Below are 453,691 nucleotides of genomic sequence, written 5' to 3' on the forward strand. Positions count from 1 at the left end.
AGGGTGAGGGCCGCGTAGAGAGCGGCAGCGAGGAGAAGGATGCCCGCCATGACGTTGAGACCGGCGAAGCCCGCGAGGGCCATCGCGGTGCCTGCGCCGAGGGAGCCCAGGGCTCCGGCGCCGCTCATGAGGGCGTCGGAGAGTCCCTGGGCCGGGACGCGCGCGACAGGCGCCACGGCGTCGACCAGGAGGGAGGACGCCGCGACCGTGGCGGCCGACCAGCCGAGGCCCAGGAGCACGAGACCCACCGTGATGACGGGGATCGTCGCGTGCCCGATGCCCGCGGTCGCGACTGCGGCGAGCAGGATCGCCAGGCCTCCGAGCGCGGCGCGACCGCCGCCGTACCGGTCGGCGAGCCAGCCCATCAGCGGTGACAGCGCGTACATGCCGGCGACGTGGAGCGAGATGGTGAACCCGACGATCGTGAGGAAGGCCCCGCCGTGCACGTCGGTGCTGGTGTGCTGGAGGTGCAGGGGAGTCATCGACATGACGGCCACCATCACCGTGTGCGCGGCCAGCAGCATGACCAGAGCTCCCCGCGCCTGCCGCGACTCCCGGACGGCGGCCCACCCCTGGCGCACCGACGGGCGCGCCACGCGGGTGGACGCGGCCGGTGTCGTGGCGGAGGCGCTGGGGGAGTCGAGCTCCTGCCGGACCAGGAGCGGGTCCGGCCGCAGCCCGGCGAAGAGCAGGAGTGCCCCGATCACCATGCCCGCGCCGGAGATGAGGAAGGGGCCGGCCTCGGTGGGCAGGCGGAGCGCCGAGGACAGCGCCGCTCCGGGCGCGATCAGGTTGGGACCGGTGACCGCGCCGATCGTCACCGCCCAGACGACGAGCGACAGGTCCCGCCCTCGGCGCTCCGGCCGGGCCAGGTCGGTGGCGGCGAATCTCGCCTGCAGGTTGACCGCGGAGCCGAGGCCCACGAGGAAAGCGCCGACCACCAGCAGGGGGAAGACGCGCCCTACGATGGCGGCGACGATCAGCAGAGTGCCGACGGTCGCCCCGGCCAGACCGGTGGTCAGCGCGACGCGGCGTCCCCGGCGGACCGCGAGTCCGGACAGCGGAACGGCGAGAAGTGCCGGGGCCAGGGTCAGCGCCGTCGTGGTGGCGCCGGCGAATGCCTCGTCGCCCGACAGGTCCACGGCGAGGATCGAGCCGAGTGCGAGGGTGGATCCGTTGCCGAGGGCGCTGAAGACCTGCGCCAGGGTCATCGTGGCCACGGTGCGGCGCTGGAGGGCGTCCACCTCCGACCGGGTGAGCGGGGCTGCGCGGACGGCCATGGGTGAATCCTCGGGGTCTGGGGAGCTGGCGGAAGGACGGCGGAGGTCGGGAGAACCGCGAGCGGCCGGGTGAGCCGTCAGGAGCGCACGAGCCGGGCGATCGCCTCCGACGCCTCCTTGATCTTGGCGTCGGCCTCCTCGCCGCCCGCGGCGACGGCCTCGTGCACGCAGTGGGAGAGGTGGTCCCCCAGCAGGCCGAGCGCGACGCTCTCGAGCGCGCTCGTCATGGCGGTGATCTGGGTCAGGATGTCGATGCAGTACTTCTCGTCGTCGACCATCTTCTGCAGGCCGCGCGCCTGGCCCTCGATCCGCTTCAGCCGCGCCAGGTAGGCGCTCTTGGCGGAGATGTACCCGTGGTGCGCGGGCTGGACGGTCTCCGGGTGGTCGGTCATGATGCGTCCGTTCGTGCTGTCGGAGATGAGGCGTGCCCGGAAGTCGTGCCGGGAGCGTGGCGAGCAGGGTGCCGGGAGGAGGCACCGCCCACAAGATACGTCAGCCTCGGTCGCCCCGGCGCGGATGCGCTTCGGAACCCGCGGAGGCGCAGGCTGTTGCCGACGACGAACACGCTCGACAGTCCCATGGCGGCGCCGGCGAGCATCGGGTTCAGCAGTCCCAGTGCGGCGACGGGGATGGCGGCCACGTTGTAGGCGAAGGCCCAGAACAGATTCGACCGGATCGTGCGGAGGGTTCGGCGTGAGAGACGGATCGCGTCGGCCGCGCTGCGCAGGTCGCCGCGGACCAGCGTGATGTCGGCTGCCGCGATCGCGACATCCGTGCCCGTGCCCATCGCCAGGCCGAGGTCGGCCTGGGCGAGGGCGGGGGCGTCGTTGACTCCGTCGCCCACCATCGCGACCACCCTGCCCTCGCGTTGAAGACGGGCGACGACCTCGACCTTGCCGTCGGGCAGGACCCCGGCGTGGACCTCGTCGATCCCGACCTCGGCCGCGATCCGGCGAGCTGCGGCCTCGCTGTCACCGGTGAGCAGGATCGGGACGAGCCCTCGCCTCCTGAATTGCGCGACCGCTTCCGCGCTGGTCGGGCTGACCGCGTCGGCGACGGTGAGTATCCCGCGGGCGGCGCCGTCCCAGCCCACGGCGACCACGCTCCTGCCCTCGCGCTCGGCCTCCACCTTGGCCGCGGCCACCGCCGGGCTCAGTTCGAGACCCCACTCGGCCAGCAGCGACTCCCGGCCCACGATGACGGCGCGCCCGTCCACCAGCCCCTCGACTCCCATGCCTGCGAGGTTGGCGAAGTGCTCGGGAGTCGGCAGGGACCCGCTCTCCTCCGTGGCGGCCTTCGCGACCGCCCGAGCGATGGGATGCTCGGAGGCGTCCTCGAGAGCCCCGGCCAAGCGCAGCAGCTCCCGCCGATCCGTTCCCGGCTCGACGACGACGCCGACGAGCGTCATCCTCCCGGTGGTGATCGTGCCGGTCTTGTCGAGCACGACGGTGTCGACCCGGCGCGTCGACTCGAGCACCTCAGGACCCTTGATCAGGATGCCCAGCTGGGCGCCACGGCCCGTGCCGACGAGGAGCGCGGTCGGCGTAGCGAGGCCGAGAGCGCAGGGGCAGGCGATCACGAGGACCGCGACCGCGGCGGTGAACGCGGCGGCGGCCGGGAACCCGGCGCCGAGCCAGGCCCCCAGCGTCGCGACAGCGACCGCGATCACGACGGGGACGAACACGCCTGAGACCCTGTCGGCCAGGCGCTGCACCTCGGCCTTCCCGGCCTGTGCGTCCTCCACGAGCTTCGTCATCTGCGCGAGCTGGGTCTCCGACCCGACGCGCGTCGCGCGCACGACGATGCGGCCGCCGGCGTTCACGGTCGCCCCGGTGACCCGGTCGCCCTCGGCCACCTCCACCGGGACGGACTCGCCCGTCAGCATGGACTCGTCCACCGCGGAGGTGCCTGAGACCACGACACCGTCGGTGGCGATCTTCTCACCGGGCCGGACCACGAACTCGTCACCGGTCTGGAGCTCCTCGACCCGGATCTTGATCTCGGAGCCGCCGCGCAGCACCGAGACCTCCTTCGCCCCGAGCTCCAGCAGCGCCCGCAGCGCCGCTCCGGCCTGCCGCTTGGAGCGCTTCTCGAAGTACCGGCCGGCGAGGATGAACATCGTCACCCCGGCCGCGACCTCGAGGTAGAGGTTGGCCGAGCCGTCGGACGGCGCGAGGGTCAGCTCGAGCGCGTGCGTCATCCCGGGAAGACCTGCGGTGCCGAGGAAGAGGGCGTACACCGACCACAGGAACGCCGCGCCGGTCCCCAGGGAGATGAGGGTGTCCATGGTCGCGGTGCCGTGCCTCAGGTTCGTCCAGGCTGCCCGATGGAACGGCCACGCTCCCCAGACGATCACGGGCGCGGCGAGAACCAGCGACGCCCACTGCCAATAGGTGAACTGCAGCGCGGGGATCATCGCCATCGCGATGACGGGGACCGTCAGCGCGGAGGAGACCAGCAGACGCATGCGCAGCGCGGCCAGCTCCGGATCGGCGCCGTCCCCGTTGCCCGGGGCCGCCCCCGTCGGTGACTCCTCCCGGGCGGGGAGCGCGGCGGCGTACCCGGTCTTCTCGACCTCGGCGATCAGCAGCGCCGGGTCGTACCCCTCCGGAACGGAGACGCGCGCCCTCTCGGTGGCGTAGTTCACGCTCGCGGCGACGCCGTCGAGCCTGTTCAGCTTCCTCTCGATCCGCGTCGCGCAGGAGGCGCAGGTCATCCCGCCGATCTCCAACTCGACGGTGGACGCGGGCGGCGGCGCGCTCGTGCTCGTGCTCATGCTTCTCTCGGTTCCTCTCGTCGCGGTGGCCGACGTCAGTGGTCGCCCGAGCCGTGCCGGCCGTGGGGGTCGCTCCCGCCGTGGCCGGGAGCGGCGTCGAGCACGAAGCGGGCGGTGTGCACCTGTCCGTCGACCTGGAAGTCGAGGTAGAGGAGGTACCGGCCCGCGGTCGGGGCCTCGGCGGAGAATGTGATCTCCGGCCCGGACGTCTCGCCCTCCCGGGGCTCGTCACCGTGGGCATGCACGTGCAGATAGGCGAGGTCGCCGTCGCGCAGGGCGACGAGGTGGCCGAACGCGCCCAGGTACGGCTGCAGCTCGGTGACCGGCTCACCGTTCCGACGGACGGTCACGGTGAGCTCGCCGGCGGCGCCCGCGATCAGCCGCCCGTCCACCGAGACCTGGAAGCCGTCGACCTCGTCGGTCGTGGCGACTGCGTCCACGTGAACCGGCTCGAGCTCGCCGGCCACATGGACGGTGCGCGACAGGGTCGCGGCTCCCCGGTCACCCGGGGCGGAGGGCGCGAAGTCGGCGTACACGCGGTAGGTTCCGGCCTCGTTCCACTCCCAGGGGATGGACCACCTCCCCGTCGTCGCGTCCAGGACCGGGTGCACGTGGCGGTACTCCGCCCCGTCGGACCGCACGACGATCAGGTGCAGGGCCTTCTCGTGGGAGGTCTCGAAGGCGACGAGGGCGTTCCCGTCCTCGTCGATGATCGAGAAGCTCAGCTCGCCGGGCTCGCCCACCTGAACGGGCGCGGTCACGGGCGACAGCGCGTACCCGTGCGCCGAGAGCGACAGTCCGGAGAGCGCCCCCGTCGGCAGTTCCGGCCTGCTCCCGTGGTCCTCCATCGTGGTTCCTTCCGTCCGATTCGTCACCATGTCGCCGGGGACGACGGCGGCGGCGATCCCGTATGCGCCGAGGAACGCCATCGCCAGCCCTGCGGCGTACAGCGCCAGTCGTCCCGCAGTCGTCATCCGACCGGCACCGCCGTATAGCCGGCCTCGTCGACGGCGGCCAGCACGGCACCGTCATCCACGCGCTGAGGCGCCGTCACCGTGAGCCGCCCGGTGCGTGCACTCACCTCGATGTGCTCCACTCCGTCGATGCGCCCGACCTCCTCGCGGACCGACATCTCGCAGTGTCCGCACGTCATGCCGGTCACCCGGTACTCGCTCGTCGTCATCACTCCTCGCTTCCCTTCATGCATACCCTCCAGGGGTATCGCTCCGAAGCAACCCTATACCCCAGAGGGGTATTCCTCGTCGCCGCAGCGGAACGAGAGGGAGGCCGCGTCCGCGCCAGGGAGATGGAACGATGAACGGATGCCACGTTCCACCGTCAGCGCGGTCGCATCGTGAGTGTCGTGCGGTACGTCGCGATCGGCGACTCGTTCACCGAGGGAGTCGGCGATGAGCTGCCGGGCGGCATCGTCCGCGGATGGGCCGACCTCGTCGCGCAGGGCTGGGCGGATGCCCTCGGACAGCCGATCGAGTACGCGAACCTCGCGATCCGGGGCAAGCTCGCGTGGCCCATCGTCCGGGAGCAGCTCGAGCCGGCGCTCGAGCTGCGACCGACGCACCTCTCGTTCAACGGCGGCGGCAACGACATGCTGCGGCCGAGGACCCCGATGAGCTCCATCGTCGACGCCTTCAGCGTCGTGGCGCGGCGCTGCGACGAGGAGGGTGTCCAGCTGGTCCTGCTGAGCGGCGCGAACCCCTCGCCCCACTTGCCGCTGGGCCGCCTGATCCAGTCCCGCGGCGATCGGCTCTCGGAGGAGGTCGCGGCTCGGTTCGCGGACAGGCCGGACATCATTCGTGCTCTGAACTGGCCGGACGAGGAGCTGAGTCGGCGCGGCTACTGGAGCGAGGACCGGCTGCACATGAACACGCGCGGTCATCACCGGGTGGCGGCGCGCGTGCTGACCGCGCTCGGGTTCGACCCGCCGCCGGAGTGGTGGTCGCTGCCGGAGCAGTCCTCGGTGCAGCGAGCCCGCGAAGCCGACTACTACCGGGAGCACGTCGTGCCCTGGGTGCGGCGCCGGCTCACCCGCACGTCGTCGGGCGACGGGCGTCAGCCCAAGTTCCCGGTCTTCGCCGAGATCCTGCCCTCGGATCGCTGATGGAGCGATCCGGGGACATCCAGGCGGGCGGCCGGTCGAGCGCTCGGGAGGCTGAGGCGATGCTGACCGACGCGGCCCTCGAGTTCCTCGCCGAGTATCACCTCGGCACCCTCTCCACTCTGGGGCGGCACCACCGCATCCACGCCGTCCCCGTGGGCTTCACGTACGAAGCCGGCGTGGTGCGGATCATCGGCTCCCGCGGGTCGCAGAAGTTCGTGAACGCGCAGCGCAGCGGTCGAGCCGCCGTCTGCTCGGTCGATCGCGCCCGGTGGATCAGCTTCGAGGGGACGGCGCGGGTGCTCGATGATCCCGATGCTGTAGCCCACGCCGTCTCGCTGTACACCGCTCGCTACCGTGCGCCGCGACCCAACCCGCAGCGGGTCGTGCTCGAGCTGCGCGTCGAGCGCGTGCTCGGATCCCCGGGCTTCCGCGCGGTCGCCGTCTGACGGGATCGTTCGCAGCCGAGCTGCTGCTGCCGCCGCACGGCGCGGTGAATCAGTCCGCGGCCGGGGGATGCAGGAGCGTCGCGAGCGTGCCGAGGGTCTCCTGCAGTCGGATCGAGGGCTCGAGCAGCCACTGGATCTGCAGGCCGTCGGAGGCGGCCACGATGAGGGCGGCCACGTGCTCGGGGTCGACGTCGCCTCGCATCCGGCCCGTCGCCTGTTCCGCACGGATCCGGTCCGCGAGGTCCCGCCGCAGACGATCGAACCGCTCCGTGAAGTGGGCCTTGCCCGCCGCGTTCCCCTCCTGCAGCGAGGCGGCGACCAGCGTCGAGTAGAGCTCGACGAGTCCCGGCACCTTAACGTTGGCCGTCGCCGCCTGCACCATGACGTCGACGGCGTCGTTCGCCTCCGGCCGATCCGGATCGGCGTCGCGCTTCAGCTCTGCGTGCTCGTAGACCGCGAGAAGCAGCTGCTCCCGTGAGTCGAAGTAGTGCAGGAGCGCGGCGTGCGAGACCCCGATCGACTGCGCGATGCTGCGCAGCGAGGTGCCGTAGGCCCCGCGCTCCGCGAAGACCTCGATGGCCCGGTCGAGGATCTCCTGCCGCCGCGCCACCCCCTTCGCGTAAGAGCCGCGGCGCCCGATGAGGGAGCCATCGTCGTCGTCCATGGGCTCAACCTACCTGCAAATACCTCCACGTGGATGTTTTGTGTTAGCGTCCCAGCGTCGCGCTCGGATCGACGCGACCAGACGACGATGTAGGAAGAAGGTCCCCGTGGCACTGCCCGAGGCATCCGTCCAGCTCTATACGCTGGCCGCCCAGTTCTCCGCCGACATGCACGGCTCGCTCGACAAGCTCGCCGCCGCGGGGCTCTCGAACGTCGAGGCCTTCGCGTTCGTCGACCGGGCACCCGAGCTGCGCGCGGCGCTGGACGCGAGCGGCCTCGCGGCCCCGACCGGGCACGCGCCCCTGCTCTCCGACGAGCTGTGGACGCCGGACGGAGCGATCCCCACGCCCGCGCCGGAGGTCGTCTTCGAGGCGGCCGCGACGGTCGGCATGCGCATCGTCATCGACCCCTTCGTCGACCCCAAGCGATGGCTGACCGAGGACGGCGTCGCCGACATCGCGGACCGCCTCAATGCCGCCGCCGACGTCGCGGCCGGCTTCGGTCTCTCCGTGGGATACCACAACCACTCGCAGGAGTTCGTCGCCGACTTCGACGGAGTCAGTGCGTACGAGCGGTTCGTCAGCCTCACCGACGACCGGATCGCGCTCGAGCTCGACCTGTTCTGGGCACTCGCCGGCGGCCAGGACGTGCCCGCACTGGTCGAGCGGCTCGGCACCCGCCTCGTCGCCGTGCACGTCAAGGACGGCGTGGTGCCGCCGAGCAACCCGTTCGCGCCCGACGCTCCGGCCTTCAGCTCCGACAGCCTGGATCAGCGGCACGCCGGAACCGGCGACGTCCCGCTCGACGCCGCGCTGCGCGCCGCGACCTCACTCGAGTACGCCGTGATCGAGTACGACCACGCGCCGGGCGACGTGTTCGAGGACATCGCCGCGAGCCTGGCCTTCCTGCGCGACGGCGGGTACGTCAGGTGAGCGCGGTCGGCATCGGCATCATCGGCGCCGGAGTCATCAGCGACACCTACCTCGAGAACCTGACGTCCTTCCCGGACGTCGAGGTGCTCGTGGTCGGCGATTTGGACACCGACCGCGCCCGCACGCAGGCCGAGAAGCACGGTGTGCCGGCCTCCGGCACCGCCGACGACGTGCTCGCCCACCCGGGCGTCGAGCTCGTCGTGAACCTCACGATCCCCGCGGTGCACGTCGAGGTCTCGGCCGCGGCGATCGCCGCGGGCAAGCACGTGTGGACGGAGAAGCCGCTCGGCCTCGACCGCGAGAGCACCGAGGCGCTGCTGGAGGACGCGACGGCGGCGGGGCTGCGCATCGGCTCGGCTCCCGACACGGTGCTCGGTCCCGGCTTCCAGACGGCCAAGCGCGCCATCGCCGAGGGGGTCATCGGGCAGCCGCTGTTCGCGCAGACGGTGTTCCAGACACAGGGGCCGGACCTCTGGCACCCGAATCCCGGGTTCCTGTTCGCGCGCGGCGCGGGTCCGCTGCTCGACATGGGCCCGTACTACTTCTCGGCCCTCGTGAGCCTCTTCGGCCCCGTCCACCGCGTCGGAGCCCTCGGGATGAAGGCCCGTGAGGAGCGAACCATCCGCACGGGACCGAACGCCGACACGGGCTTCCCCGTCGAGGTGCCGTCGACGATCCAGGTGCTCGCCGCCTTCGAGGCGGGGCAGCAGGCGCAGAGCCTCCTGAGCTTCGACTCTGCTCTCGAGCGCCACGGGGTCGTCGAGATCCACGGCACCGAAGGCAGCATGGTGATCCCCGACCCGAACCGGTTCGAGGGGCGGACCGCCTACGTGAAGCCGCTCGGCGTCCTGCGCGACGGCATGTCCTTCGAGCAGCCCTGGCACGAGGTCGAGCAGCAGGGCGTCGTGGTCGGCCGCGGCCTGGGTGTGCTCGACATGGTGCGCGCCATCGCGGAGGACCGCCCGCACGTCGCGACCGGGGAGCTCGGCTTCCACGTGCTCGACATCATGCTCTCCGCGGAGGAGTCCGCCGAGCGCGGCGAGTTCGTCGCGGTCGAGAGCACCGTCGCTCCCGTGCCCGCCGTGCCCGCGGACTTCGATCCGCACGCCCGCACGCTGTAGCGCTCCCGATCGCAGGGGCTGGCGCCGCGCCGCCAGCCCCTCGCGACCGCGCGAGGTGCGCGCTCCTGGTCCCGCTTCCAAGGGCTGCGGCCTCGGCTTCGTGCAGGGGCGGTGTCAGAGAACACGGCCGATGCCCTCGCCGATCAGACCCACCTCGAAGTCGGCGCGGTTCTCCTGAGTGCCGGCAGGTACCTGTCGCCTGTTCCCACCAGTACAGGCGCCCGGAGGCGGGAGGCCTCCCTGCGCGCCAGCGGCGCGCCGTCACCAGCCGAGGGTGCCCGAGGCTCCCTTGAAGGGTCCGACGACACGCGAGGTGATCCAGCCGCCGTAGAAGCCGCCCTCCTGCGGCACGACGCGCTCCCCATCGACCTCGCAGGCGTCCATCGCGGCCGGATAGAGCGATACGTGATCGACCAGCGCCTCGTAGCCGGAAAGCGGGGCCGGGTAGGTCCAGGCGGCGCGAGAGGCCGTCACCCCTCCCGCCCTCACATCGAGGTAGCTCGCCCGGCCCTTGTACTCGCACACGGACGAGCCGGCGGCGGCCCGGAGCGCTCCGGGTGGGAACGCGGACCGCGGCAGGTAGTAGGCCGGCGGGTGACTGGTCTCGAGTACCCGCAGAGCCTCGCGGGTGTCGGCGATGACCATCCCGCCGAGGCGCACGACCACGCGCTCGCCGCTCGCCTCTACTCGGGGAGGCCGCGGATAGTCCCACACCGACTCCTGGCCGGGGCCCGGCCGAACACGCGGGATCACCCCGCCACGCTAGAGCTCGGGGCTGAGTGGAGCCCGCTCAGTCGCTGACGAACAGCAGCTCGTGCGCGAAGGAGCGAGTCGTCATGGGCTCTCCGCCTCGCGCGAGAGGTCTGCGCGTGCTCGCCGGTCACGGAGGACGGCCAGGACTCCGGAGACGACGGACGCGGTGATCGCAGCGGCCGCCACCGCGTACGCGGCCGGACGCGCCCACTCGAGGCTGACCGTGAGGTAGCCGCTCATGGTGATGAGCACGCCCCAGAGGAGGGCGCCGACGAGATTGGCCGTGACGAAGCGCCGGTACGGCATCCCGCTCACTCCCGCGATCGGAGGGATGAGCACTCGGATCCAGGGCATGTACCTCGCGATGACCACGGACCACCAGCCGAACAGCTCGTAGAACCGTTCCGCCCGCGCCACCATCCGGCCGATCCAGGGACTGTCGCGGCGGTTCAGGTACGGACGCCCGTAGCGACGCCCGAGCAGGTAGCCGACCTGATCGCCGAGGAAGGCGGCGACGCCGACGCCGACCGCGAGCACCCAGATGTTGAGCCCCGGGACGGACCTCGCCAGGGCGCCCGCGAGGAACAGCAGCGAGTCGCCGGTGATGAAGGGGATGAAGATGCCGAGGAACAGCGCGGTGCCCGCGAAGACCAGACCCCAGACCACCAGGTGGAAGAGGAGTGGACCGACCTCCCTCAACCAGTCGGAGAACTCCGCGGGCATCTCACCGCTCCCGACCGGATCGAAGTGACCTCTAGGGGCGACCCTACGGCGTTCCGGGCTACGGGCCCAAAGCGACGAGGGAGGAGCCGCGCCCCGACGTCCGCTTCCTGGGACGGCGGGCACCGCCTCCCGAGATTGCAGGAAGGTTCACGTGCCACAGCAGCGTCCCGCACGATGCCTTGCCGTCTATACGATCGCCGCTGACCCTCGCCGCGCCGCCCCCAGGAGAGCCCGTGTCCCGCCCCGATGCCGCCGCCCGCCGCCCGTTCCCCTGGGTGCGCACCGTCGTCCTGTACTCGATCGTCGGCTCGCTCGTCGCCGCGGCGGTCGTGGGGGTCGTCAGCGCGCTCGTCGGGGAGTTCGGGACCCTGTCCTGGCAGGCGATGGGGACCATCGCCCTCTTCGTCTTCTTCGCGCTGCTCTCCTGGTACGACGCCGACGTCTCCGCCAGGCGCTCCCGATGGTTCGGGGTGGCGTCCGTCCTGACCTCGATCTACCTGCTGATCGTGGGGCTGGCCAAGATCTGGCTCCCGCACGACGACGACCTCGTCGCGGACGGCGACGGGGTGGCGCTCTACCCGACGTACTCCGACGGCTTCTCCGACTTCCTGTCGTGGCTCTGGCTGGTGCTGGTGGCGCGCATCGCGCTGCTGCACATCCACCTCCTGCTGACGATCTACGCCCGCTTCCAGACGGCCGCGATGCGCGTCGTCTCCCGGGTCACCTTCGTCCTCGTCGCGGTGCTCGCGGTGATGCTGTCGCTGCCCGCGCTCACCCCCGGCCAGGCGTACCCGGAGCTCTACTGGCGCGTCGTCGCCGCCGTGGCGATCGCCGACGCGCTCGGCACCATTCTCGTCCCGCTCGTCCACGTGCTGTTCCACCGCCAGCCTCGCCCTGCCGCGCCCGCTTCGCCGCAGCACGCTCCTGGTCAGCCGGTGGCGATGGCGGGGACTCCCGCCCAGGTGCCGGACCAGAGCCCTGCTCCGGCACCTGGCGGGCCGCTGCCGCTCACCCTGACCTCGGAGCGTCCCAACCCGCTCGCCCCGCCGCTCTCCGCGTACGCGCCGCTGGAGCCGAAGCCCGCTCCGCAGCTGCTCATGTGGCCGCGCTACTCGGATGGGCGGCCCCTGCCCGCTCGCGCCGACGGCAAGCCCGACTTCACCGGTGTCCTCGGCTACGAGTGATGCGCCACCCTGCTGATGACCGTCGTGACCGGCGCCCCGTCATCGCCGTCCAGCCCTCCGGCGCTCGTGTCGACGGACACCCCTCGCCCGCCGTCGGACACGCGGTCGCGACGGTCGTTCGCCGCCGCAGGATCTCCTGAGCGGCGGACGGGATGAGCGACTCGGCGGCACTGCGGGCGGCGGTCGGTGCCGCGCTGTCCCGGGAGGTGCGGGACCTCGCGGAAGTGCGGCGCGAACCGCTGGAGTACGACGCGTTCCTGGCGCACCGGGAGGTGAGGCGCATCTCCGGCGTCGCCATCGCCGACGGCGAGCGCATCCCCTGGTCGATGATCGAGAAGACGACCGAGGGTCCGCACCTGGCGGTTCCGTATCTCACGGACAACGGCGGGCGCGAGTACGCGGCGTACGCGTCGGGGCTGCTCAAGGACCTGGCGCCATCGGTGCGGGCGCCGCGGGCGCACCGGGCGTTCGTCGAGAAGGACGGACGGATCGTGCTCTGGCTGGAGGAGATCCACCACGAGGGCGCCCGCCCGCTGGACCGCGAGTCGATCCTCGCCGCCGCCCGGGACCTGGGCGGGCTCGCGGGCCGATGGATCGGGCGCGACCTGGTCCAGCCGTGGCTGTTCTCCGGATGGATCGACCGGCACGGCCAGCCCGAGGCCGTCGCCCGTTCCCGCGCTCTCCTCGCGCGACGACACCCGGCAGTCCTCGATCGCCTGGGCGAGGACCGCGTGGACGGGGCTGAGCGACTGATCCGGGCGCAGCCGCAGGTGCGCGACATCCTCGAGGCGCTCCCGCGGACGCTGTGCCACCATGACGCGGTCGGAGCGAACGTGTTCCGCTCGCGCGGCGGCACCGTGCTCATCGACTGGGAGTCGGTCGGCCCGGGCCCGGTCGGTGCGGACCTCGCCTCGCTCCTGTTCGCTTCCGTCCGCCGGGGCGACGCCTCGATCGCCGTGGTCGCCCCGCTCCTCGACGAGGCCTTCGAGGCCTATGCCGAGGGCCTCCGTGTCGAGGCTCCGAGTGTCGAGATCGGCGACGTGCGCCGCGGACTGGATGCGGCGATCGCGCTGCGGTGGAAGCTGGCCGCGGACGTCGCGGAGGGACTCGAGCGGGGCGGCGCACCGCGGCGGGGCAGCCTCGCCGACGAGCCGCCGGAGGAGGCGCTCGACGAGCTGATCGCGCTCGTCGACGTGCTTCTGGAGGGGGCCGACCGCGTCCTGCGCGGGTGACGCCGGCGGCCGGCCGGCCGACCGGCGCCCTCGGACAGGGGGCCGAAGGCCTGTTGCCCTGGCGGCCCCTCCCGCGGAACCATTGGGCCTTGCGCCTCTTCCTCACCTCTGCGGTGTCGTCAGGCGAAGCGGAAGGCCGCGACGGACCGCGGAGGAGCACGCCGCGGCACGAGACGACTGCTCGAGGCGGTGAGGAACGCATGAGGCCGACTCCTGGCATCACCCTCGGCGCTCGCTATCGGCTCTCGAGGCGCGTGGCGACCGGCGGCATGGGCGAGGTGTGGGAGGCCACGGACGCCGTGATCGGCCGCACGGTCGCGGTCAAGGTCCTGCGGGACGAGTACGCCGGCAGCAAGGGCTTCCTCGAGCGCCTCCGCACCGAGGCGAGGCACGCCGCTCTCGTCACCCACGACGGCATCGCGCGCATCTACGACTACGGCGAGGAGGCGGGAGGCGCCTACCTCGTGATGGAGCTGGTGCCCGGGGAGCCGCTCTCCGCCGTCCTCAGCCGGGAGTTCTCCCTCCCCGTCGACCGGGTGCTCGACCTCCTCGAGCAGACCGCGACGGCCCTGCACGCCGCGCACTCGGCCGGTCTCGTGCACCGCGACATCAAGCCCGAGAACCTCCTCCTCACCCCGGAGGGACGGGTGAAGATCACCGACTTCGGGATCGCCCGGCTGGCGGAGGGGGTACCGCTGACGGTCACGGGTCAGGTGATGGGCACCGCGCAGTATCTCTCTCCCGAGCAGGCGAGCGGCCGGCCGGTCACGCCGGCGTCGGACCTCTACTCCCTCGGGATCGTCGCCTACGAGGCCCTCGCGGGTCGCCGTCCATTCACGGGCGAATCGCCCGTCGCGATCGCGCTGGCGCACCTCCAGGAGACACCGCCCGACCTGCCGCCGCGGGTGCCGGAGCCGGTGCGGCGGCTCGTGCTGTCCTGCATCGCGAAGAGCCCCGCGGACCGTCCTGCCTCGGCGGCGGACCTCGCGCGGGCAGCGCAGGCCCTTCGAGGGGCGGACCGGGAGCCGCCGGTTCGCCCCGAGTCCCTAGGGGACGACCGCGCTGACGCGACTCCACCCCCGGAGCGGTCGGCGCCGGGGCGGGAGTCGACGCCGTCCCGGCCGCTGCTGGAGACGAAGCTGTACCTGCCCAAGCCGCACCGGCGGACGGTGCCCCGCCCGCGGCTGCTCGAGCGTCTCGACCGCGGGACCGCATCGACGCTGACCCTGGTGTCGGCGCCCGCGGGATTCGGCAAGTCCACGCTGCTCTCCGCGTGGCTCGCCGCCGGGCCGGCCCGGCCGTCCGATGAGCGATCCGTCGCCTGGCTGTCGCTCGACGAGGGGGACAACGACCCGGGCCGGTTCTGGACCTACGTGGTCGCGGCTCTGCGGCGCGCCGTGCCCGGGCTGGGCCCGATCGGCGCGCAGCTGCTCGAGGCGTCCGCGTCCTCTCCCGGCCCGGAGGCCCTCACGGGCCTGCTCAACGACCTCGCCGCGCTGGAGGACGACCTGGTCCTGGTGCTCGACGACTACCACGTGATCGAGTCGCGGAGCGTGCAGGACGGCATGGCCTTCCTGCTCGACCACATGCCGCCGCGCCTGCACCTGGTGATCTCGAGCCGCGCCGATCCGCCGCTGCCGCTGGCGCGCCTGCGGGCCCGGGGCGAGCTGATCGAGGTCCGGGCCGCCGACCTGCGCTTCACCGATGACGAGGCGGCGGCCTACCTGACCGAGGTGATGGGCCTGGCGCTGACGGCTGCGAACGTCTCGGCGCTCGCCGGCCGGACGGAGGGATGGGTCGCGGCCCTCCAGCTCGCGGCCCTCTCCCTGCAGGGCCGGGACGACCTCACCGGCTTCATCCAGGAGTTCGCGGGCGACGACCGCTACATCGTCGACTACCTGGTCGAGGAGGTGCTGCAGGGTCAGCCCGACCACGTCCACGCGTTCCTGCTCCAGACCTCCATCCTCAGCCGCATGAGCGGTGCACTGTGCGACGCCGTGACCGGCCGGGGCGACGGCCGGGGGATGCTGGAAGCGCTCGATCGGGCGAACCTGTTCCTGATCCCGCTCGACGACCGGCGCCGGTGGTACCGCTACCACCACCTCTTCGCCGAGGTCCTGCAGGCCCGTCTGCTCGACGAGCGGGCGGACGAGGTGCCGGAGCTGCACCGCCGGGCGAGCGTCTGGCACGCGGAGCACGGTGAGAGGGACGAGGCGATCCGGCACGCGTTCGCCGCCGGCGACCACCGGCTCGCCGCCGACCTCCTCGAGCTCGCGCTGCCCGAGCTCGGGAGGCAGCGACGCGAGTCCGCGCTGCGGGGCTGGCTCGAGGCGCTCCCGGTGGAGCTCCTCCGCGACCGGCCCGTGCTCAGCCTCGGCTACGTCGGAGCCCTGCTCTCCACCGGCCAGGTGGAGGGTGTCGAGGCTCGCCTGCGGGATGCCGAGCGCTGGCTCGAGCCCGCGGTTCCCGCGGAGGAGGGAACCGCCCCGGCGGAGCCGGTGGTGGTGGATCAGCACGAGTTCCGCCGTCTCCCAGCGACCGTCGCGGTGTACCGAGCGGGGCTCGCGCTGGCTCTCGGCGACGTCCCCCGGACCGTGCACAACGCCCGGCGAGCTCTCGAGCTCATCGGCGAGGACGACCCTTTCCGGCGGGGAGCCGCCGCGGGCGTGCTGGGGCTCGGGCTCTGGGGGAGCGGCGACCTGGAGGGGGCGTACGAGGCGTACGTCTCCTGCTCCGCGGACCTGGAACGAGCGGGATACATCTCGGACGTGCTCGGCTGCGCGATCACCCTGGCCGACATCCGGATCACGCAGGGGCGTCTGAGCGACGCCCTGTCCACGTACGAGCGGGCCCTTCAGCTCGGACTCGAGCGGGGCGGGCCCGGCCTGCGCGGGATCCCGGACATGCACGTCGGGATCGCCTCCATCCTGTGCGAGCGGGGCGAGGCCCAGGCGGCCGCAGAGCATCTCCGGCGCAGTCAGGAGCTCGGCGACCACGCCGGCATGCCGAAGAACAGGTACCGCTGGCGGTTGGCGATGGCCCAGCTCCGGCGGTCGGAGGGCGATCTGGCCGACGCGGAGCGGCTGCTCGACGAGGCGGAGCACTTCTTCGTGGCTGACATGGCTCCCGACGTGCGCCCGATCCCCGCGGTGCGGGCCCGGCTGTGGCTCGCGCAGGGGAGGGTCGCCGAGGCCGCCGGCTGGGCGCGTACCAGGGGCCTCTCCGCCGAGGACGATCTCGGTTACCTGCGTGAGTTCGAGCACGTCACCCTGGCACGGATCCTCCTCGCGACCTACGAGGGCCAGCGCAGCAGGAGCGCCCTCGACGACGCGGTCGGACTGCTCGGGCGTCTGCTTCCGGCCGCAGAGCAGGGCGGCAGAACGGGGACCGTCGTCGAGATCCTGATGCTGCAGGCCATCGCCTCCTCGCTCCGCGGCGACGTGGGCTCGGCGCTGGTGCCGCTCCGGCGCGCCCTGATGCTCGCGGAGCCCCAGGGCTACCTGCGGCTGTTCCTCGACGAGGGGACCCGGGTACGCGGCCTCCTTGCGGAGGCAGCGGACCGCGGGCACGGTGGCGCCTACGTCCGCCGGCTTCTCGGCGGCGCCCCCACGGGGGACGGCCCTGCTGAGCGGACCGACGGCGGCGCAGCTCTGCTCGAGCCCCTCAGCGAGCGGGAGCGCGAGGTCCTCCGGCTGCTCGAGACGGACCTGAGTGGCCCGGAGATCGCGCGCAGGCTCGTCGTGTCGCTCAACACCGTGCGCACCCACACGAAGAACATCTACGCGAAGCTCGGCGTGAACAGCCGTCGAGCCGCAGTGCGCCGGGCGGAGGAGCTCGGCCAGCTCTCGCGGGGGCCCGGACGGCCGTCCTGAGAGATCACCACCGGTCTCACCCGATGTGGTGAGGCGCGATCACCCACGTCGCTCGTACCGTTCGAGTCAGGAACGGGGGCGCGGACTGGTCCGATGCCACCGCGACTCGGGAAGGAGCCTCGAATGAGCGGGTCAGGGACGTCGACCGGTGCGCCGGAGGGCGGCGGCGGGTACGCCATCCGCGTCCGAGGCCACCTCGACACCCGGTGGGCGGACTGGTTCGACGGGCTGACGCTCACGCAGGAGGCCGACGGCAGCACGCTCCTGCAGGGCTCGATCCCGGACCAGGCCGCTCTCCACGGCGTGCTCCACCGCGTCCGGGATCTCGGCCTTCCCCTCGTCTCGGTCACTCCGCTCGACGGCCCGTGAGCGGGACCCCGATTGCGACACGACACAAGGAGACAGACATGGGAAGCACGAACAGCAGGAGCAGCGGCGGCCGGTCCGGCAGCGAGGGAACGACGATGAGGGCAGCCGTCTACCGCCGCTTCGGCGATGCCGACGTCGTCGAGGTGGACGAGGTCCCCGTTCCCGTCCTCCGGGACGACGAGGTGCTGATCCGCGTCCACGCCGGCACGGTGAGCGCCGGCGACTACCGTGCCCGCACCCGGGACGTCCCCCGCGGCGTGCTGCTGCCGGCCGCCCTGACCGTCGGCTTCTTCCGGCCCCGGCGCCCGATCCTCGGCATGGACGTGGCCGGTGTCGTGGCGGCGGTGGGACCGGACGTGACCCGCTTCCGGGTGGGCGACGAGGTGATCGCGATGCTCGGCGCCGCCTACGGCGGTCACGCGGAGTTCGCGGCGATCCGCGAGGGTGGAGCGATCGCTGCGAAGCCGCGCAACCTGTCCTTCGAGGAGGCGGTGACGCTGGTGTTCGGCGGGATCACGGCGCGCGCCTTCCTCGCCCAGTCCCCGCTCGCGCCGGGCGCGCGCGTCCTCGTCAACGGCGCATCCGGCGCCGTCGGCACCGCGGCGGTCCAGCTGGCGAAGGAGGCCGGCGCCCATGTCACGGCCGTCTGCAGCGCCGGCAGCAGCGGACTCGTCGCCTCGCTCGGCGCGGACCGGGTCATCGACTACCGCGTCACCGACTTCACGCAGGAGGACCAGACCTACGACGTCATCGTCGAGTGCGTCGGCAACGCCCCCTTCGAGCGCGTCGAGGGACTGATCAGCCCCGGCGGAGCGCTCCTGCTCGTGATCACCGATCTGCTCGGCGTCCTTCGAGCACCGGGCCGGACGCGCCGCAGCGGGAAGAAGATCGTGACCGGCCCCGGCCGATATCGGGGGGAGGACCTGGGGTTCCTCGTCGGCCTCGCCGAGCAGCGACGCTTCCGGCCGGTGATCGACCGCATCTACCCCCTCGACGACATCGTCGAGGCGCACCGCCACGTCGCCGGCGGTCACAAGAAGGGCAACGTCGTCGTCCGGCTCACCCCTGCCGAGGACGCCGCGGGAGCGGGCGAGGATCACCACACGGATCACCAGACGTGGTGACGACGACTCACCAGAGCGGTTCCTACCGTCGGAACAGCTCTCGGGATCCCGAGGGACCGACTTCTCGAAGGAGAGTGGACATGACCATCACGACCTCGGGGCTCACCCGCGCAGCCGCCGTCGCCGCCGCGCTGTCCGGCGCCCTCTACATCCTCATCCAGCTGATCCATCCCGCCGAGGCGGTGTCGTCAGTGCTGGAGGACTCCTGGGCGATCGTGCACTACCTGACCCTGGCGATGGCCGTCCTCGGCCTCGTGGGCGTCACGGGCATCTACACGGTCCAGGTGACGACGGCCGGCGTGCCGGGCCTCGTCGGGTTCCTCCTGCTGAGCGGCTTCTTCCTCGCCGTCGCGGCGTACAACTTCCTGGAGGCGTTCGTCCTCCCGCCGCTCGCCGAGCGGGCCCCCGAGGTCGTCGAGGACATTCTCGGCATCTTCGGCGGCGCTCCCGCGGACGGCAGTCTCGGCCCTCTCGAGCAGGTGAGCGTTGTCGCGTTCGCGCTGTACCTGCTCGGCGGCGTCACCTTCGGCATCGCGGTCTTCCGGGCGCGGGTGCTTCAGCGGTGGGCCGGCATCCTCCTCGCGGCGGGCGCGGCGTCGACCCTCGTGCTGCCGCTGCTTCCCCACGCGGTGGGGCGCCTGGCCGCGGTGCCCGTGGGCCTCGCCCTGATCTGGCTCGGCTGGTCGCTCTGGTCGCACGAGCGGAACAGCCGTCCCGCTGCCCAGGGCGCGAGCGAGCGTCGGCTGCCGGCGGGCGTCCGGTGAGAACCGCCGGTTCAGTTGGCCGGTCGAGCTCCGCGAGCTCGCCGGCTCCGGTTCGGCCCGCTGCGGCGGGCCGGTCCCGGCCCTTCTGGCCGGTGGCGACGGGGCTGATCGCGCTCGGTCTCCTGCCGATCCTCGCCCGCCGGCTCGCCGCGCTCGCAACGGAGGGCGCCGGGGCACCCGGCGACACCTCGCTCGCCGTCCTGCTGCCGGCGCTCGTGCACGTCGTCTTCGCCACGGTCTTCGTGGTGCTCGGCGCCTTCCAGTTCTCGCCCGCTCTTCGCAGGCGCAGACCGGCGTGGCACCGGGTGTCCGGACGGATCGTCGTCGTCGCCGGGCTCGTCGTCGCGCTCTCCGGACTCTGGATCAACCAGTTCGCTCCCCGGACTGAGGGCCCCAACGAGCTGCTCTACGCCTTCAGGGTGCTGTTCGGGCTCGGCATGGTTTTCAGTCTCGCCTGGGGCCTCCGCGCGATCCTCCGCCGCGAGCTCCGCAGCCATCGCGCCTGGATGATCCGCGCCTACGCGATAGGACTGGGCGCGGGAACCCAGCCCTTCACGATCGGATTCGGGCAGGCGGTCTTTGGCACGGGCGAGGTCAGCGAGGCCCTGCTCAACGCCGCCGGCTGGGTCGTCAACCTCGCGGTCGCCGAGCTGGTGATCCGGCGCGGGGGCACCCGCCCGCGACGCCGACCGGGCGCGAGCGGCGCGCGGCCGAGGGATCACCGGGTCGCGGCCTCGTAGTCGAGGCAGCGGCCCCCGTTCCCTTCCGCCTCCCGAGGTCACCCGGCCGGCGGATCGTCAAGCCCATCGGCGATCGCGCGGGGGCGGGGGGATCATGGGCCATGCGCATCCCTCGGCGTCCCCGAGCGGCACTGGCGTCGCTCATCGCCGTGCCCTGTCTCATCGCCGGTCTCTCCGGCTGCACCTTCGGCCCCGGTGAGGAGGCTTCGCGGAGCGCGAGCGCGGACGCGAGCGACAGCTCCGACGCGCGCCCGCCCCAGGCCGGAGACATCCCCGCGATCGTCGACGCCGTCCAGGCCTCCGTCGTCACGATCTTCACCCGGAGCGGCGTCGGCAGCGGTGTCGTCTACAGCGAGGACGGCCTCATCATCACGAACGAGCATGTGATCCGAGGTTCCGAGAGCGTGGAGGTCGCGTTCGCGGACGGCGACCGGGTCGCGGGGATCGTGGTGGCGGCCGACCCGGTGTCCGACCTGGCCCTCGTCCGAGCCGACCGCACCGATCTGCCGGCCGCGGAGTTCCAGACCGAGCTTCCCGAGGTCGGGGAGCTCGCGGTCGTGATCGGGTCCCCGCTCGGCTTCGAGAACACGGTGACGGCCGGCATCATCTCGGCCCTGCACCGCCAGATCCCGGGCTCCGCCTCGAGCAGCCAGGCCCTCGTCGACCTCATCCAGACCGACGCGGCCATCAGCCCCGGCAACTCCGGCGGCGCCGTCGTCAACGCCCGGGGGCAGGTGATCGGCATCAGCGAGGCCTACATCTCGCCGCAGGCCGGCGCAGTCGCCCTGGGCTTCGCCATCCCCGCCGCCACCGCGACGGAGGTGGCGGAGGAGCTCCTCGAGGACGGCACCGCCGACCACGCCTTCATGGGACTGGCCCCCGGACCGATCACGCCGCAGCTGGCGCAGCGCCTCGGCCTCGAGGACCCCGAGGGCGTGGCCGTGCTCTCCGTGGTCGAGGGCGGCCCTGCCGACCAGGCCGGCATCCGGCCGGGGGACCTGCTGAAGGCCATCGACGGGGAGGCGCTCCGGTCGCCCGAGGAGCTGCTCGGCGCGCTCCGCCGGCAGGACCCGGGGGACCGCGTCGAGGTCGAGCTCCGGCGCGGCGACGACCTCGAGACGGTCACCGTGACGCTGGCCGACAGGGTCGATTAGCGCCTGCCGAGACGGTCCTCCATGCTGGGAGGGCGGCGGGAGCTGCACGACCAGGAAGGCGCATGGACCTCTTCGAGCAGCTCCCGGACGGCCTCTTTCCGGAGGACCTGACTCCCGGGCTGCTCGTCCTCCTCCTTCTTGCCGCGGCTGCCGCTGGCTGGATCGACGCCGTGGTCGGTGGGGGAGGGCTGCTGCAGCTGCCCGCCCTGCTGCTCGTCCCCGGGCTGAGCCCGGTGCAGGCGCTCGCGACGAACAAGCTCGGCTCCATCTTCGGCACCGCTGCGAGCAGCCTCACCTACTACCGCCGCGCGAAGCCCGACCTCTGGACGGCGGCGCCCATGGCCGGGATCGCGCTGCTGAGCAGCTTCGGCGGTGCCTCGGTCGCGGCTCTGCTGCCCGTGGCGGTGTTCAAGCCGATCATCGTGATCGCCCTGGTCGTCGTCGCCGCGGTGACGCTCCTTCGACCGTCCCTCGGCGCGGCCACCGTCCTCCGGCACTCGGGCCACCGGCACTACGGGATCGCCGCGCTGCTGGGAGGGGCGATCGGGTTCTACGACGGCATCCTCGGCCCGGGCACGGGAACCTTCCTGGTCATCGCGCTCGTGACCGCTCTCGGGTACGACTTCCTGCAGGCGAGCGCGAAGGCGAAGATCGTGAACTTCGCCACCAACCTGGGAGCGCTCCTCTTCTTCATCCCGCACGGCTCGGTGCTCTGGGGGCTCGGGCTGCTCCTCGGCGTGGCGAACATCGCGGGCAGCCGCCTGGGATCCCGCATGGCGATCGCTCGCGGGAGCCGCTTCATCAGGATCGCGTTCCTCGTCGTCGTCGCCGCCCTGATCATCCGGGTCGGCTTCGACGTCTGGAACGAGAACGTCGCGCCGCTGCTTGACTGAGCCGCGTCAGGCGGCGCCGACGTACTCCGCGAGGTGCTGCCCGGTGAGGGTCGACCGCTCGGCGACGAGCTGGGCCGGAGGCCCCTCGAACACGAGCCGACCGCCGTCGTGTCCGGCGCCCGGGCCCATGTCGATGATCCAGTCGGCGTGCGCCATCACGGCCTGGTGGTGCTCGATGACGATGACGGACTTGCCCGCGTCGACGAGCCGATCGAGAAGCCCCAGCAGCTGCTCGACGTCCGCCAGGTGCAGGCCGCTCGTCGGCTCGTCGAGCACGTAGATGCCGCCCTTCTCGGCCATGTGGATCGCGAGCTTCAGCCGCTGCCGCTCACCGCCGGAGAGGGTCGTGAGCGGCTGACCGAGGGTGAGGTAGCCGAGGCCGACGTCCGCCATCCGGGAGACGATCGCGTGCGCCTGGGGGATGCGGCCCGTGCCCGCGAAGAACTCCACCGCCTCGGCGACGGGCATCGCGAGCACCTCGCTGATGTCCTTGCCGCCGAGCTTGTACTCGAGCACGGACGCCTGGAACCGCTTCCCCTCGCAGAGCTCGCACACGGTCGCCACCCCCGCCATCATCGCGAGGTCGGTGTAGATCACGCCGGCGCCGTTGCACTCGGGGCACGCGCCCTCCGAGTTCGCGCTGAAGAGCGCCGGCTTGACGCCGTTGGCCTTGCCGAACGCCGTTCGGATCGGGTCGAGCAGGCCGGTGTACGTGGCCGGGTTGCTGCGTCGGGATCCCCGGATCGCCGACTGGTCGACGGACACCACATCGGCGCCCTTGGGGATCGACCCGTGGATGAGCGAGCTCTTGCCGGATCCCGCGACTCCGGTGATGACGACGAGGACGCCGAGCGGGACATCCACGTCGACGTTCTGCAGGTTGTTCCGGGTCGCGTTCCGGATCTCGAGGGTGCCGCTCGGCGTGCGGACCGCCGGCTTGAGGGCGGCGCGATAGCTGAGATGGCGCCCGGTCAAGGTCCCGCTCGCCCGGAGGCCGTCCACCGTGCCCGAGAAGCAGACCTCCCCGCCCTGCGATCCCGCCCGCGGACCCAGGTCCACCACGTGGTCGGCGATGGCGATGGTCTCCGGCTTGTGCTCGACGACGAGCACGGTGTTCCCCTTGTCCCGCAGTCGCAGCAGCAGGCCGTTCATCCGCTCGATGTCGTGAGGATGGAGGCCGATGGTCGGCTCGTCGAAGACGTAGGTGACATCGGTGAGGGAGGAGCCGAGGTGGCGCACCATCTTGGTGCGCTGCGCCTCGCCGCCCGAGAGCGTGCCCGAGGGCCGGTCCAGCGAGAGGTAGCCGAGGCCGATCTCGACGAACGAGTCGAGGGTCTGCCGGAGGGTGGCGAGCAGCGGGGCGACCGAGGGCTCGTCCAGGTCCCGGACCCACTGGGCGAGGTCGCTGATCTGCATCGCGCAGGCGTCCGCGATGTTGATCCCGCGGATCCGCGAGGAGCGCGCCGCCTCGCTCAGGCGGGTGCCGCCGCAGTCGGGACACGGGATGAACGTGACGGCCCGCTCGACGAAGGCGCGGATGTGCGGCTGCATCGCCTCCTTGTCCTTCGACAGGAACGACTTCTGGATCTTCGGGATCAGACCCTCGTAGGTCAGGTTGAAGCTGTCGAACTTGACCTTGACCGGCTCCTTGTAGAGGAAGTCCTGCAGCTCGCTCTCGCTGTACTCGGCGATCGGCTTGTGGGGATCGAGGAAGCCGGACTCGGTGAAGATCCGGACCTGCCAGCCGTCGGCGTTGTAGCCGGGAACGGTCAGCGCTCCCGCGGCCAGCGACTTCGACCGGTCGAACAGCTGGTCGAGGTCGATGTCGGTGATGTGGCCCATGCCCTCGCAGCGCGGGCACATGCCGCCGGTGACGGTGTAGGTGCGCTCGATGGTCTCGCCGTCGCCCTCGCCGCGGGCGACCGTGATCGCGCCGCTACCGCGCACCGAGGGAACATTGAAGGAGAACGCGTTGGAGGGGCCGATGTGCGGCGTCCCGAGCCGGCTGAAGAGGACCCGCAGCATCGCGTTCGCGTCCGTGGCGGTGCCCACAGTGGACCGAACATTGGCGCCCATCCGCTCCTGATCGACGATGATCGCGGTCGTCAGGCCCTCGAGGACGTCGACCTCGGGCCGTGCGAGCGTCGGCATGAAGCCCTGCACGAAGGCGCTGTACGTCTCGTTGATCAGCCGCTGCGACTCCGCGGCGATGGTGCCGAACACCAGGGAGCTCTTGCCCGACCCCGAGACCCCGGTGAACACGCTGAGGCGCCGCTTCGGGAGCTCGACGCTGACGTCCTTGAGGTTGTTCTCCCGCGCCCCGGAGACACGGATCAGATCGTGGCTGTCGGCCGTGTGCATGCCGAAACCGTAGCGCCCGCCGCCGACGTGCTCCGCGAGGGGAGGCCGGGCCGGCGGAGGCGGGGCCATCCGACTCTAGGGATCCGTCAGTCGAACCAGAACCATGACTCACGCCACCGGAAGGAGCTGGATGATGACCGAGGACGCATCGCGTGATCGGGCACTGAGTGCGTACCTGGCGGAGTACGACAAGCTCCGGGCCGAGCAGTTCACCCGTATGGAGACCCAGAACCATACGTTCAACTTCGCGCTGCTGGTGCTGGCCGCCGGCATCGGAGCCGTTGTCTCCCTCGCCACCGGCCAGAAGGCCGAGGCCGTCACGCCCGGAATCCTCGCAGTGTGCCTGCTCCTGCCACTTCTCGGCTGCCCTCTCGCGTTCAAGTTCTTCGACAACGAGATATTGATCCACGCCGTCGGCTCCTACCTCTTCCGGGATCGGCGCCTTCGCATCCGCGAGGCGGTCGGGGACGACTCCTTCAACATCCGCCGCATCTCCGAGTTCATAGACCTGCCGGATCACACCCGATCGGTCTGGTGGCTGGCGTCAGTAGGGAAATGGTTCCTCTTCGCTGTTCCCACGTTCTTGCCCACCGCGATCGCCCTCCTCTACGGCGGCGCTGAGCTCGGCCAGCTGCACGCCACCATTCCGCCCGCCGTGATCGTCGTGAGCTTCGGCATCCTGGCGCTCGACATAGCCCTGTGCGCCGCGCTCATCCCAGTCATGCGCTGGGTTTGGATCAACCGCCGTTTCCAACGCGGCCTCGGCCCGGCGCTCGAGGAGGACCGAGCCGGTCTGGCGCGCATCGCGAAGCTCAGCGAGTACGAGGCCAGGTGGGGCCTGGCGAGGCGGCTCTACAAGCCGCCGCTCACTCCGAGTCGAGCACCAGTCTCGGGCGGCGTGGCGAGCGGAACCGGGCGGAAGAGGTCCCGGTGAAGGGCGGTCCGAGGGGCCGGATCGTGAGCGCCGAAGGGATCAGCGGCGAGGAGAGCGCCTTCGAGCTCAGCGCTCCGGCGTCACGTCGCCGGAGAGGCCGGGGGCGGGGGCCGGCGCGTCCTCCGGCGCGGGCGTCGTGGCGGTGGCGGAGACGTCCGCGGCGGCGTTCTGCCGGCGGCTGAGGTAGAGGAACGGGAGCGCGGCGGCGTTCGCGATGCCGCTGACCACGAGCGAGAACGGGTATCCCGACACGTCCGCGGTGCGGCCGAGCGCGGGCTGGATGACGACCCCGCCGACGTTGCCCATGAGCGAGTCGAAGGAGAGGACGGTCGCACGCTGCCTCGAGGGGATCAGGTCGTTCACGTACGCCTGCCGGATCGGGTCCTCGATCGAGGACGCGACGCCCCAGACGATCATCATGACGAGCGCCAGCCAGAAGTTCCTGGTCACGCCGAGGACGACGAGCAGCGTGGCACCGGCGCCGACCGACAGGAGGATCGTGGTCGTGCGCTTCCGGAACATGCGGCGCACCGCCGGGGCGAGGACGCCGCCGGTGATCTGCGATCCCGCCACGATCGCCGCCGCGAGACCGGCGATCGAGTACGCCTCCTCGTCGCCCCACAGCTCGAGCAGATAGGGCTGCAGGGCGTAGAAGACGTAGATGCCGACGCCGGCGTTGAACGGCGCGGCGAGCATCATGTACCGCACCGGCGGGTTGCCGAGGCCGTGCCTGAGGGAGGCGCGGAACATCGTGCGGACCGCCCGGAGCGGGCCCTCGGAACGGTCCGGGGTGAAGCCCAGGTCGCGCATGACGAGGAACGCCACGGCGAACATGGCCACCAGCACCGCGGCGCGGACGAGGAACGGCACCCCGAGGTCCGTCCACTGCGCGACGACGCCGCCCGCGACCGAGCCCAGGAGCATCGCCGCCCCGGACACGACCATCCCCTTGGAGAAGACGGGCTCGAGGGCCCCCTCGTACCCCGACGCACGGAGAGCGTCCACCAGCCACGCCTCGACCGCGCCCGAGAAGAACGTGAAGCCGAGACCGAGGAGCACGGAGACGACGGCCCAGGCCCAGAACGGTGCGGACCACAGCCACATGAGCCAGTACAGGACGGTGCTCACCGCGAGGGTGAGCGTGCCCAGCAGATAGGAGGCGCGGCGGCCCAGGGTGTCGGCGACGACGCCCGTGGGCACCTCGAAGATCACCATCCCGGCGGTGAAGAAGGCGTTCGCGGCGAACGCCTCGAGGTTGGTCAGGCCTGCATCCAGGAGGAAGAGGGTGTTGATGCCCCAGATGAACGAGGCGGCGAGCGTGTTGCCGAGCAGGAGCACGAGGTAGATCCGCTGAATGCGGCGAGCCGCGGGGATCCCTGCGATCGTGCTCATGGCGTCGCCGCCATCCCGCCTCCATCCTCCGGCCTGGGCCGATGCTAGACCCGTCGGGCAGGTGGAGCCAGGACGGGCCGGGCGGTGCCGCCACGATGGGAGGGTGCAATCGCCGATGGAGCCGTACGACTCGGGCCTGCTCGACGTGGGCGGGGGCGACCGCGTCTACTGGGAGCAGTGCGGGAACCCCGCGGGCGTTCCTGCTCTCGTCGTCCACGGCGGACCCGGCAGCGGAGCGTCGGCCGGCTGGCGGCGCTGGTTCGACCTCAGGCGGTACCGCGTGGTGCTCGTCGATCAGCGCGGGTGCGGACGCAGCATGCCGAACGCCGCGGACCCCGACGTGGACCTGTCGGGCAACACGACGGACGCCCTCATCGCGGATTTCGAGCTCCTGCGCCGCACCCTCGGGATCGAACGGTGGCTGCTCCTCGGCGGCAGCTGGGGCACGACGCTCGCGCTCGCCTACGCGCAGGCGCATCCGGAGGCGGTCACGGGACTCGTCCTGTTCAGCGTCACAACCACCACCGAGAGCGAGGTCGAGTGGATCACGCGGGACATGGGGAGGATCTTCCCTGCCGAGTGGGAGGCCTTCGTCGGGCGGCTCCCGGTGTCGGACCGGGACGGCAACCTCGTGGCCGCCTATTCCCGGCTTCTCGCGCGCCCCGATCCGGCCGTCCGCGATGATGCCGCCAGGGCCTGGTGCGCGTGGGAGGACACCCACGTGTCGCTCGCACCGGGATGGCGGCCGGACCCGCGGTACGAGGATCCTCGCTTCCGGCTCTGCTTCGCCCGGCTCGTCACCCACTACTGGTCGCACGCGGCGTGGCGGGGACCGGGCGAGCTCCTGGACGGGGTCGAGCGGATCCGGCACCTGCCCGCGATCCTGATCCACGGCCGGCACGACATCAGCAGCCCCCTCGTGATCCCGTGGCGCCTGCATCGGCGCTGGTCCGGCTCCGAGCTCCGGATCGCGGACGCGGGCCACGGCGCGGGGCTCGAGGACGCGATCCGGGACGCGCTCCAGTCGCTCCTGGACGCGCATCCGAGGTGAGGGGTCGGGAGAGGCGCGGGCGTCTTGCCTTTCCCGGAGGCCGGGCTAGGGTGAGGCTTCCGGACGAAGGAGTTCCCGTGGCAACCCCCGTGCGGCCCGGCCTCGGCGGTCCCGGCGTTCCTCCCTCGGGCGAGGTCGGCGCCATCGACCTCGGCAGCGCCTGGACCGTCGTCTACAACCCTGCGCGAGGACTGCTGCTCGATGAGCCCACCGTCGTCGCGCACGCGCGCAGCGGGCGAGTGCTGGCGACGGGCCGGCGTGCCCTGCGGCCGGCCGTGACGCGGCAGGGGGAGACGTGCCGTCCCGTCCGTCACGGGATCGTGGCGGATCCCGCCGACTGCGTCCACCTGCTCACCGACCTGCTGGCCCGGGCCGAGGTGGCGCCGGGCACGCCCGTGCGGCTCGCCGTGCCGATCGGCGCGACCCGGTACGACCTCGCGCTGCTCGCCGGTGTGGTGTTCTCGGTGACCGGAGCGGCTCCGGCCACCGTGCCGTCGCCGCTCGCCGCGGCCAGGGGTGCGGGCATCGACACGCGGAAGCCGGTGCTCGTGTGCGACGTCGGCGCCGGGCTGGTGGAGCTCGCCGTCATCCAGGACGACCGGCTGGAGAGCGCCGCGGCCGTGCCGCTCGGGATGCGCGACTACGAGCTCACCCCGGAGTCGACTCTGCAGCAGTGGGTCGACGCCCCGGAGCTGGTCCTCGGCACGCTGCCGGGCACCGTGCGCGCGGCCCTCGCCGGTGCACCCGTGCACCTGGTCGGCGGGGGCTCCCTCGCCCCCGGCCTGGCCGAGCAGCTGTCGGAGATGTGGGGACGCCCGGTCGAGCGAGCTCGCGGTGTCCGGCACCCGGTGGCGAAGGGGCTGCTCGTCGGTCCCCGGTCGCGGGCGGCGTGATCGCTCGGCGGCCGGGGCGGGTGTTCTCGGCTGATCTCGACCGGCGCTGGCCGGTCTGCTGGCGCTATGGGCGCTCAGGGGGCTCCTCCCAGCGGTGCGCCCGGTCAGGAACTCGGGGACCCGGGCTCCGACGAGGTGAGGCGCTCGACCTCCTCGCCCCCGTCGCACCGGCAGAGCGCGACCGATGCCTGGGTTGGGGTCAGGTGCGCGACCCGCCAGGTGCCGCCCGCGTCCTCCACCGCAGGAGACGCGCGACATCGGAGGTCCGCTGCTTTGGTCCGTCCTCGTCCACGGTGCCTCTCCTGGCGATGATCAGCCCCGAAGGCGCAGGAGAGGATCGGGTACCGGGCCCCGAGTCGTCCGGTGAGCCGGTTGGTCCGTCAGGAGCATGGTGCCGATCTAGTGCCGAGCGCGGGCCCCAGGCGCGGACGCGGTGAATGTCCCGTGCGGGACCGTCCGTGCCGTCCGCTGCCGCTGGCGCCCCGTGCGTGGCGTGCGGCATGCGGAGCGACGCGCTGCGGCTAGCGCCGGCTGTTCTCCTGCAGGATGAGCCCGTTGCCGTCGGGATCCGTGAAGGTGACGAATCGCCCCCCACGGCACCGTCTCGACGTCGCCGGGAATGTCCACGCCGCGCGCCCGCAGCGCCGCCACGTCCTCCTCGAGGTCCTCCGTCTCGAACACGACTCCCTGCAGCGACCCGGGCGGCATCGACGGAAACCAGGTCACGAGCGTGATCGCGGTCTCCGCCCCACCCGGTCCCACCATCACCCAGCGCTGCTCCGGCCCCATCGGGTTGTCCTGAAGAAGCTCGAAGCCGAGCTTCTCCACGTAGAAGTCGCGGGCCCGGTCCTGGTCGGACACGGGGATCGAGAACAGCTGCACCCTGCCGATCGTCATGGCGGCACCCTACGCCGCTCGCTCCCGCCGCCGTCGGGCGGGAATGTCCCCTGCCCGCCTCCGATGAGTCGGCGGGGCAGCCTCCCTGGTGCTCGGCGGAGCGGCCGTTGAGCCTCAGCGGTAGATGGGCGTCGGCACGATCCCGTCGGTGTAGGCGTTGCCGGAGAGGTTCAGCTTCGTGCCCGGCGAGAACACGACCATGGCGCAGTTCCGGAACTGCGTGGTCCGCCCGAAGAGGTTGTCCAGGATGGACACGCCCGAGAGCGGTCCGTACTTCCCCTCCGAGATGTTGATGCTGCATCCGCCGTTGTCGAACTTGTTGCCCTGGATGCGGACGTCGCCGACGTCACCCTGCCCCTGCGTGATGATGATGCTCGCGGTGTGGGATCCCGCGAGAACGTTGTTCGTGACCACGATGTTCATCCCCTTCTGGATCTGGATGTTGTCGTCGTGGGTCCCGTCCGGGTGCCCCGGATCGTCCTCGAAGTGCAGGTTGCCGTGCAGCCAGGAGCGGTCGACGACGACGTTCCCGCCGGTCAGGTGGACCTGGTCGACGACGCCGTGGATGTTCACCCGGCGCAGCTCGAAGTTGAAGCCCATGATCCCGTTGACGTAGTAGTTCGGGACGGTGGCGACGATCTCCGTGTCCTGGACGACGAGGCCGGGGTGGCCCGCGAGGGCGTCGATGAGTCCCCACTTGCTGCCCGTGTCGAGGCCTCGGATGATCGAGTTCTTGATCGTCACGTTCGGCGCCTTGACGACGACGCGTCCGTGGATGTCAAGTCCGTCCAGCACGGTGCCCGGGGTGGTGATGATCTGGTCGCCGTAGACGGTGCGTAGCGAGAGACCCGTAGGCACTCCTGCGCCGTGCGGACGGGTGTCCACGGGGGCGGGGGTCGGTGCGGGCGTCGTGCCGGTGCCGGGGGTGGAGCTCGGCTGTGTCGGTTCGGGTGCCGCGACGACGGTGGGATCGGCGAGGTCGGCAGGGCCGCACGTCCACCCGTCGCCGCTCGCGATCGCCTCCTCGCCGGCGGTGCAGGCGAGTCCGTCAGGCGCAGGGGCGGCGGTCACAGAGGGGGAGGCGGAGGAGGCAGGAGCGGTGGCCGTGGTCGTGAGGGTCGCGGTCGAGGAGGTCGCGGGCGCCGGGGCGGCCGTGACGGTGTACGAGTCGCGAACGATCGGCGCGGCGACCGCCGTCGAGGACGTGACCGTCTGCGGCGTGGTGAATGTCGTGACGTCCGCAGCCGCGCCGGGCGTCGGCGTGGACGGCCACAGCAGGTTGGCGGCCAGGATGCCGGCGGCGACGGCCGTCGCGACACCCCCTGTGAGCGCTGAAGCGTGCACTCCGCGGTTCATCGCGTCCCCCACGATGCGCGTCCGGCCGGCACCGATCCGCCGCGTGCGACGGCGCCGCTCCCCAGCGGCACGCCGGCCGTTCCCGTCCTCGCGATCCCCATCGAGGGACAGGATGCATCCCCCGTACTATCCCGCCGGGCAAAAGCCCTGCACAGGCCCCAGTTCGGGGTGCGTTGCCCGCCGAGCAGGCTCCGCGACCCCCGCCGAGATGCCACTTGGTGCTCCCATTCGGCCGAAATGACGGCACCAAGTGGCACTTCGAGAGGTGGGTCTCGCACGCCTTGACCTGGATCGCGCAGTGCGAGTGCAGGGGCGTCCGCGCACGCCTCACCGCCGCGCACGGTGGATGCGGCCTTCGCGTCCGCGCTCGGGCCCCCCATGGTGCACCTCGGACGAGACGCGGTCGACCCGGTCCCGGCGCTCCATCGGTCCCGGAGCTCCGCCGAGATGCCGCCTGGTGCTCTCGAATCGGCGGAATGACAGCACCAGGTGGCATCTCGAGGGGCCGGACGGCTGGCGGAAGGGCCGAAATCTGACCCCTGCCATGCCGGACGGCGCCCGAAGGGGCGAGCGGTGCCCGCAGGGCGCGCCGGGGGCGCCGGCCACCAGGAGTATCCGGCGCACCGGTGGCGCCTCGTGCCGCGCGCGTCGGGGCTGCGGTCAGCCGGTGGGGCCGAAGCGCTCCGTCTTGATGCGGAGCGGGTTGTGGCCGAGGCGCACCAGGTGCGTGGCCGCCGCCTCCACGAAGCCGGTCGGTCCGCACACGTACACGAGCGGGTCGTGCTCGGGCAGCATTGCGAAGTCCGCCAGCAGCTCCCGGGTGATCCGGCCGGCCTGGTGGGGCCAGCCCGCCGGCACCGTGCGGGTGAAGACGTAGCGGACGTCGATGCGGCCGCGGGCCGCCAGCTCGTCGAGCTCGTCGCGGTAGAACAGGCCCTCGGGTGTGCGCACCGAGTACAGGAGCTGCATCGGCGCAGTTCCGCCGGCGGCTTCGCGGGTCCGGATCATCGCCATGAGGGGGACGACTCCCGAGCCTCCGGCCACGAGCAGCACCGGATCGGGGAGGTCCGGGGTCCAGGTGAAGAAGCGCCCGCCCGGGCCACGCACCTCGATCATGTGGCCGACCCCGAGTTGATCCACGAGGTACGGCGACACCTCGCCGTCGGCGATCTTGTCCACGGTGATCTCGATGGGACGGGTGCCGGCGGGGGAGGCGAGCGAGTAGGAGCGCTGGGCCGTGTAGCCGTCCTCCGCGGTGAGGCGGACATCGATGCTCTGGCCGGCGAGCGACGGCCGCGCCTCGGGCGCGTCGAGGACGAGGGTCCGGGACCAGGGCGTCTCCATGCGGGCGTCGACGAGGGTCGCGGGAACCCAAGGGGCCGTCACCAGTAGCGCTCCTCGCGCCAGGGGTCACCGTGCATGCTGTACCCGTTCTGCTCCCAGAAGCCGGGGGAGTCCTCGCGCATGAGCCGGAGGCTGTTGACCCACTTCGCGCTCTTCCAGAAGTAGAGGTGCGGGACGAGCAGCCGGGCCGGCCCCCCGTGCTCCGGCTCGAGGTCGCGGCCGTCGTACTCGAAGGCGACCCAGGCGCGCCCGAGGCTCTCCTGCAGCGGAATGTTCGTCGTGTACCCGCCGTAGCATCCGGCCATCACGTACTGAGCATGGGTCTCGACTCCGTCGAGGAAGCGATCGAGCGGGACCCCGCGCCAGGTGGTCCCGAGCTTCGACCAGGCGGTGACGCAGTGGATGTCGGTGCTGATCTCCTCCGGTCCGAGGTCGAGCATCTGCTGCCAGTTCCAGCTGCGCCGCTCGCCGGTCTCGGTCGTGAGCGTCAGCTGCCAGTCCCGCCTGTCGATGTGCGGGGTCGGACCGGTAGTGAGCACGGGGAAGCCGCGCTCGAGGTACTGGCCAGGAGGCAGGTCCGGCACGTGCTCGCGGCGCCGCCCGGTGAAGCCGGGGGAGAAGATGCCCATGTCGCCTCTCTCGTCGCTGACCCGTCCACGGTAGCGCGGTACGGGGGCCCGGACGGGCGCCCTCTGCAACGTCGCGTAGCCGTCGCGGACGACGTACGGCTTCCACCCGCCGCCGGTGGCTTGCGCTCAACAGGCAGCTCTGCCCTCCAACAGGAAGACACGCCGCGGAAGTTGCTGTTGAAGCCCCGTCCTGCCTGTTGAGCGCGAGGACGCGCCGGCCCCCCTGGGCGGACGCCCCTGGGCGGACACCGGACGGGCCCTCCCGGGAGCGGGGCTTAAGGTGTTCGGGTGACCGCTGTCGCCCTCGGGGTTCCTCGCCTGCGCAGCGTCCTGCCGTCCGGGGAGGGCCGCCCGGACGTGCCCGAGCTCGTCGACCGCTACGGGCGCGTCGCCCGCGACCTGCGGATCTCGCTCACCGAGAAGTGCTCCCTCCGCTGCACCTACTGCATGCCGGCGGAGGGCTTGCCGGCCATCCCGCGCGACCAGGTCCTCTCGACCAGGGAGGTCGCGCGGCTCGTCGGCATCGCCGGGACGCTCCTCGGGGTCCAGGAGGTCCGCTTCACCGGCGGCGAGCCCCTGGTCCGCGCCGACATCGTCGAGATCGTGCGACTCAGCGCGCTGGCCGCGCCCGGCATCCGGCTGTCCCTGACCAGCAACGGCATCGGGCTCGACCGCAAGGCCGCTCCGCTCGCGGCCGCCGGCCTCGACCGCGTCAACGTCTCCCTGGACACGCTCGACCGGGAGCACTTCCGTTCGCTCACCCGCCGCGACCGCCTCCCCGCGGTGCTCGCCGGCATCGCCGCGGCGCACGCCGCCGGCCTCGCGCCGCTGAAGATCAACGCCGTGCTCATGCGCGAGACCCTCGAGGACGCCCCGGACCTCCTCGCCTGGGCGATCCGGACGGGCGCTCGGCTCCGCTTCATCGAGCAGATGCCGCTCGACGCCGACGAGGCATGGCAGCGCGCTTCGATGGTGGACGCTGCCGAGCTGCTGTCCGTCCTCGGCCGCCGCTTCCTGCTGGAGCCGATCGGACGTGAGGACCCGTCCGCTCCTGCTGAGGAGTGGCTGGTGGACGGCGGTCCCGCCACGGTCGGCATCATCGCCTCGGTGACCCGGTCCTTCTGCGGCGACTGCGACCGCACCCGGATCACCGCAGAGGGCGGCGTCCGCTCCTGCCTGTTCGGCGACGACGAGACGGACCTGCGCGGCCTGCTGCGGGACGGATCGAGCGACGAGGAGATCGCGGATCGCTGGCGCCTGGCGATGTGGGGGAAGAAGGCCGGACACGGGATCGATGACGAGTCCTTCGTCCGTCCGGTGCGGAGCATGGGGGCGATCGGTGGCTGAGGTCCTGGTGCGGTACTTCGCGGCGGCCGCGGAGGTGGCCGGGCGCGAGGAGGAGACGTTCGCCGTCGATTCGGCGACGGTCGGCGCACTGCAGGACGACCTCGTCGCCCGCTACGGCTCCGGCATGACGCGGGTGCTGCGCAACGGGTCGTTCCTCGTCGACGGCGTCGTCGTCCGCGACCGGGCGCGTCCCCTCGGGCGTCAGGTCGACGTCCTCCCGCCCTTCGCCGGCGGCTGAGCGGCGAAGGTTCCCGCGCACGCGGGACTGCTCCGCCGGGGCGCATTCGGCCTCGTCGAGCGCGGCCCGAAGCACCGAGTGCGCACTGTCCACGGGGCGCCCTCGGTGTCCTGGGGCGCAGTCGGCGGTGCGGGACGCGCTCGGCGGTACCGGCCGCGGTCGGCACGGGACCGGCGACCTGCATCACCCGCGCCGACCGGCGCCGCTACGCCGCCGCTACAGGCCCACCCAGTCGGAGACGCCCTCCGTGTAGTGCTGGCGCTTCCAGATCGGCACCGTCGCCTTGATGTCGTCGACGAGGCGGGCGCACGCCGCGAACGCCTCCGCGCGGTGCGGTGCCGCGACCGCCGCCACCAGGGCGACGTCGCCGATCCGCAGCGCGCCGACCCGGTGCAGGGCCGCGACCGTGAGCCCCGTCTCCTCCGCGATGCGCGCGCAGCTCTCCCGGAGGAAGCGCTCCGCGTCCGGATGCGCCGAGTAGTCGAGAGCCGTCACCCCGCGTCCCTCGTCCGCGTTCCGCACCACGCCGCGAAACGTCACGAGGGCGCCGTCGGCCGCGGTGAGCACGGCGTGCTCCACCTCGTCCGCCTCGATGGGCTCCGCCGAGATCCGGGCGAGGGCGACGGTCACGAGTGGCCCTCGAAGCCGGTCTCCGCCGTCTCGTCCGCGGCGCGGCGCTCGGCGACCTCCGGCGGCACGAACTCCCCGCCGGTCGACGGCGGATGGTCGCCGCCCGAGATCTGGTCCAGGAGGTGCGGCAGGAGGTCGCGGAGCACCTCGATGCCGTCCCGGACTCCGCCGGGGGAGCCGGGCAGGTTCACGATCACCGTGCGACCCGACGTCCCCGCGAGCCCACGGCTCAGCGCGGCGGTGGGCGTGGCCGCGAGGCCCCTCGCCCGGATGGCGTCCGCGACTCCCGGGAGCTCGCGGTCGAGCAGGGCGCGGGTCGCCTCGGGGGTGCCGTCGGTGGGGCTCGACCCGGTGCCGCCGGTCGTCAGGACGACCGCGGGGGCCGTCGATACGATCCGGGAGAGCGCATCGGGAACGTCGCGATCCGCGACCACCTCGACGGGGTCGGGAGTCAGTCCCAGCTCCTCGAGGAACGCGACCAGCATGGGTCCGGTGCTGTCCTCGCGCACGCCCGCGGCTGCCCGAGTGGACGCGACGAGCGCCGCTCCCGCGGTCCGCCGGAAGGGACGCGGCTCCGCGGCTGCGGTCGGCGCCTCATCGTCGCTCGGCCGCACGGCGACCGCCTCGGCAGCACCGGCCGGCGCCCGATCCTCGCCCCTTCGCCAGTCGCCCCGCTTGCCGCCCGACTTGGCCAGCAAGCGGATGCCCGTGGTCGTCGCCTCCGGGTCGACCGCCTTCACCATGTCGTGCAGGGTCAGGCACGCTCCCGCCACGCCGGTGAGAGCCTCCATCTCGACCCCCGTGCGTCCCGTCGTGCCGGCCGTGACCGTCACCCGGATCGCGGACTCCTCCAGCTCGAAGTCGACCGTCACGGAGGTGAGGGGGAGCGGATGGCACAGCGGGATCAGCTCGGACGTTCGCTTCGCGGCCTGGATCGCCGCGATCCGGGCCGTCGGGAGGACATCCGCCTTCGGCAGCCCCTCGGCGCGAACGAGCCCGATCACCTCCGGCGTCGTCTCCAGGCGGCCCTCGGCGGTCGCCGTCCTCCGGGTCTCCGCCTTCCCGCCGACGTCGACCATGCGGGCGCGCCCGTCCGCGTCCAGATGCGTCAGGTCGCTCACAGGGGGATCACCGCCACCTCCGCGCCGGCCGGGAGATCGCCCGTCACCTCGACGAGGACGTCCGCGGCCGCCATCGACGCGACGAGATGCGAGCCGGGACCGGCGACGAGCTCCACCCGGCCATTCTCGCCCACCCGGCCGCGCCGGAACTGCCGCTTTCCAAGCACCCCGCGCACGTCCTCGGCGAGTCGCGCCGTCCTCGCGGGCATCGGGGGCAGTCCGGCGGCCGCCCGGAGCAGCGGTCGCAGGAACACGGTGAAGGAGATTTGGGTGCTGACGGGGTTGCCGGGGAAGCACAGGACGGGGACGCCGTCGACGACGCCGGTCGCCTGCGGCCCGCCCGGCTGCATCGCGACCGCGCCCACCCACGCACCGCGGGGCTCGAGCGCCTGCCGCACGACCTCGTAGTCGCCCTGCGAGATCCCGCCCGACGTGAGGACGAGGTCCGCGCGCTCGGTCGCCTCCGCGAGCAGGGTCGCGAACTGTGCGGGATCGTCGGACGCGTGCCCGCGCAGCACCGGGATCGCGCCCGCTTCGCGGGCCGCGGCGTCGAGAGCGATGCCGTTGGCGTCGAACAGCTGACCGGGCGCGGGCTGGGATCCTGGAGGAACGACCTCGTCCCCGGTGGTCAGGATCGCGACGCGCGGCGATCGGCGAACCGGCACCTCGGCGAGGCCGGACGCCGCGAGCGCGGCCAGGTGCCGCGCGGCGAGACGCGTGCCGGACGGGACCAGCACGTCTCCTCTTCGGACATCGCTGCCCGGCTCCCGCACGTACTCGCCGGCCCGCCGCCCCGCCAGGATCCGGACGCCGTGGCCGTCGGGGGCCGTGTCCTCGACCGGGACGATCGCGTCCGCGCCGGGCGGCACCGGAGCTCCCGTCATGATCCGCAGCGCCGTCCCGGCCGGCAGCTCCGCGGGCACCGGCGCGCCCGCGGGAACCACCCCGGCCACCGGGAGCGTCCGGGGCAGGTCGACCAGGTCGGCGGCGCGCACCGCGTACCCGTCCATCTGCGAGTTGCGGAAGAGCGGCAGGTCCACCGGGGAGCGGACGGGCTCCGCCGTGAGCCGGCCCAGAGCGCCGGCGAGGGACACCGTCTCCGCCCGCGGAGCGAGGACGGGCGCGAGCAGGGCCGCGACGGCCGCGGCATGCTCCTCGACGGTGCGGCGGGTCACCTCAGTAGCGCGGCAGCGAGGGGTCGACCGTCCGGCTCCACGCGTCGATCCCGCCCTGGAGGTGGGAGACGGGGAGCCCGGCCGACCGGAGCAGATTCCGCGCACGGTCGGACCGGGCCCCGTGGTGGCAGTACACGACGACGGTCGTCGCGGGGTCGAGCTCGTCCACACGGTCGGCGAGCGTGCCGAGGGGGAGCAGCTTCGACCCGGGCAGGGACGCGATCTCCGCCTCCCAGGGCTCGCGGACGTCGACGAGCTGCACAGGGGCGCCGTCGGTGAGGAGGTCGTCGAGCTCGCGAGCGGTGATCTCGTCGGGCTGTCCGGCGTCGGGCTGGGCGGTCACGGGTTCCTCCTCGGAAGCGGAAGCGGAAGCGGAAGTGGAAGCGGAAGCGGATGGGGGAGCGGGAGCGGATGCGGGGACTGCGGCGGGAGCAGAGGTGGCGACGGACGCGGGAGCGGCGTCGCCGGCGACCGCCTCGACGGCATCCCGCTCGGCCGCGTCCGTGTCGGCGCGGAACTCGACCTCGCGGAAGCGACCGCTGAGCCCGTCGTAGCTGGTCACCCGGCCGGACAGCGGCCGCCCGAGTCCCGTCAGGATCTTCAGCACCTCGGTCGCCATGAGGCTGCCGATGACGCCGCAGACCGAGGGCAGCACGCCGCCCTCGGCGCACGAGAGGACGGACGACGGATCCGGCTGGACGGGGAAGAGGTCGCGGTAGTCGGGGCCCGCGCCCGGGATCACCGCGCCGACGTGACCGCCGAACTGCGACACCGCGCCCCAGACCAGCGGGATCCCTGCGGCGACGGCCGTGTCGTTCGCGAGGTAGCGCGTCTCGAAGTTGTCGCTGCCGTCGACGACGAGGTCGTAGTCCGCGGCGATGTCGCGGGCGTTCTCCTTCGTGAACCGGACGGCGTGGAGCCGGAGCGTCCCGGTCGCGAGCGGGGTCAGCCGCTCGGCGGTCGAGTCGACCTTCCGGCGGCCGACGTCCGCGGCCGTGTGCAGGGTCTGACGATGGAGGTTGCTGAGCTCGACGACGTCGTCGTCGACGATCCCCAGGGTTCCCACGCCCCCGCTCGCGAGGACGGGCAGCACCGCGCTGCCGAGGCCGCCGGCGCCCAGCACGAGCACGCGGGCCGCGGCGATGCGTCCCTGCCCGTCGAGCCCGAGGCCCGGCAGCACCAGCTGGCGCGCGAAGCGGGCAGGGTCGGGCGCAGCGGGCATGCCGGAATTCTGTCACCGGAATCCGGACCGCATCTGCGGCTCTACGCTGGAGCGCACAGCGCGCCTGCGGCGGAAGGAGACCGGTGAGCGTTCCACGCGTTCGTGTCAGTGAGGCGGCCGCTCTCCTCGGGGTGAGCGACGACACCCTCCGCCGCTGGGCCGATGCGGGGCGCATCGAGCTCCGTGCCGAGGGCCGCCGCCTGACGGTGGACGGAGCGGAGCTCGCCGCCCTCGCCCGGGAGATCGCGGAGGAGTCGCCCCTCGCCGCGGCCCGGCCGCGCACGGGGAGCTCGGCACGGAACCGCATCCCGGGGATCGTCACGCGAGTGGAGAAGGACGGCGTGATGGCGCAGGTCGAGCTGCAGGCCGGTCCCTTCCGGATCGTCTCCCTGATGACGCGCGAGGCCGCCGAGGAGCTCGGGCTCGAGCCGGGGAGGATCGCGGCGGCGAGCATGAAGGCGACCATGGTGGTCCTCGAGGCGGAGCCGGGCCGAGCCGACCGACGATGAGACGCGGGCTCCTCCCCGCCGTCCTCGGAGCGGCGGTCCTCCTCGGCGGGTGCGCGGCGGCCCCCGCCTCGGAGCCGGAGACGACCACATCCGTCCGGGTGTTCGCGGCGGCCTCCCTCACCGACGTGTTCGGCCGGATCGCGGGCGAGTTCGAGGATGCGCACCCGGGCGTCGAGGTGGAGCTGAACTTCGGCGGCAGCTCCGGCCTGTCCGCCCAGCTGGTGGAGGGGGCGCCCGCGGACGTGTTCGCCGCGGCAAGCGAGGACACGATGGCGATCGTCGCCGACGCGGGCCTGCTCGCCGCGCCGCCGGTGGTCTTCGCCCGGAACCGCCTCGAGATCGCCGTGCCGCCCGGCAACCCCGCCGGCGTCACCGGCCTCGCGGATCTGGCGCGACCGGAGCTGACCGTCGCGCTGTGCGACGCGGGGGTGCCCTGCGGCGCGGCGGCCGCGGAGGTGTTCGACGCGCTCGGGGTGGCCGCCGCTGCCGACACGCTCGAGCAGGACGTCAAGGCGGTGCTCACGAAGGTGCGGCTCGGCGAGGTCGACGCCGGCCTCGTGTACCGGACGGACGTGCTCGCCGCCGGCGACGAGGTGGAGGGGATCCCCTTCCCGGAGGCGGAGGCCGCGGTGACGGCCTATCCGATCGCGGTCGTGGCGGATGCAGCGACGCCGGAATCCGCCGAGGCCTTCGTGCGCTGGGTCATCGACGACAGCGGCGCCCTCCTCGAGGAGGCGGGCTTTGCCGCGCCGTGAGGCGGCCCGCCTTCCCGCGGCGCTGTGGCCCCTCGCCGGGATCGCGGTGCTCCTCCTCGTGCTGCCCCTTGTCGCCCTGCTGATCCGCGTTCCCTGGCGGGACGCGGCCGCGCTCCTCACCGCGGGGGAGTCCCTGGAGGCCCTGACTCTCTCCCTCGGCACCGCACTGGCGGCGACGGGCGCCTCCCTCCTGCTGGGCGTCCCCCTCGCGGCGGTCCTCGCGGGGAGCGACGGATGGGCGGCCCCGGTGCGCCGGCTCCTCCGGGCCGCCGTCACCGTCCCGCTCGTCCTGCCGCCCGTCGTGGCGGGCATCGCGCTCCTCCTGCTGCTCGGCCGGCAGGGCGTCATCGGCGCACCGCTCGCGGCGCTCACGGGAGTCACCGTCCCCTTCACGACGCCCGCTGTCGTGATCGCCCAGACGTTCGTGTCGATGCCGTTCCTCGTCCTCGCGGTGGAGGGCGCCCTTCGCGGCGCGGACCCGCGGTACGCGGTGGTGGCCGCGAGTCTCGGGGCGTCGCGCTGGCACGCGTTCCGCCGGGTGACCCTGCCCCTCGTCGCGCCCGGGCTGCTGTCGGGGGCGGTCCTGTGCTTCACCCGGGCGCTCGGCGAGTTCGGCGCGACGATCACGTTCGCGGGAAGCTTTCCCGGTGTGACCCGGACGCTCCCGATCGCGGCCTACCTCGGGCTGCAGGCGTCCCCGGAGTCGGCGATCGTGCTCGCCCTCCTGCTGCTGGTCGTCTCGGTCGTCGTGCTGGTGAGCCTGCGCGACAAGTGGCTCCGGGTCGGCTCATGACCGGCCTCGACGCGCGGCTCGTCGTCGAGCGGGACTCCTTCCGCCTCGATCTGCACCTGCGCGTGCCCGCCGGAGGCGTGCTCGCGCTGCTGGGACCGAACGGGGCCGGCAAGACCACGGCCCTGGCGGCGCTCGCGGGGGCGGTGCCGCTCGGCTCCGAGGGCCGCGTCGTCCTCGACGGCCGGGTGCTCGACGACGCCGGAACGGGCGTGCACGTCGACCTCGCTCGGCGCTCCGTCGGCTGGGTGTTCCAGGATCCGCTCCTCTTCCCGCACCTCACGGTCGCGCAGAACGCGGCCTTCGGGCTGCGGGCCGGCGGCGTGCCCCGCCGGGAGGCGGCGCGGCAGGCCGGCGAGTGGCTCGACCGTTTCGGCATCGCCGCGCTCGCCGACGCCCGACCCCGCGCGATCTCCGGCGGGCAGGCTCAGCGTGCCGCCCTCGCGCGGGCCCTCGCCCCGCAGCCGCACCTGCTGCTGCTGGACGAGCCGCTCGCAGCCCTCGACGTCGAGGTGCGCGAGGAGATCCGCCGTGACCTGCGCGACCGGCTCCGCCAGCATCCCGGCTGCACCGTGCTCGTGACGCACGACGCCGCCGACGCCGTCCGGCTCGCGGACGAGATCGTGATCCTGGAGAGCGGCCGGGCCGTGCAGCGGGGAAGCGCCGAGTCCCTGCGCGGCGCTCCCGCGACGCCCTACGTGGCCGCGATGTTCCCTCCGGCGTAGCGTCAGATGTCGAGCGACTGGCTGGGCTCGAGGACCGTGTACTGGCCGCCCACGGCGACGGTCGCGGCCTCCAGGCGCGCGTTGTGCAGTCCCTTGCCCGCGACCGACAGCACCATGTCGTGGACGGGGAACACGTGCCTGGGCGCCACGGCGGTGATGTAGTCCATGGCCTCGGCCACCTTCATCCAGGGCGCCGCGCACGGCACCGCGAGGGTCTGCACCTGCACGGGCGGCACCGTGAAGGCGTCACCGGGATAGAAGAAGGACCCGTTCACGAGCACGCCGACGTTGTCCGGAGCGGGCACCGTCGGGTGGACGGTCGCGTGCGTGGTCCCGAAGAACTGCAGGCTGAAGGGACCGACCTCCGCGGTGCTTCCGTCGGTCACGACGGTGACCTCGAATCCCTGCGCGGCGTCGGCAACCCCCTGCGGGGCGAAGATCGGGATGCCGGGGTTCTTGCTGAAGATCCGGTTGAGCTGCTCGGGCGTCCAGTGGTCCGGGTGCTCGTGCGTGATCACGATGCCGACGGCGCTGCCCGGCTCCGTGATCGGGGTGGTGAGCGAGCCGGGGTCGATGATCAGCGTCCTGCCCGCGGTCTCGAGGATGAGGGCGGCGTGCTCGAGCTTCGTGACCTTCATGGCATGAGCCAACACCCGGCGCGCCGGGGCGTGCAAATGCCGCGATCCGGGTTGTGGAACGGTGCTCCGCCATGATGAGCCCGTGCCGGAACGCCGCCTCCTGATCGCCGGGAACCCGGCAGCTTCCTTCGGCCGCGAACTCGGCACCGCGGACCGGGTGGGGGAGCTGCTGCGCCGGGAGGGGCACGAGGCGACCGTCCTCGAGCGCCGGTCGATGCAGGAGCTGGCGGCCGCGGCATCCGCCGAGCTGCACCGGTCCCGCCCGGATGCCGTGGTCGTGGTCGGCGGCGACGGGATGGTGCACGCCGGCGCCCAGCTCGTCGCACAGACGGACGTGCCGCTCGGCATCGTCCCCGCGGGGACCGGAAACGATGTGGCGCGCGGCCTGGGCATCCCGCTGCGCGACCCGGGCGCCGCGGTGCGCATCCTCCTCGACGCCCTCGACCGGCCGCCGCGCCGGATCGACGCCCTGCGGGCGGCGGCGGGCGGCTCCCCGCCGGTGTGGGTGGTCGGGGCGGTGTCCGCGGGGTTCGACGCCCTCGTGACCGAACGCGCCAACGCCATGCGCCGCCCGCGGGGCGCGAGCCGGTACACGGTCGCGCTGGTGCGCGAGCTCGCCGCGCTGCGCCCCGTCCGCTACCGCCTCGTGGTGGACGGCGCGCCCCGGAGCGCGGATTTCGCGCTCGTCAGCGTCGCCAACAACGGCTGGATCGGCGGAGGGATGCAGATCGTGCCCGGCGCCCGGCTGGATGACGGGGAGCTCGACCTCCTGCTCGTCACCCCGGTCGGCCGGCTGCGGTTCCTCGCCCTGTTCCCGAAGGTGTTCCGCGGACGGCATACGGAGCTGCCCATGGTGCGGCTCGAGCGCGCCCGCTCCGTCCGCATCGACGCGGACGTGCCGCTCCCCGCATACGGCGACGGGGAGCGCCTGGGGGTGCTGCCGCTCGACGTCGAGGTGGTGCCCCGCGCGCTGCGGATACTTGCGCCCTGACCGGCCGTTTTGGCGTCGCCGGATGCTTCGCCTATACTCGATGAGGCGCTCAGCGCCGCACGGCCCCATCGTTTAGCGGCCTAGGACGTCGCCCTCTCACGGCGGTAACGCGGGTTCAAATCCCGCTGGGGTCACATCGAAGCCCGGCTCTCCACTCGGAGAGCCGGGCTTCAGTGCTTTCCACGACCTGGCTCTCCGCGATCCGGCGTTCCCCAATCCTGCCGAGATGCCACCTGGTGCGCGCAAATCGCCCGGATGGGAGCACCAGGTGGCATCTCGACGGGGAGACCGGCGCCGCGCCCCCGTCTCTCCCGCCGGCGCTCCGCGTGGGCCGCAGACGGAAGGGCCTCGGTTAGAGTGGACGGCGCGAGAGGGAGTATCCCCATGCGCGGCCGTTCGTCAGGACGGGTTCCGAGGACGTGACCCCGGCGGCCGCGGCGCATCGGCGCGGGAGAGACTTTCGGTTCTCCGTCGTCCCCGAAAACCGAAGGACCCTCTTGGACCTCCAGCTCCCCGTCTGGTTCGAGTTCGGCTCGTACGCCGTCCTCCTGCTCATCCTCACCGCCGACCTGATCCTGGCCTACAAGCGGCCGCACGTGCCGTCGGTGCGCGAGTCGAGCCTGTGGGTCGGGTTCTACGTGCTGCTCGCGCTGATCTTCGCGGGGCTCATGTTCGTGCTGGGGGATGCCGAGCACGGCGGGCAGTTCATCGCCGGCTGGCTGACGGAGTACAGCCTGTCGATCGACAACCTGTTCGTGTTCGTCGTGATCATGGCCCAGTTCAAGGTGCCGAGGAAGTACCAGCAGGAAGTCCTGATGGTCGGCATCATCCTCGCCCTGATCTTCCGCGGCATCTTCATCATCCTGGGCGCCGCGCTCATCGAGAACTTCAGCTGGATCTTCTACATCTTCGGCGCGTTCCTCGTCTACACGGCCTGGACGCAGGCGTTCGGCAAGGACCACACCGAGGAGAACGAGAGCAAGCTCATCGGCTTCCTCCGGCGGCACATCGACATCACCGACAAGTTCGACGGCAACAAGATCCGCACGGTGGTGGACGGCAAGAAGCACTTCACGCCGATCCTCATCGTGTTCATCGCTCTCGGCACGACGGACATCCTGTTCGCGCTCGACTCGATCCCCGCGATCTTCGGCATCACGCAGAGCCCGTTCATCGTCTTCACCGCGAACGTGTTCGCGCTCATGGGCCTGCGGCAGCTGTACTTCCTGCTCGGCGACCTGGTCGAGCGCCTCGTCTACCTCAAGTACGGCATCGCGTTCATCCTCGCCTTCATCGGCGTGAAGCTGTTCCTGCACGCCCTCCACGAGAACGAGCTGCCCTTCATCAACGGCGGCGAGCACGTCGAGTGGGCGCCGGAGATCGGCACCTGGACCTCTCTCGGCGTGATCGTCGCGGCGATGCTCGTGGCGACCATCGCGAGCCTCGTGGCGATGAAGCGCAACCCGGTCGAGCCGGAGCCGGCCGAGGTCGTCGGGGCGCCCGACACGAGCGACGCCGAGGCGCACCTCGACCGCTACGAGGAGCGCCGGGACCGCTGACGGGCCGTGACACCGGCCCGGGACAGGCCGCCGGGCCGGTGCTATCCTTTCGTGGTGCTCACGTCCCGGCTCCTTCTTAGCCGCCGCGACGAGGTCTGACGTCTCCAGCCTCCCTCGTCGCGGAGTCCGTCCTGGGCTGACACCACAGACGTAGGAAGAAGCAGCACGACCATGACCGAGAACGACTCAGCTCTCCGCGGCCGGACCCTCGCCGAGAAGGTGTGGGACGCGCACCTGGTGAAGAAGGGCGAGGACGGCGCTCCCGACCTCCTCTACATCGACCTCCACCTGGTCCACGAGGTCACGAGCCCGCAGGCCTTCGACGGGCTGCGGATGGCGGGCCGCCCGGTGCGCCGTCCCGACCTGACGATCGCGACCGAGGACCACAACACGCCGACGCTGAACATCGGCAGGCCGATCGCGGACCTCACGAGCCGCACCCAGATCGAGACCCTGAGGCGCAATGCCGAGGAGTTCGGCATCCGGCTGCACTCGCTGGGCGACCTCGAGCAGGGCATCGTCCACGTCGTCGGTCCCCAGCTGGGTCTCACGATGCCCGGGATCACGGTCGTCTGCGGCGACTCGCACACCTCCACCCACGGCGCCTTCGGCGCGATGGCGTTCGGTATCGGCACGAGCGAGGTCGAGCACGTGCTCGCCACTCAGACGCTGCCGCTGAAGCCGTTCAAGACGATGGCGATCACCGTCGAGGGTGAGCTGCGGCCGGGCGTCACCGCGAAGGACATCATCCTGGCGGTCATCGCGAAGATCGGCACCGGCGGCGGTCAGGGCTACGTGCTCGAGTACCGCGGCAGCGCCATCCGCTCGCTCTCGATGGAGGGCCGGATGACGATCTGCAACATGTCGATCGAGGCGGGCGCCCGCGCCGGAATGGTGGCGCCCGACGAGACGACGTTCGCCTACCTCAAGGGCCGCCCGCACGCGCCGCAGGGTGCGGACTGGGACGCCGCCGTCGAGTACTGGCGGACGCTCGCGACCGACGACGACGCCGTGTTCGACGCCGAGGTGTTCCTCGACGCGAACGAGCTCGAGCCGTTCGTCACCTGGGGCACGAACCCCGGCCAGGGCGTCTCCCTGTCCGAGTCCGTGCCCGACCCCAGCACGATCGCCGACCCCAACGAGCGGGCCGCCGCCGAGCGGGCGCTCGAGTACATGGACCTCCGGGCCGGGACCTCGATGAAGGACATCCCCGTCGACGCGGTCTTCATGGGCTCCTGCACCAACAGCCGCATCGAGGACCTGCGCGCGTTCGCGTCCGTCATCCGCGGCCGCCAGAAGGCCCCGAACGTCCGGGTCATGGTCGTTCCCGGCTCCGCGCGCGTCCGGATCGAGGCCGAGGCGGAGGGCCTGCACAAGGTCTTCGAGGAGTTCGGCGCCGAGTGGCGCTTCGCCGGCTGCTCCATGTGCCTCGGGATGAACCCCGACCAGCTGGCGCCGGGGGAGCGGTGCGCCTCCACGAGCAACCGCAACTTCGAGGGACGGCAGGGCAAGGGCGGTCGCACGCACCTCGTGTCGCCGCTCGTCGCGGCCGCCACGGCCATCCGCGGCACGCTGTCCAGTCCGTCGGACCTCCAGCAGGGCGACCTCCTGCGGTCCCGCGCCGGCGAGGAGGTGACGGCCTGATGGAGAAGTTCACCGTCCACAGCGGCGTCGCGGCCCCGCTCAAGCGCAGCAACGTCGACACCGACCAGATCATCCCCGCGCAGTTCCTCAAGCGCGTCACCAAGACCGGCTTCGAGGACGCCCTCTTCCACGGGTGGCGGCAGGACCCGGAGTTCGTGCTCAACCAGCCGCACTACCAGGGCGCGTCCGTCCTCGTCGCGGGTCCGGACTTCGGCACCGGCTCAAGTCGGGAGCACGCGGTCTGGGCGCTGCGCGACTTCGGCTTCCGCGTCGTCCTCAGCCCCCGCTTCGCGGATATCTTCCGCGGCAACTCCGGCAAGCAGGGGCTCGTGACCGGGGTCGTCGCCGAGGACGATCTGGAGAAACTGTGGGGCGCCATCGAGGCGGCGCCGGGAATAGCGGCTACCGTCGATCTGGTTGCCAAGAGCGTCTCCATCGGGGACCTCACGGTCCCGTTCGACATCGACGAATACACCAGGTGGAGGCTCCTCGAGGGTCTGGACGACATCGCACTGACCCTGCGCGACGAAGCGCTCATCGCAGAATACGAGGGACGCCGCGAGAGCTGGCGCCCCACGACCCTGCCCGTCCGCTCCTGAGCAGCCGGCTGGGCCTGGAGAAGTAAGGATCCCGTGAACAGTCTCGTCACCGACGCCCAGAAGGCCGGAGAGCGTGTCGGCCTCACCTTCGACCGGATCGCCATCGACGGCGGCATCCCCCTCCGGGGGCGGATCGAGGTCCGCGGCGCCAAGAATCTCGTGACGAAGGCGATGGTGGCCTCCCTCCTGGGCGAGTCGTCGAGCCTGCTGCGCGGTGTTCCGGACATCAGCGACGTCCGCGTCGTCCGCGGCCTGCTCGAGGTCCACGGCGTGAAGGTGACGGAGGGGACCGAGCCGGGCGACCTGCTCCTGGACCCCTCTGCCGTCGTGACCGCCCACATGGCGGACATCGACGCGCACGCAGGGTCCAGCCGCATCCCGATCCTGTTCTGCGGCCCGCTGCTGCACCAGCTCGGCGAGGCGTTCATCCCCGACCTCGGCGGCTGCCGCATCGGCGACCGGCCGATCGACTTCCACCTCGACGCCCTCCGCCAGTTCGGCGCCGTCGTGGACAAGCTGCCGAGCGGCATCCGCATCACGGCCCCCCAGGGTCTCAAGGGCGCCCGCATCGAGCTGCCGTACCCGAGCGTCGGCGCCACCGAGCAGGTGCTCCTCACCGCCACGCGCGCCGAGGGCATCACCGAGCTGCGGAACGCGGCCATCGAGCCCGAGATCATGGACCTCATCGCGATCCTGCAGAAGATGGGCGCGATCATCTCCGTCGAGCCGAACCGCGTCATCCTCATCGAGGGCGTCGACCGCCTCGAGGGCTACACGCACCGCGCGATCTTCGACCGGAACGAGGCCGCGAGCTGGGCCTCGGCCGCGCTCGCCACCGGCGGCGACGTCTTCGTCGGCGGGGCGAAGCAGGAGCACATGATGACCTTCCTCAACGTGTTCCGGAAGGTCGGCGGCAAGTTCGACATCTACGAGGACGGCATCCGGTTCTACCACCCGGGCACGCCCCTCAAGCCGGTCGTCATCGAGACGGACGTGCACCCCGGCTTCATGACCGACTGGCAGCAGCCGCTCGTCATCGCGCTGACGCAGGCCGAGGGCGAGTCGGTCGTGCACGAGACGGTGTACGAGAACCGGTTCGGCTTCACCGACGCGCTCATCGAGATGGGCGCGAACATCACGGTGCACAAGAAGGGGCTCGAGACCGAGGGCCGTCGCGTGCCGCGGCGCGACCTCGAGCAGGCGGCCGTCGTCGTCGGGCCGACGCCGCTCCACGGCGCCGATATCGTCGTCCCCGACCTGCGCGGCGGGTTCTCCCACCTCATCGCGGCGCTGACCGCCGAGGGACGCTCGACCGTGAGCAACGTCGGCATCATCAGCCGCGGCTACGAGAACTTCATCGCGAAGCTGGAGGCACTGGGCGCCCGGTTCGTCATCGAGGGATGACGTCGGCGAGCCGGTCCGCGGCGGAACGACCGCGCGGGCCGCTCCCCGAGGCGGCGGCGCCGGGGCTGTTCCTCGTGGCGCTCCTGCTGGCCGCCGTCAACCTCCGCGGGCCGTTCGTCGCGGTCGCCCCGGTCGCCGGCGAGATCCGGGCCGAGTTCGGAATCAGCGCGGCTGAGGTCGGCCTGCTCACGAGCATCCCGGTGCTCTGCTTCGGTCTCGCGGCGCCGCTCGCGCTGCTCGTGATCCGCCGGGTCGGAGCGGAGCTCGCGGTGCTCGTGTGCCTCGTCGGGATCATCGCGGGCGCCGCGATCCGGTCGGCGGGTCCGTTCTGGCTCGCGATCGCCGGGACGGTGGTGATCGGCCTCGCGATCACGGTGGGCAACGTCGTGGTCCCGGTGCTGATCCGGCGGGACGTCCGGCCCGGACGCGTCGGCCTCGCCACCGGTGGCTACAACTCGATGCTCAACATAGGGGCGATGGTCGTGTCGCTCGGCACGGCGCCGCTCGCCGCCGTGCTCGGGTGGCGGGGCGCCCTGCTCGCCTGGCTGACGCTCACGGTGCTCGGGACCGCCGCCTGGCTGGTCTTCCTCCGCCGCCGGCCGCCGACCGTCCGGGAGGACTCGGCGCCCGCCGAGCACGCCGTGGTGTGGCGGCGACCGCTCGCCTGGCTGCTCGCTCTGGCGTTCGCGGGACAGGCGACGTCCTATTACGGCATCACGGCCTGGCTGCCCTCGCTGCTCGCGGACGAGCGCGGCTTCACCGCCTCCGAGGCGGGGGTGTCGTCCTCGTTCTTCCAGATGTTCGCCGTGCTGGGGGCGATCGGGATGCCGCTGCTCGTGATGCGGATCCCGGCATGGGCCGCGATCTCGCTCGTCGGTGCCCTGTGGTGCTCGCTGCCGATCGGGCTCCTGCTCGCCCCGGAGCTCTTCCTCCTCTTCTGCGCGCTCGGCGGCGTCGCTCAGGGCGCGGGCTTCACCGCGGTGTTCACGGTGATCGCGGCCACCGCCGGCAACGCCCGGCAGACGGCTGCGCTGTCGGCATTCGTGCAGGGCGTCGGCTACGTGGCGGCCGCTCTGTCCCCGCCGGCGCTCGGCCTCGCCCACGACCTCACCGGGGGCTGGACGGCCCCGCTGCTCATCGTGGTCGGCACGACGCTGTGCTTCGGCGTCTTCGGCGTCGCCGCGGCGCTGCGCGGCGCCCACCTCCGCACCCCGTAGCCGTGGTGGCGCGCACGCCCGCCCGCGGCCGGGCTGGATAATGGACCGGTGCGACGCAAGCCGGAGACGACGACCCCGTCCGTGTTCTGGCCCCTCGCGGCGATCCTGATCCCGTTCCTCAAGGCCACGACGCGGATGCGCGTCCTCGACCAGGACAAGGTCCCGGCGACCGGCGCATTCGTGCTCGCGCCGAACCACTACAGCGAGATCGACCCCGTGATCATGGCGTACGCGCTGTGGCGCAGCGGCCGCGCTCCGCGGTTCCTGGCGAAGGCCTCCCTGTTCAAGGTCCCCGTGCTCGGGGCGGCGCTCCGGGCGACCGGGCAGATCCCGGTCGAGCGGGGCGGCGCGTCGCGCGGCAGGGTCCCCCTGGAGTCGGCGGACAAGCTGGTCCGGGAGGGACGGGGCGTCATCGTCTACCCCGAGGGCTCCCTGACCCGGGATCCGGACCTGTGGCCGATGCGCGGGAAGAGCGGCGCGGTGCGGCTCGCGCTCGAGCACGGCATCCCGGTCATCCCCGCCGCCCACTGGGGCGCCCAGGACCTCCTTCCCCGCTACAGCAAGAAGCTCCGCCTCGTTCCTCCCGCCCGCATCACGGTCAAGTTCGGGGATCCCGTCGACCTGTCCCGCTTCCGGGACAAGCCCTTCGAGGCGTCCGTCCTCAACGAGGCCACCGACGCCGTCATGGACGCCGTGACGGCGCTCCTCGAGGACCTGCGGGGCGAGCGCGCGCCCGCCGAGCGCTGGGACCCGAAGAAGCAGGGCCAGACGGAGACGGGCCGCTTTGACTGACGCGACGACCCACCCGTCCGGTCCACGGGTCGCGGTGCTCGGCGCGGGCAGCTGGGGGACGACCTTCGCCAAGGTGCTCGCAGACGGCGGCTCGCACGTCACGATCTGGGCCCGGCGACCGGAGCTCGCGAACGAGATCGCGGTCGGCAAGCGCAACAGCGACTACCTGCCCGGCATCAACCTGCCCCGGACGCTGAACGCGGACTGGCGCCTCCCGGCGGTGCTCGAGGGCGCGGAGCAGGTCTACATCTCCGTGCCGAGCCAGAGCCTCCGCGCGAACCTCGCCGATGTGAGTCCGCACCTCGACTCCCACGCCATCGTCGTGAGCCTCATGAAGGGCGTCGAGCTCGGCACGGGGTCGCGGATGAGCCAGGTCATCGCCGATGTGCTCGAGCTGCCGGCTAACCGGATCGCCGTCGCGTCCGGGCCGAACCTCGCGCTGGAAATCGCGAAGGAGATGCCGACGGCCGCCGTGGTCGCGTCCGACGATCTGCTCACCGCGCAAACGGTCGCCGCCACCGCCACCAACCCGTACTTCCGCTCCTTCGTCAACACGGACGTGATCGGCACGGAGTTCGGCGGGGTGCTCAAGAACCTCATCGCCCTCGCCATCGGCATCGTCGACGGCGTCGGCTACGGCGAGAACACGAAGGCGTCCATCCTCACCCGGGGCCTCGCCGAGATGTCCGCGTTCGCGGCCGCCTACGGCGCGCAGCCGGAGACGATGTCGGGCCTCGCCGGGCTCGGCGACCTCATCGCGACGAGCGAGTCGCCGCTGTCCCGCAACAACCGCGCGGGCCGCCTGCTCGGGCAGGGCTACAGCTACTCGGAGGTGATCGCTTCGATGCAGCAGACCGCCGAGGGACTCGCGTCCGTGAAGCCGGTCCTCGAGCTCGCACGGGCGCGCGGAGTCCTCATGCCCATCGTGGAACAGGTCGGCCAGGTGCTCGACGGCACCCTCGCGCCGAAGGACCTCGCCCCGCACCTCACGACCGACGACGTCCCCCAGGGAGAGTGAGACCGATCGCCGAATCGACCACGAAGCTCCGGATCGCTCTGCTCTTCGGCGGACGCTCGAGCGAGCACGCCATCAGCTGCGCGACCGCCGGCGGCGTCCTCGGCGCGATCGACCGCGACCGCTACGACGTGATCCCGGTCGGCATCACGCGGGAGGGCGGGTTCGTACTGGAGAGCGACGACCCCGCCCGCTTCCGCCTCGACGCCGGCGCCTTGCCCGCCGTTGAGGACAACGGGACGCGGGTGCGGTGGCCGGAGAGCGCGACGGGCCGCGAGCTGCGGGTCGCGGAGGGCGGCGAGGAGAGGTCGCTCGGCACGGTCGATCTCGTATTCCCCATACTGCATGGACCGTTCGGCGAGGACGGCACCGTGCAGGGGATGCTCGAGCTCCTGGGCCTGCCGTACGTGGGCAACGGCGTGCTGGCCTCCGCGCTCGGGATGGACAAGCACTTCACGAAGACGGTCCTGGAGGCGGCCGGCATCCCCGTCGCGCCCTGGGTCACCATCACGCAGCGGGACTGGGCCACGGATCCCGACCTCTGGCGCGGCCGCGTGGCGGCGCTCGGGTATCCGCAGTTCGTCAAGCCCGCCCGGGCCGGCTCCTCGGTCGGGGTGAGCCGCGTGACCTCGGAGGCGGACCTGGACGCGGCGCTCGCGGTCGCGTTCGCGGAGGACGGCAAGGTCCTCGTCGAGCGCGGCATGTCGGGGCGCGAGGTCGAGTGCGCCGTGCTGGGCGGGCGCGACGGCGGTCCCGCCAGGGCGTCCGTGGCGGGGGAGATCGTCGTCACAGGGCGTGACTTCTACGACTTCGAGGCGAAGTACCTGGACGCGCCCGGCGTGGACCTCGTGTGCCCCGCCGACCTGAGCGAGCACGACCTCGCCGAGATGCAACGGCTGGCCGTGCGCGCGTTCGACGCGATCGGGGGCGCGGGACTCGCCCGCGTCGACTTCTTCCTCACGGGCTCCGGCTTCGTCGTCAACGAGGTCAACACGATGCCGGGCTTCACCCCGATCTCGATGTTCCCGAAGTGCTGGCTCGCGTCCGGCCTCAGCTATCCGCAGCTGATCGACGAGCTCATCGAGCTGGCCCTGCAGACGACGAGATGACCGAGACGCCCGCGCACCACCCGGGGGAGCCGCACCTCGGCATCAGCGGGCGGCTGAACTGGCTGCGGGCCGGGGTCCTGGGCGCCAACGACGGCATCGTGTCGACCGCGGCCCTCGTGGTCGGCGTCGCGGGCGCGACGACGGCGGTCGCGCCCATCCTCACCGCGGGCGTCGCGGGTCTCCTCGCCGGCGCCGTCTCGATGGCCCTCGGCGAGTACGTGTCGGTCAGCAGTCAGCGGGACGCCGAGCGGTCGCTGCTCGAGAAGGAGCGGCGGGAGCTCGAGGAGGACCCGGAGGCCGAGCTGGAGGAGCTCACGCGGCTCTACCAGGACAAGGGCCTGTCCCGCGGCACAGCAGAGCGCGTCGCCGTCGAGCTCACCGAGCACGACGCCTTCGCCGCGCACGCCGAGGCCGAGCTCGGGATCAGCCCGCACGACCTCGTCTCGCCGTGGCAGGCGGCGATCGCGTCGTTCGTCTCGTTCGCGATCGGCGCCCTGCTGCCGCTGCTCGCCATCCTGCTGCCGCCCGCCCCGATCCGGGTGCCGGTCACGTTCGTCGTCGTGCTGATCGCGCTGGCCCTCACCGGCACGGTCGGCGCCCGCCTGGGCGGTGCAGGGAAGCGGAGGGCCGCGCTGCGGGTCGTGGTCGGCGGTGCGCTCGCCATGGCGGTCACCTTCGGGATCGGCGCCCTGCTCGGGGTGGCCGTCTAGCCGACGTCCTCGGCTCCCACGCAGCCGCCCTCGGCCGGGACGGAGCCGACCGCGGGCGTCAGCTCCGTGAGCACGGTCGAGGCCGAGATCAGGGTGGAGTCGATGGTCACCTCGGTCGCGGGATCCCGCCCGTAGGTCGTGTAGGTGTAGATCGGCTCGTCGGTGGCGTCCTCGACCCAGTCGACGTCGTCGATGCTGATGCACCGCTGCGTCGTGGGACCCGGAACCGGCACGCCGCAGTGCAGGAGGACGCTCGCGGGCGACCCCCACGCGGCCGTGGACTGAGCATCGGTGTCCCGCCGGTCGGCCCCGGCGACGGTGCCGGGAAGCCGGACCATGATCGCCGCGCACTCCGGATCGGCCGCGGCGGGCGCGGGATCCAGCGACACGGTCGGCGCGCACCCGGTGAGCGCGGCCGCCCCCGCGACGACCGCAACGGCGAGGGCCGCACGCACCCCTCGCCGGGCGCGACGTCCGCGCTGGGCTGCGGTCGGGATCGGCACCCTCCGAGGCTACCGACCGCCCGACCGTCCGCCCGGCTCCGGTGTGCGACGGAATCCCGCCCGCCCCTTGCGCTCAACAGGCAGAATCGCCGCCAACAGGAGAATCGACGGCGTGTCTTCCTGCTGAAGGCCCTTCCTGCCTGTTGAGCGCCAGATCCGGGTGCGGGTCCGGGTCCGGGTCCGGTCCGGAGCCCGCCCGCCCCTTGCGCTCAACAGGCAGAATCGCCGCCAACAGGAGGATCGGCGGCGTGTCTTCCTGCTGAAGGCCCTTCCTGCCTGTTGAGCGCCAGATCGAAGCGGCGGTCGGCGGGGCCGGGATACCGTGGGGGAGTGCGGGACGGAGCCGACGGAGCGACGCTCGGCTCGGCCGGGGAGGCCGCGGCCCTGCGCCGCATCCTGCCGCGCCTGCCCGCGGCCGCCGCTCAGCTGCTCGGGCCCGGGGACGACTCGGCGGTGGTGGCCGCGCCCGACGGCCGGACCGTGCTGTCCACCGACCTGCTCGTGCACGGGCCCGACTTCCGGCTCGCGTGGTCCAGCCCCTTCGACCTCGGCTGGAAGGCCGCCGCCACCAACCTCGCCGACATCGCCGCCATGGGCGCCGTGCCCACCGCGCTCGTCGTGGCCCTCGCCGCGCCGCCGTCCACTCCGCTTGAGGACCTCGAGGCGCTCGCCGACGGACTCCGGGAGGGGTGCGCCGCGCTCGCGGACGGAGCGGGCGTGGTCGGCGGCGACCTGTCCGCGTCTGCGACCCTGACGGTCGCCGTGACGGTGCTGGGGGACCTCGAGGGTCGCGCCCCGGTCCTCCGCTCGGGCGGCCGGCCGGGCGACGTCCTCGCGCTCGCGGGGACCCTGGGACGGGCGGCCGCGGGCCTGTCGCTGCTGTTCCGATCCGCCGTCGACGCGAACGGCGAACCCGACGCGTCGCTCCTGCCGGGGCTCGTCGCGGTCTCCCCGCACCTCGTGCGGGCGCAGCTCGCCCCGCGCCCGCCCATCGCGTCGGGACGGGTGGCCGCGCTCGGAGGGGCGACCGCCATGATGGACGTCTCGGACGGGCTGCTGCTGGACGGCGGACGCCTCGCGACCGCGAGCGGCGTCGGCATCGAGCTCTTCGGGGAGGCGCTGCACAGAGAGGCCGCACGGCTCGCGGAGGAGGCGCCGGCGCTCGCCGAGGAAGCCCTGGAGCTCGTGCTGACCGGCGGCGAGGATCACGGCCTGCTGGCGGCGTTCCCGCCCGGCGAGCTTCCGCCCGGGTTCCGGCCGCTCGGTCGCCTCACGGAGCAGCCGGGCATCACCGTGGACGGCAGGGATCCCGGCGCCGCCCGCGGAGGCTGGGATCCGTTCGGCGGCTGGGACGGGAGGGCCGGCTGAGTCAGGTCGCGCGCGCGAGGTGCACGGCCGTCTCGCCGTACCGCCGGGTGCGCACCGGCTCGATCCCCTCGGGCCATCGCGGCTCACCGGAGCGGAGACTCCGCTCGACCACGACGACCGCGTCCGGCGCGAGGAGCGGCGCGAGCGCGGCCAGCGTCGCCGCCAGCTCGGCGTCGCCGAGGTCGTACGGCGGATCGAGGAAGGCGAGGTCGAACGGCCCCGCGGCGGACGCGAGGAACGTGCTCGCACTCTGCCGGACGACCTCGATCGCCCCGGCGGCCGTCCCGAGCGACCGGGCTACGAGCTGCGCGTTAGCGCGGCACACCGCCACGGCGTCCGGCGAGCGGTCGACGAGCACCGCGGAGCTCGCGCCCCGGCTCATCGCCTCGAGCCCGAGAGCGCCCGAGCCCGCGTATAGGTCGAGCACGCGCGCCTCCTCGATGGCTCCCTCCGCGGTCAGCGACGAGAAGATGCCCTCGCGCACGCGGTCGCTGGTGGGACGGGTGCCCGAACGCGGCACCCGGAGGCGGAGCGAGCCGGCAGCGCCAGAGATGATCCGAGCCATCCCGTCGAGGCTAGCGGGGCCGGGGAGCCGCTGCTTCACACCGGTTCCGACGGGGGCGGTGCGCCCCGCGGACAGTCGTCCCACCCCTCCGGGTGGGCACGTTCAAGCTCTGCTCGAGACTCGCCGGACGGCGTGGCGAGTCAGTTACGGATGCCATCAGGGGCAGAGCCGGAGGCTGTGCCCCGAGGGGCACGAACCGCCGACAGACCGGTCTCCTACCGTGCTCGGAGCGCCCCGCCTAGCCTGGCGGGCATGGTGGCATTGGGGCCGGTAGTACCGATTCTTCGAGTCTTCGACGGCGCCCTGGCGGACGAGTTCTATCTCGGCTTCCTGGGCTTCCGGGAGGACTGGGAGCATCGCATAGCGGGACATCTCCCGCTGTTCCGGCAGGTGTCGCGGGACGGGGCCGCCCTCCACCTGAGCGAGCACTTCGGGGACGGGACGCCGGGCACGGCGGTGCAGATCCACGTGCACGGGATCGAGGAGTTCGCCCACGAGCTCGAGGGCAAGGGCTACTCGCACGCCCCGGTCGAGCTGGAGCACCGGCCCTGGGGCAAGTCCCTCGAGATGAGCGACCCGTTCGGCAACCAGCTCCGCTTCGTACAGGTGCCCGCGCGCGTTCCCCACCCTCTGCTCGGGCTCGCCGGTGCCGGCGGCGAGCGGAGGTAGCCTCGAGGGGTGACCAGTGGGCTCGACCGCAAGCTCGGGGACGTGCTGGGCGGGCGGACCGCGGCCGCGTACGCGAAGGCGTTCGGGATGGCCACGGTCGGCGACCTGCTGAGCCACTACCCCCGCCGCTACGCCAAGCGCGGTGAGCTCACCTCGCTGGCGGAGCTGCCCCTCGACGAGAACGTCACCATCGTCGCGGAGGTTCGCAAGGTCAGCGAGCGGCGGATGCAGGCGCGCAAGGGCTCGATCCTCGAGGTCCTGATCTCCGACGGTCAGGGCCTGCTCACGCTCACCTTCTTCAACCAGAGCTGGCGCGCGCAGCAGCTGAAGCCCGGGGTGCGCGGGATCTTCGCCGGCAAGGTGGGCCGCTACCGCAGCACCCTCCAGCTCGCCCACCCCGACTACGAGCTGTTCCCGCCGGAGGACGAGACCGAGCTCGCGGGTCCCTCGGCCAAGGCGTGGGCGGACGAGCCGGTGCCCATCTATCCCGCCACCTCCTCCATCGCGAGCTGGCAGATCGGCAAGTCCGTCGCCCTCGCGCTCGAATCGCTCGACCCGATCGAGGATCCGGTGCCGGACCGCATCCGGGAGCGCTTCGGCGTCATCCACTTCGGAGCCGCGCTCGAGCTCATCCACCGCCCCCGGCGGGACGCCGACTGGCGCAGCGCGCGCGACGCGCTGCGCCTGCAGGAGGCGTTCGTGCTCCAGGCCGCCCTGCTCGAGCAGCGGATGGCGGCCCGCGCCGTCGCCGCGACGGCGCGGACCCCGGTGGCGGGCGGATTCCTCGAGCGCTTCGACGCCGGTCTCACGTTCGAGCTCACCGGCGATCAGCGCCGAGTCGGTGCGGAGATCGCCGCCGACCTGGCGGAGCCGGTGCCGATGAACCGCCTCGTCCAGGGCGAGGTGGGGTCGGGGAAGACCCTGGTCGCCCTGCGCGGGATGCTGCAGGTCGCCGACAGCGGCGGTCAATCCGCCCTCCTCGCGCCGACGGAGGTGCTCGCCGCCCAGCACCTGCGCTCGATCGTGCGCTCCCTCGGACCGGACCTCGCGGCGGAGCTCATGCCGACCCTGCTGACGGGACAGCTGTCCGCCTCCCAGCGTCGGCGGGCCCTGCTCCGCGTCGTGAGCGGCCAGGCACGCATCGTGGTCGGCACGCACGCCCTGCTCGGCGACGACGTCGGCTTCTTCGACCTCGGCCTCGTCGTCGTCGACGAGCAGCACCGCTTCGGGGTGGAGCAGCGGGAGGCGCTGCGCGCGAAGGGCGGAACCCCGCCGCACGTGCTCGTGCTCACGGCGACGCCGATCCCGCGCACGGTCGCGATGACGGTGTTCGGCGACCTCGACGTGTCGACGATCGCCGAGCTCCCGGCCGGACGCGCGGGGATCGAGAGTCATGTCGTGCCGCTCGCCGACCATCCCGGGTGGACGAACCGGGTCTGGCAGCGCGCGGCCGAGGAGATCGAGAAGGGCCGGCAGGTGTTCGTCGTCTGCCCGGCGATCGACGCGAAGCACCCGGCCGAGGACGACGGGGAGGACGCGGAGGCGGAGGGGGACGCGCCTGCCGGCCCCCGCGCGTCCGTCGAATCGACGATGCAGCTCCTCGCAGGGGTCGAAGCGCTCGCCGGGCGGCGCATCGCCGCGCTCCACGGCCGCATGAGCGCCGAGGAGAAGGACGCGGTCATGCAGGACTTCGCGGCCGGCCGCGTGTCCGTCCTCGTGTCGACCACCGTGATCGAGGTCGGCGTCGACGTGCCCAACGCCTCGATGATGATCGTCCTGGACGCGGATCGCTTCGGCGTCTCGCAGCTGCATCAGCTGCGAGGCCGCGTGGGCCGCGGCGGGCTGCCGGGGCTCTGCTTGTTCGTGACGAATGCGGAGCAGGGCAGCGTCGCCCGCGAGCGCGTGGATGCCGTCGCCGCGACCCTCGACGGGTTCGAGCTCGCCCAGATCGACCTCGAGCTGCGCCGGGAGGGCGACGTGCTGGGCGCCACCCAGTCGGGCGGCCGCTCGTCGCTGCGGCTGCTCCGCGTCGTCGCCGACGCCGAGCTGATCGCCGAGGCCCGTGCCGCCGCCGAGGAGCTCCTCGACGAGGACCCCGTGCTCGCGGGCCATCCGGCGCTTCGGGAGGCGATCGCGCGCCGGCTCGACGAGTCCGCGCGGGAGTTCCTCGCCAAGAACTGAGCCGGACGGGCGGGTCCTGCGGACACGACACGCGGGCGCACCGGCGAGGGCGGAAGTCCGCACGACCCGCGTCGCGCGTGTGTCGTACCGCTACGCCGCGTAACAGGCCCGCAACGAGGCGCCGATAAAGTTGAGCCCATGCACAGGATCGCCGTTGTTCCTGGGTCGTTCGACCCGGTCACGCTGGGACACCTCGATGTGATCGAGCGGGCCGCGAACATCTTCGACGAGCTCCACGTCCTCGTCGTCCACAACCCGGACAAGAGCGCCCTGCTGCCGATCGGCGAGCGCGTCAACCTGCTCGAGCGGAGCATCGCCGAGGCGGGCATCGGCGGCAACGTCAAGGTCGCCTCGTGGAGCGTCGGGCTCCTCGTCGACTACTGCACCGACGTCGGAGCGACGGTCCTCGTGAAGGGCATCCGCTCGCAGGTCGACGTGGCGTACGAGACGCCGATGGCGATCGTGAACCGCAACCTCGCGCGCGTGGAGACGGTGTTCCTGCTGCCCGATCCGGCGCACGCGCATGTCTCCAGCTCGCTCGTGCGCCAGGTGGCGGCACTCGGCGGGGACGTCTCGCCCTACGTCCCCACGGCGGTGGCCGACTTCCTGCAGCCGAACACGTCCGCCGACCTGCTGAGCGTCCCGCGGGCGTCCGTCCGGGGAGCCGCCGAGGCCTGACGAGCCGGCCCACCACCGGGTGGAAGGATGAGGCCATGGCATCGCTTCCGGTCGGATACGCGGCGATGCTCGAGCAGTTCCCGCCCGCGGAGGCCGTGGAGCTCGCCGCGTACGCGGAGAGCCGGGGGTTCTCCGGAGTCATGGCGTCCGACCACTTCCAGCCCTGGGTGCCGGCGCAGGGGCAGAGCTCGTTCGTGTGGGCGGTGCTCGCCGCCGTCGCGGAGCGGACGGGTGGCGACTTCGGCCCCGGAGTGACGGCGCCCACCTTCCGCTGGCATCCGGCGATGGTCGCGCAGGCCTCCGCCACCCTCGCCGCGATGCATCCTGGGCGGCACTGGCTGGGCATCGGCTCCGGCGAGGCCCTGAACGAGCACATCGCGGGCCAGTACTGGCCGGAGGCGCCCGAGCGGATCAACCGGATGTTCGAGGCCGTCGAGCTCATCTCGAAGCTCTTCCAGGGCTCCCGCGCCGGCCGCGACGTCAAGCACGCGGGGCCGCATTTCCGGATGGAGTCGACCCGGCTCTGGACGATGCCCGACGTCCCGCCCCCGGTGCTGGTCGCGACCGCCGGCCCGGTCACGGCGCGGCGGGCAGGGCGGTCGGCGGACGGGCTCATCACGGTCGGCGCGCCCGTCGAGAAGGTGGCCGGACTCTTCGCCCGGGTCGACGAGGGCGCGCGAGAGGCCGGACGGGCCGCTCCGACGAAGGTCCTCCGGCTGCACCTGTCGTGGGCGCCCACCGACGAGGAGGCGCTCGCGGCGGCGCTGCGCGAGTGGCCGAACGGCGCGATGCGGTTCCCGCGCAGCGACATCCGCTCGCCGTTCGAGTTCGAGCAGCTGGCGAAGCTCGTGCGTCCCGAGGACTTCGAGGGACGCGTCATCGTCTCCGCCGATCCCGACGTGCACCGCGCCGCGATCCAGCGCTACGCCGACCTCGGCGCCGACCGCATCTACCTGCACAACGTCGGACGCAACCAGCGCGAGTGGATCGAGGTCTTCTCGCGCGACGTCCTCCCGAGGCTGGTGCGCTGATGCCCGCCTACTCGGTCTGGTCGGTGCCCGGCATCCCCGAGATCACCGCCGGCGACGACCTCGTCGCGGTCCTCACGGAGGCCCTGCCCGACGCCGCGGACGGCGACATCCTCGTGATCAGCAGCAAGATCGTGTCCAAGGCCGAGGGGCGGCTCATCCCGGCCCGCGACCGCGAGCAGGCGATCACGGACGAGACCGTGCGCGTCGTCGCCACCCGGCGGTCGGCGACGGGCCTCACCCGGATCGTCGAGAACCGGCTCGGCATCGTGCAGGCGGCGGCGGGCGTCGACGCGAGCAACGTCCCGCCCGGGCACGTGCTCCTCCTGCCCGTCGACCCCGACGCCTCCGCCCGCCGGATCGCCGCGGCGTTCCGCGAGCGCGGCGCACGCGTCGGCGTCGTCATCACGGACACCCTCGGCCGGCCGTGGCGCATCGGCCAGACGGACGTCGCGATCGGCGCGGCCGGGGTGCGGGTCATCGACGACCTCCGCGGGACGCGGGACGCGGCCGGGCGGCCGCTCGACGTCACCGTGCCCGCCGTCGCCGACGAGCTCGCGGCCGCCGCGGACCTCGTGAAGGGCAAGGCGGCGTCGCTTCCCGTCGCCGTGGTGCGCGGCCTCGGGCACCTCGTGACCGAGCTCGACGCGCCGGGCGCGCGCGCCCTCGTCCGCCCCGCAGAGCAGGACATGTTCCGGCTCGGCAGCGACGAGGCGTACGACGAGGGATACCGCGACGGCTACGACGCCGGCTACCGCGAATCCGCCGAGGACGACGACGCGTCGTGACCGTCCGCCCCCACGACCCGCGCCCCGCTCCTGACTACGAAAGGACCTCCCGATGCTGCCTCTGAAACTCGGCTACAAGGCCTCCGCCGAGCAGTTCGGACCGCGCGACCTCGTCGAGTTCGCCGTCGCCGCCGAGGCCCACGGGTTCGAGAGCGCGACCGTCAGCGACCACTTCCAGCCCTGGCGGCACACCGGCGGCCACGCGCCGTTCGCGCTCGCGTGGATGACGGCGGTGGGGGAGAGGACGTCGACCCTCCAGCTCGGCACCTCGGTGCTCACGCCGACGTTCCGGTACAACCCGGCCGTGCTCGCGCAGGCGTTCGCGACGCTCGGACTGCTCTACCCGGGCCGCGTCTTCCTGGGCGTCGGCACCGGGGAGGCGCTCAACGAGATCGCGACGGGCTGGCGGGGGGCGGGACAGCAGGACTGGCCCGACTTCAAGGAGCGCTTCGCCCGGCTGCGGGAGGCCGTGCGGCTGATCCGCGAGCTGTGGGCGGGCGAGCGGGTCACCTTCTCGGGCGAGTACTACAGCACCCACGACGCGAGCATCTACGACCGGCCCGAGGGCGGCGTCCCGATCTACATCGCGGCCGGAGGCCCGGTGGTGGCCAAGTACGCCGGACGCGCAGGCGACGGCTTCATCTGCACCTCGGGCAAGGGCGCGGAGCTCTACACCGAGAAGCTGCTGCCCGCCGTCGCGGAGGGGGCGGCCGCCGCGGGACGGAACCCGGAGTCGCTGGACCGCATGATCGAGATCAAGCTCAGCTACGACACCAGCCCCGAGGCCGCCATCGACAACTGCCGGTTCTGGTCGCCGCTGTCCCTGACCGCCGAGGAGAAGGCGTCGATCCACGACCCGGTGGAGATGGAGCGCGCCGCCGACGCGCTGCCGATCGAGCAGATCGCGGCGCGCTGGATCGTCGGCGCGGATCCGGACGAGGTGGTCGAGAAGATCGCGCAGTACGTCCGGTGGGGCTTCAACCACCTGGTCTTCCACGCGCCCGGCGACGATCAGCGCCGATTCCTCGAGCTGTTCGAGCGCGACCTGGCGCCGCGCCTCCGCGCTCTCGCCTGACGCGGCTCCCGGGCTCGGGGTGCTTCCTCTGCTCCGAGGCCGCCCGGCAAGCCCCTGCCTCCGCCGGAGGTGCCTCCCTACGCTGAGGAACCGGAGGTGCCCATGATCCCCACCCTGCCGCTGCCCGACAGCTCCCTCGCCCTCCTCGCGGACCCCTACCGCTTCGTCTCCCGCACCTGCGACCGGCTGGGCGTGGACGGCTTCCGGACCGTCTTGATGGGCCGGCGCGTGACCTTCCTCCGCGGAGCGGAGGCGGCGCGCATGTTCTACGAGGGCGGGCGCTTCCACCGGCGGCGGGCGATCCCGCGCGCCACGTTCCGGCTGCTGCAGGACGAGGGCAGCGCCCAGGTGCTCGAGGGCGAGTCGCACCGGCATCGGAAGGCGATGTTCCTCGCGCTGCTGACGCGCGGCGGGGAGGACCGGATGGGCCAGCTGTTCGAGGAGGAGTTCTCCCGGGCGGTCGCGGGCTGGCGGGGCGGACCGCCCGTCGTCCTGCACGAGGTGCTCGGCCCGATCCTCGCCCACACGGTGTTCCGCTGGGCGGGCATCCCGGACCAGGGCGAGGACCGATTCCGCTCCCTGACCCTCGACCTCATCGCCATGTTCGAGCGCGCGGCCACCGTCGGGCCCCTGAACTGGCTCGCACGGATCCGTCGCCGCCGCACCGAGCGGTGGGCCGCCGACCTCGTCGCCGCGGTGCGGGAGGGGCGCGTCACCCCGCCCGTCGGCTCCCCGCTCGCCACCGTGGCCACGTGGACCGGCGACGACGGCCGGCCTCTCCCGGAGGAGGTGGCCGCCGTCGAGCTGCTCAACCTGCTGCGTCCCACCGTCGCGATCGAGCGCTTCCTCGAGTTCGCCGTGCGCGCCCTGGCCGCGCGCCCCTCCTACCGAGCCTCGCTCGCCGCCGGCGGCGCCGAGGCCGAGCACTTCGCCCACGAGGTCCGGCGCCACGCCCCCTTCTTCGCGGCCGTCGGCGGTCGCGTGCGCCAGCCGTTCCGCTGGCGCGACCACGACTTCCAGGTGAACGACTGGGTGATGCTCGACATCCACGGCACGAACCACGACGCGCGGCTGTGGCCGGACCCCCAGACCTTCCGTCCGGAGCGGTTCCGCACCGCGGACCCGCGGCACATCGTCGCGCAGGGCGGCGGCGACTACCTCGAGGACCACCGGTGCCCGGGAGAGCCGGCCACGAACCGGGTAATCGAGGCCGCGCTGCGCGTCATGGCCCGCTCGTCGTGGCGGCTGGAGCCGGGACAGAACCTGCGGGTCGCCTACCGGCAGCCTCCGGCGAGGATCCGCAGCGGGCTCCGCATCCGCTTCGCCTAGGTCCCGGGAAGCTCCATCGCCAGCACGGGACGGCCCGATGCGGGATGCTCGAGCAGCACCGCGTCCACCCCGTAGACCTCGCGGATGAGCGGCGGGACGAGCGTCTCGTGCGTCGGCCCCGCCGCCACTACCCGCCCGCCGGCGAGGACGACGACCGCGTCCGCATGGGCGGCGGCGACCCCCAGGTCGTGGAGTGCCGCGAGGATCGCGGTGCCGCCCGCGGCGAGCCGGCGCAGCAGGGCCAGGGTCGTCAGCTGAGCGGCGATGTCGAGGTGGTTGGTGGGCTCGTCGAGGAGCAGCAGCGGCGTGCGCTGGGCGAGGGCCTTCGCGAGCAGCACCCGCTGGCGTTCGCCGCCGGACAGCGTCGTGATGCGCCGGTCCGCGAACCCCGCCATGCCGACGGCCTCGAGGCTGGCGGATACGATGCCGTTCCGCTCGTCCTGGTTCCCGCCCCAGAGCCCCTCGTGCGGGAGCCTGCCGAGCGCGACGGCATCGGCCACGGTCAGGTCCAGCTCGGTCGTCGCGTCCTGCTCGACCAGTGCGGCGAGGCGGGCACGATCGCGGCGGCGGAGGGCGAACGCGTCCGCGTCGCCGAAACGGACGGTGCCGGCATCGGGCCGGTTCACCCCGGCGAGGACGCGGAGGAGGGTCGACTTGCCCGCGCCGTTCGGCCCCAGCACCGCGGTGACCGTGCCCGGCGCGACCGTGCAGTCCACCCCGTCCACGAGGAGGCGGCCGTCGGCGCGGACCTCGACGCGCTCGCCGGAGAGGGCGGTCACGACCGCTCCCGGCGCCGGATCAGCAGCAGCGCGAACACGGGAGCCCCGAGGATCGCGGTGACGACCCCGACCGGGAGCTCGCGGGGATCGAAGAGGCTGCGTGCCGCGGTGTCCGCCCAGACGAGGAAGACCGCGCCGCTCAGCGCCGCGAGGGGGAGCAGGGCCCGGTGACCGGGTCCGGTGACGAGACGGACGGCGTGCGGGAGGACGAGCCCCACGAACCCGATCGACCCGCTCACCGAGACCAGCGCGCCCGTCAGCAGCGCGGTCGCTCCCAGCAGGGTCCAGCGGACGGCCGACACCGGAACGCCCAGGGCCGCCGCCGAGGTGTCCCCGAACGCGAACGCGTCGAGGATGCGGGCGACGAGCAGGAGCGGGATCCCGACGGCGAGCAGAGCCCCTCCCGCCACCGCGACCGCCGGCCAGCGGGCACCGGCGAGGGAGCCGAGCAGCCAGCCGAGGATCTCCCGGTAGGAGTCCCCGGTGGCCGTCCAGAAGATGACGAGACTCGTGACCGCTCCGGCCAGGGAGGACACCGCGACGCCGGCCAGCACGGTCCGGGCGGGGGTGAGCGCGCCGCCGGCACGCGCGAGCGCCAGTGTGGCGACGAGGGCGGCCATCGCGCCCGCGAAGGCGGCGACGGGCAGGAGGACGCCGACCCCGAGCAGGACGACGGCGACGGCGCCGAGCGACGCACCCGACGAGAGCCCCAGCAGATAGGGATCCGCGAGCGAGTTGCGGGTCAGGGCCTGCATGACGACGCCGGCCAGGGCGAGACCCGCGCCGACGGCAGCCGCGGTGAGGATGCGGGGGAGCCGGAGCTCCCAGACGATCCCGTCCCGGAGGGGGCTGAGCGGCGAGACGCCGAGGCCGAGGTGCGCCGCGATCGAGCGCCACACCTCGGAGACCCGGATGTCGGCCGGGCCGATCGTGACGGCCGCGGCGACGCTCGCCGCCAGCAGCACGAGCAGCAGGGCGCCGACGCCGGTGAGCGTGAGCCGCGAGCCCCGGATCCCGTCGAGGAGCGCCGGCCGTCCGAGCACTCGGAGGGTGCGATCGGGGGCGGTCACGGCGCGGATTCCTCTCCGGTCGGCGGCGCGGCGCGGCTCAGCGGTCGCCGAGGTCCAGGTCGGCGAGCTGGCGGGACAGGTCGGCCGCGGCCTCGGCGCTGCGGACGCCCGCCTCGCTCGCGGCGAACGGCACCACGAGGTATCGCCCGGCGCGGACAGCGGTGAGGTTGGCCGTCACGGGGTCGGACGCCAGGAGGTCCTTCTTCTGCTGTGCCGAGTTCCAGGACGAGTCGACGAGCACGATCACGTCCGGGTCGGCGGCGGCGACGGCCTCCCAGCTGTAGGAGGTCCACGTGTCGGCCACATCGCCCGCGATGTTGGTGAGCCCGACCGTCTCGAGGATGAGCTGCGGGTTGCCGATGCCGGCGCCCACGTACGGGGTCGCGGTGCCGGATGAGTACCAGAGCGCCGTGAGGCCGCGCTCGTCGGGCTCGATCGCCGCGATCTCGTCCGCCTGCTCCTCGACGAGCTCGGCGGCCGCATCCGGGACCTCGAAGATGTCGCCGACCTCGGTGATCTCCGCGAACACGTGGTCCCACGTGAGCTCGTCCGGCTGGTGTTCCGGCGCCTTGCAGGCGGCGGGGGAGACGTAGGTCGCGATCCCGAGGGACTGCAGCTCCTCCCGGGCGCCCGCGGCCTCCGGCGTGAAGGTGGACTCCCACCCCGAGTAGACGAGGTCGGGCTCGAGCCCGAGCACCGCCTCCGCTGAGGGCAGCTTGTCGGAGACGGAGGCCAGGTCGGCGCCGGCCTCCGCGAGGTGGTCGGGCAGGGGACCGTCCTGGAAGGCGGTGCCGACGATCCGGTCGCCCAGCCCGAGAGCGAGCAGCATCTCGGTCGACGTCGACTTCACCGTGAGGACGCGCTCGGGAGCGGACTCGAAGACGACCTCGGTGCCGCAGTTGTCGACGGTCACCGCGGCCGCTGCATCCGGTGCTGTCGGCGAGTCCTGGGCGGCGGTCGGCGCTGCGCAGCCGGCCAGCAGGACCACGGGGAGAAGGGCGGCGAGCGGGAGGGAACGATTGCGGAACACGGCACTCCAGAGACGGCGGTCGGGCGGCGGATATGCCGCGGCGAGGACCTGCCGGCTCACAGTCCGAACCGACGCACCGGACCAGAGCGAGCCCGGGGGTCCTCTCCAGCCTACCCGCCGTGCAGAGTGCGGCGGCGCGGGCGGCGTTCACATTCCTTGGCGGCAATGCTGGCGGCTGGAGGGTCGCAGGTTTTACGCTCCCGTCACGCGACGAAACGAGCGGGAAACCTCGACGCCGCAGTATGACAACGATCCCGGCGGCGACCCCTCCGGGCGGCCCCGAGAGGAACGCATGACCGTCGTCCGAGCCGCGATCACCCAGACCACCTGGACCGGTGACAAGGAGTCGATGATCGCGAAGCACGAGGGCTTCGCGCGCCAGGCGGCCGAGCAGGGCGCCCAGGTCATCTGCTTCCAGGAGCTCTTCTACGGGCCCTACTTCGGCATCACCGAGGACGCCAAGTACTACGCGTACGCCGAGCCGGCGGACGGCCCGACCGTCCAGCGCTTCGCCGCCCTCGCCAAGGAGCTCGGCCTCGTGATGATCCTGCCGATCTACGAGGAGGACCAGCCCGGCATCTACTACAACACTGCCGTCGTGGTGGACTCGGACGGCAGCATCCTCGGCAAGTACCGGAAGCACCACATCCCGCACCTCGAGAAGTTCTGGGAGAAGTTCTACTTCCGCCCCGGGAACCTCGGGTACCCGGTGTTCAAGACGGCTGTCGGCCCCATCGGCGTCTACATCTGCTACGACCGGCACTTCCCGGAGGGGTGGCGCGAGCTGGGGCTGAACGGCGCCCAGATCGTGTTCAACCCGAACGCGACCAAGCCGGGCCTCTCCAATCGGCTGTGGGAGATCGAGCAGCCCGCGGCCGCCGCGGCGAACCAGTACTTCATCGCCGCGCCCAACCGCGTCGGGCGTGAGGACAACGAGTACGGCGACGAGGCGGTCACCTTCTACGGCACGAGCCAGTTCGTCGACCCGCGCGGCAACCACATCGGCGAGCTCGGCAGCGGCGAGCACGAGGAGGTCGTGATCCGCGACCTGGACATGGATCTCATCCGGGAGGTCCGCAACCAGTGGCAGTTCTACCGGGACCGCCGGCCGGACTCCTACTCCGCCGTGGTGAAGCCCTGAGCGGGCGAGGAGGAGCGGAACGATGGCAACGACACTGATCACGGGCGGCACGGTCGTCACCTCGACCGGACGCAGCGCCGCCGACGTCCTCGTCGACGGCGAGCAGATCGTCGCGGTGCTCGCGCCGGGCAGCGTCCTGCTCGGCACCGACCTGGCGGCGAGCGCCGACACGGTGATCGACGCGAGCGGGAAGTACGTGATCCCGGGCGGCATCGACGCGCACACGCACATGGAGCTGCCCTTCGGCGGCACCGCCGCGTCGGACACGTTCGAGACCGGCACGCGCGCGGCCGCCTGGGGCGGCACGACGACGATCATCGACTTCGCGGTGCAGCGCTACGGCGAGAAGGTGCAGGACGGCCTCGCCGCGTGGCACGAGAAGGCGGCGGGCAACTGCGCGATCGACTACGGCTTCCACCAGATCATCGGGGGCGTCGACGCGGATGCCCTGTCGGCGATGGACGGCCTCATCGACGAGGGCGTGACGAGCTTCAAGCTCTTCATGGCCTACCCCGGCGTCTTCTACAGCGACGACGCGCAGGTCCTGCGGGCCATGCAGAAGTCGGCCGAGACGGGCCTGCTCACGATGATGCACGCCGAGAACGGGCCCGCGATCGACGTCCTCGCCGAGCAGCTCGTCGCGCAGGGCAAGACGGATCCCTACTTCCACGGCATCGCGCGCGCCTGGCAGATGGAGGAGGAGGCGACCCACCGGGCGATCATGCTCGCCCACCTCACAGGCGCTCCTCTCTATGTCGTGCATGTGTCCGCGAAGCAGGCGGTCGAGCAGCTCGCCGCCGCGCGCGACCGCGGCCAGAACGTGTACGGCGAGACGTGTCCCCAGTACCTCTATCTCTCACTCGAGGAGCAGCTCGGCGCCTCCAGCGAGGAGTGGGGCGCGTTCGAGGGATCGAAGTGGGTGTGCTCGACCCCGCTGCGCAGCCGCGAGGAGCGTCACCAGGACCACATGTGGCAGGCGCTGCGCACCAACGACCTGCAGATGGTGTCGACCGACCATTGCCCGTTCTGCATGAAGGGCCAGAAGGAGCTCGGCAGGGGCGACTTCCGCAAGATCCCGAACGGGATCGGCGGCGTCGAGCACCGGATGGACCTCCTCTACCAGGGCGTCGTCGACGGGCACTTGACGCTCGAGCGCTGGGTGGAGGTCACCTCCACGACGCCGGCGCGGATGTTCGGCCTGTACGGGAGGAAGGGCGTCATCGCCCCGGGTGCGGACGCCGACATCGTGATCTACGACCCCAACGGCCACACCTCGATCGGCGTGGACAAGACCCACCACATGAACATGGACTACTCGGCGTGGGAGGGCTACGAGATCGACGGCCACGTCGACACGGTCCTGTCCCGCGGCAAGGTCGTCGTCGACGGCAACCAGTACCTCGGCGCCAAGGGCGACGGCCGCTACCTCAAGCGCGGCCTGTCGCAGTACCTCATCTGATGCCCGCCACGATCCGTGCAACTCGGGCCGTTCCGGTCGATCCGGGCCGGAACGCCGGCCCGGAGACGCCGGACCGGCCCGGAATGGAGGCGTGAGCATGGAGTTCGGAGCGGTCCTGCAGACGAACCCTCCGGCGTCCCGGACCGTGGCGCTCGCGAAACTCGCCGAGCAGTACGGGTTCAGCCACCTCTGGACGTTCGACTCGCACCTGCTGTGGCAGGAGCCGTACGTCATCTACAGCCAGATCCTCGCCGAGACCCGGCGCATCAAGGTCGGCCCGTTCGTCACCAATCCGGCGACGCGGGACTGGACGGTGACCGCGTCCGTGTTCGCGACGCTCAACGAGATGTACGGCAACCGGACGATCTGCGGCATCGGCCGGGGCGACTCCGCGGTCCGGGTCACGGGCGGCAAGCCCACGACGCTGAAGGAGCTGCGGGAGTCGATCCACGTCATCCGCGAGCTCGGCAACTCGCGGTCGGTGGAGTACAACGGGGCGACCCTGCGGTTCCCCTGGAGCGTCGGCAGCGAGCTCGAGGTGTGGGTGGCCGCCTACGGGCCGCTCGCGCTCAAGCTCGCGGGCGAGGTCGGCGACGGCTACATCCTCCAGCTCGCGGACCTCGACATCGCGGAGTGGATGATCGGCACGGTGCGCGACGCGGCCGAGAAGGCCGGACGGGACCCCCGGTCGATCAAGTTCTGCGTCGCCGCTCCGTTCTACATCGGGGACGACCGGCAGCACATGCGCGACCAGTGCCGCTGGTTCGGCGGCATGGTCGGCAACCACGTCGCCGACATCGTCGCGAAGTACGGCGAGCACGGCGCGGTGCCGGACGCCCTCACCGAGTACATCAAGGGCCGGCAGGAGTACGACTACAACGAGCACGGCCGGGCCGGGAACACGCACACGACCTTCGTGCCGGACGAGATCGTCGACCGCTTCTGCGTGCTCGGCACGGCCGAGGAGCACATCGAGAAGCTGCGCAGGCTCCAGGCGATCGGCGTCGACCAGTTCGCGGGCTACCTCCAGCACGACAACAAGGAGGAGACCCTCCGCGTGTACGGCGAGACGGTGATCCCGGCGATGCGCGACCAGATCGTGGCGAAGGCCTGACATGAGCGGGTGGTCGCACGCTGCTGCCCGCTTCGCCGGCCGCCCGCCGTGCCGTCACTGGACGGCCTCGTGAGCGCCGCGGGGCTCGTCGGCTCCCGCCTCCGCACTCGCACGCCGTCCGCGTTCCGCTGGCGCCGGGCGACCCTCGGCGCGCTCGGCCTCCTGCTGCTCGCGGTCGTCTGGGAGCTGTACAAGGCGCTCGGGCCCGAGGACGGCGTCGTGGTGGGCGGGCTCACGGTCCTGCCCAGGACGACGGACCTCGCCATGCCGCACGTATGGGACGTGCTCGCCCGCCTCGGCCAGCCGGTGAACTCGACCCAGGACACGCTGGTCTGGCAGGCGGTGCTGGGCGCGGCGGTGTTCTCGCTCGGCGTCGCCGGTGTCGGCTGGCTCGTCGGCGTCGTCGTCGGCCTGGCGCTGGCCCTGCTGATGCAGCGCTTCCGGACCGCCGAGTCGGCCGTGCTGCCCTGGGTGATCCTCAGCCAGACGGTCCCGCTCATCGCGATCGCGCCGCTCGTGCGCAGGTGGGGGTCGCAGATCGAGATCGGCGCCTTCCAGTGGGAGAACTGGATGTCCGTCGCGGTCATCGCCTCCTACCTCGCGTTCTTCCCGGTCGCGGTCGGCGCCCTGCGCGGCCTCGGCTCGCCGGACGCCATCCACACCGACCTCTTCCGCTCCTACGCCGTCGGGTGGTGGACGACGCTGTGGCGTCTCCGGCTCCCTGCGAGCGTCCCCTACCTGCTCCCGGCCCTCCGGCTGGCCGCCGCGAACGCCGTCATCGGAGCCGTCGTCGCCGAGGTCTCGATCGGCCTGCGCGGCGGCATCGGACGCATGATCATCGAGTACGCGCAGTCCGGCAGCGGCGACCCCGCGAAGACGTGGGCCCCGATCCTGGGGGCGGTGCTGCTCGGCCTCCTCGCAGCGGGGGTCGTCGCGCTGCTCGGGCTCCTGCTCGGACGGTTCCGCCGGGGAGAGGTGAGCGCATGACCGAGGTGCCGACCACAGGACCGGTTCCCATCGGCGTGCCGGCGGTCGAGGTGAGGGGCGTCGACAAGACGTTCTCCTCGAAGAACGGCACGGTGACCGCGCTCGAGGGCATCGACCTCGCCGTCGCGCCCGGGGAGTTCGTCTCCCTCATCGGTCCGTCCGGCTGCGGCAAGAGCACGCTGCTCCGCCTCATCGCCGACCTCGAGGCCCCGAGCACGGGCTCCGTCACGGTCTTCGGCAAGACCGCGCGGCAGGCCCGGATCGACCAGGAGTACGGCATCGCGTTCCAGCAGGCGGGGCTCCTGCCCTGGCGCACGGTGCGGGCCAACATCGAGCTGCCGCTCGAGCTGCACGGCGCGTCCCGAGCCGAGCGGACCGCCCGCGCGACGGAGCTGCTCGAGCTCGTGGGGCTCTCCGACTTCGGCGGCTCCTATCCCGACCAGCTCTCCGGCGGCATGCAGCAGCGCGTCGCGATCGCCCGCGCTCTCGCGGAGAGGCCCCGGCTGCTGCTCATGGACGAGCCCTTCGGAGCCCTCGACGAGATGACCCGCGAGCGGATGCAGACGGAGCTCGTCCGGATCTGCGGGGAGACGGGAGCGGCCGTCGTGTTCGTGACCCACTCGATCCCCGAGGCGGTGTTCCTGTCCAACCGGGTCGTCGTCATGTCGCCGCGCCCAGGACGGATCCGCGAGGTGCTCGCCGTCGACCTCGGTCGCGCCGCGGACCGCCGCGACGACCTGCGCGAGGACGAGCACTTCTTCGCGAACGTCAGTGCGGTGCGCGAGCTGCTGCACGGCGACCAGGGTGCGCGTCCTGCCGTCCGCGGAGTGGAGAACCGCTGATGCGCGGTGCCGCGGTCCGGACGGTGGGGGCGCCGATCCTCCTCGGGATCGTCGCGCTCGCTCTCTGGCAGCTCGCCGTCGTCGCGCTCGACGTGAAGCCCTTCGTCGTTCCGAGTCCGCTCGCGATCGGCACGGCCTTCGGCTCGACGCCCGACACCATCCTCCGGGCCGCCCTCCTGACGGGCGCCAACGCCCTCGTCGGACTTCTCGTCGGCACCGTCGTCGGCATCCTCTTCGCGGTGCTCGCGGCCCTGTCGCGCGTGATCGACGAGATCACCGCGCCGATCGTGGCGGGCCTCGCGGTGGTCCCGATCGTCGCGCTCGCGCCCGTCTTCTACACGATGTTCGGCGCCAACGCCCAGACGGCACGGCAGCTGATCGCGGCGCTCGCGGTCTTCATCCCCGTGTTCGTCAACACGCTGCGCGGGCTCCGGCAGGTGCGCCCCGTGCACCGCGACCTGATGCGGGCGTACGCGGCCTCGCCGTGGCAGGCCACCCGCACCGTCACGCTGCCGGGCGCGCTCCCGTACCTGTTCACCGGGTTCCGGATCGCGTCCTCGCTCGCGGTCATCTCCGCCCTCGTCGCCGAGTACTTCGGCGGCCCGATCGACGGCATCGGCCGCGCGATCACCACCGCGGTGGCGAGCAGCAACTACGCGCTGGCCTGGGCGTACGTGCTCGGGTCGATCCTGCTCGGGCTCGTGTTCTACTGCGCGACCCTCGCCCTCGAGATCCTGGCGACCCGGCACCGCCGCCGCGCCTGAGAGGTCCGCCCCGAGCGGATGCACCACCCCAGCACGACCAGGAGGTATGCAATGAGACACAGCATCCGAGTGCTGCCCGGCATCGCCGCGGCCGGCACCATCACCGCTCTCGTCCTCGCGGGATGCGCGAGCGGCGGAGGCGGCGGGACCGGCTCCGGCGGCGGGGCGGGCGACTCCGGCGGACTGACGCCCGTCACCCTGCAGCTCCAGTGGGTCGCCCAGGCGCAGTTCGCGGGCTACTACGCCGCGCTCGACCAGGGCTACTACGAGGAGGAGGGGCTCGACGTCACGATCAACGAGTCCGGCACCGACACGGTCCCGATCGACGAGATCGCGGCGGGAGCCGCCGACTACGCGATCTCGTGGGTCCCGAAAGTCCTCGGCTCCATCGAGCAGGGCACGAACGTCACCAACGTCGCGCAGATCTTCGAGCGCAGCGCCACCACGCAGATCTCGTTCAAGGACGCCGGCATCGAGGGCCCCGAGGACCTCGCCGGCCACACCGTCGGCAGCTGGGGCTTCGGCAACGAGTGGGAGCTGTTCGCGGGGATGCAGCAGGCGGGGGTGGGACTCGACGACATCACCCTCGTTCAGCAGCAGTTCGACATGAACGCGTTCCTCGCGGGGGACATCGACGCCGCGCAGGCGATGACCTACAACGAGTACGCGCAGGTGCTCGAGACTGTGAACCCGGCGACGGGGGAGCTGTACCAGCCGGAGGACCTCAACGTCATCGACTGGAACGAAGTCGGGACCGCGATGCTCCAGGACGCGATCTGGGCCGACGCCGAGCGCCTCGCCGACGACGAGGAGTACGCCGAGACGACGGTCGCCTTCATCAAGGCGTCCATCAAAGGCTGGATCTACGCCCGCGACAACCCCGAGGAGGCGGCGGAGATCGTCACCGCGGCCGGGTCCACACTCGGCACGAGCCACCAGCTGTGGATGACCAACGAGGTCAACAAGCTCATCTGGCCGTCCGCCTCCGGCGGCATCGGCATGATCGACGAGGAGGCCTGGAACCGCACCGTCGAGATCGCCAAGGGCACCGAGAACGAGACCGGCGCCACCATCATCACCGCCGACCCGCCGGAGACCGCGTACACGAACGAGTACGTGGAGCAGGCGCTCGCCGACCTGGAGGATGAGGGAGCCGACATCGTCGGCCAGAGCTTCACCCCGATCGAGGTCGTCCTCAACGAGGGCGGCAACTAGCACCACCGGGTGCGGCCGGGCGGACGTCCGGCCGCACCTCGTCGAGAAGGAGGACATCCCATGACTCTCGCCCCGACCGGAACGGACACCGACGAGGGACGCCGGGCGCTCGAGCTCGATCGCGCCCACGTGTTCCACTCCTGGTCCGCCCAGGCCGCGCTGAAGCCCCTGGTGATCGCCGGGGGCGAGGGGAGCACCGTCTGGGACGCCGACGGCACCCGCTACCTCGACTTCTCCAGCCAGCTCGTCAACGTCAACATCGGGCACCAGCATCCGAAGGTGATCGCCGCGATCAAGGCGCAGGCGGATCTCCTCACCACCGTCGCGCCCTCCCACGCGAACCTCGCGCGCGGCGAGGCGGCCCGCCGGATCCTGGCGCGCGCCGGCGACCGGTACGCGAAGGTGTTCTTCACCAACGGCGGCGCCGACGCGAACGAGAACGCCATCCGCCTCGCGCGGCTGGTCACCGGCCGCGACAAGGTCCTCTCGACCTACCGCTCGTACCACGGCAACACCGGGGCCGCGATCACCGCGACCGGGGACTGGCGCCGGGTGCCGAACGAGTACGCGCGCGGGCACGTGCACTTCTTCGGCCCGTTCCCCTACCGCAGCGAGTTCTGGTCCGACTCGCCCGAGCAGGAGACCGAGCGCGCCCTGCACCACCTGCGCCGGGTCATCCAGGCCGAGGGCGCCGCGTCGATCGCCGCGATCCTGCTCGAGACGATCCCCGGCACCGCCGGCGTGATCGTCCCTCCGCCCGGCTACCTCGCCGGTGTGCGCGCGCTCGCGGACGAGCACGGCATCCTGCTCATCCTCGACGAGGTGATGGCGGGCTTCGGCCGCACCGGCGACTGGTTCGCCTTCCAGAACCGCTCGATCAACCCCGAGGGCATCGCGCCGGACCTGATCACCTTCGCGAAGGGCGTCAACTCCGGCTACGTGCCCGCGGGCGGCGTCATCATCCCGCCGCGCATCGCCGAGGAGTTCGACGAGCGCGTCTTTCCCGGCGGCCTCACCTACTCCGGCCACCCGCTCGCGATGGCGTCGATCGTCGGAGCGCTGGATGCCATGGAGGAGGAGGGCATCGTCGAGAATGCGGCGACCATCGGTCGTGAGGTGCTCGGGCCCGGGCTGGCCCGGCTCGCCGAGCGGCACGCGGTGATCGGCGAGGTGCGGGGAGTCGGCGTCTTCTGGGCCCTCGACCTCGTCGCGGACCGGGACACCCGGGCCCCGCTGGAGCCGGCCTCGCTCGCGACCCTGAAGTCGTCCCTGCTCGGGCGCGGACTGCTGCCGTTCGTCGTCGACAACCGCATCCACGTCGTGCCGCCCTGCGTCGTGACGCGGGAGGAGGCGGAGCGGGGGCTCGCGATCCTCGACGAGGTCCTCGGGGCGTCCTGACACCTCCGGCTCCCGGCTTCCGCGTCAAGGCGCTCGGGGGCGGCGCCGGGGCGGGGCCTCGGCCCGGACGCGTAGACTCCGACGGCGTGAAGGCGAACTACCTGGTGAACGTCCGCGACCTCATCAACCGCCCCGGCGAGCAGCGTGAGCGGGAGCTGACCCTCAACATCCCCGAGAAGCTCGGCGAGGGGCTCGCGTGGGTGCCCGAGGGGCGCGAACTGCACATCGACCTGCGCCTCGAGTCGGTGCACGAGGGGATCCTCGCGACGGGCGACGTCGACACGGTCGCCGACGCCCAGGACGCGCGCACCCTCGACGAGTTCGAGCTCCCGGTCGAGGTCGAATTCCAGGAGCTTTTCGCGTATCCTTCTGAGGTTCCTTCCGACTACGAGGTTCAAGGCGACCACGTGGATCTTGAACAGGTCGTGAGGGATGCGGTGGTGCTGGCACTGCCGTTCCAGCCGGTGAAGCCGGGGGAGCCCGGCCGGGTCGAGCTTCCCGAAGGCATCGCGCTGGTGCTCGCGGACGACGAGCGAGAGGCCCCACTCGACGAGCGGTGGGCCGCGCTCGCGAAGCTGCGCGACAGCGCAGACCGCGAGAAGACAGACGTTCCGAGAGAAGAGAGATAACCATGGCTGTTCCCAAGCGGAAGAAGTCGCGCGCGAACACGCACGCCCGCCGGTCCCAGTGGAAGGCGTCCGTGCCGACCCTGGTGAAGACCATCGAGAACGGCAAGGTCACCTACAGCCTCCCGCACCGCGCGAAGGTCGTCGAGGACTCCCAGGGCACCGAGCTCTACCTCGAGTACAAGGGCCGCAAGGTCGCCGACGTCTGATTTGGGCGAGGGCTCAGCACCGGACGCTGACCGGAGCGTGCTGATCGACCGGCTCGGAGTGCCGGTCGATCCCGACCTGCTCGAGCTGGCGCTCACCCACCGCTCGTACGCGTACGAGCACGGGGGAGCGCCGCACAACGAGCGCCTCGAGTTCCTCGGCGACGCGATCCTCGGCAAGGCCGTGACGGTCAAGCTGTTCACGGATCACCCGGACCTCGACGAGGGCGACCTCGCCAAGCGGCGCGCGAGCCTCGTCTCGAGCGTCGCGCTCGCCGAGATCGGCCGCAGCCTGGACATCGGCTCCTTCCTCCGGCTCGGCCGAGGCGAGGAGCGCACCGGCGGACGCGACAAGTCGTCGATCCTCGCCGACGCCGTCGAGGCCGTCATCGGCGCCGTCTTCCTCTCCTGCGGCGACGAGATCGCGACCGAGCTGGTGCTGCGCCTCGTCCAGCCCCTCGCCGACGACCCCGAGCGCTTCGGGGCCCTGGATCCGAAGACGAGCCTGCAGGAGGTCGCGGCGCGCCGCGGCGCGGGTGTGCCCGTCTACTCGGTGACGGCCACCGGCCCCGACCACTCGCGGCTCTTCTCCGCGACGGTCACGGTGTCCGACCTCGTCACCGCGACGGGCGAGGGCTCCAGCAAGAAGCAGGCCGAGATGGCCGCCGCGCTCGAGGCCTGGAACCGGCTGGTCCGCCACAAGCGGAAGGCCGGCGTCCCCGACCCCGGACGCTGACATGCCAGAGCTCCCCGAGGTCGAGACCGTGCGGTCCGGCCTCCAGCCCGCCGTCGCGGGCTCGACGATCACCGGCGTCCGCGTCCTCGACGTGCGCTCGCTGCGCCGTCACCACGGGACCTCCGACACCTTCGCCGACGAGCTGGTCGGCGCCCGCTTCGAGGGGGCGGTCCGGCGCGGCAAGTTCCTCTGGCTTCCGCTCGCCGGAACCGATCGGGCGCTCGTCGCGCACCTCGGGATGAGCGGCCAGGTCCTCCTCCGCGCGCCCGACGCCACGGACGACCGCCTCCTCCGCATCCGCATCGACGTCGACTCCCCGGAGCACGGGCCGCTGTCCCTCGCGTTCGTGGATCAGCGCATCTTCGGGTCGATGGCCGTCGACGACCTGCTGCCGACCCCCGACGGAGCCGCGGGCGGCCTCGGCTCGCCCGCGCCGGTCGTCCCGTCGCAGGTGGCGCACATCGCCCGGGACCCGCTCGACCCGGCATTCGACGACCGGCGCTTCCTCGCGGCGCTCGCGCGGAAGAACACCGGGATCAAGAGGGCGCTGCTCGATCAGACGCTCGTGAGCGGCATCGGCAACATCTACGCCGACGAGGCGCTCTGGGCCGCGCGCATCCACTACGACACCCCGACCGCCGACCTGTCCCGTCCTCGCGCGAAGATCCTGCTCGCGGAGCTGCGTCACGTGCTGGAGCGCGCCCTGGAGGACGGCGGAACGAGCTTCGACGCGCAGTACGTCAACGTGAACGGCGCCTCCGGCTACTTCTCGCAGCGGCTCAACGCGTACGGCCGGCAGGGCAAGCCGTGCGCCCGCTGCGGCGGCCCGATCGCGCGCACGAGCTTCATGAACCGCGGCAGCCACTACTGCCCGCGCTGCCAGCGGCTCCCGCGCTCCCGGACCGCCTGACGGGTTGCTCGGGTGCCGGCGCTCAACGGGCGGGCGGCCTCCTGGCGCTCAACGAGTACCCGCCCTTCCTGGCGCTCAACAGGCGGTTCTGCCGCGGGCCGCGCCGCATGCCGGGGTTTCGTCTTCCCTTCCTGACGCTCAACAGGCCGTATCGCCTCCAACAGCAGGGACAGCGGCGTGTCGTGCTGTTGGGGGAGAGCGTGACTGTTGAGGGCGAGGAGAGCGCTGTTGGGAGCGGCAGGGCGGCCGGTCGGCGCCGCCGGCCGCGGCCCCCGGGTTCAGGCCTGCAGCTGCTTCTGCCAGACGCCCTGGTAGCCGATCGGGACGAACCCGAGTGCCTCGTTGACGTCCAGCATGTAGCGGTTCTCCTCGGCGTTGAACGTGCAGATGGCCGTCGTCTCGGGTGAGTGCTCCGCGACGGCGCGGTGCAGCGCCGCCTTGACCAGCAGTCCGAGTCGGTGCCCGCGGTGCTCCTTGAGGACGAGGGTGTCGCCCTGGTCGCCTGGTCGCGTGCGGTCGGCGGGCAGGTAGAGATTCGTGAACGCGACCAGACGTCCGGTCGCGCGATGCCGAGCCGCCGCGGTCAGCAGCAGGTACCCGCCCTGCTCCGCGCGCGCGTCGGTGTCCCGCACACGCTCGGCCGTCCACTCCTCGGGATCGACCGTCAGGGCCGCCATCGGGGCGTCCGTGAGCATCCGCGAGTACAGCAGCGCCAGGTCGTCCTGCCACTCCTCAGGGGTCGCCCCGGGCCAAGTGACGACGTCGTACGCGTCCCCGGCTCCTTCGCGCCCGCGTCGCAGGCCGTCCTCGGTCCGCGCGGCCGACTCGCGGAGGTCGACCCTGCTGATCCGGTAGATCTGCTCCAGGCTCCAGCCCCGGCGGAGCTGGAACGCGACCCCGGCGTCGTCCGCGGGCAGCGTCCCGAAGCCGGTCGGTGGAGTGAGGCGCCGCCCCCCGGAAGCGCCGGGGGAGTGCACGGGCCACGCCTGCAGGGTGAACCGCCCGGCGTCCGCGGCGGCAGCCTCGCCGATCTCGGCCAGAGCCGTTCCGATCCCGCGGCGGCGCCAGTCGGGATGCACCTCCACCTCGACGACAGCGATCCGCGCGCCCTCCTCCAGCGGCAGCTCGACGAAGAGCCTCCCGACGATGCGGCCGTCCACGCGCGCGACCCAGATCCGGCGGTCGAACCACCGGTCGTGGTACTCGATGAGCAGGCCCGCCGGATCCGGTGCCAGGTCGTAGCTGCCGAGCGCCGCGGCTTCGGTCTCGTTGCGGACGGCGACCATCTCGGCGAACGAGCCGTCGTCCTCGGCCATCGTGGCGGGGATCCGAAGGGGCCGGATGTCGAGGCCGGGGACGCTCACGGCGCCAGTATTTCAGGGGCACGGCCGCCCGGTTCCGGAGACGGCGCCGCCGGCGCTGCCCACCTCGCACCGGCGGGAGCCGACGCGGAGCGGGGCCCCTGCCGAGGAGCGGAGACCCCGCTCAGGAGACGGTTCACGATGGCGAGCCGTCGGCGCGGCGCGACGACACGGCGGGCGGCGCGCCGGACCATGTGGAGCGTGATGGGCTTCACGCACGCGACGAGCGGCACCGCGGCATGGCTCGCGACGACCGCCGCGCTGCCCGCACTCGGCACCGGGATCCTGCCCCTGACCCCGGCGGGCGTGCTGGCCGGCGCGATGGTCGCGGCGGGCGCCGCGCTGCTGCCGGACGCCGACCACAGCAGCGCGACGATCGCGCACTCGGTCCCGGTCCTGGGCAGGGTCGTCACGGATGCGATCGGAGACGTGAGCGGCGGCCATCGCCACGGCGCGCACAGCCTCCTCGCGACCGGCCTCGTCACCGCGGGCGCCGTGGCCCTCGGCGGCTGGCGGGCCGAGCTCCCCGTCGTCGGCGACGCTCCCGTCGGGCCCGCCATCGCCACCGTCGCTCTGATCACGTTCGCCGTCAAGGCGCGGGACCTCGTCCGGCACTGGCGGACCGCGTGGGCGCTCGGGCTGCTCGCCGCCGTCCTCGTGCTCGTGTACGCGTCCGACACCTCTGTGTGGTTCCCGCTCGCGGTCGGCGTCGGCTATGCGGCGCACCTGGTCGGCGACGCGCTGACGGTGGGCGGCATCCCCGGCCTGCTGTGGCCGCTCCGCCTCCGCCCGCCCGCGTGGTGGCGGGGTACCAACGTGCTCAACGACGTGTGGAAGCCGAACGGCTACATCGCCCTTCCGCTGCTCGGCAACGCCGGCTCCGTGCGGGAGTACGTCCTCGCCATCGCCCTCGGTCTGTACTGCGCGTACGGGCTCGGCGAGGTGGCGCTGCGGGCCGCCGGCAGCGTCCTCGCCTCCGGCCTCCCCTAGAAGTCAGTGCCCGGATCCGAGCCGTCCGGCGAGTCGGGAGTGGAAGCGGAGGCTCTCCTCGTTGAGTCCCACGATCTCGACGTGCTTCCCGTGTTTCGCGTACTTCGTCTCGATGGCGTCCAGCGCCGCCACGGTCGACGCGTCCCAGACGTGGGAGCGGGACATGTCGATGATCACCCGGTCAGGATCGTCCGCGTACTCGAACTGAGTCGTGAGGTCGTTGCTCGAGGCGAAGAACAGCTCGCCGTCCACGGAGTAGCGGGCCGTCGAGCCGTCCTCGCTCACGCTGCGCGACACGGTCGCGAAGTGGGCGACTCGGCGCGCGAACACCGTCATCGCCACGAGGACCCCGACGATCACGCCGATCGCGAGGTTGTGCGTCACGACGACGACGGCGACGGTCGCGGCCATGACGAGGGTCTCGCCGATGGGCATGCGGCGCAGCGTTGCCGGGGCGACGCTGTGCCAGTCGAACGTCGCGACCGAGACCATGATCATCACCGCGACGAGGGCGGCCATCGGGATGACGGCCACCAGATCGCCGAGGACCACGACGAGCACCAGCAGGAACGCCCCGGCGAGGAAGGTGGAGATGCGGGTGCGGGCCCCCGACACCTTCACATTGATCATCGTCTGGCCGATCATGGCGCAGCCGCCCATGCCGCCGAAGAGGCCCGACAGGACGTTCGCCGCGCCCTGACCCCACGCCTCGCGGGTCTTCCGCGAGTGCGTGTCCGTGATGTCGTCGACGAGCTTGGCCGTCATGAGCGACTCGAGGAGGCCGACGAGGGCGACCGCGAGCGCGTACGGGGCGATGATCGCGAACGTCTCCCAGGTGAGGGGGACGGCCGGGATCAGCAGTTCGGGAAGGCTTCGGGGGAGCTCGCCCTCGTCGCCCACGGTCGGCACAGCGATGCCGGCCCAGACGGTGGCGGCGGTGAGGAGGGCGATCGCGACGAGCGGGGCCGGCACGGCCTTCGTGACTCGCGGCAGGGCGACCATGATGACGAGCCCGGCGGCCACCAGCAGGTAGACCGGCCACGGTGCACCGATCAGATGCGGCAGCTGGGCGACGAAGATGAGGATCGCGAGCGCGTTGACGAACCCGACCATCACGCTGCGCGGGATGAAGCGCATGAGCCGCGCGAAGCCGAGCACGCCGAGGATGATCTGGAACGCTCCTCCGAGGATGACGGTGGCCAGGAGGTAGTCGACGCCGTGATCCCGCACCACCGGCGCGACGACGAGTGCGATCGCGCCCGTCGCGGCGGTGATCATGGCGGGACGCCCGCCGAGGAACGCGATCGAGACCGCCATCACGAACGAGGAGAACAGGCCGAGCCGTGGATCGACCCCGGCGATGATCGAGAAGGAGATCGCCTCGGGGATCAGCGCGAGCGCGACGACGAGGCCCGCGAGGACCTCCCGCGTCAGCACACGGGGCGAGCGCAGCGCCGCGACGACCGAGTCGGACCGGTCCGGGACGCGGGTGGGCGCGGGGGTGTGGGTCATGGTTCTCCGCAGGGTCGTGGGCGGCGGCCGCGGCCCCGTCACCACATCGGCCTCGGACAGGCCGCGAAAACACTACCTGGGCTTCCGCAGCTCGCGATGGCGGACGAGTTCCTCGCGCTGCTGCGATCCGCCTAGCGCTTCAAGTCGGCGCTCGCCGCCGCGCCCGCCCGGTCCGTATACATCGCCGCGGTACCGTGGGGCGTCCTGACCAGACCCGGGAGCGCCCGTGCACCTGAAGAGCCTGACCCTCAAGGGGTTCAAGTCCTTCGCGCACCCCACGACGTTCGTCTTCGAGCCCGGCGTCACGTGCGTGGTGGGGCCGAACGGGTCGGGCAAGAGCAACGTCGTCGACGCCCTCGCCTGGGTGATGGGGGAGCAGGGCGCGAAGAGCCTCCGCGGCGGCAAGATGGAGGACGTCATCTTCGCCGGCACGGCGACGAAGGGGCCGCTCGGCCGGGCCGAGGTCACCCTGACGATCGACAACTCGGACGGCGCGCTGCCGATCGACTACACCGAGGTCACGATCAGCCGGACGCTCTTCCGGAACGGCGGCAGCGAGTACGCGATCAACGGCCAGTCCTGCCGGCTGCTCGACGTCCAAGAGCTGCTGAGCGACTCGGGTCTCGGCCGTGAGATGCACGTCATCGTTGGCCAGGGGCAGCTCGACACCGTGCTGCACGCGACGCCGGTGGACCGCCGGGGATTCATCGAAGAGGCCGCCGGGATCCTCAAGCACCGCCGCCGCAAGGAGAAGACGGAGCGGAAGCTCGAGTCGATGCAGGCGAACCTCACGCGCCTCTCCGACCTCGCGGGCGAGATCCGCCGCCAGCTGAAGCCGCTCGGCAACCAGGCGCAGGTGGCCCGCGAGGCGCAGACCATCCAGGCGGTGGTGCGCGACGCCCGCGCCCGCCTGCTCGCCGACGAGGTGGTCGCGCTGCGAGACGCGCTCGCCGCGCACGGCCGCAGCGAGCACGAGCGCGGAGCCGAGCGGATGGTGCTGCAGGCCGAGCTCGACGAGAAGGCCCGGCGAGCCGCCGAGCTCGAGGAGAGCGCCGCGTCGGACGAGGTGGACGCCGCACGCCGGACCGCCTTCGGCCTCGAATCCGCGCAGGAGCGGCTCCGCAGCCTCTACTCGCTCGCGAATCAGCGCCTCGCGCTCCTGGGAGCGGCCGAAGATGCTCCCGCCGCGGATCCAACGGTGACGCCCGCCATGATCGCGGCCGCCCGCGACGAGGTCGCCCGGCTGGAGGAGGGCGTCCGCGCCGCCGAGGCCGACGTGACCGAAGCCGGAGCCGCCCTCGCCGCCGAGCGGCAGCGGCTCGACGAGGTCGACGTGCAGATCGCGGCTCAGAGCGCCGCCGTCGCCCGCTACGACCTCGAGATCTCCCAGCTCACGGGCCGCGTCGAGGTCGCGGCGTCCCGGCTCGCGTCGGTGCGCGGAGAGGTCCTGCGGCAGCAGAACGCCCTGGACGCCGCCCGCGACCGGCGGAACGCGGCAGCGGCACGGGTGGCGGAGGTCGAGGCCGAGACCGCGGGCGAGGCCGAGGGCTTAGCCGAGCGAGCCGCGGCCGCGCAGTCGGCGGCCGAGCGCGCGGCCGCCGCGGTCGACGAGCTGCGGGACGCCGTGCACGCCGCCGAGCGCGAGCGGGACGCCCTCGCCGCGCGGACGACCGCGCTCTCCCTCGCCCTCGACGTCCGCGACGGCTCGGCCGCGCTCGCCGGGAGCGGCATCGACGGCGTCCGCGGGCTCGTGGCGGACCACCTGACCGTTGAGCCGGGCTGGGAGGGAGCCGTGGCGGCGGCTCTCGGGTCCCTCGCGGACGCCGTCCTCGCCGACGACGAGGATGCCGCGCTCGCCGCGCTGCTGCGCGCCGAGGGCGACGACCTCGGCCGCGTCGAGATCGTGCTCGCCTCGGCCGAGCCGGATCGCGGAGCCCAGCCCCCCGGCCGAACGGCGGCGTCCGTCGTGAACGCGCCACCCGGGATCGCGGCCCTGCTCGGCAGGGTCGTCCTGGCGGAGGACCGGGACGAGGCCCGCGCGCTGTGGCCGTCGGCGCGGCGAGGTGGCCACACGATCGCGACCCGCGAAGGCGAGGTTCTCGCCCCGCACCTCCTCCGCGGGGGGACGGGTCGCACGCAGAGCAGGATCGAGCTCGTCGCCCAGCGCGACGATGCGGCGGCCCGGCTGGCGCAGGTCACGGCTGCGGCGGAATCCGCAGGACAGGAGCTGGCGGAGGCGCGCGCCGTCGCGCAGCACGCCAGGCAGGAGGCGAAGGAGGAGGCGGCGGCGGTCCGCGAGGCGGAGTCGCGGATCGCGGCGCACGCGGCGGCGCTGAACCGGGCCCGCGCCCAGGCGGACGCGGCCGCGGCGGAGCACGACCGCCTCGCCGCCGCCCTTCAGCGCTCGGAAGCGCAGATCGCGGAGGCCGAGTCGGTGCTCGCGGCCGCGAAGGAGGACCTCGACGCCGCCCGTGGAGTGCCCCGGCCGGCGTTCGACGGCGGCGTCCGTGCCCCGCTCGCCGAGCGCGTCGACCTCGCCCGAGAGCGCGAAGTGGCGTCCCGACTCGCGCTCGAGACGGCACGGGAGCGGGTCCGCGCCGAGACCGCGCGCATCGGGGCCGTCGAACGGCGGCTGGAGGCCGAGCGGGCGGCCGCGGAGGAGGCGGCGCGTCGGGCGGTCCTCCGGCGTCGTCAGATCGCGGCGGCGTCCGCGGTGGCGGAGGCGCTGCCCGCGGTCCTCGCGTCCGTCGACCGATCCGTGGCCGAGGCACGGGTGGAGCTCGCCGCGGCCGAAGCCGAGCGCAGCGGACGCAACCGCGAGCTCGCCGAGCTGCGGCGGGCCGAGTCCGGCCTCCGATCGCGCCTGCACACGATCACGGAGCAGGTGCACGGCCTCGAGCTGCAGATCTACGAGAAGCGGCTGCACCTGTCCGGGCTGCTCGAGCGGGCCGCCGCGCTCGGCCTCGACGAGGACGTCCTCACCGCGGAGTACGGACCCGACGTGCCGGTTCCGGATCTCGCGGCTCAGGACGAGAACGGCGAGGCATCCGCCGGGCGGCGCTTCGACAGGACGGAGCAGCAGGACCGCCTCGCGGTCGCGGAGCGGAAGCTCGCCCAGCTCGGCCGGGTGAATCCGCTCGCCCTCGAGGAGTTCGCGGCGCTCGAGCAGCGCTACACGTTCCTCACCGAGCAGCTGACCGACCTGCAGAACACCCGCAAGGACCTGCAGACGATCATCGGCGAGATCGACGAGAAGATGCAGGCGATCTTCCTGTCCGCGTTCGAGGACACGAAGGCCGCCTTCGCGGAGGTGTTCCCGGTGCTGTTCCCGGGCGGCACGGGCAGCATCGAGCTGACCGATCCGGGCGACCTGCTGACGACCGGCATCGAGGTGAGCGTCCGGCCCGCGGGCAAGAAGATCGAGCGGCTGAGCCTGCTCTCCGGTGGCGAGCGCTCGCTCGCGGCCGTCGCGCTGCTCGTCGCGATCTTCAAGGCCCGGCCGAGCCCGTTCTACATCATGGACGAGGTCGAGGCGGCCCTGGACGACGCCAACCTCGGCCGGCTCCTGACCATCTTCGAGGACCTGCGCCGCTCATCCCAGCTCATCGTGATCACGCACCAGAAGCGGACGATGGAGATCGCGGACGCGCTCTACGGCGTCTCGATGCGCCAGGACGGCGTCTCCGCGGTCGTCGGCCAGCGGGTCGGCCAGGACCGCGAGGAGCTCCGCGCCAGCTGACGTCGCGGGGTGCCCCCTCTGCGCGGATCCGGAGGAATCGGCGACACGCCGATCCGGACGCGTGCCGCAGCGGCGTGTCGTCGACGTCGCCGGATCCGTGCACGCCCCGCCGGATCCGTGCACGCCCCGCCCGATCCGTGCACTAAACCGGCTGGGTCAGGGGAGCACGCGGAGCCAGCGGAACCCGTACCCCTCGAGCGGCAGCTCGGCCGGCCCGGACTCGGGCAGGGACTGGCGCCTCCCGCTCAAGAGGTCCAGCAGCTCCTTCCCGTCGAGCTCGAGACGCAGCGGGACCGGCTCCGACGAGAAGTTGTGCACGAGCACGACGCACCCCTCGTCCCAGCGCATCTCGTGCGCCAGCACGCTCGGATGGTCGTGCTCGAGGACCCGGAAGTCCCCGTAGCCGATCTCGAACGTCGTCCGGTACCGCTCGACGAGCATCCGGACGAAGCTCAGCAGCGAGTCCGGGTCATGCAGCTGCGACTCGACGTTGACGAACTCGGGGCCGTAGCCGCCGTCGGTGACGGGCGCCGTCAGGTCCTCCGGGTCGGCGGACGAGAAGCCACCGTTCCTCCCGGGCGTCCACTGCATCGGTGAGCGCACCGACATGCGGCCCTCGATCGCGAGGTTCTCGCCCATCCCGATCTCCTCCCCGTAGAAGAGGGTCGGCGTCCCCGGCAGCGCGAAGAGCAGGCTGTAGACCAGGCGGATGCGGCGCGGGTCCCCGCCGAGCATCGGCGGCAGGCGGCGGCGCAGGCCGCGCCCGAAGAGCTGCATGTCCGGGTCCGGCCCGAACGCGGCGAAGACCTCGTTGCGCTCGTCCTCGCTCAGCTTGTCGAGGGTGAGCTCGTCGTGGTTGCGGACGAAGATCGCCCACTGGGCGCCATCCGGAAGGGCGGGTCGCGCCTGCAGCGCCTCGATCAGCGGGCGCGCGTCCTCCCGCGCGAGCGAGAGGTACATCCGCTGCATCGCGTTGAAGTCGAACTGCATCACCAGCTCGCCGCCCTGGGGTCCGCCGAAGAACTCGAGCTGCCCCTCGTACGGCAGGTTCACCTCGCCGAGGAGGATCGCCTGCCCCTCCCGGCGGCTGATGAACGAGCGCAGATCCCGGAGGTACTCGTGGGGGTCGCCCAGGAGCTCCTCCGCCTGCTCGACGCCCTTCGTGTCGAGCAGGAACGGGACCGCGTCGACCCGGAACCCCGAGACGCCGAGCTGCAGCCAGAACCCGATGATCTTCGCGATCTCGTCGCGCACCGCGGGGTTCGTCACGTTCAGGTCCGGCTGCTGCCGGTAGAAGCTGTGCTGGTAGTACTGGCCGGTCTTCTCGTCGAACTGCCAGACGCCGTCCTCCTTGTCGGGGAAGACGTTCTGCTCGTTGCCGGGCGGCGGCTCGTCCACCCACACGTACCAGTCGCGGTACGGAGACTCCCGGCTGGACCGGGCGGACTGGAACCAGGGGTGCTGGTCGGAGGTGTGGTTGACGACGAGATCGAGGATCACCCGGATGCCGCGGTCGGACGCGAGGCGCAGGACCTCGACGAGATCCCCGTGCGTGCCGAGGCGGGAGTCCACGCCGTAGAAGTCGGTGATGTCGTACCCGTCGTCCCGCTCGGGCGTCGGGAAGAACGGCATGAGCCAGAGACACGTCACCTTGAGCGACGCGAGATGGTCGATGCGGTGCGCGAGCCCGACGAGGTCACCCCGGCCGTCGCCGTTCCAGTCCATGAACGTCTCGACGTCGAGGCAGTAGATGACCGCGGACTTCCACCACAGGTCGCTGGTGTCGGTGATCTTCATCGCAGCGCCCGCGCCGTGACCGGCAGCTGGGGGAGCACCCGCTCCCCGAAGAAGTCGAGGAACGGATCCTGGTCCTTGCCGACGTGGTGGAGGTACAGCTCGTCGATGCCGAGGTCGAGGACCGCCTGGATCCGCTCCAGGAAGAAGCCCGGCTCCGATCCCACCACCACGCTCTTGTGCACCGCCTCGGGCGGGACGTGCTCCGAGGCCTGGTCGAACGCCGCCGGGCTGTCCAGATCCCAGATGAGCGGCGGGGAGATGACACCGAACCGCCACTGGTCGTGCGCGATCCTCAGCGCCTCGTCGTCGGTGTCCGCGTAGCTGAGGTGCATCTGGACCGAGACGGTGCCCTTCCCGCCCGCGTCCCGATACGCGTCGAGCACGCCCTGCAGGGCCTCGATCGGCTGGTTGATCGTGACGAGCCCGTCGGCCCACTCCGCGGCCCACGCGGCGGTCTCCTCGGACACGGCCGGGGCGACCAGCGGCGGGGGAGTCTCCGGCAGCGTCCAGAGGCGGGCGCGCTCGACCGTGACGAGGCCCTCGTGCGTGACCTCCTCGCCGGCGATCAGGGCGCGGATGATGTCGACGCACTCGCGCAGCCGCTGGTTCCGCAGCTCCTTGCGGGGCCACTTCCCGCCGGTGATGCTCTCGTTGACGTTCTCGCCGGACCCGAGCGCGATCCAGAAGCGACCGGGGAACATGGCCTGCAGGGTCGCGGCGGCCTGGGCGATGATCGCGGGGTGGTAGCGCTGGCCGGGAGCGTTGACGACTCCGAAGGGCAGGTCCGTCGCCTGGAGGGCCGCGCCCAGCCAGGACATCGCGAAGCCGGACTGCCCCTGCCGCACGCTCCAGGGTGCGATGTGGTCGGAGCACATCCCGCCGGTGAAGCCCACCTCCTCCGCCCGGCGCGCATACCGCAGCAGGTCGCGCGGATGCAGCTGTTCATGCGAGGCGTGGAAGCCGATCACCGTCATGGGTCTCCTCGGGGCGGTCGTGTCGGGGCCAACCTAACGGGGGCCCGGTCACGGGTGACAGGGGTGGCGGAGGCGGCGGCAATAGGCTGAGGGCGTGGCAGAACGCACGCCCTGGTCGCTCGCTGGCCGCCTCCGCAACCTGTTCGGAGGTGGCGGCAGCACGGCCGATGCGCCCGCCGAGGCCCCGGCGGACACGTCTCCCGATGCCCCCGCTCCGACCACGACGCTCGCGCCTCCGCCCGCTCCCGTCCCGGTCCCGCTCAAGCGCGTCATCGACGAGGACACCTGGGACGAGCTCGAGGCCGCCCTCATCTCCGCCGACTTCGGTCCCCGGATCACCGAGGAGACGATCGAGGATCTGAAGGCGAAGGTGGACCGCTTCCGCACCACCGATCCCCGCGACCTGCAGCGGATGCTGCGGGAGAGCATCGAGGAGCGCCTGGCGAAGTTCGACCCGACTCTCCGCCTCACCGAGCGGCCCGCGGTCGTGCTCGTCGTCGGGGTGAACGGCGTGGGGAAGACGACGACGATCGGCAAGTTCGCGAACTTCGTCCGGAACTACGGCCGCTCGGTCGTGATCGGCGCCGCGGACACGTTCCGAGCGGCCGCCGTCGAGCAGCTCGCGACCTGGGCGGAGCGCGCCGGTGCCGAGATCGTCCGGCCGCAGCACCAGGGACAGGACCCGGCCTCCGTCGCGTTCCAGACCGTCGAGCACGCGAAGCGCAACGGGATCGAGATCGTCATCATCGACACCGCGGGACGCCTGCACACCAAGAGCGGCCTGATGGACGAGATGAGCAAGATCAAGCGCGTCATCGAGAAGCAGGCGCCCATCGCCGAGGTCCTGCTCGTCCTCGACGCGACGACGGGGCAGAACGGGCTCCTGCAGGCCGAGGCCTTCCTGGAGACCGCGGGCGTGACCGGCCTCGTGCTCACGAAGCTCGACGGCTCGGCGAAGGGCGGCTTCGTCCTCGCCGTCCAGGAGCGCACCGGCCTCCCGGTCAAGCTCATCGGCCAGGGCGAGCGCATCGGCGACCTCACGGGCTTCACCCCGCACGTCTTCGCTCAGAACCTCGTCGGCGTCTGACGGCTTCCCCTCGTCCGGTCCGCCGAGATGCCACTCGGTGCTCCCAAACGCGCGGAATGAGCGCACCACGTGGCATTTCGACGGTCTGCCACCTGGTGCCGTCCACGGTGCCGGATGACCGCACCAAGCGGCATCTCCGACGAGGTGCCACCTGGTGCTGTCAAACCGGCCGGATGAGCGCACCAAGTGGCATCTCGGGGGTCAGCAGACGCCGGTCGCGAGGTAGGTGCGACTGATCGTCACGTAGGTGTCCGCGTTGCGGCGGATCGCCGCGCGCTCCTCCTCCGTGAGCTCCCGGCGGACCTTGGCGGGGACGCCGGCCACGAGGGATCCGGGCGGGATCACGGTGTCCTCGAGCACGACGGCGCCCGCGGCCACGAGGGACCCGCTGCCGATCACCGCGCGATTGAGGACGGTCGCGCCCATGCCGATGAGGCAGTCGTCCTCGATGGTGCACCCGTGGACCACCGCCCCGTGCCCGATGCTGACCCCGCTGCCGATCCGGGCAGGCGCGCCGGGATCGCCGTGGACCACCACGTTGTCCTGGATATTGCTGCGCTCGCCCAGCACGATCTCATCCCGGTCGGCACGCAGCACCGCTCCGAAGAACACGCTCGACGTCGCGGCGAGCGTCACCCGGCCGATGAGCGTCGCGTTCGGCGCGACGAACGCGTCCTCCGCGACGTCGGGCAGGGATCCGTCGAAGGGGAGCAGCAGCGCCATGCGGCAACGCTATCCGCCGCACCAGCAGGAGCGTCCGTCGGCGTCCCGTGCAACGGACCGGCTGTCGTGCATCCGCGTGCGGCCTGCAGCACGCGCGGTTCGTAGCGACACGCCGCGGCCGGGCCCGGCCGCCGCCGCGTCAGTCGAACAGCTCCGCGATCGCCGCCGCCTCCCCGTCGGTCAGGTCGAGGGCGAGGGCCTCGTGCACCGCGTCCCACTGGTGCGACCAGCGCGGCGACACGATCGGCGCCGTCACGAGCGGATGCGCGCGCAGCCACGCGAGCGCGAGACCAGCGGTCGACACGTCGAAGTCCCGCGCGCGGGCCGCGAGACGCTCCACGCGCTCGAGCCCGCCGGGGGTGAACACCTGCGCGTAGATGGCGCCCGCCTCCGCGATCCGGCTCCCCGGCCGCGGCTCCGCGCCGCCGAGGTACCGGTCCGACAGGAGGCCGCCCGCAAGCGGAGAATACGGGGTGTAGCCGAGCCCCTCGGCCGCGGCCAGTGGCAGGAGGTCGCGCTCGTCCGTCCGCACGAGAAGGCTGAACGAGTTCTGCACCCACTCGGGCCGGGGCAGCCTCTCGCGGTCGGCGACCGACAGCACCTCCTCCAGCTGTGCGGGGGTCACGTTGCTGACGCCGAAGCTCCGGATCCGGCCCGCCTCGATCGCGCCGGCGAAGGCCGAGAGCGTCTCGGGCAGGGGAGTCGACGGATCCGGCGCATTCGACAGGTACAGGTCGACCCGGCCGAGCCGGCGGATGCTCGCCGCGAGCTGCCGCTCGATGTGCGCGGCCGACAGGTCGACCCGGTCCTGCCCCGGCTCGACGCGGCCGCCGACCTTCGTGGCGACGAGCACGTCCTCGGGCAGCCGCTCGTCCAGCCAGCGTCCGACGGCCTCCTCGCTGCGGCCGCCGCCGTACGTGTTGGCGGTATCGATGACGCGGATGCCGAGGTCGTACGCCTCGTTCAGCCGCTCGATGCCCTGCGCGAGCGAGAGGCCCTTGCCGCGCGCCGCGACGGACGAGCCCATCCCGCCGATGCCGCCCGCGCCGAAGAAGAACTCGGAGACGGCGATGCCCGAGCGGCCCAGCTGCACCTCGCGCATCGGATCAGGCTAGCGGGGCCCGCCGGTTCGCCCGGACGCGCGAACTAAACTGTCGGCACCATGGCTACCTTCGCGTCCCTGTCGGATCGGCTCACCGCCGCCCTCGCCAACCTCCGCAACAAGGGCCGCCTGAGCCCCGCGGACGTCGACGCCACCGTCCGCGAGATCCGGCGGGCGCTGCTCGAGGCCGACGTCAACCTCGACGTCGTCAAGCAGTTCACCGCCGCCGTCCGCGAGCGCGCCCTGGAGGCCGCGGCGAGCCAGGCGCTGAACCCCGCCCAGCAGGTCGTGCAGATCGTCAACGACGAGCTGATCTCGATCCTCGGCGGCCAGCAGCGCCGCCTCGCCTTCGCGAAGAACCCGCCGACCGTCATCATGCTCGCGGGCCTGCAGGGCGCCGGAAAGACGACCCTGGCCGGCAAGCTCGCGCGGTGGCTCACCGGCGAGGGCCACCGTCCGCTGCTCGTGGCCGCGGACCTCCAGCGCCCGAACGCCGTCACGCAGCTGCAGATCGTCGGCGAGCAGGCGGGCGCCACCGTCTACGCGCCCGAGCCGGGCAACGGCGTCGGCGACCCCGTCCGCGTCGCGGAGGACGGCGTCCGCTACGCGATCGACCGGCAGCACGACGTCGTCCTCATCGACACCGCGGGCCGCCTCGGCGTCGACGCCGACATGATGAAGCAGGCCGCGGACATCCGGAAGGCCACCGAGCCAGACGAGGTCCTCTTCGTCATCGACGCGATGATCGGCCAGGACGCCGTGGCCACGGCCCGCGCCTTCCAGGAGGGCGTGGACTTCACGGGCGTCGTCCTCACCAAGCTCGACGGCGACGCGCGCGGCGGCGCCGCGCTGTCGGTCGCGTCAGTCACGGGTCGGCCGATCATCTTCGCCTCCACGGGCGAGCGTCTCGAGGACTTCGAGCCGTTCCACCCGGACCGCATGGCGAGCCGCATCCTCGACCTCGGCGACATCCTCACCCTCATCGAGCAGGCCCAGCGCGCGTTCGACGAGGAGGAGGCGCGCAAGGTCGCGGAGAAGTTCGCGACCGATTCGTTCACGCTCGAGGACTTCCTGCAGCAGATGCAGCAGCTGAAGAACATGGGCTCGATCAAGAAGATGATCGGGATGCTGCCCGGCGCTCGCGGGATGCGTGAGCAGCTGGACAACTTCGACGAGAAGGAGATCGTCCGCACCGAGGCGATCATCCAGTCGATGACGCCCGCCGAGCGGCGCAACCCGAAGCTCCTCAACGGCTCCCGGCGCCTGCGCATCGCGCGCGGCTCGGGCATGACCGTGACCGACGTGAACCAGCTCGTCCAGCGCTTCGAGCAGGCCGCGAAGATGATGAAGACGGTCGCGAAGGGCGGCGTCCCGCAGGTCCCCGGGATGGGACCGGTGCCGGGCGCGAGCTACCGCGGCAAGCCGCAGAAGAAGAAGGCGACGGGCGGATCCCGGTCGGGCAACCCGGCCAAGCGGGCCGCCGAGAACGCCGCGCTCGCGGCCGGGAAGAAGGAGCCGGCGAGCGCCGGCGGGTCGGGCTTCGGACTCGGCGGGGGAGCCGGTAAGGGCGCTCCGAGCGAGGAGGACCTCGCCGCCCTCCAGCGGCTCCTCGGCCGCTAGGGCGTCAGGACCCCGCTCGCTCGCAGCCGGGCCCGGCGGGTCCAGCGCGAACGCCGGCCACTCCCGCTATGCGTCCGAACGCCGGCCGCATGCGCTCCGCGGCTGATCGCCGCCGCTCGTCGCTCAGTCGGCCAGGGCTGGAGCGCCGCCCACGCCTCCTCAGAGCGCCTGGAGCGCGCCGAGGAAGGACGCCATGAAGGCGTCGACGTCGACGTCCGTCGCGATGCGGCAGTTCGGCGCCGGCGGTTCGGCGGACGTGAGCAGGTCCGTCACCATGACGCCGCGGGCCTTGCCCTCGCCGGTCACCACGGAGACATGCGCGTCCCGCCAGGTGACGAGCTCGGGATGGGCGACGACGGCCACCGCGAGCGGATCATGCATCGCGCAGGAGTCGCTGAGCGAGGGATCCCCGGGGTGCTCCTTCCGCATCCGCTCGATCCAGCGGACGGTCGCCTCCGCGGCGAAGGGCCCGAAGCCTCCGGTGCCCTGGGCGAGGCGGTCGGCGTGCTCGCGGGTGAGACGGACGCGGTTCGTCACGTCGAGCCCCACCCAGCGCAGCGGGGCGCCGGAGTGGAGCACCGTGTCCGCGGCCTCGGGGTCGACCCACACGTTGAACTCGCCGGGCATCGACGCCTGCAGCGTCTGCCCCAGGAAGATGCCGCCCATGACGACGATCTCCTGCACGTTCTCGGCCAGCGCCGGCTCGAGCACGATCGCCGCCGCCACGTTCGTCAGAGGGCCGATGGCGACGATCGTGATCTCGCCCGGGCTGCGCATCACGAGGTCCGCGATCGCCGCCGCCGCGTAGCCGGGCGTGGGAACGTGCCGGCCGTAGCGCTCCCGGATCTCCTCGGGCGCGCCTCGGGCCCGGTCGGGACGTGTCAGGGGAGCCGCGGCCCCGCGGACGACGGGCACGTCGGAGAGGCCGAGCCGCTCGGCGAGCTCGAGGGACAGCAGGGTGGCCGTCTCCACGTCGGTGTTGCCGTTGACGGACGTGATCAGCTCGAGCCGCAGCTCCGGGTCCGCCGCGGCGAGCGCCAGGGCGAAGCCGTCGTCGATCTCCGACCCCGGCTCTCCCATGGACAGGTCGGTGTCGAGGATGATCCGTCGCACGTTCGCTCCCTCCGCGAGCTCGAAGCCTATCCACGAGGCAGGGGCCGAGGTCGGCGGGGGCGTGCGACCGAGGAGCGCAGGCGTCGCCGCCGATACTGGGGGGGGATGAGCCTCGACCCGTTCGCCTCCACCACCCGTCCCGTCCGCATCGGCGTGCAGATCGCCCCGCAGCACTCGCTCTATCCGAAGATGCGGGACACCGTGGCGGCGGTGGAGGACCTCGGCGCGGACGTCCTCTTCAACTGGGATCACTTCTACCCGCTGTACGGCGACCGGGACGGCCTGCACTTCGAGGCGTGGTCGCTGCTCGCCGCCTGGGCCGAGCAGACGAGCCGCATCGAGCTGGGACCGCTCGTCAACTGCAACAGCTATCGGAACCCGAACCTGCAGGCGGACATCGCTCGCACCATCGACCACATCAGCGACGGACGGCTCATCTTCGGGACGGGATCGGGATGGGCGCAGCGCGACTACGACGAGTACGGCTACGAGTTCGGCACGGCCGGCAGCCGGCTGGACGCCCTCGCGCGGGACCTCCCCGTCATCCGGGGCCGCTGGGAGCGGCTCAACCCGCGGCCGCTGCGGCGCATCCCGATCCTCATCGGCGGGGGCGGCGAGAAGAAGACCCTGCGGATCGTCGCGGAGCACGCGGACATCTGGCACAGCTTCTCCAACACCGAGGTGCTGGAGCGCAAGCTCGGGATCCTGGCCGAGCACGCGGACGCGGTCGGTCGCGACGTGCGTGAGATCGAGCTGTCCACGGGCGTGCCGAGCGACGGCCGCCACGGCCTGGACACCGCAGCGCTCGATGCGCAGCTCGCGCTCGGCGTCCGGCTGTTCACGATCGGCATCTCCGGTCCCGACTACGATCTCGCGCCCGTGCGGTCCCTGCTCGCCTGGCGGGAGGACGTCAGCTCCTGACCTCGCCGCCGGCAGGGGCTGGCGCCGGCAGTCGCGCGGCGCGGTCCGTCAGGACGGCGGAAGCCCGTCCCGGAGCTCGGCGACGAGGGCGGCCACGACGGCCTTGAGGCTGCCTCCGCTGCGCGCCGCGGTCGTCAGCTGGCGCTCGTAGCTCGCGCCGCGCTCGAGGATGACGTCGAGCTCGTGGAGCTCGTCGAGGCAGCCGAGCCGCTCGGCGACCGGCTCCAGCCGGGTGATCAGGTCCCGGGTGTCGTCGACGACGAGCCGCTCGTCACCGGCGGCGTTCTGCACGAGGATCGTCTCCATCCCGTACCGCGCCGCGCGCCACTTGTTCTCCTTGACGAACCACGGCTGCATCCGGGGCGGCTCGATGCCCTGGTCGAGCAGCCCGGACAGCTCCTCGACCAGGCACTGCACGAGCGCCGCCATCGCCCGGACCTCGGACACCGTCGACAGACCGTCGCACGCGCGGACCTCGATGGTCCCCCAGCGCGGCGAGGGGCGGATGTCCCAGCGGACCTCGTCGACATGGTCGATCACCCCGACATGGAGGAGGTCGTCGACGATCCCCTCGTAGTCGCTCCACTCGCTCATCTGGGGCGGCAGCCCGGCCGTCGGCAGCTGCTGGAACATCATCGCCCGGTTGGACGCGTACCCGGTCGCCTCACCCGACCAGAACGGACTCGAGGCGGAGAGCGCCTGCAGGTGCGGGTAGTACGTCAGCATGCCGTTGAGGATCGGGATGACCTTTCGCCGGTCCTCGATGCCGACATGCATGTGCACGCCCCAGATCAGCATCTGCCGCCCCCACCACTGCGTGCGGTCGATGAGCGTGGCGTACCGCTCCTTGTCGGTGACGCGCTGCTGGCTCCACTGCCCGAACGGATGCGTCCCCGCGCACATCAGGTCGACGCCGAGCGGCTCCGCCGCCTCCCGCACGATGTCGATCGTGCGCTCCAGGTCGTCGGTGGTCTGGCGGACCGTGTCGTGCACCCCCGACACGACCTCGACCGTGTTCGTGAGCAGCTCCGCCGTGATGCGCGAGAAGCCCGAGTCGTCCTTGAGGTTGTCAAGGGAGCGGAGGATCTCCGGGGCCGCCGGGGCTAGATCGCCGCTCGCGTGGTCGACGAGCGCGAGCTCCCACTCGATCCCGAGGTCGGAGCGGGCCGATCGGGCGAATTCGATAGCCACGGCGCCATCCTGGCACGCCACCCCGCCCCGCTCCCGGGGTTGCGACCGCGATCCCCAGCCCTCAACAGGCATTCCGTTCCCGAACAGGTGGGATACCGCTTCCTCCTGCTGTCGGAGGCCCGAAGTGCCGGTTGAGCGCGGGTGATCACCCGAGTCAGCGCGCGCGGGCACGGTCGCGAGTCCGGCCGCGCCTCGCGCCGTCGCCTTCCTGCCGATCCTCGTCGACCTGATGCCGTGTCCGATCCCCGCCGGAACGGCGTCGGATGCGGCAGCTAGCGTGAACGGGTGAGCACAGCATCGAGGTCCGCAGCCCCGGCACTCGGCGCGGACGGCGCCGCGGGGAACGGGCCGGCCTTCGCTCTCCCGCTCGCGATCGGCGTCACGGTGCTGGCCTGGGCGAGCGCCTTCGTCGTGATCCGGGCGGTGGGGGAGACGCTGTCGCCGGGACCGCTCGCGCTCGTCCGGCTGCTCGTCGGGGCCGCGGCGCTCGGCCTGTTCCAGCTCCGCCGCTCCTGGGTGCGTCCGACCGGCCGGGAGTGGGCGTTCCTCGCCGCGTTCGGCGTGCTCTGGTTCGGCGGCTACAACATCCTGCTCAACTTCGCGGAGCTCACTCTCGACGCCGGCACCGCCTCGATGGTCGTCAACATCGGGCCCATCCTGCTCGGGCTCGGCGCCGCGCTCGTGCTGGGGGAGCGGCTCTCCCGTCCGCTCGTCGTGGGCGCCGCCGTGTCGTTCGTGGGCGTTCTCGTCATCGGACTCTCGACCGGAGCGGGAGGCGTCGACGACACCGTCGGAGTCCTCGCCGCACTCGCGGCAGCCGTCGTCTACGCGGGCGGCGTCCTGTTCCAGAAGCCCGTGCTGGCGCGGCTGCCGGCGGTGCAGGTGACGTTCCTGGGTGCCGTCGTCGGCGCGGTGGTGTGCCTGCCGTTCGCGCCGGGGCTCGTGACCGAGCTCGCGGTCGCCTCCCCGGGAGCCGTCGCGGGGGCCGTCTACCTGGGGCTCGTGCCCACGGCTCTCGCCTTCAGCACGTGGGCCTACGCGCTGCAGCGGATGCCGGCCGCCCGGCTCGGGGTGACCACCTACCTCGTCCCGCCCATCGCGATCCTGCTGGCGCTCGTGGCGTTCGGCGAGGTGCCGGGACCTCTGGCGATCCTCGGCGGGATCCTATGCCTGGGCGGTGTCGCGCTGTCGCGACGGAGGTGAGCCGCGGCCTCGCGCCGCCCCTACTCGCCCGCCGAGGTCCCGGTGCACGCGCTGTTCCGGGGGCGGTCAGGGGATTCGCCGGATCGGCGTCCATCTGTCAGAATGATCAGTCGAGTCCGCGACGCCCGACCCTCTATCTGGCCTGCGGACTCCACCTTCGAGCTTCCGCCGTGTGTGCCCCCACGCTCCCGGCGCAGTTTCTCTCGTCCACCACGCACACAGGAGAATTGTGGCTGTCAAGATCCGTCTGAAGCGCCTGGGCAAGATCCGCGCGCCCTACTACCGCATCGTCGTCGCCGACTCGCGCACCAAGCGCGACGGCCGCGTCATCGAGGAGATCGGGAAGTACCACCCGACCGAGCACCCCTCGCTCATCGAGGTCGACTCGGAGCGTGCCCAGTACTGGCTCGGCGTCGGCGCGCAGCCGACTGAGCAGGTCGCGGCGCTCCTCAAGCTGACCGGCGACTGGGGCAAGTTCAAGGGCGACAAGGACGCTATGAGCACCGTCCAGGTGAAGGAGCCCAAGGCTCCGTTCGTCGCCGGCGACAAGAAGTCGGTCCTCCGCCCCAAGTCGGAGCAGCCCGCTCCGGCCGCCGAGGCGCCGGCCGCCGACGAGGCCGCCGAGACCCCGGCTGCCGAGTAGTCCGATGCTCGCGGACGCACTCGAGCATCTCGTCAAGGGGATCGTCGACAACCCGGACCAGGTGACGGTCTCGGAGCGGTCGACCCCTCGTGGCGACCTGCTCGAGGTCCGCGTGCACCCGGACGACCTGGGTCGCGTGATCGGCCGCTCCGGCCGCACCGCGAAGGCGCTGCGGACCCTCGTGACGGCGCTCGCCGACGGCCGGCGCGTCCGCGTCGACGTCGTCGACACCGACGAGTAGCACCGGAGCAGTGGCGAGGAAGCAGGCGGGCGGCCGGTCCGCTCAGACGCAGCTTCGGGTCGGGCGCCTCACGAAGGCGCACGGCCTGAAGGGCGCGCTCAAGCTCGAGCTGTTCACCGACGACCCGGAGCGCCGCTTCGTGCCCGGGGCCGAGTTCGCGCTCCAGGTGCCGACCTCGTCACCGTGGCACGGCAAGCGCATCACGCTCACCGAGCTGCGCTGGTACAACGGACAGCCCGTCGGCTTCTTCGAGGGCGTCACCGACCGCACCGGTGCGGAGAGCCTCGTGAAGGCGATCCTCTGGGTCGACCAGTCCGCGGACGAGCCCCAGGAGGAGGACGCCTGGTACGACCACCAGCTCATCGGGCTGGGGGTCGTGCGGGAGGGCGAGCGCATCGGATCGATCGCGCGCGTCGAGCACCTGCCCGCCCAGGACCTCCTCGTCGTGAAGACGGGCGACCGCGAGGTGATGGTCCCCTTCGTGAAGGCGATCGTCCCGACGGTCGACACCGAGCGCGGCATCGTGACCGTCACCCCGCCCACGGGTCTCTTCGAGGACCTGCCGGACGAGGACGAGTCCGACCGCCCGGCTCGCGTGGCTGCTGAGCCGGAGGCGCCGTCGGCGTCGGACGCTGCGTCCGACGGGCCCGGGGACGTTGCGACCGATGCTTTCTCCGCTTGCGACGAGCACGCCGAGCGCGATGCGGCCTCGGAGGCCGACGCCGCCTACACGTCGACCGTGCCGGCGCCCGGCTCCCAGCCGGAGGCGGCGACCGCCGACGGCGGCGCGGAGGCCGCTGCAGAGGGCGAAGACGCGAAGCCGACGACCGGCGCCGAATCCGCGTCCCGCGGCTGACCGGAGCGCACGGTGCGCATCGACATCGTCACGATCTTCCCGTCGTTCTTCGACGTCCTCGACGTCTCGCTGCTCGGGAAGGCGCGGACCCAGGGGCTGCTCGACGTCCGGTCGCACGACCTGCGCGACTTCACGCACGACCGGCACCGGACGGTCGACGACACCCCGTACGGCGGGGGAGCCGGCATGGTCATGCGTCCCGAGCCGTGGGGTGAGGCGCTCGACACGATCCTCGCCGAGGACGGCGATCCCCTGGTCGTCTTCCCGACGCCCGCCGGTGAGCGGTTCTCCCAGGCGATCGCGGGGGAGCTGGCGCAGGAGCAGCACCTCGTCTTCGCCTGCGGACGCTACGAGGGCATCGACCAGCGCGTCGTCGAGCACGCGGCCCGGCGGGCGCGCGTGCGGGAGCTGAGCCTCGGCGACTACGTCCTGAACGGAGGCGAGGTCGCGGCGCTCGCCATGATCGAGGCGGTTGCGCGGCTCGTGCCCGGCGTCATCGGCAACCCCGCGAGCCTCGACGAGGAGAGCCACGCCGAGGGCCTGCTCGAGTACCCGAGCTACACGAAGCCGGCGTCCTGGCGCGGCCTCGAGGTCCCGCCGGTCCTGCTGAGCGGCAACCACGGCGAGATCGCGAAGTGGCGCCGCGCCCAGCAGGAGGAGCGCACCCGCCGCGTCCGCCCCGACCTGCTCCCCGGCCCCTGAGCCCCCGCCGCCATGTGCGCGGATCAGGAGATCCGGCGCCGATCAGGATGCCTGGCTGGATCTGATCGCGGTTCAGGATTGGGCGCGGCGTGTCGCGCCGGATCTCCTGATCCGCGCACACGCCCGGACGGGAGCCGGGGAGCCGCGATCCTAGCGGGAGCGCTGAGTGAGGACGAGCGGCCCGTTCTCGGTGATCGCCACCGTGTGCTCGCTGTGGGCGCCGCGGGAGCCGTCCGCGCTGCGGAGAGTCCAGCCGTCCTCGTCCGTGTAGAGCTGGTCCGTGGTGGCGAGCAGCCACGGCTCGATCGCGATGACGAGGCCCGGCTTGAGCTTGAGGCCCCGGCCCGCGCGCCCGTTGTTGGGCACGTGCGGGTCGCCGTGCATCGTCCGTCCCACGCCGTGCCCGCCGAAGTCGAGGTTCACCGAGTACCCGGCTGCCTCGCAGACGTCGCCGATCGCGGCCGAGATGTCGCCGAGCTTGTTCCCGGCCACTGCCTGCGAGATGCCGGCCTCGAGCGCGCGCTCGGTGGTCGCGATCAGCTTGAGGTCGGCGTCGAGCGGCGTGCCGGCGACCACGGTGAGCGCGGAGTCGGCGACCCAGCCGTCGACGGACGCGGCGAAGTCGATGCTGACGACGTCGCCGTCCTGGATGACGTAGTCGTGGGGGAGTCCGTGCAGGACCGCGTCGTTCACGGAGGTGCAGAGCACCTTGCCGAAGGGCATCGCGCCGAACGACGGGTGGTAGTCGATGTAGCAGCTCTCCGCCCCGCGCTCCTTGATCATGCGGTGCGCGAGCGAATCGAGCTCGAGGAGGTTCACGCCGACCTTGATCTCGTCCCGGAGCCGCTCGAGCACGCTCGCCACGAACGCCCCCGCCGGGCGCATGGCCTCGATCTCGGCCGGTGTCCTGAGCTCGATCATCGGTCTCCTCGCTTCTGCTCCAGTCGACCCTAACGCCCCTGACCCACCGCCACTTCCGGCCGGGAACGCTCGCCGCGAACACCCTGCCGCCGGCCCGGTCCTCGGGCTTAGGCTCGGCTCATGGTCGTGCGCAGGGCCTTCTTCTACTGGCAGTTCGCCGCAGTGGTCGCGCTGCCCGCGTGGCTGCTCCTCGGCTGGGCGATCTGGGGGAGCGCGGGCGACTTCGCCGGCATCGCCATCGCGACGCCCTTCCTCGTCCTCGCGCTGCTCGGCGTCGCGGGCGTCACCTTCGCCCGGAAGTCCGTGCGGAGCACCCGGGCGGTGTCCTGGATCGACGTGGCCGCGGCCGGCCTCTGGCACGTCTTCGTGATCGCGACAGGGTTCTTCGGGCCCGGAACCGCCGCGTTCGCGGCCCTCTCGGTCGCGACCGGCATCCTCGCGTTCTGGGCGGCGGCCTGGCAGCTCGTGGACGAGACCCGCAGACGCGTGAAGAAGGTGTTCGAGACGATCGAGCGGGCCGCGGTGCCCTATCAGCCGCGCCGAACTCCGATCGACGCGGGCGAGTACATCGTCGTCAAGCCCTCGGACCCCGCCGTCCGCCCCTCGGATCCGCCGCGCTGACGGCCTCCACGTCGAGATGCCACGGTCTGGGATCGACAGCGCGAGGCTTAGGCGATCGCTCGCTCTGAAAGCCGCTCTCGACCGCGAAAAATAGTTCATTCGTGAAGTCGGGTCGCTGCGCCTTGGGCCGGCTTTCCTTTCCTTGCGGTGCATGTGACCAACGATCCGCGACCTAGGCGTGCTCTCACCCTGCTACATCTCCCGGCTCTGCGCCGCCAGTAGTAGGTGGTCTCGCACCCAGATCCACTTGGACGCTACCTTGCTGTGCCGTGTTCAAGTAGACGTTGGAACCCTTCGCGGTCACCTCCACATTGGCGGCGGCTTCCATCCTTCGCTCGGACAGCGATCGGATTATCTGCGCGAGAATGCGAGCCATTGGAAGGACGTGAGGCAGTAAAAGAACGAGCAGTATAATGCGGGCTCCGAGGGCAGCGAGCTCCATCAGTCCACCGAAGAAATACGAGTTGCTGAGCGCCGCTGGAACTATCAGCGCGAGTGAGCCGAATAGGAGGAAGGGATAGATGTGCTCCGCGTCCTGCTGAGCGCGTGCGGCGCCCCTGCGTTGGAACCGGACATCCTCGTCCTGGAACTGTCCGTAAGGGGTCCATCCCGAAGGGAACTTGCCGTCGAGTACGAAGCGGAAGGTGGCAGCCTGCTGCGGCTCCAACTGATCCAGTAGGAAGATCACCTCATTCGGTTCCTCAGCCGCATCTTCTGCCTCGCGCACGCCGAGTTCCCGCTGCGGCTTCGGATCGAGGTAGTGCTCGAGCAATTGAACGTCCGGGCCGAACGAGAACCGCAGACGCTGCGCTTTGACCGTTCTTCTTCCGGTGTTCTCGATATGGCAGGTGACAAGCGACAGAGATTCTACGCGACGAGCGTTGTAAAGGATCTCAACCTTGTGCGCGATGTCGGGCAGGACTGAAGCCAACCCGGTTTCTAGGGAGGCGTCCCAGGAGATGGACTTCCGCTCCCGCTGCGCCTTCACGCGATCCAATAGCAGCGCGAAGGCAAACCCTAAGCCAGCGCCTAGTACCGCGAGTAAAACGTTGGTAGCGAGATCCTCGTTCAGAAGTTTCTCCATGGCAGCTCCTTGCCTCCGAATCTGAAGGAACGCGGTGGTTGGGCCTCCGGGCGGCGCCGTGCCCGCTGCTAGGGGCTCCTTCCTATGCCTGTCCTACCTCCGCGCCTGGAGCTTCCGCCAGAGACTGATGGGCGCGGCCAACGAAAAACGTCCTGTCTGGAGCGCCTCAGCTCCCAAGCGACGCTTCGCATCCGGACCGGCAGATCGCCGCGGGGTACGGCGGGTTGATGCGGCACCACCGCGGCACGGCACCACGCGCGCGCCGGCGCCGGCGTCCTCGATTGCAGGAGCCGTCCGCGCTGTGACACAATTGACGATCGTGCCGCGGCCGGTTCTGCCGCAGGGGAGCCAGCTTCTTCCGCGGCCTTCTCTCCGATGATCTCCCGGTTCCGCGCTGTCGTGCGGGATCGACGACGAGTAGCCGACCTGCGGCGGGTACAGGAAGCAGCACTCCCATGAGCAATCTCCTCGACCAGGTCGACGCGGCCTCCCTCAAGTCGGACGTCCCCGACTTCCGCCCCGGCGACACCGTCAAGGTGCACGTCAACATCGTCGAAGGCAACCGGACCCGCGTCCAGGTCTTCCAGGGCGTCGTCATCGGCCGCCAGGGCCACGGCGTCCGCGAGACGTTCACCGTCCGCAAAATCAGCTTCCAGGTGGGCGTCGAGCGCACCTTCCCGGTGCACTCGCCGGTCATCGACCGCATCGAGATCGTGACCCGCGGTGATGTCCGTCGGGCGAAGCTGTACTACCTGCGCAGCCTGCGCGGCAAGAAGGCCAAGATCCGCGAGAAGCGCGAAGCCTGAGACCCTCTGCGAACCCCCGCGACATACACTGTCGCGGGGGTTCGTTCTTCGGCCGGTGCCCACGGCCAGCACGCAGACGGGTAGACCGATTTGACCGACAGTGCCGCATCGGTGGTGGGGGGTTCGGACCGCGATCCGGACACTGGCGGGTCTGCGGATGGAGGCCGCCGCTCCCTGCGCCAGGCGGAGCGCCGTCGTAAGAGCGCCGCGCTGTTCCTGCGCGACGTCCTCGTCATCCTCGTCGTCGCGGTCCTCGTCTCGTTCCTCATCAAGACGTTCCTGATCCGGTCGTTTTACATCCCGTCCGCGTCCATGGAGGACACGCTCGAGATCAACGACCGGATCATCGTCAACCAGCTCGAGCCCTCGATCTTCCCGCTCGCGCACGGCGACGTCGTCGTCTTCCGCGATCCTGGGGGATGGCTGCCCCCGCAGACCGAGGTGCAGCAGCCGCCGCTGATCGCCGCCCTCGAGTGGCTCCTCTCGATCGTCGGACTGGCCGCGCCCGACAGCAACGACCACCTGATCAAGCGCGCGATCGGCCTTCCCGGCGACCAGGTCGTCTGCTGCAACGCGCTCGGTCAGATGTCCGTCAACGGCGTGCCGCTCGACGAGCCGTACGTGAAGCTGCCGAGCGGCGTCTCGAAGGTCAGCGAGCTCGACTTCGACGTCACCGTTCCGGACGGGTACCTCTGGGTGATGGGCGACAACCGCTACAACTCGCGGGACTCGCGCTACAACACCGACAAGCCGGGCGACGGCTTCGTGCCGCTCGCCAACGTCGTCGGCCGCGCGTTCGTCATCAGCTGGCCCCTCGATCGCTGGGTCTGGCTGGACAACTATCCCGACACCTTCCGGGGGGTGGAGGAAGCGGATGGCTGAGCGGGCCAGATCGACGGCTGAGCGGGCCAAGCCGAAGGCCGCCACGCCGCCCACCCTGCGGCGGGAGAAGGACCTCGCCCGACAGGGAGCCCGCTGGGTGATCGGCTGCGACGAGGTCGGCCGGGGAGCCATCGCCGGTCCCGTCGCGGTCGGGCTCTGCGTCGTCGACCTGTCGAAGCGGACGCCGCGCGGGCTGCGCGACTCGAAGCTGCTGCCGGAGCCGCGGCGCGTGGCGCTCGAGCCCGTGGTGCGGCGCTGGGCGGTTTCCTCCTCGGTGGGGATGGCGAGCAACGCCGAGATCGACGAGTTCGGACTCAGCGCGGCGCTCGGGCTCGCCGGCGCGCGGGCTCTCGCCGCCCTGCTCGAGGACGGCTTCCCCTGCTCCGAGGACGCGGTCGTCCTCCTCGACGGCAACTGGGACTACCTGACCCCGGGCATGAGGGCGGCGGGCATCTCCGAGCGGCCCCGGGTCACCACCCGGATCAAGGCCGACCTCACCTGCGCGTCCGTGTCCGGCGCCTCCGTGCTCGCCAAGGTCGCCCGCGACAGCCTCATGATCGGCCTCCACGACGATCACCCGCCCTACGGGTGGGTCAGCAACAAGGGGTACGGCTCGCGCACCCACTGGGCGGCGATCGACGAGCACGGGGCCACCGACTTCCACCGGCACACCTGGCTGCGGACTCCTTCGCTGTTCGACCTCGAGGACGAGGCCGAGGCCGTCGGCGCCATGGAGGACGCCGAGTTCGGCGACCTCGACGGCGGCGAGGGCGTCGAGGATCTCGACGACGGCGAGGGCTTCGACGGCGGCGAGGACGAGGCCGATCTCGGCGACCCGGACGAGCTCCCGGACTTCGTCGAGCAGCTCGACCCGTCGGATCCGCGGCTCGCCGCGACGCCGTCCGCTCCCGCCTCCTGAGCCACGCCGCACCAGCCGTCCGCCGGTCCCGCGGACGTAGGATGGTGCAAATGGACGAGGACGAGTTCGAGGACTACGACCGCGAGGTCGAGCTGGCGCTGTACCGCGAGTACCGGGACATCGTCGGCCAGTTCAAGTACGTCGTGGAGACCGAGCGCCGGTTCTACCTGGCGAACGAGGTGGAGCTCGTCCGCCGCGACACGGAGCACGACTTCTACTTCGAGCTCACAATGCACGACGTTTGGGTCTGGGACGTGTACCGCGCGGACCGCTTCGTGAAGTCCGTTCGCGTCCTCACGTTCAAGGACGTCAACGTCGAGGAGCTGTCCTCGAAGGAGCTGGAGCTCCCGCAGGAGCTCGCCCTCGACGAGTAGCGCGACGGGAGGCTCGCGATGGCCGGCGAGCGGCGGCTGGTGTTCTGGCTGCAGCTGTCCTTCGCCGGGGACTTCGTGCTCGCCGCCCTCGCCATCGCGCTGCTCTGGAGCGACGAGATCGCCGGCTCGTATCTCCTCCTGTTCGTCGCCCTCCGCGCCGTGATCGGCGCGATCGCGCTGTTCTGGCTTGCGCCCCGCGCCGCTCGCGAGGTCGGCAGCGGGGATCGCCGGGTCGAGGACGAGCTCGGCCCGCGCTGGCGGATCGACGGCGGGGAGCTTCCTCCACAGGACGGGCCCGAGGCCGACACCGCACCGTCGCGCTGACCGCCGCCGTTTCCAGCCCTACGTGCGGCCACCCTCCCCGTGGGAGGTCGGAGTGGCGCAGAAGGACGAGCTCGGACGATGGGGTGAGGATGTCGCCGCCGCGCGGCTGACACGCCTGGGCTACGACGTGATCGACCGCAACTGGCGGTGCCTGCAGGGCGAGATCGACATCGTCGCCCGCGTGCGCGGCGGCACCGCCTTCGTCGAGGTGAAGACGCGATCCTCCCTCGCCTTCGGCCACCCCTTCGAGGCGATCACCAGCGCGAAGCTCGCGCGCCTGCACGGTCTGGCGCTCGCCTGGTGCCGGGCCCATCCCGGCCGCCACGGTCGCCTCCGGGTCGATGTCGTCGCGGTCATCGGCACGGTCGGCACGGAGCCGGCGGTCGAGCTGCTCGAGGACGTGTTCTGATGCCGGTCGGTCGCGCCCGCTGCGTCGCGCTCGTGGGACTCTCCGGGGCCCTCGTGGACGTCGAGGCCGAGCTGTCGAACCAGAAGCCGGGATTCAAGCTCATCGGGCTCCCGGACTCGGCGCTCCGTGAGGCGGAGCAGCGCGTCCGGGCGGCGATCGCGAACTCGGGGCTGGAGTGGCCGAAGCGGAAGCTGACGGTCAACCTGTCGCCCGCGGACCTGCCCAAGCAGGGCTCGGGGTTCGACCTCGCGATCGCGGTGGCGACACTGGCGACGAGCGGGCAGCTTCCGGCCGATTCCGCGGCGCCCGTCGCCCATCTCGGCGAGCTGGCGTTGGACGGGCGGCTGAGGCCCATGCGCGGCGTCCTTCCCGCAGTCCTGGCCGCCGCTCGCGCGGGGGCCGGCACCGTCCTGGTTCCGGCGGCGAACCGCGCGGAGGCGGAGCTGGTCGGAGACATCCGGGTCGTCGGCGTGGCCAGCCTCCGGGAGGCGGCGATCTGGCACGGGGCCCAGCTCGAGCCTCAGCCGGTCGACGAGCTCCTGCCGCCGCCGCCTCCGCCCGCGGCAGCTCCGGCCGGCGACCTCGCCGACATCGTCGGCAACGACGACGCGGTGGAGGCGCTCGTCGTCGCCGCGGCCGGCGGGCACCACATGCTGCTCGTCGGTCCCCCCGGCGCGGGGAAGACCATGCTCGCGGCCCGGCTCCCTACCGTCCTGCCGCCGCTCGAGCCCGAGGCGTCCCTCGACGTCACCTCCGTGCGGTCCCTCTGCGGCCTCCCGGTGGGTTCCGCGCTCGTCACCGAGCCGCCGTTCGAGAGCCCCCATCACACCGCGACGCCCGCCGCGATGGTCGGTGGGGGGAGCTCCGTCATCCGCCCCGGAGCCGCCGCCCGCGCATCCTCGGGGGTCCTGTTCCTCGACGAGGCGCCCGAGTTCAGCGCCGCAGCCCTCGAGACCCTCCGGCAGCCGCTCGAGTCCGGCGAGATCACGATCGCGAGGGCGAGCGCCGTCGCCCGGTTCCCTGGCCGTTTCCAGCTCGTGCTCGCGGCGAACCCCTGTCCCTGCGGAGAGTGGGGAGCGCCGGAGAACCGGTGCACCTGCCCCGTCGCCGTCCGCATGCGCTACCTCAAGCGCCTGTCCGGTCCGCTCCTGGACCGCATCGACATCCGCCTGCGCGTGGCCCGCGTCACGGCCGTCCAGCTCCGGCTGCAGAGCGAGGCTCCCCGCACCGATTCGGCGACCGCCCGTGCGCGCGTCGCCCAGGCCCGATCCCGTGCCGCCCAGCGGCTGGCGGGCACGGCATGGAGCACGAACGCTCAGGTGCCCGGTCCCTGGTTGCGGTCGAGGCCGGTCGCTCTCGACCGCGCGGTGCTCGCCCCCGTCGACCGCGCGCTCGAGCGAGGGGTCATCACGATGCGCGGCTACGACCGCGTCCTCCGGCTGTCGTGGACGCTTGCCGACCTCGACGGCGTCGAGCGACCGGGGCCCGACCAGGTCGGACGCGCACTGCTGCTGAGGAGGTCCGTGACGTGATCCCGGGGATCGACGAGAGGACGGCACGGACGGCGGTCGCCGGTGTCCGTCCGGACACCGAAGCCCGGGGTTCCGAGGCCGTGTGGGACCTGTTCGCGCGAGCGGCGTGGAGCGGCATCGCGGAACCCGGGGACGCCGTCGCCGGGACGCTCATCGAGGCTTTGGGCGCAGAGGGCGGCCTCGTGGCGGTCATCGAGGGGCACGACCCGGGCCGGCTGGCAAGGGAGCTCGAGGAGGCATCGGGGGAGCCCGTGGGGGAGAGTGCCCTCCGTGCGGCTCAGGGGCGGTGGGCTCCCCGCCTGGTCGCCTCGGACGCGCTGCGCTTCCTGACGTCGGCGGCGGCTCGCGGTGTCGGCCTGCTGGTACCCGACGATCCCGCCTGGCCCGCGGGCTTCGCGGACCTCGGCCTCCACCGTCCCGCTGCCCTCTGGTTCCTCGGAAACCCGGACCTGCTGCGGCAGCCGCTCCCCCTCGCCGTGGTGGGTGCGCGAACCGCGACCGGGTACGGCGAGCACGTGTGCGCCGAGGCGGCGTCCGGGCTCGCCGAGCGGGGGTTCTCCATTGTGTCCGGCGCCGCCTACGGGATCGACGGGATGGCGCACCGGGCTGCGCTCGCGGCGGGCGGGCCGACGGTCGCGTTCCTCGCCGGCGGGGTCGACCGCTTCTACCCGAGCGGACACGCGGCGCTGCTCCAGCGCATCGCCGAGGCGGGGGCGGTCGTCGCGGAGCTCCCGTGCGGATCCTCTCCCACGCGCTGGAGGTTCCTCCAGCGAAACAGGCTCATCGCGGCGGCATCGCTCGCGACGATCGTCGTCGAGGCCGGGCTGCGGTCCGGATCCCTCAACACCGCCGGTCACGCCGCCGCCCTGGGACGGCCGCTGGGGGCGGTGCCGGGTCCCGTCACGTCCGCGACATCGGCCGGATGCCACCGGCTCCTGCGAGAGTTCGACGCGGTGTGCGTGACGAACGCGGACGAGATGGCGGAGCTCGTCCTCGGACCGTCTTCTCCCGGCCCACCTGCGCCGGCCTCCCGGGACCCAGAGCAGGAGCGCGTGCTCGACGCGCTGTCGACCCGGCCCCGAACGCTCGAGGAGCTCGCGCGGCACTCCGGCCTCAGCCTCGCCTCGGTCCGGGCGGCGCTCGGCGTCCTCGAGCTGGAGGGCCTGGCGAAGGAGGGCAGGTCGGGTTGGACGCGCGGCTGAACGACGTAGACCTCTCTGGCCTTTCGTCCCTGGGCGACCTCGAGCGGACGGAGTTGAGTGGACGCCGTCCGCAGTCCACGCTCTCAGCAGAGAGAACGCACCATGGCTCGTCACTCGTTCCCGGCGATCCGACACGCAGCACTCGCGGTCGTCCTCGCGACGATCCTCGCTCCGGCCGTGGTCGCCCCCGCTGCGGCCGCCCCGCCGCCGACGGTATCGAGCACCACCGCGGAGTGCGCCGAAGAGGCGATGTCCACGGCGGGCGTCTCGGCCGACGGCCAGGGCGAGGATCCGAACGATGTCAGCCGTGAGCGCGTCGAGTCCGTCGAGGCGCTGCTCGCCGGCGCCGCACAACAGGCGATCCTCCGCCTCCTTTCCCGGCTGGGCGATCTGGATCACCTCCGAGTGACGGTCCCGGTGCATGTGCACGTGATCACCCGCGACGACGGCTCCGGCGCTCCCTCCCAGGACCGCCTCGACGCTCAACTCGAGGTGCTCAACTCGGCCTTCGCGGGCCAGGCGTCCGCGGCGTCGTCCGCCACGGTCTTCCGATTTGCGGTGCACTCCATCGACTACACCGCGAACAGCGACTGGTACGACTGGTTCCTGTTCGGCGACACGGACGATGCGGAAGCCAAGACCGCCCTGCATCGCGGGGGGCCGGGCGAGCTGGACCTCTACATCACCGGACTCCAGGACGCCCTCGGCTACGCGACGTTCCCGTTCGACAATGCCGGACCGCTCGACGGCGTCGTGATCTCCGCGGAGACACTCCCCGGAGGAGGTCAGGACCTCTACAACCTGGGAGACCGGCTCGTCCACGAGGTGGGCCACTGGCTCGGCCTCTTCCACACCTTCGAGAACGGATGCGAGAGCCCGGGCGACGGCGTCCCCGACACCCCGTACCAGCACGACGGCGACAACATCGTCTCCTGCAGCGAGTTCGAGGACACGTGCCCCGCGCCCGGACTCGACCCCGTGCACAACTTCATGAGCTACGGCGATGACCACTGCATCGACCGGTTCACGCCCGGTCAGTCGGTGCGGATGCTGCTGGCCTGGTTCGCATTCCGAGGCGCCTCGTCGCACCTTGGGCCGCTCCTCCCGATGGGCACGCTCGGCTGGTGACGAGGCGGGGGCGCCGGTAGAACCAGCGACGCGACCCGGTCAGTGAGGTGACCGAGGCGGATGCACGAACGCCCCTTCCCGAACACGTCGGGAAGGGGCGTCGGACGAGGCTGGCGAGCCTCGGGGCCGAGGTGTCAGGCGGCCAGCGGCAGGGACTTCGGCGTGATGTCGGTGACGACGGCGGTGTGAACCGGGACCTTCCGCCAGACGCGGGCCGGGGTCTCCATCCGAGCGAGGATCTCGTCGATCTGGGCGGGGGAGCCGACCGTCCTGTAGAGGTGGCGCAGCGTCCTCTCCGCCTCGCGGCGGGAACGCTGGAGCTCGAGCTGGCGGCGAACGCGGGCACTGAAGCTGGTTGCGGAGGACATGGAACAAGTCTGATTTCCGGACACTCATGCGTCCAATGCCAGAAGCGATAAGAATCTATGCACTAGCGTCATGAGTGTGGATACCGAAGTGTTGCGCTGGTTCCAGCAGGTCGCCGACGGAGCCACCGTCACCGAGGTCGCGGAGCTGCAGATAATCAGCCAGCCGGCCGTATCCCGGGCCCTGGCCCGGCTCGAGGACGAGCTGGGCACCCCGCTGCTCTCCAAGAGCGGCCGCGTGCTGCGGTTGACGCACGCGGGCGCGGTCTTCAAGCGTCACGCGGACGCGGTGCTCCACCAGCTCGACGACGGTCTCGCGGCCGTGAGCGAGCTGCTCGACCCCGAGACCGGAACGGTTGCGCTGGCGTTCCAGCCGTCGCTCGGGACCTGGCTCGTGCCCGCTCTCATCAGCGACTTCAGCGCCCGCCATCCTTCCGTCCGGTTCCGGCTCGAGCAGTCCCAGGACTCGCTGCTGTCGAGCCCCGTCACCGGTGGAGGCATCGACCTGGAGTTCACGGCGCGGAGACTCCGTGGGCAGGAGATCGACTGGAAGCGACTGGTTACCGAGCCGCTGTGGCTCGCGGTGCCCTCCGATCATCGGCTCGCAGGTCGCCGACAGGCCGCCCTCGCCGAGGTCGCCGCCGAGGACTTCGTGATGCTCCACCGGGGCTGGGAGCTCCGAGCGCGCTCCGAGGAGCTCTGCGCGGCAGCCGGGTTCACCCCGTCCGTGACCTTCGAGGGCGACGACCTCGCGATGGTTCGAGGTTTCGTGGCTGCGGGGCTCGGAGTCTCCATCGTTCCCGCCCCACCGGGAGCCGCCACCCGCTGGGCCGGGCGGGAGCGCCTGGTGGAGATCGCCGACGCGGGGGCCTCGCGGGATGTCGGGCTGGCCTGGTCCCGCGAGCGCCACCTGCTGCCGGCGGCGCAGCTCTTCCGGCAGCACGTCCTGGAGGCCGACCTGCAGACGCTGTTCAGCGCGCGTGGCGGCGAGGAGCAGGCCGCATCGGCTGAGCGCTCCTGAGGGACGCGGTCCGGCGGAGGTTCACGAGCGACGCTCGCCGGACCCGGCCTGATGCGCGCCTCCCGCGCGATCGCTCGAGCCGCCGCGCCTCCGCTCAGCTCCGGGCCAGCACTTCCGGACGGAGCCGCACCCGCCGCAGCAGCTGCGCGTTGAGGGCGACGACGATCGTCGACACCGACATCAGGACCGCGCCTGCGGCGGGGGACAGCACGAAGCCGACGCCGGCCAGGACGCCCGCGGCGAGCGGCACCGAGAGCACGTTGTAGCCCGTCGCCCACACCAGGTTCTGCACCATCTTGCGGTAGCCGGACCGGGAGAGCTCGATCACCGATAGGACCGCCCGCGGGTCGCTCCCCGCCAGGACGACACCCGCCGACTCGATCGCGACGTCCGTTCCGGCGCCGATCGCGATGCCGACGTCGGCGCGGGCGAGCGCCGGAGCGTCGTTGACGCCATCGCCCACCATCGCCACCTTCGCCCCGCGCTGCTGCAGCTCGGCCACCTTGGCGTCCTTGTCCTCGGGCCGCACCTCGGCGAACACCTCGTCGATGCCGAGCTCCGCGCCGACCGCCTCGGCCACTGCCCGGGAGTCGCCGGTGATCATCGCGACCCGGATGCCCCGGCGGTGCAGGGCGTCCACTACCTCACGGGACTCCTCCCGCACCTCGTCGGCGATCGCGAACGCAGCGCGCACCCGGCCGCCCTGCATCAGGTAGAGCACGGCCGATCCGGCCGCGGACCAGGATCGGATCGGGTCGTCGAGCTCGGCGGGCAGGACCGCGTCCTCCTCGGCCAGGAGGCGGGGACCGCCGACGCGCACGAGCTCGCCGCCGATCCGGCCCTCCACGCCCCGGGCCGTGAGGGAGCGGAAGTCCTCGACCGGCGGCAGGGTGCCGTCGACCGACTCCTCGCCAGCGCGAACGATGGCTCGCGCGACCGGGTGCTCGCTGGAGCGCTCGAGGGAGGCCGCCGTGGCGAGCGCCTTGTCGCGGTCGACGCCGGGCGCCACGGCGATGTCGGTGACGACCGGCTCGCCGCGGGTCAGCGTGCCCGTCTTGTCGAACAGGACGGTGTCGACCGTGCGCATCCGCTCGAGTGCGAGCCGGCTCTTCACTAGGACGCCCGCGCGGGCGGCCCGCTCGGTCGAGATGGCGATGACGAGCGGGATCGCGAGGCCGAGCGCGTGCGGGCACGCGATCACGAGGACCGTGACGGTGCGCTCGATCGCGTCGTCCGGGCTGCCGAGGAGCAGCCAGGCCGCGAACGTCAGGACGCCGGCGCCGGCCGCGAAGTAGAACAGGAGCGCCGCAGCGCGGTCCGCGAGCGCCTGTGCGCGCGACGACGACCGCTGCGCGTCGGCGACGAGTCGCTGGATGCCGGCGAGAGCGGTGTCCTCGCCGACTGCGGTCACCCGGACGCGCAGCGCGCTGTCGGTCGCGACGGTGCCGGCAGTGACCCTGTCGCCGAGCCCCCGAGTCACCGGCTGGGACTCGCCGGTGATCATCGACTCGTCGATCTCGGCCTCGCCGTCGACGATCTCCCCGTCGGCCGGGACACGGGATCCGGAGCGCACGAGGACGACGTCCCCGACTCCCAGCTGATGGAGCGGGACCTCGACGAGCTGGTCGCCCTCGACCCGAACGGCTCGATCGGGGAGCAGCGCCGCGAGCGCGTCGAGCGCGCTGGAGGCGGCGCCGAGGGCGCGCATCTCGATCCAGTGACCGAGCAGCATGATCACGATCAGGAGCGCGAGCTCCCACCAGAAGTCGAGGTCGAGGCCGAACAGGCCCAGGGATGTGACCCAGCTCGCCACGAACGCGACGGTGATCGCCATCCCGATGAGGGTCATCATGCCGGGCTGCCGCATGCGGACCTCGGCGACGAGCCCGGTCAGGAAGGGCCAGCCGCCGTAGAGGAACACGACCGTCCCGAGCGCGGGGGAGACCCACTCGGCGCCGGCGAACGACGGGATGCCGTAGCCGAGGATCTCCGCGAACATCGGGCTGAAGAGGACGACCGGAACCGCGAGTACCAGGCTGACCCAGAACCTGTTGCGGAAGAGGGTCGCGTGGTCGCCGTGCCCGGCGTGCTGGCCATGCCCGGCGTGCTGGCCGTGGCCGGCATGCCCGGCGTGCCCGCCGTGCTCGCCGTGGCCGGCATGCCCGGCGTGCTCGCCGTGCTCGCCGTGACCGGCGCGATCGCCGTGTCCGGCGTGGGCGTCGTGCCCGGCGTGCTCGCCGTGCTCGCCGTGACCGGCGCGATCGCCGTGTCCGGCGTGGGCGTCGTGCCCGGCGTGGGCGTCGTGCTGGCCATGACCGGTGTGGGTCTCGTGCCCGACGTGCTGACCGTGGTCGCCGTGCTCACCGTGGGCAGCGTGCCGGGGGTGCGGCCTGTGGCCCGCGTGCTCGGCGAGCGCCTGGTGCTCGCCGTGCCCAGTGTGGGCGGGGTGCTCGTGGTGCTCGGCGTGCCCGGTCTGAGCGGTGTCCGCGTGGTGCTCGCCGTGTCCGGTGTGGGCGGCGTGCTCGTGGTGCTCACCCTGTCCGGGATGCGCCGAGTGGTCCGCGTGCTCGCCCTGTCCGCTGTGGGAGTTCTGCTCGTGGTGCTCGCCGTGTCCGGTGTGAACGTCGTGCTCGTGGTGGTCGTGCCCGCTCACGCCCATGTGCTCGGTGCCGGACTGCTCCGCTGCCCGCACGTCGCCGTGGGTCTGCTCTGTGCTGTTCCTGTCCATGGCGTCCTCCACTGTCAGTTGTATACCCCCAGGGGGTATAACGCAAGCCCGCGGAGAAGCTCCGGAGAGGTCACGGGGGCGAGCAGGAAAAGGGCCCTCGTCTCGTTTGCCCCAGCGTGGCAGGCGACGTCGCCGGCGGAACGGCGAAGCTCTCGCGTGGCGCCACGAGAGGCACTGACGCGTGGCGCCACGAGAGGCGCCGACGCGCGCTCCTGCCTCAGCCCTTCCGCTGGAACACCTCGAGCATGGTGGGCGCCCCTGGCGCGGCGGGCACCACCTCGATCGGGTCTCCGGCCGTCACGTCGCCGGTGTGCACCACGCGGAAGTAGGCGCCGAGGCGGCCCGCCGCGGCGAAGCGGCGGACCCAGCCGGACGCGTGAGGCGGCCCCACCCAGCGCGCGAAGGTCATGCAGGGCGTTCTCGGCATCGTCGCCTCGAGGACGACGCGGTCGCCGATCCGCCACCGTTCGCCGACCTGGGCCGCCGTCGCATCCAGGCCCTGCACGCGCAGGTTCTCGCCGAACCACCCCGGCGGGAGGGAGCGGCCGAGCTCGCCCTCCCAGAACTCCGCGTCCTCCTGCGAGTACGCGTAGACCGCCTTCTCGGGGCCGCCGTGATGCTTCCGGTTCGCCTGCACGTCCGCCCGCAGCCCGAGCCGGCCGACGTGCACCGAACCCGCGACCGCGCCCTTGTCGATCGCGGTCACCCCGTTGCTGCCGGAGTCCGGGCGGAGACCGCGCACGACGCACGCCGCGAGGAGGGAGGGCACGCCGGGAGTCTAGGGCGTCGGTGCCTCTCGCTAGCGTGGAGGCGTGCCGAACCCTCCCGCCCCCACCCACGTCCTCGCACACCTGAGCGACACGCACCTGCTCGCCGGCGGAGCGCCGATGCACGGCACGGTCGACACGGTGCAGCACCTTCGCCGGGCCCTCGAACGCCTCGAGGAGTCGCAGATGCCGATCGACGCGATCATCCACACGGGCGACATCGCGGACCTCGGCGAGCTGGACGCCTACCGCCGGGTGCGCGAGCTCGTCGAGCCGGTCGCCGAGCGCCTCGACTGCCCGGTCGTCTGGGTCGCGGGCAACCACGACTCGAGGGGTCCGCTGCGGGAGGGGCTGCTCGGGGCGGAGCCGACGACCGAGCCCCTCGACTCCGTCCTCGAGATCCGGGGCCTCCGGATCGTGGCGCTCGACACGTCCGTGCCGGGTGCCGGGCACGGCGACCTGGACCCGGAGCAGCTCGACTGGCTCCGGGACGTGCTCGCCGAGCCCGCCGAGCACGGCACCGTGCTGGCGCTGCACCACCCGCCGCTGCCGACCAGCGTCCGGGTCCTCGAGCCCTTCCAGCTGCGGGCCGGCGACGCACTGGCCGAGGTGCTCGCCGGCACCGACGTCCGGTCGATCCTCAGCGGTCACTTCCACTACTCGCTGCAGGGGTCGCTCGCCGGCATCCCGGTGACCGTGGCTCCGGCGACGAGCTACACCGTGCGCGTCGACGCTCCGCACCTGGGATTGACGGGAGTGGACGGGGACCAGGCGATCGCCCTCGCCCTCGTCTACCCACAGCAGATCGCGAGCGCGCTGCTGCCGCTCGACGCTCCGCCGACCGTCGTCACCTTCCCCGACGGGTACTTCGACGACCGCGACGTCTGAGCGGAACCCCAGCGTCCGAGAGTGTCGGTCCCGCCGAGCCGCGCTCCCACCCGTCACGCTGAGCGGATGGACATCGCGGAGGCGGTCGCCGAGTTCCGGGGGCACCTCGCCGGCGAGCGCGGCTTCTCCCAGCACACGGTCCGCGGCTACATCGCGGACCTCGAGGACCTCGAGGGCTTCGCGCGCCGCCGGGGAGGGGCAGGGGTCGAGGCGCTGACCCTCGACCTCCTCCGGGACTGGCTGTGGCACTCCTCCGAGCGCGGTCTCGCCCGGGCCACCCTCGCCCGCCGGACCGCCGCAGCGCGCACCTTCTCCGGCTGGCTGCTTCGGCAGGGGCACCTCGAGGTCGACCCGGCGCTGCGGCTCCGGACCCCGAAGGCACAGGGGACGCTGCCCCGTGTGCTGCCGAGGCCCGCGATGGAGGGCCTCCTCGACGGGCTCGCCGCGAGGGCCGGCGAGGGTGATCCGCGGGCCGTGCGCGACCTCGCGGTCGTCGAGCTCCTGTACGCGTCCGCCCTGCGGGTCTCGGAGCTGTGCGGCCTCGACGTCGACGACGTGGACCGCGAGCGACTCGCGGTCACCGTGACCGGCAAGGGGAGCAAGCAGCGGGTCGTGCCGTTCGGGGTGCCGGCGGCTCGGGCCCTCGACCGGTACCTGGGGCAGAGCCGGTCGGCCCTCGTCACCGACGCCACGCCCGCGCTGTTCCTCGGTGACCGGGGCGGACGTCTGGGCGTCCGCGCGGTGCATCGGCTGGTGGCGAGGCTCCTCGAGGAGCTCCCCGGTTCCGGCCCCGCCGGGCCGCACACCCTCCGGCACACCGCCGCCACCCATCTTCTCGATGGGGGAGCGGACCTTCGTGCTGTCCAGGAGCTGCTCGGGCACTCCAGCCTCGGCACGACCCAGATCTACACGCACGTCTCCGCCGAGCGGCTGAAGCGCGCGTACGAGCAGGCTCACCCGCGCGCCTGAGACTCGAGCGGCAGCAGGACGGCCCTCGGGACGCCGCCGAGCAGCACGAGCGGCGACAGGTACCGGCCATCCAGTCGAGCGCCCAGGTGCAGGCAGTCCTCGGGGCAGTGCCCGGCGGAGTCGGCGAGCGTCCCGACCACCTGTCCGCGCCCCACCCGAGTCCCCCCGGTGACGACCGCGTGTACGGGCTCGAAGCTGGACAGCAGTCCGCCCGGATGCCGGATGGACAGCACCGGCCGGCTCCCGACGGTTCCGGCGAAGTGGACCACCCCGTCGTCCGGGCTGCGGACCGGGCTCCCGCGGGCGAGGGGCAGATCGATGCCGCGGTGCCCGGATCCGTATGGCGTGGCCGGAGCGCGATACGGATGCACGACGGTGTGCGGCGGGTCCACAGGCCAGTCCCAGAGCGGCGTCGAGGCTTCGCGGGCCGCCGCCGGAACAGGGGACGGCGGGAGCCCGCTCAGGACCAGCAGGACCAGGAGCAGAACCCCGAGCAGCCGAGCACGACGAGACACCCTTCGAGGGTGACCGGCCCGCAGGGAGCGGAGGCGGATCCGAGCGGAACCGGTGCAGAGGCGCGGGCCTTTCGAGCTTGGGGAGGAGCTCCGCGACTGTCCCACCCAGGTCAGGACACCGCACCCAGGTCGCTGGGACACGTCCCGCCCCATCGTTCAGTTGTGCGAGCCGCCGGGGCTCGCGACGACCGGAAGGAGCACACCATGAACACCCGCCCCGAGAGCCCGACCACCACCACGGCGACCAGCACCACGGCGACCGACACCGCCGCACGACGCGCCACCTGGCAGGGAACCCCCGTCACGAAGCCGGGCGGGGTCGGCCGTCGGCTCGCCGCCGTCGCGCTGATCGGCGGCGCCGCCCTCAACACGACGGAGGCGGTGCTCGCCCAGCTCCTGCCCGAGCGTCCGGCGACCACCGCGGAGGCCCTGCGGCTCGTCGCCGAGAACAGCGCGCTCTACGGCACGCGCGCCGTCCTCGGAACGCTCGCGATCCCGCTGATGGCGATCGCCTTCCTCGCCCTCGCCCAGTTGCTCGCCACCCGCGCTCGCCGCCTCGCCGGGATCGCGGGAGGGGCCCTGCTGGCCGGCATGTGGGGCTTCGTCGGGATCCACATCCTCGGGCTCGTCCAGCTGCCCGCGTCCCAGCTCGACCCGGCTCAGGCGGCGCCGGTCCTGGACGCCATCGAGGGTCACCCGGTCCTGGGCCTGCTGTTTCTGCTCCCGTTCCTCGCCGGATGCGCCCTCGGCATGGTGCTGCTCGCCGTCGGGGTCCTCTGGACGCGGGTCCTGCCGAGGTGGGTCGGGATCGCCTGGCTCGTGTTCATCCTCGTCGACTTCACGGTCGGGGCGGTGGGCCCGGTCGACCCGCACTGGCTGTTCCTCGCCGGGAGCATCGGCGCCGCCGTGGCGATCCTCCGTTCCCCGCGGACCGCTGCGGCGACCGTCGCGGCGTGACCGGGCCGATACTCTCGCTAGCCATGAGCGGAGCAGCGACGGCGGAGGACCGTCCCGTCCCGCGCCCGGAGCGCACCAGCCGAGCCGCCGTCGTGGCGGCCCGGCTGGTCGCCGTTCTCGCCGCCGTCGCTGCGGCAGCGGCCGTCGCTCTCCCGCTCGCGACAGGCGGCGGATGGGCGGCGGACCTGTTCCGAACGCCGGAACCGGTCGTCGCGCCGTCCTTCGCGGCGGCCGCCGCCGTGCTCGTGGGAATGCCCGCCGCGCGGCGCCTCGCGTGGCTGCTCCTCGTCGTGGCGGCGTCGGCCGGAGCGTATGTGCTCGCGTCCTCGATCGCCGCCGCCGGTCCCTCGTCCCTCGCCGATTGGGCGCGCTCCTGGACCTGGATCCCCGGCCTGCTCGTCACGACCGCCGTCCTCCCTCACGTCGTGCCGTACGGCCGGCCGCTGCCCGGGGTCTGGCGCGCCGTGGCCGCAGCGGCGGCGGCCTTCACCGTGCTCTCGACCGCCGTGACCGCCGTGGCGGCCGCTGCCGGCATCCGCTTCCAGCCCTTCTCGACGCCCCTCTTCACGGTGCCGCTGCTCGTCCTGGTGCTGGCCGGTGTCGTGTCCGTGGTGGTCCGGGTCCGCCGCGGGGGCCCTGGGGAGCGGCGCCAGCTCGCGTGGGTCGGCTACGGCCTCGTGATCGCCGTCGTCGCGACCTTCACCGCACCACCGTGGGCGGTGGCCATCGCGGTGCTCGCCGTACCGCTCGGGCTCGCGGTCGCCGCGACGCGCTACCGGCTGTACGACATCGACCTCGTCGTCGATCGCACGCTCGTCGGGCTGGCCCTGCTCGCCGGCAGCGCCCTCGTCTACGCCGCGGTGACCGGATGGGCGGGCGCGCTGTTCGGGGCCTCGTCTCCGGTGGCCGGGTTCGTCGCGGCCTTCAGCGTCGCCCTCGTCTTCCACCCGCTCCATCTCGCCGTGCGCCGCGCGGTGGCCCGCCTGTTCCGCGGCCGGCGGCCGGATCCCGCCGAGCTCCGCCAGCGGGTCTCCCGCGCCGTGGCCGATGCCGGCAGCCCGAGTGAGGCTCTCTCCGCGGGCGCCGCCGAGGTGGCCCGGGCACTGGCGCTCCCGGCCGTCGCCGTGGAGGTCCCGCTTCCGGACGGCGGAACCGCCACGGTTTCCGCGGGCAGGACGCCGGATGCCGCTGACGGGGCGATCGAGCTCCCGCTCCGGCTTCACGGCGAGGCCGTCGCCCGGCTCCGCGTCCTCCCACCGCGAGGGCGCGACGTCCTGCCGCCGCCCGACCGGCGCGCCCTGGAGGAGATGGCCGAGGCGCTCACGGCCCCCGCGTACGCCGTGCGCCTCGCCTCGGCGCTCGACGCCTCCAGGACCGAGCTGCTCACCGCGCGGGAGGACGAGCGCCGCCGCCTCCGCCGCGACCTGCACGACGGACTCGGCCCGCAGCTCGCCGCGGCCGTCATGACCCTCGACACCGCCGCCTCGGCGCTGGGGCGCGGGGACATTGAGCGCGCCGACCGCCTCGTGACGGCCGGCCGGAACGACGTGGGGGAGGCGGTCCGCGACGTGCGGCAGCTCGTCGAGGGCCTGCGACCGCCGTCCCTCGACGACCTCGGCCTCGTCGAGACCCTCCGCGCGGGCGCCGCCGCCCTCGGGGGCCGCGAGCGCGATCCCGACGAGCGGCGCCCGCAGATCACGGTCGAGGCGGGGGCCCTGCCGCCCCTGCCCGCCGCCACCGAGGTCGCCGCGCTCCGGATCGCGCAGGAGGCGATCCTCAACGCCGTGCGGCACGCGGAGGCGAGCCGCATCCGCGTCGTCCTGCACGCAGCGCCGGACGGGCTCGAGCTCGACGTCCTCGACGACGGCCGCGGGATCCCGTCGGACGCCGGCCGCGAGGTCCGCTCGGGCGGCGGCGGCGTCGGGCTGGGCTCGATGCGCGAGCGCGCCGCGGAGCTCGGCGGTTCCCTCTCCGTCACCGCACTCGACCCGGCGGGCACCCGTGTGCACGCCCTGCTTCCCCTCGAGGAGTCCCGATGAAGGCCGTGCTCGCCGACGACCATCCCGTGTTCCGGCGAGGACTCCGCGTCCTCCTCGAGGACCTCGACGTCGACGTCGTGGGGGAGGCATCCGACGGCGCGGAGGCGGTGGAGCTCGTCCGCCGCCTCAAGCCCGACGTCGTGCTGATGGACGTCCAGATGCCCGTGCTGTCGGGGCTCGAGGCGACCCGGCAGCTGATCGCCGACGACCCGGAGACCCGCGTGCTCGTCCTCACGATGATCGCGGACGACGATGCCGTCGTCGCCGCCCTTCAGGCCGGGGCGCTGGGGTACCTCCTCAAGGGCGCGGGACAGGAGGAGATCGGGCAGGCGCTCGCCGCTGTGTCATCGGGGCAGGCGGTGTACGGGCCGGAGATCGCGCGGCGGATGCGCACGCTGCTCACCTCCGGCGGCCGGACGGCGCAGCCGTTTCCCGAGCTCGCCGAGCGGGAGCGCGAGGTGCTCGACCTCCTCGCGGGCGGGCGCGCGAACGCGGACATCGCGCGGAAGCTCTTCCTGTCCGAGAAGACGGTGCGCAACTACGTGAGCTCGATCTTCACGAAGCTCGGCGTCCGCGACCGCGCCGAGGCCATCGTCCGCGCGCGGGAGGCCGGCCTCGGCAGGAGCTGAGCCGCCGCCGCGCACGTCCTGTAACATGGACGCCGCACCTCGCTCAGCGGGGTGACTTCGCGTGCCCACCAGGCCTCCGCAGCCACCGGTCCTCTCCTCATCGAGAGGCGGCTGCGCGCCGGGCACCAGGATCCGCGGCCGACCGGTCGCGGAAGGCAACCGAATCGGTGTCGCTCCCGCGCGTGCGGGCGTGCGCCGGGAACAGGAGAAACGGCCGTGGCCGTCGTCACCATCCGCCAGCTGCTCGACAGCGGCGTCCACTTCGGGCATCAGACCCGCCGGTGGAACCCGAAGGTCAAGCGCTTCATCCTCACGGAGCGCAGCGGGATCCACATCATCGACCTCCAGCAGTCGCTCGCCTACATCGACAAGGCGTACGACTTCGTGAAGGAGACCGTCGCGCACGGCGGCACCATCCTCTTCGTCGGCACCAAGAAGCAGGCGCAGGAGGCCATCGCCGAGCAGGCTCAGCGGGTCGGCCAGCCGTACGTGAACCAGCGCTGGCTCGGCGGTCTGCTGACCAACTTCTCGACCGTGCACAAGCGCCTCAACCGGCTCAAGGAGCTCGACCTCGTCGACTTCGACGACACGACCAAGGGCTACACGAAGAAGGAGCTGCTCATCCAGCGCCGCGAGCGGGACAAGCTCGAGAAGACGCTGGGCGGCATCCGGAACCTCGCGAAGACCCCGTCGGCGATCTGGGTCGTCGACAGCAAGCGCGAGCACCTCGCCGTCGACGAGGCCAAGAAGCTCGGCATCCCCGTGATCGGCATCCTCGACACGAACGCCGACCCGGACGAGCTCGCCTACCCGATCCCGGGCAACGACGACGCGATCCGCTCCGTCGCCCTGCTCACGCGCATCATCGCGGACGCCGCCGCTGAGGGCCTGATCCAGCGCCACCAGAAGCCGTCCGAGGGTGAGGCAGAGGCCGAGCCGCTCGCCGAGTGGGAGCGCGAGCTCCTCGAGGCCGGCCAGGCCGAGTCCGTCCCGGCCGACGTGCCCGCCACCCCGGCGGACGTCGAGGCCGCGGTGGACGCCGCTCCGGTCCGCGAGAACGACGCGGACGCGCAGGCCGACCTCACCGCGCAGGCGGACGAGACGGTCGTCCCGGAGCACGCGCCCGAGAGCCAGGACCAGGTCGAGGCGAAGATCGAGGCCACCTCCACCGAGGACGAGAAGACGCCGCGCGGCGCCAAGCAGTCCGCATCGAAGTAATCACCACAGGGAGTCAGGAATGGCAAGCTTCACCGCAGCCGACGTCAAGACGCTGCGTGACCGGCTCGGCGCCGGCATGCTCGACAGCAAGAACGCGCTGGTCGAGGCGGACGGGGACATCGAGAAGGCCATCGAGATCCTTCGCGTGAAGGGCCTCAAGGGCGTCGCGAAGCGCGAGGGCCGCACCACCACCGCGGGCCTCGTGGCCGCGAAGGAAGGCGCCGGCTCCGCGACCCTCATCGAGCTCGCGAGCGAGACCGACTTCGTCGCGAAGAACGAGCGGTTCATCGACCTGGCCGACCGGGTCCTCGAGGCCGTCGCCGCGGCCGGCGCGTCCAACGCCGAGGAGGGCAACGCCGCGGCCGCCGGGTCGCAGACCGTCGGTGAGCTCATCAACGACGAGGCTGCGCTGCTCGGCGAGAAGGTCGAGCTCCGTCGCGTCGCCAAGGTGCCGGGCGAGAAGTTCGCGATCTACCTCCACAAGACCAGCAAGGACCTGCCCCCGCAGGTCGGCGTGGTGGTCGGCTACACCGGCGACGACGCGGAGACGGCGCGGAGCATCGCTCAGCACATCGCCTTCGCGGACCCGCGCTACCTGACCCGCGACGAGGTCCCGGCCGACGTCGTGGAGCGCGAGCGCGAGATCGTCACCGAGACCGCGAAGAACGAGGGCAAGCCGGAGGCGGCGCTGCCCAAGATCATCGAGGGCCGGCTGACCGGGTTCTTCAAGGAGATCGTGCTGCTCGACCAGCCGTACGCGAAGGACAACAAGCTCACGGTCACCAAGGTGGTTCAGGACGCGGGCCTCACCATCCAGGGCTTCGCCCGGATCAAGGTCGGCGTCTGACGCCTTCCGTCGCAACAGGAACGGGAGTCGCCCCTCGGGGCGGCTCCCGTTCCTCGTCTCCGGGGTCCCGGGGCAGTGGGAGGATCGCGGGCCTCGCCGCCCGCAGGCCGGCATTGGTGCTCGGCGGCCGACGTCCGCGTCGGCGTCACGAGGGTGCGACGCGCCGTCGGGGAGCCGCGTCCGGCGAGCTGGGGCTTGCCCGGCGGAACACGAGCGCGAAACACTGCACTGTCGGGTACGACAGGCGACAGCAGACCGCTGACGAGAGATCGCCGACGACGGAGTTGCTGTGGATCTCGACGACCTCCTGAGCCCGTTCCCCGCCTCGCGTCCCCTCGACCCGGCCGAGATCGCCGACCGCGTCCGTCGCTCCGAGCGCGTGCTCATCGTCCTCGACGACGATCCGACCGGCACGCAGTCGATCGCGGACCTGCCGGTGCTCACGCAGTGGGAGATCACCGACTTCGAGTGGGCGCTCGACGTCGAGGCCCCGGCGATCTACGTGCTCACCAACTCGCGCAGCTTCGATCCGTCGACCGCCGAGCGGATCAACCGGGAGGTCGTGACGTCGGCGGTGAAGGCGGCGCGTGCCCGGGGCATCCGGCCGGTGTTCGCGAGCCGCAGCGACTCCACCCTGCGCGGGCACTTCCCGCTGGAGCCGGAGGTCATCGCGGCGACGCTCCAAGAGCTCGGCGAGCCGCCGATCGACGGAGTCGTCCTCGTGCCGGCGTTCCCGGACGCGGGCCGCGTCACGATCGGCGGCCTGCACGGGATGGTGGCGGACGGGGAGTTCACCCCCGTGGGCGAGACCGAGTTCGCCCGCGACTCGACCTTCGGCTACTCCTCCTCCCGGCTGGCGGACTGGGTCGAGGAGAAGAGCGAGGGCCGGATCCCGGCCGCCCACGTGGTAGAGCTCGACCTGAATGTGATCCGCGCGGGGGCGGAGCGCGTCTCCGAGGTGCTCGCCTCCGCGGCACCCGGCAGCGTCTTCGCCGCGGACGTCGTGAACGAGGACGACCTGCGGCAGCTCGGGCTCGGGCTCGAGCTCGCCGAGGAGGAGGGACGCAGCTACATCTACCGCGTCGGACCCCCCTTCGTCCGGGCTCGCATCGGGCAGGCCCCGCGCCCGCCGCTCGAGGTCGATCGAGCGGGTGCGTCCTCCGCCGGCACGTCGGGCGGACTCGTCGTCGTCGGCTCGCACGTCGGGCTCACCAGCCGCCAGCTCGCCGATCTGACCGCGCGACGGCCCGACGCCGTCGTCGTGGAACTCGACGTGCCGTCCCTCCTCGATGCGGCGACGGCGAAGGCGACCGTCGAGGACGCGGTGCAGCGCGTCGTCTCCGCACTCGACGAGAACGACGTCATCGTCCACTCGAGCAGGACCCTGATCCGCACCGACGACCCCGACGAGAGCCTCGCGATCTCCCGCAAGGTCTCCGATGCGCTCGTCGCGGTCGTCCGCCGCACGCTCGCGGAGCGACCGCCGAGGTTCGTCATCGCGAAGGGCGGCATCACCTCGAGCGATGTCGCGAGCCGCGGTCTCGAGATCCGCCGGGCGATGGTGCGCGGGTCCCTGTTCCCCGGGATCGTGTCGGTGTGGGAGCCCGCCGAGGGTCCTGCCGCCGGCATCCCGTACATCGTCTTCGCCGGCAACGTCGGCTCGGACACGACGCTCACCGAAGCCGTCGAGAAGCTGTCGTCGCGCACCCAGCACTCGGCCGCTCGTCGCTGAGCTCCACGAAAGGCATACGTATGAGCACGCCCACCATCGCCGTCCTCGGTCTCGGAGCCATGGGGCTCCCGATGGCCACCCGCCTCGCCGGCGAGTTCCCCGTCCGCGGCTTCGACATCAATCCGGCGCGGCTCGACCTCGCCGCCGACGCGGGCATCGTCCGGTGCGACTCGGCGGCCGAGGCCACGGACGGGTCGGACGCCGTGCTGCTCGCCGTCCGCGATTCCGCCCAGCTCGAGGACGTCCTCTTCGGCGACTCCGGGATCGCGCCGAGCCTCGGAGCAGGAGCGATCGTGATCCTCACCAGCACCGTCGGCACGGATGGGCTCGCCGGGGTGGTCTCGAGACTCGGCGAGCTCGGGGTGGACCTCGTCGACGCCCCGCTCAGCGGCGGCCCGGCCCGGGCGGGGGCGGGCGACCTGCTGATCGTCGTGGGAGCGACGCCCGAGGCGCTGGCGAAGGCGCAGCCGATCCTCGACCGGCTGGCCTCGACCCTCACCGTCGTGGGCGATCGTCCCGGCGACGGTCAAGCGCTGAAGACGGTCAACCAGCTGCTGTGCGGCGTGCACATCGCCGCCGCGGCCGAGGCGCTCGCTCTCGCGGATGCGCTGGGCCTCGACACCGACCGGACCCTCGAGGCTCTCGGGGCCGGTGCCGCCGCGTCCTTCATGCTGATGAACCGGGGACCCCGCGCCCTCCAGGCCTACGACCCCGAGGGCGCGGAGGTGCTGAGCCGCCTGGACATCTTCGTGAAGGACATGGGCATCGTGAACAAGGCTGCGCGGGCCCACCATCTCGCCACCCCGGTCGCCGCCGCGGCGGAGGGGCTCTTCCTCATCGGCGAGGCGCAGGGTCTCGGCGAACGAGACGACTCCGCGGTGATCCGCGTGATCGCGCCGCAGCGCCGCAACAGCTGACCCAGCCAACCCCCGCGTCGAAGGAGACAGTCATGCCGGTGCCCGTCCTGCTCGCGATCGGGATCGCGGGAATCCTCCTGCTGCTCCTGCTCATCGTGCGCTTCAAGGTCAACGCGTTCCTCGCGCTGCTGATCACCAGCGTCCTCGTGGGCCTGGCGGCGGGCATCCCGCTCGCCACCATCCCTGCGACCGAGGACACCCCGGAGAGGCTGGGCATCATCCCCGCCATCATCGCCGGCATGGGCGGGACGCTCGGATCCGTGGCGATCCTCGTGGCCCTCGGATCGATGCTCGGCCGCATCATCGAGCTCTCCGGAGGCGCCTCGAGCCTCGCCGGCCGCTTCACGAAGCTGCTCGGTCCCCGCCGCGTCTCCGGCGCCCTGACGGCCGCCGCTCTCGTGCTCGCGATCCCGGTCTTCTTCGACGTCGGGTTCATCATCCTCGTCCCGATCGTCTACGGCTTCAGTCGTGCCGCCGGCCTCGACCCCGTCAAGTTCGGGCTTCCGATCGCGGGCATCATGCTGGCCGTGCACGTCGCGGTCCCGCCGCACCCGGGGATCGTCGGCGGTGCGGCGCTGCTGGGCGCCGACATCGGGATGCTCACGCTCCTCGGCATCGCGATCGCCATCCCCCTCGGGGTCCTGTCGCACTTCGTGTCCAAGTGGATGAACCGCAAGGACTACCCGATGCTCGCCGCCACGCGGGCGATGTTCGAGTCGTCCGGCCGAGCCGGCGCCGCTTCGGCCGCCGCCGGCTCCGCTTCGGGCGCGGCCGGCTCCGCACCGCGCGACAGCGGCACCGCTCCCATCGCCTCCGGTGCTGGCACCGCCGACATCGTGGGCGGCAGCATCGCCGACGTCTCCTCCGGCAGCAGCGATGTCGACATCTCCGCCGGGACGACCCGGACGGACACGGACGCCGAAACACCCGCGCCGCCGTCGGCCGCGATGATCCTGACGCTGATCATCACTCCGCTCGTCATGATCGGGCTGGGCACCACCGGGGCGACGGTGCTGCCCGCGGGGAACCCGGCGCGCGACATCCTCGGCTTCGTCGGCGCGCCGGTCTTCGCGCTGCTGGTGACCGTGCTGCTCGCCGGCTTCTTCCTCGGGATCCGGCGCGGCTGGAGCAGCGAGCACATGTCGGACGTGTTCGACTCCGCGCTGCCGCCCGCCGCCGTGGTCATCCTCGTGACCGGCGCCGGTGGGGCGTTCGCCCGAATCCTCACCGAGTCCGGAATCGGTCGCGCCCTCGCCGACACTCTGCTGGGGACCGGTCTGCCGATCATCCTGCTCGCCTTCCTCGTGTCGCTCGCCCTGCGGGCGGCACAGGGATCGGCGACCGTCGCGATCCTCACCACGGCGGGCCTCCTCACGGAAGCGGTCACCTCGGGTGGCTTCAGCCCGATGCAGATCGTGGTGATCGCCCTCGCGATCGCGTTCGGCGCGCTGGGCCTCTCGCACGTCAACGACTCCGGGTTCTGGGTCGTGACGCGCTATCTCGGTCTGAGCGTCGCCGATGGCCTGCGCACCTGGACGGTGCTCACCACCATCCTCGGAGTCGCCGGCTTCCTCCTGACGGCCGTGGTGTGGCTGCTGGTCGGGGGAGCGGCCGCATGAGGACGGGCTGCACTGGGCCGGGGCCGGGGGAGGGAGGCGACCGCTAGGTCGCGTCCCAGACGGCTCGGTAGTACGCGATGCGCTCCTCGTCCCGTGCGGCGCCGTACGCCTCCAGCAGCAGGTCCGTCCAGTCCGCGCCGTAGTTCCACTCGGTGCTCCAGGTCGCGACGGCGAGGTCCGCCCACCGGTCGGCGACTCCGAGGCGCCCGAGGTCGACGTGCGCCGTCCACTCGCCGCTGTCGTCCAGGAGCGTGTTGGGAGCGCACGCGTCGCCGTGGCACACCACGAGGCGGTCGATCGGAGGCGCCTCCTCCAGCGCCGGATCGGGCGACAGTCCCGCGGACCGTGCCCGCTCCAGTCGCTCAGGCACCGAGAAGTCGAACGGGCAGCTCTCGACCGGCAGCGCGTCGTGGAGCGCCCGCAGGCCCCGGCCGATCGCGCGGACGGCGGTCTCCGGATCCGCCAGCCAGCGGTCGTCCACGGCGCTCCTGCCGCGGACCGCCTCGGTCACGAGGCAGGACCCGTCCTCGTCGGCCTCCAGCGCGAGCGGGCGGGGCACGGGCGTGTGCGGCGCCGCCCAGAGCAGCCGGTCCCGCTCCGCAGTGAGGTCGATCGGCGCACCCGCGGGCGTCCACTTGAGGTAGCGGTCGTCGCCGACGCGGAACGTGATGCCGCCGACCTCGTTCTCCCACACCGCGTCGAGGGCCGCTCCGGTCGCCAGCCGGCGCGCCAGGGGAGGCACGCGAACGGGTCCGGCGGGCGGCCCGGTGATCTCCATGGGAAGCCCCCTCTCCGCCGGTACATGCGGCGGGCACTAATCTAGATGCGGCACGCCTGGGAGGGGATTCGCGAAGCATGACGACGAACGACCGACGACGGGTACTTCTCAAGCTCTCCGGTGAGGCCTTCGGCAACGGGGCGCTCGGCGTCGATCCCGTCGTCGTCAGCTCGCTGGCTCGGGAGATCGCCGAGGCCTCGAAGACCGTCGAGATCGCGATCGTGGTGGGCGGCGGCAACTTCTTCCGCGGAGCCCAGCTCCAGCAGGAGGGCATGGAGCGCAGCCGCGCCGACTACATGGGCATGCTGGGCACGATGATGAACGCGCTCGCCCTTCAGGACTTCCTCGAGCAGGCCGGCGCCGAGACGCGGGTCCAGTCCGCGATCTCGATGACCCAGGTCGCCGAGCCGTACATCCCCCGCCGCGCCATCCGGCACATGGAGAAGGGCCGCGTCGTCATCTTCGGGGCCGGCGCCGGGCTGCCCTACTTCTCGACCGACACCGTGGCAGCCCAGCGCGCCCTCGAGGTGCGGGCCCAGGTCGTGCTGCTCGCGAAGAACGGCGTGGACGGGGTCTACTCCGCCGACCCGCGCCTGCACGACCACGCGGTCAAGCTCGACACCGTCACGTACCAGGACGCCCTCATCAACGGGCTCAAGGTGGTCGACTCCACCGCCTTCAGCCTCTGCATGGACAACGGCATCGACATGGTGGTGTTCGGCATCGACGGGCCCGGCAACGTGGTGAGCGCGATCCGCGGCGAGGTGCCGATCGGCACGCTCGTCCACGCCTGACGCCGCGCCCCCGGCACGACCCCCCTCCCCGCCTAGAATGGGCGGGCCGACAACGAAGGAGTGCGCCGTGATCGCGGATGTCCTGGCCGATGCCACCGAGCGGATGAAGAAGGCCGTCGAGGTCGCCAAGGACGATCTGTCCACGGTCCGGACCGGGCGGGTGAACCCCGCGCTGTTCCAGCGGATCCTCGTCGACTACTACGGATCGCCGACGCCGCTGGCCCAGCTCGCGTCGCTCCAGACGCCCGAGGCGCGCGTCCTGATCGTGACGCCCTACGACAAGAGCGCCCTGAAGGAGATCGAGAAGGCCATCGCCTCGATGCCGAACCTCGGCGCGAACCCCTCGAACGACGGCAACATCATCCGCGTCGTGCTCCCGGAGCTCACCGAGGACCGCCGCAAGGAGTTCGTGAAGATCGCGCGCGGCAAGGGCGAGGACGCGAAGGTGTCCATCCGGAACATCCGCCGGCGGGCGAAGGACGACCTGGACTCGCTCAAGGGCGAGGTCGGCGACGACGACCTGAGCCGCGGTGAGAAGGAGCTCGAGCAGCTCACGAAGACCCACGTCGACCAGATCGACGAGGCGCTGAAGCGGAAGGAAGCCGAGCTCCTCGAGGTGTAGGGGCCGGCGAGGGACACGCCGTGACGGCGGGGAACGGTTCCGGCCCGGGGCGCCGCCCGCGGTCCCGGCCCGGGATCAGGGCGCAGGTCGACCAGCGCCGGAACGAGCTCCAGGGCCAGGTGCGCGCCGCGGTCGAGCACTTCGAGGAGACCCAGGAGCGCATCAACGCGCGGACCGGCCGCAACCTGCTCTTCGCGGTCGGGATCGGGCTGCTCCTCGGCGCGGTCCTCATCCTGAGCCTGGTGCTCGTCAAAGAGCTCTTCATGCTGCTCGCGGGCACGATGATCGCCTTCGCGGTCGTCGAGCTGGCCGGCGCCCTTCGGCTGTCCGGACGGGACGTGCCGCGGGTCGCGTCCGTCCTGGCCGCCGCGGCGATGCTGCCCGCCTCCTACTTCTTCCCGGGCCTCGGGCAGTGGGTCGGGATCATCGGCGCCGTGCTGTTCGTGTCGGCTTGGCGGCTCGTCGAGGCCGTCGCCGGACGCGGATCCCGGAGCGCCGACGACCTCCGCCGTGACCTCGGCGCCGGCGCGTTCATCCAGCTCTACGTCACCCTGCTCGGCAGCTACGCGGTCGTGCTGACCGCCGAGGACGGGGGCCAGTGGTGGACCCTCGGGTTCATCATCGTGGTGGTGGCGACGGACGTCGGCGCCTACGCCTCCGGCGTCGCGTTCGGCAAGCACCCGATGGCCCCGCGAATCAGCCCGAAGAAGACCTGGGAGGGCTTCGCCGGCAGCGTCCTCGCCGCGCTCATCGCCGGTGTGCTCGTCGCCGTCCTCATGCTCGATCAGCACTGGACGTTCGGGCTGCTGTTCGGCGCCGTCCTGGCGGTGACGGCGACCGCGGGCGACCTCGCCGAGTCGATGATCAAGCGCGACCTCGAGATCAAGGACATCAGCTCGTGGCTCCCGGGTCATGGCGGGTTCCTGGACCGGCTCGACTCGATCCTGCCCTCCGCGGCCGCGGCCTACGCGCTCTTCCTCCTCGTCGGCTGAGCCTCCCCGCCTCGCGCTTCCGCTTTCGCCACAATGAGGACCATGGCGAACACCTTCCCCCGGAGCCGGCGCTCGAAGCTCGGCTACCGGGCGGAGGACGTCGACGAGTTCCTCGCGCTGGCGCGCCGGGCGTACGACGCTCCTCCCGGCACGTATGCCGGCCTCGATGCCCGCACCATCCGCCGCACGGCCTTCGCGATGGAGCGGGGCGGCTACTCGACGGTCCACGTCGACGCGGCGCTCGAGCGGCTCGAGGACGCGTTCGCCCTCCGTGAGCGCGACCACGCGGTGCGGACGGTGGGGGAGAAGGAGTGGTTCGGGCACGCCCGGGCCGCCGCGGCCGAGATCCAGGGGCGGCTGACGCGCCCGGAGGGGCAGCGCTTCGACCGTGCCGGGCGGTTCTCGCTGGGCTACGACGTCGCCGAGGTCGACCGCTTCTGCGCCCGCCTCCAGCGGTACTTCAAGGAGGGCGTGCCGATGGGGGTGGACGAGGTGCGCACCGTCGCCTTCCGCTCCGTCCGCCGCGGATACGCCGAGTGGCAGGTCGACCTGCTGCTCGATGCGGTGATCGACGTCATGCTGGCTGTCCGGTGAGCGGCTCGCGGACGCGCACATTCCGCGGCCCGGCGCGCCCCGTTTGCTACCCTTGCTGAATCGTGGGTAAGCATACGAGTACGGCGCTCGCTCTCCGGGCGCCCGGCCCGGTCGTCCGGCGACCCTCGGAGACGCCCATCCGCAAGGCTCCCATGCACGGCCGGATCGCGCTCTCGCTCTTCGGCTTCATGACCGTCTTCGGTCTGCTGCTGGTCCAGATCATGGATCCCTCGGGCGGCGCGGTCGCCTCGCCCTACTACCAGGGAGCGGCCCCCCGCCTCTCCGAGCGGGCGGCCCAGCTGCTCGCTGCGGAGACGGACGTGTCGTACGAGCCGGCCACGATCACCCGCGACAACTACACGGTCACGGAGAAGCCGAAGCCTCCGCCGCCCCCGCCCCCAGAGCCGGAGCCCGAGGCTCCCGCCCGCTCGTCGGGCGGCTCGGACTACTCGGTCCCGGTCGCGGTCGCGGATCCCGGCAGCGCCAAGGCGATCGCCGCCGACATGGTGGCGGCACGCGGGTGGGGCTCTGAGCAGTTCGACTGCCTCGTGGCTCTCTGGAACAAGGAGTCCGGCTGGCGCGTCAACGCCATGAACCCCTCGAGCGGCGCGTACGGCATCCCGCAGGCCCTGCCCGGGAACAAGATGGCGACCGCCGGGGCGGACTGGCAGACGAACGCCGCGACGCAGATCACCTGGGGCCTCGGCTACATCTCGGGCCGCTACGGCACGCCCTGCGGCGCCTGGCAGAGCTCGGTCGACCGCGGCTGGTACTGAGCCGGAGCGCCGGCCCGGTTCTCTAGAATCGTTCCGTGCCGCGCAGCAACCGACCCCGGGGCGCGCGGCGGGATGAGGAGCCCGACGAGGACCTCTCGCGGCTGCTCAGCGGATGGCGGCGGACGGAGACGCGCCGGGGCGCGAGCTACACGGTGCAGCCGATCAGCGAGGCGCGCGCCGTGAAGGACTACCGGTGTCCCGGATGCGGGAACGCGATCGACGCCGGGGTCGCGCACGTCGTGGTCTGGCGCGCGGACGGCGTCCTCGGCGAGCTGAACGACCTCGCCGACCGCCGGCACTGGCACACGCACTGCTGGAGGGTGGCATGAGCGTCGAGATCCGCGGGGGCGTCGAGCTGCCCGCCCGCCGTGAGGACGTCACCCTCACCACCGAGGACGGGCTCACGCTCGTCGGCGAGCTCGCCCTGCCCGAACGGGCCGACCCCGTCGCGACGCTGGTGACGCTCCATCCCCTGCCGACCGCGGGCGGCTTCATGGACTCCCACATCCTCCGCAAGGCCGCGGCCCGGCTTCCCGCCCTTGCCGACCTCGCGGTGCTCCGCTTCAACACCCGCGGCACGACCTCGCCACGCGGGACGAGCGACGGCGAGTTCGGCGACGGCGTGCACGAGCGGGCCGATCTCGCGGCGGCGATGGCCTTCGTCACCGAGCGGGGGCTGCCGTCGCCGTGGCTGCTCGGCTGGTCCTTCGGCACCGAGGTGGCGCTGAAGTGGGGCCGCGAGCATCCCTGCTCGGGCGTGATCCTGCTGTCGCCGCCGCTGCACCGCACGAGCATCGACGAGGTGCGCGCCTGGTCCGGCGACTCCCGGCCGGTCGCCGCGCTGGTGCCCGAGTTCGACGACTTCCTCCGCCCGGAGGAGGCCCGGCAGAAGTTCGCGGTCGCGCCGAACGTCGAGGTGGTCGCGGTCGACGGCGCGAAGCACCTGTGGGTGGGCGAGAACTACACGCGCATCGTGCTGGACGAGATCGTCCGCCGGGTCAATCCCGCCGCCCACCCGCTGCCGACGCGGTGGGACGGCCCGCTCGCCTCCGCCTGAGGAGACCTACAGCTCGTTCTGTCGCGGAATGAAGACCTGCTTGATGATGAGCAGGATCGATGCGGCGACCGGGATGGCGATGAGCGCTCCGAGGATCCCGAGCAGGGTTCCGCCGACGAGGGCCGCGATGACCACGATCACGCCCGGCACCTTCACGGCCCGGCGCATGATGTTCGGGCTGAGGACGTAGGCCTCGACCTGCATGTAGACGAGGTAGTACACCGCGACGGTGATCCAGGCCGGCAGAGCGTCCGGCATCAGCAGCACCTGGCCCAGCAGGATCAGGATCGATGCCGAGATGGTGCCGACGAAGGGGACGAGCGAGCCGAGGAACGCGATGAACGCGAAGACGACCGGCAGCTCCGCACCGATGATCGACAGGAAGACGAACGTCAGAACGCCGTTGCAGAGCGCCAGCGCCACCTGGCCGATCACGTATCGGCCGACCGCGGTGGTCACCTGGTCCGCGAGGTCCGCGAAGCGGGCCCGCTTCGTGGCCGGGACGAGCTGGTAGATCGCGGCCTTGAACGTGTCGAGCGACGCCGTGAAGTAGAGGGTCAGGATGAGGATGATGAGCGCGCCGAACAGTCCGCTCGCGATGCCGAGCCCCGCGGCGAGGACCTCGGTCGTGATCGTGTCGAAGTTCTCCTGCAGGTACGCGGTGATGCCGTCGGCGATCTCCTCGACGTTGATGCCGTCGCCGACGTACCCCTGCACCGTCGCGATGAAGTCCTCGAAGGTGACGCCGCTGGTGTAGTCGATGATCGACTGCACCAGGGAGCTCGCCTGCCGGACGATCGCGGGCACGATCGCGAACATGATGCCGGTGACGCTGCCGAGGACGACGATGAGGGTCACGAGCAGGGACGCCCAGCGCGGGAGACCCCGCCGCTCGAGGAACGACACGAGCGGGTCGAGCCCGAGGGCCAGGAAGATCGCCGCGCCGACGTAGGTGAGGACGGTGGACAGCTGAGCCACCATCGACCCGATGGTCACGGCCAGGATGACGCCGAGTCCGGCCAGCAGGCCGACCCGGAAGGGATTCTGGATCCTCACGCGCGTCCGCTCAGCTGTCCGTGCTCACCTGCTCGGCGTGCTGGAGCACGCCGCGCAGACCCTCGAAGTAGGCGGCGACCTCGTCGCGCTCGTGGCGGATCGCCTCGAGGCGCTCCTCGGCGTCGTCGATCAGCGCCCGCGCCCGCTGCTCCGCCTCCGCGAGGATCGCGGCGGCGCGGTCCTCGGCGTCCTGGATGAGCTCGGCCGCGGCGGCGGCCGCCTCCTCGCGCCGGGCCCGGCCGTCCCGCTCCATGGCGATCTCGAGGGTGTCGGCCTCGAGCCGCTTGTCGCCGGCGCGCCGGACCGCGTCCGCGAGCTGGAGGTTGGCCTCGTCCAGGTACTTCTGCGTCTGCGAGACCGCCTCCTGGTGGCGGAGCAGGTACTCCTGCTCGGCCTCGTCGCGCCGTGCCGTCAGCTCGATGTCGAGGTCGAGGCGGGCCTGCTCCGTCTCACGGGCCACCTCGGCGCGCGCCTCGGCGACGTCATGCGCCAGCTGGTCGCGCTGCGCGGCCTGCTCGGCCGCGAACTCGGCGCGGCCCTGCTCGATCTCGGCGGCGAGCGCCGCGCGCTCCCGCTCGGCCCGCCGGGTCGACTCGGCTCGGGCTGCGGCCACCTCCGCCTCGACGGCGGCGCGGGCGTCCGCGATCTCGGTGGCGAGCTCGGCCCGGGCCAGCTCGACCTCGCGGGCGAGCGAGGCCCTGGCCGTGGCGGCCTCGCGCTCGAGGTCCTCGCGCTCCGCGGCGAGCTCGCGGTCGTGCTCGCCGCGCTCGCGCTGCAGGTCGCGGTCGGCGTCCGAGCGCGCCTCCTCGAGCTCTCGGAGCAGGGCGCTCCGTGCCAGCTCGGAGTCGCGGGCGAGCCGGGCGGCCTCCTCCCGGGCGGCCGCGGTCTCGCGATCGGCGACGACCCGCACCTCCGCCGCCTCGCGCTCCGCCGTCGCGCGGATGGCCGCAGCCTCCCGCTTGACGGTGCCGCGGGTCTCGGCTGCCTCGGTCGCGACGCTGCCGCGGATCGCCGCCGCCTCGCGGGAGGCGTCGAGCAGGGCCTGCTCGGCGGCGTCGTGCGCGTTCATCGTCATGTCGTCGGCCTCGGCCCGGGCCGACTCGAGGATCTCGGCGGCGCGCGTGCGAGCGTCGGCGAGAGTGCGCTCCGCGAACTCGGCGGCCTCGAGCTTCAGGCGGTCGATGTCCGCCTGCACGCCCGTGCGGAGTCGCTCCGCATCGATGTCCGCCTGCGCGATGAGGCGGGTGGCCTGCTCCTCCGCCACGCGGAGGGTGTTCTCCAGGCGGTGCCCGAGGCCCGAATAGGTGGGGCTGCCGACCTCGTCGAGCTCGGATGCGAGCTCCTCGACCTGCGCCGTCAGGCGCTTGATCTCCTTCTGTGCCTCCGTGTTGGCCGCGTTCGCCGCCATCAGCTCCCGGCGCAGGTCCTTGAGCGCCTTGTCGACCTCGTCACGGTTGTAGCCGCGCATCGCCTGGCTGAACTGTGCGTCGTCGGTGGCCACGGTCACTCCTAGTCTTCGGGGTCGTTGGCGCGGGGGCGCCGTCGACCGTGGCCAGCATAGACCGCGGTTCCCGGGCCGGTCGGGCACCCGGCCGGGTCCGCCGGCGGGGAGCCTGAGGCGAACGTTCAGGGTTGCTGGCTACGCTTGCCCGGATTTTTCTGCCGTCCAGGCGAAACGCCGCGAGCGCCGGGTGCGTCTCCGGCGCGCTCGCCCCTCCGCAGACCTACGATGAACGGGGTCCCGTTCGGTCCGGAGCACTGACGCGTACGGCAGTCCCGGAAGGAGTGATGCTCGTGCGGTTCGTGTCCGCCATCGTCGCCTTCGTCGTGGCCGCAGCAATGATCGTCTTCGGGATCGCGCAGCGGACGTGGCTGGCGCCGCCCGATCGCCTTACGGCGTCCGTGTCCACGGCCGAGGAGGAGGCGGCCTTCACCGTCATCCCCGGCAGCGTGCTGGCGAGCAACCCAGGTCAGCAGCGCGTCGAGATCTCGGGCGGGGAGACCGTCTGGGCGGCCTACGCCCGCACCTCGGACATCACCGCCTGGCTGGGCGATGAGCCGTACACGTCCCTGAGGTACGACGCCGAGACGGACGAGCTGTCCGCCCGGCTCGTCGAGCCCGAGCCCGCCGAGGAGCCCGCGGAGGGCGAGGCGCCCGCCGAGGGGGAGACGCCCGCCGAGGGCGGAACTCAGGCCGAGACGCCGGCTGCCGAGGCGGCGGCCCCGAATCCCGCTGGATCCGACCTCTGGCTCGAGGAGCGGACCGGCGAGGGGACGCTCTCCTGGACGATGAACGTCCCCGATGACGTCTCGATCCTCGTCGCGTCGGACGGCACCGCGCCCGCTCCGGCGAGCATCAGCCTGAGCTGGCCGCTCTCGCACTCGACGCCGTGGGCGGGACCCCTGATCATCGGCGGGGGCGTCCTCCTGCTGGTCGGCCTGGGCCTCTACATCTGGGGTCTGGTGCACATGCGCCGCACCCGCGGCCCGCGCCGGAAGTCGCCGCCGCGGGCGCCCAAGCTGCCGGCCGCTCCGCGTCCGCGCGCTCTCCGCGCTCCCGTCCTCGAGCCCGAGACCACGGCGAAGGGCCGGCGAGCAGCCCGCCGCACCGCGCTCGCCTCGGGCGGGATCGTCGCCGCCCTCCTGCTGTCCGGCTGCTCCGCGGTCGAGGACCTGTTCGAGAGCGCGCCGGCCCCCGTCCCCTCGACCACGGCCAGCGCCGCACCTGCCGAAGAGGTGCAGCCCGTCGCGGTGACCGAGGGACAGCTGCGGCGCATCATCCAGAACGTGTCCGAGACGGTGACCCAGGCGGACACCGACCGCAACGCCGACCTCGCGGCGACCCGCCTGGCCGGGCCCGCGCTCGAGGAGCGGCGGGCGAACTACATCATGCGGGGAGCGGACGCGGCGATCGCCGCCCCGGTCCCGATCCCGGCGTCGCCGGTCACGCTCGACCTGCCGCAGGCCACCGACACCTGGCCGCGCACGGTGCTCGCCGTCGTCGGCGGCGACGACCCCGCCGTCGCTCCCATCGCGCTCGTCCTCGTGCAGGAGGGGCCGCGGGACAACTACCTCGTCAACTACCAGGTGACGCTGCAGGCGAACGTGCCGTTCCCGGCGGTCGCGCCGCCGAGCGTGGGCGCCCCCCTCCTCCCGAACGACATCAAGCTGCTCACCGTGCAGCCGGACCAGCTCGCCGCGCAGTACGCCGACATCCTCGCCCTCGGTGACGCGAGCCAGTACGCCGCGAACTTCGAGGCCGAGCCGGACGGGCTCCGGACGCAGGTCGGCGTCGACTACAAGAACAACAAGAAGGCGAACTTCCCGACGACCGCCTCGCTCGAGTTCAGCAGCGCGCTCGGCTCCGGGCCGGTGCTCACGCTCGCCAGCAACGACTCCGGCGGGATCACCGCCACGAGCATCGTCGAGCGCGAGACGGCGAAGCCCGTCGAGGACGGCGCGACCGTGAACCTCGAGGGCCAGGTCAAGGCGCTGTCGGGCCTGACCTCGACCGTGAAGGGCGTCGAGTCGACGTACGGCTATCAGCTGCTGTTCTACATCCCGCCGAGCAGCGAGGACGGCAAGGTCGTGCTGCTCGGCTACGCTCAGGCACTCATCGGCGTGAAGGAGCTGTGACCGTGAGCATCCCGCAGGCAGGACTCAGGGGAGCGATCGACCTCTCTCCGCTCGTGAACCGCGGGCGGCAGGCCCCGGCCCCGGGCGCGGGAGGCGGATCGGCGCCGGGCGCGGCGCCGCAGGAGGCGCCCGCCGGGTCGGTGCCGGTGCCCAGCCTCGTGCTGGAGGGCACCGACGCGAATTTCGGCCAGGTGCTCGAGCTGTCGCGCCGGGTGCCGGTCGTCATCGACCTGTGGGCCGAGTGGTGCCAGCCCTGCAAGCAGCTGTCGCCGGTCCTCGAGAAGCTGGTCGCCGAGTACGGCGGGCGTCTCCTCCTGGTGACGGTCGACGTGGACGCGAACCCGCAGCTGGCCCAGGCCTTCCAGGCGCAGTCGATCCCGACCGTCGCCGCGATCGTCGGCGGGCGGCCGATCTCGCTCTTCGTCGGGGCCCTGCCGGAGGCGCAGGTCAGGGATGTCTTCGATCAGCTCCTCGCCCTGGCCGCCCAGAACGGCGTCGACGGGGTGGCGACCGCGGACGGCGGTCCTGCTCCGCAGGCCGAGGTCGAGGAGGAGCCGCTCCCTCCGCACCACGCCGAGGCGTACGCCGCCATCGAGCGCGGCGACCTCGACGCGGCCATCGCGGCGTACAGGACCGCGATCGCGCAGGATCCCCGCGACGCGTTGGCGGTCGCCGGCCTGGCCCAGGTCAGCCTCCTCGCCCGCCTGCGGGGGAAGACGCTGGACCAGGTGCGCGCCGCCGCGGCCTCCCGGCCGACCGACGTGCAGGCGCAGCTCGACGTGGCGGACGTCGACGTGTCCGGCGGGCACCTCGAGGACGCGTTCGATCGGCTGCTGTCTCTCTTCCCGAAGCTCGGCAGCGCGGGCAAGGACGCCGTCCGCTCCCGGCTGCTGGAGTACTTCGAGATCGCGGGCGCTGAGGATCCGCGGGTCATCGCGGCGCGGCGCCGGCTCACCAATCTGCTGTACTGAGGCCCGGCCGTCCCGGCCACCGCCGGATGCGCCGGAAACGCCGAGAGCACCCCGTCCCCGGGGTGCTCTCGGTGTTCCAGCCCGCGCTCGGCGCAGGAGGCGCCGGCGCAAGGCGTCAGTAGGCGCCGTCCGGCCTCAGCACGGCCTTCGCGGTGCGCCAGAGGATGACGAGGTCGCCGGTCATCGACCAGTTGTCCGCGTAGTAGAGGTCGAGGCGGATGCCGTCGTCCCAGCCGAGGTTGGACCGTCCGCTCACCTGCCAGAGGCCGCTCATGCCGGGCGTGACGACGAGCCGACGGCGCTCCTTCGAGTTGTAGTCGGACACCTCCTCCGGCAGCGCGGGCCGGGGGCCGACGAGGCTCATGTCGCCGCGGAGCACGTTGATGAGCTGGGGGAGCTCGTCGAGCGAGTAGCGGCGGAGGACGCGCCCGATCGGGGTCACCCGCGGGTCGTCCGCCATCTTGAACAGCCTGCGCTCACCGGCCATCTTCTCGAGCAGCTCCGCACGGCGCGCGTCGGCGTCCATGTACATCGAGCGGAACTTGAGGATGCGGAAGGTCGTCCCGTCCCGGCCCACACGCTCCTGCGAGTAGAAGACGGGCCCCCGGTCCTCGCGCTTCACGAGCACCGCGATCGCCACGAGCAGCGGCAGCAGCGCGAGGAGCAGCAGCGCCGCGACGACGACGTCGAAGATCCGCTTGGCGACGCGCTGCGGGCCCTCGTACTGCGGGGTCTCGACGTGCAGCAGCGGCAGGCCGTTGACGGGGCGCAGGTGCACGCGGCTTCCGGCCACGTCGGTGATGCTCGGCGCCAGGACCAGCTTGTGACGCTGCGGGTCCAGACCCCAGCTGATCTCGCGCACGCGCTCCGCCGGGAGGCGGTCGGAGTTCGTCGCGATGAGGGTGTCCGCTCCGTACGTGTCCAGCAGGGACGGGATGTCGTCGATGCGGCCGATGATCGGGAGGCCCGTGCCGCTGAGGACGCCCTCGTCGGGTCCGTCGGTGAGGCCGACGCCGACCACCTGGTAGCCGTGCTGCGGGCGGTCCATGAGGTCCCGCGCGGTGTCGAGGACCGAGCCGCGGGAGCCGATGAGGACCACGCGGGAGCTGTACTCGCCCTTCGCGCGACGCCGCAGCAGCCAGCGCCGCCACAGCCACCGGTTGAGCATGAGGGCGACGGTCCCGAGCGGGAACACGATCAGCGCGTAGGCCCGGGAGATGTCGAGGTCGAGGAAGAAGGCGCCCAGCAGGAACAGGCCGAACGTGAAGATCGACGCGTGGGTCAGCCGCTTGTACTCCGTCGCGCCGCTGCCGATGATCCGCTCGGCGCGCGTGTCGACGAGGCGCAGGGCGAGGCTCCACACGACCACGAGGACGAGTCCCAGGTGGAGGGGGGTCACCGCCCCGTCGAGGACGCCGCGGGAGTGGAAGGCCGTGTTGGCCGTGTGGAACACGAGGAGGTGAGCGGCCGCGGCGGTCGCGAGGACCGTCAGCGTGTCGCCGACGGCGACGCGGAGTGCGTAGCGCTTCGACCAGTCGAGCGCGAGCTGCGGGGCGAGGGTCGCCGATGCTGTGTCGAGCGGGACGCGTACAGAGGTGGTCACGGGGCCTGATCCATTCGGGTCTAGAGCAGGAGCCGGAGGGGGTCCTCCGGGAGAGTGTGTGGCGTGCGGCCGGGGGAGCGGCGCGCACGGTGCGTCTCAGGGGCGGGGCTGCCTGCCTGGGACGCCGCGTGGGTCACGCGGTTCCGGCCGCCGGGTGGAGGCGCGGACACTCTCCGAAGGGAGGGGGGTAGGGGGAGGTGAGCATCGGGTGGGCTCTTTCGGGGTGAGCCGTCGAGGCCGGGCCGGAGACCGGGCTCGGCGGCAAGGGGTGGGTAGGTGCGTCTCGGGTAAAGGCGCATCGACTGGGAGGCCGGCCGACCGGGGTTTCGGGTGGCGGCCGGCTCCTCGCCGGTGCGTTCAGGCTAGTGCTGGCCCGGAAGGGGCGGCAAGGGAAACGCCGCCGCTACGGCGCTTCCGCCCCCGGATTGGGGGCCGGTTCCTCCCGCGCCTCGGCGGCGCGCTGCTCGGCCTCGGCTTGCGCCGCGCGCTGCTCCTCGGTGATCTCGTCCTCGCGCTCCGCGGGGCCCTCGGGGGCTGCCGCCTCGGCGGGCAGCTCGGCGGGCGGCTCCTGGACCGCGGACCTGGGCTTGAGGTACAGGGCGCCGAGCGGGGGGATCGTGATCTCGGCGGAGGCGGGCTGGCCCTGGTGCGGCACCGGCTCGGCCGTGACGGAGCCGAAGTTCCCGACACCGGAGCCGCCGAACTCGGTCGCGTCGCTGTTGAGCAGCTCGTCCCACACGCCCTCCTGGGGGAGGCCGATGCGGTACGGGCCGACCGGGTTGCCGCCGAAGTTGAAGATCGCGGCGACCGGGTTCCCCCAGTTGTCCCAGCGGAGGAACGAGATGAGGTTGTTGGCCGCGTCGCCGCCGTCGATCCAGGAGAAGCCCTGCTCGGTGTTGTCGCGCTCCCAGAGGGACGGGTTGTCCCGGTAGATGCGGTTGAGCTGGCCCACGTACCGCTGCAGGCCGCGGTGGACGGGCTGGTCGAGGATCCACCAGTCGAGTCCGCGCTCCTCGCTCCACTCGGAGGGCTGGCCGAACTCGGAGCCCATGAAGAGCAGCTGCTTGCCGGGATGCGCCCACTGGAACGCGAGGAAGACCCGGACGTTGGCGAGCTTCTGCCAGTGGTCGCCGGGCATCTTGGAGAAGAGGGATCCCTTGCCGTGCACGACCTCGTCGTGGCTGATCGGCAGCAGGAAGCTCTCGGTGAAGGCGTACACGAACGTGAACGTCATCATGTTGTGGTGGTAGGTCCGGTACATCGGGTCCTCGTGCATGAACCGGAGCGAGTCGTTCATCCAGCCCATGTTCCACTTGAGCCCGAACCCGAGGCCGCCCTGCGAGGTGGGGTGGGTCACGCCGCCCCAGGCGGTGGACTCCTCCGCGATCATGACGATGCCGGGGTACGACTTGTAGGCGGTCGCGTTGACCTCCTGCAGGAAGCTGATGGCCTCGAGGTTCTCCCGGCCGCCGTACTGGTTCGGCTCCCACTCGCCGGGGTTGCGGGAGTAGTCGAGGTAGAGCATCGACGCCACCGCGTCGACCCGGAGCCCGTCGATGTGGAACTCGTCGAGCCAGTAGAGCGCGTTGGCGACGAGGAAGTTGCGGACGTGGGACTCGCCGAAGTCGAAGACGAGCGTGCCCCAGTCCTGGTGCTCGCCCTTGCGGGGGTCGCTGTGCTCGTAGAGGGGCTGGCCGTCGAAGCGGGCGAGTGCGAACTCGTCCTTCGGGAAGTGGGCCGGGACCCAGTCCATGATGACGCCGATGCCCGCCTGGTGCAGGCGGTCGATGAGGTACCGCAGGTCGTCCGGGTGGCCGAACCGTGAGGTGGGGGCGTAGTACCCCGTGACCTGGTAGCCCCAGGAGCCGCCGAACGGATGCTCGGCGAGGGGCAGGAACTCGACGTGGGTGTACGCGGTCTCCTGCAGGTACTCGATGAGCTGGTCGGCGAGCTCCCGGTAGCCGAGGCCGGGCCGCCACGAGGCGACGTGCATCTCGTAGATGCTCATCGGCTGGTTGTGCGGGTCCACGCTCGCGCGCTTCGCCATCCACTCCGCGTCGCCCCACTCGTACGAGCTGGTGCCCACCACCGACGCGGTGGCGGGAGGGTGCTCGGTGTACTGCGCCATCGGGTCGGCCTTCTCGATCCAGTGACCGGCCGCCGTGAGGATCTCGAACTTGTAGGGGGTGTGCGGCTCGAGGCCGGGGACGAACAGCTCCCATACACCGTTGGCGTCGAGCCGGCGCATGGCGTGCAGCGTGCCGTCCCACCGGTTGAACTCGCCGATCACCCGCACGGCCTGGGCGTGCGGAGCCCACACGGTGAAGGAGACGCCCTTCGACGGCGCGTCCACGCCCCAGTGCTCGCGGTAGTGCGCGCCGAGGACGTCCCACAGGCGCTCGTGCCGTCCCTCGCCGAAGAGGTAGAGGTCCAGGTCGCCGATCGAGGGGAGGTACCGGTAGGGGTCGTCGACCACCCACTCGTTGCCGTCCGAGTACCGGGCCTCGATGACGTAGTCGGTGAAGCCCAGGATGCTGACGCCCTGCCAGACTCCGTGCCCGATGTGCGCGAGGTCGACCCGGGCGCCGGTGGAGAGCACCGCGGTCACCTTCTCGGCGAGCGGGCGCAGGGCGCGGATCGCGACCACGGGATCCGTGACGCCCTCCGCGTGGATGGGGTGCTGCCCCAGCACGGAGTGCGGCCCGGAGTGGACCCCGCCCGCGATGCGGGCCAGCTCGTGGTCGGGGATCTCCGGCAGGTGGAAGACCGGCTCGGGAGTGCTCTCAGCGGTGGCGTTGGCCATGCGTGCCTTCCTTGAGGAGTGCCCTCAGTAGTACTGGGGGGCGGCGGGCCCGGTGACGTGCAGGATGTGCGCGGGCTCCCGGAAGGGGTCCAGGCGCACGTAGTTGTGCTCGCCCCAGGTCCAGGTCTGGTCGGTGATCAGGTCGTGCACCTGGTACGCGGTGCCGGGCTCGACCCCGAAGAGGGAGGTGTCGAGGTGCACCGTCGTCTCGCGGACGGAGTGCGGGTCCACGTTCGCGATGACGATGAGGGCGTCGGAGGCGCCCGTCGGCGTGAACCGGCCCTCGATGTACTTGCTGTACACCAGGATCTCGGTGTCGTCGCTCCAGTGGAAGTCGATGTTGCGGAGCTGGCCGAGCGCCGGGTGCTCGCGCCGGATCCGGTTGAGCCGGCCGAGGTAGGGCGCGATCGACCGGCCGCTCCGCTCCGCGGCGGCCCAGTCCCGCGGCTTGAACTCGTACTTCTCGTTGTCGATGTTCTCCTCGGACCCGGGTCGCGCCACGTTCTCGATGAGCTCGTAGCCGGAGTAGACGCCCCAGATGGGGACGGCGGTCGCGGCGATGGCGGCGCGCACCTTGTAGGCGGCGGGGCCGCCGAACTGGAGGTACGGCGTGAGGATGTCGTGCGTGTTGACGAAGAAGTTCGGCCGCAGGTAGTCCGCGGTCTCGCGCGACAGCTCCGTGAGGTACTCCGTCAGCTCCTGCTTGCTGTTGCGCCAGGTGAAGTACGTGTAGCTCTGCTGGTACCCCACCTTCGCGAGCCCTCGCATCATCGGCGGCCGGGTGAAGGCCTCCGAGAGGAAGATGACCTCCGGATGCGCCGAGTTCACCTCGTGGAGGAGGCGCTCCCAGAAGGCCAGCGGCTTGGTGTGCGGGTTGTCGACGCGGAAGATCTTCACCCCGAGCCCGATCCAGTGCAGGAAGATGCGCAGCATCTCCTGGTAGATGCCCTCGGGGTCGTTGTCGAAGTTCAGGGGATAGATGTCCTGGTACTTCTTCGGCGGGTTCTCCGCGTACGCGATGCTGCCGTCGGGCAGCGTCGTGAAGAACTCCGGGTGCTCCGCGACCCACGGGTGGTCGGGGGAGGCCTGGAGCGCGATGTCGAGCGCCAGCTCCATCCCGTGGCTCTCGACCTGCTCGCGGAAGAAGCGGAAGTCGTCCTCGTTCCCGAGCTCCGGATGGAGGGCGTCGTGCCCGCCCTCGGCCGCCCCGATGCCGTACGGCGAGCCCGGGTCGTGCGGCCCGGCCGTCAGGGTGTTGTTGGGACCCTTGCGGTTGGTGCGCCCGATCGGGTGGACCGGCGGGATGTAGACGACGTCGAAGCCCAGCTCCTTGATGGCGGGAAGGCGCTCGGCCGCGGTCCGGAACGTGCCGGACCGCCAGGAGCCGTCCTCGTTCTGCACCGCGCCCTCCGAGCGCGGGAAGAACTCGTACCAGGCGCCACGGCCCGCCCGCTCGCGCTCGACGCGGAGCCGGCGCTCGGGGGAGTAGGTGACCAGGCTGGCCAGGGGGACGCGCTCCAGGGCGGCGGTCACGCCGGGCTCGGTGGCCGCGTGCAGGCGCTCCTCGACGGGGAGGGACGCGTCGGCGAGCCGCTGTGCAGCGGCCGCGAAGAGCTGCCGGTCCTCCTCGGAGCGGCTCTCCTCACCGGCGGCGCGCTCGAACAGCTGGCGGCCGATGGTGAACATGAGCTCGACGTCGATGCCCGCCGGGATCTTGACCTCGGCGTTGTGGAGCCACGTGTGGTAGTCGTCGCCCCAGGCCTTCACGCGGAAGACCCAGAAGCCCGCCTCCTCGACCAGCACCTCGGACTGCCACCGGTCGAGACCCTTGGACACGAGCCGCATCCGGTGCTCGGTGGTGCGCCCGCTCGGGTCGGTCAGCACGACGTCGGCGCCGAGCAGGTCGTGGCCCTCCCGGAACACCGTGGCCGCGAAGGGGACCACCTCGCCGACGAAGGCCTTCGCCGGCCAAAGGTCGTCCGGCTGCTGCGGGGAGAGGTCGAGGATCGGGATGCGCCCCAGGACCGGCGTCCACTCGGGCTCGCCGGCGCGCCCGCCGCCGTCCGCCTTGGCCGCCCGGCTCGCCGGCCTGCGTCTCGCCCGGGTCGGCGCGCCCTCGGCTGCGGGGGCCGTGTCGGTCGTCGCGACGGCGTCCTCGGGGGAGGTCTCCCGTCCCCCTGGCGCCGGCCCATCCGGGGCCGCCCGTCGTGTGCTCGTTCTCCGTGCGGCCGGGCGTGACGCCCTGGCCTCCTCGTCGTGAGTCGCCACGCTGTCACTCTAGCCCTGGGCTCTGTCCCGCCAGCGTCCCGGGGGCGAGGCTTGCGAGACACCCCGAATGGGGGCTAACGACCCTGGCGCGGAGTGGAACGAAACCGCTTCCACTCTGTCTTAGGGTGGGACCGAATCGCGCCACAGTCGAATGGGAGCCCAATGAAGGCAATTCGCCGGTTCACGGTCCGCACGGTCCTGCCGGAGGCTCTCTCCGCGCTGGACGAACTCGCAGGCAACCTGCGCTGGTCGTGGCATGAGCCCACCCGGGAGCTCTTCTCGTACATCGACCCGGAGCTGTGGAAGGAGAGCCGCCACGATCCGGTGGCGCTGCTCGGCATGGTCCCGCCGGAGCGGGTGCAGGAGCTCGCGGGCGACGGCGAGTTCATCGCTCGGGCCAACGCGCTCCGCGACGACCTGCACACCTACATCTCGCAGCCGCGCTGGTATCAGTCGCAGACGGACGCCCCGTCGTCGATCGCGTACTTCTCGCCGGAGTTCGGCATCGCCGCCGCCCTCCCGCAGTACTCGGGCGGTCTCGGCATCCTCGCGGGCGACCACCTCAAGAGCGCGTCCGACCTCGGCGTCCCGCTGCTCGCGGTCGGCCTGTTCTACCGCTCCGGCTACTTCAAGCAGGCGATCTCCCCGGACGGCTGGCAGCAGGAGACGTACCCGGTCCTCGACCCGGACGGCCTCCCGCTGTCCCTCCTCCGCGGTGCGGACGGAGCGCCGGCGCAGGTCGCGCTCGCCCTGCCCGGGTCGCGCACCCTGTTCGCGCGCGTCTGGCAGGCGTACGTCGGCCGTGTGAAGCTGCTGATGCTCGACACGGACATCCCGGAGAACGAGGACTCCCTGCGCAGCGTCACCGACCGCCTCTACGGCGGCGGCGGGGAGCACCGCCTCCTGCAGGAGCTGCTGCTCGGCATCGGCGGCGTCCGCGCCATCAAGCTGTACTCGGAGCTCACCGGGACCGAGTTCCCGCAGGTCTTCCACACCAACGAGGGCCACGCGGGCTTCCTCGGCCTCGAGCGGATCAGCGACCTGGTCGCCGCGGGGCTGACCTTCGGCGAGGCGCTCGAGGTGGTGCGGGCCGGGACGGTGTTCACCACCCACACGCCGGTCCCCGCGGGCATCGACCGGTTCGACCGGTCCCTCGTCGAGGCCTACTTCTCGACGGACCTCCTCCCGAGCGTCGGCGTCCACGACGTCCTCTCCCTCGGCACCGAGGACTACCCGGGCGGCAACGGCGCGGTGTTCAACATGGCGGTCATGGGCCTCCGCCTCGCCCAGCACGCGAACGGCGTGTCGAAGCTGCACGGGCACGTGAGCCGCAGCATGTTCTCCGGGCTCTGGCCGGGCTTCGACGAGGCGGACGTGCCGATCACGTCCGTCACCAACGGCGTGCACGCGCCGACCTGGACGGACCCGCGCCTCATGCACCTCGCCGAGGAGCGGCTCGGCACCTCGGACACCACCGTCGCCGACTGGCGGTCCACCGCGGTGTCGGACGAGGAGCTCTGGCGCGTGAAGACGGAGATGCGCGAGCAGCTCGTCGTCGACGCCCGCGAGCGCATCCGGGCGGCGTGGCAGCTGCAGAACCCCGGCTCGGTCATCCCGACCTGGATCGAGGACGCCCTCGACCCCAACGTCCTCACGATCGGCTTCGCGCGTCGCGTGCCGACCTACAAGCGCCTCACGCTGATGCTGCACGACGAGGAGCGGCTGCGCAGCATCCTCACCTCGCGCAAGCGCCCCGTGCAGCTCATCATCGCCGGCAAGTCGCATCCCGCCGACGACGAGGGGAAGCGCCTGATCCAGCGGCTCGTCACGTTCGCGCAGGACCCGGAGATCCGGCGGCGGCTCGTCTTCCTGCCGAACTACGACATCGCGATGGCCCAGCTGCTCTATCCGGGCTGCGACGTCTGGCTCAACAACCCGCTGCGTCCGCTCGAGGCGTGCGGGACCTCCGGCATGAAGGCGTCCCTCAACGGCGCCCTCAACCTCTCGATTCTCGACGGCTGGTGGAACGAGTACTACGACGGCGAGAACGGGTGGGCGATCCCGTCCTCGGACGCCGCCGGAGACGCCGCAGAGCGCGACGCGCTCGAGGCGGGGGCGCTGTACGACCTGATCGAGCACCAGATCGCGCCCCGCTACTACGACCGCGGCAAGGACGGCGTGCCCACGCGCTGGGTGAAGTCGATGCGGCACACGCTCGCGACGCTCTCCCCGGAGCTCAGCGCGGACCGGATGGTCAAGGAGTACGTGGCGAAGCTCTACACGCCGGCCGGCAAGGCCGCCGCGGTCATCGCCGAGGACGACTACGCGGCGGGCCGCGAGCTCGCGAAGTGGAAGCAGGAGGTCCGCAAGGACTGGGGCGGCGTGCAGGTCCTGCACGTCGAGTCCGGCGGCCTCACGAGCGTGCCCCGGGTCGGGGACGAGCTGCACGTGCGAGCCCGCGTCCAGCTCGGCGGCCTCGCCCCGGAGGACGTCTCGGTACAGGTCATCTACGGCAAGAGCATCGAGGGCGACGCGCTCGAGGACACCACGACCGTCGAGCTCGTGCCGCTCGTCGAGGACACCGACCGGCCCACCACGGGCGCGATCACCCTCGACGGCTCCACGACCTTCGCGGGCACCGTCACGCTCACGCGCCCCGGCTCCTTCGGCTACAACGTCCGCGTCGTGCCGAAGAGCCCCTACCTGGCGAGCCCGGCGGAGCTCGGTCTGGTGACCATGGCGCACTGACGCCTGCACGAATCCGGAACGGCTGCGCCGATCCGGAGAGACACGACGACACGCCGTCCGAGGAGCGCCTCGGGCGGCGTGTCTCGCGTTCGTCCGGATCCGCGCAGGTCCTCCGGATCCGTGCAGGTCCTCCGGATCCGTGAAGCGTCAGCCGGTGGTGTGGGCGCGGAACAGCGCGAGGGCGGGACCGGGCACCGCGTAGGTCGACCGCGTCTCGTGCACGGTGCCGAACGCGCTGTCGTCCGCGCTCGTCCAGAGCAGCTCGTAGCCGGACACCCCCGCGTGGTCGGGAAGCCGGACGCTGCACTCGTGCTCGGCGCCGCAGACGACGAGCAGCACCATGTTGAACTCCTCGCTCTCCGGCGTCGTCGCGGCGAGGTACTGGATGCAGCGGGCGTCGGGCGCGTGCCAGTCGCGGGAGGCCATGGGGGTGCCGCGCGGGGAGTACCAGCTCATCTCCGACGCGTTGGGCGTCGGTGCGCCGGCGCGGGCGAACCGGGACGGACGCAGCGCCGGGTTCTCGCGGCGCAGGCGGAGGAGGCGCTTGGTGACCTCCCGGAGGTCGCGCTGCCACGGGCGGTGCTGCCACGCCATCCAGGTCAGCTCGCTGTCCTGGTTGTACGCGTTGTTGTTGCCCCGCTGGCTGCGGCCGAACTCGTCGCCGGCGGTGATCATCGGCACGCCGGCGGACAGGAGCAGGGTGCCGAGCAGGTTCCGCATCGCGCGCCGCCGGTCGGCCAGGATGCGCGGGCTGCGGGTGTCGCCCTCGACCCCGAAGTTGAACGACCGGTTGTCGTTCGCGCCGTCGCGGTTGTGCTCGCCGTTGCCGAGGTTGTGCTTCTCGTTGTACGAGGTGAGGTCCGCCAGGGTGAAGCCGTCGTGGGCGGTGACGAAGTTGACCGAGGCCAGCGGACCGCGGTCCCCGGAGAACAGGTCGGCCGATCCGGCGAGGACGTTGGCCAGCCGGCCCGCCTCGCCGGGAGTCGTCTCGCCGCGGCGGGCCGCGGCCAGGTCGGTGAGCCAGAAGTCGCGGGCGGCGTCCCGGAACCGGTCGTTCCACTCGCTCCAGCCCGGCGGGAAGTTCCCCGTCTGCCAGCCGCCGAGCCCCACGTCCCACGGCTCCGCGATGAGCTTGACCCCCTCCAGTGCCGGATCGTCGCGGAGCGCGAGCAGCAGGGGGTGCTCGGGGTCGAAGTAGCCGCGCGCGTCCCTGCCGAGGGCCACCGCGAGGTCGAAGCGGAAGCCGTCGATCTGCATCTCGTTCGCCCAGTACCGGACGGAGTCGAGCACGAGGCGGATCGGGGTCTCCTGGCTGAAGTCGAGCGTGTTCCCGCATCCGGTCGTGTCGACGTACTCGCCGCCGGCCGCCTGGCGGTAGTAGCCCGCGTTGTCGATGCCCCGGAAGCTGGTGCGGGGCCCGCCGAGGCCCTCCTCGGCGGTGTGGTTGTAGACGACGTCGAGGATGACCTCGATGCCCGCCTGGTGCAGGAGCTTCACCATCCCCTTGAACTCCGAGAGCGCCGCCTGCGGGCCGGCCTTCACGTTGTCGGCCGAGGCGTAGTCGGGGTGGGGAGCGAAGAAGGAGAGGGTGTTGTAGCCCCAGTAGTTCCGCAGGCCCTGCCGGATCAGCCGGCGCTCGCTCGTGAACGCGTGCACGGGCAGCAGCTCGACCGCCGTCACGCCGAGGTCGAGGAGGTACTCGATGGTCCGCTCGTTCGCGAGCCCGGCGTAGGTCCCGCGCAGGTGCTCGGGGATGCGCGAGTTGAGCTTGGTGAGGCCGCGCACGTGGGCCTCGTAGATCACGCTCCGGCCGAGCGGCGTCCTCGGCTTCTGCACGCCGCCCCAGTCGAAGGCGTTGTCCATGACGACGCTCTGCCACGAGTTCGGCCCGACCCGGGAGACCCCGCGCGCGTAGGGGTCGAGCAGCACGGTGGACGGGTTGAAGGTGTTCCCGTGCCCGTGCGGTCCGGCGACCCGGATGCCGTACCGGCGCCCCGGCGTCAGCAGGGACGACGAGCCGCTCCACACCCCGTGCTCGTTCCGGACCAGCGGGATGCGGGAGGTGATCCAGTTCGGGTCGCGCTGGTCGAAGAGGCACAGCTCGACGGCGTCCGCCGCGCCGCTCCACACGCGGAGGGTGCCGCGACCGTTCGCGACCGTGACGCCCAGGTCGCGGAGGGGATCCTGCGGGGTCAGCGCGACCGCGCTCGGTGCGGCGGTCCCGCCGGGATTCCTCGAAGGATCGTCCGGCGTCATGGGGATAGCGTATTCAGATGGCGATCTACCTGGATCACGCCGCGACAACCCCCTTGCTTCCCGAGGTGCTCGAGGCGTATGTCGCCGCGCTTTCGATCGTGGGCAACGCGTCGTCGATCCACAGCCACGGGCAGGCCGCCAAGCGGATGCTCGAGGAGGCGCGGGAGCGGGTGGCGGCCGCCCTCGGCGGCGATCCGATCGAGGTCGTCTTCACGTCCGGCGGCACCGAGTCGGTCAACGCCGCCGTCAAGGGGATCTACTGGGCCCGCCGGTCGGCGGGGGCCGGACCCCGGATCGTCCTTCCGGGCGGCGAGCACCACGCGACGGCGGACGCGGCCGCCTGGCTGGAGGCGCACCAGGGGGCCTCGATCGAGCAGCTTCCTCTGGACGACGAGGGCCGGCTCGAGCCGGCGGCGCTGGAGCGGGCTCTCGCAGCAGGAGACGCGGCCCTGGTCTCCGTGCTCTGGGCCAACAACGAGGTCGGCACGCTCCAGCCCGTGACCGCGCTCGCCGAGGCGGCGGCGGCGGCCGGCGCGCCGATCCACGCCGATGCCGTGGCGGCGTTCGGGTCGGTGCCGGTCGACTTCCGGGCCTCGGGGCTCTCCGCGCTCAGCGTCTCCGCCCACAAGATCGGGGCACCCGCCGGCATCGGCGCCCTCGTCCTGGCCCGGGGAACGGCGGCAGAGCCCCTGGTGCACGGCGGCGGCCAGCAGCGCGGGCTGCGCTCGGGCACCCAGGACGTGGCGGGCGCCGTGGCGTTCGGGGTCGCCGCTTCGCTCGCCGCCGAGCGGCTCGCCGAGCACGCCGCGGCTCTCGCAATGCTCCGCGACCGGCTCGTCGAGGGCGTGCTGGCGGCAGTCCCCGGCGCCCGGCTCCGCGGCCCGGCACCCGGGCCCGAGCGGCTGCCCGGCAACGCCCACTTCACGTTCGAGGGATGCGACGGCGACTCGCTGCTGCTCCTGCTCGACCTGGCGGGGATCTCGGTGAGCACCGGGGCGGCGTGCCAGGCGGGCGTTCCCGAGCTGTCCGCGGTGCTCCTCGCCATGGGCGTTCCCGAGCACGAGGCCCGGGGTGCGCTGCGCTTCAGCCTGGGCGCCGGTACCACCGAGGCGGACGTCGACGCCCTGCTCCGCGTGCTGCCCGCCGTGGTCGAGCGCGCCCAGCGGGCGGGGCACTCGGACCGGCTGCCCGCCCTGCGGTAGCCCGGCCGGCCCGACTTAGACTCGGGGGATGCGGGTTCTGGCGGCCATGAGCGGCGGGGTGGACTCCGCCGTCGCCGCGGCCCGTGCGGTCGAGGCCGGTCACGACGTGGTCGGCGTGCACCTCGCGCTCAGCCGGATGCCCGGCACGCTGCGCACGGGGAGCCGCGGCTGCTGCACCATCGAGGACTCGATGGACGCCCGCCGCGCCGCCGACGTCCTCGGCATCCCGTTCTACGTCTGGGACTTCTCCGAGCGGTTCAAGCTCGACGTCGTCGACGACTTCGTGGCCGAGTACTCCGCGGGCCGGACGCCGAACCCCTGCATGCGGTGCAACGAGCGGATCAAGTTCGCGGCCCTGCTCGAGAAGGCGCTCGACCTCGGCTTCGACGCCGTGTGCACCGGGCACTACGCGAGCATCGTCACGGATGCCGACGGCAACCGTGAGCTCCACCGCGCCTCCGACGAGGCGAAGGACCAGTCCTACGTGCTCGGGGTGCTGACCACCGACCAGCTCGCGCACGCCATGTTCCCGCTCGGCTCCACGCCGTCGAAGGCGCAGGTCCGGGCGGAGGCTGCGGCACGGGGTCTCGCCGTGGCGGCGAAGCCCGACAGCCACGACATCTGCTTCATCTCGGACGGCGACACCCGCGGCTGGCTCGCGGAGCGCGTCGAGCTCGCCCCGGGCGACATCGTCGACCGGGAGGGGGAGAGCGTCGGCCGGCACGAGGGGGCCCTGGCCTATACCGTGGGGCAGCGCCGCGGCCTGCGCATCGGAACGCCCGCGCCCGACGGGCGCCCCCGCTTCGTGCTCGAGATCCGGCCGAAGAGCAACGAGGTCGTCGTAGGTCCACGTGAGGCGCTCGCCGTGGCGGAGCTCGCAGGCTCCCGGTACACGTGGGCAGGGCGCCTCCCGCTCGACCCCGCGGTCCCCTTCCCGTGCTCGGTGCAGATCCGCGCCCACTCGGACCCGGAGCCCGCGACCGCCGTGGTGCGCGACGCGGAGCTCATCGTCACCCCGGCCGATCCGCTGCACGGCGTGGCGCCCGGCCAGACCGCGGTAGTCTACCTCGGCACCCGTGTCCTCGGGCAGTGCACGATCGACCGCACCGTGTCGGCGGCTCCTGCCAGGGTGTGATGCGATGAGCGACGAGACCGTCGAGGCGCTGCCCGACAGCCGTCCCGATCTGAAGGGACCGGAGGAGGAGGTCCGCCGCCTCACGACGCGCATCCTCGAGCTGCGCGACGAGTACTACGGCCGCAACACGTCGACCGTCTCCGATGCCGAGTACGACGCGATGGTGCGCCGGCTCGAGCAGCTCGAGGAGGAGCATCCGGAGCTGCGGCAGCAGGACAGCCCCACCCAGACCGTGGGCGGCAGGGCCGAGACGACCCTGTTCGCCCCCGTGCAGCACGCCGAGCGCATGCTGAGCCTGGACAACGTGTTCAGCCGGGAGGAGCTGGAGGCCTGGGCCGCTCGCGTGGAGCGCGACGCCGCCCCGCGGCGGGTGCGGTACCTCACCGAGCTCAAGATCGACGGCCTCGCGATCAGCCTGCGCTACGAGCGCGGGCGGCTCGTGTCGGCCGCCACCCGCGGCGACGGCGTCGTGGGCGAGGACGTCACGCAGAACGTCCTCACGATGGGCAGCATCCCCCGGCAGCTCTCGGGCAGAGGTCACCCCGCGCTGGTCGAGATCCGCGGCGAGATCTTCTTCCCGGTCGCGGCCTTCGACGAGCTCAACGCCCGTCAGGCCGCCGCCGGGGAGCGGGTCTTCGCCAACCCGCGGAACGCGGCGAGCGGATCCCTGCGGCAGAAGGAGGAGGGCAAGAGCCCCGAGAAGCTCGCCCTCGTCCACGACCGGCTGCGCCGGCTCCGGATGCTCGTGCACGGCATCGGCGCCTGGCCCCTCGGGGAGATCGAGGCGACCACTCCGATCACCGCGCAGTCCGAGGTGTACGCGCTGCTCGCCGAGTGGGGGCTGCCCACCTCCTCGCACTACCGGGTGTTCGACTCCCTCGACGGCGTCCTCGACTACATCCGGCAGTACGGCGAGCACCGGGGCGGCGTCGAGCACCAGATCGACGGCGTCGTCGTGAAGGTCGACGACCTCGACCTGCACGTCGAGCTCGGCGCGACGAGCCGGGCGCCCCGCTGGGCGATCGCCTACAAGTACCCGCCCGAGGAGGTGCGCACCAAGCTCGAGAACATCGTCGTCTCCATCGGACGCACCGGCCGGGCCACCCCGTTCGCGGTCATGACCCCGGCCCAGGTCGCGGGCTCCACCGTCAGCCAGGCGACCCTGCACAACCAGGACGTCGTCAAGGCCAAGGGCGTCCTCATCGGCGACACCGTCGTGCTCCGCAAGGCCGGCGACGTCATCCCCGAGGTCCTCGGGCCGGTCGTGGAGCTCCGGGACGGCAGCGAGCGCGAGTTCGTGATGCCGGAGAACTGCCCCGAGTGCGGGACGCGCCTCGCGCCCGCGAAGGAGGGGGACGCGGACCTCCGCTGCCCCAACACGCGGTCCTGCCCGGCCCAGCTCCGCGGACGCGTCGAGCACATCGCCTCTCGCGGCGCCCTCGACATCGAGGCGCTCGGGGAGGTCGGCGCCGTCGCGCTGACCCAGCCCTACACGCCCGTCCCGCCGCCCCTCGAGACCGAGGCCGGGCTGTTCGACCTCACGCTCGAGGAGCTGCTCCCGATCCGGGTCACGGTGTCGGACCCCGCCACCGGCGCGCCCCGCCGGGAGAACGGGGAGCTGAAGCTGCTCGCTCCCTTCCAGAAGAAGAACGGACAGCCGAGCAAGACCGCGACCGAGCTGCTCGCCAACCTCGAGAAGGCGAAGACCCAGCCGCTCTGGCGCATCCTGGTGGCGCTCTCCATCCGGCACGTCGGGCCGGTGGCCGCCCGCGCGCTCGCCACCCACTTCGGCTCGATCGGCGCCATGCGGGCCGCGACGCGGGAAGAGCTCGCCGCGGTCGAGGGGGTCGGGCCGATCATCGCGGACGCCCTGCTCGACTGGTTCGCGGTGGACTGGCACCAGGAGATCCTCGAGCGCTGGGCCGCCGCCGGCGTCCAGCTCGCCACTCCCGGGCATCCGGGGCCCGGCTCGGCTGCAGGGGAGGGCGGCGGCATCCTCGCCGGCATCACCGTGGTGCCGACCGGGGCCCTCGAGGGGTTCACGCGAGAAGGGGCGGTCGAGGCGATCCTGGCCGCCGGAGGCAAGGCGGCCTCGAGCGTGTCCAAGAAGACGGACTTCGTCGCCGCCGGACCGGGTGCCGGCTCCAAGCTGACGAAGGCCGAGCAGCTCGGCATCCCGGTCCTCGACGCGGACGGGTTCCGGCGGCTGCTCGCGGAGGGCCCGGACGCCGTCCGCTGAGCAGGAGGAGCCATGATCAAGGACGATCGGCAGCGCAGCGGCCCGGGTCGCGGGTCGAGCCGCAGGAACTTCCTCCGGGCCGCGGGCGTGGGAGCCGCCGGCGTCGCGGGAGCCGCTGCGGCCGCGTTCGCCGCCGGGAGAACGCCTCCGCCCGCGCCCGACCCGGGTCCGACGGCCTCCGTGGCCCCCCGCGCGGACGGGCCGGGGTTCGATCACCTCGTGGTCCTCATGTACGAGAACCGCTCCTACGACAACATCTTCGGCTACCTCTACTCGGATGCCGCCCCTCCCGCCGGCGGCACCGCCGATGGCCTAACGGACGAGCACGCGAACGCCCTCGCGGACGGGACGGTGGTCCACGCCCACCGGTACGAGGGACCTACGGACGAGGTGATGTCCAGTCCCCGCCCCGACCCCGGCGAGGAGTTCCCGCACGTCAACACGCAGCTGTTCGGCACCGTCGATCCGGCCCACAACCGGCACCGCAAGGTCGCTGAGATGACCGCGCCGTTCAACGCGCCCGCGGACGACAGCACACCCACCATGGAGGGCTTCCTCCAGGACTACATCAACACCTTCGTCGCGAACCACGGCAAGCATCCGACCGCGGACGAGTACCGGGTGGCGATGGGCGCCTTCGACCCGGCGATGCTGCCGGTCTTCTCGACCCTCGCGCGGAACTTCGCGATCTACGACGCATGGCACTGCGCCGTGCCGTCCCAGACGTTCGGCAACCGGTCGTTCTTCCACGCGTCCACGTCGCACGGCTTCGTCACGAACAGCGGCCACGGCGGCTACAAGAAGTGGCTGGATGCCTCGAACTCGGCTCCCACCATCTTCAACCGGCTCTCGGACGCGGGGATCGACTGGGTCGTGTACTACGACGAGCGGCAGCTCGTCTCGATGACGGGCCTCATCCACGCGCCGGCGCTCGAGCCGTACTTCCTCACCAACTTCCGCACGATGTCCCGCTTCTACGAGGACGTCCGGACCGGCAAGCTCCCGGCCTACAGCTTTCTCGAGCCGAGGATGCTCTACGACCACAACGACATGCATCCTCCGGTCGGGCCGCTCACCGAGACCGACGTCGACGGCCGGATCGTCCTCGGCGGCGCGGTCTCCGACGTGCGCGCAGGGGAGGCCCTGCTCTCGGCCGTCTACTCGGCCATCCGGGACAGTGCGAGCCCGACGGGATCGAACGCCGGCAACACGATGCTGCTCGTGACGTTCGACGAGCACGGCGGCACCTTCGACCACGTGCCGCCCCCGCGGGCGACGCCGCCCGATCTGCCGGCTCGCACGGAGATGGGGTTCCGCTTCGACCGCCTCGGGGTCCGCGTGCCCGCCCTCGCCATCTCCGCGTACACGCCCAAGGGCGCGGTGCTGCACGACGCGATGCATCACGGCTCCGTGATCAGCACCCTGACGGAGAAGTACGGTCTCCCCCCGCTCACGGCGAGGGACGCGGGCGCCCCCACGCTCGCCTCCGCGATCGCCCTGACCTCACCGCGCGACCCCGCTTCGTGGCCGAGCACGACCCCTGCCTACGTCCCCACGAACCCGGAGAGGAACGCGCCGTTCGTGCAGGGCTCGGGGGACCGGCCGCTCAGCCCGCCGGGTGTGGGTCTCGTGGGCATGCTGGTCGCCCGCTACGGACGATCGGGGGAGAAGATCCCGGCCACCTATCGCGAGGCCTACGACACCCTTCAGCGCCACGGGCGGGGAATCTTCGGTAGGGACTGAAGTCCCCGATGGGCGCCCCAGGTGAGCGAGGGTCGAGCCCCACTACTGGGGCGCGCCAGGGGACGTATCCCGTGCGATTCCTCGGGATTCCGGGGCTCAGCCGACACGCCGCCGGCATTCAACGGCGACACAGCATTCGGGGGACTGTCCACCAGATTGGGGCGTCCCTACTATGGGGGCCACGCCCGTACCCGGTCCGGCATCGAGCCGTCCCGCCATATCGCGGGCGCCGTGCGGGGACGCGGTCATACTGGGGGTGGGGTACATGCTGAGCTTCAGCGCGCTCGCTCTCGCTCTCGGCGCCACACTGGCGCCGGTGCAGCCCGCCCCGTCCCTTGCCGTCTGCATGCCCTCCGTGATCTCCTACGAGGGGTCGTCCGAGGCGCCGGTCCTCGACGCGGCCCTCGCGCGCTCGCTTGGACCCGAGGCGCTGCTGCGCGGGATCGGTGAGCTCCCGATCCGCGACCTGCGCGGGTTCGTCGACGACAACGCGCAGGCCGTCCGTGAGCTCATCGCCGCTCCGCCGTCGGCGCGGGCGGTCGAGACCTGGTGGGCCGCTCTGGACCGGTCGGAGCAGGCCGGGCTCGCGCTCCTCGCGCCGGAGCTGATCGGGAACCTGGACGGCGTCCCCTACGAGGTGCGCGACCGTGCGAACCGCGCCGAGCTCGCCTCGGCCCAGGACGAGCTGCGCTCGCGGCTCAGCTCGGGCATCGGGAAGGGGGCGGCCTCCGGGGTGATCGACCGGCTGAAGATGCTGAACCAGATCGAGGAGTCGCTCGAGCGCACGGACGGCGGACCTGCTCGCCGCCTCATCATGCTCGACACGGTGATGCCGGGTCGCGCCGCCGTCGCCCTCGGGGAGCTCGAGGAGGCCGACTACGTGAGCCTCCTCGTTCCGGGCGCGCTGCTCTCGGTCCGCGAGCACATGGCGGAGTGGACGAAGGTCACCGCCGACATCTACGACGAGCAGCTGCGCTGGGGCGAGCGCCTCGATGAGGACTTCACGGTGGCGACCGTCTCCTGGATCGGCTACCAGACACCCGACGTCACCAATGTCGCCGGCCTGGACCTGGCCGAGCAGGGCGCCGCGTTCCTGTCCTCGACGGTGAACGGGCTCAGGTCCCTCCGGGACGGCGACGAGCCCTACGTCTCCGTCTTCGCGCACTCCTACGGCGCCACCGCGGTGATGCTCGCGCTCGACAGCGGCGATATGTCCGTCGACGCCCTCGCGATGATGGGGTCGCCGGGCGGGGTCGCCGAGACCGTCGCGGACCTCGGGGTGCCCGAGGGCAGGGTCTGGGTGGGAGAGGCGGCATGGGATCCCGTGGTGCACACCGCCTTCTTCGGAGTCGACCCGGGCTCTCCCGAGTTCGGCGCGCGGAGGATGAGCGTCGCGGGCTCGGTGGACCCTGTCACCGGTGAGGTGCTGACCGCGTCTGTGGGGCACGACTGGTACCTCGAGCCGGGGACCGAGTCGCTGCGCAACCTCTCGCTGATCGGCATCGACGAGGGGCAGTACGTGACCGACGGCAGCGCCGATCCCGGCACCACGCTGGCCTCCGAGCGCTGAGAGCCCGGGCCGCCCGAGCACGTCGCGAGCCCGCTCCGGCCGGGAGCGGTCCAGCCCCCCGCCTAGGATGAAGACCATGCCTGACGAGCCCAGGGTCATCACTGCCGAGCAGGTGGAGCACCTCGCGAACCTCGCCCGCATCGCCCTCACCCCGGCCGAGATCGAGCACCTCGCGGCGGAGCTCGGCTCCATCGTGGAGAACGTGCGCAAAGTCTCCGAGGTGGCGACGCCCGACGTGCCGGCGACGAGCCACCCCATCCCGCTCTCGAACGTGTTCCGGCCGGACGAGGTCGGCGACGTGCTCACGAACGAGCAGGCCCTCTCGGGAGCCCCGGAGGCCTACGACGGCCGGTTCCGGGTGTCGGCGATCCTGGGGGAGGAGCAGTAGTGGACCTCACGCGCCTTCCCGCGTCCGAGCTCGCCGAGCTCCTCACCTCGAAGGAGGTCTCCTCGGTCGAGGCGACCCGCGCCTCCCTCGACCGCATCGGCGAGGCCGACGGCGACCTGCACGCCTTCCTGCACGTTGCAGGCGACGCCGCGCTCCGGCGGGCGAGCGAGATCGACCAGCTCCGGGCGGACGGGCAGGAGCTCGGCCCGCTCGCCGGCGTCCCCATCGCCATCAAGGACGTGCTCTGCACCGTCGACATGCCGTCCACCGCGGGATCACGGATCCTCGAGGGCTGGGTGCCCCCGTACGACGCGACGGTCGTCGCTCGGCTGCGCACCGCCGGCATGGTCCCGCTCGGCAAGACCAACATGGACGAGTTCGCGATGGGCTCCTCCACCGAGCACTCGGCGTACGGGCCGACCCGCAACCCCTGGGATCTGGAGCGCATCCCGGGCGGCTCCGGCGGCGGTTCCGCCGCCGCCGTCGCGGCCTTCGAGGCCCCGGTCGCGCTCGGCAGCGACACCGGCGGCTCCATCCGCCAGCCCGCCGCGGTCACCGGCACGGTCGGCATGAAGCCCACGTACGGCGGCGTCTCCCGCTACGGGGCGATCGCGCTCGCGTCCTCGCTCGACCAGGTCGGTCCCGTGAGCCGGACCGTCCTCGACTCCGCCCTGGTGCACGACGTGATCGGCGGGCACGACCCGCATGACTCCACCTCCCTCGACGAGGCCTGGCCCTCGTTCGCCGACGCCGCCCGCGCCGGAGCGCAGGGCCGGGACCTCTCCGGGACACGGATCGGCGTCATCCGCGAGCTCAACGGGGCGGGATTCCAGGCGGGCGTGCAGACGCGCTTCGAGGAGGCGATCGCGCTCCTCGAGACCGCCGGCGCCGAGATCGTCGAGGTCAGCGCGCCCCACTTCGAGTACGCGATCGCCGCCTACTACCTGATCCTCCCGGCGGAGGCGTCCAGCAACCTGGCGAAGTACGACTCCGTCCGCTTCGGCCTCCGAGTCGTCCCGGACGGCGGCGCCACCGTCGAGCAGGTCATGTCCGCCACCCGGGGCGCCGGGTTCGGGCCGGAGGTGAAGCGACGCATCATCCTCGGGACCTACGCCCTCTCGGCGGGCTACTACGACGCCTACTACGGGAGCGCGCAGAAGGTGCGCACGCTCATCCAGCGCGACTTCGCGGCGGCCTTCGAGCAGGCCGACGTCCTCGTCACGCCGTCCGCCCCGACCACCGCCTTCAAGCTCGGGGACAAGCTCGACGACCCGCTCGCGATGTACCTGAACGACATCACGACCATCCCGGCGAACCTGGCGGGAGTCCCCGGACTCGGCCTGCCCGTCGGACTGGCTCCCGAGGACGGCCTGCCCGTCGGCATCCAGCTCATGGCGCCCGCCCGCGAGGACGCCCGGCTGTACCGGGTCGGCGCGGGCCTCGAGGCGCTGCTCCACGAGAGCTGGGGCGCGCCGCTGCTCGACCGGCTGCCCGCGGACTTCGGCCGGCACCGCGGAGCCGCGCCCCACCTCGCGCCGGTCCCCGGACCCGGCACCGAACCGGACGGAGGAACCGCCTGATGGCCGCCGACGCGCTGCTGCCCTTCGACGAGGCCCTCGCCAAGTACGAGCCGGTGCTCGGCTTCGAGGTCCACGTCGAGCTGTCGACGAAGACCAAGATGTTCTCCTCCGCCCCGAACGCCTTCGGCGGCGCCCCGAACACCCACGTCGCGCCCGTCGACCTCGGCCTCCCGGGATCGCTTCCGGTCGTCAACGAGCAGGCGGTCCGGTACTCGATCTCGCTCGGGCTCGCGCTCGGCTGCTCGATCGCCGAGTCGAGCCGCTTCGCGCGGAAGAACTACTTCTACCCGGACCTCGCGAAGAACTACCAGATCTCGCAGTACGACGAGCCGATCGCGCACGACGGCGAGGTGGAGGTCGAGCTGGACGACGGCACGGTGTTCCGCGTGCCGATCGAGCGGGCGCACATGGAGGAGGACGCCGGCAAGCTCACGCACGTCGGCGGAGCGACCGGTCGCATCCACGGCGCCGAGTACTCGCTCGTGGACTACAACCGGGCCGGCGTGCCGCTCGTGGAGATCGTCACCCGCCCGATCTTCGGTGCGGAGGACCGTGCGCCCGAGCTCGCGCGCGCCTACGTGGCCACGATCCGCGACATCGTGCGCTCCCTCGGCGTCTCGGACGCACGGATGGAGCGCGGCAACCTGCGCTGCGACGCCAACGTGTCGCTCCGGCCCCGGGGCGCCGAGAAGCTCGGCATCCGCACCGAGACCAAGAACGTGAACAGCCTGCGCAGCGTCGAGCGCGCCGTCCGCTACGAGATCCAGCGGCAGGCCGCGATCCTCGACGCGGGCGGGACGATCATCCAGGAGACGCGGCACTGGCACGAGGACAGCGGCACGACCAGCCCGGGCCGGCCCAAGTCCGACGCGGACGACTACCGCTACTTCCCGGAGCCGGACCTGCTCCCGATCGTGCCGTCGAAGCAGCTGATCGCCGAGCTGCGTGCCGCGCTGCCCGAATCGCCCGCGGCCTTCCGCCGACGGCTGCAGGCGGAGTACGGCTTCACCGAGTCGGAGTTCCGGGACATCATCAACGCGAACCTCCTCGTCGAGCTCGAGCAGACGGTCGCCGCGGGCGCCGCGCCCGCTCAGGCCCGCAAGTGGTGGCTGGGCGAGATCCTGCGCATCGCGAACGCCCGCGGCGTCGAGGCCGGGACGCTGGTCTCGCCCTTCCACGTCAGCGAGCTCATCGCGCTCGTCGAGTCGGGACGCCTGACCGACCGGCTCGCCCGCGAGGTGCTCGAGGGCGTGATCGCGGGGGAGGGATCGCCCGACGACGTCGTGAAGGCCCGCGGCCTCGCCGTCGTGTCCGACGACTCGGCGCTCCTGGCGGCCATCGACGACGCGCTCGCGGCGCAGCCGGACGTGCTCGACAAGATCCGGGACGGCAAGGTGCAGGCCGCCGGCGCGGTGATCGGCGCCGTCATGAAGTCCATGAAGGGCCGCGCGGACGCCGCCCGGGTCCGGGAGCTCGTGCTGGAGCGCGCCCAGGGCTGACCGGCTCCCGCCGGGCGCGCCCCGAGCCGCCGAGGGCATCGCAGAACGCCGAGCGCACCCCGTGCCCAGGGCGCTTTCGGTGGTTCAGAGCGCGCTCGCGCAGCGCGGGAAGCGGGAACAGCGACCGAGCTGGACCGGTTCGCCGCCTCCGTCCCTCCTGCCGGCGCCGCACGAGCCTCCTCGGCAGTGGTGTCGCCGGCTCCGTCGATGATGGGATGGACACCGCTCCCGGGGAGGGATCGTGACGGAGACGGAGAAGAAGGCCGGGCGTTCCGCTCGCCCGATGCCCCGCGCGCTCACCCCGTTCCGCTCGGGTCAGTACCGGATGCTCGCCGCGGCCCTCACGCTGTCGCTGTTCGGCGCGGGCATCTGGGTCGTGGCGCTGGTCTGGCAGGTCATCGAGCTGGGCGGCGGCCCGAGCGACCTGTCCGTCGTCGCCACCGCGATGGCGGTCGGCATGCTCGCCACCGTCCTCCTGGCCGGCGCGCTCGCCGACCGCGTCCCGCAGAAGCGCCTCATGCTCGCCGTCGAGATCACGAAGGCGGTCGCGATCGGCGGTGCCGGCGCCCTCGCGGTGACCGGCAACCTCGAGATCTGGCACCTCGCGGTCGTGTCCCTCTTCTACGGCGTCGCCGAGGGCATCGTCTACCCGGCCTACTCCGCCTGGCTTCCCGCGCTCCTCCCCGCCGAGGACCTGCTCCCCGCCAACGGTGTGGAGGGGGTGCTGCGTCCCGTCGTGATGCAGGCCGCTGGTCCTGCCGCGGCGGGCGGGATCATCGCCGTGGCGGCTCCCGGTCCCGCCCTGATCGTGATCGCCGCGGCTCAGGCGCTGGCGGCGGTCGTCCTCGCGCTGATGCGGGAGACGCCGGTGCGCCGCGAGGACATGGGCGCGGGCAACCCTGTGGTCGCGGTGGCCCGCGACATCGCCGAGGGCTTCCGGTACATGGTGCGCACGCGCTGGCTGCTGGTGACGCTGCTGTTCGCGAGCCTCCTCGTCCTCGCGGTGATGGGTCCCATCGAGGTGCTCCTGCCCTTCGCCGTGCGCGACCAGACCGGCGGGGGAGCGGGGGCGTTCGCGCTGGTGCTGGCCGCCTTCGGCATCGGCGGCGCTGTGGGGTCCGTCGTAGTGGCCTCGCTGCCGCTCGCCCGGCGATACCTGACGGTCATGAACCTGTGCTGGGGCGCGGGCTGCCTCCCCCTCGCGGCCATCGGATTCCTCGACGAGGTCTGGGTCATGGCCGCCGTCACGTTCGCCGTCGGGTTCACCTTCCAGGCGGGAACCGTCATCTGGGGAACCCTCCTGCAGCGCAGGGTGCCGCCCGCCCTGCTCGGCCGGGTGTCGAGCCTCGACTTCTTCGTCTCCCTGGCCCTGATGCCCATCTCGATGGCGCTCGCCGGTCCCGTCGGAGAGGAGGTGGGGATCCCTGTCGCGTTCCTCGTGGCGGGAGTCGTGCCCGCCGTGCTCGCGATCGCCGCCGTCGTCGGGTTCGGGCTGCTCCGCGACGAGATCGAGCATCCTCTGGCGCCGCGGCCCGAGCCGGCGGACGGGGCGTCACCGGCGGCCCACCCGGCCTGAGGGTCAGAGCCCGCGCTCGACCAGATCCAGGAGGCGCTCCCGGGAGCTCTCGATCAGCTCGGCCGGAAGCCCGCGCAGCCGGCCGTCGATGACGAGGCTCGCGAGACCGTGCACGGCCGACCAGGCGAGGAACTCCCCGCCCTCCCTGCGTCCCGGTGCGAGCGCGCCCGCGTCGACCAGCTCGTCGAGCACGCCGGCGAGGATCTGGAACGGAGTGCGTCCGGTCAGCCCGGCCTTCGCCGGCGACAGCGCCTCCCGCAGGTCGCCGGGGACCGTGAACGCCGCGCGGAACAGGCCGGGCTCCTCCTGGGCGAAGCCCATGTACGCCGTCCCGACCGCGCGCAGCCGCCGCCGCGCCTGCTCCTCGCCGGACGAGGAGGCGCCGGCGTCGCGGAGGACCGCCTCCATCCGGTCCGCGACGAGCCCCTGCGCGGCGTCGGACACGGCCGACAGGAGCGCGGCCCGGTCCGCGAAATGCCGATAGGCGGCGTTGGGCGAGACCCCGGAGCGACGGGTGGCCTCGCGCAGGACGACGGCGTCCGGACCTCCGGCCCGCGCGAGGTCCAGCCCCGCCGAGAGGAGGGCGGCGCGGAGATCGCCGTGCCGATAGGTGCGGCGCCGCTCGCCGGTGGAGGTCGGCTGCTCAGGGTCCACCTCTCGACGATACCGTCCGGCGATGGCATTGTTGACGATGTTCACATGTGCGAGGAGGCACCATGATCCGGACCACTGCCGCATTCAGCAGCTTCTCCTCCAACGACATCGAGGGCTCCAAGCGCTTCTACGGTGAGGTCCTCGGGCTGGACTACGAGGAGACGATGAGCGGTCTCCAGCTCTCGCTGCCGGGCGGGGGCCGCGTGTTCATCTACCCGAAGGACGACCACGAGCCGGCCACGTTCACGGTGCTCAACTTCGCCGTGGAGGACATCGACGCCGCCGTCGACTCCCTCAACGCGCAGGGCGTCGCCACGAAGATCTACGGCGACGACGAGTTCCCCTCGGATGCGAGGGGCATCGTCCGGGGCGGACCGGAGCTCGGCCCGGACATCGCCTGGTTCCGCGATCCGGCCGGCAACGTCCTCGCGGTCCTGTCGGACGTCTAGCGCACGGGGAGCGGCCGGACCACCCGGGGTCGGCCCCGGGAGCTCGCTGGCAGACTGGTGCCGATGCCTGCCGCTGACGCCGTGATCGTCGGGGCGGGGCCGAACGGCCTCGCCGCGGCCGTCACGCTGGCGCGCGCCGGTCTCGCGGTCGAGGTGTACGAGCGGGCGGACGAGATCGGCGGAGGCACCCGCACCAAGGCGCTGACCCTCCCGGGCTACCTGCACGACACGTGCTCGGCCGTGCATCCCATGGCGTTCGCGTCCGGGTTCTTCCAGGAGTTCGGGCTCACGAGGCGCGTCGAGTTCGTCACGCCCGAGGTCTCCTTCGCCCATCCGCTCGACGGCGGCCGTGCCGGGATCGCGTACCGCGACCTGGCGAGGACCGTGGACGCCCTCGGCCGTGACGGGCCCCGGTGGTCGCAGCTGTTCCGGCGGCTCGTCGAGCACCCGGGAGCCGTCTCCCGCTTCACCGGATCGACGCTCGTCGCCCTTCCCCGGCATCCGTTCACCATGGCGCGATTCGGGCTCGCGACGTTCGAGCAGGGATCGCCGGCCTGGAACCTGCGCTGGCGCGAGGACGTCGCACCGGCGATGCTCACGGGCGTGATGGCCCACGCCGTGCAGCCGCTGCCGTCGCTCGGCGCCGCTGCGGCGGGGCTCGCGCTCGCCATCCACGCCCATGTCGAGGGCTGGCCGATCCCCATCGGGGGATCCCAGCGCATCGCCCAGGCGCTCGCGGACGACCTCGTCGCCCACGGCGGCCGCATCGAGACAGGACGCGAGGTGCGCTCCGTCGGAGAGCTCCCCGCCGCGAGGGCGGTGCTCTTCGACACGAGCGCCCGCGACATGGCGCGCATCGCGGGGGATCGGCTGCCGGCCTCCTACCGGGGCCGGCTGCGGCGCTTCCGCTACGGGAACGCGGTGGCGAAGGTCGATTTCGCGCTGTCCGGTCCGGTGCCCTGGGCGCACCCGGAGGTGCGGCGAGCGGGCACCATCCACCTCGGGGGATCCCGCGAGGAGCTGGCCTACGCCGAGCGCCAGGTGGCGGCCGGGCGTCACCCCTCGCGCCCCTATGTGCTCGTGTCGCAGCCGAGCGTCTTCGACCCGACGCGTGCTCCCGCCGGTCACGGCACGCTCTGGACCTACACCCACGTCCCCAAGTACTCCTCCGTCGACATGACGGCCGCCATCACGGAGCAGATCGAGCGCTTCGCCCCCGGCTTCCGGGACGTCGTGGTCGCGTCCTCGTGCAGCACGGCCGTCCAGGTCGAGGCGCACGACCCCAACTACGTGGGCGGCGACATCGCGTCCGGCAGCGGAGACTTCCTCCAGCTCCTCGCCCGCCCGACCCTCTCCCCGGATCCCTGGCGGACACCGGGGAAGGGGATCTACCTCGCCTCGGCGTCGGCGGCACCCGGGCCCGGCGTCCACGGCCAGGCGGGGTGGAACGCCGCGCTGTCCGCGCTCCGCAACGAGTTCGGCATCCGCCGGGCTCCCGATCTCGCTCCGACGGAAGGGTAGGGAATGGCCGAGAACGTGCGCAGGATCGACGCGAGCCCCGAGCAGGTGTTCGCCGTGCTGGCGGACGGGTGGCTCTACCCGAGCTGGGTCGTCGGGGCCTCCCGCATCCGCGGCGTCACGCCGAGCTGGCCCGCCCCCGGCGCGGAGCTGTACCACTCGGTGGGCGTCTGGCCGGTCGTGATCGACGACAAGTCGATCCTGCTCGAATGGGACCCGCCCCGCCGTGCCGTGTTCCGCGCGCGGGGCTGGCCGATCGGCGAGGCGCAGGTCACCGTCGAGGCGAAGCCGCGGGGGAACGGGAGCCTCGTGCGGATCGTCGAGGACGCCGTCGAGGGGCCCGGACGCTGGGTGCCGTCGTTCCTGCGGCAGCCCATGCTCCGCATCCGGAACACCGAGACGCTGCGCCGGCTCGCCTACCTCGCGGAGGGGCGCGCCCGCTGATCAGCGGGCGAGGACCGTGTCCGTGAAGGCCCCGAGCCGGGTCTGCAGCGTCGCGATGCGGCGCTCGATGACCTCGGCCGGGTCCGGCTGCATGTCGTAGGCCGGGGGAGCGATGCGGATCGTGAGCGAGCACGCGAGGTCGGCGCAGATGTAGGTGCCGACGGTGTTGCCGTCCCGGCCCGCCTCGCCCGCGCGCGGCGCGGAGAACAGCGAGACCTGACCCGCGGGCCTCGGCGTCTGGCAGAGCGAGCACATCGCGTTGATGCCCGGCGACATGCGATTGTCGGCGGCGCGGAGCATCATGCCCACCGGCTCCCCGTCGCGCCACTGGACGATGTACGCCCGCTGCGGCGTCCGCGGGTCCCGCCACCCCAGGTACTCCCGCTGGTCCCACAGCACCTCGTGCAGCCCCGGCAGGGTCATCCGGGCGCTGTCCCCGGCGCTCGCGTTGACGAGCGAGTTGCGGATGTCGGTCTCGGTGAGCGGCTGCATGCCGGTCCAGCCTAACCGCGACGCAGACTCCTGCCCACGACGGCTTCGATCGGGCCGGTGAGGACCAGGACGAGCAGCGCCCAGTAGCCCACGGAGGGCAGCGCGGTCCCGATCACGAGGGCCACGAGGAACGCCGCGGCGTTCGACACGCTGCCGAGCACCGCCCGCGGCGGCACGGGGTTCGAGGCGTCCTCGATCCGGCGGTCGCGGCGGATCAGCAGGGTCATCGCGGTGAGGATCACACTGCTCGCGGCCATGGTGCCGATGTAGAAGGCCACGGTCCCGACGCTCGGGGCGAGCTCCGCCATGACGGAGGTCGGCAGCGGGAGCACCACGATCGTGAGCGCCCACAGCAGGGAGAGCCAGACGAGCGCGTGCGTGTAGCCGGCCACGTGCTCGAACAGCTGGTGATGGGCGAACCAGAGCCGGCCGATGACCGCGAAGCTCACGAGGAAGGCCACGAGCGGCTCGCGATGCCGGACGAACAGGTCCGCCATCGTCGACCCCTCCGCGGCGAGCTCCGGGACGAGGTCGACGAGCGGGAGGACGAGCAGGGTGATGGCGATCGCCACGATGGCATCGGTGAAGTTCACGAGCCGGTCCAGCCCGCGGGTCGTCGCCATCGGCCCAGCCAACCACAGCATCCCTCCCCGGAGGGCGGGTGGGGAAAGCTAGCGTGGAGCCATGTCCGGGCCCCCACGAAGCGCGCCGACCTCCGACCCGGCGCTGCTCGCCGCCCTCCGGGACGACCTCGCGGCGGCCGGCTACACCGCCCCGGCCGTCTCCGGCGTGCTCGGTCCCGCGGCCGAGGGCTCCCTCGCACGGGGCTCGCGGCTCGCCGCGCTCCGCGCTCTCGCGGACCCCGCTGCGGCCGCGTCGGGCCCCGTCGCCGACCTCACCGCCCTCTTCGCGGTCGGCGCTCCCGTCGACACCGACCGTGTCGACGCCGCCCTGCCCTCGCTGAGGGCGCGCGGCGCCCAGACGCTCGGACTCGTCCGCCTCCGGGGCACGCAGGCGCACCCGCTGGTCGAGCTCCGGCCGCACCAGCTCTTCGACTCCGACGGCGTGGGGGAGTGGTGGATCGCCTCGGACCTCGGGGAGGCGGCGGCCGCCGGGCCCCTCCCGGCGGATCACGTCCTCGGCGTCGGCGGCGCCTCCCGCACGCTCGCCGGACTGCAGCTTCCCCGTCCGGCCGGCTCCGTCCTCGACCTCGGAACCGGCAGCGGCATCCAGGCGCTGCGTGCCGCGAGGTACGGGACCCGCGTGGTCGCGACGGACGTGTCGGAGCGGGCGCTCGCCTTCGCCGGCTTCAACGCGGCGCTCAACGGCGTCGAGATCGAGCTGCGGCAGGGGAGCCTGTTCGAGCCGGTCGAGGGGGAGCGCTTCGACCGGATCGTCTGCAATCCGCCCTTCGTGATCACGCCCCGGGGCGCCGACGTCCCCGAGTACGAGTACCGCGACGCGGGCCTCGTCGGCGACCGGCTCGTCGAGGAGGTCGTGCGAGGCGTCGCCGCTCACCTCCGGCCGGGCGGCGTCGCGCAGCTGCTCGCCAACTGGGAGGACCACGAGTCCGCCCCCGGGCGCGACCGCGTCGCCCGCTGGGCGGAGGAGGCGGGTCTCGACGTGTGGGTGGTCGAGCGCGAGGTGCAGGACCCAGTGCTCTACGCGGAGACGTGGATCCGCGACGGCGGCGTCCGACCGGGCACGACCGCGTTCGACCGGATGCTCCGCGCCTGGCTCGACGACTTCGCGTCGCGCGACGTGCGGTCGATCGGGTTCGGGTTCGTGACCCTGCGGCTCGCCGAGACGCGCCGGTTCCGCCGGGTCGAGCGCGCCCAGGGCGGTTCGAGCGGTCTCGGCGGTCACCTGGCGGTGTGCCTGGACGCGCAGACCTGGCTCGCACGCACCGACGACGACGCCCTCCTCGGGGCGCGCCTCGTGGTGGCCGGAGATGTGACGGAGGAGCGCCACTACTGGCCGGGCGACGAGCACCCCGCGGCGATCGAGCTGCGGCAGGGCGGCGGCTTCGCCCGGGTCGTGCCCGTCGATGCGGCGGTCGCGGGCTTCGTCGGCGCGTGCGATGGGGACCTGCCGGTCGCCGCCATCCTCTCCGCGCTCGCCGAGCTGCTCGACATCGACGGGACGGCGATCAGCGCGGAGCTGCTGGGGACGGTCCGCGAGCTCGTCGCGACCGGGTTCCTGATCCCGGCGGACTAGCCGGTGTGGCCCGGGAAGGGTCGCCCGTTCAGGTTGAACTCGTCGTCGGACACGTCGATGTCGCCCTGGTCGTCCGGACCGCCCGTGCCGGGGAGGAGGTGGACCGCGTCCTCGTCGACGTCCGGGTCGCGCTGCGGCATCCCCATCTGCCCGCCCGGGGAGTTCCGGATCTCCTGCTCGCGGTCGCTCCTCGGGCTGTAGGACGTGTCCTTGAGCCTGCTCTCCTCGTCACTGCTCGCCATGCCCTCACGCTAGGCCGAGCGCCGCCGGCGGGTAACGGGGTTGCGGCTCAGAGCGAGCGGGCGTAGCAGACCGAGATCTCCGAGCCGGCGTACGGCCCGAAGTTGGGGATCCGCTCGTAGCCCTCGCGCTCGTAGAAGCGCATGGCGTCCGGCTGCTCGGTCCCCGTCTCGAGGAGCAGCGAGTGCACGCCCCGGTCGCGCGCCTGCGCCTCCAGCGCGCGCAGGATCGCGACCGCGACGCCCGTGCCGCGGCGCTCGGGCACGACGTACATCCGCTTGATCTCCGCGGCGCCGTTCCCGAGGTCCCGGAGCCCGCCGCAGCCGACCGCCGTGCCGGTGTCCGCGTCGCGCGCGACGAGGAACACCGTGATGTCGCCGGCGGACGGCGGGGTGCCGGGCTCGTGGTCGTCGCTGCCGTAGCGGGCGTCGAGCTCCGCGCGCTGAGCGGTCCGGAGCGCGGCCGCGTCCGTGTCGTCCCAGGAGGCGGGGGCGATGGCGGGGGGAGTCACCGCACGAGGAGTCGCGGCGGGAGGGATCGCGGCGGGAGGAGTCACACTTCATTCTGGCGGGCGGCGTGGCCGGTGCAGGCGCGGAGGCGCCCGTGGTTAGCCTCGATCGGTGGACTCCGACCGCTACGGCCCCGACGTGCTGAAGACCGACTGGCGCAAGCCCAAGGCCGCCCCGCCCGCGATCGTCGAGGCCCAGCCGGGGCTCGTCGTCGAGCTCGTGGACGGCGGCTTCGTCGGAGCGGTGGTGGGCGTCGAGGGGCGCCTGGTGAAGCTCGAGGACCGGCGCGGCAAGGTCCGCGTCTTCCCGCTCGGGCCCGGCTTCCTGCTCGAGGGCAAGCCCGCCGTCCTCAAGGCGCCGGCCAAGCTGGCGAAGGCGGGCGGAAGGCTGATCAGCGCGTCCGGCTCGATCGCGGTGACCGACGCCAAGGCTCGGGTCGCGCGTGCCAGCCGCATCTTCGTCGAGGGACGGCACGACGCCGAGCTGGTGGAGAAGGTGTGGGGACACGACCTCCGCGTCGAGGGCGTCGTCGTCGAGTACCTCGAAGGGGTCGACCGCCTCGAGGAGCTGCTGCGGGAGTTCCGGCCGGCAGCGGGAAAGAGGGTGGGGGTGCTCGTCGACCACCTCGTGTCGGGGTCGAAGGAGAGCCGCATCGCCGACGCCGTCGCGCGAGGACCGCACGGCGAGCACGTCCTCGTGGTCGGGCACCCGTTCGTCGACATCTGGCAGTCGGTCAAGCCGGGACGGCTCGGGCTGAAGGCGTGGCCGGTGATCCCGCGGAGCGTCGAATGGAAGCACGGCATCTGCCAGGCGCTCGGCTGGCCGCACGAGGACCAGGCGGACATCGCGAGGGCCTGGCAGCGCATCCTCTCGCGGGTCGACACGTACCAGGACCTCGAGCCGGCCCTGCTCGGCCGGGTGGAGCAGCTGATCGACTTCGTGACCGCCTGAGCGCAACCCCCTCGCGGCCCCCGGACGAGCCGCCGAGGATCGGGGCATGGACTTCGCACCTCGATACGCGATCGTGACCGGCTCGGACTCTGGCATCGGCAAGGCCACCGCGGTGACCCTCGCCGCGGCCGGGATGGACGTCGGCGTCACCTGGCTCGACGACGAGGAGGGTGCGCAGGGGACGGCGGAGGAGGTCCGCAGTCACGGGCGCCAGGCGGTCGTCGCGCGGCTGGACGTGACGCGCCTCGAGGAGTGCGGGCAGATCGTCGACCGGATGGCCGACGAGCTCGGCGGGCTCGACGTGTTCGTCAACAATGCGGGCACGGGCGACAGCGCGCCGATCCTCGAGCTGTCGCTCGAGCAGTGGCGGCACACCATGGCGACGAACCTCGACGGCGCCTTCGTCTGCATGCAGCACGCCGCGCGGCGGATGGTCGCCGCCGGCCGCGGCGGCAGGCTGATCGCCGTCACGAGCGTCCACGAGCACGCGCCCCGCGTCGGCTCCGGGGCCTACACCTCCTCCAAGCACGGACTGGGCGGGCTCGTGAAGCAGTTCGCGCTCGAGCTCGGGCAGTACGGCATCACGGCGAACGCCGTGGCTCCTGGGGAGATCGCGACGCCGATGACCGGTCAGGAGGACCAGGACCCGCGCACCCAGGAGCGGCCGGGAGTGCCGCTGCGCCGTCCCGGCGACGCCCATGAGATGGCCGCGGTCATCGCGTTCCTGGCCTCGCCGTCATCCGCCTACGTGACCGGCGCGTCGTGGGTCGCGGACGGCGGCATGCTGCTCATGGGTCCGCACGGCGGCTCGCACCTGGAGAGCGACGCCTGGCGCGAGGGGTAGGGTCCGCGACGGGGGTCAGTCGTCGCCGGGCACGCGGATGCTGATCCGGCCCTCGAAGATGCCCTTGTCGTCGTCGCCGGCGACCGGGGCGGGCGCGGGGAGGGCCGTCTGGCGCTCCTGCTCGAGCATGGCCTCGTAGCGGCCCGGGGCGAAGACCTCGTCCACTGCGCCGATCATCCCGGCGCCCACCGAACCCGACCCGCGACCGGTCCGCTTCGCGGATCCGCGCGCCGCGATCGACAGTGCGACGATCGCCGCGACTGCCACGCCCAACAGGATCAGCCCATCCACGGGATGCATCCTAAGGCGAGCCGTCGACATCCCGGCGTGGCAGCCGGTGCAGCGTGGCGTCGGTCACGAGTCCGCGGTCGAGCGTCACGGTGAGGTACGTGCAGAAGGGCTGCCGCCGCCGGTCGGTGGGGGAGCCGGGGTTGAGGAGCCGGAGCCCGCGCGGCGTCGTGGTGTCCCACGGGATGTGCGAGTGACCGAAGACCAGGATGTCGAGGTCGGGGAACGCGTCGTCCATGCGGCGCTCCCGGCCCGCGGCCGGCCCGGTCTCGTGGACCACGCCCAGACGCAGGCCCTCCACCTCCGCTCGGGCCACCTCCGGCAGCCGCTTCCGGAGCTCGGGCCCGTCGTTGTTGCCCCAGCAGGCGAGGAGGGACCGGGACGCGTCCTCGAGCCGCTCGAGAGCGGCCAGGTCGACCCAGTCGCCGGCGTGCACGACCAGGTCGGCCGCCGCCACCTGCTCCCACACCAGGGGTGGGAGGTCCCGCGCGCGCCTCGGGAAGTGCGTGTCGGCGAGGAGCAGGAGCCGGGTGGTCACGGGGTCCATTCTCGAACCCACCGTCAAGCCCGTGCCCGGCGTTCCCCCCGCTGGTTGACTGACCGGGTGACCCCCCTGCGCGCGGTGCTGTTCGACATCGACGGCACCCTCGTCGACTCCAACTACGTGCACGTCGATGCCTGGGACCGAGGTCTCGCGGAGGCCGGCGTCCCGGCCCCCGCCTGGCGGATCCATCGCGCGATCGGCATGGACTCGTCGCGGCTGCTGGAGACGCTCGCGGAGGGCGCCGGAGAGGAGGTCCAGAGCCGGGCGAAGCAGCTGCACAGCGAGTACTACAAGCAGGAAGCGGACCGCCTCCGGCCCTTCGCCGGGGCGGCCGACCTGCTGCGCGCGATCCACGACCTCGGTCTGCGGGTCGTCCTGGCCACGTCGGCGCCCGAGGACGAGCTCGAGATCCTCCGGGGCGTGCTCGACGTCGAGGACGCCGTCGCGGTCGTGACCTCCGCCGGCGACGTCGAGACGGCCAAGCCAGACCCCGACATCTTCCAGGTCGCCCTCGGCAAGGCGGAGGCGGCGCCGGACGAGGCGCTCCTGATCGGCGACACGGTGTGGGACGTCCTCGCCGCGAACGCCGCGGGGATGCGCACGATCGGCGTCCTCTCGGGCGGGGTCTCCGAGGCGGAGCTGCGCGAGGCGGGCGCCGTCGAGGTCTACGACGACGTCGCCGACCTGCTCGCCCGGCTGGGCGACAGCGTCATCGGGCAGCAGGTGCGCAAGCCCTGACCGCCTGTAGGGGGCCCGGCGTAGAGTCCGAACCATGAGCGACAACCGATCCGACAGCGGCGAGACCCTGGGCGCCCGCGGCTCCGACGACTCGACGAGCGCATCCAAGGACCCCTCGGACTGGGTCACCGGCGACGAGCCGATGACCGGAGCGCAGCGCAGCTACCTCGACACCCTGGCGCGCGAGGCGGGCGAGGAGCTGCCCGCCGACCTCACGAAGGCGCAGGCGTCCGAGCACATCGACCGGCTGCAGGAGAAGACCGGCCGCGGTCGCTGAGCGGCGCGGCCGAGCCCCGTCAGCCCCTCGGCGCCGCGTCGCGCAGCAGCTGGAGGAGCGGGCCCGCGGCCTCGTCGAGGAACCGCTGCTGCAGAGCGTCCCCCACCTGGACGAGCGCGATGTCCGTGTAGCCGGCCTCCCAGTACGTCCGCACGGCCTCGACGACCGCCTCGAGGTCCGGGCCGCACGGGATCTGCTCTGAGACGTCCTCCTTGCGGACGAACCGGCTCGCGCCCTCGAAGCCGGCCGGCGTGGGAAGGTCGGCGTTGACGGCCCAGCCGCCCGCGAACCAGCGGAACTGGTCGTGGGCGCGCTCGAGCGCCTCGTCCCGATCCGGTCCCCAGCTGACCGGCACCTGACCGATCTTCCGGCTCGTGCCGCCCTTCGCGGCGTCCCACGCCTCCACGATGGCCTTGTCGGGCTCCGTCGAGATGAGGTGATCGGCCAGCTCGGCGAAGCGGTTGATGGACTTCTCTCCCGAGACCGCGATCCCGATCGGGACGCCGCCCTCGGGCGCGTCCCAGATCCGGGCCGAGTCCACCCGGAAGTAGTCGCCGTCCCAGGTGACGAGGTCGCCGGTCAGGAGCTCGCGGATGATCTGAGCCGCCTCCCGGAGCATGTCCTGCCGCTGGTCGATCGGCGGCCAGCCCTCGCCGGTCACGTGCTCGTTGAGGTTCTCGCCCGAGCCGAGGCCGAGGAGGAAGCGTCCGTCGGACAGGAGCTGCAGCGTGGCGGCCTTCTGCGCGACGACGGCCGGGTGGTAGCGCTGAATCGGGGCCGTGACGTACGTCGCGAGATCCACGCGCTCCGTCGCATGAGCAACCGCGCCCAGCACGGACCATGCGTAGGGGGCATGACCCTGGGAGGTGAGCCACGGCGAGTAGTGGTCGCTGCAGACCTCGAAGTCGAATCCGATCTGCTCGGCGCCGACCGCGTACCGGACGAGGTCCTTCGGTCCGCTCTGCTCGGTCATGAGGGTGTAGCCGAATCGTGTCACGCGTCCTCCTTCTCGCCGTTCCACCCTCGCCGGGCGCCTCCTGCGGGAGCAACCCCTTCCGGGCGGGGGCGATCCCCGTCCTAGGGTTGATCCACGTGACGGTCACGGCATGGCTCACCTCCGCGGCGTCGGAGGTGGGCGAGCTGCGCGGGATCATCGGCTTCGCGGCCCGCGTCATCGACGCCCTCGGCGAGGTGGGCGTCGGGATCCTCGCGCTCATCGAGACGGTGTTCCCGCCGATCCCCAGCGAGGTGATCCTGCCCCTGGCCGGCTTCCTCGCCCAGCGCGGCGAGATGGACGTCCTCCTGGTCCTCCTCGCGGCGACGGCGGGCGCCTATGGCGGCGCGGTCGTGCTGTACCTCCTCGGACGCTGGTGGGGCGAGGAGCGCACGATCCGGGCGCTGTCCAAGCTGCCGCTCGTCGACGAGCGCGACTTCCGGCGCGCGGCGGGCTGGCTGCGCCGCCACGGCCGGTCCGCCGTCTTCTTCGGGCGCCTCCTGCCGGGCGTGCGCAGCCTCATCTCGCTGCCGGCGGGCTCCACGTCGATGCCCTTCGGGACGTTCTCGGTGTTCACGATCGCCGGCAGCGCGGTGTGGAACGGCCTGCTGATCGGGCTCGGCGCGCTGCTCGGCACCCAATTCGAGCTGATCGACCGCTACTCCACCATCCTCGACATCGTCATCTGGGCGGCGCTCGGCGGCGTGGTGCTCTGGCTCGTCCTTCGGAGGATCCGGCGCGGCCGCGGGTGAGGCCCACCGCGATGTCCGGTTCCCGCTACTGGTCCCACCCGCCTGCTGGAACACTCGAAGGGTGGACTTCGACGAGCAGTACCGGGTGATCTCGGCGCGCGACCGGCGCTTCGACGGCCGGTTCGTGACCGCCGTGCGGTCCACCGGCATCTACTGCCGGCCGTCCTGTCCCGCCCGCACCCCGCGACGGGAGAACGTGACGTTCTTCCCGACCTCGGCCGCCGCGCACGCCGCCGGGTACCGGGCATGCAAGCGGTGCCTCCCCGAGGCGGTCCCGGGCAGCCCCGACTGGAACGTCCGGAGCGGCCTCGCCGCGCGCGCGATGCGCCTCATCGCCGACGGTGTCGTCGAGCGGGCGGGCGTGCCGGGGCTCGCCGCCCAGCTCGGCTACACGTCGCGCCATGTGACCCGGGTGCTCACCGACGAGCTCGGCGCCGGTCCGCTGGCCCTCGCCCGCGCCGTCCGCGCCCAGAACGCGCGCACGCTCCTCGTGTCGACGTCGCTGCCGGTCACGGATGTGGCGTACGCGGCCGGCTTCGCGAGCGTCCGCCAGTTCAACGACACGATCCGCGAGGTGTTCGACCTCACGCCGAGCCGGCTCCGTGCCCGCTCAGCCTCTTCGGACGGCGCGCCGCCTGGACGGGTGGACCTCCGCCTCCCGTTCCGGGAGCCGTTCGACGCTCCCGGCGTCTTCGCGTTCCTCGCGGCGCGCGCCGTCACCGGGGTCGAGGCGGCGACCGCGACGACGTACGCCCGGGCGGTCGCTCTGCCCGGCGGCGCCGCGTCCTTCGAGGTCCGCTGGACCGAGCAGCGCGAGCTCCGGCTCACCGCCTCCGTCCAGGAGCTGCGGGACCTGCCGGTGCTCCTCGCGCGCGTGCGCCGCCTCTTCGACCTCGACGCGGATCCGGTCGGCATCGATGCCGTCCTGGAGCAGGGAGCGCTGCGCCCGTCGATCCGCGGGATGCGGCTCCCGGGCGCTGTCGACGGCGGCGAGATCCTGCTGCGTGCCATCGCCGGACAGCAGGTGACGGTCCGCTCCGCGATCGCGATGCTGTCGGAGCTGGCGGGCCGTGCCGGCACCCCGGTCGACACCGGGATCGAGGGCGTCGAGCGCCTCTTCCCGCGCTACGACCGTGTCGCCGAGGAGGTCGGCTCCGTGTATCGAGGTCCGGAGGCGCGGCGTCGCGCTCTCCGGACCGCGGCGCAGCGGCTCGCGGACGGGTCCCTGGCCCTGCATCCGGGGCTCGACGAGGCCGAGCTCACGGCTGCCGTGACGGCCCTGCCCGGGGTGGGACCCTGGACCGCCGGCTACACGGCCATGCGGGTGCTCGGCAGTCCCGATGTCGTCCTCGCAGGCGACGCCGCGCTGCGCACGGGCGCGCGCGTCCGCGGCCTCCAGGAGCCCCTGGTCTCCGCGCTGCGCCCGTACGCCCCCTGGCGCTCCTACGCCTGCATGCACCTCTGGAGGGCGACCGAGGACGTGCGGACACGGAAGGAGACAGCCGCATGACGGCCCTGATCCAGTTCCTCCCCACGCCCGACGGCCCGTTCGGCGTCCTCGTCGACGAGGACGGGCGGGTCCTCGCCTCCGGCTGGACCGACAGTCCCGCGGCGCTGCTCGCCCGGCTCCGGCCCGATCGCCGGCCGGCCGGTGCCCGCAGCGGGACGGCGCCCGCCGTCGCGGACGCGGTCGAGGCGTACTACTCCGGCGAGCACGCGGCGATCGACGCGGTCCCGGTGAGGCAGGACGGCGGCCCGTTCCGCACGGAGGCCTGGGTCGCCCTGCGCAGGATCGCTCCCGGACGCCCCCTGACCTACACGCAGTTCGCGACGGCGGCGGGTCGTCCCTCCGCCGTCCGCGCGGCGGCGTCGGCGTGCGCCACGAACGCGGTCGCGCTGTTCGTGCCGTGCCATCGGGTTCTGCGCACGGACGGGAGCCTCGGCGGCTTCGCCTGGGGCACCGCGGTGAAGGCCTCCCTCCTGGCCCGGGAGGCCGTGGCGGCCTAGGCGCTCAGGGGCTGTCCAGCCCGCACACGTAGATTTCGAGGCATCCTCGGAAGCGAGGGACCTCCCCTGACGGAAGGACAAGCTCGTGGGATTCCTGGACCGCCTCTTCGGACGCGACGACAGCTCGCAGCAGTACGGCCGCCAGCCGCAGTACGGGGGGCAGCCGCAGTACGGGCAGGAGCCGCCCTACGCGCGCCAGGGCACTGGCCGGCAGGAGCGGTCCGAGGACGAGATCGCCCTCGAGCGCTACCGCTACCTCCTCCGCACGGCTCCGCCGGAGACGATCGAGCAGGTGCACGCCGAGGCGTTCGCGAAGCTGACGCCCGAGCAGCGGCGCATGGTGTACGAGGAGCTCAAGAACGGACCGGACCAGCCGGCCGGTGAAGACGCCGCCTCACTCGCGCGCTCGGCGACGCGGAGCGAGATCCGCCAGCCGGGCTTCCTCGAGCAGCGGCTCGGCGGGAGCGGCGGCTACGGCCGAGGCGGCTTCGGCGGAGGCGGCTTCGGCGGAGGCGGCTTCGGCAGCATGCTCGGCGCCTCCCTCCTCGGGACGGTCGCGGGCTATGTCGTGGGCTCCGCGCTCGTGAGCGCGTTCATGCCGCCCATGGACTACGGCGATGCCGCCGGTGCGGACGCGGCGGGCGCGGACGGCGGCGACGCCGGTGGCGACGCGGGCGCCGACGGCGGAGGCGACGCGGGCGGGGACGCCGGCGGAGGCGGCGACGGCTGGGGGAGCGGCGACGGCGGGTTCTTCGGTGGCGGCGACTTCGGCGGTGGCGGCGACTTCGGCGGCGGCGACTTCGGCGGCGGGTTCGACGGCGGCTTCTGACCCCGCCGCACCCCCTCGCTCCGCGCCTGTCGCTCAGCAGGAAGGATGACGGTCCAGCAGGCGGTTCCGGCGGGAATCCGCCTGCTCAAGACCGTCTATTCCTGCTGAGCGACAGGGGCTCATCCGTCTGGCTGCGCCGCTTGCGGTTGACGTAGCGTCAACGCGTACCGTCGTGCCGACCGATGCGACGGGAGGAGGCGGCATGGAGTGGCCGATCAGCGAGCTGGCGCGTGCCGCCGGCACGACGACCCGGGCGCTCCGCCACTACGGCGAGCTGGGACTGCTCGAGCCGTCCCGGGTGGCTGCGAGCGGCTACCGCTTCTACGACGAGGACGGCCTGCTCCGGCTGCAGCGCATCCTGCTGCTACGGGAGCTCGGGCTGCCCCTCGGCACGATCGGCGACGTGCTCGCCGGGGAGCAGGACCCCGAGGCGGCGCTCGCGGTGCACCTCGACCTGCTCCGCCGCGAGCGCGAGCGGATCGACCGGCAGATCGCATCGGTGCAGCGGACGCTGGAGCGACGGAGAGGAGGTGAGCACATGACAGCGGAAGAGAGCCTCGACGGCTTCGACCACACCTCGTACAGGGAGGAGGTCGAGCAGCGCTGGGGCAAGGCCGCCTACGCGGACAGCGATCGCTGGTGGCGGTCGAAGAGCGCGGACGAGAAGCGCGCCTTCCAGGAGGCGCAGCAGAGCATCGCGCGGGACTTCGGGGCCGCGGCACAGGCAGGCCTTCCGCCGGAGGACGACGAGGTGCAGGCGATCGCGCAGCGCCACTACGAGTGGCTGAGCGGCATCCCGGGCACCCCTCAGGGCCCGGATGGTCGGCCGACCCGGGAGTACTTCACAGGTCTCGCCGACATGTACGTCGACGACCCGCGCTTCGCGGCGAACTACGACGCGCACGGCCAGGGCACGGCGCGGCTGATCCGTGACGCGGTGCACGTGTACGCGGAGCGGAACCTCGGTTGAGGTGCGCGGGGCTGCAGACCCGCCCCCGAACGTTGGAGGGCAACTCGTCTCCCAGGTCCCGCGCCGCGCGTTGTCGGCGAGCGGCCAGGATCGCGTTGACAGACTGAGCAGGTGTCGAGGGTTCTGGAGCCGCTGCGGGCGAAGATCCAGACCACCCTGTCCGGTCATCCGGCCGGCGACCCGCCCTGGGTGACCGCTCTCGAGTTCGGAACGGACCCCGGCTACTTCGGCCCGGGCTCCGCGGCGTGGGCCGTGCACGGCGACGTGCCGACCCTCGTGGCGGGCATCCGCGCCCTCCTCACGCAGGCGCTGCACCCCGGCGCGATGGCGGGAGTGCACGACCACTCGCGGTATCGCGAGGACCCCTTCGGCCGCCTCGCCGGGACGATCCGCTGGATCTTCACGGTGACCTACGGATCCCGTGAGGACGCAGCCCGCGCGTCGGCGTGGGTCCTGCGCCTTCACGAGAAGGTGCGCGGCGTCTACCCCGGCGGGAACGGGACCGCTGTCCCGTACTCGGCGAACGATCCCGAGCTCCTCCGCTGGGTCCACCTCGCGTTCACCGACGCGTTCCTCGGCGCCCACCGCGTATGGGGGAAGCCGATCCCGGGGGGCGAGGACGCGTACGTCCGCGACTGGGCGATCGCGGGCGAGCTCATGGGTGTCGACGGCCCGCCCGTCACGGCGGCGGAGCTGCACGACCAGCTGCGCTCCTACCTGGGAGTGCTGCGGCACGACGACCGCGTCGAGGACGTGGTCCGCTTCCTCCGCCGTCCCCCGCTCGCGCCGGCGCTCCGGTCCAGCTACCCGCTGCTGTTCAACGCGGCGGTGGCGTCGCTGCCCGACGACCTGCGCGAGCTGCTGGGGCTGGCGAAGCCGAACCGGGCGGTCATCCCCGCGACCGGCGTCGTCCTGCGCGCGACGGGTCGGCTCCTCGGGCTCCCGCCGGGTGCCGAGAAGGCGGCGATCCGCCGCATCGAGCGCCTCGGCGGCGCTACAGCCAGCCCCGCCGCTTGAAGACCAGGTAGAGCCCGCCGCTCAGGCAGACCATGGCGAGCACGGCGAGCGGGTAGGCGATGGGCGAGTCGAGCTCGGGCATGTGCTCGAAGTTCATGCCGTAGATCCCGGAGATCAGGCTCGGCGCGAAGATGATCGCGGCCCACGAGGAGATCTTCTTGACCTGCTCGCCCTGGGCGAGGCTCGTCTCGCTGAGGCGGCGCATCTCGTTGTTCTGCGCCTCGGTGACGAGGGTCGCGCTCGTGAGCAGGGCGTTCTCGAGCAGCGACCGGAACGCCTCGACGCGCTCCGCGGTGCGGATGCAGTGGTCGAGCACGTCGCGGAAGCGGCGGCGCAGCTCGAGGTGCACGTCGTATTTCTCGAAGCCCCGCTGCAGCGCCTCCAGCATGTCCACGAGAGGGGCCGTCGCCCGCTGGAAGCTCATGACCTCCCGGGCGAGGCCGTAGATGCGCTTCGAGACGTCGCCCGATCCGGAGAACAGCTCGTCCTCCACCTCGTCGATGTCGTTGCGCAGGCCCGCGAGGACCGGCTCGTACTCGTCCACGACCTGGTCGAGGACGGCGTAGAGCACCGCCTCCGGTCCGAGGGCGAGAAGCTCCGGGACGCTCTCCATGCGCCGCCGGACACGCCCGAGGTCGGGCGCCTCGGCGTGCCGCACCGTGATGGCGAAGTCGGGCCCGATGAACAGGTGCACCTCGCCGAACTCGACCCGCTCGGTCTCGTCGAGGTAGCGGGCGGGCCGGAGGACGATGAAGAGGATGTCGCCGTAGCGCTCGAGCTTGGCGCGCTGATGTCCTTTGAGAGCGTCCTCCACCGCGAGCGCGTGCAGCCCGAACTCGTCGGCGACCGCCTGGAGCTCGCTCCTGTTCGGACGGTACAGGCCGATCCAGGCCATGCCGGACAGGTCGCGCATCGTCTCGAAGGTCTGCTCGAGGCTCGGCGGATCGGAGGTGCGCGCTCCGTTGACGTACACGGCGTTGTCGACGATCGGCATCCGCACCTCCGCCGTCACCCTAGCCGCCCTCGCCGTTCCCGGCATCGGCCCCGGAATGCAGTGATACCGTGCGCTTCGTGAGCCGTATCGCCGCCGTCGCCGCAGCGCTTCCGGAGCACTCCTACGCCCAGTCCGACATCACCGAGATGCTGGCCCCGATGCTCACGGACGACCCCGCGAAGCAGATCCTGATCCGGCGGCTGCACCAGGGCACCCGGGTCGCGACGCGGCACCTCGTCATGCCGATCGACGACTATCGCGAGCCGCAGACCTTCACGCAGACGAACGGGCGCTTCATCGAGGCGGCGACCGACCTCGCCGAGCGGGCCACACGGGCGGCCCTGGACGCGGCCGGAGTGGAGCCGCGGGAGGTCGACCTCGTGATGTTCACGTCGGTGACCGGGATCTCGGCGCCCTCCGTCGACGCCCTGCTCGTGCCCCGGCTCGGCCTCCGGCCGGACGTGAAGCGGGTCCCCATGTTCGGCCTCGGCTGCGTCGGCGGTGCCGCCGGCATCGCGCGCATGCACGACTACCTCCGGGGTCACCCGGACGGAGTTGCCGTCCTCGTGTCGGTCGAGCTCTGCTCGCTCACCGTGCAGCGCGACGACGATTCGATGGCGAACATCGTCGCGAGCGGCCTGTTCGGCGACGGTGCCGCGACGGTGGTCGGGATCGGGGCCCGACGCGCCGCGCGCACCGGGACCTCGGGGCTTGAGGTCGTCGACACCCGCAGCGCGCTGTACCCGGACAGCGAGCACGTGCTCGGCTTCAACCCGGGATCGACGGGCTTCCGGATCGTGCTGAGTCCCGGAGTCACCGACGTGGTCAACGAGCACTTCGGTCGTGACGCGCGCGAGTTCCTCGGGGTCCACGGCCTGACGCCCGCCGACATCGCGACGTGGGTGGCCCACCCCGGCGGCCCGCGCGTCCTCGAGGCGTTCGCGCACGCCCTGGACCTGCCGGAGGGAGCGCTCGACCGAAGCTGGAGGTCGATGGCGTCGGTCGGCAACCTGTCCTCGTCCGCCGTCCTGCACGTGCTCGCCGACACTCTCGATCAGGTCTCGCACCGGCAGGGCGACGCCGCGCTGCTCTGGGCTCTCGGGCCTGGCGTGAGCGCCGAGCTCGTGCTGCTGCGGTGGCAGGAGGAGGCCGAGGCGGCATGAGCGAGTACTGGGTCGGCGTGCTCTGGTTCGGGATCCTGCTGCTCGCCACGGGCGGGGAGCGCCTGTTCGAGCTGGTCGTGTCCACCCGCAACGCCAAGTGGGCGTTCGAGCGCGGCGGGATCGAGTACGGGCGGGAGCACTTCCCGTGGATGGTCGCCCTGCACACGGGCCTCCTCGTCGCGAGCTTCACCGAGGTCGTGCTCGCCCACCGGCCGTTCCTGCCCTGGCTCGGCTGGCCGGCGCTCGCGATCGCGCTGCTCTGCCAGGTCCTGCGCTACGTGATCATCGCGACCCTGGGCCGGCAGTGGAACACCCGGGTCATCGTCGTTCCCGGCCTGCCGCTCGTCGAAAGCGGCATCTACCGCTTCCTGCGGCATCCGAACTACGTGGTCGTCGTGGTCGAGGGGATCGCGCTCCCGCTCGTGCACAGCGCGTGGATCACGGCCCTCGGCTTCACCGTCCTCAACGCCGTGCTCCTGCTGCGGTTCCGCATCCCGGTCGAGGAGCGCGCTCTGCGCACCGCCTCGGTGCCGTGACCCCCGACACGGACGTCCTCGTCGCGGGCGGCGGGCCCGTCGGGCTCTACACGGCCATCCGCGCACGTCTCGCCGGCCTCCGCGTCGTCGTGGTCGAACCCCGCTCAGACGCGGTGGACAAGGCCTGCGGGGAGGGACTCATGCCGGGCGCACTCGCCGCGCTCGCGGCCGTGGGCGTCGACCCCGCTGGGATGCCCATCCGCGGCTTCCGCTACGCGGACGGCAGGCGGAGCGTCGAGCACCGCCTGCGCGGGCGACCCGGGCGAGGAGTGCGCCGCACCGCGCTGTCGGCGGCTCTGCAGCAGCGCGCCGCCGAGCTCGGGGTCGAGACCGTGCGGGCCCGCGTGGATGCGCTGACGGTCGAGGCGCGTGGCGTGGCGGCGGCCGGCGTCTCGGCGTCCTGGCTCGTCGGGTGCGACGGGCTGCACTCCACTGTCCGGCGGCTCGCCGGTCTCGAGCGACCGCCGGGGCCGGGGGAGCGGTTCGGGCTCCGCCGCCACTTCGCGGTGGAGCCGTGGACGGACCTCGTCGAGGTGCACTGGGGGAGGAGCGTCGAGGCCTACGTCACCCCGGTGGGGCCGGACCTGGTGGGCGTGGCGGTGCTGGGGCCCCGCGGCTCGGGCTTCGACGAGGCCCTGTCGCAGGTGCCGGAGCTCGCGGCCCGGCTCGCCGGCGCGGAGCCGGCCACGCCGGTCCGCGGAGCCGGACCGCTCCGGCAGCGGACGCGAGCGCGCACCGCCGGGCGCGTGCTCCTGGCCGGCGACGCGTCCGGCTACGTCGACGCGCTCACCGGCGAGGGGATGCGCGTGGGGTTCGCGCAGGCGGTGGCGGCGGTGGAGACGATCCTCGACGGGAACCCGAGCCGCTACGAGAGGGAATGGGCGTCCCGCACCCGCGACTTCCGCCTCATCACGGGGGCGCTCGTCGCGGCCGCGACGTCCCCGGTGCGGCGTGCGATCGTGCCCGCGGCGGCGGCGCTGCCGTCGCTCTACGGCGGGGTCGTCGAGCGTCTGGCGCGCTGACCACCGCGATGTCGGAGGCTCCCGTCATCCTGTCGGCGTGGCATCCGGGACGACCGGAGGACCCGGGTGACGATGGATCCGAAGGAAGGGAGACGACGATGGCCGACCCGCACATCGCGCAGGAGTGCAGCATTCCGCTCGACCAGGTGGCGGCGCAGGACGTCGCCGACGCGACCCTCGACTTCGGGGACGGCGCAGTCGTCGTGACCTGCGTCTGCGGCGCCTGGGTCATCGAGGACGCGTCCGGCGGCGCGCTCGCCTGGTCGGAGACCGTCACCCTCGCCGCGCTGGAGCTCGCCGGAGCCGCCTGATCCGGTAGCGCGTCGGAGGTACCGGCGACAATGGTCGCGTGAGCGTCAAGGGCGGCCAGGGCGAACGACAGGTGTCGGGCGACGAGGTCGACAGCTCGTCCGCGACCATCCTGCACATCGACATGGACGCGTTCTTCGCGAGCGTCGAGCTGCTGGACCGTCCTGAGCTGAAGGGGAAGCCGGTCATCGTCGGCGGCACGGCCGGCCGCGGGGTCGTCACCAGCGCGACGTACGAGGCGCGCGCGTACGGCGTCCGGTCCGCCATGCCGATGTCGCAGGCGCAGCGGCTGTGCCCGTCCGCGATCGTGATCCCGTCGTCGTACGGCAAGTACACCCACTACTCGCGCATCGTCATGGACATGTTCCGCGACGTCACGCCCCTGGTCGAGCCGCTGAGCATCGACGAGGCGTTCCTCGACGTCGCGGGCGCCCGGCGCCTGCTCGGTCCGCCGGGCGGGATCGCGCGGCAGCTGCGGGCACGGGTCCGCGAGGAGACCGGCCTCACCTGCTCCATCGGCGGTGCGTCGACGAAGTTCGTCGCGAAGCTCGCCTCCACGCGGTCCAAGCCGGACGGCCTCCTCATCGTGCCGGCCGACCGCACCCTCGCCTTCCTGCACCCCCTGCCGGTCGCCGCGCTGTGGGGGGTCGGCAAGGCGACGGCGGCATCGCTCGAGCGTCACGGCCTGCGCACTGTCGGGGACCTCGCCCAGACGCCGCGCGAGGTGCTGCAGAAGTGGGTGGGCCCGGCCGCGGGGGGCCACCTCCACGACCTCGCCTGGGGACGGGACCCTCGCCGTGTGAACACCCACCGTGTCGAGAAGAGCGTCGGCCACGAGAACACGTTCGCGGTCGACGTCGACGACCTCGTCGTGCTGCGGCGGGAGCTGCTCGACCAGTCGGAACGGGTCGCCGCACGACTGCGGAAGGCCGGTCACTCCGCGAGGACCGTCGCGCTCAAGCTCCGCTTCGCCGACTTCACGACGATCAGCCGCTCGCGCACCCTTCCGGAGCCCACTTCGGTGGCCAAGCGCATCTACGAGCAGGCGGTCGAGCTCCTCGAGGAGCAGAGCCTCGCCGGGCGCAAGATCCGCCTCATCGGCGTGCGCGCGGAGCAGCTCGTGGACGGCGACGGCGACAGCCTCTCGCTGTGGAGCGAGGACGACGCCTGGCGCGATGCGGAGCACGTGATGGACGCGGCCACGGAGCGCTTCGGGCGCGGGGCGATCCGCCCGGCGACGCTGCTGCGGAAGGAGCGGCCGGAGCGCCCCGAGGGCTGAGGTCCGCGTCCGGGCCGGCCGACGGCGGTCCGGTCCGGCACACCGAGCGCTCGCATGGCCGCGCCGGCGCGCCGGCGCGGGGCGGGCGGGGCCAAAGCCTCTGGGCATCTCCGGAGGCGAGGAGTAGTCATCAGGCCATCAGCACGAGGCGGGGGCCCGGCTACCAGGGAGTTGCCGCCGGTCGTGCACGACGCCAGCGGTTCGGGGAGGCAGGCATGGAAGTCGCAACGGGGTTCGCCAGGGATGAGAAGCAGATCGTCCCGGGCAACGTGAACGTGCCGACGCAGGTGGCGAATCCGAAACGCACGACCCTGCGCAGCTTCGTCCAGGCCGCAGTCGGGATGCTCGTGGTGCTGGTCCCGCTCGTGAACGGGGTCCTGACCGCAGTGCAGGGTGTCCTCAAGGATCAGACCGACGTGACCCTGCCGGCCTGGGTCTACCTCTGGATCAACACGGGGATCGTCGTGACGAGCTTCATCATCGCCCTCGTCGCGCGGATCATGGCGGTTCCGGGCGTCGCGGACTTCATCGCGCGCCACCTGCCCTGGCTCGCCCCGATCAAGCCCGCACCGTAAGAACGGGGATGGGCCCGCCGGTCGGGCAGATGCTGCCCGGACCGGCGGGCCCCACGGCTCAGGTCGTCTCGGCCAGGATGACGGCCGAGCGCCCGGGGAGGCGGATCGCTCCGTCGGGCGAGGTCGACACGGCGGGATCGGTCGCCAGGAGCGGCTCGCCCTCGAGGCCGAGCTCGACGTCGTCCTCCGCGAGGTTGACCGCCACGGTGACGCTGCCGCGCGCGAGCACGAGCCAGCGCTCGTCCTCGTCGTAGTCGACGATCGTCTCGCGGAAGCGCGGGTCGGTGAGCTCCGGGACCTGCTTCCGCAGCGCGAGAAGGCGTCGGTAGAGGTCCAGGATCCGGGTGTGGCGATCGTCCTGCCCGTCCTCCGGGTACGGCTCCGACCACTTCAGCTTCGAGCGGGTGAACGTCTCCGGGTCCTGCGGGTCGGGCACGATCGACGGGTCCCAGCCCATCTTCGCGAACTCCTCGATGCGGCCCTTCGCGGTCGCCTCGCCCAGCTCCTTCTCCGGGTGCGAGGTGAAGAACTGCCACGGGGTCGAGGCGGCCCACTCCTCGCCCATGAACAGCATGGGGGTGAAGGGGTTCGTGAGCGTGAGGACCGCGGCGAGGGCGAGGCCGCGCTCGTCGAGCATCTCGGTCAGGCGGTCGCCGGTCGCCCGGTTGCCGATCTGGTCGTGGTCCTGCGCGAACACCACGAGCCGCCAGGCCGGCGTCCGCTCGAGGTCGATCGGCCGACCGTGCACCCGTCCCCGGAAGCTGGAGAGCGTGCGGGCGTGGTAGAACCCCTCCTCGAGCACGGTGGCGAGCGCGCCGACCGAGTTGAAGTCCTCGTAGTAGCCGGTCGTCTCGCCCGTGAGGTTGACGTGCAGGGCGTGGTGGAAGTCGTCGCTCCACTGCCCGGTGATGCCGTAGCCGTGCGCCTCACGGGACCTGATGACCTTCGGGTCGTTCATGTCCGACTCGGCGATGAGGGTCAGGGGACGCCCGACGTGCGCCGACAGCGCGTCGACCTCCTCCGCGAGCTCCTCGAGGATGTGCACCGCGCGGTGGTCCACGAGCGCGTGGACCGCGTCCAGCCGCAGACCGTCCACGTGGTAGTCGTCCAGCCACATAAGCGCGTTGGAGAGGATGTAGTCGCGGACCTCGTCCGAGTCCTCGCCGTCCAGGTTCACGGACAGGCCCCAGGTGTTGGCCGAGGCCTCGTGCAGGTACGGGCCGAACTCGGGCAGGTAGTTCCCGCTCGGGCCGAGGTGGTTGTAGACCACGTCCTGGATCACGCCGAGACCGCGCTGGTGGCAGGCGTCGACGAACCGCTGGTAGGCGGCGGGCCCGCCGTAGTCCTCCTGAACCGTGTACCAGAGGACGCCGTCGTAGCCCCAGTTGTGCCTTCCGTTGAAGCCGTTGACCGGCAGCACCTCGACGAAGTCCACCCCGAGGTCCACGAGGTGATCGAGGCGCCCGATCGCCGAGTCCAGCGTCCCTTCGGGCGTGAACGTGCCGATGTGCAGCTCGTAGATGACGCCGCCCGCGAGCTGGCGTCCGGTCCACGACGAGTCGCCCCAGGTGTGGGCGGACGGGTCGAAGGTCCGGCTCAGCTCGTGCACGCCCTTCGGCTGCCGCCGGGAGCGGGGATCGGGACGCGGGATCTCGCCGTCGCCCAGCAGGTAGCCGTAGTCGTGCTCGGCACCGTCCGCCTCGATGTGCACGGTGTACCAGCCGTCGCCGGCCTGGGTCATGGGGTGGCGCTCCCCGTCGAGGAGCAGGGTCACCTTCTCGGCACGCGGGGCCCAGACGTCGTAGGGGCTCATGCGGTGCCTCCTTCCTGCGCGAGCAGCGCGACCGGGTAATCGGAGAGGATCTCGGCGACCGGGAGGCGTCCGCCCTGAAAGCGGCGACCCGTGATCACGTCGAGCACCGGGGCGGTGCCGACGTCGAGGGTGGTGTCGTTCCAGCCGCGCTTGTTCTCGAGGCCGATCGGGAGCCGCGTCGCCACCGTGATGGCTCCTCCGCGGTCGAAGGCGATGAGGTGGTCGGAGGCCACGTCGGCGCCGTGCAGCGGCGTGTACGACGTGAACAGCTCGGGCCGGTCGCGGCGGAGCCGGAGCGCCCGGGCGGTCACCAGGAGCTTCGCCGCACCCGTCTCGTCGATCGGCGGCTGCGCTCCCGCGTCGATCTCGGCGAGCAGCCGGCGCCGCTCCGCGAAGTCGACCGGCCGGCGGTTGTCGGGGTCGACGAGCGACGTCTCCCAGAGCTCGCTGCCCTGGTACACGTCCGGGACTCCCGGCACGGTCAGCTGCAGCAGCTTGGCGGACAGTGAGTTCGACCACCCGGGACGGGCGATGCGGTCCACCAGGCGCTGGACGATGGCGGCGGCGCGCGGCTCGTCGAACGCCGCGTCGATGAGGGCGTGCATCCGCTCCTCCAGCGCCTCGTTCGGATCCGTCCACGTCGTCGAGTTGCCGGCCTCGCGCGACGCCTTCTCCGCGTACGCGTGCAGCCGCTCGCGGCTCGCGGGCCACGCACCGATGATCGCCTGCCACAGCAGGTTCTCCAGGGGTCCATCCCCGATCGGGGCGATGTCGCGCAGCTCGAGCAGCGCATCCGACCACTCGCCGGGGATCTCCGCGAGGACGCTGATGCGGGCCCGCACGTCCTCCCCGCGCTTCGTGTCGTGGGTGGAGAGCGCGACCATCGAGGCCGGGAAGGACTCGAGCCGGCGCTGCTGCCGGGCATGGAACGCGTCGTGCCCGATGCCGAACTCGGCCGGGTCCGCGCCCACCTCCGTCAGGCTGGTGAGCCGCGTGTAGCGATAGAACGCGCAGTCCTCGACGCCCTTGGCCATGACCATGCCGGAGGTCTGCTGGAAGCGCCGGGCGGCCGGCTGGGCGGGGTCGGCGAGGATCGGCAGCAGCGCGTCGATCGTCTCCGCGAGGTCCGGACGGTGGCGCCGCGCGAGTGCGGCGGCCTCCTCGAGGTGCTCGCGCCCCTCGGGGAGGTAGGACCGGTACACCGGGAAGCAGGCGAGCAGCTCGGCGATCGCGTCCGAGACTGCGTCCGACGGCTCCTCGCCCCGCGCGATCGCGTCGGCCACCTCGCGGTCGAGGCGGAGCACCTCCGAGTGGAGGATGCCGTCGGCGACGTCGCGCTTGGTGTCGTGGATGAGCTGGTGCCAGTCGACCTGCTCGCCGCCGCGGAGCTCCGCGTCGAGTGCGGTGAGCGGGGCCTCCCCCTCCGGGTCGACGAGGATCCGGTCGATGTCCGCCAGAGCGTCGTATCCGGTGGTGCCCGCCGTCTTCCATGACCGGGGGAGCTGCTCGTCGCCCTCGAGGATCTTCTCGACGAGGACGTACGCGCCGCCCGTCGCCTCCGCGAGGTCGTCGAGGTAGGTGCCGGGGTCGAACAGGCCGTCCGGGTGGTCCACGCGCAGTCCGTCGGCGAGCCCCTCGCGGACCCAGCGCACGATCTCCTCGTGCGACTCGGCGAAGACCCGCGGCACCTCGACGCGGACCGCGGCGAGCGTGTTCACTGCGAAGAACCGTCGGTAGTTGAGGTCGTAGTCGGCGCGGCGCCAGTCCACGAGCTCGTAGTGCTGCCGCTCGTGCACGGCGACCGGGTCGTCACCCTGGGACCCGGTGCCGGGCGCGACCGGGAAGCGGTGGTCGTAGTAGCGGAGCTCGAGGCCGTCGTCCCCCTCGGCGAGCGTCAGCTGGGGGAGATCGTCCCCCGAGCCCAGCACGGGGAGCCGCACCTTGCCGCCGCCGAAGTCCCAGTCGATGTCGAACGCCTCCGCGTACCGGGAGTCCCGGCCGTGCGTGAGCACGTCCCACCACCAGCGGGTGTGGACCGGAGTGGCGACGCCCACGTGGTTCGGCACGATGTCGACGAGGACGCCGAGCCCGTTCCTCCGCGCTGCGGCGACCGCCGCGTCGAGTCCCTCCGCGCCGCCGCGCGCCGGATCGACACGCGCGTGGTTCACCACGTCGTAGCCGTGGTCGGAGCCGGGCTCCGCCTCGAGCAGGGGCGAGAGGTAGATCCAGTCCGCACCGAGCTCGTGCACGTAGTCCGCGATCTCCGCGGTCGCGTGCAGGTCGAACGAGGAGCGGACCTGGACCCGGTAGGTCGAGAGGGGCTGCTTCGCCATGTCCGCGCCCCTCAACGCGTCTTGGGCGCGACGGCCGCGGCGGGGTCGACCTGCGTGCCGGTCAGGGCGGCGATCGACGCGGCCACCGAGTGGTCCGGCTCGACCTCCGGCTCGGAATGCTGGCGGAGCACGACGAGCGACTTGGCCTCGAGAGTCATGTGGGACCCGGCGAAGCGCGCCGGCGTGTCCGCGAGCTCGCCCGCGGTGTCCACCACGACGTCCCAGCTCGGCTCGACGTCCTTGCTCGGGAGCGTGACGTCCACCGCCTCGTCCGACGCGTTGTAGTAGATCAGGAAGTCCACGTCGACGATCTCGAGGCCACGGGGGTCGCGCTGGCGGATGCCCGTCCCGTTCAGGAACACGCCGAAGGCGCGCAGCATGGCCTCGTCCCAGTCCTGCTGCGACATCTCGTTGCCGTCGGTGTTCAGCCACATGATGTCGGGAGCCGGGGCGCCCTCCTCGCGCTCCACCGGGCGGCCGTTGAAGAAGCGGCTGCGCCGGAAGATCGGATGCTCCTTCCGCAGCCGGGCGACGGCCGAGGTGAACTCGACCAGGGGCTGGTCCGCGCGGTCCCAGTGCACCCAGCTGATCTCGCTGTCCTGGGCGTACGTGTTGTTGTTGCCGTTCTGGGTCCGACCCAGCTCGTCGCCGTGCAGGATCATCGGCACGCCCTGGGAGAGCAGGAGGGTCGCGAGGAAGTTCCGCTGCTGCTTGGCTCGCAGCCGCAGCACGTGCGGATCGTCGGTCGGTCCCTCCACCCCGCAGTTCCAGGAGCGGTTGTGGGACTCCCCGTCGTTGTTGTTCTCGCCGTTCGCCTCGTTGTGCTTCTCGTTGTACGAGACGAGGTCCGCGATCGTGAACCCGTCGTGCGCTGTCACGAAGTTGATCGAGGCGACAGGACGCCGGCCGCTGTTCTCGTAGAGGTCCGCCGAGCCGGTGATGCGGGCGGCGAACTCACCGACCGTCGAGGGCTCGCCGCGCCAGAAGTCGCGCACGGTGTCGCGGAACTTGCCGTTCCACTCGGTCCACTGGGGCGGGAAGTTGCCGACCTGGTATCCGCCGGGACCGACGTCCCAGGGCTCGGCGATGAGCTTGACCTGCGACACCACCGGGTCCTGCTGCACGAGCTCGAAGAAGGTCGACAGGCGGTCGACGTCGTAGAACTCCCGCGCGAGGGCCGAGGCGAGGTCGAAGCGGAAACCGTCGACGCGCATCTCGGTCACCCAGTAGCGCAGGCTGTCCATGATCAGCTGCAGCGAGTGCGGATGACGGACGTTCAGCGAGTTCCCGGTGCCGGTGTAGTCCATGTAGAACTGCTGGTCGTCCTCGACGAGCCGGTAGTACGCCGCGTTGTCGATGCCCTTGAAGCTCAGCGTCGGGCCGAGGTGGTTGCCCTCCGCGGTGTGGTTGTACACCACGTCGAGGATGACCTCGATGCCGGCGGCATGCAGGGCACGGACCATCGACTTGAACTCCTGCACCTGCTGCCCGAGGTCACCCGTCGCCGAGTACTCGTTGTGGGGCGCGAAGAACCCGATGGTGTTGTAGCCCCAGTAGTTTCGGAGGCCCTTCTCGAGCAGGGTCGAGTCCTGCACGAACTGGTGCACGGGCATGAGCTCGATCGCCGTGATGCCGAGCTTCTGCAGGTGCTCGATGACGGCAGGGTGGGCGATGCCGGCGTAGGTGCCGCGCTGCTCCTCCGGGATGTCCGGGTGCAGCTGCGTGAGCCCCTTCACGTGGGCCTCGTAGATGATCGTCTCGGAGTACGGGGTCTTCGGGTGCCGGTCGCCGGCCCAGTCGAAGAACGGGTTGATGACGACGCTCAGCATCACGTGACCCGCGGAGTCGTCGTCGTTCCGGGAGTCCGGGTCCCCGAAGTTGTACGAGAACAGGGACTGGTCCCAGTCGAAGGAGCCCGCGGTCGCCTTCGCGTACGGGTCCAGCAGGACCTTGTTCGGGTTGAAGCGCTTGCCGTTCTTCGGGTCGTACTCGCCGTAGACGCGGTAGCCGTACTTCTGTCCGGGCTGGCAGTGCGGCAGATAGGTGTGCCAGACGTACGCGTCGACGTCGAGGAGCTCGACGCGCGTCTCGGTGCCCTCATCGTCGAAGAGACACAGCTCGATGCGCTCCGCGCCCTCGCTGAAGATGGCGAAGTTCGTGCCGCTGCCGTCGAACGTCGCGCCGAGGGGGTACGGGGTGCCGGGCCATGCTTCCATAAAGGTCCTCCTGGTCGAATTGCGCCCTCCAACCTACAGAGGGCGTTCAAAACCTCCGCGCCCTCTTGACGGAGCGGGTAGGGGGTGCCATAGGGGCGACTCCGCCGATAGTGTCGGCGCATGCCTCAGCTCGTGGTCCGCCTCGCGGAGATGCTCACCACCGTCGGCGCCAAGGCCGCCTACGGCGACCCGATCGAAGTCGACGGAAAGCGGATCGTCCCGGTCGCGTTCCTCTGGTACGGCTTCGGAGGGGGCAGCGACGAGGGCGAGGACGCCGCGGCCGGCGGTGGCGGTGGGGGAGCGACGATCCCCGTCGGCGCCTACGTGACGACCGGGAACACGGTCCGGTTCGAGCCGAACATCGTGGCCCTGCTCGCCGTCTCGGTCCCGCTCACGATCTTCGCGGGCCGCGCGCTCGCTCGGGTCATCAAGGCGCTGAAGAAGTAGCGCCGCAGCGCCCGGCGGACGCCGACACCGCCTCGCGCCCCTCCCGTCCCTGCGCGGATCAGGAGATCTTGCGCCAATCAGGATGAAACGCCGCGTACGCACGCGGTTCAGGACGACACGCCCTGAATGTGCGGAGCTTTCCTGATCCGCGCGCAGACCCCCGGATGGGCGGGGCCAGATGTCGGCTGCAGCGGCTCGGGATGGATGAGTGTTCGCGTGCGTGCCCTCTCCCGAGCTTCGTTCGACTTGTCGACAGCAACGGGGATGCCTTCTGTCGCTGGTCACACCTCGTCCGATGCCCTGGCGTCGGCCGGCAGCGCCGGGAGCACTCGGGGTTGCCGAGCGCGCCTCCTGACACCGAACGCGCCCCGTGCACAGGGTGCGCTCGGCGCTGCAGGGCGCGCTCGGTGGTGGAGAGCGCGCTCGGTGATGAAGGGCGCGGTCGTGGTGCAGGGCGCGGTCGGCGCGAGTCCTGGCGGCCGCGGCCCAATCCCGGACCCGGGATCAGCGGAAGGGCGCCACGACCTCGTCCGCGAGGAGCTGCACGTGGTCCTCGTCCTTCAGGTCGATCACCTGCAGGTGGATGCGCTCGGCGCCCAGGTCGCGGAGACGGCCGATGCGGTCCACCACCTCCGCCGCCGTGCCGCCGAGGTTCGCCGTGCGCAGGCTCTCCGGGTCCGCGCCGATGCTCTCCGCTCGGCGACGGAACTCGGCCTCCGTCCGGCCCACGACGGTCGTGTGCGCCGTCGAGTACTTCAGGTCGCCGGGATCGCGGCCGATCTCCTCCGCGGCGGAGCGGACGCGGTCGAACGCCTCGCGCACGCGCTCGTCGCGGGTGAACGCGATGTTGTACTCGGTCGCGTACCGGGCCGCGACCCGGGGAGTGCGGGTCGGGCCGGAGCCGCCGACGATCACGGGGACCCGGTCCTGCACGGGCTTCGGCAGCGCCGGCGAGTCCTCGAGGGTGTAGTGCCGGCCCGCGAAGCTGTAGCGCTCGCCGAGGGGCGTCGACCACAGGCCCGTGACGATCTCCAGCTGCTCCTCGAGCAGGCCGAATCGCCGCTCGGGGAAGGGGATGCCGTAGGCCGCGTGCTCTTCGCGGTACCAGCCCGCGCCGAGACCCAGCTCCATCCGGCCTCCCGACATCCGGTCGGCCTGCGCCACCTGGATCGCGAGCAGTCCCGGGTGCCGGAAGGTGACCGACGACACCAGGGTGCCGAGCCGAATGCGAGGCACCTCCCGAGCGAGCGCCGCGAGCGTGAGCCAGGCGTCCGTGGGACCAGGGAGCCCGTCGACGAAGGTGCCCGTGCGCAGGAAGTGGTCGCTGCGGAACCAGCCGTCGAAGCCGAGGCGCTCCGCCGCCTGGGCGCTCGCCAGGAGCGTCTCGTAGTCGTATCCCTGCTGAGGCTCCGTGAAAAGGCAGAACTCCACGCAACCACCCTACGGACCGGGGGGTTATCCCCCCTCCGATCCGGGTGCCCTCCGCATGCCCCCGTCGGCCCCGGATCACGAGGCTGGAGGAGCCCCGGCGCGGGGACAATGACTGCGAGAGAAAGCACTCCCATGAGCATCACCACATCCACTCCATCCGCTCCGGCGGCGGCAGTGCCCGCCGCGGAGCGCCGGCGCACGACCTACGGGCGCCTCTGGCGCGGCGTGCCGCGCGACCTCGGGTTCCTGCTGCCGACCCTGCCGATCGTCGTCATCGGTGTCGCGGTGGTGTCCGGCCTGTTCTCCGCCGGCTTCAGCACGATCGTCCTCATCGTCGGACTGCCGATCCTGCTCGCCTCCCTGTGGGTCTCCCGGGGCTTCGGGATCGTCGAGATCGCCCGACTCGAGGCGGCGGGCCGGCCCCGCATCCCGCGTCCGGCGTGGCGGAAGCCGTCCGGGTCCGGTCAGGTCGCCGCGGTCCTCTCGCCGCTCGCGGACCTGCACTACTGGCTCTACCTGCTGCACACCGCGGTCGTGAACCCGATCGTCGGGATCGTCTCGTGGACCGTCTCGTTCGTGTGGGTGACGACCGGCCTCGGCGGCGTGACGTACTGGTTCTGGTCGCGCTGGACCGAGGATCCGGAACGCGACTGGAACCTCCTCGACGTCATCGTGGGGTTCTTCAGCCCCGGCACGGTGACCGGCCTGACGCAGCGCCAGGGCGACGCCATCGTCTACTTCGTCGTGGGCGTGCTGCTGCTCGTCACGCTTCCGTTCATCACCCGCGGCCTCGTCTCGGTGCACCACGCGATCGCCCGCGGGATGCTCGGCGCATTCCCGAGCGAGGGACTGCGTGAGCAGGTCACCGGGCTCGCCTCGTCGCGGTCCGCCGCGGTCGCCGCGGAGGGCACGGCCCTGCGCCGGCTCGAGCGGGACATCCACGACGGCCCTCAGCAGCGCCTCGTCCGCATGCAGATGGACCTCGCCTCCGCCGAGCGGCAGCTGGCCGACGACCCGGAGGCCGCCCGTACCCTCCTCGCGGGCGCCATGCAGCAGTCGCGGGAGGCGCTCGAGGAGCTCCGTGCCATCTCCCGCGGCTTCGCCCCGCCCATCCTGCTCGACCGAGGCCTCGTGCCCGCGCTGGAGTCGCTCGCGGCCCGCAGCCCCATCCCGGCCCGCGTGGTGGACGAGCTGCGGGAGGGCACCGTGCTGCCGGTCGAGCTCGAGCGCAACGCGTACTTCCTGGCCGCCGAGTCGCTCACGAACGCGGCGAAGCACAGCGACGCGACCTCGGCCGAGGTGCGGGTCGCCCTGCGCCGGGTGCCGGAGGGCGACGCCGGCTGGCTCGAGCTGACGGTCACGGACGACGGCCGCGGCGGCGCGGTGCCGGTCGCCGAGCACGGAATCGCCGGGCTCGAGGAGAGGGTCCACGGCCTCGGCGGGACGCTCACCCTGTCGAGCCCCGCCGGCGGCCCGACCGTCGTCACCGCCACCCTGCCGCTGCCCGCGGACACCGCCCAGCCTGCACGCTGACCCGCCGCTCACCCGCCCCTAGGCTGGGGCGGGTGAGCGGTCTGCGCGTCCTGGTCGCGGACGACTCGGTGCTGCTGCGGGAGGGCCTCGTCCGGGTGCTCGGCGAGGCGGGGCACTCGGTCGTCGGGGCCTACGGGGACGCCGAGTCGCTCCTCGCGGCGGCCCCCGGCCTCGACCCTCAGCTCGTCGTGCTCGACGTCCGCATGCCGCCGACCTTCCGGGACGAGGGTGTCCGCGCCGCCGTACAGCTCCGGTCCCTCCTGCCGCGGACCGGGATCCTCCTGCTCTCCCAGTACGTCGAGGTCACCTACGCGCAGGAGCTGCTGGGCTCGGGGCGCGGGGGAGTGGGGTACCTGCTCAAGGACCGGGTGGCGTCGCTCGCCGAGCTGAAGGACGCGATCGGCAGGATCGCGGCCGGGGGGACCGTGCTCGATCCGGAGGTGGTCGCCCAGCTCCTCGGGCGCCGCAACGATCCGCTCGCCACCCTCACTCCGCGGGAGCGGGAGGTGCTGCAGCTCATGGCGGAGGGCCGCACGAACGCGGCGATCGCGGAGTCGCTCTTCATCGGCGTCGGCGCCGTGGAGAAGAACGTGACGTCGATCTTCGCGAAGCTCGGGCTCGAGGACAGCGGCGGCGACCACAGGCGGGTGCTGGCCGTCCTCGCCTGGCTCCAGCGCTGACGGGAGGCGCCGGGCGCCGGGGCGGTTAGACTCGGATCGACACGGGAGTCCGGTGAGCCGGGCTGAGAGGAAGCTTCTCCAAGCTTCGACCGTCGAACCTGATCTGGATCATGCCAGCGCAGGGAGGCATCTCCATCCCGTGCCCTTCTTTCCGCTTGACGAAAGGGCACGCACAGTGACCGCAGCAGTCTCCACCCGCCGACCGTCCCGCCTGCGCTGGCGGGTCGTCGACATCGTCGTGGCCGCCGTCCTCGGGGTCGCGGCCGGCCTCGTGTTCCTCGCCTGGAACCTCGGCTACCAGGTGCCCGGCTCGATCCTCGAAGCAGCGCTCCCCGGCCTGCAGGGACTCGTGAACGGCGTCTGGCTCTTCGCCGGGGTCCTCGGGGCCCTGATCATCCGCAAGCCCGGCGCCGCGATCTTCACCGAGCTCGTCGCCGCCGTCGTCTCGGCGCTGGTCGGCAACCAGTGGGGCAGCTTCCTGACGTTCGAAGCCGGCATCGTGCAGGGCCTCGGCGCGGAGCTCGTGTTCCTCGCCTTCCTCTACCGGCGCTGGACGCTTCCCGTCGCGGTGCTCGCCGGGGCGGGCGCCGGCCTGTTCGGTGCCGTCAACGACCTGTTCCTCTGGTATCCGGGGTCGGGTCCCGCCTTCGCGTCCATCTATCTGGTGTCGTCCGTCGTCTCGGGCGCCGTGATCGCGGGCGGCCTCTCGTGGGTCCTCGCGCGAGCCCTGGCCCGGACCGGGGCCCTCTCCCGCTTCGCGGCGGGACGCGAGTCTGCGCGGGTCTGACGTGGCGTCGGGCATCCGCGCCGCCCGCCTCGAGGCCCGGAGCTGGGGATGGCGCCACGCCTCCCGCCGGGACTGGGCCGTCCGCGGCCTGGACCTCGACGTCCCGGCCGGGCAGCGCGTGCTGCTGCTCGGAGCCTCCGGAGCCGGGAAGTCGACGCTCCTCCTCGGCGCGGCCGGACTGCTCGGCGGAGTGGACGAGGGAGAGGAGGCGGGAGCCGTCCTCCTCGACGGCGTCCCCTCCGCCTCGGCCCGGGGGCGCGCGGGACTCGTGCAGCAGGACCCGGAAGCGGGAGTGATCCTCGCGCGGGTCGGCGACGACGTGGCCTTCGGCTGCGAGAACCTCGGCGTGCCTCGGGGCGAGATCTGGGCCCGGGTTGCGGAGGCACTCGACGCGGTGGGGCTCGACGTGCCGCTCGACACCCCCACCTCCCGGCTCTCGGGCGGCCAGAAGCAGCGCCTCGCGATGGCCGGCGTCCTCGCCATGCGACCCGGACTCGTCCTGCTCGACGAGCCCACGGCGAACCTGGACCCCGAGGGAGTGGCCGAGGTCCGCGCGGCCGTGGCCCGCCTCGTCGAGGAGACGGGGGCCACGCTCGTCGTCGTGGAGCACCGCACCGACGTGTGGGCCGACCTGGTGGACCGGGTCGTCGTCCTCGGGCCCGACGGTGTCGTCGCCGACGGCGCTCCCGCCGGCGTGTTCGGGCAGGAGGGGGACCGGCTGGCCGCCGGGGGCGTCTGGGTGCCGGGACACCTGCCGCAGGTCGCGCCCGCCGAGGCCCGGGAGGGTGAGCCCCTGCTGCGCATCGAGCGGCTGACGGCCGGTCGCGGACGCCGCCCCGTCCTCACCCTCGACGAGGAGCTGGAGGTCGCCGGGGGGACCGCGACGGCCTTCACCGGCCCGAACGGCGCCGGCAAGTCGACGGTCGCGCTCACCCTCGCCGGCCTGCTCCCGCCGCTCGCGGGACGCGTGGACGCACTCCCTGCGCTCGCGGCCGGGGCCGCGCCCGAGCCGGCGCGGTGGCGATCCCGCGAGCTGCTCTCCCGCATCGGCACGGTCTTCCAGAATCCGGAGCACCAGTTCCTCACCGGCCGGGTGGCGGACGAGCTGGCGGTCGGCCCCCGGGCACTCGGGCTCCCCGAGGACGCCGTAGCGGCTCGGGTCGAGGAGCTCCTGGAGCGGCTGGGGCTGAGCCGACTCGCGGCCGCCAATCCGTTCACGCTGTCCGGCGGGGAGAAGCGCCGCCTCTCGGTCGCCACGGCGCTGGCGACCCGGCCGCGGATGCTGGTGCTCGACGAGCCCACCTTCGGCCAGGACGTGCGGACGTGGACCAGCCTCGTCCTGCTGTTCCGCGAGCTCCTGGACGAGGGCGCGGCTCTCGTCACGGTGACCCACGACGACCGGTTCCTCTCCGCGCTCGCCACCCGCACGGTGGCCCTCGGCGCCGTCGGGGCGGGGAGCCGGGCGTGACCGCGGCGATCGAGGGTGCCGGGCCGATCGCGGGGGCGAACCCGGTGACCAAGCTCGCGGCGTCCGCCGTCCTCGCCGTGGCGCTGGTGCTCTCCCTCGACCTGGTGTCCGCATCCGTGGCCCTCGCCCTCGAGCTGCTGGCGCTGCCCTTCGCCGGGGTGCCGTGGAAGGTGCTGTGGCGGCGCACCGCCGTCGTGTGGCTCGCCGCCCCGCTCACCGGGCTGACGATCCTGCTGTACGGCCGGACCAGCGGGACCGTCTACGTCGACTGGCTCCTCGTCCGGATCTCGGACGGCTCGGTCGAGCTGGCGATCGCCACCGTGCTCCGCGTGCTCGCCGTCGGCCTCCCCGCGGTGGTGCTCTTCCTCACGGTCGACCCGACGGACCTCGCCGACGGTCTCGCGCAGCTCGTCCGGCTCCCCGCCCGGTTCGTGCTCGGCGCGCTCGCCGGACTGCGGCTGCTGGCCGTCTTCTGGGAGGACTGGCGGACGCTCGAGCTGGCTCGCCGCGCCCGCGGAGTGGCGGACACGGGCCGGCTCCGCCGCTTCGCGGGGCAGGCGTTCGCGCTCCTCGTGCTCGCCATCCGGCGCGGCAGCGCCCTGGCGACCGCCATGGAGGCCCGGGGCTTCGGGGCGCCCGGGGAGCGCACCTGGGCCCGTCCCTCCCGCCTCGGGGGACGGGACGCTGCGCTGTTCGCCGGGTCCGTCCTCATCGCCGCCGCCGCGGTCACCGCCGCCGTGGCGACCGGGAGCTGGAACTTCATTGCCGGCCGCTGAGCCCACCCTCGACGAGCTCGTCCGCCGCATCCGCGGCTCGGGCTCGCGGCCGGTCGTGCTCCTCGACGGAGGCTCCGGGGCCGGGAAGACGACGCTCGCGACCGCACTGGCCGAGGTGCTGCCCGCCCAGCTCGTGTCGCTCGACGACGTCTACCCGGGATGGGACGGCCTGGAGCAGGCGAGCTCGGCGGTGACCGACGACCTTCTGGGCCGCCACCGCTGGCAGCGCTGGGACTGGTCGAGCGAGCGCCCCGCCGAGGTCCACACGCTCGACCCGGCCGCCCCGCTCGTCGTCGAGGGCGCAGGCGCCCTCAGCAGGCGGAGCCGTGCCCTCGCGACCTTCGCCATCTGGCTCGAGCTCGACGAGGAGGAGCGCCGGCACCGTGCCCTCGCACGCGACGGGGACACGTACGCGCCACACTGGGAGCGGTGGGCCCGGCAGGAGCGCGCCTTCTTCGAGCGCGAGCGGCCGGATCTCCTCGCGGACGTCGTGCTGGACGGGGCCCTCAGCCTCGTTGCGTGACCCACTCGACGAACTCCGGCACGACGACGCCCGGGCTGGCGAGGCGCCACAGTGGACCAGGATCCCCGATGGCACGATCGAGCACGACGGGCACCGACATCGGTCCGTCCATCGTCTCCACGCTCACCGAGCCGACCCGGCCGCCCTCGCGGGAGAGCGTCACCGGCTCCACCGAAGGGGTCACCTCCATGGAGCGGCCGCCCCAGTCGAGCGTGGAGACGGACTCCTCGGTGACGGCGTCGGCGGTGGCACCCCACGCGGTCGTGTAGCGGGCGACGGGAGTGCCGGCGGGCAGCACCTCCCGCTGACCCAGCGCGGAGGACGCCGAGGCCAGGAAGGCGTCCATGTCGCCCGCGAGCTGCTCGTAGGAGGGCTCGCCGAGGAACGCGCCGTACACGGTCACCTCCTCGCCGCCGACCGCGACCGGGACCGCGAACAGGAGGCAGACGCCGGCCTCGTCGGTGTAGCTGCGGGAGACGCCGATGATGCCGTCCTCGGGTCGGTAGCGGATGTCGTTGCCGAAGGTCGTCCCGCGCGTCGTCGTCGCGGTCTCGAGCGTCACCGCCTCCGCGAGGAAGGGGTCGGCGAGGGCGAGCGCCGCGATCCGGGCGAGGTCCGCGCCGGACCCGACGCTCCTCGCGGACAGGCCGGTCGTGTCCGCGACCTCGATCGAGTCCAGCCCGCGCTCCGCAAGCCATGCGTCGGCCGCCGTCAGGTAGCCGTCGAGGGACCCGAACGCCCAGCGGGCGACCATCTCGGCGTGGTTGTTGCTCGAGGCGAGCAGCATCGCGTGCAGCGCCTCCCGCTCGGTCCAGGTGTCCCCGGGCACGACCCGCACCGCCCGGACGCCCTCGGCGGTGTACCGCTGATACGCCGCGAAGTCCTCGCCGGTGACGGGCACCGACGGGCCGCTGCGCCCCGCCTCCAGGGGATGCCGATCGAGCACCAGAAGAGCGGTGATGACCTTGGCCGCGGCGGCCATCGGAACGATCGCGTCGGAGCCGAGCGGCTCCTGATCCGGTCCGAGGGTCACCGCGGCGGAGCCGGTGACCGGGAGCACCGGGTCCGGCGCCTCGCCGGTCGTCGCCGTCACCGGCAGAGGCTCGACCGAGGCCTGGGGCAGGGGAGCGAGCAGCGCGACGGGACCGTAGACGGCCGCGGCGACGAGCAGCAGGGCGCCGGCCGCCGCCAGCACACGGTTCCGCTCCCCCCGCGCCATGGGGGAGAGGCTAGCGGCGCGCAAGGCCCCCGGGCGCAGGAACCGCCGGGGGTAACGTGGAGGCATGAGTGACGCCCACCCCGCTGTCCCGCAGAGCAAGGAGTACGTCGCGGAGTTCATCGACGGTCCTTTCGAGGGCCGGGTCGAGCACCGCATCCTGATCGACGGCAAGTACGACGAGGAGATCAGCGAGATGGCCTCCGTCGTCGGCAGCGAGCGGCTCTTCTGGTACGTCGCCGAGGACAGCCGCGTGATCCAGGGCGTCCCGCACGTCCGCTACCGCTGGGACGAGCGGGACAGCGACGCGGTGCAGGACGACACGGACATCGACTCGCTGCGCTTCTAGGGCCTCAGGCCCAGCCCAGCTCGTGCAGCCGCTCGTCGTCGATGCCGTAGTAGTGCGCGATCTCGTGCACGAGCGTGACGTGGATCTCATCCCGGAGCTCGTCCTCGTCGTCGCAGATGGCGAGCAGCGGCTCACGGAAGAGGATGATCCGGTCGGGCATCTCGCCGAAGCCGTAGCGGTCCCGCTCCGTGACGGCGACCCCGTCGTAGGTGCCGAGCACGTCGAGCGACCCGTCCTCCGGCCGGTCCTCGACGACGAACACGACGTTCTCGAGTCCGTCGACCATCTCGTCCGGGAGCTCGTCGAGCTCCTCGACGACGAGCCGCTCGAACTCCTCCGGCGGGATGTCGAGGCTCATGCATCCTTCCGGGGTCTGGGGCGGGCGGCGACCCGATCCACCCTACGAGGCCGGGCGGTCGTGCACGCGTGAGCGTTCCCGCCGCGCCCGCGCGCGATCGCCTCGTCCTCTGGGGGAGCGGTGTCTTCGCCGTCTTCGTCGTCAGCGGGATCGGGCTCGCGTCCTGGCTCGCCCGCATCCCCGCGATCCGCGACGGTCTGGACGTCAGCACGGCGCAGATGGGGTTCCTGCTCGTCGGCGGTGCGGGAGGAGCGATGGCCGGACTCCTCGTGGCCGGTCAGCTCGTCCACATGCTCGGCAGCAGACGGACGATCCTCTGGGGACTCACGGTCGCGGCGATCGGCATCGCGCTCGTGGGGATCGGAACCGACGTGCTGCACAGCTATGCCGTCGCCTTCGCGGGCTTCTTCCTCTTCGGGTCAACCTCCGCGGCGGCGGACGTCGCACAGAACGTCGAGGGCGGATCGGCGGAGCGGGCCATCGGCCGCAGCATGCTCCCGCTGTTCCATGCGGGCTTCAGCCTCGGCTCCGTCGCCGGGGCCGGCGTGAGCGCGCTGGTCGTCTACGCCGGAGTGCCGGTCTGGTCCCATCTGGCGGTGGTCGCGGCGGTGGTCGTCGTCGCGGTGGCCATCGCGACGCGTCCCCTCCTCGGGGATCGCCTCGCTCCCGGCGGCGACTCGGGGGAGTCCCGGCGCCCCGCCCTCTCCGAGCGGATGAAGGTGTGGCGGGACCCGGCCACGCTGCTGCTCGGACTCGTCGCTCTCGGCATGGCCTTCGCGGAGGGCAGCGCGAACGACTGGCTCGCCCTCGCCATGGTCGACGAGCGAGGACAGTCGGCCGCGACGGGGGCGCTCCTGCTCGGGCTGTTCACCGCGGCGATGACGGCCGGCCGCGTCGCCGGAGGCCCGGTCGTGGACCGGCTGGGTCGCGTCCTCGTTCTTCGGGCGTCCGCGGCCACGGCACTCGCCGGTCTCCTGCTCGTGATCTTCGTGGAGCAGCCGGTCGTGCTGGTCCTCGGGATCGTGCTCTGGGGCCTGGGCTCCGCGCTCGGCTTCCCGGTGGCGGTCTCCGCCGCCTCCGACAACGCCGAGACCGCGGCCTCCCGCGTGAGCGCGGTGTCCGTCATCGCCTACTCGGCGTTCCTCATCGGTCCGCCGCTGCTCGGAGTGCTCGGCGAGAACGTCGGGCTGCTGCGAGCGCTGCTCGTCGTCGCGGCCCTCATCGTGGTCGCCGGCATCGTCGCCCCTGCGGCTCGCGAGCCCGGGCGCCGCTGACCGCCTCGGACAGCGTCACGACGACGCGTGAAGTATTGGGGTGGACGACGGGACTTGAACCCGCGACATCCGGCACCACAAGCCAGCGCTCTACCAACTGAGCTACGCCCACCATGCCCGTCCTGCGACGGGGCGAACCCGCCCGGACTGCTCCGAGCGGACGATCGATTCTATTACAGCCGAGAGGCGAACTCCTCCACGACCGCCGTCGACACCGCCTGGACCTCCTCGGTCGTGGGACCGGGCGGCGCCACGAACGCGGCCTTGCGGTAGTACTCGAGCTCCCGGATCGACTCGAGGATGTCCGCGAGAGCACGGTGGCCTCCCGCCTTCTGCGGGGCGTTGAAGTAGATGCGGGGGAACCAGCGGCGAGCCAGTTCCTTGATCGAGGACACGTCCACGCTGCGGTAGTGGAGCCAGCCGTCCACCCGCGGCATGTACTTGCTGAGGAAGGCGCGGTCGGTGCCGATGGTGTTGCCGGCCAGGGGAGCCGTGCCGGCGGCGGGAACGAACCGCTGGATGTACTCGAGGACCTTGTACTCGGCGTCGGCGAGGCTGATCCCGTGGGGGATCTCCTCGAGGAGCCCCGAGTCGGTGTGCATCGTCCGGACGACGTCGTTCATGTTGTCGAGTGCGGACTGGTCCGGCCGGATCACGAGCGAGAGCCCGGGATCCACGGGCTGGAGATCGTAGTCGGTGATGACCACGGCCACCTCGACCAGCTCGTCCACCGCGAGGTCCAGACCCGTCATCTCGCAGTCGATCCAGACCAGTCGCTCGGAGCCGTTCGCCACCAGGCGAGTCTAGCCAGCCGCGGTGGCCGGGCGGCCGAGCCCGGAAGGCCCCGCAGTGCGGTCACCCGAGCCGCGGACGCCAGAGAGGCGGTGCAGCCCAGCTGGCGGACGGCGGAGCCGGGAGGGGCCCCACCTAGACTGTCGCGGTGACGACGACCCTGGCCGTGCTCCTGCTGCTCAACGGGATCTGGAACTTGGTCGTGTGGCCCGCGTTCTTCCGCCGCATCCTCCGCGACCCGCGCTCGCGCGACGCCTCCGGGCGCCCGACTCGCTTCCTGGTCGTGCACGCGACCCTCATCGGCGTCTCGCTGCTGCTCGCGGTGGCCTCGCTCGTGCTCGGCGTCGCCGGACTGCTCGCCTGAGCGGCGCCCGCGCTCAGGCGGTCTGGAGCGCCGCTCCCGACGTCGGCGCGGCAGCCGTCGTCGGGGCCGCCAGTGCCGCACGCAGCTCGCGGGGCCGATTCGTGGTGATCTCGGCGATTCCGAGCCCGAGGCAGAAGCGGAGGTCGTCCGGCTCGTCGATCGTCCAGGCCCGCACGGTGGTGCCCTGGGCGAGCCAGTCCAGGATGCGCTCGGGGCGGCGCCGCATCCACTCGATTGAGGGGCCGACGTGGGCGCTGCCCGCATCCACGAGCGCGTGAGCGGCGGGCTCGTCGTCGCCCCGCGGGTGCGTGAGCAGCATGACCAGGTGCGCCGGGACGCACTGGAGCAGGAGCCTCGCCGTCGCCTCGTCGAAGCACTGGAGCGAGATCTGCACCGCGTCCAGCAGGCCGAGTGCCGGATCCCATCCGGCCGCCTCCAGCTCGGACAGGACCGCATCGATCAGAGGGACGTCGGGACTGGCGCTCGCCTTGAGCTCCACGGCGAGGATGAGCGGACGTCCCGCTCCGCGGGCGAGCTCGAGCAGCGCGGCCAGGGTCATGAGCTGGCGGGCCGGGTCGCCGTGGGTGGCGGGGATGTCCTTGCCGCGGAGGAGGTCGAGGCGCGCGAGCTCGTCGAGGGTGTAGCCGGCGAGCTCGCCGTGACCCTCCGTGGTGCGGTCGACCGTGGGGTCGTGCCAGCAGACCGCGACGCCGTCCGCCGTAAGTCGCACGTCGGTCTCGATGCCGTCGGCGCCGTCGTCGAGTGCCTGCTGGTAGGCGGCGCGGGTGTGCTCGGGGTAGGCGGCGCTGGAGCCGCGGTGCGCGATGAGGCGCACGGCGTCGGTGCGGAGAGTCCAGGTCTCGTTCGTCACACGTCCATTCGGCCGGAGCCGGACGAACCGGGGGTGGAGCGATCATGAACGCCAGGTGGCGCGAGGAGGAAGACCCTGTCGGCTAGGAGCTGACCCAGTCGGTCACGACTGCGAGAACGGGCGTGATGACCGCGACGGTGAGGACGGCGAGCGACGTCGCCGTGATGAGCGGATGCCGCTCGAAGCGCTCCAGGTTGCGCCGATAGGGGGATCGGCGCAGCTGCGCCCAGGTCAGGGCGGGCTCGAGGACCCGGACGGGGACGTCGAAGTGATGGGCGGCGGCGTAGAGGTCGCGGCGGTGCCAGAGCTGTCCGCGCATGCGGAGCAGCGTCCGTCCGGCCGCGTCGACCATGAACAGCTGGTGGGTCACCTCGTCGAGGAGGGTGCGGTGCACGGGGATCACCAGGACCTCGGCGACGAGCTGGCGCGGCGTGAAGACCGTCGAGCGGAGATACGCGCGCTCGTAGATGCCGTCGGCGTCGAGCACGACCCCCGCTCCTCGCAGCCGCCCCGCGACCGCCGCGAATACGCCGGTCGCGGCGATTTGGGCGATCAGCACCGCCGGCCACCACCCGGTCGACGCCGTGACGATGTACAGCGCGGCGAACGCCGGAAGCGACATCGCGGCGAAGGACAGCCAGCCCTCGAGCCAGAGGTCCCGCATCGGGTGGATCCGCAGGGTCGACGCCTCGTCTTGCTGTCTCGCCCCCGCGTCCACAGTCCGACAGTCTGCCGGAGGACGGCCTCGTCGGGGCCGGGCGCGCCGGTCCGCCCCCGCGTACTGGGGGCAGAGCCGGGAGGGAGCGCGGTCGTGCCGGGGGCTACTCGACGCGCTGGCGGCGGTCGGTGAGCTCCTGCAGCAGGGTTTCCTTATCCTCGCCCTCGGAGGTGGCGAGCGCCTCGAGCGAGGTCGCGGCGATGTCGGCCACATCGACGGCGAGTTCGGTCGGGGAGTGGGTCTCGATGGCTGACTCCGCTATCTCGCGGGCCAGCTCCGACTCCGGTCCCCGTGCCGCCACGGCTGCCACCAGGCGCACGGAGTCATCGCGAATGGGTTCAGGTGAGTTCGGCATGCCGGCGACCTTTCGCTGTCACGCCCATACTGGTGCGCCGCGACCGGACCTTCAACGCCCTGCCCCCGCCGAGTGCGGGGGCCGGAAGGTAACGAAGAGGTACCGGCACTGTTGCCCCCCGAACGAGGGGCGCTATGTTGACCGCACGGGTGGCGAGAGAGCCGACTGGAACGGGTAGCCCGGCGGTGTAGTGGATCCTCTCGCCTGGAGCTCAGGCTCGGGAGGAACGAGCCTGAGCTCCGCACCCGGACCTCGTGCTCGGTCGTCGATCTGTGGCGCCCCGAGCAGGACTCGAACCTGCAACCTACGGATTAGAAGGCCGTTGCTCTATCCATTGAGCTATCGGGGCGGGCCGGGCAAGTCTACGGCCGGATCAGGGGAACTGGCGGCGCGCGATCAGGCGGCGAGTTCCGCCGCGGGCGTGAGTCGCTGCTCGATGATGTCGGCGGCGGCGGCGAGAGTTTCCGCCTCTTCGGTCGTGAGGCCGGCGAAGTACGGCGCCGCGGCCTGGGTGAGCCGGTCGCGCCACTCGAGCAGAGCGCGCTCTCCCTTGGGGGTCGTCGCGATGAGCCAGGCGCGGGAGTCCTCGACGTCCGCGATGCGGCGGATGTAGTCGTCGCCGGCGAGGTTCTGGACGAGCTTGCTCATGGTGGGCTGCGCCACCCGGCTAGCAGCCGCCAGATCGCCGAGTCGCAGCGGTCCCTCGGACCGGAGGACCGAGAGGGTCCGCCACACGGCGGGGGAGGTCTGGTCGCCCGTTGCCCGGGCGGCGATGCGAGTGAGGTGATGCGCCGACGTGATCAGCGACGCGAGGGTGTTCCGCGGATCGTTCACGTCGGTCGAGGATAACCGGCGCCATAGGCCGGCTATCCGATTACGCCTCCGGCGAAGCGCCACCGGCCCGTGCGACGGGACGGGCGAACTCCTCATCCGTCGGCGGCTCGACCTGGCCGGGCTCTCCCCGCTCGACGGAAGTCTCCGTCCGCGGAGCGTGCGGGACCGCAGGCTGCATGTCCGGGATCGCCGGCTCGATGCGAGCGGACGGCGCCTGCTGGGCCGCCCGGCCGGAAGGGACGGCGACCGCGGGCACGAGTGGCTCCCCGTCCGATGCGTTCCGCGCGTCGGACGCCTCGGCCCGCCAGCGGATGAGGTCAGCCTCGAAGAGCTTGCGCGCCCGCCGAGGGCGGCGGTGCCAGGAGATGAGGCGGTCGCGGAAGTCGGCGAGAGGCTGGTCGAACTCCAGGGAGAACACCGCGGAGGCTCGTCGAAGCCCGGCGATCTCGTGCGCGGCCCACTCGGCGGCCAACCGTGCGCCGCGCGCCGGGAGGAGGCGGAGTGCGAGGTCCGCCTCCGCCACCGCGCGCTCGATGAGGGTGCGCTCGCTCGGGGAGGACGAGCTCCACACCGAGGCTTGCCGCGCCGAGTCCACCAGCAGCCCGATCACGGCGGCTCGGCTCTCGCGGTCGCGACGGGCCAGCATGCGCCGCACGCTCGCTCGGGCGATCCACGCGGCCAGGAGCCCGGCGACGAGGATGGCGATGAAGGGCACCACACCGCCGAGCAGCACCAGCCGTCCGGAGTCCGTGTCGAGCCAGGCGATCAGGTTGTCCCACCACTGCATGGGTGGACTATAGGCCCGGCCTCGTCAGCCGAAGCGGAGGCAGTCCACCGCGTCGCCGAACGAGCGGAACTCACCGACCGGGAGGAAGGCGCGGCCGCTCGACGCGAGCCGCTTGGCGGCGAAGCGGCCGGAGCTCAGCTGCTCGACGTAGCCGAGGACGGCCCCCGAGGCGCGGGTGATGCGCCACAGGCCGTTGTTCAGCTGGACGAAGTCGACGCCGCTGCGCCGGGCGGCGACCGGAAGGGTCAAGGTCATGGTTCTGCTCCTCGTCTGTCCGGCAGCCGGCCCTGCCTCCGTGAACTTCTGCGAGGACGCTAAGACCTGCCTCCGACATCGGCGGAGGGCACGAGCGCGAGGTCCGCCTCGATGGGAGTTGCCACTCGTGGCCGGGACGTCTGGGCGAGCAGGATCCCGGCGAGGACGAGGCCGGCGCCCGCGGCCTGAGCGGGGGTGAGCGACTCGCCGAGCCACAGCCAGGCGATCGCGAACGCGAACACCACTTCGGCCGCCGCCAGGATGCCCGAGCGGGTCGCGCCCAGGCGCTTGATGGCGAGGTAGCTGAGGAGGTAGGGAGCGAAGGACCCCAGCACGATCACCCACGCGAGTCCGAGCCACACCGGAGCGGCCGGACCTGCTCCCGTCTCCACCGATGTGGTGAGGACCGACGGCGGGACCTCCCACCAGCGGCTGGGCACCGCCCAGAACAGGGCGGCGAAGAGCATCGACCAGAACGCCACCACCATGGGCGGCGCGTCCGCCACGCCCCGCTCGCCGAGCAGGAAGTAGGCGGCCAGGGCCGCCGCGGCCCCCAGTGCCGCGACGATGCCGAGGGCGTCGAGCTGGGCGGCCCCGACCTGGGCGACGACCGCGAGGCCACCGATCACCAGGGCGATCGCGCCCCAGAGGCGAGCTCGCACCGGCTCCGACAGGAACAGCCACGCCACGACCGCGACGAGCGGGACGCCGAGGTACTCGAGCAGCAGCGCGATCCCGACCGGCAGCCGGTCGATGGCCACGGCGTAGAGCCACTGCATCGCCGCCACGCCGATGACCCCGAGCAGGGCGCAGCCCAGCAGCGTCCGTCGCGACACTCGCAGGGATCGCCGGTCCATCGCGAGCACGAACGCGCCGGACAGGAGCGCGGCGCCCAGGCAGCGGAAGAAGGTCAGGGCGGCGGGGTCGACGCCGCCCTGCATCACGAGCTTCGCGACGGAGCCGTTGGCGCCGAAGAGGAGGGCGGAGAGCAGCCCGAAGACGTAGCCCACTCAGCGCAGCGCCGTGCCGTGCACGGCGTACGGGTCGATCTCCGCGATCTCCTCCTCGGTGAGCGGCGGCGCGTCCAGGGCGGCGAGGTTCTGGTCGAGCTGCTCGACGCTCGAGGCGCCGATGAGCGCCGAGGTGACCGTGGGCTGGCGGAGCACCCAGGCGAGCGCGAGCTGCGCGAGCGTCTGGCCCCGCCGCTCGGCGATCGCGTTGAGGGCCCGTGCGCGCTCCAGGTAGGTCTCGTCGATCCGGTCCGGGGAGAGGAACTGGCTGGTCGCGGCGCGGGAGTCCGGCGGGATGTCGCCCGCGAGGTAGCGGTCGGTGAGCAGGCCCTGCGCGAGCGGGGAGAAGGCGATCGAGCCGATCCCGTACTGCTCGAGGACGGGGAAGAGCCCCTCCTCGATGTGCCGGTCGAACATCGAGTAGCGCGGCTGGTGGATCACGAGCGGCACCTTGAGGTCGGCGAGGACCTCCGCGGCGCGCGCGGTCTGCTCCGGGCTGTAGTTGGAGACGCCGACGTAGAGCGCCTTCCCGCTCGTCACCGCGGTGGCGAGCGCGCCGGCCGTCTCCTCGATGGGCGTGTCCGGGTCCGGGCGGTGAGAGTAGAAGATGTCGACGTACTCGAGGCCCATCCGGCGCAGGCTCGCGTCCAGGGACGAGAGCAGGTACTTCCGCGATCCCCACTCGCCGTAGGGTCCGGGGTGCATGTAGTACCCCGCCTTCGTCGAGACGATGAGCTCGTCCCGGTAGGGCCGGAGGTCCTCGGCGAGGATGCGGCCGAAGTTGCGCTCCGCGGAGCCGGGCGGGGGCCCGTAGTTGTTGGCGAGGTCGAAGTGGGTGATGCCGCGGTCGAAGGCCCGGCGCAGGATGGCCCGCTGGCTGTCGAGAGAGCGCTCGTCGCCGAAGTTGTGCCACAGGCCGAGCGAGATCGGCGGCAGCAGCAGGCCGCTCCGACCTGTGCGACGGTAGTCGAGGATGCTGTATCGGTCGGGTGCCGCGACGTAGCGGGTCGAGTCTGCGCTCACCGCACCAGCCTAGGGAATGGCGTCCCGCCCACCCCTGTTGGACTTACCTGGGCCCGCAGCGGCCGGAGGAGGAGATGCAATGGAGACGTTCGTACTGGCAGGAGGCTGCTTCTGGTGCCTCGACGCGGTGTACCGCGACCTCAAGGGGGTCCAGGACGTGGTGTCCGGCTACACCGGCGGCACCGTGACGAACCCGAGCTACGAGCTCGTGTGCACGGGGACGACCGGCCATGCGGAGGCCGTCGCGGTCACCTTCGACCCCGACGTGATCCCGCGCGAGGTCATCCTCGACGTGTTCTTCACCCTGCACGACCCGCGGCAGCTGAACCGCCAGGGCAACGACATCGGCACGCAGTACCGGTCGGCGATGTACTACGCGAACGACGAGCAGAAGGAGCTGTTCGAGCGGGCGCGCGACCGCGCCGGCGAGTGGTGGGACGGCGGCATCGTCACGCAGATCGAGCCGCTGGGGGAGTTCTTCCGGGCGGAGGAGTACCACCAGGACTTCTTTGCGAAGAACCCCAACCAGGGCTACTGCCTGGCGGTCGCCGTGCCCAAGGTGAACAAGGTCCGCAAGGGCTACGCGGAGTACATCAAGGCCGCCTGAGCCCTGCACATGCGAAGGCCCGGCCCCGTTCCTCACGGGCCCGGGCCTTCGGCCGTCCGAGCAAGGCTCGCGCCCGCATCCTCCTGGACGGGGAGCCGGGCACTCCCACCGGCACCGCCCGGCTCCCTCCCACGCATCGACAGGAGGAGAACCTTGGCCCAGATGACGCTCACCGCGGTCGGCACGGTCGGCACGGATCCCAAGTACGTCCGCACGGCGGAAGGCGCCCACATCACCACCTTCCGCGTGGTCGTGCAGGAGCGCAGGTTCGACGAGAAGGAGCGGACCTGGAAGGACGGGGCCGCCAGCTGGCTCACGGTGACGACCTTCGGCAAGCTGGCGCTCAATGCGAAGGAGTCGATCCACCGGACCGACCGGATCCTCGTGACCGGTCGGGCGACGCTCCGCGACTGGCAGGACGAGAAGGGCCGGTCGGGCAGCACGCTCGACGTCGTCGCGGACGCGGTCGGTCCCGACCTGCTCTGGGGAACGGCGACGTACACGAGGCGGCCCGCAGGGGAGCCCGCCGCGGAACCGGTCCCGAGTGCCGGCGCTCCGGCACAGGGCGGGGACTGGGGTGCTCCGGCCCCTGCCGAGGCGGACCCTCCGTTCTGACCGGTTTCGGCGCGTTCCGGCCCGCTTGGGCACGCCTCTCCGAGGCTCGCTGCGCCCGGGACGCCGGCGCCGGAGTCGGGCAGGCGCGGATGTGCGGTCGCCGCCGAACGAGGGGATCGCCGTCGCCGGACACCGGTGCGAGGATTGCCCGATCGTGATGCCGGCCGACAGCCATGTCCACAGCGAATGGTCCTGGGACGCCCTCATGGGGTCCATGACGGCGACGTGTGCGAAGGCGGCCGCCCTCGGGCTGCCGGCGATCGCGTTCACCGAGCACGTCGACTTCACGCCGTTCCGGGCGGGCGAGCTGAAGGACACCTACCCGCAGTTCGTCGGGGACGACGGGATCCTCCGCGCCCCCGAGTTCGACGCCGAGGGGTACCTCGATGCCGTCGCGGAGCCGTATGCGCTGTACTCCGAGCAGGCGCCGGAGCAGGTGCTGGGCGACTACCTCGCCGAGATCCCGCGGATGATGGCCGGCTCGTCGCGGTTCGACGTGTGCACGCACATCGACTATCCGCTCCGGACCTGGCCCCGCCATGCGAGGCCCTTCGACCCTGGCGGCCATGAGGACGAGTTCCGGCTCGCCCTCCGGGCGGTCGCGGACGGCGGCCGCGCGGTCGAGGTCAGTGCCAGGATCCCGCTCGATCCGCTGATCCTCCGGTGGTGGATCGCCGAGGGGGGGGCGAGAGGGTGACCTTCGCGAGCGACTCCCATGAGCCCTGGAACCTCGCCAAAGGTCTCGCTGAGGTCGCCCGGATGGCGCAGCGGCACGGATTCGTGGAGGACCGACGCCCGGAGCTGCCCTGGCGTCTCGCCTCCTGATTCCGCTTGCGCGGGAAGAAGCGTCCTCGGAGGCGGCGCGTAGACTGGACGGCTGACTCAACCGCGCACGGCAGCTTAGGGATACAACGTGGCCGAATACATTTACTCGATGGTGCGCGCCCGCAAGGCGCACGGCGACAAGGTCATCCTGGACGACGTCACCATGGCCTTCCTGCCCGGCGCGAAGATCGGGGTGGTCGGCCCCAACGGTGCCGGGAAGTCCACGATCCTCCGGATCATGGCCGGTCTCGACCAGCCCAGCAACGGCGAGGCCAAGCTGAGCCCCGGATACACCGTCGGCATCCTCGAGCAGGAGCCGAACCTGGACGAGAGCGCGACCGTGCTCGAGAACGTCCAGCTGGGCGTCGCGGACACGAAGGCGAAGCTGGACCGCTTCAACGAGATCAGCGCCGAGCTCGCCGATCCGGACGCCGACTACGACAAGCTCCTCGGGGAGATGGGCACGCTGCAGGAGCAGATCGATGCCCTCGACGCCTGGGACCTCGACTCCCAGCTCGAGCAGGCGATGGACGCGCTCCGGACGCCGCCCGCCGACGCCCCGGTCGCGAACCTCTCCGGCGGTGAGAAGCGCCGCGTCGCGCTCTGCCGCCTCCTGCTCCAGAAGCCGGACCTCCTGCTGCTCGACGAGCCGACCAACCACCTCGACGCCGAGAGCGTGCTCTGGCTCGAGCAGCACCTCGCGAAGTATCCGGGCGCGGTCCTCGCGGTCACCCACGACCGTTACTTCCTCGACAACGTCGCGCAGTGGATCGCCGAGGTCGACCGCGGCCGCCTCTACCCCTACGAGGGCAACTACTCGACGTACCTGGAGAAGAAGCAGGAGCGCCTCCAGGTCCAGGGCAAGAAGGACGCGAAGCTCGCCAAGCGCCTCGCCGACGAGCTCGACTGGGTCCGCTCGAACGCGAAGGGCCGTCAGGCGAAGTCAAAGGCCCGCCTCGCCCGGTACGAGGAGATGGTCGCGGAGGCCGAGCGCACGAGGAAGCTCGACTTCGAGGAGATCCAGATCCCCGTCGGGCCGCGCCTCGGCAACCAGGTGATCGAGGCGAAGAAGCTCGAGAAGGGCTTCGGCGACCGGCTCCTCATCGACGGCCTCTCCTTCACGCTGCCCCGCAACGGCATCGTCGGTGTCATCGGCCCCAACGGCGTCGGCAAGACGACGCTCTTCAAGACGATCGTGGGCTTGGAGCCGCTGGACGGCGGCGAGCTGAAGGTCGGCGAGACGGTGCAGATCTCGTACGTCGACCAGAGCCGCGCCGGCATCGACCCGAAGAAGACGGTCTGGCAGGTCGTGTCCGACGGCCTCGACTACATCAGCGTCGGCAAGACCGAGATCCCGTCGCGCGCCTACGTCTCCACCTTCGGCTTCAAGGGCCCCGACCAGCAGAAGCCGGCCGGCGTCCTGTCGGGCGGCGAGCGCAACCGGCTCAATCTCGCGCTCACCCTCAAGCAGGGCGGCAACCTCCTCCTGCTCGACGAGCCGACGAACGACCTGGACGTCGAGACGCTCAGCAGCCTGGAGAACGCGCTGCTCGAGTTCCCCGGATGCGCCGTGGTGATCACGCACGACCGGTGGTTCCTCGACCGCGTCGCGACCCACCTGCTCGCGTACGAGGGCACCGAGGAGAACCCGGCGAACTGGTACTGGTTCGAGGGCAACTTCGAGGCGTACGAGCAGAACAAGGTCGAGCGGCTCGGGCCCGAGGCCGCGCGTCCGCACCGGACCACGTACCGCAAGCTCACCCGCAGCTGACGGGACCCGCGTGAGACTGCACGTGCCGATCCGGCTCCGCTGGTCGGACCTGGACGCGTACGCGCACGTCAACAATGCGGAGATGCTGCGCATCCTGGAGGAGGCGCGGATCCAGGCGTTCTGGGCCACCGACCCCGGTGACCCGGACTCGCCGTTCCCGACGACAGCGATCCTCGACGCCCGCCCCGGCTCCGCCACCCTCACGCTCATCGCGCACCAGGAGATGGAGTACCTCCTCCCGATCCCGTATCTCCGCGCGCCGCTCGACATCGAGCTGTGGGTGGGGCGGCTCGGCGGAGCGAGCCTGCAGGTCTGCTACGAGATCTACTCGCCCGAGCACGCCGAGCCCCGGCAGCTGTACTGCCGGGCGTCGACGACGATCGTGATGGTGGATGCCGCCACCGGCCGCCCGAAGCGGATCAGCGACCGCGAGCGCGCGGCCTGGGAGCCGTACGTCGAGGCGCCGGTCGTGTTCAGCCGCCGCTAGCGCGTCTTAGTGGGGCGGTCGGCGACCCCGCTCTCGTCGGGGGCTTCGACCAGCTCCGCCAGCCGGTCGAGCGACTCCCGCCAGCCGAGCTCGTTGTCCGCAGGGCTCACGCCCGGCGGCAGACCGTCGTGCACCGCGACGAGGTGGGTCCCGCCGTCCGAGTCGGACAGGGAGATCGTGATCCTCATCTCCCCGAGCAGAGCTGGGTCGTCGGACTCGAACTCGTCGACCTCGACGACGAGCCAGCCGGGCATGAGGCGCTCGAAGCGCCCGTGGTACGTGTCGGTGTGGCCGGTGGTCTTGCCCGCCGCGCCTGGGTCGTCGTAGGTGAGGGAGATCCGGAACCTCCCGCCCTGGCGCGCCTCGAACTCGTGAACGACGCACGTCATCGACGCGGGAGCCTTCCAGCGGGTGATCGCGTCGGGATCGATCAGGGCGCGGTAGACCGCGGCCGGTGGCGCCGCGATCTCACGGGTGACGCGGGTCGAGGTCACGGGGCGATGATCCCGCACAGCGCGGCGTCAGCGCCAGAGGAGCGGCGTCAGCGGGGGACGCGGATCATCCCCTCCTGGGCGACGCTCGCGACGAGGCGGCCCTGCCGATCCCAGATCCGGCCCTGCGCGAGGCCGCGCCCTCCGCCCGAGCTCGGCGACTCCTGCGTGTACAGCAGCCAGTCGTCGACCCGCGCGAACCGGTGCCACCACATCGCGTGGTCGAGGCTCGCCACCTTCAGGCCCGGCGTCGTCCAGGCGATGCCGTGCCTCCGCTGGATGGACTCGAGGATCGTGTAGTCGCTCGCGTACGCGAGCGCCGCGCGGTGCAGGTTCGCGTCGTCCGGAAGCGGACCCAGCGTGCGGAACCAGACCGCCTGCGAGGCCACCCGGTCGCCCTCGACGCGGAGGTAGATGGGGGAGGGCACGTGACGGATGTCGAAGGGGCGCGTCTCGGCCCAGAAGCGGGCGATCGGATGCTCGACGCCCGCGAGCGCCTCGGCCGCGGTCGGCAGGCTCTCGGGGTCCGGAAGGCCGTCCGGCGGCTCCTCCTGGTGCTCGAGCCCCTCGTCCTCGATCTGGAAGGAGGCGATCATCGAGAGGATCGGCACGCCCTGCTGGTACGCCTGCGTCCTGCGCGTCGAGAAGGACCGGCCGTCGTGGATGCGGTCGACGGCGAACGTGATCGGGTGCTGGACGTCCCCGGGACGGAGGAAGTACGCGTGCATGGAGTGCACGACGCGGTCCTCCGCGAGGGTCCGGATCGCGGCGAGCAGCGACTGCGCGAGCACCTGCCCGCCGAACACGCGGCCGTGCGGGTTCCACTCGGACGGGCCGGTGAAGATGTCCTCGCTCGTGCGCGCCCCGGTGTCCGTCAGGTCGAGCGCGTGAAGCAGGGACGCGAGCGGATCGGACAACAGGCCCCCTCATCGGCGCTCGCGCCGGATGCGAGGCTCGGTCAGTTAGTTTAGGAGGCCGTGGACCGCTCGATTCGCGTTGCCGACCCGCTCTCGATCGGCGATCTCATCACCTATCTCGGGCGCGCGGGGCGCGTGGAGGACGGGTCGGTGCGGCTCGTCGCCGGCTCCGGCGTCCTGGCCGTCTACACGGCGGTCCTCTACCCCGCGGGGATACTCGACGAGGGGCACACCGTCCTCGGTCTGCGGACCCTCGCCCTCGCCGACCAGGCGGAGTTCGACGCGGTCGTGCCGGTCCGCTCCCTGCTCGACCGGCTGCAGCGGGCCCAGCAGGCGTCCGACGATGGGCAGGCGCCGTCCATCGCGGTGCCGACCGAGGTGAGCACGGTGACCTGGGCGGGGATCTCGCCGCCCAGAGGCGGCTGGAAGCGGATCGGCTCGACGACCGGGGCCGCCCTCGAGACCGCGGCCCGCGCGGGCGTGGACGCCGTGGCGAACGCGCTGCCCGAGGGCACCGGCGAGCACATCGTGCGGAGGGTGCGCTCGGAGATCTGGGGCCGGCCAATCGAGGGCGTCGACCTGCCGGCGGGTGCCGGCTTCGCGGCGTGGTCCCTCGGCTTCCTCGGCGACCCTGCCGAGGAGATCCCGGTCTTCGAGGCGGGGGCCTGGACGCGGATCACGTCGCGGCGCGGCCACGTGCTCGTGCGGCGGCGCCCCTGGTCCCTGTTGGGATAGTCGGAGCGGCTGCTCAGCCCTCGAAGCGGTTGACCATGGCGTGGGCGGCGCGCTCGAGGTAGGCCCAGAGAGTGGCCTCCTGCAGGGGCGGGAGCTCGATCGAGTCGACCGCCGCCCGCATGTGCCGGAGCCACCGGTCCCGCTGATCCGGCGTCACGACGAAGGGCGCGTGCCGCATGCGCAGGCGGGGATGGCCGCGCTGCTCGCTGTAGGTGGTCGGGCCGCCCCAGTACTGCTCGAGGAAGCCGGTCAGCCGCTGGATCGCGGGCTCCAGGTCCTCCTCCGGATAGAGGGCGAGGAGGGGAGGATCGCTCGCGACGCCGCGGTAGAACTCGCGGACCAGGCGCTCGAAGGTGGGCCGGCCGCCGACCTGCTCGTAGAAGTTGCCCTGCATGGCCGGTCCGCCCTGTGACATGCGCAGGGTCACCGGGGAGGCCTCGCGCGGGCCCTCGTCGCTCATCAGCTGCTTCCGTCCGGCTTGGGGGCCTTCGCGGCCTTCGGACGCGCCGGCGTGGCCGCCTCGGTCGTCTTCGTGCGGGGAGGGTGGGTCTTCTTCTGCGGGAGGGCGGCGATGGACTCGGTCCTCGTCGGGGTCTTGGCGCCCTTGACGCTCGCCGCACCGTCGAAGCCGGAGAGCACGACGGTGTTGAGGGAGGGCAGCTTGACCTCCATCTCGTCGAGGGCGCGCTTCAGTCGCATCCGGAGCTCCCGGGCGACGTCGTCCCGGGCCGAGGTCCGCGTCTTGACGACGAGCCGGATGACGAGCGCCTCCGAGGAGATCGACTCGAGGCCCCAGATCTCCGGGCGCTCGAGGATCGCCGGGCGCCACTTCGCCTCCTCGACCAGCGCCTGCGCGGTCTCCAGCATGCGGTCCTGCACGGCGTCGATGTCGGCGTCGTAGGGCACGGCGAGGTCCACGATGACCCTCGCCCAGCCCTGCGACATGTTGCCGACCCGCAGGATCTCGCCGTTGCGCACGTACCAGAGGGTGCCGTTGACGTCGCGGATCTGGGTGGTGCGGATGGCGACGTTCTCGACGACGCCCGTCGCCTGTCCGGTGTCCACGACGTCGCCCACGCCGAGCTGGTCCTCGATCACGAGGAAGAGGCCGTTGAGCACGTCCCGGACGATGTTCTGGGCGCCGAAGCCGAGTCCCGCGCCGAGCGCGGCCGTGATGAGCGAGAACGCGCCGGTGATGTTCGGGTTCAGCGCCGTCACGATGAGGAGCAGCGCGATGATGACGATCGTCACGGTGACGATGTTGTTGAGCACCGAGCCGAGGGTGCGGGCGCGCTGCACGACCCGGACCGCCTGCAGCGGCGTGGCGTGCAGCGCCTGCGTGTCCGTCACGCGCTGGCGCTTCTTGACACCGTGGACGATGCGCTCGACGACGCTGCGCACCACGTAGTGCAGGGCGATGCGGGCGACGATCGCGACGATGATCACCCCGAGGATGTAGATCGGGGTGCCCCAGATCTTCCAGAACAGATCCCAGTCGGTGATCGCCGCCACTACATCCGCCATTCCAGCCCGCACGTCCGCCACTCAAGCCCCCCTGTCTCGCAGCCGGACAATTGTAGGGAACGCTCCTGGGCGTGCGATCCGTGCCCTCTACGCTGTGCCCATGACGGACAAACCGACGGGTGGAGTGCGGCAGCTGCGGCTGGTCGTGGAGGCGGAGGACTGGGAGGAGGCGGTCCGGTTCTACCGGGACGTCCTCGGCATGCCGGAGGAGGAGGCGTACGCGGGGGAGGGCGGCGCGCAGGTGATCATCCTCGACGCCGGCCGGGCGACCCTGGAGCTGTCGAATCCGGCGCAGGTGCGGATGATCGATCAGGTGGAGGCCGAGGGACAGCGCAGCGACCGGCTGCGCGTCGCGCTCGAGGTCGACGACTCGGCGGGCGTCACCGACCGCGCGGTCGAGGGCGGGGCGGAGCTCATCGCGACGCCCCGGGAGACGCCGTGGCGGTCGCTGAACTCACGGCTGCGCGCGCCGGCGGGCCTCCAGGTCACGCTCTTCCAGGAGCTCGTCCAGCCCAGCGAGTGACCCTCAGTCGGGAAGCGGCGGCACCGACCGCGGCCGCACGACGAAGAGGATCGCGGCGAGACCCAGCGCCGCGGTGATGGCGATGACACCGGCCATCGGGCCGGCTGTCTCCGTGCCGACGACACCCATGACGGGCGATATGGCGCCGGCGAGGCCGAAGTTGATCGCGCCGAGAACCGACGCGGCGGTCCCGGCCTCCGGTCCGTGCGGTGCGAGCGCGAGCACCTGGATCATCGGCAGGCCGAACCCGCACGCGGTCACGAAGACGAAGAGCGACACGACCGTGACACCTATGCCGAGGCCCTGACCGGCGATGACCGCCATGGCGGCGCCCAGCTGGAACAGGGTGGAACCGAGCAGGATCCATTGCGGGCCGATCACGCGGGTGAGCCGGGCACTGAGCTGGACCCCGGCGAAGAGTCCCAGTGAGTTGATGGCGAACAGGAGACCGTACTCCTGGGGGCTGAAGCCGTAGAGGCCTTGGAAGAGGAACGGGGAGGAGGCCAGGTACGCGAACAGCCCGGCGAAACGGAGACCGCCGACGATCGCGACGCCGACGAACACTCGGTCCGTGAAGAGAGCCCGGTAGCGGTCGCGGGTCCGTCGCCGCTGCTCGCTGCCGACCACGATGCCGGGACGGGTCTCGCTCACGAGGAAGGCGGCGACGACGGCGGCGAGCAGACCGTAAACGGCGAGGAACGTGAAGATCCCGCGCCAGTCGGTCACGCGCAGGATCTGTGAGCCGATGACGGGCGCGACGATCGGCGCGAGTGACGCCACGAGCGACATCCGGGCGAGCATGACGACGAGCCGGCGACCGCCGAAGAGATCCCGGACGAGGGCCATGGCCACCACCATCGCGCCGGCCGCTCCCGCGCCCTGCAGGACTCGGAACACCACCAGCCAGGTGGCATCCGGAGCGAGCGCCGCACCCGCGCATGCCCCCATGTGCAGGAGTGTCGTGACGCCGAGAGGGACACGACGGCCGACTCTGTCGCTCCACGGCCCGACGAGGAGCTGTCCCACCCCGAAACCCACGATCGTGGCGGTCAGGGTGAGCTGGACCGCCGCGTCCCCCACTTCGAGCTCGTCCCGGAGGGACGGGAAGGCGGGGAGATAGAGGTCGATCGTGAAGGGACCGAGCGCCACCAGGGCGCCGAGGACGGTGATGAGGACCCCCCGGCGTCGCGGGGACAGCGCGTCTCCGGGATGCGGTCCGGCGATCACGGGCGGAGGGGGCGGAGCCCGGTCACAGGAGCGGTCTCAGTTCTGGGGGAAACCCAGGTTGATGCCGCCGTGCGACGGGTCCAGCCATCGGGAGGTGACGGCTTTCTCGCGGGTGAAGAAGCCGAAGCCGCTGGCCCCGTATGCCTTGACGTCCCCGAACAGAGACTCCTTCCATCCGCCGAAGGAGAAGTAGGCGACGGGAACGGGAATGGGCACATTGATGCCGATCATCCCCACCTCCACTTCGCGCTGGAACCGCCGGGCGGCGCCGCCGTCGTTGGTGAACACCGCGGTTCCGTTGCCGTAACGGCCGCTGTTGATGAGCTGGACGCCCTCCTCGAAGGAGGACACTCGCACGACGCCGAGCACGGGACCGAAGATCTCGTCCGTGTACACAGGGGACGAGGTGGGGAGATGGTCGATCAGCGTCGGGCCGAGCCAGAACCCGTCCGGGTCGCCGTCGACCTCCACGCCGCGGCCGTCGACGACGACAGCCGCACCGTCCGAGGCCGCGACGTCGAGGTAGCCCGCCACCTTGTCGCGGTGCTCACGGGTGATCAGCGGCCCCATGTCGCAGCCGCGGGTTCCCTCTCCCACCCTCAGGCGGCTCATCCGCTCACGGATCTTCTGGACCAGTGCGTCCGCGATGGGCTCGACCGCGACGAGGACGCTGATCGCCATGCAGCGCTCGCCGGCGGAGCCGAAGCCGGCGTTGATCGCGGAATCGGCGGCGAGGTCGAGGTCCGCGTCGGGCAGCACCAGCATGTGGTTCTTCGCGCCGCCGAGGGCCTGCACTCTCTTGCCGGCCGCCGTGCCGCGCTCGTAGACGTACTTCGCGATGGGCGTGGAGCCGACGAAGGAGACAGACGCGATATCGGGGTGCTCGAGGAGCGAGTCGACCGCTTCCTTGTCGCCCTGCAGGACGTTGAACACCCCGGACGGCAGGCCGGCTTCGGCGAGGAGCTCGGCCAGCCAGAGCGCGGCCGACGGGTCCTTCTCGCTGGGCTTCAGCACGACAGTGTTGCCGGCTGCGAGCGCGATGGGGAAGAACCACAGGGGCACCATCGCCGGGAAGTTGAAGGGACTGATGATGCCGACCACCCCGAGGGGCTGACGGAGCGAGTAGACGTCCACGCCGGTCGACACGTTCTCGCTGTACTCACCCTTGAGCAGGTGCGGGAATCCCGTCGCGAGCTCGACGACTTCGAGACCGCGGGCGACTTCGCCCAGGGCGTCGTCGAGCACCTTGCCGTGCTCCGCCGTGATGATCGCGGCGAGCTCCCGCTTGCGTGCGTTGAGGAGCTCGCGGAAGGAGAAGAGGACCTGCTGGCGCTTCGCGAGCGAGAGGTCCCGCCAGGCCGGGAAGGCCGCCTTGGCGGTCGCGATCGCCTCTTCGGCCTCGGAGCGGGAGGCGAGGGCGACCCGGGCGGTCTGACGCCCGGTGGCGGGGTTGTAGACGGGACCGAACCGGCCGCCGGCGCCGTCGCGGGGGGCGCCGTCGATCCAGTGGGGAATGGTGACGATGTCGTGCACTGGGAGTCCTTACGTGGTGGTGGAGCCTGAGGCGGCGAGGAGGTCGTCCACCTCTGCGGTGGTGGGCATGGCGGTGGAGCATTCGAGGCGGCTGGCGACGAGGGCGCCGGCCGCGCTTGCGAAGCGGATGGCGCGCTCGAGCGGCCAGGCGGAGAGCAGCGCGAAGCAGAGTGCGCCGCCGAAGCCGTCGCCGGCGCCCAGGCCGTTCACGACCTCGACGGGCGTCGGCGGTACCTCGACCGTGTCGTCGGCGGTCTTGGCGAGCACACCCTTCGGGCCCTGCTTGATCACGGCGAGCTGGACGCCACGGTCGAGCAGCGCGTCCGCCGCGGCCTCGGGCCTCCGCTGTCCCACAGCGATCTCGCACTCCTCGAGGTTGCCGACCGCGACGGCGACCTTGTCGAGCGCGTGGCCGATCTCTTCACGCGCCTCCGCTGCGTCCTGCCAGAACCCGGGACGGTAGTCGAGATCCAGGATGGTGAGCGGGGCCCGCCCGCGCGCGTCCCAGGCGGCGTGCTGCGCGGCTCGGCTCGGCTCCCGAGAGAGCCCCGTCGCCGTCGACCAGAAGGCCCTCGCTTCCACGATCGCATCCATGTCGAGCTGCTCTGGGCCGATGCCGAGCTCCGGAGGCACCTCGTCCCGGTAGAAGTAGAGCGGGAAGTGGTCCGGGGGCTGGATCTCGCAGAACGCGATCGTGGTCCGCGCTCCCGCCACCGGGGTGATCCACCTGCTCTCGACGCCCAGCCGCGCGGCCTCCTCCTTGGCGAATCGACCGAAGGGATCATCTCCCGTCCGCGTGATCACGCCTGCGGCGAGTCCGTGACGAGCCGCGGCCACGGCCACGTTCGTGGGGCTCCCGCCGAGGAACTTGCCGAAGCTGGTCACATCCTCCAGGCGTGCCCCGCTCTGCAGGGGATACAGGTCGACTCCGATGCGGCCGAGCGTCAAGAGGTCCAGCCGGCCCCGAAGGCCGTGTACTGACGACGTCGATGTCGTACTTTGTTCGGACATAGACACATATTGTCATAACCACTATGGTCGGGCACGGACGGTGTGCGACGCCGCCCTTGCAGCAAGAACTCAATGAAGAGGAGAGATGCCGTGCGCAGAGGCACGATCGGGACCGCGGTCGCCGTGGTCAGCATCGCCGGTCTGACATTGACCGGTTGTTCGGGCAGCGGAGGGGACGCCGGAGGAGGATCCGGCGGAGGAACGACCCTCACGCTGTGGCACAACACCCAGGACCCGGCCGCGGTGCTCGGGATCTACGAGGCCTACGAGAAGGCCACCGGGAACACGATCGAGCTCGTTCCGATCACGTCGGACGGCTTCGAGGACGCCACGCTCACCAAGTGGGCCACCGGCGACCGGCCGGACATCCTCGAGTTCCACGCCACGACGTCCTACATCACCATGCTCAACCCGGTCGAGAACCTGCAGGACCTGAGCGATGAGGAGTTCGTCGAGAAGTCCGGGCCCCTCTACGACATGGGCGGGCGGGGTGCCGACGGCAAGGTCTACGCGGCGATCACGAACTTCCCCGAGGTCTGGGGCCTCTACTACAACAAGGCCGTCCTGGCCGAGCACGGGCTCGAGCCGGCACGGACCGCCGACGACCTCGTCGCGCAGTGCGAGACGCTGAAGGCGGCCGGAAAGGTCACCCTGTCGGAGGCCGGCGGCTCCGTCTGGCCGCCCGTCGGCATCCCCTGGCTGTACGGGAGCTCGGTCGCCGAGGACGGCTGGTCGGAGTCGGTCGTCGCCCGTGAGGCCAAGGTCAACGACCCTGACTCCCCAGTGCTGGCGGGGATCGAGTACTACAAGTCGCTGCTCGATGCCGGCTGCATGAACCCGGACATCGCCACGGCGACGTTCGAGGACTCGGTCGCTCAGGTGCTGAACGGCGAAGCCGCCTACCAGCTGATCCACTCCAACATCGCTCCGGTCTACGTGGACGCGGCGAACGGAGATGCCGCCCTGGTGGACGAGTCGGTGGGCTTCACCGGCTGGGGCGCCGAGGCGGTCACGATCGTCAACCCCGGCCCGATCGGCAGCTACCTGCTCCCGAAGACCGGCGACGCGGCCAAGGAGGAGGCCGCCCGGGAGTTCATCCGCTTCGCCACCGGCGAGCACTACCCGGACTACATCGAGGAGTCCGGCACCTTCCCCGTGATCGAGGGCGTCGACGACCCGGAGGCCTCCGAGCTGATGAAGTCGATCAAGAAGGCCTACGACGACGGGCCCCAGGTCGCCATGTTCCACGCCGATCTGCCGGGCGGCATGGCGGGCTACGTCCCGCTCGCCTCCGAGCTGATCGCCGGTCAGAGCTCTCCGAAGGAGATCGTGGACGCGCTGGACACGCAGATGGTCCAGGCCGCGAAGTCGATGGGCCTCGAGGGCTGGTAGGCCGACCGTGAAGACCGTCCTTCCCGACGCGCCCGCGGCTTCCGACCGCGCGGACGTCGGAGGCAGCCGGTCGACGGGAGAGGCGGGCGCCGCCCGCCTCTCCCGGGGCCGCCGGATCGTGCGGAGCGGGGTGTGGTTCGCGCTTCCCGCCATCGTGTTCGTCGGCGTCTTCTTCGTGCTGCCCCAGCTCTACAACCTCCGGTTCGCCTTCAGCAACTGGACCACCTACAGCTCGAACATCACCTGGAACGGGTGGTCGAACTTCGAGACCCTGATCGGTCAGGGGCTCCTGTTCACTCCGATCGGTGTGACCATCGGCTATGCCGTCATCGCGATGGTGACGCAGAACGTGGTCAGCCTGGCGCTGGCTTACGCGATGCGGGACAGCACCCGGCTCAACGGCTTCTTCCGGTCGCTCTACTTCTTGCCGGTGCTGCTCTCGCCGCTCGCGGCGGGCTACATCTGGCGCGGTCTCCTCGCGTCGGACGGACCGCTCAACGACTTCATCGGGATCTTCGTGCCGGGGTTCGACTGGTCGTGGCTGGGTGAGACGTCCACCGCGCTCGCGGCCGTCGCCTTCGTCGACGCGTGGAAGTGGATCGGGCTGACGACCCTGGTCTACATCGCGGGCATCAACGCGGTGCCGAGGGACGCGCTCGAGGCTGCCGTGATCGACGGCGCCACCGCATGGCAGTCCTTCTGGCGCATCACCTTCCCGATGCTTGCGCCGGCCTTCACCTTCAACGTCGTCGTCACGCTCGTCGGAGCGTTCAGCGCCTACGACGTCATCGCGGCCACCACCGGCGGCGGTCCAGGGGATTCGACTCGCGCACTCAACATCGTCCTCCGCATGCAGTGGGGACTCGGCAACTTCGGCGCAGGGAGCGCGCTCGGCCTCACGGTCACCGCTCTGGTGATCGTCGTCGCGATCCCGCTCGTGTGGTGGCTCCGGCGCAGGGAGGCGAAGGCATGACGCGCCGCACGAGGCTGTTCAGTACCCTTCGCTACCTGGCGCTCGCCCTGTTCGCCATCCCGTGGGTCGGTGTGCCGGTGTGGATGGTGATCGTCAATTCGATGAAGCTGCCGGGCGAGGCCGCCGCGCTCGACCTGACGCTGCCCCAGCAGTGGAACGCCACCGAGAACTACACCGCGGTGTTCGTGCAGGGGAATTACCTCCAGGCGCTCGGCAACAGCCTCCTCGTGAGCCTCCCGACCATCCTCGCGGTCGCGCTCATCGGAGCCGCCGCCTCGTGGGCGTTCGGGCGGAGCCGATCCAAGGGGATGCAGATCGCGTTCTACGTGATCTCGCTGTCGATGCTGATGCCGCCCACCCTGATCCCGACCATCTACCTGCTGAGGGAGCTTCAGCTCGACGGGACCACGCTCGGCTACATCCTCGTGCTGATCGGCACGCGGATGGGGATCGTGGTCTTCCTCACGACGGGATTCGTGCGGAGCATGCCGGAGGACCTCGAGGCCGCGGCCGCGATCGACGGGGCCAGCAGGCTGCAGGTGTTCTTCCAGATCATCCTGCCGCTCCTGTCGCCGGTGCTCTTCGTGGGGAGCGTCATCCTCATCATCACGGTGTGGGGGGACTTCTTCTTCGCCCAGTTCCTCATCCCCGGCTCCGGCCGGGCGACGCTGCCGCTCTCCCTGTACTCGTTCGCGAACAGCTCGGCGCAGAGCCTCCGCTGGAATCTCGTGTTCGCGCACGTGCTGATGACAGGTCTACCGCTCGTCCTCGCGTTCGTGTTCGCCCAGAAGCGGGTCATCGGCGGCCTCACGGAGGGCGCGTTGAAGGGGTAGACGACGCGTTCGGATGGACTGCAGTGCGCGAACGACCGGAGTTTCGGGAAGGAATCAGTTGATGGGTCGAGTAGAGGGCAAGGTCGCCGTCGTGACCGGAGTGGGACCGGGGATCGGGAGCGCCATCCCCCGCACCCTGGCTCGAGAGGGCGCCTCGGTGGTGCTGGTGAGCAGGGGTGGTCCCGCGCTCAAGGAGACGGCGGGGGAGCTCGAGGAGAGCGGGGCCGCCGTGGCGGTGGTCGAGGGCGACGTCTCGAGGAGAAGCACCTGGGATGACATCGCGAGCGCTGCCGAGAAGAGCTTCGGCGGTGTCGACATCGTGGTGAACAGCGCGGCGACGGCGCACTGGGCGAACATCCTCGAGGTCAGCGAGGACCAGTGGGACCACACCATGGGGGTGAACCTCAAGTCGGTCTACCTCAGCTGTCAGACCTTCATCCCGCAGATGATCGAGCGCGGAGGCGGGGTGTTCGTCAACATCTCCTCGGTGAACGGCCTCATCGCCAACCCTCGCCTCGTGGACTACGCCGCCAGCAAGTCCGGGATCCACGGCCTCACCCGCAACGTCGCGCTCGACTTCGGCCGGCAGGGCATCCGCGCGAACGTCATCGCGCCCGGTGCGATCTTCACCGACGAGGCCGAGGCGGAGATGGACGAGGAGGAGGTGCGCTCCACCCGCGACAACTACGTGGTGGGCCGGTGGGGTAAGCCGCAGGACATCGCCGACGCGGCGCTGTTCCTCGCCTCCGACGAGGCGTCGTTCATCACGGGCGCGATACTCCCCGTCGACGGAGGCCTCATCATCCAGACGCCGGAGGCGGCCGTGCGGAAGTCGTTCCGGGCCCGCTGGCGGAATGATCGCGTGAGGCTCGAGGATGAGTGACGCAGCGAAGGACCCCATCGCGATCCTCGCCTTCGACCACCGCGGCGAGTTCAGTCGCTCGGTGCTCGGCGTCGACGTCGACGAGCTCGACCACGAGCGGCGCGCCGCGCTGCGCGACGCGAAGGCCCTCATCTTCGAGGGGTACGAGGTCGCTGCCCGACATGGACTCCGCGGACTGCGCTCCGGAGTCCTCGTCGACGAGGAGTTCGGAGGAGCGGTGGCGGACCGCTGCTGCGAGCGCCGTGACTTCGTGTTCGCAATGCCGGTCGAGAAGGCGGACCGGGACATCTTCGAGTTCGAGTTCGGCGACGCGTTCGCGGCTCATCTCGAACGGTTCCAGCCCGACTTCGCGAAGGCGCTCGTCCGGTACAACCCCGACGACGATGCCGAGGGGCGGGCGATCCAGCTCGCCAGGCTGCGCTCGCTATCGGACTGGCTGCAGGGCTCGCGGACTCGCTTCATGTTCGAGCTGATCGTGCGGCCGACCCGGTGGCAGCTCGACCACGCCGCCAGCGACCGCGTCCTTTACGAGGACCAGGTCCGCCCCGCACTGGTCCGCCGGGCGATGCGGGACATCCACGAGGCGGGGATCCGGGTCGACGTCTGGAAGCTCGAGGGCATCAGCCTCGCCGCGGAGGCGCAGGCGATCGCCGAGGAGGCGCGAAGCGTCGATCGCGAGGTCGAGTGCGTCGTGCTCGGGGCAGCGGCGCCGGAGGAGCGCGTCGACCAGTGGCTCCGCGTCGCCGCCGAGACGGAGGGCTTCAACGGCTTCGCTATCGGCCGGAACATCTGGCGCGAGGTGATCCGGGGATACCTCTCGGGCGTGCTCGATCGTGAGGATGCCGTCGTGTCCATCGCCCGCGCTTACGCCCGATTCGCCGAGCGCTACGTGAGCTATGCACGCTGACGGGCAGGACCTCCGCCGCGACCGGCTGGACCCGCGCTCAGCGCTCGCGTCCGTCGTCGGCCTCCGCCGACAGATGATGTCGGCCGACCTCGTGACTCGGACCGACGGCTGGGAACGGGGGGTGCGCAGCGTCCTCCTGCAGAACGACGTGATCTCCCTGGAGGTCGTGGTCGACCGCGCCATGGATATCGCGGCCGCCCGGATCCGCCAGGTTCCTGTCGGCTGGAGGTCCCCGACGGGGATCGTCGCTCCGTGGTTCGTGGAGAACACCGGGTTCGGACCGCACCGCGGCTTCTTCGGCGGACTGCTCACGACGTGCGGCCTGGACCACATCGGCCCGCCGACGGTCCGATCGGCGGCCCGCTTCAACTACGAGGCCCGCGCGGAGGACGCGTTTCCGATGCACGGGCGGATCAGCGGGACTCCCGCCGTTCTCCGGGGATACGGAGTAGGGGAGACGGCGGACACGCTCGAGGCGTACGTCGAGGGCGAGCTCGCCCAGGTCACCGTCTTCGGGGAGCACCTCGTCCTCGCGCGACGGATCAGCATCTCGTACGGCAGTGCTGTCGTCACCGTTCGGGACACGGTTCGGAACGAGGGCTACGCCTCGAGCCCGCTCGCACTGATGTACCACGTCAACGCCGGCTGGCCCGTGGTGGCGCCCGGGGCTCGCATCGAGATCCCGGGGCGACAGGTGCGCGGCGATCTCGACTACGGCCGGGTGCGCGTGCCCGAAGCCGGGACCCCGGAGCGGACCTCGCTCCACGTTGCCGATCAACGGCCGGAGGGCCGTGCGTGGGCCGCTGTGCTGAACGACCGCATCGACCGGTCGACCGCCGCCGGGCTGCGTGTGTGGTGGGACCCCTCCGCCCTCCCGACGCTCGTGCAGTGGGAGATCGCGAACGCCGGGGGTCACTGCGCGGTCGGCCTCGAGCCGTCGACGATGCGCCTGACGGACGACTTCGACGAGCCCGACTTCCCGGTGCTGGAGCCGGGGGAGATGGCCCGCCTCGGGGTGGAGATCGAGCTTCTCCACGCTCCCTCAGGCTCCGACCTGCTGAACAGAGAGGACCGTGCGGCATGAAGGCCGTCGTCAAGACCAGTCCGGACGATCAGAACGTAGAGCTCCGCGACGTCGAGCCCGCGCCGCTTCCGCCGACCGGGCACGCGAGGGTCGAGGTCGCCGCTGCCGGCATCTGCGGCACCGACCTGCACATCATCGACGGAAGCTACGGCTCCCGCCCACCGGTGGTCCTGGGTCACGAGGTCTCCGGCCGAGTGGTGGAGGTCAGCGCCGACGTGGATCCGGCCTGGATCGGGACAGCCGTCGCCCTCGAGACGTTCTACTCGACCTGCGGGGCCTGCGAGTACTGCCGCTCGGGCTACCCGAACATGTGCGGGAACCGGCTCTCGATCGGATCAGGTGTGGACGGCGGTTTCGCCGAGAGTCTTGTCGTCCCGCTGCGCAACCTGCATCGCCTGCCCGACTGGCTCGACCTGCACGCGGGCGCGCTCTGCGAGCCGCTCGCCTGCGTCTGCCAGTCGCTCTTCGATCCGTTCCCCGCGGTGAAGCCGGGCGACCGCGTCCTCGTGACCGGCCCGGGAGCGGTCGGGCTGCTCGCAGCGCAGGTCGCGCGCGCGGCCGGTGCGGAGGTGCTCGTGGTGGGCGCTGAGCGGGATCTCGGCCGCCTCGCGCTCGCCCGCGAGCTCGGACTCGGGACCCGGGTGGTTCCCGTGGATCGCGATTCGCTGCCACCGGAGTGGACGCAGGGGCCCGATGTGGTCATCGAATGCTCGGGGACCGGGGCCGCCATGCGCTCCGGCCTCGAGCTGCTCCGCAAGCGCGGCCGGTACGTCCAGATGGGCCAGACCGGCGACCTCGTGTCGGTGCCGCTCGCGCTCGTGTCGTTCAAGGAGCTCGTCATCACGGGCGGCTTCGCGAGCACCCCCGCCTCGTGGGCGAGAGCCATCCGGCTTCTCGAAGGGCGGCAGGTGGAGCTCTCGCCCCTGCTCAGCGGAACCTTCCCCCTCGAGCGGTGGGAGGACGCCTTCGCCGCGACGCAGAGCGGGGACGGCGTCAAATTCGTTCTCTCGGCCGATCCGAGCAACAGATAGGGGCACAACGATGAAACTGGGCTACAACACATGGTCGATGCCGACCCTGGCCGTGGAGGAGGCGATCCGCCACCTGGCGGATGTCGGCTACGACTCAGTCGAGATCACGGTCTCCGAGGGATGGCCGAGCGACGTGCTGCTCCTCGGCGAGGCAGACGCCGAACGCTGGAGGACGCTGGCCTCGGACGAGGGCATCGCCATCACGAGCCTCACGGCGAACACGCCGGTGATCGTCGACGACGACGTGTGGCCCTCGGCTCGCGACCGGCTCGTCCGCAGCCTGGAACTGGCGGCCGCGCTGCAGGGTCCGGGGGAGCGCATGCCGATCAGCCTCGGCGCGTCCGTTCCATTCGACCCGTCTGCGTCGGCAGGGCTCCCGCAGACGGCCTCCCTGTGGGAGGAGAAGAGGTCCCTCATCGTCGATCGCTTCGGCGAGCTCGCCCGACTCGCGGAGGGGATCGGATCCCGCGTCGCCCTCGAGCCGCACGTCGCTGCCGTGGTCTCGCGCCCCGAGCGTGCCCTCTGGGTGCTGGACCAGGTCGGCAGCGACGCGCTCGGTCTCAACCTCGACATCAGTCACTTCGCGGTCCAGGGGATGCCGACCGCGGACGTGGTCCGCCGGCTGGCGCCGCGCGCGTTCGTCAGCGAGGTGAAGGATCAGCGCGGGGTCGAGCCCGACTTCGACTTCCTCATCCCCGGCGAGGGGGAATTCGATTACGTGGAATTCCTGCGGGAGATGGCGTGGGCGGGATATGACGGAAGCGTTTCGGTCGAAGTGAGCGTATTCCGGCAGCGCAAACCCGATTACGACCCGTATGTCGCGGCCTCCGATTCCTATCGGATCCTGTCCGCCGCGTTCGATGAAGCAGAGATCAATCGGCCGGTGAGGGCCGGAAAGGAAAAGGCAGGCAAGTGAGCGCTCGTATTCGCTACGGGATCATCGGCTGCGGATCGATCGGAACGACGCACGCCGACGCGTTGGCCCTCCTCGAGGAGGCCGACCTCGTCGCCGTCTGCGACCTGGACCGGACGAAGGCGCAGGCGGTGGCCGACAAGCACGGCATCGAGCACGTGTTCACGTCGTTCGAGGAGATGCTCGACAGTGTGCAGCTCGACGCGGTCTCGGTCGCGACCGACCACAAGAGCCATTTCGCGCCGGCGATGGCTGCGATCCGCCGCCGCGTGCACGTCATCGTCGAGAAGCCCATCACGCATTCGCTCGAGCAGGCGCACGAGCTCGTGACCGCGGCGGAGGAGCACGGCGTCAAGCTGGGCGGGGTGTTCCAGCGCCGGTTCTTCCCCTCGGCTCAGCGCATGAGGGCTGCGATCGAGGAGGGCAGGCTCGGCCGCATCGTGATCGCCGAGTGCATCGCGCACCTCGGCCGCGACCGGGCCTATTTCGACTCCGCCGACTGGCGCGGCACCTGGCGGGGTGAGGGCGGCGGCGTCCTCATGAACCAGGCGGTCCACATGGTCGACATGCTCCTGTGGATGGTCGGAACGCCGACCGAGGTCTACGGACGTTGGGACCTCCTGAAGCACGGCGACTACATCGACGTCGAAGACGTCGCCGCAGGAGTCGTCGCCTTCGAGGGCGGCGCCCTCGCCACCATCCAGGCCACCACCGCGTTCGAGAACGGCATCACCGTGGACCCCTCGTCCCCGACATCCCGGCGGGCGCCCGGCTTCCGGCTCGCTGTTCACGGCACCTCGGGCCACTCCGTCGGGATGGCGGAGTCCCCCGAGCTCATGCAGGCGACGACCGACCAGTGGACGTTCGACGGCGAGGACGGCTTCCTCCCCGAATGGTTCGCAGCGGAGGGCGGCCGATACGGCTTCCCGGCGTTCCACTCCGATCAGCTGCGGGACTTCGCGCTGGCGGTGCTGGAGGACCGCCAGCCCACCGTGACCGGTCTGGACGCCTACCGCGCCCTCGAGGTCGTCAAGGGGGTCTACCTCGCCCACGACCGCCGACGTCCCGTGGCGCTGCCGATGACCGCGGAGGACCGGGAGGCAGCGGATCGGCTGACGAGCGGCGAGAGGGAATGACGGCGGTCGACCCGGCGGGCCGCGTCGCCCTCGTGACGGGCGGCGGGACCGGCATCGGTCGCGCCGTTTGCGAGCGGCTCGCCGGCGGCGTCGCTGGCGGCATCGTGATCGCTTTCTCCCGATCCGGCGGCGAGGCGACGCAGCTCGCCGCGAGACTCAGCTCCCAGGGGGTGCGCGCGGTCGCGCGGCAGGCCGACGTCTCCGATCGGAAGCAGGTGGAAGACCTGATCTCGGCGGTGGAGGCGGAGTTCGGCCGGCTCGACTACCTCGTCAACAACGCCGGAAGGACGCGACTGATCCCCTTCGCCGACCTCGATGCCGCCACCGAGGAGATCTGGACCGAGATCCTCGGAACCAATCTGATGGGGACGTTCTGGTGCAGCCGCGCGGCCGCGGCACTGCTCCGACGCAGCAGAGGTGCGATCGTCAACATCGCAAGCATCTCGGGAACGAGGGCGGTCGGCTCATCACTTCCGTACGGCGTGAGCAAGGCCGCGGTTCTGCAGCTGACCCGGTCGCTCGCGGCAGCACTGGCGCCGGACGTCCGAGTCAACTCCGTCTCCGCAGGAACGGTCCGGAGCGGCTGGCATGAGAAGCTCATCGGGGACGAGGCGTTCGCCGAGAAGTCCGAGCGCGAGGCGGCGGTCGTCCCGCTTCAGCGGCTCGCCGCGCCGGCTGACATCGCGGAGGCGGTGGTGGCGATGCTCACCACTTCCTTCGTCACCGGCCAGGACCTCCTGGTCGACGGCGGGAAGGGGCTGCTCTACTGACCGGGGAACCGGAGTCCCGGGACGGAGCGGCAGGCGCACGCCGCACCTCGTTCCTCCTCGGCTCCTACAGCATCCCGTCCCCCTGGACGGGCACGCCGGACGCGCACGGCAGCGGGATCTCGAGCGGAAGCGTGGATATCGAGACCGGCGAGATGGAGGCGGAGCCCATCGCCGCCGCCGTCAATCCGTCCTTCGTGGTGCCTCGTGCCGAGGGGCGAGGGTTCTGGGTGATCACCGAGCCGGAGCAGGGAGGCGAGGTCGTCTCGTTCGAACTGGTGGACCGACGGGTGCAGGAGGTCGGCCGGCTCCGAACCGGCGCCGACGCGCCCTGTCACCTCGCCGTCGACGCCGAGCGCGGGCTCGCCTACGTGAGCCACTATCACGGCGGCGCCGTGGCTGTGCTGGCCCTCGCTCGGGACGGAGCTCCCTCTGCAGGAGTCGCCATGATGAGGGCGCCGCAGGCCTGGGACGGGGTCGACCGAGCCGCTCTCCGTTCGCGGCCCCACGCCGCTGCCCTGGTTCCGGGGACGGAGGAAGTGCTGGTCGCGGACTGCGGCCGCGACGTGCTCCTGCTCTATCGGGTGCGGGCCACGGTCGAGGGCGCCACCGCGGAGCTGCTCGATGCCCTTCTCCTGCCTCCGGGTACCGGACCTCGTCATGTCGCCTTCCATGCGGAGCTGCAGGTGGCGTTCGTCAGCAACCAGAACGACGCAGGCGTCAGTGTCGTTCGCCGCGTCATCGACGGCGATCGTCCGCGCCTCGAGCTGACGGGGATCCTGCCGGTCCGGGGCCTGGGCCGGCAGACGGCGATCCCGTCCGAGATCGCACTCCATCCGACGGAGCCCGTGCTCTACATGGCGAACCGCGCCGACGACTCGCTCTCGGTGCTCGAGATCGTGTCCGAGACGGGCGCGCTGGTGGAGCGCTCGACAGTCGACGTCCTCGGGCGGAACCCGCGCCACTTCGCCGTCCATCCCGACGGCGGGCTGGTCCTCGTCGCCAACCAGGACTCGGACGATGTCGTCAGCTTCCGGCTGGAGGATCGGGGCAGGACGGTGTCCTGGACAGGACATCGCCTCGCGGTCGACACTCCGACCTGTGTCGCATATCGGCGGTGAACCATTTCCTTCACGTCAATCAAAATCATTCCGGGAGCTACGACTATCCCTCCGCCATGCCCCCCTGAATCACGGTGGAACTCCGCTGTACGATCTGAAAAGCCAGGTCCGCATTCAGGACATGAGAGGCGGTGATCGTGACTTCCGTCGATATTCCGTCCGAGCTGTTCATGGATCTGGATCGCTCGGGACCGGTGCCCCTCTATTTCCAGCTCGCGAGCAGACTGGAAACCGCGATCCTCGAGGGAGAGCTGCCTCCGGGATCGAGGATCGAGAACGAGCTCGCGCTGAGCGGCAGGCTTGGCCTGTCCCGGCCCACTGTTCGACGTGCCATCCAGGAGCTGGTCGACAAGGGCCTCATCGTCCGGCGCCGAGGAATCGGCACGCAGGTCGTTCAGGGGCGATCCACCCGGAAGATGGGCCTCACAGGCTTGTACGACGATCTGTCTCAGGACGACAAGCACCCGAGCACCAAGCCGCTCCTGCACGAAGTGGTGCCCGCCGGCGAGAAGACGTCGGCCCAGCTCGGCATCCCGGTGGGAGAGCCGGTCCTCCATCTGCGTCGGCTGCGTTTCAGTGATGGGGCCCCGGTCGCGCTCATGGAGAACTTCCTTCCGCCCGAGTTCGCGACGATCACTGCGGAGCAGCTCGTCCAGCATGGGCTGTATCAGCTCATGCGGTCCCAAGGAGCCACGATGAAGGTCGCCCGGCAGACGATCGGGGCTCGCCACCCGTCGCCGGAGGAGCGGCGGCTTCTGCAGATCTCGCGGCCGGACCCTGTCCTCACGATGGACCGCGTCGCCTACGACCACTCCGGTCGCGCCATCGACCTCGGGCATCACGCGTATCGCCCCGACCTGTACAACATCGAGGTCACCGTCGTCGACCGTTGAGCTCCTCGGTCCGGCCGTGACCCGCGAAGTGCCACTTGTTGCTGTCATTCCGGCGGTTTGACAGCACCAAGTGGCACCTCGACGGGGTGCGGGAGCGCTACTGGGAGTCGCGCTCCTGCGCGCGGAGGGCGCGCTCGACGCCCGCCAGGTTCTCGATGACGAGGCGGCGCAGGGCGGGCGTGTCCGGGTGCGTCTCGAGCCACTGCCGGGTCGCGTCGACGAGCGCCTGGTTCGCCAGCGGCGCCGGGTAGAACCCGTTGATGATGCCGGCGGCGATCGCGTAGCTCCGGCTCTCCCAGATCTTCGTCAGGGCCTCGAAGTACCGCGGGACGAACGGCTCGAGGGCCGACGGATCCGCGGAGCGCAGGAAGCCCAGGCCCGTGGCACGGACGATGAGGTTGGATGCGCCCGTCTCCTCGACGATCGAGGTCCAGGCGGCCTCCTTGCCGGCCGGCATCGCTGCGCGCGCGGTCGCCGCGGACTGGCGGCCGGTCGCCGTGTTGTCCTTCTCGAGCGTCGCGTCGATCTCAGCCGTGCCGATCCGGGCGCCGGCCGCGAGGGCGACCGTCAGGTCCCAGCGCAGGTCGGTGTCGATCTCGAGTCCCTCGAGGATCGCCGAGCCGTCGAGCACGGCGCCGACGCTGTCGAGCTGCTCGGGCGTGTGCGCCACCGCGGCGAACGCCTTGAGGAACTGGAACTGCGCATCCGACCCCGGCTCCGCCTCGTTCGTGAGGCGCCAGAGGGAGTCGCCGAGCTCGCGGAGCGTCTCTTCGCGGCGCTCCGGCGCGACGTACATGGACGCCGCGGTCTGCGCCTGCGCGAGCACGGTGCGGAGCGTGGTCGACTCGGTCTCGGCGCCGATGTTGCGGAGCACCAGCTGCACGAAGTCCCGCGCGGCCGTCTCGGCGTCGCGGGTCGAGTCCCAGGCGGAGCCCCAGACGAGCGACCGCGCGAGCGGGGACTCGATCGCCGAGAGGGAGTCGATCGCGACGAGCAGCGACTGGTCGTCGAGCCGGATCTTCGCGTAGGCGAGGTCGTCGTCGTTGAGCAGCAGCAGGTCGGGCTTGTGCTCGCGCACCAGCTCGGTCACCTCGGTGCGCTCGCCGTCGACGTCGAGCTCCACGCGTCCGTCGCGGACGAGCTTGCCGTCCCGCAGGTTGTAGAGGCCGATCGCCAGACGGTGCGGGCGGATGGTCGGCCACTCGGGCGGCGCGGTCTGGGTGACCGCGAGCGAGGTGAAGCGGCCGTCCTCGTCCAGCTCGAACTCGGGGCGGAGCGTGTTGACGCCCGCGGTCTCGAGCCACTTCTCGCTCCAGGCGGCGAGGTCGCGGCCGCTGGCGGCCTCGAGCTCGACGAGCAGGTCGCGCAGCTCGGTGTTCGCGAACTGGTGCTTGGTGAAGTAGGCGGCGACGCCCGTCAGGAAGGCGTCACGGCCGACCCAGGCGACGAGCTGCTTGAGGACGGACGCGCCCTTCGCGTAGGTGATGCCGTCGAAGTTGACCTGCACGTCCTCGAGGTCGTTGATGGTCGCGACGATCGGGTGCGTCGAGGGGAGCTGGTCCTGCCGGTACGCCCAGCTCTTCTCCATCGCGGCGAACGTCGTCCAGGCCTCGGTCCACTCGGTCGCCTCGGCTGTCGCGAGGGTCGAGATGTACTCCGCGAACGACTCGTTGAGCCACAGGTCGTTCCACCACTTCATCGTCACGAGGTCGCCGAACCACATGTGCGCGAGCTCGTGCAGGATCGTGACCACGCGGCGCTCGCGGACGGCGTCGGCGACCTTCGACCGGAAGACGTACGTCTCGGTGAACGTCACGGCACCGGCGTTCTCCATCGCGCCCGCGTTGAACTCCGGCACGAACAGCTGGTCGTACTTCTCGAAGGGGTACGGGAAGTCGAAGATCGCCTCGTAGAAGGCGAAGCCCTGCCGCGTCTTCTCGACGATGTAGTCGGTGTCCACGTACTGCGCGAGCGACTTCCGGGAGAAGACCCCGAGGGGGATCACGCGGCCGTCGGACGAGGTGAGCTCTCGGCGCTCGACCTCGTACGGGCCGGCGATCAGCGCCGTGATGTAGCTCGAGATGACGGGGGTGGGCGGGAACTCCCAGCGCGAGACGCCCTCGCGCACCTCCGTCGGCTGCGGCGTGGTCGCGTTGGAGACGACCTGCCAGTAGCTGGGGGCGGTCACGGTGAACTGGAACGTCGCCTTGAGGTCCGGCTGCTCGAACACGGCGTACATGCGGCGCGAGTCCGGCACCTCGAACTGCGTGTAGAGGTAGACCTCGTCGTCGACCGGGTCGACGAACCGGTGCAGGCCCTCGCCCGTGTTCGTGTAGATCGCGTCCGCGTCGACGCGGAGCGTGTTCTCGGCGGCGAGCCCGTCGAGCTGGATGCGGACGCCGTCGCTGACCTGCGCCGGGTCGAGCTCGCGTCCGTTGAGGGTGACCGAATGCACCGTGCGCGTGATCGCGTCGATGAACGTCGACGCGCCCTCCCGGGCCGAGAAGCGCACGGTGGTGACACTGCGGAAGACCTCGGGACCCGTGGTGAGGTCGAGCTCGACGGCGTAGTCGTGCACCGTGACGAGCGCGGCGCGCTCCTGCGCTTCGACGCGGGTGAGGTTCTCTCCTGGCATAGGTCGTCTCTCCTTCTCGCGGAACCCGTCCAGCCTAGGGAGTCGGCGGGCCGTGCCCGTGTCGCAGTGGGCGCTGGTGCGGTCGCGCGGGTCCGCCTCGGTCAGGCCGGAGGGCGCTTGGCGATCGGGACCACCTGCGCGTTCGGCAGGGACGCGAGGAAGGAGGCCGGCACGAGGAGCTTGGAGGCGCGGATCCCGCTGCCGATCACGAGCCGGTCGCCGGCGGCGACGGCCTCGTCGACGTACACGGGCCAGTCGACCGGCAGCCCGATGGGCGTGATCCCGCCGTACTCCATGCCGGTGAGGGACGTGGCGGTGTCCATGCCGGCGAACGACGCCTTCTTCGCGTCGAGCAGCCGTCGCACGGCTCCGTTCACGTCGATCCGCTCCGTCGCGAGAATCATGCAGGCGGCGTAGCGAACGGAGTCCCCGCGCCGCGCCTCGATGACGACGCAGTTGGCGCCGTGCTCCATCGCGATGTCGTAGCGCTCGCAGAACGCCGCCGTGTCGGCGACCGAGGCGTCGATGGGCGCGACGAGCACGGGCGGGGCGTCGAGGGCGGCGAGGGCGTCCCGCACGGCAGGAGCGAGGGGGGCGGGATCGCCGGTGACGGGGGAGAAGGCGAGGCGTCCGAACTGCACCCTCCGACGCTACCGACCCCCGCGGAGGGACTCCGGGCTCATGACGAGGACGGATCCCGCTGGAAGCAACCCGGATACCGGAGGAGCGAGCGGAAATAGACTGGCGCCATGCGGATCCACCTGGCCACGGACCACGCCGGACTCGACTTCAGCAGGCAGCTCGTGGGCCATCTGGAGGGGGCGGGCCACGAGGTGGTCGACCACGGCCCGACTGTCCTCGACCCGCTCGACGACTACCCCGCCTTCATCATTCGCGCCGCTCAGGCCGTGGTGCGCGACCAGAAGGTCGGCGTGGAGACCCTCGGCGTCGTGTTCGGCGGCTCCGGCAACGGGGAGGCGATCGCCGCCAACAAGGTCGACGGCGTGCGTGCCGCCCTGGTCTGGAACGACTCGACCGCCAAGCTCGCCCGTCAGCACAACGACGCCAACGTCATCTCGATCGGCGCCCGCCAGCACTCGTTCGAGGAGGTCACCGCCCTCATCGACGCGTTCATCGCGGAGCCGTTCTCCGGCGATCCTCGGCACGCCCGGCGCATCGCTCAGCTCGCAGAGTTCGAGGAGACCGGCGGCATCGAGCCGGGCGAGCACACCCCGGGGATCGCCCGCGTCGATGCCTGAGGGTCACTCGATCCACCGGATCGCGATCCAGTTCCGGCACAACTTCGTCGGGCACCGCATCGCCGCGTCCAGCCCGCAGGGCCGGTTCGCGGAGGGCGCCGCCCAGCTGGACGGGCGGACGATGCTGGCGGCGAGCGCCGTCGGCAAGCACCTCTTCCTCGAGTTCGAGGACGATCGCATCCTGCACGTCCACCTGGGCCTTTACGGGGCGTGGGACTTCGCCGGCGAGATCAGCACGGACGCCACGGTGGCGTCCTCCGGCGGACGGATGGGGCAGACGAACCAGAAGGGGACGTTCCTCGACCAGTACGAGGAGGCGACCCCGCTCGACTTCGGCGGGAGCATCGGCGCCCCTCGGCGCCTGCGGATGGCGGAGCAGGAGAAGGAGGAGGTCCTCGACTCCTTCCCGCCCGACCCGGTCGGCGCCGTCCGCGTCCGGCTGCTCACCGAGACGGCCGTCGCCGACCTCCGCGGCCCCACCGCGTGCGAGCTCCTCGACCCGCAGCAGGTGCGGGTCATCATCGGCAAGCTCGGCCCCGACCCCCTGGTGCACGCGGGTCCGGAGGCCGAGGAGCGGTTCGTCCGGGCGGTGAGGAAGACCGCCAAGCCGATCGGCCTGCTGCTCATGGACCAGAGCGTCGTGAGCGGCATCGGCAACGTCTACCGCGCGGAGCTGCTGTTCCGGGCCCGGCTCGACCCGTACACGCCGGGCAAGGAGATTCCCGAGGACGTCCTGCGCGAGCTGTGGCGGGACTGGGCGCGCCTGCTCGAGCTCGGCGTCCGGACGGGGCAGATGATGACGAAGGACGGGCTGTCCGACGACGAGTGGGCGCGGGCGATGGCGGACCAGCAGGAGCGCCACTACGTCTACAAGCGGCACGGCCTGCCGAGCCCTCGCGGCGACGGCAACGTCGTGATCGAGGAGATGGGCGGCCGCAACCTCTACTGGGCCCCGGGATGGCAGATCCGGCCCGAAGCGGGGCGGTGACATGAGGCAGAACCCCAGCTTCACGCTCGAGGACCCGGAGGAGCTGAAGCGGCTCATCCGCGAGAACCCCTGGGCCACCCTGGTCAGCGCCACCTACCAGGGCCTCGTCGCCTCCCACTACCCCGTGATGCTCGACGACGAGCGCGAGCAGCTCTCGATCGTGAGTCACGTGGGGCGGCCGGACGACCTGCTGCACGAGCTCGGCACGACCGAGGTGCTCGTCGTCATTCAGGGGCCGCACGGGTACGTGTCGCCCGGGTGGTACGACGCGAACCCCGCGGTGCCGACCTGGAACTTCGTCGTCGCCCACCTCTACGGCGTGCCGGAGGTCCTCGAGCCCGAGGAGAACTACCGCGTCCTCGGCCGCCTCGTCGACTTCTTCGAGGACGCCCTCCCGGAGCCGCGCAGGATGGAGGGGACCCCCGCCGACGCCGCCTACGCCCAGCGCATCAGCTCCGGCACCGTCGGCTTCCGCCTGACCCCGACCCGCGTGGTGGCCAAGTCCAAGCTGAGCCAGAACCGGCCCGCGGCCATCGTCGACAGGATCATCGAGAACCTCGAGGGGGACGGGCCGTACGCCCAGCCGGCGCTCGCCGCCGAAATGCGACGGACGCACGAGAGGCTGCGCCAGGCGCGGAATGGCTGAGCCGGCCCTCACCCTGGCCGGCGGGCGACGTCCCGGGCGCGAGGGACTCTGGGACATCACGCTGCTCGGGGGCCGGATCGGCGCGGTGACGCCTGCCGGGACGGATCCGGGCGGGGAACGCGTCGAGCTGGACGGACGCTTCGTCGTGCCCGGGCTCTGGGACGAGCACGTGCACTTCACCCAGTGGACGCTGTACCGGCGGCGCCTCGACCTCTCTCGCGCCGAGTCCGCGGCCGAGGCCGCGCACCTCGTCCGGCTCCACCTCGAGCAGGAGGGGATGCCGCCTGCGGGTCCGCTCGTCGGCGTCGGCTTCCGGGACGCCAACTGGCCGGATCGGCCCTCCGCCTCGCTCCTCGACGGAGCGGCCGGCGATCGGCCGGTCGTGCTCGTCAACGCCGACCTGCACTCCGTGTGGCTCAGCACGGCCGCGGCCCGGAGGCTGGGGGCGCGTACCGGCGACGACGGCCTGGTGCGCGAGGAGGAGGCGTTCCGGGTCGAGGGTGAGCTCAACGAGCTCCCGGACGATCTCGTCGACGACTGGGCCGCGGCCGCCGCGGCCGAGGCGGCGTCCCGAGGGGTAGTCGGTGTCGTCGACTTCGAGATGACCTGGAACCGCGATGTGTGGCTCCGCCGGCTCGCGGCGGGCGCCGACCTGCTGCGCGTCCAGTTCGCGATCTACCCGCCCGACCTCGACCGGGCGATCGGCGAGGGACTCCGGACCGGGGATCCGGTGGGAGGGAGCGGCCTCCTCACAGCCGGCTTCCTCAAGGTCCTCATCGACGGCTCCCTCGGCACCCGGACAGCCTTCTGCCTCGACCCGTACCCGGAGCCGGAGGGACTGCCCGACCCCCACGGGCTGCTCACCGTGCCGGAGCGGGAGCTCGAGGGCCTGCTGCGCCGCTCGACCGGGGCCGGGATCCTCCCCGCCGTGCACGCCATCGGGGACGCCGCCAACCGCGTCGCGCTCGACGTGTTCGAGCTGATCGGGACACCCGGGCGCATCGAGCACGCGCAGCTGATCGCGGACGGCGACCTTCCCCGCTTCGCGCGCCTGGGCGCGGTGGCGAGCGCCCAGCCTGCGCACGCCCCCGACGACCGCGACGCCGCTGACCACCACTGGGCGGGGCGGACGGCCCGCGCCTTCCCCCTCCGATCGCTGCTGGACGCGGGCGCGGTCCTCGCTCTCGGCTCGGACGCCCCCGTCGCGGCCCTCGACCCCTGGCAGGGCATCGCCGCGGCGGTCCACCGCACGGCCGACGAGCGGCCGCCGTGGCACCCCGAGCAGGGCATCCGGGTCGAGGAGGCGCTCGCCGCCTCCACCCGCGGTCGTCGGGACGTGCTGCCGGGCGACGTGGCCGACCTCGCGGTGCTCGACCGCGATCCCCTCGCCGCGCCGGCCGCGGAGCTGCGCACGATGCCGGTCGCCGCGACCCTGCTCGGGGGCCGGATCACCCACTCCGTGCTGTAGCCCGTCCGCGGCGCCGGGGGAATGCGCCGAGCGGCGCCCGGGTTCGCAGGGAGGATGTCCCTTCCTCTCTCCGTCCTCGATCTCGCCTCCGTCGTCGAGGGGTCCTCGCACGCCGAGGCGCTCGCCGACACCATCGCCCTCGCCCGGACCGCCGACCACCTCGGGTACCGCCGGTTCTGGGTCGCGGAGCACCACGGGATGCCGGGCGTGGCGAGCTCCGCTCCCGCGGTCCTGATCGGCGCGATCGCCGCGGCGACGGAGCGCATCCGAGTCGGCTCGGGCGGGGTCATGCTGCCGAACCACTCGTCCCTCGTGATCGCCGAGCAGTTCGGGACTCTCGTCGCGCTGCACGGCGACCGCATCGACCTCGGCCTCGGTCGCGCGCCGGGCACCGACCCGCTGACGACGTCCGCCGTGCGCCGCGGCCACACGTCCGAGACGGCCGACGACTTCCCCGACCAGGTCCTCGAGCTGCTGGCCTACTTCGGCACCATCCCGCCCCTCCGGGGCGGGCAGGGCGGCCGGATCGTCGCCGTTCCCGGCGCCGGCGATGCCCCGCAGCTGTGGCTGCTCGGGTCCAGCGACTTCAGCGCCCGCCTCGCCGGGATGATGGGCCTGCCGTTCGCATTCGCACACCACTTCGCGGGCGGCCGGAACACCCCGCGCGTGTTCGACCTGTACCGGCGCGCCTTCACCCCGTCCGTCGTGCTGGCGGAGCCGCAGGCGATGGTGGCGGTCGCCGCACTCGTCGCCGACACCGACGACGAGGCGCGCCGGCTGATGCGCCCCGGCACCCTGTCCATGGCGCGGCTGCGGTCGGGCAGGCCCGGCCGGATGCCGACCCTCGCGGAGGCGGAGGCGCACTCCTGGACGGACGCGGAGATCGACTACCTCGACGACCGCATCGCGACCCAGGCGATCGGGTCCCTCCCGGTCGTGCGGGGCAGGATCGACGAGCTCGTGGAGGCGACCCGGGCAAACGAGGTGATCGTCGTGCCCCAGGGTCCGGACCTGGCGACCCGGCAGCACACCCTCCGCGCCCTGGCCTAGGCCGACGCCAGCGTCGCGGCGGCGTCGCGGAGGTCCCCCCTGCAGCGGAGGCGATGATCCGCTCGCCGATGTCGGGTTCTCGAGACCTTCAAGCCGCACGGATACCGGCCGGCGTTCGCCAACCGCCACGGGACCGTCGCGGTGATGCGGAACGACCAGGCGACCGAGCCGAGCTGTCGGGATGCGGGGCCCGGGTGTCCGCGTTGCGCCGCAATCGTCCCCGAGCAGATGCTCGTGGGCCCTGTCGCCCTTGTCGATGCGGAGGTTGTGCTCGACAATGGCCAATTCAGCCGATCCCGAGGAGAGGTTCAGGATGCCCGTCACGGTCGCCGAGGACAGCGTCAGAGCCCGGCACAGCGTCGCGGTCTCCGGCGTGCCCGGAGCCCGGCCGATCGTCTTCGCACACGGGTTCGGATGCAGCCAGGAGATGTGGCGCTTCGTCGCACCGCACTTCGAGACCGATCACCAGGTCGTGCTCTTCGACCACGTGGGCGCCGGCAGCTCGGACCTCACCGCCTACGACCGGCGCAAGTACGACTCCCTCCACGGCTACGCCGACGATGTCCTCGAGATCCTGGCGGCCCTCGACCTCGAGGACGCCGTCTTCGTCGGCCACTCCGTGAGCGCGATGATCGGGGTGCTCGCCGCGTCCCGCGAGCCCTCCCGCTTCGGCGCCCTCGTGCTCGTCGGTCCCTCTCCCCGCTACGTGAACGACGACGGCTACGCCGGGGGATTCGGCCAGGAGGACATCGACGCCCTGCTCGACACGCTCGACGCGAACTACCTGGGCTGGTCGTCGACCATGGCGCCGCTCATCATCGGCAACCCGCAGCGACCCGAGCTCGGGGCCGAGATGGTTGCGAGCTTCTGCCGCACGGATCCCGCGATCGCTCAGCACTTCGCGCGCGTGACGTTCCTGTCCGACAACCGGCGCGATCTGCGGGACGTCTCGGTCCCGACCCTCGTGGTGCAGTGCCGCGACGACCTGATCGCACCGCAGAGCGTCGGCGAGTACGTGCATCGGGAGATCCGCGGGAGCCGGTTCACGGTGCTCGACGCCACGGGGCACTGCCCCAACCTCTCGGCGCCCGACGAGCTCGTCCAGGCCATCCGCTCCTTCCTGGCGTGAGCCCGCTCCGACATGACCACTCGCGCGACATGACGGGCGCCTCGGGATCGGGCATGCCCCGGATCCCCCCGGAGGACCTGTACGAGCACGCCCCGTGCGGACTCCTCGTCACGAGCCCCGACGGCACCGTGCTGCACGTGAACCGCACCCTTCTCGACTGGACCGGCCATCCCGAGGAGGAGGTCAGGGGGCGACCCTTCGACGCTCTGCTCACGACCGGCAGCCGACTGTTCGCCGAGACCCGCTACCGCCCGGTGCTGGCCCTGCAGGGCGAGGTCCGCGAGCTCGCCCTGCGGCTTCGCCGCGCCGACGGCGAGGATTTCCCGGTCCTCGTGAACGCGATCACGTCGACGACTCCGGAGGGGGACGCGGTCGTCCGGCTCGCGGTGTTCGAGACCACCCAGCGCCACGACTACGAGCGCGAGCTGCTCGCGGCTCGGCGGGAGGCGGAGCGCTCGGAGGCGCACGTGCGGGTGCTGCAGGATGCCGCCACGCTCTTCGGCGAGACGGGTACGCGAGCGGCCGTCGCGGAGGCCCTGGCCGACGTCGCCGGGCGCGCCCTCGACGCCGCGCCGAGCGCGGTCCTCCTGTTGCAGGGCGGCGACCTGCAGGTCGCCGGCGGCAGCCACCCGGCCGGTCACTCGGTATCGCTGGGGAAGGACGGACCGGAGCTGCGAGCCCTCCGGGAGGGCGTCGCCGCTCTGCGGAGCCTGGAGGAGGTCGAGTCGCAGTTCCCCCGGCTCGCGCCCGTCTTCCGCGCCGCGCGGGTCGAGGCCGAGAGCGTCACGGTCCTGCTCGAGGACGGCGCCGCCGCCGGGGTGCTCGCGTGCTTCTTCGGGCGGCGCCGGGAGTTCGACGATCACACGCTCGACCTTCAGGCCGCGCTGTGCAGGCTCGCGGGACAGGCCCTCACGCGCATCGCGCTGCAGCGGACGCTGCGCGAGCTCGCCCTGCAGGACCCGCTGACCGGGCTGCCGAACCGCGCCCTGCTGCAGGATCGCGTGGCCGACGCGGTCGTGGAGGCGGGGCGCAGCGGCCGGTCGATGGCGCTCGTCTTCGTCGATCTGGACGGCTTCAAGAGCGTCAACGACCGGTTCGGCCATCATGTCGGCGATCTCGTCCTCGAAGAGGTGGGGAAGCGCCTCGGGGGAGTGATCCGCCGCAGCGACACGATCGGGCGGCTCGGCGGCGACGAGTTCATGGTCGTCTGCGCCGACACGGACGCTCGAGCCGCCACGCGCGTCGCGCAGCGCATCTCCGAGGCGCTGCGGGCGCCCATCCCCGGGGTCCCGGAGGAGATGAGCATCACGGCGAGCGTCGGCGTCGCAGTGCATGTGCCGCTCGGGGACATGCCCGTCCCGGTGGAGGAGCTGATCCGCAGCGCCGATCAGGCGATGTACGAGGCCAAGCGCAGCGGCAAGGACCGGACGAAGATTGTGACGGTGCCGGCCGGATCGCGGCGCGCGGACTAGTCGCCGAGCCGGTCCTCGAACGAGGCGTCGTCGTACCAGTCGAGGAAGCTCGTGGCGGCGACGGGGCGCGGGCCCTCGCTCTCGTAGAGGTCGAAGGAGGGGTCGCCGAACCACGTCGCGCCCGGGGTCGCGACGGGCTCCCGGGGCACCTGCCGGTGCCGGACGATCAGCTCGCGCCCGAGCTCCCGGGCGCGCACGCCGCCGAGCGTGTCGCCCTCGAGAGCGCTGAGGATGCACGCCTTGAGCAGCACGTGGAAGGACAGCGCGAAGGCCTCGGGCTCGCGGAGGCTTGCCTCCCGGCCGAGGCGTGCGAGGGCCGCGCGGACGTGCGCCAGGTGCGCCACGTCGGGCCGGCCCTGGCGGTTGTCCCGTCCGAGGTCGATGAGGACCTCGAGGAACGGGATGGCCTCCTCCTCCTCGCTCTGGAACCACTCCTCCAGCACGTCGAAGACGGCGAGCAGGCGCGACTCGGGGTCAGTGCCCCGGGAGCGGGCGGCGGCCTCCGTCACGGCGATCGTCCACTCGCGCTCCCGGTACACGACGCAGGCGGCGGCGAGCGCCTCCGTGCTGGGGAAGGCCGAGGTCAGCTCCTGCTGGGTGACGCCGGCGGCCTCCCGGATGCTCTCCTCGCTGACGCCGCGGAGGCCGCGTTCGGCGAAGAGCGGGTAGGCGGCGGACAGGATTCGCTCACGGGGGTTCAGCACGTTCTTCTCTCTTCGGCGGCCCGGCGAACCTCGAGAGGAGGTCCCGTAGCTTTGCGTCGCCGGCTTACGCCGGGTTTGCCCTTGTCGGTGAGGTGGCGGGGATCTCCCCGGGGCGGAGGCGGTGCCGCCGCGTCCGGGGAGGATCGTCACGCTACGCCGGGGGTTCGACCGGGACAAGGGTGGGCGCCGACACGCGGCTCCCACGCATCCGGGGGTTGACCGCCTCGCACGGCTCGCGTAGAAGCACGGCGGCCGGGCCGAGCCGCGCTAGGGTCGGCCGATGGAGCTCGTCTTCCTGCAAGGCCCGGCGGCGTCGGGGAAGCTGACCACCGCCCGTGCCCTGGCCGAGAGCACCGGCTTCGCGCTGTTCCACAACCACCTGGTGGTGGACACGCTGCTCGCTGTGTTCCCGTTCGGCAGCGCCCCCTTCGTGCGGCTACGCGACCGGTTCTGGATCAGCACCTTGACGGAGGCGGCGCTCGCCGGCCGCTCGCTCGTGTTCACGTTCACACCGGAGCCGACGGTGCCCGCCGACTTCCCGTCGCGCGCTCGGCGCGCGGTGGAGGACAACGGGGGACGGGTCGTGTTCGTGGAGCTGACGGTGTCCGAGGCCGAGCAGGAAGCACGCATCGAGAACCCGGATCGAGCGGCCTACCGGAAGCTCGCCTCGGTCGAGACGCTCCGCCGGATCCGTGCGACGGGAGACGGGTGGACCAGGCGAGAACCGATCCCGACGGACCTCTCCATCGCGACGGACAGCAGCGCGCCCGCGGATTCGGCACGGGCGATCGTCGCCGCCTTCGGACTGCGGCCGGTGGAGGGGCACGAGCCGTACCCGGGCTGAGGGGAGTCGGAGGGGACGACGGGAATCGAACCCGCACCATCAGTTTGGAAGACTTATCCGAGGGCTACGACATGTCGCCCAGGCACTGATCTCACCGGCATACTTCTTGATTTATCTCGCGGCGGCCGCGCAGTAGAGCCTATGTGATTAGGGGCACGAACGGGGCACGTAACGGTTCAGATCCCCACGGGTGCTGCTTCCGGAGGCGGCTGGCGCTGGTTTGCCTGGCCTGCGAGGTTGGCCTCGACGGCTCGCGGGGTGTGAATGCGCGCGGGCTGTGACCTGCTCGGGCATCGTGACGGCCACCGCGACTCCACACGGCTTTGGGCCGTGAACCGGCCGGCTGGAACTACGACACGAGGTTTGAAGACCCCCCTGTGCGGACCCGGCCTGCGTCAGTCTGAAAGTCGTTGGGTAGTGGAAGCGGGACGTTTCCCCCTGTGAGATCTTGCGGCGGAGCAGAGGGCGGCAGAGTACCGAAGGCTCAAAGCAAGACAGCAGGCTCGAGAGCGCTACGAGTGGCGGCGCTGAGTAACTGATCCAGGAGTGGACCGCCAAGCAGAGGCGCCTGACGGATCTCTTCCACACGGCCTCGTCAACACCCGGCGGGAACAGGAGACGACCCGGCTGACGCCACCGCGCGCAAGCGCCGACGGTCGGCACATCAATGTCGGGGTCACCCTACTCTTCCTTTCGCCAGGTCGTTCGGTGCAGGTGAGTAGGTGCGGGCGCAGACCCCGATACTCCGCCGGGCAATCGGCTGGCGATTTGGCAATCACGCCCGTATCACTGATCAGGGGCATGCGAGCAGAAAACCCAGACGAGAGCCGGTCAAGAGAGAGACCAGCGACCTCGAACTGCCCTCGTGTCATCTCTACGAAAGCGCGGCTACACGAGCGACCGCGAAGAGCAGGACCAAGAAGAGGAGTCCGAAGTGGCCTTTGACGACCCGAACGACGACATGATGCGCAAGCCCGTGGACCGCACCGGCCGCAAGTACGGCAGACTCACCGTCCTGGGCCGAGTCGAGGACTACGTGAGTCCTGCTGGCCACCGCCAGCGTCGGTGGCTCGTGCAGTGCGAGTGCGGGTCCCCTGCAAAGGCTGTGATGGGCAGCAACCTTCAGTCAGGGGTGACGAGATCCTGCGGCTGCTACGCGACCGAGGTGAAGCGCTCCAAGCGCAGGTAGCCATCGGGCGGCCGCGCTGCACAGTGCGACCCAAGGCTGTCGGTGCGAGAACTGCCGATAGTTGCCCCTGGGAGGAAGAAGGGGGAAGCATGGCTGGTCGCTACTGCTCGATCTGTTACAACGGCCGCCGTGCGGAAATCGAGGGTGCGCTGATGAGCGGTCTCAGCGTTCAACTGATTTCGCGTCGTTTCGCGGTATCTGACGACAGTCTCTACAGACACACAAGCCGGCACCTCGGCCCCGAAGTCCGAGAAGCCCTGCGTGAAGGTAACGCCATCAGGGTAGGGGATCTGCTACGGCGGGTCATGGACGTTGCAGATGGAGCTCGTGCCGCCCGGCTCGATGCAGCCGCCGCTGGGAATCATCCCGCTGCGGTGCGTGCCGGCGACGGCGAGATGCGAGCCCTCAGCGTCATCTTCGACAAATTCGGAGTGGACGACGAGGGCGTGGCCGATCTGCTGGATCAAGGGGAGGCGCTCGCGATCGCGGTTCAGAGGCTCATAAAGAGGACACCATCCGCGGGGCTTTGCTCGCAGAGGAGTTGCGTCGGCTCGAGCAGCCGGAGTTCGCTGACGTGGTGGAGCGAGTGGCGATCTCGACAGCCGCCTGATTCTGCGACCGATGGCCCGGTGTGCACTCCTCCTCGCTGGAGCGAGTTGGGCCGCCCGCCTTCGCTCATCTTGTGCTGGACGGCGAGAGCGGGCTTCCGGAACCTCGCTCACCGCCTCCGAAGGGAAGTACGCCGGAGACGACCGTCGAACTCGCCTGCGACTTCCATGAGGAAGCGCACCCGATCTGATCGGACGCAGGAGCAGGCGAGCCCTCCCTCTCACAGGGCCATAGCTAGCTACGCACGGGCGCTCAGCCCGCTCAGCGCGGACTCCGGTCGGCTGGCAGAAGAGATTGGTCGAGAGGTCCACGCAAACGAGCACGTGGCGCAACGCACGTATCGATGGGCGAGCGCCGCCGGCGTATCCGTAAGCAATTGCGCTCGCGGCAACTCGGCGCCACCGCGGAGAAGGGGTGACCCGGGAGGGCCGGCCGCGCCCTGCTGCCGCAACCGCTTCACGCAGCGATGCGGCCCTGACGGAGTACGCCGAGCTCCTTGGCGACATGGGCGACTGGGCGGCGATGCAGTGAGTACCCGGTGCACCAGCAAGACCCGGCGACCGACGTTTAGACGTGCATGAGCGTGAGACACGAAACCCCCCGGCAGTGAAGAACTTGGCAGCTCCATCAAGCCAGGAGTTGCTCGCTTCACAGAAACTTCGCCGTCCCTGCCGAGTACATGCAACGCCTTGGTAGGACGATTGGCCCTGTCCGCGCTCACGAACGGCCTCGAGGGTGGGCTTACCCGTTCCGGAAGTTCTTGTCATCGAGGGCGGGTACAGAACACGGGGTTCGGCACCGCCCTCAACGCGAGGGAATCACCGCCATGAAGGGGAGGACCGATGGCAGTTATGATCGTGCCATTCTCGCGAGTAATGCGCGTCGCGCCTCCGCGAGAACTCGTATGGGCGCAGAGCTCGCTGGACGCTGGATACGACCTCGACGACATCATAGAGTCAAAGGAGCAGGGCGGAGACACCCGCGCGTTTCGCGTCCCTCGTGCAATCCTCGTGTATCAGTCGCTCCTACGGCAACAAGGCGCGTCATCCGCTCAGCTATTCGCAGTTGCGAAGGCAATCGATGCATTGGCCGCGGAGGCTGCAACTAATTCCGGTATATGGACGAATGGACTACAAGCCGCCGCCGAACTGCGGAATTGGTCCTCCGGCCTGAGGCCGCGGATGGTGTGGGGTCCCGCACGGGGACGAGGTGGCGGCGGGGCAGGCGCGGACCCGCGACTTGCGTGGACACCCCATCCGGATGAACCGGCCTTCCCGCCCGGCCCACGATCGGGACTGGCAGATCTCCCGTTCCAACCCCCGGAGCTTCCCGAGGCCGATTCGGTGGCAGGCCTTGCTGAGTACCTGACGGGTCTCAGCCAAGGGGTCGCCATGTTGCCCCACATTCGATGGAGCGGCGAACTAGATCTTGTACCCATCGAAGCGACCTGGCTGTCGCCGAAATTGGTTCAGGAGCGGGTGAGCACAGATCCTCGGCCCTCGCTGTTCGTCATCGAGGACCTAGAACTCGTCCTCACGCCGCATCCGCCCGAGGCGGATGAGCTAGTCACCGATGTGGCCATGCTCCCCGCCGAGAGCCGAGCGATACGACTCAACTCCTGGCGGGACTTGGAACCGATTCGGGGTAGTCATGTGGCGGACTCTCTGTCGAGTTACGCAGCGGACACCCTGGAGCGCGCCCTCTTGAACTCCTCGAGCACGTTCGCTACTAGCCGACCAGAGCAGGATTGCTTCGACGTCTATGCTGGCGAAGGTCACGGCCGACGCATACTACAAGTCGAGGGTGCCGGCGAGGGAGTCGACGTAGGCCTGCAGCAGTACCTCGGACGGGACGTCCTGGGGCAGGCGTTGCTGGACGGGCTGCGGACTGTTACCAATCGGGCGAACCTCTATCGGCATGGCCACGGAATGGGGGCCGGAGGTCAATCAGGTGAGGCGCGCACCGTTGGCAACGTCAATATGCGACGCGATCTCACCTACCGATTCACGAGTCAGGCACGACTCTACGATGTTGAGGTTGCACTCCGGGGCGTCCGGCTCGGATTTAGCAACGGACGACTAGGGAGTTGGCGACAGGGGCCGCTGACTGCGATGCAGTCCTTCCTTGATTCCGTACTCACGCAAGGACAGCGAGAAGCAGCGCATCGGTTGGTTGGCCTTGCCTCAGGAGCCGCTTCCTCTGCGGGTGCGGTCCAGCACACGATCGAGGGTCTCGAGGGTGACCGAGGCGGGTTCGGCGTGACGGCGTTGCAGCCTCAGGAGAACCCGGCTCTCTACGACGTCCAGAGCGGGAAGCAGCGGGCATACCGCTGGCGCCCGGGTTATCGTCAGGTTCTCTCCACGGATTCCTTCAGGCTGATCGCCGACTACACGAACGTTCGACCCCTGCTGGGTCAGGTGGACGCGCTGGATCAGTACGCTCGCGGCCTCCAAGATGTGGATCTGGACGACCGAACCAGCCTCGTGGATCAACGAAAGCTCCTGACAGATGCCCTAGGCGACATCTCCGACCCCGAGCAGCGTTCGGCGGCGTACGCAGGTGCGTTGCGACCTGACAACGTTATGCGGCTTTCGGTGGATCGATCGTGACTTCGGAGACCGAACGACCTTCACTGCCGCAGACGGAGGAACCAGAACTAGATTCGGAAGCGCGTCGACCGAGCGGTGAGAAATTCGAGGACTTGCAGCCCAACCAGAAGGATACGAAGCAAACCGTCGGAGGCGCCGTATTCCTCGAGAGGGCCGAGAGCGCAAACGCCACCATCGGTGTGTCCAAGCAGGTCACCCCTGATACATCGAAGTCCCAAGGGGCGCTGGACATACTCAGGAACATCTTCAGCGGATCGCCACCCCCAACACAGCTCGGTCCTGACCCTCCGCCGGCTGCGCCCACGGCGAATCGATCAGACGGCGCGGCGCCGACCGCGCCGCCACCCCCCGGGACCGTTCCCCAGACCCTCCACTCAACGATTCCCACCGGTGAGTCGGCCGCACGTGATCGCGCTGAAGGAACTCCGATCCGACCTGACCCGCGCGACGCCGGACCCAGCGCCGTTGCAAGTCAGGCCGGAGGGGTGGCCGCAAGCGTTTCTTCCTCCAGTCGCCAGCCATCGAGTCCGGCGTCTCCAGTTGTCGGGTCCTTGCAGTTCAACAGGAGCGGAGTACAAGGCACCTATGCTGGCCCCTCGGGAGGACATCGCTTCCCGTCCCCAATCGACGGACGTGGCATCTATCGCAACGGGCCATTGGGCAAGCAAATGTGGGAAAACGGAAGCCGCCTACGTGTACCGACGGTCGTTGAGGTAACCTCTAGGGCGCGGATGGACATGCTATTACGGCAAGCGGCGCGTCTTGGTGTTGCGGCGTTAAGAAGAATTCCCATCCTTACTCTTCTATCCATGTCATCCGACAATAACTCCTCCGCTTCGAATTTCGGCGGTCAGGGGGTTGGTATAGATGCGCCCGGACCGGACAAGCCAGGATCTCCAATGGTTGAACCGTGGGACGTAACTCGGCGGATCCGAGATCCGAACAGTTTTCGACCCGGTTTCCTGGACCCTCGGTCGGTCCCGAGATATCCGATGGAAGAGCCGGGCGGCGAGGATATTGTCGACTACCTTGCTCGCACGCGGACGAGCCAAGAGCAGAAGGACTGGGCGCGATCCGGCGAGTGGTATCTCGACCCGTTCGAGAACAGATGGAAGTTCTATGAAGGAGGATCCCTACATGCGGATCACTTCATTCCGGTCGCGATGTTTCCCCAACTGTTGCGAGGATGGAATTCGCTGACCTACGAGAATCAGCAAGCGATCGCTCGTGACCCGGTGAACATACAAGCGCTACCGGGATGGCTGAATAAGTCAAAGCAGGACACGCTTGGTAGCCAGTGGGAGAGGGCGCCCGCGCACGAGGGAAGCACGGAGTACCGGGATATCAATCACGAGTGGAGGCTGGAGTCCGAGAAGCATGAGCTCTGGATGATCGACTACCTGCAGCGGCAGGTCGACAAGCTGCTTTATCTCCAGCAACCCTGAAATGCCAAACCGGTCGCCGAGCGCCACCAGAGAGGTAGAGACCGCGCGAAGCGGAACAGACGGCAGATCCCAACTCCACAGCGGCCTTGACTACCTCAGTCGTCACGCCGCCAGCCGATCCGGTTCAGTTGGGTTGCCTGACTCGGGTCGCGTCCGCTTCGCCTCCAACGCGGCTTGGATATTGGTATTGATGAACTGCTCACGCGTGCGCGGGCTGTTCCGTTTCCCTGGTCTGCGTGTGTAGGAGCGGGCGTCCTGCATCCGACCCGCAGCGCGGTCCCGTCCTGTTTCCGCGACGTCCGTCGGGCGGGCGGGGCTGTAATGGCTTCGGCCCTCTTTCGCCGTTATGAGTGCCCGTTATCAGTACACCTGCCAAGTGTCGGCCGCTGTACAGCAGAGACGTGCGCGTGCTGGCGGGTGTGACCGCGCAGCGCTCCTGGGTTGGTCGAATTACGGTCGTATTTGGACCGCTCTGACTGGAACGCACCCGTCCATATCGAAGGTGCTCGCCGCGATCCAATACTCGTTCCAACCGGTGTGATACAAACTGCGATACAATTGACGAGTATCGGAACGAGAGGAGCTGTTGATGGCTCTAGTGGGATACGCGCGGTGCAGCACCGTTGACCAAAACCTCCAACTGCAACTCGATGCCCTGACGGTGGCTGGTGCCGACAAGGTCTTTTGCGACCAGGGCGTATCCGGAGGTTCTCGTCAGAGACCGCAACTAGAGGCATGCCTCGAGTATCTGCGCACGGGGGACGTGCTCGCTGTGTGGCGGTTCGATCGACTCGCGCGCAATACGCGGCATCTACTGGAACTGCTTGATGATCTCGGCGAACAGGGTGTCGGGTTCCGCTCATTGACGGAGGCGGTGGACACCACCAGCGCCATGGGAAAGGCCATGACCGTGATAATCGCAGCCTTCGCTGAGTTGGAGCGGAACGTGATCGTGGAAAGGACGCGAGCCGGCCTCGAAGCGGCGCGAGCGCAAGGCCGAGTGGGCGGGCGACCTCGTGCTCTCGACGAAAAGAAGATTGCCATCGCTCGCGCCCTACATCAGTCGGGCGGCCACAGCATCGCCGAAATCGCTCGAACGCTTGGGGTGGGAGAGGCAACGGTCCACCGGGCGCTGACGCTCGAGAAGCAAGGCGCCGGGCACGTAGCTGCTCAAGAGATAGGGGCATGACTCCCGCTCAGACAGATCGCGCCGTCGGCGCAATACTCGGGATGGCGTGCGGTGATGCGTTAGGAGCGCCTTAGGAATTCGGTCCGCCGCTTTCCGATGAAGCGCCCGTTGAGATGAGGGCAGGCGGCGGATTCGGATGGGCACGCGGGGAATGGACCGACGACACAGCGATGGCTGTTCCATTGCTCAAGCTCGGGGCCATCGGCGGAGGATTTGGTCCTGGCGCCTCGCTCGACGGGGTCGTGAGCCAATGGGCGGGTTGGTCGCGAACCGCGAAGGATGTAGGGATTCAGACGCGGCGGTCCTCAGTTCAATGAACGAGATGACGGAGAATGCCGCCCGCGCTGCAGCTCTGTCCCTACACGAGAATCGCGGCAGGTCGGCGGGAAACGGTTCGTTGATGCGCACGGCTCCAGTCGCGCTCGCTCACTTGGCAGACGAAGCAGTCCTTGCTTCCGCCGCGCGCAGAGTGAGCGAGATGACGCACTATGAAGCTGATGCGGGTGACGCCTGTGTCATTTGATGTTCTGCGATCCGCCGCGCCGTACTGACTGGGGAGCTCGAGTTGTTGGCAGGAGTCGAGCTCCTGCCGCGAAGTCGGCGGGATCGTTGGATCCGGTTCATTCGGGAAGCTGAGGCGAAGCGTCCCCAAGACTTCCCGGGCAACGGGTGGGTGGTCCAGGCGCTGCAGGGCGCTTGGTCTGCCATCGTCCACGAGTCGTCTCTGGTAGGCACGCTCAAAAGCGCCGTCCGAGGCGGTCGCGACACCGATACCGTGGCGGCAATCGCTGGCTCCCTGGCCGGCGCTGTCTACGGCGGATCCGCCCTTCCCGGCGACTGGCGGCGTGTCCTGCATGGCTGGCCGGGACTGAGGGCAAGGGATTTGAGCAGGTTCGCGATCCTGACTGCGAATGGTGGGCGTTCGGACGAGCTTGGTTGGCCCGCCGCCGATCGTCTTGACAGCGCCGGGGCGGACGTCCTCGTTCAACACCCGCACGACGCCGGTGTCTGGCTCGGCTCCCTTGCTGCCTTGGATCGCCTCCCGGGTGAAATCGACGCTGTCGTCTCGCTGTGCCGTGTGAGTCGAAACCAGACCGACCGTGAGGTGATCGAGTACTGGTTGATCGATCGGGACGATCCAGAGATGAACCCGAACCTGTCGTTCGTGCTAGGCGACGCGGCTGACACTGTGGCTGCGCTTCGAGCGGAGGGTCGGATGGTCCTTGTCCACTGTGTTGAAGGGCGCAGTAGGTAGGACGCCTGTTGTGGCAGTCGCGTACGCAGCGCGCCATCTTGGACTGCCCCTGAGGGAGGCCCTCCAAGCGATCTATTCCGTCCTTCCTCTGGCCAGGCCAGCGCCGTTCCTCCTGGCCGCATTGCGAGAGGCGGCTAGGTAACTCTATTTTTCACCGCTGGTTCCCCTTCACGCAGTGACTGTCGAGTTGACGGAGTGCTCGCCGACGGGTCGGGGCAATGGCTGCCGTCTCCGTTTCAAGCGACGGTGGCGAATTGGAGGCCGTCGGCACGTCCCGAGAAGAATTCCTGCGAACAACAAGTAGTACAAAGAAGAATCTCGGCTGGGCGGCCCCCAAGGCCCCCAAGCCGTTGGGGTTAGCGGGGAGCGCTTGCTCCTCGTTGTCGGTGCTGATCTCGCTAGTGCAGTCGGTTCCCGAGCCGGCCAAGTTCCCTGGCCCACGGCGCGCCGCAGGCCCCGGGCCCGTTGAGGACCGCTTGCTAGGCGTGCTCGCGCCAGCCGAGAGCGGTCACCATGTTCTGAGCCAGCTGGAAATCCCATGTCCGCACCTTGCCTGCGTACGCCAGGCACGAGGCGACGGTGGCCTCCTCGAACGGTGTGAACGAGCCGTCCCGTTCTTCGACAAAGGCGGGCACCTCGATCGCGTGAGAGGTTGTGACGAAGAACCGCTGTGCCATCTCCCCGGTATACAGACGATCGCACCACTGGTCAATACAATGGCTGGTACAATCGAGGATCCATCGGTGCTGACAACTTGGCAAATCGAGCTATGTTCGACTGGTGGAGGCGAACAGCGGTACGGCACCGACCTGAGCCGGCAAGCGATAAGTGAGAGCATGATTCGCGAGCAGGACTAGCCCGAATATCGCAAGCCCCGTCAAGTGGTCTCCCTTCCTCTTGCCGCTAATCACAGTCGTTTCAGCAGTTCCGACTTCTTCGCGCTGAACTCTGCGTCAGTCAGAACGCCCGCGGCATGCAGCTCGCCGAGCTTCTTGATCTGATTGAGCACATTCGCATTCGCGGGCGGTGCAGAGATGGACGACTTGGTGGGAACCGTTCGTTGCTCCATCGGACCGCTCAGAACGGCCTGGGCGGCAGCCTCCACAGCCATCGCGGCCTTGTCTCCGAGGCGAGTCCAATCCCCGGTGTCCTGAAGTGTGTGCACCTTCTTATCGGTTGCGATCGTCAGGAACACCACGCGTTTCTCGTTAGACGCGAGCCAACTCAAGCCCATCGTCATGACGCCGGCCGCTGCACGCCCGCCGAAGCTCTTGTCCTGCACCTGGAAGGAATGCTTGACGGAACGGAGCTTTTCGTATGGGGTGGTCTGAGTCATCAGGAGCGCAACGCGTACATAGCCTCCTTCGTAGATCTCGATCGTGTAACCACCAAAAAAGTTCCTATGAACGAGATCGCCGGCGCTGGCGGCCTCCCGACTTTCTTTGGCTCGCTTTTCCCTGTCTGCCTGCGCCTTTCTTATGGCATCGCCTGCCTGTCCGAGAAAACCCGGCTTCGGCGTCGGGTAGAATTCCTTGCCAAACTTGGTCATGCTCTGAATCCTTCTCTGCCAGCCGGGCGATCAAGGGAGTATATCGCGCTGTTCGCCGCTTCTCGATTGTGTCGGCGGCTTGTTGCGAGGGCGGCGTGTCCGCGAGGTATGACGAGAGGCGATGGACCCCAGCGGGCGAGCCGCAGGGGCGCGCCCTGCTGGCCGAAATCTTTGGTCACCCGAAGTGCATCGAAAAGGGGTCAGCCGCTGTTCTCAAGATCTTCGAGTCTTTTCATGATCCGCACTGGCAACTCTGCCGCTGAGAGCCGGTACTGAGCCCACTTGTCCTGCGTCCCCGCCTTGAGCGAGGCTGAGAATCGGAAGCGATCGTTCGTCGTGGGCCGGCCGCAGGAGGCCTCGAAGTTCGGGCTCGGCACAAGCCACGCCTGTTCGATCGCTCCCTTCGCGTTGTCGATGAGAACGAACAGCAGATCCAAGTCAGTGCGCGGCCGGAAGGTCGTTGAGCGAATGAAGGCTTGGAAGCGCCCTCGCCCCACCACTGCGCCGTCAGCCATCCTCGCCTTAACCTGAACGGCGAGGGTCGCCGTGGAGCCGCGAAGGTGGAATACGAGGTCCACGCCTTCGTCGTCGACCAGCGAGGTGGACACGTTCAGGCGTCCCCTGGTTGTGAGAATGCAAACCGACGCTACGAGGTACTCGGCCGCCTTTCCCATGCGCCCCGCGTCAGGCGACTTGTCCAGGTAGTCGTCCCCGATTTCGTCCACTTCCGCATCCTCTCAGTCTCGTCACTGTCATTCCCGCCGTCGCAGTCCAGTGTTGCCTCGGCTGGAGTCCCGTTGCTTCTTGTCTCCGAAGCCGAGCGGACGGGGCGGGGGACCCGTCCGACGATCGGCGCGGCCCGTGTTGGGCCCCTCTGGAATCCCGTTGCTTCTCACGAAGCTCGGGGGAGCAGCGGCACGCGTGGGCTCAAGGGGCATCAGATGTGCTTCGTGGGGCGCCTCTCATCCGGCATGAGACTCGACGGCCCTCACCGACGGCATCAGCGCGGATGCCCGCGCGGCGACGCTGTGGTCACGCTCCTCGAGCGCGTGCTGGTATCGCATCGCCGCAGCGATGGTGCGATGACCGGCTCGCTGCATGTTCTCGCGGGGCGTGGCGCCCGCCTGAGCCATCAAGGTGAGGCTTGTGTGCCGGATATCGTGGAAATGGAACTCCGGCACGCCTCGAGCGACGCAGGCCTTCCTCCACTGCTCGTACAGGTACCGGCGGCGGATGGGGCCCTTTGCGCGTGGACTTGTGAAGAGCGGGGCTTTTGGAAGCATCGGCTTTGAGCGGAGGTAGTCGGCCAGGAGGGCCAGAACCTGCTCGGGAATCGCCACCGTGCGCCGATTGCCTGTCTTGGTCTTCGTGACGACGGTACCTCCCGGGACCTCCTGAACGTGACGCTCCACCAACAGCGTCCCGGCCTCGAGGTTCAAGTCCGATCGTCGCAGCGCGCAAACCTCCCCTAGACGCAGGTGAGCGCCGAAGGTTAGCCATAGCAGAGGCCGAAGCTCGGCCGGGTGTGCCTCGATGATCGCTTGCTGCGTTCCTATTGGAAGCTCGGGACGGCGTCGCGACATGTCCTTCCCTGCCTTTTCGCGCTGGCAAGAGTTCTCGCGCACCAGCCGGTAGCGGACGGCCTGCCGCATCAGGCCGGAGAGGAGGAAGTAGGTGTTCTTGAGGGTCACGGGCGGCATGCTCCTCGCCGCACTTGCATACCAGGCGTCGACCACGAGCACGGTGATGGCGTTGAGCTTCATGTGTCCGAAGGTCGGCATGAGGTGCTTCCTCAAGAGGGAGCGGTAGCCCTGCACCGTGCGAACCGCGAGCTCGGCTGAACGGATCTCGAGGATCCTCTCCGCGAAGACCCCGAAGCGCTTCTCGCCGCCGGACGCGTCACGCCAAGTTCCCCTCTCAATGTCCGACTTGGCCCTCGCGGCCGCCCTCCCCGCCTCGCGCATTGAGGTGAACGTGCCTGCGGATCGCCGGCGACCATCCGGTCCTCGATACCGGGCCTGCCAGTTTCCGGAGGGTAGCTGCCGCACATCTTCGAATCGTCGGGGCGTCTGCTTCGCCACGGGAGTCTCCTCGTCGTCTCGCCGGATCCTCAAGCGAGGTCCTACACAGTGATACGGACGAGCGAGGCGAATCGACAGCGCCCCGGGAAATAGGGGCACGCTAGGGGCACCCGAGGCGCCTCGTCCGTCGGGCGACGCGAGACGGGTCATGCCTGGTGAGGCCTGGTATTGATTGGAGGGGACGACGGGAATCGAACCCGCACCATCAGTTTGGAAGACTGAGGCTCTGCCATTGAGCTACGTCCCCGACGCCGCGGCACGCCGCGACAGCGCCCGAGTCTAACGCATCCGCTCGGCCGGGATCCGCGGCAGGGCCCGGTAGCGCGCCCTCTCGGCCGGGTCGAGGTGCTCGGTCGCGTAGGAGAGAGCGGTGCGGCCCATGGCGCTGGCATTCTCGTCGAGGAATGCCACGAGACGGTCGCGGGAGACGCGCTTGCCCAGCTCCCGCAGCATCCAGCCCACCGCCTTCTGGATCAGGTCCTCACGGTCTCGGAGCAGCAGGGACGCGATCGACAGGACAGGGCCCGGATCGCCCGCCTTGGTGGAGGCGAAGGTGGCGATCATCGCGGCCCGGCGCTCCCAGATCGTCGGAGCGCCGGCGAGTCGCTGGAGCAGGTCGGACGGGTGGTCGAGAAGGTACTCGCCGATCAGAGCCTCCGCGGAGGTGTCCACGAGGTCCCAGTTGTTGACGAGCCCGCGGCCGAGCGCATGGAGGTAGTACTCGTGCAGCCGCGTGCGGGCAGCGTCGTCGCGGGTGCGCCTGGCGGAGGCCGTGCGGAACCGGGCGACGAGGATCAGCAGCCCCGCGAGCCGGTCCTCGTGGAACCCGCTCTCGAGCAGGATGCCGACCTCGGACAGGGGCATGCCCGCCGCCCGCGCGACGACGCGCCGCGTCGCCGGGACGCGGACGCCGAGGAACCGGTCGCCCTCGCCATACTGGCCGGGGCCGGCCTTGAAGAAGCCCGCGAGGACGGCCGCGTCGGCCGGGTTCGAGACCTCGCGGAGCTCCTTTCGGACCTGCTCGGCCGTGACCGCGGTCAGCGGCGCTCCGCCACCGGCTCTCGCGGCACCGCCGTCGGTGCGCTCGGCCGGAGGCGCTCGATGGTGCGCTCCGTCTCGTCGACGGCCTCCTGGAGCAGATTCCGCAGAGCGGTGTCGACGTCCGGGATGCAGGCTTCCGCGACGCCGAGCACAGCCACCGTGGCCATCGCCTCGCCCGTGCGGACGGGGGAGCGGCTGCTCGAGTGGCCGACGGAGTCGCAGAAGCGGCGGCTCCACTCCTCGGCGTCCGGCACCATCGCGAAGGCATCCGCCACGCGCTGGCGGACCTCCGGGTCGTCGTCGCCGAGGCGCCGCAGCTCCTCGAGGGCGTGCCGGGCGCCGACGCCGAGGGCCCGCTGCCGCTCCATGCTCGCGACCGGCAGAGCGCCGACGACGGCCCTCAGAGCCACCCGGAAGGCGATCCGCGGATCGCTTCCCGACAGCCCCACGACGCGCGGCACGAGCGGAAGGAGGCCGTCGCGCGCACCATCGGAGATGAAGTCGTTGACGCCCCGGGCGATCGTGCCGAGGACCGGATGGGTGCAGCCCGGATGGTCGCTCCAGCGCTCGCCGGCGAGGAACGAGGCGTACTCCATGAAGCAGGCGCCGCGCTTGGGATTGCGGTGCCGTCCCGCTGACAGCGTCGGCAGGAAGGACGGCGGGGAGACGATCGATGCGGTCATGAGGACCTCCGCGGGGTGATCTTGCCCGCATTGTCTCTCCCCTTCCTGCGCTCCGCCAGGGGGATGGACGTATTCGTCCAGGTCCGCTTCCGGCGGACCCGCTAGACTCGACCAGGCCAATTTTCGGGGCGCGGTCCCGATCGCCCGGCCGCAGCGGTCGTGCCACGACCGGGGCGTAGCTCAGCTTGGCAGAGCGCCCGCTTTGGGAGCGGGAGGCCGCAGGTTCAAATCCTGTCGCCCCGACGAAGAGCTCCCCAGACCTCACCACACAGAGCAGGAAACGAACAGACATGGTCAAGTCCGTCGTCGAGAAGCTGAGCCCCACGCGCGTCAAGCTGGCGATCTCCGTCCCGCCGGAGGATCTCAAGCCCAGCATCGACCACGCCTACAAGCACATCGCCGAGCAGGTCAACATTCCCGGCTTCCGCAAGGGCAAGGTCCCGCCGCCCATCATCGACCAGCGGGTCGGCAAGGGCGCGGTCATCGAGCACGCGATCAACGAGGGCATGGACGGCTTCTACCGCCAGGCGCTCGCCGACAACGACCTGCGCCCGCTGGGCCGGCCCGAGGCGGACGTCACGAAGCTCCCCGAGCTGAAGGACTACTCCGGCGACCTCGAGCTCACCATCGAGGTCGACGTCCGTCCGGACTTCGAGCTGCCCGACTACGAGGACGTCACCGTGACCGTGGAGGCCGCCGAGGTGGGCGACGAGGAGGTCGACGCCGAGCTGCAGCGCCTCCGCGAGCGCTTCGGCACCCTCACCACGGTCGACCGACCCGCGAAGACGGGCGACTTCGCCCAGATCGACCTCGTCGCCACGATCGGCGGCAACCAGGTCGACTCCGCGAACGCGATCTCCTACGAGCTCGGCTCCGGTGAGCTGATCGAGGGCATCGACGAGGCGCTCGACTCCCTCACCGCCGGCGAGGAGACCACCTTCGAGTCGACGCTGCTCGGCGGCGACCACGAGGGCGAGAAGGCCGAGATCACGGTCAAGGTCCTCGCGGTCAAGGAGCGCGAGCTCCCCGAGGCCGACGACGACTTCGCCCAGATGGCGAGCGAGTTCGACACCCTCGACGAGCTGAAGGAGCAGCTGCGGGAGCAGGCCGCGCGCTCGAAGACGTTCACCCAGGCGAACGAGGCCCGCACCAAGCTGGTGGACGCGCTGCTCGAGAAGGTCGAGATCCCGGTCCCCGAGAAGCTCATCGAGGACGAGGTGCACCGCCACCTGGAGCAGGAGAACCGCCTCGAGGACGACGAGCACCGCGCCGAGGTCTCCGAGGCCAGCGAGAAGACGTTCCGCTCCCAGCTGCTGCTCGACGCGATCGCCGAGAAGGAGAAGGTCCGCGTCGGCCAGGCCGAACTGACCAACTACGTCATCCAGGCCGCTCAGCAGTACGGGATGCAGCCGCAGGAGTTCGCCGAGGTCCTGCAGCAGAACGGCCAGCTCCCCGGCGTCATCGCCGAGGTCACGCGGTCGAAGGCCCTCGCCCTCGTCCTCGGCAAGGCGAAGGTCGTGGACACGAACGGCAACCCGGTCGACCTCTCCGACTTCGCGGCGAAGGCCGACGACGAGGACGGCTTCGACGTGTCGGCGGCGACCGAGGCGCTGAGCGACGCGAACGAGCACGAGGGTCACTCGCACTGACCCCTCCCTGAACGCCAGAACGGGCCGATCCGGATCTTCCGGGTCGGCCCGTCCTGTTCGTGCAGCCCGTGGTGGAGCGGGCCGCGGCCGTGCGGGCCGCCGGAGTGGGCGCTCAGGCGCGGGCGAGGAGCTCGTCGAGGCGGAGGTGCGAGTCGCGGAGGCCTCGCTCCATGCCGCTCGCGATCAGGCCGTTGCGCGCCTCCAGCGTGCGGTAGTGGCTCGTGAAGTGACCCCGGGTTCGGGTGTCGCCGAGGCTCTCGAGGTGCATGTACTCGAGCGAGACCTCGCCGGGGTAGCCCTCGAACTCCCAGGTCTGGATCACGGTCGTCGGTGCCTCCACGGTGTGGAAGCAGCCGTGGAACGCGTACTCGTTGCCGTCCGGGTCCCTCTGCACGTAGCGGTACGAGCCGCCGCTGCGGGCGTCGAATCGGTCGACGACGGTCGTCAGCTCGCGCGGTCCGAGCCACTCGGGGATGAGGTCCGGATCCGTGAAGGCCTGGAAGACCCGGGCGAGAGGCGCCTCGAAGTCGCGGGTGATCTCGATCACCGGGAGGGCCTCGGGGGCCTTGATGATGGTGCTGTCGGTGGTGGGCATCGTCGCTTCCTTTCTTCTGTCGCGGTTGGGTGCGGCGTCTAGGGGGTGGGGGAGGAGCCGTCGGTCCGCGCGAGGAGGTCGTCGATCCGCTGGAACCTCTCCTCGGTCCGGCGCCGGTAGGCGTCGAGCCAGTCGACGAGCGGGCCGATCGCCTCGCGGTTGAGGCTGCAGGGGCGGCGCTGTGCGTCACGCCGGCGCGTGATGAGCTTCGCCTGCTCGAGCACGGTCAGGTGCTTGGAGACGGCCTGGAGGGACATCGCGAACGGGGCGGCCAGCTCTCCGACGGTCGCGTCGCCGAGGGCGAGGCGCGCGAGGAGGGAGCGCCGGGTGGGGTCCGCAAGGGCGAGGAACGCCTGATCGAGCTCCTCGTCGGTCATGGCGCTCATTCAACCTCTCCTTTGATCAACCGATCAGTTGAATAGAACCAGGCTAGACCTGCCGGGGGACCGGGTCAAGAGGCCGCCGCGCCCTTCTCTGCCGACGGCGAACAGGGCAGGTCGGCCGATCCCGCTTCGATAGATTCGGAACCGGATTCAACGAGAAGGAGCTCTCCCCGATGCCTGATCCAGTAATGCAGCCCAACGTCTTCGACCGCCTGCTGCGCGACCGCATCATCTGGCTCGGCTCGGAGGTGCGGGACGAGAACGCGAACGAGATCGCGGCGAAGCTGCTCCTCCTCGCGGCCGAGGACCCCGAGAAGGACATCTACCTCTACATCAACTCGCCCGGCGGCTCGATCACCGCCGGCATGGCGATCTACGACACCATGCAGTTCGTCCCGAACGACATCGTGACGGTCGGCATCGGCATGGCGGCCTCCATGGGTCAGCTCCTGCTGACCGCCGGCACCAAGGGCAAGCGGTACATCACGCCCAACGCCCGGGTCCTGCTCCACCAGCCGCACGGCGGCTTCGGCGGCACCGCGAGCGACATCCAGACGCAGGCGCAGCTCATCCTCGACATGAAGCGCCGGCTCGCCGAGATCACCGCCGCGCAGACCGGCAAGACGGTCGAGCAGATCAACGCCGACGGCGACCGGGACCGCTGGTTCAACGCCGAGGAGGCGCTGGAGTACGGCTTCGTGGACCACATCCGCGAGTCGGCGAGCGACGTCACCGGCGGCGGCGGAACCCTCGAGCCCGCCTCCAAGGGCGAGCTGTAAGCCACCGAGAGAACGGAACGAGAACCAGACATGACGAACCACGACTTCGGTGGCACCGCGTTCGGGCAGGGCGGCGCTCCCAGCGCCCGGTACATCCTCCCGAGCTTCGAGGAGCGCACCGCCTACGGCTACAAGCGCCAGGACCCCTACGCGAAGCTCTTCGAGGACCGCATCGTCTTCCTCGGCGTCCAGGTCGACGACGCCTCGGCGGACGACATCATGGCCCAGCTGCTCGTGCTCGAGAGCCAGGACCCCGACCGCGACATCGTGATGTACATCAACTCGCCCGGTGGCTCGTTCACCGCCATGACCGCGATCTACGACACGATGCAGTACATCCGCCCCCAGATCCAGACGGTCGTGCTCGGGCAGGCGGCCTCCGCGGCGGCGGTACTGACCGCGGCCGGCACCCCGGGCAAGCGCCTCGCGCTGCCGAACGCGCGGATCCTCATCCACCAGCCGGCGACCGGCGATGCCGGCCGCGGCCAGGCGTCGGACATCGAGATCCAGGCGCGCGAGATCATGCGCATGCGCGAGTGGCTCGAGGAGACCCTCTCCAAGCACTCGAACCGCACCCAGGAGCAGGTGAACCGGGACATCGACCGCGACAAGATCCTGTCCGCGGAGGAGGCCCTCGACTACGGGCTCATCGACCAGGTCCTCACGAGCCGGAAGGCCGTGCCCGCGCTCGTCCGCTGAGTGCCTGCTCCCTTCGCGGAGCCTGCCGAGATGCCACTTTCCGTCCTCATTCCTGACGAATGAGGACGAGAAGTGGCATCTCGCCGTTAACCCGGGCGGTGCCTAGCCTGGTGCCGTGCTGACCGCGATCGCCGTCGAAGGACATCGTCCTCGCGGCCGCGCGGCGAAGGAGGCGGACGCATGAAGGCGTGGGTGCACGACCGGTACGGCGGTGCGGACGAGCTGAGACTGGCCGAGCTCGAGCGCCCCGTTCCGCGAGATGACGAGGTGCTCGTGCGGGTCTACGCGGTGTCCTTGAACGGCTCGGACTCGGAGGGGCTCCGGGGGTCCCCGGCGTACGCGCGCATCAACGGGCTCCGGCGTCCGCGCGTCACCGTGCTCGGCTCGGACGTCGCGGGACGGGTCGAGGCGGTGGGGGCGAAGGTGACCCGCTTCGCCCCGGGAGATGCCGTCTTCGGCGACAACCTGCGGCGGCTCGGCGGCCTCGCCGAGTTCGCTCGCGCCGTGGAGTCGGACCTCGCGCTCATCCCCGAAGGGCTCGGCTTCGAGGAGGCCGCCGCGCTGCCGCAGGGCGGCGTCATCGCGCTTCAGGGCCTCCGGGACGCCGCGAAGGTGCGGGCGGGACAGGCGGTCCTCGTGAACGGCGCTGGCGGCAGTGCCGGAGCGTTCGTCGTGCAGCTCGCGAAGCTCCACGGAGCAGAGGTCACCGCGGTGGACACCGCCGAGAAGGGGGAGCTCCTCCGCCGCCTGGGGGCCGACCACGTGCTCGACTACCGGCGCGAGGACTTCACGCGGTCGGGACGGCGGTACGACGTCGTCTTCGAGGTCTTCGCGCGGCGATCGGCGCTCGCGTACCTCCGCGCGCTCCGGCCCGGGGGCTCCTGCCTCTTCGTCGGAGGCCCGGTGCGCAGGATGCTCGGTCTGCTGCTCGCCGGCCTCGTGCTCCGGCCGTTCACGAGGAAGCGGATCCGGCTGCTCGTCGTCCGGCAGAGCCTCCCCGACCTCCTCGAGGTCGCCCGGATCTGCACGGAGGGGAGCATCACCCCGTCGATCGATCGCGTCTTCGCGTTCGACGAGGTGCCCGAGGCCTTCCGTCTCCTGCTCGAGGGGAGGGTCCGCGGCAAGGCCGTCGTCCGTGTCGCTGAACCCGACGGGCGCTGACGTGCGGGCGGGCGCCCCGCTCGAAGCGCTCGCGCCGACTGGTGCCGCGGAAGACTTTTCCCCTCGGTGAATCCCGCTGAACGACGCCCCGTTCCGGCCTCCGGGGGACGGAACCGGGGGACGAATGAAGCGGCGCGCCGACCGCGGGCGCCGGATGCAACCCTGTGTCACCCGGTCGGGTTAGGCTCATTGCCAATCGACGCGCGCCGGCGGGCGAGCGATGAACGGGAGGACGGGAAGTATGGCGCGAATCGGGGAGAGCGCAGACCTTCTCAAGTGCTCGTTCTGCGGGAAGAGCCAGAAGCAGGTCCAGCAGCTGATCGCCGGTCCCGGTGTCTACATCTGCGACGAGTGCGTCGAGCTCTGCAACGAGATCATCGAGGAGCGCCTCGCGGAGGCCGGCGAGGAGACCACCGGCGACTTCGACCTCCCGAAGCCGCGCGAGATCTACGCATTCCTCGAGGAGTACGTGATCGGCCAGGAGGACGCCAAGCGCGCCCTGTCCGTCGCGGTCTACAACCACTACAAGCGCATCCGGGCCCGCCAGACCCTCACGCCGGCCGAGGCGCTGCAGGACGACGTCGAGATCGCGAAGTCGAACATCCTGCTCATCGGCCCGACCGGCTGCGGCAAGACGTATCTCGCCCAGACCCTCGCCAAGCGGCTCAACGTGCCGTTCGCGGTCGCGGACGCCACCGCGCTGACCGAGGCCGGCTACGTCGGCGAGGACGTCGAGAACATCCTCCTCAAGCTCATCCAGGCCGCGGACTACGACGTCAAGCGCGCCGAGACCGGCATCATCTACATCGACGAGGTCGACAAGATCGCCCGCAAGGCGGAGAACCCGTCGATCACGCGCGACGTGTCGGGCGAGGGCGTCCAGCAGGCGCTCCTCAAGATCCTCGAGGGCACCGTCGCGTCGGTTCCGCCCCAGGGCGGTCGCAAGCACCCGCACCAGGAGTTCATCCAGATCGACACGACGAACGTCCTGTTCATCGTCGCCGGCGCGTTCGCGGGCCTGGAGGAGATTATCTCCAGCCGGGCCGGCAAGAAGGGCATCGGGTTCGGCGCTCCGCTGCACAGCAAGGGCGACGAGGTGAACCTCTTCAGCGAGGTGCTGCCCGAGGACCTGCACAAGTTCGGGCTGATCCCGGAGTTCATCGGCCGCCTCCCGGTCGTCACCACCGTCACGCCGCTCGACCAGCACGCGCTGATGGAGATCCTCACGGTGCCCAAGAACGCCCTGGTGCGCCAGTACCAGCGCATGTTCGAGCTGGACGGCGTCGCCCTGGAGTTCGACAAGGGCGCCCTCGAGGCGATCGCCGACCTCGCGGTGCTCCGCCAGACCGGTGCGCGCGGCCTGCGGGCCATCCTCGAGGAGGTCCTCGGCCCCGTCATGTTCGAGGTGCCCTCGAACAGCGAGGTGGGTCGCGTCGTGATCACGCGCGAGGCGGTCCTGGAGAACGCGGCACCGACCATCGTGCCGCGCAAGCCGGTGCGCGCCGAGAAGTCCGCCTGATCACGGCATGACCGGCGGTACTCCCGCACGCCCGCGACCGCGTCAGGTCGAGATCGCCTTCTGGCTCACGATCGCCGCGGCCCTGATCGGCGTGGGCGGCATCCTGATCTCCTTCGCCTCGTATCCGATCAACCGGGCGGCGACGCTCGAGGCGCTCGAGACGTCGAACCCCAACAACCTCACCGCGGCGGATGTCGACGAGTTCCTGCGGATGCTCCTCAGCGTCTCCGTCACCGTGGGCGTCGCGCTGATCGCCGCGGCGGTGGTGTGCGGGATCTTCGTCCGCCGGGGGGCGCCGTGGGCGCGGATCGCGCTCACGATCCTTGCGGGACTGTCCTTCTTCGGCGTCTTCAGCCCCTGGGGCACGGGGTTCCTGCAGTTCCTCTGCCTCGGGATCGCGGCGCTGCTCACGTGGCAGAGTGACGCCGGCGAGTGGTTCCGCCGGACGATCAGGGCGCGACCCGTCTGAGGTCGGGCGCCGGGCCGGTCGGGCGCGGGGCCGGTCGGGCGCGGGGCCGGTCGGGCGCGGGCCTCAGCGCTTGGTGACCGTTCCGGGCGCCGGGGTCCCGCCGAGGATCTGCTCCACCGTGACGAGCATGAATCCGCGGTTCAGCAGACCGTCGACGATCTGCGGCACGACGCGGGTCGTGGTCTCGTGGATGTCGTGCATGAGGATGATGTCCCCGGGCTGGGCATTGGACATCGCACGCTGGACGAGGGCACCGTCACCCGGCTTCTGCCAGTCCAGGGTGTCGCGCGACCACATGATCGCGGGCATGCCCGTCGCGCCCAGCACGGTGTCGTTGTAGGAGCCGTAGGGCGGCCGGAAGATCGTCGGCGCCGACCCGGTGATGTCCTCGATGACCGCGTTGGTGCGCGCGATCTGCTCCCTCACCGCCCCGGCGGACAGGCGGGTGAGGTCGGGGTGGTTCCAGGTGTGGTTGCCGATCTGATGCCCCTCGTCGTGCATCCGGCGGACCACGTCCCGGAACGCGCCGACATAGGAGCCCTGCACGAAGAAGGTCGTGGCCGAATCACGCGAGTTGAACAGGTCGATGAGCCCCGCGGTTAAGGGGCTGGGGCCGTCGTCGAAGGTGAGGGCGACGCAGGCGAAGAGCGAGCAGTCCACGTCCCTCCGCCCGGGAGGCGGCGCGCTCGGCAGGGTGAGCGGCTCGCCCGAGGCGAGAGCCGCCTGCACCTGGGCGCCCTCCGGGCTCAGCAGGGGAGTCGCCTGGTCCGCGGCGACCGTGACGATCAGAGGGGACGGCTTCGGCACCTCCGCGAGCCGGTCGAGCTCGGGAGTCGTGAAGTCGGCCGGCAGACGGACGACGAGGGAGCCGTCGGGCCCGAACGTGTAGTTGGAGAACCAGGCCCGCAGCTGCTCGAGGGGGAAATCCGCGGGGTCCTCCTGCATCCGCGGCTCGAAGGCGCCCGCGGCGACCTTGAGCGACTGCACCACCCGTGCCAGCAGGGTCCGCGCGCCGTCGTCGCTGATGAAGCCGTCGCTCCGTGCGGTGAAGCCGCCCGCGGTGTCGGTGTAGTGGACGGTGGTGCTGTCGGACTGCACCTGTCCGCCGGACGCCGTGACGATCCGCAGCGCCTCGGCGAGGACGGGGCCGGACGCGACGACGATCTCGCAGACGACGGTCACGGTCGGGCCGCCCGTCTGGGGAGTGACGGCGGGATCGGCGAGGAGCTCGGCGACGGGGCGCGTCGTCGCCCCCGGCGCGCACTGACTGGAGCGCGAATCGTCCGCCGGGCCGTCGGCCGCCGGGACGAAGGGCACGCCGGTCGCGGCGGCCTGGGCGTCGATGGCCGCCTTCACCAGGGCGCGCAGCTCGGTGTTGAAGGCTGGGTTCCCGGGGATCTCCGCCCACCGGGCGCCGACGCCGGCTGCCGGATCCGCGCGGTAGATCAGGCGGGTCTCGAGTCCGGGCGCCTCCCCGGGAGGGACCGGAGCGGTGTCGGTGTCGGAGAGGGCGACCTCGGCGACTGCGGCCGGGCGGGGGAGCCACCCCTCGGTCGTCTGGATCCCTCCGCATCCCGCGAGCGGAGCGGAGGCGAGCAGAACCGCCGAGGCGGCGACGATGCGGCGGAAGCGGGTCATAGCTGTACGTCCTCCGTCGGCGTCCCACTCGGGTGCGAAAGGCTGAAGACGGCCGACGAGATCAGGTCCGCGGTGACTGTCCGGTAGCCGTCCGCGTCGGCGGACGGCGCGGCGGCCACCACGACGAGGTGCGCCCGCTGCGGGGATGACGCTCCCGACCCGGTCAGCACTCCGTCGGGAGGATCGAGGATCGCCACGGTCACCGTGTCCTCGCCGTCGGCGAGCGTCGTGTAGCGCACCTCGCTGCCCGAGGCGAGGGCCTCGGTGCTCCAGGTGGCGGAGGCCAGCCGGGATTCGAGCTCGCCCGCGGCATCTCCGGGCACTGCGTCGCCGGCGTCGTCGGCGCGAGCGACACGAACGAGCTCCAGCAGGGCGCGGTAGGCGCCGTCGGGAGAGACGAGCGATGCGCGATCGTCCCGCAGGAACGGGCCCATCCCGATCCGGGTCCATCCTCGGGAGAGCGTGACGGATGCGTACAGGGGCTCTCCGTCGACGTTGACGGGCCCCAGGGTCACGGCCGAGTCCGACGCGAGCGGCGAGCTCGGGACCTGCGCCAGGGTTGCGGGCACCGCGAACGCCGCCGCGCCGACCGCGACGCAGAGGATCACCGTGACGATGGCAGCACCGCGCCTGTGCATCCGGTCACTCCTTTCGGGTCGGAGTCGCCTTGGTTCCACTCGTCCTCGGGCGATGCCGAGGACGTGCGGATCCCGACGAGTACCCTCGCGCCCCGCTCGCCCCCGTGGTCGGAGCCACTCCGAGGAGCGGCTATAATTCGGCTGTTTCCCAGGTAGACCAGCCGAGCCTACGAGTTCCGGCTTTCGACCGCCAGCGCGCTAGTTTTCTGTAGTGCAACACGAGCGCTACGTCCACGGGCACCACGAGAGCGTCCTCCGCTCCCACACCTGGCGCACCGTGGAGAACTCCGCGGCCTATCTCCTTCCGCACCTCCGTCCGGGGCTCCACGTCCTGGATCTCGGCAGCGGGCCCGGCACGATCACCGTCGACCTCGCCGAGCGCGTCGCTCCGGGCGAGGTGGTCGGGGTGGACGCCGCAGCCGAGATCGTGGAGGCGGCGAGGAGACTCGGCGAGGAGCGCGGGCTCCGGAACGTGTCCTTCCGCACGGGCAACGCGTACGCTCTCGACCTCCCTGACGACAGCGTCGACATCGCTCACGCGCATCAGGTCCTCCAGCACGTCGCCGACCCGGTGGCGGTGCTCCGGGAGATGGCGCGTGTGGTGAAGCCCGGAGGGCTCGTCGCCGCGCGCGACGTCGACTACGGCGGGACCATCTGGTACCCGGAGCTGCCCGGCATGGCGGACTGGATCCGGATCTACGACGCCGTGCACCGGGGAGGCGGCGGCGAGCCGAACGCGGGCCGGCGCCTCGGCGCCTGGGCGCTGGCGGCGGGACTCGCGGACGTGACCACGAGCGCCTCCATCTGGGGCTTCAGCTCTCCCGAGGAGCGGAGCTGGTGGGGCGGGCTCTGGGCCGATCGCGCTCTGAAGTCCGACTTCGCGCGCCAGGCCCTCGAGGGCGGGTTCGCCCAGCAGGAGGATCTCGATCGCATCTCGGCAGCCTGGCGCGAGTGGGCGGAGCACCCCGATGCGTGGTTCGCCTTCCCGCACGGCGAGGTCCTCGCCCGGGTCTGATCCCACTGGCGTGTTCTCCGCCGACTTCGTAGCCTGAGGGAGTCAGGCGCCGCCGTTTCCTCCGGCCGCTCCTTCGGCCCACGGCGACGCGGAACGGAGCGGTCCCATGAGTGCGGCCACAGAGATGATGAAGAACATGCCGATGTCGGACACGTCGATCATGTCGCAGATGGACATGACGGCGATGGCGAACTGTATCGACGCGTGTTCCGCGTGCATGCAGGCCTGCACGATGTGCGCGGACACGATGGCGGGCATGGACGGCATGGGCACGTGCGCGGCCATGTGCGCCAACACCGCCGACATGACCGGGATGATGATGCGGATGATGCTGCGCCCCATGGGCATGGAGCGGGACAGCATGATGATGGCGCTCGAGGCCTGCATCGCGATGTGCCGCGCCTGCCGGGACGAGTGCTCGACCCACATGCAGATGAGCGAGACGTGCGCAATGTGCGCCACCGCGTGCGATGCCTGCATGACGGCATGCCAGGACATGCTCACCTCGATGAGGAACGCCTAGCAGCCGCGCGGTGCGGCTCCGCCCGGCCTAGAGCTGGGCGACGTTGAGGCGATCGGACCCGATCGCCAGCACCGAGTACGCCTCGTGCAGCGCCACCGGGTCGCCGGCCTCGAGCGACCCGGTGAGCGCGGCGTGGTGCCACACCCAGCGCTCCTCCCCGGTGTCCCAGAGGCGGAGCTGCACCCAGCCGCCCTCGCCCGCCTCGACGGCGACGGCGTCCACCCAGCCCCGAGGGGTCGAGCTCGCGAGGCGCAGGCGCAGCAGGGTCATCGCGTGACCCGGCCGGTCGTCGACGCAGAGCATGCCGTGATCGCAGGTGCCGATGACGTTCTGCTGCTGCTCTGCGCGCCTCATGGGAAGCTCCTTCCGTCGCCGGGTGTCCAGGTTAAGCGGGGGCCGTTCCAGGGCCGAGAGGTCCTGTCACGAACTGAAACACTCGAGTGCGGCAGGCCTCTTGTGCCCGGGCGAGGAGAGCCGCTACCGTGGCGCAGGCCGCTCGCAGAAAGGAGGCCACGATGACCGCGATCCCATCCGTCCGTGCCTCCGTCGCCGGCTTCCGCGCCTAGCGCCCTCCCGCCGTCCGGCCCTGGCGACGTCGCTCGCCATTCGATCCGTGCGCCCTTCTGGGCAGCCGGTTCCGCACGCTCTCCGTGCCCTTCCGCCCTCTCTGCCTGTCCGAAGAAGGAAATCCCGTGAACACGCTGCTCGAGGTACGCGACCTCGAAACCGACACCCGAATATCCGTCTCGCCCGCGGCGCCCGATCTGCGTCTCATCGATCGCGTCGCCCTCCGCGTCGGACTCGCCCTGCTCCTCTGGGGTCAGCGGCGCATCCGCACCGATCCCGCCGAGGCGCGCCGGCTCCAGCTCGTGCGTCGGCACGCCGAGCTCGAGCGCGACCGCCTCGTCGCGAGGAGCGCGCTCTACCGCTGATGCGGCGAACGAGCGAACGGCTCGTCGCCAGGCCCGCAGCAGGGCCGGCGGCGAGCCGTTCGTGGTCGTGCCGACGAGGGAGGGACTCAGCGCTCGTAGGAGAGGCGGCCTTCGCCCGACACCGGGTCGAGGGTGACCGTGGGGAACCCCCGGTCCGTCTCGTGGTCGAGCTCGGCGACCGGACGGCCCTCGAGCCAGGTCAGCGTCCAGGATGCCGCGACGACGTCCGGAGCAGCGTCGCGCAGCTCGTCCTCGGCGCGGGCCACGGCAACGGCCGCCGCCTCGGGCAGCCGGGCCGGCGGTGTGCTGCCGAAGCGCCAGCGCGTGCCGAGCCCGATCACGGGCTAGCCGAGCCGGAGGTCGTAGGTGACGAGGTCGGTCCGCTCCCCGAGGCTCTCGGAGAACTGGCGTGCGTTCTCGTTGGCGTCCGTGGTCACCCAGCGGATGAGGCCGAGCCCTCGCTCGCGCGCATCCTGCTTCAGGTGGTTCACGATCGCGGTCGCGACGCCGCGGTTGCGGTGGTCGGGGGACACGAAGAGGTCCTCCAGGTAGAGGCCGCGGTCGTTCTCGAGCGGCCGCTCGAACTCCTGGACGTGGGCCAGCGCGATGATCTGGTTCTCCTCGCCGAGCGCGACGAGGCCACGGACGGACGCCTTGTCGCCGTGCAGCCAGGCCCAGGCGCGCATGGTCCGCTCGTCGGTCAGGGCTGTGCCGGTGAACTCCGCGTAGCCCGCGAACAGCTCGTACCAGGCGAAGAAGTCGCCCTGCTCGAGCGGCCGGATCCGGACCTCCGTGGTCCGGCTGCCGGCGCTTCCCGCGCTGGTGTCGTGATCGATGCTCATGCTCTCCCTCTGTCCCCTCGGATGGCCTCGAGCTCCTCGCTCGGCGCCAGTGCGATGCTCGTCACCTGTACCTCCGGACCGTGCTCGAAGGTGAGGTCCTCGATGCGCCCCACCGCGCGGAGGTCGCCCTCCGCGAGCTGCAGCAGCTCGACGCGCCCTTCGGGCCCGGCGATCACCGCCGATGCTACTGGCGTCTTCTGGGACGCCTTCGCGTCCGTCTTGGCGCGTCGGATGCCGACGAGCGCGAGGCTCGTGAGCTCCAGCAGCTCGGGCGTGGCGGCGTCGTCCACACGTCCCGGGCCGGGCCAGGGCGCCAGGTGGATCGAGCCGTCCCGGAACCAGGACCAGGCCTCCTCCGTGGCGAACGGGACGAACGGCGCGAACAGCCGGAGCAGGGTCGCGAGCGCCTCGCGCAGCGCGGCGATGGCGCTGGCCTGTCCGTCGTCCTCGGTCTCGCCGGCGCCGTAGGCGCGCTCCTTCACGAGCTCCAGGTAGTCGTCGCAGAAGGTCCAGAAGAACGACTCGACGGTCTCGAGAGCCCGCGCGTGGTCGTACTCGTCCAGCGCCTCGGTCGCGGTGGCGACCACGCGGTCGAGCGTGGCCAGCATGCTCCAGTCCAGCGGATGCGTCACCGCGTCGCGGCCCTCGGCTCCGCCCGCGGGGAAGGACAGGATGAACTTGGCCGCGTTGAGGATCTTGATCGCGAGCCGCCGCCCGATGCGGATCTGGGTCGGATTCTGCGGGTCGAACGCGGCGTCGGTGCCGAGTCGGCTCGAGGCCGCCCAGTAGCGGACGGCATCCGAGCCGTGCTGCTCGAGCATCCCAGCCGGCGTGACGACGTTGCCCTTCGACTTGGACATCTTCTTGCGGTCCGGGTCGACGATGAATCCTGAGATGGCGGCGTGGGCCCAGGGCGCCGTGCCCTCCTCGAGCAGCGACCGGAGGGCCGTCGAGAAGAGCCAGGTCCGGATGATGTCCTGCCCCTGGGGACGCAGGTCGTACGGGTAGACGAGCTGCCAGAGCTCCTCGTCGCGCTCCCAGCCGCCCGCGAGCTGCGGCGTCAGGGAGGACGTGGCCCAGGTGTCCATGATGTCGTGCTCGCCGACGAACCCGTTCGGCTCCCCGCGCTGGGAGGCGTCGTAGCCGGGCGGGAGGTCGCTCGACGGGTCCACCGGGAGCGCGTCCTCGGAGGGGACGATCACTTCGTCGAAGCGCGGATTGCCGTCGGCGTCCAGCGGGTACCAGACCGGGATGGGGACGCCGAAGAAGCGCTGGCGCGAGATGAGCCAGTCGCCGGCCAGTCCGCGCACCCAGTTCTCGTACCGCACGCGCATGAACTCGGGCACGAAGTCGATCTCGCGGCCGAGCTCGATCAGGCGCTCACGCAGCTCCTCGCTGCGGCCGCCGTTCGTGATGTACCACTGGCGGGTGGACACGATCTCGAGCGGGCGGTCGCCCTTCTCGTAGAACTTGACGGGGTGCGTGATCTGCTGCGGCTCCGCGAGCAGCTCGCCGGTCTCGCGCAGCCGCTCGACCACGGCCTGACGGGCGGAGAACACCGTCTTGCCCGCCACCTGCGCGTAGGCGTCGCGGCCCGCGTCGGATCCGATCCACTCCGGCGTCTCGGAGCCGAAGCGGCCGTCGAACCCGATGACCGCCCGGTTCGGCAGGTCGAGCTCCCGCCACCAGGTGACATCGGTGACGTCGCCGAAGGTGCAGTTCATGGCGATGCCGGTGCCTTTGTCCGCCTGGGCGAGGTGATGGGGGAGGACCGGGACCTCGACGCCGAACACGGGCGTTCGCACGGTGGTGCCGAAGAGGGGCTGGTAGCGCTCGTCGTCGGGGTGGGCGATCAAGGCGACGCAGGAGGGGAGCAGCTCGGGGCGGCTCGTCTCGACCTCGATGACGCCGCCGTCCGGCTTCGTGAACGCGATGCGGTGGTACGCGCCCGGCTGCACGCGGTCCTCGAGCTCCGCCTGGGCGACCGCGGTGCGGAACGTCACGTCCCACAGGGTGGGCGCATCCGCCTGATACGCCTCGCCGCGCGCGAGGTTGCGCAGGAACGCCTTCTGCGACGCGGCCCGGGCCTCGTCGCCGATGGTCCGGTAGGTCTGCGTCCAGTCCACGCTCAGACCGAGCATGCGCCAGAGCGCCTCGAACAGCTTCTCGTCCTCGACGGTCAGCCGCTCGCAGAGCTCGATGAAGTTCTGCCTCGAGATCGGCACCTGGTCGCCGGCCTTGCTGCTCTTGTTGTCGCCGCCCTCGAACGGCGGCGTGAAGCCCGGCTGGTAGGGCAGGCTCGGGTCGCACCGGACGCCGTAGTAGTTCTGAACCCTGCGCTCGGTGGGGAGGCCGTTGTCGTCCCAGCCCATCGGGTAGAAGACCCGCTTGCCGCGCATCCGCTGGTAGCGGGCGACGATGTCGGTGTGCGTGAAGCTGAACACGTGCCCGATGTGCAGTGAGCCGGACGCCGTCGGCGGGGGAGTGTCGATCGAGTAGATGTCGTCCCGGGTCACGCCCTCACGGGAGAAGCGGTAGGTGCCGTCCTGCTCCCAGCGCTCCCCCCACGTCGCCTCGAGGCCCTCCAGGGCCGGCTTGTCGGGGATGCGGCGGGCGTCGGTCATGCGGGGCTCCGGTTCACTGTGTGCGGCACCGCGTGAGGGTGCCTGAAATGTCGCCGCGTCGCGCGGCGCGTCCAGGGTACCGGAGCGCGGCATCCGCCCGCCGGGCGGGGGCGCGCGCCTCGGCTCGGATCCTCCATCCGCCATCGCCGCCGCAACCAGGGCCGATCCGGTCGATCCGGGCCGGCGTTTCGGCCCGGATCCGCCGATCCGGCCCCGGTTGCAGGCGGCGTCGCCGCGGGGCGGCTAGCGGCCGGCCGGGACCGCGTCCTCCTCGCCGACCTCGGCGAGCACCGCCTCCGTTCCGGCGGGGATGCGCGGGGACATGCGCGCCGCCGCGAGGGCGCCGACCAGGGTGACCGCCGAGAGGATCGCGAGCACGACGCCCGGGTGCCACCAGGCGTTGCCGGTCGACTCGCCGAGAGCGAGCGTGACGCTCGGGACGAAGCCCGACAGGACCGCCGCGATGCTGTACGCCACCGAGAGCGCCGAGTAGCGGAAGTCGTCGTCGAACAGGTCGGACATCAGGCCGCCGAGGGCCGCCCAGCTGAGCGTCGGCAGGATCCCGCCGATGATCATCGTCCCGACCAGGATCGGGAACGTCGCGAACTGCAGCAGGAAGTACATCGGGAAGGCGACGAGGAGGGTGCCGATCGCGCCGATCGCAACGACCCGAGCGGAGCCGATCCGGTTCGCCCAGGCGCCGAACAGCGGGATCGTGACGAGCTGGAGCAGCCCGCCGATCGTGGTCGCCACGAGCAGATCCTGGAAGCTGAATCCGAGCGCCGTCACACCGTAGTTGACGGTGTAGGTGTTCATCAGCGAGTACGACCCGATGCCGAGCAGCGCGGCCGCGATCGCGACGACCAGCGCAACCGGCTGGCGGGCGAGGAGCGCGCCGAGCGGGATGCGGTCCCGGCGGCCCTCACGGACGAGGGCGCGGAACACGGGCGTCTCGTCGATGGACCACCGGAGGTAGAGCGAGACGAGCAGCAGGGGCAGCGCGGTGAGGAACGGGATGCGCCAGCCCCAGTCGGCGAGCTGCTCGGCCGGCAGGGTCGCGGTGAGCAGCAGGAACAGGGCCGCGGACAGGATGGAGCCGACGGGGGAGCCGAGCTGCGGCATCGCGGCGTAGAGGCCGCGCCGCCTCGGCACGGCGTGCTCGGTCGCGAGCAGGATCGCGCCGCCCCACTCGCCGCCGAGGGAGAGGCCCTGCACGAGCCGCAGCAGGACGAGGAGGATCGCGCCGAGCCAGCCGGCCACCGCGTAGGTGGGGAGGAGTCCGATGAGACCCGTCGCGACGCCCATGATCGCGATCGTGATCAGGAGCGTGCGGCGGCGTCCGATCCGGTCGCCGAGGTGACCGAAGATGATCGCGCCGAGCGGACGGACGACGAAGCCGACCGCGATCGTGAGGAACGCGCTGAGGGTTCCGCCGAAGACGCCGAGCGGCTCGAAGAAGAGCGGGCCGACGAAGAACGCGGCGAAGTAGGCGAAGACGTAGAAGTCGTACGACTCGAGGGCGGTCCCGACGAACGACGCCCAGACGACGCGACGTGGGACGACGGGATGCGGCTTCGCCGCCTGATCGGGGGCGAGAGTGCTCACGCCGTGCTCCTGCAGAATGAGAGCGGCACTTGTTGTACCGAGTCCAGAAAGGGTCGGAGTGAAGGCTACCAGGATCGGCGGCGGCTCCGAGGCCACGGGAACGGGCCCGGGTATGGGCGCGGGCACAGGGACGGGGACGACGGGCCGCCCCCGCCGCTCCTCGCGCGAGACCCTGCAGGACGCCGCGACCGAGCTGTTCCTCGAGCAGGGCTACGAGCGGACCACGATCGACGAGATCGCGAGGCGGTCCGGCGTCGCCCGGGGCACCTTCTTCAACTACTTCTCCGCCAAGGGCGACCTGCTCTGGGCGGAGGCGGATCCGGTGCTCGACCGGCTGCCGGCGGTGCTCGCCGCGGTTCCGCCCGAGCTGGGTGCCGCCGAGGGGGTCCGATGGGCGCTCCTCGAGCTCGCGGGCGGGATGCCGGCCGCGCCGGTCGCGCTCGTCGAGCGGGACATAATCGGTGCGTCGGCCGACGCCGCGGCGTCGGGCCTGCCGCGGCTCCTCGCGGTCCACACCGCCCTCCGCCGCTTCGTGACCAGCCGCGCATCCCGCCGGGACGGCATCCCCGCCGCGTTCGCCGCAGCGGCGACGGGGGCCGCCATCGCCGCGGCCGCCGGCTGGCTGGATGCCGGCTCCGGCCGGGGCGCCCTCCGCGATGCCGTGGACATCGCCGTCACGCCCGTCGCGGCGGCGTTCGCCCCGCTTCTCCCGCGCGCCTGAGGGCAGGCGAAGCTCGCGCTCAACAGGCGTTCCTTCCGTCGACAGGCCGACACACCGTCCGCCAGCCTGTCTGCGACCGGAATGCCTGTTGAGCGACAGCGGCGGGCCCCCGGACCCGGCGGCAGAACCGGTAGAATCGCGAGACAGACTGTGAACCGGCCATCACCGGGGAGTTTCCGGAAGAACAGCCGCTCGGCTCGCGCAGGGCGGCTCAGTAGAACCGGACGGGTCGGCCCGTCATCGCCGGGAATGAGCGGATCCGGTGCCCCTGAGGCGCCGGGTCAAGCGAGGTGGTACCGCGTCGCAAGGCGTCCTCGTGCAAGAGCACAGCTTCGAAGCACAGGAGATCGCCAGATGTACCCCAAGGACCGGCCGGCCGAGCACACGGGTGCCGCGTTCGGCATCGCCCCGTCGCCCCGCTTCCCTGACATCGAGGAGGAGATCCTCGCCTACTGGGCGCAGGACGGCACCTTCCAGGCCTCCATCGACCGCCGCCAGGGCGCGCCCGAGTGGGTGTTCTACGACGGGCCTCCGTTCGCGAACGGCCTGCCGCACTACGGCCACCTGCTGACCGGGTACGCCAAGGACGTGTTCCCTCGCTACCAGACGATGCGCGGCAAGCAGGTGCACCGCCGGTTCGGATGGGACACCCACGGGCTGCCCGCGGAGCTCGAGGCGATGCGCCAGCTCGGCATCACTCGCAAGGACGAGATCGAGGCGATGGGCGTCGAGGCGTTCAACGCCGAGGCCCGGGCATCGGTGCTGCGCTACACGCAGGAGTGGGAGGAGTACGTCACCCGCTCCGCCCGCTGGGTCGACTTCGAGAACGACTACAAGACGCTCGACATCACGTTCATGGAGAGCGTGCTGTGGGCGTTCAGACAGCTCTACGACAAGGGCCTCGCCTACGAGGGCTTCCGGGTGCTCCCGTACTGCTGGAACGACGAGACGCCCCTGTCGAACCACGAGCTGCGGATGGACGACGACGTCTACCAGCAGCGGCAGGACCAGACGGTGACCGTCACGTTCCCGCTCGTCGGCACCAAGGCCGAGAGCATGGGCCTCACCGGCACGCGCGCCCTCGCCTGGACGACGACGCCCTGGACGCTGCCGACGAACGCCGCACTCGCGGTCGGACCGGACATCGAGTACGCGGTCCTGCGCGCCGGTCCCAACGGGACTCCGGACTCGCAGGCGCCCGACGGGCTCCCCAACGACATCGGCGAGTACCCGCCGCTCGACCGTGAGGTCCTCGGCGCGGACTACCTCCTCGCGAGGGCGCTCGTGCGCAACTACGCGAAGGACCTCGGCTACGACACCCCGGAGGAGGCGGAGGCCGCGATCGAGCGGACCTTCCTCGGCCGCGAGCTCGAGGGCATCGACTACGACCCCATCTGGGACTGGTACGCCGACGTCGAGAAGTGGGGGATGCAGAACGCCTGGCGCATCCTCGTCGCCGACTACGTGACGACGAGCGAGGGCACGGGCATCGTCCACCAGGCACCCGCGTACGGCGAGGACGACCAGGTCGTCTGCACGGCCGCGGGCATCCCGACGATCATGTCCGTCGACGACGGCGCCCGGTTCCTTCCGATGTTCGGCGAGATCGCCGGCATGCAGGTGTTCGAGGCGAACAAGCCGATCACCCGTGACCTCAAGGCCCGCGGCCGGCTGCTGCGCCAGGCGAGCTACGAGCACCCGTACCCGCACTGCTGGCGCTGCCGGAAGCCGCTCATCTACAAGGCCGTGTCGAGCTGGTTCGTCCGCGTGACGGAGTTCCGCGAGCGGATGGAGCAGCTCAACCAGCAGATCACCTGGGTGCCGGAGAACGTCAAGGACGGCCAGTTCGGCAAGTGGCTGTCGGGCGCCCGCGACTGGTCGATCTCCCGCAACCGGTACTGGGGCAGCCCGATCCCGGTGTGGAAGAGCGACGACCCCGAGTACCCGCGCGTCGACGTCTACGGCTCCCTCGACGAGATCGAGCGCGACTTCGGCGTCCGGCCCACCGACCTGCACCGCCCGTTCATCGACGAGCTGACCCGGCCGAACCCCGACGACCCGACGGGCCGGAGCACCATGCGCCGCATCCCGGACGTCCTCGACGTCTGGTTCGACTCCGGGTCCATGCCGTTCGCGCAGGTGCACTACCCGTTCGAGAACGCGGACTGGTTCGACACCCACAGCCCCGCGGACTTCATCGTCGAGTACATCGGTCAGACGCGCGGCTGGTTCTACACGCTGCACACCCTCTCGACCGCGCTGTTCGATCGGCCGGCCTTCAAGAACGTCGTGAGCCACGGCATCGTGCTCGGCAACGACGGCCAGAAGATGTCCAAGAGCCTGCGCAACTACCCCGACGTGTCCGAGGTCTTCGCGCGCGACGGCTCGGACGCCATGCGCTGGTTCCTCATGTCGAGCCCGGTCCTGCGGGGCGGCAACCTGATCGTCACCGAGGAGGGCATCCGCGAGGGCGTGCGCCAGCTGCTGCTGCCGCTCTGGAGCACGTACTACTTCTTCACCCTCTACGCGAACGCGGCGGGCGGACCGGATGGCGAGGGGTACGAGGCGCGCATCCGCACCGACTCGGCCGACGTCCTCGACCGCTACGTGCTCGCGAAGCTGCGGGACCTCGTCGAGACGGTCACGGCCGAGCTCGACGCCCTCGACGCGAGCAACGCCGCGCAGAACCTCCGCGAGTTCGCCGACGTCCTGACCAACTGGTACGTGCGGCGCAGCCGGGACCGGTTCTGGGAGGGCGACCGGGACGCCTTCGACACCCTCTACACGGTGCTCGAGACGCTCGCCCGGCTCACCGCGCCGCTGCTCCCGCTCACCGCCGAGAAGGTGTGGCGGGGCCTGACAGGGGAGCGGAGCGTCCACCTGACGGACTGGCCGGACGCCGTCACGTTCCCGGCCGACGAGGTCCTCGTCCGCGACATGGACCGGATCCGGTCGATCACCTCGGCGGCTCTCGCGCTGCGCAAGCAGGCGGGGCTCCGGGTGCGTCTCCCGCTCGCGGGACTGACCGTCGTCACCGCGGACGCGGATCGGCTGCGCCCGTTCGAGGCCATCCTCCGCGACGAGCTCAACCTCAAGTCGATCACGCTGACCGACCTCGCTGCCACGAGCGCCGAGGCGTTCGGGATCACCACGCGCCTGACGGTCAACGCGCGCGCCCTCGGGCCGCGCATCGGCAAGGACGTCCAGCGGGTAATCAAGGCGGCCAAGAGCGGGGACTGGAGCCGCGAGGGCGACACCGTGACGGCCGGGGACGTCGAGCTGCTGCCCGGCGAGTACGACCTCGCGCTCGAGATCGCGGGCGACTCCGAGTCCGCCATCGCCCTGCTGCCGGGCGGCGGATTCCTGCTCCTCGACACGGCCCTGACGCCGGAGCTCGAGGCGGAGGGCCACGCCCGTGACCTCATCCGCGACATCCAGCAGGCGCGCCGGGCGGCGGGTCTCGACGTGTCGGACCGGATCGAGCTGCGCTTCGAGGGCGACGGGGACCTGGGCGAGGTGCTCGAGTCCTTCAGCGACCTGGTCCGCTCCGAGACCCTGGCGCTGAGCATCGAGTTCGCGCCGGCCGGATCCGGGTCCAACGATCGCGTCATGACCTGGGCCGACGGGCACCTGACGCACCTCAAGGCCGGCAGCTGGGGCGCCGCGGACGGCGGCCGGTTCGAGCTGCGCAAGGCGGGACGGATGGTGAGCAATGTCTGAGCGGGACGAGTCGATGCCGGAGCGCGACCCGATGTCGGACCCCGACGAGCAGGCGTTCGGCGAGGACGAGCCCTCGTTCGGACCGGAGGGCCTGGAGCTCGGCCCCGACACCCCGGAGTTCGGACCCGAGGCGACGGAGGAGGACCGCGAGGAGGCCGATCGGGTCTACGAGGAGCTGCTCGAGCGGCTCGGTGAGGGCAGCCCCCAGCCGCGTCTCGAGCCGGTCCGCCGGGCCGTCGAGCTGCTCGGCGATCCGCATCGCGCGCATGCGGTCATCCACGTCACGGGCACGAACGGCAAGACCAGCACGAGCCGGATGATCGAGAGCCTGCTGCGAGCGCACGGCCTCCGCACGGGGCTCCTCACGAGTCCGCACCTCGTCCGCTTCAACGAGCGCATCCTCATCGACGGGGAGCCGATCTCCGACGAGCGGCTCGTCGCGAACTGGAACGACATCCAGCCCTACCTGCGCATGGTGGACGACGCGCTCGAGAAGGAGGGCGAGCCGCGGCTCACCTTCTTCGAGGCGATCGTGATCCTCGCCTTCGCCGCGTTCGCCGACGCTCCCGTCGACGTCGCCGTCGTCGAGGTCGGCATGGGCGGCGAGTGGGACGCGACCAACGTGGTCGAGAGCCAGGTGGCGGTCTTCACACCGATCGCGCTCGACCACCAGAGCCGGCTCGGAAACACCGTCGAGGAGATCGCCCGGACCAAGTCCGGCATCATCAAGCCGCTGTCCCAGGTCGTGAGCGCGGCCCAGGTGCCCGAGGTCGTCGGCGAGCTCGGTCGTGCCGCCGAGCTCACCGAGTCGAGCCTGACCGTCGAGGGGCCCGGATTCTCGGTGAGCACCGCGCCGGGCGTCGGCGGGCAGCTCGTCACGATCCGCGGCCGGGCGGGGGAGTACCGCGAGGTGTTCCTGCCCCTCTACGGGGAGCACCAGGCGCACAACGCGGCGCTCGCGGTGGCTGCGGTCGAGTCCTTCCTGGGTGGCGGCACGAGCAGGCTGGAACCCGATCTCGTCGCGGAGGGACTCGGCTCCGCCACGTCCCCCGGGCGGCTGCAGCTCGTCGGCGTGGAGCCGTCGGTGCTCGTGGACGCCGCGCACAACCCGCACGGCGCACAGTCGCTCGCCGCCGCGCTCAGCACGTACTTCTCGTTCTCGCCTGTGGTCGCCGTCGTCGGGACGCTGGAGGACAAGGACGCCGAGGGGATGCTGCGCGCACTGGAGCCGGTCGTCGACGAGTTCGTGGTCACCACAGCACCCTCCGAGCGCGCCCTCGACGCGGACGACCTCGCCGCGATCGCGGTGAAGGTGGCCGGCGCCGACCGCGTGCGCGTCGAGCCCTCGGTCGGAGCCGCGATCGACGCGGCGCGCGACCAGGCGTCCGAGCAGGAGAACGGCGCGGTCGTCGTCTTCGGCTCCATCACCCTGGTCGGCCGGGTCCTCGAGATCGCCGCCGACGAGAACTGGAAGCCGTAGTGGCCCGGGAGCGGGCGCGTCGCCCTCGCGGGCCGCGCGGCGTCCGCGAGAGCCTCGGCACCATCGTGCTCGGCCTCGAGATCGTCGTCGTGTTCCTCGGAGCGCTCGTCGCCTGGGGCCTGAACGCGCTGCCGGCGGGCGTCGCGATCGGCGCGGGACTGGGGCTCGTCGCGCTCTCGGTGGCGGCGATCCGCACACTGGACAGCACGATCGGCGTCGTCCTCGGGTCCCTCGTGCAGGCGGTCCTGCTGCTCAGCGGGCTCCTGCTGCCCGAGCTCTACATCGTGGGAGCGCTGTTCGTCGCCCTGTGGGCGTACTGCATGATTGTGGGCGGACGGATCGACCGGCGGAACGCCGCCGCGGAGTAGGAGGAAGCGTGGACGTGGAAGAGACCCTGGTGCTCGTCAAGCCGGACGGGGTGGCCCGCAACCTGACGGGGGAGATCCTCCGCCGGATCGAGGCCAAGGGGTACTCGCTCGTCGACATCAAGCTCGTCGACGCCGACCGCGAACTCCTCGCGCAGCACTACGCCGAGCACGAGGGCAAGCCGTTCTACGAGCCCCTCGTCGAGTTCATGGAGTCGGGCCCGATCGTCGCGATCCGCATCGCGGGCAACCGGGTCATCGAGGGCTTCCGCTCGCTCGCCGGCGCCACCGACCCGACGACCGCCGCGCCCGGCACGATCCGCGGCGACCTCGGCCGCGACTGGGGCCTCAAGGTACAGCAGAACCTCGTGCACGGCAGCGACTCCCGCGAGTCCGCGGAGCGCGAGCTCGCCCTCTGGTTCGGCTGACCTTCATCCGTCGAGATGCCACGTGGTGCTCCCATCCGCGAGGAATGGGGACATCAGGTGGCATCTCGGCTGTGAGGGAGACCCTCCCGACCGCGGGACGCCCGGCTCGAGACGGTCAGCCGAAGAGGACCGTCGGCAGCAGCGGGAAGTTGACCAGGATGATCGCGACGATCACGAGGTAGTTCAGCAGGACGAGCAGCCAGGTCCACTTCAGCGCCTGCCGGAACAGCGAGGCGGCGCCCTCGGGCAGGCCCAGGTTGTGCCCCAGGTTGTACACCGTCCCGTACCAGAACAGCGGGATGGTGGCCAGCCAGACGAGCATGCAGTACGGGCAGAGCGTCCCGATCACGAACACCGTCTGCGTCATCAGCCAGTGGATGAACACGACCGCGGCCAGCAGTCCGAGGTTGAACAGGATCCAGAACCACCGGGCGAACCGGGCGCCCGCCAGCATGGCGACCCCGACCGCGACCGGCGCGACGAAGGCCATCATCCCGATCATCGGATTCGGGAAGCCGAACAGGGAGCCCTGCCAACTCTGGATGACCGGTCCGCAGGACACGAACGGGTTGATGTCGCAGCTGAGCGGGACGTCGGGATTCGTGATCAGCGCGAAGCGCTCGATGGTCAGCTGGAACGAGCCGTAGAGGCCGACCAGGCCGGTCACGATGAACAGGATGGCGATGGCGACCGGCCCGCGCACCGGGACAAGTCGGGCCTCGGCGCCTCGTGCCTCCGCCTCACCGGGCTCCGCCGGGCGCTCCCGCGCCGGTGTCTGCGCCGTCATGCGAGGCATTCTCGCACGGGAATCCTCCGCCGAAGACCGCGCAGCGCCCTGCTTCCGCCTGCCTCGGGGCGCCGCATGCGATAATCGATCTCAGACCTGCGCCGCGCGCAGGGCGAACGACTTTCCCCGGTGCGCCGAGGCGCTGCCCGGGGCGCGGATCACGGATCCGCTGGGCGTCCCGCGACGCCCGCGAGCGAACAGCTCGGGAGAAGATTTGTGAGGTGGGCAGGGCCCACCGCGAAGCACGGGATGTGGCGGCGCGGACGTCGCACCCGCGAGGAGTGCACCAGCGATGGTGGAAGAGAAGAACGACAACCAGTCCGATCCGACGAAAGAGACGCCTACACGCCGTCGGCGGACGTTCATGCCGCGTCGGGCATCCACCGGTCTCGGCTCCGTCCCCGTGGTGGAGCCGGAGCAGATCCCCGATCTGCTCGGCGGAGCCGGGGTAGACCCCGCTGCGGGCGCGCCCGGTGACGTGAGCGCGCCGGAATCGGGCGCAACCGTCGAGAGCGCCGGGGGCGCGGTCGGCGACATCGAGGCGGCAGGCGAGGACGCGGCGGTCGATGCCTCCGCCGGCGACCAGCCGGGAAGCGGTGCCGACGCCGCCTCGAGCGAGGACGACCAGGCGCCGGCCGCTGACGGGCAGAGCGTCACCGACCGGTCCGCCCCTCAGGAGTCCGCGGATGCGGGCGACGAGCAGGCGACCACCGCCGACGCGACCCGCGACGAGCAGGCGACGAGCGGTGCCGAGGCCGCGACGCAGGACGACGAGCAGCCGCAGGTCGAGCTGCCGCTCCGGCCGACCGGTCCGACGACGCTCCTCTTCTTCCAGGCGCCGCCCGTGATCGCGCCGGCCCGCGACGAGGACCCGGTCGAGGCCGAGCCCGAGGCGGAGACGGCGCAGCCGTCGACGCGCCGTCGCAACCGCCGGCGCTCCGGAGCGAACGGAGCGGTCGCCAACGGCGCCGCCGAGGAGCGCGCCGAGCAGCGCGAGGAGGAGGCGCCCCGCCCCCGCCGCCGGGTGGTCGAGGAGATCACCGAGCCGCAGAAGGTGAAGGGCTCGACCCGCCTGGAGGCGAAGAAGCAGCGCCGTCGTGACGGCCGCGATGCCGGCCGTCGTCGCGCCGTCGTGACGGAGGCCGAGTTCCTCGCCCGCCGCGAGTCCGTCGAGCGCGTCATGGTGGTCCGCAGCGCATCGGGCCGGATCGAGATCGGCGTCCTCGAGGACGGCGTCCTCGCCGAGCACTACGTCGCGAAGGCGCAGAACCAGTCGCTCATCGGCAACGTCTACCTCGGCCGCGTGCAGAACGTGCTGCCGAGCATGGAGGCCGCGTTCGTCGACATCGGACGGGGACGGAACGCCGTCCTCTACTCGGGCGAGGTCGACTGGGACGCCGCGGCGGAGAACGGCGAGAAGAACCAGCCGCGCCGCATCGAGCTCGCGCTCAAGGCCGGTGACAAGGTGCTCGTCCAGGTGACGAAGGATCCGGTCGGCCACAAGGGCGCGCGGCTCACGAGCCAGATCTCGCTGCCCGGCCGGTACCTCGTGTACGTGCCGAACGGCTCGATGAACGGCATCTCGCGGAAGCTCCCCGACACCGAGCGTGCCCGGCTGAAGCGCATCCTCAAGGAGGTCCTCCCCGAGGGCGTGGGCGTCATCGTGCGCACCGCCGCCGAGGGCGCGACCGAGGAGCAGCTGACCGTCGACGTCAACCGGCTCACCGCGCAGTGGCAGCACATCAGCTCGCAGGTCGAGAAGGTGCAGGCTCCCGCCCTGCTGCACAGCGAGCCGGACCTGCTCGTCAAGATCATCCGCGACGTCTTCAACGAGGACTTCTCGCGGCTCGTCATCGCCGGCGAGGACGCCCAGACCACGATCGAGAACTACCTCGCATCGGTCGCGCCCGACCTGCTCGACCGCGTCGAGCGCTACAGCGGCGGCGGGGACGTGTTCACCGACTTCCGCATCCAGGAGCAGATCGACAAGGCGCTCGAGCGGAAGGTCTGGCTGCCCTCCGGCGGGTCCCTCGTCATCGACCGGACCGAGGCCATGACGGTCATCGACGTCAACACGGGCAAGTTCGTCGGCTCCGGCGGCAACCTCGAGGAGACGGTCACCAAGAACAACCTCGAGGCGGCGGAGGAGATCGTCCGCCAGCTGCGGCTGCGGGACGTCGGCGGCATCATCGTCATCGACTTCATCGACATGGTGCTCGAGACCAACCGCGACCTCGTCCTGCGGCGCCTCGTCGAGTGCCTGAGCCGGGACCGCACCAAGCACCAGGTCGCCGAGGTCACCTCCCTCGGCCTCGTCCAGATGACCCGCAAGAAGCTGGGGCTCGGCCTCGCCGAGTCGATGGTGGATGCTCCGCCGCGTCCCGTCGAGTCCAAGCAGGAGCCGCGGCGCCGGGGCAAGACGCCTCCCGCGCCGACCGTCCGGCCCGCGGCCGGGAGCACCCACGGCATCACGGACGACGCGCGCAACGCGCTCGCCCTGATCGCGGCGAGCACATTGCACAAGGACCACCACCACGAGCACCCGGCTGCCCCGGCGGTGGAGCCGGCAGCGGCCGCGGCCCCGGTGGCCGCCGCCGAGCCGATCATCGAGCTGCCGCTGCCGGAGGTCGTGCCGGCGCCGAAGTCGCGGGAGATTGCTCCGGACGCCGAGTCGCTCCTCGGCGCGGTGCTCGACGCGCTCCCCGAGCCGAAGAAGCCGGGCCAGGGCCGCTCTCGCAGCCGGCGCGTGTCGACACCGGCGCTCACGCCGGGCGCGCGCCACGGCGCCGACGACCACTAGCGGGACACGCGTCCCGAAGGACTCTCGAAATGCCACTTGGTGTCCTCATCCGCGAGGAATGGGGACACCAACTGGCATCTCGGCGGGTTTCGAGCGGCGTGCGTTCGACAGGCGGAATCGCCTCCGCCAGGCCGCGCGTCGCCGTGTCCGGCTGTTGACGGCGTTCCTGCCTGTTGAGCGCGAGACGAGGGTCCTCGAAGTGCCAGTTGGTGTCCCCATCCGTGAGTATTGGGGACACCAAGTGGCATCTCGGCGGGACCCGGATACGCAGAACCGGGTGCCCGGACGAGGCGGGGGAGCGGAGCGCTCAGCGGTCCTTCGCGCGCACCCGGAGGCCGCTCGCCGTCAGGCGGCGCACCAGCTCGCCGCCGGAGACCGGCTCGGCGCCCGCCGCGATGAGGTCCGCGACCCGGTGCTCGGGGACGTCGTAGTGGTCGCGGTCGAAGCTGCGGCGGGGGACCTCGTTGAGCCTCGCGAACTCGTGCAGCTCCTCCAGGGACGTGTCGCTGACGAGGTGCGCCCAGACAGTCCCGTGAGCGGGCCACATCGCCCGGTCGATGAGCACCGCCATGGCAGAATTGTAGGAGCGGGCGTTCCGCGGCATCGGCCGGCGGGAAGTGCCGGCGGGCGACGTGATTGCCGGGGCCCTCGGGATCGGGTAGTCTAGATCGTCGGTGTGCGCGGCCGTGCCCGCACCGAGTCTTCGCCGCGGCGGCCCCGCGGGACATCATCACAGATTGGCTGGAACGTGGTTTACGCAGTTGTGCGCGCCGGCGGGCGTCAGGAGAAGGTCGAGGTCGGCTCGATCGTCACGCTCGACCGCATCAAGGCGGACGAGCAGGGCAACGTGACCCTCGCACCGGTGCTTCTCGTCGACGGGAACACCGTCACGTCCGACGCTTCGGCGCTCGCGAAGGTCACCGTCACCGCCGAGGTGCTGGGCGACCTGCGCGGCAAGAAGATCATCATTCAGAAGTTCAAGAACAAGACCGGCTACAAGAAGCGCCAGGGCCACCGCCAGGAGCTCACGCGGGTCAAGATCACCGGCATCAAGTAGGGCTGAGAGGCATCCGACATGGCACACAAGAAGGGCGCGAGCTCCACTCGCAACGGTCGTGACTCGAACGCGCAGCGCCTCGGCGTCAAGCGCTTCGGCGGCCAGGTCGTGAGCGCCGGCGAGATCCTCGTCCGGCAGCGCGGCACCCACTTCCACCCCGGCGCGAACGTCGGCCGTGGCGGCGACGACACCCTGTTCGCCCTCGCCGCCGGCGCTGTCGAGTTCGGCCAGAAGGGCGGCCGCAAGGTCGTCAACATCGTGGCGGCCGCCGAGTAGGCAGCTGCACGATCAGAGTTTGGGCGGGCCCTGGGCCCGCCCATTTCTCTTTCTGCCCGCCATCGTCCCTGCCCACCCGCTGAGAGCACCAGGAGGACCACGTGGTCGCGACCTTCGTCGATGAGGTGACGCTGCACCTGCACGCCGGTCACGGCGGCAACGGCTGCGTCTCGGTGCGCCGGGAGAAGTTCAAGCCGCTCGCCGGCCCGGACGGCGGCAACGGCGGCAACGGCGGGGACATCGTGCTCGTCGCGGACCCTCAGGTCACCACGCTCCTCGCCTACCACCGCGGTCCGCACCGCTCCTCCGAGAACGGGCAGCCCGGGATGGGCGACCACCGGCACGGCGCCAGCGCGGCGCCGCTGGAGCTGCCCGTGCCGGTCGGCACCGTCGTCAAGGACGCCGAGGGCAACCAGCTCGTGGACCTCGACCAGCCCGGGATGCGCTTCGTCGTCGCGCCCGGCGGCCAGGGCGGACTCGGCAACGCCGCGCTCGCGACCCCCAAGCGGAAGGCGCCCGGCTTCGCGCTGCTCGGCACGCCGGGCTGGGAGGGCGACATTCGCCTCGAGCTCAAGACGGTCGCCGACGTCGCGCTCGTGGGCTTCCCGTCGGCCGGCAAGTCGAGCCTCGTCGCCGCGCTGTCCGCGGCTCGGCCGAAGATCGCGGACTACCCCTTCACGACCCTGCAGCCGAACCTCGGCGTCGTGGAGGCGGGCTCCACCCGCTACACGATCGCCGACGTGCCCGGGCTCATCGAGGGCGCGAGCGAGGGACGCGGGCTCGGCCTGGAGTTCCTGCGGCACGTCGAGCGGTGCAGCGCCCTGCTGCACGTGCTCGACTGCGCGACGCTCGAGCCCGGCCGCGACCCGATCAGCGACCTCGACGTGATCCTCCGCGAGCTCGCCGCGTATCCCGTGCCCGAGGGCCAGATCCCGCTCCTGGAGCGACCGCAGCTCGTCGCGCTCAACAAGGTCGACGTCCCGGAGGCGAAGGAGCTGGCCGACCTCGTCCGGCCCGACCTCGAGGCCCGCGGCTACCGCGTGTTCGAGATCTCGACGGTCAGCCACGCGGGACTGCGCGAGCTGTCCTTCGCCCTGGCCGGGCTCGTGGAGCAGGCCCGGTCGCAGGAGGAGCCCGCGAAGCCGCGCATCGTGCTGCGGCCGAAGGCGGTGGACGAGGCCGAGTACACCGTCACCGCCGAGGGGCGCTCCGAGGGGACGCTGTACCGCATCCGCGGAGCGAAGCCCGAGCGCTGGGTGGCGCAGACGGACTTCACGAACGACGAGGCCATCGGCTTCCTCGCCGACCGGCTCGCGAAGCTCGGCGTCGAGGACGAGCTGTTCGCCAAGGGCGCCGTTCCCGGCTCGACGGTCGTCATCGGCGGCGACAACGGCGTGGTCTTCGACTGGGAGCCCGCCCTCTCGTCGGCCGCCGAGCTGATCACGAGCCCGCGCGGCACCGACGCCCGCATCGACCGGAGCTCCCGGCCGACGCGCGGCGAGCGCCGCGAGCAGTACTTCGAGCGGATGGACGCCAAGGCGGAGGCCCGTGCCGAGCTCCAGCGGGAGCGCGAGGCCGGACTGTGGACGGAGGACGAGACAGAGTGACGACGGCCAGCCGGAGCGAGATCCTCGACGCGCGGCGGATCGTGGTGAAGGTGGGGTCGGCGTCGATCAGCGGCCGCAACGCCCACCAGATCGAGCCGCTCGTCGACGCCCTCGCCGAGGCCCACGCACGCGGGGCCGATGTCCTCCTCGTCTCCTCGGGTGCCATCGCCACCGGGATGCCCTACCTCGGGCTCGACTCCCGGCCCGTCGACCTCGCCACGCAGCAGGCGGCCGCCGCCGTCGGCCAGAACATGCTCATCAACCGCTATCAGGAGCTGCTGCACCGGTACGACATCATCGGCGGCCAGGTGCTTCTCACGGCCGGGGACCTGGAGAACCCGACGCCGCGGAAGAACGCCGAGCGCGCGTTCGAGAAGATGCTCGAGCTGCGCATCCTGCCGATCGTCAATGAGAACGACACCGTGGCGACCCACGAGATCCGCTTCGGCGACAACGACCGGCTGGCCTCGCTCGTGGCGGCGCTCGTGCGCGCCGACCTGCTCGTGCTGCTGAGCGACGTCGACGCCCTCTACACCCGTCCTCCCCAGGAGCCGGGCGCCGTGCGGATCGAGCACGTGCCCTACGGCGATCCGCTCGAGGGGGTCGTCGTGGGCTCGGTGGGCACCGGCATCGGCACGGGCGGGGCGACCACCAAGGTCGCGGCGGCCCGCCATGCCGCGGACGCCGGGGCCGGCGTCCTGCTGACCGCCACCCGGAGCGTCTCGGCGGCGCTCCGCGGCGAGGAGGTCGGCACCTGGTTCGACCCGCTCGTCCGGACGCCCGCGCTCTAGAATGCCCGTCATGTCCGCACCCTCCACCTCCCTCGGCCTGATCGACCGGTTCGCCGCCGCGAAGCGCGCCTCGCGTGAGCTCGCGACCCAGCGGACCGAGATCAAGAACCGCGGCCTGGAGGCGATCGCGTCCGCCCTGGTCGCCGGGACCGACCGCATCCTCGCGGCCAACCGGCTCGACCTCGAGGCGGGGGAGCGGAACGGCCTCTCCGCGGCGCTGACCGACCGGCTCCGCCTCGACGAGAAGCGGATCGGCGCTCTCGCCGACGCCGTGCTCGAGGTCGCGGCCCTCACCGATCCCGTCGGCCAGGCCGTCCGCGGAAGCGTCCTGCCGAACGGTCTGCAGGTCACCCAGGTCCGGGTGCCCTTCGGCGTCGTCGGCGCGATCTACGAGGCCCGGCCCAACGTGACGGTCGACATCGCGGCGCTCGCCCTCAAGAGCGGCAACGCCGCGGTGCTCCGGGGCGGAACGGCCGCCGAGAACTCCAACCGGGTGCTGGTCGAGATCCTCCAGGAGGCCCTCGCCTCGGTCGGGTTGCCCGCGGACGCCGTCCAGACCATCGACGAGTTCGGCCGGGAGGGCGCGCGCGAGCTGATGCGCGCCCGCGACTACGTCGACGTCCTCATTCCCCGCGGCAGCGCCCAGCTGATCCAGGCGGTCGTGACCGAGTCGACCGTTCCCGTGATCGAGACGGGGGCCGGGGTCGTGCACATCTTCGTCGACGAGAGCGCCGACGAGCAGCTCGCGGTCGACGTGGTGCTCAACTCGAAGACCCAGCGGGTCAGCGTCTGCAACACCCTCGAGACGCTGCTCGTGCACCGGGCGGCCGCGCCGCGCCTGCTGAACCCGGTGCTGGACCGCCTGCGCGCCGCCGGCGTGACGCTGCACGCGGACGAGGCCACGCGGGAGCTGTACCCGGAGGCGGTGCCGGCGACCGAGGAGGACTGGGACGCCGAGTACCTCTCCAAGGACCTGTCCGTCGCGATCGTCGACGACCTCGATGCGGCGATCGAGCACATCGAGAAGCACTCGACGCACCACACCGAGTCGATCCTCACGAGCGACCTGAGGAACGCCGAGCGATTCCTCGCCGAGGTCGACTCCGCGGTCGTCATGGTGAACGCCTCCACGAGGTTCACCGACGGCGGGGAGTTCGGGTTCGGAGCCGAGGTCGGCATCTCGACGCAGAAGCTGCACGCCCGCGGCCCGATGGGTCTCCAGGAGCTCACGAGCACGAAGTGGATCGTGCGGGGAGCCGGTCAGACGCGGTCCTGATCCGCGGCGCTCCTCATCCGCCGGGAGCCACCCGGCCGGCCCCGGGAGGTTCCGGCGGCGTCGACGCCGGCGTTCCGGCCGTACGCCGCCGGTGCTCCGGCAACTGTCAACCACTGGCTCAACCTTCGAGCCCGACCTACCGTTGCCCGCAAGAGACGGCGCCGCAGCGGCGCCCGGATCGGAGGGCAGCAGCAATGAGCACACCCGAGAACACCGAGCGAAGCGACGACACCGCCGCCGTGCCCGCCGGACGCGGTCCGTCCCTCCGGCAGGACGTCATGGAACGCGAGAAGGAGCGCTTCGGCGGCATGAAGTTCGGCTCCGCCTTCTTCGGCTGGCTGACAGCCACCGGGATGGCGGTGATCCTCACCGCGCTCGTCGCCGCGGGGGGCGCCGCCGTGGGTCTGGCGGCGAACGTGGACGAGGCGTCGGACATCCCTCCGGACCAGGCGCAGACCGCGAGCATCGTGGGGGCGATCGCCCTCGTCGTCGTCCTCTTCGTGTCGTACTACTGCGGCGGCTACGTCGCCGGCCGCATGGCTCGGTTCAACGGCGCGAAGCAGGGTCTCGCCGTCTGGCTCTGGGCGCTGATCATCGCGGTCCTCGCCGCGATCCTCGGAGCGGTCGCCGGAGCGCAGTTCAACATCCTCGCGAACCTCAACAGCTTCCCGCGCATCCCGGTCAACGAGGGCACTCTCACCGTCGGCGGCATCATCACCGCCGTCGTGGTGGCGCTCGTCGCCCTCGCGGGCGCGGTGCTCGGCGGGCTCGCCGGCATGCGCTACCACCGCAAGGTGGATGCCGTGGGGCTCGGCGCGTGAGGCCGCTCGTGCCGGCCCGGACGGCGGCGCACCTAGCGCCCCAGCCGGTCCGGCACGGCGGCCCGCCCTCGCCGGAGCGCCGGCCGGGCCGTCGCTAGACTGGGACGGCCGACCGTACAGGAGAGTCCATGTCGCTGATCCACGCCGCCGTCGTGATGGCCGCCGAGGCCGAGAGGCAGCACTACGAGCTGCCCATGCCGCCGATCATGTTCGGTCTCATCGCGCTCCTGGTCTTCCTGGTCCTCGGGGTCGTCGTGTGGAGCTACCGCGACGTGGCGAACCGCCACTCGCAGGTGTCCGGTCGGCCCGGCGGCGACGGCTCCGGACACGGCGCCGCGCACGGCGGGAGCTGACACCGCTCGTGCACTTCGAGCCGGCATCCGGGCGTCCACGCGTCGGGGTGATGGGCGGCACCTTCGATCCGATCCACCACGGCCACCTGGTGGCCGCGAGCGAGGTGGCCCAGTCGTTCGAGCTGGACGAGGTCGTGTTCGTCCCCACGTTCCAGCCGTGGCAGAAGCGCGGCGTGAGCAACGCCGAGCACCGCTACCTGATGACCGTCATCGCAACGGCCTCCAATCCGCGCTTCACGGTGTCGCGGGTGGACATCGAGCGAGGCGGGACCACCTACACGGTCGACACCCTTCGCGATCTGAGAAGGGAGCGCCCGGACAGCGACCTGTTCTTCATCACGGGCGCCGATGCGATCAAGCAGATCTTCGACTGGAAGGACGTCGAGGGACTTTGGGACCTGGCGCACTTCGTCGCGGTCAGTCGGCCAGGACACGCCGTGTCGCTTTCCGACCTTCCGGAGCACGACGTAAGCTGGCTCGAAGTTCCGGCGCTGGCGATCTCATCGACAGACTGCCGGAGCCGGGTGAGTAGGGGTCACCCTGTCTGGTACCTGGTACCGGACGGCGTCGTGCAATACATCTCCAAACATGATCTGTATCGGGGGGCTACATGACTATGTGGCAGGAGCAGCAGCGGGAGCGGCCGGGAACCGCTTCGGCGTCGGCCGGGCAGCACCGGAGCCGCCGGGAGGCGCGCGACGCCGAGCGTCGGGCCAACGAGACGGGGGACCTCTCCAACGTCCACCCGTCGGGCGTCGTCGACTTCAACTCGTCGGGCAACATCTGGGACACCCTGTCCCGCCGTGCGGCCTCGCAGCTGACGGAGGCGGCCACCGAGGCTGAGCGCCGGACCGGCCGCCGCGTGTCGGACATGGGGTCGCCCGTCGAGCCCTTCAGCCACTCGACGCCGGGGCGCCCGCAGGTGCCGACGTACGACGCCCGCCGTCCGGCGGTGCCGACCTACGGTTCCGGTCTGGGCACGCAGCGGCGCAGCTTCGCTCCCGAGCCCGTGGTCCCGGAGGCCGAGGACACGCGCACGCGTCCGACCTCCCGCATCGACTCGATCCTCGGCTACTCGGGCGCCACCGGCGCCCCGCGCCTCCTCGCCGACGAGGCACCGGCCACGGACCTCTCCGCGTCGCTCGACCACACCATGACGCGGCGCGAGCTCCGCGCTCTCCGCGAGACGGGACAGGCGCCGTCGTTCGCGCCGGTCAGCAGCCGCCAGACGGGCGCCTGGATGCCGGCCTGGGAGCCGCAGGCCGCTCCGGTCGCGCCCGCCGCGCCGGCGCCCGTCGTGCCGGCCCCGGCAGCCGCCGAGCTCGCCGGCACCGCCTTCTCGGCGTACACCGACACCGCCACCGTCGAGATGTCGGCCGTGGACCGCGCCTCCCTCGAGGCCGAGGTGCCGGTCACGCTGACCTCGGACGAGCCGGGCCAGGACACCGTCCTCATGGACACGCCGGCCGCGACGTTCTCGCTGCCGACGCCCGCGAAGTCCCCGGCCGCGCGGCGGCACGAGCCGATGGCCGCCCCCGGTGCGTTCACGCCGCCCTCGTCGGCTCCGGCCGCTCCGGTCGACGGGCTCCAGGGCTTCGAGGCGCTCATCGCTCAGGCGAGCATCGGCTTCGACGCCCCCACTCCCGCGACCGGTCCGCAGCCGCAGCGCCAGGAGGCGCCGTCCGCGCCCGCCGGCCACTGGAGCGCGCAGACCCGGTACAAGGACGACGACGAGCTGCCCTTCGGGAGCATGCTGAGCCGCAACGTCGGCTCCTCGTCGGGCTCGACCAACGCGCTGATCATGCCGAAGGACCCGCAGCCGGATCTCCTGAGTGCGGTCAACAGCACCGGCGAGATCTTCATCACCGGCTCGCTCGACCTGCCCCGCATCCTGTCCTCGACCGGCGCGCCCTCCGACCACTACGACTCGTCGGAGATCGACCGCCTCTTCGAGGCCAGCCAGGAGGAGCACCAGACCAACGAGGTCTCGCCGGTGCGGGCGGCTCGTGCCGTGGCGACGCACACGTCGACCCGCAGCGTGGTCGCGCCGCGGAAGCGCCACGGCGCTATGCTTCCCACGGTGCTTGCGATCACCGCCGCGCTGATGGCGGTGGGGGTCGTGGGTCTGCTCTTCGCCGGTTACGTCCTGAGGATTTTCTGATTCCTGCTGCATCCGAACGAGCGGTCGAGCTGGTCCAGCTCGCGGCAGAGGCTGCCGACGACAAGGCCGCGCTCGATCCGGTCGCTCTGGACGTCGCGGGGCGGCTTCCGCTCACGGACGCCTTCCTGCTCGTCTCCGGACGGACAGAGCGCAACGTGCTGGCGATCGCTGAGGCGGTCGAGGACAAGCTCCTCGACGCCGGTGCGAAGCCGCTGCGCCGCGAGGGACGCTCCGAGGGCCGGTGGGTGCTGCTGGACTTCGGCGATGTGGTGGTGCACGTCTTCCACGAGGAGGACCGGCTCTACTACTCGCTGGAGCGGCTCTGGAAGGACTGCCCGGTGATCCCGCTCAACCTTCCGGTGGCACGGCCCAGCGAGTAGGCCGTGCCCCGGCGGGTCCTGTGCCGGCGATGCCAGGCGCGGGTGATGCGGACTTCCGCCTACCCGTACCCGACCGCGTCCTGTCCGTGCGACCGGCGCAGTGCGTGCTCATCGGGTGCTCTGGGCCCGTGCTCAGGGCAGTCCCGGTAGCGTCGGATCACACGACCACAGGAGGACCTGATGAAGTGCCCGAATGACGGCGCCACGCTCATCATGAGCGAGCGCAGCGGTGTCGAGATCGACTACTGCCCGGAGTGCCGCGGCGTGTGGCTCGACCGGGGCGAGCTCGACAAGATCATCGACCGCGCCGGCTCGTCCCCTGCCCCCGCCGCCACGGGGAGCTCCGGCGGTGCCTACCCGCCGCCCGGCCAGGGTGGCGCCTATCCCGACATGCCCTACGGCACCGGCTACGCCGACCCGCGCCAGCAGCACGGCTACGGCCGCCCCAAGAAGCGCGAGAACTGGCTGAGCGAGCTGTTCGACTGACGACTCCGTCCGGAGAGGGCCTCGACGTGTAGTAAACTCGTCGAGGCCTCTTCGGAGGCCGATGGGCCTGTGGCGCAGCTGGTAGCGCACCTGCATGGCATGCAGGGGGTCAGGGGTTCGAGTCCCCTCAGGTCCACCAAAACTCCCGGTCAAGTCCCAGATCCCCACTCTCTCATGAGGGAGTTGAGATGTTGGGTCGTCACTTACTGGACACTTCGCGCGATCGTCGCCGAGCGAGTTCAGGGCTTCTCGAGGTATCTGAACGGGTCGCGGAAGCGGCTGCGCACCTTCGCTGTATGGACGGCGTTGGCGGTTCGGATACGGGACACGGGAACTATGTCTCGTTGGCCGACCTTGCCGCCCAGCTGAAGCCGGCGCGTTCCTCCTCGCTCGCTGCGAAATCGGTGTCCCAGTACGTCGCGACCCTGTCGTAGGCGGTCCAGTTCGAGCCGCCCGGACGCGGGTGTCTGGCTGTCTTCATAGCGCGCCCCCGACTAGGGGTCGGAGGCTAGCCGCGCCACTTCCGCAGTAACCGGCGCAAGCGTAGGCCCAACCCCTGTATCGCTCCCTGAGGCTTCAACTTCTCTTGGATGTCGTTGGACTGCTGGCGTGGGCCCGGTCCCTGCTTCCCAGCGGCAGAACGCAAACGCTCAACGGGGTCGGACCGATGGCGACGCCACCGGTAACCACTGGCGTCGCGAAACGTGACTGTCGACTCAACTGAAGGGATTGCTGAGGAGGACTCGCTGGGCAGTACGAGATTGACGACGTAATCGCCCTTCGGATCGATAGTCTCCACTTCGATCGAGACGTCGTCCCATATGCGGTTTTCCCCGGCGTCGACCAGTTGAATTGTTGCAGGACCGATGAGTTCCTCACTGCCGTTGTGGATTACGGCGGTGACGTGGATGACGGGCTTGAGCGCGCGGCACATGTCCCGCTCTCCTGGCTTTCCCGCTGCAACATGCTCGACGGTCCCGGGCGCCGCATCGCCCTTCCGGGCATCGTTCTGAAGAAGGTAAAACTTGTCGCCCTTCTTATGCACCGTTACATCCTCGACTCTCGAGTACACGAGCCGCGACTGAGCCTCACGACGGACTCCCACACTGAACGCGTACGAAATGGCTGCGACTACAAACGCAAATGATGTGAAGATTGCCGAAATCCATTCCGGCCACGTGCCGAGGCCGATTCCCTGGTCGGGCCCTTGAGTGGAGACGAGCAGCAACAGCATGTGAAAAGGGTGGCGGCCTGGCACATGGCCGGTAGAGGCACACGCCCCTTGCGTCGCTGAGCATCTTCGGTGTCGGCCGTTTACGTGCGCTGAAGAATCGAAGCCTGCCGACGCGCATCGGCTCCTCCGTATGGCCCTGCCCCAGCTCGAGGTTCCCGCGCGCCTAATCAACGTCTTAGCGCGTGGGCTAGCTCGCACCTCGTCGACGTGGTCGGCGTGCCACTCGAGCGGCGCGCTAAGAGGGCTGCGAGGGCGCGGACCCGGCCGGCCGGTTCCTCCGCAGCATCGCATCGTCCCAGTCGCGCTGCGACACCGGGGCCGCCTTCCAGGCATAGAACGCCTGCTTCGAGAACCTCAACACCCGGCAAGTCACCGCGACGGGGATGCCATCCGCGGCGAGTTCGAGGACCAGCGGGTAGATCATTTTGGGATCGACGACTGGGAGAAATAGGCCGCCGCTCGGCGCAGGATCCCGTTCTCCTGTTTTAGCAGCCGAATCCGCTTCCTGGCCTCCCGCAGCTCGACGCTCTCGCCGCCACCGCCGGCCGGTTTGCCGGACACGACACCGTCGTCTCGGTCGGCCAATCGCAACCACCGCTTCAGACACGTCTCGGAGATCCCGAAGTCTCTCGCGACCTGCCGCACCGGCGCGTCACTCTTCCGCGCCACCGCGATCACGTCGCGCCGGAACTCCTCCGGGTACGCCTTCACCACAAGGTCCATCCTCCCCGGCAGATGCACAGATGCACCTACCCGTCAGGAGTCAACCGAACCTTCAGCAGTCCCCCCCGTGTCGCGGCGCAATTTGAGTTGTCGTCATTTACTCGACGGTTCAGGTGCCTCGAGACTCCTCGAAGACTCGCCAGGACCTTCGAACGCCAGTCACGTATGCTGGCTGAATCACCGCCCGAGTGAAGCCGAGGGGCTAGATCCCGGGGTTTTTGGCGATCCGTGCGACCATCCGGGCCTGTGGCGCAGCTGGTAGCGCACCTGCATGGCATGCAGGGGGTCAGGGGTTCGAGTCCCCTCAGGTCCACCAATGAGAGAAGCGCCGTCCGGGAGGACGGCGCTTTTCTCATCCGCCGGGCCGCCGCGGTCCCGCGCGAAGAAGTGACCGGCATACCGACTGCCGCCGGCTCGAACCCGGTCACATGCCGCCGTCGCCGCCGAAACCGCCGCCGTCGATCGGGCCGTGCCCGATCCCGCCGCGGCCGAGAGAGTCGCTCGGCGTGTACGGAACCGGCAGTCCGTAGCTGTGCAGCTTCTGCTCGTACCGGTGCACGTTCACCCGCTCCGGCAGCTCCTTCAGAGCACGTTCCGCATCGTCGTCGCGCCCCATGTCCCGAAGCCGCGCGACGATCTCATCCCGGTCGATCTTCACGTTGCACCTCCTGACGTGAACCACCCTCCGGACGTAAGCGGCGCTCCGGCAGGGTCTATCGCCCCGGAGCGCGTGCAGGAGTGGCCGCACATGCACCGGGTGCCTCGCACGTCGGCAGGAACTCCGCGCATTCGGTGGATGCCGGCTCCCAGGCTTCGACCAGAGAGAAGGTCGGATCCCTGCAGTCGTCGGAGAGTCACCCGCCTCGCAGGGGAGTCCGGGGTTCGAGTGCCTGGAACCCTGCAACGAGAGAAGCGCCGTCCGTCAGCGCCGCGCTTCCGTCATCCTTCCCGGCGCAGCAGTCAGGAGGCAGCTGCGGGCGGCGTCGCGCCGTCGGCGGGGATGTCCTCGAACACCACCCAGTCCTCCTGGAGCTTGCCGTCGGCGACGCGATGCAGCGTGATCCCGCGGCGGATCCCCACGGGGGTTCGGATCCACCATCGCTCGGCGACGAGGTCACCGTTGCCGATCAGCTCGTCGATGCCGCTCTCGACGTCCTCGCCTTGGAACTGCTCGCCCGCGGTGAGAAGGAACTGTCGCCAGCTCTCCCGCCCGCGTACTTCCAGCCCGTTTCCGCCGTGCACGACGAAATCCGGGGCGACGAGCTCGTCCAGCACGCTCAGGTCCTTTCCGGGGACCTGGTTGAAGCGTCGGACCAGCTCGAAGTTCTCCTCATCGGACACGGGCGACTCCTTCGTCGAGCATGGTGGCAGTGAGGCACCAGTGTGAGGTCCCCGCTCCCAGCGCGCCCGGGTCGAACGTCCCGCTCCCGGCTGCAGTGCCGTGCGCGGCGGCCGCCCGGCGCCGGACCCCGACGCCCTCGTAGCCCCGGCTGCGGAGGGATCTTGACACCCGTCTCCGGGTGGGCGATCGTTCCCGAATCACTCCGGGCCGGAAGGGGCGCAGATGGCGAGCGTCGGTGACGAAGGCGAGACCTTCGACGTGGACGTCACGAGGACCTTCGATGCTCCGGTGGATCGCGTGTGGCGAGCGTGGTCCGAGGCGGATGAGGTCAAGAAGTGGTGGGGGCCGGACGGATTCACCTGCCCCGTCGCGGAGGTCGACCTGCGGGTCGGGGGCCGCGCCCTCGTCGCCATGCGGGCACCCGCCGAGTACGGCGGCCGGGACTACTACAACACCTGGAACTACACGTTGGTGGAGCCCCACTCGCGGATCGAGTACGTCTCCAACTTCGCCGACGAGGAGGGCAACCGTCGGACGCCGGCGGATCTCGGCCTGCCTCCCGGCATCCCGGACGACGGCCGTCACGAGGTCGAGTTCCGCGACCTGGGCGGCGGACGCACGGAGATGCGGATGGTCGAGCACGGCTATGCGACCGCCGAGGTGCGTGACCAGTCCCGCACCGGTCTCGACCAGTGCCTGGACAAGATGGCACGGAGCTTCAGCGACGGCTGATCGCGAAGAACAGGTCGGTCACCTCCTCCTCGAGGGTGCCTGGTCGAGGCCGGGGGAGACTCGCCGGAGCGCGGCCGCGATAATGCTCTCGTGAACCGGATCGAGGCGTGGGAGCGGCTCTGCGCGCTGCTCGAGGACGACCCGCTCCTGTGGGAGCGCGTGCGCTACGCGCTCGCCGACCGCGACGACGATCCCTGGGAGGAGCTCCTCGACGGGCTCGACGACGCGGGCGCCCTGGCCTACCTCCGCACCGACGACACCGGGACCGAGCTCGCGGACGCGCTCGTGCAGCTTCCGCGGGTGTTCCGCCTGCAGCTCGACCTCGACGAGGTGAACGACACCGACGACCTCGCGGACGCCATGACGATCGCGGACGAAGCCCTCGCGCGGGCGGGGTTCCGGCTGGTCCTCCTTCCGAGCGACGACGACGACGCCCACTCCCTCGTCGTCGTTCCGGCTCAAGTCACCGCGGAGCTCGCCCGCGTCGCGGCGGCACTCCGGCGCACCGTCGAGATCGGCGGGCCGGGAGGGGCGTGACGCAGGCGCCGGGCCGGCGCGTGCACGGATCCCTCACGGCTGGTACGTGATCGTGGTGTCGACCGTCATCTCGGGCACGGAGCCGCTGAGCATCGCCTGCAGCCGGATGGTGTCGTCGCGGCGCGGCTGATAGGTCGTGCGCTCGTCGGCCTCCCGCGCATCGGCGACGATCGTGACCCGGAAGAGCACCCCGAAGGCGTACCGCTTGCCCTTCTGCACGAGGAGGTTGACGCCGAGGGTGCCGCTCGGCAGTGAGACGGAGGTCTGGAACGGCACGCCGGCCCGCTGCCCGATGTGCGTGTCCTCGAAGACCTGGTGACTCGCGAACTGGGGCAGTGTCTCCCAGGTGCCGTTGACGGGGTTGATCTCCCAGCCCCGCAGGAGCACGGCGCCGGAGTAGTCGAATCTGCTGTACCGGGCGCCGGAGAGGAAGTCGAATCGCCGGAAGCCCGCCGCCGTGACCTCCGCGGAGAACCGGATCTGCGACAGCGTGGCGGCCGGCGTGTACTCGATCGCGAGCCCCGTGTAGGCCCGGTGCGTCCCGGTCAGGGCCGTCGGGCTGATGGAGGCCGTCATCAGGCCCGTCCCGTTGTCGGCGTAGCAGCCGTTCGGCTCCGGCGTCGTGGAGCGCGTCCAGTCGTGCTGGTACACGTTCTCGTGCGGTGGCGGCAGGATCCAGTACCGGCGGTAGTCCACCTGCTCCGGCACGTAGAGCCGCTGCGGCCAGGCGATGGAGATGATCCCCGTTCGCACCGCGTCGGCCCACCGGTAGGTGTGGCGCGAGAGGAGACGCTGGCTCTCCTCGTCGGGCTGGAGCGTCTCGGGGTCGAAGCGCTGGTGCTCGAACAGGCGGCTCAGCTCCGCCGAGTCGAACGGCTCGTCGATGTCGATGCGGTCGAAAGGCGGGTCGTTCGCGTCCATCCGGGACCTCCTCGTCGGCTCGCGCGGACGCTACTCCTGCACCGGGGGCGTCGGGTAGGGGCGGACGGCAGGCCTCACCGCTCGACCGGCTCCAGCGCAGGGCCGGCGACCTCTCCGGGCGAGCGGGACGCGGCTTCGCTCGCGGGACCTCGCGACGCCTTCCGGCGCTCGAGCAGCAGGTGCAGCGCCCACGATCCCACCGCGACGGCGCCGAACGCGCCGAAGACGAGCACCCAGCGGAGGAAGTCGCCGTCGACCCCGGCCCAGGAGTCGGGCACGGTCACCATGACGAGGAGGAAGGCGGCGAGGCCGACGGCATAGCCGAGCGCCCACACCCACTTCTTCCAGGCGAACAGCGCCGCCCCGTCGAGCGCCGCCAGGGGGAGGAGCGCGAGCGGCATCGTCGACACGCCCTCGATGGTGAGCGCGCTGAACAGCTCCGCGGCGAACCGCAGCGGGACCAGCTCCGGCGCGGCCTGAGCGAGCGGGGCGATAAGGCTGTAGACCGCCCAGGACGCGAGGCCGAGCCCGAGGGCGAGCGCGGACGCCAGGATCACGACGAGCGCCTCGCGCGTGGCTGACAGGGTCACAGCGAAGGTCAGGCCGGCCACGAGGCCGAGGATGACGCCCGGGGTGAACTCCAGCAGCCGGGCGAGCAGCACGGCGACCGCGACGAAAGCGAGCGAGCCCCACCGGAAGGTCAGGACCGGCGCGAGCGCCGCGTCGATCCGCGACAGGAGGGCGCGCACCGCCGCGAGAGCCGCGAGGTTGAACAGCAGGAGGCTCGCGAAGGCGGTGAGGAACATCCGCAGCGACAGGGGGTTGAGCCCGTACGCCGGATCGACGAACCCGACCACGAGCGCGGTGACCGCGAGTCCGGACACGAACAGCACGGGGCGGCTCCTCGGCGTCCCGCCGGCCTCCCCGCGCTTGCGCCGCGCCGCCAGACGGGACCGCAGACGTTCCAGCCGCGGCGACAGGACCGAGTCGAGCAGGGCGCTCGGGTAGCCCACGACGAGCATGAGCACGACCGCCGAGGTTCCGAGCACGGCGGCTCCCGTTCCGGACAGGCGGACGTCGCCGATGCTCCGGAGCCCGCTGAGCACACTGGCGTCGGCGAGGCCGGTGCCGTCGAAGCCCTCGGGCCGGACGGCCAGCTCGAGCAGGAGGGTCGGCGAGGTGACGCTCTCGTGGAGGACGACGTCCTCGCCGTCCCAGTAGGAGAGGGCGACGATGTGCTCTCCCGTGCGGGCGTCGCTGAAGCGCGCGTTGACGAAGTCCGGGCGCGGCTCGATGCCCTCGAGCTCTGTGGAGGTGAGGGAGAGGCCGTCGGTGTCGTCGACGGCGCCGACCGCGCCGTCGCCCTGGATCCAGCCCTGGCTCTCGAACGAGCGGAGGACCGCGACGACCGTGTCGAAGGACACGGCGGTGTCCACGAGGTCGTACTGCGCCCAGCTCTCGCCGTCACCCCAGGTCCTGTCGGCGATCTTCGAGGCGCAGTCCCACGCGAAGCCGCGCACGGGCGGAGGGACGAACCGCGGCTCCACCTCGAAGAGCCGGCGGCCGCCCTCCGCGAAGTAGGTGCCCGCGCACCCCGCGTCGGCGGGAGCGGCCGCGGCCGGCGCGGCGGTCCCGAGGGCGAGCAGTGCGAGCAGCGCGGCCAGCGCCACGCGGAATCCCCAGCGAGTCACGCCGTCACGGTAGTGACCGCCCTGCCGGCGCCGGCCGGTGCTCTCTCGGCTGCAATGTCCCGGCAATCAGGGGATGCGCTCGAGCTCCTGGCGCCCGGGAAGAACTGGCCGCCGCGTCCGTCCCGCCTCGCTCGCGATCACCCGCTCGGTGGGACGTTCGGCCGCCCTCGCGTCAGATGCGGCCCTCCGGCACGGCGGGATGCTCTCCCGGCACCGGCCGGGGCTTCGGGATGAGCGCGGCCAGGATCGCGCAGAGCGCCGCGGCGACGAGGCCGAACAGGAAGGCCGCGCGGTAGCCCTCGTCGCTCGGCGCCAGCGCGTCGCCCACCTGCACGGCCGAGGACGAGAGCGTCGCGGCGACGGCGGCGGCGGCCGTCGTGGTGCCGAGCGATCGCATGAGGGCGTTGAGGCCGTTGGCGGCACCCGTCTCGCTCGCCGGCACGGCGCGCATGATGAGCGCGGGCATGGCGGCGTAGCCCAGCCCGATGCCGATCCCGATGACGATGTTGATCACCAGGACATGCCACACCTCGAGCTCCAGGAACACGGACACGAGGTAGGTGAGCGCGATGATGACGGAGCCGGCCACCAGCAGCGGCTTGGGGCCCGCGGTCCGCTCGATGCGGCCGGCGAGGGGCGACATCGCGAGCATCGCGAGTCCCGCGGGCATCAGGACGAGGCTGGCCGGGAGCAGGGGCAGGCCGAGGCCGCCGGCCGCCGGGGGCAGCTCGAGCAGCTGCGGGTAGACGATGTTCGACGCGAAGAGCGCGAACCCCATCCCGACCGACGCGAGATTCGTCAGCAGCACCGGAGCCCGCGCGCTCACCCGGAGGTCGACGAGCGCGTTCGGGGTGCGGAGCTGCATCCATCCCCAGCCGAGCAGGACGACGACGCCGCCGAGCAGCAGGGTGAGCGTTCCGGGGGAGGACCAGCCCCACTCGTTGCCGCGGGAGATCGCGAGGAGGACCCCGACGAGCCCGACCGCCAGCCCGGCCGCGCCGGGCCAGTCGAACCGGCCTCCCGAGCGGAGGGTGCTCACCGGGACGATCCACAGGACGAGCGCGAAGCAGGTTGCGCCGAGCGCGCCGGCGATCCAGAAGAGCAGGTGCCAGTCGTACCGCTCGGTGATGAGCGCGCTGACCGGCAGGCCGAGGGCGCCCCCGACGCCGAGGGTCGCGCTCACCAGGGCGATCGCGGAGCCGAGGCGGTCCCGGTGCAGGACGTCCCGCAGGATCGAGATCCCGAGCGGGATCACGCCCGCGCCCATGCCCTGCAGCGCCCGCCCGACGATGAGCGGGACGACCGACGGGGAGAGGGCCGCGACGACTGACCCGGCGACGAGCAGCGCCAGCATGCACAGCGCGATGCGGCGCTTGCCGTACATGTCGCCGAGCTTCCCGGAGATGGGCGTGGCGATCGCCGCGCTGAGCAGCGTCACCGTGATCACCCAGGCGGTGTCCTCGGCGGGCGCGTCGAGGAGCGCCGGCAGCTCGCCCTGGATGGGGATCACGATGGTCTGCATGAAGGACGCCGTCAGCCCCGCGAAGGCGAGGACGGCGACGACGGCCCCGTCCCGCCGCGGACGCGAGAGCCGGCGACGCGGATCGCTCATGCGCGACCGGCGGCGGGCAGGACGGGGTGCGCCGATCCGGGGCCGGCCGCACGAGGGGGGACCGGCAGCACGAGCATGACTCAGCCAGGCTATCGGTGGCAGTCGGCGCTCCAGACGGCGAGACGCTGCGCTCTCAGCGACCTCGCCCAGCAGGGAGGTCATCTGCGGGAAGGGTGAGGAGATGCGCGAGCAGCGTGCCGGCACCGGCGAAGGGAGCACGCACGGCTGCTCGGCCCCGCCCGTCTGAACGACGAAGAGGCCGTCCCCTGACGGGGACGGCCTCTTCGTGGTCCGTGCGGTGGGTGGATCAGGCGCTCGCGAGCACGCCGCTGCCCACCCGCAGCTGCCCGTCCGAGACGGAGAGCCGCACCACGTCCCCGGCCTCGCCAAGGACGAGCAGGTCGGCGACCCGGTCCTCGACCTCGCGCTGGATCAGCCGCCGCAGCGGCCGGGCGCCGTACTCGGGCTCGTATCCGTGCTCCGCGAGCCAGTCGATCGCCTCCTCGTCCGCCTCGAGCCGGATGCCCTGCGCCTCGAGCCGGTCGGCGGTCGCGCTGAGCAGCAGGCCGACGATCCGGCGCAGCTCGACCCGGTCGAGCTTGCGGAACAGGACGATGTCGTCGATCCGGTTGAGGAACTCGGGTCGCATGCTCTCGCGCAGCTTCCCCATGACGCGGTCGCGCAGCTCCCTCTCGGAGCCGAACCCCGTGCGGTCTGCGGGCACGAAGCCCAGGGCGCCGCCCCGGCTGGCGAGGAACTCGGAGCCGAGGTTCGACGTCATGATGACGATGGTGTTGCGGAAGTCCACGGTGCGGCCCTGGCCGTCGGTGAGGCGGCCGTCGTCGAGCACCTGCAGCAGCAGGTTGAACACGTCCGGATGCGCCTTCTCGATCTCGTCCAGCAGCACGACCGAGTACGGCTGGCGCCGGACTCGCTCGGTGAGCTGGCCCGCCTCGTCGTAGCCGACGTATCCCGGAGGGGCGCCGACGAGGCGGCTGACGGTGTGCCGCTCGCCGTACTCGCTCATGTCGAACCGCAGCATCGCCTTTTCGTCGCCGAACAGCGACGCGGCGAGGGCCTTCGCGAGTTCGGTCTTCCCGACGCCGGTGGGGCCGAGGAACAGGAAGCTCGCGATCGGCCGCCGTGGGTCGCCCATGCCGGTGCGGCTCCGTCGGACCGCTCGCGCGATCGCCGCCACCGCGTCGTCCTGGCCGACGACCCGCTCGTGGAGCTCGCTCTCGAGCTTCGCGAGGCGGCCGCGGTCCCCCTCCGACAGGCGGGAGGCCGGGATGCCGGTCCAGCGGGAGACGATGTCCGCGACATCGGCGGCGGTGATGACGGCGTCCTCGGAGCGAGGGGCGGAGTCGGCGGGCGCCGCGGCGATCCGGGCGCGCACCGCCTCGACCTCGTCGCGCAGGCGCGACGCCTCCTCGTAGCGCTCCTCGGCGACCGCGTGGCTCTTCGCCTCCTCGAGCTCCGCCTCGCGAGCACGCAGCGCGGCCACGTCGACGGGAGCCCCGAGGCTGAGGCGGCGGCGGGCGCCGGCCTGGTCGAGCAGGTCGATCGCCTTGTCGGGCAGGAAGCGGTCCTGGATGTACCGGGCCGACAGCTCCACGGCTGCGCGGATCGCGTCCTCGCTGTAGGTCACGCGGTGGTGCTCCTCGTATCGCCCTTGGAGCCCGCTCAGGATCCTGACCGCGTCCTCGGCGCTCGGCTCCGGCACGGTGACCGGCTGGAAGCGGCGCTCGAGCGCGGCGTCCTTCTCGATGCGGCGGTACTCGGTGAGCGTGGTCGCGCCGATGAGGTGCAGCTCGCCGCGGGCCAGGCGCGGCTTCAGCATGTTGCCGGCGTCCATCGCGCCCTCGGCGCCGCCCGCCCCGACGACCGTGTGCAGCTCGTCGAGGAAGACGATGAGCTCGTCCTTGTGCTCGGCGATCTCGCCCATGACCTTGGTGAGGCGCTCCTCGAACTCGCCGCGGAAGCGCGTGCCGGCCAGCATGCCGGGCAGGTCGAGGGCGACCACACGCTTGCCGCGCAGCAGCTCGGGGACGTCGCCGTCGGCGATCCGCTGGGCGAGGCCCTCGACGATGGCGGTCTTGCCCACGCCGGGCTCGCCGATCAGGACCGGGTTGTTCTTGGTGCGGCGCAGCAGGATCTCGACCGTCTGGGCGATCTCGTCGGCCCGGCCGATGACCGGGTCCAGCTCGCCTGCCCGCGCCCGTGCCGTGAGGTCGCTGCCGTACTCGTCGAGCCTCGGCGTGGAGGAGTCGGGGCCCGATGCGGCCTGCGGAGCCGCCTGCGACGCGGCCGCCTGGAGCGACTGCGGGGTCACGCCGGCCGAGGCGAGCAGCTGCCCGGGGACGGCCTCCTGGTTGAGCGCGAGCGCGAACAGCACGTGCTCCGGGTCGATGAACGTCGAGCCGGATGCGCGAGCGACCTGGGCCGCGTCGAGCAGGGCGCGCTGCGCCGTGGGCGTGAGCCCCGGCGCCTGCGCCGGACGCTCGTCGGACGACTCCGGAAGGCGCTCGTCGATGGCCGCGGCGAGCGCGGCGGGGTCGGCGCCGGTGCGCCGGACGAGCTCGGCGAGGGGCGACTGGGTGAGCAGGACGTGCAGCAGATGCAGCGCGTCCACGCCCGGGTGGCCGTGCTCGAGAGCCACGCGCACGGCGCGCTGGACGAGCTCCTGACCGCGCCGGCTGAGCAGGCGCGAGATGTCGACGGGGCGCCCGTACCAGCCGGGACGCTGACCGGAGAGAAGGCGGGCGAGGAACTCGTCGAACGAGCCGTCGGATGCCGCCGCGGGGCCGAGGAATCCCGGCATTCAGACCTCCTGGAAACTTGAGTGCATCGGACTCAACTAGGGAGACCACCCGCGCATTCCCATGTCGCCGATTTCCGACCCGAGAACCGGAGCGGACACAAGGGGGAGCCGGTGAGCGCCTGCGACGCCCTACGGTCGCCTGAGGAGGAGATCCATGACACCCACCGCCGTCGCCCCGTGGACCGTGCCGCTCCATGAGACGCAGTACTCGCTCATCTACTACTTCCTGGTCGTCGCCGGTCTCGCCCTGCTCGCGCACCTCCTCCGGACGCTGACCTCGAGGGAGGAGATCGGGCCGCGGTTCCGTCCGGCCGTCATCGCGAGCCTCGTGCTCACGGCGGTGGCATTCCTCTCGTACGTGTCCCTCGTGCTGGCCTTCGAGCTCGGATACGACAGGACCGCCGACGGCTACACGCCGAACGAGGGGGCCTTCTCCTCGTTCGCGCCGCGCTACATGGACTGGACCGTCACGGTGCCCCTGCTGTGCGTCGAGCTGCTCGCCGTCACGGCGCTCGCCGGCGCCGCGGTCCGACGGGCCCGGGCGATCGCGATGGCGTCGGCCGTCCTCATGATCAGCCTCGGCTACCTCGGCGGCGTCGTGGTCGGCGGCGGCGAGAGCGTGCCCGCGCTGCTCGTCTCCGGCGGGATCAGCACCGTCTTCTTCGTCGTGATCTGCGTCGTGCTCGTGCGCGCCGTGCGCGCCTCCCTGCCCGTGCTGTCCCGCGAGGCCGGGCGTGCCCTCGTGCTCGCGATCGGTCTGCTCCTCGGGTCCTGGCTGGTGTACCCGCTCGCCTACCTGGTCCAGGTCATCGGCTCCGGCGGCGCCGTGCCGACGACGATGCACATCGCGTTCTGCGTCGCGGACGTGGTCGCCAAGGTCGCGTTCGGCGAGGCGATCCACAAGGTCGCGAAGGTGCGGACCGCGGACGACGTGAACCACGGCGAGGACGTGCACCCGGAGTCGACCTGGATCTCGTCCGTCAAGCGGGCGCCGGCCTCCCTGCCGCCGGTCGCCGGAGCGGAGACGACCGCGGAGGAGCACCTCCCGGCGTCCTGAGGACTCCTCTTGCTACCGTGAGGTCCGCCGCCCCGAGACGCGGCGGAAATCGAGAGCATGTCGGACAGCCCCGTATCGCAGTCGCCCTACGAGGTGCTCGGCGTGCCGCCGTCCGCCTCCGACGACGAGCTCCGGCGCGCGTACCGGCGGCTGCTCCGCGAGACGCACCCGGACACGGGAGGGGAGTCCGCCCGGTTCATCGCTGTCCAGCACGCCTGGGCCCTGATCGGCACAGTGGAGGCGCGGGCGGCGTACGACCGCGGCAGCGCGCCGGCCGCCGACCGCGAGCGCCCGTCCTGGGCGCCGCCGAAGGCGCCGCCGCAGGCTTCGAGCCGTCCGATGGCGCGGTCCTACGGGCACCCCGGCGGCTGGCGGCGGGAGCGCTACCTCCGCCTCCTGCAGGAGTGGGTGGGACGCGGCCAGAAGATCGACGACCCGTACGATCCGGCGCTCGTCCGCCGGGCACCGCGCGAGATCCGGCGGATCCTGGCGGACGCGCTCGCCGAGGAGGCGACCGCGCGCCTCGTCGGCGACCTCGGAATGGGCTACACCGTCTGGCACGACGTCGACACGGGCGTTCCCGAGGACAAGATCGACCACGTCGTGCTGGGGCCCACCGGCCTGTTCGCGCTCCTGTCCGAGGACTTCGGGGCGCCGGTGCGCATCCGCCGCGGCGAGCTGGACGGCGCATCGGTACAGGGCGATCGCCCGCTGCACGCTCTCGCGGCTCGGGCGAAGGTGCTCGCCCGCGCGGCGCGGGTCAAGTTCGGAGGTCTGCTCATCGTCGTCCCCGACGACGAGCTCGACGAGCCCTACCTCGTCGCCGGCTCCGCCCGTGGCGCCCAGACCGCCGTAGTGCGCCGGTCCGTCCTGCCCCACCTGCTGCAGACCGGCCTTCCCGGCACGCGGCCCGTCGGCGGCACCGAGCTGTTCGAGCTGCGCACCCGGCTGCAGCACGTGATCCGCTTCGTCTGACGCGCAAGCCCTGTCCGGGCGCATCCGGTATGTGCTGGGCTGTGCCCATGACGAAGCGACCCATCACTCCTCAGGTGCACGGGCTTCTGGACTACGGCCTGACCGCCGCCAACGCCGTCGTGCCCGGCATGCTGAACATGAGCACGAAGGCGCGAGCACTGTTCCGGACCTTCGCGGTGATCCAGGGCGGGCTCAACGCCGTCACCGATCAGCCCCTCGCCGTGCAGAAGATCGTCCCCTTCCCGATGCACGGCCTCATCGACAAGGCGAGCGCGCCGCTCTACCTGCTCGCCCCGTTCCTGACGGGCGTCATCCGCGAGCGGAGGGCCCGCAACTACTGGCTGCTCGTCGGCGTGACGCTCGTGACGGTCTACAACCTCACCGACTGGAGCGCGCCGAAGCCCGGCAAGAAGAGGAAGCGGCGCTGACCCCCGCTCCGTCTCGCGTTCCCGCGGTCGCACGCCGCAGCCCCCTCGGCGAGTTCCTCGGCGGTGCCGGCACGTTCTTCCGCGGCTTCCGGCTGTGGGCCACCTCGCCCGGGATGATGGCGCTCGGCGCGCTGCCCGGGCTGATCGTGGGCGCGGTCGTGCTGACGCTGCTCATCCTGCTCGCCGTGCACCTGGACGCCATCGCGGCCTGGATGACTCCGTTCGCGAACGGCTGGGACGAGCTCTGGCGGAACGCCGTCCGGGTCGCCGTCGGCCTCGCACTGTTCGTGTTCGCGATCCTGCTGGCGGTGTCGACGTTCACGGCCCTGACCCTCGCCGTCGGCGACCCCTTCTACGAGCGGATCTGGCTCGCGGTCGAGAAGCGCCTGGGCGGCTTCCAGCCGGCCGAGCTCGGCTTCTGGCCGTCGGTGCGGCGGGGGATCGCGAGCGGCCTCAAGCTCGTGTCGCTGTCGCTCCTGATCGCGATCGCGGTGTTCGCCGTCGGCCTGATCCCGCTCGTGGGCGGCGTGCTCGCCTTCACGCTCGGGGCGCTCGGCGGAGGGTGGCTCGTCGCGACGGAGCTCCTCGGCCGGCCGCTCGACGGACGGAACCTGCCTCCCGGTGAGCAGGCGGCGCTGCGCCGCCGGAACCGGGCGCGCGTGCTCGGCTTCGGGGTCTCCGTCTACCTGGTCTTCCTCCTGCCGCTCGCGGCCGTGATCGCCACGCCGTCCGCCGTGGCGGGAGCCACGGTCCTCGCCCGCCGCCTCCTCGAGGGGGCGTCAGGTGAGGGGCAGGGGAGTGACGGTCTTCGTCGCCGACTCCCATAGCCGCCCGGCGACGGCCGTCGCGTCGATCGCGCGCTTCGGCTCGACGACGGTGAGCGCGGTCGCGAGCTCTGCCGGGGACAGCTTCCGCGCGAGCGTGACGTGCGCCGTCCAGGCGCCGGGGCGCGTGAGCCGGTCGATGCCGGGGAGCTCCCCGACGTCCTCGTGCAGGCGCCGGTGCAGCTCGAGCAGCGGCAGGCTCGGCCGCACGAGCCGGGCGAGCAGGAAGCCGGAGCGCGCCGACCCGAAGATCACCGGACTGGCGACGGTGACCTCGAGCGGAAGGCCCGCGAGAGGGTAGGGCTGCAGCCGCTCGTTCGAGTAGAGCAGGGTGATGTGCGGCCTGTTCGACTCGCCGGTGTGGCGCGCCTGACTGGGCAGCCCGGCGTCCGCGAGGCTGACCCACTCGGCCCGGAGCGCTCGCTCGGAGTCGTCGTCGAGGAGGAGTTCGAGGCTGGGCATGGCTCCTCAGGGGATCGGGCCGAGCAGGGCGGTGGCGATCGTGCCGTGCGCCGACTCGTCGTCGGACGGGTGGAACATGCCCGCGAGGACGTCGCGGTAGAGGCGGGACAGCTCGTTCGCGGTGGCGTACGAGGATCCGCCGGAGGACCGGATCGCCTGGTCGACGACGACCCGGGCGGTCTCCGTGGCCCGCACCTTGACCCCCACGAGCTTGCGGAACCACTGCGAGCCGTGGTCGGCGAGCTCGTCGACGTCCCGGGCGATGGCGTCGATCTGCGGGGCGAGCGCGTCCTGGTCGAGCGCGGCATCCGCGATCCGCCGTCGCAGGTCGGGGTCGTGAGCGAGCGGCGCCCCGTCGTTCTTCGCGGAGGTGCGGCGCTGCACCGCCTCGACCGCGAGCTGCAGGGCCCGCTCCCCGATGCCCGTGTAGACGGAGGCCAGGAGGATCTCGAAGTTCGCGAAGATCGCGAAGATCAGCGGATCCGGGTTCGGGCCGGGTTCCAGGCGGCGGAACACGCGATCGGGCGCAGCGTACGCGCCCTCGAGCACGGTGCTCGCGCTCTGGGTCGCTCGCATGCCGAGGGTGTCCCAGTCGTCGAGGGTGCGGAACCCGCCGCCGTCCCGGCGGATCATCGCGTGGACGAGCTTCGGCGCGTCGGGCGAGGTGCTGTCGAGCCCGAAGAGGCCCAGGCGGGTCCACACGGGGGAGAGGGAGGTGAAGATCTTCGTCCCGGTGAAGCGGTAGCCGCCGTCGGGCTGGGGAGCCGCCTCCGTGCGCGAGCCGAACAGGACGAGGTCGTTGCCCGCCTCGCTGATCCCGAACGCGAACACCTCCCCGGCCGCCGCCTCCTCGAGCACGAAGTCGAGGAACGGGAGGCCCCGCTCGTGCAGCGTCTTCGCCACGCCTGTCCAGACGAGGTGCATGTTGACGCCGAGAGCCGTCGCGGGGGCGGCGGCCGCGAGCCGCTGCTGCTCGCGCGCGACCTCGCGGAGCGTGAGGCCGGCGCCGCCGAAGGACGCGGGGACCAGGGCACGCAGATAGCCGGCCTCCGCGAGCTCGGCGAAGTCCTCGGTGAAGAACGCGTTGTCGCGGTCGTATCCCGGCGCGCGACCGTGGATGCGCTCGAGCAGGGACTCGGTGAGCAGGGTCCGGTCGGTCATCGCCCTCCCTCCCGGCCGCGGCGCGGCACGCGCTTCACGTTACGCCTCCGGCGCTCGTCTCCCGCTGGACGTGCCCGCCTCGACTGCCGGCCGGCCTGCGGTGGTGGCGGGTCAGGAGGAGAGGGAGCCTCCGCTGGCGGCCAGCATCGCCACCAGGATTACCGCGGCGACGAGGACGAGGGTGAAGAGCAGGCGCGAGATCCGCCGCCGGACGACGAGCAGGATCCCGGCGGCGCAGAGGAGCAGGACTGCGGCGAGGCCCGCGAGCGCGGCGACCCCCGGCGCCGAGCCCGCCACGACGAGCGCCCCCACGGCCAGCGCGGCGAACGCGACCACGCCGGCGGGTCGCAGGCCGAGGCGGTGAGGCAGCCCGCGGACACCTGTCGCTCGGTCGTCGTCGAGGTCCGGAAGCACGTTCGTGAAGTGGGCTGCGACGCCCAGCAGGGCGCCCGCGAGCACGGCCCACCAGGCGGCGAACCGCGGAGGCTCGGCGGCCAGCGTGCCCACCGCGGGGAGGAGCCCGAAGCTCACGACGTACGGCACCACGGAGAGCGGGGTCGACTTGAGGCCGGCGTTGTACGCCCAGGCCGAGAGCACGAACACGAGGTGGACGGCGCCCGCGGCGGGACCCAGCCCGAAGGCGAGGAGGCAGGACACCGCGAGGGCGAGGAGCGCGGCCGCGCGGACCGCGGCGACGGGGATGTCGCCCCGAGCGACGGGCTTGTCGCGGCGCCCGGCGGCGCGGTCCCGGTCGGCGTCGATCCAGTCGTTCGACCAGCCGATCGAGAGCTGATTCACCGCGAACACGACCGTGACCAGCGCGATCCCGAGCGGCGGGAGACCGACCGCGATCGCCAGCGTGAAGGCCACCAGCGTGACCGCGACGGCGGGCGCGGGGTGCGAGGACAGGAGCAGCGCGACGGGGAGGGGCCGGCGGCTCACCGGGCCAGACTAGCGGCGGCGTCCACGTAGGCTGGATCGGTGCGTCGGCGAGCAGGAACCAGAGCGCTCGCCGCGGCGGCGCTCGCCGCGGTGCTCGCCGGATGCGGATCGGCGCCTGCGCCGACCCCCGGTTCCTCGCCGGAGAGCGCGCGTCCCAGTGCGAGCCCCACGCCGACGCCCACCCCCGAGGACGAGGCTTCCGCCCGCCTGGCGGCCATGACGGTGCGCCAGAAGCTCGCGGCGATGCTCATGCTCCACTACCCGGGCACGGACCCGGCGACCCTCACCGAGTTCATGCGGACGACGGAGGCGGGCGGCTTCATCGTCATGGGCGACAACGTCGCCGGCTCCGTGGCGGACCAGGCTCCCATCACCGCCGCTCTGAGCGTCGATCCGTCCCTGCCGCCGCTCGTCGCAGTGGACCAGGAGGGCGGCATCGTCTCCCGGCTGCGCGAGGACGTGCACCCCGCCGGGCGGGAGCTCGCGATCCTGCCCCCGGAGGCCACCCGGGACGCGTTCGCGGCGCGGGCGGGCCTCATCCAGCAGGCGGGCATCACCATGAACTTCGGGATCATCGCCGACACGACCGAGGATCCGTCGTCCTTCATCGCCGACCGCATCCTCGGCCCCACGCCCGAGGAGGCCGCGGCTCGGGTCGAGCAGGCGGTCGCCGGAGAGCGGGGCCTGGTCATGAGCACGCTCAAGCACTTCCCCGGCCACGGCGTCACCGGCGCCGACTCCCACACCTCCGTGCCCGAGAGCGACATCCCCTGGGACGCGTGGAGGGCGGGGCCCGCGATCCCCTTCGAGCGCGGGATCGCGGCCGGGGCGGAGGCCGTGATGTTCGGGCATCTCCGGCTGACCGCCGTCGACGCCGCGCCTGCCAGCCTGTCGGCTCGCTGGCACGAGATCCTTCGCTCCGACCTCGCCTTCGACGGGCTCGCGGTCACCGACGACATGCTCATGCTCCAGCAGTCCGGCGATCCGCAGTACGCCGATCCGCTCTCGAACGCGATCGCGGCGGTCGTGGCCGGCAACGACCTCCTCGTGTACGTGCTCGCGGCGGATCCGGCGGTGTCGGGCGTCGATCCGGCCGAGCTGCTCGACGGTCTGGAGGCCGCGGTCGCCGACGGCACGATCCCGGAGGCGAGCGTCGACGAGGCGGTGACCCGCCTGCTCGATGTGCGGATCGCGCTGCGGGACGCCGGCTAGCGGCCGAGGATCTCCTCGCGGACCCTGCGCAGGTCCTCCAGCAGCGCCCCGATCATCACCCAGTCCCGGCTGGGCGGCGCGGCGACGACGAGGGGACGGGTCAGGGCCGGCACGTCTCGTCCGGCAGCGGTGAGGTCACCGCCCGGCTCCACGAGCAGGCGCAGGTCGTGAGCGGCCCTGCGCAGCTCCTCGGCGATCCCCGCGACGGTCGGGTCGTCGGCCAGCTCCGGATGCCAGTGATCGCGTACGGCGCGCGTCATCCCGATCACCTGGGTCACGAGCGGCTCCAGCCGCGCGAGGAGGGCCACGTCGCGCTCGAGCTGCTTGCGGTAGCGCGACCGCCGGGGGTTCAGGGTGAGGCTGTCGCGCCCGCTGCGGATCGCGTCCGCGGCCGCCTGCCGCACCTCGCGCAGCTCGCGGGCGGCCTCGAGCGCAGCGTCCAGGTCCGCGCGGTCACCGGGCCGGCTGAGGGCGGCGGCGAGCCGGTCCAGCTCGTCGGCGACCCGGCGGCCGAGCTGGAGGACCGCGGCCCGGGCGGGCTCGAGGGCGAGCGGCGGCACGATGAGCGCGTTGACGAGGACGCCCGCCGCCGCTCCCATGATCGTCTCGACGACCCGGGCGAGCGCGTAGGACGGGGTGGCCGCCCCGATCGACAGGACGAGCATCGCGCTGATCGGGATCTGCACCGACGACCCCGGGCTGAGTCGCAGTCCCCAAGCGACGAACAGCGACACGACGATCGCGAGGAGGACGAGCCAGCTCTGCTCGCCGAACACGACGGCGGCGCCGAGCGCGACGAGCACGCCGACGATGACGCCGAGGCTGCGCTCCATCGCCCTGCCGAAGGACTGGTTGACGCTCGGCTGGACGACGAGCAGCGCCGCGACCGACGCGAAGACGGGGATCTCGTCCGGGAACACGGCGAGGGCGAGGAACCAGGCGGCGACGGCGGCGACGGCGGTCTTGACCACCTGGAGGAGCGGAACCCGCGCGCTCGCCCTCACCACGTCCGCGATCCGCACGGGCCCAGCGTAGGACGGCGGCGGCGCGACGCGCGGTCGCGCCCCCGTGCGGGGCGGGAGGGGGGCGGCGACCGCTCAGCGAGATGCGGCGAAGCGCAGGTGCGCCGCTGCCGCCTCCTCGAGCGCGGGGAGCGCGTCCGGCGGGAAGGATACGAACGGGTCGAACTCGACGGACGGGGTCGAGCGGCGCTCGACCCGCCACAGGCCGAGGATGCGGCCGCCCGCCGCGACCACCGGACGGAACAGCCCGTTCGCGCCGGGCGCCACGTGGTGCGCGTACGCGGGCTCGAGAGATGCGGATCGGTCCGTGTAGCCGAGGAGCAGCTCGTCGAACGGAGGCAGGAGGCGGACGGCGTCGGCGGCCGCGGCCACGGACTGCGGATCCCCCGCGGGGGAGTCCGGTGCCAGCCACAGCGGTCCGGCTTCGGACTCGATGCGCTCGAGCTCGTCACCCGCCTCGGTCAGCGCTCGCGTCGCCTCCGTCTTCGTGATGCCGAGCCACCACGACAGATCGGCGGCGCCGACCGGGCCGTGGCTGCGCACGTACCGGAGCGTCGCCTCGCGTAGCGCCGTGTCGCGCTCGGGCGCCTCTCCCGGCGACCACTCGTCGAGGAGGACCACCGCCTGCTGCCTGCCGACCATGGGCCCGAGGCAGGTCACGCCTGTCTGCGAGAGCCAGCCGAGCAGGTGCGCTGCCCGCTGCCCGCTCGTGTCGAGGCCGCGCTCGGCGATCGCGGCCATGAGCTCGGCACGGGGAAGCGCTCGCCCGCCCGCCAGCAGCTCGACCGTCAGCTTCCGTCCGCGGTCGAGCTGCTCGGGGCTCAACCCGAGCTGTGCCCGGCGGCCGGCCGCCGCCGCGACGGCGCGGATTGCCGTGATCGCGAGCAGCAGCCGCAGGTCCCGCGGCGTGACGAGGTGCAGGGTGCCGCGCATCGGCCAGGACCGGACGATGGTGCCGGCACCGAGGGCCGCCTCGATGTCGGCTCTCGTCTCATCCGCTCGATCCCGGAGCGCCACTGCCCAGAGCCCGCCGGCGAAGTCCTGCGCCTGCAGCGCGAGCATCCACCGGACCGTCTCCTCGGGACCGGCTCTGGGGCCGTCGAGGAGCAGCTGCGCGGCGGCGCGCATCGCCGCCACCTCCGCAGGCGGCAGGGCGGGCGTCATGGCCGCAGTCTAGGAAGCGCCGCCGACAGGAGCAGAAAGGGAACCGCCGGTCTGCTTCGGGGGTGCAGACCGGCGGTTCCAGGGGTGCGATCGGCTGGGTGGGCCGATCAGCCGAGCCGGGTCACTCGGCGGGGTGGGTCTCCTCGCGAGCCGGGGTCGGCAGGGGGATGCCGACTCGGGACAGCGGGGAAACGGGGTGCTTCCGTCCGACCGGAAGTGCCGGGCCGGAAGCGGGGGTGATGCCGGCCGCGGCGTGTGCTGCGGCCGGGAGCGCGGTGCGGGGGATGCGCATCGTGCTCGACATCGTGGGTGTCCTTACTCATGGGGGCGAGTCTGTTGACTGCCGCTTGTCCTCACTATGGAGGACCGGCGACGGGTTTCACCGTACGCCCGGGATCGCGGCGCGCACCCTCCCCACTCCGGGGGACGCGTGCCGGCCGGCTAGCGGCTCGCCGGCGCGAACTCGTGGAAGAAGCGCAGGACGTGATCGACGACCGGCGCCGGGTTCTCCTGAGCCACGTAGTGGGCGGCGTGGTCCACGATCGCGAGCTCGATCCCCGACATGAAGGGGCGTGCGGTGTCGATCATGTCCTCCAGCATCGACGGTGGGAAGGAGCGGTCCTCGGTCGAGCCGATGATCAGGGTCGGCGTGGTGCTGCGGCGGCGCCGGTAGTGGCCCGAGGCGATCTTGGCGACCGCGGGCAGCACGAGGTGGCGGAACATCTCCGAGGTCGCGCGCGCTCGCTCGGGCTGTCGGAGCAGCGCCAGGTAGAGCTCCTGCTCATCGGCCTGCATCGGCTGGGCGGCGGCGGAGAAGCCGGTGAGCATGTGACGCGCCAGCGGTTGCCGGCCCCGGCCGAAGAGCGCAGGCGCGATCCCGGGCAGGGCGCCCACCTCCTGGTGCCACAGCGGGGCGAACGCCTTGAGGTGTCCCGGCTTCAGCTTCACCGCGAGAGGTGGAACGGTGATCGCCACGTGCGCCCTCACGCGGTCCGGATGCTCGTAGCAGAGCGCGTAGCCCGGGATCGCTCCCATGTCGGTGCTCACGAGGAGCACCGAGTCCAGGTCGAGCGCGTCGAGGAGGGCGACCAGGTCGCCGACCATCTGCTCACCGGTGTAGCCGGACCGGGGCACGTCCGTCCAGCCCTGGCCCCGCAGGTCGGGCGCGAGAACGCGGTAGTGCCGGGCGAGACCGGGGATCACCTTGCGCCATGCCCACCAGTTCTGAAGGGCTCCGTGAAGGAGGAGGAGCGGTTCTCCCGCGCCCGCTTCTGCGACGTGCATGCGCAGGCCGGGCAGTTCGACGAAGCGGTGCGAGACGCCCTCGACCGCCGGGATGGGGATCGAGTCGGTCGCGGAATCCGTCGCCGCGACCTTGTTGGTGTGCTTCATGACCGGAGTGTACTGCGTCTATAGTGCCCTGTCACTATGGGTATAGTTGTCTCGTGGTATCGAACCGAACCCGGGCCCTGGATGCGGCCGTCGACCTCCTCGGCACCGAGGGGGTCCGCTCGCTCACCCACTCGCGCGTCGACGACCGGGCGGGACTGCCCAAAGGCTCGACCTCGAACTACTTCCGCACGCGGCACGCCCTGCTCGAGGGCGTCGCGGAGCGAATCGCCGAGCTCGAGCTGCCCGAGGCCGGGGCGACGTTCGAGCCACCCGCGACGGTCGACGCCTTCGTCGAAGGTCTCAGCGCGCTCCTCGAACACCTCTCGACGACGAACGGCACCAGGACGGCCGCGCGGTTCGCCCTCTTCGTCGAGGCGAGCCACGACGCCGGCATGCGCGTCCTCCTCTCGAGGGTGCGCGCTCAGATGGAGGCGTCCGCCGTCGTCGCGCTCGCAGCGCTCGGTGCGCGCGATCCGCGAACCGCGGCGGCCGCCGTGGCCGCCTGTTTCGAGGGGCTGCTGCTGCACCGCATCGCGCGCCGCGACATGGCGGATCCACGACCGGTCCTGGGACTCGTCATCCGCGCCGCCGTCAAGGCCTGAGCGAAAGCTGGGACGGTTCCTCCGGCCCTCCTAACCTCGGAGCGTGAACCAGCAGCGCACCCTGGTCCTTTTCGGCGCCTCCGGAGACCTCACGCGGCGCCTCCTTCTGCCGGGACTCGGCAGCCTGCTCGCATCACCGCAGGAAGGCGATCCCGCTCTGGCGGAGGGCCTCCGGCTGCTCGGGTCCGCCCGCTCCGAGCGCGAGCTCGACGAATGGCGGTCCGACATCCGCGAGGGCCTGAGCGAGGGAGGCGCCTTGAGGGAGCAGGCCGAGGCCGTGGCGGCGGATGCGGCGTGGGTGAGCGGTGATCCGACGGAGCCGGAGGACCTCCGCCGCATCCTGGCGGAGGTGCACGGCACGCCGATCCTCTACTTCGCGCTTCCGCCTGGCGTGACCGAGGCCGCCATCGACGCGCTGCGCGGCCTCGAGCTTCCGGACGATGCGATGCTCGCGCTGGAGAAGCCCTTCGGCGCCGACGGGGACGGAGCGGCAGCACTCAACCGCAAGCTCGCGCGCCTCGTTCCCGAGCGGCAGATTCATCGCGTCGACCACTTCCTCGGCCAGCAGAGTGTGCAGGGACTGCTCGGGCTGCGGTTCGGGAACCGCCTGCTCGAGCCGGTGTGGAACCGCGAGAACATCGAGCGCGTCGAGATCGTCTTCGACGAGGAGCTCGGACTCGAAGGCCGCGCCGCGTACTACGACGGTGCAGGCGCACTCGTGGACATGCTGCAGTCGCACCTCCTCCAGGTGCTCGCGGTGGTCGCCATGGAGCCGCCGGCGGCCATCGACGAGGAGTCCTTCCGGGGCGCGATCGCTCAGGTCCTCGGCGCGACCTCGCTCTGGTCCGGCGCTCCGGTCCTTGCCGGAACCGAGGGTCCGAGTCGCCGAGCCCGCTACACCGAAGGGCGGGTGGGGGGCCGCGACCTGCCCGCGTACGCAGACGAGGAAGGGGTGGATCCGGAGCGCGGGACAGAGACGCTCGCCGAGATCGCGGTCGGCATCGAGAACCGGCGCTGGGCCGGTGTGCCGTTCGTCCTCCGCTCCGGCAAGGCGATCGGCGACCCTCGCACGGGCATCGAGGTCACCTTCCGTCCGGTGGACGTGGTGCCGAAGGGCCTGGCGGGCGAGCCCCGCCCGGGACGGCTGACCATCGGCATCGCGCCCGAGACGATCTCGCTCGACCTCGTCCGCGGCGGGCAGGAGGAGCCGTTCCGGCTGGAGCAGGAGCAGCTCGAGGCCGAGGTGCCGGAGCGCACGCTCACGGAGTACGGCGAGGTGCTGCGCGGCATCCTCAGCGGCGACGCGACTCTGTCCGTGCGGGGCGACGTCGTCGAGCGCTGCTGGCGCATCGTCGAGCCCGTGCTCGCGTCGTGGCGCTCGGGCGAGGTGCCGCTCGACGAGTATCCGGCGGGCTCGAGCGGTCCGCAGTCCTGGCGGTGACGCGGCCGCGTTCCTGACCGGCGCGGCGCATTCGGTGCCGCTGAGTGCGCCCCTGCGCACCGGATGCGCCCTGGGCACGAGGGGCGATCGGCGCCAACGGGTGCGCTCGGCGGCTGCGGGTGCGCACGGCGGCAGCGGGCGCGCTCGGCGCCCACGGGTGCCGCTCTAGAGAAGGCCGATCTTCTTCAGCTCGGCCGCGAGTCCGGCGCCGTCGGGGGCGTACACCCACGGGACGGCCGTCATCTCGGCGTAGCTCTCCTCGTGCGACCGGCCGCCGGCGAGCACCGCCTCGCCGGGCGACAGCTGCCGGATGGCGACGGCCGCGACGCGGTCGGGGTGCGCGAGCGCGAACTCCCCGTAGATCTCCTCGTCGTGCTGGCCGTCGTCGCCGATCAGGAGCCACTTCACGTCCGGGAACTCCTGCGCGAGCCGGGCCAGCGAGTCCTTCTTGTGCTGACGGCCGCTGCGGAAGATCCGGTCGTGGGTCGGACCCCAGTCCGTGAGAAGGAGGGGACCCGGCGGGTACATGTTGCGGTTGAGGAACCGCGTGAGGGTGGGGGCGACGTTCCACGCGCCCGTGGACAGGTAGATCACCGGCGATCCGGGGTGGAAGCGCGCGAGGCGGTCGTAGAGCACCGACATGCCGGGCGTCGCGTTCCGGGCGTGCTCGTCGAGCACGAACGTGTTCCACCCGGCGAGGAACGGGCGGGGAAGGAACGTCACCATGACGGTGTCGTCGATGTCGGAGATGATGCCGAACCCGGACGCCGGGTCGTGCACGTAGATCGGGGCCTCGACCGCGACCGAGGTGTCCCGGCCGTCCTCCTGAGGCCGCAGGGTGATCGTGTGCCAGCCCGGCGCGAGCGAGGACTCGACGCGCGCGTCGACGACCCCGCCTCGGTCCGCACGCACGCGGTGCTCCTGGCCGTCGACGGAGACCACCACCTCGATGTCGTTGACCGGCACGCTCGTGAAGCTCCGCCAGCCGCGCACGCTCGGGCGCTTCGCCTTCGTCTCCCGCGTCAGCAGGACTCTGCCGAGCACCCGGATCCAGCCGGGGGAGCCGTAGCCCGTGTAGGGGATGACCGTGGGGCGCTTTCCGCGACGGCGGGCGCGCTGCTCACGGAACTCCTGGATGGAGTCCTCGATGCGCGCCCAGGGGCCGAGCACCACCGTTGCGACCGTCGCCTCGCTGCGCTGCTTCCGCGTTGAGGGCACGGAGCCAGCCTAGCCCGCGCGTCCGGCACCCACGGGCGAGCGCGAGCGGAGGCGTCCGGGGGCGCGAGCGCAACCGGTATGAGGGCGCGGATCGTGCGGACTACAGTTCGATTCCAGCGCGGCGAACGGAGGAGACGTGGGCACGAGCGGCCTTCTGGGATCGGACCTGCTGCTCCGCAACGAGCCCGTCCAGGCCCGCAGCGCGGCGAGGCTGTCCTCGCTCCTCGACGCGGCCGCCGAGGTCGTCGAGGAGGTCGGCTACGAGCGCCTGACCACTGCGATGGTGGCGGAGCGAGCGGGCGCCTCGATCGGCACGGTCTACCGGTACTTCCCGGACCGCATCGCGGTGCTCGAGGGCCTCAGCGCGCGCGCGTTCCGCCGCTTCCTGGATCGGGTGACCGAGCAGTACCGGGACAGCCGGATGGACACCGTCGAGGAGCGGGTCTCCGCCGCAGTCGACGTCTACGTGCACCTGTACCGGACCGAGCGCGGCTTCCGGGTCGTCCGCTTCGGCGACGTCGTGGACGTCCGTCTCCTCGACGGGCGGCGGTCGAACACGGCGGTGCTCGCCGAGCGCCTCGCGGACATCGCGGGGGAGCGCGGCTCGCGGCACGACCAGGCGGAGCTCGTCTTCCGGCTCCAGGTCGTCATCGCGCTCACCGAGTCGCTCATCCACCGCGCCTTCGTCGTCGATCCCCGCGGCGACGAGGCCTTCGTGGCCGAGGCGAAGGCGGTCGCGGTGGACTACGTGCGCCGCCATCTTGGTCCGGGCGGTGCGATGGGAACCGGCGGCGGGAATACGGAGGCGTGACCGGGCGATTGCCCTTGCCAATCCGCCTTTGCGACGTGCCTCGAAGAGTGCTTGGGTCGTCGCGGAGGTTGTAGCCGCGCTCGAAGGGACGAGGACTGCCGATGTCGATCGAGTTCCGCGGCGTGCGGAAGGCCTTCCCCGACGGAACCGTCGCGGTCGAGGACTTCAGCCTCGTCATCCCGTCGCGCACGACGACGGTCCTGCTGGGCTCCTCCGGATGCGGCAAGACGACGCTGCTGCGGATGGTGAACCGCATGGTCGATCCGTCCGCAGGCACGGTGCTGATCGACGACGAGGACGTCGCCGCCGTGGATCCCGTCGCCCTGCGCCGCCGGATCGGCTACGTCATGCAGAACTCGGGGCTGCTCCCGCATCGTCGCGTCGCGGACAACATCGCGACCGTCCCCCGCCTCAACGGTGTGGCGAAGGACGCCGCCCGCGAGCGAGCCCTGCAGCTCATGGACACCGTCGGACTCGACCGGTCGCTCGCCGACCGCTACCCGGCGCAGCTCTCCGGCGGGCAGCAGCAGCGCGTGGGCGTCGCGCGCGCTCTCGCCGCCGAGCCGAACATCCTCCTCATGGACGAGCCGTTCGGCGCCGTCGACCCCATCGTGCGTGCGGAGCTCCAGCAGGAGCTCATCCGGCTGCGCCGAGAGCTCGAGAAGACCGTCGTCTTCGTCACCCACGATGTCGACGAGGCCTTCCTGCTCGGCGACCAGGTCGTGCTCCTGCAGCGCGGCGGGCGCATCGCCCAGGCGGGGACCCCTGCCGAGATCCTCGCCAACCCCGCGAGCGACTTCGTCGCGGACTTCGTCGGCGCGGGGCGGGGCCGCCGGAGCCTGCGGGTCGAGGAGATCGACGGCGTGCTCGTGGTGGTCGACGCCGACGGCCGGCCCGCGGGGGTCCTCGCGGACGAGGCCCGCACGGCCCCCGGCTCCGCGACGCGAGGGAACCGCGCGCAGTGAACTGGGTGGCGGAGAACGCGGGCCTGATCCTGGCCCTCGCGGTGCAGCACCTCCGCCTGAGCCTGCTGCCGATCGTGCTCGGCTTCGCCATCGCCCTGCCGCTCGGCTACCTCGCGCACCGCTACCGCCCCACGCGGGGCGTGCTGCTCACCGCGCTGGGCCTGCTCTACACGATCCCGTCGCTCGCGCTCTTCGTGGCGCTGCCCGTCGTCACCGGCATCTCGGTCCTCAGCGAGGCGAACGTCGTGACGGCCCTCACCATCTACGCGGTGGCGATCCAGGCCCGCTCGGTCGCCGACGCCCTCGACTCGGTGGACCCCGACGTCCGGCAGGCCGCCACCGCCCTCGGCTACTCCGGCTGGCGGCGCTTCTGGGCGGTCGAGTTCCCGCTCGCCGGGCCGGTCATGCTCGCGGGGCTCCGCGTGGTCGCGGTGAGCACGATCGCCCTCGTGACGGTCGGGATCCTCGTCGGCGTGAAGAGCCTCGGCTACCTCTTCACCAACGGGTTCCAGCGCCGGATCCTCGAGGAGGTCCTCTCCGGCGTCGTCATGACGATGCTCCTCGCCCTGCTCGTCGACCTCGTGCTCGCGCTGCTCGGCCGCGCCGTCATGCCCTGGACGAGGATCGGGACCCCGGCTCCCCGGAGGGCCGCTCCGTGAGCGTGTTCCTCGAGGCGCTCGCCTGGCTGTTCAGCCCCGAGCGGCTCGGCGCCGGCGGCATCCCGCAGCGGATCGGTGAGCACCTCTGGTTCACCCTGATCGCGTTCGCGCTCGCCTCCGCGATCGCCGTCCCGCTCGGCTACCTGGTCGGCCACACCGGCCGGGGCCGCGAGGTCGCGGTCGCGGTCGCGGGAGCGGCGCGCGCCCTGCCCTCGTTCGGCCTGATCCTGCTGCTGGTGATGCTCGTCGGCGTCCTGCAGATCGGCGCGGCGGTCACGGCGGCGCTCGTCATCCTCGCGATCCCGTCGATCCTCGCCGGCGCCTACGCCGGCATCGAGGCGATCGACCGGCGCACGATCGACGCCGCGAGGGCCGTGGGCATGACCGAGTGGCAGGTGCTCACCCGGGTCGAGATCCCGCTCGGCCTGCCGCTGCTGCTGTCCGGGATGCGCAACGGCGTCCTGCAGATCGTCGCGACGGCCACCCTCGCCGGCTACGTCGGCCTGGGCGGGCTCGGCGACGACATCCTCCAGGGCATCGCGCTCCGAAACTACCCGCAGACGCTCGGGGGCGCACTGCTCGTCGTCGCGCTCGCGCTCGTGCTGGACGGGGTCTTCGCCGTGCTCGAGCGTGTCGCCGTGCCTCACGGGGTGCGCAAGCGCGGCGGCGCGCTCCCGCGATCGAGCTCCGCGAGCCGGACGCCGGCGGCGTCCGCCGCGAACTGACTTCCCGGGATCCTCCGGGGACATCGAGAGAAGGAACGGACATGCACACAGCACGGAAGAGAGGCCGGCTCGCCCTCACGGCGGTCGCGGTCGGGGCGGCATTGGCCCTGGCAGGGTGCGGATCGGGTGACCCGCTCGAGGGAGGATCGGCGGGCGGCCCCCAGGGGGAGGCGACGCCCTCGGACGAGACCATCGTCGTCGGCTCGCAGGCCTACTACTCGAACGAGATCATCGCGGAGATCTTCGCGCAGGCGCTCGAGGACGCCGGGTTCACCGTCGAGCGGCAGTTCCAGATCGGGCAGCGCGACGCGTACCTCCCCGCGCTCGAATCCGGCGAGGTCGACGTGATCCCGGAGTACACCGGCAACCTGCTGCAGTACTACGACCCGGAGACGCAGGCGACCAAGTCGGACGAGGTGTACGCGGAGCTCGAGGACGCCCTGCCGGAGGAGCTGGCCGTGCTGAACCAGTCGCCCGCGACGGATCAGGACTCCTACAACGTCACCCAGGCCTTCGCGGACCAGTACGGACTCGAGAGCATCGCCGACCTGGCGAACGTCGATGTCCCGCTCACGCTGGGCGGGCCGCCGGAACTCGAGGAGCGCCCGTACGGGCCGGCGGGGCTGAAGAACGTCTACGGCATCGACGTCGCCTTCACGGCGACCGGCGAGACGACCGTGGACGCCCTCGTGGCCGGCACGGTGAACGTCGCCAACGTCTTCAGCGCCGATCCGCGCATCGAGTCCGCGAACCTGCGGACGCTGGAGGACCCGGAGGGCCTGTTCCTCGCCTCGCACGTGGTCCCGCTCATCAACGCCGACCTCGTCGAGGAGCTCCAGAACGTCCTCAACCCGATCAGTGAGGCGCTCACGCCGGAGGGGCTGATCCAGCTCAACGTGCAGAGCGTCGACGAGAAGCAGTCGTCGGAGGACATCGCCGCCGCATGGCTGGAGGAGAACGGCCTGGTCGGCTAGCCCGCCCGTCCGTCGCTCGTGAGGTGCCCGGTCCCCGGAAGGGGGTCGGGCACCTCCTCCGACTCCGGGCGCATCATGTGCTTGCGCTCGCTGCGGTGCAGCAGGGCCTTGCCGCCGAGCGCGAGCAGCAGGAACAGCGCGATCGTGCCGACGAAGAGGTACCCGGCGTAGTGCGCCTGGTCGCTGACGCTGCGGTAGCTGCCGGCGACGACGCTCCCCACGGTGACGTAGAGCAGCGCCCAGATGGTGCACGCGGGTGCGGTCCAGGCCATGAAGCGCCGGTAGGTCATCCGGCTCATGCCGACCGTGACCGGGATGAGGGCGTGCAGGACCGGGAGGAAGCGGCTGATGAACACGGCGAGCCCGCCGCGGTGTTCGAGGTAGAGCTCGGCGGAGCGCCAGTGACGGGACCCGATCCGGTTCCCGAGGCGGCTCGCCCGCAGCTTCGGCCCGAACAGCCGGCCGAGCGCGAAGCCGACGCTCTCCCCGGAGAGGGAGCCCACGATCACGGTCAGCAGGAGGGCGACGTACTGGACCGGGGACTCCACCGCGGTGCTCGAGACGATGACGATGGTGTCGCCGGGAACGACGAGGCCGACGAGGATCGACGTCTCGAGGAACATCGCCAGCCCGGCGAGGGCGATCCGGAGGACGGGATCCACGCTGGTGACGGTCTGCAGGATGAAGTCCAGCATCTCGTTCACGCAACGAACATTAGGGGACGCCCGGCGTGCGTGGGCCGGGCGTTCACTGTCAGTCCCCGGCGGATCCCGCGTCGACCGGGCGGCGCAGGAACTCCAGGCGGCTCCGCCACGGCTCCAGACGGCCCGCGTCGGGGGGCAGCCCGGGGCCGCCGATCCACTGCTCGACGCGCCGGATCCCGTGCAGCGCGCTGAGCATCCACACCTCGCGGCCCGCGAGCTCCTCCGGGCGCCGCGACCGATGCCGCACGGGGACAGCGGCCTCGTGCGCCAGCGCCGCGAGACACCGGGCGGTGACGCTGTCGACCCTGGGCAGCTCGGCGGGCGGGAAGCAGAGGACATTGTCCTCCCACCACGCGATCGCGCTCGTCGCGCCGTCGCAGACGGCGCCGTCCGGGGCGACCAGGACCGCGTCCCCCGCGCCCTGCTGCACGACGGCCGCGCGGACGGCGAGCAGCGCCTCGAGGTCCGGTCCCTTCACGTGCGGGACCCGGCGGGGATCGGCGCCCGTCCACGTGGCGACGGTGACCGTCGTCGCGAGCCGCGGCGCAGGGCGCAGCCGCAGCCGGAGCTCCGGACCGCCTCCGGCATCGGCCAGCTCCAGTCGGGGGAACCACGCGGCGGCTCGGGGAAGCGCGCCGACGGCCGCGGTCCAGAAGGCCTCTTCGTCGCCGGCAGGCGGGCCTCCCGCGAGAGCGGCGACCGCCGGGTCGCGCACCGAGGACAGGAAGCGATCCCGATGCCGATCCAGCGCGACGACCGCACCGTCCGCGAGGAGGAACGAGTCGGCGACCAGCAGGCGGGAGGAGCCCGGCGGAGCGGGCGTCAGGCGGCCGTCGCGCCAGCGGAGGATCCGCTCCGGATCGGCGGCCATAGGCTCAGCCTATGCGGACCAGCGAGGGGCTCCTCGCCGGCTGGGCGGACCCGGCCGACGTGTTCGAGCGCCTGGCCGGCGGCGAAGGCGATGCCGTCCTGCTCGAGGCGACGGACGGCACGGGCGAGAGCATGCTCGGCCTCGGCGGTCGCGTGATCCCCGCCCTCCCGGACGTGCCGCTTGCCCCGGACGAGGCCGGGTCCGGGCCGGAGCCGGGCTGGATCGGGTGGATCACCTACGAGGGGGAGGCGCGCTTCCTCGAGCTCGAGCGGGGCCTCGTCTTCGATCCGACCCGTCGCCGCGTCCGGGCGTTCGGTGGCGGTCCGGCGTGGCGACGGGAGGCGGCGGCGGCCGTCGCCGGCGCCGCGCAGCGAGTCCCGGCGCATGGGCCGAGCCGAACCTCGGCGCCCGTGTGGCGGCACGGCGACGCCCGCTACCTGGAGATGGTCCGCGCCTGCCAGGAGGCGATCGTGCGCGGCGACGCCTATGTGCTCTGCCTCACCAACACCGCGACCGTCGAGGGCGGCGTCGACGGCTGGGCCGCGTACCGACGGCTGCGCAGCGCCAGCCCCACCCACCACGCCGGGTACCTCCGCATCGGCGGCACCGAGCTCGTCAGCGCCTCCCCGGAGCGCTTCGCCGAGGTCACCGCGACGGGCGTCGTCCGCAGCCGCCCGATCAAGGGGACCCGCCCGCGCAGCACGGATCCTGATCGGGACGACGCGCTCGCCGAGGAGCTGCGCCGCAGTGACAAGGAGCGGGCGGAGAACCTCATGATCGTGGACCTCGTCCGCAACGACCTGAGCCGCGTGGCCGAGGTCGGCTCGGTGCGCGTTCCCCGACTGTTCGAGGTGGAGAGCTACCGGTCCGTGCACCAGCTGGTGAGCGTCGTGGAGGCCCGGATCGCACCCGGCCGCACCGCCGCCGACGCCATCCGGTCGCTCTTCCCGGCGGGCTCGATGACCGGCGCACCCAAGGAAAGCGCCATCGCGATCCTCGCCGCGCTGGAGGCGGGGCCGCGCGGGCTCTACTCCGGCGCCTTCGGGCGGATCTCCCGCGACGGCAGCGCCGACCTCGCCATGACCATCCGCAGCATCGTGGTCGAGGGCGGCAGGGCCACCGTCGGATCGGGCGGCGGCGTCACCGCACTGTCCGACCCCGTTCAGGAGCTCGAGGAGGTCCGGCTGAAGGCCGCACCCCTGCTCTCCGCGCTCGCCGAAGATGGCTACCCTTGACCGTTGGCCCCCCTCGGCCGGAGAACAGACGAAGAGAGCGCCGTGGCAACGACCCCCCCAAGCACCGACCTGCCCACCTTCGAGCGTCTGCAGGAGAAGTGGCTCCCGATCTGGGACGAGCTGAAGCCCTTCTCGACCTCGAACCCCGAGGACAAGCGGCCGCGCAAGTACGTGCTGGACATGTTCCCGTACCCCTCCGGCGACCTGCACATGGGGCACGCGGAGGCGTACGCGCTCGGGGACGTCATCGCCCGCTACTGGCGCCAGCAGGGGTTCAACGTCCTCCACCCGATCGGGTGGGACTCCTTCGGCCTGCCCGCCGAGAACGCCGCCATCAAGCGCGGCGCGAATCCGGTGACCTGGACGTACGACAACATCGCGCAGCAGCGCGACTCGATGCGGCGCTACGCGGCGTCCTTCGACTGGGACCGCGTCCTGCACACGAGCGACCCGAACTACTACAAGTGGAACCAGTGGCTGTTCCTCAAGATGTACGAGCGGGGCCTCGCGTACCGGAAGGACAGCTGGGTCAACTGGGACCCGGTGGACCAGACGGTCCTCGCGAACGAGCAGGTGCTGCCGGACGGCACGTCCGAGCGCTCCGGCGCGGTCGTCGTCAAGAAGAAGCTCACCCAGTGGTATCTGCGCATCACCGCGTACGCGGACCGGCTGCTCGACGACCTCAACCAGCTCGAGGGCTCCTGGCCGGCGCGGGTGCTGACGATGCAGCGGAACTGGATCGGCCGCTCGACCGGCGCCGACGTCGACTTCGCGGTCGAGGGGCGTGACGAGAAGATCACGGTCTACACGACGCGGCCGGACACGCTCTACGGTGCGACGTTCATGGTGGTCGCGCCCGACTCCGACCTCGCGGCCGAGCTCGTCGAGGGCGCCGAGCCCGGCATCCGGACCGCGTTCGACGAGTACCTCCAGCAGACCCAGCGCACCACCGAGATCGAGCGTCTGTCCGCCGACCGGCCGAAGACCGGCGTCTTCACGGGGCGGTATGCGATCAACCCGCTGAACGGCGAGCGGCTGCCGATCTGGGTCGCGGACTACGTCCTCAGCGACTACGGCCAGGGCGCCATCATGGCGGTCCCCGCTCACGACCAGCGCGACCTCGACTTCGCCCGCGCGTACGGCCTCCCCGTGCGCGTCGTCGTCGACACCACGCAGCCGGTGACCGGCGCGATCCCCGTCATCGGCGAGGACGAGCCGCCGCTCGACGAGCTCGATCCCGCCGTCACGGGCGTCGCTCTGCCCGGCGACGGGCGGCTCATCAACTCCGGGCCGTTCGACCGCCTCAGCAAGAGCGCCGCCATCGCGAAGGTCATCGCCCACCTGGAGCACCAGGGCCTCGGCCGGCCGGCCAAGAACTACCGGCTGCGCGACTGGCTCATCTCGCGCCAGCGGTACTGGGGCACTCCGATCCCGATCCTCTACGACGAGGACGGCACCGAGATCCCGGTGCCCGAGGATCAGCTGCCCGTGACGCTGCCGCCGACCGAGGGGCTCGACCTCAAGCCGAAGGGGGTCTCGCCGCTCGCGGCGGCCACCGACTGGGTCACGACGACGACGCCGGACGGACGCCCCGCGCGTCGCGACTCCGACACCATGGACACCTTCGTCGACAGCTCCTGGTACTTCCTCCGCTTCCTCTCGCCGAACGACGACACGCAGGCGTTCGACCCCAAGGAGGCCGAGAAGTGGGCGCCCGTCGACCAGTACGTCGGCGGCGTGACCCACGCGATCCTGCACCTGCTCTACGCGCGGTTCATCACCAAGGTGCTCTTCGACATGGGCTACGTCACCTTCACGGAGCCGTTCAGCGCCCTGCTCAACCAGGGCATGGTCCTGATGGACGGGGCCGCGATGTCCAAGTCGAAGGGCAACATCGTCCGGCTGTCCGAGCAGCTCGACCAGTACGGGGTCGACGCCGTCCGCCTCACCATGGCGTTCGCCGGGCCGCCGGAGGACGACATCGACTGGAAGGACGTGTCGCCCTCCGGGTCGCTGAAGTTCCTGACGCGCGCCCTGCGGCTCGCCCACGACGTCACGAGCCCTCCCGACGTGATCTGGAAGCAGGGGAGCGAGCCGCTGCGGCGGGTCACGCACCGCTTCCTCGCCGACGCCCCGGGCCTCGTGGAGGCGTTCAAGTTCAACGTGGTCGTGGCGCGGATCATGGAGCTCGTCAACACCATCCGCAAGGCGATCGACTCCGGCCCCGGCCCCGCGGATCCCGCGGTGCGGGAGGCGACGGAGACGGTCGCGCTCGCGCTCAGCCTGTTCGCCCCCTACACGGCCGAGGAGATGTGGGAGCGGCTCGGCTACCCGCCGTCGGTCGCCCTGCACGGCTGGCGGAAGGCGGACCGCGCGCTGCTCGTGGAGGAGTCGGTCACCGCGATCCTGCAGGTCGACGGCAAGGTCCGCGGCCGCATCGAGGTGCCGCCGGCGATCGGCGCCGAGGAGCTCGAGCAGCTCGCCCGGGCGGACGCCGGCGTGGCCCGCGCGGTCGGCGACCGGGAGATCGCGAACGTGATCGTCCGTCCGCCGCGGCTCGTCAACATCGCGACCAAGCGCTGAATCGGGGCTCGCCGATCCCCTCGAGATGCCGCCTGGTGCTGTCGAACCGGCGGGATGACAGCACCGAGTGGCACTTCGACGAGCGGCTCAGCGGGCGGGGGCGGGGGAGCGGAAGCGCGACAGTGGCCTTAGGGCGCGGTCGGCGGCGGCCGCGGTGAGGAGCGCGAGCGCCGGCGCGAGCAGCACGGTGTACCGAACCACCTCGTCCCCATCTGGCCAGACGGACAGGGTGATCAGGGTCAGCGCGTAGCCGGCGAGTGGCCGCAGCTGCGCGGAGGCGGCACCGAGCAGGAGCGCCGCAGCGCTGACCGCGAGGGCGATCGGCGCTGCCTGGACCCACGTGTCGAGGAGCGCGGTGCCCCAGACCGGAGCGGCACCGGGGTCGACGCCCACCACCAGCCAGCCGACGGCGACGGTCGCGAAGTACACGGCGCCCGCGGAGGCCAGGGTCGGCACCCGGGTGCGCCGGTGAAGGGTCCGCGCCGCCTGCGCCGCGAGGAACGGCGCGGCCGCGACGGCGAGCGGGGCGACGGAGGCGGCGACGCCGGCGAGCAGACCCGCTGCGGGGACCAGGATGCGGCGGCGGGTCCGCCCGAGGAGCAGCAGCACCGCCGTCAGCAGCGCGACGACCGCGAGATGCTCGGTCACCCCGACGCCGGCCGGCAGCACGATCTCCGGGTAGGCCCCGGTGAGAGCGGCGGCCAGCAGCGCGGCGGGCGCGCCGAGACCGGCTCGTATGGCCACAGCGAAGACGAGCGCGACCGAGAGGAGCACGGCCGCGAGGGTGAGGCCGGGCGGCAGGGGGCCCTCGTGCTCCGGGTCCGTCGACCACGCCAGCGCGACCAGGACGCCGATGAGGAGCAGCACGGCGAGGGTGAGGGCCGAGCGCAGGGCCGCCCGAGGCGGCGGGAGGTGCCGGACCCGCCGGTGCCGGGAGGCAGCACGGCGTCGGCCTCGGGGAGGCGACGCGGCCGGTGGCGGTTCGAGGATCCCCGCCATCGCCGCCTCCCGTGCCGGCCGGTCGGAGCCCGGCATACGCCGAGGCTAACGCCGGCACCGGGCCTCCTCTAGACCCTGCTGTCTACTCACGCCCCCTCCACAGCGTCCGCGGCTGCACGCCCCTCCCCGAACGCGTCCGGACGCCGGAAGAAGCGTCGCGGAAGGGGCTTGGCTTGCGGCATGGACGACCGTCTCTCGCAGCTGCTCGGCACCGACCGGCGCAGGCTGCGGACGGGAGCGGCGGTCGTCCTGGTGCTGCTCGCGGTCGCCGGCTCGGTCCTCGTCTCGGCGCTGTCCTCCGCAGGCCGGACCACGGCCGTCCCTGCCGCCCCCGCGCCGGCTCGGCATGCGTCCGCGGCGGTGCTGCTCGTCCATGTCCTCGGCGCGGTGCGTGTGCCGGGGCTGTACCCGCTTCCTGAGGGTTCGAGAGTGGTGGACGCGGTCGCGGCGGCGGGCGGTCTCGCGGACGACGCCGATCCGGCGGGCGTGAACCTCGCGCGCCGGGTCGCCGACGGCGAGCAGCTGACCGTCCCCCGGCTGGGTGAGGCGCCTCCGGCGGCGGCCGAGCCGGGGAAGGTGGACCTCAACACCGCCACGGCGGAGGAGCTCGTCACGCTTCCCGGGATCGGGCCGGCCCTCGCCGAGCGCATCCTGGCGTGGCGCGAGGAGAACGGCGGGTTCTCGTCCGCCGACGACCTCGTCGACGTCCCGGGGCTCGGCGAGAAGACGGTGGACGGGCTCCGCGACCTCGTGCTCCCGCCATGAGCCCCGATCCCCGGCTGGTTCCGGCGGCGGTCGGCGCCTGGCTCGCGTCCGCGGTGCTCGTCGGAGTGCCGGCCGCGGCCGGCCTGTGGGCGGCGCTGCTCGGTGTCATCGCTCTCGGGGGCGCGCTCTCGGCGCGCCGGGCGCGGGGACGATGGGCGCTCCTGGCGGCCGCACTCACTCTGCTGGCCGGGACGGCCGCGGGAGTGTCACTCGCGGTCGCCTTGCGCGCGCCGGAGCGGCAGCCCGCCGCCCTCACCGAGGTCGCCGGCACGCCGGGCACGGCGGAGGTCGTGCTCACCGCCCCTCCCCGGGCCGCACCTGGCGCCGGCGAGCGGAGCCTCGTCGAGGGCGACCTCGTCTCCTTCCGCTCGGCGCGGGCGCATCTTCCGGTGCGCACGCCGGTCCTCGTGTTCGTGCCCGGTGGTCCCGGACAGCAGGCGCTGCAGGGCGGGATCGGCTCGCGCGTCGAGATCCGCGGCACGGTCGAGCCGGCCGATCCCGGCGATGACGTGGCGTACCTCGTGTCGGGACGCTCGGCGGTCCTCGTCGAGGAAGCGCCGGCCTGGCTCTCCTGGGCGGGCGGGCTCCGGGACGCGTTCGCTGCTGCGGCGGCCGGGCTCCCGGGCGACGGGGCGGCCCTCCTTCCCGGGCTGGCGCTCGGCGACGACGGCGGCGTGCCGGGCGGACTTCGCGACGACATGCGCGAGAGCTCGCTCAGCCACCTCACCGCCGTGTCGGGGGCGAACTGCGCCGTAGTGGTCGCCGCGGCCCTCGTGCTCGCCCGCCTCGCCGGTCTCCGCCGCGTCCCGAGGACGGTGGTCGCCGGAACCGCGCTCGCCGCGTTCGTCGTCCTCGTCACCCCGCAGCCGAGCGTCCTCCGCGCGGCCCTGATGGGCGTGCTGGTCCTGGTCGCCGATGCATCCGGGCGACGGGGCGGCGGCCTCCCGATCCTGTGCGGAGCCGTCGTCGTCCTCCTGTGCGCCGATCCCTGGCTGGGCAGGGACCCCGGATTCGCCCTTTCGGTCCTCGCGACCGCGGGTCTCGTCGTCCTCGCCCGCCCCGTGACCGCGCTGCTCGGGCGGCTCGTGCCGGAACCCCTCGCCGCCGCCATCGCAGTGCCGCTCTGCGCCCAGGTCGCGTGTCAGCCGGTCCTGGTGCTCCTCGACCCCGCGGTGTCCCTGTGGTCCGTCCCGGCCAACCTCCTCGCCGCGCCCGCTGCGCCGCTCGTCACTCTCGCGGGGCTCGCCGCCTGCGTCGTCCTGCCCGTGCTGCCGGCCCTGGGGCACCTGCTGCTCTGGCTGGCCTGGGCTCCCGCGGCCTGGATCGCGGCGGTCGCCCGGTGGGTCGCAGCTCACGGTGCAGGGCGCCTGCCCTGGCTCGACGGGCCGCTCGGCGCCCTCCTGCTCGCCGCGATCGTGACGGCCGTCGCCGCAGCCGTGCTCGCGCCCCGCGCTCGGATGCTCGGCCTCCTCGGGGTCGGGGCCCTCGCAGCCGTTCTCGGGGCGGGCCTGGGCGGAGCGGTCGGGCGATCCGCGTCCGTGCCGGACGAGTGGCGCATCGCCTCGTGCGACGTCGGACAGGGGGACGCCACGGTGCTGCGCGTCGCGGACGGACGGTTCGCGCTCATCGACACCGGGCCCGAGCCCGAGGCCCTCACCGCGTGCCTCGACCGCCTCGGCGTGGGCAGGATCTCGCTGCTGGTGCTCACGCACTTCGACCAGGACCACGTCGGGGCGGGCGAGGCGCTCGCCGGACGCGTGGACGACCTCCTCGTCGGCCCGTCCGACGGGCCCGCCGCCGATCGCCTGGTCGCGATGCTTGTGGCCGCGGGCGCTCGGGTGTCCGAGGCGGCGGCCGGCGACACGGGCGCCGTCGGCGATCTGCGCTGGCGCGTGCTGTGGCCGCTCCCGGGGAACCGGATCGAGCCCGGCAACGACGCGAGCATCGTCCTCGAGACCGAGGGCGGAGGTCTCCGCGCAGTGTTCCTCGGCGACCTGGGGGAGGAGGCGCAGTCGCGTCTGCTCCGCACCGCCGCCGTGTCGACGGCGGACGTCGTCAAGGTCTCGCACCACGGCTCCGCCGATCAGAGCGAGGCGCTCTACGAACGGCTCGACGCCCCGGTGGCCCTCATCTCGTGCGGGATCGACAACGACTACGGGCATCCGGCCCCGCGCGTGCTCGAGATCCTCGCCGCGGTGGGCTCGGAGGTGTTCCGCACGGATCTCGACGGCATGCTGCTCGTCGGGGAAGGAGGATCCGGCGTCTCGATCTGGACCGAGCGGCCGCGAGCCGAGGCTGAAACGACCGCCGAGGACGAGCCAAGCTAGAGCTGCGTCATGGTGATCGGCTCGTTGGTGACGTAGCTGTTGCTGAAGGTCCCCGACAGGACGCCTTCACGGTAAGTCAGCTGCACGCTTCCTGTCGTGCCATCGATGCCCTGGAACTCGAGGTAGAGGTAATCCCCTTCGATCGTCCCCTCCCCGACACCCGTCGTTCCGTAGGCGGCGGACTGCTCTTGGAAAACGACATATGAACCGTACTGCTGGAAGAAGTAGGTGAAGCCGTTGTTGCCGAGCCAGGAACCGGTGACGTCAAGAGGAGCCGGTGTCTGAGCCGCCGGCTGTTCCACGGCCCGCTCCTCGAGGGAATTGAACTCCTGCTCGAGCTCGGGTTGCGCTTCCGCAACCTGTTCCTGCGTCGTCTCCTTCCCGCTACTGAAGCTGTTGTCGAATTCGACGCGAACGCCCTCAGGGCCGAACTGGAATGCCCCGAAGCGACCGCCCATCAGCAAGGCGACAGCGGTTACGCAGACCGCCGCCAGCCCGACGAAGGTGGGCCAGAGCCAGCGCCTTCTGCGAGGCTTGCTCTCCTGCTGCTCCGGCTGCTCCCATGGTGCGTCAATCCAGAACTTCCAGCCTTCCGGTTCTGGTCCCCATGCTGGATCAGGTCTCCACCCAGAAGGCGGGCTCCAACCCGGAGGCGGCGGAGGCCAGTTAGGCGGTGGATTGAAGACCTTCGTCATTGATTCGCTCACATGTCGGCGGCTACTCCAGCCACATTGGTCGCCGCACAGATCTTGGACCTGGCCTCGTCACCGAGCCGTCACCGTCGCGTCACGTCTCGATCTGGACCGAGCGGCCGCGAGCCGAGCCGCGTCCGACGCCGACGTTAGGCTGATGCGGTGGCAACCCGGGCACCTCGCGCCGCCGCCCGGCCGGCTCTGTCCTGGAACGAGATCCGGCCCGCGCCGGTCATCCTCGTCTCCGGCCCGGAGGCGTTCCTCGCCGACCGGGCGACCCGGCGCCTGCGCGACATCCTGACGACCGAGGACCCGAGCCTCGAGGTCAGCGATCTCGACGCCGCCGACTACGCGAAGGGCGAGCTCGTCACCCTCGCGTCGCCCTCGCTGTTCGGCGAGCCGCGCATGATACGTGTGGCGAACGTCGAGAAGTGCACGGACGACTTCCTCACCGAGGCGCTCGCGTACCTCGACGCTCCTGCCGACGACGCGTACATCGTCCTCCGCCACGGCGGGGGAGTGCGGGGCAAGAAGCTGCTCGACGCCCTCCGCGCCGGAACCGGAGGCGCCATCGAAGTGGCCTGTTCCGAGCTCAAGAAGGACTCGGACAAGTACGACTTCGCGGCCGGGGAGTTCAAGGCGGCCGGGCGGCGCATCACCCCCGGTGCCCTGCGCGCGGTGCTCGCCGCGTTCACCGACGACCTCGCCGAGCTCGCCGCAGCCTGCGCTCAGCTCATCGCCGATGCCAGCGACGAGATCACCGAGGGCGTCGTCGACAAGTACTACGGCGGGCGCATCGAGACGAACGCGTTCAAGGTGGCCGATGCCGCGATCGCCGGCCGCCAGGGGGACGCGCTCGCGCTGCTGCGTCACGCTGTCGCCGGCGGCGCGGACCCCGTGCCGATCGTCGCGGCGTTCGCGGCGAAGCTCCGCACCATGGCACGGGTGCTCGGCACCCGGGGCTCCTCGGCGTCCGTCGCCTCGTCCCTGGGGCTCGCCCCCTGGCAGGTGGATCGGGCGCGGCGGGACCTGGAGGGCTGGAACGAGGACGGCCTGGGCGCCTGCTTCGAGCTGCTCGCGGACACCGACGAGCGCATCAAGGGCGCGGGCCGCGACCCGCACTACGCGCTCGAGCGGATGGTGCGAGGCATCGCCGCGCGCGGCCGGGTCTGACGCTCAGCAGTCGCAGACCGGCACGGCGCTCGGCGCCGTGAGTGGGTCGGGGACGCGGCGGGCGACGCCGCGGTCCGTCTCGACCGGAAGACCCTCCCGCGCCCAGTACTCGAACCCGCCGATCATCTCCCGGACCGGGTAGCCCAGCTCGGCGAGCTCGAGTGAGGCCTTCGTCGCCCCGTTGCAGCCGGGGCCCCAGCAGTAGACGACGACGGCGCCCCTGGCGGGCAGGAGCCGGGCCGCTTCCTCCCGGATCTCCGCCCGGGGCAGGTGCACCGCCCCCGGGATCCGGCCCTGCTCCCACGCAGCCTCGCCCCGGCTGTCGACGAGGGTGAAGCCCGGGTCGCCCGTCTCGAGCGCGGCCGAGACGTCGGACGCGTCCGTCTCGAACGCGAGGCGGGCCCGGAAGAAATCGGCGGCGGAGAGCATGCACGCAGTCTTCCGGCCGCCGCTCGCCGCCGCCGCGCGGATCCTGCCGTCGTCCGGGCACATCCCGCCCCCCCCGTGCGTATCGACCCCGCCGCCGTGCGGGCCGCGCCGCCGGTGTAGCGGACAGCAGGGGCCGGGTGCTCGGTGGCGGGTGTCCGCAGCACCCGCAGCGCGTCCGGAAACTCGCGGCGGCGCCCGGAAACGCCGAAGGCCCCGCCGGAGCGGGGCCTTCAGGACGTGCTGCGGGAGCCGCGGCTCAGAGCGAGGCGACCTGCTTCGCGATCGCGGACTTGCGGTTCGCGGCCTGGTTCTTGTGGATGACGCCCTTGGCGGCGGCCTTGTCGAGCTTCTTAGCGGCGACGGCGAGGGCGGCGGCCGCCTTCTCCTTGTCGCCGGCGGCGACGGCCTGCTTGGTGCTGCGGATGACGGTCTTGAGCTCGCTCTTCACGGCCTTGTTGCGGTCGTGGGCCTTCTTGTTGGTGAGGATCCGCTTGAGCTGCGACTTGATGTTTGCCATGGGAATGCCTTCTGATTGCTGCTGGTCGGGGGGTCGGCGTCCGCCGAAAAGGTGCGGAACCTGCCGACATGGCACGCCGCCGGGGGCGCGCAAAGCCAACAGAGAACATTACCAGGCGGGGGAGACCTCCGCCAGCGGAGCGGACACCCGCTCCTCGGCCGTTCGTGCCGCAGTGACCAGGATACGGCTGAACTCGTCGGGGCGGACGAGGCTCACGAGGTGCGAGGCCCCGGGGACGACGACGAGCTGCGACCAGGACGGCGGGAGATCGGGCCGGGAGCGCGCCGCCCGCAGGTAGAGGCGCTCCTCCATCCGGAAGTGGTCGAATCGGCCGTTGACGAAGAGGATCGGCACGCGGATGCGGCTGATCGCCTCGATGGGCCGGACGGCGGCCATCGCGCGGAGGCCGTCCCCCATGACGTCGAGGGCGACTCCGCCCCGGGTGACGTCCTCGCGCCCCGCGACCGGGATGAACCGGTCGATCATGAACTGGTTGAGCCAGGCGCCCTGATCCGGGAACCGGTGGATGACGTCGGCGATGGCCCGGTAGCCCGCGAGCGCCGCGCCTCGCGGCGTCGTGCCGCAGCCGGCGGCGATCATGCCGTTGATCCGGCCGTGTCCGCGCTCCGCGGCCCAGTGGAGGCCGAGGTAGCCGCCGAGCGAGAGCCCACACAGGATCACCGGACCGGGCAAGCCGTCGACTGCCGCGTCGACGGCGTCGAGTGCGGCGTCCATGCTGAACCGCTCGCCGAGCCGGGTCCCGTGGCCCGGCAGGTCCACGGCGCGGGCGCGGATGCCCGCCTCCTCGAGCGCCTCGACCTGCGCCCGCCACATCGTGGCGGAGGTGCGGATGCCATGGAGGAGCACGACCGAGACAGCCATGGCCCGAGACTACGCTGGCGAGCCGTGCCCCTCCTCGCGTCCCATGTGTCGTCCGTGCCCGCCTCCGGCATCCGTCGCATCCACGAGCTGGCTCTGCAGCTCGACGGGGTCCTGTCGCTCGCGATCGGCGAGCCGGACGTCCCGGTCGCGCCGCACGTCCTGGAGGCCGGCAGCGCGGCGTGGCTCGCGGACGAGACGGGCTACACCGCGAACGGTGGGATCCCGGAGCTGCGGGCGGCGATTCGCGAGAAGCTGCGCGACCGCAACGGCATCGAGGTCGACCTCGAGCGGATTTGGGCGACCAACGGGGCGACCCAGGCGCTGCACCTGGCGATGAGCCTCACGCTGTCCCCGGGCGACGAGGTGCTGCTTCCGGACCCCGGCTACACGACCTTCCCGATGAACGCGCGCATGCTGCACGCGGAGCCCGTGCCCTACCCGCTCCGGCCGCACGCGGGGTTCCTGCCGGACCTCGACGAGTTGGAGCGGCTCGTGGGGGAGCGGACACGGGCCATCGTCGTGAACTCGCCCTCGAACCCGCTCGGGGCCGTCTTCCCGCGGGAGGTGCTCGAGCAGCTCCTCGCGTTCGCCGCGCGTCACGACCTCTGGGTCATCAGCGACGAGGTCTACGAGGCGTTCACGTACGGCATCCCGCACACCAGCCTCGCCGCGCTCGACACCGAGGACCGCGTCTTCAGCGTCTTCTCCGTCTCGAAGACGTACGCGCTCACGGGCGCCCGGGTCGGCTACCTCGTCACCCCGCCCGGATTCGCGCCGGTGCTCCGGGTGTACCAGGAGGCCACCATCTCCTGCCTCAACACCCCGGCCCAGCGGGCGGCCGTCGCCGCGCTGCGCGGCGACCAGTCCCACGTCACCGAGGCCGCGGCGCACTACCGGGGGAACCTGGACGCCGCGGTCGCGCTCCTCGGCGAGCGCAGCATCCCCTGCCTCGACCCGAGCGGCGCGTTCTACCTCTGGATCGACATGTCGCACGCCGCGGAGGGTGACGTCGCCGGGTGGGCGGAGCGGTTCCTGCTCAGCGAGCGGGTCTCGGTCGCGCCCGGCTCGGCGTTCGGCAGGGCGGGCGAGGGATGGATCCGCGTCTGCGCGGCGACCTCCCGCGACGTGCTTCTGGAGGGGCTCTCGCGCCTCCCTGCGCCGCGCTGATCCCCTTCCCGGTGTGCGGGGGAGTCAGGCGGGATCGAGGTCCAGGGCCGTCACCGGGTCGTCCTCCAGCGCCCGCAGAACGCGACGCCGGGACGCCTCGTCCATCGCCGGGAGGTCGTGCACGGGGAACCACGCGACCTCGAGCGACTCGTCGTCGGCGACCCGCGCCTCGCCCGACACGTAGCGGCACCGGAACGTGAGGTCCGTGTACTGCGTGCGGTCCCCGTTCGGATAGACGATGGGCTTCGTCACCGAGACGGCGGCGAGCCGCTCGACCGCGGCGACCACCCCGGTCTCCTCCTCGGCCTCGCGCACGGCCGCGACCGCCGGATGCTCGCCCGGCTCGACGATGCCCGACACCGTCGACCACCGGCCGGTGTCCCGGCGCCGCGCGAGCAGCACGCGGTCCCCGTCGAGCACGATCGCCGTGACGCCCATCAGCCAGAGCGGATCCGTGCCGATCTTCTCCCGGAGTACTCGGACGAAGTCGGGCACCGGCATGCGGGCGAGCCTACCGGCGCCCGGGAACGCGGCCCTTGCAGGGCCGGTCGCAGAGAACGCCGGGGGCTTCGTGGGAGACTGGAGCGCCATGCCTCGCGCCCTCCGACCGCTCGAACCCGCGGCCACCGACCCCGCAGCGATCCGCAACTTCTGCATCATCGCCCACATCGATCACGGCAAGTCGACCCTCGCGGATCGGATGCTGCAGATCACGGGAGTCGTCGCCGACCGCGACATGCGCGCCCAGTACCTCGACCGGATGGACATCGAGCGCGAGCGCGGCATCACGATCAAGAGCCAGGCCGTCCGGATGCCCTGGGAGGTCTCCGGCGAGGCGTACGCGCTCAACATGATCGACACTCCTGGCCACGTCGACTTCACCTACGAGGTGTCCCGCTCGCTCGCCGCGTGCGAGGGCGCGATCCTCCTCGTCGACGCGGCGCAGGGCATCGAGGCGCAGACCCTCGCGAACCTCTACCTGGCGCTCGAGAACGACCTCGAGATCATCCCGGTCCTCAACAAGATCGACCTGCCCGCGGCGGACCCGGACAAGTACGCTCGCGAGCTCGCCCAGCTCATCGGCGGGGACCCGGACGACGTCCTCCGCGTGTCGGGCAAGACCGGCATGGGCGTCGAGGGCCTCCTCGACCGTGTCGTCGAGCGCATCCCCGCCCCGAAGGGCGACGCCGGCGCCGCCGCCCGCGCCATGATCTTCGACTCCGTCTACGACGCCTACCGCGGCGTCGTGACGTACGTCCGCATGGTCGACGGCAAGCTCAACCCGCGCGAGCGCATTCAGATGATGTCGACGCGCGCCACGCACGAGATCCTCGAGATCGGCGTGAGCTCGCCGGAGCCGACGCCCTCGAAGGGCCTCGGGGTCGGCGAGGTCGGCTACCTCATCACCGGCGTGAAGGACGTGCGCCAGTCGAAGGTCGGCGACACGATCACGAGTGCCGCGAAGCCGGCCACCGAGCCCCTCGAGGGCTACACGGATCCGCTGCCCATGGTCTTCTCCGGCATCTATCCGATCGACGCGAGCGACTACCCGGACCTGCGCGAGGCGCTCGACAAGCTCAAGCTGTCCGATGCCGCGCTGCAGTACGAGCCGGAGACGTCGGTCGCGCTCGGCTTCGGCTTCCGATGCGGCTTCCTCGGCCTGCTCCACCTCGAGATCGTGACGGAGCGGCTGCAGCGCGAGTTCGACCTCGACCTCATCACGACGGCGCCGAGCGTGCCCTACGAGGTCACGACCGAGGACAAGAAGACCGTCACGGTGACGAACCCGAGCGAGTACCCCTCGGGCAAGATCGACAAGGTCGTCGAGCCGGTCGTGAACGCCTCGATCCTCGCGCCGAAGGACTACGTCGGCGCGATCATGGACCTCTGCCAGACCCGCCGCGGCACCATGCGGAGCATGGACTACCTCGGCGAGGACCGCGTCGAGCTCAAGTACACCCTTCCCCTCGGCGAGATCGTGTTCGACTTCTTCGACCAGCTGAAGAGCCGCACCCAGGGCTACGCGAGCCTCGACTACGAGCCCGCCGGTCAGCAGGAGGCCGACCTGGTGAAGGTCGACATCCTGCTCCAGGGCGAGACGGTCGACGCGTTCAGCGCCATCGTGCACCGCGACAAGGCGTACGCGTACGGCACGATGATGGCCGGCCGCCTGCGCGAGCTGATCCCGCGCCAGCAGTTCGAGGTCCCCATCCAGGCCGCGATCGGCGCCAGGATCATCGCCCGCGAGAACATCCGGGCGATGCGCAAGGACGTGCTCGCCAAGTGCTACGGCGGCGACATCACCCGCAAGCGGAAGCTCCTCGAGAAGCAGAAGGAGGGCAAGAAGCGGATGAAGATGGTCGGCCGCGTCGAGGTCCCTCAGGAGGCGTTCATCGCCGCGCTCTCGGGCGACACCGAGGGCAAGGACGCGAAGAAGAAGTGACCGAGCCCGAGCGTGGCGCCGCCCCGGTCGTTCGGCGTGCCGAGGCGAGCGATTTCGACGAGTGGGCGGACCTGTTCCGCGCCTACCGCGAGTTCTACCGCCTCGCCCCGGACGAGTCGGTCGTCGATCGCGTCTGGGAGTGGATCCTGGACGACGACCACGAGGTGGGCGCGCTCGTCGCGGAGAGGGACGGGCGCCTGGTGGGCATCGCGCACCACCGGCGCTTCGCCCGGCCGACGTCCGCGACGACGGGCCTCTACCTCGACGACCTCTTCGCGGCGCCCGACGCTCGGGGGACCGGGGTCGGTCGCGCTCTGATCGATGCCCTGTCGGAGCTCGCGCAGTCCCGCGGGTGGTCCGTCGTCCGGTGGATCACGGCTTCGGACAACGTCCAGGCGCGGCGGCTGTACGACTCGGTCGCGGGGGCGACCCCGTGGGTGACCTACGACCTGGTGCCCGGCTCCGTGCGGAAGCCGGGGGAGAACGGAGAACAGTGACGGATTCGAGACGGCGGTCGACGTCGACCGGTGGGGACAGCTCCCTCAACTACGCGGCGGTCGGTGCCACGGAGAGCCCCGACGTGGTCATGTACCCGCCGCCCGGCTTCCGGACCTTCCAGGCGAGCCACCGCATCGGCAGCGGCGACGACCGGTTCGAGAGCGCCTCGCGGGCGCTGATGACGTGGGGCGTGCAGCGCAACAGCGGCGTCCAGGTGAGCGAGATCGCGCGGGACCAGAACGCGACCTACCACGGCATCGAGTTCGACGAGACGGGCCGGCCGCTCGGGCCTGCGGAGCCGGCGGAGGAGCTGTTCTCCCCGGACGGCACGCCCTTCGTGTCCGCGGGCACGACCGCGACGATGCGGTTCTCGTTCGGCCCCTTCTCGGTGAAGGCGCCGGTCAAGGTCGTGTACGTGCTCGACGAGCCGAGCCGCATCGGCTTCGCCTACGGCAGCAGGCACGGCCACCCGGCCCGGACGGAGCAGCTCCAGTACGTGGAGAAGCAGGAGGACGGCACCGTGTGGCTCACCGTGCGGTCGATCTCGGCGCCGGTCCGGTTCAGCCGCGGTCCGGCGGTCTCGGTGCTCCGCGCCGCCGAGCGGCACTATGCGAAGCGGTTCCTCACCGCCCTGCACCCGACCCGTACCCCCGGAAGCTGATCCGAACCGCGGGCTGACGCTCGCGACCCGGGCCGGATCGGTCACTCCGGGCCGGAACGCCGGACCGGAGACGCCGATACGGCCCAGGATGCCGTACGGGCACGCACGAGATGCGTTGCCGCGGGGGTGCCGTACGCGCCTCCTGGCGGTGGGGCCTCAGGTCACCGGGCGAGGACCGCCATGTTGCGCAACTCGCCGAGCAGGTCCTCGAGTCCGTGCACGAGGTCGGGCAGCACCAGCACCGCGCCCGTCTGGCGCAGGCGCTCGACGGAGAACACGCCGGTCGCGACCGCGACGAACGGGATGCCCGCGGCCTTCGCTGCCAGATCGTCCGTGGGGGTGTCGCCCACGATGACGTGCGGGTCGTCGCCGAGGGCGGCGGCCGCGGCGGCGGTGACGTCGGTGCGCTGGCGGGCCTGGCCGCCGAAGAAGGAGTGCTCCCAGTCGAAGAGGTCCGGGTCGAGCCCGGCGCCGAGGAACTTGGCCCGTGCCCGGGTAGTCGAGTTGCCCGTCAGGATCGCGTTCGTCCATCCCGCGGCTGCGACCGCTGCGAGCGCCTCCCGTGCTCCCGGCACGAGCTCGCGCCGGTCCCCGCCGTCGATGTGCCGCTCCAGTGCGAGCTCGTCAAGCCGCGCCGCGACCGCGTCCTGGAACGCCGGGTCCAGGCCGTACTCCGCGAGGCGCTCGGCGATGATCTGCCCGTCGACCTTGCCGTGCTCGGCCGGACGTGGACCGAGGGGAGTGAAGCCGGTCACCTGCTTGACCGCCTCGTCGTAGAGGCCGCCGCCGAAGCGGGCGTTCTTGAGCAGGGTTCCGTCGATGTCCCAGAGCACGTACTTCGGCATGCGCTCCACGGTACCCGTGGCGCAGGTCCGGTCCGCCGCCCATTGGGGCGACCGCCGCTCGTGCGAGTGAGGAGCAAGCGGCCCGGCGACGGCTCGGACCTCAGGGTCATAAGCAACCGGGTCGCTCCTTCTTCTGTCGGCTCTGCAACCGTCCTGCGTGCCCGCGCGAAGCCTGCCGGAAACATGAGGTCGATAGCGTTCCGGCGGCCCTACGCCCGTGGTGCGGCGGCAGGCGCGGAGGAAGGATCTGCACATGGACACGTCCCGGCTCGCGAAGAGCTTCACCCTGACCCTGCCGTCCTGGATCGACGACGAGCTCGCGGACGTGCCCGAGACGCTGCCGACCCGTGAGGACCGGATGCGGCTCGTGCATAGGCTCGCGGCCCGCAACTTCCGTGAGGGCAACGGCGGTCCCTTCGCGGCGATCGTCGTCGAGTCCGAGAGCGGCCGCGTGCTGTCGGTGGGTGTGAACGTCGTGCTCTCGACGAACATCAGCTCGGGTCACGCCGAGATGGTGGCCCTCGGCACGGCCCAGGCCCGGATCGGGAGCTGGGACCTCGGCGGCGAGGGCCAGCCGGCGCACGAGCTGGTCGTCAACTGGCGGCCGTGCGCCCAGTGCTACGGCGGGACGCTGTGGTCGGGCGTCACCACGCTGGTGGTGGCCGGGGACGGGCCCGAGCTCGAGGAGCTCACAGGCTTCGACGAGGGACCCGTGCGCGAGGACTGGGCTGAGCAGTTCGAGCGCCGCGGCATCACGGTCGTGACCGATGTGCTCCGGGAGGAGGCGCTCGCCGTGTTCGCCGACTACGGGCGCTTCACAGCCGAGACCGGCGCGACCGTCTACAACGCCCGCGCCACCGGGTCGCACGCGCACTGACCGCTGAACCCGCTCCCGCTCCGGGCCCTCGCGGATCAGGACTGCCGCCCGTTCTCGCACGCGGTTCAGGAGAACACGCCATCCTGCGCCGAGCGAGTCCTGATCCGCGCAGATCTCCTGATCCGCGAGACCGCCCGACCACGAGGACCGCGGGACGGCGAGACCGCGGGAACGAGCGACGCCGAGCGGGATGCCAGCGGCGGATCCCGGCGCTCGGCCCGACAGTCCAGCCGGCCGAGGGACAATGGATGCCGTGCCGAGCGCGCTTCCCCTCGCGGACCCGGCCCCTGCGGACGGCCTGCTGCCCGAGTCCGCGGCGGGTGGGGCGACCGAGCGCGCCTTCGGGGTGTACCTCCACGTGCCCTTCTGCCGGGTCCGCTGCGGCTACTGCGACTTCAACACGTACACCGCGGACGAGCTGCGGGGCGTGCGCCGGGACGACTACGCCGGGCATGCGGTCGCCGAGGTCGCCTTCGCGGCCGGCGCGCTCGAGGCCTCCGGCGTCCCGGCCCGGCCGGCGAGCACGGTTTTCTTCGGCGGCGGCACGCCGACCCTCCTGTCGGTCGCGGACCTCGCTCTGATGCTGGACGCCGTCCGCAACCAGTTCGGCCTCGTGCCGGGCGCCGAGGTGACCGTCGAGGCGAACCCGGACTCCGTCGATGCGACCTCGCTCGCGGCCCTCGCCGCCGCGGGCGTCACCCGCGTGTCGTTCGGGATGCAGTCCGCGGTCCCGCACGTGCTCGCGACTCTCGAGCGCACCCACGACCCCGACCGCATCCCGCTCGTCGTCGGGTGGGCGCGCGCCGCGGGACTCGAGGTCAGCCTCGACCTCATCTACGGTACCCCCGGCGAGAGCCTGGCCGACTGGCGCCGGTCGCTGGAGGTGGCGGTCGCACAGCACCCGGACCACCTGTCGGCGTACGCGCTCATCGTCGAGGACGGCACGAAGCTCGCTCGGCAGATCCGGTCCGGCCAGGTGCCCGCTCCCGACGACGACCTGCAGGCGGACATGTACGAGCTGGCGGACGGCCTGCTCGAGGAGCACGGGTACTCCTGGTACGAGGTGAGCAACTGGGCTCGTGCCGATGCCTCGGGACGCCCCGATCCCCGGCACAGGTCGCGCCACAACCTCGCCTACTGGACGGGCGAGGACTGGTGGGGGATCGGTCCGGGCGCGCACAGCCACGTCGGCGGCGTCCGCTGGTGGAACGCCCGGCACCCCGCCGCCTATGCAGATCGCATCCTGCAGGGGCAGTCGCCGGCCGTCGGCCGGGAGGTGCTCACGCCGGAGACGCAGGCACTGGAGCGTGTGCTGCTCGAGTCCCGGCTCCGCGACGGCATGCCGACCGAGGCGCTCACGGCTGATGCGCGACGCGAGGTCGCCGGCCTCATCGCCGACGGGCTCGTCGAGCCGGCGCAGGCCCTGCGCGGCCGTGTCGTGCTCACGCTCCGGGGCAGGCTGCTGGCCGACGACGTCGTCCGCCGCCTCACCTGATCCACTCGGCTCACAACGGGCGCCCGCCATCCGCGGGTCGGCAACCCGGCCCGGATCAGGAGCCGCAAGGCCGAGGATCGGCACGGTCCACCTGCGCGGATCAGGACCCGCCCGCCGCTGCCCGGCGTGTCTTCCTGAACGGCGCGCGGAAGCGCCCGCGGATCCTGATCCGCGAGCGATCTCCTGATCCGCGCACAATCTCCTGATCCGCGAAACCCCCGCCGTCACCCGAGCCGCGGCGGGGGAGGAGCGTCAGCGGATGAACTTGATGGTGAGCGGGTACTGGTACAGCTCGCCGGAGTTCGCCTTCATGGCCGCGATGATGCTGAACACGATGATGACGACCCAGACGGCGAGGAGGATGAGGAACCCGATCAGCAGCAGCGTCAGCACGCCGCCGATGATCGTGGCGATCAGCATCGTCAGCTGGAAGTTGAGGGCGGTCTTCGTATGCTCGGCCACGAACGCCCCGCGGTCCTTGAGGACCAGGTAGGTGATCAGGGGAACGATGAAGCCGAACAGGATCCCGCCGATGTGGGTGAGCGTTGCCCAGAGCCGCTGGTCCTGCGGCGACAGCGGCTGCGCCGGCTGATAGCCGGCGCCCTGGGGAGGCGGAGGAGGGGGCGGAGTGGTCATGAGCATCCTTCGACTGGGAGTTGAAGCCCAGTAAAGCGCACGGGCCGGGATCCTTGAAGGTTCCCGGCCCGTGCGAGTCGCAGGGCGGATGCGATCAGCTCACTTGATGAGCCGCAGCGCGAACGGGTACCGGTACGTGCCGCCGCCGTTCACCTTGACGCCGCCGATGATCGGGAACACGATCTGCGCGGCGAGGATCGCCAGGAACAGGACGAATCCGAGCAGCCAGCCCACGAACGGGATGAACAGGAAGATGAAGTTGAGGACCCAGTAGGCGACCCAGGCGATCACGACCGTGATCTGGAAGTTGAGGGACTCCTTGCCCTCCTGGTTCGTGAGGCGGCCGCGGTCCTTGAAGACCAGCCAGATGATGAGCGGCGGGATGAAGCCCAGGACGCCGCCGAAGTGGGCGAACGACGCCCACTGCTTGTCCTCGGCCGGGCTGAGCGGCGCGGCGGGGGCTGCGCCGGACGGGGTGTAGGGCTGCTGGGGGTGGCCGGCGGCCGGCCCCTGCGGCGGGAGATTGGTGTCGGACATTGGAGGTGCCTTTCTCTGTGATGCGCATCGCGCCTAGCGGCTCGATTCTGGCGAGCATCAGCCGCGGCAATTCGGGAACATCCTCGTGGTGCAATGTCCCTGCAATGACGCAGAAACGCCGCATTCCCCGGTAGAATTGGCACTCAATACACGCGAGTGCCAGAGGTGAGGAGGAGCCGGGATGGTATCCGAGCGGGGACTCGAGGTGCTGCGCGTGATCGTGCAGGACTACGTGGCCTCGCGGGAGCCCGTCGGCTCCAAGACGATCGTCGACCGGTACGGCTTCGGGGTCTCCGCGGCGACGATCCGCAACGACATGGCGCAGCTCGAGGAGGAGGAGCTGATCGCGGCTCCGCACACCTCGTCCGGCCGCGTCCCGACGGACAAGGGGTACCGCGTCTTCGTGGACCGGCTGTCCGAGCTCCGGCCCCTGAGCCCCGCCCAGCGGCATGCGATCGAGACCTTCCTCGGGTCGTCCGTCGACCTCGACGATGTCCTGTCGCGCACCGTGCGGCTCCTGTCGCAGCTGACACACCAGGTCGCGCTGCTCCAGTACCCCACGCTCTCCCGCTCGACCATCCGGCACATCGAGGTCGTGCTGCTGGCGCCGACGCGGCTCCTCACGGTGCTGATCACGGACGGCGGCCGCGTCGAGCAGCGGGTCGTCGACCTGCCGGGCGAGATGGACGCGACGGTGCTCGACGAGCTGCGCGTCCGCCTCAACACGGTGCTCGGCGGCTGCCCGCTCGCGGAGGCGCCCGACCGGCTCGGCGGCCTGTCCGGCTCGTTCCGCCCGGAGGTCGCCCCGCTGGTCGACCCCGTCGCCCGCTCGCTCGTGGAGCAGGTGCTGGCCGGGAGGCAGGATCGCTTCCTGCTCGCGGGCACGGGCAACCTGGCGCGCACCGAGAAGGACTTCCCGGGCAGCATCCACCCGGTCCTCGACGCCATCGAGGAGCAGGTCGTGCTCCTCAAGCTCTTCAGCGAGATGGCGCACGACTCGGGCGACGTGGCGGTGAGCATCGGCCGCGAGAACGCGGCGTTCGGCCTCGCGGAGGCCTCTGTGCTGTCGAGCGGCTACAGTTCCCCCTCGGGCGAACTCGCGCGCCTCGGCGTGCTCGGCCCGACGAGAATGGACTACTCCAACAACATGGCGGCCGTGCGGGCCGTCGCCCGATACCTCTCCCGCCTGCTCGGCGAAGGATGACGCCGCTCCTGCCCAGGCTCGCGCGCGTCCGAAAGGCTCCCCTGAATCGTGGCTGACCACTACGAGGTGCTCGGCGTCTCCCGAGACGCGAGCACCGAAGAGATCAAGAAGGCGTATCGCCGGCTCGCGCGCGAGCTCCACCCCGATGTGAACCCCGGCGCCGAGGCGTCGGAGCGGTTCAAGCAGGTGACGCACGCGTACGACGTGCTGAGCGACCCGCGGCAGCGTCAGCAGTACGACCTCGGCGGCCGGCTGGGCGGCGGCGACGCCGGCGGCTTCGCGGGCTTCGGCGACATCTTCGAAACGTTCTTCGGCGGAGCGACCCGCGCGGGCGGACCCCGCTCGCGCCGGGAGCGCGGGGCGGACGCGCTGCTGCGGGTCGAGGTGGACCTCGACGACGTGATCTTCGGCACGCACCGGGAGGTCGAGGTGGACACGGCGGTGCTGTGCGACACCTGCAACGGCACGTGCTGCCAGCCGGGGACGAGCCCGGTCACCTGCGACATCTGCGGCGGCTCCGGGCAGATCCAGCGGACCGTCCGGTCGCTGCTCGGCAACGTGATGACCTCGAGCCCGTGCGGCGTGTGCCGCGGCTACGGCACCGTCATCCCGAACCCGTGCGCGACGTGCGCGGGCCAGGGCCGGGTCCGGGCGCGACGGACGGTCCCCGTGGACATCCCCGCCGGCGTCGAGACGGGTCTCCGCCTCCAGCTGCCCGGTCAAGGCGAGGTGGGCCCCGCGGGCGGGCCGAACGGCGACCTCTACCTGGAGGTCAAGGTCCGCCATCACGAGACCTTCAGCCGGAGCGGCGACGACCTGCTCGCGACCCTCGAGATCCCGATGTCGGATGCGATCCTTGGCACCATGACGACCATCCACGGCCTCGACGGCGACGTCGAGCTCGAGATCCGGCCGGGAACGCAGAGCGCCGAGATCCTCACGGTGAAGGGGCGCGGCGTCACGCGTCTGCGCGGGCAGGGCCGCGGCGACCTCAAGATCGGCATCCAGGTCGTCACTCCCACGAAGCTGGACCGGCACGAGCGGGACCTCATCGAGAAGTTCGCGGCCCGCTACAAGAAGCAGAAGCCGCAGCTCGCCCAGTTCCAGCAGGGACTGTTCGGCAAGCTCCGGGACCGCTTCCTCGGCATCTGACCGGTGGCGCACCTCTACCTCGCCACCCACCTCGACGGCGTCGACCCGGGCGCCATCGTCCGGGTGGAGGGCACCGAGGCGCGGCACGCCGCCACCGTGAGCCGGATCCGGGCCGGCGAGGGCGTCCTGGTCGGGGACGGACGCGGGATCCTCGTGGCCGGCACAGTAGCGGCCGCCACGCCGTCGGCGCTCGAGGTGCGCGCCGAGCGCGTGGACCGCATCCCGGCCCCGGACCGGGAGGTCGTGCTCGTCCAGGCGCTTGCGAAGGGCGACCGGGACGAGCTCGCCGTGCAGGCCGCGACCGAGCTCGGGGTCGACCGGATCATCCCGTGGCAGGCGGACCGGAGTGTCTCGCGGTGGGCCGGGCCGAAGGCCGAGAAGGGCCGGGAGCGATGGGCCGCCATCGTCCGGGAGGCGGTCAAGCAGTCGCTGCGGGCGTGGATCCCGGAGGTCGCGCCGCTGGCCGGCCGGAGGGAGCTGGAGCAGCTCGCCGCGACGCACGCCGTGATCCTGCTCGAGCCGACGGGATCCGTGCCCTTCGCCGACGCGGTCCGTGCCGCGGCCGATCGCCCGCTCGCGATCGTCGTGGGACCCGAGGGCGGCATCTCGGACGGCGAGCTGACGGCGCTGACGGCCGCGGGCGCGGTCGCCGCCCGCCTCGGTCCGACCGTGCTGCGCACCTCCACAGCGGGTCCGGCGGCACTCGCGGCACTCGGCGTCCTCACCGGCCGCTGGTCGTAGCGCCGCCGCCTCCGCCCGCCCCTTTCGTGACGGCCCGACCCGTCGAGATGCCACTTGGTGCTGCCATTCCACGCGTATGACAGCACCAACTGGCACTTCGACGGGGGATAGGGTGCCGGGCCACCGCACGCGGTGGCGCCGGCGGGCGACGCGCTAGCACATGTACGCCCGCCGCGTACTCCCCGGTGCCCAGGGAGCGGCCGACCGTAGAATCGGGACCGTGGTCTCGATCTTCTCGCGCATCCTCTCGGGGGACATCCCGGGCGAGATCGTGCACGAGACCGACCGGCTCTTCGTGATCCGCGACATCGCGCCGAAGGCGCCCGTGCACCTGCTCGTGATCCCCAAGACGGAGCAGTACGCGAACGTCGTGGAGCTCGCAGCGGAGGACCCGGCCCTCCTCGCGGAGATGGTCGCGGTCGCCGGTGATCTGGCGGGCGGGGACTTCCGCCTGATCTTCAACACGGGCGAGGGCGCCGGCCAGACGGTGTTCCACGTCCACGCCCACGTACTCGCGGGCGGTCTATCGGAAGGATCCCTTGGCGACTGACGCGACCCCGCACGACGGACGGCAGGAGTCGGACGCGGAAGTCCGCGTCGCGGTGGACGGAGTCGCCATGGTGCGGCTGCTCGGACCTCAGGACCGGTTTCTGAAGCAGATTGAGTCCCGGTTCCCGCGCGTGTCCCTCCTCGCCCGCGGCAACGAGCTCACGCTGCGCGGGGAGCGCGGCGAGGTCGAGGCGGCCCGCCGCCTCATCGAGGAGCTCCTGCAGATGGTCCGCAACGGGCAGGAGCTCAACCCCGTCGACGTGGGCAGCTCCGCCCGCATCCTCGAGAGCGACCCGTCGTCCAGCCCCTCGGAGCTGCTCGGGCAAGCGATCCTCACCGCGCGCGGCAAGGCGATCCGCCCCAAGACGCTGGGGCAGCGCGAGTACGTCGACGCGATCGACAAGAACACCATCGTGTTCGGGATCGGCCCCGCCGGCACCGGCAAGACCTACCTCGCGATGGCGAAGGCCGTGCAGGCCCTCCAGCGCAAGGAAGTCAGCCGCATCATCCTGACCCGTCCCGCGGTGGAGGCGGGGGAGCGCCTCGGCTACCTCCCGGGCAGCCTCACGGACAAGATCGACCCGTACCTGCGGCCGCTCTACGACGCGCTCAACGAGATGCTCGACCCGGAGATCGTGCCGAAGCTCATGGCGACGTCGACGATCGAGGTCGCCCCGCTCGCGTACATGCGCGGCCGCACCCTCAACGACTCCTTCGTCGTGCTCGACGAGGCGCAGAACACGACGCCCGAGCAGATGAAGATGTTCCTCACCCGGCTCGGCTTCGGCTCGAAGATGGTCGTCACGGGCGACATCACCCAGATCGACCTGCCGACGGGCGCCAGCGGACTCCAGCTCGTCACGAAGGTGCTGAAGGACATCCCGGACATCCACTTCTCGCGGCTCACGAGCGACGACGTGGTGCGGCACGCTCTGGTCGGGAAGATCGTCGACGCGTACACGACGTACGACCAGACGCAGCTCGCCCGCCAGTTCGAGCGTCGGCCGGAGCGGGCCGAGCGCGCGCACGAGCCGGAAGGCGCGCGGGTCCCCGGCGACTACCGTCCGCCGCAGAACCGGGCGGAGCGCCGATCGCAGGACGGCTTCGGTTCCGGTCGGAGGAACGGATGAGCGTCGAGGTCAACAACGAGTCCGGCGTCCCGGTCGACGAGGCCGCGATCCAGCGGCTGATCACGTTCGCGCTGGACTCCCTGCACGTCCACCCGGACGCCGAGGTCGCCGTCGTGTTCGTCGACGAGGCGGCCATGGAGCAGCTGCACGTCCAGTGGATGGACGAGCCCGGACCCACGGATGTCCTCAGCTTCCCCATGGACGAGCTCCGGCCCGGCACCGAGGAGCACGAGACGCCGCCCGGGCTGCTCGGCGACATCGTCGTCTGCCCCCAGGTGGCGCAGGTGCAGGCCGAGCAGGCGGGGCACTCCCTCCTCGACGAGATCGAGCTGCTCACCGCTCACGGGCTCCTGCACCTCCTCGGCTTCGACCACGCCGAGCCGGAGGAGGAGCGGGAGATGTTCGGCCTCCAGCGCGACATCCTCGCCGGCTTCGCGGCTGACGAGAAGAAGCGCGGCTCCCGGCGACGATGACCCTCTGGCTGATCCTCACCGCCTTCCTCCTGGTCGCGTTCGCCGGGCTGATGGCCGCCGCGGACTCCGCGATCGGGTCGCTGTCGCGGGCCGACATCCTCGACCTCGCCCTCACCGCGCGCGCCAGGCGCTCCCTGGTCGCGATCGCGGAGGACAGCGGCGCGCACGTCAACGCGATCAGCTTCATGCGTGTCACGTCCGAGACGACCGCGGCGGTCCTCGTCACCTTCGCGCTCGCCAACGCCATCGACGAGCTGTGGCTCGCGCTCCTGCTCTCGGCGCTCACCATGACCGCCGCGTCGTTCGTGCTCGTCGGCTCCAGCCCGCGCAGCGTCGGGCGCGCGCACGCGACGACCGTGCTGCGGTTCGCGGCACCCATCGTGCGCGGGGTCCGGGTCCTCCTCGGCCCGATCGCGAACGCGCTCGTCGTCCTCGGCAACTGGGTCACCCCCGGGCGGCCTCGCGCCGCGACGTTCACCTCGGAGGACCAGCTGCTCAGCATGGTCGACGAGGCGACCGAGCTCGACGTCCTCGAGGAGGGCGACCGCGAGCTCATCCACTCGATCTTCGAGTTCAACGACACGCTCGTGCGCGAGGTGATGATCCCGCGCACCGACATGGGCACCATCGACCGGACCGCGACCGTCGGCGAGGCGATGGACCTGTTCCTCTCCCGCGGCTACTCGCGCCTCCCGGTCACCCGCGACAACGACGTGGACGACATCGTCGGCATCCTCTACCTGCGCGACCTCGCCCGGCTGCTCCACCAGCGCAGCCAGGACGCGGAGACCCTCGGGATCGAGGACTTCGTGCGGCCCGCCCTGTTCATCCCGGAGTCCAAGAAGGCGGATGCGACCCTCCGGCAGATGCAGGTCGAGTCGAATCACATCGCGATGGTGGTCGACGAGTACGGCGGCATCGCGGGCCTCGTCACGATGGAGGACCTCATCGAGGAGCTCGTCGGCGAGATCTCCGACGAGTACGACCGCGCCGGGGACGAGATCGAGCGCCTCGCGGACGGCGTCTACCGCGTGAGCCCGCGTCTCCCGATCGACGAGCTCGGCGACCTCTTCGACCTCGAGCTGGAGGACGAGGACGTCGACTCGGTCGGGGGGCTTCTCACGAAGGCGCTGGGCCGCCTGCCCGAACGCGGCTCCGTGGCGCGTGTCGCGGGGCTCCTCCTCACCGCCGAGCGGACGGACGGGCGCCGGCGCCGGCTCAGCGCCGTGCGCGTCGAGCGCGACCCGGAGGCGCCGTTCACGGATGAGGAGGCCCTCCGCGCGACCCTGCCGGACGGGACCCACGTCCGGACCAGCGGACCGGATCCGATCGCGCTGCGCGGAGGCGTCGACGAGGACTCGTCCGAGGACGTCGAGCCGAGCACGGTGGAGGCGGCGAGATGACGCACCGCGCGGGCTTCGTCTCCTTCGTCGGACGTCCGAACGTCGGCAAGTCGACCCTCATGAACGCCCTCGTCGGCGAGAAGGTGGCGATCACCTCGCCGAAGCCGCAGACCACCCGCCGCGCGATCCGCGGCGTCGTGCACGCGCCCGAGGGGCAGCTGATCGTCGTCGACACCCCGGGTGTGCACCGCCCGCGGACGCTGCTCGGCGAGCGGCTCAACGACCTCGTGGCCGCCACTCTCGGCGACGTCGACGTGATCGCGATGTGCTTTCCGGCGGACGAGCCGATCGGCCCCGGTGACCGGTTCATCAACACCTCGCTGGACGACTACCCGCGGGCGAAGAAGGTCGCCGTCGTCACGAAGGTGGATGCGGCCTCCCGTGACCGCGTCGCCGAGCAGCTGCTCGCCGTCTCCCAGCTGCGCGAGTGGGAGAGCCTCATCCCCGTCTCGGCGACCGACGGCATTCAGCTCGACGTCCTCGTGACGGAGCTGCTCGCCCTCATGCCCGAGTCCCCGCCGCTCTACGGCGAGGGCACCGTCACCGAGGAGAGCAGCACCGACCGGATCGCGGAGCTCGTGCGCGAGGCCGCGCTCGAGGGCGTCAGCGAGGAGCTGCCGCACTCCATCGCCGTCACCGTCGAGGACCTCGTCGAGCGCGAGGACAAGGACCTGCTCGAGATCTACGCGAACCTCTACGTCGAGCGCGACAGCCAGAAGGGCATCATCATCGGCAAGGGCGGCAGCCGCCTCGCCGGGATCGGGACCCGCGCACGAGCGTCGATCGAGCCGCTGGTCGGCAAGCCGGTGTACCTGTCGCTGCGGGTGAAGGTGGCCAAGGAGTGGCAGCGCGACCCGAAGCAGCTCGGCCGCCTCGGCTTCTGACGCCGCACTCTCACGACGAGCTGACCCTCCCCTCGAAGTGCCACCTGGTGCTCCCAAACGGGCGGAATGGGAGCACCAGGTGGCATCTCGACGGGGAGGAACACCCCTAGCCTGGGAGCGGATGGGGGGCGGATGCCGAGCTGGATGGAGACGGTCAGCATCGTCGACGGGCCCCTCTTCTCCGGGGTCTTCGCCGTCGCGGGCACCCTGCTGCTCGTCCTCCTGAGCCCGGCGCCGTGGCAGCTGCGGCCGCTGCGGCGCCACGTCCTCGTCGCCGCGATCGCGGCGCTGACCGGCGGTGCCGTCGGCGCCCTCGCGACCTGGCTCCTCGGGGACGTGCTGAACATCTTCGGCATCTCGCTCACCTGGGTGGTCCGCTGGGCGAACGCGCTGGCGGGCGCGGCGGCGGGAATCGCGATCGCGGCGCTCGTCCGGACCCGCTGGCCCCGCAAGGTCCTCGCCGTCCTCACGCTCGTCGTCACCGCGCTGGGCCTCGGGATGGTCATCAACGTCGACTTCGGCCAGTACCCGAGGCTGGGGGACGCGCTCGGCACGACGTACACGGCGGCGGCCGACCTGCCGCCGCGAGTCGAGGCCGCGCCGCCGGTCGAGCAGTGGACGCCGCCGCAGGACCTTCCCGACCGCGGCCACGTCGGACGGGTCACCATCCCGGCCACCGTCTCCGGGTTCCCGGCGCGGCCGGCGTACGTGTACCTGCCGCCCGCCGCCCTCGCCGAGGAGCCTCCGGCGCTGCCGGTCGTCGTGGCGCTCGCCGGGCAGCCGGGGGAGCCGGCCGACATGTTCCGCGCGGCGGGCATCGACACGATCCTCGACGACCTCGCGGAGGAGCACGAGGGACTCGCCCCCATCGTCGTCGTGCCCGACCAGCTCGGCAACCCGACCGAGAACCCCATGTGCGTCGACGGCGAGCTCGGGAACTCGGCGACCTACCTCACCGTCGATGTCCCTGCCTGGATCCGCGCCCGCCTCAACGTGTCCGCCGACCGGACCGACTGGACCATCGCCGGGTTCTCCCAGGGCGGCACCTGCTCGCTCCAGCTCGGCGCCGGGCACCCCGAGCTGTTCGGCGCCCTCCTCGACATCGCAGGCGAGGAGGCCCCCACCCTCGGCTCGCCCGAGGCCACCGTGGATCGCGGCTTCGGCGGCGACGCGGAGGCGTACCGCGCCGCGACCCCGGCCGCGCTCCTCGAGGCCGGCGCCCCGTACCGCGACACCGTCGCCGTCTTCGTCGCCGGGGAGAACGACAGGAAGTACTCTGCCTCCATGCGGACGGTGTCCGCACAGGCGGCCGAAGCCGGCATGGCGGTGACCGTCCTGGTCTCGCCGCGCACGGCTCACGACTGGAACACCGCGCGCTTCGGGCTGCGCGAGGGGTTCGAGCGGCTGCTGCCACGGTGGGGGATCGGATGAGGCGCATTCGGCGCGAGGCGCTGCGGCATCCCGCCACGCTGATGCTGGCGGGACTGATGGCGCTGCTCGGCGTCCTCACGGCGCCCGTGCGCATGCTCGCCGAGGAGCCGTTCCGCCGCCTCGTCGGAACCGGTCTCGGCACCGTCGAGGACGCCTCCTGGTCGCCGTTCACGTACGGGCTCTTCGCCGACCACCCCCTCGAGCTCGGCGTCGCCCTCGTCGCGCTCGCCCTGCTCGTCGCGCCGGCGGAGCGGCTCATGGGCGCCTGGCGCACGCTGCTCGTCGCGCTCCTCGCCCCGGCCCTCGGCGCCTCCGCGGGGATGCTGCTGCAGGGCGCCGACATCCTCGGTCTGGGCGCCTGGAACGACGGCCGCGCCGTGATCGACCCGCTCGCCCCCGCCGTCGGGGCGCTCATGGCGGCGAGCGTCTCCGCCGTCCGGCTGTGGCGGCGGCGGATCCGGATCCTCGGCGTGTCGGCGCTGCTGCTGATGGTCCTGTACTCGGGCACGAGCGTCGACCTCTTCCGGTTCCTGACGGCGCTCGCGGGACTCGTCCTCGGCCTGGTCCTGCTCGCGGAGCGCCGGCCCACCGTCACCTGGGCGCGGAGCTCGCAGCACGAGGCGCGGACGCTGCTCGCCGGCCTCGTCCTCGCCGCGGCCGTCGCTCCGTTCGCCGCCATCGCGAGCGGGATGCCGTGGGGTCCGCTGCATCCGCTCGGACTGCTGCTGCAGCCGGGCGCGAGCGGGGCGGCCGGCTGCGCCGACCAGGTCGCCACCCCCGCCTGCGTCGCGGAGCTGGCGCTCGCACGGCTCTCGGGTCCCGGCCCGGTCCTGCTGTCGGTCCTGCCGCTGCTGGTCCTCGCCCTCGCGGCGTACGGGATGCTGCGCGGGCGCCGCGTCGCGGCGTGGCTCGCCGCGACGGTCAACCTGCTCCTCGCCGGGCTGGCGGCGTTCTACTTCGTGATCCTGCCGGCGGTCCCCGACGGCGACCAGCTCGAGCTGGTCGCCCCGGATCGGGCGCTCGTGCCGATCGCGCTCTCGGTGCTGCTCCCGCTCGGCCTCGCCGTCCGGATCGCGTTCGCGCTCCCGCACTTCACGGTCCGTCCCGGCTGGCCCGCGCTGCGCCGCTACCTCGGCACCATCGCGGCTGCGGCAGCGGGAAGCGCCGTCCTCTACGTCGGCGCCGGTTTCCTCCTCCGCACGCAGTTCGAGCCGCCGGTGACCCTGTTCGCCCTCCTCGTCGACCTGCCCGAGCGCTTCGTCCCGGTCGGCTACCTGACGCTGCGCGAGCTCCAGTTCGTCCCGGCCGGCCTCGCCGCCGACCTCGTCCACGCCTGGGTCGGTCCCGCGTTCTGGGCCGTCGTCCTCGTCGCCACGGCGGTCGTCATATACGAGGCGGCCGGACGCGAGAAGGCCGGCGACCTCGGGCGCATCCGGGCCATGCTGAGGCAGGAGGGATGCGGCTCCCTCTCCTACATGGCCACCTGGCAGGGCAACGACTACTGGTTCACCGACGACGGCCGCCTCGCGGTGGCCTACCGCGTGGTCTCCGACGTCGCCCTGACGACCGGGCCGCCCATCGGGCCGCGCGCCGGCCGCGCTGAGGCCGCGCTCGCGTTCGCCGCCCACTGCGGGGACAACGGCTGGATCCCGGCGTTCTACGGCATCGACGAGGGTCTGCGGAGCGCGCTGCAGGAGCGGGGCTGGCACGCCACAGAGGTGGGGGACGACGCCGTGCTGGACCCGCAGACCCTGGTGATGGCGGGCAAGCGCTGGCAGGACGTCCGCACGTCGCTGAACCGGGCGCGGAAGCTCGGCTTCACCGACGAGTGGACGACGTGGGAGCAGCTGGGACTCGCGGCGCGCAGCCAGATCGAGGCGATCAGCGAGGACTGGGTCGCCGCCCGGAACCTCCCGGAGATGGACTTCACCCTCGGCGGCCTCGACGAGATGCAGGACCCCGAGGTCCGTCTGCTCCTCGCCGTCGATCCCGCCGGGCGGATCGATGCGGTGACCAGCTGGCTCCCCACCTACAGCGAGGGGGAGGTGATCGGCTGGACGCTCGACGTCATGCGCAGGCGGGCGGACAGCATGAACGGCGTCGTCGAGTTCCTGATCGCCCGGATGCTGCATCGGGCGAAGGAGCGCGGCCTGAGCTTCGTCAGCCTGTCGGCGGCGCCGCTCTCCCGGGCGGTGCAGCCGACCGGCGACCTCGCCGGATCCGTGCTCGGCTTCCTCGGCCGGCGCCTGGAGGCGCTCTACGGCTTCCGCTCGCTCCTCGCCTTCAAGCTCAAGTTCCAGCCCGTGTTCCGGCCGCTGCACCTGGCGTTCCCCGACGCCGTCATGCTTCCGCCGGTCGCGATGGCGATCGCGCGCGCCTACCTGCCCGAGCTCACGATGCAGCAGGCGGTGACCCTGACCCGGTCGCTCGTGTTCGCGAGCGACGCGGGCCGGGCCGCCGGACCGAAGGTGCCGACCCGCTGACGGTCAGTCGCCGTCCCGGTCGATCGTGACGCTCTGGTCGCCGTGGTCGATCCGGAAGGTCAGCGCGCCACGGCGGACGCGCTCCTGCCCCTTGGGCACCTCCTCGGTCTCGACACCGGCCTCCTCGAGAACCGTGCGGAGCAGCGCGGCGCGCGCCGCCGGTTCCGGCAGCGTGGCGACGTACCACGCTGCACCCGATCCCGTCTCGTTGCGGGTCACCGCGGGGGAGCCCTCGAGCCCGGGCTCGGCGAAGCGGGCGAGCACCGCGGCCTCCCTCGGCCGGACGACCTCCGCCCAGTGCAGGCCCTCGGCTCGCCCGCCCACGATGTCGCCCTCGAACGGGACGTTGGGCACGGTGGCGGCCTCGGGGGTCACGTCCGCTCCCGCGTAGGGACCGATCGCGCCGGCGCTGGGGGAGAACTCCTCGATCCAGAGTCCCAGAGTCTCCTGGAGCCGGCCGAGGTAGCCGCCGAGCCGGACGTGCAGGTCCTCGTCGAGGATCGCCGTCTGGTGCGTCACGAGCAGGCGGCCGCCGGATGACGCGTACTCGTGCAGGCTCTCGAGCTGCGCGTCCGTCGCGACGAAGAGGCTCGGGACGAGGACGAGCCCGTACGCGCTGAGGTCGCTCTGCGGCTGGACGAAGTCGACGACGACGCCGAGCGCCTGGAGGGAGCGGTGCCAGGCGAAGACGCCGGACAGGTAGGGGACCGCGGTGGGGGACGCGGGCTGCTCGATCGCCCACCAGCTGTCCCAGTCGAACACCATGGCGACGCGGGCCGGCACGCGGGTTCCGACGACCTCGTCGGAGAGCTCCTTCAGCTCCCCGCCGAGCGCCTCGATCTCACGCCACACCCGGGTGTCCGTGCCGCCGTGCGGCACCATCCCCGAATGGAACTTCTCCGCCCCGGCGGCGGACTGCCGCCACTGGAAGTAGAGGATGCCGTCCGCACCGCGCGCGACCGCCTGGTAGGACCAGGCACGCATCTGGCCCGCCGCCTTCGGCTTGTTCCGCTGCCGCCAGTTGACGGCGCTCGGCGCCTGCTCCATGAGGATCCAGGGCTGACCGCCGCGCAGCGACCGCATGAGATCGCGGGACATCGCGGCGAACTCGATCGCGTCGGGATCCGCGGGGTCCGGATACGAGTCGTCGGCGATGACGTCGACCTCAGGCGCCCAGGCCCAGTAGTCGACGGGCTTGAAGAAGCCCATGAAGTTGGTCGTGATCGGGACGCCCGGCGAGACCCGGCGCAGGATGGCCACCTCGCTCCGGTAGCACTCGAGGAGCTCGCCGCTGCTGAACCGGTCGAAGTCGATCACCTGGGTCGGGTTCTGGAACGTGGGGGCGGACCGCGGCGGCAGGATCTCGTCGAACGAGTCGTAGCGCTGCGACCAGAACGCCGTGCCCCAGGCGCGGTTGAGCTCCTCGACCGTGCCGTACTTCTCCTCGAGCCACCGGCGGAACGCCTCCGCCGACACGTCGCAGTAGCAGCGCGGGACGTGGCAGCCGTACTCGTTGTTGACGTGCCACAGCTCGAGCGCGGGATGCTGCGCGTAGCGCTCCGCGAGAGCGGTCACGAGCCGGGCGGCGTGCTCCCGGTAGACGGGCGAGCTCGGGCAGTAGTGCTGCCGGCCTCCCGGCCACAGCGTCGTGCCGTCCTGGGTGACGGGCAGCATCTCGGGGTGGAGCTTGCTGAGCCACGGGGGAGGGGAGGCGGTCGCGGTGGCGAGGTCCACCCGCACGCCGCCGGCGTGGAGCCCGTCGAGCACCCGGTCGAGCCACTCGAAGTCGTACTCGCCGGGGCGCGGCTCGAGCTTCGCCCAGGAGAAGACGCCGACCGTCGCGAGGTTCACGCCGGCCCGCTGCATGAGCTGGACGTCCTCCTGCCACACCTCCTCCGGCCACTGCTCAGGGTTGTAGTCGCCGCCGTACCAGATGGGCATCCTCGTCCTCTCGTTTCGCCTTCTCGACGCTATGTGCCCCGCCGTCGCGGCGGGACGCGCTTCCCGTCCGTCTCGGGACGTGCTAGCCCTTCACGCTTCCGCTGGCCAGCCCCGTCTGCCAGTACCGCTGCAGGAACAGGAACGCGACGATCAGCGGGACGATCGAGACGAGGGACCCGGTGATCACCGTCGAGAAGAGCGCCTGCGCCCCGCCGCCCGCGGAGGCGGCGGCCTGGAGCTGCGCGAGCCCCACCGTCAGCGGGTAGAGCTCCGAGCTGTTCAACATGATCAGGGGCAGGAAGTAGTTGTTCCACGTGCCCACGAGGGCGAAGAGGAACACGGTCACGAGCCCCGGCCCGAGCAGCCGCATCCCGACCTGCCAGAAGATGCGCGCCTCGCCTGCCCCGTCGACCCGCGCCGCCTCGATGAGGGTGTCCGGGATCGCGTCCGCCGCGTAGACCCGCATCAGGTAGACCCCGAACGGGCTGACGAGCGACGGGATGATGATCGCCCACGGCGTGTCCGTGAGCCCGGCGCGTGCGAACAGCAGGTAGGTCGGCAGCGCGAGCGCCGTGAGCGGGATCATGATGGCCCCGAGCGTCAGGCTGAAGAGCGCCTTGCGGCCCGGGAAGTCGTACTTCGCGAACGCGTACCCCGCCATGGCCGCCAGCAGCGTCGCGCCCAGCGCGGAGACCACCGAGTAGAGCACCGTGTTGAGGATCCAGCGGCCGAAGATCCCGCCGCGGACCCCGAACAGCGTCTGCAGGTTCTCCATCAGGTTGAAGTCGCCGCCGAACCACAGGCCGAAGGTGGAGAAGAGGGCCGAGTTGCTCTTCGTGGACGAGACGAGCAGCCACCACAGGGGGAGGACGAAGTACAGCACGCAGATCCACAGCAGCACCGTGAGCAGCAGGCTCCGCCGCCGCTGCGGGTCGAATCGGCGCGTGCGGCGGGTGTCCGCGACTTCCTGAACCGGCACGGTGGCCCGGGCATCGATCGAGGTCATGATGCGGCCCTTTCCCGGCGCTCGCGGCGCTCTGTGCCGAGCTGGACGATGTACGAGGTCACGGCGATGACGATCCCCAGCAGGAAGGCGAGCGCCGCCGCGTAGTTCAGCTCGCGGTTGAGGAACGCGACGTTGTACGCGTAGTAGTTCGGGAGGATCGAGTTCGTGATCGCCTCACCCGCGATCGCATTGAGGAGGCTCGGCTCGGCGAAGAGCTGGAAGGTGCCGATGATCGAGAAGATCACGGTCAACAGGATCGCCGGGCGGATGGCCGGGATCTTGACGCTCCACGCCACCCGGAACTGTCCTGCTCCGTCGATCTCCGCCGCCTCGTAGAGCTCCGACGGGATCGACCGCAGGGCGGCGTACATGATGATCATGTTGTAGCCGACGAACTCCCACGTGACGATGTTCATCATCGCGTAGAGGATCGAGTCCCGGGTCAGGAACTCGGGAGTGCCGAGACCCACTCCCCGTGCCAGCTGGGCGATGGGACCGAAGTCCGGCCCGTAGAGATAGCCCCACATGAGGGTCGCGACGACCGCGGGCACGGCGTACGGCATGAAGATGAGCAGACGGATCGCCTTCGACCCGCGAGCCCTCGCGGAATCGAGCGCGAGGGCGAAGAGCAGAGCCAGGACGAGCATGATCGGCACCTGGATGACGAAGAAGAGTGCAGCCCGGCCGATGCTGCCCAGGAAGAGCGGGTCCGTGAGGGCGCGCACGTAGTTGGCGAGCCCGGCGAACGTCTCCCCGCCGACCAGCCGGCTCTCGAACAGGCTGAGGTAGCCCGAGTAGGCGAGCGGAACGATCAGCATCGCGACGAACACGACGAAGAAGGGCAGGACGAACAGGTACGCCGCGACGTTCTGCCGGCGCTTGGCGGTGCTCGCCTGCCGTTTGGGCGGTGAGGTGGCGGGGCGCTCGGCGGTGAGCGCCGTCGAAGAGGTCACAGCTGCTCCTGTGGGGTGCGGAGGGTGGAAGAGGCCGGAGCGGGGCGCCCGCCGGACACGGGCGCCCCGCGGAGCGTCACTCGACGGTGAAGCCCTGGTCCTCGGCGTAGCTCACGAGCTGGTCCTGCCACTCGTCGAGCGCGGCCGCGATGTCGCCCTTGCCGGCGATCACCGGTGCCATCGTGTCCTCGTAGCTGGAGTACACGTACTCCATGAACGGCAGCCACTGGAAGTCGGTGTCGACGGTCTCCGAGATCTCCGCGAAGAGCGCGTTCACCTGCTGGCCGCCGTAGAACTCCGACTCCTGCTCGAGGAACGCCGGGTCCTCGAGCACCGAGTTCTGGGGCGGGAAGAGGAACTGCTCGGTCGCCAGCTTGAGAGCGGACTCCTCGTCGTGGTTGATGAACTTCGTCAGCTCGTACGCGGCGATCGGGTTCTCGCTCGAGGCGAGCACCGCGTCGGACGAGCCGCCCCAGTTGCCCGAGACCTGCTGGCCCTCCTCCCACTGCGGAAGCGGTGCGGCTCGCCAGAGACCGGACGTGCCCTCCGCCGTGCCCTGGAGGAACACCGGGCCCCACGCCGCCGTCAGCCAGCCGGCGTACTTGCCGTTCGCGAGGCCCTGGTACCACTGGTCGTTGAAGTCGACGTCCGTGGAGATCAGGTCCTGCTGGATCAGGTCGGTCCAGTACGCGGCGACCTCCTTCGCCTCGTCGCTGTTGACGTTGATGCTGACGGTCTCCTGGCCGTCGTACGCGAAGGGCTTCGCGCCGGCCTGCCAGAAGAACCCGATGAGCTGCCCCGCCTGCGTGGCCCCGAGGTTCGAGATGTACGACCCCGTGGCGTCCTTCACGGCCCGCGCGGCGGTCGCGTACTCCTCCCAGGTCCCCGGAGGCTCGGTGATCCCGGCCTGGCTGAAGATGTCCTCGCGGTAGAGGTGACCCATCGGACCGACGTCCTGCGGGATGCCCCAGACCGCCTCGTCCGGCGCGACCTGCTTCCAGGCCCACTCCACGTAGTCGCCCGAGAGGTCGCCCGCGCCGTACGGCGAGAGGTCGAGCAGGGACTCGGTGAGCACGAAGGAGGGGATGTACTGGTACTCGATCTGTGCGACGTCCGGCGCGCCTTCGCCCGCCTCCAGCGCGCTGCGCAGCTTCTGGTAGTGCGGCAGGCCCTGTCCCACGTTCTCGACGGTCACGTCGATCTCCGGGTACTTCTCCTCGAACAGGGCGACCTCGTTCTCGATGTCGGGCACCCAGGTCCAGAAGGTGAGCTCGGTCGGGGTGTTGAGGGCCTCCTCGATCTCCTCCTCGGAGGCGGGCCCCGCCTGTCCGCCGTTCTCGGCGGGTCCTGAGCAGCCGGTCATCGCCACCGCGGCCGCGACCGCGAAAGCACCCAGCGCCGTTGCTGTTCTGCGTGAGGTTCTCATCGTGTTCTTTCGGTGGAAGGGACGGGGGACTCGGGCGAGTCCTCCGGGATCTCGAAGGCGAGCGCTGCCCGCGGTTCGAGGGTCACGGTCGCTCCGGCGCCGTGGCGGTCCCCGGAGACGAGGTCGAGGAGCGGGGCGGGAGCCACCACCGCGGCCGGCTCGGCCGACCAGTTCGCGACGAAGGCGACGCGCCCGCGGCCGGTGCGTCCCGTGGAGACGGTGACGGAGGCGGGCGCCTGCCAGTGCGCATGGACCGTGTCGGGCACGAGCCAGCGGCCGACGCTGCGGGCGAGGGCCGGGTCCGGGACGGTGCCGAGATAGCTGACGCGCCCGCGGCCGTGCGCCCGGGTGGTCAGGGCGGCGCGCGCGCCGAGCTCCGTCGGGGCGTACTCGAGCAGCACGTCGGCGTCGTCGACCTCCAGCACGTCGACCCAGTCGGTGCCGGCCGCGCCCGGCTCGAGGTCGAGGACCGCCGACGTCGCGGTGACGGGAAGCGGCTCGGAGAGGTTGCTGTACTCGTCGTAGTGAACTCCGGCCGGCTCCGCGAGGATGTGGGGCGCCACGGCGAGGCGCGCCCGCGCCAGCTCGTCCCCGTAGCCGGTGCGGATGCCGACGACCAGGTGACCGCCCGCCTCCGCATACCGGACCAGCGCCTCGAGGACCGCGTCCTCGGCGACGTACGCGGCGGGGGCGACGAGGACGGGGAACCGGCGTGCGAGCTCCTCGGGGTCCGCCTGGAGGAACTGGCGGAGGTGCTGGACCCGGAGCTGGGCGCCCGCCTCGAACAGTCCGCGGTAGAACGACTCGAAGATCTTCAGGTAGGCGCCCGGGTCGGGGTCCCCGTTCGGCAGCGCGAGCGGCGGGTGGAACTCGAACGACCACTTCGTGTCGGTGGAGTAGAGGAGGAGCGCGTCCGCGTCCGGCTCGTAGTCGTCCAGGGCCGGCCCGATCGCCTTCAGGGCGGCACCCAGCTCCGTCACCTCCCGGTAGATCCGCCCCGGCCGCTGGCTGTGCGGCAGGACGCCGCCCCAGTAGGTCTCGGTGCCGAAATGCAGCGTGTGCCAGTGCCAGTACTCGACCATGCGGCCGCCGCGGGCGAGCAGCGCGAACGCGGCCTGCTTGAGCTGCCCCGGGTAGGGCGGGTGGTTCTGCCAGGGGCCGCCGATCGACTGGGCGTCCGTCTCCGTCACGAGGTACTGCGCCTGGGCGGACGACCAGGCGCGGTCGCCCCACTGGAAGAGGGCCCACACGCCGGTGTGCCACCACGGCTTCTCCCGGGGCACGTCGACACCGGCCGTGAGCCCGTCCTGCATCTTGTAGTAGGGGTTCCCGGCGACGACGTCGAGGGGACCGACCAGCTCGTCGTCGGACACCTGCGGGCGCGAGTACGAGATGCACGTGGTGATGAACTGGTCCTCGCGCGCGTACTGGCGGACGAGGTCCGCCTGCCACGCCATGAGGTCGGTGGCGAGCGTGCCCTGGAAGCGGCGCCACTCGAGCTGGTACTGCGGCAGCGAGTTGCCGTGCGGACGCCAGAGCTCGGACCAGTCGGAGAGGCGGTGCGACCAGTAGACGAGGCCCCACTCCTCGTTGAGCCGCTCGACCGAGCCGTAGCGGCGACGCAGCCAGTCGACGAAGCGCTGGAACGTCGCCTCGTTGTGGGGGAGCACGTTGCCCGGCTCGTTGTCGACCTGATAGCCGATGACGGCGGGGTGGTCCGCGTAGCGCTCGACGACCTTCCGCGCGATCCGCTCCGCATAGAAGCGGTACGCCGGGTGGCTCTGGTCCATCTCCTGGCGGGCGCCCCAGCCGATGCGGTTCCCGCTCGCGGTCTCCGCGGCGATCTCCGGGTGCAGCCGCTGGAGCCAGGGCGGGACCGCGTACGTGGGCGTGCCGAGGATCACGCCGATGCCGCGCTCGTGGGCCCCGTCGAGGACCGGCTGCAGCCAGTCGAGGTGGAACTCGCCCTCGCGCGGCTCCCAGGTCGACCACACCGACTCGCCGACACGGATGACGGTGAATCCCGCGTCCCGCATGAGGTCGAGGTCCCGCTCCAGGGTGCCGCTGGGCTGGTACTCGGCGTAGTAGGCGGCGCCGAAGAGGACGCCCGAGAAGCGCGGATTGCCTGTCACCATCGACTCTTTCCGGCCGATGTTTTCGGAAACATCGACGCTCGGGCCAGCGTAGCCAGGGCGCCCGCGGGCGGCAATACCCCCGTGGCGTCAGAGTCGCCGAGTGGACTTCCGCACGACGAGCTCGGGGACCGCGAGCATCGGCGCCACGTCGGAGCCGGACTCCTCGATCCGCGCGATGAGCGTCTCGACGATGTACTCGCCCTCGGCCTCGAAGTTGATCGCGACGGTCGTGAGCGGCGGGCGGAGGAACCTCGCCTCCGGCATGTCGTCGGTCCCGATGACGCTCACGTCCTCGGGCACGGCGCGTCCGTCGCGCTCCAGGGCGGAGATGACGCCGATCGCCATGCTGTCGTTGGCGGCCGCGACCGCCGAGACCTCACGGTCGTGGAGCGGCAGCGCCGTCCACGCCGCGTCGCCGGACGCGGCGGACCAGTCGCCGGCCTGCACCCACGCCACGTGCCCCCCGTGGGTCCGCACCTCGTCGACGAAGCCGCTCAGTCTCTTCTCCGCGGCGACCCAGGACCGCGGCCCGCTGACGTAGCCGACCCGCCGGTGCCCGAGATCGAGGAGATGCTGTGCGGCCAGGCGGCCCGCGCGCTCGTTCGCCGACATCGTGTCGCCCCAGGCGACCATGCTCGCGTCGATCAGGAGCGGGAGGTCGAGCGCCCGGCTGCGCAGCGTCGCGAGCACCGCCTCGGTCTGAGCGGTCGCGATCACTCCGGCGACCTGGTGCTCGAGGACGATCGAGAGAGCCGTCTCGACCGAGGCCGCATCGTCACCGGTCATGGACACGATGTCGAGGACGTAGCCGCGGTCCCGGGCGGCCTTCGTTGCGCCCGCGATGATCCGGGCGGGCCCCGCCTGCTCGAGCCGGTGGGCGAGGACGCCGATCCGGTTGGTGCGCTTCGCCTTGAGCAGGCGGGCGGCCGAGTTCGGGCGGTACTCGAGCTCGTCGAGGGCGTCCTGCACGCGCTCGCGGGTCTCCGGGCGGATGCCCTGGTATCCGTGCAGGTACCGGCTCACCGTCTGGTGCGACACGCCCGCACGCCGGGCGACGTCGTAGATGGTGGGGGCCTTCACGGGTTAATTGATAGCGCTCCCGGGGCCGGGCGGTACCTCCCTTTTCGCGGGGAGCGCGGTCCTCCGCGGCCTGGGGACGGGCCGCGCCCCCGTGTTACCCTGGGCCCGTGCTTCTCGTGGGTGCGCTTCTCCTTAGCCGCCGCGACGGGTCCTAGTTCTCAGGCCTTCCCCGTCGCGGAGAGTTCGCGAGCGCCTGACCACAGACAGCGCAAGGAGAAGGACCCGTGCAGAACAACCAGAAGCCCTCGTCGATGCCCGTGCATCGCTACCGTCCCTACCTCGACACGTTCCGGGTCGACTTGCCCGACCGCACCTGGCCGGGCAAGCGGATCACTCAGGCGCCCCGGTGGTGCGCGGTGGACCTCCGTGACGGGAACCAGGCCCTCATCGACCCGATGAGCCCCGAGCGCAAGCGGATCATGTTCGATCTGCTCGTCCGCATGGGCTACAAGGAGATCGAGGTCGGCTTCCCCTCGGCCAGCCAGACCGACTTCGACTTCGTCCGGCAGCTCATCGAGCAGGACGCGATCCCGGACGACGTGACGATCCAGGTGCTGACGCAGTCCCGCGAGCACCTCATCCGCCGCACGTACGAGTCGCTGCGCGGGGCCAAGCAGGCCATCGTGCACCTCTACAACTCGACGAGCGTGCTGCAGCGCGACGTCGTCTTCCGGACCGGCAAGCAGGGCATCATCGACATCGCGCTCGAGGGGGCCCGGCTGTGCCGGTCGCTCGAGAGCGAGGTCCCGGGCACGACGATCTACTACGAGTACTCCCCGGAGAGCTACACGGGCACCGAGCTCGAGTTCGCGGTGGACGTCTGCAACCGCGTGCTCGAGGTGCTGGAGCCGACACCGGAGCGCAAGGTCATCATCAACCTGCCGGCCACCGTCGAGATGGCGACCCCGAACGTGTACGCCGACTCGATCGAGTGGATGAGCCGCCACCTGGCCCACCGGGAGAACGTGATCCTCTCCCTGCACCCGCACAACGACCGCGGCACGGCGATCGCCGCCGCCGAGCTCGGCTACCTGGCGGGCGCCGACCGCATCGAGGGGTGCCTGTTCGGCAACGGCGAGCGCACCGGCAACGTCGACCTCGTCGCGCTCGGCATCAACCTGTTCACCCAGGGCATCGACCCGCAGATCGACTTCTCGGACCTGGACGGCATCCGCCGCACCGCGGAGCACTGCAACCAGCTGCGGGTGCACGAGCGCAGCCCCTGGGCGGGCGACCTCGTCTACACCGCCTTCAGCGGCAGCCACCAGGACGCCATCAAGAAGGGCTTCGAGGCCATGGCCGTCGAGGCGAAGGCGCAGGGCAGGACCGTGGACGAGCTCGAGTGGGCCGTCCCGTACCTGCCCGTCGACCCCAAGGACCTGGGCCGCAGCTACGAGGCCGTCATCCGGGTCAACTCGCAGTCCGGCAAGGGCGGCGTCGCCTACCTGCTGAAGGCCGACCACGCGCTCGATCTGCCGCGCCGGCTGCAGATCGAGTTCAGCGGCGTCGTCCAGGCGAAGACCGACGCCGAGGGGGGCGAGGTGACGAGCGACGAGATCTGGGAGATCTTCATCGACGAGTACCTGCCCGCCCGCGACGAGGCGGACAAGTGGGGCCGCTTCGAGCTCAAGAGCACGCGCATCACGAGCGAGATGACGGGCATCGTCTCCCTGCAGGCGCGACTCCGCGTCGGCGACGACGTCGAGGACGTCGAGGGCAGCGGGAATGGCCCGATCGCGGCCTTCCTCGACGTGCTCGCCCGGCAGGGGATCGAGATCAAGCTCTACGACTACGTCGAGCACGCGCTCTCCGCGAGCGGCGACGCGCTCGCCGCGGCGTACGTGGAGCTCGAGGTCAACGGGCGCCGGCTCTGGGGTGTCGGCATCGACGGCGACAGCTCGACCGCGTCCCTCAAGGCGATCGTGTCGAGCGTGAACCGGGCGATCCGCGCCGAGATCGACGACCAGGTCGACCTGGCCCTCGTCTGACCTGTGGGTACGGTTGCCGCTCGGTGCAGCGGCGACCGTCCCTCGCGCGATGGCGCAGCGGGGCCGTTCCCTCGCCCTCAACAGGCAGAATCTTCGCCGACAGGCTTCCGACCCACGCTCGGGCCTGTTGGCCCCAGTAATGCCTGTTGAGGGCAGGATCGGCGGCTGCGCGCGACCGGACAGGCGGGCCCCGCTGCGACGGTCCCTAGCATCCCGTTTCCGTTTCGTGAACACTCGGTGACCCTTTTGGCGTGCCCAGCCGGCGTCGTGCACCCTTGTGGGATGACTCTCACGACCTCCACCCTCGACTCGGTCATCGTCGTCTGGCATGTCGCCGTCAACGCCGGTGACGCCGAAGCCGCCGCCTCGGCCTGCACGGAGGACGTCGAGATGGGCGGCCCCGAGGGCTCGGCCCGGGGCCGTGACATCATGCGCGACTGGGTGGCTACCGCGGGCGTCCGGCTGATGCCGAAGGAGGCCTACGACATCCCCGGCGGCATCGTGGTGGCGCAGGAGGTCACGCGTCCCGGGCAGGACCGGCCGGAGCGGGTCTACAGCGCCTTCGGGCTCCGCGACGGCTCGATCAGCGCGGTGCACCAGTTCCCGACGCTCGAGCAGGCGAAGGCGTTCCCCGTCGCCGTGTGACCGTCGCATCCCGCTCCGAAAAGAGGGCGCACCCCCGCGGGGGTGCGCCCTCTCCCGTCAGTAGGACGCGATGAAGGTGTCGAGCATGGTCTGCAGCGCCGCGCGGTCCTGGTCGCTCGCGAGCTCTGCCCGGAACACGATCATGTGGCTGTTCGCCTCGTCCGTCGCGGCGACCACCACGAAGTCGGATCCGGTCCCGCCGCAGTCCGTGTAGTAGGCGTACACGCCCGTGTACACCGGGTCGGAGTACGCCGCCGAGTTGTCCAGGGTGCACGCGTCCGCTGCCCCGCCCGTGAACTCCGCGAGCAGGGTGTCCGGGGTGTAGCTGGCCGTCGCGGTCTGGGAGGCGGAGACGTCCATGCCGCCGGCACCCCAGCTGCCGTAGTAGGCCTCCAGGTCGGAGCTCGCCGCCACACCGTCCCAGGTGTCGCCCGCCTCGGAGGTGAACGCGGAGCCGTCGACCTGCGTCCAGCGTGCCGGGACGTCGACGGTGACCACTCCGGAGTCGCTCCTCACCTCGGTGAACTCCTCGGTGCTCGTGGTCGGATCGTCGCCGCCCGACGACCCGGGCAGGGTGCGCACGACGAGCTCGTCGCCGTTGAACTGGCCCTCGTAGAGCGCCTCCTCGGTCGGCCGGTACACGGTCACCCCGATGACGGAGTCGGAGCCCTTGGTCCGGAGGACGTCGCAGTACTCGGCGAGGGTGCCCTCGGCCGCGAGGGTCACACCCTCCATCGTGAGGAGGACGTCCCCTGGAAGCAGGCCCACGGTGTCCGCCGGGCTGCCGGAGGCCACGCTGTTCACCCAGACGCCCTGCGCGGTGCCGTCGTCCGCCGGGGGCAGCGCGACCGCGTTGACGCCGAGCGACTCGGGGTTCTCACCCTCCTTGAACTGGGGCAGGAACTCCTCCACAACGCTCGCCGGGATGGCGAAGTTCTGGTCGAGCTCGTCGTTGCCCGCGTAGTTCACCCCGAGGACCGCCCCGTCCTCGGTGAGGAGCGGGCCGCCCGAGTTGCCGCCGCGGATGCGCGCGTCGTGCTCGATGACGGAGTCGAGCGAGGCCCAGTTCGACTCCCCGTCGGCCTCCGTCTTCGAGACGATGCCCTTGGTCATGGTGAACTCGGGGTCGCCGAGCGGGAAGCCCGCCGCGTAGACCTCCTGTGCCGTCTTGGGAGCCGCGTCCGCGAAGCCGAAGAAGGGCAGGTCGTCCCCGCCGTCCACGTCGATGAGGGCGAGGTCGAGGCACTCCGATGCCCCGAGCACCTTGGCGTTGAGCGTCTCCGACGTGTCGCCGCCCACCCAGACCTCGAGCACCCCCGCGCCCACCACCACGTGGTTGTTCGTGATGGCGAGGCCGTCCTTGCTGATGATGAACCCGGATCCGCGTCCGGCGGTCTCGTAGCCCTCGCCCTCGCCGGGCGGGGTGAAGGTGCCCTGCGCCTCGATCTGGATGGTCGCGGACTGCGCCCCGTCGAAGTCGACCGCCCCGCCTCCCGAGTTGCCGCCTCCGCCGCCCCCTCCTCCTCCTCCTCCTCCGGGAACGAGGCCGGCGCAGCCGGTCAGGGCCGCCGTCGCGAACCCGAGGGCGGACAGCAGACCGATGGTCCGGTAGCGAGCGGGGGGTCGGGACATCGCGGCTCTCCCTCGGGACGGCCCGGCATCGGGTCGCCGGATAGCGGAACCATAGAACCCGCGCCCCCGCGCCGTCGAGAGTCGGCGGGCCCGGGGCGCGGCGTGTCGCGGACAGGGTCATCCGCCGGCCTCCGGCCATGGAGCGCGAGGCGCCGGCTGAGCCGTCGACGGGGGCGCGAGATACTGGGGGAGTGCCGGTCTACCGAGACGAAGCGGTCGTCCTCCGCACCCACAAGCTGGGCGAGGCCGACCGCATCGTGACGATGCTCTCCCGGCAGCACGGCAAGATCCGGGCGGTCGCGAGGGGCGTGCGCCGCACCTCCTCGAAGTTCGGCGCGCGGCTGGAGCCGTTCATGGTCGTCGACGTGCAGCTGTACGAGGGCCGGAGCCTCGATGTCGTCACCCAGGCCGAGTCCCTCGCGTCCTACGGGGCGGCGATCGCGTCCGACTACGCCGCCTACACCGCGGCGAACGTGATCGTGGAGACGGCCGACAAGCTCACCGAGGGGGAGCGGTCCCTCCAGCACTACCTGCTGCTGCTCGGGGCCCTCCGCTCGCTGTCCCGCGGGGAGCACGGTCCCGGCCTGACCCTCGACTCGTACCTCCTCCGAGCGCTCTCCATCGCGGGCTGGGCGCCCACCTTCTCGGACTGCGCCGTCACCGGGGCTCCAGGCCCGCACACGGCCTTCGTGGTGCAGCTCGGCGGCGTCGTCGCCGATCCGGTCGCTCCTCCCGGCTCCCCACGCCTGGCGCCGGCGGTGCTCCAGCTCCTCGGCGCGCTGCTCGAGGGGGACTGGGCCGTCGCGGACGCCGCCGACGACCGCACCCGATCCCAGGCGAGCGGCGTCGTCGCCGCCTACGCGCAGTGGCATCTGGAGCGCGGGCTCCGCTCGCTCCAGCACGTGGACCGCACGGCTGGGCCCTCCGCGGCGGCGGGGGCCTGATGCCGAAGCCGACGACCCACCGCGACGCCGTCCCGTACCGGCCCATCGACTGGACCGGCCTCTACCCGCCCACGCTTCCGGCGGGGTCCATCCCGCAGCACGTCGCCGTGATCATGGACGGCAACGGACGCTGGGCGAACGCCCGCGGCCTTTCCCGCATCGAGGGGCACAAGGCGGGGGAGGCGGCCCTGCTGGACGTGGTCGCCGGGGCCATCCAGGTCGGGGTGCGGCACCTCAGCGTGTACGCGTTCTCCACCGAGAACTGGAAGCGATCGCCGGACGAGGTGCGCTTCCTCATGGGCTTCAACCGCGAGGTCCTGCACCGCCGCAGGGACCAGCTCAACGAGTGGGGCGTGCGCATCCGGTGGGCGGGACGCAAGCCCCGGCTGTGGGGATCCGTCATCAGCGAGCTGCAGTTCGCGGAGCGGCTGACCGCCGGCAACGACGTGCTGACGCTGACCATGTGCGTCAACTACGGGGGCCGCACGGAGCTCGCGGATGCCGTGCGCGGCATCGCGGACGACGTGGCCGCCGGACGCCTCCGCCCGTCCGCGGTCACCGAGAAGCTGATCCAGCGGCGGCTGTACGTGCCCGACCTTCCGGACGTCGACCTCCTGGTCCGCAGCTCCGGCGAGCAGCGCACGAGCAACTTCCTGCTGTGGCAGTCGGCGTACGCGGAGATGGTGTTCCTCGACACGCTGTGGCCGGACTTCAGCCGCGTCCAGCTGTGGGAGGCCATCCAGCGCTACGCGGACCGCGACCGCCGCTTCGGCGGCGCGGTCGACGCCCCCTCCGCCTGACCCCGCCCTCCCGCCAGGGTCGACACGACCCCACCGCGCCCGGGGGTGTTGTCCTACCGCGCGGAGTGTCTGCCGCGTCGACGATTTGCGCCGGCTCAGTCGCCGCGCACGGCGTCCGCGAGCGGCCCCGTGAGCCACCGCTCGACGTCGCGCCGGCGGCGCAGGCGCACGATCACGAGGGACGGATGCTCGGCCTCGAGTGCCGGCACGATGTGCTTGTACTTCCGCTGCGTCCGAAGCGCCCAGCGGATGATGTGGTCGCGTCCGGTGAAGAAGTGCCAGAGCGGGGCCTCCTGGTTGCCGTTCCAGAGCTCCTCGCGGCGCAGCCGGCGGCGCACCGTCCTCCGGACCAGGCGCGGAAGCGAGACGCGCACCGGAAGGTCGAGCCAGACGAGCGTGTCCGCCCGGGACGCGAGCGTGGCGCGGGCGGACCGGTACTGCCACTCGGTCACCCACTTCGGGCGCCGCGTGAGCTCGTCGACCTCGTCGAGGAACGACTCCCGGTACGTCCACCCGGGCCCGTGGTACAGGGCGTCGATCTCGGTGTGGGGAGAGCCGATCACGGCTCCGATCCGGCCCGCGAGCGTCGTCTTGCCCACTCCCGTCACGCCCGCGACGAGGACCCGGCGCGGACGCACGGGAAGCGGATCGCCGGGGCCCAGCATGGCGTCAGGCTAGCGGCGCGGGTCGTGCGGACACCCGCCGCCCCTCACCCGCCCGCGAGTTGTCCGCAGCACCCGCGCGGCCGTTTGTCGCCGGGTGCGGCGGCGGGGAGAATCGGCGACGACGAGCCGAGGAGGGCGGATGTCGCGACCGGAGGAAGCGCCGCGGGTGCACTTCGAGAGGCCCGAGGAATGGCGCGCCTGGCTGCTCGCGCACGCCGAGTCGGAGTCCTCGGTCTGGCTCGTGTCGTGGCGCCGGGAGACGGGGCGGCCCGCCATCGCCTACGAGGACGCTGTTCTCCACGCCCTCTCGGTCGGCTGGGTCGACAGCACGCAGAAGCGCGTCGACGACGAGCGGACGATGCTCTACTTCGCGCGCCGGAAGCCGCGCAGCGGCTGGTCCCGTCCCAACAAGATCCGCGTGGAGCGCCTCCGCCGAGAGGGCCTGATGACGGCGGCGGGGGAGCGGGCTATCGAGGAGGCGATCCGGAACGGGGCGTGGGGGATGCTCGACGACGTCGAGGACCTCGTCGTGCCCGACGACCTGACGCAGGCGTTCGAGCGGCACCCGGGAGCCCGCGAGCACTGGGACGCGTTCCCCCGCTCCGCGCGCCGCGCCATCCTCGAGTGGGTCGCGCAGGCCAAGCGCCCCGACACCCGGGAGCGCCGGGTGGAGGAGACGGCACACCTCGCGGCGGAGGGCCGGCGCGCCAACCAGTGGCCTCCGGAGGGGCGGGGAGCGACCGGGGACGGGAGCGCCGCGCAGCCCGGATAGACTCGGGGGCGGTTTTCCCCCGACCGGGCATCCAGCTCGGCCCGACCCTGGAGCTTCTGTGGCCGCATCTCGTCTCGACGCCGTCATCGCCCTCGCCAAGCGGCGGGGCTTCGTCTTCCAGGCGGGCGAGATCTACGGCGGAACCCGGTCCTCCTGGGACTACGGCCCTCTCGGCGTGGAGCTCAAGGAGAACATCAAGCGCCAGTGGTGGCGGGCGGTCGTCCGCAGCCGCGAGGACGTCGTGGGGCTCGACTCCAGCGTCATCCTTCCCCGCCAGGTCTGGGAGGCGTCCGGCCACGTCGAGGTCTTCACGGATCCGCTCGTCGAGTCGCTGCACACCCACAAGCGGTATCGCGCCGACCACCTGCTCGAGGCGTACGAGGCCAAGCACGGCCACCCGCCGGCCAACGGCCTGGCCGACATCAACGACCCCGACACCGGACAGCCCGGGTCCTGGACCGAGCCTCGGCCCTTCTCGGGCCTCCTCAAGACGTTCCTCGGCCCCGTCGACGACGAGAGCGGGCTGCACTACCTGCGTCCGGAGACCGCGCAGGGCATCTTCGTGAACTTCGCGAACGTCCTGAACTCGGCGCGGATGAAGCCTCCGTTCGGCATCGGGCAGATCGGCAAGAGCTTCCGCAACGAGATCACGCCGGGCAACTTCATCTTCCGCACCCGCGAGTTCGAGCAGATGGAGATGGAGTTCTTCGTCGAGCCGGGCACGGACGAGGAGTGGCACCAGTACTGGATCGACGAGCGCTTCCGCTGGTACGTCGACCTCGGCATCAACCCGGACAACCTGCGCCTGTTCGAGCACCCCAAGGAGAAGCTCTCCCACTACTCGAAGCGCACCGTCGACATCGAGTACAGGTTCGGGTTCCAGGGCGGCGTGTTCGGCGAGCTCGAGGGCATCGCGAACCGCACCGACTTCGACCTCAGCACCCACTCGAAGCACTCGGGCGCCGACCTCACCTACTTCGACCAGACGAAGAACGAGCGCTGGACGCCGTACGTCATCGAGCCCGCGGCCGGCCTCACCCGATCGCTGATGGCGTTCCTCGTCGACGCGTACTCGGAGGACGAGGCGCCGAACACGAAGGGCGGCGTCGACAAGCGCACCGTCCTGCGGCTCGACCCGCGCCTGTCGCCGGTCAAGGCCGCGGTGCTGCCGCTGTCCCGGAACGAGCAGCTGTCGCCGGTCGCCAAGGGCATCGCGGCGGACCTGCGCCAGGACTGGAACGTGGAGTTCGACGACGCGGGCGCCATCGGCCGCCGGTACCGCCGCCAGGACGAGATCGGCACGCCGTTCTGCATCACGGTCGACTTCGACTCGCTCGAGGACAAGGCCGTGACGATCCGGGAGCGCGACTCGATGGCGCAGGAGCGCGTCTCGATGGACCGGCTCCACGGCTACCTGGCCGAGCGGCTCCGCGGCGCCTGACGGCGCGGCGCCGACCTCCCCGCACCCCCGCCGATACCCTCCGATGCGTCCCTCTCCGATGAAGCCGAGGTCCCCCGTGAACGACACGTCCGCTCCCGAGCCGCCGGCCCCGTCCGTCGGCGCGATCGTCACCCGCGTGCTCGACGAGGGCTCCGCCGACTACTGATTCCCGAAGGGGCATCCGGGAATGCATCCCGGCTCCTTCATGTTCCTCGGACATGAGCAGTCCTGTGAAGGTCGACATCTGGTCCGACATCGCCTGTCCGTGGTGCTACATCGGCAAGCGGAAGTTCGAGGAGGGCGTCCGCCGCTTCGGGGGCGACGTCGAGGTGGAGTACCACTCCTTCGAGCTGTCCCCGGACACCCCGGTCGACTTCCAGGGGACCGCGGCCGACTTCCTCGCCTCCCACAAGGGGCTGCCGAAGGAGCGGGTGACGCAGATGATCGACACGGTCGTCGGCATCGCCGCCACCGTCGGCCTCGACTACGACTACGACGCGCTGCAGCACACCAACACCGTGAAGGCGCACCAGCTGCTCCACTACGCCAAGGAGCGCGGACGCCAGATCGAGATGAAGGAGCGCCTCCTCCGCGCGTACTTCGTCGAGGGTCGCCACGTCGGCCGGGTCGAGGACCTGGGGGATCTCGCGGCCGAGCTCGGCTTCGACCGGGCGGACGTCGTCCGCTCCCTGGAGACGGACGACTACCTCGGCGCGGTCCGGGCCGACCAGGCCCAGGCGGCGGCGTACGGCATCCACGGGGTCCCGTTCTTCGTCCTCGACGGCAAGTACGGCGTGTCCGGCGCCCAGGACCCGGCCGTGTTCGCCTCCGCCCTCGCCCAGGTGGCGGGGGAGAAGGAGGTCGCGGCGTGACCGCCCCCGAGGCCGCCGTTCCCTCCGCCGAGATGCCCCGTGGTGCTGCCATCCCGGCGGAATGGGAGCACCAGGTGGCACTTCGACCGCTCGCTGTTCTCGGAGACGCGAACGCCGAGGCGTGCGACGGCGGGGTCTGCGCCGTCTGACGTCGCGGCAGGTGCCGGCATGGGCGCTCGTCAGTCGCTGATGTCCGCGAGGCGGGCGTCGAGGCCCCGCACCAGGGCGTCGGCGTCGACGAAGGCGCTCAGCCCCGGCTCGCCCGCTCCCATCGCGACGCGGCGCCCCGCGATGCGCTCGTCCGCGACCACCGGCCAGGCTGTCGTGCTCCCGAACGGCGTGATGGTGCCGCGCTCGTAGCCCGTGGCCGCGAGCGCCTGCTCCGCGTCGGGGAGCTGCAGCTTGTTGACGCCGACCACCGCCCGCAGCTTGCCCCACGCGATCTGCCGGTCGCCGGGCACGAGGGCGAACAGGAACGTGCCGTCCTTGCGCTTGACCACGAGCGTCTTCACGATGTCGCCGGGCTGGATCCCCAGCAGGCTCGCGGCCTCCTCGAGCGATCGCGCGTCGGGCCGCTCCACGAACTCGATGTCGACGCCCCGCGCCGCCGCGTCCTCCGCCACCCGCTCCCTGCTCACCGTCCCATCCTGCCCTCCCGTCCACCGCCGGGCCGGCTGCCCCGAGGTTCTGGGAGAATCGAGGGGATGTCCTCCCTCACCGCGACCGCGCCCGCCCTGCGCATCGGGCCTCTCGTGCTCGACGCGCCGGTCGTCCTCGCGCCGATGGCGGGCATCACGAACACCGCGTTCCGCCGGCTGTGCCGCGGGTTCGGCGCCGGGCTCTACGTCAGCGAGATGATCACGAGCCGCGCCCTCGTCGAGCGGACCCCCGAGACGATGCGCCTCATCACGCATCACGAGTCCGAGACGCCGCGCTCAATCCAGCTGTACGGCGTCGACCCCGCCACGGTGTCGGAGGCGGTCCGCATCCTCGTCGCGGAGGACCGGGCCGACCACATCGACCTCAACTTCGGCTGCCCCGTGCCCAAGGTGACCCGCAAGGGCGGGGGATCCGCGCTGCCCTGGAAGCTGGACCTCTTCCGCGACATCGTGGAAGGCGCGGTCCGCGCCGCCGGTCCGGTCCCGCTCACGATCAAGATGCGGAAGGGCATCGACGCGGAGCACCTCACGTACCTCGAGGCGGGACGGATCGCCGAGGGTGCCGGCGTGGCGAGCATCGCGCTGCACGCACGCACGGCCGCGGAGTTCTACTCGGGCCACGCCGACTGGTCGGCGATCGCGAAGCTCAAGGAGACCGTCACGAGCGTGCCGGTGCTCGGCAACGGCGACATCTGGTCGGGTGCCGACGCGGTGCGGATGGTGCGGGAGACCGGATGCGACGGCGTCGTCGTCGGTCGCGGCTGCCTGGGACGCCCGTGGCTGTTCGGCGACCTCGCGGCCGCGTTCGCCGGCGAGGACCGGATCGCGATGCCCACGCTCGGGGTGGTGGCCGCGACGTTCCGCCGCCACGCTGAGCTGCTCGTCGAGTTCTTCGGCAGCGAGGAGCGCGGCTGCCGCGACATCCGCAAGCACGTCGCCTGGTACTTCAAGGGCTACCCGGTCGGCGGCGACCTCCGCGCCCGCCTCGCCACCGCGTCCTCGCTGCAGGAGATCGACGACCTGCTGGCCACCCTCGACGGCGACGAGCCCTACCCGGGCGAGGCGGCCGAGGGGCAGCGGGGCCGGGCCGGGAGCCCGAAGCGGCCGGTGCTGCCGGACGGCTGGCTCGCGAGCCGGACGCTGGGCACCGAGGAGCGCTGCGAGGTCGCCGGCGCGGAGATGTTCAACAGTGGCGGCTGACGCTGCGGCGTCGGGCTACGAGGAGCGCGACCGGGACCGCCGTCTGCCCGAGCAGCACTCGAGCCGCCGCAGCGACTTCGCCCGTGACCGCGCGCGGCTGCTGCACTCCAGCGCGCTGCGGCGGCTCGCCGCGAAGACGCAGGTGCTGAGCCCGACAGCGGGCCTCGACTTCGCCCGCAACCGTCTCACGCACTCGCTCGAGGTCGCGCAGGTCGGGCGCGAGCTGGGTCTCGCGCTCGGCCTCGACCCGGACGTCGTCGACACGGCCTGCCTGGCCCACGACATCGGTCATCCTCCGTTCGGGCACAACGGCGAGAAGGCGCTCGCGGAGTGGGCGGCCGACATCGGCGGCTTCGAGGGCAACGCCCAGTCGCTGCGTCTGCTCACGCGTCTGGAGCCCAAGGTCTTCGGCGAGGACGGCAGCCCGTTCGGCGTCAACCTCACGCGCGCGAGCCTCGACGCCAGCTGCAAGTACCCGTGGTCGGCCGCCGACGCCGTCGCGGACCCGAGCGGTCGCGCCAAGTTCGGCTACTACGCCGACGACCTCGACGCCTTCGTGTGGATGCGGGAGGGCGCTCCCGACGGCGTCCGCTGCATCGAGGCGGAGGTGATGGACCTCAGCGACGACATCGCCTACTCGGTGCACGACTTCGAGGACGCCGTCACCGGCGGCTACATCGACGTGGCGGCGCTGGGCCGCCGCGAGCAGGACGACGAGCTCGTCACGGCGATGCACTCGTGGGTCGGCGGCGAGTACGACCACGCCGAGCTCATCGAGGCGTTCGACCGGCTCCACGAGCTGGACTTCTGGATCTCGTCATGGGACGGCTCACGGCGCGCCCAGGGACGCCTCAAGAACCTCACGAGCCAGCTCATCGGACGCTTCGCCGGCGCCGCGACGCGGGCCACGCGGGCGGCGTTTCCCCTCGAGAAGCTCAGCCGGTTCTCCGCGCAGGTCGTCGTGCCGCGCGAGATCGGCGCCGAGATCGCGGTCATGAAGGGGATCGTCGCGGCCTTCGTCATGACCAACACGACGCGCACGCCGGTCTACGCGCAGCAGCGCGACCTGCTCCAGGAGCTCGCCGACGTCCTCGTCGAGCGGCCGCAGGAGCTCGACCCGGCGTTCGCAGCCGACCACGCCGACGCGACCGACGAGGCGGGACGCCGCCGGGCGGTCGTCGACCAGGTCGCGAGCCTCACCGATCAATCCGCCATCGCATGGCACGAGCGTCTCGTCCGCTGACCCGGCGGCTCCGCACCGTCGACGACGTCTGGAGCGAGGGCGTGCTCGTCGCCGGCGGCGGGCGCGCGATCCTGCTCCAGCTCGCCGATCCCGCTGTCGCGGAGGGCGTGGCCCGGCACAGCTACTTCACCGAGGATCCCGTCCGCCGGCTGGTCGGCACCCTCGAGTACGTCTACGTCGTCGGCTTCGGCACCGACGAGGAGGCGAACCGGGTCGCCCGTGAGGTCGGCCTCGCCCACCGCGGCGTGCGCGGGGCGGGACGGGTGGCGTACGACGCCCGCGATCCCGACCTCCAGCTCTGGGTCGCCGCGACCCTGTACGAGACGACCGTCGCGGTGATCGAGCAGGTGTACGGGCGACTCGACGACGACGTGGCCGACGACCTGTACCGCCGGGACGCGGTGCTCGGCACCGCGCTCGGCATGCCGGCCACGGCCTGGCCGGCCGACCGCGACGCGTTCGCCGAGTACTGGAACGAGCGCCTGGCCGCGGTGCACGTCACGCCATCGGCTCGCCGGGTGGCCGGTGCCCTCATGCGGCCCGCGTCGGGGCCTTACTGGATGCGGGCCGTCATGCCGGTCGTGCGCCTGGTCACCGCGGGTCTGCTGCCGCCCGCGGTGCGGAGCGGGTACGGCGTGGTGTGGGAGGACCGGCACCAGCGGCGCTTCGACCGCGTCATGACCGTCGCGGGAGGGGTGTACCGGGCGCTCCCGCGGGCCGTCCGGCAGCTTCCCAGCCGTCTCCTGCTGCGCCGCTTCCGCCGTCGCATCGCGAGCCCTGCGGGGAACGCGGCCCATAGCGGAACCGGTGGAGGGCGGCCGGGCCGGATCGGTGCCCGAACCTAGAATTGCGGGCATGGCGGGGCGGATCCTGAAGAGCGACATCGACGAGGTGCGCACCCGCGTCAACCTCGCCGACGTCGTCGGGGACTACGTCGCCCTGAAGTTCGCCGGCGTCGGATCGCTGAAGGGTCTCTGCCCGTTCCACGACGAGCGCAGCCCGAGCTTCCACGTCCGTCCCCAGGTCGGCCTGTACCACTGCTTCGGCTGCGGCGAGGGCGGGGACGTGTACACGTTCCTGCAGAAGATGGACCACGTCACCTTCGCCGAGGCGGTCGAGCGGATGGCGGCCCGCGTCGGCATCACGCTCCGGTACGAGGACGGCTCGGGCCCGGCTCAGGAGGCCGGCAACCGGGCGCGCCTCCTGGCGGCGAACCGGGCCGCGGCGGAGTTCTTCGTCGAGCGCCTCGCCTCGCCGGCCGCGGACGTCGGCCGCCGCTTCCTGGGGGAGCGCGGCTTCGACCGCGCGGCCGCCCAGCACTTCGGCGTCGGCTTCGCCCCCAAGAGCTGGGACGAGCTGACCAAGCATCTGCGCGGCCGCGGCTTCACCGATCAGGAGCTCCTCGCCGCCGGGCTCGTCTCCAGCGGGGACCGCGGGGTCTACGACCGGTTCCGGGGACGGGTGGTGTGGCCGATCCGCGACCTCTCCGGCGAGACGGTCGGCTTCGGGGCGCGCCGCCTGCTCGAGGACGACAAGGGACCCAAGTACCTCAACACGCCCGAAACGGCGATCTACCACAAGGCGCAGGTCATGTACGGGCTGGACCTCGCCAAGCGCGACATCTCGCGCAGCCGCCAGGTCGTGGTCGTCGAGGGCTACACGGACGTGATGGCGTGCCACCTCGCCGGCGTGACGACCGCGGTGGCCACGTCCGGCACCGCGTTCGGGGTCGACCACATCAAGGTCCTCCGGCGGGTGCTCGGCGACGACTCGGCGAGCGGGGAGGTGATCTTCACGTTCGATCCGGATGCGGCCGGGGAGAAGGCGGCCGTGCGCGCGTTCGGCGAGGAGCAGCGCTTCGCCGCGCAGACCTATGTCGCGACCGGGCCGGAGGGGCTCGATCCGTGCGACCTGCGCCTGGCCCGCGGCGACGAGGCGGTGCGCGGCATGATCGACGCGAAGAAGCCGATGTTCGAGTTCATCATCCGGCAGCAGCTCCGCGCCCACGACCTCGACACCGTGGAGGGCCGGGTCGCCGCCCTCCGCGCGGCGGCGCCGATCGTGGCCGAGATCCGGGACCCCTCCCTGCGGCCGGGCTACGCTCGCGAGCTCGCCCGATGGCTCGGCATGGATCTCCAGGAGGTCTCGGCCGCCGTCGCGTCCGCCGGCAGCCGGACCACGGCCGCACGGACCGGGGACTCCCGTCAGGGCGAGCAGCGCGGACGGGACAGCCGCGCGCCGCGGCAGGACGGGTGGCAGGACCGGCGAGCGGCGGCGCCGCAGCGCGGTGTCCCGCAGCGAGGAGAGCCGCAGCACACTGCGCCGCCGCGGGGAGCAGCTCAGCGCGGAGCGCCGCAGCGCGGGCCGGCACCGTCCGGCCCCGATCGCCGGGGACCCGCGCGCATCGGCCGCGAGGACTTCGGCCCCCCTGCACCCGACGACCGGGACGCACCCCCGGACGACCGCGACGCTCCTCCTCCCGAGTACGACGCGCCGCCTCCCGAGGAGGATCACGGCGAGCCGGCGCCGGTGCGCGGCCCCACGCTCGCGCAGCTGCCGTCCGACCCGGCGACGCGGCTGGAGCGGGACGCGCTCATGGCGGTCCTGCAGTTCCCGCAGCTCGTCGGCCGGCAGCTCCTCGACCGCTCCATGCGCTCGGGCTTCGCGAACCGGGCTCTCGCGGCCGTCCGCGACGCCGTGGCCGCCAACGCGGACGCGGCCGACTCCCCGGCCTGGCTGGAGCGGGTGACCGGGGCGGTCCCGCCGCCGCTCGCGCCGCTCGTCCAGCAGCTCGCCATCGCGCCCCTGCCGCAGCAGCCCGGTGAGGAGGCACTCACGGTGTACGTGCGCGACGTCGCGTCCCGCCTCATCGACCGCGACCTGCTCCGCCGGAAGAACGACCTGCTCCGCCAGCTGCAGCGGACGCCCGCCGCCGAGGACCCGGAGCGCTACCGGGGGCTTCAGCGCGACCTGATGACGCTGGAGAGCGAGCGGCGGTCCCTCCGCGAGGGGTGAGGCGCGGGCCGGCGTCCGTGGGACGCCGCGGTGCCCGGCAGAATGAGGGCATGCCTTCCGCCGGTGACACCGTGGTCTCCGCCAGCGACGTGACGATCGAGTACCCGGGAGGGCGCGGCCACTCCGCCCATCGGGCCGTCGACGGCGTCACCTTCACCGTGGGCAGGGGTGAGCTCATGGGACTCGTCGGGGAGACCGGATCCGGCAAGAGCACCTTCGCCCGCGCTGTCGCCGGCGGGGTCGGTCGCGGGCTCTCCGGCGAGGACGTGCCGAGGATCGTCGGCGGCTCCCTCCACGTGCTCGGGCACGAGCTGCGCCGGCTCGGTCGCCGCGGCCGGAACCGGCTCTCCCTCGACGTGGGATACCTTCCGCAGAACGCCGGCCGCCTGCTGCTGCCCGGCCACACCATCGCGGAGAACGTCGGCGCGCCGATCCTCGAGCAGGACCGGCACTACGACCGACGGGAGCTCGGTGCGCGCGTCGCCGAGCTGCTCGACTCGGTGCAGCTGCCGCTCAAGGTGATGGGACTGTTCCCGCACGAGATCTCGAGCGGACAGCGCCAGCGCGTCGCGATCGCCCGCTCGCTCGTCCACCGCCCTCTCCTGTGGGTCGCGGACGAGCCGACGGCCGGCGTGGACGTGACCGCCCGCGGCCCGGTCCTCGACAGCATCCTCGAGCTGCAGAGCGAGCACGACTTCTCGGCCCTCATCGTGAGCCACGAGGCGGCGGTGACCGCGCGGGTCACGGACCGCGTCGCGGTGCTGCAGGGCGGGCACCTCGTCGGGCTCGGCCGGCTCGACGACGTGCTGGAAAACGGCGTCCATCCGTACATCCGCGGCCTCGCCGAGGAGTACCGCATCGCCACCGGACCGATCGACCTGCCGGAATTCGAGGGGGAGCAGTCATGACCGAGCGGTTCCGTCATCGCGCCGTCGCGGGAGCCGGGGCCGCGGAGCTGCCGCCGGACGCACGGCCGCAGGCGGGACCGATCGCGGTCCTCCCGGAGAGCGACGCGGGGGAGGTGTTCCTCGACGCCGTGCGCTCCGCGGGAGGGGAGCCGGCGCCCCTCGGCTCCTCAACGCGCGGGATCGTGTGGCTCGGCCCGTCCGATCCCGACGGCCTCCTGGAGGCGCTCGAGCGCTCGCCGGGCGTCCAGTGGGTGCAGCTGCCGTGGGCGGGCGTCGACGCCTTCGCTCAGGCGCTCGCCGACCACGACCGCGACGACCTCGTCTGGACCAGCGCGAAGGGCGCCTACGCCCAGCCGGTCGCCGAGCATGCCCTCACGCTCACCCTCGCGGGCCTGCGCTCGCTGACCGAGCGCGCCCGCGCGACCTCGTGGGGGCCCAAGACGGGCGAGTCCCTGTACGGCAAGACGGTCGTCGTCGTCGGCGCCGGCGGCATCGCCGTCGAGCTGATCCGGCTCATGGCGCCCTTCGACGTCCGGACCATCGTCGTGCGCCGCAGTGCGGGCGAGGTCGAGGGGGCCGAGCGCACCGTGACGAGCGAGCGTCTCGCGGAGGTCCTGCCGGAGGCGGACGTCCTGGTCCTGGCCGCCGCGAGCACCGCCGAGACGCGGCACCTCATCGGGGAGCGGGAGCTCGCCGCGATGAAGCCCACCGCGGTCCTCGTCAACGTCGCCCGCGGCGCCCTCGTCGACACGGATGCGCTGGTCGCGGCCCTGCGCGGGGAGCGCCTGCACTTCGCGGGTCTCGACGTGACGGATCCCGAGCCCCTTCCCGACGGGCATCCGCTCTGGTCCGAGCCCCGCGCTCTGATCACCCCGCACTCGGCCGACACGCCCGAGATGATCGAGCCGCTCCTCGCCGAGCGGGTGCGCCTGAACGTCGAGGCCTTCGTGTCGACGGGCCGTTTCGTGGGCGTCGTCGACCCGCGGGCCGGGTATTGAACAGCGAGGCCCCTCCGGGTGCGCTAAAGTAGTCGAGCCCCAATCCTCGATAGCTCAATTGGCAGAGCAGCCGGCTGTTAACCGGCAGGTTCTTGGTTCGAGTCCAAGTCGGGGAGCCAGTCACTCAGTGGTGACCGCCCATCCCGGGCTTCGCCGCGCACTCGACGCACAGGGTCGTCCACGGCCGTGCCTCGAGTCTCCCGTCCGCGATCGCGCGTCCGCAGCTCGCGCAGCGGCCGTACCGGCCCTCGTCGAGAGCACGGAGGGCGTCGGCGATCCACGCGCGCCGCTGCTCGGCCTCCCGCCGCAGCGCATCCGCCTGCGACCGCTCCCACGCCAGCGTCGAGCCCTCCGGGTCGTGCTCGTCGTCGGTCGCCACGTCCCGCTGCGCGTCGGCGAGGGAGCCGAGCTCCGCCTGGATGCTCTTGAGGAGGATCACGGCCTCTGTGTCCGCGCGGAGGAGCCGCTCCCGCGCAGCCTGTTCCCGCATCGCGCCTCCTGCCGCGCCTCCCGGGCGGCGCGGTGCGGCCAGCCTAGACTTCCCGGCATGGCATGGGCCCTCGACGCCGCTCTCACGGCGACCCTGATCGCCGTGCCGGCCCTCCTCGCGGTCGTGTTCCTCGTGCTCTGGATCGCGGCCCAGCGCCGCTCGCGGCGGCTCGCCTCCGAGCAGCTCCTCTCCGCTCGGGCCCGGGTCGACCTCGAGCTGTCGGTCGCCGAGCAGGGCGGACGGCTCCGCATCATCCGCGAGCTCCACGACCTCGCGCTGCACAAAGTGACCTCGATGATCGCCGACGCGGAAGGCGCCCGTTACGCCGCCGCGACGGATCCGAAGGTGGCCGTGCGCGCCGCCGGCTCCATCGCGGACACGGGTCGTGCCGCGCTGGCCGACATGCGCCGGGTGAGCTCGCTCGTCCGGGAGTCGGAGACGGATGCGGCGCCGCAGCCCACCCTGCGCTCCACGAGCGACCTCTTCGCGAGAATGCGCGCCGCCGGGCTTGCCGTCACGGTCACCGAGGCCGGCGAGCCCTACGAGCTCAGCGCGGGGGCCGAGCTCGCGATCTACCGGATTCTGCAGGAGGCGCTCGGCAACTCGCTGAAGTGGGGCGGCGACGGCACCGAGGCACGCGTCGGCTTCACCTGGACGAGCCAGGGGCTGCAGGTCCGCGTGGACGACAACGGCATCCGCAACGCGGCGCTCCGGAAGGGTCTCGACGTGGACTTCGGCGCCGGATACACCGTCGACGACGACCTCCGGGCCCTCACGCAGGAGATCACGGGCCCCGGCGTCGAGGGGATGCGCGAGCGCACGGAGCTCTTCGGCGGCGTCTTCTCCGCGACCCTCACCGCGGGCGTCGGCTTCTCGGTCTCGGCGGTCTTCCCGGCGCTCCGTCACCACAACGGCGTCCACGGCGTGGACCTCTCCCGTGGCGGCACCCGCTAGCGATCCGGACCGCGATCCCCGTCGGGCGGCGACCCGATCGGCGATCGCGGTCGGTGTCGCCACCGCCGCATACGGCATCTCGTTCGGCGCGCTCTCGGTCGCCGCGGGGCTCGACGTGTGGCAGACCTGCGTCCTCAGCCTGCTCATGTTCACGGGGGGCTCGCAGTACGCCCTCGTCGGCGTCATCGCCTCGGGCGGCGCGGCAGCGGGACCGGCCGGGATCGCGGGAGCCGCGCTCCTCGGTGCGCGGAACGTCCTCTACGGCATCCGGGTCAAGCCGCTGATCGGCGGCGGCTTCTGGCGCAAGGCGGCCGCGGCCGTCTTCACCATCGACGAGTCCACGGCGGTCGCGGTCGCACAGCCGACCCTTGCGGCGCAGCGCCGCGGCTTCTGGGTGACGGGCCTCGTCATCTACGCGGGCTGGAACCTGACGACGCTCGTCGGCGCGCTCCTCGGGGACGCTCTCGGAGACGTCCGGCAGTACGGACTGGACGCCGCGGCCGCCGCGGCCTTCCTCGGCCTCCTCTGGCCGCGCCTCCGCGAGGTCCAGCCGGTCGCGGTCGCCATCGGCGCCGCCGTCGTCGCCACGGCCCTCGTGCCGGTCCTTCCGCCGGGGCTCCCGGTCCTGCTCGCGGCGCTCGTCGCGGTCGTCGTCGGCACGCTCGACCTGTTCGGGGCGCGCTCGGCCCTCCCCGATCCCGTCGAGGAGGAGGCGCGCTCGGCCCTTCACGGTTCCGTGGAGGAGGAGCGGACGTGACGCTCTGGCAGATCGTCCTGCTCGCCTCGATCGTGTGCCTGGCGCTCAAGTTCGCGGGCTACCTGGTGCCCTCCGCCGTGCTCGAGAAGCCGGGCGCCGCCCGCACTGCGAACCTCGTCACGGTCGCGCTGCTCGCCGCCCTCATCGCGGTGCAGACCCTCGGCGCCGGTACGGACCTCGTGCTCGACGCGCGGGTGCCCGCGGTCGCGTTCGCGGCGGTCCTCTTCGCGCTGCGGGTTCCGTTCGTCGTCGTCGTGATCGCGGCCGCCGGCGCCGCGGCGCTGCTGCGCGCTCTCGGCTGGGCGGCCTGAGGACCACGGCGCCGCGCGGCGGCGGAGCCGAGATCGGCAACGGCGACGACAACCGGCAACAGTGCACGGCTGCCCTTTGTCGGTCGCGTTGCCGATCTCCGAGCGGAGCGGCAGGGGCGGTCAGCTCGAGCCGGCCTCAGCCCTCGAGGTCGTCCACGCCGGGCAGCCACGAGGCCCCCGGCTTCCCCCAGCCGCGCTTCACGACCGCCTTCGTGGCACGTCGATGGTGCAGGAACTCGAGCCGGTCCACGTAGAGGACGCCGTTGAGGTGGTCGAACTCGTGCTGGAAGATGCGGGCGAACCAGCCGGACGCCTCGATCTCGAACGGCTTCTCATCGAGGTCCACGGCCCGCAGGAGCGCGCGATCCGCTCGGCGCAGCGGGAACCGCTCGCCCGGCACCGACAGGCACCCCTCCGACTCCGTGTCCTCGTCCGCCTCGCCGGTCGGGGGAGGGGAGATCCAGAGCTCCGGGTTGATCGCGACGCCGCGGCGCTCGTTGCCCTGCTCGTCCGGGTAGTTGTACACGAACAGGCGCAGGGGGACACCGACCTGCGGCGCGGCGAGGCCGACTCCGGGCGCGGCGAACATGGTGTCGTACATGTCGGCGACGAGGGTGCGCAGCTCGTCGTCGAAGCGCGTCACCGGCTCGGCCGGCTCGTGCAGCACGGGATCGCCCGTGATGCGGATCGGGAGGATCGCCATATGCCGCTAAGACTATCGACCGGGGGCCGCCGGTAAGGTCGTCACCGTGCCGCCGGAGCTGACCGATCTGACAGAGCAGCTCCTGTCCCGTCCTCGTCAGGCGCTCGGCATCCCGATCGCGATCGTCGGTGCCGTCTTCCTCAGTCTCGGCGCGCAGTTCCAGCACCGCGGGGTGTCCAAGGTCGAGGAGCACCACAGCGACGAGGTGCCGGGACTGTCGATGCGGCAGCTCATGATCCTGCTGCGCCGGCCCGCCTGGGTGGTGGGCACGATCCTCCTCGGTCTCGCGATCGTGCTGCAGCTCACGAGTCTGCGCTTCTCGCCGCTCATCGTGGTGCAGCCGCTCGGGGCGATCGCGCTGGTGATCACCGCCGTGCTCAACGCCCGGCTGAGCAGGGTCCGGCTCAACAAGCGCACGATCCGGGCGATCATCCTCTGCGTCGGCGGAGTGGGGATCTTCGTGACGATCGCCGCCTTCACCGCGGTGGACGTGGTGGTCGACGAGTCGCACCTCATCACGATCCTCGTGATCCTGGCGCTCGTGTTCGCCGCGTTCCTCGTGGCCTTCCTCCTGCTGCGCCACCACATCTCTGCGGTGATCTACATCATCGGCGCCGGAGTGCTCTACGGCTTCGTCGCCACCCTCGCGAAGGTGGTGATCAACCGCCTGGTGCAGGGCGACTTCGAGTGGCTCACGCTCACGTGCCTCGCCGGCCTCCTCGCCGCGGGCGGCCTCGGCGCCTACTTCGTGCAGACGGCCTATTCGGCCGGACCGCCGGATCTCGTGATCGCGGGCCTCACCGTCATCGACCCGATGGTCGCCGTCGGCATCGGCGTCATCGTGCTCGGCGAGGCGGCGGCCGCGCCGCTGTACGCGGTCGTCGCGTTCGTGATCGCCGGAGCCATCGCGGTCTACGGCGTCTTCGATCTCTCCAAGCACCACCCGCAGGTTCGCCGCTGACGCCCGTTTCCCACGGCTCGCCGGTCGGCGCCCGCTCGTCCCGAGAGCGTGCGGTAGCGTGAAAACCGCCCGAGAAGAGAGCTGATCTCAGTCCTATGGCCCCGCAAGGAATCCCGATCGACGCCTCATCCTCCGCCGGCGCAGGTTCCGGCGACGACCGCCCGCTGCGCGTCCTCATCGTCGGCGACACGTTCCCGCCCGACGTGAACGGCGCCGCGAACTTCAGCGTCCGCCTCGCCGCGGGTCTCGCCGAGCGCGGCCACGAGGTGCACGTGATCGCGCAGTCGCACGACAACCGCCAGGGTGTGTACCGCGAAGAGCATGCAGGACAGACCCTCACGGTCCATCGCCTGCTCAGCATGCGCTGGCTCCGGCACGACTGGATCCGGTTCGTGTACCCGTGGCGCATCAACGCGAATGCCGGGCGCATCATCGACCAGGTCAAGCCGGATGTCGTGCACATCCAGTCGCACTTCATCGCCGGCCGCGGCGCCTCGACCGAGGCCGTGAAGCGGAGCGTCCGCGTCGTCGCGACGAACCACTTCATGCCGGAGAACCTGATCGAGTTCACGGGGCTGCCCCGCTTCGTCTGGGGCTTCGCGGTCAAGCGCGCCTGGGCCGACGCGGCCCGGATCCTCGGCAGGGCCGCGGAGGTCACGACGCCGACGCGTCGCGCCGCCGAGTACCTCGAGCAGCAGACGGGGCTGCGCGGCGTCCACGCCGTCTCCTGCGGCATCCGCGCGGCGGACTACACGCCGAGCTTCGAGCCCCGCGTGCAGAACCGCATCGCCTTCTGCGGCCGGGTCGCGCCCGAGAAGCAGCTCGACAAGCTGCTCGACGCCGTCGCACTGCTGCCCGCGGACCTCGACGTGCACGTGGACATCGTGGGCGAGGGCGACCAGCGCCGGAACCTGGAGAACCAGGCGACGAGGCTCGGCATCCGCGACCGCGTGGTGTTCCACGGCCGCGTCACCGACGCCCGCTTGCGCCGCGTCCTCACCGAGGCGACGCTCTTCGCGATGCCGAGCATCGCGGAGCTGCAGAGCATCGCGACCATGGAGGCCATGGCGTCCGGACTGCCGGTCGTCGCCGCCAACGCGATGGCCCTGCCGCACCTCGTGCACGACGGCGAGAACGGCTACCTGTTCCCGCCCGGCGACGTCGGCGCGCTGGCCGACCGCATCGAGCGCGTGCTGCGCCTCCCGGAGGAGGAGCTGCTCGTGATGAAGAACGCGTCGCTGCGCCTGATCGAGCCCCACGACATCGAGACGACGCTGCAGGTGTTCGAGCGGCTGTACCGGGGTGAGCACGTCGAGGACCCGGTCACCGAGGTGCCCCCGCTCAGCGCGAAGCTGCGGGAGCAGTTCCGCTCGCTCCGCCGCCGCGTGCGGTCGGCCGCGGCGCTCGACTAGCGGTTCAGCACCGCGGACTCAGTGGTCCCTGAAGGAGCGCAGGTCCGAGAGGTGCGCGATCGGTCGCGCCTCATGTCGTGCTTACGGGGCGGACGGATCGCGCTGCGGGGCCCGCTGCGTCACGTTATAGAGGGCGCCTACGACGGTCGGGGAACCAGGCGGGCCGCAGGCGCGCCAAGGATCGCACTTGTGCCGGTCCAGCACTGCGGAGGAGCATCGCACTGCCATGAGCCGGGACGAGGGAGCGATATGAGCGAGGACGAGCTCGCCGCGTCGCGCGCCGACACGAACGCCTTCGCGAACCGGGTGCTCACCTCGGCGCGGCCTCATCGACCTCGTCAGCATCCACCTCGGGGACCGGCTCGGCTGGTACCGAGCGCTGGCGGATGCGGGGCACTCGGGCCTGACCTCCACCGCGCTCTCCGAGGCGACGGGAACGGCCGAGCGGTACGCGCGGGAGTGGCTCGAGCAGCAGGCGGTCTCGGGCATCCTCACCGTCCGCGAGACGGGAGCGGACGGCGCCCACCAGTTCGTCCTCCCGCCGGCGGTGCGGGAGGTTCTGGCCGATCCGGCGTCCCTCGCGTACCTGGCACCGGTCGCCCGAATGTTCGGAGCGTCCCTCGCCCAGCTCCCCGCGCTCCTCGAGGCGTATCGGAGCGGGGGAGGGGTGTCCTGGGATCAGCTCGGCGACGATGCCCGGGAGTCGCAGGCGGACGTGAACCGCCCGTTGTTCGAGAAGCAGCTCGCGTCCGCCCTCGCCGCGAGCGGAGAGGTCCACGATCGGCTCTCCCGCCCCGGCGTTCGCATTGCGGACGTCGGATGCGGGGCGGGCTGGTCGACGATCGCGCTCGCCAGGGCCTATCCGCACGCCACCCTGCTCGGAGTGGACATCGATCCGCCCTCGATCGCCCGCGCTCGGGAGAACGCCGCTGATGCGGGCGTAGCCGACCGGATCGAGTTCCGGCATGAGGACGCGGCCGGGCTGACAGGGGAGCGATTCGACGCCGCGTTCGTCTTCGAGGCCGTCCACGACCTCCCTCACCCGCAGGACGTCCTGCGCGCGATCCGCGCCTCCCTCGTCGAGGACGGTGTGCTGGTCCTGATGGACGAGGCGGTCGCCGAGAAGTTCGCGCCTGATGGCGACGAGCTGGAGCGGTTGATGTACGGCTACAGCCTCCTCGTGTGCCTGCCTGACAGCCTCTCCGCCCCGAACTCTGCCGCGACGGGGACGGTGATGCGGCCTGCCACCCTCCAGCGCTACGCCGGGCAGGCGGGCTTCAGCGCCGTCGAGGTGCTGCCGATCGAGGACTTCGGGTTCTTCCGGTTCTACCTGCTCCGCCCCTGACGGCGGCAAGCAGGCGAGCCGCGCTTCCTCATCGCGAGCGGGCGCTAGGGTGGGACGATTCCGGGGCGGTAGCTCAGCCGGTTAGAGCAGCGGACTCATAATCCGTCGGTCACGGGTTCAAGTCCCGTCCGCCCTACTCCAAGTCCTTCTTGATCAGGGTTTCTTGTCCTCCTCTGAAGGGCAGAGACTTGATGAGCACAACGTTTATTCAACGTTTATTCGCCGGCGCCCGCCTTCTGTGGCATCCCGCGGGGCAGGTGCACGGCCCGGTTCGGTCCTCCTGGGATCCCCTCGCGCACCTAGGGGACATGGACGTACAGAACTTCTCAGGGCTCGGCCTCGAGCCGATGCTGACCACGAGCGAGCTCGCCAACTACCTGGGCGTGCGCACACAGGCGATCTACGACCTTCGGACCGAGGGCCGTGGGCCATCCGGGATCCGGGTCGGGCGGGAGATCCGCTTCCGGGTGTCCGATGTGCTCCGCTGGTTGGAGGGCCTGTCGGAGCAGGAACGGGACGCGACGCCCTCGGGGGAGCAGCGCTGATGGCGGGCCGCCCCCGGCTGCCGATCGGCACGTTCGGCGCGATCACGACGACTGAGATCGCGCCGCGGCGATTCCGCGCAACGACCCGCGTGCGCGACTGGGACGGCCGGACGCGGCAGGTGGCCGCCACCGGCTCCAGCCGGAGCGCGGCGCAGACCGCACTCAAGGTCGACCTCACCCGGCGCATGCGCGGGGGCGACGCGGCGGAGGGATTGAACGCTGACTCGCCGTTTCCGGAACTGGCCGAGGCCTGGCTTGAGGATCTTCTGCTCGACGTCGATCGCGCCGAGAGCACGAAGGAGATCTACGAGCGCGAGCTGCGGAGTCTGGTGCTGCCGTTCTTCCACAGCTTCACCGTCCGTGAGGTGACCGTCGGCCGGATCGAGCGCTTCATCAAGCTACAGCGCGCCAAGTCCTACACGCGGGCGAAGCACTCCCGCACGATCCTCAGCATGGTCCTGGCGTTCGCCGTGCGGCGCGAGATCATCCCGCGCAACCCGGTCAAGGAGACCTCGCGGATGAAGAAGCCCAAGCACACTCCGAAGGCGCTCACTCCCGAGCAGATCGCCGCCATCCGCGCCGCGGCCGCGGCATGGCGGACGGCGGAGGGCATCATGGGCCCGAAGCCGGACGGGCTGATCCGCGACCTCGTCGAGGTGATGCTCGGCACCGCGACCCGGATCGGCGAGGCACTCGCGCTCCGGGCGAGCGACGTCGACATGGCCGCCGACCCGCCGCGGGTCCACGTCAGCGGCACGATCGTCGTGCGCAAGGGCGCTGGCGTGATGCGTCAGTCGCATCCGAAGACGCACGAGTCGAACCGGGTGGTTGGAGTACCGCTGTTCGCGGCCGAGGTGATCCGGCGTCGCCTCGCACTCGGCGAGGGCGAGGACCAGGAGCGACTGCTGTTCCCATCGCGAAAGGGCACCCCTCTCACGCCCCACAACGTTCGGCGCACTTTCCGGGAGGTACTCAAGGCGGCCGGGCTTGACGGGATGGAGATCACGCCCCATGCGTTCCGTCGAACCGGCGCGACGCTGCTCGCGACCGAGCTCGGCATTCAGACCGCGGCCGACGTGCTCGGGCACACCTCGACCGCAACAACGAGGGCCCACTACGCGGAGCCTGACCGGAGGGTGAAGTCGGAGCCCGCCGCCGTGCTGCAACGGCTCGCTCCGCCGTCATAGAGCAGGAGGGCGGGCGGGTCGTGGATCCACGTCGAGACCTCGCCGGTGCTTGATAAACCTCGGTCCGCGGACGAATGAGCGGTGGTGCCACGGTGGCACCACCGCTCTTTATGGGAGATCAGGCAAACCGACGCAGGTGAGGCAGGCAGGCAGCGCGCGGCTGCGCGCCCTCGCCGCTACGGGCTCGGCTAGTCCCACCTGTGCTCTCCTCTCGACCGTTCAGAGTTCTCCACAAGGTAGGTACGCAGCGTCGCCCCGCCAATGAGCCGTCGCGACGATATTTGGGGGAGAACTCACAGCCGAAACCGGGCGCGGTTCAACTTGGTGACGACCAAGGGCAACCGGCCGTCGCCAATCAAGACCCGGCAGCGCCGGACCCGCGCGCGGACCCCCCTCCGCGTTCCCGGCTCGGCGCCCGGATGGCCGCCTCCCTCTCGGCTCACGACCCTGACCCGTCTTGGCCGTCGCGAGCGTCGACACCACTGAAGCTGCCACGCCTCTTGCAGATGAGGCGCCTCCCGGGTTCGGCGGCGCACCTTCCTGCCGGAGGTGCGTGTCGGTGACGGTGTCGATGCGGGTGATGAGTGCCGGGGATGGGTACAGCTACCTGCTGCGCTCCGTCGCCGCCGGCGACGGTGACCGGTCCCTGTCGACTCCGCTCACGCGGTACTACACGGAGGCGGGGACCCCGCCGGGCCGGTGGTTGGGCGGAGGGCTCGCCTCGCTCGGCGAGGGCCGGGTCGCGGTGGGGGATCGGGTGTCCGAGGCTGAGCTGCAGCTCCTGGTCGGGATGGGCCGGGACCCGGTCACCGGCGCTCCTCTGGGCCGGGCGTATCCCGTCTATGCGCCGGTCCGCGAGCGGGTGGCCGACCGCCTCGCGGCGCTCGACCTCGGGTTGTCGGCGCGGGATCGTGGGGCGGCGGTGGCGGCCATTCAGGCGGAGGAGGCGGCGCGGGGGTTGCGGCGGGCGGTGGCCGGGTTCGACTTCACGTTCTCGATGCCGAAGTCGGCGTCGGTGCTCTGGGCGGTCGCCGACGCCTGCATCCAGAAGCTGATCGTGGAGGCGCATCATGCGGCGGTTGCGGACGTGGTTGCGTTCATGGAACGCGAGGTTGCGGCCACCCGTGCCGGTGCAACCGGAGGCGATGGGGCGGTTGCGCAGGTGGAGGTGACCGGTCTGATCGCTGCCGCGTTCGATCACTACGACTCCCGCGCGGGGGATCCGCACCTGCACACCCATGTGGTGGTCAGCAACAAGGTGCAGACGGTGTTCGACGGGAAGTGGCGTGCCCTGGACGGTCGCCCGTTGCATGCGGCCACGGTGGCGCTGTCGGAGCTGCACGAGGCGGTGTTCGCCGACCGGCTCTCCCGCACGCTTGGCGTTCAGTGGGAGCAGCACCGGATGGGTGCCGACCGCAATCCCTCGTGGGCGATCCGAGGCGTCTCGGAGGCCCTGGTCGCGGAGTTCTCCAGCCGGTCGCGGCACATCGACGTCGAGACCGACCGGCTGATTGAGGAGTACCGGGCGACGCGCGGGCGCCGGCCGTCTCCTGCGGTGGTTTTGAAGTTGCGGGCTCAGGCGACGCTGGCCACTCGGCCGGAGAAGGAGATCCGCGCCCTGGCCGACCTCACTCGCCAGTGGCGGGAGCGGGCCGGTGCTCACCTCGGCGAGGACGCGACGACCTGGGCCAGGACGGTTGTCGCGGGAGCGGCGTCGCGCGTGCTGCGGGCTGAGGATGTGCCGATGGAGGTGATCGGGCAGCTGGGGCGACGTGTGGTGGAGGTGGTGGGGGAGAAGCGGTCGACCTGGCGGCATTGGAACCTCTACGCGGAAGCGGCGCGGCAGACCATGGGCTTGCGGTTCGCTACCATCCAGGGTCGCGAGGCGATGACGGCCCTGATCGTCGAGGCCGCCGAGAGTGCGTCGATCCGGCTCACCCCGCACGAGCTCGCCGCGACCCCGGCGATGTTCCAGCGGCCGGACGGGACCAGCGTGTTCCGCCCGCGGCACTCGGTCGTGTTCTCCTCGACGGCGCTGCTCAAGGCAGAGGACCGGCTCCTCGCCCTCTCCCGCGACGCCACCGCGCCCGTCCTCCCAGTGCATCGCGTGCAGTCGCAGCTGCCGGACGCGCGCGGTCGGCGCCTGCGACAGGATCAGATCGCGGCGCTTCGGTCCGTCGCGAGCTCCGGCCGGGTGGTCGACGTGCTCGTCGGCCCCGCCGGCGCGGGCAAGACCACCGCCATGCAGGCACTCCGGCACGCCTGGGAGAGCGAGTACGGCGTCGGCTCGGTCGTTGGGCTGGCGCCGTCCGCGACCGCCGCGGAGGTACTCGCGAGCGAGCTGAGGATCCGTGCGGAGAACACGGCGAAGTGGTGGCACGACCACCAGGCAGGCCGGACCGCATTCAAGGCCGGGCAGCTGGTGATCCTCGACGAGGCCTCCCTCGCCGGAACCCTCACCCTGCGGCGCATCGCCGACCGAGTGAAGGAAAGCGGAGCGAAGCTCCTGCTGGTCGGCGACTGGGCACAACTGTCCTCCGTCGAGGCCGGCGGCGCGTTCGCCCTGCTCGTCGAGGACCGCGTCGACTCCCCCGAGCTTGACCGGGTCGAGCGGTTCACCCACGACTGGGAGAAAACCGCCTCCCTGGAACTGCGTCACGGAGCCGCGTCGGTGATCGACCTCTACGAGCAACACGGCCGAGTGGTCGGTGGGGCGGCGGAGGACATGGCGGAGGCGGCGTACCGCGCCTGGCGGAGCGACCTCGCGGCGGGCCGGACGTCGATCCTCATCGCGGACGACGGCGGCACCGTGACCGAGCTCAATAGGCGGGCGCGGGCGGACCTGATCCTCGCCGGCGCCATCGACGCCACCTCTGAGGTGGCACTGCACGACGGCACCGCTGCGTCCGTGGGCGACATCGTTCTCACCCGGCGCAACGACCGGCGACTGCGCGCCGGGAAGGACTGGGTCCGCAACGGCGCCCGCTGGAGGGTCACCAAGATTCGCGCCGACGGCTCACTCCAGGTTCGGCGCGAGGGAAGAGCATGGGGCGGCGCGCTCGTGCTGCCCGCCGGCTACGTCAGCGAGCATCTGGAGCTCGGCTACGCCGTGACCGCGCACCGCGCCCAGGGAGTCACCACCGACACCAGCCACGCCCTGGTCCAGCCGAGCAGCAGCCGCGAGAGCCTCTATGTCGCGATGACCCGAGGACGCGGCTCGAACACCGCCTACGTCATCACCGACCGCCCCGACGACTACCACACCGAGCTTCCTCCGGGAAACGCGCCGCAGGGCAACGCTAAATCGGTGCTGACTGCCGTGCTTGGACGTTCCGCGGCGCATACGTCGGCCCACCAGAGCCTCGCCGCGCAACAAGACGCGTGGGGCTCGATCGCGCAGCTCGCCGCCGAGTACGACACCATCGCCGCGGCCGCCCAACATGACCGCTGGACCGCCCTCATCCGCAGTACCGGGCTCACCGCGGTGCAGGCGGAGCAGGTCATCTCCTCGCCCGCGTTCGCGCCGCTGACCGCACAGCTACGTCGCGCCGAAGCACACCACCACGACGTGGACCGCCTCCTGCCGCAACTAGTGGACGCATCCGGAACCGAGGACACCGACGATCTCGCGACCCTCCTGCACCATCGACTCACCCGCGCCATCTCGAGCTCGGCGGGCACTCAATCCGTGCGACGGGCGGATCGGCTCATCGCGGGACTCATCCCTGCCGCCACGGGACCGATGACCGCCGAGATGCGCGACGCGCTCGCGCAGCGCGGCACCCTCATCGAACAGCGAGCCGCCGCCCTGGTCGACGCAGCCCTCGCCGCCCGAGAACCATGGATCACCAGCCTCGGCGCCCCGCCCACCGACCGGCACGCCCTGCAGGCCTGGCGGCGCGACGTGAGAGTCATCGCCGCCTACCGCGACCGCTACCGCATCACCTCCCGCGGCCCGCTCGGTCCGAACCCGGAAACCGCCGTGCAGCAACTCGACGCGGCACACGCCACAGCCGCACTGCACCGAGCGCGCAACCTCCCAACTTGGACGCCAGTGGGCCCGCTCGGCCCCGTGCAACGGTCACATCACCATTCCGGGCCGCGCTTGTGAAGATGCGACTTCGGCGGGCCGTCAGCATTGAACGAGACCGTCAGGTCGTCGCATCAACTCGACCTTTTTTCGTGACGCACGGAGGGTCGGGTTCTGACAAGCGCGGTCGCCGACATCCGACCGCAAGAGGCTGCAAACGCCCTTCTCGGGATTCCTTCGTTTCTGATCAGCCCGCCTCCTGTGAAAGCTGACGTACGGAAGAAATTTTGCTTCGCGCCGAGCGGGCGCTGTGGAGATCTACTGACACTCCTGGCGACGAACGGCGTTCAGAGGTCCGAGGCTTCCCAGTCGGGTCAGCGGCGGCCGGTAAGGTGTCGATAGTGGCGGCCCCTTCCGCGAAGCATGACGACGAACAAAGCCTCGTCACCATCCGCGAGATCCTCAACGACATCCCGGGGCAAGTCGCCCTCCATGAGCAGATTGCGCACGTCCCGCCTGCGCATGGCTCGCGCCTGCACCAAGACGACGAGTTGACGCACCCGTTTCAGAACAGCCACCTCGTGAGCCTCTGCCTTGGAATGAGCATCGACGCGCTACGTACCCTCCGTGCCGTCGTGACCGCAGAAGAGGGTCATCTCACTCTCCCTCAGTACGGTCACTACCCGCTTATCCGACAGAGCCTCGAGGCGTCCTCCCAGGCCATATGGCTGATGGCGCCCGAGGACCGGCGGGAGCGAGTCCTCCGCAACCTCACGGCACGCGCCTCCGAACTCCTGCACGATAAGGCTCTGATCGAGACATACACCGACATCTCCCGAGCGAGAAACAAGGCCGAGCGATCTCGGATGGCAAGCGGCCAGCGTGCCTTCTCGAAGCAACGGCGCATCAAGGACAAGTACACCCGTGCGATAGCGGGCCCCCTTGGGATTGATCGCGATGAGTACACCAAACGGCTGCACTACGGCGACATCGTGGAGGAAGCTGGCACACATATCGGCCTGCAGGGGCATCTGTCCCGTGGGCTCTGGCAACTGGTTAGCGGTCTCACCCATCCGTCGGCCAGTCGTGCGCTTGCGACGGGAAGTATCGAGGAGGTGCTGCCGCCTACTGGCGATATCAGGCACGTCCGCATCTCGACCGACCGCGGACACGTTGCGGTCGCCATGCTTTGGACCTTCCGACACTACGTGGCGGCTGACGTGATGTACCGGGAGCAGATGGGCATCATCCCGACGGTCGCGACCCCTGGCGCCACCCCTTGAAGCTCGCCCCGACCCCCGGAAAGCGCGGCCGCGCAGGTTGACACGGTTGACCGCTGGGCGCACACTAGTTGACTTAGTTGACACGGGAGACGTCCGATGACGCAACTAAACCGCACCGAACTGGTCGCCGCCATCGCCGCGGAGTCGGGGCAGAGTCAGAGCGCCGTGAACGAGGTGCTTGATGCGCTCTTCTCGACGCTCGCGAAGTCCGTCGCCGCCGGCGATAAGGTGACGATCCCGGGTTGGCTCGCGGTCGAGCAGAACGCTCGTGCGGCTCGCCCGAGTCGCAGGGCACGAACGGGTGAGCCGATCAAGATCGCTGCGGCCAGGGGGGTCAAAATCGGCGTCGGGAGCGCGCCAGCAAAGGTCGAGGCCAGCGCGGCCCGTGAACTTGCGAAGGTGCTTGTTGGCAAGGGGGCCACACAGGAAGAGGCGGTGAACGACCTAACCTCAGCGATCCGCGTCAGGCTCATCGAGTTGGCCAATCGTGGGGAACAGCTTGCAAACCTCGGCGACGTAGACGATGTGGCCGAGCAGGTAGTCGAACGATTGCCAATTGCGGTAAGCCCTTGGGTCCATGTCGTCGGTCCCTGCTATACGAGCCGTTCCCTTCAAAAGGAGCTGAACATCGGGAGGGCAGCGATATCGAAGGCCGTAAGCGATCTTCGCCTACTTCGGTTGGAAACTTCGGATGGGCGGAACGTGTATCCCGCCTTTCAAGTGGTTGATCGAACGATGGTGCGAGGCATGCGTGATGTGCTAAACGTTCTGCGCCAGGGCATAGAGGATGAATGGACTTGGGCTCAGTGGCTCAACACTCCGGTTCCCGACTATGCCGCGGATGAAGTCGCCTCCGATGCCCCAAAACGGCGACACATCGACCGCCTCATAGCTGGCGACATTGATGGCGTTGTCCGCGCTGCGGAGCGCACGGCTGCAAGTTGGGCTGCGTGACGGCTATACAGGATCCGCCAGATCCTAGCCGAAGCTATAGAGCATTCCCGCGCCGGTACTTTGCCGCTGGATTTGGGATGTACCGCGCGCATAGCGTCACCCGCTCTGCCTGGTGGTTCGACAATGGGCCTTCTGGCAGGTTCAACCTCTCCGGCCCGCGTGGCACGTGCTATACGGCGACGAAGGTAGAAACCGCTGTGCGCGAGAAGGTGCGGGACGAAATTAGTTCGTCTGGCGTGGTCTCGAAGGCTTTCGCTGAGTCATTCGCCGTGTCGGTCATCACTGCCCCAGTCAGATATAAATGCGCGGCGGTCAGTAGTGCGCGCGCGGTTGCCTTCAATGTCGTCAGAGCGCTCGTCACGATGGATGATTACTCTGTACCGCAGGCCTGGGCTAAGAGTTTCGAGACGAATCAGTTCGAGGGCGTCTATTACGGGTCGGCATATACCACCGGAGCAGCAAGCGCACTTGCGCTCTTCGGGGACGCTGGCGCCGCAGGGGCCGGCTTCACTGCTGCGCTCCATATGGAGGGACCCGACGCGTGCGCGGCTGCCGGCATGGTCGTGGCTGGCCCCCCGTCACTGACGGCTCTGACGCTCATCTGATCGGGAAGCCCACAGGCGTGCGGCTGGCCTCCGGGGGCATTGCAACGCCTCGTGGATGTCATCCCATCGCGCGTGCGGTAGGCACCGCCTGATCCTGCCACGAGTCATGAGTATCACCTGCCGATCGTTTCTGCGTCCGTCGATCCGAGCTTCGTTTGCCACTCTTCGTGGCTGTCCGGGCAATTCAAGGTGAGGGCGGACGCTGTCGCTGACGACAACGAGTCTCTGGCGGGCGCGCGTGACAGGCGATGACCAGGCCTACCGCCGCGGTGATGGGGCGACGTACGCGGGCTTCTTGTGTAAAGGTGATCTTCGAGCTGGGAGTCGCGGTGCTACTTCATAGGGCACGTCATCGCGGCCATGCCAGCGGGAGCCGCGACGGACCGCGGTCCGCGACACGTAGTCGTGTTGAAACAAGGACCGGGCCGGACGACACAGCGCGTTGTGGGCTCCTGTGTCGGTGGCCGGCGTCAGTCGCTATTGACTAGCGTTCTTGCGCATCTCCTGGTAGGACCCGGTCTGAAGCACTTCACCTGTAACGTCATCGACGAAGTTGACGGTGACGTCGATGTCATCGACCGGGACACCCGCGAACTGCTGGTACAGGGCGCCCTGAACGTAGAAGGCCAGCGCCAGGAAAGCCTCCATGGGGGCGAATTGGTCGCCGTCGACGGCTACTTGAAACGCCGTCATCGCGTCGTTGAACTCCACCCCGGTGACGGAGTTCGATGTGTCCGCGACCATCTCGTCAATCGCCTGTTGCGCACTTGACCGCATCTGAGCGAGCCTCTCGTCGCGCTGCGTCTTCGTCATCGTGTAGATGACAGCGTCGCCACTGACGGTCGCGGTGAGGCCCTCCTCCTGGGCCGCCGCGACGATGGCCTCGTCGGTCATTGAGTCGTTCGGGTCAAGAAGGGACCGCGCGATCGTCACGTCAACGGTCGCCAGCTCCTCCTCAATTTCGATGGGAGCTTGCGACGCGCCGGTAGGGTCGGCGGCGTCGTCGTTCGGCTGTGCCGAACATCCACTCAGAACGATCACGGCGCAGATGATGGTCGCGGAAATGGTTTCACGGACGGATATATGCATGATTCCCTACGGTCAATACAGAACGGTCAGAGGCCCGAGAGCGAGAAACGTTCCCGGCGACGAGGAGCGGGTGTTTCCCGCGCTGCCATCGTCAGAGGTAGGGGAAGGCCTCGAAGGTTGCGCCTTCCGGTAGCGACCCGAAGAAGCTTGCCTCGAAGCGGGCGGTGCCCCCGGAAGGAAGACGCTCGACATAGGTTGACTCTCCCCCCACTATGCTCCCGTCCGCGCCCCGAGCCACGACAACCACCGTGACGTACTCCTGCTCCTCGGAGAAGTTGCTCGTGATGTTTCCCGAGACGGTCGTCGAGTACGTGTCTCGCACGGACTCCACAGGGCTGAGCGTGAAGGATCCGGTCTCGCCGGAAGGTGAGCTAACGGCAGACGAGGCGAGCGGACCGCGGACATTGAGTTCAACGATTTCCTGACTCCCGACCTCGAAGAAGAGCCCAGTTATGGCGGTCTTCCCAGGCAGGAGAGTCGGATAGTCGCCACTCGTGTCGAGGATCACTCCATTCGGATCCAATGCTTCGACGTTGAGCGATGCCGACGCGAAGACGAAGTCCGGATTTGGGTTGTCTACGACGACGACATACCACCAGTAGTCCTGGTCGACGACACGGCCGAAGGCCAGATCGTCAATGATGAGGTCCTGCGGCTCGTTCTCCTCCACCTCCTCCGCTGTGACTGGCGCGGCGGAAGGCCGCGAGTCACGCTTCTCTGAATCCGAGCCGACCGTTCCAATCGACGGGGCGGCACAGCCTGAGAGGAGGCCCACGATCAGCAGGCCTGCGGCGAGGCTCGCAACTTTCATTTGATTTTCCAATCAGGAGTTGAGGGTCGGTTCAGGCTAGGGGGCGACTCGAAGTAAGCGGCGCAAACTATCCAGTATCGCCAACCCCCAAAAGGCGGGGCATTCGTCCGATGCCTGCCGCACACAAGGGCAGCGGTCCCGCCACCGGCCAAGCGACGACCGATCATTCCTGACGCCGCGGGTGTGCGGCGCTTGGGGGAAGAGCAAGCCGCGAGGAATCTGGAACGAGAGCGGAACTTCGAGGTCCCGATCCCCGACGGCGCTAGCCCTGAGGAGGAGGACCGCTTGATCGACCGAGCGGTTGACGACGGAATCGACAAGATGCTCGACGCCACGTTCGGCGGTTGAGCGCGTGGGGTGGTACGCCACCCGCCACTCCATTGGTCGCCCCGCCCAACAGGGTTACAGTTCGACTCCCAACAGACCACCCAGGGGACCACGGACCGCCTCTGCCCTGCGGCTAGCGAAAGAAGGCGCGCCGAATGCGTCACCGCTCGTCGGTGGTCGTAAACGCTGGTGCGTTCCCGGGTTCCACTTCCGGCTCGCTACTGAGGCAAGACCCTTCAGTGGAGCCCATATGTCGGGTTCGGACGTCGGCCTCGACCGTGGCGCATTTGCGGCCGCGCAGATCAAGGCTGCCTTGTGCAGGGCGGAGAGGACCGCTGCCGCCGCGATGTAGATGCGCCGAACCTACTCCCCACTGCTAGCCAACACGGGGATCGTTTCTGACGTAGCGGGCGCTTCCGTCTCGCGCGTTACCCCTTCAGCCCGCCAGCGAAGCCCTGCACGATGTACTTCTGCAGGAGAAAGTACGCAATCAGGATCGGCAGGATGCTGATGATGATGCCGGCAAAGATCAGGTTCCACTGCGCGCCGAACTGACCGACGAATCCGTTGATGGCAACCGTGACGGTCTGCTGATCCGTGCCCGACAGATAGAGGAGTGGGGTCAGGAAGTCGTTCCACGTGCCTACCGCAGTGAGGATGACTACAGTTCCGGTGATCGGCCGGAGCAAGGGGAACACCACCGACCAGAACGTTCGGAAGGCATGAGCCCCATCGATCGCCGCGGCCTCTTCATATTCGCCCGGCAGGGCCCGCATGAATCCTGCATACAGAAAGATCGCGAACGGCATGCCTCCGCCGACGTAGACGATGATCACGCCAACGAGGGTGCCCAGAAGACCGAGGTCCCGGATCGTTTGGTACAGCGGAAGCAGTGCGAGCTGCACAGGGAGCAGCAGCCCGGCGAGGAAGGCGAAATACGTGAGCTTCGACCATCGTGCCCCGAGGCGCGACAAAGGATATGCCGCTGCCGCGGCGAAGATCACGGTGAGCGCGACGGTCGTCAGGGTGACGATTGCGCTGTTGACGAGCGCGCCTGCGAAGCCGCCCTGTTGCCATGCATCGGCGAAGTTCTGCAGAGTTGGTTCTATAGGCGGTGCCAGCAGCCCACTCTGATCGCCAGGCGCCTTCAGCGAGAGGGTGATGAGCACATAGATGGGAAATACGAACAGCAGACCGACGAGGACCATGAGGACCTCGAGGATCGCCGTGCGCCAGGTGTATCGGAACATGTCAGCGCTCCTGAAGGGCGAGCAGTCGGTACTGGATGATTGAGGCCACGGCGACGAAGATCGTCAGCATCACGGCGAGGGCTGCGCCGAACCCGAAACGGCCCAGCGTGAACGCGTTCGAGTAGATCAGGGTTGAGATGGTGTTCGTCGCTCCGCCGGGTCCGCCCTTGGTCATCACGAAGACCTGATCGAAGAGCTTGAGGCCGCCGATCAGGGAGAGCATCACATTGATGGTGATCGCGGGCGCGAGAAGAGGTCGCACGACCGACCAGAACCGTCGGATCGGTCCCGCTCCGTCGATGGCGGCAGCTTCGAGGACCTCGTGGGGGATGCCTTGCAGTCCCGCCAGGAAGATCACCATGGAGTACCCGACGAACTGCCAGAAGACGACGATGACGACGGACCAGATCGCGGTGTCCGGGTTGCCCAGCCAGTTCTGCTGGAGGAAGCCCAGGCCGACCGTCTCGAGCGCCTCGTTGATACCGCCGGCGGGCGCGAAGAGGTTCTGCCAGAGGAAGCCGACCGCGATGGAGGTGATCACCACCGGGGCGAAGATGACCACTCGGAGGATGTTGCGAGTCCTGATTCGAGAGTTCAGGGCAAGAGCGATGAGAAGCGCGGCGACGTTCTGGATGACGGTGACCGCGAAAGCGATCAGGAGGGTGTTCCTGACTCCGGTCAAAGCATTCGGATCGGTCAGGATGCGGCCGAACTGGTCGAGGCCCACCCAATTGGGATTCGGCGAGATCCCGTCCCAGTCGGTGAATGCGAGCAGGCTGCCGCGCACGCTGGGATACACGACGGCGAAGACGTAGAACGCGGCTGCGGGGAGGACGAACCACCACACGGTGTGGGCAAAGCCGCGGTAGGGACGTCGTTTCCGCGGAGCGAGGGAACGAACGGTGGGTGCAATTGCCATGATGTCGGTTTTTCCTGACCTGTCTCGTCGTTGAGAGCACGTCGCGGTGCGATGCCGGTGAACACCGCACCGCGACGTTGCTGAGTGGCTAGGACTTAGCCGTTGTAGGCGCTGTCCAGCTGCGCCAGGAGGTCCTCAGCGGTGGTCTGGCCGCCGATGAAGGCCTGCAGGCCGTCGAGGTACGTCTGGTTGACGACCGCATTCGGCCAGGTCTGGTCGGGGAACGACGCAGTCTGGTCGCCCTGTGCCTGCTCAGCGACCCCTGCGAGGCTCTCCGGCGGGGTGTATCCCTCGACAGGAGCGCTCGGGTAGATCGAGGCGAGCTCGACGGCGATCTTCAGTCCCGCGTCGGACATGTAGAAGTCCACGAACTTCTTGGCCAGGTCGATGTTCTTGGACTTGGCATTGACGCCGTAGCCGGCGCCGAGTCCGACAGGAAGGAATGTCTCCGAGGCGTCGTCGGTGGCGGGGAACGGCGCGGTCTGGAAGGTCGTCCCCTCGGGAGCCGCGTCCGCGATCGCGGTGATCACCGGGCTGACCGTGACGATGCCGAGAGCCTCGCCCTTCGCGACCTGACCCTGCGCGACGTCCACGCTGGTTCCCGTCGCGTCGGCGGTGAAGCAGCCGGCGTCCACCATCTCGCGGTACTTGCTCAGAACGGTCGTCCACTCCGAGTCGCTGAACGAGGCGTCGCCTGATGCCTGCTCTGCGACGAAGTCCGGATTCGCTCCGTGGACGAGCGTCGCATACAGGGCGTACGCGACATACGGGTAGTTGCCGCCAGCGACCCCCGCAAGGGCGTATGCCACCTTTCCGTTCGACTTCGCCGTGTCACACAGGGCGAGCACCTCGCTGAAGGTCGTCGGCGGCGTGGCTCCGACGGCTTCGAGTGCCTGGGTGTTGTAGATCGCAGGGATGATCGTGAACGCGTTGGCGCCCATGAGAATTTCGCCGTCGGTGCCCATGACGGCCTTGTTGGCATCGTTGTAGTTCCCGACCCAGTCTGACCCGCTCAGGTCAGCGAGGTAGTCACCCTTCGCGAGAGCGTGCACGGCGATCGGGTTGCCGTTGCCGGGGAATACGGCCACGACGTCCGAGGCGTTGCCAGAGACCAGTTCGGTGTTGATCTGAGTCAGGATCCCAGGGAACGGCAGAGCGGTGAACTCGACCGTGACGCCCGGGTTCTCCTCCTCAAATGCCTCGATCAGCGGCTCCGCAGTGGGGTCCCCAGCGAACCCCGAAACGGTCAGCACGGTGTCGCCATCTTCACCACCGCCCGAGTTCGCCTGAGGGCCGGCCGAGCAGCCGGCAAGGCCGAGGGCCGTGGCGACGACGACCGCGCACGATACTGCACTAACTTTTCGCATGAAACACTCCATCGGATTTCTAGGGATACGGCCGAGCCGGTGCGCTCAGACGCCCTGGCGGGCTCAGACGGACGTCCGCCATCAGCGGGAAGACCATCCGCGGCCGAACGCGTAGCTGCGTTGGGACCGAGGAAGCGACTTCCTTTCCGATGGAGGTTCCCGAGACCACCGTGTTGAAACGCGGCTGTTGAAACGAATCATCAGCGCGTCGATCGGCCATGCTACATGGACGCTGTCCTCAGGACAATCAAAGTTGCCAAGATGCACGTATCGCCGAGCGCGCGGCTCGGGGTGTCGGGCTGGCTAGGGGTGAGGATCTACCGGCCCGCCCGCCTGGTTGCTAGGGAACGCGTCACAAACGCGACGGCGGCTGAGCGTGCGCGGGGCTTCGCGCAGCTGGCCACGCGCTCGTCGACGCCGTCGCGGCTTCCTGGGCTCGGTGCCCTGGCCGCTGGCGGCGTCGATCCATTAGCCCCGGTCAGGAACCGTGATTCACCTGTGCCGGGCGGGGAAGGCGAACGCCTGCTGTCCGCTCCACGGCGTGGTCCAGTCGGTCGTCGAGGCTCGTCACGAGGCGGACAACGAGCGACTCGAGCCGATCGAAGTCTTCGTCGCTCCATGCTGCGAACAGGGGCCCGTACACCGCGCTGTTCACGGCTGAGATGCGCTCCGCCGCCTCGCGGCCAGCGGCCGTGAGGCCGATCACGCTCTGCCTGCCATCCTCGGGATCCGGCATCCGCCCGACCAGACCGGCTGCCTCGAGCCGCCGGACGATCTTGCTGACGTTCGAGCGGCCCGTGCCGATGGCATCGGCCATGTCGGTGGGCCGTGCCGTTGTGCGGTAGATGAGCTGGTTCAAAAGGAGAAAGGCCGGCATGTCGCCGGCAAGCGGGAAGTCGCTCTCCACGAGGACCCGCTCCCGCCACGTGGACGAGTTCGTGAACGTGATGAGCGCCTGCAGCGCCGCCGAGAAGTCGGCTCCGCGCCCACGCAGCACGGGTTCGGACGTTCCGTCGATCTCCCGTAGATCCACGCTCGCATGCGGTCGTCTCGGCACGGTCCAAGTATGCCCGCGCGGCGCACCGTGAGGCAATCATTGTCGTTGGGACAATCAGCGGTTACGATCCTCTGGTCGCAACACCTGAGTCGTGTCACTGCGTTGTGCCCCAGTCCCCGCGGACCCGACGTCCGCTCTTCGAAGGAGAATCCGTGACGCAAGTCGCAGCGCAACGGAGCGCCCGTCCCTGGTGGGTCGGTCTCGTTTCTGGAATGGCCTCGTACATCGACGCGGCCGCAATCGTCAGTCTTGGCACCGCACTGGTGATCTACCAGGATGCGCTCGGACTCGCTCCAGGGGAGGTCGGAGCCGCCTCCGCCGCCCTCACATTCGGTATCGCTGTCGGTGCCCTTGTGGGAGGCAAGCTCGGCGACCGATTCGGACGGCGCCCGATCTTCACGGTGACCATGGTGCTCATCACGCTCGCCGCATGCACGCTGGTCTTCGCCGATTCGTTTGCGTTGATCTTCGCCGCAGCGCTCGTGCTGGGGCTCGCCACTGGCGCCGACCTCCCGGTCTCGCTGTCGACGATCTCCGAGGCCGCGGACGACACCAACCGGGGCAAGCTCGTCGGCTTCTCGAACCTCTTGTGGATGGTCGGCATGATCGTCTCGCTCGTCGCCGGTGGGGTGCTCGCAGGGATGGGTCGGTTCGGTGGTCAGGCCCTGTTCGTCCATATCGGCGTGGTCGCCATGCTCGTCATGGTGGCCCGCCTCACGATTCCCGAGTCCGCCGAGTGGCTCGCTGCACGGGATGAGCGTCGCGCGGGGGTGACCACCATTCGCGCCGATCGGACCCGGGTCGTGGAACTCCTCCGCGGGCCCTACCGAGCTCCCTTCCTCGGGCTCCTGGTCTTCTACGCCCTCACTAACCTGGCGGCGAACACCGGCGGCCAGTTCGGCGCGTACCTCCTAGTGAACGTCGGCGGAGTGGACCTGCAGGCGGCCACCTTGATCGGCCTCCCGCTGATCCCGCTCGGCATCGTCGGCTACCTGTGGTTCATGAAGATCGCCGACTCCCCGAAGCGGTTCACCTATTTCACCGTCGGCGCGGTCTGCTGGGTCCTCGCGCAGCTCGTGCCCGCGGTGTTCGGCATCACCCTCGCAACGTCGCTGATCTCCGGAGTCATCGGCATCGTCGGAACCTCCTTCGCATTCGAGGGGATCATGAAGGTCTGGACGCAGGAGCAGTTCCCGACGCTGCTCCGCACGACCGCACAGGGCGCCATCATCGCCGTGGCACGCTTCCTCGCTGCGATCCTCGCCAGCGTGACTCCGCTCCTGGTGGCCTTCAGCCCGACCCTGTTCTACGTGTTCCTCGCAACCGTCATCGCAGTGGGCTGCGCTACCGCTTGGATGGTCTTCCGTCGTCGTGACCGGCACAGCGAGTTCGACACCGAAGTGCTCGCCGACCCTCAGGCAGCGGCACAGCCCGCGCTGACCTGACCCCACCCCGCGTGCCCCGGCTGGCTTCGCCGGGGCATGCATCGCCGCGGGCCAACGACCCCGCCAGGAACTTCCACCCTGCCCGACCCAGCCTCTCGCTCTTGCGACTCCAAGCCGGCAGCGCCTTCGCTACCCAATCCCCGAAAGGAACGTCATGCCTTCGTCCTGGCAGGCCACCTTCATCTCCGCCACCACACCCAACCCGGGGCACCCCGCTCCCTACTTCCGTCGCGAGTTCGCGGTCAGCGAGGGTCTGCTTCGCGCCACCCTCTCCGTGACCGCGCTTGGGCTCGTGGAGCCGTACCTCAACGGCGTGCGCGTGGGGGACGAGGTGCTGTCTCCCGGGTGGACGTCGTACAAGCACCGCCTGAACGTCAGCAGTTACGACGTCACGGACATCGTGCGCGCCGGTGCCAACGCCGTCGGCGCGATCGTGGGGGAGGGCTGGGCCGTGGGGCGGCTCGGCTGGGAGGGGCGCCGGAACCTGTACACCGATCGACCTGCGCTGTTCCTTCAACTCGAGCTGCACTACCCGGAGCGCACCGAGGTGATCGGCACGGACAACTCGTTCCGAGTCGGCACGGGCGCAGTGCTGGCCAACAGCATCTACGACGGCGAAACGTACGATGCCCGGCTCGAACCGGAAGGATGGAGCGAGGCAGGCTTCGACGACAGCATTTGGGCCCCCGCCGAGCCGGTCGAATGGAACCTCGAGGCGCTGCAAGCGCCCGCCGGCCCGCCCATCCGCCGCGTCCAGCAGCTCGCGCCGGCCGAGATTCTGACCAGCCCATCCGGAAAGACCATCGTCGACTTCGGGCAGAACATCTCCGGGTGGGTGCGCCTCACGGTTGAAGGAGAGTCGGGGCGGACGGTAACCCTCCGGCACGCAGAGCTCCTGACCCCGGCTGGCGAGCTGGAGACGGAGACGAACCGGACCGCCGAGGCGACGGACCGATACACGCTCCGGGGCGGCGGAGTCGAGACCTGGGAACCGAGCTTCACCTTCCACGGCTTCCGGTACGCGCAGATCGACGGCTGGCCAGGAGACTTGACGGCTGAAGCAGTGCGAGCGGTCGTCGTGCACAGCGACATGGCTCGAACCGGCTGGTTCGAGACCTCGGACGAGCTGGTGAACAGGCTGCACGCCAACACCGTGTGGTCGATGCGCGGCAACTTCGTCGGAGTACCGACCGACTGCCCGCAACGCGACGAGCGCCTCGGCTGGACCGGAGACATCAACGCCTTCGGACCCACGGCAGCGTTCCTCTACGACGTGCGCGGAGTGCTCGGCTCATGGCTGCAGGACCTGGCTGCCGAGCAAACGGAGAAGGGCTACGTTCCCTGGGTCGTTCCGGACGTGCTGCCCAACCCGTCCTCCCCGACGGCGCTCTGGAGTGACGTCGCCGTCGGCCTGCCGTGGACGCTGTACCAGGAGTACGGCGACCTCGAGATCCTCCGTCGCAGCTACGACTCGATGGCGGCTTTCACCAGACAGGTGGAGGCACTGCTGGACGCTCACGGGCTGTGGAGCTCCGGCTTCCAGTGGGGCGACTGGCTCGACCCGGACGCGCCGGCAAAGAACCCCACCGCCGGCAAGACCGACCGGCACCTGGTGGCATCCGCGTACCTGTTCAAGACCGCCCGCGAGATGGCTGAAACGGCGCGGCTCCTCGGCGAAGACGACGACGCCGCGGCCTTCGCGGCGCTGGCAGGGCGCGTCCGTTCGGCATTCCGCCACGAGTTCGTGGCCGCTTCAGGGCGACTCGTCAACGAATCCGCGACCGCCTACGCCCTGACGATCCAGTTCGGCCTCCTCGACGACGACCAGCGGCAAAAGGCGGGGGACCGCCTCGCCGAGCTGGTCGCACAGCGCGGATACAAAATCTCCACCGGGTTCGCAGGGACGCCGCTGGTCACCGACGCGCTCAGCAGCACCGGACACCTCGCCGAGGCCTACTCGCTGCTCCTGGAGAAGGAATGCCCGTCCTTCCTGTACCCGGTGACGATGGGCGCCACCACGACATGGGAGCGCTGGGATTCGGTGATGCCAGACGGCACGCTGAACTCGACCGGCATGACCTCGCTCAACCACTACGCGCTCGGTGCCGTCGCGGACTGGCTGCACCGCGTGGTGGGGGGCCTGCAGCGGGTCGAGCCCGGGTACCGGCGGATGCGCATCGCACCGCAGCCGGGCGGCGGCCTGACCTGGGCGAAGGTTGCCCACGAGACGGCGTACGGGCGAGTCGAGGTGAGCTGGCGAATCGAAGGCGAGGAACTCGCACTCGACGTCACTATTCCGGCGGGCGCCGAAGCGGTCGTCGTGCTTCCGCTGCACCCCGAGGCTGCGCGAGTCGAGGTCGCGCACGGGACGCACTCCTGGCGGTACGAGCTGCCCGCTGGTTACGGGGCCATCCAGGGCCTCACCATGGACTCCTCGATACGTCAGATCGCAGCCGATAAGACCATCTGGCGCACGGTAGCCGAGACCCTGGACAGGTACTTCCCCGGCATCCCGCTCGACGCGTCCGCCCCTGAAGCGGCCGCGATGTCGCTGAAAGTCGTATTGGAGAACCTGCCCGGCGTTCCGCCCGAGCTTGAGCAACAGCTGCGAGACGCGCTCGTCGCGGAAGGAGCCAACTGATGCCAGAAGTGTCCCCGATCCATCGCCATGTCCGGAGTATGACCCTTGAGGAGAAGGCGGGCCTCGTCTCCGGTGCGGCCTTCTGGGAAACCCGAGCTGTTGAGCGGCTGGGCATCCCTGCCATCACGCTCACCGACGGTCCTCACGGGGTGCGCCTGCAGCGTCAGTCGGTCGACCACCTCGGAATATTCGCGAGCGAGCCGGCGACGAGTTTCCCCACCGCGTCGGCGACCGGCTCCAGCTGGGATCCCGAGCTGCTGGCGGAGATGGGCCGCGCACTCGGCGCCGAAAGCAGGGTGCTCGGCGTCGATGTCCTGCTCGGTCCCGGCGTGAACATCAAACGCTCCCCGCTCTGCGGGCGAAACTTCGAGTACTTCTCGGAGGACCCGTTCCACTCAGGAGCGATGGGCGCGGCGCTGGTGCGCGGAATCGAGTCGCAGGGCGTCGGCGCGTCGGTCAAGCACTTCGCGGCCAACAACCAGGAAACCGATCGGATGCGCGTCAACGTGGAAGTCGACGAACGCACCTTGCGCGAGATCTACTTCCCGGCCTTCGAGCGCGTCGTCCGCGACGCAAGGCCGTCGACGGTGATGTGCGCCTACAACAGGGTGAACGGAGTGTTCGCTTCCCAGCACCGGTGGCTGCTGACCGACGTCCTCCGCGGCGACTGGGGGTTCGACGGGTACGTCGTGTCTGACTGGGGTGCAGTCGTCGACCCGCCAGCAGCCGTCGAAGCCGGCCTGGACCTCGAGATGCCCAGCACCGGCGACCGCAGCCCTCGCGCGATCGTGGCCGCCGTGCAGGCCGGGGAATTGGATGAGGCCGTCCTCGACCAAGCGGTATCGCGACTGCTCACGGTGCACGAGCGCCTCATACAGTCCCGCACCGCCGATGTATCCGCCGACTTCGATGAACACCACGAGCTGGCGCGGCGGATCGCTGCCGACAGCGCAGTGCTCCTGGCCAACGAGAGTGGCATCCTGCCGCTCTCACCCTCGGCCGGCGGCGATATCGCCGTCATCGGTGAATTCGCCCTGACGCCCCGCTACCAGGGCGCCGGCAGCTCGCACATCAATCCCACTCGGCTGACGGATGCCCTCACCTCAATCCGTGAGGCGACCAGCCGCGCGATCCGGTTCGCCCCCGGATTCACCTTCGATGGAGAGGACGACGCGGCGCTCCACGACCAAGCCGTCGAGGTGGCGGCTCGCTCCGAGGTTGTGGTCCTGTTCCTCGGGCTTCCTGCGTCGGCGGAGTCTGAGGGCTTTGATCGCACACATCTGCTCCTGCCCGAAACGCAGCGAACGCTTCTGCGCCGGGTCGCGGAGGCGAACCACCGAGTTGTGGTGGTGCTCAGCAATGGCGGCGTCGTAGCGCTCGGCGAGATCGCAGCGCAGGCTCCCGCGATCTTGGAGATGTGGCTCGGAGGGCAGGCGACGGGGGAGGCGGCGGCAGACCTCCTGTTCGGCGTCGCGGAGCCCGGCGGTCGCCTTGCGGAGACCATTCCGGTGGCTCTGCCGCACACCCCCGCCTACATCAACTGGCCCGGAGAGAACGGTGTCGTCCGCTATGGCGAGGGCCTCTACGTGGGGTACCGCTGGTACGACAAGACCGAGCGCGAGGTCGGCTTCCCGTTCGGCTTCGGCTTGGGCTACACAACCTTCGCGTACACCGACATGAAGGTATCAGTTCCCGATCCCGCCCACGCCTCCGGTTCGGTCGAGGTGACGGTCGCGAACACTGGCGACCGCAGCGGTGCCGACGTCGTCCAGGTCTACGTCGGTGATCCAGAGTCCTCAGTGAACCGGCCCGTCCGCGAGCTGAAGGGCTTCGCCAAGGTGCGCCTCAACCCAGGGGAGCGGCGCACAGTGCGCATCGACCTCGACGAGCGCGCATTCGCCTTCTGGGGGCCGTCAGGATGGACCGTCGAGCCTGGCGTGTTCGTCATCGAGGCGGGACCGAACTCCCGCGACCTTCCGCTTCGCGAAGAGGTCGTGCTCGAGGTGCCGGCCGTCGCCACAATCCTGGATCGGAATTCCACGCTCGAAGAGTGGATTCGGCACCCGTCGGGTGCCAAGGCGTTGCAGGGGGCGATGGCCGCCATGGGGCAAATGGGTGGCGCGATGGCAAGTGAGGAGATGCTTCCGCTATTCGGCTCAATGCCTTTGCGGACGGTGCTCAACTTCGCTCTGCAGTCGGCCCCCGAAACGTTCGATGTAGACACCGCTCTGGGCGACCTGCTCGCGCAGGTGGAACCCGTGTGACGCTGGAGGCGCAGGCGGGACCACTGCGCCCATGCGCCCCCTAGGGTCGCCCCGCCGAGGGAGAATCGGCCCTGGTCGTGCGGAGGCTACGCCCAGCGACCGTCAGAGCCGGCGCGTGGCCCTACGTAGATTTGGCGGGGGATCGTCTTCAGAGTCCGGGACTCGATGCGATCACGTTTATTCAGCATTCATTGCGCCGAAACGGGCCTAGCGGCACCGAGCCGTCCCGATAAGCTGAGTGACGGACCGACCACATGTCCCAAGAAAGTCCTGATAGAACGAGCCTTCACGAGGAGTGCGGCGAGGCCGTCGATCGGCAAAGATGAGCGAAACTCAATCCGTCGGTCACGGGTTCAAGTCCCGTCCGCCCTACTCGACAGTCTCGTCTGATCAGGATCTGTCAATAGTCGGCGCCTGCCGTCCTGGGTCCCCGGCAGGGCAGGCGCACGACCGTCTTTCGCATCCTGGGTCCCCTCGGGCAGCAACCCCCGACCTGCGAGCCGACGGGCGGGAACTCCAGGGCATCCGGGTGAGGCTCTCACTGCCGATCGGCGCTCTCGAGCGCGGTCATCCTCAGGGTGGAGAGGCCCTATTCCGTACTCAACCGAGAGGCCGATCCGGCCCCTCCGGTCTTCGGTGATGCTCGGAGCCGCACTCAGAAGACCGCGACGGAAGGAGTCTCCAATGGTCGAGTACACGCAGACATTCGAGCAGAGCGGTGAGCAGGCGATCTCTGACACGCGCGCCTATGCGCAGGCGGTGAGGGAGCTGCCGCGCAATCTCGTGTTCCTGCTCACGGAGTTCCCGGTGGCCATCGCGGTACTCACGGTCCTTGTTGCGCTTTCGGCGGCAGGTGTCTCCACCGTGATCGTCTGGGTCGGCGTTCCGCTCCTCGCGTCTGCTCTGTGGTTGGCGCACCGCGCAGCCCGGCTCTCGCTTCGTCGTCTGCGATGGATCGGGCGGAAGGGGTTCCAGACTGCCTCGTCCCGCAGGGTGGGCGGGTTGTTCCGGCGCACCTTCTTGGATCCCCAGGCGTGGCTGCGCCTCACCTACGGGGTCGCCGTCGCTCCTCTGGCGGCGGCCGTGAGCTGGGCGGTGACTGTCGTCTGGGTCGCGGCGGCGCTCGGCGGGCTGACGTACTGGGCATGGTCGGCAGCGATTCCGAGATCTGTCGACACATGGCGGCTTTCAGTCGTGCTCGGCGACGTGGTCGGCGTCGACGGGGCTGGTCTTGGCGCACTCGACGCCGTGCTCTATGTCGCGGTCGGGGCAGTCCTTCTACTGGCCCTTCCTCGTGTTCTCACCGTCCTGGTGGACGCTCACCACTTCCTGGCCCGCGCCGTGATCCGCCTCTGACTCGGAGGCCGCAGCGGGCAGCGGAATCGAGAGCCGGACCGTGAACCCGTCGGCATCGGACCGGGTGGTGAGGTCGGCGCCGATCAGCCGTGCTCGCTCGGCCATGCCTTGAAGGCCGTATCTCCCTCCCCTCGGGGCCGGGTTCATCTCGCTGGTGATGGGTCCGGTCCCGTTCTGCACGACGAGCACGACCTGCTCCGGTTTCCAGGCGAGAGTGACCGCCACGGGCGCGCCCCGTGCGTGCTTCCTCGCATTGGTGAGCGCTTCTTGAGCTGTGCGGTACAGAGTTAGCCCCTGCTCGGCAGAGAGGGGAACCGCCGTCCCGGATATCACCAGAGTGGCTGGGCAGGACGAGGCGAGCTTGTGCTCCTCGACCAGGGCGGGGAGGTCGGATGCGCCCGGAACCCCTTCGCCTCGCAGCGCCCCGACAGCTCGCTTGGCCTCGACCACGCCGGCTCTGGCCAGGTCGTGTGAGCGGTCGATCACCCGGGCGAGCTCCTCGCTTGCGTCGCCGCGAGAGGACAGCAGACGGGCGGCCTGCAGCTGGATGGTCAACCCGGACAGCGTATGTGCGAGCACGTCGTGCAGCTCGCGGGCGAGACGGCCACGGGCCGCCTCGGCCACCGCTTCCCGCTCGGCGGCCCGGCTCGCTTCGAGCTCGGCGACCAGGCGGTCTCCACGCTCCCGTTGCTGCTGCTCGCGGCGCAGCAGCGTGCCGACCAGGTAGAAGAAGGCAACGGCCGCGTCGGTCGCGACGGTCAGCACCAGAGTCTCGCCGGCGACGAGGAGCTGCGTCACATTGAACGCCAGAGCGGCGGCGATGGTCAGCGCGGTCGCGATGGCATGCGGCGGGCGCAGCGGAGCGAACGCGGCCAGCAGCAGCAGCCCGAGGACAGGACCCTGCGGATCGAGGAGGTGCATCGCGACGACGGATGCGGCAAGCACCGTGAGAAGCGCTGCGGTGACCCCCGGAGAAGCTCTTCTCCACAGAAGGAAGGTGCTGGCCGAGACGAGAAAGACAGCGCAGACGACCGTCAGGGCCAGAGGCTGTCCCGTCAGCCCGAATCCCACCTCTCCGATGGCGGCGTCGGCAATCACCACGAGGACCACGAGCAGGCCGAGGGGAGCGAGAAGCGGATGGTTCACCGTGGTGGCTTCCGGGCGAGGCATGGGTCAACCCCAGGGTTGACGCGGCGTGAGAGGGAATCAACCGAGCAGCCGATCCGTGCTCCCCGCGGCGACCGCAGGCTATGAGCACCCCACTGCCGAAGGAGACCCAGATGAGCCCGCTCAGCACCGTCCAGCACACCTCCACCGTAGAGGGCACGCCGCGCCCCGGACTCGGACCGCTTGCCGCCGCCGTGGTCTACACCGCCGCGTGGGTCCTCGGACTGACCATCCCAGCGGAGGAGGGACGTGCGTCGGACGACCCCGTTGTCGCCTCCGCGTCGCTGGTGGACGCGTTCCCCCTGCCTGTCGTCCAGGCGCTTCTCGTGCACGGGGTGGCGGGCGTCGCCCTCTACATCCTGGTCGTCCGCTCTCTCCGAGCCTGGGGGATCGCGAGAACAGCGAAGGGGCGCACCATCGCCGTGCTCGGCGCCGCCGCCGGGGGGCTCTCCGCCGGGCAGTTCGCGGTGCTCCTCGTTGCCTCCGCCACAGCCGCCGCGGACCCGGATCTCACTCACCGGCTTCTCGCGCTCATCGACGAGATCGACGTCGCCAAGCTCCTGGTTCTCGCGGCCTTGGTCGTGACGCTGCCGTTGGCATACCGGTCAGCCGGTGGCCGATCCCGCTGGATCCTGCCCTTCTCGGGGATCGCCGCAGCCCTGCTCCTGGTCGGCGCCAGCAGTTTCATCGCTCCCACCCCACCCACGTCCCTTGCGCTCGGGGCGAGCCTTGTCGCTCTCCTGGTCTGGAGCATCGCTGTCGCTACCCTTGCACCCAGGCTCCGCACGCCGAATGCCTGATGCCGGAAGGAACTTCATGGCCGCAGACCCCATCCGTGTGCTGGTCGTCGACGATCAGGCGGTCATCCGTGAGGGGCTCGCGATGCTCCTGCGGCTCATGCCCGGAATCGAGGTCGCCGGGACGGGCATCGACGGCGACGACGCCCTTCGGCAGGTCGCCGCTCTGGATCCCGACATCGTCCTGATGGATCTCGACATGCCTCGCTGTTCCGGCATCGAAGCCACCGGCCGTCTCGTCGCGACCAACGCGAGAGCACGAGTGATCGTGCTCACCACCTACTCCGACGACACATCGGTATTCGATGCCCTACGGGCTGGAGCCCGTGGATATCTCACCAAGGACGCGGACAGCGACGCCATCCGGGCGGCTCTCACCGCAGTGGCCGCTGGAGAGGCGCAGTTCGACCCTTCCGTCCAGCGCCGACTCCTGGAAGCCCTGGCCCATCGGGATCGCGATCACGAGCCCGCTGCAGGGTCGCTCGAGGCGAGCCGGAACCTTCCTGACGGCCTCACCGCTCGCGAGGGAGAGGTCCTCGCCCTTATCGCCGAGGGCCTCGGGAACAAGGAGATCGCAGCCCGCCTGTATCTCTCCGAGGCGACGGTCAAGACGCACGTGAACCACATCATCGCCAAGACGGCGGCCCGGAGCCGGGCTGAGCTGGTCCGCTACACCTACCAGAAACACCTCGCCCGGCCATGACACACAAGGAGAGTCGTGATGCGCTCGGCTGGCACTCGGGTGGGGATGGCCTCGGCGACAGCCGCGCTCTCCGCCGTCGCCGTCAAGTTCGTCCTCGAGCTGGCCGCTCTGGCAGCGACGGGCTATTGGGCGCACACCGTCACCGCCCCTTCCGGGTTCGGTTGGCTTGCCGCGCTCCTCGCACCGGCTCTGGTGGCAGCACTCTGGGCCGTGCTCATCGCACCCAGGTCCCGACGGAGGCTCCGACTCCGCTGGCGCGTGCCGGCTGAGCTGGCCGTGTTCGCTGCGGCCTGCCTCGCGCTCTGGTCGACCCTCGGCGCTCTCCCCGCGCTGATCATGGGCGTGGTCGTGACAGCGGATGCGGCCGTCCTCCTGCTCACGGGCAGCTACGCCGAGGCCTCCTGAACGGGGCGGCCATCGAGCGATAGCGGGAGGTGGCGGGCGCGAGACGGACGAAAGCCAGCTGCTCAGCGCGTGACCCTGCCGTGCACCGGTCGGGCGGGGGTCGGCCCATGATACTTCGCCGCAGCCAGAGCTGTGCGGGCGGGACCAAGGCCCCAGGCATGACCGATCCGGTCGGCCCTACCTTGTTCGCCGGGATGCGATGGAGCATCCCCGGACCTGGGATGAAGGGAACGACGATGACGACGTTGGCGATCGCGAGGATGCGGTTCAACGGTGACGCGCAGGAGTTCCAGCGGCGGTACACCAGCGATCCGGAGATCAGAGCGATCTTCGAGGAGCTCGGCCAGCCTGAGGGCGCCATCCGCCACCGGACCTTCGCCACAGATGGCGAACTGATCGTGGTCGACGAGTGGGAGAGCGCGGAACAGGTTCGAGCTTGGATCGGCAGCCCCGGGATCCAGCGCCTGATGTCCGCCCTGGAGTTGGGAAGGCCGGAGGTGACGATCGCCGAACAGCTCGTGCTCGGTGATGAGCTGAGCTGAATCAGATCGACGGCTGGCGGCGGAGGATCGAACCTCGACATACCGTCGCGCCGGTCGTCGCGTCGAGCGCCGGCGGGCAGCAGAACTGGGCGCCAGCAGGCTGGACCGCGGGCGACGCGGCAGGCGGTCCTGACCCCGACGTGTTCCCGGGGTCGCGAGCGGCCACCGGATATTCGCCTCAGTCGCCCAAGGCGCGTCCGTCGGCGTCGAGGTAATCGCGCCAGGAACGCTTCGCGGTCCATCCGAGCAGTCGCTCGGCCTTCTCCGTGGAGATGCCGGAGGCGTCCACACGGTTGAGACGGCGCAACTCGATCTGGTCGCCGTAATACCGGTGCAGGATCTCGGCGAAGTCGTGCCCACCCGCGTTGTCCGGCGCAGCGATGTAGAACACCTCATGGCCGGGGAGCTCCGACTCGACGGCGAGAACGAGCGCATCCGCCAGGTCGTCCGCGTCGATGTAGCTCCAGAAGTTAGCCGAGAGGTTCGACGGGTCGCGCACCTGCTTCCCGAGGTTCGACTCGTAGTTGTCCTTGTTGTGCACGGTGGAAGGACGAATGGAGATCGCTCGCAGATCGGACCGTCGCACCGCCGCGTCCATCAGCTGCTCGCCGAACGCCTTCGACAGTGCATAGGGGTCCTGAGGCTTGAGCGGGTGCTGCTCGTCCACCGGGACGTAATCGGGCAGGAACGGCCGCTCGGGGAAGAAGTTGCCGACGATGCTCTCGCTCGACACGTTCACGAAGCGGCGCAGCCCGAAGCGAACCGCCGCCTCGACCAGATTGAACGTCGACATCAGGTTCGTCTGGAGAACCACGTGGGGCGGGTGCCCGGTCGGCTGGGGGATCGCGGCGGTGTGCACGACCGCGTCGGCACCCGCGACGACCGAGAAGGCCGAGCCGGCATCGGTCAGGTCGGCCATCTGGTAGCGGCCTGGCACGACGACGCCCGCATCGAAGACAGGGCGGACGAGGTCGACACCCAGCACGTCGTGCCCGGCGTCGACGAGCGCCTGCACGGTCGCCCGCCCGACCTTCCCGCGCGAACCTGTTACTACGACCTTCATCTGGCTCCGCTCCTTCGTGCATCGACTCGCTTCGGCCTCATGCGGCAGTCACGAGAAAAGTTCGCGGCCACCCGGCCGCAGTCCGTCAACTGTTGAAGTCGTCCGGGTCGGCCGCGAGTCGCTTGTTCTCATCGAGCGCGTCGATCGCGGCCATCTCGTCCGCGCTCAACTCGAAGCCGGTGATGTCGAGGTTCTCCCGCATCCTCTCGCGGAAGCTCGACTTCGGGAGTGCGACGATCCCCGTCTGGAGATGCCAGCGCAGCACGACTTGTGCGGGAGTCACGCCGTGGGCCGCCGCAGCCCGCTGCATCGGCGGCAAGTTGAAGATGTCGTACCGCCCCTGGCCGAGCGGCGCCCACGCCTCGGTCTGAATGCCGTGCGCCGCGTGGAACGCGCGCAGCTCCCGCTGCTGGAATGTGGGGTGCAACTCCACCTGATTCATTGCGGGAGTCACGCCGGTCTCCGCGATGATCCGCTCGAGGTGGGCGACGTGGAAATTGCTCACCCCGATGCTCCTCGCTCGCCCGTCGGCACGGAACGGGTCGAACGCGCGCCAGGTGTCGACGTAGCGGTCGACGCGGGGCATCGGCCAGTGGATGAGGTACAGGTCGATGTAGCCGAGATCGAGCGCCTGCAGACTGCGCTCGAACGCGCCCTCCACGTCGCCGGCCGCGTGGTCGTCGTTGCGCAGCTTCGTCGTGACGAAGACCTCTTCCCGAGGCAGCCCCGACGCACGCACCGCGGCGCCGACCTCGGCTTCATTGCGGTAGGCGGTCGCTGTGTCGATGTGCCGGTAGCCGACCTCGAGCGCATCCTCGACGGCCCGCTGCGTGTCCTCCGGCGGGATCAGGAACACGCCGAATCCCACCTGCGGGATGCTCGTCCCGGAGTTCAGCGGAATCAGCGGCGCCGAGGAGACCATGGCGTCAGCCTACGCGGGGGCCGTGGTCACGCCCCATCGCGAACGCCTCGCTGCGCTTGCCCGGACGCCCGCCCTACTTGGAAGCAGTATGCGATCAAGGCGATGTGGTCCTCGTGAGCGGAAACGAGCTTGACGCCGTAGGAGCCTGCGGGCCGTGGGCGCAGCGGGAAGAAGGTCCCTTGACGCCGTCTTCGCGCTGATGGACGTTGGTGCCACGCTGACGAGGGGAGGCAGCGGTGCACAACACCGAGCTGCGTCAGGCACCACGACGACGAGTGCGGGTGGGACGAGTGGTTCTCGTCGGCGGTCTGGCGAACCTGCTGCTTGTTGCGGCGGCCGCCGTCATCCAATTCGCCACAGATTGGACAGGCATCGGGCCTTGGCTCGCAGCGCCGCTGACCGGCATGGTCGCCGCTCTCGTCGAACTGCTGCGTGAGGCGCTGACACGGGAGTCGCAGCCCTCGGAGACAGCTGGGCCTCCCCGAAGCGGCATCCCGGCCGATCGTCGTGAATCTTCGGCCGGCGCTCGACCGAAGGGAGTGTCCGTCGCGGTCGGACTTCTCGTCGCGGTCGCGGTCGTCGGGCTAGGGGGAACTGCGGTCACGCTCGGAGCGGCAGCTGTGGTCGGGTATGTGACGGGCAATCAGAGTGGCTACGACCGGCTCGCAAGCGAGCCAGTGCCGGTCGACTCGGGCGGAGTGGTCACGACTGTCGAGAAGGTCGAACAGACGCAGGACTTCACGCGGGTAGAGCTCGTCGTGCAGAACAATCTCTCCTTCACAATCACGTTGCCGGTCTTCGGCAACGCGACGCTGTCTGATGGGGCAGGTGCCACCTTGGCGGCGGATTCTTTCAGGAGCTCGTGGAGCGCCTCGATCGCGCCGGGGCAACTTCGACGGGGGACGATCGTGTTCGGGGGGCATCTGGCGGACGGCGAGACGACTGCCACCTTCGCCTTCGCAACCGTGTACAAGCAGGGCTTCGATGGCCCGAGCTCGCTTGTCGTACCGGGGTTGATCCTCCGCGCGAGCGGTGAGTGAGGTGCTCTGAGCCGCACGAGACCTCGTCCTTCGGGGTTCACCGCCGACGTACCGCCCGTGAGTCACCCTCTGGCGTGTTCGTGCGCCCGGTCCGCGCGCTCGACCCCGAGACGGCGGCCGATTCCGTGCGACTTGTGCGCGGTGTCGTCTACTTGCAGCGACCTCAACCGCGCTCGCGCCGTCGTCGACGCACTCAACACCCGTATGGCGTGCACAGCCCAGCGGCTCGAAGCCGGCCGGCCTCCCGAGGGCTCCTGCTCGCTCCGTGTTCGAGGAACCATGCTGGGATTCGGTCGGGGCACGTCGCATCCGGCGCGGCTTCGGCGCGGCTGAGGCAGAGCGGCGCGATCGGCGATCGCATCCGGATACGGGGCCCAGCGGCAAGATGGTCATCGTGACTGACGGTCAAGTTGCTCAGCTTGTTCCCCGGCGAGTGCGGTCGGCGATGTTCGTCGATTTCGACAACATGTACCTCGGACTGCAACGTCTCGATCCTGATGCGGCCAAGTCCTTCGCCGAAGATCCTGCTCGGTGGGTCGGCGCGCTGATGGAGACGAGCGACGGTGACGGGCCGTTCACTCGGCGGTTCCTCGTGCGGAAGTGCTACCTCAACCCCGTGCCGTTCTCGCGCTATCGGCCGAACTTCACACGAGCGGGGTTCCAGGTGGTCGACTGCCCGTCGCTCACTCAGCAGGGCAAGTCGAGCGCAGACATCAATATCGTGCTGGACGCGGTAGACGCGCTCAACGCGACTACGCATTTCGACGAGTTCGTGTTCCTCTCCGCAGACGCGGACTTCACGCCGCTCGTCACGCGTTGCCGGGCAGCCGATCGCCAGGTCACGATCATCACCCCCGGGCCGGCGGCTGCGGCGTATCGAGCCGTCGCCGATGCGGTGATGGCGGCCGACGCCTTCATCGGCCTGCTCACACACACCCCTTCGGGCGAAGACATCGAGGTAGCGATACCGAGCAGCCCGGTCGCGCCGGACGGCGCGCCACCGATGGGCAACACGCCGTCGTCTCCGAAGGCGGCAGTGGCGGCGGTGCGCCGGCTCGTCGAGACCTCGAAACGACCCGTGGTGTTGGCGACGGCGGCGGCGACCGCATTGCGCGCTGACCCGGGCCTGCGTGAATCGAACTGGGGTGGCACCGGGTCGTTCAGCGCGTGGCTCCGTAAAGTCCTGCCGGACCTGCCGCTTCAGACTCGTATGCCGGGCTTCGTGTGGGACCCGACCCGATTCAACGAGAGTGACGTTCCCGAGCCCGCCCCGGCCGCCCAGGCCACATCCGGATTGACAGAGCTGCAGCGCCAAGTCGTCGGGATAACCGAGATCCCCGCTCTCAGCCAGTCCGCGTACCGGGTGCTCTTGGATCAGCTCGCGTTCGACCTGGCGCTGTTCCCATTCGACAGGACGGAAACCTCGAAACGCGTGCGTGATGCGTGCGCGAGGGGTGAGAGCCCCATCGGACGCGCCGCGATCAACTTCGTCATCAATGGCCTCCTCCTCGCCGGCGCCGACCTCTCGGCCGAGCCCACCGCAGCAGAACTCGCGGGGATCTGGGCAGAGAACGTGCTGGGCCTCTGCCGAGGGGCCCGGATCGAGCTCACCGGATCCGAGCTGACCGACATCTCCTCCTGGGTGAGCGGCGGGCTCCTCGACGGAAGTCCCTCCTGACGCACGCCTGAGCGAAGTTCCTGAGCACGAGCGGGTCCGGTCGGGTGCAGGACTCGTGGTGGCGGGCCGAGGTCCGAAGTGCCTCGTCGCGGTCCCGTGGCCGAGAGACGCTGGAGGCTCCGGGGATCGATCCGACTTCCCGTCCGCTCACTCGCCCGAGCGCGCGGAGCGGAAGCGGAGACGGTCACGTTACGCAGCGCTCGTGCGTGACGCTTCGAGGCCGGCGGAGTCACACGCGCGCGCGGAGCAATCCCGCACGAGCCCGCGCGCTCGGCCATTCGGACGCTCGTGCCGGGACGAACGGCAGCCTCCATCGAGGGGTCCGGGCCGGCAGGTAGCGCTCGACCGTCAGCGCAAGAGTGGCGGCCGCCATCGCGACGAGGTGGATGTCCGCAGCGAGCAGCACCGTCACCATGAGCGGCCCGCACACTGCCGCGCACGCCCCGCCGGTGGCGAAGCCGTCGCGCAGGGCGTCGCGGTACGCCGCGACGCCGAACGAGCGGAGCGACGCGGCTCGATGACAGGCGTTGAGGAAGCGCTGCCGCAGCGGCGAGCAGTGCCATAGCGCCACCAGGGCGACCGCGCCCCATGCCAGGCGCACGTCCGTCCCGAGCCAGGCCACGAACGGCACGACGGCGGCGCCGGCGAGCAGCCAAATCACCACGTACCCCGTCAGCCACACCGTCACGATCGAGCCGCGCCGACGGCGCAGACTGCTGAGCCGCACCCGGTCGACCTCGCGCGCCAGCAGCAGCGGCGACATGGCCAGGACCATCGCCACCCACATCACGAAAGCGACCGGCGTGGCCGCTCCGCCGTGGACGTGGGATGTCGGGTGCAAGGACGAGGCGACGACGGCGCCGGGAAGGGCTCGGAACTCCGCATGACTCGCCGCGGCGCCGATCGTCGACCACACCATGACGGCCCAGCCGTTCATGCTGACGAACAGCAGCGCGGGTACCGGAGGCCGGCGGACCACGGCGGCCAGGCCGCGCCCCAGTCGGCGGGTTCTCACGGTTCGAGCATGAACACACGCACGCTGCTGATCGAGAAGTCGGCGTCCGCGTCCCTCTCGCTCGCCGGAACGAACCGCACATCGAGCGCGTTCGCGAGATCGTTGCCGGAGACCTGGAGCGCGTCCACCACGCGAGTGATCTCCAGCACCTCGTTGAGGCCGCCTCCGGCATTCGGGCCTTCTGGATCGCTCGCTCTCCCGACGCCGAACAACGACAGGGTGCCCGCGAGGTGGTCCGGATCGAGTTCCTCCGTGGCGTCGGTCGGCAGGCCGATGTAGACGAGGTAGTTGGCCGCGTCACTGGTTCCGCGTATGCCCTCGAGCTTCAGGAACACTCGCGGAGGCTCTTCGGAAACAGGGCCGAGTGCCATCGCGCGTCCCAGCCGCTGGGTCAGTGATCGCACTCGCGGCTCGTCCAACCGCACACCGGCGCGGGTCTCGCCGTTGACCCGCACGGCGCTGTCGCTCGCGCCGATGAGCTCCGGCGCGTGCTCGGCGCCCATGACTCCTCCTTCACGCTCCTCGGCACTCGGTGTGCCGTCATCCGCACTCCGCGCAGGGCCTCCGCTCAACAGCGCGAAGCGCTCGGCGCGCCGGGCACCGACCGGGAACACGGGCTCGACCGGTGCCGCCTGATCGTCGTAGATGTAGTCGAGCGGCGATGACGCCGTGTCGAGGACCAGGCTGGGCGTGAACGTCCACTCCTGCCCGTCGACCGCCGGCATCGTGAAGGTGCGGGGGATAGGGCCGTCGAGCCATCGCGGATCAGCAGGGTCGGTGTGCGTCCGCCGCCACACCGTCCACAGCCGGTCGATGTTCGCGTGGTGCAGCCAGAAGATCGGGTCGAGCCCTGCCGTGGACGGCATCGACATGAAGCCCTGGTCGGCCGGATCGTTGACGTTCCCTCCAGGCCGGGAACCCCCGATCTGCCCGTGCACGCCGTTGTGCGGCTGACGCTCGAGCGAGCCGTTCGGCCCGCCGCCGGTGTGGAAGACCGTCACCGGTCCGCCGAAGCCGGGCGGTATGTCGTTGGTACCGCCGACGAAGTCGTCCAACTGCAGTGCTTCGAGGGTCACGAACTGCTCACCGATGGTGATCGGAGGATCCGTCTTGCCGTAACGACGCTCGACCCACAACGGATTCGGTGACCCGTCGGGCAGGGCGGTCGATTCCCACCCCGCGGGCAGAGTCTCCTGGGCGAAGGCGTCCGGCAGGACGCGCGCCTCGGGACGGGTCGTGTCGCTGTAGTTCCAGTACGGCAACGCCCAGTCCTCCGGGCCGCCCGCCTCGATGACCGCCTCGCGGCAGATCTGCTCGAACGCGAACAGGTATCCCCGATGCCAGGGCAGGAAGTACCAGCTCTGGTGCTGGCACTGGTTCCAGAAACGCCGCTGGTCGGCTGCCGGTGGAGCCGCGACGTCCGGCTCGATGACGCCGAATCGGAACCAGAGCGACGGTTGGATGCCGTGGATGGCCGCGAGGAACAGCCAGCTGGTGCGGTCGGCCAAGGGCCGGGACTGCATGACGTGCACCGCCGTCGCATACCACCGCAGAGCGTCAGCGGCCTCCGGCGATCGCACCTCGCAGCGTGTACGGACCATCTGCGACCTCCAGCGGTGAACTCGTGCCGAAGACTATTCCTCGCGCCTTCGCGTTGCGAGAGTCGAAGGGGCTTCTCCTTCCGGGGCGGCCGACGCCGGGGAGGCGGGGTGTCATCAAGAGTCGGCCCGGGACGGGGTCGGAATCAGGGGTCCTGTCGAGGGGGGCGTGACAGGACGGGTCGACCGCCGCCGAGCGCTGCGGGAACAGCGGTAGCGTCGGCGCCATGGAATATCGGCAACTGGGACGCAGCGGACTGCGGGTGTCCACGATCACGCTGGGCACGATGGGCTTCGGCGGCACCGGCTGGGCGACCAACGTCGGAAAGATCGACGTCGAGGGGGCCCGTCGGCAGATCGACGTGGCTCGGGATGCGGGCGTCAACCTCTTCGACACCGCCGACGTCTACTCGAGCGGACTGTCCGAGGAGATCCTCGGCAAGGCGCTCGGAGCCCACCGCGACGACGTCCTCGTGGCGACGAAGGTGCGGATGGCGATGGGTGACGGCCCGAACGACGCAGGCCTGTCGAGGCACCACATCGTCCGAAGCGCCGAGGCGAGCCTGAGACGGCTCGGCACCGACTACATCGACCTCTACCAGGTGCACGAGTGGGATGGCCAGACGCCCCTGGACGAGACGCTGGCTGCGCTCGACGACCTCGTGCGCTGGGGCAAGGTCCGCTACATCGGCTGCTCCAACTACGCGGCCTGGCACATGATGAAGGCGCTCTGGACCGCCGATCGGAGGGGCCTCACCCCCTTCGTCAGCACGCAGGTGCACTACTCCCTCGAGACCCGGGACATCGAGAACGAGATCGTTCCGGCGGCACTCGACAGCGGCCTCGGAATCCTGGTGTGGAGTCCGCTGGCCGGGGGACTGCTGTCCGGCAAGTACCGGCGAGGCGTGGAGGGTCCGGCGGGCAGCCGCCACGTCGAGGGATGGGGAGAGCCGCCGGTCTACGACGCCGAGAAGCTCTACGACATCATCGAGAAGCTGATCGCCATCGCCGATGCGCGCCAGGCGACCCCGGCGCGCATCGCCCTGGCGTACATCCTCGCGAAGCCCGGCGTGACGTCGCTCGTGGTGGGCGCTCGGACCGAGGAGCAGCTCGTGAACAACCTGGCTGCCGCCGAGGTGGCTCTCGAGGCCGGTGAGCTCGAGCGTCTGGACACCGTCAGCGCTCAGCCGCTCCCGTACCCGTTCTGGCACCACCTGAACGCCGCCGACCGGCTGGGGCCGGCCGATCTCACACTGCTCGGTCGGCACCTTCAACGCTGAGCGCGGGCGCTGACGTCGTCGGCGACGTGGGCGGAGTCAGGGCACGGCGGCTCTCGAGCACCGCGAGCAGGTCGAGGGCGTAGGTGACGTTCAGGTCGCCTCAGCCGTCCGCGACGATCTTGCTGAGGTCCGTGCCCCAACGCCGAGCGCGTGCGAGCTCGCCGTCTGCGACCGGACCGGTGTAGCCGTGGACGCCGAATGTCTCCGGCCTCGCGACAGGCCGGTAGCCCAGAGCCACGAGTCTCTTCATCGCCTTCTTCGCGGCCGACCCGGGGAGGCGGGGGCTGACGACCCGGGTGTCGAAAGTCGCCACAGGGATCGCTCGAGAGGGCGACCGCTGCGCTTCGATCCACTCTCGGATCCCGCGTGGAGGGATCGTCTCCGCACCCTGCTGCTTCGCCGACTCGCGAGTGGTCGCTGTCGACATCGAAAACGCGTGAGTGGGTCCGCCGACCACCAGCAGGTCGAGGTCGCCGAGATCCGCGGGGGCGGAAGCAGCATCCACCAGCTCAGTGAGATCGCCGCCGAGCCCAGCGGCGATCTCCGTGCCGATGAGCTCCGTGTTGCCCCAGATGGACTCCACCACGATCACTGCCCTCATCATGCGTCCTTGTACTGCTGGCGGAGCTCCGGTCCTGCAGCTTCCCGCCGAGCATCTGGACTCCGTCGTTCGAGCGCCACGATGGCGGCGAGGCTGGTTCCGACGACGACCGCGACCATCACCATCGGCGGCAGCCCGCTCGGATCCCCGGCTGCGACGATGAGCACCATCGCGGCGATGATGCTCAGCCCCATGAGCACCGAGAAGACAAGCGCCGGCACGACCAGCGACAGACCCTTCCCGTCGCCTCGCAGAGCGAGCACGCCGATCAGGATCATCCCGGGCAGGACCACGGAGAGGTCGAGCACATGGATGGGGTTCACGATCAGGCCGGCCACCTCCAGGCTGGACGGGGCCTGACCGGTGATCGTCGCCGGGATCACCTCGCTCAACCACAGCACGCCGAACAACGCGCCCGTTCCGATCAGCACCCACGCCGCGAATCGGGCCCGGCCCCGATCGTTCCGCGGCCGTGGATTCAGTGCCGGGCGGGCGGCGATCAGCGTGTAGAAGACGAGCCCGAGAACAGCGACATAGACGAGGAACAGACGGCCGAAGTGCACCGCGAAGGCGTAGACCACGTAGGCGTACAGGGGGTAGGCCAGGGTGCCGATCCAGACCCGCTCCGCCAGGAAGGAACCGCCGCGGAGTCCGATGGCGCTCAGGACGAGCACCGCCACCGCCAGCAGATTGCCGAGGTCTTGCCCCTGGGCCTGCAGGATCCAGTTCGCGGTCTCCTGCTCGTACGGCCAGGAGGCGAGCAGGCCGAGCGAACTGGCGAGAGTCACCAGCGCTGCGATCGCTACTGACGAGACGACGAACGGCGTCCTGCTTCGTCGCTCGAAGGAAGGCTGAGAACCAGGTCGGGCACCGGTCATGGCGGGGAGCCTAACAACCGGGCGGCGTCACGAGGCAGGCGCGGGGTAACGCCGCGCAGGCTGCGTTGTGCAGGCCTCGGCTCGAAACCGGTGGCGGCGGGGAACAGCGCGTGCTGCGAGAGTTCGGCACCGGGCCGGTTCTACGATCAACCCACTCGGGGAAGGTTCCACGGCCAGCCGTACGAGGTCGTGCCCACGCTGATCGACATCGTGGTGAGCAACCGAGTGAACTTGGTGAACCGGCGCGGGCCCCACCCGCTGATCCGGCGCCTCAGACAGAAGGAGTACGTGGATGAGCTGGCCCGTGTATGCGATGGACACCGGCTTCTACAACCGGCAGGGTTCGTACGACTTCGGCGTCCGCTGCGAGATCGCGAAGGAGCTCGGGTTCGACGCCACCTACCTGACCCTGTGGTCGGATGCCGCCTGGGCCGACGTCCCGAAGCTCGAGACCGTCCGGGAGAGTTACGGTCTCGACGTCGCGGCCATCTACTGCCAGATCGACATGACGGCAGCGACGGTCCAACAGGACGTCGAGCGCGTGCTCGAGCTCATCGCGACCACCAACGCCACCCGTTCCATCGAGATCGCGCTGATGTCGGACAGGTTCTCCCGATCCGACCCGGCCGGCGACGCCACCGCCCTCGCACTGCTCGAATCACTCGCCGACGCGGCATCCGAGGGGGGGATCACCCTGCTGCTCTATCCGCACGCGCTGTTCTGGCTCGAGCGCACCTCCGACGCGGTGCGGCTCTGCCGTGCCATGGATCGGCCGAACGTGCGAGCGATGTTCACCGCCTACCACTGGTACGCGGTCGAGGCAGGCCCCGGCCTTCCTGAGCTCCTCGACGATGTCGCGCCCTTCCTGGGCGGCGTGAACGTCTGCGGCAGCAGCCTCCGGCCCGAATCGTTCATGGGAGCGACGTTCGAGAGGCTGGGTGAGGGCGAGCTCGACGCGTTCGACGTGCTCAACCAGGTGCGCCGGGTCGGCTACCGGGGATATGTCGGGCTGCAGGGCTACTCGGTGCAGGGTGACCCCTACAGCAACCTCCGCCGGTCTCTCGAGATGCTCCGCGACATCGAGCGCCGGATCGACGCTCACCCCTCCTGGGGGGATCTGAACCGGAGCCGGCCCCTCAACCTCCCACGTCGCGCCTGAGCGACGTCCCCGTACCGCTAGACGTGGGCGTGGGCGCCCCACGGGGCAGTATCGGTGTCCGACGGCACCTGGGCGGCGGGGCAGGTGAAGGTGTGAGCGCCGGACCCGACCGTGTGCACCTCCGCGTCGCCCGGCAGGGTCACCTCAGCCGTGGTGCCGGGTGGCACGACGACGTCCAGGCGGAACCCGTCGGCCTCCAGGCTCCAGCTCACCTCGACGCGGCCATAGGGGGTGTCGTGCGCGGTCCTCGCCCAGGTGAGGCCACCGCCGGGGATCGGCGCGACGCGGATCCGCCGGTATCCCGGCTCGACCGGAGCGAGGCCGCCGATGACCCGGTGCATCCAGTCGGCGATGCCGCCGAACACCGGGTGGTTGAACGACAGCATGTCGCCGGGGTGCAGGGAACCGTCGGGCAGAAGGGAGTCCCAGCGCTCCCAGAAGGTGGTCGCTCCCAGCCGCACGGCGTACCGCCACGACGGCACGCCGGTGTTGTTCAGGAGCCGGTACGCGAGGTCGGCGCGGCCCTCGTCGACGAGGGTGTCCATGAGGGCGAACGTGCCGGGGTAGCCGGCTTCGATCGAGCCTCGCCGCCGCAGCAGGAGCACCAGCCGGTCGAACGCCGCCGCGCGCTTGGCCGGTGGCAGCGCCCCCACGAGAAGCGCGAGCGCGTAGGCCGTCTGTGAATCGGAGGCGACGAGGCCACGACCGGTGACGTACGTCACGTCGACGTGGGCGAGGAGCTCCGCGTGCAGCGCAGCCATATCCGCCTCGATCTCGGCGTCGCCCACGGTCCGGGCCGCCTCCAGCGCGAGCGCGGCCGACCGGACGGCTCCGAGGGCCATCACGACGTCGTACTCGGTCCGGCCGTTCTCGGGGTTGTCCGGCGGGGCGGTGGGGTCGAGCCAGTCGCCGAACTGGAAGCCGGCGCTCGGGAAGCCGTCGAGCACCTCCCGTCCGACGCAGCGCGCCCACGCCGCCATCGACGGCAGCTGATGACGGAGCATCTCGCGATCCCCGAAGCGCTCGTACACCGCCGCGGGCGCCATGCAGGCGGCGTCTCCGAAGACCGCCACCGGGTAGTCGCCGGGGAAGGGCACCAGAGGAATGGCAGGCACCACCATGGTCGGGCTGCCGTTGGGGCGCTGGTCGAGGGCGAGGTCCTCGAGCCAGGAGGCGTGGAAACCGGCGGTGTCGTAGAGAAAGGCGGCCGTCGGCGTGATGTGCGCCGCGTCACCGATCCACCCGAGCCGCTCGTCGCGCAGCATGCAGTCGGTCGGCACGTCGAGCATGTTGGCGGCGATGCCCCACACGGCGTTCTCATGCAGGCGGTTCAGCTCGTGGTCCGAGCACACGAACCACCCTGTCCGAGGCAGGTCGTTCCGGACCACGCGCCCGGTCACGTCCTTCCGGACGACGACGCCGGCAGGATCGTCGATGGCCGCGTAGCGGAACGAGCGGAACGTGAACGCCGGCTCCCAGTCCAGCTCGCCGGCAGCTCCCAGAGTGATGCGGTCGGTGTTGGCGGCGGTGCGCTGCGGGCGTACGGCGAGCTCGCCGTGGTCGAGCGCCTCGGCGACCCGCACGGTGACGACGCTCCCCGGCTCGCCTTGCAGCCGCAGCCGGACGTGCCCGTTGAACACCTGGCCGAAGTCGGCGATGGTCCGGCCGGAGGGGCTCTCGATCCAGTCGCGTACCGGAATGGAGTCGACGATCCGGATGGGCGGGAACTGCGGCCCCACGAGCTCCGCCTCTGGGAGGCCGGCGACGTGGACCGCCTCCCACGCCGAGTCGTCGAAGCCTGGGAGGTCCCAGCCCACGGGCTCGTCGTCCTGCACGTACGTCTCGCCGTCGTAGAAGGAGGTCGACGTGATCCCGCCGCGACCGCAGCGCCAGGTCTCGTCCGTCGTCACCGTCCGCGTCGATCCGTCGACGTACGTGAGCTCGAGCTGCGTGACGAACCCCCGGCGGTCGCCGTAGATGTGGCGGAGGCCGCCGCGCCACCAGCCGAGCCGCCCGGCGAACCAGCCGTCGGCCAGCCGCACCGCGAGCGCGTTCGCGCCCTCGCGGACCAGGTCGGTGACGTCGTACACCTGGTAGCGCAGCCGGTGGTGGTAGCTGGTCCAGCCGGGAGCGAGCCGATCCGCGCTGACGGGCCGCCCGTTCAGCAGGCACTCGTAGACCCCCTGAGCTGTCGCGTACAGGCGCGCGCGCACCACCTCTCCGGCGTCGAACTCGTGGCGGAGGTAGGTGCACTCGTCGTCCCCGGGTCGGGGCGGCCGCACGAGGGACGCCACCCAGTCGCTGCGGTCGAGCAGCCCCGCCTCGATCCGCAGCGGCGCCGACCAGTCGCTCTCGCCGTCCGGGCCCCAGATCCGCACGGCGGCCTCGACCACCTCCCGTGACGCCAGCGGCGCGAACGGCCAAGCGACGAGCACTTGGTCTGCGCTCTCCACTCGCTCCGCCTCGTGCCAGGCGCCGCCACGGCGCGCCCGGACCTGGTAGCCGGACTGCACCCACCCTGCGTGCTCGGTTTCCACCTGCCAGGACAGGCGCGGCGACGGGACGGCGACTACGCCGTCGGCGATGTGCTCCGCGTGCAGACGGGTGACGAGCGGCATCCGGACCATCGTGGCAATGGAATCAGGTCCGCGCTGTCGGCACCACCTGAGCGGCGTCTCAACTGTTCACGAAGGAGGGTCACGGCTGCTTCGGCCCGGATCCACGGTCGTGTGGGGGAGGAGCCTCTGCCTCCAACCTCGCTCGTCGCCTCGCGCCGCACCAGGAGGGCGACCAGGCCGGCCGCCCTCCTGGTGGCCCTCAGGAGCCGTCGGCGCGGACCTCCACCGAGGTGGAGTCGTCGCCGATGGCCGGCCTAGCAGCGCGCTCGATCGTGCTCCCCGGCTGCTCGGACACCGCCGCGGCCTCCACCTGGTCCGTTGCGGCCAGTGCAGGCAGCGCGGCACCCGTCAGTGCTCCACCGGCGATCACCGCGGCAAGGGTGGCCCCCGCCGCCGCGATCCTTCGCTTGTTCATCATTCCCGTCCTCTCTCGCGCCCTTCCCGTTGAAGGGTTCCGGCCATGGTGAGCGCGAGCCCTATCAGCACGCATGGCCCGCGACGTATGGGGACTGACCGGATCTTCTAAATCCAGCAAGAGGGGAAGTTGCGCGCCGGAGCAGCCGTCCCGCGCGCCTGCTTCGTGATTCACGCCCTCCGCGCCCTCGGTTCACCCCGGCTCGGGCACGCCGTTCAGGAACTCGCCGACCTCGTCCGCGATCTCGGCCGAGTGCGTCCAATGCAGGTAGTGGCCGCCGTCGAGCTCGACGAGCTCTCCCCGGTCGACGGCGTCGAGCTGGATCTCGTGGAGCTCGCGCCAGCCTGGCTGGTTCCCCTCCGCCTTGACGAAGGACAGCACCGGCAGGTCTTCGGGATAGGTGAGGTCCTCCACCATCGCGAAGTTGCGCGCCCCCTGGTTCGCTTCGTCGGCGACGGCCGCGTTGCCGTGGTTCCAGTTGGTCATCAGGCGGATCTGTTCGCGCTCGCGAGCTGTGAAGGCGTCACCCTCCGGCTCGGCGATCGAGGGCATGATCGTCGTCGCGAGCCGCAGCAAGCCCGTCTTCGCGACCAGTGCGTCGAGTGGGCTGCCGGCGCCCGCGAGCCCATTGATCTGGCCGGGCACGGACGCGTCGATCCCCACGACCGCGGCCACCTCGTCCCGATAGCGATTCGCGTAGTAGAGCGTGTACAGGCCGGCGATCGAGTGCCCCATCAAGACGTACGGCTCGTCGACCCCGACCTCCGCCAGGGCGGCGTGGAGTTCGCTCGTGATGTTCTCGATCGTGCGCGGGGGCGCGTCGGTGTCACTGCGGCCGTAGCCGAACCCCTCCACGACGACGAGCCGGTACCCGTCGAGCTCGCGGATCAGCGGCGCGAAGTCGAGCGCCGGCGCCGCCATGCCGTAGCCGGTCAGCATCACGATGGTGGGGCCGGTCGTCCCCTCTCGATACACATTCAGGAAGCCGTCGCCGATCCGGATCCGTTCCCCGTACGACGACTGGGCCCGCTCGTTGTGCTCCAGGGCCGCGTTCGCCGCCGTCGAGACCAGCAGCAGCGCGATCACTGAAGCGAGGGCGACGCCGACGACGCGGAGGATGCGTCGTGTGGCGGGCTCGTCCCTTCCTGGAGGCCTCATGTCGTTCGCGGCCGGCGGAGCACGGCGCGCCAGACGACCGCGGCGGGGACGAGGAAGAGCCCTGCCCCGAGCAGTCCGAGCACGCCGGTGAGGATCGGGTGCGGGGAGAGCACGAGCAGCATGAGGAGCGGCGCCACCGCGTTGAACATCCCGTGCGCGGCGGCGACGGGGAGGACGCTTCCGGTCAGCTCGCGGAGCCCGCTGAGCAGGAACGACATGCCGATGCAGAGGGCGACCATGGCGAGCACGCCGAGGAGTGGGAAGCCGGGGTAGTTGTAGCCGTGGAGGATCAGCGGGGCGTGCCAGAGACCCCAGGCGACGCCGGTGAGGACATTCGCCGCCACAGCTCCCCGGTGTCGGAGCTCCTCCCACATGAGTCCGCGCCAGCCGTACTCCTCACCCATGGCGAAGAGACCGTTGATGGTCCACCCGGCGATGATCGCGCCCCACACTCCGGCGATCAGCAGCACGGCGGTCGGCGGGGGAGTTCCCGCTGCCTCGACCGCCGCCTTCCCCAGGAGGGCGCTCGCCGCCTGGATGACGTCGGCTGCGCTCGTGGCGATCGCGCCGAAGGCGGGCAGACCCAGGAGGTTGCCGGCGACGAGCACGACGGCGAGGTACAGCAGCAGCCATCCGATCATCGCCGCGACCGGTGCGAGGACGAACACCGCGATGTTCCGGGACGTGCGCAGGGGCAGCCGCAAGCGCGGCCTCACCAGCCCGCGCTCGACGAGCAGAGCCGCAACGAGGGGCGACGGCATGTACAGCGCGGCGATGAGGACGATGCCGACCAGCGAGTCCACGGGGATCCGAGCGATCGACAGGCCGGCGCCTATCAGGACGGACCAGCCGAGGGTGATCGCGAGGTAGAGCGGCAGACGCCGGGGCGACGGGCCGGCCGCTCGCCCGGCCGAGGTCCGTTCCCCGGGCGAGGTCGGGTCCGCGTGCTCCTGGTCGGGGATGGGCGGCGTCATCGTGCGGTCGTCCTTCCGGGGTTGGTCGTGCGGATGAGAACGTGGACGGTCGGGCCTCCCGTGGTCACCGATCCGGCCTGGGACCATCCCAGGCGTTCATAGAAGCGCACATTGGCGCTGGTGGCGGTCTCCACGAGGAGGGTGGCGCGGTCGGCGTCGAGTCGGTCGAGGCCCGCCGTGACCACCGCGGTGCCCAGGCCGGTGCCCTGGGCACCGGGAGCGACCGCTGCGCAGGCGAGCACCCAGTCGTGCCGGGGCCGTCGCGGCGCGAGGGCCTCCTCGGCGTGGAGCACCCGCTCGAGGCGGTGGCCGTGCAGCTCGGCGACCCGCTGCCGGACCTCGTGGGGGAGGTCGGGGACGGCCGCGGGCACGAAGGCGGCGACGGCCTGCCGGTCGTCCGTCGTCACGACCAGACCATGGGGGAGCGCGAGATGGGTGAGGTAGAGCCGCTGCAGCGCGACGAGGCGCTCGCTGTACCGGCTCCCGGGGACGGTCCACCGGGTCCACGCGTAGTCGGCCATCGCCTCACCCGTCATCGTCGCGATCGCCTCGACGTCGTCCGTGGTCGCCTGCCGGATGGACACAGTGCGTGGTCGGCCCGTCATCTCCGTGTGACGAGCCGGCGGGCTTCCCTGTCGACGGCGTCGTCGGTCACGTAGCCGACCCGCGGACCGTACGCGCTGAGGGCTGCCGCGACGACGGCGACCCCGAGGCCGAGCATCGGCCAGATGGGCCAGAAGTGGCCGGTCGCGCCGGTGAACGCCCAGATCGCAGTGCTGGATCCGGACACTGCGACCCAGACGAGAGCGATCACGGGGACGTTGCGGCGGGCGAGGAGGCGCCGCCGGGCGTAGTCGCGGGCGGAGTCGGGCACGGTCGTTGCGCTGTCGGTCATGGTCCTGTTCCTGTTCCTCTGGATGTCGTCGGGATGGGCGGTCGGGTCAGGCCGAGACGGCCCAGGCGTAGTCCTGCGGAGTCCAGGAGATGACGGCCTTCGTGTGGATGCGGGCTCCGAGCCGGCGGTAGAAGCGGTGCCCGTCCTCGTTGTCGGCGCGGGCGCCCCAGACGACGAGGAGCTGCTCGGGCTCGGCGAGCTGAGCGACCGCGGTCATGAGCTGTCGGCCGACGCCGCGGTTGCGGGCGGCCTGCCGCACGTACAGGTCGTCGAGGGCGAGGATGTCGCCGCCCGTCCACAGGTGCAGCCGTCGCGTCATCGAGGCGTAGCCGATGGCGGTGTCGCGGTCGAACGCGAGGAGGACGTGGACGTCGGGGCGGGCGAGCAATCCGCGCCAGTCATCCGTCGTCGCGTGCACCGAGTCGAGGGAGTTCTCGTGGGCGGCGATCTCGCTGACCAGGAGGTGCACCAGGTCGGCGTCGTCGGGCGTCGCGAGGCGGGTGGTGATCGTGGTGGCGGTCATCGGGGGGCTGCTCCTTTCGGGGGACTGATGTGCCTTCACGATCCCGGTGATCACCACCTGATGGCGCCGGGAACTTCGCCGGGTTGCCGTCGATAGGATCGGCCGGTGCTGATCGGGCGCGACACGGAGCGAGCGGTGATCGCCGCGCTGCTCCGCCGGGCAGGCACCGAGCGCGGCGGCGCTCTCGTCGTGCACGGCGACGCCGGGGTCGGGAAGACCGCCCTTCTCGACGCTGTCGCGACCGACGCGGCGCCGGGGATGCGCGTGCTGCGGACCAGCGGGGTCGAGGCCGAGAGTCCGCTGCCGTTCGCGGCGCTGCACCGGCTGCTGCTGCCCCTGGTGCGCCGGATCCCGGAGCTGCCCGCACCGCAGTCGCGGGCGCTCGGCCAGGCGCTCGGGCTGGAGGCGCCGGACACCGGTACCGACACCGGGAACGAGCGATTCCTGGTGTTCCTGGCAGTGCTGACTCTGCTCTCCGAGGCCGCCGAGCAGCAGGCGATGCTGTGCGTCGTCGACGACGCGCACTGGCTGGACGAGGCCTCCGCCGCGGCGCTGCTGTTCGTCGCACGCCGGGTCGAGCTGGCGCCCGTGGCCCTCCTGTTCGGTGCGCGCGACGGCGGAGTGCGCCGATTCGACTGGGGGGACCTTCCGGACCTGTGCCTGGGCGGCCTCGACGAGGCAGCGGCCGCTGCGCTCCTCGACCAGGTGCACGCCGGGATCGCCCCGGCAGTCCGCGCGGAGCTCGTCGCACGCACGGGGGGCAATCCCCTGGCGCTCCGCGAGATCCCCGTGGTGCTCACGCCGGACCAGGCGGCGGGTGCCACGCCGCTTCCAGCGCACCTGCCGCTCACCGACGGGCTCGAACGTGTGTTCCTCGACCGGCACTCACGGCTCAGTCCGGCCGGCCAGGGCTTCACGCTGCTGACCGCGCTCGACGATTCCGGGGACGCCCATGTCCTGCGCCGCGCCGCCGCCATCGTCGGGGTGGCCGGGGGAGAGGCGGAGGCGGTGGTCTCCGGTCTGGTCATCGAGGAGGGCCGGCGGCTGCAGCTGCAGCACCCGCTCGTCCGCTCCGCGGTGCACAGCGCGGCGGCGACGGTCGAGCGACGCCGCATGCACGCCGCTCTCGCCGCCGCGCTCACCGAGGTGGGCGATGCGGACCGCGCGGTCTGGCATCAGGCGGAGGGCTTGGACCTGCCCGACGACGGGGTCGCCGACGCACTGGACGACGTCGCCGTGCGGGCGCGGAGGCAGGGCGGTCACGAGGCGGCCTCGGCGGCGTTCGAGCGCGCGGCCGAACTGAGCGGAGACGCGGACACCGCGGCCCGACGGCTCGCGGACGCGGCCGCCACCGCCTGGATGTCCGCGGAGCCCGGACGCACCCGGGTGCTGGCACAGGCGGCGCGAGCGAGGACTGCGCGCGCAGAGCTGCTCGCCGATGTGGACCGTCTCCGCGCCTTCGTGGAGATGAACTTCGGATCCCCGTCGCTGGCGCACGGCATCCTCGCCCGCGCTGCCCGTTCCATGACGGAGGTCGGCGACCTCCGCCGCGCCCGCGAGCTCGCCATGATCGCGACCGCTCTGGCCGGGTTCGGTCACGACTCCGGCGCCTCGATCGACCTGAGCCCACTGACCGCCGATCCGCCCGCCGAGCAGGCCGAGGCGTGCTTCGTCGCCCTGCTCACCGGCACGGACCATCTGGTCCACGACCGGCTCGGCGAGGCGGCCGCCCACCTCGCTCGAGCATTCGACCTCGCGGACGGACTGCTGCATCCGGACCTGCTGAGCAATCTCGGCCTCGCCGCCACGCATATCGGCGACGACCGCGCAGCGCTGCGGTGGCGGGCCATCGAACTCGAGCAGGGCCGGCTGAACGCCTCGCCGCTGCACACCCTCCACGCCCTGACCCGCGGGGGCCTCGTCCAGGCCGCCGCCGCGCTGTGGGACGAGCTGGACAGCGCGGCCGCCGAAGCGCTGGACCTCGCGCGCGCCACCGGGCAGCCGAACCAGCGCAGCCTCCCGCGAGCACAGCGACTGCTCGTCGCCGCGTATCGCGGCATGGACGGATTCGACGCCGAGGCGGAGAACCTCGAGCAGTTCGCCGGAGAGCACCCCGCCGGGGTGCTCGATCAGCTCACCGCCGACACGCTCGCCTGGGCCCGCGCTGTCCGCGCCGGTCGGGCCGAGCCCGAGAGGGCGCTGCACCACCTGGAGCGGATCGAGCTCCCGGCCCTGCGCCGCGCGGCGTTCTTCGATCTCGCCGAGGCCGCCGACGCCGCCGAGGACCGGGACCGACTGACGGCCGCGACGGCGGATCTGGCCCGATACGCCGAGGCGACGGGCGCGGCGTGGGCCGCCGCCGCCGCTTCTCACGGTCGGGCGCTGCTGGCCGGCGACGACTTCGCCGACCTCTTCGAGGAGGCGATCAGCCGGCACAGGGAGAGCCTCCGACGGTTCAACCAGGCCAGAACCCGCCTCGCCTACGGAGAGCGGCTGCGCCGGTCCCGACGCCGCGTCGACTCGCGCTCCCACCTCCGCAGCGCGCTGACGACCTTCGACGATCTCGGCGCCGCCGCCTGGTCGGAGCGCGCAGCCGAGGAGCTGCGCGCATCGGGCGAGACCGCACGCCGGCGGGAGACGACGGAGGCCGACGCGACGCTGACGCCTCAGGAGCTGCAGGTGGCGCGCCTGGTCCAGCAGGGCCTGGCGAACCGGGACGTCGCCGCCCGCCTGTTCATCAGCCCCCGCACCGTCGACTTCCATCTCCGCAACGTCTTCGCCAAGCTCGGCATCGGCTCCCGCGGTGCACTGATCGGTATCGACCTCAGCTGACCGATCCCGGCGATTCCACCGGCGAGAGCCTGCGGACCGTGGGGCGAGTCTTGCCTCCATGCACGCCGCCATTCTGCTGTTCGAGCGGTTCGACGCGCTCGACGCCGTCACTGCGCACGAAGCCCTCGCCGGCGCCGGGGTCACGGCGACCTTCGTCGGCGAGCGGATCGGCCCGGTGCGCGGTGACAGCCGGAGCATCGAGCTGACGGTCGACGCGGTCCTCGATGAGCTCCCGCACCCGGACATCGTCGTCGTCCCCGGCGGCGCCGGCATCCACCGGCACCTCGTCAACGGAACGGTGCACCGGTGGCTGCGCGCGGCCGACACCACCTCGACCTGGACGATCGCCATCGGCGGAGGCTCCCTCATCGCCGCCACAGCCGGAGTGCTCGACGGCCGTGCGGTCGCCGCGGACGACCGCACCTTCGCCGTCCTCGGCCGGCACCGCGCAGAGCCGGTCCGTCAGGCGACCGTGATCGACGGCCGGTACGGCACCACCGTCTCCTCCCACCACGCCCCCGACCTCATCCGTGACGTCCTCGCCCTCACCACTCATCCCCAGCACCTCGACGCGAAAGGCACCCGCGCATGATCGAAGCAACCCGGCTCACGAAGACCTACGGCGACCGCCGCGCCGTGGACGAGGTCACGTTCACCGTCCAGCCCGGCCGGGTGACCGGGTTCCTCGGCCCGAACGGCGCCGGGAAATCCACCACCATGCGGATGATCCTCGGCCTCGACGCTCCCACCGGCGGAACCGTGACCGTCAACGGCCGCCCCTATCGGCAGCACCGGGCCCCGCTTCGCCAGGTGGGCGCGCTCCTGGACGCCAAGGCCGTCCACCCGGGCCGTACCGGACGCAACCACCTGCTCGCGCTCGCCGCCACCCACGGCATCCCCGCCCGCCGCGTCGACGAGGTGCTCGAGCTGACCGGCCTCGCTTCCGCCGCCCGGCGCAGGGCGGGAAGCTACTCGCTCGGCATGGGGCAGCGGCTCGGCGTCGCGGCGGCGCTGCTCGGGGACCCGCAGACCGTGATCCTGGATGAACCGGTGAACGGCCTCGACCCCGAGGGCGTGCTGTGGGTCCGCCGGCTCACCCGCACGCTCGCCGAGCAGGGCCGCACCGTCTTCCTGTCCTCCCACCTGATGAGCGAGATGGCTCAGACCGCCGACCACCTCATCGTGATCGGCCGCGGGCGACTCATCGCCGATGCGCCGATCGCCGAGGTCATCGCCGGCGCCGGCGCTCGCACCCTGGTGCGCGCCGAACGGCAGCACCTCCTGATGGAGCTGCTCGCCGAGGCCGGCGCCACCCTCGAGCGCGGAGAGGACGACGAGCTGCTCGTGTCCGGGATGGAACCCCGCGAGATCGCCGTCGCCGCCCACAGCGCCGGCCTGCTGATCTACGAGCTGACCCCTCAGCGCGCCTCACTCGAGGAGGCGTACCTGGAACTGACCAAGAACGACGTCGAGTACCAGTCGCTGGCACTCGCCGGAAAGGGCAACTGACCGACATGACCACCACCACACGCTCGGACGGCGCCACCGCGTCGGCGCGACGCGACGGATCCGCTGTCACCTTCGCCCGCGTCGTCCGATCCGAAGCGGTAAAGCTGCGCACCCTGCCGTCCACCTACATACTGCTGGCCGGCTCGATTGCCGCGATGGTGGCCGTCGGCGCGCTCGCGGCCGGCGGACTCGTCCTCGCGAGCCGCGACGGTCACCCCGCCGCTGATGCCGCGATCCGAGCGGTGCCCACGGCGGGCCTGTCCTTCGGGCAGCTCCTCCTCGGCGCTCTCGCCGTGCTCCTGATCTCCTCCGAGTTCGGCACCGGCTCGATCCGGCCCACGCTCACCGCCGCTCCGCGACGGCTCGGCGTCCTCGCCGCCAAGGCCCTCGTCGCCGCTCTCCTGGGCGCGGTCACCGGGGCGGCGGCGGCACTTGCCACGCACCTCCTGGTCCAGCCGATCCTGGCCGAGGAGAACCTCGACTACCGCCTCGACGGCCAGGCCGACTGGTGGGCTCTGCTCGCCACGGGTCTGTACCTCGCCCTGGTCGCGGTCCTCGCCGTCGCTCTCGGTACTCTGCTGCGCAACTCGGCGGGCGCCATCGTGGCCGTCATCGGCCTGCTGTTCGTCCTGCCCACCGCGCTCTCGATGATCCCGGGAGAGACCGCGGCGGACATCCTGCGCTACCTGCCGAGCGAAGCCGGGAACCAGCTGATGGCCACCGAGATCGGCGACGGGGAGCTCCGCCCGTGGGAGGGTGGCCTCGTCATGGCCGGATGGACCCTGACCGCGCTCGTGGCAGCAGCTGTCGGCTTCCGCCGCCGCGACGTCTGATCCCGCTTCCCGCAACGACAGGACCTCCGCGATGACCGTTCGGCCGCCCCGCGCAGCCCTGCTGGCGCTGCTGATCTCCGCCCAGTTCGTCGTCATGCTCGACACCTCGATCGTGAACGTCGCGCTGCCCACCATCCAGGCCGGCCTCGGCCTCAGTCACACCGGGGCGGCGTGGACGGTCAACGCCTACTTCCTGGCCTTCGGCGGGTTCCTCCTCCTCGGCGGCCGTCTCGCCGACCGGTACGGACGGCGCACCCTGTTCGCCCTCAGCGCGGCGGCCTTCACCGTCGCGTCCGTCGCCGCCGCCCTCGCGTCCACCGAGGAGGTGCTGATCGCCGCCCGCGCCGCCCAGGGCATCAGCGCCGCGGTGCTCAGCCCGACCGGGATGGCGATCCTCCTCGCCGCTTACACGGGACCCGCGCGAGCCATGGCGATGAGCGCCTGGGGAGCGGCCTCCACCGTCGGCGGCGCAGTCGGCGTCGCCCTCGGCGGCGGGGTCACGGCGGCCCTCGGCTGGCCCGCGGTGTTCTGGCTCACCGTCCCGATCACGACTCTCGCCGCACTGGCGGCGATGCGGCTCCCCGCCGACGCCTCCCGCACCCGCCGGGTGCGGTTCGACACCGCCGGCGCCGCGGGCATCACCGGAGCGGCCGTCGCCGTCATCTACACCGCTCTCGCCGTCCCCGACCACGGTCTCGGCTCCCCGCAGGTGCTCATCGGCGCCGCGGCGACCCTCACCGCGATCGGAGCGTTCGTCGTCCTCGAGCGGCGCGCGGCGGACCCGATCATCCCGCTCGCCCTCCTCCGGGAGCGGCGAGTCGGCTTGGGCGCGCTCGTCGGACTCGTCGGGGGAGCCGCCCGAGCCTCCTCGTTCACCATCACCGCGCTGTACTTCCAGCAGGCGCTCACCATGGATCCCGCGCAGGCGGGGCTCGCCATGCTGCCCACCTCCATCGCGGGGTTCCTCGTCACCGTGGCGGCCCTGCCCCGCCTCCTGACCCGGCTCGGCCCCGCACGCACCGTCCTCACCGGACTGGTCGTCCTCGCCGCAGGGCACGCGTGGCTCGCCCGCACCCCTGCCGGCACCGACTACCTCGTGGACGTGCTGCCCGGGCTGGTCCTGATCGCCGCCGGCGTCGCGTTCAGCTTCACCCCGACGACCATGGTCATCGCGGCCGGGACCCCTGCCGCCCGCACTGGGCTCGCCTCCGGCCTCTCCAGCTCCTCCTCGCAGATCGGCGCCGCCATCGGTATCGCCGTGCTCACCGCCGTCGTCGCCGCGCACGCGTCCGGAGCGGCGACGGTCCCGGAGCTGCGCGAGGGCTTCGGCGCTGCGTTCCTCACCGCGGCGGGCATCGCCGCCGCGGCGGCCGCCCTCACGCTCCCACTGATCGCGCGGGCTCCCGCCGACGCGACCGCCTCGCCGGCGGCGACGAGCGCGGGAGGCGCGAGGTGACCGGCGCCGCTCCCGCCGCCGAGCGAGCTCTGCAGCGGTACCTCGCCGCGATCAACAGCCACGACTTCGCAGAGGTCCGGCGCGTGCTCCATCCCGGCGCGGTGTTCTGGTTCAGCGACGCGACGTGCACGACCGAGGCGGAGGTGCAGGCGTACTTCGAGAACGCCTGGCGCATCGTGGAGGACGAGGTGTACGCCGCCGAGGAGATCGCCTGGCTCGCCGCCGGGCCCGGACTCGCGGCGTGCACCTACGCGTACACCTACGCCGGCCGACACGCCGGCGTGCCGGTGAGCGGACGGGGACGGGCCACCAACGTCTTCGCGATGCAGGAGGGGCGATGGAGCCTCGTCCACGAGCACCTCAGCCCCGAGCCTTCAGCGGAGTGAGGATGCCCGAGGCTTGCGGTTCCCGGCCCGCGTCCGCAAGGGTCTTCCGGCCCTTGTTCAGGGTTTTCGCCCCGGCCCACAGCACACCCACCGGTTCAGCGAGGTGACGGGAGGGTGAATTGTTGCCCGCTTTGACGTTGGGGGCGCGACCGGAAACGCGCTCACCGTAGGGTCGATGTGTGGCGGAGAGAGAGCCCACGCGCACTGCGATGGAGTCGCGCGATCCGGAGCTGGTCGCGGAGCGGATGCGCGCGCTCTGGAGCGACGTCCGGCTGGCTCCTCCCGGGCCCGATTTCGCCTTCTCCGAGCGCGTCGTGGCGACGGACGAGCTCGCCGTCGGCAGGGTGCGGTTCGTCGGCCGGGTGTCGGCGCAGCTCGAGCACCCGGGGCTCGTCGTGGTGGGCCGCGTCCGGTCCGGACACCACGCGCTCACCGCGGGCAATCAGGCCATCGACACCAGCCAGCCCGTCTGGCTCGCGCTGCCCGACCGCCTCAACGCGATGCAGCAGGAGAACGCGGACCTCGAGTTCTTCAACATCGACTTCGCGCTCCTCGAGGAGGTGGCGCGTGAGCTGGCCGGCGACGACCGGCTCCGGCTGCTGTTCGAGGACAGCAAGCCGATCTCGGACGCCGCGGTGCGGCACTGGATCCTTGCGGCGCGGCACGTCCAGCAGGAGCTGCTCGGCAATCCCGAGGTCTGGGCGAACCCGATCCTGCGCGCCGACGGGCTGCGCGCCCTGGCCGTCGCCACACTCCAGCTCTTCCCCACCAATCTCGAGCCCGATGACAGCGCCGCGCGAGCGGATCCCCCGGCGATCCGCCGCGCCAAGCGGTTCATCGAGGAGAACCTGGACAAGAGCATCTCGGCACAGGACATCGCGACTGCGGCCCGTGTGAGCCTCCGCGGCCTCCAGTCCGCGTTCCGCAGGCACGCCGGCGAGAGCCCCACGTCCTACCTGCGCCGCGCCCGCCTGGACGCCGCCCACGCCGACCTGCTCGCGGCGCAGCCCGGCACCTCGGTGGAACAGATCGCGCGCCGATGGGGATTCGCCCATCTGGGCCGGTTCGCCCACGACTACCGCGTGGCCTTCGGGCGCCTCCCCAGTGCGACGCTCCGGGGCGAGTCGAGGGAGAGCTGAGGACTGCCGTCCTTTCGAAGCGGTGCCAGTATGGGCACATGCCCAGCTTGACCCGCCCCCGCAATGGCCGCATCATCGCCGGCGTCTGCGCCGGAATCGCCCGCCGCTTCGGCGTCTCGTCCTTCCTCGTGCGAGCCCTGTTCCTGCTCTCGCTGCTGCTGCCCGGGCCGCAGATCCTCATCTACCTGGCGATGTGGATCCTCGTGCCGAACGAGCGCTAGAAGCAAAGTTCCCGCCGACTGCATCCAAAGCGGGCACGATCCGGGAAGTCCTAGATGAAGGCACAAGCCGACATCATCTAGGAGGACCCCATGCGTTACACGCTGATCGCCGGCACGGCAGCCGGCATCATCGCCGCAGGAGCGATGGCCATCCCCGCTTCCGCGATCTCCCCGTCCAGCGCTGATCTGTACGTGCTGCACGCCGTCCCGGACACTCCCGTCGACGTGTACGTCAACGGCGAGCGGACACTCGACGACTTCCAGCCCGGCGACCTCGCCGGTCCGCTCGACCTCCCGGCGGGCACCTACACGGTCGCCATCACCGCGGCCGATGCGGCGGATGCGTCGAGCCCGGTGATCGGACCGATCGACCTCCCGCTCGAGGCGAACCGCAGCTACACGGCCGTCGCCCACCTCGGGGCGGACGGCACCCCCGGTGCGAACCTGTTTCCGAACGACGTCTCGAACACCGCCGCCGGTCAGGGCCGCCTGACGGTCCGCCACGTCGCCGCGGCGCCGGCGGTCGACATCCTCGCCGGAGGACAGGCCGTGGTATCCGGGCTCGCCAACCCCGATGAGGCGGTCCTGAACCTGCCCGCGTCGACCGTGTCCGCCGCGGTGGCGCTCGCCGGGACGACCGAGCCCGTCATCGGCCCCGCCGACGTCGCGGTCACCGAGGGGACCAACACCATCGTCTACGCGTGGGGCAGCGCCGAGGCCGGCAACCTGGATCTCGCCGTCCAGACGATCGAGGGTCTGCACTCCGCTCCCGGTGGGGTGAACTCCGGCCAGGCCGGTCTCGCGGCCGACCCCGACCCCGCCGCAGCGGGCTGGACGGCCGCCGCAGCGCTGGTCCTGGTGCTGGCCGCCGGGTCGGTGTTCGCCCTGGTCCGCCGCCAGCCGGTCCGCTCGCGCTGACCCCCCCTGCCCGGAAGGAGGAGCACCATGATCCGCACCACAGCACTCGTCGGCCTGGTGCTCCTCCTGTCCGGGTGCGCGGCGCCGACGGTCGCGCCCGCGCCGGTTCCGCCGGTGAGCTCGCCGGGGCCCGTGGCCCCGGCTCCCGCCACGACCCGCAACGACATTCCGATCCGGACGACGGAGCCCCGCGCCATGGAGGCGCCGGTCCCGCCGGTCCGGGTCCGGGTCCCCGGCGTCGAGGTGGACGTCGAGGTGATCCCCGTCGGCGTCCGCGCCGACTCGTTCATGGAACTGCCGGACTACGTCGGCACCGCCGGGTGGTACCGGTACGGCTCCGGCCCGACGTCGGACGAGGGGACCACGGTCATCGCCGCCCACGTCGACTCGCTCGAGTGGGGGCTCGGCCCGTTCGCGCGGCTGAGGGACCTGCCCTTCGGGGCGGAGGTCCTCGTGACCACGCAGGACGGCGTGGAGCACCGCTACCTCGTCGAGAGCGTGGTCAACTTGCGGAAGGAGGAGCTCCCTGTGGGAGAGATCTTCGCGCGGACGGGACCCGAGCGCCTGGTCCTCATCACCTGCGGGGGCCGGTTCGACCGCGAAGCCCTCCGCTACTCTGACAACGTGCTGGTGACCGCGGTCCCGGTGCAGTGAGGCGGCGACGATGACGCAGCACGTCGGACGGAGCGTCGGGTGAGCGACGAGGCGGACGAGCGCGCCCTCGAGGACGCGTTCCGGGCGGGAGAGGACGCCGCTCTCGCGGCCGTCTACGCCCGCTGGTCGTCACTCGTCTACACCCTCGCGGTCCGTTCGCTCGGCGATGTGGGGGATGCGGAGGACGTGACGCAGAAGACGTTCGTCTCGGCGTGGACCGGACGCAGCAGCTTCGATCCCCGCCGGGCCCGGCTCTCCGCCTGGCTCGTGGGCATCGCGAAGAACAAGATCGCGGACACGCACGAGGCGCGGGCGAAGGTCCGCCGGCTGCAGGAGCAGCTCGCCGCCTTCGGGCGGCAGGACGAGGCCCAGGAGGAGCCCGTGGACCTGGCGGACACCCTGCTCCTCGCCGACGAGATATCCCGCCTCGAGCCGGACGCCCAGAAGGTGATGCGGCTCGCGTTCTTCGACGACCTGACCCACGCTGAGATCGCGACCCGCCTCGGTCTGCCCCTCGGCACGGTCAAGAGCCACATCCGCCGAAGCCTGCAGCGACTGCGCACCCGACTGGAGGTGACCGATGCCGCACGTCGAGCCTGACATCCTCGCCCTCCTCGCTCTCGGTGAGGACGTCGCCTCTCCCGACGAGCTCGCACATGTCGAGGGGTGCGCCGAGTGCAGGGCGGAGTTGAGCAACCTGAAGCGGACGGCACGAGTCGGCAGAACGGCGCTCGGTGCGGGTGAGCTGCTCACCCCGCCGCCGAGGGTCTGGGACAGGATCGTGGCGGAGCTGGAGCTCGAGGATGGGCACGGCGCTCCGGGGGACGAGACACGCGGTCCGGCCGGTGAGACGACCCTCGCACCGGTCGAGCAGACGCGATCCGCTCCTTCGGAGGCCGGCAACCCACCGATCCCGATCCGTCCCAAGCGACCTCGCTGGTTCCCGGCGCTCGCCGCGGCCGCCGCGGCGGTGCTCCTCGTCGCCGGGGGAGCGGTGACCTGGCAGCTCCTGCGCCCACAGACGCCCGCGGTCCTGGCGACCGCCGAGCTCGAACCCTTCCCCGCCTGGGTGGGCGCCGAGGGCGTCGCCCAGCTGGAGGAGGCCGGCGACGGCGAGCGCGTGGTCCGGGTCACGCTCGAGGCCCCGGATGTCGAGGGGGGCTACCGCGAGGTGTGGCTGATCACCTCCGACGCCACTCAGCTCGTCAGTCTCGGGGTGCTCGAAGGCCGCGAGGGGACGTTCGCGGTGCCGGACGGCATCGACACGGACAGCTACGACCTGGTCGACATCTCGGAGGAGCCCCTCGACGGAGACCCCGGTCACTCCGGCGACTCGATCGTGCGAGGGCAGCTGACCTAGTCGGCGGGGACCTGCTCCTGGCAAGAGGCAGGTCTTCGGCAGTCGGTGCCGACGGAACGTGGCCCTCCACCCGTGCGTCCCGCCGGGCCGCTCCCGCATCCTGGCGCACCCGTCACCGCTCCTTCAGCGTGCGAGCCGAGGCACACGAACGCCCGCCGCCACCGTGAGGTGGTGCGGCGATCGGGTCAGCGACGGTGGCGCGGCGTCGTGTCCGAGTTCGGCCCGTCGTCGACGTCCGGATCGACCTCGTCGGCCTTGCGGAAGTGCTCGTCCGCCTTAGACCGGACCTCCTCGGCCGCCGACTGCTTCTCCGCGCCCTGCTGGGCCAGCCGCTCGGCGTTCACCTGAGCCTGCTGAGCCTCCGCCTTCGCGCGCTGCGCCTCGGCCTGCACCCGGAGGGCCTCGGCCTCACGCTCGCGCGCCGCGAGATCGTGCTGCTGCGCCTCCTGCCGGATCTGCTCCGCCTTCTGCCGGTTCGCCTCGATCTTGCGTGCGCCGGTTCGCCGCCGCATCAGGAAGAAGACGACGCCGGCGATGACGAGCACGACGACGACGATGATGACGATGGTCCAGATCGTTCCTGCGTCCATGATGAACCCGCCTTCCGGTCCTCAGTATGGCGAGGGGGCGTCTGCGGGGGCGCGACCTTGACGAGCGGACTGGATCGGAGTAGCGGCGACGTCCCCGCCGTTGGCGATCTCGAGGAGGACGTCGGCGTGACAGGGCCGGTCGAGGGGGCACCAGCAGCCGAGGTTCTGGCCGCTCAGCTGGCGCCGGACGTCCTCCACCGTGATGTCGAGTCGTCCTTCGAGGAGCGCCTGACGGAACTCGAGCACGGCGCGCTCCCGGTTCGCCGTCCCGTCGGCGGCCAGCAGGAACGGGTTCCCCCAGCGGGTGCCCTGGGCGACGAGCAGGGTTCGGTGGGGCTTACGCCATCCGGGGGTGCGGGAGTACTGGATGCGGGCAGGGGTGAAGACGGTGAGGTCGGTCACGGATGGTCCTCTCGTGGACCGCGGAGCGGAGGAACGGGCATCCGGCGCGTCGATCATCGCCGGGGGAGTCGTCGTCGGCTCTCAGGTGATGGTACGGCACGACGCAGCCCGCTCGCCGGGAAGGCCAGCGCGGCCGTGGGCCCTGGTCAGCGGGGGTGGGCCGCCTCGGGCTCGTCGCTGGGCTTCGGCAGGAGCTGCCGCGTCGCCTCGGTGAGCAGCGCGCGCACCTCCCGGACACGGGCTCCGTCGTAGCGCTCGCGGACCAGGACGTTCTCGAGCGCGGCGAGGGCGTCCTGCAGCCGCGGGAGCTCCGCGTGCTGGATGATCGACGGCAGGGCGCTGTCGAGCGCGCGGCCGAAGACCTGCCGGTCCTCCTCGGTCTCGAGTCGTGGCGCGATCCCCGTGAACGCCCTCAGGACGGTCGCGCAGGTCTGCGCCTGCCGCGACTCCGAGGAGGCGATGAGAAGGGTCGCGAGCGCTTCGCAGATCCGCTCGACGGCGCCGTCGACGTAGACGATCGGGAGCTCGTGCTGGTCCTTCGAGAGGTGTGCCCGATCCCGCTCACCGGCCATCAGCCAGCGACCGGCCAGGTCGTGGAGTGCCCGGATCGCCGTCGTCGCCGTGTGCGGACTCTGGCTGGCGCTCGTCGCCGTCGCCCACGCGATGTTCTCGAGCTGGTCGATCGCGTAGCCCGACTCGACGTCCACATCGCGGATGTCGTCCAGTCCGAACGCCCGCAGCACGTCCTCGTCCCAGCTCTCGTCGTCCGGGTCCGCCCCGACGACACGGGCGATCACGTCGTCGAAGACCATGTACTCGCCGAGCCGGCCGTCGATGACCACTTCCGCGTCCCGACCGACGGAGCGCGCCACCCGGGCGAGGGCATCCTCACCGATCGTGACGACGTAGCCGCTGTCCCGGACCCGCACCTCGCGTGCGGGGGTGTCGAGCGGCGTCCCGCGCTCGGACCGGGTCTTGCCGAGCAGCACGAGCGCCCTCTCCCGCGCGCGCAGCGCCAGCTCGTGGATCGACCGCACGACCGACTGGGGGCGCATCTGGTCGATGGACGAGTGGATCAGCATCAGGAGCGCCACCAGAGCGAGGATCGTGAGGATCAGCGTGAGGGCCGGACCGTATGCGGGCGGGCGGCCGCCTCGGGCGGTGCCCAGGATGATGAACGCGAACGCGGTGACGCCGACGAAGAATCCGAAGTAGAGCTGGTTCGTGGTGCGCCGCAGGAATTGGTCGAAGACCACCGTGGTCAGCGAGCTCGACGTCTGCTGCACCGCGAGCAGCAGCACGGAGAACGTGATCGACGTCACCGTCAGGAGGCTCGTGGCCACCGCGGACACGAAGTCCACCGCCCCCTTGCCGGGGACGACCTGCTGGGCGAGCCGCCGGAGCGGCGCGTCGTCGCCGACGAAGGCGTCGAGGAGGGCGACACCGGCGGCGAGAACGCAGAAGCCGGCGATGATCAGGAGAGGAAGCCGCAGGAACTCCGCGACTCCGCGGCGGAGGCGGCCCGCCTCGTGCAGTCCGCTGAGGCTGCGAAGCGGGTCGTTCAGTGCCTCCTCCTGGAGGCTCCGGGTCGTGCTCATGGCGTCTCTTCTTCCCGGAGGTGTCGGTCCCCAGCGCGGGTGCCGATGAGGGCGACGTTAGCCAGTCGGCCCGGTCGTCCTCTACGGGCTTGACTGCTAGCCCATCCCGCCTGCCGTCGCAACGGCTACGAAAAGGGAGGAGCGGTGATCAGGCTTACAGACATGAAAGTCATCTCGTACGCGGAGGAGCACATCGTCACCACCGATGAGATCGCCGACGAGGTGCTCAAGTACGCCCGTGATCTGGGGCGCACGAAGACGGCCGACACCATCGACATCCCAGCGCTCTACCAGGACGGCCACGTCGGCCAGGTGCATCTGCTGATCGGCCCGTCGAGTCAGATCACCGTCCTCGAGAGCGATCAGGATTCCGCGGACATCGACGGGCAGCAGTTCATCGCCGAGCTGCAGCGCAGGTCGGCGGCCATGCGCTCCCAGCGGGCCGCCGTCGTCGGAGACGAGCAGTACGAGGCCTACGACCCGGACGAGCCCAGCGACGCTGCGTGAGGTCCCGCACGGCGGAGCCCGGTCCTGCCGGGCGCATCCGAGCGTGCGTGCGGAGGCCGGGATCGCTTGACGCAACAGGGCGGTCCTGTCAAGGGCTGAGCCCCCGTCCGGGGGCGGAGGTTAACCTGTGTACACCAACCGGAGGACCCTGACATGATGCCCGAGCCCTGCCGCACCGAACCCCTCACCATCAACGAGGCGATGGCGAGTTCCGTCGCCTCGTCCCGGATGGTTCGCCGCATGGAGGAGCCGGGACCCCGGCCCCGCCTGCTGGTCGCGGGCGCGTCCGGCCCGCTCCGCCGGTCGACCTATCGGGCCCCGATCGCCCAGCGTCTGCTGGTGCTGGCTGCGACGCTCGCCCTCGCCGCGACCGGCACACTGCAGGCCGTCGGACTGGCCACGATCCTCTAGACGCCGAGGACGACTCGAGGGCGCACGCGCCCGATGCCGGAAGAGCCGGCCGCTTCTGCGGCCGGCTCTTCCGTCGTGCGGGAGGAAACTGCGCGGCGTCACACGCGGTCGCGTCCCACCTCACCATCGAAGTCGATCTGGCTGCGCCGGATCTGGTCGTCGTCCTCCGGGAACTCGAGGACCGTCTCGGCGAGCAGGTGGCGCCGACCGGGCGGCACGGGTGCCGTGGCGACCCGAGGCCGCTCCTCGGGCAGCTCCTCGTCGTCGTCGAGTTCCTGCTGCCGGTCGTCGTGCTTCCGCAGGCCTTGCCCGCCCGCGCTCCCCACGTCGTAGTAGCGGTAGAGCGCGCTCTCCTCCTCGGAGCTCAGGGCACTGTCGGGATCCATGTGAGGAGCGTCCTTGACGGTCGCCTTCCCGTAGCGGATGCGCAGAACGTCCCCGTCGAGGTCCGCTCCCTCGAGGGGGACGAAGCTCTCCCGTCTCCCGAGCAGTCCCGTCCGGACGGTCACCCAGCGAGGATTCCCGTCGGTGGCGTCCAGGAACGCCTGCCCGACGGTGCCCACCTTGTGACCCTCGGCGTCGAGCACGGTCGCGCCCTTGAGTCGGCTGATCTGATCGCTGTCGATCACCTGGATCTCCTTCCGGCGGGCGGCATCCGCGGCGCCCCGGCCCGGATCCGACGGTAGCCAGGCAGAGGCGATCAGCCAAGGGCCGAGGTGCCCCTGCCGCGCCGGTCGAGGCGATGGAAACGGAGGGAGCCGGTCGCTGCAGCTGCAGCGACCGGCTCCCTATCGGTTGGATGCGGACGGGTCCTAGACGCGGTCCCGGCCGGACTCGCCGTCGAAGTCGATCTGCTCCTTGCGGACCTCTTCGCTGACCTGCCGGTTCTCGGTCACCGTCTCGGTGTCGAGGCGCACGCGCTCGACGGGGACGGTCTCCTTGTTCACGACGGGCCGCTCCTCGGTCAGGGTGACCTCGTGCTCCTCCTCGCTGAGCGCCGGCCCGTCGAGGGCGGCTCCCGCGTTCGCGTCGGTGATCGGCTCCCGCTCGAGACGGACCTCCTCGCGCTCCACCGGGACGGTCACCGTCTGGTTCTCCGTCACGATGTACTTGCGCAGGCGGGCCCGCCCCGTCTGGACGCGCTCGGTGCCGATGTTGAGCCGCTCCTCCGAGCGGGTCATCGCCTCGTCGGTGTTCGGGCCGGAGGTGTCGTGTCCCGGACCGCCCACCTGCGACGTCGTGTCGGCGTAGCCGGTGGTGCCGGCGTCCGTGTACCCGGTGCCCGTGCCCAACCCGGTGGTGTCGGTGTAGTCGGTCCCGCTGTGGGTGCTGGTCTCGCTCGAGGAGAGGTTGTAGTAGCGGTACAGCTCGTCCTCCTCCTCAGGGCTCAGCGCGCTGTCGGTGTCGATGCGCGGAGCGTCCTTCACGGTCGCCTTGTCGTAGTGGACG

At 71.3% G+C, this 453,691-nt stretch carries 433 protein-coding genes, 9 tRNA genes, 5 pseudogenes and 2 riboswitches (2 of these 449 cut by a window edge); of the genes and pseudogenes, 283 read left to right on the forward strand and 164 right to left on the reverse strand.

Annotated features, from left to right (window positions below; genetic code table 11):
* The 5 genes from J3P30_RS09265 to J3P30_RS09285 all read right to left on the reverse strand — a co-directional run.
* A protein-coding gene (locus J3P30_RS09265) for an MFS transporter (protein WP_210480760.1) crosses the window boundary here: on the reverse strand, positions 1–1,280 show its 5' portion. Its footprint begins 49 nt before the window's first position; 1,280 of the gene's 1,329 nt are visible here — the first part of the coding sequence; it begins with the start codon at positions 1,278–1,280; the stop codon falls past the left edge of the window.
* 77 nt (positions 1,281–1,357) lie between these two features.
* A complete protein-coding gene (locus J3P30_RS09270; RefSeq protein ID WP_210480761.1) occupies positions 1,358–1,672 on the reverse strand; it encodes a metal-sensitive transcriptional regulator in 315 nt (104 codons plus the stop codon).
* On the reverse strand, positions 1,669–4,056 hold the full coding sequence (locus J3P30_RS09275) for a cation-translocating P-type ATPase (RefSeq protein WP_210480762.1): 2,388 nt from the start codon (positions 4,054–4,056) through the stop codon (positions 1,669–1,671). Before J3P30_RS09275 ends, J3P30_RS09270 begins: the two co-directional genes overlap by 4 nt.
* A gap of 35 nt (positions 4,057–4,091) precedes the next feature.
* A complete protein-coding gene (locus tag J3P30_RS09280) occupies positions 4,092–5,030 on the reverse strand; it encodes a heavy-metal-associated domain-containing protein (RefSeq protein WP_210480763.1) in 939 nt (312 codons plus the stop codon).
* Positions 5,027–5,239, reverse strand: coding sequence for a heavy-metal-associated domain-containing protein (locus J3P30_RS09285; protein ID WP_210480764.1), 213 nt, complete (start codon positions 5,237–5,239; stop codon positions 5,027–5,029). The genes J3P30_RS09280 and J3P30_RS09285 overlap by 4 nt, the downstream gene beginning before the upstream one ends.
* Positions 5,240–5,419: 180 nt before the next feature.
* Here J3P30_RS09285 and J3P30_RS09290 point away from each other — a divergent pair, with 180 nt between their 5' ends.
* Together J3P30_RS09290 and J3P30_RS09295 are read left to right on the forward strand one after the other, a co-directional pair.
* Complete coding sequence (locus J3P30_RS09290; protein WP_374058547.1) at positions 5,420–6,175, forward strand: SGNH/GDSL hydrolase family protein; 756 nt, start codon at positions 5,420–5,422, stop codon at positions 6,173–6,175.
* Positions 6,175–6,621, forward strand: a complete 447-nt coding sequence (locus J3P30_RS09295) for a PPOX class F420-dependent oxidoreductase (protein ID WP_282593731.1) — start codon at positions 6,175–6,177, stop codon at positions 6,619–6,621. The genes J3P30_RS09290 and J3P30_RS09295 overlap by 1 nt, the downstream gene beginning before the upstream one ends.
* A gap of 49 nt (positions 6,622–6,670) precedes the next feature.
* On the opposite strand, the gene J3P30_RS09300 is transcribed toward J3P30_RS09295, so the two are convergent.
* Positions 6,671–7,285: a TetR/AcrR family transcriptional regulator gene (locus J3P30_RS09300; RefSeq protein WP_210480766.1), complete on the reverse strand. Its 615-nt coding sequence runs from the start codon at positions 7,283–7,285 to the stop codon at positions 6,671–6,673.
* Positions 7,286–7,391: 106 nt separating this feature from the next.
* On the opposite strand from J3P30_RS09300, the gene J3P30_RS09305 reads away from it, so the two are divergent.
* Both J3P30_RS09305 and J3P30_RS09310 read left to right on the forward strand, forming a co-directional pair.
* Positions 7,392–8,216: a sugar phosphate isomerase/epimerase gene (locus J3P30_RS09305; protein ID WP_210480767.1), complete on the forward strand. Its 825-nt coding sequence runs from the start codon at positions 7,392–7,394 to the stop codon at positions 8,214–8,216.
* Positions 8,213–9,337, forward strand: coding sequence for a Gfo/Idh/MocA family protein (locus J3P30_RS09310; RefSeq protein ID WP_210480768.1), 1,125 nt, complete (start codon positions 8,213–8,215; stop codon positions 9,335–9,337). The genes J3P30_RS09305 and J3P30_RS09310 overlap by 4 nt, the downstream gene beginning before the upstream one ends.
* Before the next feature lie 261 nt (positions 9,338–9,598).
* Here the strand turns inward: J3P30_RS09310 and J3P30_RS09315 are convergent, their stop codons facing one another.
* Together J3P30_RS09315 and J3P30_RS09320 are read right to left on the reverse strand one after the other, a co-directional pair.
* Positions 9,599–10,090 carry a DUF427 domain-containing protein gene (locus J3P30_RS09315; protein ID WP_210480769.1) on the reverse strand — a complete coding sequence of 164 codons (492 nt, stop codon included), beginning with the start codon at positions 10,088–10,090 and terminating at the stop codon, positions 9,599–9,601.
* Between the two features lie 81 nt (positions 10,091–10,171).
* Positions 10,172–10,813, reverse strand: a complete 642-nt coding sequence (locus J3P30_RS09320) for a DedA family protein (protein WP_210480770.1) — start codon at positions 10,811–10,813, stop codon at positions 10,172–10,174.
* Positions 10,814–11,046: 233 nt separating this feature from the next.
* Here J3P30_RS09320 and J3P30_RS09325 point away from each other — a divergent pair, with 233 nt between their 5' ends.
* The 9 genes from J3P30_RS09325 (at position 11,047) to J3P30_RS09370 (ending at position 22,145) form a co-directional block, all read left to right on the forward strand.
* Positions 11,047–11,997, forward strand: a complete 951-nt coding sequence (locus tag J3P30_RS09325; protein WP_210480771.1) for a hypothetical protein — start codon at positions 11,047–11,049, stop codon at positions 11,995–11,997.
* Positions 11,998–12,149: 152 nt separating this feature from the next.
* On the forward strand, positions 12,150–13,229 hold the full coding sequence (locus tag J3P30_RS09330; RefSeq protein WP_210480772.1) for a phosphotransferase: 1,080 nt from the start codon (positions 12,150–12,152) through the stop codon (positions 13,227–13,229).
* A gap of 200 nt (positions 13,230–13,429) precedes the next feature.
* Positions 13,430–17,101: a serine/threonine-protein kinase gene (locus J3P30_RS09340; RefSeq protein WP_246852746.1), complete on the forward strand. Its 3,672-nt coding sequence runs from the start codon at positions 13,430–13,432 to the stop codon at positions 17,099–17,101.
* Positions 17,102–17,224: 123 nt separating this feature from the next.
* Positions 17,225–17,470 (forward strand): hypothetical protein, encoded by a 246-nt coding sequence (locus tag J3P30_RS09345; RefSeq protein WP_210480773.1) that lies wholly within the window; start codon positions 17,225–17,227, stop codon positions 17,468–17,470.
* 38 nt (positions 17,471–17,508) lie between these two features.
* Positions 17,509–18,594: an NAD(P)-dependent alcohol dehydrogenase gene (locus tag J3P30_RS09350; protein ID WP_210480774.1), complete on the forward strand. Its 1,086-nt coding sequence runs from the start codon at positions 17,509–17,511 to the stop codon at positions 18,592–18,594.
* A gap of 80 nt (positions 18,595–18,674) precedes the next feature.
* Positions 18,675–19,358 (forward strand): hypothetical protein, encoded by a 684-nt coding sequence (locus J3P30_RS09355; RefSeq protein WP_210480775.1) that lies wholly within the window; start codon positions 18,675–18,677, stop codon positions 19,356–19,358.
* 92 nt (positions 19,359–19,450) lie between these two features.
* Complete coding sequence (locus J3P30_RS09360; RefSeq protein WP_210480776.1) at positions 19,451–20,098, forward strand: DUF2306 domain-containing protein; 648 nt, start codon at positions 19,451–19,453, stop codon at positions 20,096–20,098.
* A 101-nt stretch (positions 20,099–20,199) separates the two neighbouring features.
* Positions 20,200–21,252: a S1C family serine protease gene (locus J3P30_RS09365; protein WP_210480777.1), complete on the forward strand. Its 1,053-nt coding sequence runs from the start codon at positions 20,200–20,202 to the stop codon at positions 21,250–21,252.
* 62 nt (positions 21,253–21,314) lie between these two features.
* Positions 21,315–22,145 carry a TSUP family transporter gene (locus J3P30_RS09370; RefSeq protein WP_210480778.1) on the forward strand — a complete coding sequence of 277 codons (831 nt, stop codon included), beginning with the start codon at positions 21,315–21,317 and terminating at the stop codon, positions 22,143–22,145.
* Positions 22,146–22,151: 6 nt separating this feature from the next.
* On the opposite strand, the gene J3P30_RS09375 is transcribed toward J3P30_RS09370, so the two are convergent.
* Complete coding sequence (locus J3P30_RS09375; RefSeq protein ID WP_210480779.1) at positions 22,152–24,506, reverse strand: excinuclease ABC subunit UvrA; 2,355 nt, start codon at positions 24,504–24,506, stop codon at positions 22,152–22,154.
* A gap of 133 nt (positions 24,507–24,639) precedes the next feature.
* On the opposite strand from J3P30_RS09375, the gene J3P30_RS09380 reads away from it, so the two are divergent.
* The gene (locus J3P30_RS09380) at positions 24,640–25,440 is read left to right on the forward strand and encodes a hypothetical protein (RefSeq protein ID WP_210480780.1); all 801 of its coding nucleotides are present in this window, start codon (positions 24,640–24,642) and stop codon (positions 25,438–25,440) included.
* A 66-nt stretch (positions 25,441–25,506) separates the two neighbouring features.
* Here J3P30_RS09380 and J3P30_RS09385 read toward each other — a convergent pair whose 3' ends face one another.
* Positions 25,507–26,832 (reverse strand): MFS transporter, encoded by a 1,326-nt coding sequence (locus J3P30_RS09385; protein ID WP_210480781.1) that lies wholly within the window; start codon positions 26,830–26,832, stop codon positions 25,507–25,509.
* Positions 26,833–26,947: 115 nt separating this feature from the next.
* Here J3P30_RS09385 and pip point away from each other — a divergent pair, with 115 nt between their 5' ends.
* Together pip and J3P30_RS09395 are read left to right on the forward strand one after the other, a co-directional pair.
* Positions 26,948–27,883 (forward strand): prolyl aminopeptidase, encoded by a 936-nt coding sequence (gene pip, locus J3P30_RS09390; RefSeq protein ID WP_210480782.1) that lies wholly within the window; start codon positions 26,948–26,950, stop codon positions 27,881–27,883.
* 77 nt (positions 27,884–27,960) lie between these two features.
* The gene (locus J3P30_RS09395) at positions 27,961–28,776 is read left to right on the forward strand and encodes a rod shape-determining protein (protein WP_210480783.1); all 816 of its coding nucleotides are present in this window, start codon (positions 27,961–27,963) and stop codon (positions 28,774–28,776) included.
* Between the two features lie 399 nt (positions 28,777–29,175).
* On the opposite strand, the gene J3P30_RS09400 is transcribed toward J3P30_RS09395, so the two are convergent.
* The 4 genes from J3P30_RS09400 to J3P30_RS09415 form a co-directional block, all read right to left on the reverse strand.
* A complete protein-coding gene (locus tag J3P30_RS09400; protein ID WP_246852747.1) occupies positions 29,176–29,673 on the reverse strand; it encodes a VOC family protein in 498 nt (165 codons plus the stop codon).
* A 114-nt stretch (positions 29,674–29,787) separates the two neighbouring features.
* Complete coding sequence (locus tag J3P30_RS09405; RefSeq protein ID WP_210480784.1) at positions 29,788–31,029, reverse strand: hypothetical protein; 1,242 nt, start codon at positions 31,027–31,029, stop codon at positions 29,788–29,790.
* A 660-nt stretch (positions 31,030–31,689) separates the two neighbouring features.
* Positions 31,690–32,415, reverse strand: coding sequence for a ferredoxin reductase (locus tag J3P30_RS09410; protein WP_307807453.1), 726 nt, complete (start codon positions 32,413–32,415; stop codon positions 31,690–31,692).
* Positions 32,412–33,002 carry a molybdopterin-dependent oxidoreductase gene (locus tag J3P30_RS09415; RefSeq protein WP_210480785.1) on the reverse strand — a complete coding sequence of 197 codons (591 nt, stop codon included), beginning with the start codon at positions 33,000–33,002 and terminating at the stop codon, positions 32,412–32,414. The genes J3P30_RS09410 and J3P30_RS09415 overlap by 4 nt, the downstream gene beginning before the upstream one ends.
* A 288-nt stretch (positions 33,003–33,290) precedes the next feature.
* Between J3P30_RS09415 and moaA the strand changes: the two genes are divergently transcribed.
* A complete protein-coding gene (gene moaA / locus J3P30_RS09420; RefSeq protein ID WP_210480786.1) occupies positions 33,291–34,349 on the forward strand; it encodes a GTP 3',8-cyclase MoaA in 1,059 nt (352 codons plus the stop codon).
* Positions 34,342–34,587 carry a MoaD/ThiS family protein gene (locus J3P30_RS09425; protein WP_210480787.1) on the forward strand — a complete coding sequence of 82 codons (246 nt, stop codon included), beginning with the start codon at positions 34,342–34,344 and terminating at the stop codon, positions 34,585–34,587. The genes moaA and J3P30_RS09425 overlap by 8 nt, the downstream gene beginning before the upstream one ends.
* Before the next feature lie 216 nt (positions 34,588–34,803).
* On the opposite strand, the gene J3P30_RS09430 is transcribed toward J3P30_RS09425, so the two are convergent.
* Genes J3P30_RS09430 through J3P30_RS09445 form a run of 4 tightly spaced genes read right to left on the reverse strand, consistent with a single transcriptional unit; the run spans position 34,804 to position 38,735 of the window.
* The gene (locus J3P30_RS09430; protein WP_210480788.1) at positions 34,804–35,217 is read right to left on the reverse strand and encodes a molybdenum cofactor biosynthesis protein MoaE; all 414 of its coding nucleotides are present in this window, start codon (positions 35,215–35,217) and stop codon (positions 34,804–34,806) included.
* On the reverse strand, positions 35,214–36,338 hold the full coding sequence (gene moaCB / locus J3P30_RS09435; RefSeq protein ID WP_210480789.1) for a bifunctional molybdenum cofactor biosynthesis protein MoaC/MoaB: 1,125 nt from the start codon (positions 36,336–36,338) through the stop codon (positions 35,214–35,216). Before moaCB ends, J3P30_RS09430 begins: the two co-directional genes overlap by 4 nt.
* Positions 36,335–37,513 carry a gephyrin-like molybdotransferase Glp gene (glp, locus tag J3P30_RS09440; RefSeq protein ID WP_210480790.1) on the reverse strand — a complete coding sequence of 393 codons (1,179 nt, stop codon included), beginning with the start codon at positions 37,511–37,513 and terminating at the stop codon, positions 36,335–36,337. The genes moaCB and glp overlap by 4 nt, the downstream gene beginning before the upstream one ends.
* A gap of 1 nt (position 37,514) precedes the next feature.
* Complete coding sequence (locus J3P30_RS09445) at positions 37,515–38,735, reverse strand: ThiF family adenylyltransferase (protein WP_210480791.1); 1,221 nt, start codon at positions 38,733–38,735, stop codon at positions 37,515–37,517.
* Positions 38,736–38,818: 83 nt separating this feature from the next.
* Between J3P30_RS09445 and J3P30_RS09450 the strand changes: the two genes are divergently transcribed.
* Genes J3P30_RS09450 through J3P30_RS09465 form a run of 4 tightly spaced genes read left to right on the forward strand, consistent with a single transcriptional unit; the run spans position 38,819 to position 41,514 of the window.
* Complete coding sequence (locus J3P30_RS09450) at positions 38,819–39,244, forward strand: TOBE domain-containing protein (protein ID WP_307807454.1); 426 nt, start codon at positions 38,819–38,821, stop codon at positions 39,242–39,244.
* The gene (modA, locus tag J3P30_RS09455) at positions 39,241–39,999 is read left to right on the forward strand and encodes a molybdate ABC transporter substrate-binding protein (RefSeq protein WP_210480792.1); all 759 of its coding nucleotides are present in this window, start codon (positions 39,241–39,243) and stop codon (positions 39,997–39,999) included. Before J3P30_RS09450 ends, modA begins: the two co-directional genes overlap by 4 nt.
* Positions 39,986–40,792 (forward strand): molybdate ABC transporter permease subunit, encoded by an 807-nt coding sequence (modB, locus tag J3P30_RS09460; RefSeq protein WP_246852749.1) that lies wholly within the window; start codon positions 39,986–39,988, stop codon positions 40,790–40,792. Before modA ends, modB begins: the two co-directional genes overlap by 14 nt.
* Positions 40,789–41,514 carry an ATP-binding cassette domain-containing protein gene (locus J3P30_RS09465; protein WP_210480794.1) on the forward strand — a complete coding sequence of 242 codons (726 nt, stop codon included), beginning with the start codon at positions 40,789–40,791 and terminating at the stop codon, positions 41,512–41,514. Before modB ends, J3P30_RS09465 begins: the two co-directional genes overlap by 4 nt.
* 2 nt (positions 41,515–41,516) lie before the next feature.
* Here J3P30_RS09465 and J3P30_RS09470 read toward each other — a convergent pair whose 3' ends face one another.
* On the reverse strand, positions 41,517–42,152 hold the full coding sequence (locus J3P30_RS09470) for an MBL fold metallo-hydrolase (RefSeq protein WP_210480795.1): 636 nt from the start codon (positions 42,150–42,152) through the stop codon (positions 41,517–41,519).
* An 82-nt stretch (positions 42,153–42,234) separates the two neighbouring features.
* Here J3P30_RS09470 and J3P30_RS09475 point away from each other — a divergent pair, with 82 nt between their 5' ends.
* From J3P30_RS09475 to J3P30_RS09525, 11 genes are all read left to right on the forward strand, one after another.
* Positions 42,235–43,143 (forward strand): diacylglycerol kinase family protein, encoded by a 909-nt coding sequence (locus J3P30_RS09475; protein ID WP_210480796.1) that lies wholly within the window; start codon positions 42,235–42,237, stop codon positions 43,141–43,143.
* 61 nt (positions 43,144–43,204) lie between these two features.
* Positions 43,205–43,277: transfer RNA gene (locus J3P30_RS09480), tRNA-Glu, on the forward strand.
* A gap of 363 nt (positions 43,278–43,640) precedes the next feature.
* Positions 43,641–44,702 (forward strand): TerC family protein, encoded by a 1,062-nt coding sequence (locus J3P30_RS09485; RefSeq protein WP_210480797.1) that lies wholly within the window; start codon positions 43,641–43,643, stop codon positions 44,700–44,702.
* Positions 44,703–44,873: 171 nt separating this feature from the next.
* Positions 44,874–46,346, forward strand: coding sequence for a 3-isopropylmalate dehydratase large subunit (leuC, locus tag J3P30_RS09490; protein ID WP_210480798.1), 1,473 nt, complete (start codon positions 44,874–44,876; stop codon positions 46,344–46,346).
* On the forward strand, positions 46,346–46,945 hold the full coding sequence (leuD, locus tag J3P30_RS09495) for a 3-isopropylmalate dehydratase small subunit (protein ID WP_210480799.1): 600 nt from the start codon (positions 46,346–46,348) through the stop codon (positions 46,943–46,945). The genes leuC and leuD overlap by 1 nt, the downstream gene beginning before the upstream one ends.
* Before the next feature lie 33 nt (positions 46,946–46,978).
* The gene (gene murA / locus J3P30_RS09500; protein WP_210480800.1) at positions 46,979–48,349 is read left to right on the forward strand and encodes a UDP-N-acetylglucosamine 1-carboxyvinyltransferase; all 1,371 of its coding nucleotides are present in this window, start codon (positions 46,979–46,981) and stop codon (positions 48,347–48,349) included.
* Complete coding sequence (locus tag J3P30_RS09505; protein WP_210480801.1) at positions 48,346–49,566, forward strand: CynX/NimT family MFS transporter; 1,221 nt, start codon at positions 48,346–48,348, stop codon at positions 49,564–49,566. Before murA ends, J3P30_RS09505 begins: the two co-directional genes overlap by 4 nt.
* 48 nt (positions 49,567–49,614) lie before the next feature.
* Positions 49,615–50,358: a lysophospholipid acyltransferase family protein gene (locus J3P30_RS09510; RefSeq protein WP_307807455.1), complete on the forward strand. Its 744-nt coding sequence runs from the start codon at positions 49,615–49,617 to the stop codon at positions 50,356–50,358.
* Complete coding sequence (locus J3P30_RS09515; RefSeq protein ID WP_210480802.1) at positions 50,351–51,376, forward strand: NAD(P)H-dependent glycerol-3-phosphate dehydrogenase; 1,026 nt, start codon at positions 50,351–50,353, stop codon at positions 51,374–51,376. The genes J3P30_RS09510 and J3P30_RS09515 overlap by 8 nt, the downstream gene beginning before the upstream one ends.
* Positions 51,373–52,482, forward strand: coding sequence for a D-alanine--D-alanine ligase family protein (locus J3P30_RS09520; protein ID WP_210480803.1), 1,110 nt, complete (start codon positions 51,373–51,375; stop codon positions 52,480–52,482). Before J3P30_RS09515 ends, J3P30_RS09520 begins: the two co-directional genes overlap by 4 nt.
* A complete protein-coding gene (locus tag J3P30_RS09525; protein WP_210480804.1) occupies positions 52,479–53,192 on the forward strand; it encodes a VIT family protein in 714 nt (237 codons plus the stop codon). Before J3P30_RS09520 ends, J3P30_RS09525 begins: the two co-directional genes overlap by 4 nt.
* Here the strand turns inward: J3P30_RS09525 and J3P30_RS09530 are convergent.
* Entirely contained in the window at positions 53,189–53,695 is a 507-nt protein-coding gene (locus tag J3P30_RS09530) for a DUF3515 domain-containing protein (RefSeq protein ID WP_307807456.1), read from the reverse strand. The two genes, J3P30_RS09525 and J3P30_RS09530, sit on opposite strands and share 4 nt — an antisense overlap.
* 330 nt (positions 53,696–54,025) lie before the next feature.
* On the opposite strand from J3P30_RS09530, the gene J3P30_RS09535 reads away from it, so the two are divergent.
* Positions 54,026–55,063 (forward strand): thiamine-phosphate kinase, encoded by a 1,038-nt coding sequence (locus J3P30_RS09535; RefSeq protein WP_210480805.1) that lies wholly within the window; start codon positions 54,026–54,028, stop codon positions 55,061–55,063.
* A gap of 1 nt (position 55,064) precedes the next feature.
* Here J3P30_RS09535 and rsmD read toward each other — a convergent pair whose 3' ends face one another.
* A complete protein-coding gene (gene rsmD / locus J3P30_RS09540) occupies positions 55,065–55,628 on the reverse strand; it encodes a 16S rRNA (guanine(966)-N(2))-methyltransferase RsmD (protein ID WP_210480806.1) in 564 nt (187 codons plus the stop codon).
* 252 nt (positions 55,629–55,880) lie between these two features.
* On the opposite strand from rsmD, the gene J3P30_RS09545 reads away from it, so the two are divergent.
* The 7 genes from J3P30_RS09545 to J3P30_RS09575 all read left to right on the forward strand — a co-directional run bounded on the left by J3P30_RS09545 (position 55,881) and on the right by J3P30_RS09575 (position 63,376).
* Positions 55,881–56,297 carry a glyoxalase superfamily protein gene (locus tag J3P30_RS09545; RefSeq protein WP_210480807.1) on the forward strand — a complete coding sequence of 139 codons (417 nt, stop codon included), beginning with the start codon at positions 55,881–55,883 and terminating at the stop codon, positions 56,295–56,297.
* Positions 56,298–56,306: 9 nt separating this feature from the next.
* On the forward strand, positions 56,307–58,478 hold the full coding sequence (locus tag J3P30_RS09550; RefSeq protein ID WP_210480808.1) for an ATP-dependent DNA helicase RecG: 2,172 nt from the start codon (positions 56,307–56,309) through the stop codon (positions 58,476–58,478).
* 138 nt (positions 58,479–58,616) lie between these two features.
* Positions 58,617–59,156, forward strand: coding sequence for a pantetheine-phosphate adenylyltransferase (gene coaD, locus J3P30_RS09555; protein WP_210480809.1), 540 nt, complete (start codon positions 58,617–58,619; stop codon positions 59,154–59,156).
* Positions 59,157–59,191: 35 nt separating this feature from the next.
* The gene (locus J3P30_RS09560; protein WP_210480810.1) at positions 59,192–60,187 is read left to right on the forward strand and encodes a TIGR03557 family F420-dependent LLM class oxidoreductase; all 996 of its coding nucleotides are present in this window, start codon (positions 59,192–59,194) and stop codon (positions 60,185–60,187) included.
* Positions 60,187–60,972 carry a coenzyme F420-0:L-glutamate ligase gene (locus J3P30_RS09565; RefSeq protein WP_210480811.1) on the forward strand — a complete coding sequence of 262 codons (786 nt, stop codon included), beginning with the start codon at positions 60,187–60,189 and terminating at the stop codon, positions 60,970–60,972. Before J3P30_RS09560 ends, J3P30_RS09565 begins: the two co-directional genes overlap by 1 nt.
* A 52-nt stretch (positions 60,973–61,024) precedes the next feature.
* Positions 61,025–62,047 carry a glucose-6-phosphate dehydrogenase (coenzyme-F420) gene (gene fgd / locus J3P30_RS09570; protein ID WP_210480812.1) on the forward strand — a complete coding sequence of 341 codons (1,023 nt, stop codon included), beginning with the start codon at positions 61,025–61,027 and terminating at the stop codon, positions 62,045–62,047.
* Positions 62,048–62,143: 96 nt separating this feature from the next.
* The gene (locus J3P30_RS09575) at positions 62,144–63,376 is read left to right on the forward strand and encodes a cytochrome P450 (RefSeq protein WP_210480813.1); all 1,233 of its coding nucleotides are present in this window, start codon (positions 62,144–62,146) and stop codon (positions 63,374–63,376) included.
* Here J3P30_RS09575 and J3P30_RS09580 read toward each other — a convergent pair.
* Genes J3P30_RS09580 through J3P30_RS09590 form a run of 3 tightly spaced genes read right to left on the reverse strand, consistent with a single transcriptional unit; the run spans position 63,373 to position 66,315 of the window.
* On the reverse strand, positions 63,373–64,155 hold the full coding sequence (locus tag J3P30_RS09580) for an ATP-binding cassette domain-containing protein (protein WP_210480814.1): 783 nt from the start codon (positions 64,153–64,155) through the stop codon (positions 63,373–63,375). The two genes, J3P30_RS09575 and J3P30_RS09580, sit on opposite strands and share 4 nt — an antisense overlap.
* Positions 64,152–65,225: a putative F420-0 ABC transporter permease subunit gene (locus J3P30_RS09585; RefSeq protein WP_374058548.1), complete on the reverse strand. Its 1,074-nt coding sequence runs from the start codon at positions 65,223–65,225 to the stop codon at positions 64,152–64,154. Before J3P30_RS09585 ends, J3P30_RS09580 begins: the two co-directional genes overlap by 4 nt.
* Before the next feature lie 37 nt (positions 65,226–65,262).
* Positions 65,263–66,315, reverse strand: coding sequence for a putative F420-0 ABC transporter substrate-binding protein (locus J3P30_RS09590; RefSeq protein ID WP_307807457.1), 1,053 nt, complete (start codon positions 66,313–66,315; stop codon positions 65,263–65,265).
* A 232-nt stretch (positions 66,316–66,547) separates the two neighbouring features.
* Here J3P30_RS09590 and J3P30_RS09595 point away from each other — a divergent pair, with 232 nt between their 5' ends.
* From J3P30_RS09595 to mutM, 12 genes are all read left to right on the forward strand, one after another.
* The gene (locus J3P30_RS09595; protein ID WP_210480815.1) at positions 66,548–67,396 is read left to right on the forward strand and encodes a nitrilase-related carbon-nitrogen hydrolase; all 849 of its coding nucleotides are present in this window, start codon (positions 66,548–66,550) and stop codon (positions 67,394–67,396) included.
* Between the two features lie 22 nt (positions 67,397–67,418).
* Positions 67,419–68,855, forward strand: a complete 1,437-nt coding sequence (gene hydA / locus J3P30_RS09600; RefSeq protein WP_210480816.1) for a dihydropyrimidinase — start codon at positions 67,419–67,421, stop codon at positions 68,853–68,855.
* 97 nt (positions 68,856–68,952) lie between these two features.
* On the forward strand, positions 68,953–69,969 hold the full coding sequence (locus tag J3P30_RS09605) for a TIGR03842 family LLM class F420-dependent oxidoreductase (protein ID WP_210481950.1): 1,017 nt from the start codon (positions 68,953–68,955) through the stop codon (positions 69,967–69,969).
* 69 nt (positions 69,970–70,038) lie between these two features.
* Positions 70,039–70,956 (forward strand): ABC transporter permease, encoded by a 918-nt coding sequence (locus tag J3P30_RS09610; RefSeq protein WP_374058549.1) that lies wholly within the window; start codon positions 70,039–70,041, stop codon positions 70,954–70,956.
* The gene (locus tag J3P30_RS09615) at positions 70,953–71,798 is read left to right on the forward strand and encodes an ABC transporter ATP-binding protein (protein WP_210480817.1); all 846 of its coding nucleotides are present in this window, start codon (positions 70,953–70,955) and stop codon (positions 71,796–71,798) included. Before J3P30_RS09610 ends, J3P30_RS09615 begins: the two co-directional genes overlap by 4 nt.
* Positions 71,798–72,562: an ABC transporter permease gene (locus J3P30_RS09620; protein WP_210480818.1), complete on the forward strand. Its 765-nt coding sequence runs from the start codon at positions 71,798–71,800 to the stop codon at positions 72,560–72,562. The genes J3P30_RS09615 and J3P30_RS09620 overlap by 1 nt, the downstream gene beginning before the upstream one ends.
* Before the next feature lie 51 nt (positions 72,563–72,613).
* Positions 72,614–73,777, forward strand: coding sequence for an ABC transporter substrate-binding protein (locus J3P30_RS09625; protein WP_210480819.1), 1,164 nt, complete (start codon positions 72,614–72,616; stop codon positions 73,775–73,777).
* A 60-nt stretch (positions 73,778–73,837) separates the two neighbouring features.
* Positions 73,838–75,175 carry an aspartate aminotransferase family protein gene (locus J3P30_RS09630; protein ID WP_210480820.1) on the forward strand — a complete coding sequence of 446 codons (1,338 nt, stop codon included), beginning with the start codon at positions 73,838–73,840 and terminating at the stop codon, positions 75,173–75,175.
* An 86-nt stretch (positions 75,176–75,261) separates the two neighbouring features.
* Positions 75,262–75,804, forward strand: coding sequence for a DUF177 domain-containing protein (locus tag J3P30_RS09635; protein ID WP_210480821.1), 543 nt, complete (start codon positions 75,262–75,264; stop codon positions 75,802–75,804).
* A 2-nt stretch (positions 75,805–75,806) separates the two neighbouring features.
* Positions 75,807–76,010, forward strand: coding sequence for a 50S ribosomal protein L32 (gene rpmF / locus J3P30_RS09640; protein WP_210480822.1), 204 nt, complete (start codon positions 75,807–75,809; stop codon positions 76,008–76,010).
* Positions 76,011–76,047: 37 nt separating this feature from the next.
* The gene (gene rnc, locus J3P30_RS09645; protein ID WP_307807458.1) at positions 76,048–76,743 is read left to right on the forward strand and encodes a ribonuclease III; all 696 of its coding nucleotides are present in this window, start codon (positions 76,048–76,050) and stop codon (positions 76,741–76,743) included.
* 1 nt (position 76,744) lies between these two features.
* Positions 76,745–77,653, forward strand: coding sequence for a bifunctional DNA-formamidopyrimidine glycosylase/DNA-(apurinic or apyrimidinic site) lyase (mutM, locus tag J3P30_RS09650; protein WP_210480824.1), 909 nt, complete (start codon positions 76,745–76,747; stop codon positions 77,651–77,653).
* A gap of 278 nt (positions 77,654–77,931) precedes the next feature.
* Here mutM and J3P30_RS09655 read toward each other — a convergent pair whose 3' ends face one another.
* Positions 77,932–79,017: a GNAT family N-acetyltransferase gene (locus J3P30_RS09655; RefSeq protein ID WP_210480825.1), complete on the reverse strand. Its 1,086-nt coding sequence runs from the start codon at positions 79,015–79,017 to the stop codon at positions 77,932–77,934.
* 138 nt (positions 79,018–79,155) lie between these two features.
* Between J3P30_RS09655 and J3P30_RS09660 the strand changes: the two genes are divergently transcribed.
* Entirely contained in the window at positions 79,156–80,004 is an 849-nt protein-coding gene (locus tag J3P30_RS09660; RefSeq protein WP_210480826.1) for a metal-dependent hydrolase, read from the forward strand.
* A 3-nt stretch (positions 80,005–80,007) separates the two neighbouring features.
* Here the strand turns inward: J3P30_RS09660 and J3P30_RS09665 are convergent, their stop codons facing one another.
* Positions 80,008–81,516, reverse strand: a complete 1,509-nt coding sequence (locus J3P30_RS09665) for a SulP family inorganic anion transporter (protein WP_210480827.1) — start codon at positions 81,514–81,516, stop codon at positions 80,008–80,010.
* A 226-nt stretch (positions 81,517–81,742) separates the two neighbouring features.
* Here J3P30_RS09665 and smc point away from each other — a divergent pair, with 226 nt between their 5' ends.
* Entirely contained in the window at positions 81,743–85,255 is a 3,513-nt protein-coding gene (gene smc, locus J3P30_RS09670) for a chromosome segregation protein SMC (RefSeq protein ID WP_210480828.1), read from the forward strand.
* Positions 85,256–85,411: 156 nt separating this feature from the next.
* Here smc and J3P30_RS09675 read toward each other — a convergent pair whose 3' ends face one another.
* Positions 85,412–87,052 (reverse strand): alpha-amylase family protein, encoded by a 1,641-nt coding sequence (locus J3P30_RS09675; RefSeq protein WP_210480829.1) that lies wholly within the window; start codon positions 87,050–87,052, stop codon positions 85,412–85,414.
* A complete protein-coding gene (locus J3P30_RS09680; protein ID WP_210480830.1) occupies positions 87,049–88,026 on the reverse strand; it encodes a TIGR03885 family FMN-dependent LLM class oxidoreductase in 978 nt (325 codons plus the stop codon). The genes J3P30_RS09675 and J3P30_RS09680 overlap by 4 nt, the downstream gene beginning before the upstream one ends.
* Positions 88,027–88,297: 271 nt before the next feature.
* On the opposite strand from J3P30_RS09680, the gene ftsY reads away from it, so the two are divergent.
* A complete protein-coding gene (ftsY, locus tag J3P30_RS09685; protein ID WP_210481952.1) occupies positions 88,298–89,113 on the forward strand; it encodes a signal recognition particle-docking protein FtsY in 816 nt (271 codons plus the stop codon).
* A 201-nt stretch (positions 89,114–89,314) separates the two neighbouring features.
* Here the strand turns inward: ftsY and J3P30_RS09690 are convergent, their stop codons facing one another.
* Together J3P30_RS09690 and J3P30_RS09695 are read right to left on the reverse strand one after the other, a co-directional pair.
* A complete protein-coding gene (locus J3P30_RS09690; RefSeq protein ID WP_210480831.1) occupies positions 89,315–89,836 on the reverse strand; it encodes a gamma carbonic anhydrase family protein in 522 nt (173 codons plus the stop codon).
* Positions 89,837–89,975: 139 nt separating this feature from the next.
* Positions 89,976–90,938 carry an aldo/keto reductase gene (locus J3P30_RS09695; protein ID WP_210480832.1) on the reverse strand — a complete coding sequence of 321 codons (963 nt, stop codon included), beginning with the start codon at positions 90,936–90,938 and terminating at the stop codon, positions 89,976–89,978.
* A 60-nt stretch (positions 90,939–90,998) separates the two neighbouring features.
* Here J3P30_RS09695 and ffh point away from each other — a divergent pair, with 60 nt between their 5' ends.
* Positions 90,999–92,558, forward strand: a complete 1,560-nt coding sequence (gene ffh, locus J3P30_RS09700; protein ID WP_210480833.1) for a signal recognition particle protein — start codon at positions 90,999–91,001, stop codon at positions 92,556–92,558.
* 159 nt (positions 92,559–92,717) lie between these two features.
* On the opposite strand, the gene J3P30_RS09705 is transcribed toward ffh, so the two are convergent.
* Entirely contained in the window at positions 92,718–93,671 is a 954-nt protein-coding gene (locus J3P30_RS09705) for a nucleoside hydrolase (RefSeq protein ID WP_210480834.1), read from the reverse strand.
* Between the two features lie 105 nt (positions 93,672–93,776).
* On the opposite strand from J3P30_RS09705, the gene J3P30_RS09710 reads away from it, so the two are divergent.
* Positions 93,777–94,592: an LLM class F420-dependent oxidoreductase gene (locus tag J3P30_RS09710; RefSeq protein WP_210480835.1), complete on the forward strand. Its 816-nt coding sequence runs from the start codon at positions 93,777–93,779 to the stop codon at positions 94,590–94,592.
* Between the two features lie 48 nt (positions 94,593–94,640).
* On the opposite strand, the gene J3P30_RS09715 is transcribed toward J3P30_RS09710, so the two are convergent.
* Positions 94,641–95,783, reverse strand: coding sequence for a glutamate--cysteine ligase (locus J3P30_RS09715; protein ID WP_307807459.1), 1,143 nt, complete (start codon positions 95,781–95,783; stop codon positions 94,641–94,643).
* Positions 95,784–96,068: 285 nt separating this feature from the next.
* On the opposite strand from J3P30_RS09715, the gene J3P30_RS09720 reads away from it, so the two are divergent.
* The 5 genes and pseudogenes from J3P30_RS09720 (at position 96,069) to trmD (ending at position 99,428) form a co-directional block, all read left to right on the forward strand.
* Positions 96,069–96,986 carry a DMT family transporter gene (locus J3P30_RS09720; RefSeq protein WP_307807460.1) on the forward strand — a complete coding sequence of 306 codons (918 nt, stop codon included), beginning with the start codon at positions 96,069–96,071 and terminating at the stop codon, positions 96,984–96,986.
* A 229-nt stretch (positions 96,987–97,215) separates the two neighbouring features.
* Positions 97,216–97,629, forward strand: a complete 414-nt coding sequence (gene rpsP, locus J3P30_RS09725; RefSeq protein WP_210480837.1) for a 30S ribosomal protein S16 — start codon at positions 97,216–97,218, stop codon at positions 97,627–97,629.
* Positions 97,630–97,633: 4 nt separating this feature from the next.
* Positions 97,634–97,870, forward strand: a complete 237-nt coding sequence (locus J3P30_RS09730) for an RNA-binding protein (protein ID WP_210480838.1) — start codon at positions 97,634–97,636, stop codon at positions 97,868–97,870.
* 10 nt (positions 97,871–97,880) lie between these two features.
* Positions 97,881–98,513, forward strand: a pseudogene (rimM, locus tag J3P30_RS15190) (ribosome maturation factor RimM); the annotation flags it as partial.
* Between the two features lie 225 nt (positions 98,514–98,738).
* Positions 98,739–99,428, forward strand: a complete 690-nt coding sequence (gene trmD / locus J3P30_RS09740; protein ID WP_210480840.1) for a tRNA (guanosine(37)-N1)-methyltransferase TrmD — start codon at positions 98,739–98,741, stop codon at positions 99,426–99,428.
* 150 nt (positions 99,429–99,578) lie between these two features.
* Here trmD and map read toward each other — a convergent pair whose 3' ends face one another.
* Entirely contained in the window at positions 99,579–100,349 is a 771-nt protein-coding gene (gene map, locus J3P30_RS09745; protein WP_210480841.1) for a type I methionyl aminopeptidase, read from the reverse strand.
* 120 nt (positions 100,350–100,469) lie between these two features.
* Between map and J3P30_RS09750 the strand changes: the two genes are divergently transcribed.
* Positions 100,470–100,970: a hypothetical protein gene (locus tag J3P30_RS09750; RefSeq protein WP_210480842.1), complete on the forward strand. Its 501-nt coding sequence runs from the start codon at positions 100,470–100,472 to the stop codon at positions 100,968–100,970.
* Positions 100,971–101,154: 184 nt separating this feature from the next.
* Here the strand turns inward: J3P30_RS09750 and J3P30_RS09755 are convergent, their stop codons facing one another.
* Entirely contained in the window at positions 101,155–102,054 is a 900-nt protein-coding gene (locus tag J3P30_RS09755) for a hypothetical protein (protein WP_210480843.1), read from the reverse strand.
* Positions 102,055–102,509: 455 nt separating this feature from the next.
* Between J3P30_RS09755 and rplS the strand changes: the two genes are divergently transcribed.
* The 9 genes from rplS (at position 102,510) to J3P30_RS09800 (ending at position 109,630) form a co-directional block, all read left to right on the forward strand.
* Positions 102,510–102,860 (forward strand): 50S ribosomal protein L19, encoded by a 351-nt coding sequence (gene rplS / locus J3P30_RS09760; RefSeq protein WP_210480844.1) that lies wholly within the window; start codon positions 102,510–102,512, stop codon positions 102,858–102,860.
* Between the two features lie 111 nt (positions 102,861–102,971).
* Positions 102,972–103,742, forward strand: coding sequence for a signal peptidase I (lepB, locus tag J3P30_RS09765; protein ID WP_374058550.1), 771 nt, complete (start codon positions 102,972–102,974; stop codon positions 103,740–103,742).
* Entirely contained in the window at positions 103,735–104,661 is a 927-nt protein-coding gene (locus J3P30_RS09770; RefSeq protein ID WP_210480845.1) for a ribonuclease HII, read from the forward strand. Before lepB ends, J3P30_RS09770 begins: the two co-directional genes overlap by 8 nt.
* A 50-nt stretch (positions 104,662–104,711) precedes the next feature.
* On the forward strand, positions 104,712–105,035 hold the full coding sequence (locus J3P30_RS09775) for a DUF2469 domain-containing protein (RefSeq protein WP_210480846.1): 324 nt from the start codon (positions 104,712–104,714) through the stop codon (positions 105,033–105,035).
* An 18-nt stretch (positions 105,036–105,053) separates the two neighbouring features.
* Positions 105,054–105,359, forward strand: coding sequence for a hypothetical protein (locus J3P30_RS09780; protein ID WP_210480847.1), 306 nt, complete (start codon positions 105,054–105,056; stop codon positions 105,357–105,359).
* Between the two features lie 52 nt (positions 105,360–105,411).
* The gene (locus J3P30_RS09785) at positions 105,412–105,768 is read left to right on the forward strand and encodes a YraN family protein (RefSeq protein WP_210480848.1); all 357 of its coding nucleotides are present in this window, start codon (positions 105,412–105,414) and stop codon (positions 105,766–105,768) included.
* Positions 105,768–107,300: a YifB family Mg chelatase-like AAA ATPase gene (locus tag J3P30_RS09790; protein WP_210480849.1), complete on the forward strand. Its 1,533-nt coding sequence runs from the start codon at positions 105,768–105,770 to the stop codon at positions 107,298–107,300. Before J3P30_RS09785 ends, J3P30_RS09790 begins: the two co-directional genes overlap by 1 nt.
* Positions 107,297–108,502, forward strand: a complete 1,206-nt coding sequence (gene dprA / locus J3P30_RS09795; protein ID WP_307807461.1) for a DNA-processing protein DprA — start codon at positions 107,297–107,299, stop codon at positions 108,500–108,502. Before J3P30_RS09790 ends, dprA begins: the two co-directional genes overlap by 4 nt.
* Positions 108,503–108,604: 102 nt before the next feature.
* Entirely contained in the window at positions 108,605–109,630 is a 1,026-nt protein-coding gene (locus J3P30_RS09800; RefSeq protein WP_210480850.1) for a zinc metalloprotease, read from the forward strand.
* A gap of 134 nt (positions 109,631–109,764) precedes the next feature.
* Here J3P30_RS09800 and J3P30_RS09805 read toward each other — a convergent pair whose 3' ends face one another.
* Positions 109,765–109,998 carry a hypothetical protein gene (locus J3P30_RS09805; protein ID WP_210480851.1) on the reverse strand — a complete coding sequence of 78 codons (234 nt, stop codon included), beginning with the start codon at positions 109,996–109,998 and terminating at the stop codon, positions 109,765–109,767.
* 76 nt (positions 109,999–110,074) lie between these two features.
* Here J3P30_RS09805 and J3P30_RS09810 point away from each other — a divergent pair, with 76 nt between their 5' ends.
* Positions 110,075–111,016, forward strand: coding sequence for a LysR substrate-binding domain-containing protein (locus J3P30_RS09810; RefSeq protein ID WP_210480852.1), 942 nt, complete (start codon positions 110,075–110,077; stop codon positions 111,014–111,016).
* Between the two features lie 94 nt (positions 111,017–111,110).
* Here the strand turns inward: J3P30_RS09810 and J3P30_RS09815 are convergent, their stop codons facing one another.
* Entirely contained in the window at positions 111,111–113,744 is a 2,634-nt protein-coding gene (locus J3P30_RS09815; RefSeq protein WP_246852750.1) for a heavy metal translocating P-type ATPase, read from the reverse strand.
* Between the two features lie 217 nt (positions 113,745–113,961).
* Complete coding sequence (locus tag J3P30_RS09820; RefSeq protein ID WP_210480853.1) at positions 113,962–114,513, reverse strand: MOSC domain-containing protein; 552 nt, start codon at positions 114,511–114,513, stop codon at positions 113,962–113,964.
* 43 nt (positions 114,514–114,556) lie between these two features.
* On the opposite strand from J3P30_RS09820, the gene J3P30_RS09825 reads away from it, so the two are divergent.
* Positions 114,557–115,399, forward strand: a complete 843-nt coding sequence (locus J3P30_RS09825; RefSeq protein ID WP_210480854.1) for a phosphodiesterase — start codon at positions 114,557–114,559, stop codon at positions 115,397–115,399.
* A gap of 66 nt (positions 115,400–115,465) precedes the next feature.
* The gene (locus J3P30_RS09830) at positions 115,466–116,368 is read left to right on the forward strand and encodes a tyrosine recombinase XerC (protein ID WP_210480855.1); all 903 of its coding nucleotides are present in this window, start codon (positions 115,466–115,468) and stop codon (positions 116,366–116,368) included.
* Here J3P30_RS09830 and J3P30_RS09835 read toward each other — a convergent pair.
* Positions 116,353–116,883: a M23 family metallopeptidase gene (locus J3P30_RS09835; protein ID WP_307807462.1), complete on the reverse strand. Its 531-nt coding sequence runs from the start codon at positions 116,881–116,883 to the stop codon at positions 116,353–116,355. The two genes, J3P30_RS09830 and J3P30_RS09835, sit on opposite strands and share 16 nt — an antisense overlap.
* 204 nt (positions 116,884–117,087) lie before the next feature.
* Here J3P30_RS09835 and J3P30_RS09840 point away from each other — a divergent pair, with 204 nt between their 5' ends.
* The 8 genes from J3P30_RS09840 to J3P30_RS09875 all read left to right on the forward strand — a co-directional run bounded on the left by J3P30_RS09840 (position 117,088) and on the right by J3P30_RS09875 (position 126,841).
* The gene (locus tag J3P30_RS09840; RefSeq protein WP_210480857.1) at positions 117,088–117,840 is read left to right on the forward strand and encodes a hypothetical protein; all 753 of its coding nucleotides are present in this window, start codon (positions 117,088–117,090) and stop codon (positions 117,838–117,840) included.
* 23 nt (positions 117,841–117,863) lie between these two features.
* A complete protein-coding gene (locus tag J3P30_RS09845) occupies positions 117,864–119,879 on the forward strand; it encodes an ATP-binding protein (protein WP_210480858.1) in 2,016 nt (671 codons plus the stop codon).
* The gene (locus J3P30_RS09850; RefSeq protein WP_210480859.1) at positions 119,876–120,508 is read left to right on the forward strand and encodes a response regulator transcription factor; all 633 of its coding nucleotides are present in this window, start codon (positions 119,876–119,878) and stop codon (positions 120,506–120,508) included. Before J3P30_RS09845 ends, J3P30_RS09850 begins: the two co-directional genes overlap by 4 nt.
* A 216-nt stretch (positions 120,509–120,724) precedes the next feature.
* Complete coding sequence (rpsB, locus tag J3P30_RS09855; protein ID WP_210480860.1) at positions 120,725–121,726, forward strand: 30S ribosomal protein S2; 1,002 nt, start codon at positions 120,725–120,727, stop codon at positions 121,724–121,726.
* A 19-nt stretch (positions 121,727–121,745) separates the two neighbouring features.
* The gene (gene tsf, locus J3P30_RS09860; protein WP_210480861.1) at positions 121,746–122,573 is read left to right on the forward strand and encodes a translation elongation factor Ts; all 828 of its coding nucleotides are present in this window, start codon (positions 121,746–121,748) and stop codon (positions 122,571–122,573) included.
* 289 nt (positions 122,574–122,862) lie between these two features.
* Positions 122,863–124,305 carry a four-carbon acid sugar kinase family protein gene (locus tag J3P30_RS09865; RefSeq protein WP_210480862.1) on the forward strand — a complete coding sequence of 481 codons (1,443 nt, stop codon included), beginning with the start codon at positions 122,863–122,865 and terminating at the stop codon, positions 124,303–124,305.
* Positions 124,306–124,325: 20 nt separating this feature from the next.
* Entirely contained in the window at positions 124,326–125,222 is an 897-nt protein-coding gene (locus J3P30_RS09870; protein ID WP_210480863.1) for an NAD(P)-dependent oxidoreductase, read from the forward strand.
* A gap of 32 nt (positions 125,223–125,254) precedes the next feature.
* A complete protein-coding gene (locus J3P30_RS09875; protein ID WP_210480864.1) occupies positions 125,255–126,841 on the forward strand; it encodes an SLC13 family permease in 1,587 nt (528 codons plus the stop codon).
* A gap of 43 nt (positions 126,842–126,884) precedes the next feature.
* On the opposite strand, the gene J3P30_RS09880 is transcribed toward J3P30_RS09875, so the two are convergent.
* Positions 126,885–127,619, reverse strand: coding sequence for an aminoglycoside 3'-phosphotransferase (locus J3P30_RS09880; protein WP_210480865.1), 735 nt, complete (start codon positions 127,617–127,619; stop codon positions 126,885–126,887).
* A 77-nt stretch (positions 127,620–127,696) separates the two neighbouring features.
* On the opposite strand from J3P30_RS09880, the gene pyrH reads away from it, so the two are divergent.
* The 7 genes from pyrH (at position 127,697) to J3P30_RS09915 (ending at position 132,454) form a co-directional block, all read left to right on the forward strand.
* Positions 127,697–128,413: a UMP kinase gene (gene pyrH / locus J3P30_RS09885; RefSeq protein WP_210480866.1), complete on the forward strand. Its 717-nt coding sequence runs from the start codon at positions 127,697–127,699 to the stop codon at positions 128,411–128,413.
* Positions 128,414–128,480: 67 nt separating this feature from the next.
* Entirely contained in the window at positions 128,481–129,035 is a 555-nt protein-coding gene (gene frr / locus J3P30_RS09890; RefSeq protein ID WP_210480867.1) for a ribosome recycling factor, read from the forward strand.
* Between the two features lie 20 nt (positions 129,036–129,055).
* Positions 129,056–130,027 (forward strand): phosphatidate cytidylyltransferase, encoded by a 972-nt coding sequence (locus J3P30_RS09895; RefSeq protein ID WP_307807463.1) that lies wholly within the window; start codon positions 129,056–129,058, stop codon positions 130,025–130,027.
* A gap of 42 nt (positions 130,028–130,069) precedes the next feature.
* A complete protein-coding gene (locus J3P30_RS09900; protein WP_210480868.1) occupies positions 130,070–130,621 on the forward strand; it encodes a DivIVA domain-containing protein in 552 nt (183 codons plus the stop codon).
* A gap of 62 nt (positions 130,622–130,683) precedes the next feature.
* Positions 130,684–131,397 (forward strand): lytic transglycosylase domain-containing protein, encoded by a 714-nt coding sequence (locus J3P30_RS15195; protein ID WP_307807464.1) that lies wholly within the window; start codon positions 130,684–130,686, stop codon positions 131,395–131,397.
* A 35-nt stretch (positions 131,398–131,432) separates the two neighbouring features.
* Positions 131,433–131,726, forward strand: a complete 294-nt coding sequence (locus J3P30_RS09910; RefSeq protein ID WP_210480869.1) for a hypothetical protein — start codon at positions 131,433–131,435, stop codon at positions 131,724–131,726.
* The gene (locus tag J3P30_RS09915) at positions 131,723–132,454 is read left to right on the forward strand and encodes an alpha/beta hydrolase (RefSeq protein WP_210480870.1); all 732 of its coding nucleotides are present in this window, start codon (positions 131,723–131,725) and stop codon (positions 132,452–132,454) included. Before J3P30_RS09910 ends, J3P30_RS09915 begins: the two co-directional genes overlap by 4 nt.
* Before the next feature lie 6 nt (positions 132,455–132,460).
* Here J3P30_RS09915 and J3P30_RS09920 read toward each other — a convergent pair whose 3' ends face one another.
* Positions 132,461–133,510: an AI-2E family transporter gene (locus J3P30_RS09920; RefSeq protein ID WP_210480871.1), complete on the reverse strand. Its 1,050-nt coding sequence runs from the start codon at positions 133,508–133,510 to the stop codon at positions 132,461–132,463.
* A gap of 10 nt (positions 133,511–133,520) precedes the next feature.
* Positions 133,521–135,011, reverse strand: a complete 1,491-nt coding sequence (locus J3P30_RS09925; RefSeq protein ID WP_210480872.1) for a DivIVA domain-containing protein — start codon at positions 135,009–135,011, stop codon at positions 133,521–133,523.
* A 293-nt stretch (positions 135,012–135,304) separates the two neighbouring features.
* On the opposite strand from J3P30_RS09925, the gene J3P30_RS09930 reads away from it, so the two are divergent.
* Both J3P30_RS09930 and J3P30_RS09935 read left to right on the forward strand, forming a co-directional pair.
* Positions 135,305–137,146, forward strand: a complete 1,842-nt coding sequence (locus J3P30_RS09930) for a hypothetical protein (RefSeq protein WP_210480873.1) — start codon at positions 135,305–135,307, stop codon at positions 137,144–137,146.
* Positions 137,147–137,148: 2 nt separating this feature from the next.
* Positions 137,149–138,117 carry a tetratricopeptide repeat protein gene (locus J3P30_RS09935; protein WP_374058551.1) on the forward strand — a complete coding sequence of 323 codons (969 nt, stop codon included), beginning with the start codon at positions 137,149–137,151 and terminating at the stop codon, positions 138,115–138,117.
* 115 nt (positions 138,118–138,232) lie between these two features.
* Here J3P30_RS09935 and J3P30_RS09940 read toward each other — a convergent pair whose 3' ends face one another.
* The 3 genes from J3P30_RS09940 to J3P30_RS09950 form a co-directional block, all read right to left on the reverse strand.
* Positions 138,233–139,720: a sugar transferase gene (locus J3P30_RS09940; RefSeq protein WP_307807465.1), complete on the reverse strand. Its 1,488-nt coding sequence runs from the start codon at positions 139,718–139,720 to the stop codon at positions 138,233–138,235.
* Between the two features lie 403 nt (positions 139,721–140,123).
* The gene (gene glgB / locus J3P30_RS09945; RefSeq protein ID WP_210480875.1) at positions 140,124–142,523 is read right to left on the reverse strand and encodes a 1,4-alpha-glucan branching protein GlgB; all 2,400 of its coding nucleotides are present in this window, start codon (positions 142,521–142,523) and stop codon (positions 140,124–140,126) included.
* A gap of 24 nt (positions 142,524–142,547) precedes the next feature.
* Positions 142,548–144,791 (reverse strand): alpha-1,4-glucan--maltose-1-phosphate maltosyltransferase, encoded by a 2,244-nt coding sequence (locus J3P30_RS09950; protein WP_210480876.1) that lies wholly within the window; start codon positions 144,789–144,791, stop codon positions 142,548–142,550.
* A 162-nt stretch (positions 144,792–144,953) separates the two neighbouring features.
* Between J3P30_RS09950 and glgP the strand changes: the two genes are divergently transcribed.
* The gene (gene glgP / locus J3P30_RS09955) at positions 144,954–147,539 is read left to right on the forward strand and encodes an alpha-glucan family phosphorylase (protein WP_210480877.1); all 2,586 of its coding nucleotides are present in this window, start codon (positions 144,954–144,956) and stop codon (positions 147,537–147,539) included.
* 147 nt (positions 147,540–147,686) lie between these two features.
* Here glgP and glgX (J3P30_RS09960) read toward each other — a convergent pair whose 3' ends face one another.
* The gene (glgX, locus tag J3P30_RS09960) at positions 147,687–149,795 is read right to left on the reverse strand and encodes a glycogen debranching protein GlgX (protein ID WP_210480878.1); all 2,109 of its coding nucleotides are present in this window, start codon (positions 149,793–149,795) and stop codon (positions 147,687–147,689) included.
* A 17-nt stretch (positions 149,796–149,812) separates the two neighbouring features.
* On the opposite strand from glgX (J3P30_RS09960), the gene J3P30_RS09965 reads away from it, so the two are divergent.
* The 9 genes from J3P30_RS09965 (at position 149,813) to J3P30_RS10005 (ending at position 162,727) form a co-directional block, all read left to right on the forward strand.
* Entirely contained in the window at positions 149,813–150,997 is a 1,185-nt protein-coding gene (locus J3P30_RS09965; protein ID WP_210480879.1) for a cysteine desulfurase family protein, read from the forward strand.
* A 28-nt stretch (positions 150,998–151,025) separates the two neighbouring features.
* Entirely contained in the window at positions 151,026–152,132 is a 1,107-nt protein-coding gene (mnmA, locus tag J3P30_RS09970) for a tRNA 2-thiouridine(34) synthase MnmA (RefSeq protein WP_210480880.1), read from the forward strand.
* 4 nt (positions 152,133–152,136) lie between these two features.
* Entirely contained in the window at positions 152,137–154,371 is a 2,235-nt protein-coding gene (gene ligA / locus J3P30_RS09975) for an NAD-dependent DNA ligase LigA (protein WP_210480881.1), read from the forward strand.
* A gap of 12 nt (positions 154,372–154,383) precedes the next feature.
* Positions 154,384–156,114, forward strand: coding sequence for an alkaline phosphatase family protein (locus J3P30_RS09980; protein ID WP_210480882.1), 1,731 nt, complete (start codon positions 154,384–154,386; stop codon positions 156,112–156,114).
* 265 nt (positions 156,115–156,379) lie between these two features.
* On the forward strand, positions 156,380–157,684 hold the full coding sequence (locus J3P30_RS09985; protein ID WP_210480883.1) for an alpha/beta hydrolase: 1,305 nt from the start codon (positions 156,380–156,382) through the stop codon (positions 157,682–157,684).
* 76 nt (positions 157,685–157,760) lie between these two features.
* On the forward strand, positions 157,761–158,072 hold the full coding sequence (gene gatC / locus J3P30_RS09990) for an Asp-tRNA(Asn)/Glu-tRNA(Gln) amidotransferase subunit GatC (protein ID WP_210480884.1): 312 nt from the start codon (positions 157,761–157,763) through the stop codon (positions 158,070–158,072).
* A complete protein-coding gene (gatA, locus tag J3P30_RS09995) occupies positions 158,072–159,652 on the forward strand; it encodes an Asp-tRNA(Asn)/Glu-tRNA(Gln) amidotransferase subunit GatA (protein WP_210480885.1) in 1,581 nt (526 codons plus the stop codon). The genes gatC and gatA overlap by 1 nt, the downstream gene beginning before the upstream one ends.
* Positions 159,652–161,151: an Asp-tRNA(Asn)/Glu-tRNA(Gln) amidotransferase subunit GatB gene (gene gatB, locus J3P30_RS10000; RefSeq protein WP_210480886.1), complete on the forward strand. Its 1,500-nt coding sequence runs from the start codon at positions 159,652–159,654 to the stop codon at positions 161,149–161,151. The genes gatA and gatB overlap by 1 nt, the downstream gene beginning before the upstream one ends.
* Positions 161,152–161,392: 241 nt before the next feature.
* A complete protein-coding gene (locus tag J3P30_RS10005) occupies positions 161,393–162,727 on the forward strand; it encodes an MFS transporter (protein ID WP_307807466.1) in 1,335 nt (444 codons plus the stop codon).
* A 3-nt stretch (positions 162,728–162,730) separates the two neighbouring features.
* On the opposite strand, the gene J3P30_RS10010 is transcribed toward J3P30_RS10005, so the two are convergent.
* Positions 162,731–163,381, reverse strand: coding sequence for a TetR/AcrR family transcriptional regulator (locus J3P30_RS10010; protein WP_307807467.1), 651 nt, complete (start codon positions 163,379–163,381; stop codon positions 162,731–162,733).
* 62 nt (positions 163,382–163,443) lie between these two features.
* On the opposite strand from J3P30_RS10010, the gene J3P30_RS10015 reads away from it, so the two are divergent.
* The 3 genes from J3P30_RS10015 to J3P30_RS10025 all read left to right on the forward strand — a co-directional run bounded on the left by J3P30_RS10015 (position 163,444) and on the right by J3P30_RS10025 (position 165,792).
* Positions 163,444–163,830: a VOC family protein gene (locus J3P30_RS10015; protein ID WP_210480888.1), complete on the forward strand. Its 387-nt coding sequence runs from the start codon at positions 163,444–163,446 to the stop codon at positions 163,828–163,830.
* A 63-nt stretch (positions 163,831–163,893) separates the two neighbouring features.
* Positions 163,894–165,351, forward strand: coding sequence for an NAD(P)/FAD-dependent oxidoreductase (locus J3P30_RS10020; protein ID WP_210480889.1), 1,458 nt, complete (start codon positions 163,894–163,896; stop codon positions 165,349–165,351).
* A gap of 3 nt (positions 165,352–165,354) precedes the next feature.
* Positions 165,355–165,792, forward strand: coding sequence for an SRPBCC family protein (locus J3P30_RS10025; protein ID WP_210480890.1), 438 nt, complete (start codon positions 165,355–165,357; stop codon positions 165,790–165,792).
* Here J3P30_RS10025 and J3P30_RS10030 read toward each other — a convergent pair whose 3' ends face one another.
* Both J3P30_RS10030 and J3P30_RS10035 read right to left on the reverse strand, forming a co-directional pair.
* The gene (locus J3P30_RS10030; protein WP_210480891.1) at positions 165,793–166,284 is read right to left on the reverse strand and encodes an FBP domain-containing protein; all 492 of its coding nucleotides are present in this window, start codon (positions 166,282–166,284) and stop codon (positions 165,793–165,795) included.
* Between the two features lie 11 nt (positions 166,285–166,295).
* Positions 166,296–166,907, reverse strand: coding sequence for a TMEM175 family protein (locus J3P30_RS10035; RefSeq protein ID WP_210480892.1), 612 nt, complete (start codon positions 166,905–166,907; stop codon positions 166,296–166,298).
* Positions 166,908–166,968: 61 nt separating this feature from the next.
* Here J3P30_RS10035 and J3P30_RS10040 point away from each other — a divergent pair, with 61 nt between their 5' ends.
* On the forward strand, positions 166,969–168,501 hold the full coding sequence (locus J3P30_RS10040) for a methyltransferase (RefSeq protein WP_210480893.1): 1,533 nt from the start codon (positions 166,969–166,971) through the stop codon (positions 168,499–168,501).
* Here J3P30_RS10040 and J3P30_RS10045 read toward each other — a convergent pair.
* Together J3P30_RS10045 and J3P30_RS10050 are read right to left on the reverse strand one after the other, a co-directional pair.
* Entirely contained in the window at positions 168,498–168,743 is a 246-nt protein-coding gene (locus tag J3P30_RS10045; RefSeq protein ID WP_210480894.1) for a hypothetical protein, read from the reverse strand. The genes J3P30_RS10040 and J3P30_RS10045 overlap by 4 nt on opposite strands.
* 47 nt (positions 168,744–168,790) lie before the next feature.
* Positions 168,791–169,252: a GNAT family N-acetyltransferase gene (locus J3P30_RS10050; protein WP_210480895.1), complete on the reverse strand. Its 462-nt coding sequence runs from the start codon at positions 169,250–169,252 to the stop codon at positions 168,791–168,793.
* A gap of 109 nt (positions 169,253–169,361) precedes the next feature.
* On the opposite strand from J3P30_RS10050, the gene J3P30_RS10055 reads away from it, so the two are divergent.
* Positions 169,362–170,201 carry a DUF3097 domain-containing protein gene (locus J3P30_RS10055; protein WP_210480896.1) on the forward strand — a complete coding sequence of 280 codons (840 nt, stop codon included), beginning with the start codon at positions 169,362–169,364 and terminating at the stop codon, positions 170,199–170,201.
* A gap of 46 nt (positions 170,202–170,247) precedes the next feature.
* Positions 170,248–171,045 carry an SDR family oxidoreductase gene (locus J3P30_RS10060; RefSeq protein ID WP_210480897.1) on the forward strand — a complete coding sequence of 266 codons (798 nt, stop codon included), beginning with the start codon at positions 170,248–170,250 and terminating at the stop codon, positions 171,043–171,045.
* 15 nt (positions 171,046–171,060) lie between these two features.
* On the opposite strand, the gene J3P30_RS10065 is transcribed toward J3P30_RS10060, so the two are convergent.
* Together J3P30_RS10065 and J3P30_RS10070 are read right to left on the reverse strand one after the other, a co-directional pair.
* Positions 171,061–171,312: a hypothetical protein gene (locus J3P30_RS10065; protein ID WP_210480898.1), complete on the reverse strand. Its 252-nt coding sequence runs from the start codon at positions 171,310–171,312 to the stop codon at positions 171,061–171,063.
* Between the two features lie 34 nt (positions 171,313–171,346).
* Positions 171,347–171,871: a metallophosphoesterase gene (locus J3P30_RS10070; protein ID WP_210480899.1), complete on the reverse strand. Its 525-nt coding sequence runs from the start codon at positions 171,869–171,871 to the stop codon at positions 171,347–171,349.
* Between the two features lie 66 nt (positions 171,872–171,937).
* Here J3P30_RS10070 and J3P30_RS10075 point away from each other — a divergent pair, with 66 nt between their 5' ends.
* Both J3P30_RS10075 and J3P30_RS10080 read left to right on the forward strand, forming a co-directional pair.
* A complete protein-coding gene (locus J3P30_RS10075; RefSeq protein ID WP_307807468.1) occupies positions 171,938–172,615 on the forward strand; it encodes an HAD family hydrolase in 678 nt (225 codons plus the stop codon).
* Between the two features lie 34 nt (positions 172,616–172,649).
* Entirely contained in the window at positions 172,650–172,892 is a 243-nt protein-coding gene (locus J3P30_RS10080; protein WP_210480900.1) for a DUF3072 domain-containing protein, read from the forward strand.
* 19 nt (positions 172,893–172,911) lie between these two features.
* Here the strand turns inward: J3P30_RS10080 and J3P30_RS10085 are convergent, their stop codons facing one another.
* Positions 172,912–173,889, reverse strand: a complete 978-nt coding sequence (locus J3P30_RS10085) for an LLM class F420-dependent oxidoreductase (protein WP_210480901.1) — start codon at positions 173,887–173,889, stop codon at positions 172,912–172,914.
* 95 nt (positions 173,890–173,984) lie between these two features.
* Here J3P30_RS10085 and J3P30_RS10090 point away from each other — a divergent pair, with 95 nt between their 5' ends.
* From J3P30_RS10090 to J3P30_RS10115, 6 genes are all read left to right on the forward strand, one after another.
* Positions 173,985–174,638: a DedA family protein gene (locus J3P30_RS10090; RefSeq protein ID WP_307807469.1), complete on the forward strand. Its 654-nt coding sequence runs from the start codon at positions 173,985–173,987 to the stop codon at positions 174,636–174,638.
* A 61-nt stretch (positions 174,639–174,699) separates the two neighbouring features.
* Positions 174,700–176,148 carry a DNA-3-methyladenine glycosylase 2 family protein gene (locus tag J3P30_RS10095; RefSeq protein ID WP_210480903.1) on the forward strand — a complete coding sequence of 483 codons (1,449 nt, stop codon included), beginning with the start codon at positions 174,700–174,702 and terminating at the stop codon, positions 176,146–176,148.
* Positions 176,145–176,645, forward strand: a complete 501-nt coding sequence (locus J3P30_RS10100; RefSeq protein WP_210480904.1) for a methylated-DNA--[protein]-cysteine S-methyltransferase — start codon at positions 176,145–176,147, stop codon at positions 176,643–176,645. Before J3P30_RS10095 ends, J3P30_RS10100 begins: the two co-directional genes overlap by 4 nt.
* Before the next feature lie 85 nt (positions 176,646–176,730).
* Positions 176,731–177,474, forward strand: coding sequence for a hypothetical protein (locus tag J3P30_RS10105; protein ID WP_210480905.1), 744 nt, complete (start codon positions 176,731–176,733; stop codon positions 177,472–177,474).
* A gap of 202 nt (positions 177,475–177,676) precedes the next feature.
* Positions 177,677–178,444, forward strand: a complete 768-nt coding sequence (locus J3P30_RS10110) for a TipAS antibiotic-recognition domain-containing protein (RefSeq protein ID WP_210480906.1) — start codon at positions 177,677–177,679, stop codon at positions 178,442–178,444.
* A 111-nt stretch (positions 178,445–178,555) separates the two neighbouring features.
* Positions 178,556–179,461, forward strand: a complete 906-nt coding sequence (locus J3P30_RS10115) for an oxygenase MpaB family protein (protein WP_210480907.1) — start codon at positions 178,556–178,558, stop codon at positions 179,459–179,461.
* On the opposite strand, the gene J3P30_RS10120 is transcribed toward J3P30_RS10115, so the two are convergent.
* The gene (locus tag J3P30_RS10120) at positions 179,439–180,455 is read right to left on the reverse strand and encodes a magnesium and cobalt transport protein CorA (RefSeq protein WP_210480908.1); all 1,017 of its coding nucleotides are present in this window, start codon (positions 180,453–180,455) and stop codon (positions 179,439–179,441) included. The genes J3P30_RS10115 and J3P30_RS10120 overlap by 23 nt on opposite strands.
* 77 nt (positions 180,456–180,532) lie before the next feature.
* Between J3P30_RS10120 and J3P30_RS10125 the strand changes: the two genes are divergently transcribed.
* From J3P30_RS10125 to J3P30_RS10150, 6 genes are all read left to right on the forward strand, one after another.
* Positions 180,533–181,618, forward strand: a complete 1,086-nt coding sequence (locus J3P30_RS10125) for a type III polyketide synthase (RefSeq protein WP_210480909.1) — start codon at positions 180,533–180,535, stop codon at positions 181,616–181,618.
* A complete protein-coding gene (locus J3P30_RS10130) occupies positions 181,615–182,154 on the forward strand; it encodes an isoprenylcysteine carboxyl methyltransferase family protein (RefSeq protein WP_210480910.1) in 540 nt (179 codons plus the stop codon). The genes J3P30_RS10125 and J3P30_RS10130 overlap by 4 nt, the downstream gene beginning before the upstream one ends.
* Entirely contained in the window at positions 182,151–183,176 is a 1,026-nt protein-coding gene (locus J3P30_RS10135; RefSeq protein WP_210480911.1) for an NAD(P)/FAD-dependent oxidoreductase, read from the forward strand. The genes J3P30_RS10130 and J3P30_RS10135 overlap by 4 nt, the downstream gene beginning before the upstream one ends.
* A gap of 98 nt (positions 183,177–183,274) precedes the next feature.
* Complete coding sequence (locus J3P30_RS10140) at positions 183,275–183,487, forward strand: hypothetical protein (RefSeq protein ID WP_210480912.1); 213 nt, start codon at positions 183,275–183,277, stop codon at positions 183,485–183,487.
* A gap of 38 nt (positions 183,488–183,525) precedes the next feature.
* Positions 183,526–184,764 (forward strand): DNA polymerase IV, encoded by a 1,239-nt coding sequence (locus J3P30_RS10145; RefSeq protein WP_374058552.1) that lies wholly within the window; start codon positions 183,526–183,528, stop codon positions 184,762–184,764.
* A 215-nt stretch (positions 184,765–184,979) separates the two neighbouring features.
* A complete protein-coding gene (locus J3P30_RS10150; protein WP_210480913.1) occupies positions 184,980–185,339 on the forward strand; it encodes a hypothetical protein in 360 nt (119 codons plus the stop codon).
* A 58-nt stretch (positions 185,340–185,397) separates the two neighbouring features.
* Here the strand turns inward: J3P30_RS10150 and treZ are convergent, their stop codons facing one another.
* Genes treZ through glgX (J3P30_RS10165) form a run of 3 tightly spaced genes read right to left on the reverse strand, consistent with a single transcriptional unit; the run spans position 185,398 to position 191,701 of the window.
* Positions 185,398–187,152, reverse strand: coding sequence for a malto-oligosyltrehalose trehalohydrolase (gene treZ / locus J3P30_RS10155; protein WP_210480914.1), 1,755 nt, complete (start codon positions 187,150–187,152; stop codon positions 185,398–185,400).
* Positions 187,149–189,485, reverse strand: coding sequence for a malto-oligosyltrehalose synthase (gene treY, locus J3P30_RS10160; protein ID WP_210480915.1), 2,337 nt, complete (start codon positions 189,483–189,485; stop codon positions 187,149–187,151). Before treY ends, treZ begins: the two co-directional genes overlap by 4 nt.
* An 11-nt stretch (positions 189,486–189,496) precedes the next feature.
* Positions 189,497–191,701: a glycogen debranching protein GlgX gene (gene glgX, locus J3P30_RS10165; RefSeq protein WP_210480916.1), complete on the reverse strand. Its 2,205-nt coding sequence runs from the start codon at positions 191,699–191,701 to the stop codon at positions 189,497–189,499.
* A gap of 120 nt (positions 191,702–191,821) precedes the next feature.
* Here glgX (J3P30_RS10165) and J3P30_RS10170 point away from each other — a divergent pair, with 120 nt between their 5' ends.
* Positions 191,822–192,148 (forward strand): hypothetical protein, encoded by a 327-nt coding sequence (locus tag J3P30_RS10170; RefSeq protein ID WP_210480917.1) that lies wholly within the window; start codon positions 191,822–191,824, stop codon positions 192,146–192,148.
* Between the two features lie 504 nt (positions 192,149–192,652).
* Here J3P30_RS10170 and J3P30_RS10175 read toward each other — a convergent pair.
* Entirely contained in the window at positions 192,653–193,579 is a 927-nt protein-coding gene (locus J3P30_RS10175; RefSeq protein ID WP_210480918.1) for an LLM class F420-dependent oxidoreductase, read from the reverse strand.
* A 132-nt stretch (positions 193,580–193,711) separates the two neighbouring features.
* Between J3P30_RS10175 and J3P30_RS10180 the strand changes: the two genes are divergently transcribed.
* The 6 genes from J3P30_RS10180 to J3P30_RS10205 all read left to right on the forward strand — a co-directional run bounded on the left by J3P30_RS10180 (position 193,712) and on the right by J3P30_RS10205 (position 199,346).
* Entirely contained in the window at positions 193,712–195,112 is a 1,401-nt protein-coding gene (locus tag J3P30_RS10180; RefSeq protein WP_210480919.1) for a sensor histidine kinase, read from the forward strand.
* Positions 195,113–195,144: 32 nt separating this feature from the next.
* Positions 195,145–195,792: a response regulator transcription factor gene (locus tag J3P30_RS10185; protein WP_307807470.1), complete on the forward strand. Its 648-nt coding sequence runs from the start codon at positions 195,145–195,147 to the stop codon at positions 195,790–195,792.
* Between the two features lie 31 nt (positions 195,793–195,823).
* Positions 195,824–195,934: riboswitch (TPP riboswitch) on the forward strand.
* Positions 195,935–195,967: 33 nt separating this feature from the next.
* On the forward strand, positions 195,968–196,579 hold the full coding sequence (locus J3P30_RS10190; protein ID WP_210480920.1) for an ECF transporter S component: 612 nt from the start codon (positions 195,968–195,970) through the stop codon (positions 196,577–196,579).
* A 1-nt stretch (position 196,580) separates the two neighbouring features.
* Positions 196,581–198,047 (forward strand): ABC transporter ATP-binding protein, encoded by a 1,467-nt coding sequence (locus J3P30_RS10195; protein ID WP_307807471.1) that lies wholly within the window; start codon positions 196,581–196,583, stop codon positions 198,045–198,047.
* Positions 198,044–198,823 carry an energy-coupling factor transporter transmembrane protein EcfT gene (locus J3P30_RS10200; protein ID WP_210480921.1) on the forward strand — a complete coding sequence of 260 codons (780 nt, stop codon included), beginning with the start codon at positions 198,044–198,046 and terminating at the stop codon, positions 198,821–198,823. Before J3P30_RS10195 ends, J3P30_RS10200 begins: the two co-directional genes overlap by 4 nt.
* Positions 198,810–199,346, forward strand: coding sequence for a hypothetical protein (locus J3P30_RS10205; RefSeq protein WP_246852753.1), 537 nt, complete (start codon positions 198,810–198,812; stop codon positions 199,344–199,346). Before J3P30_RS10200 ends, J3P30_RS10205 begins: the two co-directional genes overlap by 14 nt.
* On the opposite strand, the gene J3P30_RS10210 is transcribed toward J3P30_RS10205, so the two are convergent.
* On the reverse strand, positions 199,330–200,565 hold the full coding sequence (locus J3P30_RS10210) for a hypothetical protein (protein ID WP_210480922.1): 1,236 nt from the start codon (positions 200,563–200,565) through the stop codon (positions 199,330–199,332). The two genes, J3P30_RS10205 and J3P30_RS10210, sit on opposite strands and share 17 nt — an antisense overlap.
* Positions 200,566–200,629: 64 nt before the next feature.
* Here J3P30_RS10210 and J3P30_RS10215 point away from each other — a divergent pair, with 64 nt between their 5' ends.
* Entirely contained in the window at positions 200,630–200,911 is a 282-nt protein-coding gene (locus J3P30_RS10215) for a hypothetical protein (RefSeq protein WP_210480923.1), read from the forward strand.
* A gap of 4 nt (positions 200,912–200,915) precedes the next feature.
* On the opposite strand, the gene J3P30_RS10220 is transcribed toward J3P30_RS10215, so the two are convergent.
* On the reverse strand, positions 200,916–201,269 hold the full coding sequence (locus J3P30_RS10220) for a metallopeptidase family protein (protein ID WP_210480924.1): 354 nt from the start codon (positions 201,267–201,269) through the stop codon (positions 200,916–200,918).
* Positions 201,270–201,337: 68 nt separating this feature from the next.
* On the opposite strand from J3P30_RS10220, the gene J3P30_RS10225 reads away from it, so the two are divergent.
* Entirely contained in the window at positions 201,338–202,543 is a 1,206-nt protein-coding gene (locus tag J3P30_RS10225; protein WP_210480925.1) for an MFS transporter, read from the forward strand.
* 36 nt (positions 202,544–202,579) lie between these two features.
* Here the strand turns inward: J3P30_RS10225 and J3P30_RS10230 are convergent.
* Both J3P30_RS10230 and orn read right to left on the reverse strand, forming a co-directional pair.
* A tRNA-His gene (locus J3P30_RS10230) sits at positions 202,580–202,655 on the reverse strand.
* 61 nt (positions 202,656–202,716) lie between these two features.
* Entirely contained in the window at positions 202,717–203,337 is a 621-nt protein-coding gene (gene orn, locus J3P30_RS10235; protein ID WP_210480926.1) for an oligoribonuclease, read from the reverse strand.
* A 146-nt stretch (positions 203,338–203,483) separates the two neighbouring features.
* Between orn and J3P30_RS10240 the strand changes: the two genes are divergently transcribed.
* Positions 203,484–203,699, forward strand: a complete 216-nt coding sequence (locus tag J3P30_RS10240) for an SCO4848 family membrane protein (RefSeq protein WP_210480927.1) — start codon at positions 203,484–203,486, stop codon at positions 203,697–203,699.
* A 13-nt stretch (positions 203,700–203,712) separates the two neighbouring features.
* On the opposite strand, the gene J3P30_RS10245 is transcribed toward J3P30_RS10240, so the two are convergent.
* The 9 genes from J3P30_RS10245 to mgrA form a co-directional block, all read right to left on the reverse strand.
* Entirely contained in the window at positions 203,713–204,570 is an 858-nt protein-coding gene (locus tag J3P30_RS10245) for a glycerophosphodiester phosphodiesterase family protein (protein WP_210480928.1), read from the reverse strand.
* An 82-nt stretch (positions 204,571–204,652) separates the two neighbouring features.
* A complete protein-coding gene (locus J3P30_RS10250) occupies positions 204,653–205,234 on the reverse strand; it encodes a hypothetical protein (RefSeq protein WP_210480929.1) in 582 nt (193 codons plus the stop codon).
* 157 nt (positions 205,235–205,391) lie between these two features.
* Entirely contained in the window at positions 205,392–205,643 is a 252-nt protein-coding gene (locus J3P30_RS10255; RefSeq protein WP_210480930.1) for a hypothetical protein, read from the reverse strand.
* Positions 205,644–205,916: 273 nt separating this feature from the next.
* A tRNA-Arg gene (locus tag J3P30_RS10260) sits at positions 205,917–205,992 on the reverse strand.
* A gap of 47 nt (positions 205,993–206,039) precedes the next feature.
* A complete protein-coding gene (locus J3P30_RS10265; RefSeq protein ID WP_307807472.1) occupies positions 206,040–206,477 on the reverse strand; it encodes a MarR family winged helix-turn-helix transcriptional regulator in 438 nt (145 codons plus the stop codon).
* Positions 206,478–206,517: 40 nt separating this feature from the next.
* Positions 206,518–207,264: a hypothetical protein gene (locus J3P30_RS10270; RefSeq protein ID WP_210480932.1), complete on the reverse strand. Its 747-nt coding sequence runs from the start codon at positions 207,262–207,264 to the stop codon at positions 206,518–206,520.
* A gap of 24 nt (positions 207,265–207,288) precedes the next feature.
* Positions 207,289–207,519 (reverse strand): hypothetical protein, encoded by a 231-nt coding sequence (locus J3P30_RS10275; protein ID WP_210480933.1) that lies wholly within the window; start codon positions 207,517–207,519, stop codon positions 207,289–207,291.
* Between the two features lie 59 nt (positions 207,520–207,578).
* Positions 207,579–208,529: a DMT family transporter gene (locus J3P30_RS15610; protein ID WP_210480934.1), complete on the reverse strand. Its 951-nt coding sequence runs from the start codon at positions 208,527–208,529 to the stop codon at positions 207,579–207,581.
* Positions 208,530–209,552, reverse strand: a complete 1,023-nt coding sequence (gene mgrA, locus J3P30_RS10285) for an L-glyceraldehyde 3-phosphate reductase (RefSeq protein WP_210480935.1) — start codon at positions 209,550–209,552, stop codon at positions 208,530–208,532. It lies immediately after the preceding gene.
* A 79-nt stretch (positions 209,553–209,631) separates the two neighbouring features.
* Here mgrA and msrA point away from each other — a divergent pair, with 79 nt between their 5' ends.
* The 6 genes from msrA (at position 209,632) to J3P30_RS10310 (ending at position 213,857) form a co-directional block, all read left to right on the forward strand.
* Entirely contained in the window at positions 209,632–210,159 is a 528-nt protein-coding gene (msrA, locus tag J3P30_RS10290) for a peptide-methionine (S)-S-oxide reductase MsrA (RefSeq protein ID WP_210480936.1), read from the forward strand.
* Positions 210,160–210,321: 162 nt separating this feature from the next.
* The gene (locus J3P30_RS10295; RefSeq protein WP_210480937.1) at positions 210,322–210,774 is read left to right on the forward strand and encodes a single-stranded DNA-binding protein; all 453 of its coding nucleotides are present in this window, start codon (positions 210,322–210,324) and stop codon (positions 210,772–210,774) included.
* 157 nt (positions 210,775–210,931) lie between these two features.
* Positions 210,932–211,471: a PHP domain-containing protein gene (locus J3P30_RS10300; protein ID WP_246853257.1), complete on the forward strand. Its 540-nt coding sequence runs from the start codon at positions 210,932–210,934 to the stop codon at positions 211,469–211,471.
* Positions 211,468–211,599: a hypothetical protein gene (locus J3P30_RS15450; RefSeq protein WP_282593732.1), complete on the forward strand. Its 132-nt coding sequence runs from the start codon at positions 211,468–211,470 to the stop codon at positions 211,597–211,599. Before J3P30_RS10300 ends, J3P30_RS15450 begins: the two co-directional genes overlap by 4 nt.
* An 88-nt stretch (positions 211,600–211,687) precedes the next feature.
* Positions 211,688–213,370, forward strand: coding sequence for an energy-dependent translational throttle protein EttA (ettA, locus tag J3P30_RS10305; RefSeq protein WP_210480939.1), 1,683 nt, complete (start codon positions 211,688–211,690; stop codon positions 213,368–213,370).
* A gap of 10 nt (positions 213,371–213,380) precedes the next feature.
* Positions 213,381–213,857, forward strand: a complete 477-nt coding sequence (locus J3P30_RS10310; protein ID WP_210480940.1) for a thioesterase family protein — start codon at positions 213,381–213,383, stop codon at positions 213,855–213,857.
* On the opposite strand, the gene J3P30_RS10315 is transcribed toward J3P30_RS10310, so the two are convergent.
* Together J3P30_RS10315 and J3P30_RS10320 are read right to left on the reverse strand one after the other, a co-directional pair.
* On the reverse strand, positions 213,854–214,351 hold the full coding sequence (locus J3P30_RS10315; RefSeq protein WP_210480941.1) for an SRPBCC family protein: 498 nt from the start codon (positions 214,349–214,351) through the stop codon (positions 213,854–213,856). The genes J3P30_RS10310 and J3P30_RS10315 overlap by 4 nt on opposite strands.
* A gap of 47 nt (positions 214,352–214,398) precedes the next feature.
* On the reverse strand, positions 214,399–215,265 hold the full coding sequence (locus tag J3P30_RS10320) for an acyl-CoA thioesterase II (RefSeq protein WP_210480942.1): 867 nt from the start codon (positions 215,263–215,265) through the stop codon (positions 214,399–214,401).
* Positions 215,266–215,325: 60 nt separating this feature from the next.
* On the opposite strand from J3P30_RS10320, the gene J3P30_RS10325 reads away from it, so the two are divergent.
* Positions 215,326–216,000 (forward strand): hypothetical protein, encoded by a 675-nt coding sequence (locus J3P30_RS10325; protein WP_210480943.1) that lies wholly within the window; start codon positions 215,326–215,328, stop codon positions 215,998–216,000.
* Between the two features lie 13 nt (positions 216,001–216,013).
* On the opposite strand, the gene J3P30_RS10330 is transcribed toward J3P30_RS10325, so the two are convergent.
* Positions 216,014–216,415, reverse strand: coding sequence for a globin (locus J3P30_RS10330; protein ID WP_374058567.1), 402 nt, complete (start codon positions 216,413–216,415; stop codon positions 216,014–216,016).
* 44 nt (positions 216,416–216,459) lie between these two features.
* Positions 216,460–217,512 carry a mechanosensitive ion channel domain-containing protein gene (locus J3P30_RS10335; RefSeq protein WP_307807473.1) on the reverse strand — a complete coding sequence of 351 codons (1,053 nt, stop codon included), beginning with the start codon at positions 217,510–217,512 and terminating at the stop codon, positions 216,460–216,462.
* 112 nt (positions 217,513–217,624) lie between these two features.
* Between J3P30_RS10335 and J3P30_RS10340 the strand changes: the two genes are divergently transcribed.
* Positions 217,625–218,047 (forward strand): glyoxalase/bleomycin resistance/extradiol dioxygenase family protein, encoded by a 423-nt coding sequence (locus tag J3P30_RS10340; protein WP_210480945.1) that lies wholly within the window; start codon positions 217,625–217,627, stop codon positions 218,045–218,047.
* A 3-nt stretch (positions 218,048–218,050) separates the two neighbouring features.
* Here J3P30_RS10340 and J3P30_RS10345 read toward each other — a convergent pair whose 3' ends face one another.
* The 3 genes from J3P30_RS10345 to iolC are packed head-to-tail and all read right to left on the reverse strand — an operon-like array spanning position 218,051 to position 221,818.
* Positions 218,051–219,274 (reverse strand): multidrug effflux MFS transporter, encoded by a 1,224-nt coding sequence (locus tag J3P30_RS10345; RefSeq protein WP_210480946.1) that lies wholly within the window; start codon positions 219,272–219,274, stop codon positions 218,051–218,053.
* A gap of 36 nt (positions 219,275–219,310) precedes the next feature.
* Positions 219,311–220,807 carry a CoA-acylating methylmalonate-semialdehyde dehydrogenase gene (locus J3P30_RS10350; protein WP_210480947.1) on the reverse strand — a complete coding sequence of 499 codons (1,497 nt, stop codon included), beginning with the start codon at positions 220,805–220,807 and terminating at the stop codon, positions 219,311–219,313.
* A 9-nt stretch (positions 220,808–220,816) separates the two neighbouring features.
* Positions 220,817–221,818, reverse strand: coding sequence for a 5-dehydro-2-deoxygluconokinase (gene iolC / locus J3P30_RS10355; protein ID WP_210480948.1), 1,002 nt, complete (start codon positions 221,816–221,818; stop codon positions 220,817–220,819).
* A gap of 90 nt (positions 221,819–221,908) precedes the next feature.
* Here iolC and J3P30_RS10360 point away from each other — a divergent pair, with 90 nt between their 5' ends.
* The 12 genes from J3P30_RS10360 (at position 221,909) to J3P30_RS10415 (ending at position 233,751) form a co-directional block, all read left to right on the forward strand.
* The gene (locus J3P30_RS10360; RefSeq protein WP_210480949.1) at positions 221,909–223,210 is read left to right on the forward strand and encodes an ABC transporter substrate-binding protein; all 1,302 of its coding nucleotides are present in this window, start codon (positions 221,909–221,911) and stop codon (positions 223,208–223,210) included.
* A 7-nt stretch (positions 223,211–223,217) separates the two neighbouring features.
* Positions 223,218–224,183 (forward strand): carbohydrate ABC transporter permease, encoded by a 966-nt coding sequence (locus J3P30_RS15615; protein WP_210480950.1) that lies wholly within the window; start codon positions 223,218–223,220, stop codon positions 224,181–224,183.
* Positions 224,180–225,016 carry a carbohydrate ABC transporter permease gene (locus J3P30_RS10370; RefSeq protein ID WP_210480951.1) on the forward strand — a complete coding sequence of 279 codons (837 nt, stop codon included), beginning with the start codon at positions 224,180–224,182 and terminating at the stop codon, positions 225,014–225,016. The genes J3P30_RS15615 and J3P30_RS10370 overlap by 4 nt, the downstream gene beginning before the upstream one ends.
* Before the next feature lie 61 nt (positions 225,017–225,077).
* Complete coding sequence (locus J3P30_RS10375) at positions 225,078–225,899, forward strand: SDR family NAD(P)-dependent oxidoreductase (RefSeq protein ID WP_210480952.1); 822 nt, start codon at positions 225,078–225,080, stop codon at positions 225,897–225,899.
* Positions 225,892–226,806: a 2-deoxy-5-keto-D-gluconate 6-phosphate aldolase domain-containing protein gene (locus J3P30_RS10380; RefSeq protein WP_210480953.1), complete on the forward strand. Its 915-nt coding sequence runs from the start codon at positions 225,892–225,894 to the stop codon at positions 226,804–226,806. Before J3P30_RS10375 ends, J3P30_RS10380 begins: the two co-directional genes overlap by 8 nt.
* Positions 226,796–227,890: an aldose 1-epimerase family protein gene (locus J3P30_RS10385; protein ID WP_210480954.1), complete on the forward strand. Its 1,095-nt coding sequence runs from the start codon at positions 226,796–226,798 to the stop codon at positions 227,888–227,890. Before J3P30_RS10380 ends, J3P30_RS10385 begins: the two co-directional genes overlap by 11 nt.
* A complete protein-coding gene (locus J3P30_RS10390) occupies positions 227,887–228,921 on the forward strand; it encodes a zinc-binding dehydrogenase (RefSeq protein ID WP_210480955.1) in 1,035 nt (344 codons plus the stop codon). The genes J3P30_RS10385 and J3P30_RS10390 overlap by 4 nt, the downstream gene beginning before the upstream one ends.
* Positions 228,922–228,958: 37 nt before the next feature.
* Positions 228,959–229,837 carry a sugar phosphate isomerase/epimerase gene (locus tag J3P30_RS10395; RefSeq protein WP_210480956.1) on the forward strand — a complete coding sequence of 293 codons (879 nt, stop codon included), beginning with the start codon at positions 228,959–228,961 and terminating at the stop codon, positions 229,835–229,837.
* Positions 229,834–230,970, forward strand: a complete 1,137-nt coding sequence (locus J3P30_RS15620; RefSeq protein ID WP_210480957.1) for a Gfo/Idh/MocA family protein — start codon at positions 229,834–229,836, stop codon at positions 230,968–230,970. The genes J3P30_RS10395 and J3P30_RS15620 overlap by 4 nt, the downstream gene beginning before the upstream one ends.
* Positions 230,967–231,740, forward strand: coding sequence for an SDR family NAD(P)-dependent oxidoreductase (locus J3P30_RS10405; RefSeq protein WP_210480958.1), 774 nt, complete (start codon positions 230,967–230,969; stop codon positions 231,738–231,740). Before J3P30_RS15620 ends, J3P30_RS10405 begins: the two co-directional genes overlap by 4 nt.
* Before the next feature lie 71 nt (positions 231,741–231,811).
* Complete coding sequence (locus tag J3P30_RS10410; protein ID WP_307807546.1) at positions 231,812–232,858, forward strand: beta-propeller fold lactonase family protein; 1,047 nt, start codon at positions 231,812–231,814, stop codon at positions 232,856–232,858.
* A 170-nt stretch (positions 232,859–233,028) separates the two neighbouring features.
* Positions 233,029–233,751, forward strand: coding sequence for a GntR family transcriptional regulator (locus J3P30_RS10415; RefSeq protein WP_210481967.1), 723 nt, complete (start codon positions 233,029–233,031; stop codon positions 233,749–233,751).
* Between the two features lie 97 nt (positions 233,752–233,848).
* Here the strand turns inward: J3P30_RS10415 and pepN are convergent, their stop codons facing one another.
* Both pepN and J3P30_RS10425 read right to left on the reverse strand, forming a co-directional pair.
* Entirely contained in the window at positions 233,849–236,386 is a 2,538-nt protein-coding gene (pepN, locus tag J3P30_RS10420) for an aminopeptidase N (RefSeq protein WP_210480959.1), read from the reverse strand.
* Positions 236,387–236,487: 101 nt separating this feature from the next.
* The gene (locus J3P30_RS10425) at positions 236,488–237,027 is read right to left on the reverse strand and encodes a YbaK/EbsC family protein (RefSeq protein ID WP_210480960.1); all 540 of its coding nucleotides are present in this window, start codon (positions 237,025–237,027) and stop codon (positions 236,488–236,490) included.
* A 108-nt stretch (positions 237,028–237,135) separates the two neighbouring features.
* On the opposite strand from J3P30_RS10425, the gene J3P30_RS10430 reads away from it, so the two are divergent.
* The 7 genes from J3P30_RS10430 (at position 237,136) to J3P30_RS10460 (ending at position 244,398) form a co-directional block, all read left to right on the forward strand.
* Positions 237,136–237,645 carry a ribose-5-phosphate isomerase gene (locus tag J3P30_RS10430; RefSeq protein ID WP_210480961.1) on the forward strand — a complete coding sequence of 170 codons (510 nt, stop codon included), beginning with the start codon at positions 237,136–237,138 and terminating at the stop codon, positions 237,643–237,645.
* The gene (locus tag J3P30_RS10435) at positions 237,638–238,633 is read left to right on the forward strand and encodes an Fpg/Nei family DNA glycosylase (RefSeq protein ID WP_210480962.1); all 996 of its coding nucleotides are present in this window, start codon (positions 237,638–237,640) and stop codon (positions 238,631–238,633) included. Before J3P30_RS10430 ends, J3P30_RS10435 begins: the two co-directional genes overlap by 8 nt.
* A gap of 1 nt (position 238,634) precedes the next feature.
* Positions 238,635–239,279, forward strand: coding sequence for an FMN-binding negative transcriptional regulator (locus tag J3P30_RS10440; RefSeq protein ID WP_210480963.1), 645 nt, complete (start codon positions 238,635–238,637; stop codon positions 239,277–239,279).
* Positions 239,272–240,747 (forward strand): amidohydrolase, encoded by a 1,476-nt coding sequence (locus J3P30_RS10445; RefSeq protein WP_210480964.1) that lies wholly within the window; start codon positions 239,272–239,274, stop codon positions 240,745–240,747. The genes J3P30_RS10440 and J3P30_RS10445 overlap by 8 nt, the downstream gene beginning before the upstream one ends.
* Positions 240,748–240,801: 54 nt before the next feature.
* Entirely contained in the window at positions 240,802–241,797 is a 996-nt protein-coding gene (locus J3P30_RS10450; protein WP_210480965.1) for an LLM class flavin-dependent oxidoreductase, read from the forward strand.
* A gap of 313 nt (positions 241,798–242,110) precedes the next feature.
* On the forward strand, positions 242,111–242,926 hold the full coding sequence (locus J3P30_RS10455; RefSeq protein WP_210480966.1) for an alpha/beta fold hydrolase: 816 nt from the start codon (positions 242,111–242,113) through the stop codon (positions 242,924–242,926).
* 53 nt (positions 242,927–242,979) lie between these two features.
* A complete protein-coding gene (locus J3P30_RS10460) occupies positions 242,980–244,398 on the forward strand; it encodes a diguanylate cyclase (RefSeq protein WP_210480967.1) in 1,419 nt (472 codons plus the stop codon).
* On the opposite strand, the gene J3P30_RS10465 is transcribed toward J3P30_RS10460, so the two are convergent.
* Positions 244,395–245,102, reverse strand: a complete 708-nt coding sequence (locus J3P30_RS10465; protein WP_210480968.1) for a TetR/AcrR family transcriptional regulator — start codon at positions 245,100–245,102, stop codon at positions 244,395–244,397. The genes J3P30_RS10460 and J3P30_RS10465 overlap by 4 nt on opposite strands.
* A gap of 11 nt (positions 245,103–245,113) precedes the next feature.
* Positions 245,114–245,192: riboswitch (cyclic di-GMP riboswitch) on the reverse strand.
* A gap of 190 nt (positions 245,193–245,382) precedes the next feature.
* On the opposite strand from J3P30_RS10465, the gene J3P30_RS10470 reads away from it, so the two are divergent.
* Complete coding sequence (locus tag J3P30_RS10470) at positions 245,383–245,946, forward strand: hypothetical protein (RefSeq protein WP_210480969.1); 564 nt, start codon at positions 245,383–245,385, stop codon at positions 245,944–245,946.
* Positions 245,947–247,428: 1,482 nt separating this feature from the next.
* Here the strand turns inward: J3P30_RS10470 and J3P30_RS10475 are convergent.
* Complete coding sequence (locus J3P30_RS10475) at positions 247,429–247,602, reverse strand: hypothetical protein (RefSeq protein ID WP_210480970.1); 174 nt, start codon at positions 247,600–247,602, stop codon at positions 247,429–247,431.
* A gap of 1,533 nt (positions 247,603–249,135) precedes the next feature.
* Between J3P30_RS10475 and J3P30_RS10485 the strand changes: the two genes are divergently transcribed.
* From J3P30_RS10485 to J3P30_RS15705, 5 genes and pseudogenes are all read left to right on the forward strand, one after another.
* Positions 249,136–250,353 carry a hypothetical protein gene (locus J3P30_RS10485; RefSeq protein ID WP_210480972.1) on the forward strand — a complete coding sequence of 406 codons (1,218 nt, stop codon included), beginning with the start codon at positions 249,136–249,138 and terminating at the stop codon, positions 250,351–250,353.
* Positions 250,354–251,345: 992 nt separating this feature from the next.
* A complete protein-coding gene (locus tag J3P30_RS10490; protein WP_210480973.1) occupies positions 251,346–251,798 on the forward strand; it encodes a hypothetical protein in 453 nt (150 codons plus the stop codon).
* Positions 251,799–252,387: 589 nt separating this feature from the next.
* The gene (locus J3P30_RS10495; RefSeq protein WP_210480974.1) at positions 252,388–252,987 is read left to right on the forward strand and encodes a recombinase family protein; all 600 of its coding nucleotides are present in this window, start codon (positions 252,388–252,390) and stop codon (positions 252,985–252,987) included.
* A 113-nt stretch (positions 252,988–253,100) separates the two neighbouring features.
* On the forward strand, positions 253,101–253,304 hold the full coding sequence (locus J3P30_RS15700; RefSeq protein ID WP_374058553.1) for an ADP-ribosylglycohydrolase family protein: 204 nt from the start codon (positions 253,101–253,103) through the stop codon (positions 253,302–253,304).
* A gap of 5 nt (positions 253,305–253,309) precedes the next feature.
* Positions 253,310–254,242: pseudogene (locus tag J3P30_RS15705) on the forward strand (ADP-ribosylglycohydrolase family protein).
* 479 nt (positions 254,243–254,721) lie between these two features.
* Here J3P30_RS15705 and J3P30_RS10505 read toward each other — a convergent pair.
* The 7 genes from J3P30_RS10505 to J3P30_RS15215 all read right to left on the reverse strand — a co-directional run bounded on the left by J3P30_RS10505 (position 254,722) and on the right by J3P30_RS15215 (position 259,596).
* On the reverse strand, positions 254,722–254,919 hold the full coding sequence (locus J3P30_RS10505; RefSeq protein WP_210480975.1) for a hypothetical protein: 198 nt from the start codon (positions 254,917–254,919) through the stop codon (positions 254,722–254,724).
* Positions 254,920–255,149: 230 nt separating this feature from the next.
* Positions 255,150–255,791 carry an SHOCT domain-containing protein gene (locus J3P30_RS10510; RefSeq protein WP_210480976.1) on the reverse strand — a complete coding sequence of 214 codons (642 nt, stop codon included), beginning with the start codon at positions 255,789–255,791 and terminating at the stop codon, positions 255,150–255,152.
* A 200-nt stretch (positions 255,792–255,991) separates the two neighbouring features.
* Positions 255,992–256,516 carry a hypothetical protein gene (locus J3P30_RS10515; protein WP_210480977.1) on the reverse strand — a complete coding sequence of 175 codons (525 nt, stop codon included), beginning with the start codon at positions 256,514–256,516 and terminating at the stop codon, positions 255,992–255,994.
* 237 nt (positions 256,517–256,753) lie between these two features.
* A complete protein-coding gene (locus J3P30_RS10520) occupies positions 256,754–257,872 on the reverse strand; it encodes a site-specific integrase (RefSeq protein ID WP_210480978.1) in 1,119 nt (372 codons plus the stop codon).
* Positions 257,873–258,045: 173 nt separating this feature from the next.
* Positions 258,046–258,119, reverse strand: a tRNA-Gly gene (locus J3P30_RS10525).
* 32 nt (positions 258,120–258,151) lie between these two features.
* On the reverse strand, positions 258,152–258,913 hold the full coding sequence (locus tag J3P30_RS10530) for a DNA alkylation repair protein (RefSeq protein WP_246853270.1): 762 nt from the start codon (positions 258,911–258,913) through the stop codon (positions 258,152–258,154).
* A complete protein-coding gene (locus tag J3P30_RS15215; protein WP_246852756.1) occupies positions 258,910–259,596 on the reverse strand; it encodes a hypothetical protein in 687 nt (228 codons plus the stop codon). Before J3P30_RS15215 ends, J3P30_RS10530 begins: the two co-directional genes overlap by 4 nt.
* A gap of 169 nt (positions 259,597–259,765) precedes the next feature.
* Between J3P30_RS15215 and J3P30_RS10535 the strand changes: the two genes are divergently transcribed.
* Both J3P30_RS10535 and tig read left to right on the forward strand, forming a co-directional pair.
* Positions 259,766–259,839, forward strand: a tRNA-Pro gene (locus J3P30_RS10535).
* 47 nt (positions 259,840–259,886) lie between these two features.
* A complete protein-coding gene (gene tig, locus J3P30_RS10540; RefSeq protein WP_210480980.1) occupies positions 259,887–261,245 on the forward strand; it encodes a trigger factor in 1,359 nt (452 codons plus the stop codon).
* Between the two features lie 112 nt (positions 261,246–261,357).
* On the opposite strand, the gene J3P30_RS10545 is transcribed toward tig, so the two are convergent.
* Both J3P30_RS10545 and J3P30_RS10550 read right to left on the reverse strand, forming a co-directional pair.
* On the reverse strand, positions 261,358–261,840 hold the full coding sequence (locus J3P30_RS10545) for an SRPBCC family protein (protein ID WP_210480981.1): 483 nt from the start codon (positions 261,838–261,840) through the stop codon (positions 261,358–261,360).
* 38 nt (positions 261,841–261,878) lie between these two features.
* Positions 261,879–262,226, reverse strand: coding sequence for a helix-turn-helix transcriptional regulator (locus J3P30_RS10550; RefSeq protein ID WP_210480982.1), 348 nt, complete (start codon positions 262,224–262,226; stop codon positions 261,879–261,881).
* Positions 262,227–262,396: 170 nt separating this feature from the next.
* Between J3P30_RS10550 and J3P30_RS10555 the strand changes: the two genes are divergently transcribed.
* From J3P30_RS10555 to J3P30_RS10575, 5 genes are all read left to right on the forward strand, one after another.
* Positions 262,397–263,002: an ATP-dependent Clp protease proteolytic subunit gene (locus J3P30_RS10555; RefSeq protein WP_210480983.1), complete on the forward strand. Its 606-nt coding sequence runs from the start codon at positions 262,397–262,399 to the stop codon at positions 263,000–263,002.
* Between the two features lie 30 nt (positions 263,003–263,032).
* Positions 263,033–263,701, forward strand: a complete 669-nt coding sequence (locus J3P30_RS10560) for an ATP-dependent Clp protease proteolytic subunit (protein ID WP_210480984.1) — start codon at positions 263,033–263,035, stop codon at positions 263,699–263,701.
* Between the two features lie 180 nt (positions 263,702–263,881).
* Complete coding sequence (locus J3P30_RS10565) at positions 263,882–264,862, forward strand: NAD(P)-dependent alcohol dehydrogenase (protein WP_210480985.1); 981 nt, start codon at positions 263,882–263,884, stop codon at positions 264,860–264,862.
* A 241-nt stretch (positions 264,863–265,103) separates the two neighbouring features.
* Positions 265,104–266,381 carry an ATP-dependent Clp protease ATP-binding subunit ClpX gene (gene clpX, locus J3P30_RS10570; protein WP_210480986.1) on the forward strand — a complete coding sequence of 426 codons (1,278 nt, stop codon included), beginning with the start codon at positions 265,104–265,106 and terminating at the stop codon, positions 266,379–266,381.
* A 7-nt stretch (positions 266,382–266,388) separates the two neighbouring features.
* Positions 266,389–266,850, forward strand: a complete 462-nt coding sequence (locus J3P30_RS10575) for a hypothetical protein (protein WP_210480987.1) — start codon at positions 266,389–266,391, stop codon at positions 266,848–266,850.
* A 63-nt stretch (positions 266,851–266,913) separates the two neighbouring features.
* On the opposite strand, the gene J3P30_RS10580 is transcribed toward J3P30_RS10575, so the two are convergent.
* Both J3P30_RS10580 and J3P30_RS10585 read right to left on the reverse strand, forming a co-directional pair.
* Positions 266,914–268,488 carry a polysaccharide deacetylase family protein gene (locus tag J3P30_RS10580; protein WP_210480988.1) on the reverse strand — a complete coding sequence of 525 codons (1,575 nt, stop codon included), beginning with the start codon at positions 268,486–268,488 and terminating at the stop codon, positions 266,914–266,916.
* Positions 268,485–269,126 (reverse strand): hypothetical protein, encoded by a 642-nt coding sequence (locus J3P30_RS10585; protein ID WP_210480989.1) that lies wholly within the window; start codon positions 269,124–269,126, stop codon positions 268,485–268,487. Before J3P30_RS10585 ends, J3P30_RS10580 begins: the two co-directional genes overlap by 4 nt.
* 211 nt (positions 269,127–269,337) lie before the next feature.
* Between J3P30_RS10585 and J3P30_RS10590 the strand changes: the two genes are divergently transcribed.
* The gene (locus J3P30_RS10590; protein WP_210480990.1) at positions 269,338–270,141 is read left to right on the forward strand and encodes a class I SAM-dependent methyltransferase; all 804 of its coding nucleotides are present in this window, start codon (positions 269,338–269,340) and stop codon (positions 270,139–270,141) included.
* 42 nt (positions 270,142–270,183) lie between these two features.
* Here J3P30_RS10590 and J3P30_RS10595 read toward each other — a convergent pair whose 3' ends face one another.
* Positions 270,184–270,621: a hypothetical protein gene (locus J3P30_RS10595; RefSeq protein ID WP_210480991.1), complete on the reverse strand. Its 438-nt coding sequence runs from the start codon at positions 270,619–270,621 to the stop codon at positions 270,184–270,186.
* A gap of 70 nt (positions 270,622–270,691) precedes the next feature.
* Positions 270,692–271,018, reverse strand: coding sequence for a hypothetical protein (locus tag J3P30_RS10600; RefSeq protein WP_210480992.1), 327 nt, complete (start codon positions 271,016–271,018; stop codon positions 270,692–270,694).
* Positions 271,019–271,356: 338 nt separating this feature from the next.
* On the opposite strand from J3P30_RS10600, the gene J3P30_RS10605 reads away from it, so the two are divergent.
* Complete coding sequence (locus J3P30_RS10605; RefSeq protein WP_210480993.1) at positions 271,357–271,596, forward strand: hypothetical protein; 240 nt, start codon at positions 271,357–271,359, stop codon at positions 271,594–271,596.
* 86 nt (positions 271,597–271,682) lie between these two features.
* On the opposite strand, the gene J3P30_RS10610 is transcribed toward J3P30_RS10605, so the two are convergent.
* From J3P30_RS10610 to J3P30_RS10625, 4 genes are all read right to left on the reverse strand, one after another.
* Complete coding sequence (locus J3P30_RS10610; RefSeq protein ID WP_210480994.1) at positions 271,683–271,937, reverse strand: hypothetical protein; 255 nt, start codon at positions 271,935–271,937, stop codon at positions 271,683–271,685.
* A gap of 3 nt (positions 271,938–271,940) precedes the next feature.
* A complete protein-coding gene (locus J3P30_RS10615; protein ID WP_210480995.1) occupies positions 271,941–272,438 on the reverse strand; it encodes a GNAT family N-acetyltransferase in 498 nt (165 codons plus the stop codon).
* Positions 272,435–275,062: a valine--tRNA ligase gene (gene valS, locus J3P30_RS10620; protein WP_210480996.1), complete on the reverse strand. Its 2,628-nt coding sequence runs from the start codon at positions 275,060–275,062 to the stop codon at positions 272,435–272,437. Before valS ends, J3P30_RS10615 begins: the two co-directional genes overlap by 4 nt.
* A gap of 243 nt (positions 275,063–275,305) precedes the next feature.
* Positions 275,306–276,667: an MFS transporter gene (locus J3P30_RS10625; protein ID WP_307807475.1), complete on the reverse strand. Its 1,362-nt coding sequence runs from the start codon at positions 276,665–276,667 to the stop codon at positions 275,306–275,308.
* A gap of 58 nt (positions 276,668–276,725) precedes the next feature.
* On the opposite strand from J3P30_RS10625, the gene J3P30_RS10630 reads away from it, so the two are divergent.
* The 5 genes from J3P30_RS10630 (at position 276,726) to ndk (ending at position 283,381) form a co-directional block, all read left to right on the forward strand.
* Positions 276,726–277,388, forward strand: coding sequence for a helix-turn-helix domain-containing protein (locus tag J3P30_RS10630; RefSeq protein ID WP_307807476.1), 663 nt, complete (start codon positions 276,726–276,728; stop codon positions 277,386–277,388).
* Positions 277,389–277,742: 354 nt separating this feature from the next.
* Complete coding sequence (gene ileS, locus J3P30_RS10635) at positions 277,743–281,108, forward strand: isoleucine--tRNA ligase (protein WP_210480998.1); 3,366 nt, start codon at positions 277,743–277,745, stop codon at positions 281,106–281,108.
* A complete protein-coding gene (locus tag J3P30_RS10640; protein ID WP_246852757.1) occupies positions 281,101–282,588 on the forward strand; it encodes a folylpolyglutamate synthase/dihydrofolate synthase family protein in 1,488 nt (495 codons plus the stop codon). Before ileS ends, J3P30_RS10640 begins: the two co-directional genes overlap by 8 nt.
* Entirely contained in the window at positions 282,588–282,956 is a 369-nt protein-coding gene (locus J3P30_RS10645; protein ID WP_307807477.1) for a DUF4233 domain-containing protein, read from the forward strand. Before J3P30_RS10640 ends, J3P30_RS10645 begins: the two co-directional genes overlap by 1 nt.
* Before the next feature lie 8 nt (positions 282,957–282,964).
* Positions 282,965–283,381, forward strand: a complete 417-nt coding sequence (ndk, locus tag J3P30_RS10650; protein WP_210480999.1) for a nucleoside-diphosphate kinase — start codon at positions 282,965–282,967, stop codon at positions 283,379–283,381.
* Positions 283,382–283,496: 115 nt separating this feature from the next.
* Here ndk and J3P30_RS10655 read toward each other — a convergent pair whose 3' ends face one another.
* The gene (locus J3P30_RS10655; protein ID WP_210481000.1) at positions 283,497–284,168 is read right to left on the reverse strand and encodes a vitamin K epoxide reductase family protein; all 672 of its coding nucleotides are present in this window, start codon (positions 284,166–284,168) and stop codon (positions 283,497–283,499) included.
* 364 nt (positions 284,169–284,532) lie between these two features.
* Between J3P30_RS10655 and J3P30_RS10660 the strand changes: the two genes are divergently transcribed.
* Positions 284,533–286,968, forward strand: coding sequence for an Rne/Rng family ribonuclease (locus J3P30_RS10660; RefSeq protein WP_246852758.1), 2,436 nt, complete (start codon positions 284,533–284,535; stop codon positions 286,966–286,968).
* 307 nt (positions 286,969–287,275) lie between these two features.
* Here the strand turns inward: J3P30_RS10660 and J3P30_RS10665 are convergent, their stop codons facing one another.
* A complete protein-coding gene (locus tag J3P30_RS10665; RefSeq protein ID WP_210481002.1) occupies positions 287,276–287,539 on the reverse strand; it encodes a DUF4031 domain-containing protein in 264 nt (87 codons plus the stop codon).
* Positions 287,540–287,716: 177 nt separating this feature from the next.
* Here J3P30_RS10665 and rplU point away from each other — a divergent pair, with 177 nt between their 5' ends.
* From rplU to J3P30_RS10725, 12 genes are all read left to right on the forward strand, one after another.
* Complete coding sequence (rplU, locus tag J3P30_RS10670) at positions 287,717–288,025, forward strand: 50S ribosomal protein L21 (protein ID WP_210481003.1); 309 nt, start codon at positions 287,717–287,719, stop codon at positions 288,023–288,025.
* 18 nt (positions 288,026–288,043) lie between these two features.
* Positions 288,044–288,301, forward strand: coding sequence for a 50S ribosomal protein L27 (gene rpmA / locus J3P30_RS10675; protein WP_210481004.1), 258 nt, complete (start codon positions 288,044–288,046; stop codon positions 288,299–288,301).
* Between the two features lie 101 nt (positions 288,302–288,402).
* On the forward strand, positions 288,403–289,908 hold the full coding sequence (gene obgE, locus J3P30_RS10680) for a GTPase ObgE (protein WP_210481005.1): 1,506 nt from the start codon (positions 288,403–288,405) through the stop codon (positions 289,906–289,908).
* Positions 289,905–290,699 (forward strand): glutamate 5-kinase, encoded by a 795-nt coding sequence (proB, locus tag J3P30_RS10685; protein ID WP_210481006.1) that lies wholly within the window; start codon positions 289,905–289,907, stop codon positions 290,697–290,699. The genes obgE and proB overlap by 4 nt, the downstream gene beginning before the upstream one ends.
* A gap of 10 nt (positions 290,700–290,709) precedes the next feature.
* Positions 290,710–291,975: a glutamate-5-semialdehyde dehydrogenase gene (locus J3P30_RS10690; protein ID WP_210481007.1), complete on the forward strand. Its 1,266-nt coding sequence runs from the start codon at positions 290,710–290,712 to the stop codon at positions 291,973–291,975.
* 194 nt (positions 291,976–292,169) lie between these two features.
* Complete coding sequence (locus J3P30_RS10695) at positions 292,170–292,796, forward strand: hypothetical protein (protein ID WP_210481008.1); 627 nt, start codon at positions 292,170–292,172, stop codon at positions 292,794–292,796.
* Between the two features lie 128 nt (positions 292,797–292,924).
* On the forward strand, positions 292,925–293,149 hold the full coding sequence (locus tag J3P30_RS10700) for a hypothetical protein (protein ID WP_246852759.1): 225 nt from the start codon (positions 292,925–292,927) through the stop codon (positions 293,147–293,149).
* Between the two features lie 8 nt (positions 293,150–293,157).
* Positions 293,158–293,763, forward strand: coding sequence for a nicotinate-nucleotide adenylyltransferase (gene nadD / locus J3P30_RS10705; RefSeq protein ID WP_307807478.1), 606 nt, complete (start codon positions 293,158–293,160; stop codon positions 293,761–293,763).
* Complete coding sequence (locus J3P30_RS10710; RefSeq protein WP_210481009.1) at positions 293,760–295,310, forward strand: hypothetical protein; 1,551 nt, start codon at positions 293,760–293,762, stop codon at positions 295,308–295,310. Before nadD ends, J3P30_RS10710 begins: the two co-directional genes overlap by 4 nt.
* A complete protein-coding gene (rsfS, locus tag J3P30_RS10715) occupies positions 295,310–295,690 on the forward strand; it encodes a ribosome silencing factor (protein WP_210481973.1) in 381 nt (126 codons plus the stop codon). Before J3P30_RS10710 ends, rsfS begins: the two co-directional genes overlap by 1 nt.
* Before the next feature lie 180 nt (positions 295,691–295,870).
* Positions 295,871–296,176 carry a zf-TFIIB domain-containing protein gene (locus J3P30_RS10720; RefSeq protein WP_210481010.1) on the forward strand — a complete coding sequence of 102 codons (306 nt, stop codon included), beginning with the start codon at positions 295,871–295,873 and terminating at the stop codon, positions 296,174–296,176.
* A 63-nt stretch (positions 296,177–296,239) separates the two neighbouring features.
* Positions 296,240–296,315: transfer RNA gene (locus J3P30_RS10725), tRNA-Ala, on the forward strand.
* Positions 296,316–296,684: 369 nt separating this feature from the next.
* On the opposite strand, the gene J3P30_RS10730 is transcribed toward J3P30_RS10725, so the two are convergent.
* Together J3P30_RS10730 and J3P30_RS10735 are read right to left on the reverse strand one after the other, a co-directional pair.
* Positions 296,685–297,410 (reverse strand): hypothetical protein, encoded by a 726-nt coding sequence (locus J3P30_RS10730; RefSeq protein WP_210481011.1) that lies wholly within the window; start codon positions 297,408–297,410, stop codon positions 296,685–296,687.
* 280 nt (positions 297,411–297,690) lie between these two features.
* Positions 297,691–298,124: pseudogene (locus J3P30_RS10735) on the reverse strand (transposase); the annotation flags it as partial.
* Positions 298,125–298,373: 249 nt separating this feature from the next.
* Between J3P30_RS10735 and J3P30_RS10740 the strand changes: the two are divergent.
* Positions 298,374–298,449, forward strand: a tRNA-Ala gene (locus J3P30_RS10740).
* 108 nt (positions 298,450–298,557) lie between these two features.
* Here J3P30_RS10740 and J3P30_RS10745 read toward each other — a convergent pair.
* Positions 298,558–298,791 (reverse strand): hypothetical protein, encoded by a 234-nt coding sequence (locus J3P30_RS10745; RefSeq protein ID WP_210481013.1) that lies wholly within the window; start codon positions 298,789–298,791, stop codon positions 298,558–298,560.
* A 302-nt stretch (positions 298,792–299,093) separates the two neighbouring features.
* A complete protein-coding gene (locus J3P30_RS10750; protein WP_210481014.1) occupies positions 299,094–299,474 on the reverse strand; it encodes an ester cyclase in 381 nt (126 codons plus the stop codon).
* Between the two features lie 223 nt (positions 299,475–299,697).
* Between J3P30_RS10750 and J3P30_RS10755 the strand changes: the two genes are divergently transcribed.
* Entirely contained in the window at positions 299,698–300,207 is a 510-nt protein-coding gene (locus J3P30_RS10755; RefSeq protein ID WP_210481015.1) for an SRPBCC domain-containing protein, read from the forward strand.
* Between the two features lie 90 nt (positions 300,208–300,297).
* Positions 300,298–300,744 (forward strand): hypothetical protein, encoded by a 447-nt coding sequence (locus J3P30_RS10760; RefSeq protein ID WP_210481016.1) that lies wholly within the window; start codon positions 300,298–300,300, stop codon positions 300,742–300,744.
* 33 nt (positions 300,745–300,777) lie between these two features.
* On the opposite strand, the gene J3P30_RS10765 is transcribed toward J3P30_RS10760, so the two are convergent.
* The 4 genes from J3P30_RS10765 to J3P30_RS10780 form a co-directional block, all read right to left on the reverse strand.
* Positions 300,778–301,665: a hypothetical protein gene (locus J3P30_RS10765; protein ID WP_210481017.1), complete on the reverse strand. Its 888-nt coding sequence runs from the start codon at positions 301,663–301,665 to the stop codon at positions 300,778–300,780.
* Between the two features lie 74 nt (positions 301,666–301,739).
* Positions 301,740–303,356 carry a hypothetical protein gene (locus J3P30_RS10770; protein ID WP_210481018.1) on the reverse strand — a complete coding sequence of 539 codons (1,617 nt, stop codon included), beginning with the start codon at positions 303,354–303,356 and terminating at the stop codon, positions 301,740–301,742.
* A gap of 172 nt (positions 303,357–303,528) precedes the next feature.
* The gene (locus J3P30_RS10775; RefSeq protein WP_210481019.1) at positions 303,529–304,968 is read right to left on the reverse strand and encodes an MFS transporter; all 1,440 of its coding nucleotides are present in this window, start codon (positions 304,966–304,968) and stop codon (positions 303,529–303,531) included.
* A 307-nt stretch (positions 304,969–305,275) separates the two neighbouring features.
* Positions 305,276–307,789, reverse strand: coding sequence for an ATP-dependent Clp protease ATP-binding subunit (locus J3P30_RS10780; protein WP_210481020.1), 2,514 nt, complete (start codon positions 307,787–307,789; stop codon positions 305,276–305,278).
* A gap of 154 nt (positions 307,790–307,943) precedes the next feature.
* Between J3P30_RS10780 and J3P30_RS10785 the strand changes: the two genes are divergently transcribed.
* From J3P30_RS10785 to J3P30_RS10800, 4 genes are read left to right on the forward strand one after another with little or no spacing between them, the layout of a single operon-like run.
* Complete coding sequence (locus J3P30_RS10785) at positions 307,944–308,846, forward strand: bacteriorhodopsin (protein ID WP_210481021.1); 903 nt, start codon at positions 307,944–307,946, stop codon at positions 308,844–308,846.
* A 57-nt stretch (positions 308,847–308,903) separates the two neighbouring features.
* Complete coding sequence (locus tag J3P30_RS10790; RefSeq protein WP_210481022.1) at positions 308,904–309,821, forward strand: DnaJ domain-containing protein; 918 nt, start codon at positions 308,904–308,906, stop codon at positions 309,819–309,821.
* A 47-nt stretch (positions 309,822–309,868) separates the two neighbouring features.
* Positions 309,869–310,249, forward strand: coding sequence for a hypothetical protein (locus J3P30_RS10795; RefSeq protein ID WP_210481023.1), 381 nt, complete (start codon positions 309,869–309,871; stop codon positions 310,247–310,249).
* On the forward strand, positions 310,246–311,076 hold the full coding sequence (locus J3P30_RS10800; protein WP_282593804.1) for an EI24 domain-containing protein: 831 nt from the start codon (positions 310,246–310,248) through the stop codon (positions 311,074–311,076). Before J3P30_RS10795 ends, J3P30_RS10800 begins: the two co-directional genes overlap by 4 nt.
* Here J3P30_RS10800 and J3P30_RS10805 read toward each other — a convergent pair.
* From J3P30_RS10805 to J3P30_RS10815, 3 genes are all read right to left on the reverse strand, one after another.
* The gene (locus tag J3P30_RS10805; protein ID WP_210481025.1) at positions 311,029–311,535 is read right to left on the reverse strand and encodes a 2'-5' RNA ligase family protein; all 507 of its coding nucleotides are present in this window, start codon (positions 311,533–311,535) and stop codon (positions 311,029–311,031) included. The genes J3P30_RS10800 and J3P30_RS10805 overlap by 48 nt on opposite strands.
* A 6-nt stretch (positions 311,536–311,541) precedes the next feature.
* Positions 311,542–312,696 (reverse strand): acyl-CoA dehydrogenase family protein, encoded by a 1,155-nt coding sequence (locus tag J3P30_RS10810; protein ID WP_210481026.1) that lies wholly within the window; start codon positions 312,694–312,696, stop codon positions 311,542–311,544.
* Between the two features lie 111 nt (positions 312,697–312,807).
* A complete protein-coding gene (locus J3P30_RS10815; RefSeq protein ID WP_210481027.1) occupies positions 312,808–313,638 on the reverse strand; it encodes a UbiA family prenyltransferase in 831 nt (276 codons plus the stop codon).
* A gap of 39 nt (positions 313,639–313,677) precedes the next feature.
* Here J3P30_RS10815 and J3P30_RS10820 point away from each other — a divergent pair, with 39 nt between their 5' ends.
* On the forward strand, positions 313,678–314,850 hold the full coding sequence (locus tag J3P30_RS10820) for a glycoside hydrolase family 3 N-terminal domain-containing protein (protein WP_210481028.1): 1,173 nt from the start codon (positions 313,678–313,680) through the stop codon (positions 314,848–314,850).
* On the opposite strand, the gene J3P30_RS10825 is transcribed toward J3P30_RS10820, so the two are convergent.
* From J3P30_RS10825 to J3P30_RS10840, 4 genes are all read right to left on the reverse strand, one after another.
* Positions 314,847–315,872, reverse strand: a complete 1,026-nt coding sequence (locus J3P30_RS10825) for an FUSC family protein (RefSeq protein ID WP_210481029.1) — start codon at positions 315,870–315,872, stop codon at positions 314,847–314,849. The two genes, J3P30_RS10820 and J3P30_RS10825, sit on opposite strands and share 4 nt — an antisense overlap.
* A gap of 75 nt (positions 315,873–315,947) precedes the next feature.
* A complete protein-coding gene (locus J3P30_RS10830; protein WP_210481030.1) occupies positions 315,948–317,036 on the reverse strand; it encodes a winged helix DNA-binding domain-containing protein in 1,089 nt (362 codons plus the stop codon).
* A 121-nt stretch (positions 317,037–317,157) separates the two neighbouring features.
* On the reverse strand, positions 317,158–317,340 hold the full coding sequence (locus tag J3P30_RS10835) for a hypothetical protein (protein ID WP_210481031.1): 183 nt from the start codon (positions 317,338–317,340) through the stop codon (positions 317,158–317,160).
* A 137-nt stretch (positions 317,341–317,477) separates the two neighbouring features.
* Positions 317,478–318,428 carry an alpha/beta fold hydrolase gene (locus tag J3P30_RS10840; protein WP_210481032.1) on the reverse strand — a complete coding sequence of 317 codons (951 nt, stop codon included), beginning with the start codon at positions 318,426–318,428 and terminating at the stop codon, positions 317,478–317,480.
* A 53-nt stretch (positions 318,429–318,481) separates the two neighbouring features.
* Here J3P30_RS10840 and J3P30_RS10845 point away from each other — a divergent pair, with 53 nt between their 5' ends.
* Both J3P30_RS10845 and J3P30_RS10850 read left to right on the forward strand, forming a co-directional pair.
* Positions 318,482–319,030, forward strand: coding sequence for a TetR/AcrR family transcriptional regulator (locus J3P30_RS10845; RefSeq protein WP_210481033.1), 549 nt, complete (start codon positions 318,482–318,484; stop codon positions 319,028–319,030).
* A 43-nt stretch (positions 319,031–319,073) separates the two neighbouring features.
* Complete coding sequence (locus J3P30_RS10850; protein WP_210481034.1) at positions 319,074–320,471, forward strand: glucose-6-phosphate dehydrogenase; 1,398 nt, start codon at positions 319,074–319,076, stop codon at positions 320,469–320,471.
* Between the two features lie 165 nt (positions 320,472–320,636).
* Here J3P30_RS10850 and J3P30_RS10855 read toward each other — a convergent pair whose 3' ends face one another.
* Positions 320,637–321,689: an App1 family protein gene (locus J3P30_RS10855; RefSeq protein WP_374058555.1), complete on the reverse strand. Its 1,053-nt coding sequence runs from the start codon at positions 321,687–321,689 to the stop codon at positions 320,637–320,639.
* A gap of 136 nt (positions 321,690–321,825) precedes the next feature.
* On the opposite strand from J3P30_RS10855, the gene J3P30_RS10860 reads away from it, so the two are divergent.
* The 5 genes from J3P30_RS10860 (at position 321,826) to J3P30_RS10880 (ending at position 325,823) form a co-directional block, all read left to right on the forward strand.
* Positions 321,826–322,500: a TetR/AcrR family transcriptional regulator gene (locus J3P30_RS10860; RefSeq protein WP_210481035.1), complete on the forward strand. Its 675-nt coding sequence runs from the start codon at positions 321,826–321,828 to the stop codon at positions 322,498–322,500.
* A 101-nt stretch (positions 322,501–322,601) separates the two neighbouring features.
* Positions 322,602–323,465 carry an ABC transporter ATP-binding protein gene (locus J3P30_RS10865; RefSeq protein ID WP_210481036.1) on the forward strand — a complete coding sequence of 288 codons (864 nt, stop codon included), beginning with the start codon at positions 322,602–322,604 and terminating at the stop codon, positions 323,463–323,465.
* Entirely contained in the window at positions 323,462–324,124 is a 663-nt protein-coding gene (locus J3P30_RS10870; protein ID WP_210481037.1) for an ABC transporter permease, read from the forward strand. Before J3P30_RS10865 ends, J3P30_RS10870 begins: the two co-directional genes overlap by 4 nt.
* Positions 324,121–324,849: an ABC transporter permease gene (locus tag J3P30_RS10875; protein ID WP_210481038.1), complete on the forward strand. Its 729-nt coding sequence runs from the start codon at positions 324,121–324,123 to the stop codon at positions 324,847–324,849. The genes J3P30_RS10870 and J3P30_RS10875 overlap by 4 nt, the downstream gene beginning before the upstream one ends.
* Positions 324,850–324,890: 41 nt before the next feature.
* A complete protein-coding gene (locus J3P30_RS10880) occupies positions 324,891–325,823 on the forward strand; it encodes an ABC transporter substrate-binding protein (protein ID WP_210481039.1) in 933 nt (310 codons plus the stop codon).
* Here J3P30_RS10880 and J3P30_RS10885 read toward each other — a convergent pair.
* Positions 325,820–326,527 (reverse strand): DedA family protein, encoded by a 708-nt coding sequence (locus J3P30_RS10885; RefSeq protein ID WP_210481040.1) that lies wholly within the window; start codon positions 326,525–326,527, stop codon positions 325,820–325,822. The genes J3P30_RS10880 and J3P30_RS10885 overlap by 4 nt on opposite strands.
* 49 nt (positions 326,528–326,576) lie before the next feature.
* Positions 326,577–327,398, reverse strand: a complete 822-nt coding sequence (locus tag J3P30_RS10890; protein WP_210481041.1) for an aminotransferase class IV — start codon at positions 327,396–327,398, stop codon at positions 326,577–326,579.
* Between the two features lie 11 nt (positions 327,399–327,409).
* Between J3P30_RS10890 and J3P30_RS10895 the strand changes: the two genes are divergently transcribed.
* Positions 327,410–328,633, forward strand: coding sequence for an anthranilate synthase component I family protein (locus J3P30_RS10895; protein WP_210481042.1), 1,224 nt, complete (start codon positions 327,410–327,412; stop codon positions 328,631–328,633).
* Positions 328,634–328,675: 42 nt separating this feature from the next.
* The gene (leuS, locus tag J3P30_RS10900) at positions 328,676–331,216 is read left to right on the forward strand and encodes a leucine--tRNA ligase (protein WP_210481043.1); all 2,541 of its coding nucleotides are present in this window, start codon (positions 328,676–328,678) and stop codon (positions 331,214–331,216) included.
* 87 nt (positions 331,217–331,303) lie between these two features.
* Here leuS and J3P30_RS10905 read toward each other — a convergent pair whose 3' ends face one another.
* Entirely contained in the window at positions 331,304–332,251 is a 948-nt protein-coding gene (locus J3P30_RS10905) for a hypothetical protein (protein WP_210481044.1), read from the reverse strand.
* 144 nt (positions 332,252–332,395) lie between these two features.
* Between J3P30_RS10905 and J3P30_RS10910 the strand changes: the two genes are divergently transcribed.
* Both J3P30_RS10910 and J3P30_RS10915 read left to right on the forward strand, forming a co-directional pair.
* Entirely contained in the window at positions 332,396–332,980 is a 585-nt protein-coding gene (locus tag J3P30_RS10910; RefSeq protein ID WP_210481045.1) for a ComEA family DNA-binding protein, read from the forward strand.
* Positions 332,977–335,307 (forward strand): ComEC/Rec2 family competence protein, encoded by a 2,331-nt coding sequence (locus J3P30_RS10915; RefSeq protein WP_210481046.1) that lies wholly within the window; start codon positions 332,977–332,979, stop codon positions 335,305–335,307. The genes J3P30_RS10910 and J3P30_RS10915 overlap by 4 nt, the downstream gene beginning before the upstream one ends.
* Here J3P30_RS10915 and J3P30_RS10920 read toward each other — a convergent pair.
* Positions 335,304–336,002, reverse strand: coding sequence for a hypothetical protein (locus J3P30_RS10920; RefSeq protein ID WP_210481047.1), 699 nt, complete (start codon positions 336,000–336,002; stop codon positions 335,304–335,306). The genes J3P30_RS10915 and J3P30_RS10920 overlap by 4 nt on opposite strands.
* A gap of 159 nt (positions 336,003–336,161) precedes the next feature.
* On the opposite strand from J3P30_RS10920, the gene holA reads away from it, so the two are divergent.
* The gene (gene holA / locus J3P30_RS10925; protein ID WP_210481048.1) at positions 336,162–337,172 is read left to right on the forward strand and encodes a DNA polymerase III subunit delta; all 1,011 of its coding nucleotides are present in this window, start codon (positions 336,162–336,164) and stop codon (positions 337,170–337,172) included.
* Between the two features lie 3 nt (positions 337,173–337,175).
* Here holA and J3P30_RS10930 read toward each other — a convergent pair whose 3' ends face one another.
* The 3 genes from J3P30_RS10930 to J3P30_RS10940 all read right to left on the reverse strand — a co-directional run bounded on the left by J3P30_RS10930 (position 337,176) and on the right by J3P30_RS10940 (position 339,000).
* Complete coding sequence (locus tag J3P30_RS10930) at positions 337,176–337,601, reverse strand: rhodanese-like domain-containing protein (RefSeq protein ID WP_210481049.1); 426 nt, start codon at positions 337,599–337,601, stop codon at positions 337,176–337,178.
* A gap of 256 nt (positions 337,602–337,857) precedes the next feature.
* The gene (rpsT, locus tag J3P30_RS10935; protein ID WP_210481050.1) at positions 337,858–338,118 is read right to left on the reverse strand and encodes a 30S ribosomal protein S20; all 261 of its coding nucleotides are present in this window, start codon (positions 338,116–338,118) and stop codon (positions 337,858–337,860) included.
* A 108-nt stretch (positions 338,119–338,226) separates the two neighbouring features.
* Positions 338,227–339,000: an alpha/beta fold hydrolase gene (locus J3P30_RS10940; protein ID WP_210481051.1), complete on the reverse strand. Its 774-nt coding sequence runs from the start codon at positions 338,998–339,000 to the stop codon at positions 338,227–338,229.
* Positions 339,001–339,024: 24 nt separating this feature from the next.
* On the opposite strand from J3P30_RS10940, the gene J3P30_RS10945 reads away from it, so the two are divergent.
* A complete protein-coding gene (locus tag J3P30_RS10945) occupies positions 339,025–340,167 on the forward strand; it encodes a pyridoxal phosphate-dependent aminotransferase (RefSeq protein WP_210481052.1) in 1,143 nt (380 codons plus the stop codon).
* 24 nt (positions 340,168–340,191) lie between these two features.
* On the opposite strand, the gene J3P30_RS10950 is transcribed toward J3P30_RS10945, so the two are convergent.
* Complete coding sequence (locus tag J3P30_RS10950) at positions 340,192–340,668, reverse strand: NUDIX domain-containing protein (protein ID WP_210481053.1); 477 nt, start codon at positions 340,666–340,668, stop codon at positions 340,192–340,194.
* Between the two features lie 88 nt (positions 340,669–340,756).
* Here J3P30_RS10950 and lepA point away from each other — a divergent pair, with 88 nt between their 5' ends.
* The 3 genes from lepA to J3P30_RS10965 are packed head-to-tail and all read left to right on the forward strand — an operon-like array spanning position 340,757 to position 343,769.
* Positions 340,757–342,610, forward strand: coding sequence for a translation elongation factor 4 (lepA, locus tag J3P30_RS10955; RefSeq protein WP_210481054.1), 1,854 nt, complete (start codon positions 340,757–340,759; stop codon positions 342,608–342,610).
* A complete protein-coding gene (locus J3P30_RS10960; protein WP_210481055.1) occupies positions 342,607–343,107 on the forward strand; it encodes a GNAT family N-acetyltransferase in 501 nt (166 codons plus the stop codon). Before lepA ends, J3P30_RS10960 begins: the two co-directional genes overlap by 4 nt.
* Positions 343,104–343,769 carry a DUF1990 family protein gene (locus J3P30_RS10965; RefSeq protein ID WP_210481056.1) on the forward strand — a complete coding sequence of 222 codons (666 nt, stop codon included), beginning with the start codon at positions 343,104–343,106 and terminating at the stop codon, positions 343,767–343,769. The genes J3P30_RS10960 and J3P30_RS10965 overlap by 4 nt, the downstream gene beginning before the upstream one ends.
* Positions 343,770–343,930: 161 nt before the next feature.
* Here the strand turns inward: J3P30_RS10965 and J3P30_RS10970 are convergent, their stop codons facing one another.
* Entirely contained in the window at positions 343,931–344,614 is a 684-nt protein-coding gene (locus J3P30_RS10970; protein ID WP_210481057.1) for an HAD family hydrolase, read from the reverse strand.
* Between the two features lie 253 nt (positions 344,615–344,867).
* On the opposite strand from J3P30_RS10970, the gene J3P30_RS10975 reads away from it, so the two are divergent.
* A complete protein-coding gene (locus J3P30_RS10975) occupies positions 344,868–345,491 on the forward strand; it encodes a nucleoside deaminase (protein WP_210481058.1) in 624 nt (207 codons plus the stop codon).
* A 253-nt stretch (positions 345,492–345,744) separates the two neighbouring features.
* Positions 345,745–346,986 carry a radical SAM family heme chaperone HemW gene (hemW, locus tag J3P30_RS10980; RefSeq protein WP_210481059.1) on the forward strand — a complete coding sequence of 414 codons (1,242 nt, stop codon included), beginning with the start codon at positions 345,745–345,747 and terminating at the stop codon, positions 346,984–346,986.
* Positions 346,987–347,238: 252 nt separating this feature from the next.
* On the opposite strand, the gene J3P30_RS10985 is transcribed toward hemW, so the two are convergent.
* Both J3P30_RS10985 and J3P30_RS10990 read right to left on the reverse strand, forming a co-directional pair.
* Positions 347,239–347,622 (reverse strand): DUF4870 domain-containing protein, encoded by a 384-nt coding sequence (locus J3P30_RS10985; RefSeq protein WP_210481060.1) that lies wholly within the window; start codon positions 347,620–347,622, stop codon positions 347,239–347,241.
* A gap of 99 nt (positions 347,623–347,721) precedes the next feature.
* Positions 347,722–348,159 carry a DUF4870 domain-containing protein gene (locus J3P30_RS10990; RefSeq protein WP_210481061.1) on the reverse strand — a complete coding sequence of 146 codons (438 nt, stop codon included), beginning with the start codon at positions 348,157–348,159 and terminating at the stop codon, positions 347,722–347,724.
* A 181-nt stretch (positions 348,160–348,340) separates the two neighbouring features.
* On the opposite strand from J3P30_RS10990, the gene hrcA reads away from it, so the two are divergent.
* From hrcA to J3P30_RS11040, 10 genes are all read left to right on the forward strand, one after another.
* Positions 348,341–349,363 carry a heat-inducible transcriptional repressor HrcA gene (gene hrcA / locus J3P30_RS10995; protein WP_210481062.1) on the forward strand — a complete coding sequence of 341 codons (1,023 nt, stop codon included), beginning with the start codon at positions 348,341–348,343 and terminating at the stop codon, positions 349,361–349,363.
* Positions 349,364–349,411: 48 nt separating this feature from the next.
* Positions 349,412–350,515 carry a molecular chaperone DnaJ gene (gene dnaJ, locus J3P30_RS11000; RefSeq protein ID WP_210481063.1) on the forward strand — a complete coding sequence of 368 codons (1,104 nt, stop codon included), beginning with the start codon at positions 349,412–349,414 and terminating at the stop codon, positions 350,513–350,515.
* Positions 350,516–350,518: 3 nt separating this feature from the next.
* Complete coding sequence (locus J3P30_RS11005) at positions 350,519–351,256, forward strand: 16S rRNA (uracil(1498)-N(3))-methyltransferase (RefSeq protein WP_210481064.1); 738 nt, start codon at positions 350,519–350,521, stop codon at positions 351,254–351,256.
* Between the two features lie 229 nt (positions 351,257–351,485).
* Positions 351,486–351,806, forward strand: a complete 321-nt coding sequence (locus J3P30_RS11010) for an HIT domain-containing protein (protein WP_307807548.1) — start codon at positions 351,486–351,488, stop codon at positions 351,804–351,806.
* 67 nt (positions 351,807–351,873) lie between these two features.
* On the forward strand, positions 351,874–352,935 hold the full coding sequence (locus J3P30_RS11015) for a PhoH family protein (RefSeq protein ID WP_210481975.1): 1,062 nt from the start codon (positions 351,874–351,876) through the stop codon (positions 352,933–352,935).
* The gene (gene ybeY / locus J3P30_RS11020) at positions 352,932–353,408 is read left to right on the forward strand and encodes an rRNA maturation RNase YbeY (RefSeq protein WP_210481066.1); all 477 of its coding nucleotides are present in this window, start codon (positions 352,932–352,934) and stop codon (positions 353,406–353,408) included. Before J3P30_RS11015 ends, ybeY begins: the two co-directional genes overlap by 4 nt.
* Positions 353,405–354,811 (forward strand): hemolysin family protein, encoded by a 1,407-nt coding sequence (locus tag J3P30_RS11025; protein WP_210481067.1) that lies wholly within the window; start codon positions 353,405–353,407, stop codon positions 354,809–354,811. Before ybeY ends, J3P30_RS11025 begins: the two co-directional genes overlap by 4 nt.
* A complete protein-coding gene (era, locus tag J3P30_RS11030; protein ID WP_210481068.1) occupies positions 354,808–355,695 on the forward strand; it encodes a GTPase Era in 888 nt (295 codons plus the stop codon). The genes J3P30_RS11025 and era overlap by 4 nt, the downstream gene beginning before the upstream one ends.
* A 132-nt stretch (positions 355,696–355,827) precedes the next feature.
* Entirely contained in the window at positions 355,828–357,126 is a 1,299-nt protein-coding gene (locus J3P30_RS11035; protein ID WP_210481069.1) for an esterase family protein, read from the forward strand.
* Entirely contained in the window at positions 357,123–359,609 is a 2,487-nt protein-coding gene (locus J3P30_RS11040) for a bifunctional lysylphosphatidylglycerol flippase/synthetase MprF (protein ID WP_210481070.1), read from the forward strand. Before J3P30_RS11035 ends, J3P30_RS11040 begins: the two co-directional genes overlap by 4 nt.
* 3 nt (positions 359,610–359,612) lie before the next feature.
* On the opposite strand, the gene J3P30_RS11045 is transcribed toward J3P30_RS11040, so the two are convergent.
* The 6 genes from J3P30_RS11045 to J3P30_RS11070 form a co-directional block, all read right to left on the reverse strand.
* Positions 359,613–361,550 (reverse strand): beta-galactosidase, encoded by a 1,938-nt coding sequence (locus J3P30_RS11045; RefSeq protein WP_210481071.1) that lies wholly within the window; start codon positions 361,548–361,550, stop codon positions 359,613–359,615.
* A gap of 82 nt (positions 361,551–361,632) precedes the next feature.
* The gene (locus J3P30_RS11050; RefSeq protein ID WP_210481072.1) at positions 361,633–362,556 is read right to left on the reverse strand and encodes a carbohydrate ABC transporter permease; all 924 of its coding nucleotides are present in this window, start codon (positions 362,554–362,556) and stop codon (positions 361,633–361,635) included.
* The gene (locus J3P30_RS11055) at positions 362,553–363,509 is read right to left on the reverse strand and encodes a sugar ABC transporter permease (protein ID WP_307807479.1); all 957 of its coding nucleotides are present in this window, start codon (positions 363,507–363,509) and stop codon (positions 362,553–362,555) included. Before J3P30_RS11055 ends, J3P30_RS11050 begins: the two co-directional genes overlap by 4 nt.
* A gap of 76 nt (positions 363,510–363,585) precedes the next feature.
* Positions 363,586–364,935 carry an extracellular solute-binding protein gene (locus tag J3P30_RS11060; protein ID WP_210481073.1) on the reverse strand — a complete coding sequence of 450 codons (1,350 nt, stop codon included), beginning with the start codon at positions 364,933–364,935 and terminating at the stop codon, positions 363,586–363,588.
* On the reverse strand, positions 364,932–367,070 hold the full coding sequence (locus J3P30_RS11065; protein WP_246852762.1) for a beta-galactosidase: 2,139 nt from the start codon (positions 367,068–367,070) through the stop codon (positions 364,932–364,934). The genes J3P30_RS11060 and J3P30_RS11065 overlap by 4 nt, the downstream gene beginning before the upstream one ends.
* An 87-nt stretch (positions 367,071–367,157) precedes the next feature.
* On the reverse strand, positions 367,158–368,150 hold the full coding sequence (locus tag J3P30_RS11070; protein WP_210481074.1) for a LacI family DNA-binding transcriptional regulator: 993 nt from the start codon (positions 368,148–368,150) through the stop codon (positions 367,158–367,160).
* A 224-nt stretch (positions 368,151–368,374) separates the two neighbouring features.
* Between J3P30_RS11070 and leuA the strand changes: the two genes are divergently transcribed.
* Together leuA and J3P30_RS11080 are read left to right on the forward strand one after the other, a co-directional pair.
* Positions 368,375–370,138 carry a 2-isopropylmalate synthase gene (gene leuA, locus J3P30_RS11075; RefSeq protein WP_210481075.1) on the forward strand — a complete coding sequence of 588 codons (1,764 nt, stop codon included), beginning with the start codon at positions 368,375–368,377 and terminating at the stop codon, positions 370,136–370,138.
* Positions 370,139–370,420: 282 nt separating this feature from the next.
* Positions 370,421–370,783 carry a nuclear transport factor 2 family protein gene (locus J3P30_RS11080; protein WP_210481076.1) on the forward strand — a complete coding sequence of 121 codons (363 nt, stop codon included), beginning with the start codon at positions 370,421–370,423 and terminating at the stop codon, positions 370,781–370,783.
* 57 nt (positions 370,784–370,840) lie between these two features.
* Here J3P30_RS11080 and J3P30_RS11085 read toward each other — a convergent pair whose 3' ends face one another.
* Positions 370,841–372,415, reverse strand: a complete 1,575-nt coding sequence (locus J3P30_RS11085) for a S1C family serine protease (protein WP_210481077.1) — start codon at positions 372,413–372,415, stop codon at positions 370,841–370,843.
* A gap of 191 nt (positions 372,416–372,606) precedes the next feature.
* Here J3P30_RS11085 and recO point away from each other — a divergent pair, with 191 nt between their 5' ends.
* On the forward strand, positions 372,607–373,359 hold the full coding sequence (gene recO / locus J3P30_RS11090) for a DNA repair protein RecO (RefSeq protein WP_210481078.1): 753 nt from the start codon (positions 372,607–372,609) through the stop codon (positions 373,357–373,359).
* Positions 373,356–374,159 (forward strand): isoprenyl transferase, encoded by an 804-nt coding sequence (locus J3P30_RS11095; protein ID WP_210481978.1) that lies wholly within the window; start codon positions 373,356–373,358, stop codon positions 374,157–374,159. The genes recO and J3P30_RS11095 overlap by 4 nt, the downstream gene beginning before the upstream one ends.
* A gap of 95 nt (positions 374,160–374,254) precedes the next feature.
* Here the strand turns inward: J3P30_RS11095 and J3P30_RS11100 are convergent, their stop codons facing one another.
* Positions 374,255–374,824 carry an AAA family ATPase gene (locus J3P30_RS11100; protein ID WP_210481079.1) on the reverse strand — a complete coding sequence of 190 codons (570 nt, stop codon included), beginning with the start codon at positions 374,822–374,824 and terminating at the stop codon, positions 374,255–374,257.
* A gap of 139 nt (positions 374,825–374,963) precedes the next feature.
* Between J3P30_RS11100 and J3P30_RS11105 the strand changes: the two genes are divergently transcribed.
* From J3P30_RS11105 to J3P30_RS11115, 3 genes are all read left to right on the forward strand, one after another.
* The gene (locus tag J3P30_RS11105) at positions 374,964–375,596 is read left to right on the forward strand and encodes a YdeI family protein (RefSeq protein WP_210481080.1); all 633 of its coding nucleotides are present in this window, start codon (positions 374,964–374,966) and stop codon (positions 375,594–375,596) included.
* Between the two features lie 58 nt (positions 375,597–375,654).
* Positions 375,655–377,037 (forward strand): glycine--tRNA ligase, encoded by a 1,383-nt coding sequence (locus J3P30_RS11110; RefSeq protein WP_210481081.1) that lies wholly within the window; start codon positions 375,655–375,657, stop codon positions 377,035–377,037.
* 218 nt (positions 377,038–377,255) lie between these two features.
* Entirely contained in the window at positions 377,256–377,909 is a 654-nt protein-coding gene (locus J3P30_RS11115) for a DsbA family protein (protein WP_210481082.1), read from the forward strand.
* A gap of 179 nt (positions 377,910–378,088) precedes the next feature.
* Here the strand turns inward: J3P30_RS11115 and J3P30_RS11120 are convergent, their stop codons facing one another.
* Complete coding sequence (locus tag J3P30_RS11120) at positions 378,089–378,547, reverse strand: aminoacyl-tRNA deacylase (protein ID WP_210481083.1); 459 nt, start codon at positions 378,545–378,547, stop codon at positions 378,089–378,091.
* A 66-nt stretch (positions 378,548–378,613) separates the two neighbouring features.
* Between J3P30_RS11120 and dusB the strand changes: the two genes are divergently transcribed.
* The 7 genes from dusB to J3P30_RS11155 all read left to right on the forward strand — a co-directional run bounded on the left by dusB (position 378,614) and on the right by J3P30_RS11155 (position 386,051).
* Entirely contained in the window at positions 378,614–379,768 is a 1,155-nt protein-coding gene (dusB, locus tag J3P30_RS11125; RefSeq protein WP_210481084.1) for a tRNA dihydrouridine synthase DusB, read from the forward strand.
* The gene (locus J3P30_RS11130) at positions 379,758–381,011 is read left to right on the forward strand and encodes a deoxyguanosinetriphosphate triphosphohydrolase (RefSeq protein ID WP_210481085.1); all 1,254 of its coding nucleotides are present in this window, start codon (positions 379,758–379,760) and stop codon (positions 381,009–381,011) included. Before dusB ends, J3P30_RS11130 begins: the two co-directional genes overlap by 11 nt.
* The gene (locus J3P30_RS11135) at positions 380,987–381,856 is read left to right on the forward strand and encodes an oxygenase MpaB family protein (protein ID WP_210481086.1); all 870 of its coding nucleotides are present in this window, start codon (positions 380,987–380,989) and stop codon (positions 381,854–381,856) included. The genes J3P30_RS11130 and J3P30_RS11135 overlap by 25 nt, the downstream gene beginning before the upstream one ends.
* A 10-nt stretch (positions 381,857–381,866) precedes the next feature.
* The gene (gene dnaG, locus J3P30_RS11140) at positions 381,867–384,026 is read left to right on the forward strand and encodes a DNA primase (RefSeq protein WP_210481087.1); all 2,160 of its coding nucleotides are present in this window, start codon (positions 381,867–381,869) and stop codon (positions 384,024–384,026) included.
* A 50-nt stretch (positions 384,027–384,076) separates the two neighbouring features.
* A complete protein-coding gene (locus J3P30_RS11145; protein ID WP_210481088.1) occupies positions 384,077–384,934 on the forward strand; it encodes an ATP-binding cassette domain-containing protein in 858 nt (285 codons plus the stop codon).
* A complete protein-coding gene (locus tag J3P30_RS11150) occupies positions 384,931–385,932 on the forward strand; it encodes a D-isomer specific 2-hydroxyacid dehydrogenase family protein (protein WP_210481089.1) in 1,002 nt (333 codons plus the stop codon). The genes J3P30_RS11145 and J3P30_RS11150 overlap by 4 nt, the downstream gene beginning before the upstream one ends.
* 43 nt (positions 385,933–385,975) lie before the next feature.
* Positions 385,976–386,051, forward strand: a tRNA-Asn gene (locus J3P30_RS11155).
* 5 nt (positions 386,052–386,056) lie between these two features.
* On the opposite strand, the gene J3P30_RS11160 is transcribed toward J3P30_RS11155, so the two are convergent.
* Positions 386,057–386,422, reverse strand: coding sequence for a TraR/DksA C4-type zinc finger protein (locus J3P30_RS11160; RefSeq protein ID WP_210481090.1), 366 nt, complete (start codon positions 386,420–386,422; stop codon positions 386,057–386,059).
* A gap of 57 nt (positions 386,423–386,479) precedes the next feature.
* Between J3P30_RS11160 and J3P30_RS11165 the strand changes: the two genes are divergently transcribed.
* Genes J3P30_RS11165 through J3P30_RS11175 form a run of 3 tightly spaced genes read left to right on the forward strand, consistent with a single transcriptional unit; the run spans position 386,480 to position 388,444 of the window.
* Positions 386,480–387,376 (forward strand): sensor histidine kinase, encoded by an 897-nt coding sequence (locus tag J3P30_RS11165; protein WP_210481091.1) that lies wholly within the window; start codon positions 386,480–386,482, stop codon positions 387,374–387,376.
* Positions 387,360–388,133, forward strand: coding sequence for an AzlC family ABC transporter permease (locus J3P30_RS11170; protein ID WP_210481092.1), 774 nt, complete (start codon positions 387,360–387,362; stop codon positions 388,131–388,133). Before J3P30_RS11165 ends, J3P30_RS11170 begins: the two co-directional genes overlap by 17 nt.
* Complete coding sequence (locus J3P30_RS11175) at positions 388,130–388,444, forward strand: AzlD domain-containing protein (protein ID WP_210481093.1); 315 nt, start codon at positions 388,130–388,132, stop codon at positions 388,442–388,444. Before J3P30_RS11170 ends, J3P30_RS11175 begins: the two co-directional genes overlap by 4 nt.
* A 136-nt stretch (positions 388,445–388,580) precedes the next feature.
* Here J3P30_RS11175 and def read toward each other — a convergent pair whose 3' ends face one another.
* Positions 388,581–389,147: a peptide deformylase gene (def, locus tag J3P30_RS11180; protein WP_210481094.1), complete on the reverse strand. Its 567-nt coding sequence runs from the start codon at positions 389,145–389,147 to the stop codon at positions 388,581–388,583.
* A 46-nt stretch (positions 389,148–389,193) separates the two neighbouring features.
* Here def and J3P30_RS11185 point away from each other — a divergent pair, with 46 nt between their 5' ends.
* From J3P30_RS11185 to J3P30_RS11230, 11 genes and pseudogenes are all read left to right on the forward strand, one after another.
* On the forward strand, positions 389,194–390,108 hold the full coding sequence (locus J3P30_RS11185; RefSeq protein WP_210481095.1) for a DMT family transporter: 915 nt from the start codon (positions 389,194–389,196) through the stop codon (positions 390,106–390,108).
* Between the two features lie 95 nt (positions 390,109–390,203).
* Positions 390,204–391,520: a glycosyltransferase gene (locus J3P30_RS11190; RefSeq protein ID WP_210481096.1), complete on the forward strand. Its 1,317-nt coding sequence runs from the start codon at positions 390,204–390,206 to the stop codon at positions 391,518–391,520.
* A gap of 343 nt (positions 391,521–391,863) precedes the next feature.
* Positions 391,864–392,010 (forward strand): annotated as a pseudogene (locus tag J3P30_RS15710) (SAM-dependent methyltransferase); the annotation flags it as partial.
* 114 nt (positions 392,011–392,124) lie between these two features.
* Positions 392,125–392,865, forward strand: coding sequence for a cyclopropane-fatty-acyl-phospholipid synthase family protein (locus J3P30_RS11195; RefSeq protein WP_246852763.1), 741 nt, complete (start codon positions 392,125–392,127; stop codon positions 392,863–392,865).
* 62 nt (positions 392,866–392,927) lie between these two features.
* Positions 392,928–393,001, forward strand: a tRNA-Ile gene (locus J3P30_RS11200).
* Positions 393,002–393,173: 172 nt separating this feature from the next.
* Positions 393,174–393,410, forward strand: coding sequence for a helix-turn-helix domain-containing protein (locus J3P30_RS11205; RefSeq protein WP_210481097.1), 237 nt, complete (start codon positions 393,174–393,176; stop codon positions 393,408–393,410).
* Complete coding sequence (locus tag J3P30_RS11210; protein WP_210481098.1) at positions 393,410–394,597, forward strand: tyrosine-type recombinase/integrase; 1,188 nt, start codon at positions 393,410–393,412, stop codon at positions 394,595–394,597. The genes J3P30_RS11205 and J3P30_RS11210 overlap by 1 nt, the downstream gene beginning before the upstream one ends.
* Before the next feature lie 571 nt (positions 394,598–395,168).
* Positions 395,169–398,708: a MobF family relaxase gene (mobF, locus tag J3P30_RS11215; RefSeq protein ID WP_246853296.1), complete on the forward strand. Its 3,540-nt coding sequence runs from the start codon at positions 395,169–395,171 to the stop codon at positions 398,706–398,708.
* Between the two features lie 320 nt (positions 398,709–399,028).
* The gene (locus J3P30_RS11220) at positions 399,029–399,910 is read left to right on the forward strand and encodes a hypothetical protein (RefSeq protein WP_210481099.1); all 882 of its coding nucleotides are present in this window, start codon (positions 399,029–399,031) and stop codon (positions 399,908–399,910) included.
* A gap of 96 nt (positions 399,911–400,006) precedes the next feature.
* Positions 400,007–400,264: pseudogene (locus tag J3P30_RS15220) on the forward strand (HU family DNA-binding protein); the annotation flags it as partial.
* A gap of 677 nt (positions 400,265–400,941) precedes the next feature.
* Positions 400,942–401,469 carry an RES family NAD+ phosphorylase gene (locus tag J3P30_RS11230; RefSeq protein ID WP_210481101.1) on the forward strand — a complete coding sequence of 176 codons (528 nt, stop codon included), beginning with the start codon at positions 400,942–400,944 and terminating at the stop codon, positions 401,467–401,469.
* Between the two features lie 477 nt (positions 401,470–401,946).
* Here the strand turns inward: J3P30_RS11230 and J3P30_RS11235 are convergent, their stop codons facing one another.
* From J3P30_RS11235 to J3P30_RS15225, 6 genes are all read right to left on the reverse strand, one after another.
* Positions 401,947–402,510: a hypothetical protein gene (locus tag J3P30_RS11235; protein ID WP_210481102.1), complete on the reverse strand. Its 564-nt coding sequence runs from the start codon at positions 402,508–402,510 to the stop codon at positions 401,947–401,949.
* A 139-nt stretch (positions 402,511–402,649) separates the two neighbouring features.
* The gene (locus J3P30_RS11240) at positions 402,650–403,369 is read right to left on the reverse strand and encodes an FxLYD domain-containing protein (RefSeq protein WP_210481103.1); all 720 of its coding nucleotides are present in this window, start codon (positions 403,367–403,369) and stop codon (positions 402,650–402,652) included.
* A gap of 755 nt (positions 403,370–404,124) precedes the next feature.
* Complete coding sequence (locus J3P30_RS11245) at positions 404,125–404,946, reverse strand: carbohydrate ABC transporter permease (RefSeq protein WP_210481104.1); 822 nt, start codon at positions 404,944–404,946, stop codon at positions 404,125–404,127.
* A 1-nt stretch (position 404,947) separates the two neighbouring features.
* Positions 404,948–405,793, reverse strand: a complete 846-nt coding sequence (locus tag J3P30_RS11250) for a carbohydrate ABC transporter permease (RefSeq protein ID WP_210481105.1) — start codon at positions 405,791–405,793, stop codon at positions 404,948–404,950.
* Positions 405,794–405,960: 167 nt separating this feature from the next.
* A complete protein-coding gene (locus J3P30_RS11255) occupies positions 405,961–407,118 on the reverse strand; it encodes an ABC transporter substrate-binding protein (RefSeq protein WP_210481106.1) in 1,158 nt (385 codons plus the stop codon).
* 592 nt (positions 407,119–407,710) lie between these two features.
* Complete coding sequence (locus J3P30_RS15225; protein ID WP_210481107.1) at positions 407,711–408,265, reverse strand: MarR family transcriptional regulator; 555 nt, start codon at positions 408,263–408,265, stop codon at positions 407,711–407,713.
* A 236-nt stretch (positions 408,266–408,501) separates the two neighbouring features.
* Between J3P30_RS15225 and J3P30_RS11265 the strand changes: the two genes are divergently transcribed.
* The 4 genes from J3P30_RS11265 to J3P30_RS11280 all read left to right on the forward strand — a co-directional run bounded on the left by J3P30_RS11265 (position 408,502) and on the right by J3P30_RS11280 (position 415,995).
* Positions 408,502–409,734, forward strand: coding sequence for an MFS transporter (locus J3P30_RS11265; protein ID WP_246852765.1), 1,233 nt, complete (start codon positions 408,502–408,504; stop codon positions 409,732–409,734).
* Positions 409,735–409,888: 154 nt separating this feature from the next.
* Positions 409,889–412,375 (forward strand): glycoside hydrolase family 78 protein, encoded by a 2,487-nt coding sequence (locus tag J3P30_RS11270; RefSeq protein ID WP_210481109.1) that lies wholly within the window; start codon positions 409,889–409,891, stop codon positions 412,373–412,375.
* Positions 412,375–414,639 carry a glycoside hydrolase family 3 C-terminal domain-containing protein gene (locus J3P30_RS11275; protein ID WP_210481110.1) on the forward strand — a complete coding sequence of 755 codons (2,265 nt, stop codon included), beginning with the start codon at positions 412,375–412,377 and terminating at the stop codon, positions 414,637–414,639. Before J3P30_RS11270 ends, J3P30_RS11275 begins: the two co-directional genes overlap by 1 nt.
* A 684-nt stretch (positions 414,640–415,323) precedes the next feature.
* Entirely contained in the window at positions 415,324–415,995 is a 672-nt protein-coding gene (locus J3P30_RS11280) for a sensor domain-containing protein (RefSeq protein ID WP_210481111.1), read from the forward strand.
* Here the strand turns inward: J3P30_RS11280 and J3P30_RS11285 are convergent.
* Positions 415,918–417,165: a sensor histidine kinase gene (locus J3P30_RS11285; RefSeq protein ID WP_210481112.1), complete on the reverse strand. Its 1,248-nt coding sequence runs from the start codon at positions 417,163–417,165 to the stop codon at positions 415,918–415,920. The two genes, J3P30_RS11280 and J3P30_RS11285, sit on opposite strands and share 78 nt — an antisense overlap.
* 110 nt (positions 417,166–417,275) lie before the next feature.
* On the opposite strand from J3P30_RS11285, the gene J3P30_RS11290 reads away from it, so the two are divergent.
* From J3P30_RS11290 to J3P30_RS11305, 4 genes are all read left to right on the forward strand, one after another.
* On the forward strand, positions 417,276–417,962 hold the full coding sequence (locus J3P30_RS11290; protein WP_210481113.1) for a hypothetical protein: 687 nt from the start codon (positions 417,276–417,278) through the stop codon (positions 417,960–417,962).
* A gap of 16 nt (positions 417,963–417,978) precedes the next feature.
* Positions 417,979–418,662, forward strand: coding sequence for a response regulator transcription factor (locus J3P30_RS11295; RefSeq protein ID WP_210481114.1), 684 nt, complete (start codon positions 417,979–417,981; stop codon positions 418,660–418,662).
* Positions 418,663–418,680: 18 nt separating this feature from the next.
* Positions 418,681–419,067, forward strand: a complete 387-nt coding sequence (locus tag J3P30_RS11300; protein ID WP_246853299.1) for a DUF2568 domain-containing protein — start codon at positions 418,681–418,683, stop codon at positions 419,065–419,067.
* A gap of 158 nt (positions 419,068–419,225) precedes the next feature.
* Positions 419,226–419,609 carry a hypothetical protein gene (locus J3P30_RS11305; RefSeq protein ID WP_210481116.1) on the forward strand — a complete coding sequence of 128 codons (384 nt, stop codon included), beginning with the start codon at positions 419,226–419,228 and terminating at the stop codon, positions 419,607–419,609.
* Between the two features lie 178 nt (positions 419,610–419,787).
* Here the strand turns inward: J3P30_RS11305 and J3P30_RS11310 are convergent, their stop codons facing one another.
* Together J3P30_RS11310 and J3P30_RS11315 are read right to left on the reverse strand one after the other, a co-directional pair.
* The gene (locus J3P30_RS11310; protein ID WP_210481117.1) at positions 419,788–420,672 is read right to left on the reverse strand and encodes an NAD(P)-dependent oxidoreductase; all 885 of its coding nucleotides are present in this window, start codon (positions 420,670–420,672) and stop codon (positions 419,788–419,790) included.
* An 85-nt stretch (positions 420,673–420,757) separates the two neighbouring features.
* Positions 420,758–421,594 carry an aldo/keto reductase gene (locus J3P30_RS11315; protein WP_210481118.1) on the reverse strand — a complete coding sequence of 279 codons (837 nt, stop codon included), beginning with the start codon at positions 421,592–421,594 and terminating at the stop codon, positions 420,758–420,760.
* Between the two features lie 236 nt (positions 421,595–421,830).
* On the opposite strand from J3P30_RS11315, the gene J3P30_RS11320 reads away from it, so the two are divergent.
* Positions 421,831–422,634 (forward strand): hypothetical protein, encoded by an 804-nt coding sequence (locus J3P30_RS11320; RefSeq protein ID WP_210481119.1) that lies wholly within the window; start codon positions 421,831–421,833, stop codon positions 422,632–422,634.
* 265 nt (positions 422,635–422,899) lie between these two features.
* Complete coding sequence (locus J3P30_RS11325) at positions 422,900–424,312, forward strand: NYN domain-containing protein (protein ID WP_210481120.1); 1,413 nt, start codon at positions 422,900–422,902, stop codon at positions 424,310–424,312.
* 229 nt (positions 424,313–424,541) lie between these two features.
* On the opposite strand, the gene J3P30_RS11330 is transcribed toward J3P30_RS11325, so the two are convergent.
* Both J3P30_RS11330 and J3P30_RS11335 read right to left on the reverse strand, forming a co-directional pair.
* Positions 424,542–425,327: a DUF2182 domain-containing protein gene (locus J3P30_RS11330; protein ID WP_210481121.1), complete on the reverse strand. Its 786-nt coding sequence runs from the start codon at positions 425,325–425,327 to the stop codon at positions 424,542–424,544.
* The gene (locus J3P30_RS11335) at positions 425,324–426,835 is read right to left on the reverse strand and encodes a tyrosinase family protein (RefSeq protein WP_210481122.1); all 1,512 of its coding nucleotides are present in this window, start codon (positions 426,833–426,835) and stop codon (positions 425,324–425,326) included. The genes J3P30_RS11330 and J3P30_RS11335 overlap by 4 nt, the downstream gene beginning before the upstream one ends.
* A gap of 317 nt (positions 426,836–427,152) precedes the next feature.
* Between J3P30_RS11335 and J3P30_RS11340 the strand changes: the two genes are divergently transcribed.
* Positions 427,153–428,205, forward strand: coding sequence for an aldo/keto reductase (locus J3P30_RS11340; RefSeq protein ID WP_210481123.1), 1,053 nt, complete (start codon positions 427,153–427,155; stop codon positions 428,203–428,205).
* A 100-nt stretch (positions 428,206–428,305) separates the two neighbouring features.
* Here J3P30_RS11340 and J3P30_RS11345 read toward each other — a convergent pair whose 3' ends face one another.
* Both J3P30_RS11345 and J3P30_RS11350 read right to left on the reverse strand, forming a co-directional pair.
* Positions 428,306–428,806: a hypothetical protein gene (locus J3P30_RS11345; protein WP_246852766.1), complete on the reverse strand. Its 501-nt coding sequence runs from the start codon at positions 428,804–428,806 to the stop codon at positions 428,306–428,308.
* Positions 428,806–429,594: a hypothetical protein gene (locus tag J3P30_RS11350; RefSeq protein ID WP_210481125.1), complete on the reverse strand. Its 789-nt coding sequence runs from the start codon at positions 429,592–429,594 to the stop codon at positions 428,806–428,808. The genes J3P30_RS11345 and J3P30_RS11350 overlap by 1 nt, the downstream gene beginning before the upstream one ends.
* A 382-nt stretch (positions 429,595–429,976) precedes the next feature.
* On the opposite strand from J3P30_RS11350, the gene J3P30_RS11355 reads away from it, so the two are divergent.
* The gene (locus tag J3P30_RS11355) at positions 429,977–430,843 is read left to right on the forward strand and encodes a sugar phosphate isomerase/epimerase (protein ID WP_210481126.1); all 867 of its coding nucleotides are present in this window, start codon (positions 429,977–429,979) and stop codon (positions 430,841–430,843) included.
* A gap of 17 nt (positions 430,844–430,860) precedes the next feature.
* Here the strand turns inward: J3P30_RS11355 and J3P30_RS11360 are convergent, their stop codons facing one another.
* The 7 genes from J3P30_RS11360 to J3P30_RS11390 all read right to left on the reverse strand — a co-directional run bounded on the left by J3P30_RS11360 (position 430,861) and on the right by J3P30_RS11390 (position 437,426).
* A complete protein-coding gene (locus J3P30_RS11360; protein ID WP_210481127.1) occupies positions 430,861–433,470 on the reverse strand; it encodes a family 78 glycoside hydrolase catalytic domain in 2,610 nt (869 codons plus the stop codon).
* Between the two features lie 190 nt (positions 433,471–433,660).
* A complete protein-coding gene (locus tag J3P30_RS11365; protein ID WP_210481128.1) occupies positions 433,661–433,876 on the reverse strand; it encodes a hypothetical protein in 216 nt (71 codons plus the stop codon).
* 192 nt (positions 433,877–434,068) lie between these two features.
* Positions 434,069–435,034 carry an alpha/beta fold hydrolase gene (locus tag J3P30_RS11370; protein WP_210481129.1) on the reverse strand — a complete coding sequence of 322 codons (966 nt, stop codon included), beginning with the start codon at positions 435,032–435,034 and terminating at the stop codon, positions 434,069–434,071.
* Positions 435,031–436,008 (reverse strand): CPBP family intramembrane glutamic endopeptidase, encoded by a 978-nt coding sequence (locus tag J3P30_RS11375; RefSeq protein WP_210481130.1) that lies wholly within the window; start codon positions 436,006–436,008, stop codon positions 435,031–435,033. The genes J3P30_RS11370 and J3P30_RS11375 overlap by 4 nt, the downstream gene beginning before the upstream one ends.
* Positions 436,005–436,613 (reverse strand): GNAT family N-acetyltransferase, encoded by a 609-nt coding sequence (locus J3P30_RS11380; protein ID WP_210481131.1) that lies wholly within the window; start codon positions 436,611–436,613, stop codon positions 436,005–436,007. Before J3P30_RS11380 ends, J3P30_RS11375 begins: the two co-directional genes overlap by 4 nt.
* On the reverse strand, positions 436,610–436,903 hold the full coding sequence (locus J3P30_RS11385; protein WP_210481132.1) for a hypothetical protein: 294 nt from the start codon (positions 436,901–436,903) through the stop codon (positions 436,610–436,612). The genes J3P30_RS11380 and J3P30_RS11385 overlap by 4 nt, the downstream gene beginning before the upstream one ends.
* 46 nt (positions 436,904–436,949) lie before the next feature.
* On the reverse strand, positions 436,950–437,426 hold the full coding sequence (locus J3P30_RS11390) for a GNAT family N-acetyltransferase (protein WP_210481133.1): 477 nt from the start codon (positions 437,424–437,426) through the stop codon (positions 436,950–436,952).
* Between the two features lie 105 nt (positions 437,427–437,531).
* Between J3P30_RS11390 and J3P30_RS11395 the strand changes: the two genes are divergently transcribed.
* The 12 genes from J3P30_RS11395 (at position 437,532) to J3P30_RS11450 (ending at position 448,734) form a co-directional block, all read left to right on the forward strand.
* Positions 437,532–440,258, forward strand: coding sequence for a helix-turn-helix transcriptional regulator (locus J3P30_RS11395; RefSeq protein ID WP_210481134.1), 2,727 nt, complete (start codon positions 437,532–437,534; stop codon positions 440,256–440,258).
* Positions 440,259–440,316: 58 nt separating this feature from the next.
* Entirely contained in the window at positions 440,317–440,850 is a 534-nt protein-coding gene (locus J3P30_RS11400) for a DJ-1/PfpI family protein (RefSeq protein WP_210481135.1), read from the forward strand.
* Positions 440,847–441,767, forward strand: a complete 921-nt coding sequence (locus tag J3P30_RS11405) for an ABC transporter ATP-binding protein (protein WP_210481136.1) — start codon at positions 440,847–440,849, stop codon at positions 441,765–441,767. Before J3P30_RS11400 ends, J3P30_RS11405 begins: the two co-directional genes overlap by 4 nt.
* Positions 441,768–441,772: 5 nt before the next feature.
* Complete coding sequence (locus J3P30_RS11410) at positions 441,773–442,600, forward strand: ABC transporter permease subunit (protein WP_210481137.1); 828 nt, start codon at positions 441,773–441,775, stop codon at positions 442,598–442,600.
* 31 nt (positions 442,601–442,631) lie between these two features.
* Positions 442,632–444,056: an MFS transporter gene (locus J3P30_RS11415; RefSeq protein WP_210481138.1), complete on the forward strand. Its 1,425-nt coding sequence runs from the start codon at positions 442,632–442,634 to the stop codon at positions 444,054–444,056.
* The gene (locus J3P30_RS11420; RefSeq protein ID WP_210481139.1) at positions 444,053–444,442 is read left to right on the forward strand and encodes a nuclear transport factor 2 family protein; all 390 of its coding nucleotides are present in this window, start codon (positions 444,053–444,055) and stop codon (positions 444,440–444,442) included. The genes J3P30_RS11415 and J3P30_RS11420 overlap by 4 nt, the downstream gene beginning before the upstream one ends.
* A 179-nt stretch (positions 444,443–444,621) precedes the next feature.
* Positions 444,622–445,581, forward strand: a complete 960-nt coding sequence (locus J3P30_RS11425; RefSeq protein ID WP_210481140.1) for an AraC family transcriptional regulator — start codon at positions 444,622–444,624, stop codon at positions 445,579–445,581.
* Between the two features lie 38 nt (positions 445,582–445,619).
* A complete protein-coding gene (locus J3P30_RS11430; protein ID WP_210481141.1) occupies positions 445,620–445,802 on the forward strand; it encodes a PspC domain-containing protein in 183 nt (60 codons plus the stop codon).
* A gap of 90 nt (positions 445,803–445,892) precedes the next feature.
* Complete coding sequence (locus J3P30_RS11435; RefSeq protein WP_210481142.1) at positions 445,893–446,720, forward strand: DUF4397 domain-containing protein; 828 nt, start codon at positions 445,893–445,895, stop codon at positions 446,718–446,720.
* Between the two features lie 27 nt (positions 446,721–446,747).
* Positions 446,748–447,374 carry a class F sortase gene (locus tag J3P30_RS11440; protein ID WP_210481143.1) on the forward strand — a complete coding sequence of 209 codons (627 nt, stop codon included), beginning with the start codon at positions 446,748–446,750 and terminating at the stop codon, positions 447,372–447,374.
* A 39-nt stretch (positions 447,375–447,413) separates the two neighbouring features.
* Positions 447,414–447,974, forward strand: a complete 561-nt coding sequence (locus J3P30_RS11445; RefSeq protein WP_210481144.1) for an RNA polymerase sigma factor — start codon at positions 447,414–447,416, stop codon at positions 447,972–447,974.
* Complete coding sequence (locus J3P30_RS11450; protein WP_210481145.1) at positions 447,955–448,734, forward strand: anti-sigma factor; 780 nt, start codon at positions 447,955–447,957, stop codon at positions 448,732–448,734. The genes J3P30_RS11445 and J3P30_RS11450 overlap by 20 nt, the downstream gene beginning before the upstream one ends.
* A gap of 185 nt (positions 448,735–448,919) precedes the next feature.
* On the opposite strand, the gene J3P30_RS11455 is transcribed toward J3P30_RS11450, so the two are convergent.
* The 3 genes from J3P30_RS11455 to J3P30_RS11465 all read right to left on the reverse strand — a co-directional run bounded on the left by J3P30_RS11455 (position 448,920) and on the right by J3P30_RS11465 (position 451,324).
* Complete coding sequence (locus tag J3P30_RS11455) at positions 448,920–449,324, reverse strand: hypothetical protein (RefSeq protein WP_210481146.1); 405 nt, start codon at positions 449,322–449,324, stop codon at positions 448,920–448,922.
* Between the two features lie 21 nt (positions 449,325–449,345).
* A complete protein-coding gene (locus J3P30_RS11460) occupies positions 449,346–449,726 on the reverse strand; it encodes a DUF4326 domain-containing protein (protein WP_210481147.1) in 381 nt (126 codons plus the stop codon).
* A 146-nt stretch (positions 449,727–449,872) separates the two neighbouring features.
* Positions 449,873–451,324, reverse strand: a complete 1,452-nt coding sequence (locus J3P30_RS11465) for a DUF2254 family protein (protein WP_210481148.1) — start codon at positions 451,322–451,324, stop codon at positions 449,873–449,875.
* Positions 451,325–451,486: 162 nt separating this feature from the next.
* Between J3P30_RS11465 and J3P30_RS11470 the strand changes: the two genes are divergently transcribed.
* Both J3P30_RS11470 and J3P30_RS11475 read left to right on the forward strand, forming a co-directional pair.
* Positions 451,487–451,831 carry a hypothetical protein gene (locus J3P30_RS11470; protein ID WP_210481149.1) on the forward strand — a complete coding sequence of 115 codons (345 nt, stop codon included), beginning with the start codon at positions 451,487–451,489 and terminating at the stop codon, positions 451,829–451,831.
* A gap of 153 nt (positions 451,832–451,984) precedes the next feature.
* Complete coding sequence (locus J3P30_RS11475; protein WP_210481150.1) at positions 451,985–452,242, forward strand: hypothetical protein; 258 nt, start codon at positions 451,985–451,987, stop codon at positions 452,240–452,242.
* A gap of 98 nt (positions 452,243–452,340) precedes the next feature.
* Here J3P30_RS11475 and J3P30_RS11480 read toward each other — a convergent pair whose 3' ends face one another.
* Both J3P30_RS11480 and J3P30_RS11485 read right to left on the reverse strand, forming a co-directional pair.
* Positions 452,341–452,871, reverse strand: coding sequence for a PRC-barrel domain-containing protein (locus J3P30_RS11480; RefSeq protein WP_210481151.1), 531 nt, complete (start codon positions 452,869–452,871; stop codon positions 452,341–452,343).
* A 183-nt stretch (positions 452,872–453,054) separates the two neighbouring features.
* A protein-coding gene (locus J3P30_RS11485; protein ID WP_210481152.1) for a DUF2382 domain-containing protein crosses the window boundary here: on the reverse strand, positions 453,055–453,691 show its 3' portion. It continues 203 nt past the right edge of the window; 637 of the gene's 840 nt are visible here — the last part of the coding sequence; the start codon falls outside the window, past its right edge; it ends in the stop codon at positions 453,055–453,057.

This window comes from Naasia sp. SYSU D00948, from assembly GCF_017916515.1.
GTDB lineage: Bacteria > Actinomycetota > Actinomycetes > Actinomycetales > Microbacteriaceae > Naasia.

Excerpts from the sequence above, each read along its gene's own strand:
- J3P30_RS09270 (WP_210480761.1), bottom strand. The coding sequence starts at position 1,672 with ATGACCGACCACCCGGAGACCGTCCAGCCCGCGCACCACGGGTACATC.
- J3P30_RS09275 (WP_210480762.1), bottom strand. The coding sequence starts at position 4,056 with ATGAGCACGAGCACGAGCGCGCCGCCGCCCGCGTCCACCGTCGAGTTG.
- J3P30_RS09280 (WP_210480763.1), bottom strand. The coding sequence starts at position 5,030 with ATGACGACTGCGGGACGACTGGCGCTGTACGCCGCAGGGCTGGCGATG.
- J3P30_RS09285 (WP_210480764.1), bottom strand. The coding sequence starts at position 5,239 with ATGACGACGAGCGAGTACCGGGTGACCGGCATGACGTGCGGACACTGC.
- J3P30_RS09295 (WP_282593731.1), top strand. The coding sequence starts at position 6,175 with ATGGAGCGATCCGGGGACATCCAGGCGGGCGGCCGGTCGAGCGCTCGG.
- J3P30_RS09300 (WP_210480766.1), bottom strand. The coding sequence starts at position 7,285 with ATGGACGACGACGATGGCTCCCTCATCGGGCGCCGCGGCTCTTACGCG.
- J3P30_RS09320 (WP_210480770.1), bottom strand. The coding sequence starts at position 10,813 with ATGCCCGCGGAGTTCTCCGACTGGTTGAGGGAGGTCGGTCCACTCCTC.
- J3P30_RS09330 (WP_210480772.1), top strand. The coding sequence starts at position 12,150 with ATGAGCGACTCGGCGGCACTGCGGGCGGCGGTCGGTGCCGCGCTGTCC.
- J3P30_RS09340 (WP_246852746.1), top strand. The coding sequence starts at position 13,430 with ATGAGGCCGACTCCTGGCATCACCCTCGGCGCTCGCTATCGGCTCTCG.
- J3P30_RS09345 (WP_210480773.1), top strand. The coding sequence starts at position 17,225 with ATGAGCGGGTCAGGGACGTCGACCGGTGCGCCGGAGGGCGGCGGCGGG.
- J3P30_RS09350 (WP_210480774.1), top strand. The coding sequence starts at position 17,509 with ATGGGAAGCACGAACAGCAGGAGCAGCGGCGGCCGGTCCGGCAGCGAG.
- J3P30_RS09355 (WP_210480775.1), top strand. The coding sequence starts at position 18,675 with ATGACCATCACGACCTCGGGGCTCACCCGCGCAGCCGCCGTCGCCGCC.
- J3P30_RS09365 (WP_210480777.1), top strand. The coding sequence starts at position 20,200 with ATGCGCATCCCTCGGCGTCCCCGAGCGGCACTGGCGTCGCTCATCGCC.
- J3P30_RS09370 (WP_210480778.1), top strand. The coding sequence starts at position 21,315 with ATGGACCTCTTCGAGCAGCTCCCGGACGGCCTCTTTCCGGAGGACCTG.
- J3P30_RS09375 (WP_210480779.1), bottom strand. The coding sequence starts at position 24,506 with ATGCACACGGCCGACAGCCACGATCTGATCCGTGTCTCCGGGGCGCGG.
- J3P30_RS09380 (WP_210480780.1), top strand. The coding sequence starts at position 24,640 with ATGACCGAGGACGCATCGCGTGATCGGGCACTGAGTGCGTACCTGGCG.
- J3P30_RS09385 (WP_210480781.1), bottom strand. The coding sequence starts at position 26,832 with ATGAGCACGATCGCAGGGATCCCCGCGGCTCGCCGCATTCAGCGGATC.
- pip (WP_210480782.1), top strand. The coding sequence starts at position 26,948 with ATGGAGCCGTACGACTCGGGCCTGCTCGACGTGGGCGGGGGCGACCGC.
- J3P30_RS09400 (WP_246852747.1), bottom strand. The coding sequence starts at position 29,673 with ATGACGATCGGCAGGGTGCAGCTGTTCTCGATCCCCGTGTCCGACCAG.
- J3P30_RS09405 (WP_210480784.1), bottom strand. The coding sequence starts at position 31,029 with ATGAACCGCGGAGTGCACGCTTCAGCGCTCACAGGGGGTGTCGCGACG.
- J3P30_RS09415 (WP_210480785.1), bottom strand. The coding sequence starts at position 33,002 with ATGGGCATCTTCTCCCCCGGCTTCACCGGGCGGCGCCGCGAGCACGTG.
- J3P30_RS09445 (WP_210480791.1), bottom strand. The coding sequence starts at position 38,735 with ATGCCCGCTGCGCCCGACCCTGCCCGCTTCGCGCGCCAGCTGGTGCTG.
- modA (WP_210480792.1), top strand. The coding sequence starts at position 39,241 with ATGAGACGCGGGCTCCTCCCCGCCGTCCTCGGAGCGGCGGTCCTCCTC.
- J3P30_RS09465 (WP_210480794.1), top strand. The coding sequence starts at position 40,789 with ATGACCGGCCTCGACGCGCGGCTCGTCGTCGAGCGGGACTCCTTCCGC.
- J3P30_RS09470 (WP_210480795.1), bottom strand. The coding sequence starts at position 42,152 with ATGAAGGTCACGAAGCTCGAGCACGCCGCCCTCATCCTCGAGACCGCG.
- leuC (WP_210480798.1), top strand. The coding sequence starts at position 44,874 with ATGACCGAGAACGACTCAGCTCTCCGCGGCCGGACCCTCGCCGAGAAG.
- leuD (WP_210480799.1), top strand. The coding sequence starts at position 46,346 with ATGGAGAAGTTCACCGTCCACAGCGGCGTCGCGGCCCCGCTCAAGCGC.
- J3P30_RS09505 (WP_210480801.1), top strand. The coding sequence starts at position 48,346 with ATGACGTCGGCGAGCCGGTCCGCGGCGGAACGACCGCGCGGGCCGCTC.
- J3P30_RS09525 (WP_210480804.1), top strand. The coding sequence starts at position 52,479 with ATGACCGAGACGCCCGCGCACCACCCGGGGGAGCCGCACCTCGGCATC.
- rsmD (WP_210480806.1), bottom strand. The coding sequence starts at position 55,628 with ATGGCTCGGATCATCTCTGGCGCTGCCGGCTCGCTCCGCCTCCGGGTG.
- J3P30_RS09545 (WP_210480807.1), top strand. The coding sequence starts at position 55,881 with ATGGTGGCATTGGGGCCGGTAGTACCGATTCTTCGAGTCTTCGACGGC.
- coaD (WP_210480809.1), top strand. The coding sequence starts at position 58,617 with ATGCACAGGATCGCCGTTGTTCCTGGGTCGTTCGACCCGGTCACGCTG.
- J3P30_RS09560 (WP_210480810.1), top strand. The coding sequence starts at position 59,192 with ATGGCATCGCTTCCGGTCGGATACGCGGCGATGCTCGAGCAGTTCCCG.
- J3P30_RS09565 (WP_210480811.1), top strand. The coding sequence starts at position 60,187 with ATGCCCGCCTACTCGGTCTGGTCGGTGCCCGGCATCCCCGAGATCACC.
- fgd (WP_210480812.1), top strand. The coding sequence starts at position 61,025 with ATGCTGCCTCTGAAACTCGGCTACAAGGCCTCCGCCGAGCAGTTCGGA.
- J3P30_RS09595 (WP_210480815.1), top strand. The coding sequence starts at position 66,548 with ATGACCGTCGTCCGAGCCGCGATCACCCAGACCACCTGGACCGGTGAC.
- hydA (WP_210480816.1), top strand. The coding sequence starts at position 67,419 with ATGGCAACGACACTGATCACGGGCGGCACGGTCGTCACCTCGACCGGA.
- J3P30_RS09605 (WP_210481950.1), top strand. The coding sequence starts at position 68,953 with ATGGAGTTCGGAGCGGTCCTGCAGACGAACCCTCCGGCGTCCCGGACC.
- J3P30_RS09615 (WP_210480817.1), top strand. The coding sequence starts at position 70,953 with ATGACCGAGGTGCCGACCACAGGACCGGTTCCCATCGGCGTGCCGGCG.
- J3P30_RS09620 (WP_210480818.1), top strand. The coding sequence starts at position 71,798 with ATGCGCGGTGCCGCGGTCCGGACGGTGGGGGCGCCGATCCTCCTCGGG.
- J3P30_RS09625 (WP_210480819.1), top strand. The coding sequence starts at position 72,614 with ATGAGACACAGCATCCGAGTGCTGCCCGGCATCGCCGCGGCCGGCACC.
- J3P30_RS09630 (WP_210480820.1), top strand. The coding sequence starts at position 73,838 with ATGACTCTCGCCCCGACCGGAACGGACACCGACGAGGGACGCCGGGCG.
- rpmF (WP_210480822.1), top strand. The coding sequence starts at position 75,807 with ATGGCTGTTCCCAAGCGGAAGAAGTCGCGCGCGAACACGCACGCCCGC.
- mutM (WP_210480824.1), top strand. The coding sequence starts at position 76,745 with ATGCCAGAGCTCCCCGAGGTCGAGACCGTGCGGTCCGGCCTCCAGCCC.
- J3P30_RS09660 (WP_210480826.1), top strand. The coding sequence starts at position 79,156 with ATGGCGAGCCGTCGGCGCGGCGCGACGACACGGCGGGCGGCGCGCCGG.
- J3P30_RS09665 (WP_210480827.1), bottom strand. The coding sequence starts at position 81,516 with ATGACCCACACCCCCGCGCCCACCCGCGTCCCGGACCGGTCCGACTCG.
- J3P30_RS09675 (WP_210480829.1), bottom strand. The coding sequence starts at position 87,052 with ATGAAGATCACCGACACCAGCGACCTGTGGTGGAAGTCCGCGGTCATC.
- J3P30_RS09680 (WP_210480830.1), bottom strand. The coding sequence starts at position 88,026 with ATGACGGTGATCGGCTTCCACGCCTCGCATGAACAGCTGCATCCGCGC.
- J3P30_RS09690 (WP_210480831.1), bottom strand. The coding sequence starts at position 89,836 with ATGGCGCTGCTGCTCCCCTTCGACGGATCCCTGCCCGACGTCGCGGAG.
- J3P30_RS09695 (WP_210480832.1), bottom strand. The coding sequence starts at position 90,938 with ATGCGCGAGGTGCAGCTGGGCCGCTCGGGCATCGCCGTCTCCGAGTTC.
- ffh (WP_210480833.1), top strand. The coding sequence starts at position 90,999 with ATGGCTACCTTCGCGTCCCTGTCGGATCGGCTCACCGCCGCCCTCGCC.
- J3P30_RS09710 (WP_210480835.1), top strand. The coding sequence starts at position 93,777 with ATGAGCCTCGACCCGTTCGCCTCCACCACCCGTCCCGTCCGCATCGGC.
- J3P30_RS09730 (WP_210480838.1), top strand. The coding sequence starts at position 97,634 with ATGCTCGCGGACGCACTCGAGCATCTCGTCAAGGGGATCGTCGACAAC.
- map (WP_210480841.1), bottom strand. The coding sequence starts at position 100,349 with ATGATCGAGCTCAGGACACCGGCCGAGATCGAGGCCATGCGCCCGGCG.
- J3P30_RS09750 (WP_210480842.1), top strand. The coding sequence starts at position 100,470 with ATGGTCGTGCGCAGGGCCTTCTTCTACTGGCAGTTCGCCGCAGTGGTC.
- J3P30_RS09755 (WP_210480843.1), bottom strand. The coding sequence starts at position 102,054 with ATGGAGAAACTTCTGAACGAGGATCTCGCTACCAACGTTTTACTCGCG.
- rplS (WP_210480844.1), top strand. The coding sequence starts at position 102,510 with ATGAGCAATCTCCTCGACCAGGTCGACGCGGCCTCCCTCAAGTCGGAC.
- J3P30_RS09770 (WP_210480845.1), top strand. The coding sequence starts at position 103,735 with ATGGCTGAGCGGGCCAGATCGACGGCTGAGCGGGCCAAGCCGAAGGCC.
- J3P30_RS09775 (WP_210480846.1), top strand. The coding sequence starts at position 104,712 with ATGGACGAGGACGAGTTCGAGGACTACGACCGCGAGGTCGAGCTGGCG.
- J3P30_RS09780 (WP_210480847.1), top strand. The coding sequence starts at position 105,054 with ATGGCCGGCGAGCGGCGGCTGGTGTTCTGGCTGCAGCTGTCCTTCGCC.
- J3P30_RS09790 (WP_210480849.1), top strand. The coding sequence starts at position 105,768 with ATGCCGGTCGGTCGCGCCCGCTGCGTCGCGCTCGTGGGACTCTCCGGG.
- J3P30_RS09800 (WP_210480850.1), top strand. The coding sequence starts at position 108,605 with ATGGCTCGTCACTCGTTCCCGGCGATCCGACACGCAGCACTCGCGGTC.
- J3P30_RS09805 (WP_210480851.1), bottom strand. The coding sequence starts at position 109,998 with ATGTCCTCCGCAACCAGCTTCAGTGCCCGCGTTCGCCGCCAGCTCGAG.
- J3P30_RS09815 (WP_246852750.1), bottom strand. The coding sequence starts at position 113,744 with ATGGACAGGAACAGCACAGAGCAGACCCACGGCGACGTGCGGGCAGCG.
- J3P30_RS09830 (WP_210480855.1), top strand. The coding sequence starts at position 115,466 with ATGGACATCGCGGAGGCGGTCGCCGAGTTCCGGGGGCACCTCGCCGGC.
- J3P30_RS09840 (WP_210480857.1), top strand. The coding sequence starts at position 117,088 with ATGAACACCCGCCCCGAGAGCCCGACCACCACCACGGCGACCAGCACC.
- J3P30_RS09845 (WP_210480858.1), top strand. The coding sequence starts at position 117,864 with ATGAGCGGAGCAGCGACGGCGGAGGACCGTCCCGTCCCGCGCCCGGAG.
- J3P30_RS09850 (WP_210480859.1), top strand. The coding sequence starts at position 119,876 with ATGAAGGCCGTGCTCGCCGACGACCATCCCGTGTTCCGGCGAGGACTC.
- tsf (WP_210480861.1), top strand. The coding sequence starts at position 121,746 with ATGGCAAGCTTCACCGCAGCCGACGTCAAGACGCTGCGTGACCGGCTC.
- J3P30_RS09870 (WP_210480863.1), top strand. The coding sequence starts at position 124,326 with ATGAGCACGCCCACCATCGCCGTCCTCGGTCTCGGAGCCATGGGGCTC.
- J3P30_RS09875 (WP_210480864.1), top strand. The coding sequence starts at position 125,255 with ATGCCGGTGCCCGTCCTGCTCGCGATCGGGATCGCGGGAATCCTCCTG.
- J3P30_RS09880 (WP_210480865.1), bottom strand. The coding sequence starts at position 127,619 with ATGGAGATCACCGGGCCGCCCGCCGGACCCGTTCGCGTGCCTCCCCTG.
- pyrH (WP_210480866.1), top strand. The coding sequence starts at position 127,697 with ATGACGACGAACGACCGACGACGGGTACTTCTCAAGCTCTCCGGTGAG.
- J3P30_RS09900 (WP_210480868.1), top strand. The coding sequence starts at position 130,070 with ATGGCGAACACCTTCCCCCGGAGCCGGCGCTCGAAGCTCGGCTACCGG.
- J3P30_RS09915 (WP_210480870.1), top strand. The coding sequence starts at position 131,723 with ATGAGCGTCGAGATCCGCGGGGGCGTCGAGCTGCCCGCCCGCCGTGAG.
- glgB (WP_210480875.1), bottom strand. The coding sequence starts at position 142,523 with ATGGCCAACGCCACCGCTGAGAGCACTCCCGAGCCGGTCTTCCACCTG.
- glgP (WP_210480877.1), top strand. The coding sequence starts at position 144,954 with ATGAAGGCAATTCGCCGGTTCACGGTCCGCACGGTCCTGCCGGAGGCT.
- glgX (WP_210480878.1), bottom strand. The coding sequence starts at position 149,795 with ATGACGCCGGACGATCCTTCGAGGAATCCCGGCGGGACCGCCGCACCG.
- J3P30_RS09965 (WP_210480879.1), top strand. The coding sequence starts at position 149,813 with ATGGCGATCTACCTGGATCACGCCGCGACAACCCCCTTGCTTCCCGAG.
- mnmA (WP_210480880.1), top strand. The coding sequence starts at position 151,026 with ATGCGGGTTCTGGCGGCCATGAGCGGCGGGGTGGACTCCGCCGTCGCC.
- ligA (WP_210480881.1), top strand. The coding sequence starts at position 152,137 with ATGAGCGACGAGACCGTCGAGGCGCTGCCCGACAGCCGTCCCGATCTG.
- J3P30_RS09980 (WP_210480882.1), top strand. The coding sequence starts at position 154,384 with ATGATCAAGGACGATCGGCAGCGCAGCGGCCCGGGTCGCGGGTCGAGC.
- J3P30_RS09985 (WP_210480883.1), top strand. The coding sequence starts at position 156,380 with ATGCTGAGCTTCAGCGCGCTCGCTCTCGCTCTCGGCGCCACACTGGCG.
- gatC (WP_210480884.1), top strand. The coding sequence starts at position 157,761 with ATGCCTGACGAGCCCAGGGTCATCACTGCCGAGCAGGTGGAGCACCTC.
- gatB (WP_210480886.1), top strand. The coding sequence starts at position 159,652 with ATGGCCGCCGACGCGCTGCTGCCCTTCGACGAGGCCCTCGCCAAGTAC.
- J3P30_RS10015 (WP_210480888.1), top strand. The coding sequence starts at position 163,444 with ATGATCCGGACCACTGCCGCATTCAGCAGCTTCTCCTCCAACGACATC.
- J3P30_RS10020 (WP_210480889.1), top strand. The coding sequence starts at position 163,894 with ATGCCTGCCGCTGACGCCGTGATCGTCGGGGCGGGGCCGAACGGCCTC.
- J3P30_RS10025 (WP_210480890.1), top strand. The coding sequence starts at position 165,355 with ATGGCCGAGAACGTGCGCAGGATCGACGCGAGCCCCGAGCAGGTGTTC.
- J3P30_RS10030 (WP_210480891.1), bottom strand. The coding sequence starts at position 166,284 with ATGCAGCCGCTCACCGAGACCGACATCCGCAACTCGCTCGTCAACGCG.
- J3P30_RS10035 (WP_210480892.1), bottom strand. The coding sequence starts at position 166,907 with ATGGCGACGACCCGCGGGCTGGACCGGCTCGTGAACTTCACCGATGCC.
- J3P30_RS10040 (WP_210480893.1), top strand. The coding sequence starts at position 166,969 with ATGTCCGGGCCCCCACGAAGCGCGCCGACCTCCGACCCGGCGCTGCTC.
- J3P30_RS10045 (WP_210480894.1), bottom strand. The coding sequence starts at position 168,743 with ATGGCGAGCAGTGACGAGGAGAGCAGGCTCAAGGACACGTCCTACAGC.
- J3P30_RS10060 (WP_210480897.1), top strand. The coding sequence starts at position 170,248 with ATGGACTTCGCACCTCGATACGCGATCGTGACCGGCTCGGACTCTGGC.
- J3P30_RS10080 (WP_210480900.1), top strand. The coding sequence starts at position 172,650 with ATGAGCGACAACCGATCCGACAGCGGCGAGACCCTGGGCGCCCGCGGC.
- J3P30_RS10100 (WP_210480904.1), top strand. The coding sequence starts at position 176,145 with ATGACGGCCCTGATCCAGTTCCTCCCCACGCCCGACGGCCCGTTCGGC.
- J3P30_RS10110 (WP_210480906.1), top strand. The coding sequence starts at position 177,677 with ATGGAGTGGCCGATCAGCGAGCTGGCGCGTGCCGCCGGCACGACGACC.
- J3P30_RS10120 (WP_210480908.1), bottom strand. The coding sequence starts at position 180,455 with ATGCCGATCGTCGACAACGCCGTGTACGTCAACGGAGCGCGCACCTCC.
- J3P30_RS10130 (WP_210480910.1), top strand. The coding sequence starts at position 181,615 with ATGAGCGAGTACTGGGTCGGCGTGCTCTGGTTCGGGATCCTGCTGCTC.
- J3P30_RS10140 (WP_210480912.1), top strand. The coding sequence starts at position 183,275 with ATGGCCGACCCGCACATCGCGCAGGAGTGCAGCATTCCGCTCGACCAG.
- J3P30_RS10150 (WP_210480913.1), top strand. The coding sequence starts at position 184,980 with ATGGAAGTCGCAACGGGGTTCGCCAGGGATGAGAAGCAGATCGTCCCG.
- treZ (WP_210480914.1), bottom strand. The coding sequence starts at position 187,152 with ATGAGCCCCTACGACGTCTGGGCCCCGCGTGCCGAGAAGGTGACCCTG.
- treY (WP_210480915.1), bottom strand. The coding sequence starts at position 189,485 with ATGGCGAAGCAGCCCCTCTCGACCTACCGGGTCCAGGTCCGCTCCTCG.
- glgX (WP_210480916.1), bottom strand. The coding sequence starts at position 191,701 with ATGGAAGCATGGCCCGGCACCCCGTACCCCCTCGGCGCGACGTTCGAC.
- J3P30_RS10170 (WP_210480917.1), top strand. The coding sequence starts at position 191,822 with ATGCCTCAGCTCGTGGTCCGCCTCGCGGAGATGCTCACCACCGTCGGC.
- J3P30_RS10180 (WP_210480919.1), top strand. The coding sequence starts at position 193,712 with ATGAGCATCACCACATCCACTCCATCCGCTCCGGCGGCGGCAGTGCCC.
- J3P30_RS10210 (WP_210480922.1), bottom strand. The coding sequence starts at position 200,565 with ATGGCGCGGGGGGAGCGGAACCGTGTGCTGGCGGCGGCCGGCGCCCTG.
- J3P30_RS10215 (WP_210480923.1), top strand. The coding sequence starts at position 200,630 with ATGAGTGACGCCCACCCCGCTGTCCCGCAGAGCAAGGAGTACGTCGCG.
- J3P30_RS10220 (WP_210480924.1), bottom strand. The coding sequence starts at position 201,269 with ATGAGCCTCGACATCCCGCCGGAGGAGTTCGAGCGGCTCGTCGTCGAG.
- J3P30_RS10250 (WP_210480929.1), bottom strand. The coding sequence starts at position 205,234 with ATGCGGGACCTCTGGCTCGAGGGCTGGCTGTCCTTCGCCGCGATGTCG.
- J3P30_RS10255 (WP_210480930.1), bottom strand. The coding sequence starts at position 205,643 with ATGCCGAACTCACCTGAACCCATTCGCGATGACTCCGTGCGCCTGGTG.
- J3P30_RS10270 (WP_210480932.1), bottom strand. The coding sequence starts at position 207,264 with ATGCAGTGGTGGGACAACCTGATCGCCTGGCTCGACACGGACTCCGGA.
- J3P30_RS10275 (WP_210480933.1), bottom strand. The coding sequence starts at position 207,519 with ATGACCTTGACCCTTCCGGTCGCCGCCCGGCGCAGCGGCGTCGACTTC.
- msrA (WP_210480936.1), top strand. The coding sequence starts at position 209,632 with ATGGAGACGTTCGTACTGGCAGGAGGCTGCTTCTGGTGCCTCGACGCG.
- J3P30_RS10295 (WP_210480937.1), top strand. The coding sequence starts at position 210,322 with ATGACGCTCACCGCGGTCGGCACGGTCGGCACGGATCCCAAGTACGTC.
- J3P30_RS10300 (WP_246853257.1), top strand. The coding sequence starts at position 210,932 with ATGCCGGCCGACAGCCATGTCCACAGCGAATGGTCCTGGGACGCCCTC.
- J3P30_RS10330 (WP_374058567.1), bottom strand. The coding sequence starts at position 216,415 with ATGTCACAGGGCGGACCGGCCATGCAGGGCAACTTCTACGAGCAGGTC.
- J3P30_RS10340 (WP_210480945.1), top strand. The coding sequence starts at position 217,625 with ATGACGGACAAACCGACGGGTGGAGTGCGGCAGCTGCGGCTGGTCGTG.
- iolC (WP_210480948.1), bottom strand. The coding sequence starts at position 221,818 with ATGTCCGAACAAAGTACGACATCGACGTCGTCAGTACACGGCCTTCGG.
- J3P30_RS10370 (WP_210480951.1), top strand. The coding sequence starts at position 224,180 with ATGACGCGCCGCACGAGGCTGTTCAGTACCCTTCGCTACCTGGCGCTC.
- J3P30_RS10375 (WP_210480952.1), top strand. The coding sequence starts at position 225,078 with ATGGGTCGAGTAGAGGGCAAGGTCGCCGTCGTGACCGGAGTGGGACCG.
- J3P30_RS10380 (WP_210480953.1), top strand. The coding sequence starts at position 225,892 with ATGAGTGACGCAGCGAAGGACCCCATCGCGATCCTCGCCTTCGACCAC.
- J3P30_RS10385 (WP_210480954.1), top strand. The coding sequence starts at position 226,796 with ATGCACGCTGACGGGCAGGACCTCCGCCGCGACCGGCTGGACCCGCGC.
- J3P30_RS10390 (WP_210480955.1), top strand. The coding sequence starts at position 227,887 with ATGAAGGCCGTCGTCAAGACCAGTCCGGACGATCAGAACGTAGAGCTC.
- J3P30_RS10395 (WP_210480956.1), top strand. The coding sequence starts at position 228,959 with ATGCCGACCCTGGCCGTGGAGGAGGCGATCCGCCACCTGGCGGATGTC.
- J3P30_RS10405 (WP_210480958.1), top strand. The coding sequence starts at position 230,967 with ATGACGGCGGTCGACCCGGCGGGCCGCGTCGCCCTCGTGACGGGCGGC.
- J3P30_RS10415 (WP_210481967.1), top strand. The coding sequence starts at position 233,029 with ATGGATCTGGATCGCTCGGGACCGGTGCCCCTCTATTTCCAGCTCGCG.
- pepN (WP_210480959.1), bottom strand. The coding sequence starts at position 236,386 with ATGCCAGGAGAGAACCTCACCCGCGTCGAAGCGCAGGAGCGCGCCGCG.
- J3P30_RS10430 (WP_210480961.1), top strand. The coding sequence starts at position 237,136 with ATGCGGATCCACCTGGCCACGGACCACGCCGGACTCGACTTCAGCAGG.
- J3P30_RS10435 (WP_210480962.1), top strand. The coding sequence starts at position 237,638 with ATGCCTGAGGGTCACTCGATCCACCGGATCGCGATCCAGTTCCGGCAC.
- J3P30_RS10440 (WP_210480963.1), top strand. The coding sequence starts at position 238,635 with ATGAGGCAGAACCCCAGCTTCACGCTCGAGGACCCGGAGGAGCTGAAG.
- J3P30_RS10445 (WP_210480964.1), top strand. The coding sequence starts at position 239,272 with ATGGCTGAGCCGGCCCTCACCCTGGCCGGCGGGCGACGTCCCGGGCGC.
- J3P30_RS10450 (WP_210480965.1), top strand. The coding sequence starts at position 240,802 with ATGTCCCTTCCTCTCTCCGTCCTCGATCTCGCCTCCGTCGTCGAGGGG.
- J3P30_RS10455 (WP_210480966.1), top strand. The coding sequence starts at position 242,111 with ATGCCCGTCACGGTCGCCGAGGACAGCGTCAGAGCCCGGCACAGCGTC.
- J3P30_RS10460 (WP_210480967.1), top strand. The coding sequence starts at position 242,980 with ATGCCCCGGATCCCCCCGGAGGACCTGTACGAGCACGCCCCGTGCGGA.
- J3P30_RS10470 (WP_210480969.1), top strand. The coding sequence starts at position 245,383 with ATGGAGCTCGTCTTCCTGCAAGGCCCGGCGGCGTCGGGGAAGCTGACC.
- J3P30_RS10485 (WP_210480972.1), top strand. The coding sequence starts at position 249,136 with ATGTTGCCCCACATTCGATGGAGCGGCGAACTAGATCTTGTACCCATC.
- J3P30_RS10490 (WP_210480973.1), top strand. The coding sequence starts at position 251,346 with ATGGAAGAGCCGGGCGGCGAGGATATTGTCGACTACCTTGCTCGCACG.
- J3P30_RS10495 (WP_210480974.1), top strand. The coding sequence starts at position 252,388 with ATGGCTCTAGTGGGATACGCGCGGTGCAGCACCGTTGACCAAAACCTC.
- J3P30_RS15700 (WP_374058553.1), top strand. The coding sequence starts at position 253,101 with ATGAGGGCAGGCGGCGGATTCGGATGGGCACGCGGGGAATGGACCGAC.
- J3P30_RS10505 (WP_210480975.1), bottom strand. The coding sequence starts at position 254,919 with ATGGCACAGCGGTTCTTCGTCACAACCTCTCACGCGATCGAGGTGCCC.
- J3P30_RS10510 (WP_210480976.1), bottom strand. The coding sequence starts at position 255,791 with ATGACCAAGTTTGGCAAGGAATTCTACCCGACGCCGAAGCCGGGTTTT.
- J3P30_RS15215 (WP_246852756.1), bottom strand. The coding sequence starts at position 259,596 with ATGACCGCATCGATCGTCTCCCCGCCGTCCTTCCTGCCGACGCTGTCA.
- tig (WP_210480980.1), top strand. The coding sequence starts at position 259,887 with ATGGTCAAGTCCGTCGTCGAGAAGCTGAGCCCCACGCGCGTCAAGCTG.
- J3P30_RS10545 (WP_210480981.1), bottom strand. The coding sequence starts at position 261,840 with ATGCCCACCACCGACAGCACCATCATCAAGGCCCCCGAGGCCCTCCCG.
- J3P30_RS10550 (WP_210480982.1), bottom strand. The coding sequence starts at position 262,226 with ATGAGCGCCATGACCGACGAGGAGCTCGATCAGGCGTTCCTCGCCCTT.
- J3P30_RS10555 (WP_210480983.1), top strand. The coding sequence starts at position 262,397 with ATGCCTGATCCAGTAATGCAGCCCAACGTCTTCGACCGCCTGCTGCGC.
- J3P30_RS10560 (WP_210480984.1), top strand. The coding sequence starts at position 263,033 with ATGACGAACCACGACTTCGGTGGCACCGCGTTCGGGCAGGGCGGCGCT.
- J3P30_RS10565 (WP_210480985.1), top strand. The coding sequence starts at position 263,882 with ATGAAGGCGTGGGTGCACGACCGGTACGGCGGTGCGGACGAGCTGAGA.
- clpX (WP_210480986.1), top strand. The coding sequence starts at position 265,104 with ATGGCGCGAATCGGGGAGAGCGCAGACCTTCTCAAGTGCTCGTTCTGC.
- J3P30_RS10575 (WP_210480987.1), top strand. The coding sequence starts at position 266,389 with ATGACCGGCGGTACTCCCGCACGCCCGCGACCGCGTCAGGTCGAGATC.
- J3P30_RS10580 (WP_210480988.1), bottom strand. The coding sequence starts at position 268,488 with ATGACCCGCTTCCGCCGCATCGTCGCCGCCTCGGCGGTTCTGCTCGCC.
- J3P30_RS10585 (WP_210480989.1), bottom strand. The coding sequence starts at position 269,126 with ATGCACAGGCGCGGTGCTGCCATCGTCACGGTGATCCTCTGCGTCGCG.
- J3P30_RS10595 (WP_210480991.1), bottom strand. The coding sequence starts at position 270,621 with ATGCAGGCATCGCACGCGGTGGCGCACATTGCGCACGTCTCGCTCATC.
- J3P30_RS10600 (WP_210480992.1), bottom strand. The coding sequence starts at position 271,018 with ATGAGGCGCGCAGAGCAGCAGCAGAACGTCATCGGCACCTGCGATCAC.
- J3P30_RS10615 (WP_210480995.1), bottom strand. The coding sequence starts at position 272,438 with ATGAGCATCGATCACGACACCAGCGCGGGAAGCGCCGGCAGCCGGACC.
- valS (WP_210480996.1), bottom strand. The coding sequence starts at position 275,062 with ATGACCGACGCCCGCCGCATCCCCGACAAGCCGGCCCTGGAGGGCCTC.
- ileS (WP_210480998.1), top strand. The coding sequence starts at position 277,743 with ATGTACCCCAAGGACCGGCCGGCCGAGCACACGGGTGCCGCGTTCGGC.
- J3P30_RS10640 (WP_246852757.1), top strand. The coding sequence starts at position 281,101 with ATGTCTGAGCGGGACGAGTCGATGCCGGAGCGCGACCCGATGTCGGAC.
- J3P30_RS10655 (WP_210481000.1), bottom strand. The coding sequence starts at position 284,168 with ATGACGGCGCAGACACCGGCGCGGGAGCGCCCGGCGGAGCCCGGTGAG.
- J3P30_RS10660 (WP_246852758.1), top strand. The coding sequence starts at position 284,533 with ATGCCGCGTCGGGCATCCACCGGTCTCGGCTCCGTCCCCGTGGTGGAG.
- J3P30_RS10665 (WP_210481002.1), bottom strand. The coding sequence starts at position 287,539 with ATGGCGGTGCTCATCGACCGGGCGATGTGGCCCGCTCACGGGACTGTC.
- rpmA (WP_210481004.1), top strand. The coding sequence starts at position 288,044 with ATGGCACACAAGAAGGGCGCGAGCTCCACTCGCAACGGTCGTGACTCG.
- J3P30_RS10690 (WP_210481007.1), top strand. The coding sequence starts at position 290,710 with ATGTCCGCACCCTCCACCTCCCTCGGCCTGATCGACCGGTTCGCCGCC.
- J3P30_RS10695 (WP_210481008.1), top strand. The coding sequence starts at position 292,170 with ATGAGCACACCCGAGAACACCGAGCGAAGCGACGACACCGCCGCCGTG.
- J3P30_RS10700 (WP_246852759.1), top strand. The coding sequence starts at position 292,925 with ATGTCGCTGATCCACGCCGCCGTCGTGATGGCCGCCGAGGCCGAGAGG.
- J3P30_RS10710 (WP_210481009.1), top strand. The coding sequence starts at position 293,760 with ATGACTATGTGGCAGGAGCAGCAGCGGGAGCGGCCGGGAACCGCTTCG.
- J3P30_RS10720 (WP_210481010.1), top strand. The coding sequence starts at position 295,871 with ATGAAGTGCCCGAATGACGGCGCCACGCTCATCATGAGCGAGCGCAGC.
- J3P30_RS10730 (WP_210481011.1), bottom strand. The coding sequence starts at position 297,410 with ATGCTGTTGCTGCTCGTCTCCACTCAAGGGCCCGACCAGGGAATCGGC.
- J3P30_RS10755 (WP_210481015.1), top strand. The coding sequence starts at position 299,698 with ATGGCGAGCGTCGGTGACGAAGGCGAGACCTTCGACGTGGACGTCACG.
- J3P30_RS10765 (WP_210481017.1), bottom strand. The coding sequence starts at position 301,665 with ATGGACGCGAACGACCCGCCTTTCGACCGCATCGACATCGACGAGCCG.
- J3P30_RS10775 (WP_210481019.1), bottom strand. The coding sequence starts at position 304,968 with ATGAGCGATCCGCGTCGCCGGCTCTCGCGTCCGCGGCGGGACGGGGCC.
- J3P30_RS10780 (WP_210481020.1), bottom strand. The coding sequence starts at position 307,789 with ATGCCGGGATTCCTCGGCCCCGCGGCGGCATCCGACGGCTCGTTCGAC.
- J3P30_RS10785 (WP_210481021.1), top strand. The coding sequence starts at position 307,944 with ATGACACCCACCGCCGTCGCCCCGTGGACCGTGCCGCTCCATGAGACG.
- J3P30_RS10790 (WP_210481022.1), top strand. The coding sequence starts at position 308,904 with ATGTCGGACAGCCCCGTATCGCAGTCGCCCTACGAGGTGCTCGGCGTG.
- J3P30_RS10795 (WP_210481023.1), top strand. The coding sequence starts at position 309,869 with ATGACGAAGCGACCCATCACTCCTCAGGTGCACGGGCTTCTGGACTAC.
- J3P30_RS10805 (WP_210481025.1), bottom strand. The coding sequence starts at position 311,535 with ATGCCCAGCCTCGAACTCCTCCTCGACGACGACTCCGAGCGAGCGCTC.
- J3P30_RS10810 (WP_210481026.1), bottom strand. The coding sequence starts at position 312,696 with ATGACCGACCGGACCCTGCTCACCGAGTCCCTGCTCGAGCGCATCCAC.
- J3P30_RS10830 (WP_210481030.1), bottom strand. The coding sequence starts at position 317,036 with ATGACGCCCGCCCTGCCGCCTGCGGAGGTGGCGGCGATGCGCGCCGCC.
- J3P30_RS10835 (WP_210481031.1), bottom strand. The coding sequence starts at position 317,340 with ATGTCGAGCACGATGCGCATCCCCCGCACCGCGCTCCCGGCCGCAGCA.
- J3P30_RS10840 (WP_210481032.1), bottom strand. The coding sequence starts at position 318,428 with ATGAAGCACACCAACAAGGTCGCGGCGACGGATTCCGCGACCGACTCG.
- J3P30_RS10865 (WP_210481036.1), top strand. The coding sequence starts at position 322,602 with ATGTCGATCGAGTTCCGCGGCGTGCGGAAGGCCTTCCCCGACGGAACC.
- J3P30_RS10880 (WP_210481039.1), top strand. The coding sequence starts at position 324,891 with ATGCACACAGCACGGAAGAGAGGCCGGCTCGCCCTCACGGCGGTCGCG.
- J3P30_RS10890 (WP_210481041.1), bottom strand. The coding sequence starts at position 327,398 with ATGGCCGCCGATCCGGAGCGGATCCTCCGCTGGCGCGACGGCCGCCTG.
- J3P30_RS10895 (WP_210481042.1), top strand. The coding sequence starts at position 327,410 with ATGCGGACCAGCGAGGGGCTCCTCGCCGGCTGGGCGGACCCGGCCGAC.
- J3P30_RS10905 (WP_210481044.1), bottom strand. The coding sequence starts at position 332,251 with ATGCCGGGCTCCGACCGGCCGGCACGGGAGGCGGCGATGGCGGGGATC.
- J3P30_RS10910 (WP_210481045.1), top strand. The coding sequence starts at position 332,396 with ATGGACGACCGTCTCTCGCAGCTGCTCGGCACCGACCGGCGCAGGCTG.
- J3P30_RS10915 (WP_210481046.1), top strand. The coding sequence starts at position 332,977 with ATGAGCCCCGATCCCCGGCTGGTTCCGGCGGCGGTCGGCGCCTGGCTC.
- J3P30_RS10920 (WP_210481047.1), bottom strand. The coding sequence starts at position 336,002 with ATGACGAAGGTCTTCAATCCACCGCCTAACTGGCCTCCGCCGCCTCCG.
- J3P30_RS10930 (WP_210481049.1), bottom strand. The coding sequence starts at position 337,601 with ATGCTCTCCGCCGCCGATTTCTTCCGGGCCCGCCTCGCGTTCGAGACG.
- rpsT (WP_210481050.1), bottom strand. The coding sequence starts at position 338,118 with ATGGCAAACATCAAGTCGCAGCTCAAGCGGATCCTCACCAACAAGAAG.
- J3P30_RS10940 (WP_210481051.1), bottom strand. The coding sequence starts at position 339,000 with ATGGCTGTCTCGGTCGTGCTCCTCCATGGCATCCGCACCTCCGCCACG.
- J3P30_RS10950 (WP_210481053.1), bottom strand. The coding sequence starts at position 340,668 with ATGCCGGTGCCCGACTTCGTCCGAGTACTCCGGGAGAAGATCGGCACG.
- lepA (WP_210481054.1), top strand. The coding sequence starts at position 340,757 with ATGCCTCGCGCCCTCCGACCGCTCGAACCCGCGGCCACCGACCCCGCA.
- J3P30_RS10970 (WP_210481057.1), bottom strand. The coding sequence starts at position 344,614 with ATGCCGAAGTACGTGCTCTGGGACATCGACGGAACCCTGCTCAAGAAC.
- J3P30_RS10975 (WP_210481058.1), top strand. The coding sequence starts at position 344,868 with ATGGACACGTCCCGGCTCGCGAAGAGCTTCACCCTGACCCTGCCGTCC.
- J3P30_RS10985 (WP_210481060.1), bottom strand. The coding sequence starts at position 347,622 with ATGACCACTCCGCCCCCTCCTCCGCCTCCCCAGGGCGCCGGCTATCAG.
- J3P30_RS10990 (WP_210481061.1), bottom strand. The coding sequence starts at position 348,159 with ATGTCCGACACCAATCTCCCGCCGCAGGGGCCGGCCGCCGGCCACCCC.
- hrcA (WP_210481062.1), top strand. The coding sequence starts at position 348,341 with ATGGTATCCGAGCGGGGACTCGAGGTGCTGCGCGTGATCGTGCAGGAC.
- J3P30_RS11015 (WP_210481975.1), top strand. The coding sequence starts at position 351,874 with ATGGTGCGGCTGCTCGGACCTCAGGACCGGTTTCTGAAGCAGATTGAG.
- ybeY (WP_210481066.1), top strand. The coding sequence starts at position 352,932 with ATGAGCGTCGAGGTCAACAACGAGTCCGGCGTCCCGGTCGACGAGGCC.
- J3P30_RS11025 (WP_210481067.1), top strand. The coding sequence starts at position 353,405 with ATGACCCTCTGGCTGATCCTCACCGCCTTCCTCCTGGTCGCGTTCGCC.
- era (WP_210481068.1), top strand. The coding sequence starts at position 354,808 with ATGACGCACCGCGCGGGCTTCGTCTCCTTCGTCGGACGTCCGAACGTC.
- J3P30_RS11035 (WP_210481069.1), top strand. The coding sequence starts at position 355,828 with ATGCCGAGCTGGATGGAGACGGTCAGCATCGTCGACGGGCCCCTCTTC.
- J3P30_RS11040 (WP_210481070.1), top strand. The coding sequence starts at position 357,123 with ATGAGGCGCATTCGGCGCGAGGCGCTGCGGCATCCCGCCACGCTGATG.
- J3P30_RS11045 (WP_210481071.1), bottom strand. The coding sequence starts at position 361,550 with ATGCCCATCTGGTACGGCGGCGACTACAACCCTGAGCAGTGGCCGGAG.
- J3P30_RS11050 (WP_210481072.1), bottom strand. The coding sequence starts at position 362,556 with ATGACCTCGATCGATGCCCGGGCCACCGTGCCGGTTCAGGAAGTCGCG.
- J3P30_RS11060 (WP_210481073.1), bottom strand. The coding sequence starts at position 364,935 with ATGAGAACCTCACGCAGAACAGCAACGGCGCTGGGTGCTTTCGCGGTC.
- J3P30_RS11065 (WP_246852762.1), bottom strand. The coding sequence starts at position 367,070 with ATGGTGACAGGCAATCCGCGCTTCTCGGGCGTCCTCTTCGGCGCCGCC.
- J3P30_RS11080 (WP_210481076.1), top strand. The coding sequence starts at position 370,421 with ATGACTCTCACGACCTCCACCCTCGACTCGGTCATCGTCGTCTGGCAT.
- J3P30_RS11085 (WP_210481077.1), bottom strand. The coding sequence starts at position 372,415 with ATGTCCCGACCCCCCGCTCGCTACCGGACCATCGGTCTGCTGTCCGCC.
- J3P30_RS11100 (WP_210481079.1), bottom strand. The coding sequence starts at position 374,824 with ATGCTGGGCCCCGGCGATCCGCTTCCCGTGCGTCCGCGCCGGGTCCTC.
- J3P30_RS11105 (WP_210481080.1), top strand. The coding sequence starts at position 374,964 with ATGTCGCGACCGGAGGAAGCGCCGCGGGTGCACTTCGAGAGGCCCGAG.
- J3P30_RS11115 (WP_210481082.1), top strand. The coding sequence starts at position 377,256 with ATGAGCAGTCCTGTGAAGGTCGACATCTGGTCCGACATCGCCTGTCCG.
- dusB (WP_210481084.1), top strand. The coding sequence starts at position 378,614 with ATGTCCTCCCTCACCGCGACCGCGCCCGCCCTGCGCATCGGGCCTCTC.
- J3P30_RS11135 (WP_210481086.1), top strand. The coding sequence starts at position 380,987 with ATGGCACGAGCGTCTCGTCCGCTGACCCGGCGGCTCCGCACCGTCGAC.
- dnaG (WP_210481087.1), top strand. The coding sequence starts at position 381,867 with ATGGCGGGGCGGATCCTGAAGAGCGACATCGACGAGGTGCGCACCCGC.
- J3P30_RS11145 (WP_210481088.1), top strand. The coding sequence starts at position 384,077 with ATGCCTTCCGCCGGTGACACCGTGGTCTCCGCCAGCGACGTGACGATC.
- J3P30_RS11150 (WP_210481089.1), top strand. The coding sequence starts at position 384,931 with ATGACCGAGCGGTTCCGTCATCGCGCCGTCGCGGGAGCCGGGGCCGCG.
- J3P30_RS11160 (WP_210481090.1), bottom strand. The coding sequence starts at position 386,422 with ATGCGGGAACAGGCTGCGCGGGAGCGGCTCCTCCGCGCGGACACAGAG.
- J3P30_RS11165 (WP_210481091.1), top strand. The coding sequence starts at position 386,480 with ATGGCATGGGCCCTCGACGCCGCTCTCACGGCGACCCTGATCGCCGTG.
- def (WP_210481094.1), bottom strand. The coding sequence starts at position 389,147 with ATGGCGATCCTCCCGATCCGCATCACGGGCGATCCCGTGCTGCACGAG.
- J3P30_RS11190 (WP_210481096.1), top strand. The coding sequence starts at position 390,204 with ATGGCCCCGCAAGGAATCCCGATCGACGCCTCATCCTCCGCCGGCGCA.
- J3P30_RS11195 (WP_246852763.1), top strand. The coding sequence starts at position 392,125 with ATGTTCGGAGCGTCCCTCGCCCAGCTCCCCGCGCTCCTCGAGGCGTAT.
- J3P30_RS11205 (WP_210481097.1), top strand. The coding sequence starts at position 393,174 with ATGGACGTACAGAACTTCTCAGGGCTCGGCCTCGAGCCGATGCTGACC.
- J3P30_RS11210 (WP_210481098.1), top strand. The coding sequence starts at position 393,410 with ATGGCGGGCCGCCCCCGGCTGCCGATCGGCACGTTCGGCGCGATCACG.
- mobF (WP_246853296.1), top strand. The coding sequence starts at position 395,169 with ATGCGGGTGATGAGTGCCGGGGATGGGTACAGCTACCTGCTGCGCTCC.
- J3P30_RS11230 (WP_210481101.1), top strand. The coding sequence starts at position 400,942 with ATGTACCGCGCGCATAGCGTCACCCGCTCTGCCTGGTGGTTCGACAAT.
- J3P30_RS11240 (WP_210481103.1), bottom strand. The coding sequence starts at position 403,369 with ATGAAAGTTGCGAGCCTCGCCGCAGGCCTGCTGATCGTGGGCCTCCTC.
- J3P30_RS11245 (WP_210481104.1), bottom strand. The coding sequence starts at position 404,946 with ATGTTCCGATACACCTGGCGCACGGCGATCCTCGAGGTCCTCATGGTC.
- J3P30_RS11265 (WP_246852765.1), top strand. The coding sequence starts at position 408,502 with ATGGCCTCGTACATCGACGCGGCCGCAATCGTCAGTCTTGGCACCGCA.
- J3P30_RS11270 (WP_210481109.1), top strand. The coding sequence starts at position 409,889 with ATGCCTTCGTCCTGGCAGGCCACCTTCATCTCCGCCACCACACCCAAC.
- J3P30_RS11275 (WP_210481110.1), top strand. The coding sequence starts at position 412,375 with ATGCCAGAAGTGTCCCCGATCCATCGCCATGTCCGGAGTATGACCCTT.
- J3P30_RS11280 (WP_210481111.1), top strand. The coding sequence starts at position 415,324 with ATGGTCGAGTACACGCAGACATTCGAGCAGAGCGGTGAGCAGGCGATC.
- J3P30_RS11285 (WP_210481112.1), bottom strand. The coding sequence starts at position 417,165 with ATGCCTCGCCCGGAAGCCACCACGGTGAACCATCCGCTTCTCGCTCCC.
- J3P30_RS11290 (WP_210481113.1), top strand. The coding sequence starts at position 417,276 with ATGAGCCCGCTCAGCACCGTCCAGCACACCTCCACCGTAGAGGGCACG.
- J3P30_RS11295 (WP_210481114.1), top strand. The coding sequence starts at position 417,979 with ATGGCCGCAGACCCCATCCGTGTGCTGGTCGTCGACGATCAGGCGGTC.
- J3P30_RS11300 (WP_246853299.1), top strand. The coding sequence starts at position 418,681 with ATGCGCTCGGCTGGCACTCGGGTGGGGATGGCCTCGGCGACAGCCGCG.
- J3P30_RS11305 (WP_210481116.1), top strand. The coding sequence starts at position 419,226 with ATGACCGATCCGGTCGGCCCTACCTTGTTCGCCGGGATGCGATGGAGC.
- J3P30_RS11310 (WP_210481117.1), bottom strand. The coding sequence starts at position 420,672 with ATGAAGGTCGTAGTAACAGGTTCGCGCGGGAAGGTCGGGCGGGCGACC.
- J3P30_RS11315 (WP_210481118.1), bottom strand. The coding sequence starts at position 421,594 with ATGGTCTCCTCGGCGCCGCTGATTCCGCTGAACTCCGGGACGAGCATC.
- J3P30_RS11340 (WP_210481123.1), top strand. The coding sequence starts at position 427,153 with ATGGAATATCGGCAACTGGGACGCAGCGGACTGCGGGTGTCCACGATC.
- J3P30_RS11345 (WP_246852766.1), bottom strand. The coding sequence starts at position 428,806 with ATGAGGGCAGTGATCGTGGTGGAGTCCATCTGGGGCAACACGGAGCTC.
- J3P30_RS11355 (WP_210481126.1), top strand. The coding sequence starts at position 429,977 with ATGAGCTGGCCCGTGTATGCGATGGACACCGGCTTCTACAACCGGCAG.
- J3P30_RS11360 (WP_210481127.1), bottom strand. The coding sequence starts at position 433,470 with ATGGTCCGGATGCCGCTCGTCACCCGTCTGCACGCGGAGCACATCGCC.
- J3P30_RS11365 (WP_210481128.1), bottom strand. The coding sequence starts at position 433,876 with ATGAACAAGCGAAGGATCGCGGCGGCGGGGGCCACCCTTGCCGCGGTG.
- J3P30_RS11370 (WP_210481129.1), bottom strand. The coding sequence starts at position 435,034 with ATGAGGCCTCCAGGAAGGGACGAGCCCGCCACACGACGCATCCTCCGC.
- J3P30_RS11375 (WP_210481130.1), bottom strand. The coding sequence starts at position 436,008 with ATGACGCCGCCCATCCCCGACCAGGAGCACGCGGACCCGACCTCGCCC.
- J3P30_RS11380 (WP_210481131.1), bottom strand. The coding sequence starts at position 436,613 with ATGACGGGCCGACCACGCACTGTGTCCATCCGGCAGGCGACCACGGAC.
- J3P30_RS11385 (WP_210481132.1), bottom strand. The coding sequence starts at position 436,903 with ATGACCGACAGCGCAACGACCGTGCCCGACTCCGCCCGCGACTACGCC.
- J3P30_RS11390 (WP_210481133.1), bottom strand. The coding sequence starts at position 437,426 with ATGACCGCCACCACGATCACCACCCGCCTCGCGACGCCCGACGACGCC.
- J3P30_RS11400 (WP_210481135.1), top strand. The coding sequence starts at position 440,317 with ATGCACGCCGCCATTCTGCTGTTCGAGCGGTTCGACGCGCTCGACGCC.
- J3P30_RS11405 (WP_210481136.1), top strand. The coding sequence starts at position 440,847 with ATGATCGAAGCAACCCGGCTCACGAAGACCTACGGCGACCGCCGCGCC.
- J3P30_RS11410 (WP_210481137.1), top strand. The coding sequence starts at position 441,773 with ATGACCACCACCACACGCTCGGACGGCGCCACCGCGTCGGCGCGACGC.
- J3P30_RS11415 (WP_210481138.1), top strand. The coding sequence starts at position 442,632 with ATGACCGTTCGGCCGCCCCGCGCAGCCCTGCTGGCGCTGCTGATCTCC.
- J3P30_RS11430 (WP_210481141.1), top strand. The coding sequence starts at position 445,620 with ATGCCCAGCTTGACCCGCCCCCGCAATGGCCGCATCATCGCCGGCGTC.
- J3P30_RS11435 (WP_210481142.1), top strand. The coding sequence starts at position 445,893 with ATGCGTTACACGCTGATCGCCGGCACGGCAGCCGGCATCATCGCCGCA.
- J3P30_RS11440 (WP_210481143.1), top strand. The coding sequence starts at position 446,748 with ATGATCCGCACCACAGCACTCGTCGGCCTGGTGCTCCTCCTGTCCGGG.
- J3P30_RS11450 (WP_210481145.1), top strand. The coding sequence starts at position 447,955 with ATGCCGCACGTCGAGCCTGACATCCTCGCCCTCCTCGCTCTCGGTGAG.
- J3P30_RS11455 (WP_210481146.1), bottom strand. The coding sequence starts at position 449,324 with ATGGACGCAGGAACGATCTGGACCATCGTCATCATCGTCGTCGTCGTG.
- J3P30_RS11465 (WP_210481148.1), bottom strand. The coding sequence starts at position 451,324 with ATGAGCACGACCCGGAGCCTCCAGGAGGAGGCACTGAACGACCCGCTT.
- J3P30_RS11470 (WP_210481149.1), top strand. The coding sequence starts at position 451,487 with ATGAAAGTCATCTCGTACGCGGAGGAGCACATCGTCACCACCGATGAG.
- J3P30_RS11475 (WP_210481150.1), top strand. The coding sequence starts at position 451,985 with ATGATGCCCGAGCCCTGCCGCACCGAACCCCTCACCATCAACGAGGCG.